Annotated in this window: 390 protein-coding genes, 6 tRNA genes, 19 pseudogenes and 1 riboswitch (2 of these 416 running past the window's edge); of the genes and pseudogenes, 174 read left to right on the forward strand and 241 right to left on the reverse strand. The window is 51.2% G+C overall.

Features of this window, described 5'->3' with window-relative positions; translation table 11 throughout:
* The 3 genes from DB847_RS14990 to DB847_RS15005 form a co-directional block, all read right to left on the reverse strand.
* Positions 1-498: the 5' portion of a porin gene (locus DB847_RS14990; RefSeq protein WP_108651426.1), read on the reverse strand. It extends 612 nt beyond the left edge of the window; 498 of the gene's 1,110 nt are visible here — the first part of the coding sequence; the start codon lies at positions 496-498; the stop codon falls past the left edge of the window.
* Between the two features lie 1,264 nt (positions 499-1,762).
* Positions 1,763-2,857 (reverse strand): porin, encoded by a 1,095-nt coding sequence (locus DB847_RS15000; RefSeq protein WP_108651428.1) that lies wholly within the window; start codon positions 2,855-2,857, stop codon positions 1,763-1,765.
* A gap of 474 nt (positions 2,858-3,331) precedes the next feature.
* The gene (locus tag DB847_RS15005; protein WP_108651429.1) at positions 3,332-4,450 is read right to left on the reverse strand and encodes a porin; all 1,119 of its coding nucleotides are present in this window, start codon (positions 4,448-4,450) and stop codon (positions 3,332-3,334) included.
* A gap of 266 nt (positions 4,451-4,716) precedes the next feature.
* Between DB847_RS15005 and DB847_RS15010 the strand changes: the two genes are divergently transcribed.
* The 7 genes from DB847_RS15010 (at position 4,717) to DB847_RS15040 (ending at position 14,110) form a co-directional block, all read left to right on the forward strand.
* Positions 4,717-6,702: a helicase C-terminal domain-containing protein gene (locus DB847_RS15010; RefSeq protein WP_108651430.1), complete on the forward strand. Its 1,986-nt coding sequence runs from the start codon at positions 4,717-4,719 to the stop codon at positions 6,700-6,702.
* 762 nt (positions 6,703-7,464) lie between these two features.
* Positions 7,465-8,070, forward strand: coding sequence for a YccT family protein (locus DB847_RS15015; RefSeq protein ID WP_108651431.1), 606 nt, complete (start codon positions 7,465-7,467; stop codon positions 8,068-8,070).
* Positions 8,071-8,249: 179 nt separating this feature from the next.
* A complete protein-coding gene (locus DB847_RS15020) occupies positions 8,250-8,435 on the forward strand; it encodes a hypothetical protein (protein WP_108651432.1) in 186 nt (61 codons plus the stop codon).
* A 1,215-nt stretch (positions 8,436-9,650) separates the two neighbouring features.
* A complete protein-coding gene (locus DB847_RS15025) occupies positions 9,651-10,316 on the forward strand; it encodes an SDR family oxidoreductase (protein WP_108651433.1) in 666 nt (221 codons plus the stop codon).
* Positions 10,317-10,553: 237 nt separating this feature from the next.
* Complete coding sequence (locus DB847_RS15030; RefSeq protein ID WP_108651434.1) at positions 10,554-10,790, forward strand: FeoA family protein; 237 nt, start codon at positions 10,554-10,556, stop codon at positions 10,788-10,790.
* Positions 10,783-13,137, forward strand: a complete 2,355-nt coding sequence (gene feoB / locus DB847_RS15035; RefSeq protein ID WP_108651435.1) for a Fe(2+) transporter permease subunit FeoB — start codon at positions 10,783-10,785, stop codon at positions 13,135-13,137. The genes DB847_RS15030 and feoB overlap by 8 nt, the downstream gene beginning before the upstream one ends.
* Positions 13,138-13,300: 163 nt before the next feature.
* On the forward strand, positions 13,301-14,110 hold the full coding sequence (locus DB847_RS15040) for a substrate-binding periplasmic protein (protein ID WP_108651436.1): 810 nt from the start codon (positions 13,301-13,303) through the stop codon (positions 14,108-14,110).
* Between the two features lie 491 nt (positions 14,111-14,601).
* On the opposite strand, the gene DB847_RS15045 is transcribed toward DB847_RS15040, so the two are convergent.
* The 7 genes from DB847_RS15045 to guaB all read right to left on the reverse strand — a co-directional run bounded on the left by DB847_RS15045 (position 14,602) and on the right by guaB (position 23,738).
* Positions 14,602-15,855, reverse strand: coding sequence for an MFS transporter (locus tag DB847_RS15045; RefSeq protein WP_108652989.1), 1,254 nt, complete (start codon positions 15,853-15,855; stop codon positions 14,602-14,604).
* Positions 15,856-16,582: 727 nt separating this feature from the next.
* Positions 16,583-18,205 (reverse strand): phosphoethanolamine transferase EptA, encoded by a 1,623-nt coding sequence (eptA, locus tag DB847_RS15050; protein WP_108651437.1) that lies wholly within the window; start codon positions 18,203-18,205, stop codon positions 16,583-16,585.
* A 668-nt stretch (positions 18,206-18,873) separates the two neighbouring features.
* On the reverse strand, positions 18,874-19,539 hold the full coding sequence (locus DB847_RS15055; protein ID WP_108651438.1) for an NAD(P)H-dependent oxidoreductase: 666 nt from the start codon (positions 19,537-19,539) through the stop codon (positions 18,874-18,876).
* A gap of 86 nt (positions 19,540-19,625) precedes the next feature.
* Positions 19,626-20,066 (reverse strand): RDD family protein, encoded by a 441-nt coding sequence (locus DB847_RS15060; protein ID WP_108651439.1) that lies wholly within the window; start codon positions 20,064-20,066, stop codon positions 19,626-19,628.
* Positions 20,067-20,153: 87 nt separating this feature from the next.
* A complete protein-coding gene (locus DB847_RS15065) occupies positions 20,154-20,474 on the reverse strand; it encodes a heavy metal-binding domain-containing protein (RefSeq protein WP_108652990.1) in 321 nt (106 codons plus the stop codon).
* A 107-nt stretch (positions 20,475-20,581) separates the two neighbouring features.
* Positions 20,582-22,159: a glutamine-hydrolyzing GMP synthase gene (gene guaA, locus DB847_RS15070; protein WP_108651440.1), complete on the reverse strand. Its 1,578-nt coding sequence runs from the start codon at positions 22,157-22,159 to the stop codon at positions 20,582-20,584.
* 115 nt (positions 22,160-22,274) lie between these two features.
* Positions 22,275-23,738: an IMP dehydrogenase gene (gene guaB, locus DB847_RS15075; RefSeq protein WP_108651441.1), complete on the reverse strand. Its 1,464-nt coding sequence runs from the start codon at positions 23,736-23,738 to the stop codon at positions 22,275-22,277.
* Between the two features lie 113 nt (positions 23,739-23,851).
* Here guaB and xseA point away from each other — a divergent pair, with 113 nt between their 5' ends.
* From xseA to DB847_RS15090, 3 genes are all read left to right on the forward strand, one after another.
* Positions 23,852-25,216 (forward strand): exodeoxyribonuclease VII large subunit, encoded by a 1,365-nt coding sequence (gene xseA / locus DB847_RS15080; RefSeq protein ID WP_108651442.1) that lies wholly within the window; start codon positions 23,852-23,854, stop codon positions 25,214-25,216.
* A gap of 152 nt (positions 25,217-25,368) precedes the next feature.
* Positions 25,369-25,806: an excinuclease gene (locus tag DB847_RS15085; RefSeq protein WP_108651443.1), complete on the forward strand. Its 438-nt coding sequence runs from the start codon at positions 25,369-25,371 to the stop codon at positions 25,804-25,806.
* Positions 25,807-26,003: 197 nt separating this feature from the next.
* Positions 26,004-26,516: an SRPBCC family protein gene (locus tag DB847_RS15090; protein ID WP_108651444.1), complete on the forward strand. Its 513-nt coding sequence runs from the start codon at positions 26,004-26,006 to the stop codon at positions 26,514-26,516.
* A 94-nt stretch (positions 26,517-26,610) separates the two neighbouring features.
* On the opposite strand, the gene DB847_RS15095 is transcribed toward DB847_RS15090, so the two are convergent.
* The 3 genes from DB847_RS15095 to yfcE are packed head-to-tail and all read right to left on the reverse strand — an operon-like array spanning position 26,611 to position 28,191.
* Entirely contained in the window at positions 26,611-27,435 is an 825-nt protein-coding gene (locus tag DB847_RS15095; RefSeq protein ID WP_199911584.1) for a coproporphyrinogen III oxidase, read from the reverse strand.
* Positions 27,432-27,641, reverse strand: a complete 210-nt coding sequence (locus DB847_RS25095) for a hypothetical protein (protein WP_199911585.1) — start codon at positions 27,639-27,641, stop codon at positions 27,432-27,434. The genes DB847_RS15095 and DB847_RS25095 overlap by 4 nt, the downstream gene beginning before the upstream one ends.
* Before the next feature lie 4 nt (positions 27,642-27,645).
* Positions 27,646-28,191 (reverse strand): phosphodiesterase, encoded by a 546-nt coding sequence (yfcE, locus tag DB847_RS15100; RefSeq protein ID WP_108651445.1) that lies wholly within the window; start codon positions 28,189-28,191, stop codon positions 27,646-27,648.
* 291 nt (positions 28,192-28,482) lie between these two features.
* Between yfcE and DB847_RS15110 the strand changes: the two genes are divergently transcribed.
* The gene (locus DB847_RS15110; protein WP_108652991.1) at positions 28,483-29,670 is read left to right on the forward strand and encodes a PilT/PilU family type 4a pilus ATPase; all 1,188 of its coding nucleotides are present in this window, start codon (positions 28,483-28,485) and stop codon (positions 29,668-29,670) included.
* Between the two features lie 74 nt (positions 29,671-29,744).
* On the opposite strand, the gene cls is transcribed toward DB847_RS15110, so the two are convergent.
* The 6 genes from cls to DB847_RS15140 form a co-directional block, all read right to left on the reverse strand.
* A complete protein-coding gene (gene cls, locus DB847_RS15115; protein WP_108652992.1) occupies positions 29,745-31,223 on the reverse strand; it encodes a cardiolipin synthase in 1,479 nt (492 codons plus the stop codon).
* Positions 31,224-32,039: 816 nt separating this feature from the next.
* Positions 32,040-32,291: an ArsR/SmtB family transcription factor gene (locus tag DB847_RS15120; RefSeq protein ID WP_234418412.1), complete on the reverse strand. Its 252-nt coding sequence runs from the start codon at positions 32,289-32,291 to the stop codon at positions 32,040-32,042.
* A gap of 55 nt (positions 32,292-32,346) precedes the next feature.
* Complete coding sequence (locus tag DB847_RS15125) at positions 32,347-32,961, reverse strand: FKBP-type peptidyl-prolyl cis-trans isomerase (protein ID WP_108651447.1); 615 nt, start codon at positions 32,959-32,961, stop codon at positions 32,347-32,349.
* A 54-nt stretch (positions 32,962-33,015) separates the two neighbouring features.
* Positions 33,016-33,753, reverse strand: a complete 738-nt coding sequence (locus DB847_RS15130) for a copper homeostasis protein CutC (RefSeq protein WP_108651448.1) — start codon at positions 33,751-33,753, stop codon at positions 33,016-33,018.
* A gap of 262 nt (positions 33,754-34,015) precedes the next feature.
* Positions 34,016-34,156: a hypothetical protein gene (locus tag DB847_RS15135; protein WP_159084653.1), complete on the reverse strand. Its 141-nt coding sequence runs from the start codon at positions 34,154-34,156 to the stop codon at positions 34,016-34,018.
* Between the two features lie 20 nt (positions 34,157-34,176).
* On the reverse strand, positions 34,177-34,407 hold the full coding sequence (locus tag DB847_RS15140) for a hypothetical protein (protein ID WP_108651450.1): 231 nt from the start codon (positions 34,405-34,407) through the stop codon (positions 34,177-34,179).
* A gap of 804 nt (positions 34,408-35,211) precedes the next feature.
* Here DB847_RS15140 and DB847_RS15145 point away from each other — a divergent pair.
* Positions 35,212-35,439: a YgdI/YgdR family lipoprotein gene (locus DB847_RS15145; RefSeq protein WP_108651451.1), complete on the forward strand. Its 228-nt coding sequence runs from the start codon at positions 35,212-35,214 to the stop codon at positions 35,437-35,439.
* A gap of 221 nt (positions 35,440-35,660) precedes the next feature.
* Here DB847_RS15145 and DB847_RS15150 read toward each other — a convergent pair.
* The 4 genes and pseudogenes from DB847_RS15150 to DB847_RS15165 all read right to left on the reverse strand — a co-directional run bounded on the left by DB847_RS15150 (position 35,661) and on the right by DB847_RS15165 (position 39,658).
* Positions 35,661-36,952, reverse strand: a pseudogene (locus tag DB847_RS15150) (NAD(P)/FAD-dependent oxidoreductase).
* Between the two features lie 82 nt (positions 36,953-37,034).
* Positions 37,035-37,589 (reverse strand): alpha/beta hydrolase YcfP, encoded by a 555-nt coding sequence (ycfP, locus tag DB847_RS15155; RefSeq protein ID WP_108651452.1) that lies wholly within the window; start codon positions 37,587-37,589, stop codon positions 37,035-37,037.
* Positions 37,590-37,638: 49 nt separating this feature from the next.
* Positions 37,639-38,649, reverse strand: a complete 1,011-nt coding sequence (nagZ, locus tag DB847_RS15160; protein ID WP_108651453.1) for a beta-N-acetylhexosaminidase — start codon at positions 38,647-38,649, stop codon at positions 37,639-37,641.
* A gap of 97 nt (positions 38,650-38,746) precedes the next feature.
* On the reverse strand, positions 38,747-39,658 hold the full coding sequence (locus DB847_RS15165; RefSeq protein ID WP_108651454.1) for a LysR family transcriptional regulator: 912 nt from the start codon (positions 39,656-39,658) through the stop codon (positions 38,747-38,749).
* 182 nt (positions 39,659-39,840) lie between these two features.
* Here DB847_RS15165 and DB847_RS15170 point away from each other — a divergent pair, with 182 nt between their 5' ends.
* Positions 39,841-40,047, forward strand: a complete 207-nt coding sequence (locus DB847_RS15170; RefSeq protein ID WP_108651455.1) for a hypothetical protein — start codon at positions 39,841-39,843, stop codon at positions 40,045-40,047.
* Positions 40,048-40,136: 89 nt separating this feature from the next.
* Here DB847_RS15170 and DB847_RS15175 read toward each other — a convergent pair whose 3' ends face one another.
* The 7 genes from DB847_RS15175 to DB847_RS15205 all read right to left on the reverse strand — a co-directional run bounded on the left by DB847_RS15175 (position 40,137) and on the right by DB847_RS15205 (position 60,838).
* A complete protein-coding gene (locus tag DB847_RS15175; RefSeq protein ID WP_108651456.1) occupies positions 40,137-42,071 on the reverse strand; it encodes a bifunctional diguanylate cyclase/phosphodiesterase in 1,935 nt (644 codons plus the stop codon).
* A 3-nt stretch (positions 42,072-42,074) separates the two neighbouring features.
* Positions 42,075-42,788 (reverse strand): transglutaminase-like cysteine peptidase, encoded by a 714-nt coding sequence (locus DB847_RS15180; RefSeq protein WP_108651457.1) that lies wholly within the window; start codon positions 42,786-42,788, stop codon positions 42,075-42,077.
* A gap of 12 nt (positions 42,789-42,800) precedes the next feature.
* Entirely contained in the window at positions 42,801-44,198 is a 1,398-nt protein-coding gene (locus tag DB847_RS15185) for a TolC family outer membrane protein (RefSeq protein WP_108651458.1), read from the reverse strand.
* A 35-nt stretch (positions 44,199-44,233) separates the two neighbouring features.
* Positions 44,234-45,628: an HlyD family type I secretion periplasmic adaptor subunit gene (locus tag DB847_RS15190; RefSeq protein WP_108651459.1), complete on the reverse strand. Its 1,395-nt coding sequence runs from the start codon at positions 45,626-45,628 to the stop codon at positions 44,234-44,236.
* A complete protein-coding gene (locus DB847_RS15195; protein ID WP_108651460.1) occupies positions 45,628-47,931 on the reverse strand; it encodes a type I secretion system permease/ATPase in 2,304 nt (767 codons plus the stop codon). The genes DB847_RS15190 and DB847_RS15195 overlap by 1 nt, the downstream gene beginning before the upstream one ends.
* 77 nt (positions 47,932-48,008) lie before the next feature.
* Positions 48,009-60,080 carry a Calx-beta domain-containing protein gene (locus DB847_RS15200; protein ID WP_159084654.1) on the reverse strand — a complete coding sequence of 4,024 codons (12,072 nt, stop codon included), beginning with the start codon at positions 60,078-60,080 and terminating at the stop codon, positions 48,009-48,011.
* 128 nt (positions 60,081-60,208) lie between these two features.
* The gene (locus DB847_RS15205; protein ID WP_108651462.1) at positions 60,209-60,838 is read right to left on the reverse strand and encodes a retention module-containing protein; all 630 of its coding nucleotides are present in this window, start codon (positions 60,836-60,838) and stop codon (positions 60,209-60,211) included.
* Positions 60,839-61,072: 234 nt separating this feature from the next.
* Between DB847_RS15205 and DB847_RS15210 the strand changes: the two genes are divergently transcribed.
* Both DB847_RS15210 and DB847_RS15215 read left to right on the forward strand, forming a co-directional pair.
* Positions 61,073-61,993 (forward strand): ROK family protein, encoded by a 921-nt coding sequence (locus DB847_RS15210; RefSeq protein WP_108651463.1) that lies wholly within the window; start codon positions 61,073-61,075, stop codon positions 61,991-61,993.
* Positions 61,994-62,099: 106 nt separating this feature from the next.
* On the forward strand, positions 62,100-63,785 hold the full coding sequence (locus DB847_RS15215) for an aspartate:alanine antiporter (RefSeq protein ID WP_108651464.1): 1,686 nt from the start codon (positions 62,100-62,102) through the stop codon (positions 63,783-63,785).
* Positions 63,786-63,809: 24 nt separating this feature from the next.
* Here the strand turns inward: DB847_RS15215 and DB847_RS15220 are convergent, their stop codons facing one another.
* The 3 genes from DB847_RS15220 to DB847_RS15230 are packed head-to-tail and all read right to left on the reverse strand — an operon-like array spanning position 63,810 to position 65,127.
* Positions 63,810-64,049 (reverse strand): DUF6868 family protein, encoded by a 240-nt coding sequence (locus tag DB847_RS15220; protein ID WP_108651465.1) that lies wholly within the window; start codon positions 64,047-64,049, stop codon positions 63,810-63,812.
* A gap of 9 nt (positions 64,050-64,058) precedes the next feature.
* Entirely contained in the window at positions 64,059-64,541 is a 483-nt protein-coding gene (locus tag DB847_RS15225; RefSeq protein WP_108651466.1) for a methyltransferase family protein, read from the reverse strand.
* Complete coding sequence (locus tag DB847_RS15230) at positions 64,534-65,127, reverse strand: plasmid pRiA4b ORF-3 family protein (RefSeq protein WP_108651467.1); 594 nt, start codon at positions 65,125-65,127, stop codon at positions 64,534-64,536. Before DB847_RS15230 ends, DB847_RS15225 begins: the two co-directional genes overlap by 8 nt.
* A 227-nt stretch (positions 65,128-65,354) precedes the next feature.
* Here DB847_RS15230 and DB847_RS15235 point away from each other — a divergent pair, with 227 nt between their 5' ends.
* The 8 genes from DB847_RS15235 (at position 65,355) to DB847_RS15270 (ending at position 73,739) form a co-directional block, all read left to right on the forward strand.
* Positions 65,355-66,311 (forward strand): AAA family ATPase, encoded by a 957-nt coding sequence (locus tag DB847_RS15235; RefSeq protein ID WP_108651468.1) that lies wholly within the window; start codon positions 65,355-65,357, stop codon positions 66,309-66,311.
* Complete coding sequence (locus DB847_RS15240) at positions 66,308-67,219, forward strand: DUF58 domain-containing protein (protein WP_108651469.1); 912 nt, start codon at positions 66,308-66,310, stop codon at positions 67,217-67,219. The genes DB847_RS15235 and DB847_RS15240 overlap by 4 nt, the downstream gene beginning before the upstream one ends.
* The gene (locus tag DB847_RS15245; RefSeq protein WP_159084655.1) at positions 67,216-67,701 is read left to right on the forward strand and encodes a DUF4381 domain-containing protein; all 486 of its coding nucleotides are present in this window, start codon (positions 67,216-67,218) and stop codon (positions 67,699-67,701) included. Before DB847_RS15240 ends, DB847_RS15245 begins: the two co-directional genes overlap by 4 nt.
* Positions 67,694-68,677, forward strand: a complete 984-nt coding sequence (locus DB847_RS15250) for a vWA domain-containing protein (RefSeq protein ID WP_108652994.1) — start codon at positions 67,694-67,696, stop codon at positions 68,675-68,677. The genes DB847_RS15245 and DB847_RS15250 overlap by 8 nt, the downstream gene beginning before the upstream one ends.
* A 70-nt stretch (positions 68,678-68,747) precedes the next feature.
* Positions 68,748-70,610 carry a VWA domain-containing protein gene (locus DB847_RS15255; RefSeq protein ID WP_159084656.1) on the forward strand — a complete coding sequence of 621 codons (1,863 nt, stop codon included), beginning with the start codon at positions 68,748-68,750 and terminating at the stop codon, positions 70,608-70,610.
* A 1-nt stretch (position 70,611) separates the two neighbouring features.
* Complete coding sequence (locus DB847_RS15260; RefSeq protein ID WP_108651471.1) at positions 70,612-72,294, forward strand: BatD family protein; 1,683 nt, start codon at positions 70,612-70,614, stop codon at positions 72,292-72,294.
* 208 nt (positions 72,295-72,502) lie between these two features.
* Complete coding sequence (locus DB847_RS15265) at positions 72,503-73,018, forward strand: sigma-70 family RNA polymerase sigma factor (protein ID WP_234418628.1); 516 nt, start codon at positions 72,503-72,505, stop codon at positions 73,016-73,018.
* Complete coding sequence (locus DB847_RS15270) at positions 73,011-73,739, forward strand: DUF3379 family protein (RefSeq protein ID WP_108651473.1); 729 nt, start codon at positions 73,011-73,013, stop codon at positions 73,737-73,739. Before DB847_RS15265 ends, DB847_RS15270 begins: the two co-directional genes overlap by 8 nt.
* A gap of 316 nt (positions 73,740-74,055) precedes the next feature.
* On the opposite strand, the gene DB847_RS15275 is transcribed toward DB847_RS15270, so the two are convergent.
* Positions 74,056-74,721 carry an HAD family hydrolase gene (locus tag DB847_RS15275; protein WP_159084657.1) on the reverse strand — a complete coding sequence of 222 codons (666 nt, stop codon included), beginning with the start codon at positions 74,719-74,721 and terminating at the stop codon, positions 74,056-74,058.
* A gap of 200 nt (positions 74,722-74,921) precedes the next feature.
* On the opposite strand from DB847_RS15275, the gene fusA reads away from it, so the two are divergent.
* Positions 74,922-76,961: an elongation factor G gene (gene fusA, locus DB847_RS15280; protein ID WP_108651475.1), complete on the forward strand. Its 2,040-nt coding sequence runs from the start codon at positions 74,922-74,924 to the stop codon at positions 76,959-76,961.
* Between the two features lie 14 nt (positions 76,962-76,975).
* On the opposite strand, the gene DB847_RS15285 is transcribed toward fusA, so the two are convergent.
* Positions 76,976-77,359 carry a hypothetical protein gene (locus DB847_RS15285; RefSeq protein ID WP_108651476.1) on the reverse strand — a complete coding sequence of 128 codons (384 nt, stop codon included), beginning with the start codon at positions 77,357-77,359 and terminating at the stop codon, positions 76,976-76,978.
* On the opposite strand from DB847_RS15285, the gene DB847_RS15290 reads away from it, so the two are divergent.
* A complete protein-coding gene (locus DB847_RS15290; protein ID WP_159084658.1) occupies positions 77,348-77,842 on the forward strand; it encodes a GNAT family N-acetyltransferase in 495 nt (164 codons plus the stop codon). The genes DB847_RS15285 and DB847_RS15290 overlap by 12 nt on opposite strands.
* A 268-nt stretch (positions 77,843-78,110) precedes the next feature.
* Entirely contained in the window at positions 78,111-78,374 is a 264-nt protein-coding gene (locus DB847_RS15300; RefSeq protein WP_108651479.1) for a helix-turn-helix domain-containing protein, read from the forward strand.
* 77 nt (positions 78,375-78,451) lie between these two features.
* On the opposite strand, the gene tadA is transcribed toward DB847_RS15300, so the two are convergent.
* Positions 78,452-78,925, reverse strand: a complete 474-nt coding sequence (gene tadA / locus DB847_RS15305) for a tRNA adenosine(34) deaminase TadA (RefSeq protein WP_108652995.1) — start codon at positions 78,923-78,925, stop codon at positions 78,452-78,454.
* Positions 78,926-79,785: 860 nt separating this feature from the next.
* On the opposite strand from tadA, the gene DB847_RS15315 reads away from it, so the two are divergent.
* From DB847_RS15315 to DB847_RS15375, 13 genes and pseudogenes are all read left to right on the forward strand, one after another.
* Positions 79,786-80,166, forward strand: coding sequence for an NADH-quinone oxidoreductase subunit A (locus DB847_RS15315; protein WP_108651481.1), 381 nt, complete (start codon positions 79,786-79,788; stop codon positions 80,164-80,166).
* Positions 80,167-80,171: 5 nt separating this feature from the next.
* Positions 80,172-80,696, forward strand: a pseudogene (locus DB847_RS15320) (NADH-quinone oxidoreductase subunit B); the annotation flags it as partial.
* Between the two features lie 20 nt (positions 80,697-80,716).
* A complete protein-coding gene (nuoD, locus tag DB847_RS15325) occupies positions 80,717-82,423 on the forward strand; it encodes an NADH dehydrogenase (quinone) subunit D (RefSeq protein ID WP_199911586.1) in 1,707 nt (568 codons plus the stop codon).
* 18 nt (positions 82,424-82,441) lie between these two features.
* On the forward strand, positions 82,442-82,993 hold the full coding sequence (gene nuoE / locus DB847_RS15330; RefSeq protein ID WP_108651484.1) for an NADH-quinone oxidoreductase subunit NuoE: 552 nt from the start codon (positions 82,442-82,444) through the stop codon (positions 82,991-82,993).
* Positions 82,993-84,261: an NADH-quinone oxidoreductase subunit NuoF gene (gene nuoF / locus DB847_RS15335; RefSeq protein WP_108651485.1), complete on the forward strand. Its 1,269-nt coding sequence runs from the start codon at positions 82,993-82,995 to the stop codon at positions 84,259-84,261. Before nuoE ends, nuoF begins: the two co-directional genes overlap by 1 nt.
* A complete protein-coding gene (nuoG, locus tag DB847_RS15340) occupies positions 84,261-86,591 on the forward strand; it encodes an NADH-quinone oxidoreductase subunit NuoG (RefSeq protein ID WP_108651486.1) in 2,331 nt (776 codons plus the stop codon). The genes nuoF and nuoG overlap by 1 nt, the downstream gene beginning before the upstream one ends.
* On the forward strand, positions 86,588-87,571 hold the full coding sequence (nuoH, locus tag DB847_RS15345) for an NADH-quinone oxidoreductase subunit NuoH (protein WP_108651487.1): 984 nt from the start codon (positions 86,588-86,590) through the stop codon (positions 87,569-87,571). Before nuoG ends, nuoH begins: the two co-directional genes overlap by 4 nt.
* A 13-nt stretch (positions 87,572-87,584) precedes the next feature.
* Entirely contained in the window at positions 87,585-88,121 is a 537-nt protein-coding gene (gene nuoI, locus DB847_RS15350; protein ID WP_108651488.1) for an NADH-quinone oxidoreductase subunit NuoI, read from the forward strand.
* Between the two features lie 18 nt (positions 88,122-88,139).
* On the forward strand, positions 88,140-88,652 hold the full coding sequence (locus DB847_RS15355) for an NADH-quinone oxidoreductase subunit J family protein (RefSeq protein ID WP_108651489.1): 513 nt from the start codon (positions 88,140-88,142) through the stop codon (positions 88,650-88,652).
* On the forward strand, positions 88,649-88,975 hold the full coding sequence (nuoK, locus tag DB847_RS15360; protein WP_108651490.1) for an NADH-quinone oxidoreductase subunit NuoK: 327 nt from the start codon (positions 88,649-88,651) through the stop codon (positions 88,973-88,975). Before DB847_RS15355 ends, nuoK begins: the two co-directional genes overlap by 4 nt.
* A complete protein-coding gene (nuoL, locus tag DB847_RS15365; RefSeq protein ID WP_108651491.1) occupies positions 88,972-90,825 on the forward strand; it encodes an NADH-quinone oxidoreductase subunit L in 1,854 nt (617 codons plus the stop codon). The genes nuoK and nuoL overlap by 4 nt, the downstream gene beginning before the upstream one ends.
* Before the next feature lie 19 nt (positions 90,826-90,844).
* Positions 90,845-92,290 carry a complex I subunit 4 family protein gene (locus DB847_RS15370; RefSeq protein WP_108651492.1) on the forward strand — a complete coding sequence of 482 codons (1,446 nt, stop codon included), beginning with the start codon at positions 90,845-90,847 and terminating at the stop codon, positions 92,288-92,290.
* 17 nt (positions 92,291-92,307) lie between these two features.
* On the forward strand, positions 92,308-93,765 hold the full coding sequence (locus DB847_RS15375) for an NADH-quinone oxidoreductase subunit N (RefSeq protein WP_108651493.1): 1,458 nt from the start codon (positions 92,308-92,310) through the stop codon (positions 93,763-93,765).
* A gap of 93 nt (positions 93,766-93,858) precedes the next feature.
* Here the strand turns inward: DB847_RS15375 and DB847_RS15380 are convergent, their stop codons facing one another.
* The 3 genes from DB847_RS15380 to DB847_RS24450 form a co-directional block, all read right to left on the reverse strand.
* On the reverse strand, positions 93,859-94,227 hold the full coding sequence (locus DB847_RS15380; RefSeq protein WP_108651494.1) for a hypothetical protein: 369 nt from the start codon (positions 94,225-94,227) through the stop codon (positions 93,859-93,861).
* Between the two features lie 145 nt (positions 94,228-94,372).
* The gene (locus tag DB847_RS15385; protein ID WP_108649240.1) at positions 94,373-95,257 is read right to left on the reverse strand and encodes an IS982 family transposase; all 885 of its coding nucleotides are present in this window, start codon (positions 95,255-95,257) and stop codon (positions 94,373-94,375) included.
* A gap of 294 nt (positions 95,258-95,551) precedes the next feature.
* Positions 95,552-95,719, reverse strand: coding sequence for a hypothetical protein (locus DB847_RS24450; protein ID WP_159084659.1), 168 nt, complete (start codon positions 95,717-95,719; stop codon positions 95,552-95,554).
* 190 nt (positions 95,720-95,909) lie between these two features.
* On the opposite strand from DB847_RS24450, the gene DB847_RS15390 reads away from it, so the two are divergent.
* Positions 95,910-96,566 carry a hypothetical protein gene (locus tag DB847_RS15390; RefSeq protein ID WP_108651495.1) on the forward strand — a complete coding sequence of 219 codons (657 nt, stop codon included), beginning with the start codon at positions 95,910-95,912 and terminating at the stop codon, positions 96,564-96,566.
* Positions 96,567-96,698: 132 nt separating this feature from the next.
* Here the strand turns inward: DB847_RS15390 and DB847_RS15395 are convergent, their stop codons facing one another.
* From DB847_RS15395 to DB847_RS15415, 5 genes are all read right to left on the reverse strand, one after another.
* Positions 96,699-97,139 carry a DUF3010 family protein gene (locus DB847_RS15395; protein ID WP_108651496.1) on the reverse strand — a complete coding sequence of 147 codons (441 nt, stop codon included), beginning with the start codon at positions 97,137-97,139 and terminating at the stop codon, positions 96,699-96,701.
* 250 nt (positions 97,140-97,389) lie between these two features.
* Positions 97,390-98,145 (reverse strand): IS21-like element helper ATPase IstB, encoded by a 756-nt coding sequence (gene istB / locus DB847_RS15400; protein ID WP_108649424.1) that lies wholly within the window; start codon positions 98,143-98,145, stop codon positions 97,390-97,392.
* A 9-nt stretch (positions 98,146-98,154) separates the two neighbouring features.
* Entirely contained in the window at positions 98,155-99,702 is a 1,548-nt protein-coding gene (gene istA, locus DB847_RS15405; RefSeq protein WP_108649425.1) for an IS21 family transposase, read from the reverse strand.
* Between the two features lie 443 nt (positions 99,703-100,145).
* Positions 100,146-101,138, reverse strand: a complete 993-nt coding sequence (locus DB847_RS15410; protein WP_159084660.1) for an ABC transporter substrate-binding protein — start codon at positions 101,136-101,138, stop codon at positions 100,146-100,148.
* A 121-nt stretch (positions 101,139-101,259) separates the two neighbouring features.
* Positions 101,260-102,306 carry an ABC transporter substrate-binding protein gene (locus tag DB847_RS15415; protein ID WP_159084661.1) on the reverse strand — a complete coding sequence of 349 codons (1,047 nt, stop codon included), beginning with the start codon at positions 102,304-102,306 and terminating at the stop codon, positions 101,260-101,262.
* Positions 102,307-102,680: 374 nt separating this feature from the next.
* Here DB847_RS15415 and DB847_RS15420 point away from each other — a divergent pair, with 374 nt between their 5' ends.
* Positions 102,681-103,205 carry a prepilin-type N-terminal cleavage/methylation domain-containing protein gene (locus tag DB847_RS15420; RefSeq protein ID WP_108651499.1) on the forward strand — a complete coding sequence of 175 codons (525 nt, stop codon included), beginning with the start codon at positions 102,681-102,683 and terminating at the stop codon, positions 103,203-103,205.
* A 72-nt stretch (positions 103,206-103,277) separates the two neighbouring features.
* On the opposite strand, the gene DB847_RS15425 is transcribed toward DB847_RS15420, so the two are convergent.
* The 6 genes and pseudogenes from DB847_RS15425 to punR form a co-directional block, all read right to left on the reverse strand.
* The gene (locus DB847_RS15425; protein ID WP_108651500.1) at positions 103,278-103,997 is read right to left on the reverse strand and encodes an ankyrin repeat domain-containing protein; all 720 of its coding nucleotides are present in this window, start codon (positions 103,995-103,997) and stop codon (positions 103,278-103,280) included.
* A 129-nt stretch (positions 103,998-104,126) separates the two neighbouring features.
* On the reverse strand, positions 104,127-104,696 hold the full coding sequence (gene speG / locus DB847_RS15430; protein ID WP_108651501.1) for a spermidine N1-acetyltransferase: 570 nt from the start codon (positions 104,694-104,696) through the stop codon (positions 104,127-104,129).
* A 96-nt stretch (positions 104,697-104,792) separates the two neighbouring features.
* Positions 104,793-104,945 carry a hypothetical protein gene (locus tag DB847_RS24455; protein ID WP_159084662.1) on the reverse strand — a complete coding sequence of 51 codons (153 nt, stop codon included), beginning with the start codon at positions 104,943-104,945 and terminating at the stop codon, positions 104,793-104,795.
* Positions 104,946-105,176: 231 nt separating this feature from the next.
* A pseudogene (locus tag DB847_RS15435) lies at positions 105,177-106,501 on the reverse strand (serine/threonine transporter).
* 770 nt (positions 106,502-107,271) lie between these two features.
* A complete protein-coding gene (locus DB847_RS15440; protein WP_159084663.1) occupies positions 107,272-108,348 on the reverse strand; it encodes a phospholipase A in 1,077 nt (358 codons plus the stop codon).
* A 243-nt stretch (positions 108,349-108,591) separates the two neighbouring features.
* Complete coding sequence (gene punR / locus DB847_RS15445; protein ID WP_108651503.1) at positions 108,592-109,494, reverse strand: DNA-binding transcriptional activator PunR; 903 nt, start codon at positions 109,492-109,494, stop codon at positions 108,592-108,594.
* 108 nt (positions 109,495-109,602) lie between these two features.
* Here punR and punC point away from each other — a divergent pair, with 108 nt between their 5' ends.
* The 4 genes from punC (at position 109,603) to DB847_RS15460 (ending at position 114,094) form a co-directional block, all read left to right on the forward strand.
* A complete protein-coding gene (punC, locus tag DB847_RS15450; RefSeq protein WP_108651504.1) occupies positions 109,603-110,817 on the forward strand; it encodes a purine nucleoside transporter PunC in 1,215 nt (404 codons plus the stop codon).
* 346 nt (positions 110,818-111,163) lie between these two features.
* Positions 111,164-111,757, forward strand: coding sequence for an APC family permease (locus DB847_RS26100; RefSeq protein WP_199911587.1), 594 nt, complete (start codon positions 111,164-111,166; stop codon positions 111,755-111,757).
* Between the two features lie 59 nt (positions 111,758-111,816).
* Positions 111,817-112,743, forward strand: coding sequence for an APC family permease (locus DB847_RS26105; RefSeq protein ID WP_325049084.1), 927 nt, complete (start codon positions 111,817-111,819; stop codon positions 112,741-112,743).
* A 259-nt stretch (positions 112,744-113,002) separates the two neighbouring features.
* On the forward strand, positions 113,003-114,094 hold the full coding sequence (locus DB847_RS15460; RefSeq protein ID WP_159084664.1) for a DUF2057 family protein: 1,092 nt from the start codon (positions 113,003-113,005) through the stop codon (positions 114,092-114,094).
* Between the two features lie 22 nt (positions 114,095-114,116).
* On the opposite strand, the gene DB847_RS15465 is transcribed toward DB847_RS15460, so the two are convergent.
* The 3 genes from DB847_RS15465 to DB847_RS15475 form a co-directional block, all read right to left on the reverse strand.
* A complete protein-coding gene (locus tag DB847_RS15465; RefSeq protein ID WP_108651506.1) occupies positions 114,117-115,157 on the reverse strand; it encodes a phosphoenolpyruvate--protein phosphotransferase in 1,041 nt (346 codons plus the stop codon).
* An 84-nt stretch (positions 115,158-115,241) separates the two neighbouring features.
* Positions 115,242-115,919: a TIGR01621 family pseudouridine synthase gene (locus tag DB847_RS15470; RefSeq protein ID WP_199911589.1), complete on the reverse strand. Its 678-nt coding sequence runs from the start codon at positions 115,917-115,919 to the stop codon at positions 115,242-115,244.
* A 73-nt stretch (positions 115,920-115,992) separates the two neighbouring features.
* A tRNA-Ser gene (locus DB847_RS15475) sits at positions 115,993-116,083 on the reverse strand.
* A 327-nt stretch (positions 116,084-116,410) separates the two neighbouring features.
* Here DB847_RS15475 and DB847_RS15480 point away from each other — a divergent pair.
* The 5 genes from DB847_RS15480 (at position 116,411) to DB847_RS15500 (ending at position 122,812) form a co-directional block, all read left to right on the forward strand.
* Positions 116,411-117,070, forward strand: a complete 660-nt coding sequence (locus DB847_RS15480; protein ID WP_108651508.1) for a Bax inhibitor-1/YccA family protein — start codon at positions 116,411-116,413, stop codon at positions 117,068-117,070.
* A gap of 441 nt (positions 117,071-117,511) precedes the next feature.
* Positions 117,512-119,161, forward strand: coding sequence for an acetolactate synthase AlsS (gene alsS / locus DB847_RS15485; protein ID WP_108651509.1), 1,650 nt, complete (start codon positions 117,512-117,514; stop codon positions 119,159-119,161).
* Between the two features lie 55 nt (positions 119,162-119,216).
* Positions 119,217-120,017 carry a hypothetical protein gene (locus DB847_RS15490; RefSeq protein WP_108651510.1) on the forward strand — a complete coding sequence of 267 codons (801 nt, stop codon included), beginning with the start codon at positions 119,217-119,219 and terminating at the stop codon, positions 120,015-120,017.
* Positions 120,018-120,291: 274 nt separating this feature from the next.
* Positions 120,292-122,451: a YccS family putative transporter gene (gene yccS, locus DB847_RS15495; RefSeq protein WP_234418413.1), complete on the forward strand. Its 2,160-nt coding sequence runs from the start codon at positions 120,292-120,294 to the stop codon at positions 122,449-122,451.
* Positions 122,452-122,482: 31 nt separating this feature from the next.
* Positions 122,483-122,812 (forward strand): TusE/DsrC/DsvC family sulfur relay protein, encoded by a 330-nt coding sequence (locus DB847_RS15500; RefSeq protein ID WP_108651512.1) that lies wholly within the window; start codon positions 122,483-122,485, stop codon positions 122,810-122,812.
* A gap of 101 nt (positions 122,813-122,913) precedes the next feature.
* Here DB847_RS15500 and DB847_RS15505 read toward each other — a convergent pair.
* Positions 122,914-123,672: pseudogene (locus tag DB847_RS15505) on the reverse strand (IS982 family transposase); the annotation flags it as partial.
* A 231-nt stretch (positions 123,673-123,903) separates the two neighbouring features.
* Here DB847_RS15505 and istA (DB847_RS15510) point away from each other — a divergent pair.
* Together istA (DB847_RS15510) and istB (DB847_RS15515) are read left to right on the forward strand one after the other, a co-directional pair.
* On the forward strand, positions 123,904-125,451 hold the full coding sequence (gene istA / locus DB847_RS15510; protein WP_108649425.1) for an IS21 family transposase: 1,548 nt from the start codon (positions 123,904-123,906) through the stop codon (positions 125,449-125,451).
* A gap of 9 nt (positions 125,452-125,460) precedes the next feature.
* Positions 125,461-126,216: an IS21-like element helper ATPase IstB gene (istB, locus tag DB847_RS15515; RefSeq protein WP_108649424.1), complete on the forward strand. Its 756-nt coding sequence runs from the start codon at positions 125,461-125,463 to the stop codon at positions 126,214-126,216.
* A gap of 49 nt (positions 126,217-126,265) precedes the next feature.
* On the opposite strand, the pseudogene DB847_RS24460 reads toward istB (DB847_RS15515), so the two are convergent.
* The 8 genes and pseudogenes from DB847_RS24460 to DB847_RS15555 all read right to left on the reverse strand — a co-directional run.
* A pseudogene (locus DB847_RS24460) lies at positions 126,266-126,430 on the reverse strand (IS982 family transposase); the annotation flags it as partial.
* A gap of 886 nt (positions 126,431-127,316) precedes the next feature.
* Positions 127,317-127,853, reverse strand: coding sequence for an SPOR domain-containing protein (locus DB847_RS15525; RefSeq protein WP_108651514.1), 537 nt, complete (start codon positions 127,851-127,853; stop codon positions 127,317-127,319).
* Positions 127,854-127,865: 12 nt separating this feature from the next.
* A pseudogene (gene folC / locus DB847_RS15530) lies at positions 127,866-129,112 on the reverse strand (bifunctional tetrahydrofolate synthase/dihydrofolate synthase).
* Entirely contained in the window at positions 129,112-130,011 is a 900-nt protein-coding gene (gene accD / locus DB847_RS15535) for an acetyl-CoA carboxylase, carboxyltransferase subunit beta (protein ID WP_108651515.1), read from the reverse strand. Before accD ends, folC begins: the two are co-directional and overlap by 1 nt.
* A gap of 133 nt (positions 130,012-130,144) precedes the next feature.
* Positions 130,145-130,930, reverse strand: coding sequence for a tRNA pseudouridine(38-40) synthase TruA (truA, locus tag DB847_RS15540; RefSeq protein ID WP_108651516.1), 786 nt, complete (start codon positions 130,928-130,930; stop codon positions 130,145-130,147).
* A 103-nt stretch (positions 130,931-131,033) separates the two neighbouring features.
* Entirely contained in the window at positions 131,034-134,666 is a 3,633-nt protein-coding gene (locus DB847_RS15545; protein WP_108651517.1) for a FimV/HubP family polar landmark protein, read from the reverse strand.
* Between the two features lie 345 nt (positions 134,667-135,011).
* On the reverse strand, positions 135,012-136,031 hold the full coding sequence (locus tag DB847_RS15550) for an aspartate-semialdehyde dehydrogenase (RefSeq protein ID WP_108651518.1): 1,020 nt from the start codon (positions 136,029-136,031) through the stop codon (positions 135,012-135,014).
* A gap of 18 nt (positions 136,032-136,049) precedes the next feature.
* A complete protein-coding gene (locus DB847_RS15555; protein ID WP_108651519.1) occupies positions 136,050-137,174 on the reverse strand; it encodes a 4-phosphoerythronate dehydrogenase in 1,125 nt (374 codons plus the stop codon).
* Positions 137,175-137,318: 144 nt separating this feature from the next.
* Here DB847_RS15555 and DB847_RS15560 point away from each other — a divergent pair, with 144 nt between their 5' ends.
* A complete protein-coding gene (locus DB847_RS15560) occupies positions 137,319-138,098 on the forward strand; it encodes a phosphatase PAP2 family protein (protein ID WP_108651520.1) in 780 nt (259 codons plus the stop codon).
* Between the two features lie 1,326 nt (positions 138,099-139,424).
* On the opposite strand, the gene fabB is transcribed toward DB847_RS15560, so the two are convergent.
* Complete coding sequence (gene fabB, locus DB847_RS15565; protein ID WP_108651521.1) at positions 139,425-140,639, reverse strand: beta-ketoacyl-ACP synthase I; 1,215 nt, start codon at positions 140,637-140,639, stop codon at positions 139,425-139,427.
* 115 nt (positions 140,640-140,754) lie between these two features.
* On the opposite strand from fabB, the gene mnmC reads away from it, so the two are divergent.
* Positions 140,755-142,758, forward strand: a complete 2,004-nt coding sequence (gene mnmC, locus DB847_RS15570) for a bifunctional tRNA (5-methylaminomethyl-2-thiouridine)(34)-methyltransferase MnmD/FAD-dependent 5-carboxymethylaminomethyl-2-thiouridine(34) oxidoreductase MnmC (protein WP_108651522.1) — start codon at positions 140,755-140,757, stop codon at positions 142,756-142,758.
* A 164-nt stretch (positions 142,759-142,922) separates the two neighbouring features.
* Here the strand turns inward: mnmC and DB847_RS15575 are convergent, their stop codons facing one another.
* The gene (locus DB847_RS15575; RefSeq protein WP_108651523.1) at positions 142,923-143,540 is read right to left on the reverse strand and encodes a DUF922 domain-containing protein; all 618 of its coding nucleotides are present in this window, start codon (positions 143,538-143,540) and stop codon (positions 142,923-142,925) included.
* A 318-nt stretch (positions 143,541-143,858) separates the two neighbouring features.
* Here DB847_RS15575 and DB847_RS15580 point away from each other — a divergent pair, with 318 nt between their 5' ends.
* Complete coding sequence (locus DB847_RS15580) at positions 143,859-145,604, forward strand: bifunctional metallophosphatase/5'-nucleotidase (protein WP_108651524.1); 1,746 nt, start codon at positions 143,859-143,861, stop codon at positions 145,602-145,604.
* A gap of 101 nt (positions 145,605-145,705) precedes the next feature.
* Entirely contained in the window at positions 145,706-146,473 is a 768-nt protein-coding gene (locus DB847_RS15585; protein WP_159084666.1) for a substrate-binding periplasmic protein, read from the forward strand.
* A gap of 46 nt (positions 146,474-146,519) precedes the next feature.
* On the opposite strand, the pseudogene aroA reads toward DB847_RS15585, so the two are convergent.
* The 3 genes and pseudogenes from aroA to serC all read right to left on the reverse strand — a co-directional run bounded on the left by aroA (position 146,520) and on the right by serC (position 150,127).
* Positions 146,520-147,802: pseudogene (gene aroA / locus DB847_RS15590) on the reverse strand (3-phosphoshikimate 1-carboxyvinyltransferase).
* Between the two features lie 68 nt (positions 147,803-147,870).
* Positions 147,871-148,989, reverse strand: coding sequence for a histidinol-phosphate transaminase (gene hisC / locus DB847_RS15595; protein WP_108651526.1), 1,119 nt, complete (start codon positions 148,987-148,989; stop codon positions 147,871-147,873).
* 49 nt (positions 148,990-149,038) lie between these two features.
* A complete protein-coding gene (serC, locus tag DB847_RS15600) occupies positions 149,039-150,127 on the reverse strand; it encodes a 3-phosphoserine/phosphohydroxythreonine transaminase (protein ID WP_108652996.1) in 1,089 nt (362 codons plus the stop codon).
* Positions 150,128-151,014: 887 nt separating this feature from the next.
* Here serC and DB847_RS15605 point away from each other — a divergent pair.
* On the forward strand, positions 151,015-152,295 hold the full coding sequence (locus DB847_RS15605; RefSeq protein ID WP_108651527.1) for an MFS transporter: 1,281 nt from the start codon (positions 151,015-151,017) through the stop codon (positions 152,293-152,295).
* A gap of 43 nt (positions 152,296-152,338) precedes the next feature.
* Positions 152,339-153,997 (forward strand): alpha-glucosidase, encoded by a 1,659-nt coding sequence (locus DB847_RS15610; protein ID WP_108651528.1) that lies wholly within the window; start codon positions 152,339-152,341, stop codon positions 153,995-153,997.
* Positions 153,998-154,062: 65 nt separating this feature from the next.
* On the opposite strand, the gene gyrA is transcribed toward DB847_RS15610, so the two are convergent.
* Positions 154,063-156,741 (reverse strand): DNA gyrase subunit A, encoded by a 2,679-nt coding sequence (gene gyrA / locus DB847_RS15615; protein ID WP_108651529.1) that lies wholly within the window; start codon positions 156,739-156,741, stop codon positions 154,063-154,065.
* A 201-nt stretch (positions 156,742-156,942) separates the two neighbouring features.
* Here gyrA and ubiG point away from each other — a divergent pair, with 201 nt between their 5' ends.
* On the forward strand, positions 156,943-157,641 hold the full coding sequence (gene ubiG / locus DB847_RS15620; RefSeq protein ID WP_108651530.1) for a bifunctional 2-polyprenyl-6-hydroxyphenol methylase/3-demethylubiquinol 3-O-methyltransferase UbiG: 699 nt from the start codon (positions 156,943-156,945) through the stop codon (positions 157,639-157,641).
* Positions 157,642-157,719: 78 nt separating this feature from the next.
* Here the strand turns inward: ubiG and DB847_RS15625 are convergent, their stop codons facing one another.
* The 4 genes from DB847_RS15625 to DB847_RS15640 all read right to left on the reverse strand — a co-directional run bounded on the left by DB847_RS15625 (position 157,720) and on the right by DB847_RS15640 (position 161,745).
* The gene (locus DB847_RS15625; RefSeq protein ID WP_108651531.1) at positions 157,720-158,610 is read right to left on the reverse strand and encodes a hypothetical protein; all 891 of its coding nucleotides are present in this window, start codon (positions 158,608-158,610) and stop codon (positions 157,720-157,722) included.
* A 372-nt stretch (positions 158,611-158,982) separates the two neighbouring features.
* On the reverse strand, positions 158,983-160,401 hold the full coding sequence (locus DB847_RS15630) for a glutamate decarboxylase (RefSeq protein ID WP_108651532.1): 1,419 nt from the start codon (positions 160,399-160,401) through the stop codon (positions 158,983-158,985).
* A gap of 55 nt (positions 160,402-160,456) precedes the next feature.
* Positions 160,457-160,879: an MFS transporter gene (locus tag DB847_RS15635; RefSeq protein WP_234418415.1), complete on the reverse strand. Its 423-nt coding sequence runs from the start codon at positions 160,877-160,879 to the stop codon at positions 160,457-160,459.
* Positions 160,834-161,745 (reverse strand): MFS transporter, encoded by a 912-nt coding sequence (locus DB847_RS15640; RefSeq protein ID WP_108651534.1) that lies wholly within the window; start codon positions 161,743-161,745, stop codon positions 160,834-160,836. Before DB847_RS15640 ends, DB847_RS15635 begins: the two co-directional genes overlap by 46 nt.
* Before the next feature lie 275 nt (positions 161,746-162,020).
* On the opposite strand from DB847_RS15640, the gene DB847_RS24465 reads away from it, so the two are divergent.
* Positions 162,021-162,245, forward strand: coding sequence for a hypothetical protein (locus tag DB847_RS24465; RefSeq protein WP_159084668.1), 225 nt, complete (start codon positions 162,021-162,023; stop codon positions 162,243-162,245).
* 46 nt (positions 162,246-162,291) lie between these two features.
* Here the strand turns inward: DB847_RS24465 and DB847_RS15645 are convergent, their stop codons facing one another.
* From DB847_RS15645 to DB847_RS15655, 3 genes are read right to left on the reverse strand one after another with little or no spacing between them, the layout of a single operon-like run.
* Entirely contained in the window at positions 162,292-162,900 is a 609-nt protein-coding gene (locus tag DB847_RS15645; RefSeq protein ID WP_108651535.1) for a MarC family protein, read from the reverse strand.
* A 22-nt stretch (positions 162,901-162,922) separates the two neighbouring features.
* The gene (gene gloA2, locus DB847_RS15650) at positions 162,923-163,309 is read right to left on the reverse strand and encodes an SMU1112c/YaeR family gloxylase I-like metalloprotein (RefSeq protein WP_108651536.1); all 387 of its coding nucleotides are present in this window, start codon (positions 163,307-163,309) and stop codon (positions 162,923-162,925) included.
* Positions 163,310-163,366: 57 nt separating this feature from the next.
* Positions 163,367-164,077 carry a YciK family oxidoreductase gene (locus DB847_RS15655; RefSeq protein WP_234418416.1) on the reverse strand — a complete coding sequence of 237 codons (711 nt, stop codon included), beginning with the start codon at positions 164,075-164,077 and terminating at the stop codon, positions 163,367-163,369.
* A 167-nt stretch (positions 164,078-164,244) separates the two neighbouring features.
* Between DB847_RS15655 and DB847_RS15660 the strand changes: the two genes are divergently transcribed.
* Positions 164,245-165,243, forward strand: coding sequence for a hypothetical protein (locus DB847_RS15660; protein WP_108651537.1), 999 nt, complete (start codon positions 164,245-164,247; stop codon positions 165,241-165,243).
* 74 nt (positions 165,244-165,317) lie between these two features.
* On the opposite strand, the gene DB847_RS15665 is transcribed toward DB847_RS15660, so the two are convergent.
* On the reverse strand, positions 165,318-165,602 hold the full coding sequence (locus DB847_RS15665) for a late competence development ComFB family protein (RefSeq protein ID WP_108651538.1): 285 nt from the start codon (positions 165,600-165,602) through the stop codon (positions 165,318-165,320).
* A 186-nt stretch (positions 165,603-165,788) separates the two neighbouring features.
* On the opposite strand from DB847_RS15665, the gene DB847_RS15670 reads away from it, so the two are divergent.
* Positions 165,789-166,589, forward strand: a complete 801-nt coding sequence (locus tag DB847_RS15670; protein ID WP_108651539.1) for an undecaprenyl-diphosphate phosphatase — start codon at positions 165,789-165,791, stop codon at positions 166,587-166,589.
* 68 nt (positions 166,590-166,657) lie between these two features.
* Here the strand turns inward: DB847_RS15670 and DB847_RS15675 are convergent, their stop codons facing one another.
* Together DB847_RS15675 and DB847_RS15680 are read right to left on the reverse strand one after the other, a co-directional pair.
* Positions 166,658-167,260, reverse strand: coding sequence for a DUF3369 domain-containing protein (locus DB847_RS15675; protein ID WP_108651540.1), 603 nt, complete (start codon positions 167,258-167,260; stop codon positions 166,658-166,660).
* 830 nt (positions 167,261-168,090) lie between these two features.
* Positions 168,091-168,693: a GDSL-type esterase/lipase family protein gene (locus DB847_RS15680; protein ID WP_108651541.1), complete on the reverse strand. Its 603-nt coding sequence runs from the start codon at positions 168,691-168,693 to the stop codon at positions 168,091-168,093.
* A 361-nt stretch (positions 168,694-169,054) separates the two neighbouring features.
* Between DB847_RS15680 and DB847_RS15685 the strand changes: the two genes are divergently transcribed.
* The 3 genes from DB847_RS15685 (at position 169,055) to DB847_RS15695 (ending at position 171,211) form a co-directional block, all read left to right on the forward strand.
* Positions 169,055-169,723, forward strand: a complete 669-nt coding sequence (locus DB847_RS15685) for a hypothetical protein (RefSeq protein WP_108651542.1) — start codon at positions 169,055-169,057, stop codon at positions 169,721-169,723.
* Between the two features lie 112 nt (positions 169,724-169,835).
* Positions 169,836-170,264: a hypothetical protein gene (locus DB847_RS15690; RefSeq protein WP_108651543.1), complete on the forward strand. Its 429-nt coding sequence runs from the start codon at positions 169,836-169,838 to the stop codon at positions 170,262-170,264.
* Between the two features lie 29 nt (positions 170,265-170,293).
* Complete coding sequence (locus DB847_RS15695; protein WP_108648954.1) at positions 170,294-171,211, forward strand: IS5 family transposase; 918 nt, start codon at positions 170,294-170,296, stop codon at positions 171,209-171,211.
* A gap of 432 nt (positions 171,212-171,643) precedes the next feature.
* Here DB847_RS15695 and nqrM read toward each other — a convergent pair whose 3' ends face one another.
* The 9 genes and pseudogenes from nqrM to DB847_RS15740 all read right to left on the reverse strand — a co-directional run bounded on the left by nqrM (position 171,644) and on the right by DB847_RS15740 (position 179,250).
* Positions 171,644-171,853, reverse strand: coding sequence for a (Na+)-NQR maturation NqrM (gene nqrM, locus DB847_RS15700; RefSeq protein WP_108651544.1), 210 nt, complete (start codon positions 171,851-171,853; stop codon positions 171,644-171,646).
* On the reverse strand, positions 171,850-172,884 hold the full coding sequence (locus tag DB847_RS15705) for an FAD:protein FMN transferase (RefSeq protein ID WP_108651545.1): 1,035 nt from the start codon (positions 172,882-172,884) through the stop codon (positions 171,850-171,852). The genes nqrM and DB847_RS15705 overlap by 4 nt, the downstream gene beginning before the upstream one ends.
* A 4-nt stretch (positions 172,885-172,888) precedes the next feature.
* Positions 172,889-174,111 (reverse strand): annotated as a pseudogene (gene nqrF, locus DB847_RS15710) (NADH:ubiquinone reductase (Na(+)-transporting) subunit F).
* Positions 174,112-174,138: 27 nt separating this feature from the next.
* Complete coding sequence (gene nqrE / locus DB847_RS15715) at positions 174,139-174,735, reverse strand: NADH:ubiquinone reductase (Na(+)-transporting) subunit E (RefSeq protein ID WP_108651546.1); 597 nt, start codon at positions 174,733-174,735, stop codon at positions 174,139-174,141.
* Between the two features lie 3 nt (positions 174,736-174,738).
* Positions 174,739-175,371, reverse strand: coding sequence for an NADH:ubiquinone reductase (Na(+)-transporting) subunit D (locus tag DB847_RS15720; RefSeq protein WP_108651547.1), 633 nt, complete (start codon positions 175,369-175,371; stop codon positions 174,739-174,741).
* Positions 175,364-176,137 carry a Na(+)-translocating NADH-quinone reductase subunit C gene (locus tag DB847_RS15725; RefSeq protein ID WP_108651548.1) on the reverse strand — a complete coding sequence of 258 codons (774 nt, stop codon included), beginning with the start codon at positions 176,135-176,137 and terminating at the stop codon, positions 175,364-175,366. The genes DB847_RS15720 and DB847_RS15725 overlap by 8 nt, the downstream gene beginning before the upstream one ends.
* Positions 176,127-177,369: pseudogene (locus tag DB847_RS15730) on the reverse strand (NADH:ubiquinone reductase (Na(+)-transporting) subunit B). Before DB847_RS15730 ends, DB847_RS15725 begins: the two are co-directional and overlap by 11 nt.
* A gap of 2 nt (positions 177,370-177,371) precedes the next feature.
* Entirely contained in the window at positions 177,372-178,715 is a 1,344-nt protein-coding gene (locus DB847_RS15735) for a Na(+)-translocating NADH-quinone reductase subunit A (RefSeq protein ID WP_108651549.1), read from the reverse strand.
* Positions 178,716-178,938: 223 nt separating this feature from the next.
* Positions 178,939-179,250 carry a BolA family protein gene (locus tag DB847_RS15740; RefSeq protein ID WP_108651550.1) on the reverse strand — a complete coding sequence of 104 codons (312 nt, stop codon included), beginning with the start codon at positions 179,248-179,250 and terminating at the stop codon, positions 178,939-178,941.
* Positions 179,251-179,352: 102 nt separating this feature from the next.
* Here DB847_RS15740 and DB847_RS15745 point away from each other — a divergent pair, with 102 nt between their 5' ends.
* The 5 genes from DB847_RS15745 (at position 179,353) to DB847_RS15765 (ending at position 184,164) form a co-directional block, all read left to right on the forward strand.
* On the forward strand, positions 179,353-180,483 hold the full coding sequence (locus DB847_RS15745; protein WP_108651551.1) for a methyltransferase: 1,131 nt from the start codon (positions 179,353-179,355) through the stop codon (positions 180,481-180,483).
* Positions 180,484-180,810: 327 nt separating this feature from the next.
* Positions 180,811-181,134, forward strand: a complete 324-nt coding sequence (locus DB847_RS15750; RefSeq protein WP_108651552.1) for a hypothetical protein — start codon at positions 180,811-180,813, stop codon at positions 181,132-181,134.
* A 128-nt stretch (positions 181,135-181,262) separates the two neighbouring features.
* Positions 181,263-182,588, forward strand: coding sequence for an AmpG family muropeptide MFS transporter (locus DB847_RS15755; RefSeq protein WP_108651553.1), 1,326 nt, complete (start codon positions 181,263-181,265; stop codon positions 182,586-182,588).
* Between the two features lie 43 nt (positions 182,589-182,631).
* On the forward strand, positions 182,632-183,117 hold the full coding sequence (locus tag DB847_RS15760) for a DUF6790 family protein (RefSeq protein ID WP_108651554.1): 486 nt from the start codon (positions 182,632-182,634) through the stop codon (positions 183,115-183,117).
* Positions 183,118-183,777: 660 nt separating this feature from the next.
* The gene (locus DB847_RS15765; protein WP_108651555.1) at positions 183,778-184,164 is read left to right on the forward strand and encodes a hypothetical protein; all 387 of its coding nucleotides are present in this window, start codon (positions 183,778-183,780) and stop codon (positions 184,162-184,164) included.
* 167 nt (positions 184,165-184,331) lie between these two features.
* On the opposite strand, the gene DB847_RS15770 is transcribed toward DB847_RS15765, so the two are convergent.
* From DB847_RS15770 to DB847_RS15800, 7 genes are read right to left on the reverse strand one after another with little or no spacing between them, the layout of a single operon-like run.
* Positions 184,332-184,850, reverse strand: a complete 519-nt coding sequence (locus tag DB847_RS15770; protein ID WP_159084669.1) for a hypothetical protein — start codon at positions 184,848-184,850, stop codon at positions 184,332-184,334.
* The gene (locus tag DB847_RS15775) at positions 184,831-185,085 is read right to left on the reverse strand and encodes a hypothetical protein (protein WP_108651557.1); all 255 of its coding nucleotides are present in this window, start codon (positions 185,083-185,085) and stop codon (positions 184,831-184,833) included. The genes DB847_RS15770 and DB847_RS15775 overlap by 20 nt, the downstream gene beginning before the upstream one ends.
* 14 nt (positions 185,086-185,099) lie before the next feature.
* A complete protein-coding gene (locus DB847_RS15780) occupies positions 185,100-185,507 on the reverse strand; it encodes a winged helix-turn-helix domain-containing protein (protein WP_234418630.1) in 408 nt (135 codons plus the stop codon).
* Between the two features lie 19 nt (positions 185,508-185,526).
* Entirely contained in the window at positions 185,527-186,624 is a 1,098-nt protein-coding gene (gene ispG, locus DB847_RS15785; RefSeq protein WP_108651559.1) for a flavodoxin-dependent (E)-4-hydroxy-3-methylbut-2-enyl-diphosphate synthase, read from the reverse strand.
* Position 186,625: 1 nt separating this feature from the next.
* The gene (locus DB847_RS15790) at positions 186,626-187,546 is read right to left on the reverse strand and encodes a RodZ domain-containing protein (protein ID WP_108651560.1); all 921 of its coding nucleotides are present in this window, start codon (positions 187,544-187,546) and stop codon (positions 186,626-186,628) included.
* Complete coding sequence (gene pilW / locus DB847_RS15795; protein WP_108651561.1) at positions 187,536-188,318, reverse strand: type IV pilus biogenesis/stability protein PilW; 783 nt, start codon at positions 188,316-188,318, stop codon at positions 187,536-187,538. Before pilW ends, DB847_RS15790 begins: the two co-directional genes overlap by 11 nt.
* Positions 188,319-188,338: 20 nt before the next feature.
* Positions 188,339-189,463 carry a bifunctional tRNA (adenosine(37)-C2)-methyltransferase TrmG/ribosomal RNA large subunit methyltransferase RlmN gene (locus DB847_RS15800; RefSeq protein WP_108651562.1) on the reverse strand — a complete coding sequence of 375 codons (1,125 nt, stop codon included), beginning with the start codon at positions 189,461-189,463 and terminating at the stop codon, positions 188,339-188,341.
* 289 nt (positions 189,464-189,752) lie between these two features.
* Here DB847_RS15800 and DB847_RS15805 point away from each other — a divergent pair, with 289 nt between their 5' ends.
* Complete coding sequence (locus DB847_RS15805) at positions 189,753-190,442, forward strand: metal-dependent hydrolase (protein WP_108651563.1); 690 nt, start codon at positions 189,753-189,755, stop codon at positions 190,440-190,442.
* A gap of 1,470 nt (positions 190,443-191,912) precedes the next feature.
* Complete coding sequence (locus tag DB847_RS15810; protein ID WP_108651564.1) at positions 191,913-194,906, forward strand: non-ribosomal peptide synthetase family protein; 2,994 nt, start codon at positions 191,913-191,915, stop codon at positions 194,904-194,906.
* A 77-nt stretch (positions 194,907-194,983) separates the two neighbouring features.
* Here DB847_RS15810 and DB847_RS15815 read toward each other — a convergent pair.
* The 7 genes and pseudogenes from DB847_RS15815 to murJ all read right to left on the reverse strand — a co-directional run bounded on the left by DB847_RS15815 (position 194,984) and on the right by murJ (position 205,402).
* A pseudogene (locus tag DB847_RS15815) lies at positions 194,984-197,352 on the reverse strand (DNA polymerase II).
* A 186-nt stretch (positions 197,353-197,538) separates the two neighbouring features.
* Entirely contained in the window at positions 197,539-199,473 is a 1,935-nt protein-coding gene (locus DB847_RS15820) for a polysaccharide biosynthesis protein (RefSeq protein WP_108651565.1), read from the reverse strand.
* A complete protein-coding gene (locus tag DB847_RS15825; protein ID WP_159084672.1) occupies positions 199,466-200,728 on the reverse strand; it encodes a UDP-N-acetylglucosamine 2-epimerase in 1,263 nt (420 codons plus the stop codon). The genes DB847_RS15820 and DB847_RS15825 overlap by 8 nt, the downstream gene beginning before the upstream one ends.
* Positions 200,721-202,531, reverse strand: a pseudogene (gene asnB, locus DB847_RS15830) (asparagine synthase (glutamine-hydrolyzing)). Before asnB ends, DB847_RS15825 begins: the two are co-directional and overlap by 8 nt.
* 3 nt (positions 202,532-202,534) lie before the next feature.
* Positions 202,535-203,092, reverse strand: coding sequence for a sugar transferase (locus DB847_RS15835; protein WP_108651567.1), 558 nt, complete (start codon positions 203,090-203,092; stop codon positions 202,535-202,537).
* Positions 203,089-203,913, reverse strand: coding sequence for an aldolase/citrate lyase family protein (locus DB847_RS15840; protein ID WP_108651568.1), 825 nt, complete (start codon positions 203,911-203,913; stop codon positions 203,089-203,091). The genes DB847_RS15835 and DB847_RS15840 overlap by 4 nt, the downstream gene beginning before the upstream one ends.
* The gene (murJ, locus tag DB847_RS15845; RefSeq protein WP_108651569.1) at positions 203,900-205,402 is read right to left on the reverse strand and encodes a murein biosynthesis integral membrane protein MurJ; all 1,503 of its coding nucleotides are present in this window, start codon (positions 205,400-205,402) and stop codon (positions 203,900-203,902) included. Before murJ ends, DB847_RS15840 begins: the two co-directional genes overlap by 14 nt.
* A 430-nt stretch (positions 205,403-205,832) precedes the next feature.
* Between murJ and DB847_RS15850 the strand changes: the two genes are divergently transcribed.
* Positions 205,833-206,165 carry a hypothetical protein gene (locus tag DB847_RS15850; RefSeq protein WP_199911591.1) on the forward strand — a complete coding sequence of 111 codons (333 nt, stop codon included), beginning with the start codon at positions 205,833-205,835 and terminating at the stop codon, positions 206,163-206,165.
* A 45-nt stretch (positions 206,166-206,210) separates the two neighbouring features.
* Here DB847_RS15850 and DB847_RS15855 read toward each other — a convergent pair whose 3' ends face one another.
* The 13 genes and pseudogenes from DB847_RS15855 to trmJ form a co-directional block, all read right to left on the reverse strand.
* Positions 206,211-206,855, reverse strand: a complete 645-nt coding sequence (locus DB847_RS15855; RefSeq protein ID WP_108651570.1) for an outer membrane protein — start codon at positions 206,853-206,855, stop codon at positions 206,211-206,213.
* 323 nt (positions 206,856-207,178) lie between these two features.
* On the reverse strand, positions 207,179-207,760 hold the full coding sequence (locus tag DB847_RS15860) for an acyl carrier protein phosphodiesterase (RefSeq protein ID WP_108651571.1): 582 nt from the start codon (positions 207,758-207,760) through the stop codon (positions 207,179-207,181).
* A 153-nt stretch (positions 207,761-207,913) separates the two neighbouring features.
* The gene (gene ndk, locus DB847_RS15865; protein WP_108651572.1) at positions 207,914-208,339 is read right to left on the reverse strand and encodes a nucleoside-diphosphate kinase; all 426 of its coding nucleotides are present in this window, start codon (positions 208,337-208,339) and stop codon (positions 207,914-207,916) included.
* A gap of 131 nt (positions 208,340-208,470) precedes the next feature.
* A pseudogene (gene pepB / locus DB847_RS15870) lies at positions 208,471-209,765 on the reverse strand (aminopeptidase PepB).
* Positions 209,766-209,830: 65 nt separating this feature from the next.
* Entirely contained in the window at positions 209,831-210,031 is a 201-nt protein-coding gene (gene iscX, locus DB847_RS15875; RefSeq protein WP_108651573.1) for a Fe-S cluster assembly protein IscX, read from the reverse strand.
* Positions 210,032-210,049: 18 nt separating this feature from the next.
* Positions 210,050-210,388, reverse strand: coding sequence for an ISC system 2Fe-2S type ferredoxin (fdx, locus tag DB847_RS15880; RefSeq protein ID WP_108651574.1), 339 nt, complete (start codon positions 210,386-210,388; stop codon positions 210,050-210,052).
* A gap of 2 nt (positions 210,389-210,390) precedes the next feature.
* Positions 210,391-212,237 (reverse strand): annotated as a pseudogene (hscA, locus tag DB847_RS26420) (Fe-S protein assembly chaperone HscA).
* Positions 212,238-212,252: 15 nt separating this feature from the next.
* Entirely contained in the window at positions 212,253-212,771 is a 519-nt protein-coding gene (hscB, locus tag DB847_RS15890; protein ID WP_108651575.1) for a co-chaperone HscB, read from the reverse strand.
* An 8-nt stretch (positions 212,772-212,779) separates the two neighbouring features.
* Entirely contained in the window at positions 212,780-213,103 is a 324-nt protein-coding gene (gene iscA / locus DB847_RS15895; RefSeq protein WP_108651576.1) for an iron-sulfur cluster assembly protein IscA, read from the reverse strand.
* A 14-nt stretch (positions 213,104-213,117) separates the two neighbouring features.
* Positions 213,118-213,504, reverse strand: a complete 387-nt coding sequence (iscU, locus tag DB847_RS15900) for a Fe-S cluster assembly scaffold IscU (RefSeq protein WP_108651577.1) — start codon at positions 213,502-213,504, stop codon at positions 213,118-213,120.
* Positions 213,505-213,540: 36 nt separating this feature from the next.
* On the reverse strand, positions 213,541-214,755 hold the full coding sequence (locus DB847_RS15905) for an IscS subfamily cysteine desulfurase (RefSeq protein ID WP_108651578.1): 1,215 nt from the start codon (positions 214,753-214,755) through the stop codon (positions 213,541-213,543).
* 51 nt (positions 214,756-214,806) lie between these two features.
* Complete coding sequence (iscR, locus tag DB847_RS15910) at positions 214,807-215,262, reverse strand: Fe-S cluster assembly transcriptional regulator IscR (protein ID WP_108651579.1); 456 nt, start codon at positions 215,260-215,262, stop codon at positions 214,807-214,809.
* Positions 215,263-215,387: 125 nt separating this feature from the next.
* Positions 215,388-216,116, reverse strand: a complete 729-nt coding sequence (trmJ, locus tag DB847_RS15915) for a tRNA (cytosine(32)/uridine(32)-2'-O)-methyltransferase TrmJ (RefSeq protein ID WP_108651580.1) — start codon at positions 216,114-216,116, stop codon at positions 215,388-215,390.
* 142 nt (positions 216,117-216,258) lie between these two features.
* Here trmJ and DB847_RS15920 point away from each other — a divergent pair, with 142 nt between their 5' ends.
* Complete coding sequence (locus DB847_RS15920) at positions 216,259-216,489, forward strand: hypothetical protein (protein WP_159084673.1); 231 nt, start codon at positions 216,259-216,261, stop codon at positions 216,487-216,489.
* A 5-nt stretch (positions 216,490-216,494) separates the two neighbouring features.
* Positions 216,495-216,629: a hypothetical protein gene (locus DB847_RS26120; RefSeq protein ID WP_267897718.1), complete on the forward strand. Its 135-nt coding sequence runs from the start codon at positions 216,495-216,497 to the stop codon at positions 216,627-216,629.
* Here the strand turns inward: DB847_RS26120 and ubiT are convergent.
* A complete protein-coding gene (gene ubiT / locus DB847_RS15925) occupies positions 216,626-217,147 on the reverse strand; it encodes a ubiquinone anaerobic biosynthesis accessory factor UbiT (protein ID WP_407644421.1) in 522 nt (173 codons plus the stop codon). The genes DB847_RS26120 and ubiT overlap by 4 nt on opposite strands.
* A 192-nt stretch (positions 217,148-217,339) precedes the next feature.
* On the opposite strand from ubiT, the gene ubiU reads away from it, so the two are divergent.
* From ubiU to DB847_RS15975, 9 genes are all read left to right on the forward strand, one after another.
* Positions 217,340-218,335: a ubiquinone anaerobic biosynthesis protein UbiU gene (gene ubiU / locus DB847_RS15930; RefSeq protein ID WP_108651582.1), complete on the forward strand. Its 996-nt coding sequence runs from the start codon at positions 217,340-217,342 to the stop codon at positions 218,333-218,335.
* 8 nt (positions 218,336-218,343) lie between these two features.
* Positions 218,344-219,222: a U32 family peptidase gene (locus DB847_RS15935; RefSeq protein ID WP_108651583.1), complete on the forward strand. Its 879-nt coding sequence runs from the start codon at positions 218,344-218,346 to the stop codon at positions 219,220-219,222.
* A 492-nt stretch (positions 219,223-219,714) separates the two neighbouring features.
* Positions 219,715-221,262 (forward strand): IS21 family transposase, encoded by a 1,548-nt coding sequence (istA, locus tag DB847_RS15940; protein ID WP_108649425.1) that lies wholly within the window; start codon positions 219,715-219,717, stop codon positions 221,260-221,262.
* A gap of 9 nt (positions 221,263-221,271) precedes the next feature.
* Positions 221,272-222,027: an IS21-like element helper ATPase IstB gene (istB, locus tag DB847_RS15945; RefSeq protein WP_108649424.1), complete on the forward strand. Its 756-nt coding sequence runs from the start codon at positions 221,272-221,274 to the stop codon at positions 222,025-222,027.
* Between the two features lie 871 nt (positions 222,028-222,898).
* Positions 222,899-223,195, forward strand: a complete 297-nt coding sequence (locus tag DB847_RS15955; protein ID WP_108651585.1) for a hypothetical protein — start codon at positions 222,899-222,901, stop codon at positions 223,193-223,195.
* A 254-nt stretch (positions 223,196-223,449) separates the two neighbouring features.
* Positions 223,450-224,457, forward strand: a complete 1,008-nt coding sequence (locus tag DB847_RS15960; protein WP_234418417.1) for a permease — start codon at positions 223,450-223,452, stop codon at positions 224,455-224,457.
* A gap of 71 nt (positions 224,458-224,528) precedes the next feature.
* A complete protein-coding gene (locus tag DB847_RS15965; RefSeq protein WP_108651587.1) occupies positions 224,529-224,741 on the forward strand; it encodes a hypothetical protein in 213 nt (70 codons plus the stop codon).
* An 80-nt stretch (positions 224,742-224,821) separates the two neighbouring features.
* Complete coding sequence (locus DB847_RS15970; protein WP_108651588.1) at positions 224,822-225,154, forward strand: ArsR/SmtB family transcription factor; 333 nt, start codon at positions 224,822-224,824, stop codon at positions 225,152-225,154.
* Positions 225,155-225,366: 212 nt separating this feature from the next.
* Positions 225,367-225,960 carry a TetR/AcrR family transcriptional regulator gene (locus DB847_RS15975; RefSeq protein WP_108651589.1) on the forward strand — a complete coding sequence of 198 codons (594 nt, stop codon included), beginning with the start codon at positions 225,367-225,369 and terminating at the stop codon, positions 225,958-225,960.
* Between the two features lie 46 nt (positions 225,961-226,006).
* On the opposite strand, the gene DB847_RS15980 is transcribed toward DB847_RS15975, so the two are convergent.
* The 13 genes and pseudogenes from DB847_RS15980 to DB847_RS16040 form a co-directional block, all read right to left on the reverse strand.
* Positions 226,007-227,569: a DHA2 family efflux MFS transporter permease subunit gene (locus DB847_RS15980; protein ID WP_108651590.1), complete on the reverse strand. Its 1,563-nt coding sequence runs from the start codon at positions 227,567-227,569 to the stop codon at positions 226,007-226,009.
* A gap of 2 nt (positions 227,570-227,571) precedes the next feature.
* Positions 227,572-228,555 carry an HlyD family secretion protein gene (locus DB847_RS15985; RefSeq protein WP_108651591.1) on the reverse strand — a complete coding sequence of 328 codons (984 nt, stop codon included), beginning with the start codon at positions 228,553-228,555 and terminating at the stop codon, positions 227,572-227,574.
* A gap of 323 nt (positions 228,556-228,878) precedes the next feature.
* Positions 228,879-229,859 carry a M29 family metallopeptidase gene (locus DB847_RS15990; protein WP_108652998.1) on the reverse strand — a complete coding sequence of 327 codons (981 nt, stop codon included), beginning with the start codon at positions 229,857-229,859 and terminating at the stop codon, positions 228,879-228,881.
* A gap of 640 nt (positions 229,860-230,499) precedes the next feature.
* A complete protein-coding gene (locus tag DB847_RS15995; protein ID WP_159084674.1) occupies positions 230,500-231,312 on the reverse strand; it encodes a lipoprotein NlpI in 813 nt (270 codons plus the stop codon).
* Positions 231,309-231,395: an MprA protease, GlyGly-CTERM protein-sorting domain-containing form gene (mprA, locus tag DB847_RS26695; protein WP_108651593.1), complete on the reverse strand. Its 87-nt coding sequence runs from the start codon at positions 231,393-231,395 to the stop codon at positions 231,309-231,311. Before mprA ends, DB847_RS15995 begins: the two co-directional genes overlap by 4 nt.
* Before the next feature lie 58 nt (positions 231,396-231,453).
* Positions 231,454-231,825, reverse strand: a complete 372-nt coding sequence (locus tag DB847_RS16005) for a rhodanese-like domain-containing protein (RefSeq protein WP_108651594.1) — start codon at positions 231,823-231,825, stop codon at positions 231,454-231,456.
* Positions 231,826-231,896: 71 nt separating this feature from the next.
* Entirely contained in the window at positions 231,897-232,829 is a 933-nt protein-coding gene (secF, locus tag DB847_RS16010) for a protein translocase subunit SecF (protein ID WP_108651595.1), read from the reverse strand.
* Positions 232,830-232,842: 13 nt separating this feature from the next.
* A complete protein-coding gene (gene secD / locus DB847_RS16015) occupies positions 232,843-234,696 on the reverse strand; it encodes a protein translocase subunit SecD (protein ID WP_108651596.1) in 1,854 nt (617 codons plus the stop codon).
* Positions 234,697-234,716: 20 nt separating this feature from the next.
* Positions 234,717-235,064 carry a preprotein translocase subunit YajC gene (yajC, locus tag DB847_RS16020; protein ID WP_108651597.1) on the reverse strand — a complete coding sequence of 116 codons (348 nt, stop codon included), beginning with the start codon at positions 235,062-235,064 and terminating at the stop codon, positions 234,717-234,719.
* A 36-nt stretch (positions 235,065-235,100) separates the two neighbouring features.
* Positions 235,101-236,236 (reverse strand): annotated as a pseudogene (gene tgt, locus DB847_RS16025) (tRNA guanosine(34) transglycosylase Tgt).
* Between the two features lie 42 nt (positions 236,237-236,278).
* Positions 236,279-237,328 (reverse strand): tRNA preQ1(34) S-adenosylmethionine ribosyltransferase-isomerase QueA, encoded by a 1,050-nt coding sequence (gene queA / locus DB847_RS16030; RefSeq protein WP_108651598.1) that lies wholly within the window; start codon positions 237,326-237,328, stop codon positions 236,279-236,281.
* A gap of 161 nt (positions 237,329-237,489) precedes the next feature.
* A complete protein-coding gene (locus DB847_RS16035) occupies positions 237,490-238,080 on the reverse strand; it encodes a substrate-binding domain-containing protein (protein WP_108651599.1) in 591 nt (196 codons plus the stop codon).
* Positions 238,062-238,397 carry a LysR family transcriptional regulator gene (locus tag DB847_RS16040; RefSeq protein ID WP_108651600.1) on the reverse strand — a complete coding sequence of 112 codons (336 nt, stop codon included), beginning with the start codon at positions 238,395-238,397 and terminating at the stop codon, positions 238,062-238,064. The genes DB847_RS16035 and DB847_RS16040 overlap by 19 nt, the downstream gene beginning before the upstream one ends.
* Before the next feature lie 135 nt (positions 238,398-238,532).
* Here DB847_RS16040 and DB847_RS16045 point away from each other — a divergent pair, with 135 nt between their 5' ends.
* Positions 238,533-238,937, forward strand: coding sequence for a hypothetical protein (locus DB847_RS16045; protein ID WP_108651601.1), 405 nt, complete (start codon positions 238,533-238,535; stop codon positions 238,935-238,937).
* A 69-nt stretch (positions 238,938-239,006) separates the two neighbouring features.
* On the opposite strand, the gene DB847_RS25115 is transcribed toward DB847_RS16045, so the two are convergent.
* The 7 genes and pseudogenes from DB847_RS25115 to DB847_RS16075 all read right to left on the reverse strand — a co-directional run bounded on the left by DB847_RS25115 (position 239,007) and on the right by DB847_RS16075 (position 245,386).
* Complete coding sequence (locus DB847_RS25115) at positions 239,007-239,399, reverse strand: substrate-binding domain-containing protein (protein ID WP_325049174.1); 393 nt, start codon at positions 239,397-239,399, stop codon at positions 239,007-239,009.
* A gap of 11 nt (positions 239,400-239,410) precedes the next feature.
* A complete protein-coding gene (locus tag DB847_RS25120) occupies positions 239,411-240,016 on the reverse strand; it encodes a LacI family DNA-binding transcriptional regulator (protein ID WP_199911593.1) in 606 nt (201 codons plus the stop codon).
* Positions 240,017-240,145: 129 nt separating this feature from the next.
* Entirely contained in the window at positions 240,146-240,484 is a 339-nt protein-coding gene (locus tag DB847_RS26700) for a GH32 C-terminal domain-containing protein (protein ID WP_407644464.1), read from the reverse strand.
* A gap of 12 nt (positions 240,485-240,496) precedes the next feature.
* Positions 240,497-241,434: pseudogene (locus DB847_RS26425) on the reverse strand (glycoside hydrolase family 32 protein); the annotation flags it as partial.
* Positions 241,431-242,861 carry a sucrose-specific PTS transporter subunit IIBC gene (locus tag DB847_RS16065; RefSeq protein ID WP_108651604.1) on the reverse strand — a complete coding sequence of 477 codons (1,431 nt, stop codon included), beginning with the start codon at positions 242,859-242,861 and terminating at the stop codon, positions 241,431-241,433. The gene DB847_RS16065 and the pseudogene DB847_RS26425, both read right to left, overlap by 4 nt.
* Positions 242,862-242,875: 14 nt before the next feature.
* Complete coding sequence (locus tag DB847_RS16070) at positions 242,876-243,829, reverse strand: aminoimidazole riboside kinase (protein ID WP_108651605.1); 954 nt, start codon at positions 243,827-243,829, stop codon at positions 242,876-242,878.
* Positions 243,830-244,108: 279 nt separating this feature from the next.
* Positions 244,109-245,386, reverse strand: coding sequence for a S1 family serine peptidase (locus tag DB847_RS16075; RefSeq protein ID WP_108651606.1), 1,278 nt, complete (start codon positions 245,384-245,386; stop codon positions 244,109-244,111).
* Positions 245,387-245,526: 140 nt separating this feature from the next.
* On the opposite strand from DB847_RS16075, the gene DB847_RS16080 reads away from it, so the two are divergent.
* Both DB847_RS16080 and DB847_RS16085 read left to right on the forward strand, forming a co-directional pair.
* Positions 245,527-245,895, forward strand: a complete 369-nt coding sequence (locus DB847_RS16080) for a nucleoside triphosphate pyrophosphohydrolase family protein (RefSeq protein WP_108652999.1) — start codon at positions 245,527-245,529, stop codon at positions 245,893-245,895.
* On the forward strand, positions 245,892-246,419 hold the full coding sequence (locus tag DB847_RS16085; RefSeq protein ID WP_108651607.1) for a hypothetical protein: 528 nt from the start codon (positions 245,892-245,894) through the stop codon (positions 246,417-246,419). The genes DB847_RS16080 and DB847_RS16085 overlap by 4 nt, the downstream gene beginning before the upstream one ends.
* Here DB847_RS16085 and DB847_RS16090 read toward each other — a convergent pair.
* The gene (locus DB847_RS16090; RefSeq protein ID WP_108651608.1) at positions 246,329-247,264 is read right to left on the reverse strand and encodes a hydrogen peroxide-inducible genes activator; all 936 of its coding nucleotides are present in this window, start codon (positions 247,262-247,264) and stop codon (positions 246,329-246,331) included. The genes DB847_RS16085 and DB847_RS16090 overlap by 91 nt on opposite strands.
* A 149-nt stretch (positions 247,265-247,413) precedes the next feature.
* On the opposite strand from DB847_RS16090, the gene DB847_RS16095 reads away from it, so the two are divergent.
* The 4 genes from DB847_RS16095 (at position 247,414) to DB847_RS16110 (ending at position 250,682) form a co-directional block, all read left to right on the forward strand.
* Positions 247,414-248,016, forward strand: a complete 603-nt coding sequence (locus DB847_RS16095) for a peroxiredoxin C (protein WP_108651609.1) — start codon at positions 247,414-247,416, stop codon at positions 248,014-248,016.
* Between the two features lie 214 nt (positions 248,017-248,230).
* Positions 248,231-248,911: a substrate-binding periplasmic protein gene (locus tag DB847_RS16100; protein WP_234418633.1), complete on the forward strand. Its 681-nt coding sequence runs from the start codon at positions 248,231-248,233 to the stop codon at positions 248,909-248,911.
* A 120-nt stretch (positions 248,912-249,031) separates the two neighbouring features.
* A complete protein-coding gene (locus DB847_RS16105) occupies positions 249,032-249,787 on the forward strand; it encodes a substrate-binding periplasmic protein (RefSeq protein ID WP_108651611.1) in 756 nt (251 codons plus the stop codon).
* Between the two features lie 103 nt (positions 249,788-249,890).
* Positions 249,891-250,682, forward strand: a complete 792-nt coding sequence (locus DB847_RS16110; protein ID WP_108651612.1) for a substrate-binding periplasmic protein — start codon at positions 249,891-249,893, stop codon at positions 250,680-250,682.
* A gap of 90 nt (positions 250,683-250,772) precedes the next feature.
* On the opposite strand, the gene DB847_RS16115 is transcribed toward DB847_RS16110, so the two are convergent.
* Complete coding sequence (locus tag DB847_RS16115; RefSeq protein ID WP_108651613.1) at positions 250,773-252,392, reverse strand: hypothetical protein; 1,620 nt, start codon at positions 252,390-252,392, stop codon at positions 250,773-250,775.
* A 913-nt stretch (positions 252,393-253,305) separates the two neighbouring features.
* Here DB847_RS16115 and tssB point away from each other — a divergent pair.
* From tssB to iglJ, 5 genes are all read left to right on the forward strand, one after another.
* Positions 253,306-253,872, forward strand: coding sequence for a type VI secretion system contractile sheath small subunit (tssB, locus tag DB847_RS16120; RefSeq protein WP_108651614.1), 567 nt, complete (start codon positions 253,306-253,308; stop codon positions 253,870-253,872).
* 11 nt (positions 253,873-253,883) lie between these two features.
* On the forward strand, positions 253,884-255,425 hold the full coding sequence (tssC, locus tag DB847_RS16125; RefSeq protein WP_108651615.1) for a type VI secretion system contractile sheath large subunit: 1,542 nt from the start codon (positions 253,884-253,886) through the stop codon (positions 255,423-255,425).
* 99 nt (positions 255,426-255,524) lie between these two features.
* On the forward strand, positions 255,525-256,202 hold the full coding sequence (iglC, locus tag DB847_RS16130) for a type VI secretion system tube protein IglC (RefSeq protein ID WP_108651616.1): 678 nt from the start codon (positions 255,525-255,527) through the stop codon (positions 256,200-256,202).
* Positions 256,203-256,274: 72 nt separating this feature from the next.
* Positions 256,275-257,447 (forward strand): type VI secretion system baseplate subunit TssK, encoded by a 1,173-nt coding sequence (gene tssK / locus DB847_RS16135; protein WP_108651617.1) that lies wholly within the window; start codon positions 256,275-256,277, stop codon positions 257,445-257,447.
* The gene (gene iglJ / locus DB847_RS16140; RefSeq protein WP_108651618.1) at positions 257,444-258,220 is read left to right on the forward strand and encodes a type VI secretion system baseplate protein IglJ; all 777 of its coding nucleotides are present in this window, start codon (positions 257,444-257,446) and stop codon (positions 258,218-258,220) included. The genes tssK and iglJ overlap by 4 nt, the downstream gene beginning before the upstream one ends.
* Here iglJ and DB847_RS16145 read toward each other — a convergent pair.
* The 9 genes from DB847_RS16145 to DB847_RS16190 form a co-directional block, all read right to left on the reverse strand.
* Entirely contained in the window at positions 258,217-259,410 is a 1,194-nt protein-coding gene (locus tag DB847_RS16145) for a type VI secretion system protein IglI family protein (RefSeq protein WP_159084676.1), read from the reverse strand. The genes iglJ and DB847_RS16145 overlap by 4 nt on opposite strands.
* Before the next feature lie 5 nt (positions 259,411-259,415).
* On the reverse strand, positions 259,416-260,066 hold the full coding sequence (locus tag DB847_RS16150; protein WP_108651620.1) for a DotU family type IV/VI secretion system protein: 651 nt from the start codon (positions 260,064-260,066) through the stop codon (positions 259,416-259,418).
* Between the two features lie 62 nt (positions 260,067-260,128).
* Complete coding sequence (iglH, locus tag DB847_RS16155) at positions 260,129-261,583, reverse strand: type VI secretion system baseplate subunit TssF/IglH (RefSeq protein ID WP_108651621.1); 1,455 nt, start codon at positions 261,581-261,583, stop codon at positions 260,129-260,131.
* A gap of 25 nt (positions 261,584-261,608) precedes the next feature.
* A complete protein-coding gene (locus DB847_RS24470) occupies positions 261,609-265,127 on the reverse strand; it encodes a DUF4280 domain-containing protein (protein WP_159084677.1) in 3,519 nt (1,172 codons plus the stop codon).
* Between the two features lie 6 nt (positions 265,128-265,133).
* Entirely contained in the window at positions 265,134-265,607 is a 474-nt protein-coding gene (tssI, locus tag DB847_RS16170; RefSeq protein WP_159084678.1) for a type VI secretion system tip protein TssI/VgrG, read from the reverse strand.
* A 22-nt stretch (positions 265,608-265,629) separates the two neighbouring features.
* Positions 265,630-266,049 (reverse strand): type VI secretion system lipoprotein IglE, encoded by a 420-nt coding sequence (gene iglE / locus DB847_RS16175; RefSeq protein ID WP_108651625.1) that lies wholly within the window; start codon positions 266,047-266,049, stop codon positions 265,630-265,632.
* Positions 266,046-269,402, reverse strand: a complete 3,357-nt coding sequence (locus tag DB847_RS16180) for a hypothetical protein (RefSeq protein ID WP_108651626.1) — start codon at positions 269,400-269,402, stop codon at positions 266,046-266,048. The genes iglE and DB847_RS16180 overlap by 4 nt, the downstream gene beginning before the upstream one ends.
* Complete coding sequence (locus DB847_RS16185; RefSeq protein ID WP_108651627.1) at positions 269,402-271,996, reverse strand: hypothetical protein; 2,595 nt, start codon at positions 271,994-271,996, stop codon at positions 269,402-269,404. The genes DB847_RS16180 and DB847_RS16185 overlap by 1 nt, the downstream gene beginning before the upstream one ends.
* Before the next feature lie 506 nt (positions 271,997-272,502).
* Entirely contained in the window at positions 272,503-272,913 is a 411-nt protein-coding gene (locus tag DB847_RS16190) for a hypothetical protein (protein WP_108651628.1), read from the reverse strand.
* Between the two features lie 305 nt (positions 272,914-273,218).
* Here DB847_RS16190 and DB847_RS16195 point away from each other — a divergent pair, with 305 nt between their 5' ends.
* Entirely contained in the window at positions 273,219-273,620 is a 402-nt protein-coding gene (locus tag DB847_RS16195) for an NUDIX hydrolase (protein ID WP_108651629.1), read from the forward strand.
* A gap of 534 nt (positions 273,621-274,154) precedes the next feature.
* Here DB847_RS16195 and DB847_RS16205 read toward each other — a convergent pair.
* The 4 genes from DB847_RS16205 to yejK form a co-directional block, all read right to left on the reverse strand.
* Positions 274,155-274,448, reverse strand: coding sequence for an HD domain-containing protein (locus tag DB847_RS16205; protein WP_108651631.1), 294 nt, complete (start codon positions 274,446-274,448; stop codon positions 274,155-274,157).
* Positions 274,449-274,594: 146 nt separating this feature from the next.
* A complete protein-coding gene (locus DB847_RS16210; protein ID WP_108651632.1) occupies positions 274,595-275,002 on the reverse strand; it encodes an HD domain-containing protein in 408 nt (135 codons plus the stop codon).
* An 80-nt stretch (positions 275,003-275,082) separates the two neighbouring features.
* Positions 275,083-275,757 (reverse strand): pyrimidine 5'-nucleotidase, encoded by a 675-nt coding sequence (gene yjjG / locus DB847_RS16215; RefSeq protein ID WP_108651633.1) that lies wholly within the window; start codon positions 275,755-275,757, stop codon positions 275,083-275,085.
* 70 nt (positions 275,758-275,827) lie between these two features.
* Positions 275,828-276,841 carry a nucleoid-associated protein YejK gene (yejK, locus tag DB847_RS16220; RefSeq protein ID WP_108651634.1) on the reverse strand — a complete coding sequence of 338 codons (1,014 nt, stop codon included), beginning with the start codon at positions 276,839-276,841 and terminating at the stop codon, positions 275,828-275,830.
* Between the two features lie 80 nt (positions 276,842-276,921).
* Here yejK and DB847_RS16225 point away from each other — a divergent pair, with 80 nt between their 5' ends.
* The 7 genes from DB847_RS16225 to DB847_RS16255 all read left to right on the forward strand — a co-directional run bounded on the left by DB847_RS16225 (position 276,922) and on the right by DB847_RS16255 (position 284,846).
* Positions 276,922-277,143 (forward strand): YejL family protein, encoded by a 222-nt coding sequence (locus DB847_RS16225; protein ID WP_108651635.1) that lies wholly within the window; start codon positions 276,922-276,924, stop codon positions 277,141-277,143.
* A 138-nt stretch (positions 277,144-277,281) separates the two neighbouring features.
* Positions 277,282-278,094 carry a hypothetical protein gene (locus tag DB847_RS16230; RefSeq protein WP_108651636.1) on the forward strand — a complete coding sequence of 271 codons (813 nt, stop codon included), beginning with the start codon at positions 277,282-277,284 and terminating at the stop codon, positions 278,092-278,094.
* Entirely contained in the window at positions 278,091-279,059 is a 969-nt protein-coding gene (locus DB847_RS16235; RefSeq protein ID WP_108651637.1) for a HupE/UreJ family protein, read from the forward strand. The genes DB847_RS16230 and DB847_RS16235 overlap by 4 nt, the downstream gene beginning before the upstream one ends.
* A gap of 564 nt (positions 279,060-279,623) precedes the next feature.
* Complete coding sequence (locus DB847_RS16240; RefSeq protein ID WP_108651638.1) at positions 279,624-281,357, forward strand: ABC transporter permease; 1,734 nt, start codon at positions 279,624-279,626, stop codon at positions 281,355-281,357.
* A 29-nt stretch (positions 281,358-281,386) separates the two neighbouring features.
* Positions 281,387-282,691 carry an ABC transporter ATP-binding protein gene (locus DB847_RS16245; RefSeq protein ID WP_108651639.1) on the forward strand — a complete coding sequence of 435 codons (1,305 nt, stop codon included), beginning with the start codon at positions 281,387-281,389 and terminating at the stop codon, positions 282,689-282,691.
* A gap of 116 nt (positions 282,692-282,807) precedes the next feature.
* Positions 282,808-283,638, forward strand: coding sequence for an aminotransferase class IV (locus tag DB847_RS16250; protein ID WP_108651640.1), 831 nt, complete (start codon positions 282,808-282,810; stop codon positions 283,636-283,638).
* A 386-nt stretch (positions 283,639-284,024) separates the two neighbouring features.
* The gene (locus tag DB847_RS16255; RefSeq protein ID WP_108651641.1) at positions 284,025-284,846 is read left to right on the forward strand and encodes a hypothetical protein; all 822 of its coding nucleotides are present in this window, start codon (positions 284,025-284,027) and stop codon (positions 284,844-284,846) included.
* A 90-nt stretch (positions 284,847-284,936) separates the two neighbouring features.
* Here the strand turns inward: DB847_RS16255 and DB847_RS16260 are convergent, their stop codons facing one another.
* From DB847_RS16260 to DB847_RS16270, 3 genes are all read right to left on the reverse strand, one after another.
* On the reverse strand, positions 284,937-285,689 hold the full coding sequence (locus DB847_RS16260; RefSeq protein WP_108651642.1) for a class I SAM-dependent methyltransferase: 753 nt from the start codon (positions 285,687-285,689) through the stop codon (positions 284,937-284,939).
* Between the two features lie 70 nt (positions 285,690-285,759).
* Positions 285,760-287,016: a glycosyltransferase family 4 protein gene (locus DB847_RS16265; RefSeq protein ID WP_108651643.1), complete on the reverse strand. Its 1,257-nt coding sequence runs from the start codon at positions 287,014-287,016 to the stop codon at positions 285,760-285,762.
* Positions 287,017-287,118: 102 nt separating this feature from the next.
* Positions 287,119-288,027, reverse strand: coding sequence for a transporter substrate-binding domain-containing protein (locus tag DB847_RS16270; protein WP_108651644.1), 909 nt, complete (start codon positions 288,025-288,027; stop codon positions 287,119-287,121).
* Between the two features lie 189 nt (positions 288,028-288,216).
* Between DB847_RS16270 and DB847_RS16275 the strand changes: the two genes are divergently transcribed.
* The 4 genes from DB847_RS16275 to DB847_RS16290 all read left to right on the forward strand — a co-directional run bounded on the left by DB847_RS16275 (position 288,217) and on the right by DB847_RS16290 (position 290,060).
* Positions 288,217-288,726 carry a DUF523 domain-containing protein gene (locus tag DB847_RS16275; protein ID WP_108651645.1) on the forward strand — a complete coding sequence of 170 codons (510 nt, stop codon included), beginning with the start codon at positions 288,217-288,219 and terminating at the stop codon, positions 288,724-288,726.
* Between the two features lie 13 nt (positions 288,727-288,739).
* Positions 288,740-289,138: an NUDIX domain-containing protein gene (locus DB847_RS16280; RefSeq protein WP_159084679.1), complete on the forward strand. Its 399-nt coding sequence runs from the start codon at positions 288,740-288,742 to the stop codon at positions 289,136-289,138.
* Positions 289,139-289,213: 75 nt separating this feature from the next.
* Positions 289,214-289,558, forward strand: a complete 345-nt coding sequence (locus DB847_RS16285) for a DUF4870 family protein (protein ID WP_108651647.1) — start codon at positions 289,214-289,216, stop codon at positions 289,556-289,558.
* A 28-nt stretch (positions 289,559-289,586) separates the two neighbouring features.
* Positions 289,587-290,060, forward strand: coding sequence for a GNAT family N-acetyltransferase (locus DB847_RS16290; protein WP_108651648.1), 474 nt, complete (start codon positions 289,587-289,589; stop codon positions 290,058-290,060).
* 291 nt (positions 290,061-290,351) lie between these two features.
* On the opposite strand, the gene DB847_RS16295 is transcribed toward DB847_RS16290, so the two are convergent.
* From DB847_RS16295 to DB847_RS16315, 5 genes are all read right to left on the reverse strand, one after another.
* On the reverse strand, positions 290,352-292,406 hold the full coding sequence (locus DB847_RS16295; protein ID WP_108651649.1) for an ExeM/NucH family extracellular endonuclease: 2,055 nt from the start codon (positions 292,404-292,406) through the stop codon (positions 290,352-290,354).
* A 185-nt stretch (positions 292,407-292,591) separates the two neighbouring features.
* Entirely contained in the window at positions 292,592-293,251 is a 660-nt protein-coding gene (locus DB847_RS16300) for a DedA family protein (protein ID WP_108651650.1), read from the reverse strand.
* Positions 293,252-293,438: 187 nt separating this feature from the next.
* Positions 293,439-294,017 carry a Crp/Fnr family transcriptional regulator gene (locus tag DB847_RS16305; RefSeq protein ID WP_108651651.1) on the reverse strand — a complete coding sequence of 193 codons (579 nt, stop codon included), beginning with the start codon at positions 294,015-294,017 and terminating at the stop codon, positions 293,439-293,441.
* 212 nt (positions 294,018-294,229) lie between these two features.
* Positions 294,230-294,688 (reverse strand): GNAT family N-acetyltransferase, encoded by a 459-nt coding sequence (locus tag DB847_RS16310; protein WP_108651652.1) that lies wholly within the window; start codon positions 294,686-294,688, stop codon positions 294,230-294,232.
* Between the two features lie 270 nt (positions 294,689-294,958).
* A complete protein-coding gene (locus tag DB847_RS16315) occupies positions 294,959-297,205 on the reverse strand; it encodes an ABC transporter substrate-binding protein (RefSeq protein ID WP_108651653.1) in 2,247 nt (748 codons plus the stop codon).
* 105 nt (positions 297,206-297,310) lie between these two features.
* Here DB847_RS16315 and DB847_RS16320 point away from each other — a divergent pair, with 105 nt between their 5' ends.
* The 3 genes from DB847_RS16320 (at position 297,311) to DB847_RS16330 (ending at position 298,899) form a co-directional block, all read left to right on the forward strand.
* On the forward strand, positions 297,311-297,844 hold the full coding sequence (locus tag DB847_RS16320) for a GNAT family N-acetyltransferase (protein WP_159084680.1): 534 nt from the start codon (positions 297,311-297,313) through the stop codon (positions 297,842-297,844).
* Positions 297,845-297,961: 117 nt separating this feature from the next.
* A tRNA-Ser gene (locus tag DB847_RS16325) sits at positions 297,962-298,052 on the forward strand.
* A 100-nt stretch (positions 298,053-298,152) separates the two neighbouring features.
* Positions 298,153-298,899 carry a substrate-binding periplasmic protein gene (locus DB847_RS16330; RefSeq protein ID WP_108651655.1) on the forward strand — a complete coding sequence of 249 codons (747 nt, stop codon included), beginning with the start codon at positions 298,153-298,155 and terminating at the stop codon, positions 298,897-298,899.
* 4 nt (positions 298,900-298,903) lie between these two features.
* On the opposite strand, the gene DB847_RS16335 is transcribed toward DB847_RS16330, so the two are convergent.
* The 6 genes from DB847_RS16335 to ubiH all read right to left on the reverse strand — a co-directional run bounded on the left by DB847_RS16335 (position 298,904) and on the right by ubiH (position 306,483).
* Entirely contained in the window at positions 298,904-299,137 is a 234-nt protein-coding gene (locus tag DB847_RS16335; RefSeq protein WP_199911594.1) for a Flp family type IVb pilin, read from the reverse strand.
* 311 nt (positions 299,138-299,448) lie between these two features.
* Positions 299,449-302,331 (reverse strand): aminomethyl-transferring glycine dehydrogenase, encoded by a 2,883-nt coding sequence (gcvP, locus tag DB847_RS16340; RefSeq protein ID WP_108651656.1) that lies wholly within the window; start codon positions 302,329-302,331, stop codon positions 299,449-299,451.
* Positions 302,332-302,427: 96 nt separating this feature from the next.
* Positions 302,428-302,817: a glycine cleavage system protein GcvH gene (gcvH, locus tag DB847_RS16345; RefSeq protein ID WP_108651657.1), complete on the reverse strand. Its 390-nt coding sequence runs from the start codon at positions 302,815-302,817 to the stop codon at positions 302,428-302,430.
* A gap of 25 nt (positions 302,818-302,842) precedes the next feature.
* Positions 302,843-303,937 carry a glycine cleavage system aminomethyltransferase GcvT gene (gcvT, locus tag DB847_RS16350; protein ID WP_108651658.1) on the reverse strand — a complete coding sequence of 365 codons (1,095 nt, stop codon included), beginning with the start codon at positions 303,935-303,937 and terminating at the stop codon, positions 302,843-302,845.
* Positions 303,938-304,058: 121 nt separating this feature from the next.
* The gene (locus DB847_RS16355; RefSeq protein WP_108651659.1) at positions 304,059-305,279 is read right to left on the reverse strand and encodes an FAD-dependent monooxygenase; all 1,221 of its coding nucleotides are present in this window, start codon (positions 305,277-305,279) and stop codon (positions 304,059-304,061) included.
* A gap of 4 nt (positions 305,280-305,283) precedes the next feature.
* Positions 305,284-306,483 (reverse strand): 2-octaprenyl-6-methoxyphenyl hydroxylase, encoded by a 1,200-nt coding sequence (gene ubiH / locus DB847_RS16360; protein WP_159084681.1) that lies wholly within the window; start codon positions 306,481-306,483, stop codon positions 305,284-305,286.
* A gap of 273 nt (positions 306,484-306,756) precedes the next feature.
* Here ubiH and DB847_RS16365 point away from each other — a divergent pair, with 273 nt between their 5' ends.
* The 3 genes from DB847_RS16365 (at position 306,757) to DB847_RS16375 (ending at position 309,867) form a co-directional block, all read left to right on the forward strand.
* Complete coding sequence (locus tag DB847_RS16365) at positions 306,757-308,391, forward strand: response regulator (protein WP_108651661.1); 1,635 nt, start codon at positions 306,757-306,759, stop codon at positions 308,389-308,391.
* A 35-nt stretch (positions 308,392-308,426) separates the two neighbouring features.
* Positions 308,427-308,816 (forward strand): hypothetical protein, encoded by a 390-nt coding sequence (locus DB847_RS16370; RefSeq protein ID WP_108651662.1) that lies wholly within the window; start codon positions 308,427-308,429, stop codon positions 308,814-308,816.
* A gap of 73 nt (positions 308,817-308,889) precedes the next feature.
* Entirely contained in the window at positions 308,890-309,867 is a 978-nt protein-coding gene (locus tag DB847_RS16375; protein WP_108651663.1) for an ion channel, read from the forward strand.
* Positions 309,868-309,907: 40 nt separating this feature from the next.
* Here the strand turns inward: DB847_RS16375 and DB847_RS16380 are convergent, their stop codons facing one another.
* The 3 genes from DB847_RS16380 to DB847_RS16390 all read right to left on the reverse strand — a co-directional run bounded on the left by DB847_RS16380 (position 309,908) and on the right by DB847_RS16390 (position 311,421).
* On the reverse strand, positions 309,908-310,315 hold the full coding sequence (locus tag DB847_RS16380; protein WP_108651664.1) for a hypothetical protein: 408 nt from the start codon (positions 310,313-310,315) through the stop codon (positions 309,908-309,910).
* An 81-nt stretch (positions 310,316-310,396) separates the two neighbouring features.
* Positions 310,397-310,786 carry a hypothetical protein gene (locus DB847_RS16385; RefSeq protein ID WP_108651665.1) on the reverse strand — a complete coding sequence of 130 codons (390 nt, stop codon included), beginning with the start codon at positions 310,784-310,786 and terminating at the stop codon, positions 310,397-310,399.
* A 332-nt stretch (positions 310,787-311,118) separates the two neighbouring features.
* Complete coding sequence (locus DB847_RS16390) at positions 311,119-311,421, reverse strand: superoxide dismutase (RefSeq protein ID WP_159084682.1); 303 nt, start codon at positions 311,419-311,421, stop codon at positions 311,119-311,121.
* Positions 311,422-311,538: 117 nt separating this feature from the next.
* Here DB847_RS16390 and DB847_RS16395 point away from each other — a divergent pair, with 117 nt between their 5' ends.
* Both DB847_RS16395 and xthA read left to right on the forward strand, forming a co-directional pair.
* Positions 311,539-312,525 carry a GlxA family transcriptional regulator gene (locus tag DB847_RS16395; protein ID WP_159084683.1) on the forward strand — a complete coding sequence of 329 codons (987 nt, stop codon included), beginning with the start codon at positions 311,539-311,541 and terminating at the stop codon, positions 312,523-312,525.
* Positions 312,526-314,529: 2,004 nt separating this feature from the next.
* A complete protein-coding gene (gene xthA / locus DB847_RS16400) occupies positions 314,530-315,339 on the forward strand; it encodes an exodeoxyribonuclease III (RefSeq protein ID WP_108651668.1) in 810 nt (269 codons plus the stop codon).
* Positions 315,340-315,400: 61 nt separating this feature from the next.
* On the opposite strand, the gene DB847_RS16405 is transcribed toward xthA, so the two are convergent.
* Complete coding sequence (locus DB847_RS16405) at positions 315,401-316,762, reverse strand: Sapep family Mn(2+)-dependent dipeptidase (protein ID WP_108651669.1); 1,362 nt, start codon at positions 316,760-316,762, stop codon at positions 315,401-315,403.
* A 166-nt stretch (positions 316,763-316,928) separates the two neighbouring features.
* Here DB847_RS16405 and DB847_RS16410 point away from each other — a divergent pair, with 166 nt between their 5' ends.
* Positions 316,929-317,906 (forward strand): LysR family transcriptional regulator, encoded by a 978-nt coding sequence (locus tag DB847_RS16410; protein ID WP_108651670.1) that lies wholly within the window; start codon positions 316,929-316,931, stop codon positions 317,904-317,906.
* Between the two features lie 7 nt (positions 317,907-317,913).
* Here DB847_RS16410 and DB847_RS16415 read toward each other — a convergent pair whose 3' ends face one another.
* The gene (locus DB847_RS16415; RefSeq protein WP_108651671.1) at positions 317,914-319,095 is read right to left on the reverse strand and encodes a M20 metallopeptidase family protein; all 1,182 of its coding nucleotides are present in this window, start codon (positions 319,093-319,095) and stop codon (positions 317,914-317,916) included.
* Positions 319,096-319,239: 144 nt separating this feature from the next.
* Between DB847_RS16415 and ycaO the strand changes: the two genes are divergently transcribed.
* The 3 genes from ycaO to DB847_RS16430 all read left to right on the forward strand — a co-directional run bounded on the left by ycaO (position 319,240) and on the right by DB847_RS16430 (position 322,804).
* Positions 319,240-321,018, forward strand: a complete 1,779-nt coding sequence (gene ycaO / locus DB847_RS16420; protein WP_108651672.1) for a 30S ribosomal protein S12 methylthiotransferase accessory factor YcaO — start codon at positions 319,240-319,242, stop codon at positions 321,016-321,018.
* Between the two features lie 148 nt (positions 321,019-321,166).
* Positions 321,167-321,607 (forward strand): Hsp20 family protein, encoded by a 441-nt coding sequence (locus DB847_RS16425; RefSeq protein WP_108651673.1) that lies wholly within the window; start codon positions 321,167-321,169, stop codon positions 321,605-321,607.
* Between the two features lie 201 nt (positions 321,608-321,808).
* Positions 321,809-322,804 carry a 3'-5' exonuclease gene (locus DB847_RS16430; RefSeq protein ID WP_108651674.1) on the forward strand — a complete coding sequence of 332 codons (996 nt, stop codon included), beginning with the start codon at positions 321,809-321,811 and terminating at the stop codon, positions 322,802-322,804.
* 112 nt (positions 322,805-322,916) lie between these two features.
* On the opposite strand, the gene DB847_RS16435 is transcribed toward DB847_RS16430, so the two are convergent.
* Positions 322,917-324,386 (reverse strand): C69 family dipeptidase, encoded by a 1,470-nt coding sequence (locus tag DB847_RS16435; protein ID WP_108651675.1) that lies wholly within the window; start codon positions 324,384-324,386, stop codon positions 322,917-322,919.
* A gap of 419 nt (positions 324,387-324,805) precedes the next feature.
* On the opposite strand from DB847_RS16435, the gene DB847_RS16440 reads away from it, so the two are divergent.
* Positions 324,806-325,558, forward strand: coding sequence for a queuosine precursor transporter (locus DB847_RS16440; RefSeq protein ID WP_108651676.1), 753 nt, complete (start codon positions 324,806-324,808; stop codon positions 325,556-325,558).
* Between the two features lie 383 nt (positions 325,559-325,941).
* On the opposite strand, the gene DB847_RS16445 is transcribed toward DB847_RS16440, so the two are convergent.
* Positions 325,942-326,685, reverse strand: coding sequence for a hypothetical protein (locus tag DB847_RS16445; RefSeq protein ID WP_159084684.1), 744 nt, complete (start codon positions 326,683-326,685; stop codon positions 325,942-325,944).
* Positions 326,686-327,565: 880 nt separating this feature from the next.
* Complete coding sequence (locus DB847_RS16450; RefSeq protein ID WP_108651678.1) at positions 327,566-327,883, reverse strand: YebG family protein; 318 nt, start codon at positions 327,881-327,883, stop codon at positions 327,566-327,568.
* 241 nt (positions 327,884-328,124) lie between these two features.
* Here DB847_RS16450 and DB847_RS16455 point away from each other — a divergent pair, with 241 nt between their 5' ends.
* The gene (locus tag DB847_RS16455; protein ID WP_108651679.1) at positions 328,125-330,308 is read left to right on the forward strand and encodes a YgiQ family radical SAM protein; all 2,184 of its coding nucleotides are present in this window, start codon (positions 328,125-328,127) and stop codon (positions 330,306-330,308) included.
* A 100-nt stretch (positions 330,309-330,408) separates the two neighbouring features.
* Here DB847_RS16455 and DB847_RS24475 read toward each other — a convergent pair whose 3' ends face one another.
* From DB847_RS24475 to DB847_RS16460, 3 genes are all read right to left on the reverse strand, one after another.
* Positions 330,409-330,567, reverse strand: coding sequence for a hypothetical protein (locus DB847_RS24475; RefSeq protein WP_159084685.1), 159 nt, complete (start codon positions 330,565-330,567; stop codon positions 330,409-330,411).
* A gap of 152 nt (positions 330,568-330,719) precedes the next feature.
* Positions 330,720-330,857 carry a hypothetical protein gene (locus DB847_RS24480; RefSeq protein WP_159084686.1) on the reverse strand — a complete coding sequence of 46 codons (138 nt, stop codon included), beginning with the start codon at positions 330,855-330,857 and terminating at the stop codon, positions 330,720-330,722.
* A gap of 183 nt (positions 330,858-331,040) precedes the next feature.
* Positions 331,041-332,249: a YbfB/YjiJ family MFS transporter gene (locus DB847_RS16460; RefSeq protein ID WP_199911596.1), complete on the reverse strand. Its 1,209-nt coding sequence runs from the start codon at positions 332,247-332,249 to the stop codon at positions 331,041-331,043.
* Positions 332,250-332,349: 100 nt separating this feature from the next.
* Here DB847_RS16460 and DB847_RS16465 point away from each other — a divergent pair, with 100 nt between their 5' ends.
* Positions 332,350-333,204 carry a LysR family transcriptional regulator gene (locus DB847_RS16465; protein ID WP_108651681.1) on the forward strand — a complete coding sequence of 285 codons (855 nt, stop codon included), beginning with the start codon at positions 332,350-332,352 and terminating at the stop codon, positions 333,202-333,204.
* Positions 333,205-333,456: 252 nt separating this feature from the next.
* Here the strand turns inward: DB847_RS16465 and DB847_RS16470 are convergent, their stop codons facing one another.
* Positions 333,457-334,362, reverse strand: a complete 906-nt coding sequence (locus DB847_RS16470; RefSeq protein WP_108651682.1) for a permease — start codon at positions 334,360-334,362, stop codon at positions 333,457-333,459.
* 120 nt (positions 334,363-334,482) lie between these two features.
* Here DB847_RS16470 and DB847_RS26705 point away from each other — a divergent pair.
* Together DB847_RS26705 and DB847_RS26710 are read left to right on the forward strand one after the other, a co-directional pair.
* Positions 334,483-334,932: pseudogene (locus tag DB847_RS26705) on the forward strand (LysR family transcriptional regulator); the annotation flags it as partial.
* 38 nt (positions 334,933-334,970) lie between these two features.
* Positions 334,971-335,357, forward strand: a complete 387-nt coding sequence (locus DB847_RS26710) for a LysR substrate-binding domain-containing protein (protein WP_407644422.1) — start codon at positions 334,971-334,973, stop codon at positions 335,355-335,357.
* 24 nt (positions 335,358-335,381) lie between these two features.
* Here DB847_RS26710 and DB847_RS16480 read toward each other — a convergent pair whose 3' ends face one another.
* From DB847_RS16480 to yfbV, 4 genes are all read right to left on the reverse strand, one after another.
* Positions 335,382-335,990: a tRNA-uridine aminocarboxypropyltransferase gene (locus DB847_RS16480; RefSeq protein WP_108651684.1), complete on the reverse strand. Its 609-nt coding sequence runs from the start codon at positions 335,988-335,990 to the stop codon at positions 335,382-335,384.
* 111 nt (positions 335,991-336,101) lie between these two features.
* Positions 336,102-336,848, reverse strand: a complete 747-nt coding sequence (gene pflA, locus DB847_RS16485) for a pyruvate formate lyase 1-activating protein (RefSeq protein ID WP_108651685.1) — start codon at positions 336,846-336,848, stop codon at positions 336,102-336,104.
* A gap of 134 nt (positions 336,849-336,982) precedes the next feature.
* On the reverse strand, positions 336,983-339,268 hold the full coding sequence (pflB, locus tag DB847_RS16490; RefSeq protein WP_108651686.1) for a formate C-acetyltransferase: 2,286 nt from the start codon (positions 339,266-339,268) through the stop codon (positions 336,983-336,985).
* Between the two features lie 918 nt (positions 339,269-340,186).
* On the reverse strand, positions 340,187-340,630 hold the full coding sequence (gene yfbV, locus DB847_RS16495; RefSeq protein ID WP_108651687.1) for a terminus macrodomain insulation protein YfbV: 444 nt from the start codon (positions 340,628-340,630) through the stop codon (positions 340,187-340,189).
* A 281-nt stretch (positions 340,631-340,911) separates the two neighbouring features.
* Here yfbV and DB847_RS16500 point away from each other — a divergent pair, with 281 nt between their 5' ends.
* Both DB847_RS16500 and pta read left to right on the forward strand, forming a co-directional pair.
* The gene (locus DB847_RS16500; RefSeq protein WP_108651688.1) at positions 340,912-342,111 is read left to right on the forward strand and encodes an acetate kinase; all 1,200 of its coding nucleotides are present in this window, start codon (positions 340,912-340,914) and stop codon (positions 342,109-342,111) included.
* A gap of 66 nt (positions 342,112-342,177) precedes the next feature.
* Complete coding sequence (gene pta / locus DB847_RS16505; protein WP_108651689.1) at positions 342,178-344,340, forward strand: phosphate acetyltransferase; 2,163 nt, start codon at positions 342,178-342,180, stop codon at positions 344,338-344,340.
* A gap of 54 nt (positions 344,341-344,394) precedes the next feature.
* Here pta and DB847_RS16510 read toward each other — a convergent pair whose 3' ends face one another.
* Genes DB847_RS16510 through DB847_RS16520 form a run of 3 tightly spaced genes read right to left on the reverse strand, consistent with a single transcriptional unit; the run spans position 344,395 to position 346,261 of the window.
* On the reverse strand, positions 344,395-344,760 hold the full coding sequence (locus tag DB847_RS16510) for a P-II family nitrogen regulator (RefSeq protein ID WP_108651690.1): 366 nt from the start codon (positions 344,758-344,760) through the stop codon (positions 344,395-344,397).
* The gene (locus DB847_RS16515; RefSeq protein ID WP_199911597.1) at positions 344,757-345,536 is read right to left on the reverse strand and encodes a DUF1538 domain-containing protein; all 780 of its coding nucleotides are present in this window, start codon (positions 345,534-345,536) and stop codon (positions 344,757-344,759) included. The genes DB847_RS16510 and DB847_RS16515 overlap by 4 nt, the downstream gene beginning before the upstream one ends.
* Positions 345,524-346,261, reverse strand: coding sequence for a DUF1538 domain-containing protein (locus DB847_RS16520; RefSeq protein ID WP_108651691.1), 738 nt, complete (start codon positions 346,259-346,261; stop codon positions 345,524-345,526). The genes DB847_RS16515 and DB847_RS16520 overlap by 13 nt, the downstream gene beginning before the upstream one ends.
* 342 nt (positions 346,262-346,603) lie before the next feature.
* Between DB847_RS16520 and DB847_RS16525 the strand changes: the two genes are divergently transcribed.
* Positions 346,604-347,497 (forward strand): TIGR01777 family oxidoreductase, encoded by an 894-nt coding sequence (locus DB847_RS16525; protein ID WP_108651692.1) that lies wholly within the window; start codon positions 346,604-346,606, stop codon positions 347,495-347,497.
* A gap of 237 nt (positions 347,498-347,734) precedes the next feature.
* Here the strand turns inward: DB847_RS16525 and DB847_RS16530 are convergent, their stop codons facing one another.
* Positions 347,735-349,306 (reverse strand): carbohydrate porin, encoded by a 1,572-nt coding sequence (locus tag DB847_RS16530; RefSeq protein WP_108651693.1) that lies wholly within the window; start codon positions 349,304-349,306, stop codon positions 347,735-347,737.
* Between the two features lie 524 nt (positions 349,307-349,830).
* Here DB847_RS16530 and treB point away from each other — a divergent pair.
* Together treB and DB847_RS16540 are read left to right on the forward strand one after the other, a co-directional pair.
* Positions 349,831-351,276: a PTS trehalose transporter subunit IIBC gene (gene treB, locus DB847_RS16535; protein ID WP_108651694.1), complete on the forward strand. Its 1,446-nt coding sequence runs from the start codon at positions 349,831-349,833 to the stop codon at positions 351,274-351,276.
* A 110-nt stretch (positions 351,277-351,386) separates the two neighbouring features.
* Positions 351,387-351,743, forward strand: a complete 357-nt coding sequence (locus tag DB847_RS16540) for a PTS transporter subunit EIIB (RefSeq protein ID WP_159084687.1) — start codon at positions 351,387-351,389, stop codon at positions 351,741-351,743.
* A 185-nt stretch (positions 351,744-351,928) separates the two neighbouring features.
* On the opposite strand, the gene DB847_RS16545 is transcribed toward DB847_RS16540, so the two are convergent.
* Positions 351,929-352,004 (reverse strand) — tRNA-Ala (locus DB847_RS16545).
* Positions 352,005-352,201: 197 nt separating this feature from the next.
* Positions 352,202-353,272, reverse strand: a complete 1,071-nt coding sequence (gene ansB / locus DB847_RS16555) for an L-asparaginase 2 (RefSeq protein ID WP_108651697.1) — start codon at positions 353,270-353,272, stop codon at positions 352,202-352,204.
* A 180-nt stretch (positions 353,273-353,452) separates the two neighbouring features.
* On the opposite strand from ansB, the gene DB847_RS16560 reads away from it, so the two are divergent.
* The 7 genes from DB847_RS16560 to DB847_RS16590 all read left to right on the forward strand — a co-directional run bounded on the left by DB847_RS16560 (position 353,453) and on the right by DB847_RS16590 (position 362,040).
* The gene (locus tag DB847_RS16560) at positions 353,453-354,064 is read left to right on the forward strand and encodes a response regulator (protein WP_108651698.1); all 612 of its coding nucleotides are present in this window, start codon (positions 353,453-353,455) and stop codon (positions 354,062-354,064) included.
* 70 nt (positions 354,065-354,134) lie between these two features.
* Positions 354,135-355,583, forward strand: coding sequence for a signal transduction histidine-protein kinase/phosphatase UhpB (gene uhpB, locus DB847_RS16565; protein WP_159084688.1), 1,449 nt, complete (start codon positions 354,135-354,137; stop codon positions 355,581-355,583).
* Between the two features lie 12 nt (positions 355,584-355,595).
* On the forward strand, positions 355,596-356,942 hold the full coding sequence (gene uhpC / locus DB847_RS16570) for an MFS transporter (protein WP_108651700.1): 1,347 nt from the start codon (positions 355,596-355,598) through the stop codon (positions 356,940-356,942).
* A gap of 334 nt (positions 356,943-357,276) precedes the next feature.
* On the forward strand, positions 357,277-357,828 hold the full coding sequence (locus tag DB847_RS16575) for a hypothetical protein (protein ID WP_199911598.1): 552 nt from the start codon (positions 357,277-357,279) through the stop codon (positions 357,826-357,828).
* A gap of 206 nt (positions 357,829-358,034) precedes the next feature.
* Positions 358,035-359,429 (forward strand): hexose-6-phosphate:phosphate antiporter, encoded by a 1,395-nt coding sequence (gene uhpT, locus DB847_RS16580; RefSeq protein ID WP_108653002.1) that lies wholly within the window; start codon positions 358,035-358,037, stop codon positions 359,427-359,429.
* A 54-nt stretch (positions 359,430-359,483) separates the two neighbouring features.
* A complete protein-coding gene (locus DB847_RS16585) occupies positions 359,484-360,878 on the forward strand; it encodes a phosphohexomutase domain-containing protein (protein ID WP_108651702.1) in 1,395 nt (464 codons plus the stop codon).
* Positions 360,879-360,954: 76 nt separating this feature from the next.
* Entirely contained in the window at positions 360,955-362,040 is a 1,086-nt protein-coding gene (locus tag DB847_RS16590) for a YdcF family protein (RefSeq protein WP_199911599.1), read from the forward strand.
* A 37-nt stretch (positions 362,041-362,077) separates the two neighbouring features.
* Here the strand turns inward: DB847_RS16590 and DB847_RS16595 are convergent, their stop codons facing one another.
* The gene (locus tag DB847_RS16595; RefSeq protein WP_108651703.1) at positions 362,078-362,779 is read right to left on the reverse strand and encodes an SDR family NAD(P)-dependent oxidoreductase; all 702 of its coding nucleotides are present in this window, start codon (positions 362,777-362,779) and stop codon (positions 362,078-362,080) included.
* 166 nt (positions 362,780-362,945) lie between these two features.
* On the opposite strand from DB847_RS16595, the gene DB847_RS26430 reads away from it, so the two are divergent.
* Positions 362,946-363,338, forward strand: a complete 393-nt coding sequence (locus DB847_RS26430; RefSeq protein WP_325049087.1) for an RtcB family protein — start codon at positions 362,946-362,948, stop codon at positions 363,336-363,338.
* Positions 363,339-363,340: 2 nt separating this feature from the next.
* A complete protein-coding gene (locus DB847_RS16600) occupies positions 363,341-364,138 on the forward strand; it encodes an RtcB family protein (protein WP_325049088.1) in 798 nt (265 codons plus the stop codon).
* A 1,236-nt stretch (positions 364,139-365,374) separates the two neighbouring features.
* On the opposite strand, the gene fbaA is transcribed toward DB847_RS16600, so the two are convergent.
* The 5 genes from fbaA to DB847_RS16625 form a co-directional block, all read right to left on the reverse strand.
* Entirely contained in the window at positions 365,375-366,454 is a 1,080-nt protein-coding gene (gene fbaA / locus DB847_RS16605) for a class II fructose-bisphosphate aldolase (protein ID WP_108651704.1), read from the reverse strand.
* A gap of 106 nt (positions 366,455-366,560) precedes the next feature.
* The gene (pgk, locus tag DB847_RS16610; protein WP_108651705.1) at positions 366,561-367,724 is read right to left on the reverse strand and encodes a phosphoglycerate kinase; all 1,164 of its coding nucleotides are present in this window, start codon (positions 367,722-367,724) and stop codon (positions 366,561-366,563) included.
* A 60-nt stretch (positions 367,725-367,784) separates the two neighbouring features.
* Entirely contained in the window at positions 367,785-368,798 is a 1,014-nt protein-coding gene (gene epd, locus DB847_RS16615; RefSeq protein ID WP_108651706.1) for an erythrose-4-phosphate dehydrogenase, read from the reverse strand.
* Between the two features lie 140 nt (positions 368,799-368,938).
* The gene (gene tkt / locus DB847_RS16620; protein ID WP_108651707.1) at positions 368,939-370,936 is read right to left on the reverse strand and encodes a transketolase; all 1,998 of its coding nucleotides are present in this window, start codon (positions 370,934-370,936) and stop codon (positions 368,939-368,941) included.
* A 227-nt stretch (positions 370,937-371,163) separates the two neighbouring features.
* Positions 371,164-371,358: a hypothetical protein gene (locus DB847_RS16625; protein ID WP_159084689.1), complete on the reverse strand. Its 195-nt coding sequence runs from the start codon at positions 371,356-371,358 to the stop codon at positions 371,164-371,166.
* A 158-nt stretch (positions 371,359-371,516) separates the two neighbouring features.
* Here DB847_RS16625 and metK point away from each other — a divergent pair, with 158 nt between their 5' ends.
* The gene (gene metK, locus DB847_RS16630; RefSeq protein ID WP_108651709.1) at positions 371,517-372,668 is read left to right on the forward strand and encodes a methionine adenosyltransferase; all 1,152 of its coding nucleotides are present in this window, start codon (positions 371,517-371,519) and stop codon (positions 372,666-372,668) included.
* A 67-nt stretch (positions 372,669-372,735) separates the two neighbouring features.
* Here the strand turns inward: metK and DB847_RS16635 are convergent, their stop codons facing one another.
* The 3 genes from DB847_RS16635 to DB847_RS16645 form a co-directional block, all read right to left on the reverse strand.
* Positions 372,736-373,185 (reverse strand): hypothetical protein, encoded by a 450-nt coding sequence (locus DB847_RS16635; protein ID WP_108651710.1) that lies wholly within the window; start codon positions 373,183-373,185, stop codon positions 372,736-372,738.
* A gap of 1,570 nt (positions 373,186-374,755) precedes the next feature.
* Positions 374,756-374,947, reverse strand: coding sequence for a hypothetical protein (locus tag DB847_RS16640; RefSeq protein WP_199911600.1), 192 nt, complete (start codon positions 374,945-374,947; stop codon positions 374,756-374,758).
* Between the two features lie 184 nt (positions 374,948-375,131).
* Positions 375,132-375,785, reverse strand: coding sequence for a hypothetical protein (locus DB847_RS16645; RefSeq protein WP_108651712.1), 654 nt, complete (start codon positions 375,783-375,785; stop codon positions 375,132-375,134).
* A 144-nt stretch (positions 375,786-375,929) separates the two neighbouring features.
* Here DB847_RS16645 and DB847_RS16650 point away from each other — a divergent pair, with 144 nt between their 5' ends.
* Positions 375,930-376,691 carry a substrate-binding periplasmic protein gene (locus DB847_RS16650; protein WP_108651713.1) on the forward strand — a complete coding sequence of 254 codons (762 nt, stop codon included), beginning with the start codon at positions 375,930-375,932 and terminating at the stop codon, positions 376,689-376,691.
* Between the two features lie 57 nt (positions 376,692-376,748).
* Here the strand turns inward: DB847_RS16650 and DB847_RS16655 are convergent, their stop codons facing one another.
* On the reverse strand, positions 376,749-377,111 hold the full coding sequence (locus DB847_RS16655; RefSeq protein WP_108651714.1) for a ParB N-terminal domain-containing protein: 363 nt from the start codon (positions 377,109-377,111) through the stop codon (positions 376,749-376,751).
* 323 nt (positions 377,112-377,434) lie between these two features.
* On the opposite strand from DB847_RS16655, the gene DB847_RS16660 reads away from it, so the two are divergent.
* Together DB847_RS16660 and DB847_RS16665 are read left to right on the forward strand one after the other, a co-directional pair.
* On the forward strand, positions 377,435-378,787 hold the full coding sequence (locus tag DB847_RS16660) for a DEAD/DEAH box helicase (protein WP_108651715.1): 1,353 nt from the start codon (positions 377,435-377,437) through the stop codon (positions 378,785-378,787).
* Between the two features lie 88 nt (positions 378,788-378,875).
* On the forward strand, positions 378,876-379,343 hold the full coding sequence (locus DB847_RS16665; protein WP_108651716.1) for a YehS family protein: 468 nt from the start codon (positions 378,876-378,878) through the stop codon (positions 379,341-379,343).
* Between the two features lie 21 nt (positions 379,344-379,364).
* On the opposite strand, the gene DB847_RS26135 is transcribed toward DB847_RS16665, so the two are convergent.
* Positions 379,365-379,835 (reverse strand): acyltransferase, encoded by a 471-nt coding sequence (locus DB847_RS26135; protein ID WP_108653004.1) that lies wholly within the window; start codon positions 379,833-379,835, stop codon positions 379,365-379,367.
* 229 nt (positions 379,836-380,064) lie between these two features.
* On the opposite strand from DB847_RS26135, the gene DB847_RS25715 reads away from it, so the two are divergent.
* From DB847_RS25715 to ruvX, 7 genes are all read left to right on the forward strand, one after another.
* On the forward strand, positions 380,065-380,418 hold the full coding sequence (locus DB847_RS25715; protein ID WP_234418418.1) for a S4 domain-containing protein: 354 nt from the start codon (positions 380,065-380,067) through the stop codon (positions 380,416-380,418).
* A complete protein-coding gene (locus tag DB847_RS16675) occupies positions 380,301-380,906 on the forward strand; it encodes a pseudouridine synthase (protein WP_234418634.1) in 606 nt (201 codons plus the stop codon). Before DB847_RS25715 ends, DB847_RS16675 begins: the two co-directional genes overlap by 118 nt.
* A 31-nt stretch (positions 380,907-380,937) precedes the next feature.
* A complete protein-coding gene (dbpA, locus tag DB847_RS16680) occupies positions 380,938-382,320 on the forward strand; it encodes an ATP-dependent RNA helicase DbpA (protein ID WP_108651717.1) in 1,383 nt (460 codons plus the stop codon).
* 143 nt (positions 382,321-382,463) lie between these two features.
* Positions 382,464-383,195 carry a 16S rRNA (uracil(1498)-N(3))-methyltransferase gene (gene rsmE / locus DB847_RS16685; protein ID WP_108651718.1) on the forward strand — a complete coding sequence of 244 codons (732 nt, stop codon included), beginning with the start codon at positions 382,464-382,466 and terminating at the stop codon, positions 383,193-383,195.
* A 9-nt stretch (positions 383,196-383,204) separates the two neighbouring features.
* Positions 383,205-384,164, forward strand: a complete 960-nt coding sequence (gshB, locus tag DB847_RS16690) for a glutathione synthase (RefSeq protein ID WP_108651719.1) — start codon at positions 383,205-383,207, stop codon at positions 384,162-384,164.
* A gap of 94 nt (positions 384,165-384,258) precedes the next feature.
* Entirely contained in the window at positions 384,259-384,813 is a 555-nt protein-coding gene (locus tag DB847_RS16695) for a YqgE/AlgH family protein (protein ID WP_108651720.1), read from the forward strand.
* 4 nt (positions 384,814-384,817) lie between these two features.
* Positions 384,818-385,249, forward strand: coding sequence for a Holliday junction resolvase RuvX (gene ruvX / locus DB847_RS16700; RefSeq protein WP_407644423.1), 432 nt, complete (start codon positions 384,818-384,820; stop codon positions 385,247-385,249).
* 1,691 nt (positions 385,250-386,940) lie between these two features.
* Here the strand turns inward: ruvX and DB847_RS16705 are convergent.
* The 9 genes from DB847_RS16705 to hisS form a co-directional block, all read right to left on the reverse strand.
* The gene (locus DB847_RS16705) at positions 386,941-387,300 is read right to left on the reverse strand and encodes a HigA family addiction module antitoxin (protein ID WP_108651721.1); all 360 of its coding nucleotides are present in this window, start codon (positions 387,298-387,300) and stop codon (positions 386,941-386,943) included.
* A gap of 52 nt (positions 387,301-387,352) precedes the next feature.
* Complete coding sequence (locus tag DB847_RS16710; protein WP_108651722.1) at positions 387,353-388,363, reverse strand: substrate-binding domain-containing protein; 1,011 nt, start codon at positions 388,361-388,363, stop codon at positions 387,353-387,355.
* A 181-nt stretch (positions 388,364-388,544) separates the two neighbouring features.
* The gene (gene topA / locus DB847_RS16715) at positions 388,545-391,202 is read right to left on the reverse strand and encodes a type I DNA topoisomerase (RefSeq protein ID WP_108653006.1); all 2,658 of its coding nucleotides are present in this window, start codon (positions 391,200-391,202) and stop codon (positions 388,545-388,547) included.
* 253 nt (positions 391,203-391,455) lie between these two features.
* Entirely contained in the window at positions 391,456-392,514 is a 1,059-nt protein-coding gene (gene sohB, locus DB847_RS16720) for a protease SohB (protein WP_108651723.1), read from the reverse strand.
* Positions 392,515-392,575: 61 nt separating this feature from the next.
* Positions 392,576-392,821 (reverse strand): zinc ribbon domain-containing protein, encoded by a 246-nt coding sequence (locus DB847_RS16725; RefSeq protein WP_108651724.1) that lies wholly within the window; start codon positions 392,819-392,821, stop codon positions 392,576-392,578.
* A gap of 6 nt (positions 392,822-392,827) precedes the next feature.
* Positions 392,828-394,306: a ribosome biogenesis GTPase Der gene (gene der, locus DB847_RS16730; protein WP_108651725.1), complete on the reverse strand. Its 1,479-nt coding sequence runs from the start codon at positions 394,304-394,306 to the stop codon at positions 392,828-392,830.
* Between the two features lie 95 nt (positions 394,307-394,401).
* Positions 394,402-395,574 carry an outer membrane protein assembly factor BamB gene (bamB, locus tag DB847_RS16735; RefSeq protein WP_108651726.1) on the reverse strand — a complete coding sequence of 391 codons (1,173 nt, stop codon included), beginning with the start codon at positions 395,572-395,574 and terminating at the stop codon, positions 394,402-394,404.
* The gene (locus DB847_RS16740) at positions 395,564-396,226 is read right to left on the reverse strand and encodes a YfgM family protein (protein ID WP_159084690.1); all 663 of its coding nucleotides are present in this window, start codon (positions 396,224-396,226) and stop codon (positions 395,564-395,566) included. The genes bamB and DB847_RS16740 overlap by 11 nt, the downstream gene beginning before the upstream one ends.
* Positions 396,227-396,239: 13 nt before the next feature.
* Positions 396,240-397,514: a histidine--tRNA ligase gene (gene hisS / locus DB847_RS16745; protein ID WP_108651728.1), complete on the reverse strand. Its 1,275-nt coding sequence runs from the start codon at positions 397,512-397,514 to the stop codon at positions 396,240-396,242.
* Between the two features lie 698 nt (positions 397,515-398,212).
* Here hisS and DB847_RS16750 point away from each other — a divergent pair.
* From DB847_RS16750 to DB847_RS16760, 3 genes are all read left to right on the forward strand, one after another.
* Positions 398,213-399,169, forward strand: coding sequence for a DUF2860 family protein (locus tag DB847_RS16750; RefSeq protein ID WP_159084691.1), 957 nt, complete (start codon positions 398,213-398,215; stop codon positions 399,167-399,169).
* 166 nt (positions 399,170-399,335) lie between these two features.
* Entirely contained in the window at positions 399,336-399,647 is a 312-nt protein-coding gene (locus DB847_RS16755; protein ID WP_108651730.1) for a PTS fructose transporter subunit IIB, read from the forward strand.
* A complete protein-coding gene (locus tag DB847_RS16760) occupies positions 399,644-400,441 on the forward strand; it encodes a PTS sugar transporter subunit IIA (protein WP_159084692.1) in 798 nt (265 codons plus the stop codon). Before DB847_RS16755 ends, DB847_RS16760 begins: the two co-directional genes overlap by 4 nt.
* Before the next feature lie 274 nt (positions 400,442-400,715).
* Here the strand turns inward: DB847_RS16760 and DB847_RS16765 are convergent, their stop codons facing one another.
* Positions 400,716-401,612 (reverse strand): helix-turn-helix transcriptional regulator, encoded by an 897-nt coding sequence (locus tag DB847_RS16765; RefSeq protein ID WP_108651732.1) that lies wholly within the window; start codon positions 401,610-401,612, stop codon positions 400,716-400,718.
* A 366-nt stretch (positions 401,613-401,978) separates the two neighbouring features.
* Here DB847_RS16765 and DB847_RS16770 point away from each other — a divergent pair, with 366 nt between their 5' ends.
* Complete coding sequence (locus tag DB847_RS16770) at positions 401,979-403,913, forward strand: PTS fructose transporter subunit IIABC (RefSeq protein WP_108651733.1); 1,935 nt, start codon at positions 401,979-401,981, stop codon at positions 403,911-403,913.
* A gap of 61 nt (positions 403,914-403,974) precedes the next feature.
* Here DB847_RS16770 and DB847_RS16775 read toward each other — a convergent pair whose 3' ends face one another.
* On the reverse strand, positions 403,975-404,595 hold the full coding sequence (locus tag DB847_RS16775; protein ID WP_108651734.1) for a hypothetical protein: 621 nt from the start codon (positions 404,593-404,595) through the stop codon (positions 403,975-403,977).
* A gap of 423 nt (positions 404,596-405,018) precedes the next feature.
* Here DB847_RS16775 and DB847_RS16780 point away from each other — a divergent pair, with 423 nt between their 5' ends.
* Together DB847_RS16780 and DB847_RS16785 are read left to right on the forward strand one after the other, a co-directional pair.
* Positions 405,019-406,509 (forward strand): PHD finger domain-containing protein, encoded by a 1,491-nt coding sequence (locus DB847_RS16780; RefSeq protein ID WP_108651735.1) that lies wholly within the window; start codon positions 405,019-405,021, stop codon positions 406,507-406,509.
* Between the two features lie 214 nt (positions 406,510-406,723).
* A complete protein-coding gene (locus DB847_RS16785) occupies positions 406,724-407,473 on the forward strand; it encodes a phosphatase PAP2 family protein (RefSeq protein ID WP_108651736.1) in 750 nt (249 codons plus the stop codon).
* A 73-nt stretch (positions 407,474-407,546) separates the two neighbouring features.
* Here DB847_RS16785 and DB847_RS16790 read toward each other — a convergent pair whose 3' ends face one another.
* The 8 genes and pseudogenes from DB847_RS16790 to DB847_RS16825 form a co-directional block, all read right to left on the reverse strand.
* Entirely contained in the window at positions 407,547-408,452 is a 906-nt protein-coding gene (locus DB847_RS16790; RefSeq protein ID WP_108651737.1) for a manganese-dependent inorganic pyrophosphatase, read from the reverse strand.
* A 108-nt stretch (positions 408,453-408,560) separates the two neighbouring features.
* Positions 408,561-408,938 carry a fluoride efflux transporter CrcB gene (crcB, locus tag DB847_RS16795; RefSeq protein WP_108651738.1) on the reverse strand — a complete coding sequence of 126 codons (378 nt, stop codon included), beginning with the start codon at positions 408,936-408,938 and terminating at the stop codon, positions 408,561-408,563.
* A 57-nt stretch (positions 408,939-408,995) separates the two neighbouring features.
* Positions 408,996-409,892 carry a universal stress protein gene (locus tag DB847_RS16800; RefSeq protein WP_159084693.1) on the reverse strand — a complete coding sequence of 299 codons (897 nt, stop codon included), beginning with the start codon at positions 409,890-409,892 and terminating at the stop codon, positions 408,996-408,998.
* A gap of 20 nt (positions 409,893-409,912) precedes the next feature.
* Positions 409,913-410,969, reverse strand: a pseudogene (locus DB847_RS26715) (GGGtGRT protein).
* Entirely contained in the window at positions 410,920-411,612 is a 693-nt protein-coding gene (locus tag DB847_RS16810; protein WP_108651740.1) for an iron-sulfur cluster assembly scaffold protein, read from the reverse strand. Before DB847_RS16810 ends, DB847_RS26715 begins: the two are co-directional and overlap by 50 nt.
* Positions 411,613-411,729: 117 nt before the next feature.
* A riboswitch (Fluoride riboswitch) is annotated at positions 411,730-411,796 on the reverse strand.
* Between the two features lie 63 nt (positions 411,797-411,859).
* On the reverse strand, positions 411,860-413,008 hold the full coding sequence (locus DB847_RS16815) for an AAA family ATPase (protein ID WP_108651741.1): 1,149 nt from the start codon (positions 413,006-413,008) through the stop codon (positions 411,860-411,862).
* A gap of 37 nt (positions 413,009-413,045) precedes the next feature.
* The gene (tyrA, locus tag DB847_RS16820) at positions 413,046-414,173 is read right to left on the reverse strand and encodes a bifunctional chorismate mutase/prephenate dehydrogenase (RefSeq protein ID WP_108651742.1); all 1,128 of its coding nucleotides are present in this window, start codon (positions 414,171-414,173) and stop codon (positions 413,046-413,048) included.
* Between the two features lie 20 nt (positions 414,174-414,193).
* A complete protein-coding gene (locus tag DB847_RS16825) occupies positions 414,194-415,267 on the reverse strand; it encodes a 3-deoxy-7-phosphoheptulonate synthase (RefSeq protein WP_108651743.1) in 1,074 nt (357 codons plus the stop codon).
* A 542-nt stretch (positions 415,268-415,809) separates the two neighbouring features.
* Here DB847_RS16825 and DB847_RS16830 point away from each other — a divergent pair.
* Both DB847_RS16830 and mdh read left to right on the forward strand, forming a co-directional pair.
* Entirely contained in the window at positions 415,810-416,271 is a 462-nt protein-coding gene (locus tag DB847_RS16830; RefSeq protein WP_108651744.1) for a hypothetical protein, read from the forward strand.
* A 192-nt stretch (positions 416,272-416,463) separates the two neighbouring features.
* Complete coding sequence (gene mdh, locus DB847_RS16835; protein WP_108651745.1) at positions 416,464-417,393, forward strand: malate dehydrogenase; 930 nt, start codon at positions 416,464-416,466, stop codon at positions 417,391-417,393.
* 44 nt (positions 417,394-417,437) lie between these two features.
* Here mdh and DB847_RS16840 read toward each other — a convergent pair whose 3' ends face one another.
* On the reverse strand, positions 417,438-417,737 hold the full coding sequence (locus tag DB847_RS16840; protein WP_108651746.1) for a DUF6482 family protein: 300 nt from the start codon (positions 417,735-417,737) through the stop codon (positions 417,438-417,440).
* Between the two features lie 143 nt (positions 417,738-417,880).
* Positions 417,881-418,489, reverse strand: a complete 609-nt coding sequence (locus DB847_RS16845) for an HAD family hydrolase (RefSeq protein WP_159084694.1) — start codon at positions 418,487-418,489, stop codon at positions 417,881-417,883.
* A 615-nt stretch (positions 418,490-419,104) separates the two neighbouring features.
* Here DB847_RS16845 and DB847_RS16850 point away from each other — a divergent pair.
* The 3 genes from DB847_RS16850 (at position 419,105) to DB847_RS16860 (ending at position 421,688) form a co-directional block, all read left to right on the forward strand.
* Positions 419,105-420,319 carry a pyridoxal phosphate-dependent aminotransferase gene (locus DB847_RS16850; protein WP_108651748.1) on the forward strand — a complete coding sequence of 405 codons (1,215 nt, stop codon included), beginning with the start codon at positions 419,105-419,107 and terminating at the stop codon, positions 420,317-420,319.
* 14 nt (positions 420,320-420,333) lie between these two features.
* Entirely contained in the window at positions 420,334-420,936 is a 603-nt protein-coding gene (gene yfbR / locus DB847_RS16855; protein ID WP_108651749.1) for a 5'-deoxynucleotidase, read from the forward strand.
* A gap of 251 nt (positions 420,937-421,187) precedes the next feature.
* Positions 421,188-421,688, forward strand: coding sequence for a YfbU family protein (locus tag DB847_RS16860; RefSeq protein ID WP_108651750.1), 501 nt, complete (start codon positions 421,188-421,190; stop codon positions 421,686-421,688).
* Between the two features lie 506 nt (positions 421,689-422,194).
* Here DB847_RS16860 and DB847_RS26720 read toward each other — a convergent pair.
* Positions 422,195-423,426: pseudogene (locus DB847_RS26720) on the reverse strand (FAD-dependent oxidoreductase).
* The gene (locus tag DB847_RS26725; protein WP_407644424.1) at positions 423,318-424,325 is read right to left on the reverse strand and encodes a 4Fe-4S dicluster domain-containing protein; all 1,008 of its coding nucleotides are present in this window, start codon (positions 424,323-424,325) and stop codon (positions 423,318-423,320) included. Before DB847_RS26725 ends, DB847_RS26720 begins: the two are co-directional and overlap by 109 nt.
* Positions 424,326-424,462: 137 nt before the next feature.
* Here DB847_RS26725 and DB847_RS24485 point away from each other — a divergent pair, with 137 nt between their 5' ends.
* Positions 424,463-424,828 carry a SpoIIAA family protein gene (locus tag DB847_RS24485; RefSeq protein WP_159084695.1) on the forward strand — a complete coding sequence of 122 codons (366 nt, stop codon included), beginning with the start codon at positions 424,463-424,465 and terminating at the stop codon, positions 424,826-424,828.
* Between the two features lie 37 nt (positions 424,829-424,865).
* Here DB847_RS24485 and DB847_RS16875 read toward each other — a convergent pair whose 3' ends face one another.
* On the reverse strand, positions 424,866-425,222 hold the full coding sequence (locus DB847_RS16875; protein WP_159084696.1) for a hypothetical protein: 357 nt from the start codon (positions 425,220-425,222) through the stop codon (positions 424,866-424,868).
* 683 nt (positions 425,223-425,905) lie between these two features.
* Here DB847_RS16875 and DB847_RS16880 point away from each other — a divergent pair.
* Both DB847_RS16880 and DB847_RS16885 read left to right on the forward strand, forming a co-directional pair.
* Complete coding sequence (locus DB847_RS16880) at positions 425,906-426,565, forward strand: outer membrane protein (RefSeq protein WP_159084697.1); 660 nt, start codon at positions 425,906-425,908, stop codon at positions 426,563-426,565.
* A gap of 120 nt (positions 426,566-426,685) precedes the next feature.
* Entirely contained in the window at positions 426,686-427,330 is a 645-nt protein-coding gene (locus DB847_RS16885) for an outer membrane protein (RefSeq protein WP_159084698.1), read from the forward strand.
* A 45-nt stretch (positions 427,331-427,375) separates the two neighbouring features.
* Here the strand turns inward: DB847_RS16885 and DB847_RS16890 are convergent, their stop codons facing one another.
* From DB847_RS16890 to gltX, 7 genes are all read right to left on the reverse strand, one after another.
* Positions 427,376-427,804, reverse strand: coding sequence for a sensor histidine kinase (locus DB847_RS16890; RefSeq protein WP_159084699.1), 429 nt, complete (start codon positions 427,802-427,804; stop codon positions 427,376-427,378).
* 11 nt (positions 427,805-427,815) lie between these two features.
* The gene (locus DB847_RS16895) at positions 427,816-428,685 is read right to left on the reverse strand and encodes a histidine kinase dimerization/phospho-acceptor domain-containing protein (protein WP_159084700.1); all 870 of its coding nucleotides are present in this window, start codon (positions 428,683-428,685) and stop codon (positions 427,816-427,818) included.
* A gap of 7 nt (positions 428,686-428,692) precedes the next feature.
* A complete protein-coding gene (locus DB847_RS16900; protein ID WP_108651756.1) occupies positions 428,693-429,394 on the reverse strand; it encodes a response regulator in 702 nt (233 codons plus the stop codon).
* A gap of 136 nt (positions 429,395-429,530) precedes the next feature.
* Positions 429,531-429,698 carry a DUF2061 domain-containing protein gene (locus DB847_RS16905; RefSeq protein ID WP_108651757.1) on the reverse strand — a complete coding sequence of 56 codons (168 nt, stop codon included), beginning with the start codon at positions 429,696-429,698 and terminating at the stop codon, positions 429,531-429,533.
* A gap of 274 nt (positions 429,699-429,972) precedes the next feature.
* Positions 429,973-430,048: transfer RNA gene (locus DB847_RS16910), tRNA-Ala, on the reverse strand.
* A 207-nt stretch (positions 430,049-430,255) separates the two neighbouring features.
* Complete coding sequence (locus DB847_RS16915) at positions 430,256-431,365, reverse strand: FUSC family protein (protein ID WP_108651758.1); 1,110 nt, start codon at positions 431,363-431,365, stop codon at positions 430,256-430,258.
* A gap of 179 nt (positions 431,366-431,544) precedes the next feature.
* A complete protein-coding gene (gltX, locus tag DB847_RS16920) occupies positions 431,545-432,963 on the reverse strand; it encodes a glutamate--tRNA ligase (RefSeq protein WP_108651759.1) in 1,419 nt (472 codons plus the stop codon).
* 438 nt (positions 432,964-433,401) lie between these two features.
* Between gltX and grcA the strand changes: the two genes are divergently transcribed.
* Entirely contained in the window at positions 433,402-433,779 is a 378-nt protein-coding gene (grcA, locus tag DB847_RS16925; protein ID WP_108651760.1) for an autonomous glycyl radical cofactor GrcA, read from the forward strand.
* Positions 433,780-433,856: 77 nt separating this feature from the next.
* On the opposite strand, the gene DB847_RS16930 is transcribed toward grcA, so the two are convergent.
* From DB847_RS16930 to DB847_RS16965, 8 genes are all read right to left on the reverse strand, one after another.
* Complete coding sequence (locus tag DB847_RS16930; protein ID WP_199911602.1) at positions 433,857-436,814, reverse strand: heavy metal translocating P-type ATPase; 2,958 nt, start codon at positions 436,812-436,814, stop codon at positions 433,857-433,859.
* 304 nt (positions 436,815-437,118) lie between these two features.
* Positions 437,119-437,961 carry an SAM-dependent methyltransferase gene (locus tag DB847_RS16935; RefSeq protein WP_108651761.1) on the reverse strand — a complete coding sequence of 281 codons (843 nt, stop codon included), beginning with the start codon at positions 437,959-437,961 and terminating at the stop codon, positions 437,119-437,121.
* 221 nt (positions 437,962-438,182) lie between these two features.
* Positions 438,183-438,905 (reverse strand): hypothetical protein, encoded by a 723-nt coding sequence (locus DB847_RS16940; RefSeq protein ID WP_108651762.1) that lies wholly within the window; start codon positions 438,903-438,905, stop codon positions 438,183-438,185.
* Between the two features lie 23 nt (positions 438,906-438,928).
* The gene (locus DB847_RS16945; protein WP_234418421.1) at positions 438,929-439,687 is read right to left on the reverse strand and encodes a hypothetical protein; all 759 of its coding nucleotides are present in this window, start codon (positions 439,685-439,687) and stop codon (positions 438,929-438,931) included.
* Positions 439,688-440,101: 414 nt separating this feature from the next.
* Entirely contained in the window at positions 440,102-441,367 is a 1,266-nt protein-coding gene (thrC, locus tag DB847_RS16950) for a threonine synthase (protein WP_108651764.1), read from the reverse strand.
* Positions 441,354-442,310, reverse strand: coding sequence for a homoserine kinase (gene thrB / locus DB847_RS16955; protein WP_108651765.1), 957 nt, complete (start codon positions 442,308-442,310; stop codon positions 441,354-441,356). The genes thrC and thrB overlap by 14 nt, the downstream gene beginning before the upstream one ends.
* Positions 442,311-442,319: 9 nt before the next feature.
* Positions 442,320-444,764: a bifunctional aspartate kinase/homoserine dehydrogenase I gene (gene thrA, locus DB847_RS16960; protein ID WP_108651766.1), complete on the reverse strand. Its 2,445-nt coding sequence runs from the start codon at positions 444,762-444,764 to the stop codon at positions 442,320-442,322.
* Positions 444,765-444,883: 119 nt separating this feature from the next.
* Complete coding sequence (locus DB847_RS16965; protein WP_108651767.1) at positions 444,884-445,573, reverse strand: tRNA/rRNA methyltransferase; 690 nt, start codon at positions 445,571-445,573, stop codon at positions 444,884-444,886.
* Positions 445,574-445,780: 207 nt separating this feature from the next.
* Between DB847_RS16965 and DB847_RS16970 the strand changes: the two genes are divergently transcribed.
* A complete protein-coding gene (locus tag DB847_RS16970) occupies positions 445,781-446,338 on the forward strand; it encodes a hypothetical protein (protein WP_108651768.1) in 558 nt (185 codons plus the stop codon).
* Here the strand turns inward: DB847_RS16970 and DB847_RS16975 are convergent.
* On the reverse strand, positions 446,328-449,024 hold the full coding sequence (locus DB847_RS16975; RefSeq protein WP_108651769.1) for a cation-transporting P-type ATPase: 2,697 nt from the start codon (positions 449,022-449,024) through the stop codon (positions 446,328-446,330). The two genes, DB847_RS16970 and DB847_RS16975, sit on opposite strands and share 11 nt — an antisense overlap.
* Before the next feature lie 172 nt (positions 449,025-449,196).
* Here DB847_RS16975 and DB847_RS16980 point away from each other — a divergent pair, with 172 nt between their 5' ends.
* Both DB847_RS16980 and DB847_RS16985 read left to right on the forward strand, forming a co-directional pair.
* On the forward strand, positions 449,197-450,093 hold the full coding sequence (locus DB847_RS16980; RefSeq protein WP_159084702.1) for a type 2 periplasmic-binding domain-containing protein: 897 nt from the start codon (positions 449,197-449,199) through the stop codon (positions 450,091-450,093).
* A gap of 108 nt (positions 450,094-450,201) precedes the next feature.
* Positions 450,202-451,101 carry a type 2 periplasmic-binding domain-containing protein gene (locus tag DB847_RS16985; protein WP_108651771.1) on the forward strand — a complete coding sequence of 300 codons (900 nt, stop codon included), beginning with the start codon at positions 450,202-450,204 and terminating at the stop codon, positions 451,099-451,101.
* A 6-nt stretch (positions 451,102-451,107) separates the two neighbouring features.
* Here the strand turns inward: DB847_RS16985 and DB847_RS16990 are convergent, their stop codons facing one another.
* A complete protein-coding gene (locus tag DB847_RS16990) occupies positions 451,108-451,617 on the reverse strand; it encodes a DUF3293 domain-containing protein (protein WP_108651772.1) in 510 nt (169 codons plus the stop codon).
* 613 nt (positions 451,618-452,230) lie between these two features.
* Between DB847_RS16990 and arcA the strand changes: the two genes are divergently transcribed.
* Positions 452,231-452,947 carry a two-component system response regulator ArcA gene (arcA, locus tag DB847_RS16995; protein WP_108651773.1) on the forward strand — a complete coding sequence of 239 codons (717 nt, stop codon included), beginning with the start codon at positions 452,231-452,233 and terminating at the stop codon, positions 452,945-452,947.
* A gap of 220 nt (positions 452,948-453,167) precedes the next feature.
* Here arcA and DB847_RS17000 read toward each other — a convergent pair.
* Positions 453,168-453,242: transfer RNA gene (locus DB847_RS17000), tRNA-Gly, on the reverse strand.
* Between the two features lie 9 nt (positions 453,243-453,251).
* Positions 453,252-453,325: transfer RNA gene (locus tag DB847_RS17005), tRNA-Gly, on the reverse strand.
* A gap of 490 nt (positions 453,326-453,815) precedes the next feature.
* On the opposite strand from DB847_RS17005, the gene cydD reads away from it, so the two are divergent.
* Both cydD and cydC read left to right on the forward strand, forming a co-directional pair.
* On the forward strand, positions 453,816-455,591 hold the full coding sequence (gene cydD / locus DB847_RS17015; protein ID WP_108651775.1) for a heme ABC transporter permease/ATP-binding protein CydD: 1,776 nt from the start codon (positions 453,816-453,818) through the stop codon (positions 455,589-455,591).
* Positions 455,584-457,323 (forward strand): heme ABC transporter ATP-binding protein/permease CydC, encoded by a 1,740-nt coding sequence (gene cydC / locus DB847_RS17020; protein WP_108651776.1) that lies wholly within the window; start codon positions 455,584-455,586, stop codon positions 457,321-457,323. The genes cydD and cydC overlap by 8 nt, the downstream gene beginning before the upstream one ends.
* Positions 457,324-457,888: 565 nt before the next feature.
* Here cydC and DB847_RS17025 read toward each other — a convergent pair.
* Positions 457,889-459,145 (reverse strand): adenylosuccinate synthetase, encoded by a 1,257-nt coding sequence (locus tag DB847_RS17025; RefSeq protein ID WP_108651777.1) that lies wholly within the window; start codon positions 459,143-459,145, stop codon positions 457,889-457,891.
* 283 nt (positions 459,146-459,428) lie between these two features.
* On the opposite strand from DB847_RS17025, the pseudogene DB847_RS17030 reads away from it, so the two are divergent.
* The 3 genes and pseudogenes from DB847_RS17030 to DB847_RS17040 form a co-directional block, all read left to right on the forward strand.
* Positions 459,429-460,315 (forward strand): annotated as a pseudogene (locus tag DB847_RS17030) (LysR family transcriptional regulator).
* A gap of 55 nt (positions 460,316-460,370) precedes the next feature.
* Positions 460,371-460,931, forward strand: a complete 561-nt coding sequence (gene sigZ / locus DB847_RS17035; protein ID WP_108651778.1) for an RNA polymerase sigma factor SigZ — start codon at positions 460,371-460,373, stop codon at positions 460,929-460,931.
* A 101-nt stretch (positions 460,932-461,032) separates the two neighbouring features.
* On the forward strand, positions 461,033-461,373 hold the 5' portion of the coding sequence (locus DB847_RS17040; protein ID WP_108651779.1) for a glutathione S-transferase family protein. Its footprint extends 352 nt past the window's final position; 341 of the gene's 693 nt are visible here — the first part of the coding sequence; its start codon is at positions 461,033-461,035; its stop codon lies beyond the right edge, outside the window.

A 461,373-nucleotide genomic window follows, 5' to 3' on the forward strand; every position in this document is an offset into this window, starting at 1 on the left:
AAAGCCCATGAAGCTATTATCGTAAGTTACGATACCTTGCTGGCGACCACCGGCAGCATTACCTGCGTCTCCCCATTCATTCATGATATCTGTAGGCTCTAAAACGGTTGTATAAAAAGCACCATCTTTCTGACCTATAGCGATAGTTCCATATTGGTTACCATCAAAGCCAACATAGATATCACGAGACTGGAAGCCACTACCATTATCATCACGCTGACCCACAACATCCCATTGTGCAGATGCTAATGCGGTCCATTGATCATTTAACTTCTGAGATAGATCAAAACCCAGTCGCCCTGAACTATCAAAAGAGGAATTAGAGTGAGATAGAGTGTTAGCCGTCGTATTTTTTGTATCATAGCCAGCACTGAAGGCTGCCTTGACTCGTCCAGTTAGATCAACTGTCATCCCATCATTATTATACAAACTGGCTGCACTTGCGCCTGCCGTGGCGCCTACGCTCGCGATTGCGAGAGCAACGATAGTCTTTTTCATAATGTCTGCCTTCTGCTAATTAAACTGCCACTAAGCTAATTATTATTTCCTTTCGGATCAGCGCCCTGCGCTTCTCACCCAAAAGTCAAGGTGACAATTTACATTCACGCAACAAAACAGCATTTGAATCTCTAGAAATGTGAATCAGATCACTAAAAAATGGCTAAAATCTGCTTGTTTGGTTATGAGTCTCGTTTTAGCACTTCTCCTGAGAATGGCTGAATATGTGGCTCCAGCCACAAGTGTGTCAGGGGTGCCCGACGACAGGCAAGGTTGATCCATCCTTGGGATGACTCAATTTTGTGGCTGGCCCCACGGGGAGTGCCAGCACTGGCTGGCGGCAGGCAAAGGGGCAAACGCCTTTCCCCTTTGCAATCCCCTGGCGCCCTGACCTCGCGTAATCCTCATCTCACCTAAGAGTTAAGGTACCATGCAGGCAAGACATCCCTGTCTTGGCTCCATTCTCGTGGAATCCATGCCACTCAACCTTAGCCCTCTACGGTTCGTCTCGGCGCTCGCTCACGGGGAAATAAATCAGCTCTTCGAATCAGCTATAGAGGTGACCACAGGTAAATTTTGATGCTCTATGGCTTCGAGGCAGGATGCCGAGCGACGTAGCTCTGTGGAGGGGTGAAGTTGCTCCTTAGAGTAGCGTAACGCGAGATAGGGTGTAATTGCTTTTTAGCAATGAAACGGGAGGCAGGATGCCGGGCTAGGAGGATGACTACGGATGGTCATCATCGAGCTGGGGAGATTTATCAGGGATGATAAATTCGCAGTGCGAAGCGAGATTTTGCCTACTTTTGACGATACAAAAGTAGGGCGCCGTCGGGCCCCCCGACATCTGTGCCGAAGGCACAAAATAGCTAACCGCAGGTCAATTACTCTAAGATCCGTGGTGTCCTTGGGAATGAAGAGAGTATTGGACACGGATGTGGCAATGCAGTAAAAGCTGGACGTAGTTGCATAGTAACGTAGCGAGAGCAATGGGTGAAGTTGCGCAGCAAAGCAGGATGCCGAACTGGGGAGTATGGCCAGGGAAGGTTATAGCGAACAGGAAAGGGCTACCAAGATGATAACCGCCTGAGAACGGCCTAACCCGCCGCCACTCGGCAGCTCTAACCATCCCTAGTGATCGCTGCACATCGCAGTGGCAATGTGCCGCAGGCACAAATGTGCTGACCACAAGTCAGAAGAAAAACACCAAACACAAAAAAGCCAGGCAATGCCTGGCTTATGATCTGAATACAAATCTAAGTCAAACTTAGAAGTTGTAAACGAGACCTGTGATCCACTGGTTGTCCTGGTCAACAGTAGAGCTTTCAGTTCCAGCATTAACCTTGCCTGCAATCTTGTAAGAGGTGTAGGCCAGAATGTTAGAAGTGAAGTTATACTGAACTTCCATGATCGCGTGGTTTACGAAATCACGCTCACCAGTACCAGTTACAGTACCGGTATCTGCGCGCAGCTTGTTGTAGCCAGTCAGCAGTTTCCACTGCTCGATGGTGTAAGACAGAGCCAGCTCGTAGCCAGAAGCTTCTTTATCCGGGTTCGCACCGTCATAAGAGAACTTAGACTTGTTAAACATAGCTGCTGCATACAGGCCGTTCCAAGTGTAGTTCACACCCATTGCCCAGTCTTGCTGGTGAGGATTGGTAGAACCGACATTGAACGTCTTAGACTGGTAACCGGCAGCCAGGCCCAGAGCACCAGCATCCTTCATATCGAAGGTGTAATCCAGTGCACCACCGAAGGTGTTGTGGCGATCTTGGTCAGTAGTAACTGCAGTACCATTACCAACACCGTAGCGAACCCAAGTGTTAGCATCAGCAGTTGCATCCTTTGCAGAAGCGCCCGCAGACAGGTGGATACCCAGGCCATTGAAGCTGTTGTCATAGTTCATGATGCCCTGCTGGCGTTCACCAACAGCATTTGCCGCATCACCAAACTCGTTGAAGATGTCGGTAGTCGCAACAACACCAGTGTAGTAAGCACCATCGTTCTGACCAACGGTCACCTTACCGTACTGCTGCCCATCAAAACCAGCATAGATGTTACGAGACTCAAAGCCTTTACCATTGTCAGCGCGCTGACCAACAACATCCCACTGGGCAGAAGCCAGTGCAGACCACTGATCGTTCAGCTTTTGAGTCAGATCGAAGCCCAGACGGCCAGAGGTATCAAACTGAGAGTTGGAAGAAGCGCCAGATTCGTTCTGATCATAGCCGTTGGTGAAGGTTGACTTCACACGACCGGTCAGATCAACAGTGGAGCCGTTATTGTTGTAGATGTTTGCTGCAGACGCGCCAGCGGAAGCGGCCAGACCTGCAATTGCCAATGCAACGATTGTCTTTTTCATTGTATCCAATGCCTATTTGCTAATTAATCACTAAGCCTTTTTCTATTCCCTGTGTTAGCAACGCACAGCGCTACTACGGACGGCAGCCTAACATCCGGATAGCGGGTTCGCAATGTCGAAACAGGCGAACACGCCAAAATTGTGATCTCGTGAGTATCAAGTGCTCAAAAAATGATACGCACGGGTGTCACAACTGGATGTTTTGCAACCGACGCAGAGATAAAGTGTTTAAATAGCGTACAAGCGCATAGGATTGGATCAGTTATGGACTAACTGTAACAAAGTGCAACCATGCAGGCTCTCCTTAGCCGTATATTAGAAATTGATTCGATAGAACTCATCTATAAACCACATCCATATATTTACTGTTTATAGAGGGAAAATTTTTAATTCATAACCCTTAAGCTATGAATTAAAAACTCAAGAAAGAAGCCGGGCAAAGCCCGACCTCTTTATCCAATCCAACTTCAATAATTAGAAGTTGTACTGCAGAGCAACAACCATCTGATTGTCTGGATCGATAGAGTTAGCACCGGTAGTAGTAACCTTACCTGCAACCTTGTACTCGGTGTAAGCAAAGATGTTAGAGGTGAAGTTATACTGGGCACCTAGATAAGCTTCGTTCACGAAGTCACGCTCAGCGTTAGCACCAACATCACCGGAATCGGCACGCAGCTTGTTGTAGCCGGTCAGCAGCTTCCACTGTTGAATGGTGTAAGTCAGCGCCAGCTCATAGCCAGTTGCCTTGTAGTTATCGGCGCCAGCAGCTGAGTTGTCAATCTTAGTCTGGTTGTAGATTGCCGCAGCATACAGACCGTTCCAGGTGTAGTTCGCACCCAGAGCCCAATCTTTCTGCTGAGAGTCACGGGTATTATCAAAGTTCTTCACCTGATAACCACCGTTCAGACCAACAGCACCCGCATCTTTCATATCGATGGTGTAATCCAGCGCTGCAGCGTAAACATTCTGACGCTCAAGCGAAGTTGTACCTGGGGTAGTGTTACCAGTAGCATAGTTAACGAAGTTATCAGCATTACTGGTATAACCGATGCTTGAATCAGTAGTTGCCGCCTTGCTCGCGTGAGCGCCCGCAGACAAGTGAATGCCAAGACCCATGTAGCTGTTATCGTAAGTCACGATACCCTGCTGACGACCACCTGCTGCGTTACCTACATCACCCCACTCGTTGAAGATATCGGTAGTAGCCAGTACGCCGGTATACAGAGCGCCGTCATTTTGACCGGCAGTGAACTTACCATACTGCTGGCCATCGAAGCCTGCATAGATGTTACGTGACTGGAAGCCGTTACCATTATCAGCACGCTGACCAACAACATCCCACTGTGCAGAAGCCAGTGCAGACCACTGATCGTTCAGCTTTTGAGTCAGATCAAAGCCCAAACGGCCAGAGCCATCAAACTCAGAATAGGAACCGTTAGTGTTGGAGTCCTGATCATAACCGTTAGTGTAAGTTGCCTTTACACGGCCAGTCAGGTCAACGTTGGTACCATTATTGTTATACAGATTTGCAGCAGAAGCGCCAGCGGAGGCAGCCAGTCCTGCAATTGCGATTGCAACGATTGTCTTTTTCATTGTATCCAATGCCTATTTGCTAATTAATCACTAAGCCTTATTTATTCCCTGTGTTAGCAACGCCTAGCGCTACTATGCGCAAAATCCTAACACTAGATAAACGCAGTTACAACGAAAAAAATTACCACATGAGACCCTTTTCACCTTCTATCAGCCTGATTAACAAAAAAGGCGATTTCCTCCTAAGAATCTCACTTCTTTAAGTACTCATACAGCTTGGGTTATGGTTTGATAAAGGTTTTCATAATCGCAGAGACTCAGGCCTGATGGGAAAATCAGCAACTATCGAACTTGTGCAAACCATCTATCAGGCTCTTTTAGCCCAAGAGGGACTCGGTGCCCGGCCACAGCAGCAGAAACTTATAACCCAGGCTGCCTGTACCCTCCTTGAACGAACCAGAAATATGCAAAGAGTTCAGCTGATTGAGGCTCCAACCGGAATAGGGAAAACATTAGGCTACCTGGTGGCTGCTCTGCCGGTCGCCAAAGCATTAGGTAAACAGCTCATCGTCTCCACCGCAACCCTTGCACTGCAGCAGCAAATTATTGAAAAAGAGCTTCCACGCTTAAGGCGTGCCGGAGTTAACTTCAGTGCCCTCACTCTCAAGGGGAAGAGTCACTATCTGTGCAAACAGCGTCTTGAGCTGGCGCACAATGACCCAAGATGTTCGCAGCAGGATGATCGACAACTCATAGAGCTTGAGCAGCTACTGAACAGGGGAAACTGGAGTGGCGAAAGAGGCACCCTGCCCCACCCCATAAATGACAAACTATGGCAACAGTTAACGGCAAGCTATAGTGGGTGCAGCCCGACTCATCCATCTCATATAGATTGCCCCTACTCTGAACTCAAAGATAGTTTAGCGAGCTCAGATCTTGTCATCATCAATCACGCGCTGCTGGCCTCCCATATCACCCATAACCCGAACTTATTACCTGAGCTGGATGAATGCATCCTGATTATTGATGAGGCGCATCGCTTGCCGGATATAGTGCAAGGAGCCTTGAGCTGTAGCACAACCCTGGGTAGCAGCTCACCCATGACTCGCTTTCTGGACCAATATCTTTCTCAGTATCGAGACGAGCTTCCCGCCGGGAGTTGGTTGAGCCCGTGGATGGAGATCCAGGAGTCACAAACCTATTGGCAGCAATTGATAGGTAAACTCACCTCTTCATTGCTTAAGCTAAACACAGATAAAAGAGGCTGTTATCGATTCCAATTTGGCTTACTCCCTAAAGAGCTGACACCACTTGCTGAGCAGATTAGTCTGGAGACTGAAGCTATTGTGTCTTCCCTTGGCAGTCTGCAGAGCAGACTTACCCAGCACCACAGTGAAACGACACATTTATTTGTAAAAGGGGAACATCTTCTCAAGGAGCTCCAGAGCCAACTGAGATTTTATCGGACCCTTGCAAACGCCGAGCAAATATCTCCACATGCCCTATGGCTTGAATGGCAAGCCGCGAAACAGCAGTGGCAACTTAAGCTCACCCCACTTGATTGTGCATCCTTGTTACAAAATCGGCTGTTTGAGGTAAGTTTTGGCTCACTACTACTCTCGGCAACCCTCACCAGCCTCGGGAGTTTTGCGCCTGCCCTTAGGGAGTTTGGCCTAACCCCAAACACGGCAACTTTGAAGTTGGATGCCCCCTTTAACTACTCGGCAAATATCCTCTACCTCCCCTCTTTGCAATACAGCCCGGATGAAACGGGTTTTGAAAAAGAGCTCACCGATTCGCTTATCGATTATCTGGAAGGACATAAAGCAAGCCTGGTACTGTTTAATTCAACCGCACAGATGCAGCGCACCGCCCAAGCCCTTCGCGGTGAACTGGGTGATATTTTATTGATGCAGGGGGAGCAACCCCATAGTGCGTTACTCAAAAAACATGCTATGCGCTGTGATCGGGGGCAGCACAGCTTACTGTTTGGTTGTCAGAGCTTTAGTGAGGGGTTGGATCTACCCGGGCACTACCTCACTAATCTCATCATCACCCGGTTGCCATTTGCCGTCCCCGATGATCCGGTGGAGCAGGCATGGCAAGAGCGATTAGAGCTTAAAGGAAAAAATGCCTTTATGGAGCGGGCACTCCCCCAGGCGAGTCGCCATCTCACTCAAGCAGTCGGACGCCTGCTACGCCGTCCCGATGACAGAGGGCGGGTGGTAATGCTGGATAAGCGTCTTACCAGCAAGCGCTATGGGGCTCAGCTACTGGCAGCCCTGCCACCCTTTACCATCATCCGAGATTAAAGCTGGCTCCTTTTATAGCTAATTTGCAGCTGCGCTGCATAGATGTCGGGGTCGCCCGACAGCGAGCAAAGGGGCAAACGCCTTTCCCCTTTACAATCCCCTCGCGCCCCGAACTTCGCTTAATCTTCAGTTCACCTGAGGTTTGAAGCACTGCGTAGACAGACCTTCCATGGTCTAGCTACGCTTTCGGATCGTCCTGTTGCTCAACTCCACTCCTCTATTGTTCACCTCAGCGCTCACTTACGGGGAAATTAAGCCCCGTCTATTTGCGCTGAAAGTTTCAAATAGGAGCAGAGGGTAAATCGCAGGGATGCAATGAAAAGGCAACCAGTACATGGACGTACTGTTTGCCTGTACCTCTGCGAATTTGAAACTGGAGGATAGAGCAAATATCGGGGTGTCCTTGGGGGTGAAGAGGGTATTGGACAATCATATCCTGCCATACAGGATGTATTAATGCCATGGAAGGCAGGGCGTAGTTGCATAGCAACGTAGCGAGAGGCAGGATGCCGAACTGGGGAGGGCTATCAGGATGATAGCCGCCTGAGAACGGCCTTTTCCCGTTACCGCTCGGTAGCGGTGCCAGGCATACAGCGACTGACTGCAAGTCAAACAAACAAGCCTCCCTGCGGGTTGCTGCAATCGAGCAAAGCTGTAACAATAGCGCCACTCCCAAGGGATATCTAAAACAACGAGATTAGGAGAGCGAATGAAACGTATTATCACGCTGGCAACCTGTATGGTCGCCCTGCTGTTTTCTGCATGGACCATGGCGGCAACCACTCAGATCACTATCCCCGCCCCTATACAGTCCAGCTGCTGGATGGCAAGGACCCAAGCAATGGTAACCTGCTGGATCGCACCGATACCTTTAAACTGAAAACCGGTCCTCACCAGATCGTGGTTGAGTTCAGCAAAGACTATTCAAACCGTAACAACATCAACGTCCTGACCGGTGAGCCTACCGTCATTAACTTCTCTATCAAGGAAGGCCAGGAGCTCAAGCTTGACTATGCCTTCCCCTACCGCTTGAACGATGCCAAAAAGCTGCTGGCTAACCAACCCAAGATGCTAAAACTGGTTGATCAGGACAAGCAACAGGTTGAAGCAAAAATTTGGGTGATGCCACCTAAGAAGGGTTTCCAGATCGGCCGTAACCTGCAGCAAGAGCTGACTGATATGGGCAAGTCCTATCAGCAGGTTTACCTGGGCGCTGCAATGCCGATGAGTCAAGAGACTGAAGAGCGGATGGCCAAGCTTGGCAAGATGTCTCAGCCAGCCCTGCTGCAAGAGATGAAGCAGGCTTACCAGCACGCCGACGAGCAAACCCGTAAGGCGCTGCGGATCTGGCTGATCGATCAGAAGTAATCTTCCAGAATACATGTTATCTCAAGGGGCCTTTGGCCCCTTTTGTGATCTAGTTTGTTATTTTTTGTAAAATAGGCCTCAGTTGATTCTTGCAAGGAGAGTCTAAAAAACCAACAATATGCAGCTTTCAGGTAAGGATACCTCTCAACCAAAACGCCATCACAGGCAGGAGAGGAATGATGCATTGCAACGAATACTTTTCTTATACCGCGCTGTGCGAGCAACCCGAAGCAAATCGCCGAAAAATCTACCAGCAGCGCCTGGATCAGCTGAAAACCCAACTCTCTGGCTATGAATTTCTGAAAGCCAAGAAACAACTCGCCGCCGCCCTGGAGCTGGATGACTGGAGTTACCAGGGCTCATAATCATGACCTCATAGTGTTACCGACTGCTGTGCCGGTAACACTATGAAGCCAGTATCAAGACCAAACTATCGGCTCGCTTTGTACCAATAGCGAACTTTTGATTGTGCTGCGCACGGCTGAGCTGCAGCTATGCTACATGAATGTTGGGGTCGCCCAACAGCGAGCAAAGGGGCAAACGCTTTTCCCCTTTGCAATCCCCTCGCGCCCCAGATCTCGCTGAACCTTCGACTCACCTAAGGATTAAGGCACCACTTAGACGCAACATCCCTGTCGCGACTAAGCTCTCATCACATCCATGTGATTAGACCTGAATCCTCAACGGCTCGTCTCGGCGCTCGCTAACGGGGGATCATGTTCCTTTCTTCGATTCAGCTAATAGAGGAAATCTTGGTTTTTTATGTGTTAGAGGCAGGATGCCGAACTACGTAGCTCTGTGGAGGGACTCACAGCGCGGAGGGAGGTTTTGCCTACTTTTGACGATACAAAAGTAGGGCGCTGTCGGGCGCCCCCGACATCTGTGCCATTGGCATAAAACCGCCGACCGCAGGTCAAATGATGAAGGTTCGCTTTGTACCAATAGCGAACTTTTTATATATCCTGCGGATGGCCTTTTGAAGTTGCGCTGCATGAATATCGGGGTCGCCCAACAGCGAGCAAAGAGGCAAACGCTTTTCCCCTTTGCAATCCCCTCGCGCCCCGGATCTCGCTGGGTCCTCGGCTCCCCTAAGGATGAAGGTACCGCTTAGACATCACGTCCCTGTGATGGCTAAACTCTCGCGATATCCCTATCGCTCAACCTTAATCCTTAACTGTTCGCCTCGGCGCTCGCTTACGGGGAGGTTGGGCCCCGTCTATTTGCGTCGAATGGTTCATTGTTGATGAGCATATCAATCACATGGATGTGATTGAAGGGCAGCCAGAACAGGGATGTTCTGTCTGTCCGTTAGTGAATCTGGTGAAGCATGAGGATAAAGCAAATACCGGGGTGTCCTTGGGAGTGAAGAGGGCATTGGACAAGCATATCCTGTCATACAGGATGTATTAATGCCGTGGAAGGCTGGACGCCTGAGAACGGCCTTTTCCTGACGCCGCTCGGCAGCGGCCAATGTGCCGTAGGCACAAAAATCAGTCCGAAGGACAATCCCACTAAACTATTCACCCACCCAAAAACCGATTAAACTAGTCAACTTTTCAACCATGGAATAAGGAAACACCATGTCATCTCGTGTTGTGATCACCGGTGCCAACCGGGGAATCGGTCTCGAACTGTGTCGTCACTATTGCCAGCAGGGCACCGAGGTTTATGCTCTGTGCCGCCACTCCTCCGATGAGCTTAACAAACTTCCGGTCACCCTCATTGAAGGCATAGATATAGGGCAGCCTGATGTCATCGAACGCCTGAAAAATGCCTTACCCGTTGAGTCAATCGATATTCTGATCAATAACGCCGGCTGTTGGTCGGATGAGACTCTGGGCTCCCTGGACTATGCCAGTATTGAGCGGAGCTTCTCTATAAATACCCTGGGACCATTGCGGATCACCGAAGCGTGCTTGGATAAGCTGCACTCCGGCTCAAAGATCGCCATGATTACCAGCCGTATGGGCTCGATCGCCGATAATGGCTCTGGTGGCCGCTATGGATACCGGATCTCCAAAGCCGGACTTAATGCCGCCAGTGTCTCATTAGCTCTGGATCTTAAGCCCCGGGAGATTGCGGTAGCTATCATCCACCCGGGCTATGTGCAGACCGACATGACCAGCCACCACGGCAATGTGACTCCAGATCAGTCTGCAGCGCAGATCGCCCAACGAATCGCTGAGCTTGATCTCAATAACAGCGGCAGCTTCTGGCATGCCAACGGTGAACAGCTTCCCTGGTAGCTTCCCGCCAAGCCCTCTCTCAGGGAGGGCTAATATCCCCCCTCCTCTGGCATGCCCCAATTGAAGCCTGTCATTGCCTTCATTCTCACTAATTCGATTTATTTTTATACAAAACCGCATTGCAATTGATCCAGATCAAAGAAGAATAAGAATATTTATTGCAAATGATAATTAATCTCATTAGCATTCACCTTAGAGATAATTCCCCTACTGGGCATAATGGAAAGGTAGTAGAAGATGACCCCCGGACACAGTTACAGGATCAAGCGTTTTACCAACATCCCTTCTCCCCTGATTCAGCAAAAATTTCTGGCGATGGGCCTTCGCCCCGGCGTCGAGTTTAAATTAGTCCGTCGCTCTCCCTTTGGCGACCCCTTGCAGCTGCAGCTGGGACGCCTGAGCCTGAGCATTCGCAAATCCGAGCTCGTTTATCTTGAGATGGAAGATCTGACGGGAGAGAACCAGCATGCGTGAAGTTAAAGTCGCCCTGGTCGGGAATCCTAACTGTGGTAAAACCACTCTGTTCAACGCCCTGACCGGTGCCCGGCAAAGGGTCGGCAACTGGAGTGGGGTCACAGTCGAACGCAAATCAGGCTGGTGTGAATACAAGGGAAGTAACCTCTCCATCGTCGACCTGCCCGGGCTCTACTCCCTGACGACCAGCAACAGTGAGTCGGCCCTGGATGCCCAAATAAGCTCCAGCTATATCCTTTCTCAGGACGCCGATTGCTTTGTGAACATAGTAGACGCCACCAATTTGGAGCGTCACCTTGCCCTGACCCTGCAGCTACTCGAGATGAAGCTTCCGGTGGTGGTTGTGCTGAACATGTGGGATATGGCACAAAAGCTTAAGCTCAACATTGATCCACAAGCGCTTGCCAAAGAGCTTGGTTGCCCGGTGATCCCCCTGTGTGCTCGTAAGAAACAGGGGATTGAGCCTCTCAAGGAGGTTCTTGTTGAACTCCCTGCAAGCTCACCCGATCGTAGTGCCCTGACACTCCAGGAACTCCCAAAGGAGCTTATTGAACAACACAATGCCCTGGCTCGCAGCCTCAATGGCTGCTCCATGCCTGATGGGATCACTCCCGATTGGCTGGCCCTGAGACTTCTTGAAAACGATGCTTTTGCCGAGAGCCTTCTTGAAAAGCTACCCGATGCACAGATTGAGTGGAATAAGTTTGTCCAGGCCAGACAGATCGAACTGGAGCACAGCTCCCTGGCGATTGCCAGCAGCCGCTATCAGGTCATTGAGCACCTGCTGGAGCGAAGCTGCAAACTGGATGGTCACGGCAAAACCACCATCACAGAGATGATCGACGCAGTGGTTCTCAATCGCTGGCTGGGATTACCGATTTTCCTGTTTGTGCTGTACCTGATGTTTATCCTGGCAATCAATATAGGGGGCGCCCTACAACCCCTGTTTGATGGCACCTCTGCCGCTATCTTCATCGATGGCACCAGCTACCTGGCCGGTCAGTGGGGGCTTCCCGCCTGGCTCACCGCCATCCTGGCCCAGGGAGTCGGTGGCGGGATCAACACCCTGCTGCCCTTTATCCCTATGGTGGGGCTGCTGTTTCTGTTTCTGTCGATTCTCGAAGACTCAGGCTACATGGCCCGTGCAGCCTTTGTGGTCGACCGGCTAATGCGCGGCCTCGGGCTGCCCGGGCACGCTTTCATGCCACTTTTGGTTGGTTTGGGCTGTAATGTTCCTGCCATCATGGGGACCCGAACCCTTAACCGCGGCCGTGAGCGACTGCTGACTATTTTGATGGCTCCCTTTATCTCCTGTGGTGCTCGCCTTGCGATCTTCGCGGTATTTGCCGCTGCGTTTTTCGGAGCATCTGGCGGAACCGTGGTCTTCCTGCTCTACATCATAGGTGTCATGGTGGCGATCCTGACTGGCCTCATCTTTAAAAAGAGCATACTGCAGGGAGATGCCGAGCCCTTCCTGATGGAGCTGCCAGCCTATCACCTGCCACAGTTCAAGGCGACTTTGCTGCAAACCGGCCATCGCCTCAAAGGATTTCTGATCAAGGCAGGTAAGATCATTTTGCCGGTCTGCATCTTGATTGGTGCGCTAAACAGCGTCAACCTTCAGGGGCAGCTGACCCCGGCCGAGCAGAGCCAAAACTCGATTCTGTCTAAAATCAGCCAGGTCGCAACCCCGATCTTCAAACCGATCGGCGTCAAAGAGGAAAACTGGCCAGCGACCGTAGGTCTGGTAACCGGAGTTCTGGCGAAAGAGGTGGTAGTCGGAACCCTCAATACCCTGTATACCGCCAACCAGCTGGCAAATAACGAAGGTGCAGATGAGTTCAACCTGATGGGAGAGCTTAAACAAGCTGTGGTTGATACCTGGGATGGTCTCAAGAGTGCCCTCTCGGCCCAAAGCCTGCTCCACCCCATAGATGCCAGTGAGGCGGACGCATCCATGAGCAACAGCTCAATGGGAGCCATGGTCAGCATGTTCGGATCCAAGATAGCAGCTTTCTCCTATCTGCTGTTTGTCCTGCTGTATATCCCCTGTGTCAGCGCGGTGGGGGCGATCGCCAAAGAGGCTAACAAAGGCTGGGCTCTGGTCTCAACCCTGTGGAGCTTCTCTATCGCCTACTGTGTCGCGCTGATCTTCTATCAGGGGGCTCAGCTACCGGTACAGCCTGTCGAAAGCATCAGCTGGATCCTGGGAGCATTTATCTATCTTGGGGTGTTCTTCGCACTGCTAAAAAGAAACGCCCATAAGCTGCGCGATCAGCAACAGATCCCGATCCGCTTTATGGAGACAAGCCCGAAAGCCTGTGGCAGCTCTTCCTGCTGCTCCTAACAGGTAACCGGGATTAAGCCTAAGGCTGCTCGTTTAACATCGGGCAGCTTTTTTCTATATACCCCCACTCTTTTAAGCCCGTCAGGGCTTAAAAATTGCTCACCTCAACAGAGCCCGGGCTGACTATACTCAGGTTAACTGCAACAACTGAGTCCGACCACCGATGCTTAGCTTTCACCATGCTCCCGGGATGAGGCACCTGCTACAAATTGTCGGTTTACTGCTGCTGGGTCTAAGCGCCCATGCCCAGGCTTATGTCGGGAATATCAAGGCGCTGAAGGTCGTCTCCTTGCAGTACCCACCCTTTCAATATGAAGTTGATGGCAAACCCTATGGAGTCACGGTTGATATCGTCAAAGAGGCCTTCATGCGCCTGCATATCCCCATCAATATCAAGTTTCAGCCCTTCCCACGCGCACTATCCAATATTAAGGTGGGCAGCGCCGATGTGATTTTCACCTTCTACCATAAAAAAGACAGAGAGCGCTTTGCCTACTATTCCAAGTCACCGCTGATTGAGCAGACCATCTCGCTGTTTGCCAGAAAAGACAGAAAGGTTAAATATGAGGGCTCATTAGATGAGCTCAACCCCTACACCTTTGGCATGGTGCGCTACAGTTACGGCAAGGTTCTGGATAGCGCGGTTCGCGAGCACAAGATCACCAAGATTGAGTATGTCTCTGAAACCGAGCTGAACTTCAAAAAGTTTGTTCGGGGACGCTTTGATATTCTGCCAAGCGACCGGTTGGTCGCCTATTACTACCTCAAGAAGTTAAAGCCCGACTGGCGCAAAGAGATCCGGGAGCTCACCCCTGCGATTCAAACATTTCCCGCCTACGTTGGTTTTTCCAAGGCCGCCAAGATGGAGCAGATCCGCGATAAGTTTGACTGGGCCCTGCAGACGATGAAAGAGGATGGCACCTATCAGAAGATCATCATTAAACACCTGAATATCTTAAAACCCGCAAGCTAGGGCATTTTTGGTTTAATCCGGGCTGATACTCGCGCCCCTCAAGTTCAAGTGCTGCTTTGAGCTTTGTTAAGCTGACCTTCTGCAGCAAAGGTGTAGCTGCAAAGAAGCGGAACGAGAAGCAGGGAGCCGAACAGGGAAAGATTATCAGGGAGGATACCCGCTGCAGTACAGCAACATGGGTGTGATACTAATCACGAAAGAAAAGTGATCGGATTGCTCTGATAATCCATGAGCCATTTGCACCACGCAGCAAGTACATCCGGTATGCTCGATGCCAGCATCCATGCTGCCAACGGGCTAAATGGCTCACAGCTTATCCAAGTTGGAGTGAACAACACTCTGATCACTTAATCATCTGGTTTGGTATGACTTGCAAGTCAGAACTCAAAATCAAAGCTGTTTTCATGAAGTAAACCGCTTTATCCGGAAAACGCTCTGGATCAAAAAGGCCCGGCAGGTATGCCGGGCCTTTATCATGAATCAGATCACCCTCAAACTTTCAGCATGGAGACCTTTTGTTCTGATTGCTCAGAGCTCAGCTGTGGCTCACGACTATGACGGCTACGCATCAGGTAGGCACAAACCGACAGCGCGGCAGCACCCAGCAATAGCACGGGGATAATCGCCAGGGCATTCTGATAATCTGAATTGCTGTAGACCCGCAAACCATTCTCAAGGTGTCCGGACCACTCGTGATCCAGGAACACACCGATGCCGCGCTGCATGGTGAGGCCACCCAGCATGGTCAGAAAGTTAACAAAGGCGATCGCGGTGCCGGAGTAACGCTTGGGCATAAACTCAATCGCCAGCGGGAACACTGATACCTGGGCACTGGAAAACAGGCCAAACAGGAAAAACAGTACGCACAGACTCTTATAGGAGAGCCCTGGCTGATACAGTATGGTAAACATGATCCCTGCTGCAACAATGGCGCCCAGGAACAATAATCTCATCCGGGCCTGCAACTTATCTGACAGCCAGCCCTGAATCGGTGAGCCAACGGCCCAACCCAGGAAAACCAGAGAGCAGGCAAAGATCGCATCAGATTTTTGCAGATGCTGAGTATGCTCCAGAAACGGGATCCCCCACAGGGAAACAAACACAGAGTTGGGCATAAACAGGATCCCGCCGATGAGCCCAACTACCCATAGATAAGGCTGTTTGACGGTCATCCATAAGCCCTGCAGAAGCTCACGGGTAGTGACTGTCTCCTGATTCCCCTGTTTATTATTGGGGTTACGCACATAGATGAAGAAAATAGGCGTCAGGATAAAGCCAAAAATACCAACGCCGATCAGAGTGCTCTGCCAGCTGAAGTGATCGACCAGAACCGTCAGTGAGTCCTGTCCGGCCATGGCACCGATAAAGCCAAGACTGGTGATAATACCTGAGACCAGTGCCAGGCGATCGTTGGGCAGGATCATTGAACCCAATTTCAAAATTCCGACAAAGGCAAATGCTGATCCCAGTCCCTGTAAAAAACGCCCGGCATAGGCAAATGCGATAAAGCCTGTCGGCGCCACACCGACCAGAATACAGCCCAGGGCACAAACCACGACGGCAAAAGTCAGTAGATGATGAACCTTGAATCGATCCAAGAGTGGACCGACGACGATCTGCATCGGAGTATAGGCATAAAAGTAGAAACCCGCTAAAGTCCCTATCGCGGTTGCCCCTACACTGAAGTGGACCATCAATTCATTGATCATGATCCCAGGGGCGATACGAATGTAATATTCGTACATATAGAAAACTGCACCCAGAGCTATAATAAACCAGCTTATTTTTGGTATTTTTTTAGATGAAGTTTTATCCACAAAGAATCCTCTCTCATATGAGTACCAAAACGACAGACCCCTGTCGTATCGCTCTATCACCTAAACAGTCATAGTCAGTTCAAACAACTACTCACCTCTCGCAACCCAGTTATTTTTTCTATTTCTTTCACAGGGAATCTGTTGGCTCTCACTACCTTCAACGGGTAGTGAAAATAGGTACTGCGCGAGGAACTATTCAGGGTTCGGTTATGGCAAAATCATCTTGGCCATAAAATGCGTAAATTCGGGGCGAATTTTCAGTGAAACTGCATCTAGTGTCAAGGTTTATGCAGTTTAGCGGCATGCAAATCCGCCAAATCAGCTGTTGAAAAAATTATCAGGCAGGCGCTCAAACCGCGCGAGCCCTGTCTTTGTTTCTCACTTTATTCCAGATCAAAAAAAACAGCTTGCAACAGAACAATCTTTGAAAACCTAAGAAAAATACAGCACAAAAACAAAAGGAATTAACTTTTACAAAAGAAATCACCGTAATAACAAATGAAAGAAAGAGCCTCGATTGAGACTCTTTTCAACTAAAAACCAAGGGTTTAAGCGGCTAAAATTCCAGCGCCGATTTAATTATTTTCCCTTTACTTTTTGAAAGAATATGCATAAAACAGCAGCTTACTCCCTCTTTTTATTCATCTCGAAAGACTCATGTGTGACAGCTCGCAAAAAGATCCAGTTTCGGGTTATAGAGCTTTGTTTTCACATCCAGTAAACCAAGCACCGAGTGGAACAGATTATCCTGGGAAAAATGCTTTGCTCTTTGCTCTCGAAGGCACCGGGTATTGAGATCAAAGGAGTGAACAAAGCCCGGAGAGAACCACATGATGTAAGGGATATGGGTCTGCTGTGAGGGCGCTATCATATAAGGCGCACCATGCAGATACATCCCATGCTCTCCAAGAGACTCCCCATGGTCGGACAGGTACAGCATTGCGGTATTAAAGCGTGAATCATTGTGTTTAAGAGTCTGGATCACCCGATTGAGGAACTGATCCGTATAAAGCAGGGTATTATCATAGGTGTTCACCAGCTTTTGATGGGAACATCCCTGGATCTGATTGGTATTACAGGTCGGCTCAAATTTGGCGTAGGGTTTAGAGTACCGCTGGTAGTAGGTGGGCCCGTGACTGCCCATCTGATGCAGCACTATGACCGTATTACCTTTCTGCTTGCCTATATAACTCTGAAGCTTATAGAGTAGAGCATCGTCTCTGCACTCACCGTGACTACACACCTTTGCCAGATCAAAATCACGCACATTCACATATTTGATCCGATCGGCAACGCCCTTACTTCCACCATCATTATCCCGCCACAGCAGATTAAAGTGGGCTCTTCTGAGAAGATCCATCAGGTTACTCTGATGATGGGCCCGATCACCGTTGTAATTGGTCCGATTCATCACAGAAAACATGCAGGGAACCGAAAGGGCCGTGTAAGTACCACAGGAGTGGAAATTACTGTAACTAATCACGCCATCCTTTGCGAGCAAAGGGTTGGTCTGGCGGGAGTAACCATCTAATGAAAAATTCTCAGCCCGGGCCGTCTCCCCGACCACCAGAATTAATAGAGAGGGTTTATCTCTGTGTTGCCAGGATGCGCCCAAATGAGCATCCTTGCCTATCACCTCAAAGGTTTCATGATCACTGATATAGCGGTGCTTGACATAACGCAGGCTGGCCTGAATCACGTTACTGGGGAGGATCAACTTGGTGATATATTTATGATTACGTACAAAAGGCGCGTAATCCTTGAAAAAGCAGCTCGCAATCACCAGGATCACCAACACAGAGGCGACGATGTTGAGCAGCTTAAATCCCAGCTCCTTATACCAGCGGTTGGCAGTGTTGATCTTTACCAGGGCGATATACAACACCGGAAGCACGCCCATCAACAGTACCCAGATCAGAAGCAGCATGGAGAAAAGATCCATCGACTCACTGACATCGGTCTGCATCACATTTTGCATCATCCCCAGATCAAACATTGCATGGTAAAAAATAGCGAAATAACTCACTAAGCAACCGATGACAATAAACAGAATATAAAGAGGACGCTTCAGGTATGGAATTGAAATTAAAGTAAATAAGATATTAATAACCGCAAATACAAAAACCGGAATAGAAACAAAAAACAATAGGGAATGCAGGGAGTTAATTTCGATTAGCTTAGCGAGTTTACTCCACAAGGCAAAGTTATAAAAAAAAGTATAGAAAGCCGTTAGCATCAGGATAAGCCTGATGCTATTTATTCTCTTAACAAAAGACATAAATAGAGACACTTTGTGAATTGTGTAGGTATAGAGTCTGATTCAAATAAAAAGTTCAAAAAAAATTACAATTTTTTGTCGCATGCTCATAAATCAAGCAATGGTTCTCAGACAGAAACGCTCATTAATCCATAATGTCGATATTCAGGTGCTTTTCCAATAGAGATAAACACCCAGAGTTGATAATTACACTCAAAACCAGGCTATATCTGAAATCCACAAGCCATGTTCCAGGAATATATTTATAAAGCTCTAAGGGGTTCGAAAGTCTATTTGAGCAGGCTGTGAGAGGTTATCAGAAGTAGCAGCATACCTTGATGCTACCCAGAAAAGAGTACTGAGGATTGCTATTGCTAAGCCGGAAAAGACAGAGCAAGTAGATTCACAATAGTTCGGAGCTAGAGCATTTTTGGTTTAATCCGGGTAGTTATTCGCCCCCCTCAAGTTCAAGTGCTGCTTTGAGCTTTGTTAAGCTGACCTTCTGCAGCAAGGATGCTGCAGTAGAGCAACATGGATGTGACTTGCGAGTCAGCGATCAAAGTCAAAGCTGCTTTCATGGGATGAACCGGTTTATCCGGAAAACGCTCTAATAGCTGAGAGCTCTTCTGTAGCTCTCAGCTACTGTCTGTTAATGGCCTTCCTGGCAGAAAGCCATGGTCAATATCCGCTTAACGATACCAGCTGACAATATCTTCCTGATGCTGGCGGGTCTTCTCCCTGGGCTCCTGCTGGCGATAACCAAAGGCCAGCACATAACTCACCGAGAAACGAGCCCGATCCAGATGCAGCTCTTCGGCCAGGATCTCTTCAAACTTGCTGCGGGTAAATCCTTCGATGGGGCAAGAGTCGATCCCTATCATGGCTGCGGCCGTCATCATGTTACCCAGAGGGATATAGGTTTGCTTACCAGCCCAGTCCGTCATCGCCCGTTCACTGGCCAGAAGATCAAAATCTCGTTGCTGAAACTCCCGATAAAAATCCATTTTCATCGATTTTGCCTCTTCAGGAAGCTTCTGAACCTCGCTCATGAACTTATCCACATAATCGCTATCATGCTTCATGAAGTGGCTCTTGCGCACCAGGGTCACCAACAGATGGCTGGCCGTTGGAAACTGGCGCTTTCCACCCCAGCAATGCTCTGCCAGCCGCTCACGCAGGGAGCGGTTCTGGATCACCAGGAATTTCCAGGGTTCCAGGCCAAAGGAGCTTGGCGATAAACGGGCAGCTTCCAGAATATACTCGAAGTCTTCATCGCAGATCACCCGCTCAGGATCAAAGGCCTTACAGGCATGGCGAAATTTCAGTGCCTCGAGCACTTGTTGTTTAATCTTCAAATTTAACTCTCTCACTCAGTACGTCGAACCTCCATTCACGGGTAAGCAGAGGCTCCAACTGTGACAAAATCCCTATCGATACAGCTCTAACGCATACGAACCGTCTGACTACGGGTCAGGCGATCATGCAAAAAACGTCGCTCCCGATTAAACAGGGCATATATAAACAGAAGACCCGCCGGGATCAGAGATACCAGTTTTAGCAGGTTACGCCGCAAGGCGCCGACCCGGGTCAGGCGCTGCCCCTCTTCGGAAGCAACTTTGAGTCCCATCAGCTTTTTACCAAAAGTGGTCTGAGAAGCTGAGGACTCGAACACCACAAAATACGCCAGTAGCAACACAGCCGTCAGGGTGCGTATATCCCCAAACTGCTGCAGGTAGTGCAACTGATATTGAGAGTTCTGGGGGGCATTTTGCAATTGCTGAACCGTGACATCAAAGCCCTGGAAAAACCAGAACCAGGCGATCACCAATAGCGCAATCGGTACCGCATCAATTAAAAAAGCCAGCAAACGCCGCACAAACATCCCAAACCTCTCATGGTCATCTATTCAAAAAAGAATCGGGTGACACAGGTCACCCGATTCTCGACTCCGGAGGCGATGAGGCGATCGTCAATCCAAGACGACCGCTGTTCCGCTGATGCTCACCATCAGCATTCCACCATTTTGACCCAACACCTCATAATCCAGATCGATCCCGATCACCGCATCAGCACCAAGCTCAGCTGCTTTTTGAGTCAGCTCGGCAAAGGCGATCTCACGAGCCTTCTCCAGCTCTTGCTCATAAGCCCCGGAGCGGCCTCCAACAATGTCGCGAATGCTGGCAAAAATATCTTTAAATATATTTGCCCCCAGGATGGCTTCACCAACCACTATGCCTCTATAGTCGCGAACACTGCGTCCATCAATCTGGTGAGTCGTCGCCAGAATCATCGCATCCTCCTTGTATCCACGCTGAGACAAAGACTCAGATGCCTCTGTCTCAAATTCCTTTCCCGCCAAGGATACCTGATCTGACAAAAAATGTCTCCCCGGGAGGTTTACTCCCACTCAATGGTCGCAGGCGGTTTGCCGGATACATCGTAAACCACCCGACTGATCCCATCGACTTCGTTGATGATGCGATTAGAGATGGTTGACAGCAGATCCCAGGGCAGCTGAGACCAGCGTGCCGTCATGAAATCAATGGTCTCTACCGAGCGAAGCGCGATCACATAGTCATATTTACGCGCATCACCCATCACCCCAACGGAGCGAACCGGCAGGAACACCGCAAAGGCCTGGCTGACCTTGTTATAATAATCAGCCTTATGCAGCTCTTCGATGAAGATCGCATCGGCGCGGCGCAGCAGATCACAAAACTCCTTTTTGACCTCACCGAGCACCCGAACCCCAAGGCCTGGCCCCGGGAATGGGTGACGATATAGCATGTCATAAGGCAGTCCAAGCTCAAGGCCGACTTTGCGAACCTCATCTTTGAACAGTTCTTTGAGAGGCTCGATGAGCTGCAGCTCCATATCTTCCGGCAGGCCTCCAACATTGTGGTGAGACTTGATCACATGGGCCTTACCCGTATCACTTCCGGCAGATTCGATCACATCCGGATAGATGGTTCCCTGACCCAGCCAGCGAGCATTGACCAGCTTTCCTGCTTCTTCATCAAACACCCGCACAAACTCATGACCGATCGCCTTACGCTTAAGCTCGGGATCATCGATCCCCTCAAGGGAGCTGAGGAAGCGCTGCTCGGCATCCACATGGACTATCTTCAGGCCGAAGTGCTCGCCAAACATATCCAGTACCTGCTCGGCCTCATTGAGTCGCAGCAGGCCATTATCCACAAACACACAGGTCAATTGATCGCCGATCGCCCGGTGCAGCAGCATCGCCGTGACCGAAGAGTCCACTCCACCGGACAGACCCAGAACCACCTCATCACTGCCAACCTGTTCACGAATCGAAGCAACAGCCTCTTCAATGATCGAGGCCGGAGTCCAGAGCGCGGGGCAGCCACAGATCTCACGGACAAAATGCTCTAACATCCGTCCGCCCTGACGGGTGTGGGTCACCTCCGGGTGGAACTGCACCCCATAGAAGTGCCGGGAGGCATCCGCCATCGCCGCGTGAGGGCAGCTCGGAGTTGACGCCGTGGTTTCAAAGCCTGCGGGGATCGCCGCAACCTTATCCCCATGACTCATCCACACATCCAGTAAAGCCCCACCATCTTCGGCGATCGCATCTTCAATATTACGCAGCAGATCGCAAGGCGCTTCCAGGCGAACCTGAGCATAACCAAACTCACGATGCTCGGAGCCCTCAACCTTGCCACCAAGCTGCTGGGCCATGGTCTGCATTCCATAGCAGATCCCAAGGACGGGAACTCCCGCCTCAAACACATATTCCGGAGCGCGCGGCCCCTCCTCCAGGGTCACCGACTCAGGGCCACCAGAGAGGATGATCCCGCTTGGCTTAAACTCCCTGATCTTTTCATCGCAGACATCCCAGGCCCAAAGTTCACAGTACACACCGATTTCACGGATCCGCCGTGCAATCAGCTGAGTATATTGAGAGCCAAAGTCGAGAATAAGGATCCGGTGATCATGAATAGTTGATTTCATCTGCTTGGATACTTCCTGCCAGTGAGTCTGATGTTACAGACTGCTATTTATTTATGCCGGGCTTGTTGAGCCCGGCTGTGGGGGGGTATTCAAAAATGCTGAGTCTCAGGGAGAGTTAGCCTAATCGATAATTCGGTGCTTCTTTGGTGATGGTCACATCGTGAGCATGAGACTCCTTGATCCCGGCACCAGAGATCCGTACGAATTCGGCCTGGGTACGCAGGGCCTCAATGGTTCCACAGCCCGTCAGCCCCATGGCTGAGCGCAAGCCGCCCATCTGCTGATGAATAATCGCTTTGAGGTAGCCTTTATAAGGCACCCGTCCCTCGATCCCTTCGGGAACCAGCTTGTCTGCCGCATTGTCGGTCTGGAAATAACGGTCTGAGGAGCCCTTGCTCATGGCGCCCAGAGATCCCATGCCACGATAGGATTTAAAGGAGCGTCCCTGGTAAAGCTCAACCTCACCGGGAGACTCCTCGGTTCCGGCAAACATAGAGCCCACCATCACACAGCTGGCGCCAGCCACCAGCGCCTTGGCAATATCACCCGAATAACGGATGCCGCCATCGGCGATCACCGGAATGTTTGAGCCTTTCAGGGCCTCAACCGCATCGGCAATCGCGGTGATCTGCGGCACACCACAGCCGGTAACGATACGAGTGGTACAGATAGAGCCTGGGCCGATACCCACCTTAACCGCGCTCACGCCAGCTTCGGCAAGGGCAATAGCACCCGCGGCAGTCGCCACGTTACCACCTATGATGGGCAGCTCAGGAAAGGCCTGGCGGGTAGCACGAATTCTATCCAGCACCCCCTGGGAGTGACCATGGGAGGAGTCGATCAGCAGGACATCAACCCCGGCTTCGACTAGGGCCTGAACCCGCTCTTCATTACCTTCACCGGCACCGACCGCGGCACCGACCCGCAGGCGACCCAAGGCATCTTTACAGGCATTCGGCTTCTGCTCGGCTTTCTGGAAATCTTTGACCGTGATCATCCCCTTGAGGCAGAACTGCTCATCAACCACCAGCACCTTCTCAATCCGGTGTTGCTGCATCAGGGCCTGCACCTCTTCGGGAGCGACACCTTCACGAACCGTCACCAGGGCATCCTTCGCGGTCATCACCTGTTCAACCAGCACAGAGGCATCGGTCACGAAACGCACATCACGGGCAGTGATGATCCCAACCAGCTCATTATCTTTGGAGACTACGGGGAATCCGGCAAAGCCTTTTTGCTCGGTGAGGGTGCGAATTTCAGCAATAGTCATCTTAGGAGAGACAGTGACCGGCTCAGCCACCATTCCACTCTCATATTTCTTGACCAGGCGAACCTGCTCAGCCTGAGCTTCAATCGACATATTTTTATGAATAAAACCGATTCCGCCTTCCTGGGCAAGGGCGATCGCCAGACGTGCCTCGGTGACCGTATCCATGGCCGCAGAGATCATCGGCAGATTCAGGGTAATATCAGCAGTTAATTGAGTGCGCAGATCGGCAGTATTGGGGAGAACCGTGGAGTGAGCAGGAACAAGCAAAACATCATCAAAGGTTAAAGCTTCTTTCGCAATTCGTAGCATCGCAATATCTCACATATAGTGTGGGGGGTGTAAAATATTGCCGACATATTGTAGGGTAACAGGCTTAATCGGTAAAGCATTCATTTTGATTTTTCGTCTTTTAGGAGTTTATCTTGCAGCCCACACCCCCATCCAATATCTATAGTGTGACTCGTTTGAATGCGCAGGTGCGCAACCTGCTTGAGCAACAGGTTGGGATGGTATGGCTGAATGCCGAGATCTCAAACCTGACAATTCCGGCCTCAGGTCACTGGTATTTTACCCTCAAGGACAGTCGGGCTCAGGTCAGGGCCGTGATGTTTCGTGGCAGCAACCGCAAGGTCAACTTTCGCCCGCAAAATGGCCAACAACTGCTGATGCGGGCCCGCCTCACTCTTTATGAACCAAGGGGAGACTACCAGCTGCAGGTCGAATCGATGCTCCCGGCCGGTGAGGGGGCACTGCAGCTTCAATTTGAAGAGCTCAAGGCTAAGCTGGCTGCCGAGGGGCTGTTTGCTCCCGAGCGTAAGCAGCCCCTTCCGGAGCATCCCAGACGGATCGGGGTGATCACCTCCCCCAGCGGCGCTGCGATCCGAGATATTCTAAGTGTGTTAGCTCGAAGAGATCCCTCTTTGGAGGTGACCATCTACCCTGCGGCGGTTCAGGGCAGCGATGCCCCTGCCCAGCTGCGTCAGGCGATTGAAGCTGCATCCCGCCACGGGCACTGCGATCTGCTGCTCTTAAGTCGCGGCGGAGGCTCACTCGAAGATCTGTTCTGTTTTAACGATGAAGGGCTCGCCCGTAGCATAGCATCCTGCCCGCTGCCCATCGTCAGCGCCGTCGGCCACGAAATCGACTTTACCATCAGCGACTTTGTGGCCGATCTCAGGGCTCCGACTCCCTCGGCTGCCGCCGAGCAGATCAGCAAGGATAGCCAGGAGCTCAGGGCGCGTCTTAGCACATTGACCGACCGCCTGCGCCACAGCAGCCAGCATCTGCTGCGGCATCAGCGCCAGAGCCTGGAGCTGCTCCAGGGCAAGCTCCAGGCGCGCCACCCCATCAACCGGCTCAAGCAGCAAAGCCAGAAGCTCGATGAGCTGAGCCTGCGACTGTCCCACCTGACGGAGCTAAGACTCCAAAATAGTCAGCACAGACTCACAAGCCTGGCCCACCGCCTGTTGCAAAAATCACCGGTACGAACTCTTGAAAAGTATCGCCAGCAGCTCAGCTATCTCGGTGAACGTCTTCCCCGGGCTTTGGAGCTACGCCTTGAGGAGAAAAAGCAGCGCTTGCTTACTCAGATAGAGCAGCTGCAGCTGGTGAGCCCACTGGCAACCCTGGGCCGGGGGTACGCTATCGCCTATGACTCAAGACAGCAGATTATCCGCTCTGTGGAGCAGGTATCCGCTGGGGATCCCCTGGATATCCAGCTTGCAGATGGAAGGTTAAACGCCCAGATCCGGAAAGTGCTCCCACATAAAGTGGAGCCCGCCAGATAGGACGGAGGTATAACTGCGCTTTGTGTTCAGGCTCACTTGATGGAAAATCCCTCATATTCCTGATCCTTGTCCATAGCATCAGGGTATCTTTTCGGATAAGCTCCCGGGCTTATCCTGTCCCATAAGCTCGCAACCCGGTGAGGTCAGATCCCATGAAAAAAATCATCAGCCTCTTTGCTTTAGTCGGCCTTTTAGCAGCAGGTCCGGTATTCGCAAGAAATGACATCAACAACTACTCAATTCATGAAGTGATGAGCCAGGCTCGTACAGCCAATATTTTAGGGGATCAGATCAAGTTCTATTTTGCTGATGAGTCCCACGCCCCCGTAGTCAAAGACTTTGGTCTCGCTTCAACCAATAAAAAAACCAACGCCTTTAACAAGAGTGATAAGGAAGCCTGTCAATGGGTGCTGCTATCGGCTCTGAAATCTCTGCGCGATCGCGCCATCGCCCAGGGAGGAAATGCCGTGGTTAATATTCGCTCTAACTACGAAAATCATCCCTTCACCAGCAGCAAAGAGTTCCAATGCGGCAACGGTTTTCTGATGGCCGGGGTAGCCCTTCAGGGAGAAGTGGTTAAGCTCAAATAATCACAGGGGCTGTCTGCTCCAAGGCAGCCCCGCTCTCAACGGTCCGTCTGCCGGCCTTCGAAACTTCCAACTCTTGGGGGAAATTCCCTTATAATCACAATCTTAGGTTCTGCTGACGCTTAAGATTTGCTTCTAAGCTTGAAACCTTAGCGGAGCCCAGTCAACGACTGCCACCTGGTGTTATAAGGATTCTCGCCATGAAATATTTTATTCTGATCATCTGTATTTTGCTGGTTATATGGCTGGCAAACTACCTCTACCGCCTGCTCAATACCCGCCCCGTGGCAGCGACGGTTGAAGGGGATCTGGATGCATCTGTAGATGCCATCTGGAAACTCATCACAGACTATAGCCAGCAAGCCAAGTGGCGCAGCGATCTCAGCAGTGTTGAGTCCCTTGGAAAACAGCAGTTTGTTGAGATCCCAAAACAGGGCAAGGCCTACAAGGTCAAGGTGCTGCAGGCAAAAACAGATGAGCTTCTTGAGCTTGGGATCTCGGGAGAGGCAATTGGAGTATTGATGGTCGAATTGACCCAGCGCCCGGACGGAACGCGTCTTAACATCACCAAGCGCCTCGCCTACAAGCCGGCCCTTCTACCCGGAAGCCAGCGTACCCCGGATGATCTGCAGCAGGATGTAAACAACTACCTGGAAGATCTCAAGGCTCACTTTAGCCAGGCTCCAAAAGAGCTCGAAAAGGTAGAACAATAGGCCCTGAAGAGCCTGAGATACACAACCTCCGGCAAAGCCGGAGGCTTATCGACTCACCACAGCTGGCCTCAAAAGCTGCAACACAATTGCCGTGTCAGCGCTTAAGATCATGATTGCCCAGGGTATCGGCGATGATATTACCCCGAGCCTGCATTTCAAGCCCTTCAGGATAGTTGTGGTAGTGCTTGCGGATCACTTTAGCCAATTGTAGCTTGGTTGCATCGCTAACCGGGGCTGGCGAGCACTTGGGTAAGCAAGCGATTAGTGAGCGAAGCAGTTTATCCTGAGGCGAAGGGAGCCGTTCAACCCACTCCCCCAACAGCTCCCGATCCACATGGGAGGGGATGGAGCCCAGGATCCCCAGATCATTTTGCTCATGAACCATTAAGCCCGCCGTCGTCCCCCTGTCCAGGGTGAGCACCTGCAAGAAATAGAGAGTATGGTAAGCAAGCTGACTGGCGTAATCATCCGCACTGGCGAAGGCCCTGAATCTTTGCTGCAAAAGCTCGCAGTAGCAGTCGATGACAGCCTCTCCAAACGCCCTGGCAAAAGCGATATCCTTCCCTTCCCCCTGAAGATTAAACTCTTCAAGATAGAAGTGGGATACCCCACGATGTCGCCCAAGGGCCGGGATATAAAAGTAGCGGTCCCCCTGCTCAGAGCCGTATTCATAGAGCTCCCGGGAAACCTCCCTTAAACAGGCATCGAATCTCTGCTTATCCTGTGGGTTATTAAGACTTGGATTGAGATCCGCCATCAGTCGCCAATAGCCCTTTCCCGACTTCATCTCGGTCCAGCTAATATGCATATGCATCGAAGGACAGTGCGGATTAAAGGGGTGAATAATGGTCGAAAGTGCCGTCGCCGAGCCTAAGGCGCGGTTAGGCTCATCATCATAATGGACCTGAGAGAGGTTCACGCTGGCACGGTTAAAATACTTTTTATCGCTAAACTGATAACGGCTCCCCCGCCATGACTCCCCTCATCTCTGAGCCAGGACAGTTTCTCAAACTTACTGCCTTGTTCGAGGTTAGCTTCGAGCCCGCTGACGAAGCGCTGCTGAAGCTCCTCCAGGAGAGTGAACACGGATGAGGCTTTGTCAGATCTTGCTTTAATCTGTTGCATACTGCTAATCCAGATCGCAACCAAGTAGCTCACGCCCGTCATCCAGGGCGCGAACCGAGAGATGGCTATGCTCCAGCATACCAAAGGATGCGGGATTTTCGCCACGCGGGAAGGTCACCGATCCCGGGTTAAACAGGTATTGCTCTCCCTCGCGATGCGCAACAGGAAGATGGGTATGACCTGTCACCAGGACATCGCCGCAAGCCAATGGCAGCTCGTCAAGGGCATGAAGATGGCCATGGGAGAGAAATAACCGCCGCCCGGCTGCAAGCAGGTGATTATAGGGCGCCAGGCAGGGAAATTTCAGCAGCATCTGATCCACCTCGCTGTCACAGTTGCCACGGATAGCCACGATTTGTTGTGCCAGGGGATTGAGCTTTTCAGCCACGGCAGCCGGGTTATACCCTTCAGGAAGAGGGTTGCGGGGACCATGATTGAGAAGATCTCCCAGTAACACCAGGTAATCGGGATTGAGCTTAGCATAGTGGACCAGGACCTGATCCAACGCCTGCTCACTGCCGTGAATATCGGAGACAAACATCAATCTCATAAACCGCACCTTCTGCTTAGCCAATAAAACCGGACTACTCTACCATTGACCGACATAACTCCCAAGAGGCGGCCTGATGAGGCTGCGGATCACAGCCAGTCTGGCTAAATGTCTCTCAGTCGCCTCTTCCCTCTGCCACTGCCACTGCCACTGCCACTGCCACTGCCACTGCCAGGATAAAACATTGCCACTCGAGCTTTTGAATCGAGGCAACAGCAGACGATTAAAGCCGCCGGCCGGGGCTGGATGAGCTATTCTTTTATCAGCAATGAATCCAGGATGGAGCACCTCATGGAACTGTCTGCAATGTTGAAAATCCTTGCCGAAAAAGATGGCTCGGATCTCTATCTATCCTGCGGCTCCGTCCCGCAGGCAAAATTTCAGGGAACCCTGAAGCCTTTAAGCAACGAGCCGATGCAACCGGGTGATATCGAGGCGATCGCCGATGGGATCATGGATGAAGAGCAACGAGAGCAGTTCATGCATGAGCTGGAGATGAACCTTGCGATCTCCCTGCCCAGCATTGGCCGATTCCGGGTCAATATCTTCAAACAACGCAATGCGGTCTCTATCGTCGCCCGTAACATCAAGGTCGATATCCCCAAGTTCCAGGATCTTGGATTGCCGAATATTCTGACCGATGTGATCATGACCAAGCGCGGCCTGGTGCTGTTTGTCGGGGCCACCGGCTCGGGTAAATCAACCTCTCTGGCTGCCCTGATTGATGAGCGCAATACCAACAGCGATGGCCATATCATCACCATTGAGGATCCCATCGAGTATGTTCACGATCATAAGAAGAGTGTCATCAATCAGCGAGAAGTCGGCGTAGATACCCGAAGTTTCCATGCCGCCCTGAAAAACACCCTGCGGCAGGCGCCGGATGTGATCCTGATCGGGGAGATCCGCGACCGGGAAACCATGGAGCACGCCTTAGCCTTCGCCGAGACCGGTCACCTGGCGATCTCTACCCTGCACGCCAACAATGCGAACCAGGCACTGGATCGGATCATCAACTTTTTCCCCGAAGAGCGCCGCCCGCAGCTTCTCAACGATCTGGGTAACAACCTGAAAGCATTCGTCTCTCAGCGGCTGATCCCCACCCTGGATGGCAAGCGTTGTGCCGCCATTGAGATCCTGCTCGGGACTCTGACCATCAAGGAGATCATTCAGCGTGGCGACTTTTCCGATATCAAAGAGGTGATGGAAAAATCCAAAGAGCTGGGCATGCAAACCTTCGATCAGGCCCTGTTTGATCTGGTCATTGCTGGCAAGATCAGCGAAGAAGAGGCACTGCGCAACTCTGATTCTGCCAACAACCTGCGTCTTAAGTTCAAGCTACACCGTAACGAGTCTCTGGAGCCGGAAGAGAAAGCCCAGGCCGATAGCGATGACAAGACCATGACCACCAAGAGTGGCATCAATCTGAGCCTTGAGCCCAAGGATGATGATGAAGAGGATGATCCCTTTAAGTTTTAAGGGGTCCAGGCTCGGTTGACGTTGCAGATTTGAAAGCATCATCCGAGCCTGAGAGTGCCGGTCCCCCGGCCCCCTTACAACAGTGGGCTCAGAAGATAGAACAGATTCTCCAGGCCTCGGCGAGCCAATCCCCTATGCTGCCAGCGCTCTTCGGTCAGAAGCTCTGAGCGCTGCATATAGCCATTTTGCAGCTCGATCACCTGGCTGATGAAGGCTGGGTCATCCACAAACAGCGTGAGTTCAAAATTGAGCCACATGCTGCGCCTGTCCAGGTTAACACTCCCCAGCAACGCAATCGTGTCATCAATCGACACACTCTTGGTGTGCAGCAGTCCACCGTCAAATTGATAGATGCGAACCCCGGATCTCAGCAAATCGCTGAAAAAGGCCTGACAGGCATAGTTGACCATCACAGAGTTATTGCGGGCCGGGAGGATCAGTTCAACCACGATCCCACGATCGGCTGCAGCGCACAGGGCTGCCACCAGGGGATCATCCGGGACAAAGTAGGGCGTGGTCATCAAAATCCGGCTGCGAGCCAGGTAGATCGCCTGGAGCAGGCACTGCTGAATACAGTCGCCACCGGTAAAGGGGCCCGATGGGATCAGCTGAACCTTACTTGTCCCCTCATGATCGGGGAGAAGATGCTCATTGAAGCTTTCCAGAAGACGCTCTCCGGTCTCCATCTCCCAGTCACGTACCCATAGCAGCCACCCCATCAGGGCCACCGGTCCTTCGATGCGCACCATGACATCGATCCACTGGCCGACACCAGCATCCTGCTTGAAGTAACGAGGATCCACCATATTCATCGAGCCGGTATAGACAATTTTCTGATCGATCACCACCAGCTTGCGGTGCATTCTAAGATCCTGGCGCTGAAACAGTACCCGCCAGGCTCCAACCGGGAGTACCTCGATCACCTTGACCCCGGAGCGGCGCAACATCTGACAATGTCGGCTCTTGAGAAAGGTGCCACTGCCCACCGAGTCCAGCAGCAACCGGCAATCAACCCCTCGCCTGGAAGCTGCGATCAGAGCCCCGATGACCTCCTCAACCCGGCCTCCGTCTCCCCAGATATAGAACTCCAGCAGACAACTATGCTGTGCCTGATTAATGTCTTTCACCAGTTCACCGAGAATATGATCCGGGTCTGGTAACAGGGACAGGCGATTACCGGTCAGCATGGGAACCGTCAAGCGCGCCCACACCAGATCATGAATCGGCCTTAAAAACTCACTGCTTACGGTCCGGATCCCCGGCATCTGCAACTCCAGCTGCCCCACCCAGTGGGTATAGGGAAGATGGATCCTTTTTGCCCGCTCAGCCCGACGAAATCCAAGGCGCACCTCACCAAACAGGATATATAAGATCACCCCCGCCAGAGGAATGGCATAGATCAGAGCCAGCCAGGCCAGAGAGACTCCAACCGAACGCCGTTTAGCGATCACCCGGATGCTGATCCCTATGATCAGCAGGGTATAGATGCTCACCGAGATCACGCCGAGATAGTGGCTGATAATCTCCAGGATATCCGGATTAAAGTTAATGATAAAGCACACTCCAAAGGGGCTTAAGTCGATGATTTATCTTAAACAATTACCCCTAAAAAAGCATCGCCCATAAGAGTGATCTCAGGAGGAAATTAGCAGGCACCGCTAACCTAATTCCAATGATTAGATAACAATTGCCGTGGAGAGTAGCTTAAAAGGCACCTGGTTGATCCTGCGGGAGGTAGATTTGCAGCTGAGCTGTAAGTAGTGGTGCTGACCGGCGGGCAGTCAAAGGGGCAAACGCCTTTCCCCTAATACACAAGGATGTGTGAATGCCGCGTTAAACATGGATGTTGTTAGCGGCGTGCAATCCCCTAGCGCGCCAGACCTCACCTAATTCTCAGCTCCTCTGGTGCCTAAATCCTCTACTGCTCAGCCCGGCGCTCGCTCACGGGGAGAGAACCTCCTCTCTTCGATTTAGCTTCTAAAGTATTTTATATTCCTTTTGGTGCTTTATTATTTCGAGGCAGGACGCCGAGCCGCGAAGCTCTACGGAGGGACTCGTAGCGCGTAGCAACTTTCTGGTTACTCTTTCTAGAAAGAGTAACTAAAGGAAAAACTCCCGTAGTCCGCGGCCGGACACCTGTGCCGAAGGCACAAATTAAGCGGCCCGAAGGTCAAGCAACTCCTGTTTTATCCTGCGGATGGCGAGTTTGCAGATAGACTACATATACCGGTGCTGACCGGCGACAGGCAAAAAAAAGACAAGCACTCATGGCTTGTCTTTTAACGGTTCTTGACCCGTCAGAAACTACTCTGTCTCGTTGCAGCCGGTTTCTGCTACCCGGGTACAGCAGGTGTGAGTCAGAAAATCCATCAGCTGATGAATACTCTCCCCTGTGCGACACAGTAGAGCGTAGACTTGCAGCGATTCTGTTTGACCAAGCCTGCCTGGATCATCCGTGACAGATGGTGTGACAGGGTTGAGCCCGGAATATCCAGCTCCTTTTGTATCTGGCCGACAGGCACTCCGCAACGTCCAAACTGAAGCAGATAGCGGAAAATGGCCAGCCTTTTCTTGTTCCCCAATTCCGCCAGGCGGTGGACAGCGCAGTCAAAGGTGATCATTCATCTCTCCTGACTAAGTCATCAGCGACCACAACGAGGCGGTCAACCCAATCGATTACAAAATATCCAGCAGCTCAACCTCGAACATCAGGGCTGAGAATGGTGGAATTGCAGAACCTGCACCCTGAGGGCCGTATGCCAGCTCATGCGGAATATACAGCTTCCACTTAGAACCTGTGTTCATCAGCTGCAGGGCTTCGATCCAGCCTGCAATCACCCCATTCACCGGGAACTCTGCTGGCTGACCACGGGTTACAGAGCTATCGAATACGGTACCGTCAAGCAGTGAACCATGATAGTGAACACGTACCTTATCGGTTGCCGCAGGCTTAGCACCTTCACCCTGGGTCATCACCTCATACTGCAGACCTGAGTCGGTTACAGTCACTTCTTCACGCTTTGCATTCTCTTCTAAAAATGCGCTTTCGGTTGCGATCAGTTGCTGCTGCAGCTCTTCACGCTTCTGTTGAGCTACTTCATTCAGAGCCGCCAGTGCAACCTCGATCTCCTGGTGAGACAGTTGTGGCTCATTTCCAGCCAGCACATCGCGAACACCCTGCTCCAGAGCGCTTGGCTCCAGATCGGTCAGTCCCTGTTGCATCAGCTGAGTTCCGATTTGCAAGCCAACACCGTAACCTGCTTTCTGCTCATTCGTTTCAAAATTAGACATATTGGTCTCAATATAAGCCTGTATGGCTGAATAAAGTTCCCTATGATAGCAAAATCACAGCCAGGCATCGAGCTGTTGTCTTACCCCGTGAATCTTATTGTAATCAGCCACATTGAGGCGGGTATCATCCACACTTCCCATCGAAACCGGTGCCTGGAAACTCATCGCACTCGGGCGGTAACTTTTTCCCGAAAGGTGTACCTCTTTGATCCCGCTCAGGCGCAAAATCTCGGCCACATTATCCTGGTTCACTCCGGCCCCGGCCATCACGCTCAACCGCTTTGCGGCCTGCTGCTGCATCTGGGCGATACACTCGCTTCCGGAAAGAGCATCGCCCTGCATCCCTGAGGTGAGTACCCTTTCACAGCCTGACTCTATAATGATCTCCAGAGCCTCCTGCCAATCACGGCACACATCAATTGCCCGATGGAAGGTCACCCCCAGAGGACCTGCGGCATTCACCATCTCAACAAGCAACTCTTTATGAATCGAGCCATCCTCACACAGAGCTCCCACGACCACCCCCGCCGCGCCTAACTCCCGGGCATTGCTGATATCAGATAGCATCATCTCGGCCTCTGCATCACTGAACAGAAAGTCTCCCTGGCGAGGACGAATGATGGGGTAGACCGGAACTGTTGACTGGGCAATCGCCTGAGCCATCAGTCCATGAGAGGGAGTGATCCCTCCAAGCTCCAGCCCCGTACATAACTCGATGCGATCGGCTCCCGCGCGGATCGCCGTATACAGAGACTCCATATTATCGACACAAACCTCTAGTTTGATCCCCATTCGAACTCCAATATGGTATTGAGCAAAAGCCTCAGCCTAACATAGCCGTGAAGTGGGCGATCGCTTTGCGCTCAAAAGTGTGAGCCACTGCAGCTGTATCCAGTTTGAATCGAATAAAAACCAAGCGTCATCGATGGGGTTTAAGCAATGAAAGCGCTGTGCTCCCCGGACAGGTTGCGCAGGAGGAGATAGCAAGGAGAAGAGATCCTGTAAGAGAGGTATCGGAGCAGCCCACATCCAGGCGCGCCGCTCCGACAATCGATCAAGCCGCCAGCTTCAGGCTAATCGCCTGACTGAGTTGATAGATACGGCAGATCGCGATGGCGTAACAAAGATTGGTTTCCAGCTCGTCATCGGATGGCATGCCGCGCAAGCTAAACTCATGCTTGGCTGACTCACTCAACAGAGAACAGACAGCAGTAATCAGCTGGGGATGCTCAGGCAAATAGCAATGCCAAAGCCAGTCATGAGTTTTAGCACTGATCCCGGCAAGACCCAACAGGGGGCCTGTTCGCTATCGGGCTGTGGCTCAACAAATTGAAGGACTCTGCTCAGTACCTGTTGCTGAGCCAGCTCACCATTTAGCCCCAATTGATCAAGGGTCGGGATGATGAGTTGATTGAGAAGCTGTTTTGGATTGATCGGATATGTCACGGTAAACCACTCTTGTCATAGTCGCACAATGCACAGATACCGCTTGCTCTGTCGCCTAGCGACGAGCTCACATCCAAAGTGACCTATCAATCCATTCTCGCATCTGTGCCCGGTCTGGCCAGGCCAGAGAAAATCTCAGTGCCTGCAATCTTGTATCATCCGCGTCACAACGCCCACGGGAGCTTGACCGGATACACAATTTCAACATCCGTCCCTGAACACAACAATTCAGCCAATAAAGCGATTCCATCATAGAAATTCAGCATTTATTCGCTTTTTCCGTAGAAAGGCGCGCATTCTACCAGCAATACCAGCTAACACAAGCAACCAAGGGTAACAAAAAATAGCACAGGAGGAGATATGAAAAACGTCGTTGTAAAACTCATTAAGAAACAATTAAAAATTGCTAGTGCAAATACACAGCTTCATATCTCTATTGCCATATCGACCTGTAACAAGGGATTTTGGGTTTAATTCGGGTAGTTATTCGCGCCCCTCAAGTTCAAGTGCTGCTTTGAGCTTTGTTAAGCTGACCTTCTGCAGCAAGGGCGAAATTGAAAACAAGGTAGCGAGAGGCAGGAAGCTGAACTGGGAAAGATTATCAGGGACGATAATCGCTGCAGTAGAGCAACCTGGATGTGACTTGCGAGTCAGCGATCTAAGTCAAAGCTGCTTTCATGAGATGAACCGGTATATCCGGAAAACGCTCTAACAAGGCACGGCCTTGACCTGGCTACACTTTTTTGTAGCAGGGCGGAGCTACCCTATACTGAGTTACTCCACAAACCAGACAGGTAGCTTTTTATGAAAAAAATAACCTTAGCTGTCGTTATCGCAACATCACTGTTCGCCATTGCCGGATGTTCTTCGAATCAGGCCATTAAAACCACCGATGGTAAGACCATAGTCACCGATGGCAAGCCTCAGACCGATAGCGATACCGGCCTGGTATCTTACAAGAATGCCGAAACCGGCAAGACTGAACAGATCAATCGGGACCAGATCAGCAATATGGATGAGTTAGACAACTAAGCACAACATGGCGTAGAAAACTAATCTCATACACTTTAAGCGAGTCGTTTGTATCATCGAAGGCCGTTGCCAGCAAAGGCGCTTGCAACGGGTCTAAAAGTTGCTTTAAGCAGCGCACACAAGGCTGAAGCCTGAATTGAAAAGAGTCTCACGGAGGAGACTCTTTTCACTGTGTGGCCTAATGCTATTCAGGCAAAGGATCATCAAATTATGATGATGTGCTAGTGCAGCTTAAGGGTTGGACGCAACACCCGATTGATTCGACCCACCAGCATCATCAGGAAGGTCTTGAAGTAACCATGCAGTGCGACCTGATGCATCCGGTACAATGAGATATAGACCAGACGCGCCATCCGTCCCTCAATCATCATAGAGCCACGCATCAGGTTCCCCATCAGGCTACCCACAGTAGAGAAGCGGCTCAGAGAGACCAAAGACCCATAGTCTTTATACTGGTAAGACTTGAGCTCCTTTCCAGACAGCTTGGCCAGTATATTCTTATAGGCAATGCTTGCCATCTGATGAGCCGACTGGGCACGAGGTGGAACCCAGCTACCATCTTTCTGCTTACAACCCGCGCAATCCCCTATCGCGAAGATTGAGTCATCTCCTTCGGTCTGCAGGGTATCCTTCACCAGCAGCTGGTTGATCCGGTTCACCTCCAGGCCATCGATCTCGGCCAGGAAGTTCGGCGCCTTGATCCCTGCCGCCCATACCATCAAATCGGCGGGAATAAACTCACCATCACCGGTCTGGAAGCCCTCACTGGTCGCTTCGGTCACCGGGGTTGCAGTCAGAACATTCACTCCAAGCTTGAGTAGCTCGTTTTGTGCAGAAGATGAGATCCGGGTTGGCAAAGCGCCCAGGATCCGATCACTGGCCTCGATGAGGGTGACCTTCAGGCTATCTGTGGAAAGATTTTTAAACCCATAAGAGTGCAGCTCTTCAACGGCGTTATATAGCTCGGCTGAAAGCTCGACACCTGTTGCACCACCACCAACAATGGCAATTCGAACCTTCTCGCCCTCTTTTTTCGCCTCGGCAAACTGCAGGAAGCGATTGAGTAGGCGGCGGTGGAACTTACTTGCCTTGTCAGGAGTATCCAGGAAGGTGCAGTGCTCCGCGACCCCTTGGTTCCGAAATCGTTTGAAAGAGAGCCGATGGCCATTACCAGCAAATCATACTCGACGACCCGCTCCGCTAACAGCTCAACACCATCGCAATCGATGACCGGAGCCAGCACCAGCTGTTTTTGTTCGCGGCGTACTTCAGAAAGGGTTCCCAACTGAAATTCAAAACCGTGGTTTCGTGCCTGTGATGCATAGCTCAGTGCATCGATCCCTTCATCCAGGGAGCCCGCCGCTACCTCATGTAACAGAGGCTTCCACAAGTGGGTACGGTTACGATCGATCAGGGTGATCTGCGCTTTTCCCTTTTTACCCAGCTTGCGTCCCAGTTTGGTCGCAAGCTCAAGGCCTCCTGCCCCACCTCCAACAACTACGATTCTGGTCATATTTTTTCCATCTTCTCATCAGTAGAGTCAAGATATTAAGAGCCAAGGTCTGGCTCTTTAATTGCTGGAGCAGGGCCGCGGATCAAACGACGGTCAAAGTCGACTCCTTAAACGCCTTGATCCGCTGCAGGTGGCCCGAAATATCTTTAAATTTATGGGTCTGGGTCTCATCCCAAATCACAGGGTAAAACTCCTGCAACGCCTGCTCCGATAAACTGTTGTCCAGCACTTCATCATGCCTTGAGAGAATACACAGACACTGACCGGCGTTTTGAGTTCTGAACTCACGAACGCACTTAGTTGCAATGTCACTATACTCCTCGGGACGATTGATCCGGCCGACCATGGTTTGCTCAGGCTGTAAATTGGGGTTAAACATCACCTGCTTGATGCCACACAAAAAGCCGATGCGTTCACTCCAGTAGCCTCCCAGGCCGACACCGCAGATCAACGGTGCAGGATCATCACTAAACTTTATCTGTTTGTCTACCTCTTTTAACAAGCAACTCATATCATGGCGTGGATGCATGGTGCTGTAGTGAACAAAACGTACATCCGGGTCAATAAATTGTAACTGCATCACCTTTTCGTGATTGCCCTGACTGGTGGCATCGAATCCGTGCAGATAGATGATCATCACTAATTCCCTCTTTCGGTTGGAGCAATCGATTCAAGATTAAAAGCACTCATGGTGACTGCGGATAGAGTGCCTGTAACCGGGAAGACATGTTGCGCCAATTCACATCTTGCTCCAGTTGTTGCCAGCTACGGCGATGTTTGCTGATAAGACGGCTTGCTTGAGAAGTTTTGACCTCCCTTAATCCTTCAACAATCTCGATCGCCCCCGCAAATGTATTACAAGCCAACACCATATCACAGCCGGCATTCAAGGCAGCCTCGGCTCTTTGCAGATAGCTCCCGGCAACCGCTGCGCCCTCCATTGACAAATCGTCGCTAAAAATAACCCCTTTGAATCCCAGCTGCTGACGCAGTACCTGCTTGAGCCAGATCCTGGAAAACCCTGTGGGGTGATCTGCATCGATATCCGGATAGATGATATGTGCAGGCATTATCGCATCCAGCTTACCACCCTGGATCAGTGAGTGAAATGGCCGCAGATCATTTTGTTGGAGCTCAGCAAAACTTCTGGGATCGCAGGGGCTCACCAGGTGGCTATCCGTCTCGACCGAGCCATGGCCCGGAAAGTGTTTCCCGGTAGAACGCATCCCGGCATCATGCATCCCATCGATAAAGCTTACTGCTAACGCCTCAACCTCATCGGGATCGGCAGAGAAGCTCCGGTTTCCGATTGCTGGGGATCCCCTGTCCAGATCCAACACGGGTGCAAAGCTCAGATCGATATCCAATGCCAACAGCTCGGCTGCCATCACCCAACCACACAGGTAGGCACGCTCCAGTGCTTCATTCAGGGAGACACCCTGGGTGAGGCTACCCATCGCAGGGATCCGGGTCAGCCCCTTTTGAAAGCGCTGAACCCGCCCCCCTTCGTGATCAACCGCGATCAGCAGCTCTTTGGAAGAAGACTCACGAATCGATTGCACCAACTCAGTGAGCTGGGTTCGGTTGTCGTAATTACGGCTAAACAGGATCACCCCGCCGACCAGAGGATGCGCGATCAAATCACGCTCCTTCGCTTGCAAAGTCAAGCCTTCCACACTCACCATTACAGGCCCCATCAGCCTCTCCTCTTCTCAACAGTTTGCATAACGTCAGACTACCGCAACTCAGGAAAGAAGGCACCTCAAATGAAGCTCTGTGCTGTGCAGGGGTGGTTTAGCCAGAAATAGCCAGTAACTGCTCCCAACGCTTTTGCTTAAGACGTTCAATAAACCACTGCAGGGCCTTACCCGCTCCTCCCTGGGGCCAGATCAGATAGTGAGTCTGGGGTAGTTTCGGATCTGCCACCTCACGAAGCACCAAGTCACCACGCTCAAGCTCGAATTTAATCAGGTGATGGGGAAGAAAACCAACTCCGACACCCTGGCACTGGGCTCGAATTTTTTCACTCATGCTGGGAACATAGAGACGAGGCTGACCATCCAGTAATCCTGAGGAGCGGGCAGGCAAGCTCTGGGAACTGTCGCTGACCACAACCATGGGGTACTCTCTGAGCTGCTCCGGCCCCAGGGGAGCCGATTCACGACTCAGGGGATGATCTGCCGCAACCGCGAATACAAAGGGGATCTTACCCATCGGGTATTTATCAACCCCGGGGATCACCTCTCCTCCGGCACCGATTGCCAGAGTCGCACGCCCATCGCGCACCGACTCCCAGCTTCCTCCCAATACCTCACTAATGAGGTGGATCTCGGTTTGAGTTTGTAGTGCATTGAACTCATCGATCAGAGGATAGATCCAGCGACTGTCACACACTCCATCCAGGGCAATAGTTAATTCGGGCTCCCAACCGCTGGCAAACTGGCGTAGCTGAGAGGTCAGCAGATCCGAGGCTCGCAGGATCTGCCGTCCCTGCTCCAGCAGTAAGCGCCCCGCAGCGGTGAGCTCGGCGCGTCGTCCCTTGCGATCATAAAGTTCAACCCCGAGATCCTGCTCCAGCTTATTTACTGTGTAGGAGACAGCAGAAGGAACCTTAAACAGGGCCTGGGCTGCGGCAGCAAAACTCTGTTTACGGTCGATCACATCCAGCACTAACAGGGCTTCCAGGGTCAAGGGTGAGCGACTCATCAATTCGCCTCCGGGCAAGAGTTCGGACTATTTGACCATAATGCCGATTCGTTGGATAAAACACCACCGGCTCCAAAAATACGGATTTAATCGAGACCATTTCTTAGTCAGTTTTGGCAACAGCCGATATACTTAAAGTGCACTGACCCATCCATTTAACCGATGATTCAGAGGGCCACAGCATGAAATATAAGGGAGTCGAAATCAGTACCTATGCACTGCATGATCAGATCTCAGGACATTGGATCGGTAAATATGATATTTCAGGGATAGAGCCACTTGCTGACGGACTGGAGCAGAGCTGGACCCAGGAGTGTTTTGACAGCGAGGATGACGCGCTGCTAGCTGCCATCGATGAAGCTAAACACAGAGTCGATCAGATGAAATAATACCGAGCCGTCAGCTGTAAAGCATAGACATGCAAAAGCCACCTCTTACCGAAGGTGGCTTTCATTATTCTCTTTTATGACCTGGTCAGTTATTCCTTGGTTGACAACTCAAAAGGCACCGGTGGCTGAATAAAGCCCTGGTAACCATCCACCTCAAGCCCCTCAAGCATGGCTACCACTTCATCGTTCTCAACCCGGGTGGCGATGGTCAATGCTCCGACCTTATGGGCCGTTTTACACACGGCGGTCAGGAAAGCGGTGTCGTTTCGATTTTCCAACAGAGAGTTGGTATAACTGTGATCGATCTTCACATAGTTGGGTCGAAGCACCCCGAGATACCCCAAGGAGTGGAAGTTTCGTCCAAATTGATCGACTCCCCAGCTAAAGCCCTGGGCACGAACCAGTTCAACCAGATTCTTAGCGTGCTCCGCGCTATGGATAATCGCAGACTCCGGCAGCTCAAAGCTAAGCCGCTGTGCCAATGACTTATGGGTGTCGAGCTCTTTTTGCAGCCAGCTACAGAAAAGATCGCTTCCAAGGGCGGTACGAGATAGATTCACCGCCAGATTCAGCTCGGTATCTTTGAGGAGCTCAGGGATAATCAACTCCAGCACCCGGCGATCGAACTCACCACCGATTCTGAACTGCTCAACCGCAGGCATGAACTGCCCTGCGCTAAACTGCTGCTCGTTGGCCGCGATATAGGTCAGAAGCTCAGAGTGAATCGGATCGGTACTGTTCATCTGCAAGGCCGGCTGAATATTAAAGCGGAACTGATCCTGGGCGATGGCATCCTGGACCAGTTGCTTCCACTCGGTCCGGCCCATCTGCGCCTTGTCGTCGCGGCTCACCACAACCGCCTTGCCCTCGGTGCGGGCCTGCTGGAGTGCCCGGTCTGCATTAGACAGCAGGGTTGACAGGTTCTCCTGATCGGAGCGCATCGCGATACCGCACACAGAAACCTGGGTGTTTTCGCCCACCGGATTAACCACCAGCTCTGCGATCGCATCACTAATACTCTGGGCATTCTCGCGCATCTCACGGCTACTTAAGCCCGGCAGCATCACCGCAAATTCGGTGGCGGAGATCCTGGCGATAGCCTTACCTTCCATGGTTGCCAGGTGGGTATTAAGCACTTCAGCAATGGAGGAGACCATCTGATCGCGGGCCAGGAACCCTTCCTGGCGATATAGATCTTCGAGAATATCCACATCCATTAGCATCACACCGCCCTGCCCCTCTTCGGCGATCCAGGCCTGCAACTGACCGTTGAAGTAGGCCCGGTTGCCAAGGCCGGACACTGAATCGCGGAACGCCTGCTCGCGCAGTTTTTCAGCCTCATTCGCCTGTTCTTCAAACTGGGCTTCGAGTTGCTTGGACATAGAGTTCATCGCCCGTACCACAGACTGCAGCTCAAAGGTCTTTGGCAGTGGAATCGGTGGTCCGAAGTGATGATGCTCAATGGCTGAGGCCTGCTCGCGGATCTGCTCAAGAGGCCGCAACAGATGTTTCAGCGCCTTCATCAAAATCAAAGCGATAATCACAAAGGCGATCACAAACCAGATCAACAGCTGACTCATCCCCTTCCACAACTCATAGTAGGCCTGGCCGGGATGGCCGACCACCTTGAGGCGTCCGAGCTGTAGCCAGCCGCTGGTGAGGATCGACTCCTGCTCCATCGGCTTAAACAGGCCCAAATGGATAAACCATCCCGGAACATTCTGGATATCCAGGGTATTGGTACGCTCCAGCGTCTGGTTATTTGCCAGAAGATCCAGCTGGATCAGTCGATAGTAGCCCCCATCGAAAACGGCATTGATCACCGACTCGGCGCCTAGCTTGTCACCATTTTCCAAATAGGGAGTCAAGGCAAGTCCCAGGGAGGTGGAAGTATTGTTGACCGTCATCTGCTGCTGCTCAGCCAGATAGGATCGGGTACTTTGAAACTGGACGGTATAAGCCACCGCAAACAGCAGTGCAAATAACACCAGCATAGTGATCAATATCTGTTTGTAGAGCGTCATAAGCTAGCCATCCATGTTTACTCTGGGTTTGCGCAGAGACTTACTGCTAAACCGTTTTTTAAGATCTGTCCATCGCTTGAGGCGAGATGCAGAGCCTGCAAGCTGCCCCTTACCTTTGGCCTTCATCAACCACAGATAGGAACCGTTAAAACTGTAGATAGGCGCCAAATCTTTTCGCTTGGTCGCAGGCTTGATCTCGCCATCAATGTTATCCAGGATCAAGGGTACCGAAGTTGGCGTCGGATAGTAAGCAGTAACCATATGGAACTGATTTAATGAGAGCGCCTTAACATAAACCAGCCGCATTTTTTTATCCGGCACCCCCAGCTCGCGCAGCGACATATACTTGGCGATACTGTAATCCTCACAATCTCCGGCGCCCGCCCCTAAGAACTCCAGGGGGGTTGCCCAGTAATCCTTCGCCCCCCACACCACGGGATCATTTGAAAACTGCATCCAGTTGAAGAAGCGATTGACCTTCTTGAGGGCGGTCTTTTCATCCCATTTTTTCTGTTTACCTTCAGCAATCAGTCGCCGCCATGCCCGGTAACGCTTACCTGCCCGCTCACCGTAAAAACTCTTGGCTTTTTTATACTGTGCCATCTCCTGTTTATTGAGCTGATATTCTCCGCTCAGGTAAAGGGGCCAAAGCAACAAGACCGTACAACTCAAACTGAGCAGTACGGTCTTGTAAGCTAACCCGCGGAGCCAGGTCATGGGATCACATACCTAAGGTTTACTCTGTGCTTGTGGCTGTGGCTCTTGTGAAGATGCCTTATCTTCACCTGCGGTCACCGGAGGCGGCTCGATACTTCCTTGATCCTGTGAGGTCATCACCGGAGGCATGGCCACATCAAAGGCGTTCAGCAGCTCACCCATAGCATTGAGGATCCGATAACGCGCCGCCAGCTCGTCACTCTCTGCTTCAATATAAGATTTCTGTGATTCGAAAAGCTCATTTTCGGTATTGAGCAGATCCAGCAGGGTTCGCTTACCCAGTTCAAACTGTTTCTTGTAGGCCACTACGGTTTCACGGCTGGCGATCACATGTCGGTTCAGGTATTTCTTCTGCTGCTCCAGAGATTCTCTGGCATTCCAGGCCAGTCGGACTCCCTCTTCAACCTGACGATAGGTGTTATCACGAATATCTTTGGCCTGTTGATGCAGCGCCGCCGTTGACTCATCCTTGGCGACATCGGCGCCCCCTTTGAACAGGTTATAACGGAATTGCAGCATGGCGGAGGTCTCGGTGTTCTTCTGCTTCACTCCAGCGACATGGCTTTCCCAGTCCTGGGTCAGCTCAAGGTTGACCGTTGGGTAATATCCTGCCTTGGCCAGCTCATTTTGGTACATCGCCGCTTCGATATCATGTTGGGCCAGTAGCATGGTGGGATTATGCTCAACCGAGCGCTTAATCGCCCCCTTGAGAGTGTGAGGCATGGCAATGCCGATAAACTGAACTTTCTGCAGATCCTTTGGCATCGCACCGATCACCCGGATATAGGTGGCTTCGGCATCCTCATAGTTATTGGTTGCCGAGATCACATTGGAGCGAGATTGCGCCAGGCGCCCCTCGATTTGCGACAGGTCGGCGGTAGAGCCGAGACCTGAATCGGTACGCTTTTTCACCTCACGATAGATTCGTTGATGAGTCTTGAGGTTTTGCTGGGAGAGCTCCAGGATCTGCTTTTGCTTAAGAAGATTAAGATAGGCCGCGGTGGCACTCAGCGCGGTGTTTTCGGCAACAGACATCAGGGAGTACTTATCTGCTAACATCTCTTGCTCGGTGCGATTGACATTGCTGGGTGTGGCAAAGCCATCAAACAACATCTGTTGCAGGGTCAGGGTCGCGTTGCGGGCAACCATGTTCTTATCACCGGTCGCTCGGGTGGTGGTGTTATCGTTGTAGTCGTACCCGACTCCGGCTGCAACATCAACGCTCGGATAATATCCGGCCTGAGCTTCTCGTTGATCCGCTTCGCGGGATTGCAGTTTGTGGTAGGCTCCTTTGACTTCAGGATGATTCAACACACTCTGAGATACGGCTTCTTCAAGGGTTGTTGCTCCACTACTCCCGGCAAAAGATAAAAGACCACAGGTCACCATAGTTGTTAGTAGTTTTTTCATAGCTGCTCCATTGATCATCTTAATCTTCTAACCTTTTAGCGCTCACGCAATGCACTCTGTTTTGCTCGCAGAATCGGCTTGAGCAGGTAGTCAATCACTCGCTTCTTACCTGTCATTATGTCTACCGATGCCTGCATCCCTGGAATAATTGGTAACGGCTGCTTTTCTGATCCCAAGTAGTTCAGGTCGGTTCTGACTCGCACCAGAAAATAGGGGTTTCCCTTTTCATCCTGAAACGAGTCCGCACTGATGTGCTCAACCTTGCCCGGTAATCCACCATAGATAGTAAAATCATAGGCGGTGAACTTAACAACTGCACTTAATCCGGGGCGAATAAATGCAATATCTCGTGGCGACACCCGTGCCTCAACTAAAAGCGTATCCTCCACAGGCACAATTTCAATCAGATCCATTCCGGGCTGGATGACACCACCAACCGTATTGATATTGATTTTTTGGATGGTACCCTTGACCGGAGAGAGAACCAGGGTTCGCTTTACCCGATCCTGAAGCCCGATCTGTCCTTCTTTGAGCTGCTTGAGCTTGGCTTGTTTCTCACTGAGCTCCTGTTGGACTTTTGAGCGAAATTCCAACACAACATTACGTCTTTTCAGTATAGCCTCATATAGACTTGATTGAATCTTATTTGCCTCCAAACGTTTCGCAACCAGCTCCCCCTGCATCTCATTGAGTTGACGGCGCAGTTTCAAGAACTCAACCTGAGGGACCAGCCCCTCTTCTGCCAGGGGCGAGGTGATGCCAATCTCCTCCTGCAGCAACTCGATACTTTGCTCAAGCGTCTTGACCGCTGCTTTATGTTCCAGAGTGACCTGCTCCTGCTGCTCTATCTGCCGCCCCATGATCTGGATTCGGTTACTCAGGTTTTGTAACTGCTCCTGAAATAGCGCTTGCTGCTGAGCGGCCTGCTGAGGGTACTTCTTAATAAAGTCCTCCGAAAATTTAAGGTGGGCAAAACTAATGGTGAACTGATCCCGCCAGGCCCCATGTTCAACCTTATTAATCTTGATTCCGGAAAGCTCAGCCCGAAGCCGGGTGACATCACCCTCAAGGTTAACCACCTCCTGATCCCGGGTGCGGAGATCCGAGCGAAAACGAGTATCATCGATCAGTAGCAGTTTCTGTCCCGGGTTAACCTGTTGGCCCTCCTTGACATAGACCTTCTTGAGGATCCCGCCTTCAAGGTTTTGTACGACCTGCAAGCGGCTGGAGGGGATCACCGAGCCTTGGGCAACGGTTACTTCATCAAGCTCAGCCCAGTTTGCCCACACCAGCATGATGACGATAAAAACAAAGAGGATCCACAGTAACCACCGGGCCCCGGACGCGGTATAGGAAACCTCTGCCGCAGCTACCTCATCCAGGTAAAGCTGCTCCTCGGGAGGAATTTTTTGTGATTCAGGACGAGTCACTATGCTCCTCCTTTATAGGATGCACGGATCTTGCCCTCACGCAGCATGCGCATCACAGTTTGCTTAGGACCATCCGCCACCAGACGCCCGTTTTCCAAAACAATCAGGCGGTCCACCAGATCCAGAATTGAGGTTCTATGGGTGATCAGGAGCAGGGTGTGCTCATTCCCCATTTTTTTGAGTTCATCCCGCACCAGCGCCTCGGTTCTAAAGTCCATGTCTGACGTAGGCTCATCCAAGATCATGATCGGCGGATCGTTCAAAAAGGCCCGCGCCAACGCTATGGTCTGACGCTGGCCACCGGACATGTTACGTCCCCCCTCACCAACCTGGCGCTCCAGGCCATTGGGATCGCGCCTGGTAAACTGAGTGACCCCGGCTCGCCGGGCGCAGCGCCTGAGTTGATCGTCATCGATCCAGGGTTGACCCAGGCTGATATTTTCACGAATCGAACCATAAAACAGGGTGACCTGCTGGGGAACACAGCCGATGTTGCGACGCAAAAAGCTCTCGGTGAACTGACTGAGGTCAATGCCATCCACCCTTATGGTGCCCTCTGTGGGTTGGTATAGACCAGTCAGAAGACGCTGCAAGGTACTCTTACCCGCACCGATGCGACCTATGATCCCAATCTTCTCTCCGGCTTTGATCTTGATACTGAAACCATCCAATGCCTTGAGGTTGCTGCCTGGGTAGGCAAAAGAGACGTTGGAGAACTCTATGTTTCCCCTGATGATGGGATGACGCAGCTGCTGCTGCCCCTCGCTCTCGACCGGCTGGTCCATGATCTGAGTCAGGATCTTGAAAGCCGCCTTGGCCTGGTTATAGCGGGTTGAGAGCACAGACATCTGGATCATCGGGCTGATGGCCCGTGAGCTCAGCATCACAGAGGCAATAAGCCCCCCCATGCTGAGCTCTCCAATGGAGATTTGATACACTCCCATCACGATGAGAGAGATGATCACCATCTGTTGCATATAGCTGGCAAGAGCGGCCACCGAGTTAGTGATCTTGCGCGACTTGATCCCCCAGTTAGCCATATGGTTAACCGCCTGCTCCCAACGAAACTGGAAGGTACCTTCTGCACCAAGCAGCTTGACGGTTTCCAGCCCGGCAACCCCTTCGACCAGGTTGGCATGCTTTTGTGAAGCGAGCCGGCTTCCCTCCTCGACGCTTCGACGCAGCGGAGGCTGGATCAACAAGCTGTAAATCAGCAGGATCAGCATGGCGACCAGAGGAACCCACACCATGTTACCGGCGAAAATCCAGATCACGAGCAAAAACAGCAATGAGAAAGGCAGGTCGACCAAAGAGGTAATGGTGGCTGAGGTCAAAAAGTCCCGAATTGACTCAAACTCCTGCAGGTGTCTGACGAAGGCACCGGTTGAGATGGGTCTTGACTCAAGCCGGGTGCCCATCACCCGGGCAAAAATTCGCGCAGAAAGCAGCACATCGGATTTTTTACCCGCCACATCGATGAAGTAACTTCGAAGCTGGCGAATAATAAAATCAAAAATAAAGATAACCCCGGCACCGGTCGCCAACACCCACAATGAATTAAAAGCAAGATTGGGAACTATCTTGTCATAGGCGTTCATGGTGAACAGAGGTGCCACCACCCCGAAAAGATTAATAAGAAACGAGGCGATCAGCACGTCCCGATAAATTTTGGTCGAACGCAGGATCACACTCCAAAACCAGTGCCCCTGAGCCGAGAGCTTGAGATCGGGAGAGCGCTTGTCGTAGCGAAACTCGCGCTTTAACAAGAAAAGCTGTTTTTGGTACTGCTCCTGCAAACCATGAAGCCCTACCCAATCTTCAGAGGGGGTGTGACCCGGCATCATCACCCGGGCCTGTTGCTGTTCCAGATCTAACTCCAGCAAGACACAGGCCTGGTGCCCCTTAAGGATCAACACACAGGGAAGCTGTGCTGGCTTGATATCACGCAAGTCTTTATGAAAGCGCCGAGAGCTTAAGCCCGCCCTCAGGGCAGCCTCAGGGAAATAGGTGGTATTAAGGATCCCGCCCGGCAACGGTAGCCCTGAAGTAAGCGTCTCCCGGCTACACACAGAGCCGAAACTACGACTGAGCCACCACAAGCATTCAAGAAGCGGATCATAGATCTCCTGTGAGGACTTGGCCCTATCAGCCCCATGATGAGGCGCCTCCCTGTGTTTAGAATGAGAAGCGTGGGCCTGGGAGTCAGGCTTGCTCCCGGCCCTACCTTTTGTTTCGGTCACGGTCACCCTGGGTGCTGACCCGCGCTTTTTACGGGCTTGAGCCTGTTCCTTCTCAGACGGCATCGTCCCTGATTGCTCCTTGTCTAATGCTGACAAACAGATCCCCTACATTTCTAACTACTGTAAATAAGTGTATTGCATTAATCGCCGACTATCAGTTGCTGATCATCGATTAACTGCTGAAGGATCTGGGCTTCGCTGAGCCCCGGATACTGTTCGCGGAGATCCACATCCTTCAGGGTTACCGTAACAGCAACCTCTCCGTGCTGCTCACCATCCGGAGAGATCTCAATGACGGTGTCCACATCATTGTCTGAGCCTTCAAAGTTAAACTCCAGATAATCATTGATGTCATCGCCCTGAGGAATAGCCAACACCTGGGAGAGATCGATAACATCCGGATCGGTCAGGTCATAGTCCTCTATCTGGTAATGAGTTACCGCGAGTGAATTATCCTCGGTGATCACAAACTGATCCGCGGCATCACTGCCGGAAAGCAAACTAGACAGCTCAAATTCGATACGCCCGGGGGATGAAATATCTCCATCTTCATCCACTAAATCGTAATGAACGATAAAATCATCCATCCCGGTTCCAATCGGCGTGAAACTATATTGCCCTGTCACAAAATCGAGCTCAAACAGGCCAATAGTGTCACCCTGCAGATTCTGTATTGCCACCTCTGGTTGGCCCTCAAGGTACTCCATTTGGGCAATATTTCCCCCTGAGATGTTTACAGAGTTCACCTGGGTATCTTCAACTAATTCAATGGCACCGTTGGTGATATCTCCTACCAAAGATTCATGGGTGATGGTTGCAATCAAACTATCAGCCAGCTGTGAAGCATTATTAACCATGATAACCTCTGATGGATCGCCCCCGGCCATAGCCAGTAGTGCCTGATTCGACATATTCGACGCAATCCCTACCGACCAGTTATTCTCAAATACATCGGCATTTTCTCCAGTCAAATTCGCACTCATCAGGTCGGTCAGATCATCAGGATCTCTGTTACCCCGGGTCGGCTGGCCATCCGAGATAAAATAGAGCTTGCCGTGCCCCTGTTCGAACTCTTGCCGGTGGCCATTATCCAGATAGCTATTGATCGCCAGAGCCGCCTGCTCATAGTTGGTCATTCCTGATGCGCGCAAACTATCCAGCCACTGGGTCAATGGTGTGATATCCGCCTCATCCTGACTGTTGGCCTTAGCAATCACTATTGCCCCCGACCCCCCATTCGGATTGGAACTACCGGCAAAGGTGAGACCATGGAACACCACATCCCCCGAAACGGCATATTCCTTCACCATAGCTTCGATCGCTTCAGTCGCAACCTCTAGTCGGTTCCCCCACATCGAGCCGGAAGTATCTAACATCACCAACAATTGGTAGGGTTCTGACTCAACGGCAACACCGATCTCAAGCACATCCCCCAGCTCAGGAACTGAGTCCTGAATACTCACGGTAAGAGTTGCGGTATCAAGCTCCATGCCCCCTCTGTCACTAATGATTACATTCAGATCGAGATCGAGCAGGTTCTCACCTTGCACTGGCAGGTGATCCAGAGGCTGATACAACTCAACCTGCGCTCCCACTGTCTCACCCGAGGCATCCAGTGTCACCTCAAATACAGGATCATCTACATGCTGGGTATAAGTGGTCAAAGTCATACCATCGGGAGAGATCTGATACTGTAAAGGATCTCCGGAGGCGGTAAGTCCTGCCAACACACTCCCCTGGGCCACCGTTAAATCAAAGCTGATAGCCGGAGCTCCCGACTCAAAGCTGCCAGAGTCAATATCCCTGTCCAGATCAATGTCAGACTCTTCAACCATTAGTCGCAAATTCTGTAATGCGTCATCATCAACTATCAGGGTTTCAACACTGACCGGCAGTCCAAGCTGCGACTCTGCACCCTGGGTATGGATAATTTCTACCCGATAGGTTTCCCCACTCTCGAATAGATAGTCATCGATGATCGCCACAGTAAATTCGATGCGAGTTTCGCCTGCAGGGATGGTTATTTGAGCGACGCCCTCAGAGTAATCGACGCCCTGACCACTGGCCGTTCCCGGCAGATAGCCCAGGGTAACTGTCACCACTTCATCAGCCGCTTCACTCAGGGTGATGGTATAGCTAGCTTGTCCATCGGGCTCACCAATCGATTCTGTCCCGCTGAGGGTCACCAAGGGGCCATCCAAATCGCGACCACTGTCATCGACTATCTGTGTGGTGACCTCCGTTTGAGCCCCCAGGGCAGACTCCCCGCCGGAGGTGCCGGTCAGGGTCACCTGATAGCTCTCACTCTGTTCTGACAGCGCATCATCGGTAATTGCCACCGTAAACTCGGCTCGAGTTTCGCCTGCAGGGATGGTTACCTGAGCCACGCCTTCAGAGTAATCCACGCCCTGACCGCTGGCCGTTCCCGGCAGATAGTCCAGAGTCACAGTCACCGCCTCATCGGCGGCTTCACTTAAAATGACGGTATAGCTGGCACTACCATCAGACTCACCAATTGACTCAGTACCGCTGAGGGTCACCACGGGGCCATCCAGATCGCGACCACTGTCATCGACTATCTGTGTGATGACCTCCGTTTGAGCCCCCAGGGCAGACTCCCCGCCGGAGGTGCCGGTCAGGGTCACCTGATAGCTCTCACTCTGTTCTGACAGCGCATCATCGGTAATTGCCACCGTAAATTCAGCGCGAGTTTCGCCTGCAGGGATGGTTACCTGAGCCACACCCTCAGCATAATCCACGCCCTGACCAATGGCGGTTCCTGGCAGATAGCCCAGAGTCACAGTCACCGCCTCATCGGCGGCTTCACTCAAGGTGACGGTATAGCTGGCACTGCCCACTGATTCATCAATCGTTTCAGTGCCTGATAAGGTAATAACCGGTCCATCGAGTTTACGGCCCGAGTCCTCGACAATATCGGTTTCAATTGAGTATTTCCTTTCATGAAGCCGTGACTCGCCACCCGAGGTTCCCATCAACTGAACAGTAAAGGTTTCATTGACTTCACTCAGGGCATCATCAGTAATTGCAACTTTCACAGTCGCAACCCGCTCCCCAGCAGGGATCGTAACCTGAGCTACCCCATCGCTGTAGTCAACTCCTGAGCCACTGGCAGTTCCAGGCAGATACCCCAGTTCAACGGAAATATCCTCATCCGCGACCTTGGAGAGACGGACCTTATAAACCGCTTCGCCCTTCGACTCATTGATACGCCCCGGACCTTGCAGTTGCACAACAGGACCATCCAGATCTCCCCCACCATTCGTATCATCGACTATTTCTGTGGTCACACGGGTTTGGGCCCCGAGGGCAGACTCCCCGCCGGAGGTGCCGGTGAGGGTAACCTGATAGCTCTCGCTCTGCTCTGACAACGCATCATCGGTAATTACCACGCTAAATTCGGCGCGGGTTTCGCCTGCAGGGATGGTTATTTGAGCGACGCCTTCAGCGTAATCAACGCCCTGACCGCTGGCCGTTCCCGGCAGATAGTCCAGAGTCACAGTCACCGCCTCATCGGCGGCTTCACTCAAGGTGATGGTATAGCTGGCACTCCCCGATGACTCACCAATTGACTCAGTACCGCTGAGGGTCACCTGCGGGCCATCCAGATCGCGACCGCTGTCATCGACAATTTCGGTAGTAACACTGGTTTGGGCACCGAGAGTTGACTCCCCGCCGGAGGTGCCGGCCAGGGTCACCTGATAGCTTTCACTCTCCTCTGACAGAGCATCATCGGTAATTGCCACAGTAAACTCGGCTCGGGTTTCGCCTGCAGGGATGGTTACCTGAGCCACACCTTCAGCGTAATCCACGCCCTGACCGCTCGCCGTTCCCGGCAGGTAGTCCAGAGTCACAGTCACCGCCTCATCGGCAGCCTCACTCAAGGTGATGGTATAGCTGGCTTGTCCATCGGACTCACCAATCGATTCGGTACCGCTCAGGGTCACCACGGGGCCATCCAGCTCTTGCCCACTGTCATCGACGATCTCAGTTGTCACACTGGTTTGGGCACCGAGGGCTGACTCCCCGCCGGAGGTGCCGGTCAGGGTCACCTGATAGCTTTCACTCTCCTCTGACAGAGCATCATCGGTAATTGCCACAGTAAACTCTGCCTGGGTCTCCCCTGCAGAGATGGTCACCTGAGCGACGCCTTCAGCGTAATCCACACCCTGACCACTTGCCGTTCCCGGCAGATAGCCCAAAGTCACGGTCACCGCTTCATCTGCCGCCTCACTCAAGCTAATGGTATAGCTGGCGCTCCCCGATGACTCACCAATCGATTCAGTGCCACTCAGGGTCACCATGGGACCATCCAGCTCTCGACCGCTGTCATCGACTATTTCTGTGGTGACACTGGTTTGCGCACCAAGAGCTGACTCCCCACCGGAGGTGCCGGTCAGGGTCACCTGATAGCTCTCGATTGCTTCGGACAGGGCATCATCGGTAATTACCACGCTAAATTCGGCGCGGGTTTCGCCTGCAGGAATGGTTATTTGAGCCACACCCTCAGAGTAATCCACGCCCTGACCACTCGCCGTACCTGGCAAATAGCCCAGGGTGACCGTCACCGCCTCATCGGCGGCTTCACTCAAAATGATGGTATAGCTGGCGCTCCCCGATGACTCACCAATCGACTCAGTACCGCTCAGGGTCACCTGCGGGCCATCCAGATCGCGACCACTGTCATCAACTATTTCTGTGGTCACACTGGTTTGAGCGCCGAGAGCTGACTCCCCACCAGAAGTAGCGGTCAGGATCACCTGATAGCTCTCGCTCTGCTCTGACAGCGCATCATCGGTGATCGCCACAGTGAACTCTGCCTGGGTCTTTCCGGCTGGAATCATCACCTGAGCCACACCCTCAGAGTAATCCACGCCCTGACCACTAGCCGTTCCTGGCAGGTAGCCCAGAGTCACAGTCACCGCCTCATCTGCAACTTCACTCAAGGTGATGGTATAGCTGGCACTGCCCGATGACTCACCAATCGATTCAGTGCCACTCAGGGCCACCATAGGGCCATCCAGCTCTCGCCCACTGTCATCGACTATTTCTGTGGTGACACTGGTTTGAGCGCCAAGAGCAGACTCCCCACCGGAGGTAGCAGTCAGGGTCACCTGATAGCTTTCTGTTGCTTCAGACAGCGCGTCATCGGTAATTGCCACGCTAAACTCAGCTTGGGTCTTTCCGGCTGGAATCGTCACCTGAGCGACACCTTCAGCGTAATCTACGCCCTGACCGCTAGCCGTACCCGGCAGATAATCCAGGGTGACGGTCACAGCCTCATCGGAGGCTTCACTCAAAATGACGGTATAGCTGGCACTGCCCGAGGACTCACCAATCGATTCTGTCCCGCTGAGGGTCACCAGCGGGCCATCCAGCTCTCGCCCACTGTCATCGACTATTTCTGTGGTCACACTGGTTTGAGCGCCGAGAGTTGACTCCCCGCCGGAGGTGCCGGCCAGGATCACCTGATAGCTTTCACTCTGCTCTGACAGAGCATCATCGGTGATCGCCACGCTAAACTCTGCCTGGGTCTCCCCTTCAGGAATGGTCACCTGAGCCACACCCTCAGAGTAATCAACGCCCTGGCCACTAGCCGTTCCCGGCAGGTAGCCCAAAGTCACGGTCACTGCCTCATCAGCCGCTTCACTCAAGGCGATGGTGTAGCTGGCTTGCCCATCGGACTCACCAATGCTTTGGGCTCCGGATAGGGTGACGTTTGGACCATCCAGTTCATTCCCACTATCTTCCACGATTTTAGTCACCTGACTACGCTTACTGCCCAGGCGAGCCTCACCTCCTTCCACATCGGTAAGCTTAACTCTAAATTTCTCTGTCCCCTCACTCAGGGCATCATCGGAGATCGCTACGCTGAAATCTGCCTGGGTTTCTCCTGCGACAATTGTAACCTCAGCAACCCCCTCGCTGTAATCGACTCCCCCACCGCTGGCGGTTATCGGCAGATACCCCAGGCTAACCACCACATCTTCATCGGCCGCTTCACTCAAAGTGATGGTGTAGCTGGCTTGTCCATCAGACTCCCCGATGCTTTGGGCTCCGGACAGGGTAACACTTGGACCATCCAGATCATTCCCTCGATCTTCGACGATTTTGGTCAGCTGGCTACGCTTACCTCCGAGGCGAGCCTCACCCCCTTCCACATCGGTGAGCTTAACTCTGAATTTCTCTGTCCCCTCACTCAGGGCATCATCGGTGATCGCAACGGTGAAATCTGCCTGGGTTTCTCCTGCCGCAATCCTAACCTGGGCCACCCCCTCGCTGTAATCAACTCCCGCACCACTGGCGGTCAGTGGCAGATATCCCAGGCTGACCACCACATCTTCATCGGCCGCCTTATTCAGTTTCACCTGGTAGTGAGCCTCACCATCGGACTCACTTACCCGGCCATCACCGGAAAGACTTACCTTAGGCCCATCGAGCTTACGACCCGTATCTTCGATAATCTGGGTTTCTACCGAATGCTTGCTCCCATGCAACCTGGACTCACCACCCGAGGTTCCCGTCAGGGTAACGCTAAAGGTTTCATTGGCTTCGCTCAGGGCATCATCATTAATTGCGACCTTAACCGTGGCCAACCGCTCACCCGCCGCGATCGTGACCTGGGCAACCCCATCGCTGTAATCAACGCCCGAGCCACTGGCCGTCCCCGGCAAATATCCCAGATCAACGGTGATATCCTCATCGGACACCTTAGAAAGCCTAACCTTGTAGGTAGCTTCCCCTTTTGACTCATTGATACTTGCAGGTCCCTGCAGCTGGATAACCGGGCCATCCAGATCCCCTCCTCCCCGGGTATCATCAACGATTGTTGTTTCAACCAGGGTTTGTTTTCCAAGGGAGGATTCGGCACCCGAGGTTCCGGTTAGCTGAACCTGGTAGGTTTCATCTGTTTCTGTTTTCGCATCATCCTTGATCCGAACGTTAAAGTCGGCACGGGTCTCTCCCGGGCGAATAGTGATCTGAGCGACACCTTCACGGTAATCAACACTGCCTCCTTCGGCCGTCCCCGGCAGGTAACCCAGAGTCACCACCACCTTTTCAACTGCAGGCTCACTTAACAGCACCGAATAACTGGCTTGACCATCCGACTCACCAACCAAACTACTGCCAGTGAGGGTCACCGAAGGTCCATCCAGGTCTCCCCCGCCACGGGTGTCATCAAGAATTGTCGTTGTCACCTGGCTTTGCTGGCCAATAGTGGTCTCAGCCCCGGAAGTCGCCTTTAACTGAACCGTAAATGTTTCATCTTCCTCTGAGAAGCTATCATCAGTGATTGCCACGCTGAACTGAGCTGATGTTTCCCCTTTGGGGATCACAACCTGAGGTGTGCCATTGGTGTAGTCCACACCTGCGCCTTTGGCTGTACCGGGCAAGTATCCCAGGGTCACGGTCACATCCTCATCGGCCGCTTCACTCAAAGTGATTGTATAGCTGGCTTGTCCATCAGACTCCCCGATGCTTTGGGCTCCGGACAGGGTAACACTTGGACCATCCAGTTCACTCCCTCTGTCTTCTACAATTTTGGTCACCTGGCTACGTTTACCCCCCAGGCGAGCCTCACCCCCTTCTACATCGGTGAGTTTGACCCTGAACTTCTCTGTCCCTTCACTCAGGGCGTCATCGGTGATCGCAACACTGAAATCGGCCTGGGTTTGCCCTGCCACAATCCTAATCTGGGCAACACCTTCGCTGTAATCAACTCCCGCACCACTGGCGGTCATCGGCAGGTACCCCAGGCTGACCACCACATCTTCATCGGCCACCTTATTCAGTTTCACTTGGTAGTGGGCCTCGCCATCAGACTCACTGACCCGACCATCACCGCTAAGACTTACCTTAGGCCCATCGAGCTTACGACCCGTATCTTCGATAATCTGGGTTTCTACCGAATGCTTGCTCCCATGCAGCCGCGACTCACCACCCGAGGTTCCCGTCAGGGTAACGCTAAAGGTTTCATTGGCTTCGCTCAGGGCATCATCATTAATTGCGACCTTAACCGTGGCCACCCGCTCACCAGCAGGGATCGTAACCTGAGCTGCCCCCTCGCTGTAATCAACACCTGAGCCACTGGCTGTTCCCGGCAGATACACCAGTTCAACGGTAATATCCTCATCCGCAACCTTGGAGAGCCGCACCTTATAAACCGCTTCGTCCTTCGACTCACTGATACGCTCCGGACCTTGCAGTTGCACAAGGGGGCCATCCAGATCGCGACCACTGTCATCGACAATTTCGGTAGTAACACTGGTTTGGGTGCCTAGAGCGGACTCCCCGCCGGAAGTACCGGTCAGGGTCACCTGATAGTTTTCTGTTGCTTCAGACAGCGCATCATCGGTGATCGCCACCGTAAAATCAGCTTGAGTTTCACCTGCGGGAATGGTTACCTGAGCGACGCCTTCAGCGTAATCTACGCCCTGGCCACTGGCCGTTCCTGGCAGATAATCCAGGGTGACGGTCACTGCCTCATCGGCGGCTTCACTCAAGCTAATGGTATAGCTGGCACTTCCTTCAGACTCACCAATCGATTCAGTGCCACTCAGGGTCACCATAGGGCCATCCAGCTCTCGCCCACTGTCATCGACTATTTCTGTGGTGACACTAGTTTGCGCACCAAGAGCTGACTCCCCACCAGAAGTAGCGGTCAGGGTCACCTGATAGCTTTCACTCTGTTCTGACAGAGCATCATCGGTAATTGCCACAGTAAACTCTGCCTGGGTCTCCCCTACAGGGATGGTCAGCTGAGCGACGCCTTCAGCGTAATCCACGCCCTGACCGCTCGCCGTTCCCGGCAGGTAGTCCAGAGTCACAGTCACCGCCTCATCGGCAGCCTCACTCAAGGTGATGGTATAGCTGGCTTGTCCATCGGACTCACCAATCGATTCGGTACCGCTCAGGGTCACCACGGGGCCATCCAGCTCTTGCCCACTGTCATCGACGATCTCAGTTGTCACACTGGTTTGGGCACCGAGGGCTGACTCCCCGCCGGAGGTGCCGGTCAGGGTCACCTGATAGCTTTCACTCTCCTCTGACAGAGCATCATCGGTAATTGCCACAGTAAACTCTGCCTGGGTCTCCCCTGCAGAGATGGTCACCTGAGCGACGCCTTCAGCGTAATCCACACCCTGACCACTTGCCGTTCCCGGCAGATAGCCCAAAGTCACGGTCACCGCTTCATCTGCCGCCTCACTCAAGCTAATGGTATAGCTGGCGCTCCCCGATGACTCACCAATCGATTCAGTGCCACTCAGGGTCACCATGGGACCATCCAGCTCTCGACCGCTGTCATCGACTATTTCTGTGGTCACACTGGTTTGCGCACCGAGAGTTGACTCCCCGCCGGAAGTACCGGTCAGGGTCACCTGATAGTTTTCTGTTGCTTCAGACAGCGCATCATCGGTGATCGCCACCGTAAAATCAGCTTGAGTTTCGCCTGCAGGGATGGTTATTTGAGCAACGCCCTCAGAGTAATCCACGCCCTGACCACTCGCCGTTCCCGGTAGATAGCCCAGAGTCACAGTCACCGCCTCATCGGCGGCTTCACTCAGAAGGATGCTATAACTGGCGTTGCCTTCAGACTCACCTATCGAATCTGTTCCGCTCAGGGTCACCAGCGGGCCATCCAGCTCTCGCCCACTGTCATCGACGATCTCGGTAGTAACACTGATTTGGGTCCCGAGAGCAGACTCCCCACCGGAGGTTCCGGTCAGGGTCACCTGATAGCTCTCGCTCTGCTCTGACAGCGCATCATCGGTGATCGCCACCGTAAAATCAGCCTGAGTCTCACCTGCAGTAATCGTCACCTGAGCGACGCCTTCAGCGTAATCCACGCCCTGACCGCTGGCCGTTCCTGGCAGATAGCCCAGAGTCACAGTCACCGCCTCATCGGCGGCTTCACTTAAAATGACGGTATAGCTGGCGCTCCCCGATGACTCACCAATCGATTCAGTGCCACTCAGGGTCACCATGGGACCATCCAGCTCTCGACCGCTGTCATCGACTATTTCTGTGGTCACACTGGTTTGCGCACCGAGAGTTGACTCCCCGCCGGAAGTACCGGTCAGGGTCACCTGATAGTTTTCTGTTGCTTCAGACAGCGCATCATCGGTGATCGCCACCGTAAAATCAGCTTGAGTTTCGCCTGCAGGGATGGTTATTTGAGCAACGCCCTCAGAGTAATCCACGCCCTGACCACTCGCCGTTCCCGGTAGATAGCCCAGAGTCACAGTCACCGCCTCATCGGCGGCTTCACTCAGAAGGATGCTATAACTGGCGTTGCCTTCAGACTCACCTATCGAATCTGTTCCGCTCAGGGTCACCAGCGGGCCATCCAGCTCTCGCCCACTGTCATCGACGATCTCGGTAGTAACACTGATTTGGGTCCCGAGAGCAGACTCCCCACCGGAGGTTCCGGTCAGGGTCACCTGATAGCTCTCGCTCTGCTCTGACAGCGCATCATCGGTGATCGCCACCGTAAAATCAGCCTGAGTCTCACCTGCAGTAATCGTCACCTGAGCGACGCCTTCAGCGTAATCCACGCCCTGACCGCTGGCCGTTCCTGGCAGATAGCCCAGAGTCACAGTCACCGCCTCATCGGCGGCTTCACTTAAAATGACGGTATAGCTGGCGCTCCCCGATGACTCACCAATCGATTCAGTGCCACTCAGGGTCACCATGGGACCATCAAGATCGCGACCGCTGTCATCGACTATTTCTGTGGTCACACTGGTTTGCGCACCGAGAGTTGACTCCCCGCCGGAGGTGCCGGTCAGGGTCACCTGATAGCTTTCACTCTGTTCTGACAGAGCATCATCGGTAATTACCACGCTAAATTCGGCGCGGGTTTCGCCTGCAGGGATGGTTATTTGAGCAACGCCCTCAGAGTAATCCACGCCCTGACCACTTGCCGTACCCGGCAGATAGCCCAGAGTGACGGTCACAGCCTCATCGGCCACTTCACTCAAAATGACGGTATAGCTGGCGCTCCCCGATGACTCACCAATTGACTCAGTACCGCTCAGGGTCACCTGCGGGCCATCCAGCTCTCGCCCGCTGTCATCGACTATTTCTGTGGTGACACTGGTTTGGGTGCCCAACGCTGACTCCCCGCCGGAAGTATCGGTCAGGGTCACCTGATAGCTCTCGCTCTGCTCTGACAGGGCATCATCGATAATTGCCACCGTAAAATCAGCTTGAGTTTCACCTGCGGGAATGGTTACCTGAGCCACGCCTTCAACGTAATCCACACCCTGGCCACTGGCCGTTCCCGGGAGGTAATCCAGGGTCACGGTTACCGCCTCATCGGCGGCCTCACTCAAGGTGATGGTGTAGCTGGCTGCACCATCGGACTCACCAATCGATTCAGTGCCACTCAGGGTCACCATAGGGCCATCCAGCTCTCGCCCACTGTCATCGACTATTTCTGTGGTGACACTGGTTTGAGCGCCAAGAGCTGACTCCCCACCAGAAGTAGCGGTCAGGGTCACCTGATAGCTTTCTGTTGCTTCAGACAGCGCATCATCGGTAATTGCCACCGTAAACTCAGCTTGAGTTTCACCGGCTGGAATCGTCACCTGAGCGACGCCTTCAGCGTAATCCACGCCCTGACCGCTAGCTGTACCCGGCAAATAACCCAGGGTGACGGTCACCGCCTCATCGGCGGCTTCACTCAAGGTGATTGTATAGCCGGTGCTGCCCGCTGATTCACCAATCGATTCTGCGCCTGATAAGGTAATAACCGGTCCATCAAGAGCACCTCCCCCCTGGTTGGTATCATCGATGATGGTAGTTTCTATCAAGGTGGTAGCACCAAGAGAGGACTCACCTCCTGAGGTTGAAATCAGCGCTACTTGATAGGTTTCGTCCGTTTCACTCAGGGCATCATCTGTAATGGTTACCTGGAAATCGGCCGAGGTCTCGCCCGCTGCAATCCGAAGTTCAACAACCCCCTGACTATAATCGACACCATTGGCTATCGCAGTGCCACCATCTGGATAGCGGATCACCACTGTAATATCCTCAGCAGCAGCCTGACTCAAATTCACCTGATAGCTGGCCCTGCCTGCAGACTCGCTGATGGAAAGCTCACCAGACAAGGTGACGTTTGGGCCATCAAGCTCCACTCCGGTCGAGGTATCATCTATAATCGAGGTTTCAACTCTGGTGGATTCCCCCAAGGTTGCGAAACCTCCTGAGACTGCCACTATTTCGAGTGAAAGGGCTTCTATCCCCTCGCTCAAAGCATCATCTGTAATAGGGACGGTAAACTCCAGGGAGGTTGTGCCGGCTGGAATAGTGATCAAGGTCAGAGTGTCCCCATAATCAACCCCCCGCCTGAAGCTGAAATGTCAGAGTAATTGAGGGTAACGGTAATCGCTTCACTTGAAGGCTTATCCAGGGTAATGGTATAGGTTGCACTCCCGGCTGATTCATTGATGATCGCAGTTCCGGAAAGAGTCAACTCCGGGCCGATGATGACAAGGGTATCCTCCTCTTCTGATACCTGGGTATCAGGGAGAGAACCAGTATCAAACCCGGCTTGGGCAAGTGTCTCATCTGCATTCCTTGCAATATACTGCCCACCAATATTACTACTGGAGGTCACAGTTTCCCCGGCTGCAGCCTCCTGGAATGCCAGGGTGGGATCAACCCCATCAAGAATCGACTGCTGCAGCTCCTCCAAATCGAAGCCACCATCCGGTTGCAGGTTGAGATCTGGCCCTGGAAGTGAGACGAGTGCTCCTGAAGGAAGATTCAGGATACTATCACCCGCTTGCAACTTGAGTATTGAATCCCCTTCGGTGATGAGCTGAGTACCGGGCAGAAGTGGCTGATTCAGCTCCAGAGGCTCTCGCTGACCAGCCTCGTTCAGGCGATATGCCTGGCCCGACAACTCAACAACCACAAAGTTTTGCACCCCTTCAAACCGACTCATACGAAACCTCTTCCCTGAATATTCGAAAACCAGTCCAACAGCAACCTGGTAACCCGAGCCAAAAAAACAATACAACTAGGATAACAACTCTACAGCAATTTGCAGACCATCTAACTGTTTTAAATCTTAAAAATCAGAGTGATATCACCCGACTTGTAAAAAGATCTCTCCAAACTACTCATTCCAGCCAAAATATCTAAAATGTAATTTTTGGGAACTCTCCAGGGATAATCTATGTTGTACGGTTTTGATATTGGCGGCACCAAAACGGAAATTGCAGTTTATGATGAGGGTCTGAAACTCCGCTTTAACAAGCGCATTCCCACAGTCACAGATGATCTGGAACGACTGATCCAAAACTTGCATCGTCTTATCGACGAGGCATCTCAATCCGTGAAAGCCCCCTCAGGCATCGGAATCGGGATCCCCGGTGTGATCCGAGCAGATGATGAGTCGCTTATCTGTGCTAATGTTCTTTGCCTGGATGGTCAGACTCTGCAACCCATTCTAGAGGAGCAATTCAAGCTTCCGGTACGGATTGAAAACGATGCCAACTGCTTCGTGCTCTCAGAAGCGATCGGCGGTGCAGGTCAGGATTATAAAAACCTGTTTGGCGCAATCCTGGGAACCGGTGTCGGCGGTGCTCTTTGTATCGATAAGACACTCTATCAGGGAGCCAATAACCTTGCGGGCGAATGGGGGCACACCCCACTGCCCTGGTCATTTCATCGACTCACCCAAGACAAGGTACCTGTAGTGAAGTGTGGATGTGGTCTCACCGGCTGCCTGGATAACTACCTCTCCGGCCGGGGCTTGAGTTTTATCGACAAGCACCTCAATGGAACATCTCGAAATGCTGAGGAACTTCTTGTTGAGGCCCGGAAAAATAGACCGGATGCGATCCAGAGCCTCAACTGTTATCTTGAGCTTTTAGCCTGCGCTCTGGGGGCAATCATCAATATCCTTGATCCCGATGCGATCGTGATCGGTGGCGGCTTGTCTAACGCCCCCGAGCTTTATCAAAAGCTGCCCGCGCTTATCGCTAAATACTGCTTGCCCATCAATAAGCCACCAGCAATTTTAAAGGCAAGGTTTGGTGATTCAGGGGGAGTCAGAGGTGCTGCACTGCTCCATTATTCTCAAGCCACAGGATAAAAAAACCAGTATAAAAATTATCGTCTCTGCAAGACGCTGTTACTGTGCTTTTTCTATAAAGGCTTTATACTAGCCAAGATTTTGTTGCGCCAACCAGATAAACATCATGACCATAGATCTCCTGCAACTCCTTCATCACAGCGATGCGCTGTTGATGTTTGTGATCCTTGCCATCGGACTTGCCCTGGGACGAATTCGTATCGGCTCCTTTCAGATCGGCAATACCATAGGCGTCCTGTTCGCCGCCCTGCTATTCGGCCAGATGGGGTTTCATATCAGCCCTAATATTGAGAGTGTCGGTTTCATGCTGTTCATTTTCTGCGTTGGAATCGAAGCTGGCCCTCACTTTTTCAGTATCTTCTTCCGCGACGGGATACGCTATATCGCCCTGACCCTGGTGATCCTGATCAGCGCCGAGGCGATCGCCTTTATCTGCGCCCACCTGTTTAACTTAGGACCAGGCCTGACCGCAGGAATTTTGGCGGGTTCCCTCACCTCGACACCGGCTTTGGTGGCCGCTCAGGATGCACTGCAAAACGGAATGCTCCATGCAACGGGTCACAGTGATATGCAGGCAATCCTCAGTGACATGAGTATCGGCTACGCCCTGACCTATCTTATTGGCCTGGTCGGCCTGATGGTGATGATCCGCTATAAGCCGACCCTGCTCGGCATCGATCTTGAGCATGAGTCGCGCAAAGTCGCCCGGGAGCGTGGGCTAGATACCTCAGGTGAGCAAAAAGTCTATCTGCCCATCATTCGGGCCTACCGGGTTGGTCCAGAGCTGGCGGCCTGGATTGGTGGCCGTACCCTCAGGGAAACCGGCATCTATCCTCATACCGGCTGTTATGTTGAGCGGATCCGCCGTAATGGCATCCTGGCAAGCCCTGCGGGTGATGCGATCATCCAGGAGGGGGATGAAATTGCACTTATCGGCTACCCGGAGAGCCATGAAAAGCTCGATCTCAGCTACCGAAATGGTAAAGAGGTGTTTGATAAGGATTTGCTGGATCGCAAGATTGTCACCGAAGATATAGTGGTCAAGCACAGCTCAGTGGTGGGGCGCCACCTGCGAGATCTGCGTCTCACTGAGCAGGGCTGCTTCCTCAACAGCATTGTGCGCTCGCAGATCGAGATGCCGACTAACCGTGACATCATGCTGCAAAAAGGTGATGTTCTGAAGATCTGTGGTGAAGAGAGCAAGGTTCAGAAGCTTGCCACCAAAATCGGCTTTATCAATGTTCATAGCCAAACCTCAGATCTGGTTTCCTTTACCGGATTTTTTGTACTGGGTCTTTTGATCGGAAGCATCTCTTTGGTGTTAGGCACCCTGCAATTTGGCCTGGGCAATGCGGTAGGCCTGCTGGTCTCGGGGATCCTGATGGGCTACCTACGGGCCAACCACCCGACTATGGGGTATGTTCCGACAGGGGCACTGCGCCTTGCTAAAGATCTGGGACTAACTGTGTTCATGGCCGGCATCGGCTTGAACGCGGGCAGTGGTCTGTTCGAGTATCTGAGTAATCACGGTATGGTGGTGCTGCTATCGGGCCTTGTGGTCTGTATGCTACCCGTCATCTTTGGCTACCTGTTCGGGATTTTTGTGCTCAAGATGAACCCTGCCCTGCTGCTCGGAGCCATTACCGGAGCCAGAACCTGTGCGCCAGCGGTTGAGCTGCTACATGACATGTCTAAGAACAATATCCCCTCACTGGGATATGCGGGAACCTATGCCATCGCCAACGTACTGATGACTCTGGCGGGCTCCATGCTCATTGCCTTGTGGTTTTAGACCCACAACCTCTGTTGGCAATCCTCATATGACGATGAGGGTTGCCAGCCAGGGAACCAGAAACAGCAGGAATGCCACCATCTTAAAAAGCCCCATCCCACAATAGTGGATCAGATCAAACTGCTCACGGCTTAACCTGAAAAAACGGCAGTGGATCTGGTAGATCCAGTCTCCCGCCAGGGTGATCGCCAGTAGCCAAACCCACAGGATCACAAAACAGATCACAAACCCGCACAGCAACATATCAGGTAGATGTTGTAGCATCTCATCCCCCTAGAACCAGCGCCTGGTTCGTTGGCAATAGTGCTGATATTGCTCCCCAAATAGCTCAGTCAAACCCCGCTCTTCGCCTGGGATCACCCGAAAACTTAGCCCGGCAAACAGTGGCAACAAGCCTAACAGACACCACAAATTACCCAGCAGCAGGGCAAAGCCTATCAACACCAATAGCATTCCAAGATAAATGGGATTACGGCTCAGCCGAAACACGCCATCACACACCAGGCTTGATGAGCGATTAAAGCTTGAGGTGGTTCCGGCGCGATGCATCCGCATCAAGGCCAAGATCGCCAGCCCTGTACCAGCAAACATAGGTAGCACTCCCCAAAGCATTACAGGCCAATCAATTTGCCCGGAAAATGGATCCCAAAGACTGATCCCCCCTTCAAGAAGCAAAGAGAAGGTAAATAACACAGGGGGAGTTCCCACCAGGAAAACTCCCCCCTGAATCGACGAAATCTGGCTAATATCACTCACCCCTCCAGTGCATTACCTGCTGTTTGAAGAGCTCTTGTACCGCAAAATCAGTCTCTTCGAGATCAAAACGATCCGGATCAAACCCAGGCCCCACGAAGCGGATCAGCTCCTGATATTCCGGTTTTTTATGATCGGACAGAGCTTTTATCAGGTGCCGGTAGCCTCCGATACCTCCACAATCCTCGGGAGGGCAGGCCCGGCAACCATCGATACAGTGAGGTAACATCTGATCACTCCAGGGTTTAACCTCCTCAAGCTTGATCTCATGCTCCCAGTGATCATCAAAATCATACTCGTAAAGTAAGAACTGATCCTCCTTACTCAACACATGGTGCAGCGCAACCTCGGTTTCATCTTCACTATCGATACCATACACAAACTCATCATCATGCATTCGATATAGCTTACGACCATTGATAAATTGATGCAGGTAGCGATTGCTCCAGCCCATAGCAACCTGGACAGTCAAATGAAGCTCCCATAGATCCATTCGGCTATCCACCAATAAACGACGCCAGATCGCCGGACGGATCCCCTTGAGAGTAATTAATAATTGATAAATCGACTTGGATTCGCTTTTAACCATAACATGCCCCCGGATGGCGCTGCAGGCCCTTTGACTTAAGGCTAGATAGAATCCAACAATGCCTCAAGTCAAAAAAAAACAGGTTATAATTCAGCCAGTTCGATATCCTCTCCCTGCATTCTCAAAATCTTTTGTTTGAGTCAGATTAGAGTCAGGATCTTGTGATTCAATGATCAATCGGTAACATACATATAGCAATTCATGCAGACTTGATTAGCGAGATACTCATGCCTCAAGCCACTTTTTCTTCTCTCAAAAACTATCTCAATCATCAGGTGATTGGACAACCTATGCTCACTGAGCACCTGCTGATCGCTCTGTTAGCTAACGGCCATATTCTGGTTGAAGGGCCTCCGGGACTTGCAAAAACCCGGGTGATCCGAACCCTGGCCAAAGCGGTTGAAGGCAGCTTTCACCGGATCCAGTTTACTCCTGATCTGTTACCCGCCGATCTCACCGGAACCGATATCTATCGCCCGGAGGATGGTAGTTTCAGCTTTCAGAAAGGCCCGCTGTTCCACAACCTACTGCTGGCCGATGAAATCAACCGGGCTCCGGCCAAGGTCCAATCGGCCCTGCTGGAAGCGATGGCAGAAAATCAGATCTCTGTGGGTCAGCACACCTATGCCCTGCCCAAGCTATTCTTGGTGATGGCCACTCAAAACCCCATAGAGCAGGAGGGAACCTACCCCCTTCCCGAGGCGCAGCTGGATCGATTCATGCTGCACCTGGAGCTTGACTATCCCAGTGCCGAGGCGGAGCTGGATATTCTGCACCTTAACCTTAATGAAGCCCGCGAGCTCAAAGAGCTCGAGGCTCCCGAGTTAACCCAGCAGATGCTGTTTGAAGCCAGGCAGCAGGTTCTTGGGCTGCACATGGAGCCGGCTCTCGAACAGTATCTGGTGGCGCTCATCAACGCCACCCGCCGCCCTGAAAACTACTGCTCAGAACTCAAGCGCTGGCTTAGCTATGGGATCAGTCCCCGGGCTACCCTGGCTCTTGCCTACTGCAGCCGGGCCAAAGCCTGGCTCGCCGGTCGCGACTTTGTGCTACCTGAGGATATTCAGGAGTGCCTCTACCCAGTGCTACGCCATCGTCTGCTACTCAGTTACGAGGCTGAGGCCGAAGAGATCAACCGAAACCAGATCATCAGCCGGTTACTCGAGGTCGTCGCTCTGACATGAAGCAGTTACAGGGAGATGGAATTCATATCAGCCTTAAACAGCTGATCGCACTGCAGCGCCTGGGACGACTCACCCTACAAAAACAGTTTGGCAGCAGTATGCTAAGCGGCAGTCACCTGTCAAAGCGACTCGGCCGGGGCATGGAGTTTGATGAGGTTCGCCACTATCAGCAGGGCGATGATATCAGGGCTCTGGACTGGCGAGTCACCGCCCGCACCGGAAAACCTCATACCAAGCTGTTTCGTGAAGAGCGGGAGCGGCCGGTGTTTATCCTGCTGGATCTCTCCCCCGAGATGTATTTTGGCTCCGCTCTGCAGCTTAAATCTGCTTTTGCCTGCCAACTCAGTGCCTTAATCGCCTGGAGTGCCCAAGCCGAAGGCGATAGGGTCGGCGGTCTGGTCTACAACTGCCAGCAGCGTGCCGAGTTTAAGCCCCATGGTGGTAAGAAGGGGGTGCTGCGGCTGCTCAATCAGATCTGCCTGCTCCATGAGCAGGGACTGACTCAGCGAACCCTGCAGGGCCAGTCGATGGCCCCACAGTTGCAGCGGCTACGCCAAATGGCGCACCAGGGCGCCCTGGTCTGTTTGATCAGTGATCTGCAGGGGCTTGATGCTGCAGCCCACAAACAGCTGATGCTGATGCGTCGCCATCACAGGCTCTGCCTGTGGCAGATCTATGACCCCCTGGAGGAGAGTCTTCCGGCCCGGCGCTGTTCGCCTCTGCCTGTCAGCGATGGTAAACACCAGGGATTGCTTGCCCCCGCAAGCACCTCCTCACGCCAACGCTATCATCAGGCCGCCCAACATAAGCAGCAACAGCTGGAGCAACAGCTGGGACCGCTATTTCATCAATGGCAACGCCTCTCGGCGGGAGAGCCGTTGCTGGCGCAACTGAGGATCGCAACATGACCCCCTCACTGGCCCAACTCAAAGATATTCACCCGGGAGCAGCTGTCAGTTGGTGGCCGCTGGCCATCGGATGGTGGCTTGCTCTGGCTCTGCTCATCTTGATACTCGTCGCCGCAGGCTGGTTATACTGGCAAAAACGCCGCAAACTGGCGATCCGCAATCAGGCACTCCAGGCGATTGAAGCGCTGGATCTCAGTCACCCTCAATATATTCACCAGCTTTTCTCCTGTATGAAGCAGGCGTGTCTGTGTTACTGGTCGCGCGATGAGCTTGCCCCTTTGCACGATCGCGCCTGGCTGGCATTTCTGGACAGATACAATCCCAAGCTTGCTATGGTCAAACAGTTCGATCACCTGATCCAGGGCTGGCTCTACTCCCCGGCCCCGGTGCCGGAAAACCAATGCAAACAGCTCAAGCTGGCTTGCTGCCAGTGGCTTACCCTGACCCTTCCCTTTAAAAAGAGGAGGAGTGCTGGTGTTTGAATTTAGCTGGCCCTGGATGGGATTACTCCTGCCGCTTCCTTTAGTGATCTACTACCTTATCCCTGCCGCCAAAAACAGCCGGCAGGCGGTCCTATATGCGCCAACCCTCCCCTGCTCCCATGAAAAGGCTCAGGCTCACGGCAGAAGCAGGAAGCTATTGCAGTTTCTGGCGCTCCTGATGTGGCTCTGCCTGGTGGTGGCCGCAGCGCGCCCCAGCTGGATCGGGGCTCCGGTCACCCTGGAGCGCAGCGGTCGACAGATCATGCTGGCGGTCGATCTATCGGGCAGTATGCAGATAGAGGATATGCAGCTTGATGGCAAAGCTGTCTCCCGGCTGACCACAGTGAAGACCGTGCTTGATAAGTTCATCGCCCAACGCCAGGGCGATCAGCTGGGACTGATTCTGTTTGCCGATCATGCCTATTTGCAGGCGCCTCTGACCTATGATCTCAAGACGGTTCAGAAGTTTCTCAATGAGGCGCAGATCGGCCTGGTCGGGACCCAGACCGCCATCGGTGAAGGGATTGGCCTGGCACTCAAGCGCCTGCTCAGCCAGGATGCCAAACAGCGTGTGCTGATCCTACTCACCGATGGTCAGAATAATGCTGGCACGGTCGGCCCCCTGCAAGCGGCTAAGTTTGCGGCCAAACATGGAGTTACCATCTACACCATAGGGATTGGCGCCGATGTGATGTTACAGCGCAGCCTGTTTGGAGTGCAACGGATCAACCCCTCCAGTGATCTCGATAGCCGGGTACTGGAGCAGATCGCCAGGGAGACCGGTGGCCGCTACTTCAGAGCCAAAAATAGCCGTGATATCGAGCAGGCCTACCAGACTATCGACAAACTCCAGCCGGTACAGGCCAAAAAGGAGACCTATCGTCCCCGTTATGAATATTATGACTGGCCTCTGACTATGGCCTTGCTGCTGTCGCTGGCACTGATCATCCTATCCAGACGAGGTGTGCAGTCATGAGTGATTTTACGCTGTTACGTCCCTGGTGGTTACTTGCCCTGATCCCTCTCGCCCTGATTCTTATTTGGCTGTGGCGCCATCAGCAGCGGGGGACTGGCATCAGCTGATCAGTGAGCACCTTGCCAGATACCTGCTGCCGATGGCTCAAACCGGCCGCTCCGGTCGCTATCTTTTGATCTGCCTTGCCCTGCTGTGGCTTATCGCCACCCTGGCGCTCGCTGGCCCGAGCTTTGAAAAAGCAAGAGTGCCGCTCTATCAACAAGACAGGGCAAGGGTGATTGTGGTGGATATGTCTCAAAACATGTATGCCACCGACCTCGCCCCTTCACGGCTGGTACAGACTCGCTACAAACTACTGGATCTGCTCAAACACCTCCCCCAGGGCGAGACAGGGCTGATTGCCTACTCGGGTCAGGCCTTTACCATCGCCCCCCTGACAGAAGATGAAGGGACCCTGGAAAATCTTATCCCGGCTCTCAAACCCTCAATTATGCCTGTCGGTGGAGATAACGCAGCCTCAGGTGTGAGGTTAGCGCAAAAGCTTCTTAGCCAGGCAGGGTTTGAGCGCGGTAAGATCATCCTGGTCACCGCGGGCTTAAGTGACAAATCCCTCCGCCAGGTCAGGCAGGCTCTCAGGGGAAGCCCCTGGCAGCTGGATATCCTGGGAGTTGGAACGCCTCAGGGTGCCCCGCTACGCCTGCCGGATGGCAACCTGGCGAAAAACCGCCTGGGAGACATCATACTTTCGAAGATCCATCCACAGAAACTGGCGGAATTGGCGGCACAATACCATGGCCAATATAGCTCTTTGCAGCCCGGTGAATCAGATATCCGGCTGCTCAGCCAAAGCTCGGGCCAGGGACGCACAGTGAAGAGTGAGCGAAACTCCCAGGCCATTCATCTGGATCAGGGTTACTGGCTGGTTCTACTATTGCTGCCACTGGCAGCTCTCTTGTTTCGTCGTGGAGTGCTGCTGGCCCTGATGCCGCTGGCTTTGCTGATCCAACCAAAACCGGCGGCAGCCACCGAACTGTGGCGAAATTCACAGCAACAGGCGATGCAGGCCTATCAGGAGAAAAACTACTCCGAGGCAGCAAAGCAGTTTAAGGATCCTGTCTGGCAGGGCAACGCCCTGTATCGTGATAAAGAGTACAAGGAGGCAGCCGAAGCCTATGCCAGGGGTAATAGCGCAACCGCCCACTACAACCGGGGGAATGCGCTGGCTAAAGCGGGCGAGTTGGAAAAGGCCCTTCACTCTTATGATGAGGCTCTCAAACAGGAGCCCGGGCTTGCGAATGCGAAGTTTAATCGGGAGCTGGTAAAACAGCTGCTAGAGCAGCAACAGCAGCAATCGAAGTCACAATCGCAGTCGCAATCGCAGTCGAAGTCGAAGTCGCAATCGAAGTCACAGTCGAAGTCACAGTCAAAGTCGCAATCGCAGTCGCAGTCGCAGTCGCAGTCGCAATCGAAGTCACAGTCAAAGTCGCAGTCGCAGTCGCAATCGCAGTCGCAATCGCAGTCGCAATCGCAGTCGCAGTCGCAGTCGCAGTCGCAGTCGCAGTCGCAGTCGCAGTCGCAGTCGCAGTCGCAGTCGCAGTCGCAGTCGCAGTCGCAGTCGCAGTCGCAGTCGCAGTCGCAGCAGACTAAGGCCCGGGATACTCAGGCACAAGCCAATCCAAAGCAATCTTCTCAACATCAACCGCAAGGCCCAGAGAAAAAGCCCGGAGCACAGAGGCAACAGGGCTCAGCGGAGCAAGCCTCAGACTCAAAGCCGCGGGGACAGCCTCAGGAACAAGCTCAGCCCAACCCTATTTCAGGCGATAAGCAGCTTAAACAGTGGCTGCAGCAGCTCCCGGATGATCCCTCACTACTGCTGCGGAATAAGATGCGCTTAGAGTACCAACAACGTCAGCAACAGGAGTCTCGTAACTAATATGACATTCTTATCCAGGCTGGGTGCAGCCCTGCTGCTCCTGATGATCGCGACCCCAAGCTGGGCGCTGAGCCAACTCACGGCCACTGTGGATCAAACCACCGCAGGCATGGGGCAGTCGGTAATGCTCACCATCAGTGCCGATGATGATCTCTCCAGTAACGCTCTCAACACTAAGCCACTGCTCAGGGACTTTGTAGTGGGGGCGGTATCCACCAGCCATCAAACCAGTATCGTCAACGGTAAACGCTCTCAAAGCACCAGCTGGACGCTACCGATCCTGCCGCGTAAGATCGGCAAGGTCACAGTGCCCTCTCTCAGCATAAATGGTAAACAGACCCAACCCATTCAGCTCACCGTACTCCCCGCCGGAAAGAAGCCCCCCTCCAGTATCAGCCAGGATATCCAGCTGAAGGTTGAGGTGGGCTCGAAGACGCTCCTTGAAGGGCAGCAGCTCCTGTATACGATCAGGCTCTATACCTCTACCCCACTACAAAGCGCCAGCCTGACAGCCCCCAAACTCGAGGGTGCCACGATTCACCCCTTTGGTCAGGATCAGCAGAGCAGTCAGATCATTAATGGTCAGGCATTTCAGGTGGTGACTCGCCAGTTTGTGATCACCCCGAATCATGTCGGCTCCCAAAGAATTATCGGGCCAATGCTGCAGGCAAGCGCCACTGTGCGTGGGAATAATATGAACTTTTTCTCCATGCCCAGCTCTGAGCCTGTCATGAAACAAGCTCCGGATATTCAGATCCGGGTCAAACCTAAACCGGCCGATTACCAGGGACACTGGCTGCCCAGCCAACAGGTGACTCTCACCCAATCACTGAGCCCGAAGCAGGCAAGCTACCAGGTAGGAGAGCCAATTACCCGGACCATCACCCTCACCGCAGCCAATGTGGATAAATCGGTGTTGCCCGAGCTGCAACCAGTAACACCTGCGCAGTTTAGAAATTACCCGGGGAAAACGACCCGTGAAAACTTTGCCAAACAAAACACACTGCTGGCACAAACCAGCTATCAGGAGGCCCTGATCCCCGAGAAAGCCGGGGATTATACCCTGCCAGAGATCCGCATCCCCTGGTGGAATACCAAGACCCATCGACAGGAGTGGGCCAGGATCCCGGCAACAACCATTAAGATCACTCCTGCGGCCTTAAGCCTTTCGGCGCCGACCACCGCAGCGGTGCAACCAAATCCTGCTGAGCTCACGGCTCAACCACAACCCCTGAGTTGGTTACAGCAGACTGCGCTATGGTGGTTTAGCTGCACTATCCTGCTCCTGGTGGTGTGCCTGCTCCTGCTATACCTCTGGTTACAGGCACGAAGGCCAGGTCACACGTTGAGCCGCTCCGAGCTTCAGCAACCAGTCTCTATGATAAAAACAGACTGGAAATCCCTGAAGCAAGCTCTGACTCAAGCCGATCACCTTGAGGGTTATCAGGCACTCCAGGCATGGGCACGCCAACATTATCCACTCTCAGAAGGGGATCTGCTCAAACTTGATCTCCCACAGGAGCTGTCAGACGCCATCCGCAACTTCCGACAGGCTTGTTTCGGTGAGAACGACTCATCTAAGCATTCAGCCAAAGGGGATAAACTGCTTGCCCTGCTCAAGAGCTGGCATCAGCGAAAGTCTACGAAGTCCAATACCACAAAGCTCCCTCCCCTTAATCCCTGAGGGCTTCAATGGGGAGTCTGTGACTCCCCATTCATTTGAACACAAGTCTCTGTTGCCATTAGGATTTGGCCCAATCATCATAAGTTCAGGGTACTGGAACTCCAGCACAGAACCTATTAGTCTATCTACATCTGTCTTCAACAGGATGTTAGGGATAATGACTCTTTTCTGGCGAAAGAAAAAAGAGGCTCCTCCGGTCTCTAAAGACATGGAAAGACGACAAAAAAAATACGAAGCCTTAGTTCATGCTCTGCATCGTGATGTGTACCGGTATGCATACTGGGTGTGTCAGGATGAGCAAACGGCTCAGGATGTGGTCCAGGAAACCTACCTTCGGGCATGGAAGGCGATCGACAGCTTAAAAGATGAAAAGTCAGCAAAATCCTGGCTTTTTACCATAGTCCGGCGTGAGAACGCACGGCGCTTTGAGCGCAAGCGACTCGACACCACAGATATTGATGCTCAGCCGGTTGCCGATCCAAAGCACACGGGTGTTGAGCAGGAGATGGAGAATGAACTGCTGCGACGGCAAATTGGACAGCTCTCAGCCGAGTATCGTGAACCTCTGGTTCTTCAGGTGTTAGGGGGCTTTAGTGGAGATGAGATCGCCAGCATTCTTCAGCTAAATAAAAATACCGTGATGACCCGGCTTTTCAGGGCGCGGAGCCAACTCAAAGAGTCACTGGATCAATCACCACAGACGCGGGGACGCAGTAATGGATGAATTACAATTCAGACGCCACGCTTACTCCGATCCCGATGATCGCAGTGAGGGCTTCTTAAGAGAAATAGAACATAACGAAGGCCACAAGGCGTTTGTTGAGGAACTCCGTCAGTTTGATAAGAAGCTGGGATCCGCCTTTGCGGTTGATGTGCCAGATGATCTCGCCGACCGGTTGATCCTGGCGCAGACCATGGAATCCAGCCCCAAGCCAAGATTCAAGTCCCGGCCTCAATGGGGACAATTAGCACTGGCCGCCTCCGTCGCCTTTCTGCTGGGGCTGGGCGTTCAGTTTTTCCCCGGATTTAGCAGTGGCAGTGGAGCTCCGACCATAGGTCAGATCGCCCTGACTCATGCTCATCAGGAGGCGAGCTTTGTTCATGGTGTCGATGAAAAACTGACTCTGGCCTCAGTCAACTCCAAGCTCAACCGCTACGGAGGAAAGTTCTCACAGATGCCAGCTCAAAAGCTTCTTTTTGTGAATCACTGTAACTTCTATGGTGGTCCGGGCCTGCATCTGGTACTTCAGGGTGAGAAAGGTCCGGTGGATGTGTTCGTGATCCCTGCCGACCGGGGCCTGAAACCCTCCACCACCTTTGGAGACTCAAAACTGCGTGGCCTCTCCTACAAGACCCAGACCGCCAACGTGGTGATAGTCGGCGAGATAGGGGAGAACCTCCAGGCCACCGAGAAAGAGCTTAAAACCGAGATGCAGTGGATCTAGTACTGCATAGCTGGATTACCTTGACCAAGTAGTGGGGTTGTCTCACGCAGAGTCACCCTATTTAAAAGGAACTCTGCTATGGAGGGCTTTGGATCAGTTGTTCAGCCTTTGAGTGAATGTGGAGACGAGCCGCTCAATACTCTTTTCCGAGACAGGATGTCGAGCTGCGTAGTTCTGTGGAGGGATTCACAGTACGGAGCGAGCTTTTGATTACTTTTGGCGGCACAAAAGTAATGTGCCGCCGGCACCCCGGCAATCATGCAGCGCAGCTGCAAGTCATGATACTCAGGTAAACACTTACCTGCACTAGTGTCGGTTAGGCACAACTTCCCAGCCACTGTCCGACGGCATCCAGATCATCAAGCGCCACCAGCGATTCCAGGGGTGGCGTTTTTTTATCCCCATGAACCCAGAGTAACTGTAACCCCGCCTGCTGAGCACTCATCAGGCCCGCCGGTGAGTCCTCCACGGCCACACAGCTCTGTGGGGCTAAGCCAAGCCGCTGGCAAGTAAGCTGATAGAGATCGGGCGCGGGCTTGTTGCGAGAGGCATCCTCCATAGACACCACACAGTCGAATAGCGACGCCCATTCATAATGCTCAAGCACCCTGTTGACTAAAAAGCGGGAATTTGCGGTGACCAGGGCGATTGGACAGCTTCCCTCTGACAGAGTCCGGAGCAACGCGTCGGCCCCGGGAAGTGCCTCGGGAACAGCAGACTCAAGCATCAGCTCCAAACACTCTTTACGCCGAGCCTTAAGCTCCTCCAGGGGACAAGAAACATGATAGTGGCGATGCAGCAACTGAGCTACTTTGTGGCTCTCATAGCCTGAATTAAACAGCCCAAGGTACACAGAATACTCAAGGTCGATGTCATAATGTTCAAGCGCTGTCGACCAGGCGCGATAGTAAAAACGACTCGATTCGATCAAGGTTCCATCCAGATCAAAGAAGATCCCTTTTACCTGATTTAGCCCAGCCACTATGGTCCACCTCCCGCTGATCACCCCAGTGTGCTATCAGAGCACAGGCTCCGGGCTAAGTCGATGATCTTGTCGTTAAATTTGCTGTTTACTTTGTTAAAAATGAATGACAAAGTCGTGATCTAGCACCAAATTTGCGATTTAAAAAAAAGGATATACTGGAGCAGTTCCAGTTCAAAAACTCTATCAGGAGGGAACCTATGTCCTATCAGACACAGCAAATTCGGAACATAGCCCTGCTCGGTCATACCGGCAGCGGCAAAACCAGCCTAACTGAGGCAATTCTCTATGCAGCGGGGGCCTGCGACAGTAAAGGAGAATTGCAACGCGGCACCACGCTCTCAGACTTTACCCCCCAGGAAAAACAACACCTTCACTCCCTTGAACCCAGCATGCTAAACCTCGACTACGAGGGTAACCATATCAACCTTCTGGATACTCCCGGACTCCCAGACTTCTTTGGACGTTCCCTGAGTGTTCTGCCCGCGGTTGAGACCGTTGCCCTGGTGGTGCATGCCCAAAAGGGTTGTGAAGCGATCACCGACCGCGCCTTTGCTCAGCTCAAAGAACAAAACAAGTGCGGAATGATCATCATCAACCAGCTGGACAGTGAAGGAGTGGATCCTGAGGCGATTCTGGCAAGCCTGCAGGAGCGATTTGAAGTGCCCTGCCTGCCGTTAAACCTGCCCTCTGCCGATCTTTCCAGGGTCATCGATTGCTTCTTTGAGCCCGACTATGACGCAGACACCGCTTTCTCTTCAATTCAGGATGCACACGATGCACTGGTCGACCAGGTGGTCGAAGAGGATGATGAACTGATGGAGCTCTACCTGGAGCAGGGTGAGAGTCTCTCCCCCGAGCAGTTGCATGAGCCCTTCGAAAAAGCGCTGCGCCGTCGCCATATGCTTCCGGTCTGCTTTACTTCTGCCACCGGCGAAATTGGTATTCAGGAACTTTTGACCATCTTCAGCAAGCTTCTGCCTAACCCTCTGGAAGCCAACCCCCCAGCCTTTGTCAAAGGATGGGGCGAGAAAGCCAAGCCGGTAGAGGTGACTCCTGACCCACAAAAACACCTGCTGGCTCATGTATTTAAGATCACTGTTGATCCATTCATCGGCCGCCTTGGAGTATTCCGGGTCCACCAGGGCACCATGACCAATGGCGAGCGGGTCTTTATCAGTGAAGAGCGTAAACCGATTAAGATAGGACACCTTCTCAAGCTCCAGGGTGGTAAACAACTGGAAGTTCCCAAGGCGATCCCGGGAGATATCTGTGCACTGGCGAAGATCGATGCTCTGGAGGTGAATGTTATTTTGCATGACAGCCACGAAGAGGATGAGTATCACATGCCGGATCTCAGCCTTCCCGATCCCTTGTATGGGCTGGCGGTCAAGGCGACCAAGCGCGGCGATGAGCAGAAGATCACCGAAGTGCTGCACAAGCTTGCAGCCGAAGATCCAAGTCTTCGGATCTCACAAAATGAGCAGGCGAATGAGACCATACTCAACGGTCTGGGGGAGATGCATCTTAAGATAGTTCTGGAAAAAGCCAAAGATCTCTACAACCTGGATATAGATACAGATAAACCCTCGGTCGCCTACCGTGAGACTATCTCCAGTAAGGCTGAAGGCCACCATCGCCATAAGAAGCAGACCGGGGGGGCCGGACAGTTTGGTGAGGTGTTCCTGAGAATCGAGCCGCTGCCCCGTGGCGAAGGCTTTGTGTTTGAAAGTGCTGTCGTTGGAGGCTCCATTCCGAGTCAATTTATCCCGGCCGTTGAAAAAGGAGTCCGCGAAGTGCTGGGCGAAGGTGCCGTCGCCGGCTACCCGCTGCAGGATGTGAAGGTCATTGTCTATGATGGCAAGCATCATCCGGTCGACTCAAAAGAGATAGCCTTTGTCAGTGCCGGCAAAAAAGCGTTTCTCAATGCGATCGAGCAAGCCCGCCCCGTGGTTCTCGAGCCGATCGTCAAAATGCTGGTGAGCGTCCCGGCTGAAAATGTCGGAGACATCACGGGCGATTTGGCCTCGATGCGCGGTATTGTCTGTGGTAGTAATTCTCAGCCCAATAACCGGGTCGAAGTCGAAGCTGAAGCTCCCCTGGCGAACCTGGATGACTATGCAACCCGCCTTAAGGCGATGACCGGTGGCGAAGGCGAGTTCAGTGTGACCTTCAGCCGTTATGAAGCCGTTCCGGCGCAGATCCAGCAGCAGCTTACCGCTGAGCCTGAGTGCGCTTAACCATCAAGGGGAAGCTATGGCTTCCCCTCCTCTCTTATTCGCCCGTGCTGACTCACATTTCGATTGGTATAACCCTTCAGCCTTAACCGCTTTTGATATTTGTGTTGTTGCAGCTTCGTCAGCCTCGGATTAAATTTCTCCGGTAACGCTTCCGACTCGGTGCCACCGCGATAAAACAGCAGGTAGTAGGTGTCTAAGGTTAACGTCGCGGGAAAGCGAGCAATTTTTCCCTCCAAGGTCTGCTGTAATCCCTGGTACCAGGGCATGAAGTGAGATGTGAGCTGGATGATGACACAAGCTTGAGCATAGTCAGGCTGGTACTTATTGCCTGTGCCACACAGCTTGCTTAGGATAGATGGAACCCGATTGAAACTAAGGAGCTCCCATTGATTCGACAAGCCGAGATAAAAGATGCCCCCCAGCTATTAGATCTGTTCAGCACTCTGGATAGTGAGAGTGACTTCATGCTCTATGAAGCGGGAGAGCGCTCCACCACCCTTGAGCAGCAACAAGGGATCCTTGAGAACTTCTCCCGCTGTGAAGAAGATGTGATGCTGGTCTGTGAACAGGAAGAGCTGATCCTGGGCTTTATCGTCGGCATCGGTGGAAAGGCCAATAAAAACCGCCACTGTACCTATCTTGCGATGGGAGTAAAGGCAAGCCATAGCGGTCAGGGAATCGGCTATCAACTTCTGCAGGCCTTGCAGGAGTGGGCTCAACAGAGACGGTGCCACCGGATCGAACTGACAGTTGTCGCCAATAATCAAAGAGCGATTGATCTGTATAAAAGATCTGGCTTTGAGGCAGAAGGTGTCAAACGAGACGCACTGAAAATCAGGGGACAGTTTGTTGACGAGATCTATATGTCCAAGCTGCTTTAGTCTGATGCTTCAGCGACACAAGCCAACCCTCTCGACCCCAGCTGACCTCGTTGCTGCCTTCAGGGCCTTTTATCGGGTGCTGTCCCAGCCTTTTCTCTTTAACAATGCCTCTTGGGCGGGGCATTTTTTAAAAGCAAAAATTGGCCTTTTGCTCCGAATAGGTCTAAAAAAAGATCATGAGGATTGAATTCAAACGGGCCTAATTACCCAACGCGGGGCTGCAACAATTTGTTATGCCGCGTGCAGCGAAACAGGAGCCAGTCATCATATGAAATCTCAAGTTGAACTGATCGGCAAAAAGATCCGAACCATACGCGAAACCATGGGGTTGAGTCGGCCAAAATTTGCAGAATTGCTGGATATTCCTCCAACCACACTCAAAAATTATGAGTTGGGTTACAGGGAAGTCGGTGGTGCGTTCCTGGTCGCATTTGGCCACAATGCCAAGCTTCACCCCTTCACCCTTTGGCTGGTTTCTGACAAGACAGCGCCAGAAATTGGGCAGATAAGCCCGGACGATTATCAGGAATAGCTTACAAGGAGCCGCTCCAACGAGCGGCTTTTTTATGCCCGGAGTTCCCTTTGACAAGCTGACAACCGGGCAACACCTTACTCTTTTGGAAGCTGTTGCTGTTTTTTAGCGGCTTTCTTCTGGGCGCGTCGCATCTTGAAAAAATCACTCAACATCTGAGCGCAGCTCTCTTCAAGGACACCGCTGGTGACCTCCAGCTGATGGTTGAGAGCAGGATTTTGAACCAGTTGAAATACAGAGCCCGCCGCACCGGTTTTGGGATCGCTGGCCCCATACACCAAACGCTTGATCCGACTGTGCACCATAGCCCCGGCACACATGGCACACGGCTCAAGGGTCACATAAAGGGTTAAGTCCAATAACCGATAGTTCTGAACCTTCTCCCCTGCGACCCGAAGCGCAACGATCTCGGCATGAGCCGTGGGGTCATGAGTGGTGATAGGACGATTCCAGCCCTCCGCAACGATTTGATCATCTGCCACAATCACGGCTCCGACCGGGATCTCCCCTATTGATGCCGCTTTTTTTGCCAGCTCCTGCGCGTGGCGCATCCAGCGTTCATCGTTTGTCAGTGAGCCTTGATCACCCACGGCGCTCCCCTTCTACCCAGTAAAACAGGGAACCATTCCCTGAAACAGGATATCTGTCAAGATAAAACTCATGATGCCAGCCCCTGACTATATAGATCTCTTTGTTGCGACACTCCATGTCGATAAAAATAGGATCTGTAAATAAAAAATGAAGAGGATGTTGAACTTTGATAGAAAACTCCGTAATTGCTAATCGATAAAATAATATGATCTAAATCAATTTTTGATATACAATTCCTTCCTGCGGTTTGCCATCGCAATGCCTGAAAAGGGATGATGGGTAAGCGCCGACTCCAGTCCTGGAGCGGCTTTGCTCACAATCCTGGAGCGGGAATTCTCCTGAGACTTGCTTCCCCGCATGAAAAGCATATACTGGCCGCCTACCGGTTACCGTTTACAAAAAACATTCAGCTTCAATACGTTCCTGCAACGATTTCAGGTGATGTTCTGACTAAACACTAACCAGGCACAAGGATGTGAGTCTTCCCGATGATCTCGCATAATCCCTTGTTAAAACAAGGAGATCGGCTTTTCTTGCAATGGCGAACCGCTGATCGATTGATATCTATATAACAAAACAATAACAGTGCACCCTCCCAAAAGGTGTATGTCAGGTGGTAAAGAGTGGTGGTAGATAACGCTACTGGGCTTGATTTGGCTCAGCTGCAACAGTGTCCCGTTTCAGAATTCTCTGACAGGAGTTTGGCCTGTGGCCAAATCTCCCCCTTTGCTGCCCCTGTATCTGTCTCAACCCGCCCCTTGGGTCATAAATCGTCTTTTTTAACAACATTCCCCTTATTTGTTCAACGGAGGAGTAAATCATGAGTGCCTTCCATTCCGGAGTGATGATTGGACTCTTTGCCCTGATCTCGGTTGGTATCATCATAGCTATGCTGATGCTCAATCGCTTTTTGGGTAATTTCTATCGTCAACAGCAGCACGACAACGATTTGCCGTTTGAGAGTGGCCTGCTTCCCTCTGGCTCCACCCAGCGTCATTTCTCGGTGAGTTACTACCTGATTGCTGCAGCCTTCCTGATCTTTGAATTGGAAGCAGCAATCTTGTGGGCCTGGGCCATCGACTACTGGAGTCTGGGGATCTCGGGCGTCATCGCAGCCATTGTGTTTATGGTGATCCTGCTGTTAGGACTTGTCTATCTGATCCGCAAAGGTGCATTTAATTTTGGAGGACGCCTGTCGTGAATGTAATGAGTAATGAAATTCCAGTACAGGATGCCACTGGTTCGCAAAAAGATGGAATGTTCAGCAGCATCGTCGGCAAGCTGGATGATATGGTAGCCTGGTGTCGTAACTACTCCCTGTGGCCATATAACTTCGGTACCTCCTGCTGCTTTGTTGAGATGATGACAGCAGCAACCCCACGCTACGATATGGCCCGCTTTGGCTGTGAGGTCCTGCGTGGCTCCCCGCGCCAGAGTGATGTGCTTATCACCGCCGGAACCTGCTTTGTCAAGATGGCTCCGCTAATGCGCCACATCTATGATCAGATGCTGGAGCCTAAATGGGTGATCTCCATGGGCTCCTGCTCCAACTCGGGAGGCATGTACGATACCTATAGCGTGGTCCAGGGGGTCGATAAGATACTGCCAGTCGATATCTATATCCCGGGCTGTCCACCCCGTCCCGAAGCTCTGCTTGAAGGGCTGCTACTGCTGCAAAAGCATGTGAAAGAGAACCCGGTTCCGGTACTTGCCAAAGATAGAAAACCTCTGGGACTGGAGGTGAAACTATGATGGATGAGTTAATTAGGACCCTCTCTGAGCGTTTTACAGCCAAGCCATATTCATACTCCTATCAGGGTGCTCCCTGTGTAGTGGTCCCGGTCAGCGAGATCCACAAAACACTGCGCTACCTGCGTGATGAGGCAACGCCGCGCTTTAGCATGCTGCTGGATCTCTCAGCCATCGATGAATCTGAGCGAGGGCTGGCTCAGGGATTCAGCCTCTTCTATCACCTGCTCAGTATCGAGACCAACCAGTTTTTTACGGTGCGAGTCAGCCTTGAAAACAATCTGATTGAGATCCCTTCTGCCAGTAACATCTGGCCTGCGGCCGACTGGTATGAGCGCGAAGTCTACGATATGTTCGGACTGCGTTTTGCCAACCATCCCAATATGCGACGGATCCTGCTTCCCGATTACTGGCTGGGACACCCGCTGCGTAAGTGTGAAGAGGGGCGTGCCACCCAGCGTCCGGATCCCTGTGGCTTTGATGCCGAATCCCTCAAGAAGATCCTGGGCACCTACAACCATGGGCGCACAGATCAGACCGATGACGGACGCACCATAGTCAACATAGGACCGAACCACCCGGGAACCGACGGGGTGATCCGCCTGATCCTCAAGCTCAAGGGTGAAACCATCACAGAGATGGATCAGGAGATTGGCTACCATCACCGTGGCGCGGAGAAGGTTGCGGAAAATCACACCTATCACAACTATATCCCCTACACCAACCGAATTGATTACCTGGGTGGTGCCGCCGGTGAGCTTCCCTATGTGCTGGCCTGTGAGCAGCTGGCAGGGATCAATGTCTCGGATCGTGCCCAAACCATCCGGGTGATGATCGCCGAGATCTTCCGGGTCTGTTCACACCTGGTGTGGATCGGTAGCTTCGGCCACAACCTGGGAGCCATGGGTCCCGCCTTCTATACCTTCCTGGAGCGGGAGAAGCTGTTCCACATCATAGAGCTCATCTGTGGTGGACGGATGCACCCCGCCTTCTTCCGAATTGGCGGCGTTGCTCAGGATCTGCCCCAGGGCTGGTTCGAAGATGTGATGAAGAGCTGTGACGCGGTCGAAAAGCGCCTTCCCGAGCTCGAAGCTTTGACCCTCAAGGCGAAGATCTTCCAGATCAGAACCCGTGGGGTGGCCGCCTATACCAAACAGCAGGCCCTGGACTGGAGCCTGACTGGTCCTAACCTGCGAGCAGCCGGCTTTGACTATGATCTGCGTAAGCAGCGCCCCTACTCGGGTTATGAGAACTACGAGTTCGAGGTCCCAACCGCGGACAAGAGCGATGCCTATAACCGCACCGTTCTGCGCTTTGAAGAGATCCGCCAGAGCCTGAGTATTATTCGCCAGGCGGCACGCAACATGCCGGAGGGCTCAATCCTCTCCGATAACGCACCGCGCTACAGTCTGGCCCGCAAAGAGGATGCCCTGCAGGATATTGAAACCCTGATCCACCACTTCATCGAGTGTGGTCGCGGCCTCAAGTTCCCGGCCGGCGAAAGCTTCTTTGCCACAGAAACATCCAAGGGGATCACCGGCTATACGGTGGTCAGTGATGGCTCAGCCAACCCCTACCGAGTTCGCATTCGTACCCCATCTTTTGCTCACTTCCAGTCGGTCAAGGCCGCAGGCGAAGGTGATGTTCTGGGGAATGTGATCTGTTTGATCAGTTCTATCGACTATGTACTGGCGGATATTGACCGTTAAGGGACGCCGGAGGAATCAATGACTTTAAACGAACAAGAGATTGAACATCTCAAAGAACATATTGGGCATTATCCCGAGCCGCGTGCCGGCGCTATCTACTGCCTTTACTTTGTTCAGGATAAATATGGTTACATCCCGCGAGAAAGCATGGATGAGGTGGGCGAGCTGACCGGCCTCTCTCCTGTGCAGCTCGATGAGATCATCACCTTCTACACCCTGTTGCGCCGCCGCCCGGTTGGACGCAACCTGATCCGGGTCTGTACCAATATCTCCTGCCACACCCGTGGCGCTAAAGAGGTGCTGGCCGCAGCCCAGGAACAATCCGGGGTGCCACTGGGTGAGATCAGTGAAGATGGCTCGGTGACGGTTCTGCCAAGCATCTGTCTTGGATTGTGTGATCGCGCCCCGGCCGCTCTGGTCAATGATGATGAGGTGCTGGGCGAGCTGACCCCGGACAAGATCCGTGACGAAATGGCCCGCTACGTTTCCCAGGCGATGAACTCCACCGAAGCAAGTGCCAACGGGCGTCTCATTGCGACTCTCAAGCCCCAATCACAGGAGCCGAAGTAATGGAGCCGATTCTTTCTCGCAATTTTGATCAAAAGACCCCGCTGGATCTGGCCGGCTTTCGTGATCGGGGCGGCTATGCAAGCCTCAACAATATCCTGGGACGCCCTCGGGATGAGCTGCTCCAGGAGGTTAAAGACTCTGGCCTTCGTGGTTGTGGTGGTGCCGGTTTCCCAACGGGCGTGAAGTGGGGATTTCTGGCCAAAGATGCCCCACACCCAGTCTATCTTGTGATCAACCTGGATGAATCCGAACCCGGCTCCTGTAAGGACCGTCAGATCCTGTATCGCGATCCCCATACCATCATCGAGGGGGTGATCGCCTCAGCCTATGTGCTGGATGCCGATAAAGCCTTCGTGTTTGTGCGTGGTGAGTATCGTAGCGGCGCTGAAGGCCTTGAAAAAGCGGTTCAGGAAGCCCGTGAAGCCGGATATCTTGGCAAAAACATTCTCGGCTCTGGTTACTCCCTGGATATCGATGTCCACCTGAGCGCCGGTCGCTACATCTGTGGTGAGGAAACAGCGCTGCTCAACGCCCTTGAGGGACGCCGCGGTAACCCACGTTCCAAGCCTCCTTTCCCCATCGTCAGCGGTCTGTGGGGACAGCCCACGGTTGTCAACAACGTCGAAACCGTCAGCCATGTTCCCTATATCCTGACCAAGGGGGCCGACTGGTTCAAAGGCCAGGGGATCAATGGCGGAACCGGCACCCATATCTATCAGGTGTCCGGCTGTGTCAACAAGCCTGGCACCTTCGAACTACCCATGGGTACCACCGCCCGTGAGCTTATCTATGAGCATGCCGGTGGCCTGCGCGAAGGACGGGAGCTGGTCGCCTTCCAGCCTGGTGGAACCTCCACCCCCTTCATGCTGCCCGAGCACCTGGATATCCCACTGACCTGGGATGGTCCTTCCTCGGTTGGATCGCGGCTTGGAACCGGTGGTCTTATCGTAATGGATGACAGCATCTGCCCCATCGACTACCTGATCAACGTGGTGGACTTCTATGCCATGGAGTCTTGCGGCTTCTGTACCCCGTGCCGGGATGGCCTGCCCTACCTGGTTCATGTGATGAAGAAGTTCGAAGAGGGCACCGCCACCGATAAGGATCTGGCGCTGGTCGAGGAGCTGTGTGACACCATCTTCCCGAGTACCCACTGTGCTCATGCTCCCGGTGCGGTAATGCCGGTTCAGGGAGCCCTCAAGCAGTTCCGCCATGTCTTTGAAGCACACATCAAGAATCAGTGCTGCACCCTGCAAGGAGGTCAGTGATGGGTACCATCTATATCGATGACAGACCGGTTGAATTTAATGAGGGTGACAACGTTCTGGAAGCCACCAAGCGTGCCGGTATCGAAGTCCCCTACTTCTGTTATCACCCTGCACTGGGCTCTGTTGGATCCTGTCGCGCCTGCGCCATGGAGACGGTGCCACAGAAAGAGGGTGAGCGTCCCCGGGTGGTGATGTCCTGTACCATCAAGGCCGCCGAAGGGATGCGCTTTAAGCTGCAAGACGACAAGCCCAAGCAGATCCAGAAAAACGTGGTTGAGTTCTATATGACCAACCACCCCAACGACTGCCCGGTGTGTGATGAGGGGGGCGACTGCCACCTCCAGGATATGACTGTGCTGAGCGGCCACGCCTATCGCCGCTATGACGGCACCAAGCGCACCGCACCCAATCAGTTCCTTGGGCCTTTGGTGTGGAATACAGCCAACCGCTGTATCACCTGCTACCGCTGCGTGCGCTTCTACCAGGAATATGCACTGGGCGATGATTTCGGGGTGATGGGCTCGCGCAATAACGTGAGCTTTCGCCGCACCGACGATGGCGCCTTTGACAGCCCGTTTGCCGGGAATCTCATCACCGTCTGCCCGACCGGTACCTTCACCGACAAGGTGTTCCGCCGCAAGTATGCGCGGACCTGGATGCTGGATAAGGGCGCCTCTGTGTGTAACCACTGTAGCGTCGGCTGTAATATCCAGGCAGCCGGTCGCCAGGGCACCCTGCGTGAAATTACCCCGCGTGGCAACGACGCCCTCAATGCCCACTTTATCTGTGACCGGGGCCGTTACGGTGCCCATGCAGCCGAGGCTAAAAGCCGTCCTCTGACCGTGTATAAGAAGGGTCAGAAGCTCCATGACGCAGATGCCGGAAAACTGTTTAAGCAGTTCCTGCAGGAGGGCACCAAGGGCGCAATCCTTGGCTCCGAACGCGAAGATCTGCAGGGGAACCTGATCCTGCGCCAACTGGCCCGGGAAATTAAGGTGCCCTTCAGTGCCTTTGCCGATCCTGAGCTGGAGCATCGCACCAAACTGGCAGTGAGCCATAGCGACAACACGCCATCAATTCCTGAGATTGAAAAAGCCGATTGTGTGTTGGTTATCGGGGAGCTTACCGAGCACGCTCCCATGATGGAGCTGGCGGTGCGCCAGGCCCTGAAAAAGCAGGCGCCTGTGCTGATGCTGCACTCAGCCCCATCAATTTTGGCGAGCCTTCTGAAGAAGCATCCAAAGTCATCTTCCAAGCTCTGCCCATCCAACCTGTGGGAGCAGGCTCTTGGCAAGCTGTCTGCTACCCTGAGCAGTAAGAGTAAGGCTGCTGAATATGCAGATTGGGCCAAGGCACTGAAAGCTGCTGAGAACCCGGTGATCCTGGGAGTTGCCGAGCTGATGAATCAGCAGACTCAGCAACAAATTGCACAGATCGCCAAGGTGCTGCCAAACAGCAAGCTGGGCTTTGCCCTGCCTGCGGCTGGCTCTTACGCTGCCAGCCTGCTCAGTGAAGCCAACAGCTCAGAGAAATTGCTGGCATCCATTGAGAACGGAGAGATCGAGTCTTTGCTGATCGTGGGCAACGATCCTCTGAGCGCAATCAATGCACCACGCTGGAACAAGGCGTTTGAGCAGATCAAACAGCTGGTTGTCATCGACTCTGTCATGAGTGAGACCGCCAAACGTGCCGACCTGCTATTGCCTGCCGCGGCCCATGTTGAGCGCAGTGGCCTCAACATCAACTATGAAGGCCGCATCCAGGCGTTTGAGCAGTCTTATCAGCGTGAAGAGCCACTGTTCCGTCCCGAGCAGCTCAAGCTCAGCATGAGCTCTGCGGCTCAGCAGGTGATCGATGCCGACCTGGCACAGCTGATACTGGACAAGCCTTCTGCGAAAGGTCCGGGGATCCGTCTGAGCTTCTCTGTCGTTGAGTCCTTACTGAATCTGGATGAGGGCAATAGCCCGGTCACCTTAGCCGATGATAAGGGCCTACACCTGGAGCTGGCCCACTGGCACGGCGACGAGCAGGTTGCAGGCTTCGTCGAAGAGCTGAACTCCCTCAAGCCACTTGAGAAGGCACAGCTTTCCGAATCACTGGCAAAATCGATCAATGTGGGCTCGGGGGATCACCTGACCCTGCAGGGAGAGGGTGGCTCGGTTGCCCTTGAGGTTGTCATCTCCCCCCAGGTAGCTCCCTATAGCATCGCCCTGTCCCGGGCCAGTATCGCCTGTCTTGGCAACTACCCGGGCCAGAATATTCAAGTGGCTGCGGCAGGCCCACTGTTTAAGGATGCCTGCGCAAATGAATCACAAGGAGAAGCATCATGAGTCCGGCTATCTACTGGGTCCTGGTGATCATCGGAATGGTCGTGACCACTCTGGTGTTGATCCTGGCATCCGGCTTCACCGTGTTTGCCGAGCGGCGTCTGCTCGGCCTGCTGCAAGATAGATACGGCCCCAACCGGGCCGGTCCCTTCGGGATGATGCAGGCGATCGCCGATGCGGTCAAACTGCTCAGCAAGGAGTACTTCCTGCCCGGTTTTGTCGACAGAAAGCTCTACAAGCTGGCTCCGGTCCTGGTGGTGGTGACGGTTCTGACCAGCTTTGCGCTGGTGCCCTGGACCAAGGACTACTACTGGGCAGCAGATTTTAACGTCGGCCTGCTGCTGATCCTGGGCTTAAGCTCCCTGCACTGCTACGGGGTATTCCTCGGTGGCTGGTCTTCGAGCAGTAAATATACTGTGCTCGGAGCGATCCGTACCATAGCGCAGCTGGTGAGCTATGAGCTGTCACTGGGGGTTGCCTTGCTGGGTGTGGTGATGATCTCCGGTAGCTTCAGCCTGTCCGATATCGTCAACGGCCAGAGCACCTGGTGGAATGTTGTTCTACAGCCTGTGGGCTTCCTGGTGTTCTTTATCGCGGGAATTGCCGAAACCCACCGCCTGCCTTTCGACATGCCGGAAGCGGAAAACGAGCTGACCGCCGGTTTTAACACCGAATATGGCGGGATGCCCTTTGCGATGTTCTTCTTAGGCGAATACCTGGGCGTAGTGCTGGTTTCTGCACTGACCACCACCCTATATCTTGGGGGCTGGCACGGCCCGATGGCCGAGCAGTGGCCAATCATGGGCTTTGTCTGGTTTGCGATTAAGACCATGCTGCTGGTGTTCTTCTATATCTGGATGCGAGCCAGTGTGCCGCGAACCCGCTGGGATCAACTGATGGCCTTTGGCTGGAAGTTCCTGCTGCCACTGGGTCTGGTCAATACCATAGCGACCGCCGTGATTGGCATTATCTGGATGCACTAGGAGTCTGTCACCCATGAAAATTACTCAATATATCGGCGAGATCACAGGTGCATTTGGTGCAACCATCAAGCATGCCTTCGCCAAGCGCGATACCGTCCTGTATCCGGAAGTGAAACCGGACATCCCGGGTCGCTGGCGCGGCCGATTGATCCTGACCCACACCCCGGATGGTGAAGAGCGTTGTGTCGCCTGCTATCTGTGCTCCTCTGTGTGTCCCGCCCAGGCGATCACCATTCAGGGCACCGAGCGAGCCGAAGATGAGCGTCGCTATCCCAAAAGCTTTGAGATCGACTTCTCACGTTGCATCTTCTGCGGCATGTGTGAAGAGGCCTGCCCGACCCGGGCCATTCAGAGCACCAATGACTTTGAGATGGGAAGCTACTCCCGGGAGAAGCTGGTCTATAAGAAAGACGATCTCCTGGTCAAGGGAACCGGTAAGTATCCGGATTTCAACTACTTTGAGCATGCGGGTGTTCCCATCAAGGGGAAAGCCGTTGGAGAGGGCGACAATGAGCGCGCTCCCGTCGATGTTTATTCTATCCTGCCCTAATATCGGAGAAGTGGCACAATGATTCTTTGGAGCATAGTGTTATGGCTTGCCTGCGCAGTCTCTGTGGTCTGCGCCGCCAGTCTGCTGGTTGTGCAGCGCCCGATGCATGGTGCTGTCTATCTGACCACCTGTATGCTGGCCCTGGCCTTGGTTTTCTATCTGTTGGGAGCTCCCTTCCTGGCGATGATGCAGATCATCCTGTATGTGGGAGCGATCATGGTGCTGTTCGTGTTCTTTATCATGCTCAGCCCGCTGGATCGCACGGTATCCTTCAACCTGAAGGATAAGCGTTGCTGGTTACCCTTGATCCTGCTGATCCTGATGGTGATCGAAGCTGCCCTTATTTTTTCTCACGGCACCCCGAATCTTGCCCCCGTTGAGCTCAAGATGATCGGAGCCCACGAGGTCGGAGCCCTGCTGTTTGGTCACTATAAGCTGGCGGTAGAGCTGGTCTCAACCCTGCTGCTAGCTGCCATGGTTGCCGTCATCTATTTTGCCCGTCACATGCAGCACGATGAGGAGAAGTCATGAACCTTTTGAGTCTACTGGCAGTCTCGGGTCTGCTGTTTCTGATCGGCCTTGCGATCGTCCTGGTACGTCGTCAGCTGCTGTTTATCCTGATGGGTATCGAGGTGATGCTCAACGGTGCCGTGCTGGCCGCCGTCGCGGCCGGACAGTACTGGCATAGTGCAGGAGGACAGGTGATGGGGCTGTTTATCATGCTGGTTGCCGGCAGTGAACTGGCCATTACCCTGTTGCTGGCGATGATGTCCTATCGCTACCTCAAGACCACCCGCATTGATGAGCTCAATACCCTGCGTGATGAACTGAGCCAGGAAGGTGAGTTACTATGAAAGAACTGTTATGGCTGATCCCATCAGCCCCTCTGCTGGGAGCCCTGATCATCGCCCTGATCAGTGGTCTTCCAACCCGAGTCTATGGCTATATCGCCACGCTGAGTGTGTTTGTTTCCGCCCTGGTGGTTGCCAGCCTGTGGTACAACGGGATCTGGCATGAGCCGGTAACCCAGCATATCTACAGCTGGCTCTCCGTGGGAGACTGGCAAACTGCCATCAACTTCCGGATCGATCGCTTTAGCCTGATCATGGTCAGCGTCACCAGCTGGGTTGGCTTCTTGATCCATCTTTACTCCAACCAGTATATGGAGAACAAGGACGGAGGCCGTCGCTACTTTGCCTACCTCAACCTGTTTGTCGGTGGCATGCTGCTGTTTGTGACCTCGGATAACCTGATCCTCTTGTACGCAGGCTGGGAAATCATGGGTCTTTGCTCCTATGCCCTGATCTCACACTATTACGGTAAAGAGAAGAACGTCTATGCGGGTCGTAAGGCATTTGTTACCACCCGTATCGGCGACACGGCACTGGCCCTTGGGATCTTCCTGTGTTTCTACCAGTTCCACAGTGTCAGTATGCAGGACATCTTCTCCGGCGCCGCTCAGGCGAATCCAACCATACTGGCAGCCATCTGTATCCTGTTCATGATCGGTGCCTTTGCCAAGTCGGCTCAGTTCCCGCTGCACCTGTGGCTACCGGATGCGATGGCTGGCCCGGCTACGGTTTCGGCCCTGATCCACGCGGCAACCATGGTAACCGCCGGTGTATATCTCATCGCCCGCACCCATGTGCTGTTTGATCTGGTTCCGGATGTGCGTTGGTGGGTCGCCCTGGTGGGATCTGTCACCCTGGTTTATGCCGCGATCTCGGCATTGGGTCAAAATGATCTCAAGCGGATCCTGGCTTACTCCACCATCAGTCAGCTGGGCTATATGTTTGCTGCGGTCGGCATCGGTGCCTACTCACTGGCCCTGTTCCACCTGGCGGTACATGCAGCCTTCAAGGCACTGCTGTTTATGGGTTCGGGCGCGATCATCGATATGTATGGCGGCCAGTCCGATGTGCGTAAGATGGGTGGTCTCTACCGCAAGCAGCCCCTGCTGGGTCTTTGCTATCTGGCCGCCTCTCTGGCACTGGCCGCACTGCCGCTGGTTACCGCGAGTTTCTACAGTAAGGATGCGATCATCGCAGCCGACTTCGCCGCGCCTCATGGCGGCCTGCTGGCCACTTTAGGTCTAATCGGTGCGGTTCTGACAGGTATCTACAGCATGCGGATGTACTTCATGGTGTTTACCGGCAAAGCACGCAGCGAGATCAAGCCCTTCAAGATGCGCTGGGGCATGAAGCTTCCACTGATCATCCTGGCGATTGCCAGCATCGGGATCGGCTTTATTCAGATGCCTGAGGGTTGGCCGGGTCCACACCTGCTGCTGCACTTTATCGATCCGGTTCTGGGAACGCCACGCATGCCTGGACATATCTCAGATACCATCCTTGAGGTGATCGGCGCCATCGCATCCATCGTTGGGATCTGGCTGGCCTGGCCCCTGGTCAAGCGTGAACTTAAAGGCAGGGGAACCGGGGATATCAAGGCACTGAGCAAGGGCCTGTACTGGGATGATCTCTGTCAGCTGGTGTTTGTCCGCCCCTTCGTGATGCTGTGTGATGCACTGCAGCTGGTGATCGAAAAGGTGGTGCTGAACTCGGTACTGTCTAACGGTGTTCGTCAGCTATTGTCAGTGAGTTCGGGTGCAGTGAGTGCCGCTCAGGGCAATTTTGTTGTCCGCTATCTGATGTTTATGGTGGTGGGTGTGATCCTGATCCTCGGCTATCTCGCCCTGGCCTGACAACTTTAGGAAGTCGAACATGTTGAATTTTTTAATCTACTTTCCACTGATTGCAGCCGCGCTGATCTGGCTTGGCTGCCGTGAACGTAGCGAGCTGGCTCGTTCACTGACCCTGGCCACTATTGTGATCGAAACCCTGGTGTTAGCCGGAATATGGATCAAGGGACTCTATCCCCTTGAGCTCTCCATGGCCTGGGTCCCGCAACTTGGGATCAGCTATCACCTGCGTCTGGATGGCCTGTCACTAACCCTGGCAACCCTATCGGCACTGCTGGGCATTGTCTCGGTTCTGGTAAGCTGGGAACGGATCAAACAGTGGCGTGGCTTCGGCCCGTTGCTGCTGGCTACCGTCGCTGGTCTGGTAGGTCTCTTTGAAGCCTCAGATCTGATGCTCTTCTATGTGTTCTGGGAGCTGATGCTGATCCCTATCTACTTCATGCTTTGTCTGTGGGGAGAGAAAAATGCCCGGGTGGCGGCGACCCGCTTCATGCTGGTTACCATTGCGGCCTCTTTGCTGATGCTGCTAGGTCTCATCGGTCTGTACCTGGCCCATGGCGCCCAGACCGGAACCTACACCTTTGATTACCAGGCACTGCTGCAAACCCCGATTGTCGGTGAGGCCGCTCCCTGGATCCTGGCCACCTTCCTGCTGGGTTTTGGGGTCAAGATCCCAGCCTTTCCACTGCACTTCTGGGCTCCAGCCACCTACCGCGATAGTGATCCCGGGGTTGCAATCCTGCTCTCCGGTGCCATGGCCAACGCCGGTGCCTACGGCCTGATGCGTTTTTGTGTGCCACTGTTCCCGGATGCGGTTGCAAGCTTTGCTCCTTACGGGATGGCGCTGGGAGCCATAGGTACCCTGTATGCGGCACTGCTGGCTATCCGCCAAACCAACCTGCGTTCGGTTATCGCCTACTCCAGTATCAGCCATATGAATGTGGTGGTGCTGGCAATCTTCGCCTGGCAACTACAGGCGATCAATGGCGCCGTGCTGCAGCTCCTGGCTCACGGCCTCTCCGTTGCAGGCCTGTTTGCCATCGCTGGCATGCTGGCCGACCGTGGCCGTTTTGGTCCTATGTCGGAGATGGGCGGACTATTCAAGCAGATGCCAAAGCTTGGCATCGTGTTCCTGGTGTATATCGTTGCCACCATCGGCATGCCGGGACTGGCCAACTTCTCCGGAGAGGTACTGATCCTGGCCGGGGCCTTCAGCCGCTCCATGCTGTGGGGTACCGTGGGCTCTATCACCATAGCGCTGAGCGTCATCTACTGTATGCGGGTCTATGGTCGCTCCATGCTGGGCCCTGAAAGTAACAGCCGCGCGGTATTTAATGATCTGTGCAGTCGTGAGAAGGCGGTCTCGGCCATCCTGATCATCGCCCTGTTCTGGATCGGTTTGGCGCCCAACGGCATTGTTCACACCATAGGGGCATCCATGCATACGCTGATGACCATTAAGCTATAGGCTCGGGAGTATTACTGATGACATTTGCAGATCTATATACCCTGCTGCCGATTATCCTGACCGGGATCGGTGGCCTGGTGGTGCTGTTACTCGGGGTATGGCCTGGCGTCAACAACGCCAAGCCCGCCTTTTATGGTAGTGTTGTTATTCTGCTGGCCACCATCTTCTACCTGATGGTGACCAATAACCAGGCCAGTGAGATTGAGCAGTTCATCTCGATTGGCCCGGTCACCCACAACATGTGGCTGCTGTTTAGCTGCGGCGGACTGGCGACCATACTGCTGGCGCAAAACTACAAGCCCCTGGAGGGGGAGATCGATGAGATCTTCTACTCCCTGGTGATGTTTTGTGTAACCGGAACCCTGATCTTAAGCGCCTCGGTCAACCTGCTGGCGGCGTTTTTGGGAATGGAGCTGACCACACTGTCGGTCCTGGCACTCATCGCCTGGCAGCCGAACCGCAAGGGGGCGATCGAGGCATCAATCAAGTTTGCCCTGACCGCCACCCTGGCTGCGGTGATCATGCTGTTTGGTATCGTGCTCATCTATGCAGGAAGTGGCACAGTCTACCTGCCTGCCATCATCGATAGCCTGCAGCAGCCACACGCCCTGCCCCTGCTGGTAAAAATTGGCCTGGGCCTGATGATTGCAGGGATCGCCTTTGATCTGGCCATTGCCCCATTCCACTGCTGGCTGGCCGATGTATTCCATGGCGCTCCGGCACCCGTGATGGGCTTTATCGGCTCGATTGGCAAGATCGCCATGCTGATGTTCCTGCTACACCTTGGGATAGCCATGAGTGAGATCTGGCAGCAATTTGCACCACTGCTGTGGGGAATGGTTATTCTGAGTATCGTGCTGGGTAACCTGCTGGCGCTGCGCCAGAGCAACCTCAAGCGGATGCTGGCCTACTCCTCGGTCGCCCATTTTGGCTATATCCTGATGGCAATCGCCCTGATTGCACCTACCCAGGCCAATCACTCCCTGGTATTTAACGGCCAGGTGTTGCTCAGCGCCAGCTACTATGGTTTGTGCTATGCGGTGATGAACATGGTGTGCTTTGCAGTGATTGCACTGCTGGCCCAGACTAACCCATCCGGCGATATTCAGGGCTACCGTGGCCTTGGGCGCCGCTATCCGCTGGCCGGGGTGGCACTGGCCATTGCGATGGTGTCTCTGGCCGGCTTCCCACCAACCGCAGGCTTTTTTGCTAAGCTGTTCGTCTTCACTCAGGTGCTGGCGGAGCATCACTGGCTGATCACCCTGATTGCTGCTCTCGGTGCGGCAACCTCGGTCTTCTACTACCTGAGAGTTCTGGTGATCTTCTTCTCAGCTGCCCCCGAAGCGGCCTCAACCCCAAGGCAAGAGGGAGCTCTGGTCGTCAGCTTTGGTCCGAGCGCGGTGATTGTGGTCAGTGCCATCGCCACCATCGGCTTTGGGATCTTTGCCAATACCATCCTCAATCAGTTGATCTAACGGCTGGTATACGGCCACCGCCCGCGCGGTGGCTCACACAAAAAAAGCTCTGCCTAGGCAGAGCTTTTTTATGAGAAAAGCAGATAAACCGGATCAGTTTTTCATCTTATCCATCGCATCAGATGCGGCATCTTTGGCATCGGCAGCCATATCCTTTGCCTTATCGGTTGCAGTCATCAAGGCCTGCTTGGTCTCTTCATAGGCTTTAGTCACGGCAGCATTGGTCTTGTCCTTAGCCGCGGTCTGACAAGGCGCCAATGCTTCCTTGTACTGCTTGGCTTTCACCAGATCCAAACACTGCTGAGCCTGATCCGATGCAGAAGTGCCTGCTGCGGCCTGAGTCGTGGCTGCTTGCTCCGTCTTTGCAGTTGCTGAATCCTGCTTGTCACCGCCGCAGGCAACCACCAGCGCACTTGAACCCACCACCAGGGCCAGCATCGCCAGAGTACGGAATTTTTTCATGATATTTCCCCTCTCAGTTGTATCAACCTTCTCAGTTGTACTCCCTCTTCGAGCTGACACAAAATGTTTTGACGCATAATTTTACAAACCATGATCTAACTCAAACGAATCTGAACAACCACTCTCACCGGATTATAAATTAACCTCAGATCTGCATAAGCGCTTCCTTTTCAAGCCGAGACATTCGGATGCTCGGCTTCTTTTCCTGGAAGGTATATGCAATGAGGCCAGCAAGGAGATTCACCATAAAGCTGACGCAGCTACGATGCCGTGAGTGTTCTATCTGAGAGATGTTCTTCAGCTGATCAAAGACGGTTTCAATGATGAAGCGTTTGCGAAGCATCAGCTTATCCCATAGCCGCATCAACTTTGGTTTCATATTCTTCCTGATGCTGGTAATTAATGTGACCCCTTGGTCTGCCAGCTCTTCTGCAAGTGGTCCTGAAATATAGCCTTTATCTCCATAGAGTGAACCCCAGAGCTGCTCGCACATTTCAGGAAGAGGAGTTCTGTCATCAACATTGGCTGGGGTTAATTTGACCGAGATAACACCACCTTGATCATTGATGATAAGGTGCAATTTAAATCCATAAAACCACCCCATGGTTCCTTTGCCACGCTTGGCAGCACCTTGAAATACTTGATGTCGAGGGATGCGAAGGTTATGGCAAACCTGAAGTTTTGTTGAGTCGACGAATGCAATCCCAGTAGGTTTTGCTTGTCTGTGGGTGAGATAGGAGCACAAAGGGACAAGGGTCGTTTGCATCAATTTCAACATCCGGGTGTAACTCACCAGGCCGGGGAACTCGCTTTTCCAGTACTTACATACGAACTGAAGATAATAGGATTTAAAGTCTCGGAATCCCAAGCGATGGAATGCGATGACGATGGTCATCACTTCACTGACAGCCAGGCGAGAGGGTCTGTTCCGCTGCTTCACACCTAAGGAGATCTGCTGTTTTTGCCAAGCGGGTAGAAAGACCTGACAGAAATCATCGACATCAACGAAAATAGCTTCTAAATTGATCATGCCCAAGCTCCTTGGCGATTGATGGTTCTGGACAAACGATCAGATCGCAGCTTGGGCTTTTAGTTCCCCTCTTATGCGCAGCTCAGGTTAAATTATGCTATGAAGGTTTTATTTTTCGCCAAGCTCGAAAGTAAACAGGGATGGTAGCAAGGGGTATCCAGGGATACCTCACACACAGAGTTGTCTGGCAAAAAAGAGTTGCAGCTAATCGCTTGAGTGGTTTTCGAAAAGAACAGAGGGGGTTTTCGGGAGTGTGCTAATAAAGGGATTATAGAGGCAAACTCCCTCCCGGGATCAGTCGGTTTTTTGCTGCTTCTCAAGGGCGCTTTTGAGGGCATCGCTCAGGGACTGAGGCTTTAAAATCTCCTCGGCGCGCTCGTTCGCCGACTCCTCTGAGAGCTCTACCACTTCATTTTTCTGCGCTTTACGGCAGGATTTCAACTTTAGAATTTTACGTTCCATAGACTCACTATTTATGGGATTCAACAAATCGGGGCGATTCTACCATGAAATACTCAGGGTTTTACCACAATTTCTGCCGTAACGACCTGCCCGGCAAGCTGCTGATTTGTGGCACACTCTGGCTATGCTATTAATATGACTCACTTGGGTAAGTTAAGAATGACTTTATTCATTCGGTATTTTCATGAGGATGAAACTCTTGGGACGACGCTCTATCAAATGTTTACTTCTGGTATGCCTTATCATCACATCGATCAATGTGCGGGCTGGCGAACAAGCATCCCCAACTGTTTCGACGGGTCAAAAGGTTTTGTCATTACCAGGGCCTCTGAGAGAAGGTCCAGGAACTAAGTATCGCGAAGTCTATTTCAGCCCGACTCCCTTTCGATATGAGATCAAAGCTTTTCAAAATACCGGGATCACCGAGGGTGCTTTTGACTGGTTTGAGATCCAGGTCTACGATGAAAAGCTGTATATATGGGGAGGAAACTTATGCTCGAAAGGTCGATTCATCAAAGGCACCCGCGGAAGGTGTAAAGTAATCATGGATAGAGAGCGTGCCGCAAGACTAAAGGCTCAGCAAGCATACCGGCAAAAACACTTTGTAAAGCTGACAGATCTTAGCCATTACCAATGTGTGTTTGGCCATCATAGCTACCGGTTACAGATGGATGAAAAAACGGGTGATATTCTTGTCCTATCCGATGGCACTTCCCCTTCCTCACTGAAAAGGACAACTGTCTCCTATCAGTATCAAAATAAGAAGTATCTTGTCTATGTCACAGAAAAAGTGGAGCTTCTGTTACTACAAAAAAATCAAAGAACTGAGTGTATTAAAAGGGCGTGACAGCTCCCGAAGCAAATTGAACAGCGTTCAGGTTGAACATCTTGGATTCAAAGGGGGCAGCCATGATGAGGAGCCATACCGTCCCTGGCTCCCGGCAACTCCCCTGCCCTGAAGGACAATAAGAGCTCTGATTTATCCCTTGAGTTTATTGATCTTGCTTAGGTAAGCATAAGCGGCAACAAAAGCTGGCTCCTGAAACTGCTTGAGCTCGGTATCGCGAAAATCGATATACAGGGGAGTCTTCTTCAGCTGAGCCTTGATCTCGGTCGGAGCCATCAGCTCAGTCTCGACGGATGGGATCAGCTGGATTGCTGACTCAAGCTTAAAGCTGGTTGCACTGCCGGCCCACTTGCCACGCTGATCACGCTGCTGGATCACCACCTGCTCAACCTGATAATCTTCCAGCAGCTTGGAGAACGCAAACTGAAAGTCACGGATCTGCTGAGTATCATTGCTATCACTAATGGCGAACTTACGTTGCCGACAATCGGGGATATCAAATACATCACCGTCCAGCGTTAGCAGGCAGATATTCGCCTCACCACCTTTTAACTCAACACCACAAACTCTCATTTCGCTATCCAATCTTTTGCAAAAAGAAGTCATTGTACCTCAGGCCCTGTTGACGTTTCCAATTTTGAACCTGTTGCCCCCGAAAATGTTCTGTTCGCGACGCGAATCATGTGGTTTAGTGGCTCTAAATGAGTAATATGCACAATGAACCGGGCTTTTTCAGGCACAACTGCGTATTATCGCGATGGCGATCACCGAATAATATGATGTCGATCACCTCAACATCCCGTCTCACAGACTGGGTTATTTTTTACCCTGAGTGATCGGCATCCGTCAACTCTGCGGTGATTTTTCTCATCGATTCTCCGCATAATTCTACACGGATCGCTCCATGAACCAGACGATCCAGGATCGCATCCGCATGGGTTGATTCACCGATCATTGTGTGCCAGTGCTCCAGCGGAAGCTGGCTGCCGATCAGTGTGGCTCCGTGACCATGGCGAGCATCGATTAACTCCAGTAGATCGCTACGCTGAAGCGCATTCAGCGACTCCAGTCCCCAGTCATCGAGGATCAGAAGCGGCGTGTTTCTCAACTGAACCATCAGCTTTCGATAGCTGCCATCAGCCTGAGCCAGCTGCAGTTGCTCCAGCAGCTCTTTAAACCGGAAGTAGCGAACCCCGAGTCCCTGCAGACAGAAGTGATGGCCCAGGGCGCAGGCCAGATAGGTTTTCCCGCACCCGGTCGCCCCGGTCAGGATCAGAGTCTGCCCCAGGCTAAGCCAGTATCCCTCTGCCAGTGAGCGGATCTGGGCTCTATGCAAGCCGCGATCACTTCGATAATCCAGTTGCTCCAGATTTGCCTGCAGCCGGAATCGGGCCTGCTTGATAAGGCGCTCGATCCGCCGCTGAGACCGATCCGTCAGCTCCTGCTCCAGCAGCAGGCTGAGTCGCTCTTCGAACCCGAGTTCCTGGTAGTGCCCGGGTTGCTGATGTTGCCTTTCCAGGGCATCCCGGATACCACTTAGTTTCAGCTCCCGAAGTTGCTGTTTGAGTTGTTCTGTCATCTTTGATCCTTAGTGATAGTAGCCTGAGCCACGGATATTGAGGTGAGTGAGCTCCGCCAGACGATCCGGCTGAGTTTCGGGCAGTGGCTGGCCATCCAGCCCCTTTTCCAGGATGGAGCGGATCCCTTTCTGATAGTAAACGCCCGTTCGGTCTGCTCGCTGGCAGGCCGCTTCTAAGCGGGGGCGTCCATATCGCTTTTCCAGGTTGAGGATCCCAAGGCTGGCCCGATATCCAAGCTCCGGGTGGGACTTTCGGTAGAGCAGCTGTTTGATCACCGCAAGCGTGGAGGGGCCTATCTCCTGAGCCCAGTTCAGAAAGCGTCCCGGGGTCCATTGCATCTGCTTTTGGTGTGCGACCGGCATATGATCGGGGTGGGTGGTTTGCCCTCCCTGCTGATAGCTGCGTGGATGTGTCGCGACACAGCGACCACCATGATAGATCCGTACCAGGTTGTCGCAGATATGCGCTTCAAGCTTGCGTTTGAGCAGGGTATAGGGAACCGAGTAGTAGTGCTTGTCGAGCTCGATGTGATAGTCGATATGAACCCGAACCGCCTTCACCCGGGTGAACTGATAGGGGTTTTGAGGCAGCGATTTGAGCACCGGTTTGTCTAGCAATTCAAACTGTGATTTACGGCTTCCCGGCAGCTTCTTGAACGGGCGATTGTTCAACTCGGTGAGCAGAGCCCCGATCCGCTGGTTTAGCTGAGCCAGACTGAAGAAGGTCTCATGGCGCAGTTTTGCCAGGATCCAGCGCTCAACGATCTGCACGCCCACCTCAGCCTTGGCTTTATCTTTGGGCTTGTAAGGACGGGCAGGAAGCACTGCAACACCATAGTGTGCAGCCAGCTGCTGATAGGTAGGATTGAGATCTGGCTCGTAGCGACACGCTCTACTGACTCCGCTTTTGAGATTATCCGGAACGATCATCTCTGGTACTCCCCCCAGAAATTCGAAGGCCCGTTTATGGCTCATCACCCAGTCTTCCAGCCCCTGACTCAAGGTTGCATCGGCGTAGGTGTAGCTGGATGCACCCATCACAGCGACAAAGATCTGAGCCCGACGCTCCTCCCCAGTCCTCGGATCCACGATGGGCACGGTTGGACCGCAGTAATCAACAAACAGTTTTTCACCGGCTTTATGGCTCTGACGCATTGAGGGAGACTGGCATTTACGCCACTCACGATAACGCATGCAGTAATGGTTATAGCTGTAGTGGTTCTTGGGATGTCGCTCAGCATACTCCTCCCACAGGAGTTGTAGCGTCATCCCTTTGCGTCTGAGCTCCTGATGGGCCACGGCCCAATCCGGCAGAGGAGGTGTCTGACGAACCGTGATCCGGGTCTCAAGGAACTCACGGCGCAGCCGCTCTTCATCCCACTCAGCAGGCAGAGGCCATTGGCATAGCCCCATCTGTTGGGCCCTTTTGCAGTAATTGGACACAGTCGACGGAGACACAGACAGGCTGCTTGCGATCTGGCGGTGACTCAGGCCGCCTTGGTACTTGAGTCTGAGGATCTCTTTGAGTTTTCGCATGGTGATATGCACCGTTGGCATGGCTGGCTCTCCGCTCGAGGTCAAACAGAGAGCATAGCCGGTTAAAAAAACACCTGCGAAACGGGAGTTGAAATGAATAACATTTCGGTCGGGACTGCATAATATTCATGCCGATCACCCAATAATATAAAACTCAAAAGTGATCGCCATCGATATTATTGAGCGATCGCGATCGATATTATTCAGTGATCGCTATCGATCTTATTGGGTGATCGCGATGGACCAAAAAACGCACACAACCCGAAGGGCAGTAGCTATTTTTCTCCTCCCAGCGGCGCTATCATATATTCATGTAGCGTAACTACACCGCACATCTTCTGCCTTGCCGAATGAAAAATTACCAACTGCAGAACCAATCTGAAGCGTCAACAGTGCCTCGTTAATCACAAGCGTGCTTTGTTTTGTAGGTGCTGCACCTCTCAAAACAGGCCGAGCAAAGAGGATTAATGGTAAAAATTCTCTCCTGCCCTCTGGCGCTCCTGCATCGGGACCTCAATCCCAAAGGCCTTTAAGCGCTCCAGATCAAAGGCGATACCGACCGGAGGCCATTCGGGGAAAACCTGGGAGATCTGCTCTCCCTGTAGCAGGCGATCCATCATCCGGGCGGTCTCTATCCCCATCTTGGTGAGATCCGGGAAGATAGACAGGCTTGCGCCCCAGCCATGCATCACATCCTTGCGCCCCAGCCCCAGCAGGGGTTTGGTGGCATGATCTGCGACAGCCTGGGCAAAAGCTTCCTGAACCCCCATGGTATCGTTCGGGCTGATAAAAAGATCCACCTGAGAGTTGAGCTCTTTTATATGAGGAATCGCCAGCCGCGCCATTCGCTTATCGCCGGTTTCACTTTTCACAAAGGGGATCTTGCGTTTAAGCAACTGAAAATGACTAAACTCGGGCTGTTGCAGGGCGGCCTCAAGCCAGCGATTATAACTATGGGAGTGCGGCATGTCGGCATAGATCAAGCCAATGGTTCGTGCCTTTGGCATAGCCCTTTGGATAAAGCGCAGCCTCTGTTCAACCCGCACCGGGTAACTCACCCCGGTAAAGTTATGTTTGGGAGGCATCTCGAAATCATCAATTACACCAATCCCTATCGGATCGGTCACTGCGGTGAAGACAAAGCTCTTATTGCCGCCTAAGGCAAGGGTTTTAAAAGCAAGAGTGGCTATGGTTCCGCTCAGATAGACCAGATCATAATCATTGTGCTGCTCACGCCTGAGCCAAAGGCTCCGGGCCTTTTCCTCACTGTTACCCAGGGAGTAGTATCTAAGTTGCAGGTTCTTTCCTGAAACATAACCAAGGCGCTCCAGCTCCGCCAGCATAGATTTTCGCACCGTGGAATAGGGCTCCCCCTGGAGTGAATCGATGAGCAGGATCCTGTATGGGTTGTCCTCTCCCCGGGGGGAAGAAGCTTCGGCAGCTGAGATGAGAAACAAGGCAAGGAGCCCTGTAAGCAAGGGCTGAAAACAAAGCCTCCGGAGGAGACAGCTTATTCGAAACCTGCGCTGATGGCGATGCAGTGACATACCCATTCCTATGCTCGAAAAGTTGAAGCCATTAAGGGATCAGGTTATCCCCCGCGCGATGTAACTCGGCAAAAGGAGGCTCAACGCCAAAGCTATGCAGCTTCCCCAGATCAAAGGCAACTCCCACAGGGGGCCAGCGGGGATAGATCTCCTTAAAAGGTTTCCCTTCAAAGATCTCCCTGAGCATCCAGGCACTTTGTTTTCCAACAGCCACCAAATCCGGGTAGATTGAGAAGCTCGCTCCCCAGCCATCCATCACATCTTTGCGGCCCAAGCCTAACAGGGGCTTGGTTGCATATTGATTGACGATTTCAGCAAAGGGCGCCTGCACCCCCATCTGATCATTGGGGCTGATAAAGAGATCAACCTGCTCATCCATCTCGATGACATACTGCCTGGCAAGGCGAGCCATCCGTTTGTGTCCGGTGTCGGTTTTGACGAATGGGACCTTTTGTGAAAGAAGCCGCAACTCTTTAAATTCGGGCTTGTTGAGGGCCGTCAAAAGCCAGCGGTTATAGCTGTGTGATTGGGGCATATCCGCATAGATGAGACCAATGGTCCTGGCTTTGGGCATGACTCTCTGGATAAAGCGCAGCCGCTCTTCGACTTTAACCGGGTAACTTACCCCGGTGAAATTATACTTAGGAGGAGCATCAAACTGCTCTATCACTCCCACTCCAATGGGATCGGTAACAGCTACAAACACGAAGGGCTGCTCAGAATTCAGGGCCAAATCTTTAAAGGCGCGAGCAGCAATGGTTCCCGCAAGGTAGATCACGTCATAACGAATATCCTGTTCGCGCCGTGACCAGATGGAGCGGGCCCGCTCCTCACTATTTCCCAATGAGTAATAGCGTAGCTTAAGGTTTACTCCCTGTTTGTACCCCACCCTTGCAAGCTCCTTGAGCATCGATTCCCGTACGGTTTGATAAGGCTCACCCTGTTGGGAGTCGATGATTAACATGCTCTTTTCGCGGGTGACTTCCCCCTCAGATGAGATGCCAGGCAGCGCAATAAATGCTGCAAAAAAGCAGCTCAAAATCCAGTACATCTTTAAATCTAATGGGGTCAGTTGCATTGGATCACACCTGTCATACATCACAAGGCACAGCTAAAAGCAGCCGCTTAATCCATCAGGGCTCTGACCTTAAGCATAACACCCCTGTATCAGAGTGAATGAGAATCACTCCGCGAGCCACCGAACAAGTGACTCTCCAGGAAGCGGATTTCATTTTGCCAATCCTTCAATTGCTGGTCGTGTTTCACATCTATTGTTGATGTCTGATTTCACGTCTCACCAACAGGGTGTGTATCCGTCCATGGAACCTCTGCTGCCGCATCCTGGCGACAGAAGGTTGGTGACCTTGAAATCAGTACACCTTTGTATGAGCAACCGATCTGAGACATAACCCAATTGCTATACTCAAGAGGGACTCCCATAAGAGGTCGCCTATGCCAATCAACCGATCCGATGGATTCACCTTGATCGAATTGATCGTGATCATTGTGATCATAGGTATCCTGGCTGCCGTCGCCGTTCCAAGGTTTGTCTCTCTGAGTGATGATGCCAGCGCCTCCGTGGTATCCGGAACTGCCGGAGCATTTTCGGGCGGGATCAACCTGGCACATAGCAAATGGATAGCCGGTGGTTATACCGGGCCGGTTGATAACCTGCAGGTCTATAGCGGCGGAGCTGACGGCCAACTTGATATGAATGCATCCGGCTGGCCCGCTCAAAGCTACCCGCCTTTTGAGGCAAATCCAACCCTGAATAATGTCGATGACTGTCAGACGGTCTGGGAAACCATTTTGAGTGGTAACAGCCCGAAAGTCGCAGCCGATGGATCCGAGGAGTATACGGCTGTATACCTTGGCACCGGACGTTGCCGATACGAACTAACAGCCAACACCAACCTGTCTTTCTCCTATGACTCAAACACGGGTGAAGTCAGCATAGATGCCGATCCAGACAGTTAAAGGAACTGCACCCAGTGAGGCTCTGAACATCTTCAGGGGCAACAGGTTCAACATTGGAAACGTCAACTGAGCCTAGATCGAAATGGATCGCGAGGATGTTCTCATCTCACAAAACACCCACTCCATCTCCCGGTCACTGAGAGTCATGCTGGCCCAATCCAGAGGCTGCATGCCTATTACATTTTTCTGCGACACCATACCCCGGGGCGACTCACTCAGAAGATACCTTGCCAGCGCCAGTTTCGTTGCCCGTAGCTCAGGCTCCGCTTCCTGATTCTTCATCACCCAGTGTAAAGGGGTCGCTTCATAGATGTTGGGCTGATCCCGCCAGCAATTGTGATGATAGGTCTTGAAAAAACCAAGATTGCCTGACTCTGCTGCGATATGAAACGGGGTAAAGCCATGCTGGTCGGCAAAAAAACTGTTCCCGGAAAGCCCCCACAGCTCAGGTTGCATCGGCTGGGAATGCAATAGTGCAAAGTGCAGAAAGCTTTGTCCAAACGCATTACGTCTGGATGCTAACTTGAAGTTAAGCTCAAGGGCCACCGGCAAAAGCTCCAGGCGTCCCAGCAAAGCCAGCAGGTGCATCAGGGTATTACCATACTGATCCTCCTGATGAGCGTAGTACCTCAGTGAGTGATAAAAATGGTATTCATTGTGGGGCCTTAGCAACTCCTGCCAAAACCCTGAGTCCAGCTGACGCTCGGGATCAAAAAACAGCTGTCTCAGTGAGACCAGGCGCTTGTTGCTGCGGCAACGGCGAACAAGTTCATCTTCGGTGATCTGTGACATCTCTCATCTAATCTGCTTGATTCACTCAGCTAAATTACAGGCAGGAAATCCTGTGGGCTGGAAATATACCCATCATGGGGGGCAATGATTCAGGAGCAAGCGGGTAGCTCGCTGCTATTTAATGAACACTCAGGCCTGGCTCTCCGGAATAAGCTCAGGCTGACGTTCGGCATGCTGCTTAAGACGCCAGTTGAAATAGTCCTCCTGGAAGATACACATCCTGTGGGTCGTTCGGTAGCGGCCGTTGATAAAAAACTCGTCTTTGAGGGCTCCCTCAAACACAAACCCAACCTTGGTATAGATATGGATCGCCTTCTTATTCTCTTCATCGACGATGAGGTAAAGCTTGTGGAGGTTCAATACCGAGAAGGCGTAGTCGATAGCCAGGCGCGTCGCTATGGTTGCATAGCCCATTCCCTGATGCCTTGGCTCTAGGATGATCTGAAACTCAGCCCGCCGGTGGATGTGATTGATCTCAACCAGCTCAACCAAGCCCAGCTTCTCTTGCTGGTGCTCGATGATAAAGCGCCGCTCACTCTGATCATGGATATGTTTATCGTAGAGATCGCTGAGCTCAACAAAAGCTTCATAGGGCTCTTCAAACCAGTAGCGCATGATGCTGGCATTGTTGTCCAGTTTATGGACGTAATACAGATCCTCCCGCTCCAGCGGCCTTAAACGTATCTCAGTATCCCTCATCCGTCACCTGCCCTTCATTCCATTTGTACTCCCTGCCATCCTAGCATGAAGTGGAAGCTTGGTTGTAATCCTGATGAGGCTTACGCCCCGCGACTCTTATTTGTGATGGCGACTCGGCCACAAGGTGTAGATCAGAGCCCCCAGGATCACCAAGCAGAAAAAGCTTAAAAACGGATGGCCATAGAGCCAGCCAAGCAGAGGGTGCTGGTGATTTAACAGATCGCCCAGTCTTATGTGATTTGAATCCATCTATGCCTCCCTGTTGCAAAAATGAACACAAGGTAAACCATAGCTATTTTCTTCCACTCAGAGAACTGAGTGTGTGAAGCAGATCGCATCTTGTTTAATAAGACAGGGTTTCGACAGATTAAAAAGGATCTGATAATGCCGCGCCGATTGAACGCCACGAATACATAAAAATTCACACCATGATGAGCCTCTTAAGGGCAAGGCTCACCATGTGCAACTACAAAGCGGTTTTCAGGATGAGAAGAGTGAGAACAAAATCGCCGAGATTGCCACCAGCCCAATCAGAGTGACAAAAACATTGGCTACTGTGCCTCTGAACTTTTTCAGTGCCGGCACCCGATGAATCGCATACATGGGCATGATAAACAGCAACATGGCGATGACGGGGCCTCCCAACATCTCGATCATTCCCAGAATACTGGGGTTGATCGTTGCCACCAGCCAGCAACTGATCAACATAAAAATAACGATCGATTGCTGCAAGCCCTTTTCATGAATGGTTTTATTTTTTGCTCGCATATATTTCACCAGGATGCCATGCAGCCCTTCACTGGCTCCCATATAGTGACCCAGAAAAGATTTACAAATAGCAACAAAGGCAACGATAGGAGCCGCGTATGCAAGCAGGGGGGTATTAAAATGATTTGCCAGATAGGAAAGGATCGGAATATTTTGCTGTTTTGCTTCCAGCAGATTTGCCGGAGAGAGGCTGAGCACACAGCTAAAGGCGAAGAACATCACGGTCGCCACCATCATCAGGTGGCTGAACTTCATGATCCGGCAGCACTTCTTGTCTGCATACTCACCATATTTTTGTTTCTGAGTGACCGCAAAAGTTGAGATAATTGGCGAGTGATTAAATGAAAATACCATCACCGGGATAATCAGCCACATCGCCATCATAAACCCATGGCCACCACTGGCCTCAACACTGGCAGTAGTTTGATGAAACAGTGCCGTGCTCCAGTGGGGGATCAGATACAAAGAGAGCAGAATAAGCACGGTGACAAAGGGATAAACCAAAATACTCATCGCTTTGACCATAATATCCTGACCAAAGCGAACTATGCTCATCAACATTAAAATCAATACCAGCGATAGCAGGGCTCTTGGGGGGCCGTAAATCCAAGCTGATGCACGATAAAACTCTCAGTGGTATTGGTGATCGCTACCGCATACATCAACAATAGGGGCCAGATTGCAAAAAAGTACAGCAGGGTGATGACACGCCCAGAGAACTTACCAAAATGCTCCTCGACCACCTCGGTAATATCATCTTTTGCCGAAGAGCCCGAGAGCACAAAACGACATAAGGCCCTGTGAGAGAGATAGGTCATGGGAAAGGCCAGGATCAGCATGGTGAGCAGGGGCCACAAGCCTCCAAGTCCGGCATCGATCGGCAGAAACAGCACCCCTGCCCCAATCGCTGTCCCGTAAAGGCCCAGCATCCATACCGTATCCTGAGACTGCCATTTGGTATGAGGAATCCTGCTTCTGTTATCCGCAACGCCATCCTGAACCGGGAGATCCAGCTCGATTGACTGGTCTTTTTCCATAGACATATTAACTACCTCTGTGATAGCAAAAAGGCCATGCCTCCACCCCTGTATAATTCCCCGGACAATAGAACTCCCTCCAAAGTTTAAAAACTTTGGAATGAATACCCTTACACGCCGGGCATGGATATTGAAGAGAGTTATCTCTGAGAAACCAAGTGAATATTCAACTGAATATTTTATTGATTATTCACAACTTCAGTAACTGGATTGGATTCATGACCATATAGAGTGTTGAACGAGAGATTTATAACTGCGACCGCATTAGATTCTCTTATTATTCTTTGAAAAACACTCACTAAATATCAAAAAATAGACCCTGATCCCACTGTAACAATAGATCATTGATCCTATAAGTTTTAGGAGTAAACACTCATAAAAATGGCATAATTCCTGCGTCGACCGGATTAATTGTACCCACCTCAGTAGTTAAGTGATCAGGATGCAGCTAATTCCTATTTAGATAATCTGTGAGTCATTTAGCCCGTTGTCAGCATGGATGCTGGCATCGAGCATACAGGATGTACTTGCTGCGTGGCGCAAATGACTCATGGATTATCAGAATAAGCTGATTCCCCTTCTTCCATGATTGGTATTAGCCCCCCACACCATAGCCAAAGATCAGGCATATGGCACGTATACAGGAAAGATGTTGGAGCTGGTGAAACAACTGGCGAAATGGCAGATGAATTTGTGATCGGGTTACAATAATGAGATGACGAACGGGAGTGACCTGCGATCACTCCCGTCACCCTGCTGCCTGTAATCTTTTACCAATCGGTGAAGCTAAAGCCGATCCCCGCACTATTGGTATAGTGGTTATATTCAATCAGGCTCTGGCCATAACCGGTGAACAGCTGCACATATCCATGCAGATGCTCATAGATGGGGAAGCTCCAGGACAACTGGGTCGAGCCCTTGCTAAAGCCGCTCTCCAGGTTATTTCTAGAGATAAGGGAGAAAGTATTACCATGGACCTTATAGTCGATAATAAACTGCCCGTGTCCCAGGTAGTCATAGATATCCGGGTTATAGTCCCGACTCTCCATGAAGCCATGGAGGCGAACCCAGGGCTCAAGCTGCAGCTCCCAGTGATCATTAAACTGGAAGTTAACATTGGCATACACCCGGTTCCAGCTTCGCTCCAGATCCCCTCCCCGGCCATTGGATTGGTGGACAAAGCCTGAGCGAATACTGTCGATGTAGAAGGGCTTCTCATCTTTGAAGTCATAGCGAACAAACATCTCAGGCTCATAGTTGGTCTCGCGGAAAAACGCGGATTCTGCATAAGCCTGCCAGTAGGAAAGCTGGGTGTAGGCAAAGTCCCAGGAGAAGTTGCTTCCCAGAATGTTTTCCCACAGAGGAGTCTGGAAGCTAAACTGGAACTTTATCTCCTGGCGCTTATTGAGCTCCTCACTCACCCCGGTCTGCTGCGGCATCTGGGTGTAATAGAACGGCAGGAAGTAGCTGGGTTTATAGGGTCTGAATACCAGGTCCCGCTTGCTCTGCTCAATCTTGTCCTGCTGCTGATCAAGATTTTCCTGGGCCTTAGCTATCTGCTCTGATTTCTTCTGCAGCGCCTGAGCATGCTCAGGCTCGCTGTGGGATACAGGCTGTTTGCTCTGCACCAGTAGTGCTTGCAGCTTATCCAGTTGCTCCTTCTGAGCCGCGAGCTGCTGAGCCTGCTGCTGTAACTGCGCTACCTGGGTCCTGATGGTTTCAGCTTGCTGTTTTACAAGCTGAGCATTGGTTGCTGAGGTTTGTGTAACCGGCTCTTGTGCCTGTACCGCCAAAGAAAGAGGCGAAATCATCAGTCCCGCCAATACAGTGGATATTTTTTTGTTCATTCGAGTTCCCGCTCTGCTCACCCTCATTGCACCTGTCTGCCCATGACTCAATCGCGAATCACTGGCGGTGGCACCCTATCTACCAATATAGTAAGTTTTGGTGCCAATTGACTATAAATTATCGGCTTATTGCTCCCTGGGTTCATCCCTACGACATCGCCCGCCTCTTTGTGTTGAGCTATTAATCTCAGCCGGCAATTTCACCAGCCTCGGGAGAGTCATTGCAAGAGAGGCACTCCAGGACTAACGAAGCCACTGCTGCTGTAACTTATGGGGATCCCCAAGGTATTCGAGTAGCCACTCCAGCGGAGGAGAGGTTCGCTCGGCGTGCCAACCAACACAGCAATGGCTGGCTGAGCGAGGGTTTTCCAGAGTTTTCTCAATCAGCTCACCACGGCGGATCAATGGCTCAGCGATATGTTTAGGCATGACGCCGATCCCAAGACCTGCGCAAAAGCAGTCGATGGCACAGTGCCAGTTAGGAACCACTAATCGACGCTGATTATCCAGTAACCAGGTTGTTCGCTTGGGCAGATAGCGGGAGGTATCCTCCAGGGTGATAGAGGGGTATTCGCGAACCTCCTCATCTCGCAGTGGCCGCTGATAGAAAGCCAGTGGATGGGTGGGGCTCACCACAAAGCTCCAGTCGAGCCGACCCATCTCCCGATAACTCACCCCTCCCCCGACCGGGATCGCCATAGTCGCTCCGATGGCGATATCGGCGCGGTTATCGGCCAGGGCCTCCCAAACGCCGTTATAGACTTCCATGCTGATCAAAAGCTCAACATCCGGGTAAGCCTGGTAGAAGTCGCGAACCAGGGTGCTGACCCTCTCCGAGCGGACCACATTATCCAGCGCCACACTCAAGCTTTGTTGCCAGCCATGGGCGACGCGCTGGGTCTGATGACGGATGGCGTTCATCTGCTTGAGGATCAACCGGGCTTCCTGAACAAAATATTCGCCGGCAGCGGTGAGAGAAACACTCTTTGATTGACGCTCAAACAGTTTTACTGCCAGTTGTTGCTCAACCTGACGGACCGTATAACTGACGGCGCTGGGAACCCGATGCAGCTCCTGGGCCGCAGCCGTGAAGCTTCCGCAGCGTGCGACCGTATCAATCACTCTTAAATCATTGCGTGAGAACATATGCTTTCAAAAATTTTAAACACAACTGACAAATATTAGCGCTCCACGGCCAAATTAACCACTTATACTGCCCCGCAGAGAGATATTTGACCCTTGAAGGATAATAAAATGAAAACGCGCATCAGCCTGGGGATTATTGTATGGCTGTCGGGATTGAGCATGCTGAGCTTCCTGGCCACTGACATGTATCTGCCTGCCTTTGCCAGCATGCAGCAGCAATTTTCTACCGGCACCAGTCAGATTGGGTGGACCCTGAGTATCTTCCTGCTGGGAATGGCGATCGGCCAGTTGGCTTACGGCCCCCTGTCGGATCGCTTTGGGCGGATCCGCATGCTCTGTGTTGGTCTGTTTATCTTTATCATCGCCTCTTTGGGCTGTGCCTATGCCCCCAATATCTATCTGCTGATGACCAGCCGCCTGTTTCAGGCGATTGGCGCCTGCGCCGCATCGGTGATCTGGCAGGCGATTATCATCGATCGCTATGAGTCTCCCCTAAGTGAGCGGCTGTTTGCCACCATCATGCCGCTGGTCGCCCTCTCACCGGCCCTGGCTCCCCTGGCTGGCGCGGTGCTGAATCATCACCTGGGATGGCAGAGTATCTTTCTGGTGCTGATGATCATTGGTTTAGTTCTGGTTGCCTTTAGCCTGCGCCAGACCGATAAGCGCCCTGAGATTCCCGCACAGGACAAGCTCAGTGGCTGGAAACAGATGAAGCTGGACTACCGCCAGATCCTGAGCTCAGCACAATTCAATGGTAATACCCTGATCTTTGCAGCCTGTGCCGCCACTTTTTTTGCCTGGCTCACCGGCTCTCCCTTTATCATGACAGAGCTGGGTTACTCCGCCTCGGCCATCGGCCTGAGCTACCTGCCGCAAACCATCGCCTTTGTTGCCGGTGGTTATGCCTGCCGGGCCCTGCTGACCAAGATCCCCGGGCATAAGCTGGTTCCCTGGTTCTTAGGCCTGTTTGTGCTGGGGGTGCTGCTGATGACTGGGATCGCCTGCTTCTACCGCCCCACCACCATCTGGCCGCTGCTGCTGCCATTTTGCCTGATTGCGGTCGCCAACAGTGCCCTGTATCCGATCGTCATCAACCAGGCCCTGGGTGAATTTAAAAACTGTGCGGCCACCGCCTCCGGCTTGCTGAATTTTCTGCAGACCATGCTGAGCTTCCTGATGAGTGCTCTGGTCTCCTGGCTTGCCAGTGATGGAATGCAGGCCGTCACTCTGGTGATGCTCAGCCAGGCGTTTCTGGTCCTTCTCGGATACGCTGTCAGTCGCTACCGCGCTCGCCCACAGCTCCAGACCGCCAGCTCCCTGTAACCGTTATTTTCTCATGGCTGCCCCCGCGGCAGCCATGCCCCCTGCGCATCCCCGACTATTTACACCTCGAGTTTCATCTACAAACTTTCTAATACCCCATCCGGTCCGTGAGGCAAACTCCCGGCCAAGAATCTTCCGACCCGTACCAGCCTTAAGTTCCGTCTAAAAGGCGATGGCTCGTTTACTCTTTAGCTTTTCCAAACAAAAACAATATTTTAGATAGAGATCACAGATGAATGTTAATTTTTTGCAACAGGACGCACTTGTAAATTAACATCTCCATGACGTCAACCTCTGACCTCTTACATCCAAGCCTTTATAAAAATAAAATTACCTGGAGCCTTCAATGAATCAACGAACCCTATCGGCCCCGGCGCTGTTATTCGCCTCGGTCACCGCCATTCTGGGATCCGGCTGGCTTTTTGCCGCCTATAACACAGCTAAATTTGCCGGACCTGCCGCTATTCTCTCCTGGGTGATCGGCGGCTTTTTGATCATGTTTGTCGCTTTCGTGTTTGCCGAGCTGACCACCATGCTGCCCATCACAGGCTCCAGTACCCGGATCCCCCAATTTACCCACGGCACCCTGGTCGGATTCCTGTTCTCCTGGATTATCTTTCTCTCCTATGTCTCCCTGGCACCGATTGAGGTCCAGGGAGTATTGCAGTACGCCAACTATTTCTTCCCCGGCCTGCTAAAAATCGATGGTGGATTAACACTCCATGGATACCTGGCCGCGGCGGTATTGATGGTTCTGATGAGCGCCCTGAACATCTATTCGCTGCGCTGGCTGATCCGCTCCAATAACTTTCTGACCATCCTCAAGATCATCATCCCGGTTTTTATCTCACTGGTGATCCTGGCCTATACCTACCAGCCGGGAAAAATCATCCATTCGGCTCATTCCAGCTTTGCCCCCTGGGACTGGAGGGGATCCTGACGGCAATTGCCACCGGTGGAGTGGTCTTCTCCTTTAACGGCTTTAAGCAAGCCTGTGAAATGGCGGGGGAAGCGAAGAATCCGCGGCGAGCCATGCCAATTGCCATCATCGGCTCCATCGGTCTGTGCATGGTGATCTATCTCTTTTTGCAGACCTCGTTTCTCACTTCCCTTCACCCGGGCAACATTCTTGATGGCTGGGAGCACTTAAGCTTTTCACACGCCTCCAGTCCACTCACCGGGATCCTGGATCAGGATCGCCAACACTGGATGATCCCACTCCTGTATGTGGGTGCCGTGATCGGACCCCTTGCCGCCGCTCTCATCTATATGAACGGCTCGGCACGACTGCTTTACGGCATGGCTCAGAGTCGCTATCTGCCAAAGATTCTGTCGGTGATGACCCGCCAAGGAAATCCATGGTTGGCGATCCTAGTCAACTTTGTGATTGGTATGCTGTGCTTCGCTCCCCTTCCGGGCTGGCAACAGATGATGGCATTTCTTACCTCGCTGATGGCGATTACCTACTCCATCGGCCCCATCACCCTGATCGCCCTGCGTGAACAACTCCCGGAGCAATCCCGCCCCTTCAAGCTCCCATTTGGCAAGCTGTGGGCCTTTGTCGCCTTTTATATCTGCACCCTGTTTACCCTCTGGACCGGTTGGAGCATTCTCTCCAAACTGGGCATTGCCTTAGTCATTGGCTTGCTGGTGCTATTTGTCTACCGCAAGTTTACTCCCAAAGCAGAACGCTATCCGCTGGCACTGCGTGAATCCGCCTGGATCTGGGTCTACTTTGCCGGGATCACCCTTATCTCCTGGCTCGGGCCATTTGGCAAAGGGATGGGCGTGATCAATTTTGCCGACAGCTTTTGGATCATCGCGCTGTTTTGCCTACTGGTGACCGCAATAGCCATTCGGTTTAAGCTGAGTTCGGCCCAAACCCGCCAGTATGTCGAGGAGCTCAGCCTGGTACAGCAGGCCTGATAGCTACGACTCACCTGAACATGGGCCCCGCCTCAGGCGGGCCCTTTCGCCCGAAGCCACGTAAAAACCTAAAAACATTACCTTTAATATCATGTGATTACACTCTAGATGATATTGATTTTAAATATCATATTGAAATATTAACTCCTGCCCTCCGGTCTTTTAAGCACATGCCGAACAATAAGCCATGAATCAGGTCACTTTTAATCGACATCTCATGAGTACGGCATCCATGGAGAAAAAAATCAGGAGAATCGCCATGAAACTCAAACTCATAACCCTCTCAATCGCAACCGCCCTCTCTGTTGGCAGTTTTGGTGCAATGGCAGCACAGACCGGTGTTTTTGTTCCCAATGATCTAAAAGTTCATGCCATCGATGGTCACTTCGCCAAACAATCCACAGGTTGGCAGGCGTTGTCATCCGGAAAGCATACGCTATTGGTTCAGTATCAGGAGCGGCAGTACCACGGCAACAGGGATCGTCTGCTGCGCTCGGAGCCTTTTACCATCAGGTTTGATATTAGGGATGGACAAAACCTTAGCCTTGGGGCCCACAGCGGCAAAGCGCTGAGCGAATTTAACCTCAACGTGATGCCACGCATCACTCTGATGGATGATGCCAGCCAAAGTTCGGTTGCCTTCGATCTTGGTCAGGCTGATTCGATGCAGATAAAAGACAGTGTGGTGACCCTGCCAAATAACATCCGACTCATTTCGCTGAACGGGGTGAGTGCTGACTCCAGCCAGGTGATCCGAACTCTCAGGCCGGGCAGTAACCAGATGGTGATTACTTACCAGGGGGATTATATTCAAAGCGGTGAAGAGACTCAGCGTATCTATTCTGAGCCGGTCCTCGTCACCTTTGAGGTTACAGCGGGTGATAAGATCAACCTCAATGTACGAGATCCGAATAACCCGATAGAAGCCAGGCAGTTTAAGCTGGCACCGTCGATCAGCATAGATAACCAGATGACGGGTCAGTCGATCGCCTTTAACAGTAGTGTTGCCGATGATCTGATGAATGCAGCAACGCCAGAGCAACTCGCCCTGTCCATTCCATCCAATATCCGGGTGATCTCAATCAATGGCATCGCCAACGGCACTGCAGCCGATCTCAGGGAGGGAGTAAACCAGATGGTTGTCCAGTATCAGGACACCTACCAAACCAGCTACAAGAACATTCAGATCAATTCACACCCCGTGGTTCTTGAGTTTGAACGCCAGGGGGATCAGCAATTGAGCCTGAATGTCCAGCGTGCGACAAACCCGCTAGAGGCGCGTTTGTACACCAGTATGCCGCACATCTCGGTCCTGACTAGTCAGGGAGAGACTTTAACCAGCACTCGCTAGTTCAATGGGCACCCACCCTGGCTTAACTCTTAAGCAGCGCCCGCACCTCGCGGGCGCTTTTTTGTTGCAAAGCCTGCTCGGCCAGCTTCTCACACTGGCTAATGGTCAGGGTTCGTACCCTGTTTTTTACTTTGGCCATCGCATTCAAGGGAACAGAGAGCTCATCAATACCCAGTCCAAGTAAAAATGGGGTCGCCTGTTCGTCCGCGGCCAGAACTCCACTTAAACTCACCCACTTGCCGTGCTGATGTGCAGCCTGGACCGACATCTGGATCAAGCGAAGCACCGCCGGATGCAACGCGTCCGATTTACTGGAAAGCTCAGGATGATCCCGCTCGGAAGCCAATACAAACTGGGTCAGATCATTGGTTCCAATGCTGAAAAAATCGACCTCTGGGGCAAAGTGCTGAGCCATCAGAGCTGCCGACGGCACCTCGATCATCATCCCTAGCCTCAGAGATCCCAAGGCGACGCCCTCATCTCGCAACCCCTCCCAGACATCAAAACACAGGGCCCTGGCCTCCTGCCACTCGCTGTAATCTGTGACCAAAGGAAACATCAGATAACAACGTTTTGAGCCTGCGGCCCTTAGCAGGGCTCGCAACTGTGTTGCCAGTAATTGAGGATGTTTAAGGCCATAACGGATGCCGCGAACCCCCAGAAAAGGATTATTCTCATGCAGCGAGTCGAGATAGGGCAGCATCTTATCTCCCCCCACATCCAGAACCCGAACGATCAGGGGACGATCCCCAATCGCCTCATAGGCCCGGGCATACTCCAGCATCTGCTCCTGCTCGGTGGGCTCCTCTGCCCGAGCCATAAACAGAAACTCGGTTTTAAACAACCCGACCCCATCCGCACCACTGGCGATGGCATCCTGGGCATGGGCCGCGGTACTCAGGTTCACACAGACCCGGATGGTTCGACCATCCAGGGTAACGGCTGGCCCTTGCCGGCTGGTTATATCACAAAAGGGAGGGGCCTCAGCCCTGGACTTATTGGCCCGGCGAATATGTCGCAGGCGCTTGAAGCGATTCAGGATGTGGTGAAGAGCTGTATCCATACGTGGCTCCTTGACGAGTCTATCGCCAGCTTACTCTGTTTGCTGGCGATCACCAATCTTCCGGCTCACAAAATGAACACTCGGCTACTTGCTACCCGGCCATTTTAACTGCCAGGGGGTCAGCCAGTTGGCAGGCAGAGTCGCAAGGTGGGTCGATGAAAACAGCTCTCCCGCAGGAGGATTCACCTGATAACAATAATCCCGGCCATTGAGAGTAAAAGCCAGGGCCCAGGCATGAAGATAGCAGCGATCCCCCGAAGAACCGGAGTAGAGAGAATCTCCCAAAATCGGTGACCCTAGGCTCTTGAGGGCAACCCGGATCTGATGGGTCTTGCCGGTCTGGGGCCGCAGTAGAAATGCCCGCATCCCCTCATCGATTGAGTGACTGATAAAGCGGGTGACCGCAGCCTGGTTACGACTGTGCAACAGCTTCCAACTTCCGCGCCTTGCTTTCACCATATCTCCTGCGACCGTCCCCTGCTTTTTCTTCGGCTTACGATCGGATAATGCCAGATAAAATTTGGCCATCTGATGCTCAGCAAACAGTTCGCAGAGCTGACGACAGCTCTCGGGGTTTCGGGCAAGCAGTAACAAGCCAGAGGTGACCTTGTCGAGTCGATGGACAGGCAGCAGGGGCTCCCCCAGCTGTTGGCGCATCAGGGTCACCACGCCCGGCTCCCCGGATTCATCATGAAAACCGATCCCCGGAGGCTTATTGATGAGAACAAACTCAGGCTCAAGGGCAACAATGGGCAGTGGCATGGACGCTGTCATGGTTTTCATCTCAAGAGGTGATGATTCAGAATACAAAATTGCGAGACACGAAGAAAGGAGATGGCGGAGGGGGTGGGATTTGAACCCACGGTGGGCTATTAACCCACGCCGGTTTTCAAGACCGGTGCTTTCAACCGCTCAGCCACCCCTCCACAGATAAAACGGTGTCTCGTTGAGAGCGCGGTGAAGTCTATAGAGCTCACCTGAGCATGTAAATCTTTTTTTTAATCTCAGGCATCGATTGGATAAAACCCCGACAAACCGTAGTGAGTTTAATCAAATATCCTCACCGATCAGCCTCTATTCAGGCTAATCTTAAGATAATTTGTCATCATATAAGAGAAACTCCCATAGCTGATTGATAAGTACGAGCAGATACAGGGACGCACCTTGAAAAAGTGCTCCAACATCCCCACTTTAAAGTGATATATTGCTGTCTCGGTTACAACAACGGATAACCACACCTTTAGGAGAGGCGAATGCATCAACAACCGATCCGCACCGCACCCATGAGTAGTGCTTTAAGCACCAACCAGGTGCTACGCAACACCTACCTGCTGCTGTCGATCACCTTACTGTTCTCGGCCGCGGTGTCAGCTGTCACCATCATGCTGAACCTGCCGTCCCCGGGGCTGCTGATCACCCTGGTCGGTATGTATGGCCTGATGTTTCTGACGGTGCGCAATCAAAATCGTAGTGCAGGACTGCTGTGCATCTTTGCCTTTACCGGCTTCATGGGGTATGTACTCGGCCCGATTTTGAACATGTACTTCCAGAACGGCGGCACCGAGATGGTGATGCTGGCCCTTGGAGGCACTGCCATGACCTTCCTGGCACTTTCAGCCTATGTGCTGATGACAGGGAAAGATATGTCGTTCATGGGCGGCATGCTAGTGACGGGTTTCTGGATCCTGGTTGTCGCCATGATCGCCAGTTTCTTCATCCACCTGCCAGCGTTCCAGATGATGCTGAGTGCCCTGTTTATCCTGTTCTCTTCAGGGATCATCCTGTACAAGACCAGTGAGATTATCCATGGCGGTGAGCGCAGCTATATCTCTGCAACCCTGACCCTGTATGTCTCTTTGTACAATATCTTCCTGAGCCTGCTGAGCATTATCTCCGGCTCCAGCCGCAACTAATCTCTCAAGCAGGGGGCCACTATGCCCCCTGCTTGATTTTCCCCTGCCTCCCTCAAGCCACCAAAATCCCGGGCTACTCCGGTTCACTTCACATTTATACCGATGTGACTATCCCCTTACTCTCTGATGATCTCCCGGCAGCCCTGATACCCCGACAGGCGATGCACTACTGCCCTCTCCCCCTCAAGGAGAGCCACAGATCCCTCCAGTCAATAAATAATGGTCTATTGGACTTACCACTTGTGCTGAAAAAAAAATTTTAAATTATTTTTCAGCATTGAGCCGGTAGCTCCTCTACTTTTGCCCAGCAAACTGCTGAAAATCACAATTGGTATTACCAATTTACCACTATACAACCCCCCTTCAGATGCGTCAAAATGACATCATTGCAAAATTAAAATCATCACTAAGACGGCTTTCTGTATTATCAGCGGAGGATCTATGCAAAAAGGTGCAGCCAAACTTATCGTCGAATGCTTAGAGTTTGAAAATGTTGAGTATGTCTTCGGGATCCCCGGAGCAAAGGTAGACGCAATTTTTGATGCGCTGCTTGACTCCAGGATCAAGGTTATTCTCTGTCGCCACGAGCAAAATGCCGCATTTATGGCTGCTGCATACGGACGCCTGACCGGTAAACCCGGGGTCGTTCTGGTCACATCCGGACCTGGCGTTGCGAATCTATGTACCGGGCTTCTAACAGCCACCACCGAAGGGGATCCGATTGTAGCGATTGGCGGCAATGTTTCCCTGGATATGATGCACAAGGAGTCTCATCAGAACACCGACAACATCGGCCTGATGACACCTGTGACCAAAATGTCATCGGAAATCACCTCGGTCGAAAATATTCCTGAGGTGATCTCCAATGCCTTCAGAGTCGCGGAGTCAGCCTACTCAGGCGCATGCTTCATCAGCGTCCCCCAGAATATTTCTACAGCAGTTCTCAACCGGGAATACCCATGCATTCGCCGTCCGACCCTCTCCTGTGGCCGGGCCAAGGAGTCGGATATCGCCAGTGTATTCCGGGTTCTTGCTGAGTCAAAAAACCCGGTTCTGCTACTGGGGCAGGAAGCATCACGGGATGCTAATGCCAAAGCCATCTGCGAATTTGTAAAAAAACACAGGGTTCCGGTGGTTGCCACCTACCAGGGCGCAGGAGTTATCCCCAAAGAGTTGCTTCAATATTTCTATGGTCGGGTCGGCCTGTTTAAAAACCAGCCCGGTGATATGTTACTTGAGGGCGCGGATGTGGTGGTCTCCATCGGATTCAATCCGGTTGAGTATGATCCCGAGATCTGGAATCTTAATACCAACAGCTCAATTATCCATATCGATTATAAGCCTGCGAATATCCGGGAAGCATATCAACCCAAATTCGAGCTACTGGGGGATATCGATGAAAATATCCGTCTGCTGACCGCCGTATGTGAAATCAACCACCATAACGATCATCCCGAGCTCAGAGCTCAGCTCAATAGCACCATCTCTGCGGGCAGCTCAAAGCTCGGCAAGCCAGGGACGGTTCATCCCCTGCGCTTTTGCTATGAGCTATCCAGGATCATCGATGATGAGACTATTGTCTGCTGCGATATAGGCACCGTCTATATGTGGCTGGCCCGCTATGTCTTTACTCACAATCCCCGGCAGCTGCTGTTCAGCAATGGCCAACAAACCCTGGGCGTCGGACTCCCCTGGGCGATGGCTGGTAAGTTAGCTTTTCCATACAAAAAGGTGATCTCAATCTCGGGTGACGGTGGCTTCCTGTTTTCGGCGATGGAGCTTGAAACTGCGGTTCGGGAGAACATCAATATCAAGCATATTGTCTGGACCGACGGTACATACAATATGGTCAAAGAGCAGCAGCTGCTCAAGTACAACCGGGAAGCAGCTGTTGAGCTTGGAAGAGTAGATATCCCGATGTTTGCTAAGAGTTTTGGAGCCGAAGGTTATCAGGTTTCTTCACCCGAAGAGCTGACCCCGCTTCTTGAAAAAGAGGTGGGAGATAAGCCTGTGATTATTGATGTCAATATCGACTATAGCGATAACGAAGATCTGTTTATCTCAGCCATCGATCCTGAGTGTATTCAATAGATTATTTCCTCTAAGTCCCCCGCCAAATGGGGGACAAAGATCAAGGGAGCCCATTATGAACCTTGTATTCAGCCATAAAAACAGCGCCAGCAGCGCATTTAAGGTCATCGGCAGTGTCGAAGATGTGATTGCCGGTATTATCCAGCCCAGGCTTATCAACCAAACCTTCAAGGCATCGGACTATCAATTCGGATTTGAAGTCGCAACCCCTTGCGGCATCGATAGCATGGGTGAGTCGGTTCTCGTCAACGGCTGGTGCTATACGGCTTCAACCGATAAGCATAGTCAGGAGTATCTATCCACTATCTCGGGACAGGAGTTTCAATCCTCCGGCTGTTTTCTGCTCCCTCAGGGCGAGACGCCATGCAGTAAATTCATCGGCTATGATCTGGCTCTGCCTTATGCTGACTATATTGAAAAGCTATACCGGGAGTTCAATCAGCCACTGCTGTTTGCCGCGACGGTCCAGTTTAAAGAGCTCTGCGCCGCCTACATCGCTAAGGCCCCGGTCTATAATGAAAATATTTTTGAGAACCGGGATATTTACTACTCAGAGCCCAAGATGACATTTCACAATGTGAGCTGCTTTATCATTGGAGCCGTGACAGATTATAACAACCCGTCTCTGTCCGAGGTAAATAACCAGCTGAAAGTGGTGCTCTACCACAACCCATTTGATGAGACCAACTCTTTGAGCTCCCATACCCACGGAGTGACTCTTGATCGCTATCAAGAGCGCTATGAGGATATTCACCCCGATAACGTGGATAAAACACTGCATATTTTTAACGAAGGCTCGATCATTGAAGCCATTCAGGGAGACATTTTCCGGATAGGATCTGTTACTTCGCTCTGAGCTGGAAATACCGAGCGGATCAGACTTGCCTTCCATTGAAGATGATGACAGATATTTGGAGACCGCCAGTAACCTTATCCAATGAAGCCTTCAGCCTGCTGAGCGAGCACACCCAGGATCCCCCGCGATTAGCCAAGGGAGATCAAGTGACATGGTTCCACAATGACAAGGCCCTATACGGGCAGGGTAACGACTTGAAAAATGCTTAGGTTCTGACTGAATCTCTTTAAGATAGGTTTTCTCATCACCAATTTACTCTATAATGGGCGATTATTTGGCTACTCGGTTGTTGACGCCCTTGTCCCTGCAGCATCTCATTCGTCGTACCGTCACGGACAGTCAGTTATTTTTCGCTTTCAAATCACTCATCGCACTGGCTGGGGTGCTGATCCCTGGCCTGCTATTCGGCCACTTTAATGAATCTGTTGTTCTCTCCCTGGGAGTTGTTGCGGGCGCGATTGCCGAAACCGATAGCAGCATTCGCGGGAGATTGAAAAACCTGGCGATGACCATTGGCTGCTTCCTGCTCGCCACTTTTTCAGTGGAGCTGCTTAAACCCTACCCCTGGTTGTTTGGGCTCGGCATTTTCAGCTCAACCTTTATTTTTGTGATGGTGAGTGCCCTGGGCAAACGCTATGCCTCTATCTCTCTGGCCGCCCTGCTGGTTGCCATCTATACCATGCTTGGGATGCATACAACCCCTAACCTATGGTTTCAACCGCTGTTTCTGACCAGTGGTGCGCTCTGGTATGGATTGATCTCACTACTCTGGTTGTGGTTTTTCCCTCACAAGACAGTTCATGAACAGCTGGCACAGCTCTGCTTTACCCTGAGCCACTATCTGCGTGAGAAATCCCGTTTTTTCCCAATTGAGCCCCAGGAGGTTCGGGAGATCCGCCACAACCTGGCCCAGCTGCACGTGCCTTTGGTTCATGCCCGCCATGAGCTATTCGATACCCTGAAAAGCCGGCGCCGAAGCCGCGATCCCGAGTTTCTGGCTCTGATTGAGCAATACAATAAGTTGCTGGAGATCCACGAGCGGGCAATTGCCAGCCATTATCCCTATGCCAGGCTCAACGAAGTGGCCAGTAAAACCGCCCTGATCGCTGGCTTTAAAGAAGTCCTAACCCAGCTGGGAGAAGCCTGCTATCAGCTGGGGCGCGCCATACTGACCCATCAGGCCTATCAACACTCTGCCGGCCTTAACTGGGCAATTTCGGCACTTGACGATCAACTCCAGTTAGCCCACCAAAAAGGTGACTACCCTAGTGAGCTGCATCAACCCCTGCGGTTACTCTGGAGAAACTTAGAGCAGATCAATCAGCGGCTGCAACAATTCCAATCCCTAAGCGAGCAGACCTCTCCACTCGAGATCAAGCTGGGGGATATCCGCTCACATGACTCATCCCTGCCGCTTCTTAAGCTGCTCCGCCGCTATTTCAGCATCGACTCTCTGCAGTTTCGCCATGCCATTCGAATGGGACTATGCCTGGTGGCGGGATACGGGATCCTTGAGCTGTTCCATCTGGAGAAAGGCTACTGGATCCTTCTGACCTGCCTGTTTGTTTGCCAGCCCAGTTATAGCGCTACCCGAGCCCGGCTTCTGCAGCGCATGAGTGGTACTGTTACCGGTCTGATCCTCGGGCTTCCCCTGCTCTATTTCGCCCCGACGATCCAGCTGCAGCTGGTGATAATGGCCCTGTGTGCCTTTTTGTTTTTCACCCAACTGCGTAACCACTACAGCATTGCGGTGATCTTTATTACCCTGTTTGTGGTGTTTGCCTTCAATATCCTGGGCAATGAAGGCTATCAGATCATGCTGCCGCGCCTCGCAGATACCATCATCGGCTCGCTACTCTCTTTTGCCGTTGTGACCCTGCTATGGCCCGACTGGCAAATGCGTCAACTCCCCAAGCTGCTCAGTCACTCCCTCACCGCCAATGCCTGTTATCTGCACGCCGTGATGCGCGATGGCAATGCCTGGCTGCACAGCTGCAGCCACCGTGCCCACCTGGCGGATAACGAGGTCGCCAAAGCCTGGCAACAGATGTTGATTGAACCGGGCTCCTGTCCGAAAGAGGTTCAGTTATGCTACCGATTGAGTGTCAGTAACCATGCCCTGCTCTCCTACATTGCCGCACTGGCCGTGCACATTCACCCTGAATCACGAGCACTCCCCGGGCTACTACGCGCCCAGGCAGATCGTATCGAGATAATGCTCAAGCAAGCCGCGGCATCGGTACAGGCACTCAATCCAGGCGAGCAAGAGCAGATCCAAACCCAGTCTATCATCGCTGAGCAGTCTCAAACCGAGCAGGATATATTCGGCTATCAGCTGCAGCTCATCGAAAATCAATCCCGTAAGATCCTGGCGCTGGCCCAAACCCTGGGGGCAGAACACCTTGAATTTGCCTCCATGGAGGTAAGCCGCTAGGATCGCCCTTTGGCTAATCAAGAGTTATCACATGTTAGACATAGATGGAAAAGAGATCCCAACCGATCCCCAGGGCTATCTGCTGGATCATCTGTTGTGGAGCGAGGCCCTTGCCGAGAAGATCGCTTCCCAGGAGGGGATCAGCCTAACCTCAGATCACTGGGAGGTTATTCACTTTGTGCGCCGCTTCTATCTGGAGTACAACTCCTCTCCGGCGATCCGCGCCCTGGTCAAAGCTATGGGTAAGGAGTACGGCGAAGAAAAAGGCAATAGCCGTTACCTTTACCGGCTATTCCCAAAGGGACCTGCCAAGCAGGCCACTAAAATTGCCGGCCTCCCCAAGCCGGTACGCTGTATTTAGCTCAACCTTGAGTGTAAATGCCTTGGGAGACTCGGCCAGATCGCTATCTCCCTCGGATCTTTTAGATTTCTACTGCACGCCAACTTTAGCTGTAATAAACCTCAGATCTGCATAAGCGCTTCCTTTTCAAGCCGAGACATTCGGATGCTCGGCTTCTTTTCCTGGAAGGTATATGCAATGAGGCCAGCAAGGAGATTCACCATAAAGCTGACGCAGCTACGATGCCGTGAGTGTTCTATCTGAGAGATGTTCTTCAGCTGATCAAAGACGGTTTCAATGATGAAGCGTTTGCGAAGCATCAGCTTATCCCATAGCCGCATCAACTTTGGTTTCATATTCTTCCTGATGCTGGTAATTAATGTGACCCCTTGGTCTGCCAGCTCTTCTGCAAGTGGTCCTGAAATATAGCCTTTATCTCCATAGAGTGAACCCCAGAGCTGCTCGCACATTTCAGGAAGAGGAGTTCTGTCATCAACATTGGCTGGGGTTAATTTGACCGAGATAACACCACCTTGATCATTGATAATAAGGTGCAATTTAAATCCATAAAACCACCCCATGGTTCCTTTGCCACGCTTGGCTGCACCTTCAAATACTTGATGCCGAGGGATGCGAAGGTTATGGCAAACCTGAAGTTTTGTTGAGTCGACGAATGCAATCCCAGTAGGTTTTGCTTGTCTGTGGGTGAGATAGGAGCACAAAGGGATCAGGGTCGCTTGCATCAATTTCAACATCCGACTGTAACTCACCAGGCCGGGGAACTCACTTTTCCAGTACTTACAGACAAACTGAAGATAATAGGATTTAAAGTCTCGGAAGCCCAAGCGATGAAATGCGATGACGATGGTCATCACTTCTGCGTTTTTTGGTCCATCGCGATCACCCAATAAGATCGATAGCGATCACTGAATAATATCGATCGCGATCGCTCAATAATATCGATGGCGATCACTTTTGAGTTTTATATTATTGGGTGATCGGCATGAATATTATGCAGTCCCGACCGAAATGTTATTCATTTCAACTCCCGTTTCGCAGGTGTTTTTTTAACCGGCTATGCTCTCTGTTTGACCTCGAGCGGAGAGCCAGCCATGCCAACGGTGCATATCACCATGCGAAAACTCAAAGAGATCCTCAGACTCAAGTACCAAGGCGGCCTGAGTCACCGCCAGATCGCAAGCAGCCTGTCTGTGTCTCCGTCGACTGTGTCCAATTACTGCAAAAGGGCCCAACAGATGGGGCTATGCCAATGGCCTCTGCCTGCTGAGTGGGATGAAGAGCGGCTGCGCCGTGAGTTCCTTGAGACCCGGATCACGGTTCGTCAGACACCTCCTCTGCCGGATTGGGCCGTGGCCCATCAGGAGCTCAGACGCAAAGGGATGACGCTACAACTCCTGTGGGAGGAGTATGCTGAGCGACATCCCAAGAACCACTACAGCTATAACCATTACTGCATGCGTTATCGTGAGTGGCGTAAATGCCAGTCTCCCTCAATGCGTCAGAGCCATAAAGCCGGTGAAAAACTGTTTGTTGATTACTGCGGTCCAACCGTGCCCATCGTGGATCCGAGGACTGGGGAGGAGCGTCGGGCTCAGATCTTTGTCGCTGTGATGGGTGCATCCAGCTACACCTACGCCGATGCAACCTTGAGTCAGGGGCTGGAAGACTGGGTGATGAGCCATAAACGGGCCTTCGAATTTCTGGGGGGAGTACCAGAGATGATCGTTCCGGATAATCTCAAAAGCGGAGTCAGTAGAGCGTGTCGCTACGAGCCAGATCTCAATCCTACCTATCAGCAGCTGGCTGCACACTATGGTGTTGCAGTGCTTCCTGCCCGTCCTTACAAGCCCAAAGATAAAGCCAAGGCTGAGGTGGGCGTGCAGATCGTTGAGCGCTGGATCCTGGCAAAACTGCGCCATGAGACCTTCTTCAGTCTGGCTCAGCTAAACCAGCGGATCGGGGCTCTGCTCACCGAGTTGAACAATCGCCCGTTCAAGAAGCTGCCGGGAAGCCGTAAATCACAGTTTGAATTGCTAGACAAACCGGTGCTCAAATCGCTGCCTCAAAACCCCTATCAGTTCACCCGGGTGAAGGCGGTTCGGGTTCATATCGACTATCACATCGAGCTCGACAAGCACTACTACTCGGTTCCCTATACCCTGCTCAAACGCAAGCTTGAAGCGCATATCTGCGACAACCTGGTACGGATCTATCATGGTGGTCGCTGTGTCGCGACACATCCACGCAGCTATCAGCAGGGAGGGCAAACCACCCACCCCGATCATATGCCGGTCGCACACCAAAAGCAGATGCAATGGACCCCGGGACGCTTTCTGAACTGGGCTCAGGAGATAGGCCCCTCCACGCTTGCGGTGATCAAACAGCTGCTCTACCGAAAGTCCCACCCGGAGCTTGGATATCGGGCCAGCCTTGGGATCCTCAACCTGGAAAAGCGATATGGACGCCCCCGCTTAGAAGCGGCCTGCCAGCGAGCAGACCGAACGGGCGTTTACTATCAGAAAGGGATCCGCTCCATCCTGGAAAAGGGGCTGGATGGCCAGCCACTGCCCGAAACTCAGCCGGATCGTCTGGCGGAGCTCACTCACCTCAATATCCGTGGCTCAGGCTACTATCACTAAGGATCAAAGATGACAGAACAACTCAAACAGCAACTTCGGGAGCTGAAACTAAGTGGTATCCGGGATGCCCTGGAAAGGCAACATCAGCAACCCGGGCACTACCAGGAACTCGGGTTCGAAGAGCGACTCAGCCTGCTGCTGGAGCAGGAGCTGACGGATCGGTCTCAGCGGCGGATCGAGCGCCTTATCAAGCAGGCCCGATTCCGGCTGCAGGCAAATCTGGAGCAACTGGATTATCGAAGTGATCGCGGCTTGCATAGAGCCCAGATCCGCTCACTGGCAGAGGGATACTGGCTTAGCCTGGGGCAGACTCTGATCCTGACCGGGGCGACCGGGTGCGGGAAAACCTATCTGGCCTGCGCCCTGGGCCATCACTTCTGTCTGCAGGGACTCGGGGTTCGCTACTTCCGGTTTAAAGAGCTGCTGGAGCAACTGCAGCTGGCTCAGGCTGATGGCAGCTATCGAAAGCTGATGGTTCAGTTGAGAAACACGCCGCTTCTGATCCTCGATGACTGGGGACTGGAGTCGCTGAATGCGCTTCAGCGTAGCGATCTACTGGAGTTAATCGATGCTCGCCATGGTCACGGAGCCACACTGATCGGCAGCCAGCTTCCGCTGGAGCACTGGCACACAATGATCGGTGAATCAACCCATGCGGATGCGATCCTGGATCGTCTGGTTCATGGAGCGATCCGTGTAGAATTATGCGGAGAATCGATGAGAAAAATCACCGCAGAGTTGACGGATGCCGATCACTCAGGGTAAAAAATAACCCAGTCTGTGAGACGGGATGTTGAGGTGATCGACATCATATTATTCGGTGATCGCCATCGCGATAATACGCAACTTCACTGACAACCAGGCGAGAGGGTCTGTTCCGCTGCTTCACACCTAAGGAGATCTGCTGTTTTTGCCAAGCGGGTAGAAAGACCTGACAGAAATCATCGACATCAACGAAAATAGCTTCTAAATTGATCATGCCCAAGCTCCTTGGCGATTGATGGTTCTGGACAAACGATCAGATCGCAGCTTGGGCTTTTAGTTCCCCTCTTATGCGCAGCTCAGGTTAATAAAGTAAGAAGCTAACAATTGATCTAGATTTTGTAGAATCTAAATCAGGAGCTAAGCAAAGCATCGAGCCAGAAAACACGTAAATATAAAGCCTATAAGTTCGGATGGATGATGAATTATGATATACACAATAACAAAGGGGCTGGTCCACTTCTTATAGGGATATCCCGCGATGAAGCTCGATCATGTATGGAAGATGCTCCAACCTCTTTCAAAAGAAGTCCACAGGCGCATGAGCCCTGCGATTACTATGAGATGATTGGGGTTTTTATTTACTATAAAAGCCCAGGACTTATCGAAGCGATAGAAGTTTCTTCTCCCTCAGCTGTAATGTATCAGGGAGTTGATCTACTCAGCATACCTTTTGCCGTGGTAAAAAATTATTGTCTACTGTTGATAAGAACCTGGAAGTCGAAGCGGACAGCTTAACCTCCTTGAAATTAGGGGTTGAAGTGTATGCCCCTAATTCCGATGACAATCCCAACTCACCGCCAGAAAGTATTATTATTTTTGAAGATGGATATTTCGATTAACTCGGTTGCGTTCCAAGTGCCTTTTAGTTCCCTCATTCATCAAGTCTTGTTCGAGGCAGGGATGCCGAGCCTCGGAGCGTGATGGAGGGACTCATCACGCGCAGAGAGCTTTTGGTTACTTTTCTCGGCAGAAAAGTGACTCGCCAGTCGGGCGATACCGACGATTGCCGCAAAGCGGCAAATACATGAACAGCTGAAAGCTGAGGCTTAAAATTCAAACCTAAGCCGGAGCCACCTCCAACGGAGGATGGCTCACAGGAATTATGATGATTTAGGATGGAAGGGAAGCAGTTGTCCTTTAAGGCCCGTCAGCTTATCAAGGCCCGCCAGTTGCTGCTGCAGCTTATCTTTAGAAAGATCGGGACCGACAAAGACCCGGCTTAACTCTTTCTCCCCCTGAATCCTGGCGACATGAGCCTGATACCCCTGCTTTCTGAGCTTATCGACCAGGGCTTTGGCATTATCCAGGTTGCCGAACACCCCGAGCTGGATCACCCAGGCGTCTCCCTTAAACTGAGAGGCGGGGTTGTCTTGCGGGGCTTTAGCTGCTGGACTATGCGTATCATGCGGCGTACCCGGTTGCACTGCGGCTGTATCCTGCGGTTTATCTGAGCTCTGCGGCTGTGAAATCTCCGGAGTTTTAAGGGACAGTTCACGGGTTTTCGGGGCTGTTGGAATGGTGACAAACTGCTCTTTGATCTCTGAGCGATGGCCACTCAACAGATCCGGCAGGATGATCACAGCCAGAGCAACCACCACAATCGCTCCAACCAATCGGTTTTGAAACGGTGTCGACATCCTGTACTCTCCCTATTTTCGCCTAGCCAACAGCTCGGCTACCGTAAAAAAGGAACCAAAAACGATCACCAGATCTTCATCCTTTGCCTGCACTAAGGCAGATTGATACGCCTTCTCAACACTTGCGTGGCAATAATGGGCTTGCTGACCAAGATAAGATGCCAGCTCATCACAGCTTGCAGCTCGCGGGCCACTCAGTGATGCCAGATGCCAATGATCCACCTGAGGTATCATCTCTTTAAGTGTCCCACCAATATCCTTATCATGCAGCATTCCAACTACGGCATGACATGCCCCCTCAACAGGGAGCTCGGCAATTCGTTTTGCAAGCAAGGCTGCGGCATGAGGATTATGCGCCACATCAACAATTACCCGGGGAGCACAGTTAATCTGCTGAAAACGCCCGCTCAGCTGCACCGATTTCAGTCCCGTCATGATCTGCTCAGGGCTTATTGCCAGCTCCAGCTGCTCTAACACAGCAAGGGCGGTCACTGCATTATCAAAGGGATATTCGGATAGGGTAAGTCCGAAAGTTGCCAGTCCGGCCCCCGGTAGCTCCAGCTGCGCTCAAAACACTCACAGTCAAACTCTGCCCCGCGCTGCAGAAGCAGGGCTTCACAGCTTTTGGCCGTTTGAGCGATACTCTCAGGCGGGTTCGGCTCGCCACTGATCGCAGGCGCTCCCTTTCGAAAGATACCGGCTTTCTCAAAGCCGATTGATTCAAGAGAGTCACCCAGCCAATCACAGTGATCCAGCGCAATCGAGGTGATTGCCGCGACCTTAGAATCAACAATGTTAGTCGCATCTAAGCGCCCGCCCAGGCCAACTTCCAATAAGATGACATCCGGGGAGAACTTCTTAAACAACCACAGGGCTGCCAGAGTGCCGAACTCAAAGTAGCTCAGGCTCACCTCACCTCTGGCACGCTCGATGGCGCCAAAGGCCTGGCAGAAATCACTGTCATCGACGGGGCTGCCGTTGAGAGTGACCCGTTCATTGTAGCGAACCAAATGAGGGGAACTATAGGTGCCTACGCTATATCCGGCTTGCTCAAGGATCTCCCTGAGCAAGGCACAGGTTGAGCCCTTCCCATTGGTTCCACCCACTGTGATCACATGGCCTGTTTGCTGACGTAGACCCAGCCTGTCTGCTACAGTGCCAACACGGTCTAACCCCAGCTCAATCGCGGCTGGGTGGATCCGTTCAAGATACCCCAGCCAATCATCCAGCGAACGAACTTCGCAGGCTGTTTGTTCCATCAATCAGACACCGTTGCCGTCAGCTCACGCGGCATCACATCCTCAATCAGATGGCGGTTCATCAACTTAGCCAGGACACCCGCCAGACGATCGCGCATCTGACGACGATCAACAATCATGTCGATCGCTCCATGCTCCAGCAGAAACTCACTGCGTTGGAAACCTTCAGGAAGTGTCTCGCGAACCGTCTGCTCGATAACCCGAGGTCCGGCAAAACCGATCAGCGCCTTGGGCTCACCAACATTGATATCCCCAAGCATCGCCAGACTCGCTGAAACCCCACCCATGGTTGGGTCGGTCATCACCGAGATATAAGGCAGCCCCTCTTCACTGAGCTTCGCCAGTGCCGCACTGGTTTTTGCCATCTGCATCAGGGAGAACAAGGCCTCCTGCATCCGGGCTCCACCACTGGTAGAGAAGCAGATCAGGGCACGGCGATCTGCGATTGCAGCCTCAACGGCCTTAACAAAGCGGGAGCCAACCACGGTTCCCATGGAGCCACCCATAAAGGCAAAATCAAAGGCACAAGCAACAACAGGAAGCCCCTTGAGTGTCCCTTTCATCACAATCAGTGAATCTTTCTCACCCGTTGACTTCTGGGCGCTGGAGAGACGATCTTTATACTTCTTGGAGTCACGGAATTTCAGGATATCCTGAGGCTCAAGTTCGGCTGCCAGCTCACTGCGATTATCCAGATCCAGGAACTTTTCGAGACGAGCACGAGCACTAATACGCATGTGATGATCGCATTTTGGACAAACTTCGAGGTTACGCTCCAGATCCGCGCGATACAGCACCTGATCACAGGAGGAACACTTAGTCCACACTCCCTCAGGAATGCTGCGCTTACGATCTCCAACCACTTTGCTTTTCGGGAGAAGTTTTTCAAGCCAACTCATTACAATCCTTCACTTTTATCTGATATCAATGGTCTTCGCACCTGAAGCTGAACACCTGAAACGGAACAGCACGGGAAAGAATTAAACCATAATTGAACGCGAGTGTACTATATTTTCGTAACACTGCCCTAACCTAAGGTGCCATCCATAAAGGACCACAAGGCACCTCAGGCAATGAAAACTGTCGAGGATAATCGACCTCAACCAGATACAAGCCTCCCGGCTTTGCCGTCACACCAGCAGCTTCTCGATCTTTCGCCTCCAGTACATCCCTGACCCATTGTGGAGACTGCTCACCCATCCCGACCTGCAGCAGGGTCCCGGTAATATTGCGAACCATATGATGCAGGAAGGCATTCGCCTTAATATCCAATACAATATAGGGACCATGGCGCGTCACCGATAGTTCCATCACGTTGCGAAACGGTGTCCGGGATTGACACTGAACCGCACGAAACGAACTAAAATCATTTTCACCCAACAGATACTGGCCTGCCTTATGCATCAAATCAGCATCCAAAGGCAGATGATAGTGACTCACTCCTGAGTTCAATACTCCGGGACGGAACCTGTGGTTATAGATCACATAACGGTAGCGGCGGGCTGTTGCAGAAAACCGGGCGTGGAACTCTTCATCCACCACCTTGCACCAACGCACAGCAATATCTTTAGGCAGGTTGGAGTTGACCCCCAGCGTCCAGGCTGCATCTTTTCGAACCGACTCGGTATCAAAATGAATCACCTGGCCCGTGGCATGAACGCCGGCATCAGTTCTCCCGGCACATTGAACATCAACCCGATGGCAGGCTATTTTTGTTAACACCTGCTCCAACTCTTGCTGGACAGAAGCCACCTCTCGCTGACGTTGCCAGCCATAATAGTGAGTCCCATCGTACTCAATCCCAAGAGCTATTCGCATCAACCAACCCGTAAATCAAAACCAAAGCTGGTGATTATACGCAAAGCCTCCCCAACAAAAAAGCGGCGTGATAACACGCCGCTTAATTTCCTTAAGCAATAGCTTAATTAATATTCTTTAATAGTTTTAGTGCCGTCGCCTTCTGTGCGTTATCCCCTTTATCAAGGACCTCCTGAAGCAGCTCTTTTGCGCTCTCCTTATCATCAATCTCGAGATAAGCTCTGGCTAAATCCAGTTTCGCATCTGAGCCTCCCTCCTCATCATCTTCATCAGTCGATGCACCTTGGGCAGCTGGCGCTGGCACCTCCTCTTCGACTACAGCGGGTTGAGCTTCGGGTTCGAGTTCCGGCTCAGATTCCGGCTCGGGTTCCGGCTCGGGTTCCGGCTCAGGTTCCGGCTCAGGTTCCGGCTCAGGTTCCGGCTCAGGTTCCGGCTCAGGTTCCGGCTCAGTCTCAGGCTCGGGTTCCGGCTCAGGTTCCGGCTCGGGCTCCGGCTCGGGCTCCGGCTCGGGCTCCGGCCCAGGTTCCGGCTCAGGTTCCGGCTCAGGTTCTGGCTCGGGTTCCGGCTCAGGCTCTAGCTCAGGCTCGATTTCAGGTTCGGAGCCAGAGCCGGCAAGGAGCTCATCAAGCTCATCAAATTTCTGACTCTCTGCCTGATCACGCCCCGGTACTGACTGAGTTAACTCCTCAACAGCAACCGACTCATCAAATGCTGCGCCAAAATCGGACAGTGCTTTTGCACTCGGATCCTCAGACTCCACCAGTGCCTGCTCGGCCGAGGCGACATCCATCCCCTCAAACTGACTTAACTCTGAGTCGTCAAGCTCCCGAGGCTCTTCGTCAAGCTCTTCAGGCAGCTCCGCTTGTGGCTCGGCTATCTCTTCGGGAATGGCCTCAACTTCCTCTTCGGAAACCTCCTCCGGCAACTCAAATTCACTCAGGTCCACTTGTGGCTCTGCTATCTCTTCGGGGGTAGCCTCAACTTCCTCTTCGGAGACCTCCTCCGGAAGCTCAAGCTCGTCCAAGTCCACTTGTGGCTCGGCTATCTCTTCGGGGGTAGCCTCAACTTCCTCTTCGGAGACCTCCTCCGGAAGCTCAAGCTCGTCCAAGTCCACTTGTGGCTCGGCTATCTCTTCGGGGGCAGCCTCAACCTCCTCTTCGGGAACCTCTTCCGGCAACTCAAACTCACTCAGGTCCGTCTCGGGCTCTGCCGGCGCTTCGAGCTCCTCAATCGCTTCGTCCGCTTCCTCCGGAAGCTCAAACTCACTCAGGTCTGTCTCGGGCTCAGCCGGCGCTTCGAGCTCCTCAATCACTTGGTCCGCTTCCTCCGGAAGCTCAAACTCACTCAGGTCCGTCTCGGGCTCTGCCGGTGCTTCAGGCTCCTCAATCGCTTCATCTGCTTCCTCCGGAAGCTCAAACTCACTCAGGTCTGTCTCGGGCTCTGCCGGTGCTTCAGGCTCCTCAATCACTCGGTCCGCTTCTTCCGGAAGCTCAAATTCACTCAGATCCAGATCGGGCTCTGCCGGTGCTTCGGGCTCCTCAATCGCTTCGTCAGCTTCGTCCGGAAGCTCAAACTCACTCAGGTCCGTCTCGGGCTCTGCCGGTGCTTCAGGCTCCTCAATCGCTTCATCTGCTTCCTCCGGAAGCTCAAACTCACTCAGGTCTGTCTCGGGCTCTGCCGGTGCTTCAGGCTCCTCAATCACTTGGTCCGCTTCTTCCGGAAGCTCAAATTCACTCAGATCCAGATCGGGCTCTGCCGGTGCTTCGGGCTCCTCAATCGCTTCGTCAGCTTCGTCCGGAAGCTCAAACTCACTCAGGTCCGTCTCGGGCTCTGCCGGTGCTTCAGGCTCCTCAATCGCTTCATCTGCTTCCTCCGGAAGCTCAAACTCACTCAGGTCTGTCTCGGGCTCTGCCGGTGCTTCAGGCTCCTCAATCACTTGGTCTGCTTCTTCCGGAAGCTCAAATTCACTCAGATCCAGATCGGGCTCTGCCGGTGCTTCGGGCTCCTCAATCGCTTCGTCAGCTTCGTCCGGAAGCTCAAATTCACTCAAATCCAGATCGGGCTCTGATAATTCCTCAACTTCGGAGGTGAGATCGACCTCCAGATCCGGCTCTTCCAGATCACTTAAGTCGACCGCAGCCGACTCTTCAGGCTTTTCCGGCGAGTCATCCTCCACGTCAGGCTCTTCAAGCTCACTCAGATCAAGATCCCCGGCCGGTGGCACTTCATCCTCAGATGGTGATTCTAACTCAGCTTCGAGATCGCTTAAATCCAGCTCAGACTCCTCGGAACTCTCGACATCTGCAGACTCCTCTTCATCCCAACTAACCTCAAGCTCCTCCTGTTCATCCACCGAGGCGGCCGGGTCTTCGGTTTCTCCATCGAAAGAGACATCCGTTTGCTCAAGCTCAAAGTCCTCTTCGCTAAAACCATCCGGGACAGCCTTACTCTCGCCCTCAGGGGCATCAGATGGAACAAGATCCGGGGATTCAAGCTGCTCCGACTCATCTGTATCAGCAAAGACCTCCTCGGCCTCTTCCTCATCGGCAAAGACCTCTTCCGCTGGCTCAGCAGGTTCTTCAGGTAGCTCATCGTCCTGTGTCAAAGAGAGATCATCGTCAGCAGTAAGATCCGGAACTTCCCCATCATCAGCAAGCAAGCTGGAGAGTTCATCATTATCCTCATCCATCAACATGGTTGTGGATTCGGCCATATCCTTTTCCTGATTCTCAAGCTCTCGCTTGGCACGCATTCTGAGCCAGAAGCTCACAATCAGCAGCACGATCAGTACAGGGAAGACAATCAGTAACACCAGGTTCAACCAGGAGCCAGCAAAATCATCGAACCAGCCCTTTTCCTGTTGCTGCTGTTGCTGTTCAAGGAGCTGCTGTTGCTGCTGCACCAACTGGGCTTCTATCAATTGCAGCTGTTTCTTCAGCTCATCCTGCTCTCCAAGTTGACCCTTGAGGCGATCGATTTCAGCATTGAGTTTCTGGATTCGCAGCTTGAGGCGATGGTGCCCCTCCGCCATCATCTCGAGCTGCTGGTTAGATTCTTCAACCTGCCCCTTGAGCTCCTTCACCAATTTGGAATCGACCGCAGGCTTGGGAGGCTCCACAACTGCGGGGGCTGCTTCAGGGTCCACCTTGGTGGCTTCAGCCTCAGAGGCTGTCACCACCTTTGGTGCAGGCTTTACCTTAGTGGCTTGCACAGGTTCAGGTTTAGGTTCGGGCTTAGGATCAGGCTTTGGTTTTTCAGATACAGGTGCAGGCTTAGCTTTTGGCTGCTTTATGGGAGCATATTCAAATTTAGCCTGGCGCTCCTGCAGGAACCAGCTCCGCGCCGCTTTGCTATCAAGCCTGCTGATCTCAGCCCTAGATGGTAATTTCAGTGTACTGCCCAGTATCAGGTGGTTGATGTGGCCCTGCTCAAAGGCCTGAGGATTTTTATCGAAGATCCCCTGCATCACCTGATAAATGGTTACAGATGTGTCAGGACGAAAACGGGTCGCTAGTGACCAGAGGGTGTCCGTTTTTAGAATCGGCCCGTAGCTTTCGGGAAGAGAGGCCTGAGCCTTGTTCTGTTCAGCCAGCGGCAAAGCCTCGCCGGAAGGACCAACCAGCTCAACATAGAACTGATCACTTTGGTACTGATCATCCGATGCTGCACTGGCAGTCCCCTGTAAGAAGACCATCAGTAAACAGACAAGTACCAGCCATTTGTGTGTAGATCCCATAACCCTTCCTTCATTGAGCTGTCAGAGTCCTGATCCCGTGCCAACTTACCGACTTCCAATATGGGTTGGCTCAGCCCACAGCAAAAAACGCTGCTATCTTGCTAAAGTTTAGGAAAAAACTGATTTGATTTACATTTCTCCGCCCAAAAAATAGCAAGAGGCGCAAAGCGCCTCTTGTTTTAATGCCAATAATGTGCCACTTAGAGCTGTTCTGAACCGGGTCACCACTTCAGTGCGGTACTGCCCGAACAGGCCAGGTTCCTCTGAAATGATAATCGGCATTGGGAGCCCACATGCAAAGCCCGTGATTTGTTACAGTATTGACTCCATGGTTGGGAGACGACTCTAGTGCCAGTAATGCTTCACCAGCTCCTCGGCAATCTGAATGGCGTTGGTGGCCGCTCCTTTTCGGATATTATCCGCTACCACCCACAGGCTCAGGCCATTGGGATGAGAGATATCATCGCGGATCCGTCCCACAAAAACACTATCCTCACCGGCCGCATGGGTCACCTGGGTCGGATACTCTTGTGCATCTTCACACAGAGTCACTCCCGGGGCATCCCGCAGGACCGACTTGGCTTGCTCCGCATCAAAGGGGATCCGGGTCTCCAGGTGGATCGCCTCGGCGTGCCCATGAAATACCGGGATCCTGACGCAGGTTGGATTGACGCCGATCGAGGGATCGCCGAAGATCTTGTGAGTTTCCCACACCATTTTCATCTCCTCCTTGGTATAGCCGTTATCCAGGAAGCGATCGATGTGCGGCAGGGCATTAAAGGCGATCTGTTGCGCAAAGGTCTCACTTTTTACCGGTCTTGCGTTCAACAGAGCCGCGGTCTGAGATGCAAGCTCATCAACCCCGGATTGTCCGGCACCGGAGACCGACTGATAGGTTGCAACATTGATCCTCTCGATCCCAGCCTGATCAAAGATTGGCTTGAGAGCTACCAACATCTGGATGGTTGAACAGTTCGGATTGGCAATCACGCCCCGTTGACGGTACCCGGCAATGGCATCAGGATTCACCTCAGGAACCACCAGGGGAATATCCTCTTCATAGCGAAACTCTGAGGTGTTATCGATGACAACCGCTCCTGCATCCACAGCCTCTGGTACCCAGCGACGAGAGGCCTCACCCCCGGCGCTGAAAAAACATAGCTCAACATTGGACCAGTCAAAGCCCTCAACATCTAATACTTCCAGCTCCTCCCCCTGGAAAGTGATATTGGTTCCTGCACTTCTGGAGGAAGCCAGGGGGAAAAGCTCTGCCACCGGGAATTCCCGCTCCTCCAGAAGCTCAATCAGCATCCGCCCCACTGCACCACTGGCCCCCAATACCGCGACTCTGTAACTTTGTTGCACCTACCCACTCCTTTTTCGTTATAAATAAAAACCCAATTCTTGTAATTGAGCCCGTCTGTCATTCTCGACACCCTCAAGCCGTAATGAGGATAACTCCCGACGCACCGGATATGTTTTACGTAGCCGGTCAAACCCCCCGGGGTTTGCAACCTGAGCTCGAAACCTGGCGTCATCTTGTCGCACATCGTAAACCAGCTGCATCAACTTTTGCTGCTGCTCCGGACCTAGTACTCCCCGAACGCGGACCGTAGAGATCTCAGGCTCAGGCAATAACGGCTGCAAACTCAGCTCAGTGGGCATGCCCAGGCAATCGCACACCGCCCGATACAGGATCTCCGTACCCCGTGCTTTTCCTTCCAGACTATATCCGGCAATGTGTGGTGTTGCCAACTGAGTATGTGGAATTAGATCCTGCAGGATATCCGGCTCACTCTCCCAGACATCCATCACCAGGTTGAGGGGCTCCCCACCCATCTGACGCGCCAGTAAGGCCCGGTTATCCCATACCTCACCACGCGAGGAGTTCACCAAAATCTTTTTGCCGGTAAGCGAGTTGAGCTCACTTGCTCCCAACAGATGGAAAGTCCCATCTTGGGTTTCAGCAGGAGTGAGCGGCACGTGATAGCTGATAATATCCGCATCCCAGAGAAGTTGTTGATGGGAGATAAATGGCCCCGTATCACCGGCTCTGGCACGAGGAGGATCGCATAACAGTAGCTTCATCCCCAGCGCTGTGGCCTTGGAGGACAACTCACGACCAATATTGCCCACGCCCACTATCCCAAGGCTCAAATCTCTCAAATCAAGCTGCTGACGCTCGGCTACCACAAGCAGTGCGCTCAGCACATATTCAGCCACCGAGATCCGGTTACATCCGGGGGCACTTGAAAAGCGGATCCCCCGTTGTTTGAGATAATCCTGGTCCACATGATCGGTGCCTATGGTTGCAGTCCCGACAAACCTAAGGTGCTCAGCTTCGGCCAGCAACTCCTGATTGACCTGAGTCACCGAGCGAACCAGCAGGATATCGGCGTTTTTCAGCTGCCGCGCAGCTAACTCACGCCCGTTCACCCGCTCAATTGACCCCATATGAGCGAAGAACTGCTCGGCATAGGGAATATTTTCATCAATCACAAAATGCATACGACTCCTCAACAGCCCGGGACAAGGCGATAAACACGGATCCAGAGCTCATACTATCAAAACAAAGGCTTATCCTGAAAATGGCTAATCCGTCCCAACTATGGCATCCTTGCCACATGATTGTTTAGCCAATACCAAGGACAGATGTTTTACATTAAAAAACAGCTCATCACCCTGGTGATCCTGCTTATAGTGATCAGTATCAGCTTTATCTCCGAGCATCTGGGAGTACGCTGGTACCCCATGCTGGATCTTCATTCATCCTTTGCTTCCATCCTATATGGGCTGACGCTGTCGGTCAGCAGCAAAGGCTTGATTGTCACTTTGATTGTGCTGTTATTGATCAGCGCAGGCTCACGCCCTTTCTGCCTTAATCGCCTGGTGATCCTGGTTGGCTGCCTGCTGGTTGCTCTGGCCGTCGCCTGGGGAACCAAGACGGTGGTAAAACATGTGACTCAGGAAAGTCGCCCCTACCTTGAGCAGTTAGCGGCCGAAGGGAAAATCCCCTCAACCGACAGTTTCTATCAGCTCAAAGAGGCAGATAGAGGCCAGCTGATCAAATCACTGAAGCTTCCCGACACCCCGGCCTGGCTGCAGCAACACCTGACCAAAGAGGTGAACTACTCCTTCCCCTCAGGCCACTCGATTGCAGCAATCACCCTGGTAATGTTCTTTATGCCGATCTGGTTTTCGATGCGCCGCCCCGGCTGGCTGGTCGGCTTACTGGTGCTATGGGGCGTCGGGGTCTGTTATTCCCGACTGTTATTGGGTCTGCACTGGCCAGGAGATGTCCTTGCCAGTAGCATTTTTGGCTCAGTGTTTGGTCTGGCGATGGCGAATATCTTTCTGCTCTACCAACGAAGCCGCTCCAGTAACCGCCCCGGGCGGCGGATCTTCTCGAGCCGTAAAGGGTTGTTTGACTAAGAATCTGCGGAGGAGGGAGCCACCTCCTCCCTCACCCTAACTCTTTCTTCTCCAAACCAGGCTTCTACTTTTTGTCCTTCGGACGAGTTGTTTGTGGCTGTGACACATTGTCGGGAGGCGCCCGACAGCGCCCTACTTTTGTATCGCCAAAAGTAGGCAAAATCTCGCTCAGCACTACGAGTCCCTCCGTAGAGCTTCGCAGCTCGGCGTCCTGCCTCTAACACATAAAAAGCCCAAATTACCTCAGTAGCTGAATCGAAGAAAGGAAGTTATGCCCCTCGTGAGCGAGATCCGGGGCGCCCCGGGAGATGCTCGTCGCTAACAACATCCATGTTTATCGCGGCATTCACACCTCCCTGTGTATCAGAAGTGCGGGCATCTTTGCCATATAGGGATATATTAATGCCGTGGAAGACAGGGCGTAGTTGCATAGCAACGTAGCGAGAGGCAGGATGCCGAACTGGGGAGGGCTTTCAGGATGATAGCCGCCTGAGAACGGCCTTGCCTGCTGCCGGTCAGCACCGGCATCTGCAGCATAGCTGCAAATCAGCCATCCGCAGGAAAAAACAGGTTCAGTTTGATCTGCTGTCAGCTATTTGTGCCTGCGGCACAGGTGTCGGGAGGCGCCCGACAGCGCCCTACTTTTGTATCGTCAAAAGTAGGCAAAATCTCGCTCCGCGCTACGAGTCCCTCCGTAGAGCTTCGCAACTCGGCGTCCTGCCTCTAAAACATAAAAGGCCATGATTGACTCTGTAGCTGAACCGAAGAGAGGAAGTTATGCCCCTCGTGAGCGAGCGCCGAGGCGAACCGTAGAGGATTGGAGTTGAGCAACAGAAGTTGCGAAAGCGTAGCCAGACCATGGGTGTAACCTCTCCCTGAGAGGTGTAACGAGAGGCAGGATGTCGAACTGGAAAGGAATATCATGGATGATATTCGGTCTGTCTACATGGTACTTCAATTATCAGAAGAGCAGAGGGTTAATCGAGGGGGCACCAGGGGATTGCACGCCGCTAACAACATCCATGTTTAACGCGACATTCACACCTCCCTGTGTATCAGGGGAAGGGCGTTCCCAGCCATACAGGATGTATCAATGCCGTGGCAGGTAGGGCGTAATTGCATAGCAATGAAGCGAGAGGCAGGATGCCGAACTGGGGAGGGCTATCAGGATGATAGCCGCCTGAGAACGGCCTTTGCCTGCCACCGGTCAGCACCGGTACTTGCAGCGAAGCTGCAGATTAGCTGTACGTAGCAAAAACTCCGGAATGCCCCATAAAAAAGCGGAGCTCAGTGAGCTCCGCTTTTTAACTCTGTTGAAGACGTCAGTTAGCCTTTGTACTTACTAAAGACCAGAGTTGCATTGGTGCCACCAAAGCCGAAGCTATTGGTCATCACATGCTCAAGATCGACCGTCTTAGTCTCGGTGACCACAGGGATACCTGCCGCCCCTTCATCCAGGGTCTCGATGTTGATGCTTGGTGCGATGAAGCCATGCTCCATCATCAGCAGGGTGTAGATAGACTCATGAACGCCAGCCGCACCCAGTGAGTGTCCGGTCATCGCCTTGGTTGCCGAGATATCAGGAACCTGGTCACCGAAGACATTTTTGATCGCTCTAAGCTCGACCGTATCGCCCGCAGGAGTCGAGGTACCATGAGTGTTAATATACTGGATGTCACCACCAACAGTTGCCATCGCCTGCTTCATGCAGCGCTCGGCACCCTCACCCGATGGAGCAACCATGTCGGCACCATCAGAGGTCGCACCATAGCCAGTGATTTCGGCGTAGATATGGGCACCACGGGCCAGAGCATGCTCCAGCTCTTCGATCACCAGTACACCGCCACCGCCAGCGATGACAAAACCATCGCGATCGGCATCATAGGTACGAGATGCTTTCTCAGGAGTTTCGTTATACTTGGTCGACAAGGCGCCCATGGCATCGAATTCCATCGCCATGGTCCAGTCCAGCTCTTCACCACCACCAGCAAAGACCACATCCTGCTTTCCAAGCTGGATCTGCTCAACCGCGTTACCCACGCAGTGAGAGCTGGTCGCACAGGCAGAGCTCAGGGAGTAGTTCACACCCTTGATCTTAAAAGGAGTAGCCAGACAAGCAGAGGTCGTCGAGCCCATGGTACGCGTCACCATGTAAGGTCCTACGCGACGCACACCCTTAGAGCGCATGATATCTGCAGCTTCAACCTGGTTGCGCGAAGAGGCACCACCGGATCCAACGATGAGGCCGGTACGCACATTAGATACCTGCTCCTCAGTCAGACCTGCATCTTCAATCGCCTGTTGCATGCTCAGATAGGTAAAACCTGCCGCATCCCCCATGAAGCGCATGATCTTGCGATCGATGTGCTCAGAAGGAACCAGATCTGGTTTACCCCAGACATGGCTGCGCATGTTTTGCTCTTTAAATTGCTCAGAGTAACTGATGCCCGACTTGCCTGCTTTGAGCGAAGCCAGGACTTCCTCTTTGTTGTTACCAATGCTAGAAACGATACCGATACCGGTGATTACCGCTCTTCTCATGAAACAATCCAATCCCAACGTGTAAAGAATTGGGCCCAGTCTAACAGTTTTTTAGTAAAATACCGATCCGATTTTGTGTAATCTGCCCAAGAGTAGGAAAATTTTCGAGGTTGATTTGTCTAAAAAGCAGTTAGCACCCGCTCAAATCCAGTGGAATGAGCGTGGCACCCCGGTCTCCGATACCTTTGATGATGTTTATTTTTCATGTGATAACGGTCTGGCTGAAACTCAATACGTATTTCTGGAGCAAAATGAGCTACCCGAACGCTGGTCCACTCATCCCCATTCGCAGTTTGTGATCGGTGAGACCGGTTTTGGCACAGGTCTGAACTTTCTGGCTGCCTGGCAGCTCTTCAGAGAATACCTGAAATCTTCAGCCCACTCACAGTGCCAGCGACTGCATTTTATCAGTGTGGAAAAACACCCACTGGCCCGCCATGACCTTGAGAAAGCCCTCTTAAGCTGGCCCGAACTCTCAAGCCTGAGTGAGCAGCTCATCGCCCGCTACCCGCAGGCAGTACCCGGTTGCCATCGCATCATCTTTGATGGGGGGCGCGCCACTTTGGATCTCTGGCTCGGGGAAGCACTGGAATGCTTTGGTGACATGGCCACCACCAGCAGGGGTCTGGTCGACTGCTGGTTTCTCGATGGCTTTGCACCAGCCAAAAATCCCGAGATGTGGCAGCAGCCGCTGTTTGAAAAGATGGCACTCCTGTCCCGGGAGAAAGCAAGCTGCGCCACCTTCACCGCTGCCGGGTTTGTTCGTCGTGGCTTGATTGAGGCCGGCTTTAACATGCGTAAGGTCAAGGGCTTTGGCCATAAGCGCGACATGCTGGCCGGGAGGCTGGGCCAGCTTAAGGCAGCACAGACACTGGCCCCCTGCGACCAAAGAGCGCCCTCATCAGCCAGTAGCTTTACTGTGATTGGCGGAGGACTCGCCAGTGCCTGCACCACCCTCGCCTTGACCCGCCGTGGGAAACGGGTGCGTCTGTTATGCGAGGGCTCAGAGCTTGCGACAGGAGCCTCCGGCAATCGCCAGGGAGCGCTTTACCCACTGCTCAATGGAGAGCATGATCGCCTGAGTCAATTCTACTCCCTGGCATTTGGCTACAGTCACCGCCTTGTTGAGACGCTTGCTGAGAGTTACCCCATCGCCCATGATTGGTGTGGGGTCACTCAGCTCGCCTATGATGCCAAGAGTAAGGCCAAGCTCGACAAGATGCGCGAGGCAAACTTCCCCGATAGCCTGGTCAAACCACTCTCGGTCGACGAGACAGAGCGGCTTAGCGGAGTTGAATTGGGGGTGACAGGGGTCAGCTATCCACAAGGAGGCTGGATCTATCCTAAGGAGCTGACCCAGGCTCTCATTGCCGAGGCTCATAAAAGCGGGCTACTGGAACTTAGGTATAACTGCCGGGTCACCGAGCTTATGCGCCACCAGGAGCAATGGTTGCTCACAACCCGGGACGGTGAAAAGCTGGAGGCTGAGGCCGTGATTGTCGCCGCGGGTGCCAACTGCACTGATTTTTCGCCACTTGCCGAGCTCCCTGTGAGCCCGGTACGAGGCCAGGTCTCTCACCTGCCAACCCAGCCTCCAATTCAGGACCTGAAAACTGTTTTATGCTATCAGGGATACTGCACCCCGACACATCAGGGGAGTCACTGCATCGGAGCAAGCTTTATTCGCGGTGAACGCTCGGTGAAATTTAGCCTCGAAGAACATCAGCAAAATAAGCAGCGCTTGGTTGACTCCCTTCCCGCCCTGAAGTGGCCATCGGAGTTGGACTTTTCAAAGCCCGACGGCCGGGCAGGCCTGCGCTGTACCAGCCGGGACCACCTGCCACTGGTTGGCCAGGCGACCAACTACCCCGAGCTCAAAGAGCGGGCTAAGCATTTAAGCCCCGGGAAATCGGCCGAACTGCAGTGCTACCAACCTGAGCTCTATCTCATTGCGGCTCTGGGCTCCCGGGGTCTGTGCTCAGCTCCCCTGTGTGGTGAGCTGCTGGCGGCACAGCTTTGTGGTGAGCCTTTGCCGCAGAGTCATCAACAGCTCAGGGAGCTCTCTCCCAATCGCTTTTGGATGCGTAAGTTGGCAAAGGGAGCGCCGCTGCCCGCTTGAGTACCCTCATGAAAAAGCACCACATTTGAGTATGTGGTGCTCTTCCCAGTTGAGTGGATCCGCATCTCCTGCATCGATTGGTCCGCAGCTCGCTATTCTAGCTCTCGCTACATTGCTCTGGGTGCAACTTACCCACAGAGCTTAGTGGATATACATCCTGGGTGTTAGGAGCCTGTGACAGGCCAGCTTAGGCCAAGCTTAGCTCCCCGCTCACTTCGCTCACGAAATACGCGCATCTTTTGGGCTGCAAGATGGAGCTGCCGATAACCAATCGCATCGGCCTGCTGACGGAGCTGTGCACAGCTATCATTTCGGGATAGATTATCAAAACTCTTGGCTATCTGGGCTGCGGCATCCAGAACGATCCATTTATGCTGCTCCTCATATTCGCCACTCGCCTCCAGATAGCGCTGCCAAAGGCGTTGCTCCTGCTGAGACACCGCGTCGCTCTCCTCCCAGTTAGGCAGAGTTACCTGGATCTCTGTTATCACCTCTCCCCCTTTCACCAGGCACTGACCGGGCGCTTGTTTAAGATCAAATAGCCAGCGCAATTGATAGCGGGCACTACCGGTTACCCGCCGCCCGGAGGGCTCTTTGGGACCCAGCTGACGGATTTGAGCGGCCAGGGTGTTCAGATCCGGCGCCTGTAGATCATAGAAATTAACCTTGATCTGTACCACAGATGTGACAGCGTGAGGTATGGCTGCGATACATCCAGCACTCACTCCCAGCAACACTCCAACCAGAAGAGAGTACAAGACAGCCTTGTTCAACCGCATCATTGATCCACCTTGATCCCATCCGGGTTAACGCTGTGTTTGACTGGTTTTTGGAGCCAGCCCACAAAACTTGCTCATGGGATCTCTCGTTACGGATAATCAGCTCCCTGAACTCTTACTACAAAACTAGTCCAGGCTGAATCACGCTGCAAAATAGTCAATATGTTCTAAACTCGATCAAATAATACACAAATGAAGCCACTCCACCACGACACTTCTTCTGTGAAAAGGGTGTGGAGCTGTTTTCATTTGCTTCTGGGCAGAGAAGCATTAGACTGCTCCGGGTTGATCACCCGATTTCTGATGTAGGAGTTCTGGATAATGCGGGAGAACCGATTACAGCTTAGGCTCGTTCACCTCAACGATACCCATTCTCACTTCGATCCCTCGGATCTGGTGCTCAACCCACCTGGTGCCCAGCAACATCACTCGATCAGCATCTCCTGCGGCGGTTATGCCCGGATCAGCCAATTTTCCAAGGCCCAGCGAACACTCGCAAAAGAGCAGCAGCAGGAATTTTTGCTGCTGCATGCGGGGGATTCTTTCCAAGGCTCTTTGTATTTCAACTGCTTCAAGGGCGAAGCCAACGCAACTTTACTCAATGCGCTGGGGATTGATGCGATGACTCTGGGGAATCATGAGTTTGATCTCGACCACCAGTTGCTGGCTGAGTTTATCCAACAAGCCAAATTTGAAGTCCTGGCCTCCAACATAGAGTTTCGCGCCGATGATCCCCTGTACTCCTGCTACACCGAAGGAAAGCTCAAGTGTCACCAAGGGGGAGAGCTCTCACAGCAGCTGATGTTAAAGGAGCTCAATGGTCATAAACTCGCCATTATCGGGGTCACCACCGAGCAGACCCCGGATATCGCCTGCCCTGAGCCAGGCACCCTGTTCCATAGTGTGCAGCAAACCACCCAGGATCTGATCGACAGACTCCGGCAATCCGGGATTGTGAACATCATTGTGCTCAGTCATCTCGGCATTGAGCAGGATCGTCAACTTGCCCGTTCGGTCGATGGACTCAGCCTCATCATAGGTGGACACACCCACACCCTTCAGGGCGATTTCTCTGCCCTGGGGCTTGTCACCGATGGTCCCTACGGCGAAATCATCAATCAGGTTCCGATCCTGCACGCAGGCAAGCACGCCGAAAGCCTGGGACTGGCCGAGATTGAGTTTGATGAGCAGGGGCAAGCTCGTTTGCTCCATGGAGCAACCTACTTCCTGCTTGGCCCGGAGCCGAAGCTTATTTGTGATACACCGCTATCCTGTGAGCAATACAAAAAGCTGGAGCAGACAATCTTCTCTCACCCGCAGCTCGTGTGTGTTGAAGATGATCCAGAGGTTGCCGGGATCATCACCAGGCGCTATCAGCCCGCACTCCATGAGCTATCAAGAGCAATTGTCTGTGACGTCGAAGCTCCCCTGAGGCATAGCCGGCTGCCCAGTGATACCCTGCCCCATGGCAGCGAGATAGCGCCGCTGGTCACCCAATCTTTGCTGGAGTTTGCCCGCTTAGAAAGCCACCCGGTACACTTCGCGATTCATAACGCAGGAGGGGTTCGAACCTCACTGCCGGCAGGCGATCTGACCCGGGCCGATATTCTGGGTCGGTTACTTCCCTTTGCGATTCCACTGGTTATCTATCAGCTTCGTGGCCAGGAACTGCGCGAGCTTCTCGAGTCTGCCATTAACAATGCCCTGGATAACGGGGTAATTGGCACCGGGAGTGGCAGCTTTCCCTATGTGGCCAACCTTCGTTATCACTACCAGGTTGAGGCACCTGCCGGGGAGAGGATCACTTTACTTGAGCATCGAAATGACGATGGACTGTGGCGGGAGGTCATTGCTGGTCATAAGTATCGGGCTGTCTCTTCCGCTTATACCGCCTCAGGCAAAGAGGGTTATGATCTTCTCGGTCAGCATTGTCCGACCAGCCAGATCCATCTCAGCACCACCCTGGGTGAGGCGTTTGAGCAGTACGCCCGCAACCAAAAGGTGCTACGGCGTCCCCGTGAGCCCCTGGTCAGCATCAAAGAGTCCAGCTCCTCCCGGGTGGCGTAAGAGGATTTATTTAAACCAAAGCTGACAGCTCAACAGAGCCTGAGGTGTCAGGCTGCCATTTATTTGCCAAACTAGAATAAATGACCCTGTCTGTGACCGGCATGTTTAAGCGACTTTTTTATGGGGGGCTCTGTCTCCTGGTTGTGTTCAGTGCACCACTGAAAGCGCGCACCCTGATTAAGGTGGGAGGCTATGCTTTTGCCCCTTTTGTACAAAAGTCCGATGCTGATCACTATCAGGGGATCAGCTTACAGATGATCCAGGCCCTCAATCAGATCCAGAGCCGTTACCAGTTTGTGTTTGTCCCAACCACCCCAAAGAGTCGCTACCAGGCTTTCGAACGTCACCGTTTTGATATGCTTCTTTTTGAAAGTAAGCGCTGGGGCTGGAAGGGTTACCCGGTGGAGACGACCAAAGAGTTTCTAACTGGTGGGGAGCTATATATAGCTCTGAATAAAGAGGGCCGGGATCAACACTATTTTGACAAACTCAGCAACAAACGGCTGATCGGTGTTTTGGGTTACCACTATGGTTTTGCCAGCTTCAACAGCGACCCAAACTGGCTGCATTCAAAATTTAAGATCCTGCTGGTCAAAAACAATCAGGCGAGTATCGATGCACTGCTCAAGGGACGGGGCGATATCGCCACGGTCACCGTCTCTTTTCTGTATCTCTACCTGCATCAACACCCTGAGCTCAAGGGAAAGCTCCTGATCTCCAAAAAGATGGATCAGCTCTACCATCACACCATTTTGATCCGTCAGGGGAGCCGACCTTCGGTGGATGAGCTGGAGAAGATGCTTGATGAGCTCAAAAAAAACGGGACCTTTGATCGGCTATTTCATAACCTCATCGGTCCCGTATGGTGATAGGGAAGGTTGAGCCCTCCCCTGTTTCAGAAAAACCTCAGGTCACTCAGCGGCAAACCAAAGATTCAAATCGCTCAAAGTAATCCGGAAATGTCTTAGAGGTACAGCCAGGATCATTGATGGTCACCTGAGTTTCGCCCAGGGCAACCAGGGAGAAGCACATCGCGATTCGATGATCGTTGTAGGTATCGATCGCCGCATGCTTGAGGCTGGCGGGCGGAGTCACCTCGATATAGTCCTCCCCTTCAACCACTTCGGCTCCGACTTTACGTAACTCGGTGGCCATCGCAGCCAGGCGGTCGGTCTCCTTGACCCGCCAGTTGTAGATGTTGCGGATTGTGGTTTTTCCTTTGGCAAACAACGCAGTGACGGCAATGGTCATGGCCGCATCCGGGATATGGTTCAGATCAAGATCGACCCCGTGGAGCTCCCCTCGCTCAACCTCTATATAGCGCTCACTCAGGGTCACCTTAGCCCCCATCTGCTCAAGCACCTCGGCAAAGCGAATATCTCCCTGCATACTGTTGCAACCAATGCCAGTCACCCGCACCTTGCCACCAGCAATAGCACCTGCTGCCAGGAAATAGCTGGCCGAAGAGGCATCGCCCTCGATCAACAGTTCCCCGGGAGCCTCATAACTCTGGTTACCGCGAATATAGAAGGTTTGATAGTCATCATGCTCGACCACCACACCAAAGCTACGCATCAGGCGCAGGGTGAGCTCAACATAGGGTTTAGAGACCAGTTCACCGCTGATCAACAGACGGGTATCACCAGCCGCCATCGGAGCCGCCATCAGGAAAGCACTGAGGAACTGGCTGGAGATAGAACCATCAATCCGTACTTCCCCCCCCACAAGCCTTTACCATTGATCATCACAGGTGGGTAACCATCCTGCTTCATGTAATGAATCTCGGCGCCGGCCTGGCGCAGGGCATCCACCAGGTGAGCGATCGGCCGCTCCTCCATCCGAGGCTCTCCGGTCAGGGTATACTCTCCCGTTCCCAGACACAGGGCTGCACACAGAGGGCGCATCGCCGTTCCGGCGTTGCCCAAAAAGAGCTGTACCGGCTCGTTGACACTTAAGGGGCGTCCCAGTCCCTGAATGGTGCACTCACGGCGATCGTCTGAAAGCTGATAAGAGATCCCAAGCGATTTGAGGGCACTCAACATGTGGCGGATATCATCACTATCGAGAAGGTTGAGCAGGGTCGTTTGCCCTTTGGCCAGGGCTGCTAATAGCAGAGCCCGGTTCGAGATACTCTTGGAGCCGGGAAGATTGACCTCTCCCTCAACCCCTGTAATGGAATCCAAAGTTAACGATTTCATACGACCTTTCTGTCCTTTCATACTGCTTATCATCCGAAACTATCAGTGTTACTCACAAAGTACAATGGTTAACCATCATTCTCGGCCAACTTGAGCACCCGCTTCAGGGCATCCATAAAGATCTGATTCTCCTGCTCGGTACCAATGGTCACTCTCAGGTGATTGGGCATTCCATAGCCCGCGATGGGTCGTACTATGACCCCAAGAGCCAGCAGAGCCTGGTAGAAGGGGGCGGCCGGTTGCCCGAGATCCAGGGTGATAAAGTTGCCATGTGACGAAATATAATCTACCTGAAGCTCCTGCAAAAAACTCTCCAGCCGTAGCTTCTGAACCCGGTTTAACTCAAAAGATTGCTCAATAAAGTCGCTATCTCCCAGGGCCGCAATGGCTGCTGCCTGGGCAAGCAAACTGGTATTAAAGGGCTCACGCAGGCGATTCACCAGATCGGCAACCCGCGGGTGTGCCACCGCATATCCCAGCCGTAAACCTGCCAGCCCGTAGGCTTTGGAGAAGGTCCGGCAGAGAATGAGGTTATCAAACTCTCCAAGCCAGCTTATCGATGGCGCTCGCGCAGAAGGCTCAAGATACTCGCCATAGGCCTCATCGAGCAGGATCAGTACATGGGGTGGCACCCCTTTGATAAACTGATATAACTCATCACTGTCCAGTAAAGTCCCGGTCGGATTATTGGGGTTGGCGATACAGACAACCTTGGTTTTGTCGGTAATAGCTCGGCTCATCGCCTCAAGATCGTGCCCCCACTCCCGGGCCGGAGTCTTGACCGCCCGGGCAACCAAAGACTGGGTGACCAGCTCATAGACGATGAAGGCATGCTCTGAGTAAATCACCTCATCGTCCGAGGTCACGAAGGTGCGGAGCAGCAGTTCCAGCACCTCATTGGAGCCATTGCCCAGGATCAACTGCTCAGGCCCACAGCCCAGATGGTGGCTCAATGCTTTTTTCAACTCAAAACCATTGGCATCGGGATAACGATGAACCTCAGAGGCCGCCTCACGAAGTGCTTCTATCACCCTTGGGCTACACCCCAGCGGATTCTCATTGGATGCAAGCTTTACAATTTGGCTCAGTCCCAGCTCACGCTCCAACTCAGAGGTTGGCTTCCCCGGCTGGTAGGGATGAAGCTCCCGGACTCCGGGATGGGCTCTTTGGATGAAATCACAGCTCACGAATTCTCTCCTTTAGCTCTGAATGCACTATTTACAAATTCATATCGATTTAACGGCGCTGCAGCTTCTCAAACAACTCCATGTACCCAACCAGGGCCTTTACCCCCTCCAGTGGCATGGCGTTATAGATGCTGGCGCGCATTCCTCCCACGGCCCTGTGGCCCTTCAACGCCAGCAACCCCCGCTGCTCGGCGCCCCGAAGAAACTCGGGATCCAACGCCCGGTCCGGCAACTGGAACGGGACATTCATCCGGGAGCGGTAACTCACAGCCACTGTATTACGGTAAAAGTCACTGCTGTCGATGTACTGATAGAGGTAATCGGCCTTGGCCTTATTATGCTCCTCGATCGCTGCAACACCTCCCTGGCGTTTTAGCCACTGGAATACCTTACCGGCCAGGTACCAGGCGAAGGTTGGCGGAGTGTTATACATGGAGCCATGTTTTTCCATCTGTCGGTAATCCAGGATCGCCGGGATATCATCACGGGCATCAACAAAAAGAGCGGGATCGGCGATCACAATCGCCAATCCGGCAGGGCCGATATTTTTTTGCGCTCCGGCATAAATAAGTCCGAACCGACTGACATCCAGCGAACGGGACAGCAACATCGAAGACATATCCGCGATAAGCGGCTTACCCTGGCTATCCGGCAGCTCAAACAGCTCAACTCCTTCAATAGTTTCGTTGGGGCAGTAATGAAGATAGCGCGCCTCGGCGCGGATCCTTAACTTCTCTGTGACCCGGGTATGACCATCACTATCGGTCTCTAACCCCTGGATCCTGGAGACATCCGCGTATTTATCTGCCTCATCGGCCGCCCCCTTTGACCAATGACCGGTCAGCAGGTAATCGGCTGCATCTCCCCGGGTCAACAGGTTCAGGGGCACGGCTGAAAACTGGCCACGACCACCACCATGCATGAAAAACACCCGGTAGTGAGAGGGAATATTCATCAGTTCTCGCAGATCCTGCTCAGCCTGCTCAGCAACCTTCATATAGTGACTGCCTCGATGGCTGAGCTCCATCACCGAGACTCCAAGCTGATTGAAGTCACAAAATTCGCGCTGCGCTTCACGCATCACATCTTGGGGAAGCATTGCCGGACCGGCACAGAAGTTATACACCTGTTTACTCATCATCAAGGCCTGTCGATGACCCTGATGGGTCACTCAAAAGAGGAAAAGTACAGTTATGCTAATCCATATCTTTTGGCGACTAAAGCCCTGATTTTTAATTTTTTATGGGCGTTAAACAAAGCTCTTTCATACAGAAATACCCTCTGAAACTGAAGAATATTCAAGGGCTTTTCAAACCATCGAGAAGCCCTGATGCGATCGGCATGCCGACAAAAGCTGAGCTTTGGAGCATACATAAAGGAAGTGGATACACAGGGGCTCGGTGGTGGCTGAAAATTAACACTACTCCTGATGCAGATACGACCATGAATCATCAAAGACGAGAACACTCAGTCATTATGCTAAGAGATTCCCGGGTCCAAGGTTAAGTTTTGTGCAGTTCGTGAGTAAGTTCAAAAAAACACACTCTCATCTAAAAAATTGATTGAGTTCACCGAATTCACAGAGGATAGTTAAGCGGTTAACTTAATTTAACGCCAATCACAGCTGGATTAGTGAAACGAAAAAAATAAAGAGCGATGAGACCATGGAAAGGCTTAATCAACACGATAAACAATTCTTTAAACAAGCAAGACTATATTGCGACCTCTCCCCACCCTAATCTCTAAGTCACGACAAATCAGTCAGAAAACAATAAATAAGATACGCATATGCACTTGTTTTCATTGAATAAATAGAAATCAGAAAGGTGTTTTGTTCTGTTTTCATTAAATACGTATCTTTAGCATCATCAATGATGATTATTGATTAATCTTTTTTCGTTGAGCGGTTGGATACTCAAGGGTATCCATCATCATAAGAATTAAATCATCCTCAGGGAACGCTCTTATAAAAGAGCATTGCTGCGCTCAATCATAATTATCTCAAGCCAGAACAAAAGGGATCCTATGTCTATTAGCATCGATGAAAAGCCAAAGAAAAAGCAGATGATTTTTAAATCCAGAGGGGATGCAACCCGGGCCATCATCCTGACCTTCTTTATCTTTCTGGTGGTTGGCTACCAGGCCTTTGTGTATGGCATGCTCACCATCCCCATGTCTGAACACTTCCATATTCCACAGTCACGCCTCATCTTCTATGACTCTTTTGGCATGTGGGGACAGCTGATCGCCATGTTCATCAGTGGATTTCTGATCTCCCGTATCAAAGGGGTGAACACCATACTGCTGGGGGCGGTCATCATGCTCGTGGTGCAGCTGTTATCCGTCTACGCGCCGAATATTGAGCTCTACACCCTGTGTACCTTCTTTACCAATGTAGCCGTTGGTTTCATGCTGATGCCCTGCACCTATCTCATCGCGGGTAGTGTCGAAGAGGAGGGGAAAAACCAGGGGTTGCTGAGTATCGTCAATGTGTTTTTCAGTATCGGCGCCACCCTCAGCCCATTTTTTACCGGATTGTTGATTGCAAAGGTTTCCTGGGAAGCGGTGTTCTTCCTCAACGTCATCCTGTTTATGCTGGTGATCCTGGTTATTTTTACCTTGAAGATCCGCGAATACTATGAGCATGAAGTCAATGCAATGCAAGCGGCCGCCAAGCAGGAGAAACCAGCCGCAGGGATGCAGTTCATCACCCTGCCCTTTGTGCTTACCGGACTGGCCCTGTTCCTGATGATGTATGTGGAGCAGATCATCAACTACTTCTTCCAGCCCTATCTGCACTCCAACATGCAGATCTCCATCGAAAGCGTCGGCGCCATCATGATGATGTATGCCATCGGCCAGGCCGGGGGACGCTTGCTATTTGGTAAATTCCTGCTGCCTAAGATCAAGATCTACAAATACATCATGACGGCAACCATCCTATTCATGCTGTTGCTGGTTGTGTTTTTGCAGCTTAAAACTTATCTGGCTTTTATGGTGATCGGCATCGTTTTAGGTCTGGCCGACTCCTGCCTCTACCCCTCTATCTATGGTTATGGGATTGATCAGCTCGATGGTACCAACTCCAAGGCGATCTCTATTCTTGGTTGCAGCGGGGTTTTAGGAATTCCCTTCGGCACCGGGATCTCGGGGCTCATCGGTGAACACTTTGACAAGACCACGGCCATCGCCATTGCCCCGGTCCTGTTACTGGTGATCTGTATTCTGATTTTCTGGATTCACAAGCTCCGTAGCCAGCGGGCACAAAGCGGGGCACAGGAGATCACCGCAGTTGCAAGCATCTAACCCATGCAATCTCTTTAATCATCCAAACAAACCTGGAGGACTCATGAACAAAAGTTGGTGGAAAGAAGCGATCGTCTATCAGATCTACCCCCGCTCTTTTAATGACGCAAACGCTGATGGGATCGGCGATCTACGGGGGATCATCGATAAAATCGACTATATCGCCTCCCTTGGGATCAACACCATCTGGTTAAACCCTGTCTATGAATCCCCCTTTGATGATATGGGTTATGACATTGCCGATTATAAAAATATAGCTTCCTGCTTTGGCTCGATGGCCGACTTCGATGAGCTACTGGAAAAGGCACATCAGCGCGACATTCGGATCCTGATGGATCTGGTAGTGAATCACTGCTCTGATGAGCATCATTGGTTCACTGAAGCAAAACAATCCAAACAGAGCCCCTACCATGACTACTTTGTGTGGAGGGACGCTGGGGAAAGCCGGGAGCACCCCAATAACTGGATCTCATTTTTCTCGGGTCCGGCCTGGGAGTACAACCCACAGACCGATGAATATTACCTGCACTATTTTTCCAAAAAACAGCCCGATCTGAACTGGGAGAACCCCAATGTCCGTGAAGAGGTGCAGGGCATCATGGAGTTCTGGCTGGCCAAGGGGGTGGATGGTTTTCGGATGGATGTGATTGGTCTTATCTCCAAGCCCCCAGGATTGCCGGATATACCCGAGGATACCCACGACATCGGGGCCTTCTATAACAACGGCCCCAGGTTGCACGAGTTTTTGCAGGATATCCATGCCAAAGTGTTGTCACGCTATGACTGTATGACGGTCGGCGAGTGCCCGGGGGCGACCGCCGAAGATGCCCTGCTATTGTGCGGCGAAGATAGACGGGAGCTTCAGACCCTGTTCCATTTCGAGGCAATGGATGTGGATAAGCGTTCTGCTGAGCATTACGAGGTCGGCAAGGTTAGTGTACCTAAGCTCAGGGAGGTGATGCAGAAGTGGCATGACACCCTGTATGGTAAATCCTGGAATAGTGCCTACCTGATGAACCACGATCAACCACGCAGCGTCTCGCGATTCGGGGATGATGATCGCTACCGGATCGAATCGGCGAAGATGCTGGCAACCTTCCAGCTCACCCAGTGGGGGACTCCCTATATCTACCAGGGAGAGGAGATCGGCATGACCAACTGCCACTTCGAGCCACAAGAGTTTCGGGATATTCAGATGATTAACTATTATCGGGAGCAGCGGGAACTTGGCAAGAGCAAGGAGGAGCTATTGCCCGGCCTGCTCTACAAGGGGCGGGATAACTCAAGAACTCCGATGCAGTGGGACAGCAGCAAAAATGCAGGCTTCTCCAGCTCCGACAACACCTGGATCAAGATCAACCCCAACTACCCTGCCATCAATGTGGATGCCGCTGAGCGCGATCCCGAATCGATCCTTCACTATTACCGCAGCGCTATCGCCCTGCGTAAGGCTCATCCGATATTGACCTATGGCAGGCAGGAGCTGATCGAGCTTGGGGATGATGCTCTCTACGGCTACCTGCGTAAGGATGAGCAGGAGGAGCTGTGGGTGATCTTAAGCTTCGATGCCGGGGAGAAACCGATCCGGCTCAAGGGACTCAACCAGTGTCAGCCTCTGCTGGGTAACTATCCGGCGCCAAGCCTTAAAGAGGAGCAGCTGACCCTGCGTCCCTATGAGGCCCTGGTGCTAAAGCGACACTAACACGGAAAAAACGTAATAAAAAAGCCAGCATCTGCTGGCTTTTTTCACCCAGAGATCAAAGAGCTTTACTCTTCATCACTGTCGCTGTCTTGCTGCTGAGAAGGGGTTTCCTCAGTCGCTTCACCGGCCATATCCGCTGGCAGCTCCTGATCCTCCTCATCCGAAGGCTCATCAATCCGCTGCAAACCAACCACCTGCTCATCATCCCCGGTACGGATCAAACGAACTCCGGCGGTGTTACGACCAATGACACTCACCTCGTGAACCCGGGTTCTTACCAAAGTGCCACCATTGGTGATCAGCATGATCTCGTCTTTTTCGACCACCTGAACCGCTCCGACCACCAGGCCGTTACGCTCGGTCACCTTGATCGAGACCACCCCCTGGGTTGCCCGGCTCTTGGCAGGGTACTCATCCAGGGCAGTCCGCTTACCGTAGCCATTGGCGGTCACCGTCAGGATCTCACCCTCGCCACGCGGTACGATCAGAGAAACCACCTTGCTGCCATCGGCAAGCTTGATCCCACGCACCCCGGTTGCGGTCCGGCCCATAGGACGAATGGCCAACTGCTCATTGCCCTCATCATCGAGCTTCACCGCACCGCTCTCGCTGTCACGAACCTTTTCGTTAAAGCGCACCACCTTACCGGCATCAGAGAACAGCATGATGTCATCTTCACCCGTGGTGATATCCACCCCGATCAGCTCATCCCCCTCATTGAGGTTCAAGGCAATGATCCCGGCAGAACGCGGACGGCTATAGGCCGACAGCGGTGTCTTCTTCACCGTACCGGATGCGGTCGCCATCAGGATATATTTATCATCATCGTATGCCTGTACCGGCAGAATTGCGGTGATCCGCTCCCCCTCCTCCAGAGGCAACAGGTTCACAATCGGTCGGCCACGGGCGGCACGGGTCGCCTCTGGCAGCTGGTAGACTTTGAGCCAGTAGAGGCGTCCGCGACTCGAGAAGCACAGGATGGTGTCATGGGTATTGGCCACCAGCAGGCGCTCAACAAAATCCTCCTCCTTGATCCGGGTCGCCGACTTACCGCGTCCACCACGGCGCTGCGCCTCATAGTCGGTCAGCGGCTGATATTTCACGTAGCCCTGGTGAGACAGGGTCACCACTACATCTTCCGGGGTGATCAGATCTTCGATATTGATCTCGGCGCTGGAGGTGGTGATCTCAGTCTTACGCTCATCGCCGTAACCGGCCTTGACCGCTTCCAGCTCTTCACAGATCACTTCCATCAGGCGTACGCTGTCGCTGAGGATCCGCATCAATTCTGCGATCTGTTCCAGGATCTCCTGGTATTCGCCGATAATCTTCTCATGCTCAAGACCGGTCAGTTTCTGCAGGCGCAGATCCAAAATCGCCTGGGCCTGGACCTCGGTCAGATAGTAGAGGCCGTCCCGGATCCCGAACTCAGGTTCCAGCCACTCGGGGCGCGCCGCATCATCTCCGGCCTTTTCCAGCATGCCGGCAACCTGTCCCAGCTCCCAGCCCTGGCCGACCAGTGCTTCTTTCGCGGCGGCAGGGGTGGGTGATTTGCGGATCACTTCAATCACAGGATCCAGGTTCGCCAATGCGATCGACAGACCTTCCAAAATGTGGGCTCGATCCCGAGCCTTACGCAGCTCAAAAATACTCCGGCGAGTCACCACTTCACGACGGTGCTGGATAAACGCCTTGAGCACCTCTTTGAGATTGAGGATCTTAGGCTGACCATCGGCCAGAACCACCATGTTGATCCCGAACACCACCTGCATCTGGGTGTGGGCATAGAGGTTATTCAGCACTACATCGGCCATCTCACCGCGCTTGAGCTCGATGACCATCCGCATCCCTTCACGGTCCGACTCATCACGCAGCGCACTGATCCCCTCCAGGCGCTTATCTTTTACCAGCTCGGCAATCTTCTCGATCAAGCGGGCCTTATTGACCTGATAGGGCAGCTCGGTAACCACGATCCGCTCACGACCGCTGTCCATCTGCTCGATTTCAGTGCGGGCCCGAATATAGATCTTGCCGCGCCCGGTACGATAGGCCTGCAAAATACCACTGCGACCATTAATGATGGCTCCGGTTGGGAAATCCGGACCCGGAATGTATTCCATCAGCTCATCACAGCTGAGATCTTCATTGGCGATCAGCGCCAGACAGCCATCGATCACCTCGTTGAGGTTGTGAGGTGGGATGTTAGTCGCCATCCCCACCGCAATCCCCGATGAACCGTTGACCAGAAGATTCGGAACTCGGGTCGGAAGAACCGCAGGGATCTGCTCGGTTCCATCATAGTTAGGAACCCAATCAACCGTCTCTTTATCCAGATCGGCCAGCAGCTCATGAGCAATCTTATCCATGCGTACTTCGGTGTAACGCATCGCTGCCGCAGAGTCACCATCGACCGAACCGAAGTTCCCCTGGCCATCGACCAGGGTATAACGCATCGAGAAGTCCTGGGCCAAACGGACTATGGTGTCATAAACCGCCGTATCACCATGGGGGTGATATTTACCGATGACATCACCGACCACACGTGCAGATTTCTTGTATGGCTTGTTCCAGTCATTGCTGAGCTCATTCATCGCAAACAGCACACGCCTGTGTACCGGTTTGAGGCCGTCACGTACATCCGGTAGTGCACGGCCTACGATGACACTCATCGCATATTCCAGATAGGAGCTCTTTAGCTCCTCCTCAATATTAATCGGCAGGATCTCATTAGCCTGATCGCTCATATGTGCCTTAATCCCCAACCTGTTATCAATTTTTTAGCAGTAGCGCATGATACCACAGAAAAGCCGCTCGAAGCAGTCCTGAATTGACTTGACATACCAGCTTTAAACAACTCAGCTCCCGAGAGATCAAGGATAATTTCTGTGAGTCTCACCCTAGGGTATACTGTCCCTCTTCCTGATGCGCAAAGTAAGAGAAATGGAATGAATATCGATCCTCAAGAGATAGAGAAATTTGAGGCCATGGCCCACTCCTGGTGGGATGAGCAGGGTGAGTTTAAGGCGCTTCACCAACTGAACCCTGTGCGCCTGGACTGGATCACTGAAAAATGTGATGGCTTGTTTGATAAGAAGATCCTGGATGTCGGTTGTGGCGGTGGATTGCTCTCAGAGGGGATGGCGCGCCGGGGGGCGAAAGTCACGGGTATCGATATGGGTAGAGAGCCACTTGCGATCGCCCGGTTGCATGCCCTGGAGCAGGGGGTAGAGCTTGACTACCGGCAGATGACCGCCGAAGAGTGTGCCGAGCAACATTCCGGGGAGTTTGATGTGGTGACCTGCATGGAGATGCTGGAACATGTTCCCGATCCCGCCTCGGTGATTCGGGCCTGTGCCAAGCTGGTCCGCCCGGGAGGATTGCTGTTCTTCTCCACCATCAACCGCACCCTCAAGGCTCGGATGATGATCATCCTGGCCGCAGAGTACATCCTTAAGATGGTTCCCAAGAAGACCCACGACTACCGGAAGTTTATCACCCCGGCCGAACTGTCGGTGATGGCTGAAGCAGCAAACCTGGTGGTTGAAGATATGGCGGGAACTCACTACCAGCCGCTGTTTGGGATCTTCAAGCTGCACCCCAATGTGGATGTGAACTATATGCTGGCCTGTCGTAAACCCGACTAGATATAAAAGATACCGAATACCATTGAGATGGCTCGAGCCATCTCAATTAAAGAGCTCTTTCGCTCAGTGCAACCGCGATTACCCTACATTTGGTAGCATCACTGAGTTTGGAGTGGTATTAATCTGTGAACAGGTATCCCCACTGCAGTTAGTGACCTTGAGCTTTTGCCCCACTTGTGGCTGATTAATATCAAACGAAACAAAGGTCGGACTGGTTAGATACACATGACAGCTACCGGACTGTGGAAAATTAATATCGGCCGAGAGGTTGGGGTGACTGCTGGTATCTGAATTAATATCTTTTCCACAAACTTGTCCCTCAAGTCCTGCTTTTCCATCTCCTATCTGTAGATGATATACAGAGGTTTCTATTGGTGTCATTTTCCAGCTCAGCTGTGATACTGATATTTTACAATGAGCCACGGCATTCGAGACCTCATCCGGCGAAATATATACTTGCTTCACCGAAGATGCAGGATAGGTTGAGTATTTACTGCACATCGCGCTCTGTCCTGTTCCAATCACCACATCCGCTCCTGCTTTCAAGGTGCAAGTCTCAAGCATATCAATGGGTGAAAAACTCGGGCACAGAGCATTATCCAGCCGATACTGACGTGTTTCTCCCGAAGGCTTATCAAAGGACCACCATTTACCTAATTTAGAGCCCTGATAACTACTATTCCAGGCCCGATAAACTGTCGTATCTTCGATGACTTTATAGACCTCTCCCTGACACAGGTTTCCCTCCCCCTCTTTACCTAATGCATCAGCAGGTACTTTCTGAGTGGGCTCAGATTGAAAGTGCTCCTCAAGGGAGTCAGGAGGTGTTGCAGTCCCTGGGCAATCAGGTGAAGTATTAGCAGCATACTGCACCGCTCCCGAGCTCAATTCAGGTTGAATGATATTTTGCTTCGCAGATACGCCAAGAGAAATAAAAAGCATACCGGAAATCACAAATGATTTTCTCATAAGAAATCCTTTTGAATTAATGCGCCAATAATTGTCACTGTCAAAAGATGTGGCAACAACAATCTAGTCGATACTTATTTGCAAATCACTCATTAAAACTTTAACGATACGGTTTTATTTATTAATCTGTTTTATATGTGACAAAAGCTTTCACACACTACTGAAAAGAACCTGAGTTATTAAAAATATATTTGATATCTATCGGTACACCTCACACAGTCACTTCATATACCCCTTAATATCTCCCTGAGAAAATATTCGTCCGGATTGTTCTACTTTTTATGTTTCTCGAAGCGATAAACGTAAAAAAGCCACCGAGGTAGGCGGTGGCTCTATCACTATGCTTCAATCAGGAACGCTTTACATGGATGCTTAGCACTTATGCCCTGCCCCATGATGATCATGAAGCTTGGGAGCCTTGGCACTCCCGCCATTCTCTTCAAGATATTGACAGGCTTCCAGGATGTGCCGGGTCAGGATCTCGCAGGAGTCTTTATTCAGATGCGGGCGCACCACGATCCGCAGCATGGCGATCGATTCCGCATTGGCTGGCAGGGTATAGGCAGAAACTACCCAGCCACGCTCTCTGAGCTTGTTGGAGACATCAAACACATTGTAGCGGGTCACCTTCTCATCCAGCTGGATCGCCACCAGAGGCATCTTCTGCACCCCACCCTGGTTGAGGGCCTTAAACAGGCCCGACTCCACCAGCTGCTGCTGCAGATATTGCGCATTATCCATTGAGGTCTGCATCAGGCAGGTATAACCCGCCTTGCCCATCCGCAGGAAATTATAATACTGGGCCAGGATCATCGAGGTACCACGCGAGAAGTTCAATGTCGCGGTCGGGCTCTCTCCTCCCAGATAGTTCACATAAAAGATCAGCTCTTCGTTAAACACCGACTTATCACGGAACAGTACCCAACCGACCCCGGGATAAACCATGCCATATTTATGGCCCGAGGTGTTGATACTCTGGACCTTCTCCAGCCTGAAATCCCAGGCATAGTCCGGACTGACAAAAGGCGCAATGAAACCGCCGCTGGCACCATCTACATGCAGGGGCACATTCCAACCCTTCTCCTGTTCAAGACGCACCAGATAATCGTTGATCCCCTGGATATCATCATCTTCACCGGTAAAGGTGCTGCCACAGATCGCCGAGACACAGATGGTGTTTTCATCCACATAGTCATCCAGCTTGTCAGCGGTCAGGATATAGCAGTCCTTCTCCATCGGAACGATGCGTGCCTCCACATCAAAATAGCGGGCAAATTTTTTCCAGACAATCTGCACATCCCCACCGAATACAATGTTGGGCTTGTCGGTCGGCTTGCCCTGAGCCTTCATCCTATCCCGCCAGTTCCACTTATGGGCCAGGGCCGCCAACATCACCGCCTCGGATGAGCCGATCGTCGCGGTACCATAGGGCTCACAGTCGGCGGGCGCATGAAACAGGTTGGCCAGAATGCTCACACAGCGCTGATGGATCTCCTCAGACTGGGGATACATATCATGATCGATGAAGTTCTTATGGATATTCTCCATGATGAGCTTTTCCGCCTCCGGCTCCATCGCCGTGGTGACAAAGCTCGACAGGTTGAGATCCGGGTTAGCATCCATAAACATCTCAGACTTAATAATGTTATAGGCCGCGCGAGAATCCATCCCATCCTCGGGCATTTCATATCGGGGAACTTCGCAGTTGAAATCGAGAAACCAATCACCACGGGGCGCAAGGTGGCGCTCTTCATGGGTCAGACTCTTCGCATGCTTGGATTTACTTAACATTATTCACTCCTTGTCAATCATCAGACGTGAGCAAGGGTTAGAGCGATGAGCCCCATTAGCTGGGGACGCTACACTCTTGCTCACTATGAATATCTCTGGCGTGGGTCTCCTTCAGGCACAGAGCAGCCAGAGTCGCAACGCCCATGCACAGGGTCACCATGCTCAGGGCGATCAGATAACTATGTTGATCGGGTCCATGGGAGGGGGCAATCCTGTCCAATACCCAGCCGATCGCAGGTTGAGAAGCGGCGCTCCCCCCAATAAGCCAGGTATTCACGAACCCAAGAGAGATCCCCGCCGAATTGGGGGGACGGATATCATGGCCATAGGCATAGGCCAGAACATTACCACTGGCAAAAAAGCCCAACAGGATCAGCAGAATCTTCATCTGCCATAGCGCCAGGGATGGAATATAGAGCATGGCGGCGATCATCAGCGCCGAAAGCAGAGCGCACCCCAGCATCGGCAGCTTGCGCAAGCCAATCTTGTCCGACAACCAGCCGATGATAAAACTACCGGCAATCCCCCGACAAACAGCAGGGAGTTCACCCCGGCCGCATCGACCGCCGACAATTGATAGCGTTCGGCAATATAGCTGACACCCCACAGAGCGCCGACGGCCGCAAACGCGGTATTAATGGTTGCGGCATAAATCCCGATCAGCCAGAACTCTTTAATCGCAAACACATGCTTAAGATCCTGCCAGCTTTTTTGTAATCCGCGGCTGGCTGAGGGTTCAGTTCTCTTCCCGGAAACCGGTCCCGGCTTATTGCGCACCACCAGCAAGATAAGGAGAGTGAGCAAGGCTCCGATACCGGCTAAGCACTCGATCGTGGTTCGCCATCCCAGGGTTTGAGTCACGTACGCCAAAGGAGCCTGGGCTACGATCGCCCCTATCATCCCAACCATATTGGTCAATCCGGTCAGGGTGGCAAACAACCGGCTATCGAACCAGTTTGAAACCAGCTTCAGGCAGGAGACAAAAGAGAAGGCGGCTCCGGCCCCGATAAAAAGCCGCATCAGGATCATTGCGTAGGCCTGGGTGGAAAAAGAGAAGGCAACACAACCCAGGGTTGCGACAATCGCCGCGATAAACAACGGCCATTTAGGACCAAAGTGATCGACTATGAGGCCTATCGGGATCTGCAGCAGGGCATAGGAGAGAAAGTAAACCGAGGCGATGACTCCCACCATCTCGGCATTGATATGAAGATAGGATTCGAGATCCTGACTGATGACCCCGGGGACCACCTGGTTCATGTAATCAAACAGAAAATAGCAAGCTCCAATCCCCCAGATCACCCAGGGGAGAAGTTTGCGAACTGCCGGTTTTGCTTCATCCATTGAACCTGTCACTCCCTCGCAGACATGCCATCACGCAGGGTCACCATGATGGCACACCCTCGCGATGCTGCAAATCATATTTTCTGTGGAAGTAAAGTAAAATCGAAACGACAGAACTGGTCTAAAGCGTGGATCCTGGCGGCGCATATTCTATCAAGCTTGTAGGCAGGCTTGTGTGATCTGTGTTACCCTTCTGTTACCACTTGAACTTACTATCGATACTGTAAATACCCAGTTTTACAGGCCCCCATTTCATGGCATATGGAAAACCAAGCTTGAAAAATCGATTTGTTCACCTGACCCGACGCCAACTCAAGCGTCACCAGAAATTGAAACTTTCCCGTCGCAAGCACCTGACCCGTCACCATTGGGCCAATGGCTACCAGATCACTGACTCATCCCCCTTGCAGGAGCAGCTTTTTTGCGTCTGTGATGATGACAGTGTAGGGAACGCTTCAGAGTACCATTCATGGAAGATGCCGATCACTAAGTCTTCCTGAACTCGCAAAAGGCCTGCCTGCAGGCCTTTTTCGTATCTTGCCGCCGTCAGCTCCAGCCCGGCACACCCAGAGCACTCAGTAATACCTCGATAGACAGAGCCGCCAGAATCATCCCCATCACCCGAATAAGGATTGCTGCACCATTTTGCCCTATGACTTTGAGAATCGGCGCGGCCGCCAGCATCAACAAAAAGGTGATGGCCAGCACCCCAAGCAGGATCAGGGTGGTTCCCGCCTGAACCGGGATCGAATAAAGGTGATTATCGGTCAATACAATCACCGCCATGATTGCTCCGGGACTGGCGATTGAGGGGACCGCCAGCGGAAATACCGCCAGATCATGATCCGTCTCAGTCTGCTCCTTCTTGCCCCCCGGGTTGCCAAAGATCATCTGCAACCCAAACAGAAAGAGGATGATGCCACCGGCGACCTGGAGGGATATCAGCTTCACCCCCATGGCGGTCAGCAGCACCTGACCGATCACCACGGCTCCCACCAAAATGATCGCTGAGTAGCAGATCGCCTTAAAGGCGATCCGCCGCTGCTGACGGCCGGAGAGTCCGGCGGTCAGGCCGGCAAAAATTGAGAGGGTCCCCACGGGATCTATGGTCGCCAGTAGCATGATCCCATCCCGGATAAACTTCTCGGCTAACATATCCCTCCCTGGTTAAATTAGGCTATTCCTCGTAAAGCTCAAGCGGTAACTGGTCCGGATCCCGGAAAAAGCAAAAACGCTTGCCGGTAAACTCATCAACCCGGATCGGCTCAACCTCTATTCCCTGCTGCTTCAGGCTCTCAGTCGCGGCATCAAGATCATCGACGGCGAAGGCAAGATGGCGCAGTCCAGCAGCCTCAGGCCCATTGATCCGTCTGGGCGGATCAGGAAATGAAAACAGCTCAATCTGGTAGTCTCCGGACAGAGCCAGATCCAGTTTATATGAGTCGCGCTCGGCTCGATAATTCTCAGCAAGGATCTCGAGTCCCAGAATATCACAATAAAACGCCTTAGAGCGTTGGTAATCAGAGGCGATGATCGCCACATGATGGATTTTTTTTAACTGCATCACAGCTCCAGATAAAAGGTGATTAGCGATCCGGCTGAGCCTTGAGTGACTGTCCGGTCACCCCGACACTATCAGCCCCAGCAGATAAAGGTATGTTGGCATAATATCCAGCGGAGTACGCAGGGTTTGCGGGTCCTCATCAGGCTTTGCCGAGGCTCGCATCCCGGTTCGGGTCGCTCCCGGGTTAATACAGTTCACCCGTATCGATTCACTGGCAAGCTCCTCGGCCCAGGTCTGCATCATCCCTTCGGTCGCAAACTTAGAGATGGCATAGGTCCCCCACAAGGCTCTGCCCTGCTGTCCTACCCCGGATGAGGTAAAGATCAGTGAAGCGCTATTAGCCTTTCTCATTAAGGGTAACAAAGCCTGGGTCAGCAGAAACTGAGATTTAAGATTTACCTGCATCAGCAGATCCCACTGCTGCTCCGAAGTATCCTCCAGGAGGATAAGCTCCCCCAAAACCCCCGCATTATGCAGCAAACCATCCAGGCGGGGGATCCGATGCATCAGCCGTTCAGCAAGCTGCTGACAAATCTCGGGGGTTGCCAGGGAGAAATCGATCAGCTCGTAGATGACCTCAAGCCCATAAGCTTGGGAAAGCTCTTGAGCCAATGCCTCAAGCTTAGCTGCAGAGCGTCCCAGCAGTACCGGGATCCCATCTGCTTCACGCACAGAAAATGCCAGCTGGCGACCGATCCCCTCGGTGGGGCCGGTGATCCCGATATAACGATTGGCTAACAGCTTGGGAGGGATCTGGTAATCGTGCATCTGTTACTCCTCTAAAGGCGGGCTCAACTAACCCAAATGGAGACACATTGTACTGAATGCCCCGCAGCAGCAACAGTGTACCGGTTAATAAATTGTTGTGATTGGCAGTTGTTCTTCTCCATGGGACAATAGTCAGCCCTGCTTCAGCTTTCAATTAGGATCGATTGATGGTTTATCGCCTGTTACGCGCCGTGGCGCTTTGTACTCTGCTCTCACTACTGGCGGCCTGTGCCACAGTCCCTCCTCCACCGACCCCAAATCAATACGGATTTCAGATCAAGCCTCTGGAACAGCCAGTCACAAATCAAAGCTACCAGCTTCTCAAGATGCAGCTGCCGCTGGGCCATGGTCTGAATCCGACCCTGGATCTGTTTATGATTGAGCAAGACCATGACTCCAAACAGTCGATCGCCAAGCGGACTCAGCTCTACTGGAACAAGGTTCAGGCGAAGGGGATCCAAATAAGCCGCAGTAAAGTAATGAAAGAGCTACCAAACTCAGTGCTGATGAGCTTTGATGCCACCTCGGGCACCCAGCCGTTTCGTGGTTTTGTACGGGGTGTTCAGCGCGGCGATAACCTGTATATCCTAATGGTCATGGCCACAGCCCGCCAGTGGCAACACTATGGAAAGACACTGCTCAAGAGCTTCAATAGCTTTAGCCCAGGTGAAAGCGCTCCTCCGCAATCCGGACAACTGGTGTTTAACAAGAGTAAATTTAGCATCCTGCCATTGGGGGAAGCGGGGGAAATGCAGCGTTTCTCTCCGCTGTTAGCCATGTACCTCCCCCACCCGGATGAGTTCAGTTCAAGTAGCTCCCTGGTGGTTCAGGGGATCAAGACCCCACAAAGTTATGCCGATGCCCTGGTCAGTGAGCCGGTCAAAGTCCGCGACAGGGTGAGTCAAACCATTGAGCAACAACTGACTCAGCTGGCACAGCAACAACAAGCAAAACTCGGTAAGTTCACTCTCACCAACCTCAATGACCATAGCTTTACCCTGAGTTATCAGCAAACGCGCCAGGGAATCACCACTCACTACTATCTCAAGATGGTGATCAGCTACTTCAGAATGTATATGGCAACTGCCAGTGCTACTGACACCCACTGGCCCACTGAGCAGCAGCAGATCAAAGCCAGTGTGGATAGCCTGATGATGCAAGGCTAAACGCTCGCAAGCCTCACCACAGACAGCAAGCGGGCCGCCTTCAGGTGGCCCGCTTGTTTTCATCCGACCGGGGATCAGTCTCTGTCGCGCTGCTCCTGACGCTTATCATCCACCAGTTGTGCCCGGGCCTTCTCAACAGCCTCGGCCACCTTGGCCTGCATCATCAGAAAATCCTCATCACTCAGATGAGAAAAAGCATCGACATCATCGCGAATATAACGCGGGGTAAGGATATTCAGGGTAATGCAGCACAGATCCGCCAGATACTCCGGATCTTTGATCTCATCAAGCTCAATATCATGCACATGCTGAACCACCAACTGTTCATATAGGTTATGAATATCAACATCTAGCTTCATGGTGAGGACTCCTAAGACGCTTACCTAAAGAATAGCCTGAGATAGACCCGTTCGCTCCCGAACTACTGCATTTACCAGCATCTGACACTCTATACACCCGGCATGATTGTCTGCTATGTTTTGCTCTGCACAGCCCACTTAGGGCGTTATGTAACCCCTACTCAATCAGGATATGAAGGATCGTCTATGGGCCACTTTGAGGCATTTTCGTTAGCGTTGATTCAGGGATTGACCGAGTTTCTTCCCATCTCAAGCTCCGCCCACCTGATCCTGCCCTCACAGCTTCTTGGGTGGGAAGATCAGGGGCTGGCCTTTGATGTAGCCGTTCACCTGGGTACCCTACTGGCTGTCATTCTCTATTTTCGAAAAGAACTCATCATCCTGCTCAAGGCCTGGCTGGGATCCATTTTTAAGAGACAGCACAACCAGGACTCACGACTTGCCTGGATGATAGTGCTGGCCACCATCCCTGCCTGTATATTTGGTCTGCTGATGAAGGATATCATTGAGCTCTATTTGCGCTCAGCCTGGGTAATCGCCGCCACCACTATAGTGTTTGGACTCCTGCTATGGTGGGCCGATAAAAAGGGCAGCCGCAGTAAAGATGAGCATCAGGTCTGCTGGAAGCAGGCTCTCTATATAGGGATTGCCCAAGCACTGGCCGTGATCCCCGGCACCTCACGCTCCGGGATCACCATGACTGCCGGCCTGCAACTGGGGCTGACCCGGGAGGCGGCGGCACGCTTTTCATTTTTGATGTCGATTCCGATCATCTTGCTGGCCGGAAGCTACCTTGGCCTTAAACTCTTTACCCAGGCTGCTCCCATCAACTACTCCTTTTTTGGCATCGGGATGTTGGTCTCATTTGTCAGCGCCTACGCCTGTATCCATCTCTTTTTGAAATGGGTGACCCGGGTGGGAATGCTGCCCTTTGTGATCTATCGATTGCTGCTGGGAGCTGGACTGGTGGTGTTTTTGCTGATCTGAGGATTATCGGCAAGTGCAGAGCAAGGCGGACACGCCTTGGCGGAAAATACTGTGGCAGAGATTCAGGGTTACTTCTGAAGCTGAGCTAGCAGCTGCTCCAGTACATCCTTAGTAAAGCGCTGCATCGCCTGCTCATGATAGATCTCACTGGTCGAATAGATGAGCTGCTTGAGATGCTCCTTGGTATCCTCAATCGCCTTCATATCCCGATAACAGCGCAGCGCGGTATAGATGGAGACAATCAACCTTTCCGCAGTCAGCTCAGATTTTTGCTTGTAGTCATTGATATCGTAGTGGATCACTGTATCCACCTCGGGGGTGATCCCGGGCTGACCGGTACGCAGTATGATCCGGGTTAATCTGTTATTGAGATCTTCACGGGTATATCGGGCAACCTCCAGCCCCTCATGTTCGGTTTCCATCACCACATCCAACAAGATTAAGGCGATGTCGGAGTGTTGCCTGAGAAGCTCACGGGCCTCTTGTCCAGAGTTTGCCTCTAACAGCTCAAGCCCCTTACCGAAAAACACCTTATTTTTAATCACCATCCGGGTAAGGTGGTGAATATCAACCTCATCATCGACCACCAGGATCTTCCAGCGCTCATCAGTATCGCTCTGGGCAGAGCTATCACTCATCTTGTCAGTGGGTGAGATATCATCATCGACCATGGCTGTGACTCTTGGCTGAATTCAACTATAAGCATAGATGAACTCATCATAATTGCAGCTCTGCCCGATATGCCGGTGCTGACTGGCAGCCGCTAAAGTTCCCAGCTGCAACTCTTTCTATCCTGCGGATGGCTCTTCTATCTGTGGCCAGGCCACGGAAATGTCGGGATGTGATGAGAGTATGGATGCTCGAATGCCGCGGTAGCCAGGGAGGGCGTTAGCTGCCGACAGCACATTACTTTTGTATCGTCAAAAGTAATCAAAGTCTCAAAAATGATAAGGAGGAGGCCTGGTTCAAATTCCGCTGAAATGCAACGGACACTGGGCTGGCGATTTCTTAGAGGAGATAACTGACTCAATTCATCGCATAACAGATGAATTTTTATCCCCTGCTGTGATGCCTGGTCATCTCGCGATAATAACAAAGATACAGTTAAGAAGAAGGATCACCAGGGGAGTCAATCCTAACTGGGAGAAAACTTCTACCATTCTCAAGTATCAGGGGTTAGTACCCGAGTATAAAATAGAGGGTAAATACAGCGACAATGACAGCTAGGCTTATCATCATGATCATATCGGTTACGAGCATAAATCACCTCCAAATCAGACATTGTTTCAACGGCAAACAAGTACCTCTGATGCTACTCTCTGCAATTTGATAACGCTCAACAACATCATGAGTTTGCAGTGGAATACAGGTGCTACTACACTCTCACCCTACATTCAACTGTCTAATTATGCAATTAAACAGCATATTAAGCCACCGATAGTTGACATATTTCCCTCCGGATGTTTCGAGAGTGTTAACTGAGCACCGACAAACTTGTAACTCAGCTTGCCTTGATGAGCCCAAACAGGGCCTCTGCCAGCTGACTATGGCTCAGTGGGTCGAGATGAACACCATCCTCTGCATAGCCGGTGCATATTATGGCCGCATCCAAATACAATCCTTGATAACGCTCGGCCAGCTCACGATAACCCTGACGCAGTGCGGGTAGTTTTTCCGGTGCAGCACTAAAGCCTGCCTGTAGCGCAAAATCTAAAATCCTGGGGGGAGAAACCAGGATGATCTGAGGAAACGGAACCACTGTTTGCTGAATACAGCGAATGAGGGACTCCATACTATTGACGATATCGCTGGCACTGCGCCCCAAGTGATCGCTTAAATCATTGGTGCCAAGCATCAGGATCACCTTGTCCAATAAGCCGTGTTGAGCAAGCACCGCGGGCAAGGTATCATATCCATTAAGCCCCGGCATCCCTGGCTCTTCGACCCCGGTGTTTCGGCCATTAAGCCCCTCTTCAATCACCTGGTAATCCTCACCCAGTTTCTGCCCCAGCAGACCGGGCCAGCGCACGCTTTCAGCAAAGCGACTTCCACCGGTGATATATCCCCAAACATTAGAATCACCGTAACAAAGAATTTTTTTCATATAAGTCCGATTCCCTGAGAAATTTACTCAGTGCAGTCTAACAGATATGTCGTCGCCACCCGACTTTAGATGCATGAGAGCTGACATCACTTTGTCGCCTTAGCTGATCTGTGAGTTAAAGAAAGAACAACCCACTACATGCCAAAGATTGAGAAGGTAAATGAAATTTATTCTTTCTATCTTATTCTGCGTATTTATGAGAAATACAATTCTCGCTTTTAACAGAGCAAAAACCTCTCGCACCGCTGTAACGAGTTGATATTATAGTAATATTATGCAAATATCCTATACAAAAGCGGCAACCCAGTGCTGAACTTATACTAAATTCAACCTAATAAGCAGTTAAACTCTAGGGAAGAACATGAAGTGTTGGGCGAAAAACGTATCTCCCTGCTGTAATACGCAGTCTAGTGAGCACTATATATCAAAGGGGCTTTTCAGCGATAAGATGCTTTACGTTGAAAGTGCACCTTTCCTTGGTGGAACTAGCAAAGAGATTGCTAAGGCATCTCTCACAAGAAACTGCCTTTGTAAAAGGCACAATGAAAGACTTTCCATATATGATGATGAAGCAATTCATTATGGTGAATCTCTTAAATATTGTTTAGAGCTCTCACTGAAGAGAAAAAATTCAAATGCAAGAAAATTCAGTTTACATTCCAGAATCATCAATTGTGATCGCCTCAATCGTTGGATAATAAAAACCTACTTGGGATTAGCTGAGTTCTTCAAATATGAATCGGCAATAGACAAAGGAGAATTGGCGAAGCTAGTATATTCAGACACTTCGATTAAGCACTATCTTCATCTAGAAACAACAATGGAAATACAAGAAGACTTCCAAATAAAGGAGTCTGTATCTATCGCGCCACTAGAAAAAAATGAGAGGACGATCGGAATACAAGTTGAACTATACGGCATTCGGCTTAATGGAATATTCTCAGATAAACCAGAATATATTCAGAGCCCTATAAGAGTAAAGTTTAATGAGCATAAACAAGGTCCATCCTGCGTGGTGAAGTTCAAATGAATTTTTATAATCCTGCAATGGTTCCACTGACCTGTCATTTAAATTTCAGGCAGAATTACGTACAAGGCTTTCAGGCTGATTTTCCTGTATTATGTACTAGAAAGGATTGAGTATGAGTGAAATCAAACCAGAATTAATTGCCATAAATCATGATGAGTATTATGCAAAACATATCGGTGTTACTCCAGATGGCCTTCAATTTTTTCTAACAAACCCATTCGAGCCAGATTCACAAGGAAAAAAAGGTTGCGAATATATAGCACTATTCAAGTTTGATGAAAAAGGAAACCTTGTCGATTCTGAAATTGAAGCGTTAGGTCCAAGGGGATTTTTTTCTGATGATGATGCAAGGGAGAAGTATTATTCAAGGCTTGAGAGTCTTGGTAACGTAAATTATCAAAGAATTGAAGTTAAGCCTTTTTGTGTAAAGTACAATGATACAAACTTCGGATTAATTGCTCGGGAGCCAGAATACGCAGGTGATATTTGGGCGGCGTTGTTTCCTAAATCGATGGAACCTTTTGGTTTGAGCAAGATCTGATCTCCCATCGTCATGATGGGAAGCTTCAAATGGGTAAATCCAACGGCAAAATCAAGAACTGGTCTCAATACAATAAAGCATTGGTAAAGCGTGGCTCGATCACCTTCTGGTTGGATGAGAATGCAGTCAAAAACTGGCATTGTCAGGAGCACCATGGCGACAGAGGAAGAGGCTTCACGTTCAGTGATACCGCTATCGAAACCGCGTTGATGCTCAAAGGAGTATTCAGCCTTCCACTGAGGGGGTTGCAAGGATTCCTTGATTCGGTCTTTCAGCTCATGAATGTTCCTCTTAAGTCACCGACTTATAGCTGTATCAGCAAACGAGCGAAGACCGTTGAGATAAAATATCGCCGCCCCAGCCGAGGCCCTGTTGCTCACGTGGTCGTTGATGGGACAGGGCTCAAAATCCACGGTGAGGGAGAGTGGAAAATGCGCAAGCACGGAAAAGAAAAGCGCCGAGTTTGGCGCAAGCTCCACCTGGCTGTTGATGCTCAAACTCATGAAATCATAGCAGCCGAGGTCAGCCTTGATAGTGTTGGAGATAACGAGGTGTTGCCGACCTTATTAAACCCACTACGACGCAAGATACAGCAAGTCTCAGCAGATGGTGCATACGATACAGAGGCTTGCTATGCACTGTTACAGAGAAAGGGTTGTAAACCAACGATTCCTCCCCGCAGTAATGCAGCTTACTGGAAAGGAGATCATCCCAGAAATGAAGCTGTCGAAGCGCTTAAAAATGGGCAGCTTTCACAATGGAAGCATGACAACGACTACCATCAGCGCTCGTTAGCAGAAACAGCAATGTCTCGCTACAAACAGCTCAATTCTCCACAGCTGAGCTTACGTTGTTATAACGGTCAGGTTGGGGAAGCCTTGGCCGGAGTTAAAGCTTTAAACAAAGTGATCGGGCTTGGTATGCCTGTCAGGCAGCAAGCTGCCTGAATGGGTACAAGTCAATTATCAGACTCGGATTTAGGAAACAACGCCTATTTGGGCTGTAGATCTTTTACCTGGTAATTATATGGCATTTTTCGATCCATGGGACAGTGGTGAGTATGACACGTAATGCGCATAACAAGATGCAACATTAGACTTCCACTATTTATCATATAACTGACATGCTAATTTGAAAGATCCAATTATTTCAAGCCATGGATGGCGAGCCGCGCAGCTCGATGGAGGGACTCATCGCGCGGAGCGAGATTTTGCCTACTTTTGACGATACAAAAGTAGGGCGCAGTCGGCGCCCCGACACTATGCAGCGAAGCTGCAAACCCCAGCCCGAAGGGCATCTGCTCTCTGAGCTGAAACCGCCACCGGCGGGTAATCATCATTCATTGAAATGATGGGATACCTCAAAGGTATCCCATCCCACTAAAGAATTCGATTATCCTGATACCCCTGCTCCCGCATCTTCTTCTTGCGGGCATCGCAGGGCTCGGGGCAGTCACACTCCTTCTCGATACCGATCGAACCAAGGCCTCCGCAGGAGCCCTTGATCGTCTTGCGCTGAACTATATATCCGATCGCCATCGCCGCAAACACCAGGATAAACACCAAAAATGTGATCAAAAAATAGATCATCCGCGACTCACTATATATTTTTTAAAGGCCTGACTATAAGACTCCCGAACCCCATCTTTGGTTCGCTCGATCACAAATACCGCCAGGTTATGTTTCTTGGCAAACGCTAGGGTGCGCTTTGCGCCCATCACCATGAAGGCAGTGGCATAACCATCGGCATCCATGCAGGAGGGGGTCACCACACTCACCGAGAGGATCTTGTTGACCTCGGGCTTGCCGGTCAGAGGATTGATCTCGTGGGCAAAGGTCTTACCATCAAGCTTGTAGAAGTTACGATAGTCTCCGGAGGTGGCGATGGCATTGTCACCTATCTGAAGCACCTCCTGAACCGTCCCCCAGCGTTTGGCCGGCTTCTCAATCGCTACCCGCCACTTGGTGCCCTTGCCATTGACCCCGTTGGCCCGAACCTCGCCACCGATATCCACCAAATAGTTATCGATTCCGAGGGACTCGATATAATCGGCCACCTTATCCACCCCAAACCCCTTGGCGATCGCCGAGAGATCCACATACAAACCCGGGATATCCTTTTGCAGGTACTGGCCCTCCACACTGGTGGTCACATGCAAAAAGCCCAGCCCGACCCGCTTGCGGGTTCGCTCAATTAAAGCCTCCGATGGAACCTGGGTTGGCCGCTTATCCGGACCAAAGCCCCACAGGTTTACCAGCGGGCCGACCGTCACATCCAGCGCTCCCCGGGTCATCCGTCCGATCTGGATCGCCCGGGTCACCACCCTGGCGGTATCTACGGAGACCGCAAATGGCTTGGTCTGTTTCGATGAATTAAAACGCGATAGCTCGGAGTCCGGAATGAAGGTCGACATCTGCTGATTAACCTCATCCAGCAGTGCATCCACCTTTGCCTTAAACTTATCCGGATCCTTGATCCCATCTCCGGTTACCTTAATCGAATAGAAGGTCCCCATGGTCTGGCCACTGATGGCGATCTCTTTTTTGGCCTGTCCCTGACAGGCCGTCAACAAAATGGCCAGCCCGCTAAGGGCCAGCCATCGAATTACCACAGACACCATTTATTTAACCACCAAAATCATCCAACAGGATATTGTCTTCCTCGACTCCGAGATCCTTGAGCATCCGGATCACCGCGGCGTTCATCACCGGAGGACCACACATATAGTACTCACAATCCTCGGGGCCTCGTGATCCTTGAGATACTGTTCATAGAGCACGTTATGGATGAAGCCGGTATAACCATCCCAGTTATCCTCAGGCTGGGGATCCGAAAGGGCCACATGCCACTCAAAGTTTTCACACTCCTCGGCCAGCTTGTCGAAGTCCTCCACATAGAACATCTCACGCTTGGAGCGGGCACCATACCAGAAGGTGATCTTACGCTTACTCGCAAGGCGTTTGAGCTGATCGAAGATGTGCGAGCGCATCGGCGCCATCCCGGCACCCCCGCCGATAAATACCATCTCGGCATCTGTCTCTTTGGCAAAGAACTCGCCAAAAGGCCCGGAGATGGTGACCTGATCGCCCGGCTTGAGGCTCCAGATGTAGGAGGACATCAGTCCCGGTGGGATCTTGGGATGATTAGGCGGCGGTGTAGCGATCCGCACGTTGAGCATGATCACCCCCTCCTCGTCGGGATAGTTTGCCATTGAGTAGGCTCGCACCACATGCTCATCCACCTTGGACTCGAGATCGAAGAACTTAAAATGCTCCCAGTCGCCACGATACTCACCGGGCACATCAAAGTCGGCAAACTTCACATGGTGCGGGTCTGCCTCGATCTGGATGTAACCCCCGGCCCTGAAGGGCACCGATTCACCATCGGGGATCTTCAGCACCAGCTCTTTGATGAAGGTAGCCACATTGTCATTGGATACCACCTCACACTGCCATTTACGAATGCCGAAGATCTCTTCGGGCAGCTCGATCTCCATGTCATGCTTCACATTGACCTGACAGGCCAGGCGGGTACCGCTACGGGCATCGCGCTTACTGATATGATCCAGCTCGGTGGGCAGGATATCTCCGCCCCCGGACTTGACCACCACCCGGCACTGGCCACAGGAGCCACCGCCACCGCAAGCCGATGAGATAAAGATCTCGTTGGCAGCTAGGGCACCCAACAGCTTACCTCCGGCCTGGGCGGTCGTTGATTTCTCGGGATCGCCATTGATGCTCAGGGTTACATCCCCCTCGGCCACCAGCCGGGACTTGGCCAGCAGGATCACTGCCACCAAAATCAGCACAATCACGATAAACATGACGACGCCTAAAATTATTTCCATTACCGATTCCTTCTACCCTGTTAACTGCTACAGCGATACACCCGAAAAGGACATAAAGCCCAGTGCCATCAGCCCGGCGGTGATAAAGGTGATCCCAAGCCCGCGCAATCCCGGCGGGACATCGGAGTACTTCATCTTCTCACGAAGCCCTGCCATCAGGACGATGGCCAGCATCCATCCCAGGCCACTGCCAAATCCGTACACCACGGACTCGGTGAAGTTGTATTCACGCTGCACCATGAAGGAGACGCCACCGAAGATGGCACAGTTCACCGTGATCAGCGGCAGGAAGATCCCAAGGGCGTTGTACAGAGCCGGGAAGTACTTATCCAGGGTCATCTCCAGGATCTGCACCACGGCCGCAATCACCCCGATAAAGGTGATGAAGTTCAGAAAGCTCAGATCCACCCCGGAGATCAGGGCCCCATCCTTGAGGATATACACATAGATGAGGTTATTGAGCGGCACCACTATTGTCTGCACCACGGTCACCGCGATCCCAAGGCCAATCGCCGTCTTGATCTTCTTGGACACCGCCAGGAAGGTACACATTCCCAGGAAGAACGAGAGCGCCAGGTTCTGAATAAAGACTGAGCTGATAAAGAGGCTTATATAATGTTCCATCGATTACTCCTTGGGCTCAATCTGCTCGGGCCGCATGATGCGGATAATCCAGATCAAAAATCCGATAATGAAAAATGCACTGGGGGGGAGCAGCATCAGGCCATTGGACTCGTACCAGCCGCCATCCTTGACCAGGGTGAACAGGTGGATCCCAAACCAGCTTCCGGACCCAAAGAGCTCACGGATGCTGGCCACAACCATCAGGATCACCCCATAGCCAAGCCCGTTGCCTATCCCGTCCATGAAGGACATCAGCGGCGGGCTTTTCATCGCATACGCCTCGGCACGTCCCATCACGATACAGTTGGTGATGATAAGGCCCACAAACACCGAAAGCTGCTTGGACACATCGTAGGCATAGGCCCGCAAGATCTCATCAACCACGATAACCAGCGAGGCGATAATGGTCATCTGGGCGATGATCCGCACGCTGTTTGGGATCTGGTGGCGGATCAGCGAGATGAACAGGTTAGAAAAAGCACAGACTGCGATCACCGACAGGCTCATCACAAAGGCCGTTTCCACCTTACTGGTTACCGCCAGTGCCGAGCAGATCCCGAGGACCTGCAGAGCGATCGGGTTATTACCGATCACCGGGTTGAGCAGCACTCTTTTCAACGCGACTTCTTCAGCCATAGTTGATCTCTCCCTTGCGAACCTTCTCCAGGAAGGGTCCCCAGCCTTGAGGTCCCATCCAGAACTTAAAGGTATTTTCCACACCATCGGATGTCAGGGTCGCACCTGACAAAGCATCGATATCGTGAGCCGAACCCTTAGGTGCGTTTTTCATCACCCGCAGTACCAGATCGCCCTTGCTATCAAACAGGGTCTTACCCACCCACTGCGCCTTCCAGGCGGGATTTTCCACCTCGGCACCCAGCCCCGGAGTCTCCTCCTGCTGGTAATAGTTAAGCCCCATCACTGTATTGCCATCGGGCTTGAGGGCTAGCAGGGCATACATGGTAGACCAGAGCCCCTGGCCGTGGATTGGCAGAATAATCGCCTTGAGTTTGCCCTGATCATCCCGGGCCAGATACACGGGTGCCAGGTTGGCACGCCGGCCTATCTTGGCAACATCCTCAGCTGAGGGAACCTTGATACTGGTCTTGGGATCCTTGGCCGCAGATGTCTGACTATAGGTGCTGGCATCTCCGAAGACAAAGTCACCTGTGTTGAGATCTACCAGTTTAGCCACTATATGTTGCTGATAAGATTGCGCCACATTGTCCACGCTCAGACCAGCAACCTGCAGGATATTGATCTGCTTATCCAGTGCCTTATTCTCTTTTTGCAGCGGGCGCAGTCCAACCGCGGACAGTGAGACCACGATGGCACACACCAGGCACAGGGTGCCAATCACCACAAAAGTTCGAAGGACGGTCTCTTTTTTCTTATTGGCCACGGGCAATCCTCCGCTTGATATTGCGCTGGGTGACAAAATAATCAAACAGCGGGGCAAACAGGTTGGCAAACAAAATGGCCAGCATCATTCCCTCGGGGAATGCCGGATTGACCACCCGGATCAGCACCACCATCACACCGATGAGTACGCCATACCACCACTTCCCGGCATCGGTAAAGGAGGCCGAAACCGGATCGGTTGCCATATACATCATTCCAAAGGCAAAGCCCCCAGCACCAGGTGCCAATACCAGGGCATGGCAAACATGTTATTGGTATCTGAGCCGATGAGATTAAACAGGGTTGAGCAGGCAATCATGCCGATCATCACCCCCAGGACGATGCGCCAGGAGGCGATTCCCTGGTAGATAAGGAACAGTCCGCCCAGGATCAACAGCAGGGTTGAGACCTCTCCCATGGAGCCTGGCATGTTTCCGATGAAAGCATCCCACCAGCTGATCGGCTGCTGAGTCACAGTATGCAGCAGCGCGCTGTGCCCTCCCTCCTGCCACTGGCTGAGCGCTGTAGCGCCGGAGAAGCCATCCACCGCGGTCCACACGGTTGCACCCGAGATCTGCGCCGGATAGGCGAAGAACAGGAAGGCACGCCCGGCCAATGCCGGATTGAGGAAGTTCTTACCGGTTCCGCCAAACAGCTCCTTGGCCACCACTACCCGAAGGTGATCCCAAGGGCCGCCTGCCACAGTGGTAGTTCGGGCGGAACTATCAGGGCAAACAGGATCGAGGTCACAAAGAAGCCCTCGTTGACCTCATGGCGACGCACGATGGCAAACAACACTTCCCAGAAGCCACCGACCACAAACACTGTGATATAGATGGGGAGGAAGAAAATAGCACCGATCAGCGCCATGCTTCCCCAGCCGGCTCCCGGGCCAATCTCAGCCCCCAGGGCCTGAGCCAGCGAGTAGTGCCAGTGACTGCTGATAAAGCTCGCAAGCTGCGCAGGATCCGGATACATCTGACCCAGGGCGATGACTCCCTGGTGGCCGATGTTGTACCAGCCATAGATCATCGCCGGAAAGACCGAGAGCCAAACCATAATCATGGTCCGCTTGAGATCCATGCTGTCACGCACATGGGCGTCGGCACGGGTGACCTCTCCCGGTGTATAGAGTATGGTGGCCGCCGCTTCATAGAGCGCATAAAAGCGCTCAAAGCGGCCCCCCGGCTCGAAGTGGTGCTCGAGCTTATCCAAAACCTTTTTTAAACTCATCGTCACCCCTCTCGCTCAATCTTGGTCAGACAGTCCCGCAACACAGGTCCATATTCAATTTTGCAGGGACACACAAAGGTGCACAGTGCCAGATCCTCTTCATCCAGCTCCAGGCATCCCAGGCTCTGCGCACCATCCGTATCTCCGGACAACATGTCCCGCAGCAACAGGGTTGGCAGAATATCCAGCGGCATCACCTTCTCATAGCTGCCGATAGGCACCATGGAGCGCACACTGCCCCGGGTCGAGGAGGTGAGATTAAATTTACGCCCCTTGAAAAAATGTCCAAAAAACGAGCGGGTTAGGGAGAATCGGTTAGAGCCAGGAGCGATCCAGCCGAGCAGCTCTCGTTCGCGATCTTCGGCGATGACTGAGATCTGTTGATGATAACGCCCGAGGTAAGCTTCGGCCTCTTTGGCCTGCCGGCCACACAGGACCGAGCCGGAGATCACTCGCAGCTCTCCCTCGGCCAGCTCTCCGGCGGTGAGCTCTGTAGTCGATGCTCCAAGGCGAGTCCGAACCAGCCTTGGCTGATTCACACAAGGGCCAGCCAGCGAAATAATCCGCTCAGGATTGAGCTTTCCTGTGACAAACAGCTGCCCCAGGGCGATCACATCCTGATAATTGATATACCAGGCGGTCTTGTGAGCGCTGACCGGATCGATAAAGTGGATATGGGTCCCGGGCAGGCCACTGGGGTGGGGACCGGTGAACACATGCTCCTCAACATTAGACAGAGAGCTGTGAGGCAGACTTCGTTCATCCTTACAGACATGGACTTTGCCCTCGGTCAGTCGGCTTAACACCGCAATACCGTTGATAAAGTCATCACCATGCTCCTTGATAATGAGGGAGGCATCCGCCGCCAACGGATTGGAATCCATCGCGGTGACAAAGATCGCCCTTGGGGTTGCATCAATTGCTGGAACTTTACTGTAGGGACGGGTTCTCAGAGCGGACCAGATCCCAGAGCTTTGCATCTGCGAGCGAGCCTTGCTCTCATCAAGAGAGGCCAGCTCTGCAGGGGTGTAGGAATCAAACTCTAAGCCATCATCAGACTCATCCACCTCGATCACCACGGATAACAGCGCGCGCTGTGCGCCGCGATTGATCTCCAATACCTTTCCCGAAGCGGGTGCAGTAAAAATCACTCCCGGATTTCGTTTATCTTCAAACAGGGCTTGCCCCTGCCGGACAGTCTCCCCCTCTCTGACCCGCATCGTAGGACGCATCCCTATATAATCCGAGCCAAGCACTGCCACTTTTGAAATCTTCGGACCTTCGTGAACCACCTGCTCAGGCGCTCCCGAGATCGGAAGGTTTAACCCTTTTTTGATTGTAATCATGCTCACCTATCCACTGCCATGTCGTGGAAACGGGAAGGAGAGGCGACATGAGCCATTGGGACTCCTTTCCCGCTAAATACGCTAGTGCCAGTCAAGCCGCGACCAACGCTTAAATCCAAAGTATCTTATAATATCACCGGTCACGCAAAAGCATCCATGTGAAACCAGTCACATCATCCAATATTCGTTGGCGTTATCCTCAAAAAGTATGCCACTTTAGGCATCACTGAAACTTAGATCCCACACAGGAGGGGGTTCGGGGTGCACTCCCCTGACGCAACCACTCCTCCTGGGTATAGGTGTGCATCGCCAGGGCATGGATGATCCCGGCTAGTTCATCGGCCAGGATCTGATTGACCTGCTTATGCCGAGCCAGTAGCCGTTTACCAGCAAAGGCTTCTGAGACGATGATCACCTTAAAGTGACTCTCGGCATCCGCAGGTCCCCGATGCATATGGCTCTCATTGATCACCTCCAGGTGGGAGGGTGACAGGGCCTCAGTTAACTTTTGTTCGATCTGTTGCTGCACAGACATTATGATTCTCCGAGCTTCAATTGACACAATCCCTATTTTAGCCTGATTTAAGCGCCAATCTTGGGTAAACTAGCGACCAATTTTACCCAAGCATCCTTTGTTATGAAAACTCAATTCCTCTGCGCCAGCCTGGAGCTGGATCTGTATCGCTACCCCAAACGTTCCAAAGAGACTCTGCAGGCCTGGGACTCTGCCGATGAATATCTGCTGGAGGAGCTCAGCGGTTTTGAGTTACAACAGGGGCAACCACTGCTGGTTTACAATGATCAATTCGGTGCCCTCACCTGCTCTCTCATTGCACAAAATCACCCGGTGACCCAGGTCAGTGACTCCTGTATCAGTGACAGGGCAACCCAGGCTAATCTTGCAGAAAACCAACTCCCCACAGAGTCGTTAACCCAGCAGGATCCGCTGAGCCCCCTTAAAGAGGTTGCCCTGGTGTTGTTAAAGGTTCCTAAAAACCAATCCCTTCTCGAGTGGCAACTTGCCAATTTGCAGCAGCAACTGCCAGCGGGCACCCGGATTATCGCCGCCGGTAAGGCCAAAGAGATCCACACCTCGACCCTGAAACTCTTTGAAAAGTACTTAGGATCAACCCATACATCCCTGGCCAAGAAAAAGGCGCGGCTGATTTTCAGTGAAATTGCTGAAAAAGAGCCTTTGCCCTTGCCCTCGCCTGTGGTGTGGCCCCTTGAGAAGAGCTCCTATCAGATCAGTAACTATGCCAATGTTTTTTCCCGCAACCAGCTGGATATCGGGGCGCGCTTTTTTATCTCGCACCTTCCAACCGGCTGCCAGGGCGATATCATCGATCTAGGCTGTGGCAATGGAGTAGTCGGCCTGATGGCGTTAGAGAAAAACCCCGAGGCAAAAGTTATTTTTGTGGATGAGTCAAAGCTGGCGGTTGCCTCGGCACGCTTTAATATTGAAAAAAACCGTCCCCAGGATCTGTATCGTTGTGAATTCCACGTCAATAACTGTCTTGATGATTTTGCCAAGGGAGAGGCTTCGATTGTCTTATGTAATCCCCCCTTCCATCAGCAGCAAACGATCACCGATCATATCGCCCGTCAGATGTTCCGCGATGCCCGCCAAGCCCTGGCTCGCGGGGGAGAGCTGTGGGTCATAGGAAACCGCCATCTTGGCTATCATATTCAGCTCAAAAAACTCTTCGGGAACTGCCAAAATATCGCGGGAAATAAAAAATTCTCTATCCTGAAAGCGTTACGTTAGCGATCGCACAAGCAGCTTAAAAAAAAGCGTCTACACTTGTCGGTGAGAGGTGAGCCGAACTGTGCAGTTTCCCGGTTTTTGAGGCTGTCAGGATGGCCACTTTTCATGAAAATCAGTACACCTACGCAAAATGGATCTTTGCTCGCTCGCAGTTTGAGCGGTTTTCACAAGCCTTGGTAACGAGGCGCTGTATCGAAATGGACTTCAACTCCCTGTGGCTTTAGCCCGGGGCGCGGGTGCGTTGGTTTTCTCGCTCAGGCCTTTGGTGTTCTGTTTGTCTTTACAGGCCTTGGTGATTCATCATTTGGAGCCTTTAGGAGTTTTATCATGAAAATCAACGATTATATTGAGCATCACAGCCAGCAGCTTGCCTGCTTCGTCTTTGCCTTCCTTGCCCATGAAATCGCGTTTCGCGAATTGCACAACTTTACCTGGAGTGCACTGGCTGAGTGGACACCACTTTGTGACGAGGATAAGCAGCCCGAATCGGATCAGGAGCGTGTCTTCTGGCACCTGTTGTATGAGTTACATCAATGGGATGAGGGCCAGCTATCGCAAGACAAGTGGCTTCGCTTACAACTTTGGAACTGTGCCCTGTTTCTCAATGGCCAGGGTAGCTGCCCCGCATACTGTGTTGGGACACGTCCTTAAGCCTTGAAGTACAAGGAGTTCTCCTCCAAAATGGGGAACTTTTAAGCTTAAGGATCAGAGCCATTAAGTCATTATCTCCTTCCTGGACACGCGCTGTCTTTGTTTACTTCGACAGGCGTGTCCGTTTTATGTTCGCCCTCGGCTTCTCCTCGGGACTACCGCTCCTGCTGGTGTTTGGCACCCTATCCTTCTGGCTCAGAGAAGCCGGGGTGAGTCGTTCCGAGATCGGTTTTTTCAGCTGGGTGGTGCTGGCTTACGGGTTTAAATGGGTCTGGTCTCCCCTGGTGGATCGCCTGCATCTTCCCCTGCTGACCCGGTTACTGGGACGGCGCAGGGGCTGGATGCTGCTATCGCAGCTGATGATTATTCTTGCCCTGTGCGGAATGGCCCTGAGCGATCCGACCACCCATCTGATCTGGTTTGCCCTGTGTGCCCTGCTGGTTTCCTTCTCCTCGGCGACCCAGGATATAGTGATCGATGCGTTTCGTATTGAGTCCGGATCTGAAAAACTCCAGGCGGCGATGGCTGCCGCCTATATGGCTGGGTATCGACTGGCGATGATCCTCGCCGGGGCCGGAGCCCTGGCGATTGCCGCCTGGGCCGGAAGCAATATCGGCTATAACCTCCACGGCTGGCAGGTGGCCTACTTCTGTATGGCTGGCTTTATGCTGGTCGGTGTCGTCACCACTCTCATTGCCAGGGAGCCAAAGATCGAAGAGAGGGCGATTGAGCAGGAGGAGGTATCGGTTCGTAAAGATCTCTTGGAGAAGGGCTACGGCAGGGTGAGCTCGACGGCCCTCGCCTGGCTGCATGGAGCCCTCTATGAACCCTTTGCCGACTTTTTCCGCCGCTATGGCTGGAGTGCGCTGCTGATCCTGGCCCTCATCTCAACCTACCGGATCTCCGATATCGTGATGGGAGTGATGGCCTACCCCTTCTATGTGGATATGGGCTTTACCAAGGAGCAGATCGCAACCGTAACCAAGGTTTACGGGGTGATCATGATCCTGGTGGGGGCCGGCATCGGTGGGATCCTTATTAACAAGCTTGGCACCCTGAGGATTTTGCTGGCCGGAGCGATCCTGACCGCGGCAACCAACCTGCTGTATGCCTGGCTCTCCCATCTGGGCCCGAGTGTCCCCGTACTGACCCTGGTGATCTCTTTGGATAACCTTAGCCAGGGATTAGCCACGGCCGCATTCATCACCTATCTCTCTTCGCTCACCTCGGTCGCCTTCTCCGCGACCCAGTATGCGCTGTTCAGCTCGGTGATGGTGCTGTTTCCTAAATTTCTGGCAGGGTTTTCAGGGGTCTACGTGGATCATTTTGGCTACGCCTCGTTTTTTCATGGCACAGCGATGATCGGCGTCCCCGTGGTGCTACTGATCCTTTGGCTACAGCGAGTAAGGCCCGAAAATAAACCTGTGGTCTCGACATCAAGCCCAAACCTGTAGCATGTTAAATATGGAGAAATAAAGAAAATCGGGAGTAGGCCCAATGCTGATCAAACTCATCGAAACAGTGCGAATTGCTGGTGCCTGCCTCGGCATCTATTTCGCCTACCGACTGGGGATGGATTCCCCGGCACCCGCCCAGGCGGTGCTCCACATCATCAGCCCCTGGCTACTGGTCTCGATCGCCGGAATCTCCGGGGTCGAAGGGTTACTGTTTCCAAAGCTTGCGGCTAAAGAGAAAGGGTTTGAGCAGGGCAGTAACTACCAGAGGCAGTCGGCGATCGCCCTGCTCTCCTATGCAGCTATTGCTCTGCTGGTCTATTTTGCAGATCTGGGGACGGGAGCCGAAATCGCGATTGTTTCGGCATTTGCATTCTTTATCCTGTTCTCGGCGGTAAATCATGCCTGGCAGAGCATCGCTCACAAGAACTACCGATGGGCTAACCTCAACCGTCCGTTCCTGACAATCGGACTCCTGGCCGCACTCTGGTATCCGCTGCTCCACAGCCTATTACCCTATCTCAGATAAAGAAAAGGGGCGACTTACGTCGCCCCTTTGGTCCCTATTGCTCTGTCCCTGAACGCTCTTGCTCCCTGCAAGTCCCTGACTCATCCTATCCCTAAGATTTCCTCTTACCAGTCCTTTAGCGCGTCCTTGGTACTATCCCTGTTCACGAATTCCGCTTCGTGACCCATCTCCTTCCTGGAGGTGTCCTTTATCTCCTTCCTGGAGAGCTCCCTGTGACATCCTGTCACCGTCCTTAACCTTCCTGGTTGCGAGTCATCCTGTCCCGCCATCCATCCTTCCCCTACAACTATAAGGGGTTGACCAATTCAAACAAGCAACTATCTGATTAAAATATTTAGTAAGATATAACCTCAGGAAATAAATCACTATTTATCATTAACTTGTATTGAACTGAGCGAGATATCAATCGCGATTATAAATTAATCTCCCACCCCAGATATAGCTAATGTCTCACAAGAATAATGGCCAATGTCTCACGCGGCATCATTGAAAGAAAATTCATTTATCGATAATAAAAAAGCAGATGTGAGGATTATCACGTTTATTTATGCAGATTGCGTCATGAAAAGCCGTAGCAACAACTGTGGCTCTTTTCTTTAACATAAATTCAGCTTACCCTCTATGAGATACTCCCCCCAGAGCAACAACAGGGACTCATAGATGCAAAAGGCAATTTGCAACCTCATGTTGATCGCGGCAGGCTTTACTCTGCTCTTTGGATGTACCCCCGGCGGTAAACTCACCCAGGCTTCAAAAAACCCTCAGTGCTCGGCTGAGCTGATCCAGGCCCTCAAACTTTTCTCTGAGAAAAAGGGACTCCACTATCAGGTAAGCCCTTCCGATCCCGAAATCCTGTTCAACCAAGGGACACTGCAAAAAACCTATGGCCGTGATGGTAAAGAGATCACCAGCTACTTCGGGTTTGAGAAAGAGGGCAAGCAGTGCCGACTCAAGCTCTACAAGATGGCAACCTCGGGTCCGGGAGAAAGCACCTCATCCACCGGCGATTACGGAAGCGTCGGGCTTGAGAGCTGTAAATGTCAGTAATAGCGGCCCTGAGAGTGCCGCTCATCACCGTAAGCGTGCACTCCCCCTGATCTGCCGTCACTCGGCTGATATTTGTTATCCTGCGGATAGCCTTTTTGCAGCTTCGCTACATTATTGCCGGGGTGCCGGCAGCACATTACCGTTGGCACAAAGCTGTTGACCACTGGTCAGTCAAACCGACCGAATTTAGTAGAAGAATCAAGGGTGGTGAAAAGATGCTGGCCGTCGGAGCTGATCAGCACAGTCACATGCTTTGGGCCCCGGTGATAATCGATACGTCCAAAGTGATGAACACCATAGGTGTGCTTCGCCGTATTCAGCTCAGAAATGGTATAGGAGAGCACACCATCCCTGTCGCTGGCCTTGATCTGGTTATCATAGGCAAATAGAAAAATGGTATGGAAAACCTTCAGATAGAGCCCTTTAGCCTGCCAGTGATAGATCTGATCCTTGTACTCAAAGGCATTACTCACCTTGGCAAACCCGCCACGGCACTGCATGGAAAACGTATTTGTGGGATCGAGTGGGATCTGCTTCGCTCTGAGCTTCACCGAAAAATCACAGCCCTGGCTATCCACCACAAAGTAGAGCAGTGGCAACAGTAGGATCAGGGTAACCAGCGCCATTGCCAGCCACAGACGCCGAGACTTCAGCCAGGAGTTAATCTTAAGGAGTTTCACGGACAATCAACTTCCCGGAGCGTTTAAAAAGAAAAAGATCATGCTTGGCAAAGTTGGGATTCGCTTTAAGCTGCTGCTGGAAGTAGTGCTCTGCCTGACTCTGACTCATCCCCTCCCAACAAAGGGTCTGCGGGCCTATGGTCTTACAATCCACCTTGTGGGTTTGCACCAGTAACCAGAGGTACAGGCACAACACCAGCAGGGGGATGCCTATGAGCAGACTCAGCTTAACCCAGGCCATCGATGAGATTGAGCTTATTTCAGCAACGGTCGAGCTCTGAACTGGCTCAGGAGAAGGCTCACAGTGGGGGGCTCTACAACGTCTGGCTCTATATAGAGTCGATAGCCAACCCCTTTCACCGTAATAATTCGACTCGCATCATCACCAATCGCGGCCAGGGCCTTACGCAACTTGTTGATCGCAACATGCAACGAGTTATCGGTGACGACTCGATCCCGCCACACAGCTTCAAAGATGACCGCGCGCTCTACTACCTCCCCATCAGCCTCAAGCAGCAGCCTGAGTAGTGCCAGCTCACTGCCGCCAAGGGCGATGAGCTTGACGCCATCGGATGAGATGACTTCACCATCGACCAGATGAATACTCCCCTTAGGGAGCTTCAACTGATCCGGAAGACTTATTGAGGTAGGACTTGATTCCATCACAGGAGGGAGGGTGTCATCATGCCTTACAGACCTTGATCGCCTCGGCGCGGGCACGGATCCGCCGCTCCAGGGTATCGACCAGGGTATCATTGGCTAATCGTTCGCGGCGCTCGCCATTTTCATACAGTGCACTGCCACCGTTTGCTCCCGCCAGACCTATGTCAGAAGCCAAGGCCTCTCCGGGACCATTGACCACACAGCCGACGATACTGACATCCATGGGAGTGATAATATCCTCCAAACGCTCCTCAAGGGCGTTGACCGTGTTGATCACATCAAACTCCTGACGCGAACAACTTGGGCAGGCGATAAAGTTAATGCCGCGGCTACGAATGCCTAATGACTTGAGGATATCAAAACCAACCTTGATCTCCTCCACCGGGTCCGCGGCCAGGGAGACACGCAGGGTATCACCGATCCCTTCAGCAAGCAGCATTCCCAAACCCACCGCTGATTTCACCGCGCCGGAGCGAAAGCCTCCCGCCTCAGTGATCCCCAGGTGCAGGGGTTGCTCAATCTGGGTTGCCAGTTGACGATAGGCTCCGACCGCCATAAACACATCCGATGCCTTGACGCTGATCTTGAAGTTATCAAAATTAAGCCGGTCTAAAATCTCAACATGGCGCATCGCAGACTCAACGAGGGCCTCGGGAGTTGGCTCGTGATATTTCTGCATCAACTCTTTTTCCAAGGAGCCGCCATTGACCCCGATCCGGATCGGAATATTCTTATCCCGCGCACAATCAACCACGGCACGCACCCGATCTTCTTTGCCAATATTTCCCGGGTTGATCCGCAGGCAATCCACGCCATATTCGGCAACCTTGAGGGCGATCCGGTAGTCAAAGTGGATATCCGCCACCAGAGGGACCTTGACCTGTTGCTTGATCTGACGAAACGCCTCGGCCGCTTCCATAGTGGGTACCGAAACCCGGACAATATCCGCCCCGACCTTCTCCAAAGAGCGGATTTGCGCCACAGTCGCTTCCACATCCACGGTACGGGTATTGGTCATGCTCTGTACCGAAATCGGTGCATCGCCTCCAACAGGAACATCTCCGACCCAGATCTTCTTAGACTGACGGCGCTTAATCGGTGATTGATGATGGGCCATATTACTGCTGCTCCGGAACAATTAGTTTTGCAATACTGTTTTTAAATGCATCGAGACTCACGTGTTTACCCTGATAACTCACGTCTACCAGCTGAGGTGCCCCAAGGATCAGGTGGAATGGCGGCTGTCCTTCCAGCTCCAGGGTATCCCCCTGTTTTTTGATCCCGACCACCAGCTGTTTGCCTGTGCCATCGGTGACCTTCACCCAACAGTCGCCACGAAAGCTTAACACTAATCCTTGCTGCTGGTTTTGTGTCTCTGCGGCAGCTGACTCGGTTGCCGCAGTTGAGGTCTCTGTGGGAGATACATGGGTCGAAGAGGATTCATCTGCCACTGATGGTGTTGAATGAGTGTCCACACTGGCCGGGCTCTGCTCCTGGGATCCCGCAGGGGATACGGCCGGCTCTGAGGCTGGCTGCGCCGGAGTTGTTGCGCTCTGGGTAGCTGTTGCTGGCTGTGGAACAGGCTCCACACTACTTTTTGTCATCGACTCCTGCCACCACCAGGCGATCAGCAAAATGATCAGCACCAGGATGATCAATCGGGTCACCCACTTGAGCCGTGAGTCACTCGCCTCTTTGTGGGTGCGTTTAGAGAAGCTGTGCATCCCGGTTTGAGCCTTCCCGGTTCCCAGCTGCTCATAGGAAGCCAGAACCTGTGCCTCCTCAATTCCAAGCAGCTTACAGTAGGATCTCAGATAGCCACGGATAAAGGTCTCGGCCATATGCGCAGGAAAATGATCCTGCTCAATATCCTGGACCAAAGTGAGCCGCAGGTTCAACCGTGAGGCAACCTGTTCCTGGCTCATCATCTGTTGCTCGCGTGCCTCGCGCAGCAAGCGTCCGGGACTGATCGCGAGTTGCTCGCCAATGTCGGCCTCGGTTTCTTGGATCTGTTCAGGATGTTCGCTCTTAATACTCATTCGCAATGTACTTTTTAGCTTGAATCGATTGAGGATATTTACGCATCAGCTCGGCACCATACTTATGGACTCCCGCCGGATGGTCATCCGCCTCTTCCAGCTTCACCCACAGCCATAAGCTATCGGCAGTGGCTAAGTTGTCTTTACCATAGCGTGCCAGGTAGCCCCGGGCCGAAGCCAGATCCTTTTGCTGCAATGAGATATCGGCCAGTCCCAACAAAATCGTGGGGTTTGATGGCTCATATCCAAGTGCACGTCTGTAATAATCTTTCGCTTGTGGGGTATCTCCCGCACTCTGAGCACAAACGGCAGCATTTTCGTAGGTGCTGGCAACCTTGATGTAGCCAGGCACCGCCACCGCTCGCAAAAACATCTTCTGCGCTTTAGCATAGTGTTTCTCGGAGCAAAGGAAGGTCCCGTAGTTGTTAAGGATATCAGGATTGTTGGGCGCCATGCCAAGGGCTTTTTGATAAGAGGCGTCAGCCTGTGACATCTCTCCGACGCTTTGGTGGAAATAAGCGATGGCGGCATAGATCATCGGATTACGAGGATCATAGCTCAGAGCCTTCTCAAGATTGTATTTCGCCTGAACTGCATCTCCCTGCTGCAGATACTGCAGCCCGAGATCCAGGCGATTCTTGGCCGCATTCTTCGGCTCAAAGGTCTGAACCGTATGAGTCTGCTTATTATCGACATAGGTCGTCTCCTGAACACAGCCCGCCAGCAGAAGCGCTACCATCCCTATGCTCAGGAGTTGTAATCCTCTTTCCATTCCCTAGCCATCAGATTAAATTAGGATTCACAGATTTTGACGGAAATCGCTTCGTTCTGCATCCGTTTTTTGATGACTCGCTTGGTTCTGTCGATTACGTCACCAACCAGCTGTCCACAGGCGGCATCAATATCATCGCCACGGGTCTTGCGCACTATGACGGTGTAGCCATACTCCATCAATACCTTGCTGAAGCGGTCGACCCGGCTGTTACTGGGCTTACCAAAAGGGCTGCCCGGGTAGGGATTAAAGGGAATGAGGTTAATCTTACAGGGGGTGTTCTTCAACAGACGCGCCAACTCGCGGGCATCATCCATATCATCATTGATGTGATCGAGCAATACATATTCGATAGTGACCTTGCCCTGGTTGGCATTGGACTTCTGAACATAGCGGTGAATGCCATCCAGCAGCTCCCGAATGTTGTACTTATCGTTGATCGGCATGATCTCGCTGCGAAGCTTATCATTGGGAGCATGCAGCGAAACCGCCAGCGCAACATCAATCTGATCGCCCAGCTTATCCAGGGCGGGTACCACTCCGGATGTAGACAGAGTTACCCGACGTTTGGAGAGCCCAAAGCCATAATCATCCAGCATCAGCCCCATTGCCGGCACCACATTATTAAGGTTCAGCAACGGCTCTCCCATCCCCATCATCACCACATTGGTGATGGGGCGCTGGCCGGTCTCGCCCTTAAAGCCAATCGACTTGGACGCCCGCCATACCTGACCGATGATCTCAGAAACCCGTAGGTTACGGTTAAAACCCTGCTGAGCCGTAGAGCAGAAATGACACTCAAGGGCACAGCCGACCTGAGAGGAGACACACAGGGTCGCGCGGTCTTCATCCGGGATATAAACAGTCTCAACTTCCTGATCGCCAACCTGCAGGGCCCACTTGATGGTGCCGTCACTGGAGCGCTGCTCACGGGCGATCTCAGGCGCACGGATCTCGCAGCGCTGCTGCAACTTGGCACGCAGCACCTTATTGATGTTGGTCATTTCGTCGAAGTTGTCACAACCAAAATGGTAGATCCACTTCATTAACTGATCGGCACGAAAGGGTTTCTCACCCAGATCAGCCATCAGCTGACGCATCCCATTCCGATCAAGATCTAGCAGATTGATTTTAGTTTCACTCATTGTTGCCCCAACTTTTGACAGCCATACATCGCTAAACAGCGCCGAATTGTACAAATTTTGACTAGTGCTTTCCAGCAAAGGCAGTGATTTTGCTAAAGATAGGTGGGTAAATGCAATCCTTTCTCGTCATTTGACACCAAAAAATCCCGATTGGCGAAGAATTCAGTCCGGGATCGAGAGTAGATGAGCTCATAGCGTATTGCATTTGAGTCTTCCTTTTGTCACAGTAGCGCGAAATTGGCTCCTTCTGAGCCCTAAGTTACTCAGGCCCCTGTGAGAGCTCCTCTTCATGGCAAATTTTCATACCCATGCCAGCGTTGCTATCGGTTGCAGCGCGATTGCTGCCGCCGCCCTGCATACCGCAGGGATTATCCATTCCCAGTTCACCATGCCACTCATCCTGTTTGGCTCGATTGGCGGCCTGCTGCCGGATGTGGATTCAGATCACTCGACCTCGATCCGGGTGATCTTCAACCTGCTCTCCATTATCGGGGCCACCGCCACCATGATGCTGGTCGGCCGGGACTATGGGATTGTGCCTGGGATCGGCGCCGGGGCCTGCTTCTTTGTCATCGCCCGCTATATCATCTTTTATCTCTTTACCAAGGCAACCCGGCATCGCGGGATCTTTCACTCTCTGCCGATGGGAGTGATCTGTGGTCTGGTGACCGCCAGCGTCTCCTGGCACCTGCTGCGTTACAGTGCGCCCAATGCCTGGCTGGCGGGACTCTTTGTCAGTGGAGGATTTCTGGTGCACCTGCTGCTTGATGAGATCTATAGTGTCGATCTCTCGGGTGGACGGCTTAAAAGCTCATTTCTGAGCGCCTGCAAACTGATGAGTCGTGATAGCTGGCTGTTGTATGTCGGCCTTTACCTGCTGATCGGGATATTGCTGATCCCGGCCCCTCCCCTGACCATCTTGCGTGAGCAGATCCTGACGGCCCAGCTTGCCCAAACCCTGTGGGCACATAGGTGGTAATCATTCATGAGCTATTTTGGTTGGCTACATTACCTATCGGCCCAGTCACATCTCCTAACCTGAAGAATATGTACCTTTGATATCCCCAATAAAGGTGGTATCTCAGCCATCATGGGAATAGCCTGTAAGCCCGAATCGCTCCCAGTTTGCTATCCTGCCCCTCGTTTCCCTGCTTTGAGTGACCCCTGTTGCAGAAGGCTGTCGATATTGAAACCAGCGCATCTAAAATATGAGCCGTCTCCCTGGAAAAACATAACCCCAAGGATCAGATTTGTCTCAGCTAATCCGAGTAGTAATCACAAAGACTTTGGCTATTATCTTATTCCCATCCGAGAGGGATGAAGATTTTCTTAAGGGATTTCATAAGCACTCAAATGAGCCTAAATGCCTATCCTCTAAATAAAGGACTCATAAGAGTTTGTGAGTAGTTAATAAATCGATGGATGAAAATCAATACCAACTCGATATTTAAATACATTAACCTAACAACTCACAACAATCATTAGGCATTTGAGGTGATTGATAAAGTACCACCCTGTTTATCACGAAACGCAATTTAGATAGTAGTCGCACATTACTTATATAAAAAACCGACACTCTAGCACAATCCAGCAATCAAAAAACAAAAAGCACGACCATTATTAAAATGGTCGTTAATTGTTAAATTAAAAGCAAGGACAAAAATATAACCATTTTCAGCCGATAATCTATATGAATTAATTTCTTGATCTAACTTTATCCTTAAGTATAATCCGCTCCACTTCAGAACCTCTGCTATAAATAACAAAAAATTGGACTTGCTTGTTGTTTACACCTATCGGAAAGACTGTTTTTTATTGATTTTCGGTAAGGCTTGTTGTCTGTTGTTGATGTCTGGATCTATTCTTCACTAACGCACTGAAAATCCAAGTCAGTTATGAGTAATTTCTCCAATAGAACTTTATAGTTTGGTTAGGCTAAATAACTCCTCCAAATAGCAGATCACTTGGAGCTGTTGCTGAGGTTTTCTCAGGCAGACTCTTTGTGTCAGGGATGATGCGGTTGAACTTCCATGGGTAAGTTGCTCTCAAAGCAGCGCACGCAAAGCAGGGATTCTCGTGGATAAGAAATGGATTCACTGTGGGTCTGCTGGTGCATTTCGATAGATGTAGCAGTATTAGGCTCAGCTATTTAGCTGAGAGCAATCTCCTTGAAGGCGTATAGCCAGAGAGGGAGGACAGTAAAGTCAGGACATTATTATATGTTGAAATCACTCTGAGTTATGAATGACTTTAATATATTAATTTTTATTATATTTAATATCCCATGCTCCATATGGAGACATGATTTAAATGAGCTATTTAATTCTCTGTTTATCCATGCTCTGCCTATTCGGGAGCTTTAATCTTAGCTTATTCGCCAACTGAATAGTTTTTCATTACCCGATTGAGACTATTTGTATCGAATTGATTTTTATCAGGCAACATCCATATGAATCATCTAGTGAAATTAAACAACACCTCACAGCACTTAACTATTTGTGACCCAGTTGTAATCTTCCAAAAACAAGTAACACTATATCCTAAAGCTATAGCAACTATCTTTAGAGATCGAGAGCTAACCTATCAACAGCTCGATCGACTCTCTGATAATGTTGCATACCATCTGCAAAAAACATTTGGAAAAAATAAACTGAAGCAGCAAAATATTGCACTCTCTATTGAGCGTAGCGATATGATGGTAATTTTGATCCTAGGTATCCTAAAAGTTGGCGCAAGCTACGTTCCACTCGATCCGACTCATCCAGATAAAAGGCTAAGCTATGTACTCAAAGACAGCTCAGCTTTGTTACTGATTACCGAAAGGGCTCAAAAAAATCGCCAAACAATCTGCCCGGAACTATATTTGGATGACATAGACTTCAAGGCACAGCTGGATAAATTCCCGCTATCTGATATCACAGAAAACGCCATTGCATACATTATGTACACTTCAGGATCAACCGGGCAGCCTAAAGGGGTTCGGGTTACGAAAACCGGAATTAATCGTCTTGTTCTGAATACCAACCATGTTCAAGTTACTAGAAGCTCTGTTGTCTCTCAGGTGGGCAATTCTGCTTTCGATGCGTCTGTTTATGAGATCTGGAGCGCTCTTCTTAATGGCGCTAAATTAGTCATCCTTCCTTACGAAACCGTTATCGATAGCCAAGCTCTGCAGTTGGCACTGACACGATATAAGGTCACCGACACCTTGCTGACCGTCGCCTTATTTAATCAACTTGCAGCTGAAAATCCTAACGCATTTGGCACAGTTACTAATCTTCTGGTGGGTGGAGATGCCCTCAGCTCAAAGAGTATCCTCTGTGTATTAAGAGCTGATAATCCACCTAAAAAGATTTGGAACGCTTACGGACCAACTGAGAATGCAGTTATCACAACCATGCATCTAATCACTGAAGATGATTGTCAACGCAAATCAATCCCCATCGGCCGTCCCGTATCTAATACCACATGTTATGTACTTAATAAACAGCTGCACCCTGTTGCTATAGGTGAGGCTGGAGAGCTTTATACCAGTGGCTATGGACTCGCTGAAGGCTATCTGAATAAGCCAGAAAAAACTGCAGAAGCCTTTGTTTCCAATCCATTTTATACTGACCCGAGAGTTCGTAACGAAACTCCTGCCACCGAGATCATGTATAAAACAGGTGATCGGGTTCGCTGGCTGGAGAATGGAACCCTTGAATTCATAGGTCGTGTCGACAACCAGGTAAAAATTCGTGGTTTTCGACTGGAGCTTGGTGAAGTCGAGTCCCGCCTCACTCAGCTTGAGAGTGTGGAGCAAGCTGTGGTTATTGCCCGTCCCCATCAGGGTCAAAAACAATTGATAGCCTACTGTGTAAGCTCTGCACCTCAAAGTAAGATCCTCGAAGAGTTCCGCTCACAGGTTCCCGCATATATGATTCCATCCCATCTCGTGGTGATGGAAAGCTTCCCGCTTACCAGCAACGGGAAAGTTGATAAGCGTCAGTTACCCGAGCCTATGCACAGCATCACTACTCAGGAAGTGATTGCACCAAGAAACCTGGCCGAAGCCAAGCTAGTCGATATCTGGAAGGAGCTACTCCCCGACCTCAACGAGATTAGCGTCGAAGATCATTTCTTTGAGATTGGCGGACACTCCCTACTGGTGATCAAAATGCTGCAAAAAATTCAAGAGAGATCCGGTAAAAAACTGGAAGTCGGTGACGTATTTAAAGCACCCCGTCTTAGTGAATTAGCCCGGGTTCTCGATGGTGAGGTACATCAGAATGATCTTGAGGTGCAGGCCCTGTTTGAAAAGGATCAATGGCTCAACCTAAATAAACCATTTATCTCCAGCCCCTCGGTCAAGCTAAAAAATGTTCTGCTGACCGGAGCAACAGGATTCCTTGGTGCCCACCTTCTATATGAACTGCTGAGATTTCAACCAGATACCACCGTTTATTGCCTGGTACGAGGCAATGATAGTGATTCTGCAATTCATAAGTTGCAGCAAACATGTGAGAAGTACAGGCTTAAGATCGATCCGACCCGGCTTAAAGTGCTATGTGGAGATCTGAATAAGCCCAAGCTAGGGCTGGAGCAACTCACCTGGGATGAGCTGAGTAACGATCTCGATGGCATTATCCACTGTGGTGCCTGGGTTAACCACCTTCATAGTTATGAGACCCTGCGTAGTGCTAATGTCTTAAGTACTCTGGACATGCTGGAGCTATGCCAGCAAGGTAAAGCAAAACAGATGTTCTACGTATCCAGCATCGCATCCGCACCTATGGGAGACTCAGGGATCCAGGAAAAAACCGTTGCCCAAAACCCCAATGAGGAAAATGGCTATCTGCAAAATGGCTATGTCCAATCCAAGTGGGTTTGTGAACGGCTGATGGAGCAAGCTTTCGAAAGAGGCTTGTACGGCACCACGTTCCGAATGGGTAATATCACAGGCTGTACCCGCCATGGAGCCTCAAATGCAGAGATCAATCATATCCTGAATCTAATCAAGGGCTGCTTGCAGATGGGAACTGCTCCGGACTGGACAGAACACAACCTGGATATCAGTCCCGCTGATTTGTTGGCATCACTTTTGGTTCAGAGTGCTCTGCAATTCAGGCATCCAAATGAAATTGTCAACCTTAGTAATCTTGGGTTTATAGGCTGGCGAGAAAAGCTTGAATACTTCAGCAAAAAAGGACATCCACTGAAATTTGTCTGCCCCAATGAGTGGGCTAAACACTGGGTTCCAAAGGTCTGTGACGATAATGCCCTTTATCCCTTCAAGTCTTTCTATCTTGAGCCTCAACAGCACCAAGAGGTCGAAGTTGAACGAGATTTTGTAGAGCAATCGAATCTAACATTTGATATAGAGGCTCTGTTAGAGACCTACTACCAGTTCTGGGTAGAAAGCGGCTTTATTTCAAAGAATCAGGCAGCATTGCTTTTGGATTAGTTCTGAGAACGCGATCCATTAACAACGCAAGGGGCACAACTTAAGTTGAGCTCCTCTGTTTAAGTTAACCACTGAGTTTAAAACAGATCCAACTGCTGGCCTGTCAGACGCTCAAAGTCCTGACCAATGAAGGGGAGAATCGCATCGGCAATTGGCTGGAGTTGCTTCTCGATATAGTGCTGATAGTCGAGCGGTGAATGTTGATACTCCACAGGCTCAGGGCCGCTGAGGGTGATCACATAAGCGATACTCCCCTTGCGCTGATAACGCAGGGGTAATCCCCTTTTGGCGTTCTCCTCATCGGCCAGCCGCGCCGCTTTCACATGGGGTGGCGTGCTCTTTTGATATTCGGCCAGGGGCTGGCGTAATCGCTTGTGATACACCAGCAGTTCATCCAGCTCCCCATCCCGGGTCTTCTGTACCATCTGCTGAACATAGGCCCCCGGATCCTGATCAAAGAATATCAGCTCATACAACCGGCTCTGAAATACCTTCGCCAACTCGGTCCAGTCGGTACGCACCGTCTCAAGCCCTTTAAACACCAGCTGCTCTTTTCCCTGGTTGAGAACAACTCCGGCATAGCGTTTCTTGCTGCCCTTATCCGTGCCGCGGATGGTCGGCATCAGAAAACGCTGATAGTGGGTCTCATATTCGAGCTCCAGGCAGGAGCTCAGAGCAAACTCGGTTTTAAGCTTTTGCTGCCAGCTTTGGTTGATCCACTGAGCAAGCTCTGAGCCAATGCTATCGGCTTGATCTCCCTGGTCCTTATCAATCAAGACGAACAGCGAGTCGGTGTCCCCGTAGATCACCTGATATCCCTGCTGCTCGATCCACTCCCGGGTGGTTTGCATGATCCAGTGGCCCCGCAGGGTAATCGAAGAGGCAAGCCTTGGATCATAGAAGCGACAGCCTCCCGAGCCCAGAACCCCATAAAAAGAGTTCATGATGATTTTTATCGCCTGAGACAGGGCCTTATTCTTGTCTGCTTTTGCCCTGTCTCGCGCAGCCCACAGGGTCTCGATAAGTCCCGGGAGATAGTGACGCTCTCTGGAAAACAGCGCTCCCCGATAGCCCTCAATGGCATCTTCGGGGTGCTTTAACCCCTCGATCAATCCCATGGGATCGATCTGAAAGGTGCGGATGATACTGGGATAGAGGCTCTTAAAATCCAGCACCAGCACGTGGCGATATAAGCCGGGCTGAGAGTTCATCACATAGCCGCCGGGACTTGCCAGCCCTCCCCCTTCAGGCAGGTTTGGGGCAACGTAGCCCCCCGATGGAGTCTCGGAAGATATAGGTTACTAAACGCCGCCACCGAGCCACCAGCCCGGTCCATTTCCAGCCCGGTCAGTGACGCACGCTCAATGGCAAAATCGATAAGCTCACAGTGCTCAAAGATCTCCCAGACCAGTCGACAATCCTCAAGGTTATAGCGTGCCAGAGCGATTTTATCCTGATTGAAAAGATCGGTTATTTTCTGGCCACGATTGGCCACATCCTCAATATCCTTGCCGCGCCCTAAAAGCTCCTGGGCAACACTCTCCAAGCTAAAGCAGGCAAAACTCCAGGTTGCGCTCTTAAGTGTTGCAATCCCATCGAGCACCACACGTCCGGGCATACTGATGGCGCCTGTTCCGGGTTCGCCGCGAAACGCCCTCCAGCTAACCCTTGCCCCGCCTCGTCCAAGACACAATGCCACCCGATGCAGAGCCGCACGCTCCACCAACAGCTTGAAGTCAAAGTTAATGACGTTCCAGCCTAACACCAGATCAGGATCATAGCGCTCGAACCAAGCGAGCAAGGCGAGCAGCAACTCTTTCTCATCAGCGACCCACTGAATATGGCAGCCATCACAGCTCTCTTGAGCCGAGCCAATCATCAGCACTCGCTGGTCTAGTTCACTGAATAAACCGATAGAGTAGAGCTCCCCGGACATAGAACACTCGATATCCAGAGAAACCCAGGAAAGATTTGGACGGTAATCGCTGGCTGTGCAACGAGGCTCAGATACCTCAAGATAGCCAGTTCGCTGCTGACAAAACCCCTCAAAAGAGACCGCAGATGTGATAAAGCGCTCCATCAAAAAGCGCTCACTGAGATGAATGTCGGCCTCAAGATGCTCAATTGCGTTGGCATCAAGCAGATCCCGCGCCTGATAAAAGAGAGCTATAGATGGAAAGTAGCAGCCGACAACCGGCTCATCATCGAAAGTCTTGAGAGTGAGCCTTCTGAATCTCCCCTGCCAGTTTTGCTGGCGAAATAACCGGGCAACTGTATCCAGATCGCTCGCCCGGATAAAAAACAGAGGCTCCTGCCCCTTGATGGTTAACCGGGCAGGCCCCTGATCGGTCTTCACCCACAGTACAAGCTCGGCTTTGCCATCACGATCCCAGCTATGGCGGGTTAACAGAAAACCTTGCTGGTTTGATTGTGATGATATGTTCACTATGAGCTTCCCCAATGGTTGAAAGAGCAAAGCCCCTTACTCGAAATTCCATGCTCCCGGTCTTTTCGGGCTGGATTTATTAGGCAAGGAGACGATTGTAGGGCTGCTTTGTGGAAGCAGGATACTGAACCAGGGAAGATGATCAAGAAGAAGCCGTATAAAACACTCCCGGTAAGATGAATGACTTTAATTTTTATCCCGGGATGGCAGAGAAACAACCTGTCCCTGCTGCTTGCTATCCTGGCGTAAACGCCACAGCAGATCACAAAGCTCATCGCTGGGCTCAAAGCCTGTCGGAGCACTGAGTAATAGTTCACGAATTCTCTGGTGATCAAGGGATTCACAGGCTCTGTCCAGCTCAGATAAAAGCTTCAGAAGCTCTTGATCCCCCATCTTCTGCTCCTGAGCACTCATGATCTTGGGATGCCGAGTCCCACAGACTGAGCGCCCGATCAGAAGCTCCTCATAAAGCTTCTCCCCCGGGCGTAGTCCGGTAAACTGGATCTCAATGTCTCCCTGAGGGTGCTCACCATCACGTACCTGCAAACCACTTAAGTGGATCATCCGCTTAGCTAAATCCAGAATCTTAACCGCACGCCCCATATCCAACACAAAGAGCTCTCCTCCTCTCCCCATGGCTCCGGCCTGGATCACCAACTGCGAGGCCTCCGGAATGGTCATGAAGTAACGGATAATCTCAGGGTGTGTCACGGTAACAGGGCCTCCTTCATCGATCTGCCGCCGAAAAAGAGGAACCACCGAGCCCGAAGAGTCCAGCACATTGCCAAAGCGCACCATGCAAAAACAGGTCTTAGGTTTTGTCACTGCCAGGTTTTGCAAAACCAGTTCAGCCAGGCGCTTGGTTACACCCATGAAATTAGTGGGCCGGACCGCCTTATCCGATGAGATCAATACAAAACGTTTAACCCCGGCCTGTAGCGCAGCGAGAGCGCAGCTTTGAGTGCCAAAGACATTGTTGCGGATCCCCTCAATAAGGTTGTACTCAACCAGGGGGACATGCTTGTAGGCTGCGGCATGATAAACCGTATCAACCGAGAACTCCCGCATCAGGGTTTGCAGATAGCTCTGGTTTTGCACCGAGCCAAGAAACGGCAGTAGCAGTACGTCGAGCTGCTCACGCGCTTTGAGTTGCTCAAGCTCTTTTTCCAGGCTGTAGAGACCAAACTCTGAGAGATCAAACAGCAGCAAGCGCTCAGGTTTTAATCTTAGGATCTGCCGACATAACTCAGATCCAATGGAGCCAGCGGCCCCGGTCACCATCACGGTTTTATCCTGTATATTGGCCGATAACAACTCAGGAATCGGCGCCACCGCATCCCGCCCCAGCAGCTCATCTACACTCACCTCTTTGAGCTCATCGATGGCCGCACTGCCACTTAACAACTCCGCCGTACTTGGAACCGACAGCACCTCACATCCCAGATGCTCCAGTCGCTCAATAATCGCTTTTCGCTGCGCTTTCGATGCACTGGGAAGCGCCAGCAGAACCTTATGAATCTTGTGACTGGTAACCAGGCTGTCCATCTCTGTACGGCTATATACAGTTAACCCCTGGATCTCAACACCGTGAAGCTTATGGTCATCATCGATAAAAGCTACCACATAATATTGGGCTCCCTGGCCCATAGACAGATGCAGGTGGCGACCAGAAACACCGGCACCATAGATGAGTACAGGGTATTTTTGCTCGCCTCCCTGGGTCAGCAGAAAACGCATCAGGCTGCGCCCTCCCGCAAGGGTGATTAGCATCAGGGGAAAAAACAGTACGGGGACGGTTCTGGGCATCATCAACTTACTGTAATAGGAGATAAGGATCAGGGCGGCCGTTGAGAACACCGCACCGATAAAGCAAAGCCATACCATCCTGGCCCCCGCATAACGTACCACCACTTTATACAGGCCAAGGCGCATCAATAGGGCTAAAGTCAGCAGGATAACGGCGGTAACGACCATCCATTGGGCGATCGAGTGAATCTCAACCTCCTCCCCCAAGCGGATCCAGTAACAAAACCAATAGAGCAACAAGATGCTAGCCGCGTCAAACAACAGGGCGATGATGCGTTTCACTACCCTTGGTAATACCAATATTGACTCAAGCATCACAGCTCTCCCGTATCACTTGCGGTGGTATTTCCAGCAGCTCCGCTATCACCTCGAATACCTTGTCTCTGGCATGACCGTATTCAGGTAATCCTCTGTAATTCACCTGCCCCATGAGTGATCGCCTGATCGCACCAGGTAGATCCTCCAACTGCCTGACCCCCAGGGCCCACCCCAACTCATCATAAGGCATGATGAATGACAGAATGGACAACCGGATACTAATGAGAGGCACCCTCAACAGTGCAGCCTGGAGCCCAACCGTCGAAGCCATCACGATCACACAATCACAAGCACTGATGAGCTCGAACAGATCCTCATCTGAGAAGCTAAGCTCGACTCTTTTACTCGAAGGTATCGGTAGGTAAGTATCATTGGGATGACTGCGAAAAACGGCTCTTAAATTTGGCTCCTGCCCGACCATGGTTTCAAGAATCTTCTCAATTTTTCTCGGAAGTTCGGGATCACCCTGCTCATCTGTTGCAGGGTGAGTGCTTGGTTCAATGCCCGAAGCCCATAGAATCACCTTATCATCCTGGCTCCATCCCCGGTCGAGTCGATATTGTTGCCGATCAAATTCAGCTGATTTTTCTTTGAGACGATCAAAAGCCGGGTTTCCCGTCACAACAACCTCGTCATGGTGCCGCCCCGCCTCAATAAATTTCTGTTTGACCGACTCAGACAGTACGCAGATACGCGAAGCGTACCCAGGCTGACCAATCCAACGAATATCCTGGGTCGCGAACATATCAACCAGGCAGATGGATGGGATCCCAAGCTCTGTCGCAGCATCAATTGCTGCTTTTTCTGAGCGGGGGCTGTTGGTTGCGACGACCAGCTGAGGCTCAATTTTAAGGAGCAGTCTTTTTAAAATAGAGAGGGGATAAAACGACTTTCGCCCCAGCTGCTGATAACGTTCAGCGGCCTTATTCTCACCATAGCGCTCCTCAAGCACCTGATAATTAAGCCCCAAATAAGCCCTCGATTCAGCCTGGGATACCAGAGGATGGGAGCTCGTTTCCTGGGTAAGTTTAGCCCCGACCTCTATGGCCCGCTGATCGGATGAGCAGATCAGATCCACATAACCCAGCGCCTCAATCCCCTCGGCTTTTAAAACCTGATAAGCGGTCGTCAGCCCCAGTACATGAACCTCATAATCCTCCCTGGCCTGCAGCGCTTTGATAAGGGGGATCACCATGTTGACATGGCCTCCCCCATAGGTGACAAACAGTACCCTGTGTCGCCCGCTACTCATCGCATGCCTCCCGCTCCCCCAGAGGATCAAACACCTCACGAAACCAGATCTCAAGGGCCATAAGGGCCCGGATCTCCCGGGTATAGTTATGGGTACCGGCCTGATGGCAACTGAGCATTCTGGCCAGCTCATCTGTTGCAAATAATCCCCGCTCGCGGCTTTGCTCCCCAAGCAGCAACTCTTCGCTCATCCCCTTGAGCTTGCCACAAAACCATCGCCCAATCGGCACGGTGAACATCTGCTTTTTCCGATAGGTCAGCTCATTACCAATCAGGGGAGCAACCGCTTTTTTGTAGATATATTTGGTAGTATCCCCCGCAACTTCAGCTCTCCGGGCATAGCAAAAGCAAGCTCAACCATACGGTGATCCAGAAAAGGTGAGCGGTTTTCAATGGATACCGCCATCCCCATCCGGTCCGGTTTCACCAGATTATTTCCGGACAGAAGCAGCTGCGTATCCAGATAGAGGGCCTGATTGATGCGATCCATTTCCTGAGCCTTGTCAAACCAGGGCTCAATTACCCTTTGTCTGCAATCTTCATCGGGGAGCCTTGCCTTGAGCTCAGCAGATAATAGTCTTGAACGCGCCGGATTATCAAACAGGGATAGATTATCCAGGTAACTGGCTTGAAATCGTGACTGAGTCTCTGCGGCGCGCTCCGGTGCGGTAAAAAAATTAAGGTACTTATCATAGCCGGCAAACAGTTCATCGGCGCCATCGCCCGTCAACACCATCTTCACCCTGCGACTGGCAAGCTCTGCAACCCTATAGGTCGGCATGAAGGAGACATCACCATGGGGCTGATCGCAGTGATAGATGGCCCTGGACCATAGAGACAGAAGATCGCTATCGACCTCTTCAGAATGATGAATAGTATCAAAGCGCTGAGCCGCCTGGGCCGCAAAGGGTGACTCATCAAACTCAGGCTCGGCAAAACCGATACTAAAGGTGTGAACCGGTTGCTCCATCAGTTGGGACATCCAACCCACCACTGAGGAGGAGTCCACCCCACCTGAAAGGAAGGCCCCAAAAGGCACATCAGAGCGCAGGCGGATCCGGACCGCATCCTCAAGAGTCTGGTTAAACTTCTCTACCCACTCGGATTCACTGCGTTTCTCTATGGTGATCTGGCTGAGATCCCACCAGCGCTGCTCCTCTATCCCATTGGCATCAACCCTTAGGTAGCACCCGGGTTGCAGATGCCTGATACCTGCAAACATAGTCCGGGGTGGGGGGACATAGTTAAACGCCAGAAACTCTTCAAGTGCCAGGTAATCGAGATCCGGCCTTGGCATCACGCTACACAAGGCCTTGATCTCTGATCCAAACAGCAGGAGCTGCCGATCCCAGGCATAATACAGAGGCTTCTCACCGACCCTATCCCGAACCAGGTAGAGCGCCTGCTCTCGCCTATCATAGATGGCGATCGCAAACATCCCGTTGAGCTTGTTAAGGGCGCTGATTCCCTCAAGCTGATACAACCCCAGGATCACCTCGGTGTCACACTGAGTGCGGAAGCTGTATCCGGCAGCAGCGAGCTCCCGGGCCAGCTCAAGATAGTTAAAAATCTCACCATTTTGCACCACAACAATGGAGCCATCATCCGAGATAAATGGCTGCTGACCATGCTCCACATCTAAAATAGCCAGTCGCTGATTACCAAGCCCCACGCCAAGCTCGGGTTGATGGTATATCCCCATACCATCGGGCCCACGATGTGAGAGGGTCTGCCCCATCGCCAGCAACTGGCTGTGGGTGAGCCCTGAATCAGGAGCACTGAAGTAGCCAAAAATCCCACACATGGATTAATTCCCTCCCCGGATGAAAAGCTGCCTGACGGTTAAACCGAGGATCCACAGATCGTAAAAAAAGCCTGCCCGATCGCAATACTCCAAATCCAGTGCTAAGCGCTGCTCCCAGGTGGCCCTGGAGCGAAGCCTTGCCTGGGCTAATCCGGTGATCCCGGGACGCACCCGATGACGCAGCCGCCACTGCTCCTCGCTGTATTCGGCTTTCTGCTCGGGAACATTGGGTCTTGGCCCGACCAGACTCATCTCGCCACGCAGGACATTAAAAAGCTGGGGAAGCTCATCAATACTGGTACGGCGCAGAACTCGCCCAAGCTTGGTGATTCGGGGATCATCGGTTTGTGTGGCATAGCCTCCCCTGCGCTCGGCGTCCACCACCATGCTGCGAAACTTAAGCATCTCAAATGGCCTACCATCCAGCCCTACCCGCTGCTGACGGAACAGGGCTGGTCCTCCACTATCTCGGCGGATCAACAGCGCAGCCAGCAACAACACAGGGGAGCTCAACAGGATCAAAAGACTGCTAACAATGAGATCAAAGGTTCGCTTGATCATGGGCGAGCCCTCACAATCTCTTCGACCGCCAGGACAAACTGCAGATGATCCTGCTTTATTCGGGGCTCGGAGCGCCCTTTGTGCTGCAGCCTGAAGTGCTCAAGCTTCTCAATCTCAAGCTGAAGGCTTACTCCCGGCTCTAGTTCATCCTGATGCTCATAGTCACCATGAAAATCACGAGACAGGATCACCGAGTGAGAGCCCAGGCGGGAGTATTCGCCGAGGACCTGCTCTCCCGGAATAAGCCCCTTGCCGACTCTGGCTACACCTCCTATGCCAAAAGGCTTCCCCCAGGCTTTAAGTTGTGGGATCAGCAAATCAATAGTGCCATTTGTCAGGGGCTCAAAAATGAAGTTCAGTCCCTGACTCAGATGCAGATCATTAAGACCGATATAAAGCTCATCCACAAGGGGCTGGGCCAAAATATCCGGTAGTTGCGCCGCCGCGCTTGCAGTCTCCAGCAATGGGATAAACCGCGCTCGTCCGGCGATAAGCTCCCCCACCCGTACGACCTCATCGACAGATGTAAACATCGGCAACATGATGAGATCCGGCTGGTAAGCCAAAACTGCTTCAAGCTCTTCTTCATACCCCGGATGCAGGGGGTTGGTTCGCACCAGCAGCTCGGCATTAGTCAGCACGGCTTTGACCCTGGGGATATCCTCAATCGAGTGATCACTGATCAGGGTCTTGCCCCGTCCCTGGCGCTCCTCTTTACCGATACGTTCCAAATCAATGACAATCCGGGTGGCGCCACTGAGTTCAGCTGTGCGGGCAACCCGAGGGATATTGGTGATAAACAGATAATCAAACTCTGCCATAACCCCTCCAGTATGCTCTTAGTCTGGTACGGAACTCGGGATGTGCCCAACCAACCGCTATCAGGCACAGCCCCCCTACGCTCATCCCCAACAGCAGCAACCAGCCGCTGTGAATACTGAACTTCCCCCACCAGGAGATCAGCCCATAACCACAGGCGGCACAGAGGAATAGCACTCCCCAAAAACCGGGCTCCTGAGTCAGCATCGACCAGTGAAACGACTCAATATTCACCGCCAGCAGTAACAGGCAGGCGATCAGGGCATAAGCCGTGACCATCATCCACAGGATTGAACTCATGGTCAGCTTGTCAGCAAAAACAGTAAAAGCGAGCAACAGGCACAGGGTGCCAAACCCGTTGATCAGCATCGGCTTGTGAGTTTCTCCCCTGGCATTAAAGATGGCGCTCAAAAACAACGCCAAAGCCTGAAATACGAAACCACTGAGGGCAATTGCGCACAGATGCGCTATCTGCACCACATCCTGAGAGCTCAGGCTCCAACCAAATACCAGATTTGTATAATCAAGGCTCATCGCCCCCAACAGGGCGGAGATCAGTACCGCCAGGACCAGTGTTGCCTGCAATCCATATTTGATTAGCTTGGCATGAAGCACAGAGTCTTCCTGATAACTTGCGGCAAGCCTTGGAAAGAGCACGATCGACAGGAAGGAGACCGCAATCAGTAGGGGAAACTCCACCAGCTTAGAGGCATAGTTAAACAAGGCCACTGAGCCCTCCCCCTGATAGGAGGCAAATGCCCGGCCAATCACAGGTAACAGCAGCAGCAAGCTGGTTGAAAACATCGCCTGCAGGTAACGGTGCAGTAACGAGCGATCCGGCAGCCAGGTTTTTAAACTCAAAAGCGGTGTCCATGATGGGCGCAGTTGTATCAGCTGCGACAAGTAACGTATCCCTGCGCCAAGCAGGGCAAAGCCAGCCAGCAGTGCAAAGGAATGGCTCTTATCAAATTGCATGAAAATAAGCCCGCTGATCACGCAGCCATTGAAGATCAGGGTTCCGAGACTTGGGAGAAGAAATTTGTTTTGCGCATGAAGATAAGCCGTAGTCACACCGCACAGCACCGTCAGAGGCAGCAGAGGAATGATATAGCGAACCGCTTCAATGGCATTTTGCAGCTGCCCCGCTTCAAAACCCGGGGCCAGTAGCGTAACGACTGGACCTGCCAGCAAAAACACCCCGGCACTAACCGTGGTGAAGAGTAGCAACAGTAGAAGACTGACCTGGTAACACAGCGCCCGGGCCTGCTGTGGCTTTCGCTCAAACTGAGGGATCAAAGAAGCACCAATCGCTCCACCGACCAGCAGACTCAACAGCAGATCCGGAAGGGTTAACATCAGGATCGCCACATCCGCTCCGGATGACACTCCGTAAACCGATGCCAGCAGGATCTCTCGCAGGAAACCTGAGCAGCGACCCAGTAACAGGCCTCCACTGACGATAAGCGACGAGATCACAATTGCCTTAAACATAGCTATCCATGCCCTGTTCCCCAAGTATTTCAACAGACTCGATTTATCTTATTCTCTTTGTCTGGTCTGCCAGCGCCAAGGCGATGGTGGGCATCTTCCCAGCATCATTCTCTAGTGCTGTTAAAAATCCTATACAATATTGATACCAGACACAAAAGAATCCGATTTAATACTGCCTCGATCGCCCCTGCAGCATGAAGTTAGGACTGGTACCCCTCATATTTCTCCTCACCCAGAGTTCCCCTGATCACTCAACCAAGAGAAATCCACCCGGAAGTCAAACTATTGACTCCAGGCGCTCACAGGATATTCGGTGCGGACACCTGCTGAAGGTGAAGTCCATCTGCCGGCATATACTTGAATAAGATTTAAACAGGTCTCTAAGTTGCACCCTACAATATTAGGGAGCACTGAATATGAGGAATCGGAAATGATTGTTCACACCCATAAAATTACCAAACTCTCCCTGTTTAAACTGCTGATCATAGGAATTGGTATATTTCAGCTACTGACCTCGGTTTTTTTTGGGATCTGTGCCCTGATAGGGATTGGCTGGGTTCATCTCAATGGCGAGATAGTGACCGGAGTCAAGGGCTTACTTACAAGCTTACTGCTCTGGCCTGTGATGACCATTTTTCTCACTCTGACGGTATGGATCGCCTGCATCATCGGACTTTGGATCTATTCCTGGTTTGGCACATTGAAAATTGAGCTTAAAGAGGTGAGTCAGGAGAGGGAGATTGAGCCTGACCCAAGCAGGTAGAGTAGAGGGTTGACGACGGCCCGCATCGAAGCGGGCCAAACAGGCTCAGAAGTGGTAAGCAACCCCCATGGTCAGCATCCCCACCGAGGCAACCTTGTTATAGTCATCTTCAGAGCCAGCAGAGCCGAATTGAGCAGGTTTATCACCAAATACCTGGCTCATCTCCACACTTGCACTCCAGTTAGGTGTAAAGTCATACCCAACGCCAATAGCCAGCTTGGGAAGAAGCTTGTGCTCAGTCTTATCATATTCTCCTGAAACAGTATCACTTGATAAAGTGAGCTCTTGGGTTACATAAGCTGCACCTGCTTTTCCAAAAATGTTCCAACCATTGCTGAAGCTATATTTACCCACCCCGAGTAAGTCAATGTAGTGGCCTTGATATTTACCATTTAGCACGTGCAAACTTCCGAAAGGACTTGAGTAATGGTATGTATTATCTGCATAGGTGTAATAGCCCATCTCTGCACCATATTGAAATGGGGTATGACCTGCCAAAAACCCAACGTTGACCCCGCCAGCTGCGCCACCGACATCTGAACTAGAATTAGCAATATTGGAAGATAGAATATCGTCCATCTGCATTCCGCCTACACCAAAATTAAGGCCGACATAGGGGGACACCTGTGCCATGGCGCTACCACAAGCCATAGCTCCTGCCAGAGCTGCTACCACTGCAATTTTTTTCATGATCTCTCATCCATCTAATTGTGAATATAAAGATAAAAACCAATAGGAATGGAAAAACAATCTGATAGTAAATGGGGCCTTAGGCTCCACAAACTAAAAAGTTCCCGATATCTCAAATCACTGCGACAAGTTTGTACTTATGCAAGCGGGATGTCCGCTATAGTCTTCGCAGAGAGAGGGATCATAAGAAAGATAAGGGTGAGCTGCGTTTCAAATCTTGCTCTTATGTGCTTTATTTTGAAATCGTCTTGAAAACACAAATATTTTAAACTCAGTTTCTGCAGTGAGGGGCCTGTGACTTGTAACTGTGTTTAAGGACTGTCTCAACTTCTTGCTGCGAACCTTTCCGACATCAACCGCATAAAGGCTGTGAAGTCACCCTCGATCTCCTGATAGTGACTCTGCAGATCAGCGATCCCAGCAGAAAGATCGTGCTTGCCTTTGAGTCTGTGTTTTGAGAACCGCTCAAGTACCTTCCCAATGTAGCTCAGCTCCCGGTAAGAGGTCAGCCAGTCATCGGCCTTGATCGACGGGAAGAGCTGCTGAAACCTGAGAGGTAAAATATCTATTTTGCTCTCGATTGTTTGATATAGATCGCTGGTGAAGGCTTCAAGAGCTAGCTCAGAGTAATCATTCCAGTTTTTTGCCAGAAAGTGATCATAAAAGATATCCACCATGATCCCTCTGAACAGGCCAAACCGCTTGTCCAGTCGGTGCTTGCTGATAAGGAAGTGTTTATTTGAGTCTGAAAATGAGTCGATCGCCCGATGCAGCAGCAAGCCACTTTTTATATCTTCGCCGTAGCTCAGGGCCGAAATATCTCCCTTCACGAAATCCCCGATGAAGTTCCCGATCGCTATGTCAGTATTTTCACCCGAAAAATAGGAGTGAACCAGGTAGTTCATCGCTCAAGCCTCGGTAAAAGAAAATGGATCATCGAGCTATTGACCGTACTGTAGCCAGTGAAGCCTGGCAACCTTTACTCGCGATCCGGAGCGTGACGGATAGAAGGCGCCTAGCCGCAGCGCCTGCGCTGCGGCGGCCTGCCAGGAGTGCAACTATCGGGAGTGCAGCTCGCTGTCGGTAAAGAAATAAGCGATTTCGCGAGAGGCAGATGCAGGTGCATCCGAGCCATGCACCGAGTTCTCCTGAAGGCTCTGGGCATAATCGAAACGAATCGTCCCCGCCGCAGCATTCTCCGGGTTGGTTGCCCCCATGATCTCACGATTACGGGCAATCGCCTGCTCTCCTTCCAGCACCTGAACCATCACAGGCCCTGAGGTCATATACTCGACCAGATCATTAAAGAATGGCTTGCCATCATGCTCAGCATAAAAACCCTGCGCCTGTTCACGGCTCATCTGTAGCATCTTAGCAGCAACGATCTTAAGGCCTGCCGCCTCAAAACGCTGGTAAATTGTGCCGATCAGATCGCGCTTTACCGCATCGGGCTTCACAATCGAGAATGTACGTTCAATCGCCATTTATAACTTCCTTTTATCTTGAGACAAAGCCCGCCCATGCGGGCTCTTTTTGATGAATCACCGAGAGCCAGGAGTGGCAGAGTAAACGGCCACTCCTGGCTCTTCATTACCTATTGCACTAAGAGAAGCCCTCAGTCACAAAGATTTTGCAGCGCCCGCGCCAGAGTTCGCACCCCATGCCCCTTGGCACCGACGCCCCACAGCTCGTTACCACTCTTCTGGTAGGATCCCGCAAGATCCATGTGTAGCCAACGGACTCCCTCAGGCACAAAACGCGACAGGAAAGCCGCCGCCGTCGAGGCGCCTGCCATCCCCTCTCCCGAGTGCACATTCGCCATATCCGCAAAAGAGGAGCTCAGTTGTTCGCTGTGCCAGGGAGCCAAAGGCAATGGCCAGGCCAACTCATGCTCAACTGCCGCTGCATCCAGCAGCTGGTGTGAGAGCTCGGGATCCAGGCTAAACACGGCGTTGTAATCACGACCCACCGCGACCTTGGCTGCACCGGTCAGGGTTGCAGCATCAATGATAAGCGGCGCCCCGGTTTCGGCTGCGGCCAAAAGGCCGTCTGCCAGTACCAGCCGCCCCTCAGCGTCCGTATTGAGCACCTCAACGGTTAAGCCATTTTTATAGGTGATGATATCACCCAGCTTATAGGCATTACTGCTAACCAGGTTTTCCGCACAACACAAATAGAGTCTGACTCTCTGATTGAGCCCCCGGAGAATCGCCAGAGCCAGAGCTCCGGTCACAGTCGCTGCGCCGCCCATATCGGTGCGCATCACCGTCATACCATCGGCTGATTTAAGAGAGTAACCTCCGGAATCAAAGGTGATCCCCTTACCCACCAGGCAAGCCGCAACCTGGGCATCATCGCTCCCGGTCGGGTTGTAATCCAGCTCCAGCAGCACCGGCTGATGCTCACTGCCACGACCCACGGCATGGATCCCGGCAAAGCCCTCATCCAGCAGTTCACTTCCCTGGATCAGGCGGTAGCTCACCTTATCCCCTGCCACCACATTCAAAAGCTCGACAGCTTCAAGGGCCAGTGTCTGGGGTAGATGCAGTCGGGCTGCCCATTGATCATCCGACGTACCCAGTCGGTGGTCAGCTGAAGATCGTTAAGCTCCTGGAGCTCACTTGCCTCAAGCTCTCCCCAATCCAGGCTCTCATTGCCCTTGGCGGTGCGAAATCCGTTGGCAAAGGCCCAGCGGCGCTCGGTATCCCAACGCTCTCCATCCAGGCGAACATTGTTAAACCCCTGAGCACTGAGCTTACGCCCTGCCATCTGGATCCGGCGCAAGGCATCATCAGCCTGACAATCCACATGAATAAACGCTTGCTCTGCACCAAAACTCACGAGTTGAGACTCACCCCAGGCAACCGAGGCAGGCTGAGTCGATAACTTAACCCTGATCGCAGAGTACATAGTTGTTTCCTATTGTTATATTTTTCTAAGCCGTATAAAAAAGCGGCTGCATGGCAGCCGCTTTGTCAATCCGCCTCATCCATCCAGGCAAGAATGATCGCTTCGAGAATCGCTTCATTACTGCGTCCCGGCTCATCATCAAACTCTTCCAGCTCACAAATCCACTGATGCAGATCGGTAAATCGCACCGTTTTGGGATCCAGATCGGGGAAGCGCTCAACAAGTTCGATCGCTATCTCACGTGAATCGGTCCATCTCAGGCTCATCATCCTCTCCCTGTTTAATTAATGCCGTTCAGATACCTGGTTCAGGGTGTAGCGCGGGATCTCCACCTCAATATCTTCATCGCCAAGCTTAGCCTGACAGCTCAGGCGTGACGTCGCCTCCACACCCCAGGCCTTGTCCAACATATCATCTTCGCGCTCTTCGGGCTCATTCAGGGAGTCCTCTCCCTCACGCAAAATCACGTGACAGGTCGAGCAGGCGCAGGAGCCCTCACAGGAATGCTCTATCTCAATTCCATTTCGCAGTGCAACGTCGAGTATCGACTCGCCGGTGGTAGCTTCAATCTCCATCCCCTCAGGACACAGCTCGTCATGAGGTAAAAAAGTAATCTTTGGCATGGTTAAACCTTATCTATATTTTGACCCTGCAACGCCTCACGGATACTGTGATCCATACGGCGCGCAGCAAACTCAGCACTGGCAGTGTCGACCGCTTCTATCGCACCCTTGATCGCATCGGTATCCTCCTCCAGGCAACGAGCCCGCAGGATAGCCATACTCTCTTCGATCTGCTGACGCTCCTCGGCGCTCAAAAGCTCCTGACCATGGGCCTTAAGGGCCGCCTCAAGGCTCAGGATCACCCGCTCACCCTCAACCCGCTGCTCAGCCAGCATCCGGACCTGCACATCATCCTTAGCATGGGCGATGGAGTCGCGGATCATGGTTTCGATGTTTTCATCGGACAAACCATAGGAGGGCTTGACCTCGATCGAGCTTTGTACCCCGGTCGATTTTTCCATGGCGGTCACAGACAAGAGTCCATCGGCATCCACCTGAAAGGTCACGCGGATATGTGCGGCTCCGGCCGCCATCGGTGGAATATCTTTAAGAACAAAGCGAGCCAGAGAGCGACAATCACTCACCATCTCCCGCTCGCCCTGAACCACATGGATCGCCATCGCGGTCTGGCCATCTTTGAAGGTGGTAAATTCCTGGGCCTTGGCCACCGGAATCGTGGTGTTGCGGCTGATCAGCTTCTCGGTGAGACCTCCCAGTGTCTCTAGTCCCAGAGATAGGGGAACTACATCCAGCAGAAGTAGCTCAGAGTCCGGCTTATTTCCCACCAGGAGATCGGCCTGGATCCCGGCGCCCAACGCCACCACCCGATCCGGATCGATACTGGTCAATGGCTCCCGGCCAAAGAACTCGGCAACCGAGGCTCGGACCTGGGGAACCCGGGTCGAACCACCAACCATCACCACTTCCAGCACCTCATCAGCACTCACCCCCCATCTTTGAGGGCACGGCGGCAGGCGCGAATAGTGCGTTGAATGAGTGGCTTGATCAGTGACTCAAACTGCTGCCGGGTCAGGGTGAGCTGCTGCTCAGCATAATTGATCTCAACCTCAGCCTGGTTCGTCAGTTGCAGCTTGGCCTCGCAGGCCAGTTGCTGCAAGGTACGCAGCTGCTGAGCATCCACAGAGGCTGGCAACTTAAGTTCATCTCTTATCCACTGTACTATGGCATGATCAAAGTCATCCCCACCCAGAGCAGAGTCGCCTCCGGTGGCTAACACTTCAAAAACGCCCTTGTTCAGGCGAAGCACAGAGATATCAAAGGTCCCACCGCCCAGATCATAGATAGCGATGACGCCCTCCTGCCCCGAGTCTAGGCCATAGGCGATGGCGGCTGCAGTCGGCTCATTGAGAAGCCGCAGCACATGCAGGCCTGCCAGACGGGCCGCGTCCTTGGTGCACTGACGCTGGGCATCATCAAAGTAAGCGGGAACCGTGATCACCACCCCATCGAGGGATCCACCCAGGCTCTCTTCGGCGCGTGAAGCCAGGGCCTTGAGGATCTCAGCAGAGACTTGGATCGGGTTGACCGGCCCCTGACGGGTTTGAATTTCGACCAGCTGGTCACTGGCGCCACTGAGCTCATAGGGAAGATGCTGATCCTTTAGATCGGCACTCGCCTTCCCCATCAGGCGTTTGACAGAGACGATTGTATTATGTGGATCAAGTGCCGCTTTTGCCTTGGCCTTGGCTCCGACCTCAATGCTGTCCATCTCATAGCGAACCACCGAGGGCAGGATCACCTGACCCGAGTGATCGGGTAGGGTAACGGCTTCACCGCTACGAACCGTTGCGACCAGAGAGTTAGTTGTTCCTAAATCGATACCGACCGCTCGCCGGTGTTGATGCGGAGCGGCACTTTGCCCGGGTTCCGCGATCTGAAGTAATGTCATGTTGTTAATCGATTATTATATTTCGAACAGTTTATCCGCGAGCTGCTCCAGCTCCTGCTGTAGCTTATCGATAAACTTGAGCTTGCGTAACATATCCGCAGCTTCGCTGTACTGTTGCTGGCTAAAAAAGGCGACAAATTGCTGCTGCATGGTCAAAAACTCATCGCTCAGCAGCGTTTCAAAGTCGGTGATACTCTGCTCCGGATCCTTGTGATGCGCGATCTCGGCAAGCTTTTCCCGCCACTCCATCTGCTGCATCAGAAAGGCAGGATCCCGCAGCGTCTGCTGCTCAGATTTAAGATCGATACCACGCAGAGAAAGCAGGTATTCTGCCCGGCGCAGGGGAGAGCTCAGGGTCTGGTAACCATCGTTGATCTCGGCTGCGCGCTGCACAGCAATCAGACGTTCATTTGCCGGTGCCGCAGCAAATTTATCCGGGTGAAACCGGGATTGTAACTGGCGATAAAGCGCGGCAAGCCGCGCTTTATCTATCTCAAAGTCCTCTGTAAAACCAAACAGCTCAAAGTAGTTCATCAAAGGCCTCATACATGGAAGCTTTCGCCGCAACCACACTCATCCGTAGCATTGGGGTTATTGAATTTAAACCCTTCATTCAGCCCCTCTTTGACGAAATCCAGCTCAGTCCCATCCAGATAGATCATGCTCTTAGCATCAACCACCACCCTTACACCCTGGATCTCAAAGACCTGATCGTCATCCGCCAGCTCATCGACAAACTCCAGCACGTAAGCCAGTCCCGAGCAACCTGAAGTTTTGATTCCCAACCGCAGGCCAATTCCACCGCCCCGTTTCTGTAAGAAATCACTAACCCGGCTTGCTGCTGCATCGGTCATGGTGATGGCCATTACACTACTCCTACTTATTTATCTGTATGTTTATTCTTGTAATCGTCAATCGCGGCCTTGATCGCATCTTCCGCAAGGATAGAACAGTGGATCTTCACCGGAGGCAGTGCCAGCTCTTCGGCAATCTCAGTGTTCTTAATAGCGCTCGCCTCATCCAAGGTTTTACCTTTCACCCATTCGGTGACCAGTGAGCTGGATGCAATCGCAGATCCACAGCCATAGGTTTTAAACTTGGCGTCTTCAATCACACCCTCGTCACTCACCTTGATCTGGAGCTTCATGACATCGCCACAGGCGGGTGCACCAACCATTCCGGTCGCAACATTTGGGTCATTGGCATCCATGGCCCCAACATTACGCGGATTCTCATAGTGATCAATCACTTTTTCGCTATATGCCATAATCAGCCTCGCTTAATCTGTGTTGCTTGATGCATCTTAGTGATGCTGCCACTCGACCTGGTCCAGATCGACACCCTGCTTGTACATATCCCAAAGTGGAGACATCTCACGCAGCTTGGTGATCGACTTTTGGATCAGCTCGATCGCATAATCGATATCTTGCTCTGTGGTAAAACGACCAATGGAGAAACGAATGGAGCTGTGTGCCAGCTCATCATTGAGCCCCAGAGCGCGCAATACATAAGATGGCTCAAGGCTGGCGGAGGTACAGGCTGAGCCCGAGGAAACCGCCAGATCTTTAAGGGCCATCATCAGTGACTCACCTTCGACGTAGGCAAAGCTCACATTCAAAATACCCGGTACATGGTGCTCTAAAGAGCCGTTGAGCTGGACCGCCTCAATATCCTTGATGCCGTTCCACAGACGCTCACGCAGTGCCAGGATACGCTGAGTCTCTTCAGCCATCTCAACTTTGGCAAGGCGTGCCGCTTCTCCCATACCCACAATCTGGTGGGTTGCCAGAGTCCCTGAGCGCATGCCACGCTCATGGCCACCACCATGCATCTGAGCTTCCAGGCGAACCCGGGGCTTACGACGTACATACAGGGCACCGATCCCCTTAGGTCCGTACATCTTATGGCCGGAGATAGAGAGCATGTCGATGTTCATCTCATTGACATCAACCGGAATTTTTCCAACGCTCTGGGCACCGTCCACATGGAACAGGATCTTACGAGAGCGACACAGCTCACCGATCGCCTTGACATCCTGAACCACACCAATCTCGTTATTGACGTGCATCAAGCTCACCAAAATGGTGTCATCACGCATCGCCTGTTCAATCTGCTCAATGCTGAATAAGCCATCATCTCCGGGGGTGAGGTATGTGACCTCGAACCCTTCACGCTCCAGCTGGCGGCAGGTGTCAAGCACCGCCTTATGCTCGGTCCGGGAAGTGATGATGTGATTGCCCTTCTTTTTGTTGAAGTGGGCTGCGCCCTTAATCGCCAGGTTATCGGACTCGGTCGCCCCGGAAGTGATCACGATCTCGCGAGGATCTGCGCCAATCAGCTCGGCTACCTGATCCCGTGCCAGATCCACCGCCTCTTCGGCTTGCCAACCGAAACGGTGTGAGCGTGATGCAGGATTACCAAAGGTGCCGTCAAGTGTCAGGCACTGCATCATTTTTTGGGCAACTCGCTCATCAACTGGGCAAGTTGCCGCATAATCTAAATAGATAGGCAACTTCATCTTCTTCTCCATTATCCCCAAGGCGCTTGGCTCTACTAAGCCAAGAAAATATTACTGCTGAACCTCGATCTTATATTGATCGTCGTTCTCTGAAGTGAGTGACTTCTCAGAGCGCAGAATCAACTCTGCCAATGAAATACCTTCCAGGAAGCTTGACACCTGCTCACTGAGATCCTGCCACAGATGGTGAGTGAGGCAACGCTGGCCTCCCTGACACCCCTCCTCTCCATGACAGCGGGTTGCGGTGACCGACTCATTAACGGCAGAAATCACCTTTCCAACCGAGATCTGTGCCGCTTCCATTCCCAGGCGATAACCGCCCCCCGGTCCCCTGACACTGCTCACCAACCCCTGGCGGCGTAGCCGGGCAAACAGTTGTTCAAGATATGACAGGGAGATCCCCTGCCTGTCCGATATATCGGCCAGCGGCACGGGACCTTGCTGACTATTCAGGGCAACATCCAGCATCGCAGTAACAGCGTATCGTCCTTTTGATGTCAATCTCATAAGAATTCCCGAACCAATGAAAATAAGTGTGCGGATAATTCCATAGTTGACTAAATTAGTCAACTTATTACCTGACTATTTTAGTCAAGTATTTCAACTTTAAGTTTAGCTGAATATTGACATGGCTATTTCTCGCTCTGCATCTTCTTTTGCAGGGAGCTGAGAATACCGCGCAGGATGTTCAATTCCTGAGCTTCAGGACGTACCCGGGTAAATAAACGACGCAATTTACTCATGACCTGCCCCGGGTGCTGGCGGATGATAAAGCCGCTCTCAAGCAGGGTCTGTTCAAGATGTACAAAAAAGCGCTCGAGATCCTGCTGCAGCGGATACTCCTGCTCTTGTGACACCTCCTCCTGTGTCTCAAGGGCCAAGGTCGCCATACGCACCTCATAGCAGAGGGTTTGCACCGCCATTGCCAGATTCAGGGAGCTATATTCAGGGTTTGCCGGAATCGCCACATGGAAGTGACACAGTTGCAGCTCATCATTGGTCAGACCGGTTCGCTCCCGACCAAATACGAACGCAACCTTGTGTTGCGCTGACTCGCCGGCAGCCTTCTCTCCAGCCTCACGCGAATCCAGCATCGGCCACTGCAGAGTACGCGAGCGCGCGCTGGTTCCGATCACCAGACCACAATCGGCAATCGCTTCCTGCAAGCTATTTACCGTTCGGGCCCTTGCCAGTATGTCACTGGCTCCGGCCGCCAGAGCCACAGATTTACCATCGGGCTGCTCAACAGGATTAACCAGCACCAGATCGGTGATTCCCATGGTTTTCATCGCCCGGGCAGCGGAGCCAATATTTCCAGTATGTGATGTATTAACCAGGACAACTCGGATATTTTGTAACATCTTTCATTCAAATCTTGAAAATAGGTGGCAAGTCTATCACAGCCAACTCGTTTTGTGCGCCGCTAAGAGACAAGCTTTTCTATCCCATCTCTTATCAGGACTACACTAAAAGCAATAGAACATGGATGTGGAACCGTTGCAGATGCTTAACCGTTCAACCTATGAGCTACTTCCCTATATCTACCTGGTTGCAGGTGCAGGCTTGATCCTCTCGAAGCAGAACATTGTTTTCACCATTGCTGGTATCATCTTATATTTAGCAGGCTCCATCGTCTGGATCATGCGCTCCAATCATCGGCGCACCAACCCGGACCAGCGCCCCCGAAGAGTATTTTTCTTCCCAAGGGGCTCTATGAGTTCAATCCATTTCTGAACGTCTTGATCGCAATCGTTCTATTTTCTTATGCAGAAAAAACCCTGATTCTGGTGATCGCCATTGTCCTGCTGGTTTATGGCTTAATGCAGTTTCATATCCGAACCCGCCACCGGGATCATCAGAAAAACCAATACTAGGCTGTTTTTCCTGCAATCGGCATCGCTGAAACATCAAGCTGCGCCGACTCAATAAAACGTGCCAGCTCGCCAAGCCCCTGGCGCATCAGCTTTGGCAGAGTCTCCAGATCGATACTATCCAGCAGGTTTTTAACCTCTAATCCAAGCTCGGTATCTCCCTCGATCCGCAGACGGCGCTGGAAAAACAGGGTATCGGGATCGACCTTATGAGCCGCTACAAGGATCAGATCGTTGAGCTCCCCGCTAAAGCAGACATCTACCCGCGAGCTGTGCTCAGCAACCTGAAGCTTGTCATTCTCATAGCTGATATACCAGCACAACCCGAGATCCCGGATCTCGACCTTGAGCCATTGGTTCTCAAGAAACTCAAAATCCCCATCTTCGAGGGCTTCCTGAAACACAGTTTTCATCACCCGCAGCAAGATCTCTTTTTGCAGCACAAAGGGAGTGAAACGTGCCGGGATCCGTAACATGGCAGGTGCATAGCGAACCAGATTATGATGAATTGTTTTGATCAAAATATCGCCCTCCTTCAGATCAGCCGCACAGTATATAGGACATAGCAGGAAAATAACCTGTAAAACATCAATTTTTAGCTCATCGTCTGGCTAGTTTGTGAGCAAACAGTTTCATCTCATGCCTCAGGTCAAGATTGGCAATAAAACTCAGTCTAGAATAGGCGCAATTTTGATTGTTGGGATCTCACAGCCATGGAACTTCTCTGCCCCGCCGGGAGCCTGCCGGCGCTCAAAGCGGCCGTCGACAACGGAGCCGATGCTGTCTATATCGGTTTCAAAGATGAAACCAATGCCCGCCATTTTGCCGGGCTTAATTTTAACGACAAAAAACTGCAAAAGGCGGCGGATTATGTCCACCTGCATGGCCGCAAGCTACATATAGCGATCAACACCTTTGCCCACCCGGACAGTGGTGAACGCTGGAAGCAGGCGGTCGATAAGGGGGTAGCCCTGGGAGCCGATGCGCTAATCATCGCCGATCTGGCGGTGTTAGATTATGCCGCGCAGCGCTACCCCGAGATGGAGTTACACCTGTCGGTCCAGGCTTCCGCAACCAACAGCGCGGCGATCGCTTTTTACCAGAAGCAGTTTAATATCAAGCGGGTGGTCTTACCCCGGGTACTCTCCTTGCAGCAGGTTCGCCAACTTTCACAGCATACGGATGCTGAGCTGGAGGTGTTTGCCTTTGGTAGCCTGTGTATCATGGCTGAGGGGCGTTGTTATCTCTCCTCTTATCTCACCGGAGAAAGCCCCAACACGGTTGGTGCCTGTTCCCCGGCTAAGTTTGTTCGCTGGAATGAGACGCCGGCCGGATTAGAGACTCGTCTCAACGATGTACTGCTGGATCGCTGTGCAGGGGGTGAGCAAGCCGGATATCCCACCCTATGTAAGGGACGCTATAAGGTCGATGGTAAGCTTGGCCATAGCCTGGAGGAGCCGACCAGCCTCAACACCCTTGAGCTGCTGCCGGATCTGTTCGAGCTTGGGATCCGCTCGGTGAAGATCGAGGGACGCCAGCGCAGCCCGGCCTATGTGGCAACTGTCGCCAGGATCTGGCGTGAGGCGATCGACAGCTACCAAAGCAACCCTGCGGGATATCGCGTTGCCACAAACTGGCAACAACAACTGCAATCCATCTCTGAAGGAAATCAAACAACCCTCGGTGCCTATCACCGCCAGTGGCAATAGGAGACATCATGAAGTTTTCTCTAGGACCCATCCTCTATTTCTGGCCCCGGGAGAGAGTTGAGGATTTTTATCAAAAAGCCAGCCAATCCCCCTGTGACATCGTTTATCTTGGCGAAACCATCTGCAGCAAACGTAACCAGATACGACCTGAACTGTGGCTGGAGCTGGCGCGGATGCTGGCCGATAGTGGCAAAGAGGTTGTTCTGTCGACCCAGGCACTGATTGAGGCACCCGGCGAGCTCAAGCTGGTGAAGCGTTACTGTGAGAATGGAGAGTTTCGGGTCGAAGCTAATGATCTGGGCGCGGTGCATTATCTCGCCGAGCAGGGCCTACCCTTTGTCTGTGGCCACGCCATCAACTGCTACAACGCTGAGGTGCTGCAGTTGCTCTGCCGCCAGGGGATGAATCGTTGGGTGATGCCGGTTGAGCTCTCCCGGGACTGGCTGGTGAAACTACTTGATCAATGTGCCACCCTCGGAATTAACGATAAGTTTGAGGTGGAGGTGTTTGGCCATGGCTACCTGCCACTGGCTTACTCGGCCCGCTGCTTCACCGCCCGCTCCGAAGATCTCCCTAAAGATGATTGCCAGCTACGCTGTCTCAACCACCCCAATGGCAAGCCGGTAATCAACCAGGATGAGAAGCGGCTGTTTACTCTCAACGGTATCCAGACTCAATCCGGCCTATGCCAAAACCTGCTCAATGATCTGCCCGGCATGCAGGAACTGGTCGATGTGGTTCGATTAAGTCCCCTTGGTGATGGAACTTTCGACTGGCTGGAAAAATTCCGGGCCAATCAACAGGGCGACGCCTCTGAGAAACTCGCAGCCGATGAATTTTGCAACGGTTACTGGCACCGAATCGAAGGGATGGAGCTGCGAAACTGACCGCCGGGAGTGCTGCTCTCTTCCCTGGAGTAAAGAGGTGCAAAATAATGCACCTCTTATCCAGTTCCCTAACAATCCCTCCAGGCAAATCTGCCGGCCCGCAGGTCAAATTATCCTGTTCGCTTTGTACCAATAGCGAACCTTATATATCCTGCGGATAGCCTTTTTTCAGCTGCGCTGCGTTATCGCCGGGGTGCCGGCAGCACATTACTTTTGTACCGCCAAAAGTAATCAAAAGCTCCCTTCGCGTGATGGGTCTGCGTTTTTTGGTCCATCGCGATCACCCAATAAGATCGATAGCGATCACTGAATAATATCGATCGCGATCGCTCAATAATATCGATGGCGATCACTTTTGAGTTTTATATTATTGGGTGATCGGCATGAATATTATGCAGTCCCGACCGAAATGTTATTCATTTCAACTCCCGTTTCGCAGGTGTTTTTTTAACCGGCTATGCTCTCTGTTTGACCTCGAGCGGAGAGCCAGCCATGCCAACGGTGCATATCACCATGCGAAAACTCAAAGAGATCCTCAGACTCAAGTACCAAGGCGGCCTGAGTCACCGCCAGATCGCAAGCAGCCTGTCTGTGTCTCCGTCGACTGTGTCCAATTACTGCAAAAGGGCCCAACAGATGGGGCTATGCCAATGGCCTCTGCCTGCTGAGTGGGATGAAGAGCGGCTGCGCCGTGAGTTCCTTGAGACCCGGATCACGGTTCGTCAGACACCTCCTCTGCCGGATTGGGCCGTGGCCCATCAGGAGCTCAGACGCAAAGGGATGACGCTACAACTCCTGTGGGAGGAGTATGCTGAGCGACATCCCAAGAACCACTACAGCTATAACCATTACTGCATGCGTTATCGTGAGTGGCGTAAATGCCAGTCTCCCTCAATGCGTCAGAGCCATAAAGCCGGTGAAAAACTGTTTGTTGATTACTGCGGTCCAACCGTGCCCATCGTGGATCCGAGGACTGGGGAGGAGCGTCGGGCTCAGATCTTTGTCGCTGTGATGGGTGCATCCAGCTACACCTACGCCGATGCAACCTTGAGTCAGGGGCTGGAAGACTGGGTGATGAGCCATAAACGGGCCTTCGAATTTCTGGGGGGAGTACCAGAGATGATCGTTCCGGATAATCTCAAAAGCGGAGTCAGTAGAGCGTGTCGCTACGAGCCAGATCTCAATCCTACCTATCAGCAGCTGGCTGCACACTATGGTGTTGCAGTGCTTCCTGCCCGTCCTTACAAGCCCAAAGATAAAGCCAAGGCTGAGGTGGGCGTGCAGATCGTTGAGCGCTGGATCCTGGCAAAACTGCGCCATGAGACCTTCTTCAGTCTGGCTCAGCTAAACCAGCGGATCGGGGCTCTGCTCACCGAGTTGAACAATCGCCCGTTCAAGAAGCTGCCGGGAAGCCGTAAATCACAGTTTGAATTGCTAGACAAACCGGTGCTCAAATCGCTGCCTCAAAACCCCTATCAGTTCACCCGGGTGAAGGCGGTTCGGGTTCATATCGACTATCACATCGAGCTCGACAAGCACTACTACTCGGTTCCCTATACCCTGCTCAAACGCAAGCTTGAAGCGCATATCTGCGACAACCTGGTACGGATCTATCATGGTGGTCGCTGTGTCGCGACACATCCACGCAGCTATCAGCAGGGAGGGCAAACCACCCACCCCGATCATATGCCGGTCGCACACCAAAAGCAGATGCAATGGACCCCGGGACGCTTTCTGAACTGGGCTCAGGAGATAGGCCCCTCCACGCTTGCGGTGATCAAACAGCTGCTCTACCGAAAGTCCCACCCGGAGCTTGGATATCGGGCCAGCCTTGGGATCCTCAACCTGGAAAAGCGATATGGACGCCCCCGCTTAGAAGCGGCCTGCCAGCGAGCAGACCGAACGGGCGTTTACTATCAGAAAGGGATCCGCTCCATCCTGGAAAAGGGGCTGGATGGCCAGCCACTGCCCGAAACTCAGCCGGATCGTCTGGCGGAGCTCACTCACCTCAATATCCGTGGCTCAGGCTACTATCACTAAGGATCAAAGATGACAGAACAACTCAAACAGCAACTTCGGGAGCTGAAACTAAGTGGTATCCGGGATGCCCTGGAAAGGCAACATCAGCAACCCGGGCACTACCAGGAACTCGGGTTCGAAGAGCGACTCAGCCTGCTGCTGGAGCAGGAGCTGACGGATCGGTCTCAGCGGCGGATCGAGCGCCTTATCAAGCAGGCCCGATTCCGGCTGCAGGCAAATCTGGAGCAACTGGATTATCGAAGTGATCGCGGCTTGCATAGAGCCCAGATCCGCTCACTGGCAGAGGGATACTGGCTTAGCCTGGGGCAGACTCTGATCCTGACCGGGGCGACCGGGTGCGGGAAAACCTATCTGGCCTGCGCCCTGGGCCATCACTTCTGTCTGCAGGGACTCGGGGTTCGCTACTTCCGGTTTAAAGAGCTGCTGGAGCAACTGCAGCTGGCTCAGGCTGATGGCAGCTATCGAAAGCTGATGGTTCAGTTGAGAAACACGCCGCTTCTGATCCTCGATGACTGGGGACTGGAGTCGCTGAATGCGCTTCAGCGTAGCGATCTACTGGAGTTAATCGATGCTCGCCATGGTCACGGAGCCACACTGATCGGCAGCCAGCTTCCGCTGGAGCACTGGCACACAATGATCGGTGAATCAACCCATGCGGATGCGATCCTGGATCGTCTGGTTCATGGAGCGATCCGTGTAGAATTATGCGGAGAATCGATGAGAAAAATCACCGCAGAGTTGACGGATGCCGATCACTCAGGGTAAAAAATAACCCAGTCTGTGAGACGGGATGTTGAGGTGATCGACATCATATTATTCGGTGATCGCCATCGCGATAATACGCAATGGGTCCTTCCATCAAGCTCCGGTGCTCGGCATCCTGCCTCGAAAACAAAATAGTGGGTTTATCGTTCGCCTCAGCGCTCGCTAACGGGGTTTAAACTCCCCTTTGATTCGCACCGAAGGGTCACGTTGGTGTTTGAGATTGAAGGATATGGATATCCTGAAAGCAGGGTCGAGCCATGGATGGCTCGTTTCTGCGTATCTCATAAAACCAGTGGCTCTGAGGATCAACGCGAATCGGGGGGCACCCTCGGGGTTGTTAGGGGGACAGGGTGAGCAGTTCCTGCCATACAGGATGTATCAATGCCGTGGAAGGCAGGATGCCTGGGAACGGCCTGACCCGCAGGTAGCTTACGTCATCCATGGCTACCGCTACATTCGCACTTCCTTGTGCAGCATCCGCGGTCGGACAATTGTGCCGCAGGCACAAAACCGCCGACCGCAGGTCAAATGATTAAGGTTCGCTTTGTACCAATAGCAAACCTTATATATATCCTGCGGATAACCTTTTTGCAGCTGCGCTGCATGAATGTCGGAATCGCCCGACAGCGAGCAAAGGGGCAAACGCCTTTCCCCTTTGCAATCCCCTAGCGCCCCGAACCTCGCTGCATCCTCGTCTCACCTAAGGCTCAAGGCACCGCTTAGACATCACGTCCATGTGATGGCTAAGCTTTCACGATATCCCTATCGCTCAACCTTAATCCTTAACGGCTCGCCTCGGCGCTCGCTCACGGAGATTTAGGGCCCCGTTGCGCCGAGGGTTTCAAGTAGGAGCACAGAGGGAGTGGCAAGGATGCCACGAAAAGACAACCAGTACATGGAGGTACTGTTTGTCTGTACTTTTGCGAACTTGAAACATGAGGATGAAGCAAATACCGGGGTGTCCTTGGGAGTAAAGAGGGTATTGGACAAGCAATACCCTTTTCCCGCCGCCGCTCGGCAGCGGCAAATGTACCGCTGGCACAAATACTTCAGTCCGAAGGACAAAGTAAAAGCTCGCTTTGTAGCAATAAAGAACATTTGTTCGTGCTATACACAGGCGGCTGATAACACCATGTTCAGGCATTCCACACTCCATGGAACCCTATGAAATATGAGCGGCACCTTAAGGCTGCTACAGCTTGAAACCGAAAAACATCAACTGAACCTAAACCCTCATCAAAAATAAATCACCTATTAATCAATAGATTGAGCCAAACGCCATAGTTATTTCGAAAAATACAGTAATAACGATTTGACACTACACATCATTAATTCTATATTTCCGGATATATCGAATTATAGTTAAGAGAGGTAACTGTCATGAGTCCTGAAATATTTGCGATGTTTAAGGAAGCAGCCCATATGTTTGTTTTCTTAGCCGCAGAGCTTACCATTTTGTTCATTGCCATCAGCTATCTGGTTGGTGTGCTTCAGGAGTTCATCACTCCTGAAAAGATCCAATCGATCTTAAGCTCACGCAAAGGCAAAGGCTATGTGATTGCTGCGCTGCTCGGCTCAATCACTCCATTTTGCTCCTGCTCGACCATCCCCTTTCTCAAGGGGCTACTTCGTGCTCGAGCGGGCTTTGGACCTATGCTGGTATTCCTCTTCAGCAGTCCACTGCTCAACCCGGTGATCATAGGCCTGTTTGTAGTGACCTTTGGGATCAAAGTCGCACTCTTCTATTTCCTGGTTGCCATGCTGGTCTCTATCAGTGCCGGCTTACTCCTGGAAAAGCTGGGCTTTGAAAGGTATGTACGCAAAGAGGCTTATGAGGAAACCGCAACTCCTTCGGGCTGTGGCACTTCAAAAACGAGTTCCGGATGTGGCTGTGATTCAGCGCCTAAGGTGAGTACTTCACACTGTGAGTCAGTGCGTGATCCGAGCAAGGCTTCAGATTGTGCGGGCTCAGTTACGATGAACCTGAGCGGGGAAGCTGTATTGACTATCAAAGAGGAGAGTCGCTGGCTTCGGGTCTGGCGTACAACCTGGAAGGACTTTAAGCAGGTACTGCCTTACCTGCTGGCAGGAATTTTACTCGGATCTTTCATTTACGGCTTTATCCCCACGGATCTGATTGCGCAATACGCAGGGGCTGGTCATTGGTATGCGATTCCCATTGCGGCTGTGATCGGCATCCCGCTGTATATTCGTGCCGAAGCTGTGATCCCCCTGAGTGCGGCCCTGGTCAAGAAAGGGATGGCGATGGGCTCTGTGATGGCACTGATCATCGGTAGTGCCGGAGCCAGCCTCACCGAGGTGATCCTTCTGAAATCTATTTTTAAGAATCAGATGATTGCCGCCTTTTTGACCGTGATCCTGACAATGGCGATCGGTGCAGGCTACCTGTATAGCTACCTGTTTGCCTGACAAGTCCCCCACTCTACCTCTTCTATGAGTAGAGTGGGGTGACACTTCATCACAAAAGTTGAGAGACAGATATGATTAAGAAACCCATAGTCCTGGCACAAATTCTATTGATCTCTTTTATCTTGAGCCTTGTCTCTAAAAACACAGATGTTGTTCAGGCATACCCGATAAGCTCCGCCATCGCCATTGCACTCCTGAGCATTGGCTCCATCATGGTGGCAGGAATACTCCGGGATAGATTGAAGAGTCCGCAGTCATGTTACTCTGACAACAAAGAGGATTGAGTTCATGGCTCGATACGGCATTGAAGCCCTCATCTGTACTGTGTGAATATAATGAAGAGCAAAATAGAGGTGGAGATATCATGAATATTGAGATCGCGGCTAATGCACTCAAGGAGTTGGGTCACCCGACGAGGCTGACCATCTACAAATGCGTGGTGAAGGCTGGATACCAGGGGATCTCAGTGGGCGGGATCCAGGCCCAGCTGAACATTCCAGCCTCAACCCTGTCTCATCATATTTCGGGCCTTGTCTCTGCTGGCCTTGTCAGTCAGAGAAGAGAGAGCAGAACCCTGTATTGTGTTGCCCAATACCAATACCTGGACTCAGTGATCAACTTTCTTGTTGAGGAGTGCTGTATTCACGAGCCGGGCGAGCAGCACCACCGGCCAGGCATTAAGCCCTCAAAGGCCTGAGAGATGGTCATCTCACTTCGGCGGAGCTGAACAATCCGGCCTAAATCTTTTTTGACAGACAAATAGTCTTGCCCTATACCCGCAGTGACACGTGCGAGATAATCGATTTGAGCGAGGAGCAGCGGATAGGCAAGATTGAGTCAACTCGGCAGATCCAAGTTTCAGATGATTTAGATCACCTTGTATCTGATTGTAAATGGTATAGTTGAGCGATGAAAAAAGGCAGACCCCTCACATTCAACCCCGATATCGCACTCTCAAAAGCGATGGAGCTCTTTTGGAAAAAAGGCTTTGAGGCCACCTCAACGGCAGATCTGATGCAGGCGATGGGGCTTTCCAAAAGCAGCCTGTATCAAAAATTTGGCTCCAAGCAACAATTATTCGAGCAGTGCCTGGATCTTTACATCAAAAATGAAAATGCTATCTTCCATGAGTGCATCGAAAATGCGTCATCTGCGAAAGCAGCCATCCTTGAGATGACCCGGTTAATTGCCTTTCCTGCCGAGCAAAGCAAAAACTCAAAGGGCTGCTTCTTTGTAAACTCGATCTGTGAGCTGTCCGAAGACAGCACGGCTAAGCTTGTTTCCTCACGAATCGCAAAAGAGATGGAGAGGACACGCCAGGCGATCGAAGGCCTGTTAGCTCAGGCCCAGAGTGAGGGAGAGATGTGTAACACCAAGTCCCCTAAAGAGCTTTCCTCTTTATTGATGACTTTCATTATCGGGCTAAAAGTCATCAATAAGATGGAAGCCAGCCCAGAGACGGTAAACTCCCTGGTTGAACAGATCCACGAAATCCTAGCATAAAACTATATGTCAGGATCTCGTACTATACTCGCTATCTGGCAAGCCTCTAATGGAGCGCTATTCCCTCTTCATGCCCCTGCTCTACCCTAAACCAACCCCCTGGCTTTTTCAGTAAAAATGCCATGGGGATCATCAGCAGTGACAGTAGCATGGTGAAGAAGAGTATATCGTTAAAGGCGATCATCGCAGACTGGGAGCCGAGCATGTTCTGCAGCAGCGCGACATCCTGTAAGTTAGAGAGCGAATACCCCTGGGCGTGAAGCCAGTTTCTCAGGTTTGGATTAAGCGGAGATAGCTGACCCCCAAGCTCATTCCAGTTCACCTGAGTCAGGCTAACATTGATGGTTGCCATGATGGAGACTCCGATTGAACTCCCTATACTTCGTGCTGAATTAAAAAGCCCTGAAGCTTCATCCCTGTCCTTCGATGAGAATCCCTGAAACGCCAGCTCCATCAAGGGTAGGAAAATAAAGCCGATTGCCAGCCCCTGGAGTATATTTGGAACAAACAACACAGAATCATTCACCAGCAGTGAAAAACTGGTCATCATAAGATAAGAGCTACAGGCGGTGAGTACCAATCCTGTGATGACCAGAAGATAGGCTGGTACTTTACGGATCAGAGCTGACACAAGCATCATGCCAACAATCCCAAAGATACCACGCACAGATATCGCCTCACCGGCACTAAATGCCGGGTACCCCAACAAGGTTTGTAAAAACTGGGGCAACCAGGTGACCAGCCCGACCGCAATCATGACAAAGAACATCAAAATAATAGAGGAGCCGGTAAAAAGTCTGTCTCTGAACAGGTTGAGGTTTATGATGTTCTGCGGGCCTAATTTGATTCCCCGGAGCAAAAACACAATGAAGCTAACGAGCGAAACTCCAGATAGAATTACGATGAGGTTCGAGTCAAACCAATCTTTGGAGGCTCCTTGATCCAGGGTGACCTGAAACGCACCGATACAAAGGCTCATGAGGAGTAACCCATACCAATCGATATTCTTGGGCTGCTTTTCTGTGTCCTTAATGAAGACGACCAGCAGGGGCAGAACCAGCATGATGATCGGGATATTCACGAAAAAATCCCAGTGCCAACTGACATTTTCAGTCAGGTAACCTCCCATGATCGGTCCAAAGACTGGCGCCGCCATCACGCCCATACCATAGATCCCCATGGCAGCTCCCAGCTTTGATTTATCCTTCTCCATGAATAACTCAGTGATGATCGATTGAGATATCGGTGCCATCAGGGCGCCAAAGGCTCCCTGAAACCCACGAAAAATAATCATCTCTTCAAGACTTGTGGATAAACCACACAGCATAGAGAAAATCCCAAAACCAACCACCACTGCGAGTAGTAACTTTATACGACCCAGTCGTGCGGTTAAAAAACCACTCAGGGGCATGACGATGGCAGACATGACCACATAAGAAGTCACCGTCCAGCTGATCTGCTCCTGAGTCGCTCCCAGGGCACCTCCCATATCCTTTAGTGATACAGAGACTATGGTCATGTCGAGAATTTCTACGGCTGTCACCAAAGTCAGTATGCTAGTGACCAACCAGGGAATAAAATTACTCTGTGAGTCAAATGCCTTGCTCATGGTTAAGCCTTGGATGCATTGACGGTCACATTGGCACTGGCCCCCATACGTAACGGCTTGGAAACAGGCAGTGACTGGGTAAACTTAATTTTTACCGGGAATCTCTGAGTCACCTTGACCCAGTTTCCGGTCGCATTCTCGGGTGGCAAAATGGAGAAGCTTGAGCCACTTCCATCACTGATGTCTGCAACTTTTCCGTGAAGCTTGAGCCCGGGATAGAGATCCAGTTCAACATCAACGGACTGACCCACCCTGATCTTAGATAAGTCAGTTTCCTTGAAGTTTGCATCAACCCACCAATTTTTAGACTCAATCACCACGAATTGGGGCTGCATTTCAGTAATCGCATCCCCGGCTCTGAGGCTGAGCTTTTCTATGGTTCCATCTGCAGGAGCCAAAACCCGGGTATGCTGTAAATCTAATTCAGCTTGGGCCAATACCGCTTTCGCCTGACGGAGCTGGGCATTCATATCTCCCGGGTTACCAAGCTCAACCTGAGTCTTATCCAAAGCTTGCCTGGCCACTTTTAAGCTGGACTGAGCAACCGCGAGCCTAGTCTGGGCATCGTCTTTTGCTGAGACAGGACTCTGTCCTGCCGCCACTAGGGCAAGGATCCTGTCGTTATTTTTTTGCGCTAACTGCAGCTGTGATTCTCTCTCCCGGACCATCGCCTTATCACTGAGGATCTGTGCCTGCATCGACTGGATATTCTGCCGAGTGAGATCCAGTTCAGCCTTTGCCTTGGTTACCGCAATCTCAAACGGCCGGGAATCCAGTGTAAATAACAGCTGCCCTTTGGTTACCTCTTGATGATCAGAAACCTCAACCGATGAAACCTGCCCCGACACCTGGCTGGAGATCTGATCGACATGGGCTTTTATATACGCATTGTCAGTACTTGGATGAAGAGAAGAATAGCGCCAGTAAAATGCCAGACACCCCACGACCACCAGTGCAATGACTGCAATGAACACTTTCTTTTTCATGGATAAGCCACCGATATAAAAATAGGAAACACATTATGGGACCGATCGGTCCATAAATTCAAGTGCGAATTTACTGGCCATAGCCAGCAACTTGGTCTCTCTCAGTTTCAGGGGCTCATTTTTACCAGATGAAAGACTTATGAGGAGCTATTTCCAGGGATAAGTAGGAGAGGTCACAATCGGGATAGTAGCCAGCAGGGCTGCCCTGCGCCACAGAGTCATCCCCCAAGCCGATAGTTCAACTCTGATGAAGTGCTCAATAGACGCCAGCAACCATGCTGACCGCCTCCAACACGGCTCAACTAAGCCTTAACAGATGCGGCTTAGTTATAAATAAATTGGCCATTTTTGAAAAAAGTAGAATCATCAAAGGAGAGGCTGCCTCTTGAAAATATAAGGTCCAAATGATGGCTGCCTGAGATCCCTCCGCCAAGCCCAAGGTGTAATCCAGGATGTCTCTCCTCAAAACCCGCATTTCTTCCGTAGAGCTCTTTTATGCCGATATTGGTTCCTATCCCAAACTCTTCAATGATTGAGTTACCCTGGTTGTGGTTAAGATACTTCATGAAGTCATCTCTGAATTGATGATTGTTCGTATGAAAATCAACCACCTTACTAGCCTCAACTTTCAGCATCATTAATTCATCAACGACACCATATTTTATCGCAAAAGGCACGGTGCTTAAAAATGTACCGCTAAAGCATATCTCACCAGATAAATCTTTTATTCTTGTGGCAATCTCTCCTGGAACTACATCCGGATTTCCAAAGCCATCAATAGATGTCCATTTTGCCTCATCATCTAATGTCCCTGTAATTTTCCCTCCATAACCATCATGGTAAGATAGCTTTTTTGCCGCTCCAGATAAGCAAATCAGATCATTATTGATAGCTCTAATCGTATCTGGCCCCTCTTGAAATGCGGTATCAAAATAGACGCCATAATCTTTAAAGATCACAGACTTCTTCCATGTTCGAGACAAAACGTTTTTGAGTTCAACAATGAATGACGGGCCCTTGGGCATAGGTTTTTTAAGTGTTGCCGAAGAGTATATAAAGATGTAAATATCTGATGAATCAATCTGCTCTTCAACATAATCGGAGGGAGATAGAGACAAATTAATGACATTAACACTGGATATATTTTTCAAGTGACATGATTCAGAAATAGCTAAAGACAACTGCATATTCTCTTCATCTGAACCTATGAGAACTCTGATGTTATTACCTTGCTTTACCTTTTCTGAGATGGCTGGATGATTCTTTAAGCATTCATACATGTTATAAATACTTTGGCTCTTCATTTCAAATCCTATATTCCTCTTTATCAAGATAAAATATAGAGGATGAAACATCCTCTATATCATGACATGTCTTATGGCCAAAGCGCTGTACCAAAAGGTACCACTGCACTTTCATTCATGATTTCAACACCATCTTCATGCGTTTCTTCATCTAACCACTCTTCAAAAACTATATCCTGCATTGGAATTTCTCCTTACTGAATGCCTAATTTAGAATGCTTGCTTAAAGAGTCTTGAGACTCGAATAGAACCCTACCACACCCACAGCAACGATCAACACCCCAGCAACAACCACATTACATTTATGTTACATGCATTCATCCTGTCACCTCCTACATCTACAAAAAACGACAAGTATGAATTTCTTAAGGCAAGTGCCCTTGAATCAAAGTTGTAGGATGCAACTCTCATAAAGAAAGTTAGCCGCAATTAGTCATGAAGCTGAACGGCACATAAGAAGAGAGCGAAAGGACAAGCCCGGCAGAAACAACGGATCTTCTCGGAGTTGAGGAAACAGCAAAGTCCTTAGTCTACTGAACCAAACTCTATCAATGGGTCTTTGCGAGATCACCAAGCTGAGTAAAGCTAGCGTTGTGAGCGAGCCCGGCAACATTATCGATGCAAATTAAGGGAGTAAATCTCACTTCAACTTAGGATCTTTTAATCCGACTTTTGGCTGGTTCAGTGCCAACTCCAGCAAGGCGTAGCGGTGAGTCGGCTGGGCATAGGAGTTTTGTGCAATCGCCAACCTGAAAAAGTAGTTAGCTAATTGATTGTTTCCTTTAAGTTGCTGATATTTCCCAAGGTAAAAGTAACTGGCACACAGATGCTCGGCCAGGGTCCGGTTGTTACTCGACAGGGCCACACTCTGAGTGAGCAGCTCCCGATGTGGCAACTCACCCAGGTAGTAGTGACTCAAAGAGAGCACCAGTCCCTTACTTTGGCTGTTTTGCTGCCAGCTCTTTAGCTCTTGAATCGCCCTGTCAGGATCATCTTTATAGCGAGCCAGATAACGCCACAGGGCGGCTTCCGCAAAATAGGGGTGATGATTCAAAAGCCACTGGAAATCGTCGATCGCCAGCTGGGGGCGTCGACCATAGAGAAGAGCCACCCCTCGCTGCAGATAGACCTCAAATTCGTCGGGATTCAGTTCAATCGCCGAGTCAAACTCATCATAGGATTGAGGGATCTTATTATTTTGCAGCAGGTAGAGGCCAAGGCTAAAATGCACATCGGCAAAATCCGGGCGCAGCCTCAGGGAGCGATTAAAGTCGACCAGAGCCAGGGCCCCCTGCCCCAGTCTATCCCAGATCACCCCGCGCTCGTAATGCAGCCTTGCCTGCTCAACCTGCTCCAGATCTTTTTGAGCCAGCAGGTGACCCAGCTGGAAGACCGCCCACTGATCCTGTTGGGTCGATTGAAGAGGCAGGGCCATCGGTGGGTAGTCGCTCACTTTCCCCCCCGGGAGCTGCAGCCTAAAAGGCCCGCCGCTAACAGGGCAATCGCGATCCAGCGCTGGAATACACCTCCTGACATCGGGCCTCCTGCCTCACCTCATCCGATATGTTAGTTAACGGCACTCTTTCCCTTAAGCTTAGCTTGGGTTTTCAATCGGGTAGCCCGCCTCCTTCCAGCCGCGAAAACCACCATCCATGCTGATCACCTGCTGATACCCCATCTTGTTGAGATTATCCGCCGCCAGGATGGAGCGAAAGCCGCCACCGCAGTAGAGCACCAGAGGGGTTTCTTTGTCAGGAAACAGCTGCTCAATGTCGCGCTCGATCACCCCTTTTCCAAGGTGAGTGGCACCCGGAAGCTTGCCGGACCGGAGTTCATCCGCCTCACGAACATCCAGCAATACAAACTCGCCCTCAGGATATCTTGCCTTTACCCAGTGAACATCCACCTCACGAACACAGGGGCGAACCCTATTAACCAGGGATAAAAAACCTTCGCTATGTTGCATCTTTGTGCTCCTTAATTAAAAAAAGGAGCGCTATTGCGCTCCTTTATCACTCGAGTCAATCCAGAGACGATCTAAGGCAGATCGGCCCCTTCTTTCTCAACCTTAGGCGGCATCAGGTGTTCGCGCTTCACACCCAGGAACATGGCAAAGGCACTTGCCACATAGATGGATGAGTAGGTACCAAAACCGATACCGATCACCAACAAGAGTGAGAAGTTGTGGATCATGGCGCCGCCCCAGACATACAGGGAGATCACCACCACCAGAGTCGTTGCCGAGGTGATCAGGGTCCGGCTCAGGGTCTCGGTCATCGATACATCGATGATCCGCACCGAGTCGCCCTTACGCAGACGCCGGAAGTTCTCCCGCACCCGGTCGAATACCACTATGGTATCGTTGAGTGAGTAACCCACCACGGTCAGTACGGCGGCCAGCACCGTGAGATCAAACTCGATATGGAAGAACGAGAAGATCCCCACAGTGATGATCACGTCGTGGGCCAGGGCCAATACGGCTCCCAGCGCCAGACGCCACTCAAAGCGCATCGAGACATACATCAGGATACACAACAGAGCCACCAGAACCGCGAGTCCACCCTGCCAGGCAAGTTGTTTACCCACGGATGGGCCAACAAACTCCATCTGCTTGAGGGTTGCAGAGGGATACTTACTCTGCACCGCATCCATCAGCTGCTGACCCTGTTGGGCTGCCTTGAGGTCTTTGCTCGGGGCCATCCGGATCATAATGTCACGGCTGGTGCCATAGTTCTGCACCAGGGCATCAACACCCTTCTCCTTAAGTACCTCACGCACCCCCGGCAGATCAGCCGCATGGCTGAAGCTTATCTCGATGACGGTACCACCGGTGAAATCAAGACCCCAGTTAAATCCCTTGATACAGATACTGGCAACAGCCAGTACCACCAAAATCAAAGAGAATACCGACGCCGGAACCGCAAACCTCATAAAAGGGATAGTCCGGCCTGGCTTCAAAATCTGAAACATTTTGAAATACCCCTTAAATAGACAGAGATTTCACGCGCTTGCCACCCCAGATGAGGTTAACAATGGCACGTGTACCTGTGATTGCAGTAAACATGGAAGCCGCAATACCGATCATCAGGGTCACCGCAAAGCCCTTCACCGAGCCGGTACCTATGGCAAACAGGATCACCGCTGAGATCAGCGTGGTCACGTTCGCATCGGCGATGGTCGAGAAGGCTCGTTCATACCCCAAACTAATCGCCTGCTGGATTCCCCGCCCGGCATTGAGCTCCTCGCGTATTCGCTCGAAGATCAGGACGTTGGCGTCAACCGCCATCCCCATGGTCAGGACCATACCGGCAATGCCAGGCAGTGTCATGGTCGCCCCCGGAATGAGAGACATGGCTCCCACAATCAGCACCAGGTTGCACAAGACCGCCAGGTTGGCGATGAGGCCAAACTTACGATAGTAGATCATCATGAACACCAGCAGGATCAGGGTGCCATAAACCATGGCCTGAAAACCGTGCTTGATGTTCTGCTGACCCAGGCTTGGACCGATTGTGCTTTCACCAATGATCTGGATCGGTGCGATCAGAGCACCGGCACGCAACAGCAGCGCCAGGTTGTGAGCTTCATTGATGTTCTCAAGGCCGGTGATCCGGAAGTTGCGCCCCAGACGTGACTGAATGGTCGCCACGTTGATCACCTCTTCCACCTTCTTGAACTTAGGCTTCTCACCCGCTTTTGGCTTGCCAACCGGCTTGTACTGAATAAACACGGTCGCCATCGCCTTACCGACGTTGTCCTTGGTGAACTCGGACATGCGGTTTCCGCCACTACCATCAAGCTTGATACTAACCTGAGGTCGGCTGTACTCATCAAAGGCAGACTGAGCATCAGTGATGTGGTTACCCGTCAGGATCACCTGCTTTTTCAGAACAACCGGCTGGTCATTCTTGTTATACAGCAGTTGATCACCCGGAGGTACCTGGCCCGCTGCAGCTGCAGCCGGATCGGCATTCTCATCCACCATCCGGAACTCAAGGGTTGCGGTCGCACCGAGGATCTCCTTGGCACGGGTAGCATCCTGAACCCCTGGTAATTCAACGATAATCCGATCGGCGCCCTGGCGCTGAACCAGTGGCTCGGAAACCCCCAACTCGTTGACCCGGTTACGGATAATGGTGATGTTCTGCTGCAGCGCATATTCCTGGGTTTCCTGCAGCTTTTTCTGAGTCATCGCCGCCGTCATAGCAAAACGGCCGCCCTGATTCGCCTCAGTAAACAGGAAATCCCGGTAATGCTCACGCAGGTAGCTCATCGCCTTGGTGCGGGATTCTTCATTACGGAACTGCAGATAGATCTGATCCTTCTGCTGGCGAATGCCGGAATAACGAATTCGCTCTGTTCTCAGGTCGGTCCTGAAATCCTGAACAGTCTGAGCAAGGGTCTTATTGATCGCCTCATTCATATCGACCTGCATCTGGAAGTGGATCCCACCACGCAGATCGAGTCCGAGCTTCATCGGACTGCCACCGATCGCCTTGAGCCAGGCTGGTGTTGCCGGTGCCAGGTTGAGAGCAACTACATAGTTGCTCCCAAGCGCCTTGGCAACAACGCCCTGAGCCTTGAGCTGATCGTCAGTGTCATGAAACCGAACCAGGATCTGGGAATCATCAAAACTGACGCTCTTGAACGGGATCTTATCCTTCTCAAGCACATCTTTGATCTGATCCAGCGACTGCACCTGCAGTGCATCTCCGTGGGAGTTGGAGACCTGCAGGGCAGGATCCTCTCCATAGAGGTTCGGAGCTGCGTAAAGAAACCCGATGACGATGACAAACAACACCAACAGGTACTTCCACAGCGGATATCTGTTTAGCACTTAACGCTCCTTGCTCCCAGTTACATAGACTGGATAGAACCCTTAGGCAGTACCGCGGTAACAAAGTCACGCTTGATGGTGATCTTGGTCTGCTCATCCAGAGACAGAACAACAAAACCCGTGTCAGTGATCTTAACGATCTTACCTACCAAACCACCTGAGGTGAGTACCTCATCACCCTTAGACAAGGATGACATCAGGTTTTTATGCTCCTTGGCACGCTTGGACTGGGGGCGGTAGATCATGAAGTAGAAGATCGCAGCAAAGATCACCAGGATGATGATCATCTGAAATCCACCACCTGCCGGCTGACCCGCTTCTCCCGCGGCATGGGCTGCACTAACCCCAAAAAAGCTGCTTAAAGACATTTATCGTTCCTCTTCGTTATTAGAAGTTCACACTGATTAATCAATGGCCGCCGGGACAGGCTTGCCCTGACGCTCATAGAACTCTTTTATAAATTGATCCAGCGTATCGCTGTCAATTGCATCCCTCAATCCCTGCATCAAACGCTGATAGTAGCGCAAGTTGTGGATGGTGTTGAGACGTGCTCCCAAAATTTCGTTACATTTATCCAGGTGATGCAGGTAAGAACGTGAATAGTTCTTACAGGTATAGCAATCACAATCGGCATCCAGCGGCCCGGTATCGGTACGATGACGGGCATTACGGATCTTGATCACCCCTTCGGTGGTGAAGAGATGGCCGTTTCGGGCATTACGGGTTGGCATCACGCAGTCGAACATGTCGATACCGCGGCGGACCCCTTCCACCAGATCTTCCGGCTTGCCCACGCCCATCAGGTAGCGAGGCTTATCTTCAGGGATCTTAGGGCAGATGTGCTCCAGGATCCGGTGCATATCTTCCTTGGGCTCACCCACTGCCAGGCCGCCGACTGCATAGCCGTCAAAGCCGATGCTCTGTAGACCTTCCAGGGATACATCGCGCAGATGCTCATAGACACCGCCCTGAATGATGCCAAACAAAGAGGCGTTACGCTGCTCTTCGCCGTTCTGCTCATTAAAACGATCGCGGCTACGCTTGGCCCAGCGCAGAGACATCTGCATCGACTTATCCGCTTCGGCTTCGGTCGCCGGATAAGGGGTGCACTCATCAAAACACATCACCACATCGGAGCCCAGATCGTACTGGACCTCCATCGATTTCTCGGGGAGAGGAATACCTTTTCACCATTAATCGGGCTGCGGAAGTGAACTCCTTCCTCTTTGATCTTGCGCAGATCTCCAAGGCTGAAGACCTGGAAACCACCGGAATCGGTGAGGATGGGTCCTTGCCAGTTCATGAAGTCATGAAGATCACCGTGCTGACGCATGATCTCCTGGCCGGGACGCAGCCACAGATGGAAAGTATTGCCAAGCAGGATATGAGCGCCGGTATCTGCAACCTCTTCGGGTGTCATCCCTTTTACCGTACCATAGGTTCCAACCGGCATGAATGCCGGGGTTTCTACTGTGCCACGCTCAAACTTAAGGCGCCCGCGGCGCGCCCGGCCACAGGTCTTGTCTAACTCAAACTTCATTGTCACTCCAGGTCAGAAATACAGTCTGACTCACTCAAACAGTTAAGCCGAACGCTGACGGCTCAGGAACATCGCATCTCCGTAGCTAAAGAAACGATACTCTTTCTTCACCGCCTCATTGTATGCCTTGAGAATGTTCTCTTTTCCGGCAAAGGCGGAGACCAGCATGATCAGGGTCGACTCAGGCAGATGAAAGTTAGTAATCATCGCATCTACCAGCTGAAACTCAAAGCCCGGGTAGATAAAAATATCGGTATCGTCGAAAAAGGGAGCAAGCGGCTTATTTTGTGCCAACGTGACCCGAGCGGCACTCTCTAATGAGCGAACCGAAGTGGTGCCAACGGCAATGATCCGTCCACCCTGTTCACGGGTTTTGGTGATCTGATCCACAACCTCCTGGGAGAGCTCCACATACTCGGAGTGCATCTTGTGCTCTTCGATGTTGTCGACCCGTACCGACTGGAAGGTTCCGGCACCCACATGCAGGGTGACAAAGGCAAATTCCACACCCTTGGCCTTTAGCTTCTCCAGCATCAGCTCATCGAAATGCAGCCCCGCGGTTGGCGCGGCAACGGCACCTGGCTTTTCGTTATACACCGTCTGATAGCGCTCCTTATCGGAGTCTTCATCGGCGCGATCGATATAGGGAGGAAGGGGAATATGGCCAAACTCTTCCAGTAACTCAAGCACCGGGCGCTCTCCCTGGATCTCCAGCAGGAACAGATCGCCCTGGCGACCTTTCACTTCGGCGTGAACCGCCTGCTCGAAAATAAGCTTGGTGCCGGGCTTCGGCGCCTTGGATGCCCGCAGATGGGCCAGGATCTGCTGGCCATCGAGCAAGCGCTCCACCAACATCTCGACTTTACCGCCCGTCTCTTTTTGACCAAACATCCGTGCCGGAATAACCCGGGTGTTGTTAAACACCATCAGATCACCAGGGCGAACCTGCTCCAGCAGATCTGCAAACATACCATGACACAGCTCACCACTGTTGCCATCGAGTTGCAGCAGACGACTCCCCGCCCGCTCGGGCATGGGATAACGCGCGATAAGCTCATCGGGAAGGTCAAAAAAGAAATCAGACAGCTGCATGATTACCACCAATTAATACAATTCAGGCGGCTAGTCTAGTGAGGCACTGACCGAGGATCAAGCAAAGAAAGCAAACTCAAGGCCAAACGAGGCCAAATCCAGTGAAAAGCTCCCCCTTTGGCCCCCTCAACCCAGTGGATTGTTGTCGAAAGGGCTCGCCCTCACCTGAATTTGGCAAAGCTCTCGATCGCCTTGAGGACCCGGCGGCAGACATCGGACAACTGCCGGGAGCGTAATCGATACAGAGCGATTTGGTGGTCATCGAAAAACGTCAGGGGCTTTTCAAGTTCGATCAGTTCACCACTTTTGAGCTCCTGCTCGACATTCATTCGGGTGGTGATGGTGAATGCCAGGCCACGTTTGGCAAGCTCAATACAGGAGAGCATGTTATTGATCTCATAGCGGTGTGCGCCATTTTTTTTGAGCTCGTTTCTCAGGGTATCGGATAAGCCCCGGCGGTAGCCGGTCGATATATAAGGCAGTGCCCAGGGGCATTTAAGCAGATCGTCTTCCTGTTTCAAAAAAGGGCTATTCGGAGAGCCGACACAGATCAGGGGATAACTCAACACAGGAGTCGCCACGAAGCGCTCAGGGTGGGAAACATAGTTGATCTCTTGCCCGTCATAGAGCACAAAGTCAACCTCATGGCTGAGGAGTTTTTTGCTCAGCTCTTCAAAGGTACCATCACAGATCCTCAGCTGGAGATCAGGAAAGTGAGTATAGAGCAGCTCAGCTAAAGGAACCGTGACCATTTGTGAAACCAGCGGGCCACAGCCGATGCGTACCTCACCAAGCTCCCCAGGGCGATCTGCTCGGCGCGCAGTTCGAAGCTGCGGGTCGCGGATACTATATCCAGCGCATGTTCATATAGGCCATGAGCGGCATCACTGGGAGACATCTCCCGGGTATGGCGGTAAAAGAGAGTCAGACCCAGCAACTCTTCCAGCTTCTTCAGGCTCTTGGTGATGGCAGATTGAGTGACACCACACTCCTTGGCTGCTGCCGAGATACTTTTGAGCTCGTAAATTTGGATAAAGTGCTCAAGTTGATTCATCCCGATGTTCTGCATTCTCTGTACTCCGAAGCTGAATGTTTAGCTACTAATCGCCACTGCCCCTATTCCAACATGGAATTCAGTTAGTCGCATCATGCATGCCAGCAAGGTTTAAGCTATGTCGTCTTCTTTTTACGAACGCTTGTTATTATGACAAATTTTCACCTGAAAGCCTTTAAAATCATCTTTGCAGCCCTCTTTGTGACCTCCCTTCTATGTCACAGCGTCTTTGCGACGCCAGCCCCGGAGGGGATTTTTCAAAAAATTGAAAACACCACACCGGCACAGCGAGCCACCCGGCAAACCCAAATGATGAGCAAAAAACTCAACCTCACCCCGGCTCAAAAGAGTAAGGTCGAAAACATCAATCTTAAATACGCTAAAAAAGCGCAACAGATAGTGGATTCAGACAGCTGGCGCCTTGGCAAGGCCCGCGAACTACGCGAGCTGGTTTTTCAAAAAAATGACCAGCTGCAGGCCGTGCTCAATCATGCTCAGTTTGAGCACTATCAAAGGATCCAGCAGCAACGGATGCAGGCCATGGTTAATGGCTGAGCTCTCTAAAGCCAGTCTCATCGCTCCACTCCCCACAGTAAGTTGCCAACTTGTTTGGATACCCTGTCTCTATCCCCGGCTACGCCACTTCACCGTGGCCGGGATCTGCAGCTGAAATTCCGTCAATGTCTGCTGTTCAATCAGGGCTGTCGCCAGCTCAAACCCCACCCGGGCGATCTGCTGACAATCCTGAGCGATCGAGTCCACCGGCCAGGGCAGGTAATTGAGCATCTCATAATCATCAAAGGTTCCAAGCCGGATCTCAGTGCCCAGGTGTGACTGCTCATGCACAAAGCGCAGCACCCCCTCCATCAGGGAGTAAGAGGCGGTAAACAGGGCCTCAGGTAAGCTACCTAGTTCCTGATAGAGCTGCTTGACCATCCGGTAACCCGTATCGGGCTGATAATCCTGCTCACGTATCCAGGATGTTTGCTCGGTGAGTCCAGCCTGCTGCAGGCCCAGCCTAAAACCCTCTAAACGATGGCGACTCGGTGAATACTGGGGCTGGCCCCCAGATAATAAACCGCGGGCTGGTCGGCGGCCAACGAAGCAACAAGCTCTTGTGTCGAACTGACCGCATCCGAGATCACATAGGGAAGTGACGAGTCTGCAATACAGCGATCGATCTGCACTACGGGGCAGTTTTTCTGGTGGATCGATTGGTATAAATCATCTTCCTCGAGGGATGAAGCAACTAACAAGGCATCAACCTGGCGAGCCAGCACGCTGCGAACCACCTCCTGCTCAAGGGATGGATCATCCTGAGTACAGGCCAATAACAACTGGTAGCCCGCCTCACGCGCCTGGTGCTCCAGCTCGCGGGCAATGGTCACAAAACCCAAATTGGTAAAATCCGGGATCACCAGGGCCAGGGTCTGACTGCGCCCGGAGCGCAGGGTGCGGGCAGAAAAACTCGGTGTATATTCACAGCGCCGGGCTGCCTCCTGAACTCTGAGCTGAGTTGCCTCAGCGATACGGTACTTCTTACTGGAGCCGTTGAGAACCAGGCTGGCGGTGGTCTTAGAGACCCCGGCCTGGCGCGCAACCTCCTCAATGGTAGCTCGTTTTCGGACTGTCACAAGCAAAGACTCGACTGAAAAAAAAGATTCATTCTACGCCTATCTTTTCAAGGATCCAGTAGTTCACATCCGCTGCCCCGGTGACCAGGGTGAGCTCAGGGTCACCCTCCTGACAGTAAAAACGACTACTCATGACTGCCTCCCCTGGTTGATGAATATCTCCAGGGTGCTGTGATCGACAAAGATCTGCAGCTGCCTCACCCTGCCCTGCCAAAGCCTTTGCTGCCAGCCCTCCTGCCAGTCATTTCGTTCCAATATGAGTCTGTTGTCGGTGCAACGAATTCTGAGCGCGCCTTCAACCTCAAGCTCAAGCTCTCCCCTGAGCTTTACCAGCAGCTCAGCCGAGCTCACCGCAAACCTGTCGCCGGGATTGGCAAGCCCACACCACGCCTGACGCCTCAGTTGCCGGCTCTCAGAGACGGGCTGTTGGTAGAGCCGCCCCTCCTCAACTTTCAGCTCTCTGACCATGCTCAGACAATGCACCCAGCCCTTTGCGGCTGTGGGCAGGGCTTCATCTTCAACCTGGGGGCTTCCCAGCCAGCCAATCAGCAAGCGTCGTCCCTTGTCGTCCTCACAGGTCTGGGGGGCATAGAAATCAAAGCCATGATCCAGCGGCTCGAAGGCTCCATGCTGAAATCTAGCCCCGGGATAATCAAGCTGGCCGCTCAGATAGCCTGCGCTATCTGTTGGGGTATCCTCTACCCCCTGGGGGCAACAGAGCAAAAACTCCTGTCCCCCAGCGAAAATAGATCCGGACACTCCCACATGTAACCAAAATCGCCCAAACCATTACGCTGACTGCCTGCGATCTCCCCCCGCAGCAGCCAGCTTTTAAGATCGCTGGAGGCATACAGTAGGATTACCCCTTGCCGCTCCAGAGTCTGCGCCCCCAGCACCATATAGTAGCTCCCCTGGTGTAGCCAAACCTTGGGATCCCGAACATGCCCGGTGTAACCTTCGGGAAGCTCGATGACAGGCCCAAGCTTGCGCCAACGCCCCTCCTGCTCCCGGACCGCCATACATTGATAGGCGGTTCGTTGCCCGGCAGGGAGCTTCACATTGCCGGTATAAAAGAGATAAAGCTGGCCATCTTTGACTATGGCAGAGCCTGAATAGCAACCATCCTTCTCAAAATCCTCAGTGGGTGCCAGTGCCAGAGGCTGATGCTGCCAGTGAATGAGATCGTCTGAGCTGACATGCCCCCAAGCCTTGGCGCCGTGGCTGCATGCCCAGGGATTCCACTGGAAGAACAGCTGGTAGCGCCCCTCAAAGTAACAAAAGCCATTGGGATCATTGATAAGACCCAGCGGAGCCGAAACATGCCACTGCGGCCGCCAGGAGTCGCTGTGATGTGCTTGAAGTTGCTGAGCCAGGCGAGCCGTGAGCCTGGCTCGGTAAGCCAGTTCGCTGTCGTTCATGATAGCTCCCCAGAGATTTCACGATCATTTTGCGCCTGGTCCCTGGCGCTTTCTTTTCTACAGCCTCCAAATAACCAGGTACCGACAAAAGCCAAACCAAAGGTCAGGAGCAGTCCCACAAGATATGCCCCCAGACCTCCCGGTTCAATCACAAAACTTCCGGGGATGACGGTCACCCCGAACCCAAGAGAGTAAACCTGCATCGCCGCGGTAAAGGCACCACCAAGGGCTGCGGCGAGACTGGCAATAATGAAGGGACGAAACAGTTTCAGCGTCACACCATAAATGGCGGGCTCGGTGATCCCAAAAAAACAGGTGAGGCAGGCGGGCAGTGCGATCTCTTTAAGGGTTTGATCCTGAGTGCGGAAAAATACCGCCAGTACCGCCCCCGCCTGGGCGATCACGGCCATCGAGATCAGAGGATTAAGCACATCTTTGCCGGTATTCGCCAAAAGCTGGGCCTCGACGGCATTGAAGCTATGATGGAGTCCGGTGATGACGATCGCCTGGTTCAGTCCCGCAAAGATAAAACCACCAGCCATTGGTGCCAGGGTGTATACCGCCATGATCCCATCGGAGAGCATCTCCCCCAACCAGCGGCCGGCAGGGCCGATCGCAATTAAAGAGATAAACCCCATGATAAGCACAGACAGGAAGGGGGTCAGTACCAAATCCAGACAGTTTGGCACCAGACGACGCAGTTGTTTCTCAAGATGCGCCATCACCCACACCGCAAACAGAATCGGCAAAACGGTTCCCTGGTAGCCCACCTTACCTACTTCCAGACCCCAGAGATCGAAATAGCCAGCCACTCCATGAGAAGTCATCCAGGCATTTTGAAGATCCGGATGGATCAGTATCCCGCCCAACACAGCAGCCACAAAGGGATTGCAGCCAAACTCTTTCGCCGCAGAAAAGGCGATCAGAATAGGCAGGATCACAAAGGCCGCCGAAGAAAACAGGCTGAGCATAGGAAGCAGGCCATTATCCGCCGGTATATGGATATAACCTCGCTGGTTGAGGTTATTCACCAGATTCAAAACCCCCATCAGCAGCCCCGTTGCCACGATGGCCGGGATAATGGGAACGAATATATTCGAAAGTACCGCGGCCAAACGTTGCAGCGGGTTCATATTCGCCCGGGATTGCTGCTTCACCTCATCGGTACTACTCATCGAGAGTCCCGTCAGCCCCGGCAGCTCGGCAAACACCTTGTTGACCACCCCGGTTCCTAGGATGATTTGCAGCTGTCCGGAGGCAATAAACACCGCCTTGACTCCGGCCACCTTCTCAATCCCGGGCTGATCGAGTTTCTCGTTATCCACCAGGGCTAAGCGTAACCGAGTCGCACAGTGAGCCATGGAGGCAATATTGGCTTTCCCCCCGATGAGGTTTAAGATCTGCCGGGCACAGTGTTGATAATTCATCTCTAATCATCCTCTCAGGCTGCTGAAAACTGAAGGCTCTGCTGCTCAATAAATTGCAGTAATGCCGGCTTATCGGGCAGGGCCTCCATCGCCCCTCTGGACTGCGTCACCAGGGCGCCACAACCACAGGCCCGGGCCAGAATGTCATACATCTGCACAGTATCAGGCCAGTGGGCATAACAGGAAAGTTCGCTCAAGAGTCCCGCCATAAAGCCATCCCCGGCTCCTGTGGTATCCACCACCTCAACCCTGGGAGAGTCCAGCTCCAGAAACTCTCCCCGATACAGAGCCAGGCATCCTTTTGCCCCACGGGTAACAATCGCCAGCACGACGCCACGATCAGAAAGACGCTTTAACCCCAACTCACAGCTCTCACAATCCGTCAGTTCATAAAGCTCCTCTTGTGAGCATTTCACCAGATGGCTCAGAGCCAGGGCCTGCTCCACCCTGTCTTTCATCAGGGATTGGTTTTCCCACAGCTGGTGACGCAGGTTAGGATCAAAGCTCACCCAGCCTCCCTGCTCACGAACCTTGTGCATCGCAGCAAGGCTTGCCTGATGCGTCGAAGAGCCGATAAGCGCGATCGAGCAGCTATGCAGGATGACCGGCCCTGCTATATCGGGCAGCTCTGCCTCGGTCAAAAACTGATCCGCAGCTGGATTGACCATGAAAGTGAAACTGCGCTCAGCCTGCTGATCGAGACTGACCAGTACAGTCGAGGTTCGATGTGCCGGATCCGTTGCCAGGAAGGTCACATCCACCCCCTCGACAAACAGCCTGGCCTTGAGCTGCCTGCCAAATGGATCATCCCCCACCCTGCCGATAAACCCGCAGCTGCCTCCCTGACGGCTGATCCCCACGGCAACATTGGCCGGAGCCCCTCCGGGACAAGTCTCCAATAGACCACTTGGGGCTGGAATCAAATCCATCACAGCATCTCCCAATACCCATACCGGTTTTTTCTGCATAATGCCTCCTTATCCGCTGATAAAGCCAGACTAGCTAAAGCGTTTTAGCTACCGCAAGAAATTTGCTGAATCGATTAAGTAAAACGTGAGCTGATTAACAAAACAGCAGTTGTCGAATGGCTGAACTCGGGAGGAACTTGCTTGGGGGATTCAGGTGAACGCGGCAACATAGCCGTTTGAGACGAAACTCGGCAGGAGTACAGCCTGATCCAGTTGGCGTTTCAGGTGGTTGAAGCGCCAACTGAGGCTTAGAGGAGATTCGATATAATCAGTAGGGCTCTATCCTGGGCTGCGTCTCATCCTAAGCCCAAACAGCAGGGGCAAAAGAAGCAGGCCATAGAGGGAGAAAGCCCCTCCTCCACCGCCTCCCCCACTTGATCCGGAGGCTGTTGGCGTCACGGTAATGGACTGCTGATACCAATCACCGGTCGCCCGGGAACGAGCCGTTCCCCCTAAGATTACATTAGTCTGGTAACTGGTATTCGTCTGCCCCTGAAAGTCCACGGTGACACTACAGCTTTGGCCTACTCCCAACGCCAGGGAGGCGCAACCATCATTGGTGATGGAAAAGACGCTGCTATTGCTAAGGGTGGTCGAGCTCGTATCGAAGGTAGTCGTTCCCTGGTTGATAAAATACAGGGGCGTTGTGACAACCCCTCCGGTATAATTCGTGATCTCTTCCTCATCCTCTATGATGCTACGAACCCAGTCTAAAGCGTTATTATTATCCGCCCTCCAAAAAGCCACAGCCTTGGTGTAACCGGCTGATGCACCACAGGCGTCTGGGCCAAAACTCACGATACCGGCCAACCGCCATCCATCGCTCTGGTACATCAGGGGACCACCACTATCACCAAAACAGCTATCGGAGTTCGCGGGAGCGGTATTATCCTGGGCACAAAACTGAGTATCCAGATCGGCTGCAGAGCAGGCATTGGTCCGCTGGTAACCCAGATAGGTATACTGCAAGCGATTCGATAACTGGATGTTGTTATAGGCAGCATTGATACTTCCCCAGCCCAACACCATTAATTGTGTCCCTGGAGCAGGTAAATCGGTAAAGGCATTGAAAGTGCTCTGAGCCAATGGCAGCAGATAAGTAGGAATGCTTATCGGGTTCGTCAGCTGCAATAATGCGATATCATTGGTGAGATTATAAGAGTTATAGGAAGGATGCAGCCGGATGCTCTGCACTGTATGACGATTGCTACTGGTGGCAGCATTCAGCTCAATCTGACCCTGCATGATAATGAGATCAGACGCCACCACCCCGTTATCGACACAGTGAGCAGCCGTCACCACCCACTGAGGGGAAATCAGCGAGCCGCCGCAAAGATGGTCAAATGAGGTGTCTTGCAGGCTGACCATCCAGGGGTATGTCAGAGTATTGACGACAGGCTCTCCATTAATGATCCGTTCCCTGTATTCACTGCTATCTATGGCGGCAACGACCGGGATCCCCGCAACGATTCTTGCGATAAAGCTAGCATTGACCACGGGTATAGCCCCAAGCCACAGGCAACCCATGATCAAAAGCTGTAGACCTATTTTTCCCATAATTTAGCCCTCGGGCACTATCCTGTGCTTTGATAAGTGTAGGCATTAAGGAGCCAAGCAAGTGTCATTCCACGATATTCTTGCTATCCACCTTCGAGCATGCTGCAATTGAAGGCCCCCTCACCAAGCAGAGAACAACCATGGATAGTAATCATTACCAGGCACTCGCCGCCCGCACCCTGGCAAGCGAAAGCGATCCGGATATATCCAACCAGCAGATGATGCTGGTATGGAATGCCCTGGGCCTCACCGGTGAAGCCGGCGAGGTGGCCGATCTGATCAAAAAAGGGGTGTTTCATCAACACGGTGTCGATAAAGAGCAGTTAAAGAAGGAGCTTGGTGATTGTCTGTGGTATATCAGCGCTCTGTGTAGCACTGCCGGGATTGAGCTAGCTGAGGTGATGCAGGCCAATATTGATAAGCTCAATACGCGCTATCCTCAGGGGTTTACTCCGCAAGACAGTCTCCGCCGGGTGGATATAAAAGCCAAACAGGAAGAGAGTGCATGATCCAAGCCCTCTATCAGGCCTATCTGGGGGAACTGTTTGGGATCCGCTTTTTTCAGATCTTCGAACAGCAGGCAACCGATGCAAAGACTAAAAGAAAGTGGCAACTGCTGATCGCTCTTGAGGAGCGCACCGCCGCCCTGCTCCGGGAGTACCTGGAGGCTCGGGGCACCACCTGCCCGCAAACCCACCAAGAGATGGAGGACAAGGCTCTCGTCCAGGCAACAAGCTGGCAGCACCTTTGCTGGAATGAGCTAATGGAGGCTCTGGCTCCCTGGATAGCGGGTTATACCAACCATTACCGGGAGCTGGCCAGCCAATATCAAGCACCTGTCATGCTGATGGTTGCAGAGCATGAACAAGCGATCTTAAGCTTTGTCCAGCTGGAGCTGAAGCAAGCTCCCAGCCTGAACCCTCTCATCGAGTTTCTGGAGCGCTACCCTGCTAACTCACAGCATCTATCGGGAGAGCTCCTCTCCGAGCTGAGTAGCTCAGTGACCAGCTCCCCCAGTTTAAAGAAGGTCTGAGTCCTGTTACTACTCGGCCGCCACACCAAGCCAATCTGTCGACTCGCCTGCTCCTGCCTCAGGGGAACCGTCACCAGCTCGGTTCCCTCTAAAATTCCGGAGTCTATTGCCATCTGAGGCAAAAAAGTCGCCCCCAGAGAGGCGCCAACCATCTGCACCAGGGTATGCAAACTGGTCGCCGAAAAAGGATTGATCTTACGCTTATCGGTCATTCGGCAGGCACTCAGGGCATGCTCGGTCAGGCAGTGTTCTTTTTCCAGCAGAAAAATACTCTGATCCGGCATCGCCTGATAATCCGGCAGAGGATAGCGATCTAACCAGTCGCGGTGCACCACCATCTGAAAGGGATCGCACCCCACTTCGGTGGAGTGCAGGCCACCAATATCCACCGGCAGAGCAAGGAGTAACAGATCCAACTCTCCCATCTCCAACAGCTTCAAAAGGTTGGTGGTAGTGTCCTCACGTAACAGGAGTTCCAGTTCGGGAAACAGTTGACTGGATTTTTGCATCAGCCGGCTCAACAAAAACGGCGCTATGGTCGGAATACAACCAAGTCGCAGCCGGCCACTCATCTCATCCTGAGCTCGTCCCAGCTCCATCAGATCCCGCGCCTGAGACAACAGCCCCCTAGCCTGCTCAATTGCGTTCCACCCCATAGGAGTAATAACAAATGACTTATGATCACGCTCAATCAGCTGAGCTCCCATCAGCTCCTCCAGGGTCTGGATCCCTGAACTCAGGGTCGACTGACTGACAAAGCAGGCTTCAGCAGCACGCTTAAAGTTGCGGTGCTCACTCAGGGAAACCAGATACTGGAGCTGTTTCAAACTAGGCCAACGGTGCATAGAAAAAATCGATTGAACTCATCTAAATAATTCAGTTTCTGAAATGTACCACGCACAGTAGACTATGTCCCACTATGTAACTGGATTTAACCAATTCAGCCCAGAATGAATACATTTTGCGCTGTTCTATTAACCAGAGGAACAACACTATGGTACTCGTTGGACGTCAGGCTCCAGATTTCACGGCTGCGGCAGTTTTAGGTAACGGTGAGATTGTTGATAACTTTAATCTGAAATCACACATTGCTGGTAAGGCTGCGGTTGTATTCTTCTATCCACTGGATTTCACCTTTGTTTGCCCTTCCGAGCTGATCGCCTTTGATCACCGTATCGAAGAGTTCCAAAAGCGTGGTGTTGAAGTGATCGGTGTTTCTATCGACTCAGAGTTCACCCACAACGCATGGCGTAACACCAAGATCGAAGATGGCGGTATCGGCCAGGTTCGCTATCCTCTGGTTGCAGATATCAAGCACGAAATCTGTAAAGAGTACGATGTAGAGCATCCGGAAGCTGGCGTTGCTTTCCGTGGCTCTTTCCTGATCGACAAGGCTGGCGTGGTTCGCCACCAGGTTGTTAACGATCTGCCGCTGGGCCGTAACATCGATGAGATGCTGCGTATGGTTGACGCGCTGCAGTTCCACGAAGAGCACGGTGAAGTTTGCCCGGCTCAGTGGGAGAAAGGTAAAAAAGGTATGGACGCATCCGCTGAAGGCGTTGCCAAGTACCTGACCGAAAACGCAAGCGAGCTGTAATCAGCCCTTGCTTAGTAAAAAATACCACGCCCGGCGTGGTATTTTTTATTTGAGCCCTTCCAAAAACCCTCTGCGAACAAACTATACTTCCCAAAGAGTCCCGATACACAACGGAGACAGCCGTGTGGCGTACCCTGCTTAGTTTTCTGCTCTGCTGGCCAATCTTCACTACACACTCAGCTCCGCTGACCATTTTAACTGAGCCCTGGCCCCTATTAGCTACAAAGAGGATAATCAGCTTAAGGGATTAGCCGTAGATGTAGTTCAGCGCATCCAGCAGCGGCTCAAAGATGAGACACCCATAACCCTTATGACCTGGGCCAATGCCTGGCAGATTGCAACCACAAAACCCAATGTGATGCTCTTTGCCATGACGCGCACCCCACAACGGCTTAAGCAATTTACCATGCTCGGCCCCGTTGCCATCGGAATGACCGATCTCTACGCCCTTGAGGACAGCTCGGTCAAGATTGAAACCCTCGAAGATGCAAAAAAAGTGAAATACATCGGGGTTTACCTCTCCGCAGTAGAAGATCAGATCCTCTCTCGGGAGGGGTTTTCTAATCTCATCCGTTACACCACACCGCGCAAGGCTGCGCTATCTCTGCTAAACCGAAAAACCGAGCTTTGGTGTAACGCCAACCTCACGGCCCATAGCATCCTCAAGAAGGTCTCTCCTTCCCATGCCAAGATCAAACGGGTGCTGACCATAGGTGAGAATCGTCTTTATCTCGCCTTTTCCAAAGGAACAGATCGCCACGAGATCCTTCGCTGGTACCGGGCTCTCATCGCGGTAAAACGCTCGGGCGAGTTTAAAGATATCTATAATAAGTGGCTTCCCGACGACCAACCACCGCGACAGATTGAGCTACTTGGGCTTTCTGCACAGCCCTGAGCCAGGCGTACATTAACCGGCCCCAACAAGCAGTCAAAACCTCTGATCCCACAGACTAAGGCGAACCCTATAAAGCCTCACTATACTTAACGAGAAGATCGTTACCCATGGGATTAACCTATGCTGCACCGCTTAATATTACTCACTCTGTTACTGGTCAAATCCTCACTCCTGTTTGCCGGTAACCTGACGATCCTGACAGAGCAGTGGCCTCCCATGAATTTTTCAGAAAAGGGCAAGCTCAAAGGGCTCGCCGTTGAGGTGGTTCAGGCCATTCAGAAAAAACTGGGGGATGATACCCAGATTCAGATGATGACTTGGCGCAGTGCCTATGAGCGCGCAACGACACAGCCCAATGTCCTGCTATTTTCTACCAGCAAAAGTGAAAAACGTCTTCCCCTGTTTACCTTTGTTGGGCCACTAGCGATCGGCAAATTAAACCTATACGCCCTGAAAAACAGCCCCTATGAAGTCGACAGTATTAAAAAAGCTAAAAACGTGAAACGAATTGGTGTCTACTACTCTTCGGTCGGAGAACAAAAGCTGTTTGATCTAGGATTTAAAAACATAGTCTCGGTTCGCTCACTGGAAAAAGCGGGCCGACTTTTGATCAAGGGGCGCGTCGATCTCTGGTGTAATACCAATATCTCCTACCGCCAAATCCTCGATAAGCTCGGCTTTCCGGAAGATGAGGTGGTCTCCAGGCTAACCCTGGATCAGAGCAACCTCTACCTGGCATTCTCCAAGGGCACGGACCCAAAAACCATAGCGCACTGGCGTGAGGCATTTCGCATGCTGCATCGCGATGGAACCTTTAAGACCATATATCAGCGTTGGCTCCCTGGAGAGCAGCCCCCGAAAAGGTTGAACAGGTAGGAGTGACCCCTGAATAACGGCTAATAAGAGCAAAAACGGCAGGCAAAGCGGGACCCAATATCCAACACTATACTTAGCAATAGATAATTCTGGAGCCAGCAACATGTGGATTAGGGCGTTACTACTCACTGTACTTTTAAGTCCCTGTGTGAACGCAGCCAAGTTTGCGATCCTGACCGAGCAGTGGCCCCCGATGAACTATCAGGAACGTGGTGTCTTCAAAGGACTTTCCGTTGAGGTGGTTCAGGCACTGCAAAAAGATCTCAAAGATACCACACCAATCCAGATCATGACCTGGCGCAATGCTTACCTTCAGGCAACCAGCACCCCGAATGTACTGCTCTTTTCTACCGTAAAAACCGAGATGCGCAGCAAGTTATTCACCTTCGTCGGTCCACTGGCTAAAAGCTCAATCAACCTCTATTCGCTGAAAAAATATCCTATCCCGATTGAGACCCTTGAACAGGCCAAGCATGTGAAGCGAATTGGGGTCTACTACTCGGCCGTAGAGGAGCAACGCCTGATTGAGATGGGATTTAAAAACCTGGTCTCGGTACGCACACCGGTTAAGATCGCGCACCTGTTGCTGCGGGGGCGCATCGATCTTTGGTGCAATATCAATATCACCTATCGGGATATTCTCAAGCAGTTGGGAGTCTCTGCCGATCAGGTGGTGAAAAAACTGACCATAGATGAGAGCCCCCTCTATCTTGCGTTTTCAAAGGGGACACCAGCTGAGACCATTGAGCGCTGGCGAAAAGCCTTGATCAAGCTCCACCAAAGCGGCGAATTTGAGAAAATTCACCAGAAATGGCTGCCTGGAGAGGAGGTCCCTGGCTTTGTAGAGCAGCAGGGCGTGCTTAAAGGACCGACAGATCAAGTCGATAAAAATTGAGAGTAGCCCATCATCCCGCTGGCAATCCCTACCTGTCATTTAAAAGTCAGATGTCTGACTGCAGACACCTGACAAAGCACATCTCATGAATCACACATGCGTATAACGTCGCGGAGTACTCCCCCCACTATTAATACTCTGTTCACTGCGATAGAGACGCTCAATCGTGTCCCGGTTAGGGAGATTGAGTGGTGTTACTTGTTTCATCCCTCTAAGGTTACTTTTGGCCCGCTCAAAAAGACTACCTCCCTTACTAAGGATCTGTCCCAAGTGATATTGATTTCGCAAAATAGAACCCAGTGAACTTGCCACCTTATGGGGCGCCATATCCAGAAAACCCTTCAGCGAATTAACATAAGAGTAAAGGGACTCAGTCATCATCTGGAAAATGATATCCTTACTTAAAGACCGAGAAAGATCAGAACTCCAGTCATACGAGTCACCAGAAAATAGCTCATGAAGCAAAGCAATATTATCGAAGTGCTTTCGACAACACTCCAAAAGAAGACACGCACGTTGCTGGCCAGATGCACCGTGGGGATTAAAGATTCCGTGGCCCCCCTGCTCTTTGATGGTTCCCTGCAGTGCATTAATTGCGGATGTGGCCTGGCTGAGCACCGGCAGATTGATCGATGGGATCAAGATATTTTTAACCTGAGATGCTGGAGGCATGATGGACATTCGATACTCTTTCAACCTGAAAGGATCGAACGCGCCACTAGCAAATAATTGTGAGCTGCTATGGTTGAGGGTATGACGAACCTGGTATCCTCTAGAGTACTCAAGTGCTCCACTCGCAGTAGCCTCTGACAGTCCTTTCACATATTGCAAAATTTCGGTAGAGAGCCTCTGCAGCTCAGCCATATTAGATGACTGCCTGGAGTTTAATATTCGAGCACTGTTACTCTGACGACTCGCAGCTCCACTCATCTCAAGTGACTCAGATAAGACTCGAAGCTTATCCTGCTGTAGCGGGGTAAAGAGTTTATGTAATTTCGCTTGTAATGTTGGATCTTTTTTAGAGAGCTCATAGAAGATGACTTGTAGCTTATCCTGCTCAGACCAAGAACTTGCGATATCCTGATTTAGATAATCCTCCAGCCAGACTATCGATTCATCATCCTGATTAATGAAACGTCTTAATTCAATAAAATCCCATTTAATATCATTTTTAATACTATTCGCGGTGCCAGAGCCGACCTCCTTCATATAGCTCACATAAGTTGAGCCTGTATCAGGAAGAAAAAATAAAGTCCCTTGGTAAACGAGCGATTGATACAGAAGATAACTGAACGAAAATGCAGTATGAGAGCTCGATCTATTAATCCCATCCTGAAGTTCTGAAGCATGAGGGTTCGAGGTGTTCTTTACTATATGCTTCGCCGATACATATTTAGCTGTAATCTTATCCTTAAGTGATCCACCACTTAACTCAGATTGATTAACAATTTCCCTCAAAACTTCAAGAAACTCTCCCCGGTCAACACACCTTTCCAGTGACTCGGTGAATCTCAACGCATTTTTAACTCCAGAAGCCGTTATAATATGCGAACCTTTTAAATGCATCATCTCTGCAGCTTTCTGAATTTTAACACTCGTTGTGCCTTTCATATTCTGTAGAAGATAAAGTTGATAGTAGATATTGAAAGAGTCTCGAGCTGCATCTTTCAAATGTTGAAGTGAAACAAAAGCTTTTATTCCTGTAGTCATTGCCAGTCCCCTTGAATAAATCACATAACGACTATCTACTCTGTTCCAAAGTAACTTTCAGATATAGTCAAAACCTTTTACTTTGATTCGTTAGCCGTAAAATCATATAGCAGAACACGATTTCATGTGATATAGCGATAGCGACCTTGCTCAAATAAACCAAAAATAAAATCCATGCATTTGGCTGTAAAATGCTCAATTATTGCTCATCGGTCCAAGTTGTTTTGATGATGGCACCTGTTCCAACCTCCAGAAAGAATTTAAGAGATTTTCATTGAGGAACAGATACTGCATGATTAACTCATAACCTAGAGATTAAATTTCTTCCAAGAGCAGCGAGCAAGATATAAAAAACAACCGAAAAAGACAACTCAGGCATTTGCCTTACATATATGTGTAACCTGGCTAATTAACACTCAAAAGAGAGCTTTTTTTATAGAAAAAACAGAATAGCTAAAGATAAAAACATACACTCCCCTCCTGGGAGTACAATCAATTAACCTAAAAATAAAATATGAAAAACACACATAGCTTACACATCACGCATTTATTTTTGATTTTGGTAAATCCAAATTGCGAATATGAATCCAATTAAACTAGGATTACGCTATTGAAATAGAGTTCGTATTTCTGTGCTGATAATTCAAATAGAATTTAATCATGAAATTTGATTTGTGCATTTGTTAGTCGATAAATGATCTTCCAAAAACTTCGCAGATCATTTTTTAATCAACATGCCTCTATTAACTCAATTTTACTAAAGCGCCTACCTCAGGGATTGAGACGCAGGCTACACCCATTATCTCAGGGAATGATGACACCACAAGTATGGCAGGATTGAAGGCCTTAGAGGTGGTGTCATTAGAGTCTACCTATTCCCGTTCTGATGAGAGCTAATGAGGGAGGAGCTGTGATGGCCGTAAACAACAAAATACCAAAATCAAGATTAATGATTCAGTACGACACACGTGTCGAAGGTCAACCGAAAAAGAAAGAGCTTCCTTTTCGGATGATGGTCATGGGTGATTTTTCTCAGGGTAAGTCAAAAGATGCACAGCTTCCCATCGAAGAAAGAGCCCCTCGTGCATTGCAAAACGGCCTTGATGCAGCCCTGAAGGATATGGATATATCTGTGAATATGAATGTTCCAAATAGCATCACGCCTTCAAAGTCAACTATGCTGGATATTAACTATAAATTCAACAAGTTAGCTGATTTCCAGCCAGACCGCATCGCCCAAAAGGTCCCAGAATTAAATGCATTATTAAAGCTGAAAGAGATGCTGTCGTCATTTGAAAAAGATATCGATAATAATAGAACCCTCAAGAAAACCATCGATAAGATTTTTTCAGATAAAGAAGCGCTCAACATGCTCAAGAAAGAGCTTCCTATGCTTGAAAATTACCAGCTCCACAGCAGCCAGGATAAAGGGCTGGAAGGTGAGTTGATCACTGCTGACGAACAAGCTAAAGAGGCATAAGGAATAACAAAATGAGCGATACCATGACAGCAGTGCCAGAGCAACTGAGTACCCTCTCGAACCTCTTCTCGATGTTCGGTGGATCCGAAGAAGAAAAAAACACTAGCCTAAAAAAGCTGGAAATTGACCGCCAGGATAACCTCGAGGCAGTTACCGAGATCTCTGAAGACTATTACTCAAGCAATATTGCAGCTTTAGCCCTGATCCTGGCTAATAACGATGACATAGTGAACTACAATAAACTCTATGTTCAGCGCGCCATCGAAAGAATTGATGAGATCGTTGAGGAGCAGATCAATAGCATCCTGCTTCATCCTCAGTTCCGATACCTTGAGCATCAATGGATGCAACTCAAGGAGATCACAAATCATGATTACGATAACATAGAGATCGCCATCCTTGATGCACCAAAGGATGAATTACTCTACGACTTAGAGCGAAACCTCTACGATATATCCAGCAGTGAAGTATTTAAGAAAGTCTACGTTTCAGAGTACGATCAGTTTGGGGGAGAGCCCTATGGTCTGCTAATGGGGATGTATGACTTCAACAACACCATGGATGATATCACCTGGTTGACCGGGATGGGTATGGTTGCAGAGGCATCTCATGCCCCCTTTATCGCTTCGATGAATCCAAAATTTTTTGGTGTCGAGAATATCTCAGATCTCAAACAGATCAAGAGTTTTGAAAACCTTCTGGAACATCCTCGTTACCGGGATTGGAATGCCTTCCGTAAGACCGAGCAGGCTGCCTATATCGGACTGACTCTGGGAGATTTTATTCTGAGACAGCCTTACCACCCGGTAAACAACCCAGTGGCTGATAGCAGGATGTCAGGGTTTTCAGAAGAGGTTCGCGACTTTGAGTCTAACTCTACCTACCATTGGGGGAGCTCCGCCATACTACTGGCAAAGAACATCATGCGTTCCTATGGAAAAACCGGATGGTTTCAGTATATGCGAGGCCCTGAAAATGGTGGCTACGTAGAAAACCTCACGGCTCCCGTATATAACATCCGTGGATTTGATGAGCAACGCTCTGCATTCAATATCTCATTTCCAGACTACATGGAGCTTTCTTTGGCAAATATTGGTGTTATGCCAATCGTAGAGGAGAAAGGGACCGCAAATGGCTGCTTCTTCAGTGTAAACTCAATTAAGAAAGCAGAAGAGTTTGCTGATGATTTTGACTCAATAAACTCACAATTAGCAGCAAATATGTCTTATACACTATGTATTTCTAGAATTGCACACTATGTCAAGTGTACCATTCGAGACAAGATTGGAAGTATAGTAACCCCTGAAGAGATCCAGACCATTCTCACGGAGTGGCTAAATCGATACATTACTACAGTGAGAAATCCTAATGCACTTGAGATGGCCCGATATCCATTTCGAGCTGCAGAGATACAGGTTTCTCCGATAGCAGGAAAAGCTGGCTGGTACAAATGCCAAATAACTATACTACCACATGTTCAGTTTGAGGGTATGGATACGCAGCTTAAGATAGATGCCCGTCTTGACCCTGGACTATTTGCATCGGGCGAATAGTCAAAGCTCTAGCTGTTTATTATTAATAACAATACGCTTGTTATTAATGATTCAGCTGAATACATAAATAGAATATAAATATTCACACAAGGAATCATCATGGCACAAACAGAACCACTGGTATCAAGAAAAGTAGTTGAACAAGGTTTACCGCTTGAATTAAGAACCTCAGAAACCTCTTTTGTTGCCAGAATGGCAAATATCGAGCCTCGCATCTGGGTGAAGTCACTGGAAATGTTTGGCTTGTCATTCTCCCCGGCACTCTTTGCTGGAGAAGGTGGAGTAACCGAAGCTCCGTCAAGTGCAGAAGCATCCGCAAGCATTGTTTCATTGACAGTCCAGTCACCTAACGCCCTCGCCGGAGTACAACTCACGATTGGATTGCCATTAAGCCCAGAACAAAAAACGGACCTGGAAACAGCATTTGCTGATGCCAAAAACGGTAAAGGCAAGCAAACAATCGTACTGGGTCAAACTAACGAAAAGCAAGAGTTAAAAAATGATGATGGTGGCCAAACCTGGGGTTACGCTATCAAGTGGGAAGAGCTTACTCTTGGGATGATCAGCGCGACAAATTGCAATATGGATATTCAGCAGTTTGGCTTCCTGGGAGGTAATACGACACGGCAAGACTATTGCTTAGTTACCTTTGATGGCTTGCTAATCGATGCTGAACATAATACTGATTTGAGCGCTTTTGAGGTGTCTCATAGCTTAGCTTCTCAACAGGGATTATACCCACTCCAGGGTATGGCTGCAGCTGCAGCTGCAGCATAATAATCAAGCTTAGTAAAACATCGCACTATCTCAGTAAGAGATAGTGCGCTTTAGTATTGGGTGATAACAATCATGGCAACACGCATACACTGGAAGGAAGGCACTCTCCTGGGTGCTGATCATTTCCTGACTCAGGATCGACTGGTAGCAAGCTCAATCGCGGAAGCAACATATCTTCCATACGGAATGAGTTTTGGATTAAGTGAGCTTTCTATTGACCTGAATCTATTGCCAAAGGGTGAGTTCATCATTGATCGGATCAGTGTCTACTTCAAAGATAGAAGCTTTATCTCTCTTAAAGAAAACACTTTACTGCGACTAAGCCTTGATGAAAAGAGCTCACAAACTATATCAATCTACCTGAATACATACCAGGAGCAGATGACTCATAAAGAGATAGGCCTGCTTAAAGACACTCTGTTTCTAACAGAAAAACCGGACCCCATTTCGAAGCAAAGCATAAAGATTGCTGAAGTTACTCTTGCAGAACAGGGCTGGACTCTGACTCCATACACTCCCCCCCTTTTGAGCTGTGATTGTTCGATATTTACTATCCTCCTGAATCAGGTGACGAAGCGGCTGATCTCAATTGAAGCTACACTGAACCGTTGTCACGAAAATCAGAGTCTTTACTCCAACCTGATGCTCACCTGCTATGAAGTAAGTAGTAAGCTGCAAGATATAAATGCGAACCCAAAGTCAGTACATCCATTTATCATTTTTGAATTATTAAAGAAATGTCACCTTATACTATCTGTTAGTATAAACTCAAACGAAAAACCACTTAACGTTAACTATAACTTTGAAGACTCACACAAGAGCTTTGAGAGTATTTTAGAAAAGATAGATGATTTATTGAACAAACCTCTAAAACAACAGTTCATTATACTAAAAAAAGAAAACAATGCATTTATTGCTGAGCATCTTGATAGAGATTTTCTAAATGCAGATGAATATTTATTAGTCATAAAAAAACCAGACTTAGAAACTCCTGATCTTGATATAAAAGACATCAAGGTATCATGTGTTTCTCGAAATAAATATATCAATCAGATGTCATTATCTGGAGCCTTATTAGAACATCTTCCAAAAAGTGGCTTACATCAAATCAGAGGAACTGAAAACCATACAACTTATCGAATCATGCCTGGTGCAGAGTTGGATTATATAATAGCAGAAAAAAGCATAATGATAGAGTCGAATGAGAGTAATAAAATCTATCAGTTCATGATTTACTATAAATGACAATGGATATGATTAGCATAATTAGAGACCTGTATAAACACCTAAGCATTTTTGATATTTTACACCTCATGAATGAATATGGAGTTAATAGCAAAAATGTGGAGTTTATTCCTGACTTCTCAATCATAACAAAGGACTGTTTAGTTCAAAAAATTGAGCAGGAAAATTTAAACATAAAAATCACCCTGAGCATCAGTAAAGTCAAAAAATTTTATCATATACAAAATGCTTACCATCAAGCGGATATAAACTCTCAGAAAAAACTAAAACAGATAATAACAAAAGGAACGTCAAAACTATTACATGATTACTTCTATGGTCAATTCAGTGTAATGGGTCATTGGAATAATAGCAATCAAACCTCTGCTTATTACAAAAGATCAATCGTATACTGCATCAGCAATTATGCAAATTATATTCAAAACAAGCTGTCTGATTTTTATACATCTATAGAGATAAACACGGTAAAGCACTCAGAGAATAAGGATGACTGCATCCTGGAACATAATTCCATTCTAGGAATGTCAAGGTTAAAAGGAAGTGTCAAGCATTTCAAAGTAGAAATGAAGATTTGCATACATAAAATAAACATTTCTGAAATAGACAAGTTTAATATAGTAAATATCATCACAGAAAATGTTTATTATAACAGGATAAAGGGTAGCCTGAATATTAAGGTTCTCCTGAGAAAAACAGAGAATGAGGTTGAGAATGAACTCCCAACCCTATTGGGAAAATTGCGATTGAAGCATCAATATAAAATTACAATCTAGCTATTAATATCAGAGCTATCCCAAATATCATCAATATCGGATAACAGATCATTAAATTCATGCTCAGAAGAAGTAGCTAACTGACTTATTTGTTCACTCCCTTCATCCATGCTTATATCCTCCTTAAAACTATACTGCTCGTTATCAATTAGCGATACACTCTCATCAATCAACTTCCTTTCATCTCTGTAGGCATCATTTATATAATCACCTTCATGAAATGCATCAGATGAATAATTATTTTCAACCATTTTTGGAAGATCTCTCAAAAACCTATTGGGATCACTGCGATAAAGATTTGATGCAATATGCCACTCGAGAGTATTTGAGTGCTGCTCAATATGCCTGTATATTGATTTGGCATGGGGGGCTAGTGATTTGAATAATGGAAAGAATAATCCGGGAAAGTACTCCTTCGGATCAAAAACAGTAAGTTCACTCTGAATGTCATTATAGATAATCGACGACTCAAATAGCCTATCATCTTTGAGTGTAGCCTGAAACATGGCCACTTTCTTTATCAAGTGATACCACTTATTCGATGCAAAATTATCAATGTAATTATTATTTTTAACTGATTTTTTATTGCTTATTTTCTGATTCTCACTATTGAACTCCGGAACTTTATCAGAGCTCACTTCACTTTTCTCTTTGTCACTTAATTTAACCAACCAGTCACTAAGTGATTTTAACGACTTTGTTGCTGAAATATATTGGCTTGAACTAATATACTCAACAGCTGGTTCACTTAAAGAAGCAGAATACTCAAAAAGTTGAGAAAAAGAATGGGCCAAATCAGAATACTCAAAGAAACTGCAGCTCCGCATTAGATCAGATATCTTTAGTTCTATCATGCTAAGCAAAGTAATAATACCCTGCTTAATAGCTCTAGAGAAATCTCTGGATGGAGACAGCTTATCATTGAGGCTAGTGAGGCATTTCAAATAGGAGTTGAGCATTTCATTTAGCAGCTCAACTTTATTAAGATTCAAAAAAAGGTCACAGGAGAATCCCATAAAAATCAAGTATATATCAACACTATGAGTTTCAGTTGAATAATCTTTAATAGCGGTTAATGCTTTAGAATACTCACCTTCTTGATAGTAATGTATAATTTGGCTCATTCGCATCGGGTTAACTTTTTCAAGAACTCTTAACTCATGGAATATATCATCAATAAAATCAAACATCATAATTACACCAAGTACCACAAACTATAAGTAATCAAAGGAACGATCAAAAAAACACATATAAGACTATAATAAGCCCTCCCAACTTTTCGCCCCTTAATTTCCTTTTTACTATAAAATGATAGCTCTTCCGAATTCTCAGTATTACCCTCACTCATATGACGCAAGGATTCTTTTGCTTTACAAAGGTATTGATATCGATCTGAATGATTTGGGCAGTCAAAAAACTTACCAAGAAAACCACTCTCTAAAATATAAAGTGAAACTTCATAAATTATCTTAGGATACATGTTATTTCCACATATCTCATCTAAGATTGCAAAAACATGTTCACCACCATCCGAACGCTGAAAAAACTCACTTTGAAGTCCATCCCAGCGAGCTTGAAGATTATTTTGTGTTATGAATATTTTGCATCTTTCATCAATGATAGCGACTATCAGAAATATGATTAAGTCTGAAACTTTCTTGCTATATGAACTGATAAGAAACGCCTGCATGAGTTGTAGCTCATTTCTTGCGTGGCTCCTGAAATTAAGAATATAACTATCACTCACATCACTATCTCTAGCTTGCAGTGAAAAATCACTCAATGTACTTGATAAATCAACAAGCTTAAATGCCTTATTCAATAAGCAAATTTCACTTAAAACCATTACACACCCCAGGGTTTATGTCTATACATAGAACCAAAAAATATTAATTTTAAAATATATTATCATTTTACTTGCACTGCAAACTTGACCATTAATGGATTATTTGCAGTAAAAAACTCTACAATTACAGCTGATACATATCGAATAAATGATATATCTTGCTGATAATTTGATGTGATGACAAGTTTGTTAAGGTAAGTATCATAACAGATAGTATCGATTGATCGTAAAAACCTATTATAACTATTTTGATGCTGATATCCAAAAAGGAAAGATAACGCAAATAAAAAACCATTGTGTTTTCTTATGTCTAAATCTGTGAAATTATCCAGAACCTTAGTCATTGCATTAAGATCCTCGTACTTATTTAGTAAAGCACCATCCTTCGAATGTAGTATTACAAAATCATTATTTGAGCAGATGAAGCTTCTGGTTTTAATAGATAATCTATCACTGTGTACACCTCCCTGCATCCACAGCCCTTTGACAAAGACCTTTTTATACTTATCAAGTGATATACTTTTGGGACAGTAACTCATTAGACTTTTATATGGATTAAAGAAAAACTCACTCTCAGATGGATCATAATACTCTTCATAGCTATGATTATTAATCCAAACTTTTTGAACTAGTTTAGCAATAGCCTTATTGTCATCTCTACATATTAGAGGGATGTTATCTAAGGTCTTATCTATAGATTTTGAAACTGAATAACCTTCAAACAAGTTAAATATTGGAATGATATTAGTAACAAATAGAGGGTTTGAGTTAAAGCTCATTAACTGAATGTCATTATCAAAATCAACCTCAAAGTAACACTGCATTGAAGAAAACTTTGAATTATTAGTGTCCCAGGGATAGTCATCAATCACTAATCTCATCCCCAAAAAGAACTCTGGTGAGATTAACTTTAGCTTAAATAGATCATTAAGTGGCAAAGAATAACAGGACTGATCTTCAAAATGAGCAGCGACGATATATGTATCACCAAGTTCATCAGTTAACTTAACTTGCACACTTTTTTTACTAAGAACCCTTTCTTTTAAATCCATAAGCCTATAGTCTTCTGGGCACCACAATAATGGATTAACCCAAATATCTATATAGTTGCTTTCAGTATTATTAATTCTTACAGGCGCATCGCTTGAGAGGTTAATTATATAATTATTCCGCTCTTTAGATACATCTACAACATTGAATGATGAGAGAAAAACATCGCAAAGATTCGAATAGGTAAATCGTTCATTCTCATCAATATCTAACACCTCAAATTTTGACTTATAGTCAACAGCAAATGACGCATGTGATAATCTAGCCTCAGACTTAACTAAAACATGCTTTGGTAAGTTCAACAGTAAATGTTGATTGAATTTTAATAAATTAAGTTCTTTATCATACTCCATCTGCTTCAAAACTGAATCTTTTATATCATGGCTCAGCTCAACAAATAACTTTTCCAAATATTCATAGTTCTCTGTTGATATATCTATCTCTTTGTCCAATGAGTTGGTTTTCATAAGGAGTTACCTAATATAAGCCCACTTAGCTAGTTACTGTTGATGTCTGACCAGGATTACAAAAAGAGACAATACCACCTTTAGCGTATTGACACATCGCCATATTATTCATTGTATTAATGGGTGCTCCCTGGATTTTAGTAAATACGTTAGTTGGAATGAATTCAAGGGTTGGAATGCAAGGAGTGATAGGGGTAAGAGGTGTCCATGCCGGATTAGTCACTGAGTTACAGCCCGGCGCAGGAATAATATTTACAATCGGATTTTTATCCTGAATATTTGCTGCCGGTTTTCCTGAAATAAGAACCTGAGGTCTTAAGGTTAGATAAGAAAGTGGGGCCAACCCAAAACAGCAAATCATCTGAGAAGATGTACAGGTAGCCATGATGGATGATGGTGCTCCTACAGACATAGCAGCTGCCTGATATTTGCTACTAAGAGCTTCACTTGTTTCAAGTTCATCCAGAATCCGATCAAGCTTACTGGTAACAACAGTTTGCGCAGCGACTAATCTATCTTGTTTACTTGCTCCTGTCCCTTGTGTTCTGGAACCTGTCGTATTGTCCACCCCTGCTGACTCATTACCATCCAACCCCGAAGGAGCTTCCGAATCTGGGTTTGGGTTTGGGTTTGGGTTTGGGTTTGGGTTTGGGTTTGGGTTTGGGTTTGGGTTTGGGTTTGGGTTTGGGTTTGGGTTTGGGTTTGGGTTTGGGTTTGGGTTTGGGTTTGAGTTTGAGTTTGAGTTTGAGTTTGAGTTTGAGTTTGAGTTTGAGTTTGAGTTTGAGTTTGAGTTTGAGCTTGAGCTTGAGCTTGAGCTTGAGCTTGAGCTTGAGCTTGAAAAGCTATCACTCTTTGGCGCACTCCCCTCCTGATTTCCTGAGTCAGGCTTAAGTTTTTTACCTGCATGTAGCGTTAAAGAGCTAACCCTTTGTTTATACTCATGTGTTTTTTTTACAAAAGTATGGGTATTACTGTCTAACTCATCAATAGAGAGGGGTTCGGATATAGCAGGGGTCGCCTTCAATTTTTCAGATAACTGCCCGAGGGATTCATTTAATTGAGTGGCAGAGTCAATGATCGCCTCATAATTTTTGCAGTCACCAAGCTGTGCTAAAAGGGATGAAAATCCCGGAATTAGTGACGAAATTGAAATCTTATCTCCTCCCATAATAGTATTGATAAACTCATCATAATTAGTAGGATGTTGCTCCTTCATAGTAGACTCAAACCTGAGATAGTCTGCGTTAAGATACTGATTATTAAATTCGGTTAATGAGTTAATTCTCATTGATAGCTCATTAATCAATGTTGAATCAGGGCCATATTCTTCCAGTGAAGTTTCATTCGGATTTGAAATTAAACACTCAGCCAAATTAGATAGCGCAACACTTAGCTCATTACAAAGAGGAGGAAAGTCAGACATCGCCATGAATGGCGGGATATCAAACGCTCTCATAGATGAAATATCATAGTTCCGTTTCTCTATCCTACTTAAAATATCATCCAGCATCGAGTTAAGGTCAAGTATTGGTATGCTACTCCAATCAGCCTCTAAAAAATCATTAGGAAAAGCAGAACAATCATCTTTTTCAGAAGAGGCCTTAATAATAGAATCTATGCATTGACAAAATTCATCCAGCGCATCAAAAATATCTTGGCACAAGCTATTTGCAAGTGATGCGTTTGGTATCTGTATCTTTGGAACTTTATCGGATAGAAAATTCAATTTTTTTACGCTATCTGATAATTTAACCTTTTCCATAATAAAACTTGGATCTATCGACTCTTTTATATCTTCAGCTACTCTGGAGTAGATTCCAGGTTCACTGTATTTCAGCATATCACCAGACACTAGTTTATCCGCATAAGGATCTATATCCTTAGAAAGGATATAGGTGAAACTCATAACCGATGCCAAGGATTGTTTTACTTCATCAGGGTCTATTAAATCATCATCTGTGGAGAAGCAAAGGGCCTTAGCTATCTTTAAGCAATCATCAACAATTTTGGACTGATATTCATAGGCCGATGATGAATCCCTTTTCAACTTATCGAGCTTGCTGTTAGTCTTGAGCAACGCTTGTTGATATTCTGATTCATTCTTCTCATTAGGTTCAGCTTTATACAAGTTAACCTTAGACTGTAAGTTTTGTATCTGATTATCTATTTCATGAGCCTGCACAAGCAGCCCACTAAAATGAGAGGTCTCAGCCGTATTTCTCGCGATATATAAGCTCGGAGAGATTGAACTCATTAACTGAACATGCGTTTTATGAAGTTCCCTAAGTTTAGATGCAGGTAGCTCACTCATACTTCTTGATAAAGAGTCATGTTTCTCTTGAACTGCTTGTAATCTGGATGCATCATGAGTAGTCGGTGCATCTATAGAGATACGACTCAATAACTGTTCAGCGGGATCACTCGATTCAGTAATTGGAGACGATTTCCCGAGTATCAGTTTCTGTTGCTGATTATCTATTGTCATCGATAATTGTGTTGGCTTTTCATAATTACTAATTTCTGCCCAACTTGAAATAACTCCCTTCAGGCGTTTAAAAGAAGTTGCTCTACTTTGATCCGAGTTACCCTCTGAGATCTGTGTAATATGCTGGATGGGATTAAATTTATCGAGATTCACGCTTTTCTTGTTATCGTCTAGCGAGATTTCCTTATAAATGGAGCTAATAAGAATAGCATCAGAAACTCCTAAGAAAATTTGCGAGCTGCCACATAGATTGTATAGGTTAGCAATGTTTGACTTATCCACGCCTGAGATTGGTACAGGCAAAGATGTTGCTCCAGTGATACAAAATGGATAGCTTAAAAAATCGCATGCAGTGACGGATTGAATCATCTCGGAAAACGATAATTCATTACCAGACAGACACATTTGAAAGAGCTCTCGCCTGACTGCGTATTGATAGCTCTCATATTTTGTTGCTAAATTTTCAATCTCGCTCACATCTGCACTTGAATCTATTACAGCTAAAGTCTCATGAAGCTTAATAAGCTGTAGAGTGCTTGTTGAGTTCTGAGTGTTTTTGTGCTCAACATAGTGCTCATCAGGCTCTGAATGATTCAAAGTATCCATGATATGATCAAGGTATTTTGAACTTGGAGATAATGATTTATTATTATACTTATCTCGTAATGAGTTAACCCTGTAACTATCTTGTTGATGTTGCTCCTGATAAATATCTAGTTGCGAATATAATTCAAGGGATATACTAGATAAACTACTTATATTTGCAGTTCTAAGAGCATGATGCAAGTCATTTCTTCGTTGATTTATTATTCGGCAGCTCTCTGAGCTTGATCTACCTACAGCAGAAGATGAGATACTTTCCAACATATTCATGATCTGGCATATGAGAATAGGCTCCCTGCCTGTAACTTTATAATTTACCCTCGTAAACTCAGATAAACTCAACAGTGATCTCTTCACGTTAGTGATTATCTTATATAATTTATCATTTGCATTTTTTGATAGCACATGGCAATGCAATAAAAAATCACGATAATAATCTATAGAGGATTTAGTCATAGTTAGTTAACCAATGGATGTAATCTGACCCTTTAGATTTGCAGCTAGAGATGCTTTTAGATCCAAGCTTGCTTTGCTCTTTATAGCAACAGCTTGTTCTCCCTGTAAGTTAACAGCTCCTCCCTTAATTGTTAGACTACTCCCAGATTCAACGCTTATACCTTTTTTTGCTTTGATTTTAATATCATCAGATTCTAGGTTTATACTTTTGTCTGAGACAACGCATTTTGAGTTTCCAACATCTATAGAAACACTTTTATCCTTAACTACAAGAGATGAATCTTTATGCCTTATGCTTGCACTATCCTTGCTTACCTGTATTGAAAAATCACCAACAGTTAACAATACACTATCCTTAGCATTAACAGTATATGCGTGACCTATAGAGTGGCTAGCATCTCCAGAGGCACTGTACTCAATTACGCAAGTTTGATCATCAGCCTTGCCTTTGACGGAAATAGATACGCCATCATCAGACATTGTAATCTCATGTTGTATCATACTAGTTAACCTTTTTGGCTGATGATTTGTTAATGGATAATATTAGTGAATCTCCCTTAGGTTTTTTTATATAGTACTTCCATCCGGAAATTGGCTGACGCTTGAAAATAAAGTACACAGCAAGAGGTGAGTCTTCTACGTTAATAGATAGAAGCCTAGTTCCCAATTTTGGAGATATAACATACCTCTGTACTCCTTTATCTAATGCATGTTGGCTCAGAGATGTATAGGTTTCAGTCACAAAACTCTTCTGATCCGCCGGTTGCTCAATAATCATGGTAATCGGAGTTCCTGAATTGGCCTCGTGGTCAACGGATAGTTCAACCCTAAAAGAGTCTTTATTCACCCATGGCATCAGAGAACAAGCACTAACTTCTAATATAATTAGACTTGCTAATAACACTCTAATCATTGTTTTCATACATTCTCCTTATGCTCATGCTTGAAAAGTGATAATAATTTTGATTTAACCTTAAATGTAACTATATAGGGTGAAACCTTTGGATTATCACCTTTTATTAGCCATTGGCACTTCCCACTTTTATCACACTTTGAATCAGCCATCATCTTAAATAGAGCCCATTCCCCTTGATAAGACAATTGATAACTAACACTAGCATTACTCAACCATCCAACTGAAACAGAGGGTTGGAGTTGCCAATTATACTTTAATGATTTATTCGATTGCTCCAAGGTATTAAGCCCAAGGATTTTGCTATCACCGACCTGCAAGAATGAGAGTGTCATTTTTTCATTTGAATCATTATTTGACTCAAATGGCTGAGCTTGAACTAATAGATCAATATCTAATGGCTTTCCTTTATCACTCCATAATAATTTCTGAATATGGAAAAAATAATTCATAGTGGTTAGATATGGCTGTAAGCTGACTTTTTGATTCAGAGATAAACTTTCATTCAGCTCCCACTGAGTTGTCAATGGGCTTAAGTGAATAAACTCCTTTAATAAATCATACATTTCATTGTAATAAACCCCATGGATACCAAATGAATTATTTAGTGTATCTGAGTCAATAACATTAGATGAGTTGAGATCAAAAGGAAATTGACTTTCAACCTGTGACACTTTAGGGGTTATATTTAAATCCCATGTGTCAATCAGATTATTAATTAAGAAATTGGCAATTGATTGACGAATGATTGATATGGGAGTTGAGAACAGCTTATATGAAATCTTATCAGTGAATCCATAATTATTAATAATATCGTCCATCTTACTGATTAGATTTTCTGGTGTATCACTTGATAGCTGACCATATAACCTCTTGTAGTTTTCAATATTCGTCTGACTCAGAGAATTTCTTATAGTCAATAAGATATTTTTATATGTTTGATAATCTTTTGAGGAAATAAATTCATTTAGCTTACTAAACCTAAGTTGTATCTCATATAACTCAGGTACCGTTTTAATTACAGCATCATTAAAGGATGTATTATCTCTGACATAGTCGAGCATATTTGAAAGAGGTGTGTTTTCAGAGGTTCTATCAATTAGGAACATCTGGAGATTATCAAGATTGACACTTTTGGGAAGGGTTTGCACCAATGCAGAATTCATCATATAAATATATTTATCTGCATATGTTTTGATTGAATCTCTTCCAAACTCATCTAATGAGCTGTGATTGATACCTTCCTTATCTAATATTCCAGAGAGATTCTTATATTTATTTACCAAAGGAATAATCGAGTTTTCTAGCACATTTTTAGTATAAGCCAGAGATATATTTTCTACATTTCTTGAGAATACTGAATGTGTTGTATATTGATAATACTCCTCTGGATCCAGAAGATTGATAGAGCTCTGATCCTTATTAAGGATCTCATAAAGGTTTGTGTTTAAATCAGCTGACATTAATACATGCATCAGCTGCTTTCTTCTTGCTAGCTCTAATCCATGATCGTTCATGAATTGCTGTATTTTTTTATGATAATCCAGCATTTGATTGATCACATGACTAAAGCTTTTTACATTTAGCTCTTTCCCAGGTATTAAATCTTGCAACTCAAGTAGTAATGAGCTCTGATTACACTTCTCTTCTCCATAAGGTAATTTCCCAGATAAATTGATGAAGAACCTTTTATAATTCATCCCCAGAGAGTCACTTTCTGAGAGTATGAGAGGAATGCTTGATTGTAACAGGCATAATTTTTGATTGACTACTACATTATCAGATATGAAATTCCTTAACTGATCATTTGATATATGGATGTGTCTATTATCAATAAATCCATCTAACAGCTTATTTGACATCATCCCTGTTTTTATCAATCCAACGCCTTCCTGCATGGATAATGAAATACTAATCTCATTGAATATTTTAGAGCTGTTATTATCATATATAAGTTTTAATTGCTCTGAACTCAATTTAGTCACTGCTGAGATGATGTCAGAATTTTCTTCCAACTTGTTTTTTAGCTTTGGAGAGTTAAAGGCACCAATGACAGACAAATATATTGCCTTGTCGAAGATGGACTGTGAATTATATAGCTTAGGAAGGACCTCATCATTTATTAAAAAATCAGCATACTGTTTATTTAACAATTGTGATCCCTCTGAAGTATATATATTCCTGATCAGAATCTTTTCTCTATACTTATTTCTAAGCTCTTTATAGATATTATATCCACTTTCAACATCATAACTAGATATCCCAGAAAATGGATTTTCTTTCTTAATGGCATAGTTAAACTTACTAGCCTGATAATTGTTGTATGCAAAAACACCTGACACAGAGATTGATAGCAAGCCAAATATTGAGAGCAGTATATGAGGAAGTCTGATAGATTTATTATATGACAGTGAGCAACTATTAAAATAGTTACAATATGGATTATCACTATGCAGACCATAGTTCAATTTAATTGGATTAATATTACCAGCCAAATATAATGATTTGGAAAGCTCGGTTACATATTCGACTGAAGATAAGACATGGTGCTCAAGTCTCCCGGCTGTCTCTATTAAACCTGAAATCGAATTTATATCACATTCAGGTTTAGTCATCTCTAGAGTCAAAGAATTTCTTACTTGATTAAAATTATCTATCGTTAATTTCTTTATCTCTTCTGAATTAAGATCACCTTGAACTAGAATCGCTGTTCTATTGTGCAGTTTTTTATAAAACTGCTTCAAATCCTGATCTGCTATCTCACCAAGCAATTCAATATCTATATTGCATTTGCATTTATGGAAGATCTGAACTTCAGACATAATCCTCTGGATTAAAGCTGATGGTGATACAGTTTGTTTTTCAAGTGCTACTCTATATAAGAAAAATGGAGCTTGAATGTAACTCTTACGGTAGAGCCTATCAAGCATCTTGTTCATGACTCTCATATCAAGCAAGGTTATTTCTTCGGTTGTCACGACAAACACTATCATGCTTTCATTTACAATTACAGATTGAGAAGCATCAATAATTATTACTTCCGCCTCATCCATGTTTATCAATTTTCTTATATATTTATAGACGTTATCTACATCACCTTCACTAGCAATAAAAAATGCAGGAAGAGTTATATTTTTTGCCTGCTTTTTTAATTTTTTCACCACATCCAAGTAAACTGACTTGTGCTTACTTGTTTTAACCCCAGGAATCTTAGTGCTCTTTATCAATCCAGATAGTGATGATGCCTCTTTCTTATATTTTTTATAATATTTCATGCAGCGACGAACAACTAAAAGAATGGCGACCGCACCAACAGCTGAAAAAATATATGTAGCATATTTGCTATTTATCAAGCTTAACATCAACCTTGCTCTCCATCACTTCCAAAATATAATAAACTAAACCCACTTTTCTCACTCAGAATCATCTTATTTTTAACTTCATTTTGAGTTGTTTTTTGAGTTATCTCAAATGTAGAGCTACTGCTATCACCATTAGGCGTACTCGAGGCTAACATGACCTGCTCCTCTTTATTTGCGCCAAATAGTAGTCGCTGAGACATTTCAACGCTAGCTAAATCATTAATAGTTGCCGTATTACTCACAACCGAATCAATAGCCATTTCTTCTGCATTTATGATCTCAATTCTAATTACATCCTGATTTCTTAATGGCATAAACATATTAGACATAGCCCCAGAATATTTGACTGGAACATAAAACGGCCCTTTTACATCATCGCTTTTATAAAGGCATTGAGGTAAAATTATTGCGTAACAAAGCACTTTCTCAGACAGGGTTGATATCTGGTATTTTTCACGCTCAGAACCTTGCTCATCGGCGAATGAGGATTCCGCTCCATCAAGAGTATAAAACATATATCCTTTTTGAATACTCTCATCGACTTTATCTCCAGTTATGATTTCAGCCTCAGATGTAAAACTCCTAAATGGAATATATTCTGGGTAGTCTTTCTTCTCATCACCATCATGGCTCCATACAACATCTAGCTGACAGTGATGAGTCAGCCCCAGACTCTCCCCCATCAAGGTTATTTTTTCTGCTCTATCTGATTCATCTTCTGAGCGATATCCCATGTCTTTGATTTTATTCTTTACTTTTCTTCGAGTTAAATCATTCTGTCTATATTTTAATAGTACGGATAGAATTGAAATTGAGTCACAATAGTTGGCTACTGATGACTCAAATTGCTCAGTTATCAGCTGAAATTTTTCGTACCCTGGATATATGCTAAAATATGGCATTAGTTCATTTTGACGAATAAGAAATTTGTGCGGCACATCATAGCTCTTTAATTTTTCTATTTTATTATCAACAAATAGGCTATTTATCTTTTGATCTCCAATGACGCTGGTATCAACCTGAATAATACCCTGAAATCTACTTTTCTCAGAAAACGCACTTAAATCAGTACTTACCGATGAGGCCATTGATAAATTTGATATCTGACTATTAAGTGCAATTGGGGATCTTATGTCACAGTTAATTTCTTTTATCTGCTGAAGATCTGCTTCGTGTAGCTCCTTCTTTGTCGCCTCCAGTGTAGAAGGATTATCATATAGATAATATTTAGACATGTTCTCTTTAGATGCTGAATCATAATCGTAGATAAGTTGAACATCATAACTTTCTAGAATTTCAATAAAATAGTCATAGAACGTTCGCTCGTGAGTACCAATCGCGATTTGTGCTTTCACTTCAGCCAGGACTGTACAATTTTCTATATCAAATTGAGCCCATGATTGAAAAAAATTGTTTTCATCAAAAACATCAATATAGCTCTTATTTTGATCTATATATACTGGCTTATGGAATTTCCAAAACGCATGTGCAGGATCGCAGAACTCAACTTGAAATTCTTGATCAATTGATGCTATTCCACTCTGCGGTTGATCACCAGTTAATTTAGTTGTAACTAGTGGGTTGATCATTTTTATGTGCGCTTCTTGTTCAAGATTTCCAACCGCCTGTAGATATATTTTTTTCTTGTACTTACCATCCTCTTGCTCTGAATCGTCAAAGATATAACTATTCTCAATAGTTATCAGTACAGAGAGAGGCGAATTATCATATAGAAACTGATAATCTGAATGGAACTTCAATTCATTGTACGAAATTTTGAACTTGGTAATTCCATTAAAACCATAACGCTGAAGAGATATATCTAATTCATCAATATGATAATTTGAAAGAACAAACCCTTGATATTTGCTATGCTTATTTTTTACTTGCTCTGGATTTGATGAAAAACTTAGAGGCTTTGTTGAAAATGTTTCATCAAGTGGATTTAACTCAATAATTATCTTTTGTTCTATAATATAAGGATTATATCCAACAACAGGATTTATTTTTTTTTCAATTATTTCATCAAGACGTATTGACTCATCCTTTGTCCTAAAACTCATTGAAAAATAACTTGCTAACTTTGCCAGTGATTTATTCATCAGCACTATAGCTGATTCATCGAGAGCTAATAATATCTCATCAGTTATTTGGTTTTCTAACTCATTGAGATATGACTCTGAACTCATCTGCATTTCATCTGAATTACACAGAGTTATTTCTTTAAGCAACTCAATAAAACTTAAACATCTATAAGTCATCATGAAAGCATTGGACTGACATGAGGTGATCACGTAAGGAGAGATGAGATTTAGCACTAATGAGTAAGATGTTAATAGATCATATTCCACTGCAAACTTATCACGAGAAATAAGTTTAACAACCTGTTTATGAAAGTTCCTTAATTCATCTTTACTTTCATGACTAAGTAGCAAGACAGTTGCAATGGTTAAGCAGCCAAGAAGCTCATGTGTTACCTCTCTGAACTCTGCTTCCGAGAACCCTGGTGAGCTCATTGCCCCTTGAAAAATCTCATTTATTTTTTGGTTGATGTCAACTTTATCTTTGTTTTTTTCACACATGGCCAACCGCATCAATTCATTCTTCCATAATATTTAACAACTTGACGAAGCAATCAAAATCGCTGTCTTCCCTATATTTATTGTCAAGGCTGTCATTATGGTTCTATTATTAAATTTATTGAATCAGATACGTCGCCAAAGCACTAAATACGCTATCGCTGATGTACTATAATTCCATTTAAAAACTGCCGAACCCTGGCATGAAAGATCATCAATATCGAAACCCAAAACAAGCTTTTCAGCAACGGTTCTGAAACTATCTAAAACTAATCTTATCTATTTCTTAAATATATTTTATTTCTATATTTATTCTTAGATATAAACTACCGGATAGTAACCAGTTCCACAATAAACTTCAATTTCTATTATGAGTTTTGTTTTATGGAAATTCCATTATTCAAAGCACGACCAATTTTTGATATCAAAAAGCACCCATGCTGTTGTTTTTGTCAGAAATCGAATTTACTATACTGAACACGATATATGAATCTAAAGATTCTCTATTAGAGTATCTATTATTATTTTACGAAATATATATACACCGAAAGATATACCACTGAGATAATAGCAGATGATATTACTGAGAGTATCACTCTACGTAATGATCGTTGAATAATTTTCCTCTCGTTTTCAACCCGACTTTGAGATTCACGGATTTGCTCCATGATTCGAGCCTCTGATTCCTTTCTCAATTCATTTATTCTCAGTTCTGATTCCTTGCGCTGCTCATTAAATATATTCTGCTGTACTGTCAAACGCTGGTTCTCTTTTTCCAGTAATTTCTTCTGCAGAATAATCTTTGCATCTGCCCGCTTCATCGCCTCGATTAGCTTTTCATCCAATAGCTTCTGGAGTTCATCTGAACGGCCAACTAGCTTTTCAAACTTCTCATCAGATCCCTTGATCAGCTCTTCAAATGTATAGACCATAATCTCCTCTAATTAGCGATGAATCTTGCTTTTTGGATCTTGCCAGCATGATTGTTCTATATACAGCCAGCATTACTCATAAAGATAATTCAAATCCAACATTTTTCCTTTCAATTCCGGCCATCACTGTTAGTTATGGAATTTTTATCAGGCTTCTATACAAACTTAGTTAAGTGAACCATCAAATGACGAAAATTCCAACACCAAAGCCCACAAGAATGCAACCTTGACGCATCTATTTGTTTACTAAACACGCTGTTTTTATTAATATCCAAAATGTTTCGATTTAACCTAACGAGAAATAGATGGCTAATTTAATTGATAAGCTTGCCTGGGTTTATATTAAGGACAGAAAAGTTCTGGGAGCTCGCTCGACTGGAAAAGATAACTACTATATCCCGGGAGGTAAGCGTGAACCTGGAGAAACGGATCAACAAGCTCTGAGCAGGGAGATTCGCGAGGAGCTGAGTATCTCGCTTGTTCCTGAGAGTATCAGCTACTTTGGAAGATTTGTGGCTCAGGCTGATGGAAAACCCATAGGTACACAGGTTAAACTCAGTTGCTATCGGAGCCAATACACAGGGAGATTAACAGCAGACAATGAAATCGAAGAGCTTGCCTGGCTGAGTAGTCAGGATAAGGGACGCTGTTCAACGGCAACCTGTTTACTATTAGACTCATTAAAGCTGCAGGAGCTTATTGACTAAAGCTCCCGATCGCTCCATCAGAGGTATCGCCTAAGGTATAGTCCAAGAATCGTATATAAAACAGATGCGGGGAGATAATAGAGCAGTATCACTGGCCATATCCTGCGTCTGTCCTCCAGTCTCTTTCGGATCATGGGGGAGACCCTAACACTAGCCTCTGCCGGAATTATCATGGCAAGTAAAAATAATCCAAACATAATGGCATGTACGAGGTACTCATTCCACCGAAGGGAACACAGTAACTCACTGAGGGCAGAGGAATAAGCATAGCCAGAGGTAGATAGGGAAACATTGCCGGAGGTAGCTGTCCGGCGACCCCTTTAAACAGCCCGGTCACAAACCGTAGATAATGGCCCCTCCATCGCTGTTTTAAACCCGGATTGCACTCGGGGCAGATGGATCTTTTGATCCCTTTTCTCTGGTAATAGGCCAGCTGACTCTTCTTGGTAGACCAGCCACAGTGGTAGCACTTAAAGGCCATCGCTTCTCATTCCAAATCGATGTATGAAATCCCTTCACAAATAGCCCGGATGATTAAGATAAAATCCCATCTTCAATCGCCCGATTAAGCTTGTTCTCAAGGCAGCTCCACAGGGGCCGGCTGGCCCTTGCGATCCGCTCGCCATTGAGCTCAAGAACCTGCTTGCCGGAGATGTTGAAGTTTTTCCAGCTATGGCCGTCATCATGCAGGTTGTGCAGCAGGGGCAGCACCCGGTCGATCGCCTTGGCAAACCGAGCATCCGCAGACTCTCCCTTCTCAAACTCACACCAGAGCTTTAGGCTCTGTTTACGTTTCAGATTTGGTTCTGCAGTTGGTAATTTTTTCATCCAGCAAGGCAGAAGATGTGTGGTGTAGTTGTTCTACATGAACATCTGATAACGTAGTTGGATGGATAAATCACCACTGCCCTTCGGGTTGCGCCTGAAAAAGCCCTGTTCATTGTTGCTCATCACTTATTTAGAACAACTAAACCTCATGATTCGCGTCGCGAACAGAGCATTTTCAGGGGCAACAGGTTCAAAATTGAAACGTCAACAGAGCCTAGATACTCCTCCCCCTGCTCTTCGGAGAGCATCTGCAGGAGCCGCTCTACTCCCGCTTGCTCTTTGGCCTTTTGCTCCGCCGTTTCACTGGCATAGATGATGGTATCGCCCGCATCGATCTCCCCCAGATCATGAAGAAGCAGCATCTTGATCACCCACTGTATATCGATAGCTTGCTCCGCATAGTCTTTAAGCAGCAGGGCCGACAGACACACATGCCAGCTATGCTCAGCCGAGTTCTCATAGCGCTCGAGCCCCACCGGGCGTGTTTTCCTGGTGACCGCCTTGAGCTTTTCAACCTCGACCATAAACCCAAGTATCTGCTCAATTTCATCCATTCCATCATCTCCTTTGCGCAGGACCTGTTGAGATCTCCTGTGTCAGAAGTTCAACCGAACCTGAGGCTGCTGCGATTAATTTATGCGAGCAGTAACTCCCTGAGTTCATCCAGAGAAGCCACCTCATAGTCGGGCTCAATTCCCGGTGGTTTCTGCTGATTGGTGATATTCAGCCAACAGGTATCGATACCGGCATTGATCCCCCCCTGGATATCTGAGTGTGGATTATCGCCGACCATCAGTACCTTCTCTTTGGGAGGGTGCTGCATGTGCTCAAACGCATGCTCAAAGATCCCGACATCCGGCTTGGCAACGCCAACCTCCTCAGAGATCACCAGGGGGAAAAAGGCATCCTTGAAGCCGGTACGCTCCAGACGGATGGTCTGCAGCTCAGTAAAGCCGTTGGTAATGATCCCAAGATTCACCCGACCCGACAGCGCCTCAACCAGGCTACGGGCACCCGGCAGCGGGGCGCAGATATCTGCCATCGCCGATAAGAACTCACTATTGAGGGTTTGGGTCGAAAGGTTTAGTCTCTCTGCCCAGGGCTCAAATCGAATGTGTTGCAACTGCTGAGCGGTGATCTTGCCATCCTGATAGTCGACCCACAGGGGTTTATTGATCTCCTGATACTGCTGATAATCTTCACGGGTAAAATCGATATCAAACTTAGCAAACATGGTCTTAAGACCAAGGTAGGCATCAAAATGAAACAGAGTTTCATCCGCATCAAACAGGATCCATTGGTACTTCATCGGGTACACCTATCTACTTCTATTCAGTTCCACTCCGCCATGGCCGAGTGAAGAAAAATCATGATTAGCATTACTGACCGGGATTCAGCTCAGCCTTAAGGTTGGGCGGGAGCCCGACGATCGTCAGGGTATCGGTTGCCGCATCATAGCGCACCCGTTCCCCCAGCAGCGCCCGCTCAAAGCTGATGCTAAGCCCACCACCGGTACCACTGTATTTGGTCAGGGTCTTAAGAGCGCTTCGCTCTACCGGAAAGCTCTCATCGAGCTCATAATCTGTTTTTACAAACTGGTAGAAACTCTGGCCCTGCTCGCTATCCTCACCCATTGCCTCCGAGAGCTGGCGCACATCCAGCTCCTCTCCCTGGGAGAGTTGCTCCTGGCAATATTGGTAGACCTGCTTCTTGCACTCCTGCTGTTCGGTTTTATCCAGCTCGCTCACGGCGCAGTAGGCATCAACCGCCTCCACCAGCTGCTTATTCTGCTGCCGAGCATCCAGCTCCTCCTGGGCTCCCAGAAAATCGAGAAAGAAATCGGAAACCTTGCGCCCGGCCCGTCCCTTGATAAATGAAAGGTAACGGCCGCTGTCTGCATCCACCTGCCAGGCGGTGAGATCGATACGAGCCGCCAGCTGCATCCGCTGCAGATCAAGATAGTTGGAGTGATTGAGTTCAAGCTGATGATTCACCGAAACACTCTCTTTGTGGCCCAGCAGGGTGACCAACAGATAATCACAGCCGACCCAGTTATAGTGGGCAAAAACCAGTACCCCCTGCTCCTCAAAACCATAACGATTGAGGGATTCAACCAGCAAGGAAGTCGCCTCGATGCTCATGGTCACAAACTCTTCGTCATCTCGCTTGTGGCGCTGCAGCAGGGCCTCAAAGCTCTGCTCCTCACTAAGCTCGGAGTTGAAACAGCCCAGCACCTTGCCTGGCTTGGCGTTATAGATCTGGTGAAGTTGCCCTACAAAGTCGGCCGTTGAGCCCTGCAGAGAAAGCTCCTCGGAGCGGGTCGCTGCTGCCATCTTGCCATCGCTGTCCTGGCGCAGTGAATGAAGAATAATATGCTTGATTTCAAGACTCATACTAAAACCATAGAGTTAGCCGAATGTCTCGCGTATTATAGGTCGCTGTACGTTAAGATAAAGAAGAGATCTATATCCTTATGCCGATCCTCTCCAAATACAGTGATGAGCAGGTTGAATCCCTGATGCAACAGATCCAGACTCTGTTTGATCAAAACGAGGCACCCGCCGATCTGCGCCTGATGGTTCTGGGGAACCTGACTACCCACCATATCAACCGCTTGCCGCAAGCCCAGCGCATGGAGATCGCTCAAAGCTTCTCCGCGGCCCTGACCAACTCGGTCAAGTCCAGCGGTCACTAAAAAGGATTTTGTCGTTACCCGGCCCGGCCGGGTGACGCTCTCGCCTCTCTAACCGGTTTTCCTGACAAGAGCTATTTGGCATCCTCGCCAGCCGTGCTAGGGTATTGCCCCTGTCCAAGGTTTGATCACGGAACTCCAGTGTTGCAGTTACTCCTGTTAAGGGCCCGCAAGGCTATCACTGCTCTGCTCAGAGCCCCTTTTTTCTATTTCCTGCTGACCGGCGCTTTTCTGTTTGCCTGTTATCAATATTTTCACCCCCAGGCCAAGCCAGAGATCCTGATCACTCAACCCGAGATCGCAAGGTTAAGGCAACAGCTCAGTGACGATGGCAAGCCTGTGCCCCCCTCAGAGCTGGAGCAGGGGATAAGGCAGATCGCCCACCAGCAGATCCTGGCTCAGGAGGCATTACGCCTGGGTCTTGAGCAAAGTGACCCCACCCTGATGCAGATGCTGGCCGATAAGGGAATGCGTTTTATTGAGCACCAGGCCAACGAGCAAGCGAGCAATCGGCAACGCCAACTGGATTATTATCACCGCCACCCCGAGCTATCGACTCTCTACCGCCATTACAAATTACAAAAACTCACTCTTCGCCAGAACGAACAGTGCCTGCAGCTCACACCTGTGCAAATCAAGCGCAATCTGGAATCGGGTCAGTTAACGGGGTGTTTTGAAGGCAAACAAGAGCTCTCGGTGAGCGGAAGATCCTGGTGGAATTCGCGCCACCCTCCCGTGCAGCTTGTGAATCATCAGGCACAGCTCGACCACTGGTTCGCACAGCTCGATGCCAACGGCGAGCCGGTTTTTTACCGGATCCTAAGCGCCGGCGGCCACTGGCAATTGCCATTTGCAGCGGTACAACCCGAGATCAAAACGGCTTTGCTGCAGACACTTGAGAAGCAAGCCCTGGACAAACTCTATCAGGGCTATCAGATAAGGAGGATCAAATGAGGCTCGCCATCCTCCTGTTATCACTGGTGTGCTCGAGTGCACTGGCCCATCCCTTTGTCAGCGATTACGGCTTTTTACAGCAGACGGCAGCGGGTCGATACCATCTAACCCTGGATCTCCCCGTTACCGCTGGTGCCCATGCACTTCCGAGTCTCAAAGGGTCCCCTGGTGTCACAATTGCTCCTGAGTCCCGAACCCTGAGTGAGGATGGCTTCGGTGAAGATCACTGGCGCTATGAGATCCTAAGTCACAGCGACTCCCCCGAGCTGACATTGAGCTTTCTCGGTAAAGAGAATGCACAGCTCATCCTCAGCAAACAAAACCTAAAGGGAGAGAGCAGCATTGAGCTCCTCAATGCTCAGCATGAGCGGATCCGCTTACAAGCCGATGGCTCCCCCTGGCAAACCGCTGTGACCTTTCTTGGTAAGGGGATGTGGCATGTATTAAGTGGTACCGATCATCTGCTATTTATCCTGGGGATCTTTTTACTGAGCCCTTCGCTCAGAGAGCTTCTGTCCAAGGTCACCCTGTTTACCCTGGCACATAGCATCACGCTGTCTCTGGCGGTCCTTGGCTTTGTAACTATCCCTGCCCCTCCGGTTGAAGCAGGGATTGCCCTGAGTATTCTCTATGTCTGCTTCGAGCTCAGCCAAAGACGCAATAAAAGTGCCGGCCATGTCAAATGGGTGATCTTTAGCTTCGGCCTGCTACATGGCCTTGGTTTTTCATCGGCACTGACCGCAGGCGATCTGCCTCAGGCTTCGATTCCGCTTATTCTTGGAATGTTTAACCTTGGAGTCGAAGCCGGGCAGCTGCTGTTTATCTCAGCGATGGGAGGAGTGCTCACCCTGCTGCGCCACCTAAGGCCTTTGTGGTTCAACACGGCAGAGCGGGGGCTTGTCGTCTTCATGGGGTGTAGCGCTGCATTCTGGTTTTTCCAGCGGTTACCCCCCATCTTCTTCTGAAAGTAGCCCGAATAAGGAGCCGTAACCGCTCCCTTTTATTAAATTTTTCCTATACAAATCTAAATTCCCGGTGCTACAATTCGCGCCCGTAAATCACGGGTGCCTCGCGGTGGAGGATCATAGTCATGCGTCCATTTTTCAATTCAGTTGTGAACCGGGAACTCTCCCTGCGCGCGCTGTGGCTCAGCATGCGATTTACCTTCTCAAAAACCGCTCCATCCGAGCAGAACGAGTTCTATCCCGGCAACCAACTCCTGAGGTTATGCCGCGAGCAACAATCCGCACTCCCTCCGAGTCGATCCGCTCTTTCCTGAGACCTCACTCTTCAGTGCTCTGAAGCAAGCAGTCATCGTCTCCAGGAAGGGGCATTTCCAATCACCTGTTACAGGTAAAAATTTCTATCAGCCATCAATGACCCATGTCATCATGGATGATTTAAAGTACCCGAATGGGCAACATCTCAAGGATGCAGTGTTGGATCAGATCCTCCCGCTTGTGTTGCATGAGCCTTCCCCCTGAGTCCGGCCCAACTGTATTGACGTCACGCAATGCGGAGCTTTATCCATGCGTACTCTATATAATCAACCCTCGAGCAGACTGCTTCCCAGCCAGTGGGATCTGTTTGCCCTGTTACTGATCTTCAGCGTGCTGATCGCCCTGTGCTGGGCGGGCTCAAACCTTGCTGGTCCCTTTTCGATCGGCGAGCAGATCCCAATATCCCTGAGCCCCTGGGCTCTGCCCCAGTACGCTCTGGAGACTGTGTTGCGGATGTTTATCGCGCTGGCGCTCTCCTTTGTGTTCAGCTTTATCGTCGGTGTCATCGCCGCCAAGAGTGAGCGCGCTGGCAAGCTGATCATTCCGATCATCGATATCCTGCAGTCGGTGCCGATTCTGGGCTATCTGTCGATTCTGATCATCTTCTTTGTGTCGCTGTTTCCGGGCTCCCTGCTGGGCCCTCAGTGTGCTGCGATCTTCGCGGTTTTCACCTCTCAGGTGTGGAACATGACCCTGAGCTTTTACCAGTCGCTGCGTACCGTGCCCAAAGAGCTTCGGGAAGCGGCCGAGATGTACCAACTCTCAGGCTGGCAAAAGTTCTGGAAGATGGAGGTCCCCTTCTCTATGCCGGGCCTTTTGTGGAACGCCATGATGTCGATGTCCGGAGGCTGGTTTTTTGTGGTCGCCTCTGAGGCGATCTCGGTTGGTAACCGTGAAGTGATGCTGCCCGGGATCGGCTCCTATATTCAGCAGGCGATCAACATGAGTGATGTGCCGGCGATGGGCTACGCGATTATTGCCATGCTGGCGGTCATCGTACTCTATGATCAGTTGCTGTTTCGCCCGCTGGTGACCTGGTCAGAGAAATTCGTGGTCTCGGATCTTCCCTCAGAAGGCTCCAGCTCCTGGTTTCTCACCCTGCTCAAGCGCGCCCACTGGATGCAGGCATTCTCAGGTCTTTGTGCCCGTCAGGCCAATGCCCTGGTGAATCTTGAGTGGCTTAAGCAAAAAGAGTATCGCAAACCCGAGCACCGGATGGCGGATCTCGAATATGGAAGCCTCAACAAGGGTCTGTGGTACGCCTGTTTGCTGGCGATGGCAGTGGTTTTTGTCTACTTCACCTGGGGCTTTATCTACCAGGGACAGGATATAGGGCTCAGCGAGACCCTGCATGTTCTGCTGCTGGGGCTCTATACCGCGATTCGGGTGTTTGTGTTGATCCTGATCTGCTCACTGATCTGGCTGCCGGTTGGGATCTGGGTTGGCCTGCGCCCGCGGCTTGCGCAAAAGATCCAACCGATCGCCCAGATCCTGGCTGCCTTCCCGGCCAACCTGTTCTTTCCACTGTTTATCATCCTGATCATCCATTTCAACCTGAATGTTGAGATCTGGTGTGCTCCTCTGATGGTTTTAGGGACCCAGTGGTACATACTGTTTAATGTGATTGCCGGTGCCTCTGCGATTCCGCAGGAGCTTAAACTTGCCGCACAAAATATGCAGGTCCGGGGCCTGAGCAAGTGGTTCAAGTACCTGATCCCGGCGGTCTTTCCCTTCTATATTACCGGCGCCATCGCAGCGGCGGGTGGCTCCTGGAACGCCAGTATTGTAGCCGAGGTGATGATCTGGGGCAGCCACAAGCTGGTTGCAACCGGGCTGGGTGCCTATATCGCGGAAAACACCACGGCCGGCAACCTGCCGAAGATCGCCCTCGGGGTACTGGTAATGTGTATCTGGGTCACCGCCTTCAACCGTATCTTCTGGCGACGCCTTTATCGCTACGCTGAAACTCGTTTTCGTTATTAACCACAGCTCCAGATTGTGAGGGACTAAAAATGTCAAATAACATCGTTGTTGATGTCCAACAGATCTCAAAGGCATTTAAAAAACCAGACAAGCAAGAGCTGCTGGTTCTTGAGAATGTAAATTTCACCATGAAGGAGGGTGAGATCGTCGCCCTGCTCGGTAAGTCCGGCTCAGGAAAATCAACACTGCTCAGGATCATTGCGGGTTTAACCGCACCCAGCAGCGGTGAAGTCCTCTACCGAAATCAGCCGGTGCGTAGCCCGGTTTCCGATATCTCTATGGTGTTCCAGAGCTTTGCCCTGATGCCCTGGCTCACCGTCCTGCAAAATGTGGAGCTGGGCCTGGAGGCACGTAAAATGCCACGGGCTGAACGTCGACGCCTGGCCCTGGAAGCGATCGATATGATAGGTCTGGATGGCTTTGAAAACGCCTTTCCCAGAGAGCTATCGGGCGGGATGCGCCAACGGGTCGGCTTTGCCCGGGCCCTGGTGCTCAAGCCGGATCTGCTGCTGATGGATGAGCCTTTTTCGGCGCTGGATGTGCTGACCTCAGAAAACCTGCGGGATGATCTCTTAGAGCTGTGGCAGAAAAACAGTGATATGAAAGGGATCCTCTATGTGACCCATAATATCGAAGAGGCGGTGCTGACCGCCGATCGCATCATCATCTTTGGTAGCAATCCAGGCTTTATTCGTGGCGAGCTGGCGGTCAACCTCCCCCATCCACGCAACAGTCAGGATCCGGCTGTCACGGATCTGATTGATGAGGTCTACCGGATGATGACCACAGCAGAGACCAATGAGCTGCGTGAGCGAATGAATCGGCGCAAGGCGCTCACCATCGCTTACCGCCTGCCCGATGCCGACATCGAAGAGCTGACCGGTCTTTTGGCCGAGGCCCTGGATATCCAGCAGCAGGGCACCGCCCTGGATCTGCCTGAGCTTGCCGACTATATCCGGCTAGATGTCGACGACCTGTTCCCGATCCTTGAGATCTTGTCGGTCCTTGGCCTGGCACAGGTTTCCGACGGTGATATCACCATGACCAAGCTGGGCCAACAATTTGTTGAGGCCGAGATCACCGAGCGTAAGGTGATGTTCTCAAAACTGCTGGTCAATAATATCCCGCTGGCCCGCCATGTGATCCGGGTTCTCAGAGAGCGCCCCAACCACAAGGTCCATGAGGCGCGCTTCTTAACCGAGCTCGAAGATCATTTCAGTGATGATGAAGCCAAACGGGTATTTGAAACCTTTATCGAGTGGGCTCGTTATGCCGAAATCATTGAGTATGACGCCACCAGCGGCATCCTGATGCTGGATGAAACCAACGCCTAAGCTGAGATGGAACTCACAAGATGGGCAGGAAGCCCAACCAACAGCCTAAATTCGCTGCCAAGGGAGGATCCCATTGCGTATGATAAGGGTATTGGTGATCACCTTTAAGGCTTTATATGAGACAGGAAGCTGTATCCGACTATTTTGTTGTCAATGGTGAACTGTGCTCTACCCAACACAGTGAGATCTTTGAGAGCCTCAGTCAGGACTCTTTGTATGAGGTGGTTAAGCTGGTCAATGGCAAACCTCTGTTTTTTGAAGAGCATATGCAGCGCTTTCGCGCCTCTGCGGCAAGTTATCTGCTGATCATCCCCCACAGTGATGAAGAGATCTCCCTGGAGATCGCCCGCCTGAGTAAGCAAAACCAGCAGCTGCAGATCAACTGCAAGCTCCTGTACTGCCACCAGCCAGACCAGGATATTTTTCTCACCTATATGGTACCCAGCGAATACCCATCACCTGACTCCTATACCCATGGTATTCACACCATTTTATTTAGTGGCGTCCGGGAAAATCCCAACATCAAGACCCTCAAGGGCTCATTTCGCTACCGGGTAAAGTCCGCCCGGGAGGAGGCCAATGCTTATGAAGCACTCCTCACGGATGGAGAGGGCTGCATCAGTGAAGGGAGTCGCTCCAATATCTTCTTTGTCAAAAAAGGGATGATCTATACCCCCCCGGCACAAACCGTGCTGATGGGGATCACCCGTAAGCATGTGATGGCTATCTGCCAACAGCAGGGACTGAAAGTTGTAGAAACAAGACTACACAGGGATGAGTTGGCAGAGCTTGATGGGGCATTTCTAACCGGTACCACGGTTGATGTACTTCCTGTGGCCTCTATCGATGGGCTGCAGCTTGACTCCATGAACTGCCCCGAGATCAGGATGATCATTGAGCAATACACGCAGCAGATGCAAAGCTACCTCGATAACCCCGGGCCATGACAAACCGCGCTACGGCTGCGGCCTGCCAATAACAGGTCGTTGCTTTGAGTATTAGCCGATGATCCGGTAGTTTCTGGCCTGTAGCCAGCTCTGAATCGGGTGCTTGGACTTTTCACTCTTGTGAGAAGAGGCGGGTTGCTTGTGCTGTGATGTTTTCATATAGCCCTCCTGTGTTTGAGTAACAGTTAGACCTGAACGAATCACTTCCTGTCAGGCAACTTCATCATAACCAGGATAAAAGTGTGATGCAAGTCACAGTTTCATCCTGTCTCGCTGCGACCTTGAGCGATTTTCCGGCTATTGGCAGCAACATTGCGAGATGGAGAAAACCGCTCTAATCTGAAAGATGACGCCAGATCACTCCTGGAGAGCAGGGAGCGCGAGATATGATTTTTTTTATGTATCGTAAATTTGAACGTGTTTCTCTGCGATTATTGGTGTGGATTTTACTGTTCAGCTCTTTCTTTGCCGTCTGTGTCACCCTGGTTCAACTCTACACCGATTATAAGAGTTCTCGCTCCACCCTTGAGAGTCATTTGGAGCAGATGGCAAACATCTCATCCCCGCCGATCGCCACCTCGGTGTGGAACTATAACTCAGAAGTGATGAAAGATATTCTTGAAGGCTTACTGACTCAAAAAGAGATCGCATTGGTCCAGGTCATGGATAAAGAAAATAATGTGATTTTGCAGCTTGGGAGCTCAGCTGGCTTGAGGGATGTGGTTCAAAAGGTGCCTTTGTACTATAAAGAGTCCCCTACCGAGACGGTTTTGGTTGGCCATTTTGTCATTTCGGCAACCCTGACCGGCATCTACAAACAGCTGGTCTCAAAAGCGATCGTCATCCTTATTTCACAGCTGATCAAAACCCTGCTGATGTCGATCTGCATTCTGTTCATCATAGATTTCATCATCATCAAAAACCTCAACAAGCTAAGTGACTGGGCATCCCAGGTAAAATATGACGATTTCAACAAGCCCCTGGAGCTATCAAAGCGCAGGAAATCTGAGCATGATGCTCTGGATCGGGTGGTTGAGGCAATCAACCTGATGCAGTCAAGATTTAGTAAAACCATTTCAGATAAATACCGGGTCGAGATGGAGTTGCGGGAGGAAAATGAGCAACTCAAGAAGGAGCTGATAGAGAGCTCCTCCCAATTAGATGCCTGCCTTGAGAAGCTCAGCAAGAGCAAAGATCAGGACTCCTGAAACGATCTACTAGCGCACCCTCACAGGAGCCTGGCGAGAACTGTTTGGCTCCGGTCCGGCGCTCCTATCTTGCCCGTCAGGCTACCGTCATCAGAGCTTTTCAGCGATATAGAACCCGTAACTGACAAACTCTTTGAATCTCTCATAGAGGTCAATTTCAAGCAGGTTCTCCTCCACGATTGATTTAACAGCGTCGGCCCTATCCGGGTTATCCAGAGTAAAGCTCTCAAAACGTGCCTTCAGGGGTTGGTAATAACGCTCCATCCAACAATCCTGGCTGAGGGGGAAGTAGCCAAGGAGCCTATAGCCATGAGCCTCGAGCTGAGCAATTTTCTGTGAGGGCATTGCCACCTGTGGGTATTCCCGCTCCCAATGTTGGGTAATTTCATCGGGGCGCTCAGCGGTAAGCCAGCTAAGTTCTGACACCACCAGCCGCCCTCCCGGTTTGAGGTATTTGCGCCACTCACGGATCCCTTTTTCAAACCCGATGTTATAGACAGCTCCCTCAGACCAGATCAGATCAAAAGCTCCCTCATCAAAGACAAGAGCCTCCATATTACCGACACTGGTATGGATCTTATCCCCGACTTCCTGCTTGCTGGCGCGCGCCTTAAGCTCCTCAATAAATTCCGGAAGAAAATCGACCGCAAGAATCGAGCCGTTAAAATGCCTCGCCAGCTCAAGAGTTGATGCACCGGTGCCACAGCCGATATCGGCAATCATCAGGGGTTCGGTTTGACTCAACCCCGTCAGCCGAGCTGCAAGCCGTGTCTCTTCCGGACCACCAGGCCCCTGACGCTCCTGGGTCACATGAAGTTTTACCAGTAGATCGAGATCATTCATCATCAATTCCCTAGTTATCATTGGCAGTTAGTTTTCTTGTCAGGACTCCGCAATGAGACTCAAAAAGGACTTAAGGCGCTCTCTCGGGGAGGGCAACTTCAGGAAAGTAGCTCTCCATCCTTTGCCACAACCCCTGCCAGCTCTTGTCTTCGAGCAGAAGCTCAAGTTGATCCGCACCAGGCCGCCCCCTGGCTTGATGCACAGCGACCATCTTCTCTATCGCCCGGGCCAGCTCAAACTCGAATCCGGGAAGAGCATCCGCTTTGGGGGTATCGACCCCATCCATCTCAGGCAGAGGAACAAAACTCACCAGTCCCTGTTCGGTGGCTTGCTCTCCCAGATAGTCCCTGAGTCCCGGCAACTCGGTCACCACAACCCGGGCCCCACAGGCCAGCGCCTCCACAACCACCAGCGGCAGCCCTTCATAAAACGAGGGCAGGATAAAAATGTCGGCCTGCTGTAGCGTCTTGACCAATACAGATTGCTCAACCACCCCCAAATAATTGGGGGTATGGCGCATCTGATTAAAGCTCTGTTTAATCCCCTCTCCCTCAACCCCGGTGCCATTGCCAATCAGGGTTAACTCGAATGTTTCAGGATCAAGACTTGAGGCCTCCAGGGCTTTTAGCAGCGAGGGGACCCCTTTGGCCTGACTCAGCTTACCGATATAGACAGCCCTTAGTTTATCCAATGCTTGGCGAGGCTCAGTTGAAGGATAAAATTGCAGGGGATCATAACCACTGCCACAAACATGCACCCGTTCAGGAGCAACCTCAAATAGCTCAATGATCCGCTCTCTTTGCACCGGATTCAGGGCAAACAACTGTTCACACTGCTGTAGGTGCTGGCGGACATAGGGAATGAAACGTGGGGTCAGTTCAGCCTGGCGCAGGCAGGTGCCATGACACTGTCCCAATACTGGTATTTCAGGAAATAGCTCCTTGGCCAGTGCAGTGAGAAGCCACAAGTGATGACTGACAATCAGATCGGGTTGAAACTGTTCAACCGCCTGCTGCAATCCCAGGCTAAAGGCGCGGCGATATTGCTGGTACTGTCCCTCCCCCAGATCCCGGTAGCGGGTGCTGGGATAGGGCATCACATCACTCATCCCAACCACGGGAAAGGGCAACGCCTCACTCTCAAAGTAGACGGGGAAAAAATTCTGCTCATCCAGGATATCGATTTCAGAGTGTGTCTGGGATGATGGGATCCCGGCCAGCACCGCCTGTTGATACCCACGGGTCGCTCCCGCTCTTAAGAGCTCGGTCAAAAAAACGCCGCTACCGGTTCGTCCCGGCCGTTGGGCCAGCAGATGTAAAATACGCACTTGATTACTCTATCAGGATGAGTGATGGCTTATTGTAGCGGGTTATCTCAAAACTCTCAGCCTGAATCCCGTGGCCAGAGTCGCAAAATAACAAGCCAAACCTTATTGCGCTTTGAGCCTACTGTTCACAACCGGCTCGGCGATAAGCTTCTGGTACTGTTCTTTCAGCTCAGCCTGATTATTGGCGGGCATCAGGGCTTTGAAGTATTCAAAATACTGCCCTTTGGAAACTTTCAGATAGAGGATATGGTTGATCTTATCGATAAGTTGCCTGCCCCACTCATTTTTAGGGCACACCACGTATCCGACCTGGTATTCATAATCTTTAAGCCTCGGGATATAGGCTATCTTATCCGCCAGCTCCTGCTTATCCGCCTCATACAGCATCGATGGGGTGGAGAGTGTATAATCTGCCCGCTTGCGCAACAGCATCTCCAGAGGCCGCAGGCTCGAACCATGATAGTTAAGCGGGTACAGGTTCGAGTCGTTGCGATAATCCTCGATCAGCCCATTGGCATAGGCTGAGTAGATTACGCCATTCAAATAGACAAAACGCAGCTTTTGATCCTTAAGTAACTCCTGAAGGGACAGAGGTTTTCCCTGGCCAAACTTTGCAAGATCTGTTTTTCGGATCACCAGAGCCGAAGGTGGTGTAATGCGTGCCGGCAGCGAAAAATACATGAACTCTTCACGCTCAGGGGTCTTATACACCCCGTACATGCAGTAATTCAAACGCTCCTTGATCCCGATAAACAGGCGATCCGGGGAGGTCTGCACAAATGTATTGTGATAGCCTTTGAGCTCCTTGCCCAGCATCCGCACGATATCAAAACCAAAGCCACGCAGATCGTCCTTTCCCAGGTAATGGTACAGAGGGGGTGAGTCCAGGTAGGGCCAGTAGATTTCGTGCTCCTCATCCACAACCTTAGGGTGATGAGCCTTAACCCCCATCGAGCCTGAGATGAAGCAGGCAGAAACCAGCAGGATCCAAAACGCTCTAAAATACCGCATGCATCACTTCCTCTCACCCCCCTGCCTCTTCCCAAACCACATCCGGGAAAAAAGCAGCTCCTACCAAAGAATGCGTCGAGTCCTGCGTTTTTTCAAACTAAGGGGCGGATTAACGAAGCCATGACACAGTTGCGGGGCTACCCTTGCCCGGGGAATCTTGCGACAATAGCACCTCGGCAAGGAGTACTAATGGAAAAAATTCTGATCAGCGCCTGCCTTATGGGCGATAAAGTTCGCTATGACGGCGGTGATAAACAGCTGTCGCACCCTCTGATCAAGCAGCTTAGGCAACAACAGCGGCTTATCCCCTGCTGTCCCGAAGTCGCGGCTGGTTTACCCATCCCCCGCCCACCCTGTGAAATTTCGGGTGTTGGTGGAGGCTCAGGGGTACTCGACCAGCAGGACCGGATCATTACCCGGGAGCATGATGATTACACTCAGGCCTTTATCCAGGGCGCCCTTATGGCGCTGGCATTATGCCAGCAGTATGGGATCCGCTTTGCCATTCTCACTGAAAACAGCCCCTCCTGTGGTTCTGGAACCATCTATGACGGATCATTTTGTGGAAACAAAGTACCGGGTTCAGGTGTCACAACTGCATTACTCATAAAACATGGTGTGCGAGTCTTTAATCAATACCAGCTGGATCAACTCCAGCAACTGCTTTCAGCCAAAGACAGCACAACCCATCAAGGATAAGCAAAACACTATCATGGATGTCATTCTTACCGCGATCATCTTGATCCAGGATCACAAGGTCTTACTGGGCCTGCGCCAAAATACCGAAAGCTTCGCAGAGCTGTGGGGGCTTCCCGGTGGGAGGGTAGAAGCTGGCGAATCTCCCTGTGCAGCAGCATTTCGGGAGCTTGAAGAAGAACTTGGGATCACTCCTGAGACACTCGAAGGCCCCCAGGTAATTACTGAGGCTGATGCAGGGCGTATCAGCTATATCTACTGCTGTCATCGCTGGCACGGTGAAGTGCAAAACAAAGAGCCCGCTCTGTGTCGTCAACTCAGCTGGTACCCTCTCGACGCACTTCCTGAATCTATGGTTCCCTTTTGTCGGGAAGGGATCCTTGGCTCGCTCCCCAGATCTGAGCCCTCTCCCTGAAGGATAGCGCCACTAAGAGTTGCCCCCGGAATGAACTTTTGCCACCCTAAGATGAGTATTGATAAGGAGCATACTATGGATCAGGATTTTGCAACCCCGGATCGAGAGCGTTCGGCCCGGACCATCACCACGGTCGTCTACGCCCTGCAGGCGCTGGCCTTTCTTAATGGCTTAACCTTTATCGTTGCAATCATCATCAACTACATCAAGCGTGAAGATGTACGAGGTACCCTCGCACAGTCCCACTTCCGCTGGCAGATACGAACCTTTTGGTTCAGCTTGCTGTGGCTGATCCTGGGAAGCATAGGATCCTTCTTTTTAATTGGTTACCTGATCCTGCTGGTCAATGGTATCTGGGTCATTTACCGCATCGTGCGCGGTTGGTTAGCCCTCAATGATGGCAATCCCATGTATCAATAGCCGATAGGAAAACAACAGGGAGCTTAATATGGAAATTGAGATCCACCCCGCCACCGATCTGGAGTTTGCTGAGTCCTTAACCCACAGCAATATGCAGGCTTACTACCGAAGACATGGCCACCTGTGGGACCCACAGATCTTCCGTCAAAGCTGGCAAGAGTTTGAGAATTACCAGATCAGTCACCAGCGTCAGCCCATTGGTATGGTTCGCCTGAGCTTTAGTGAAACCGCCTGCCACCTAAGGGATCTTCAAATTGCTCCATCCTGGCAAGGGATGGGCGCCGGGACTCAGGCACTGGATTGGGCTCAGAAGCAATGCCTCAGTAGAGGCTATCTGAGCCTGAAACTTAGGGTATTTCAGGATAATCCAGCCCTGAGGCTCTACCAGAGGCATGGCTTTGCCAAGATAAAACGTGAGGGACAGCTTTTTTTAATGGAAAAAATATTAACTCAGGCGCTCCCCTTCTCGCGGACTATTGCACAGGCTGACTCAACCACTTGATCTCGTCACCTCGGGTTATCCATAACACTCGCTCGCGCAGCCCAGCTCGACTATCAAAGTTCGGTAGTGTTTCACATCTGTTGTTGATGTCTGATTTCATGTCTCACCAACAGGGTGTGTATCCTTCCATGGAACCTCTGCTTCCGCATCCCTGCGGCAGAAGGTTGGTGACCTTGAAATCAGTACACCTTTGTATGAGCAACGGATCTGAGACATAACCCAAAGTTCCATGCTTTCAACCTAAGATGGCGCCTGAAGCGCCATCTTAGTTTACCCATTCACCAGCCCCACTTAGTGGAGTCGCTTTAATTTCAGGTCAACGATGACAGGATCATGATCCGAGGCGCTATAGGGATTCTCATACTTTTGCAGATCCCCGGTATATTTACTGCCATATTCGAATAGATCGCTCTCATAGGAGTTGATATGCCAATCGGCCACCTGAACAACTCTGCGGGCCATGGCCCGGTTAGCCAGTGCATAATCCAGGGTCCCTAGCTCTCCACTATAGCCATAGGAGATCGCCTCATTAGCGTTAAACCTGACATTCATATCGATGAAGCCATAGTTTCGGCTCACCTCACTGCCCTGGGTTTCATAAACTCTGTCACCAATAAAGGTGTTTGAAGCTGAAACTATTTTGCGATCACTCAGAGCCGGCCGGTAATCGGTCAATACCCGAATCGGATCCTCTTTGGCATAAGAGTTAAAGTCCCCCACCAGCATCACCAACCCCGGGATCTTGGCGGCCTTCTTGCCGAGAACTTTCGCCGCACTCACCCGGAATTCGTTGCAGCTCCCCTGAAGATCGTCCACCTTACCCAGATCATCTTCCATACACCCGGATCCCTTCGACTTAAGATGATTAACAATCAAAGTCAGCGGCTTGTGAGTCCCTTTGACCCTGAAAGTCTGACGCAAAGAGTCGCGCTGATATGCACTCGCTGCCTCACCCGCCTGATTGGTGTATTGCTGATTTGGCATCCTGATCACCCCGGCTTTTCCTTTGGGCTTGAGCAGAGCCGGGCGATACAAGATACCGACCATGATGGCATCGGTTCCGAAGTATTTACCCTCGGTCAGGCGCTTGCCTGAGAGCTTAACAAATGCATAGTGCCTGGATGAATCCTTCTGTTGCTCGTTAAGCGCTGTCACCAGATTTGAGATCGCAGAATCCTCACCAAAGCCATTATTTTCGACCTCCATCAGCCCCAGCAAATCTGCATCCATCTGGGTAATGGCCGAGACTATCTTGGCTCGCTGCATCTGGAAATCTTCCAGGCTCTTAGCGCCCCGGTTACAGCTATCACTGTAGCTGCCGTTACAGCTGATATTCAGAGCCCCGCCGATCTCAGGGTTGCTGGTAAAGAAATTGAGAACATTAAAACTACCAATTCTTAGATCTGAGCCCGGAGCTCGCTCCGGAGCGCTCTGGCGATCGTTCTCAGGGGTGCGCAGAAGATCACCTGTACCGATCGTCACCTCCTGTGGGACAATCAATCGATACTGATCGTACTTATAAGCGACCATCCCCTTCAGGTTTGATGGGGTATCACCGATGCGAATATACCCTTGCGCCGCATCCCAGCCGGGAAGCCAGGGCAGAACCCCAGACTTGGCCTTATAATCGGACTCCACCACCAGCTGATTGAGGGTATTGGCTTGCTGCTGCGCCTTAGCCTCTTTTGAAAGAGCCGGATACAACTGGGTTGGCTTAAGAAGCGGAGCACGGTAGGAGAGCACCAGGTTATTGCGATAGCCAGCATAGTCAAAGCTGAAGTTACGGGTCACCTTGAGCTCACTGGCTCTGTCCAGGATAACCGGCATCCCCTCGTAGCGACTCAGGGCATGGTGCAGGTCTTCCCCCTCACTCACCCTCAGGAGCCTGGGGGCCGGAGCTTCCCCCTGGGACAGAACCGTCAATTTTGGCTCAGGGTAATCAAGTTTAAGCTGGGTTCCCCCGTAAAACTCCTCGACCTTTGCCTGAAGACAGACGGTAGCACCGGGTTTGATCCCCGGGTATTTGCTGGCGATATCCTTGAGGTAAACAAAGATCCCATCTGAGGTTTGGGGGTTTTGATCCCCCTGGGTATCCAGCAGATAAAAGCCCTTGTTGAGACTCTCCCCCACACCACTGACGGTCGCCTTCACCACTACGGGATCCGGGCTGATAAAACCACTCTTGGTGGGAATTGTTGCTAACGGGCTTTTATCCCCACTGCCCTGGATCACCGGGATCGGCGTAAACGCCTCGTCATCGACAGGACAGCTGAAATCCGCAAGAGCGACAGAGGGGGCCAGGGCAAAACCGGCAGCAATTGGAAGTAATATTCGAGAACCTAGCATTAACAGTCCCTTTTATTGTTTTTTGTTCGAAAGCGAAGTATTGCATCTGTACAAAAAACGACAAGTGACGATGAGCACATTCCCACACATAAAACCAAGGCCAGTTCACACTCTGGTGTTTTTTCGCCCTTACAAAAAAGCGCCCGAAGGCGCCATTTTCAATCTGATAGATCCGACTCTCCGGGTTACCCGGCGCTGGCACGAGCAGCCAAACGTGCCCGGAAGATCTCTATCAATGCTGGCAGAATCGAAACAAAGATGATCGCCAGGATCACCAGGCCGAAGTTACTTTGCACCACATGCAAGTTACCAAAGTAGTAGCCAAGATAGGAGATGGAGAAGACCCACAACAGGGCACCAAATACGCTAAAGCTCAAAAATCGCCGGTAGCTCATGCTGCCCATACCGGCAACAAAGGGCGCAAAGGTTCGCACAATTGGCACAAAGCGGGCGATGATAATGGTCTTGCCGCCATACTTCTCATAGAAGTTATGGGTCTTATCCAGATAGGCGGTCTTGAGTACCCTGGCGTCTGGCTTGAAAAAACGATCCCCCAGCAAACGTCCCAGCCAGTAGTTGCAATTATCCCCGATGAGAGCGGCGCCAACCAGTAACCACACCAGCAGGTGCACATTCAGGCCCGCCGATGGGATCGCAGCGATGGAGCCTGCTGCAAACAGCAGTGAGTCACCCGGCAGAAAGGGGGTCACCACCAGCCCGGTCTCACAGAAGATGATGGTAAACAGCATCACATAGCTCCAGGGTCCCAGCTGGTTTACCAACTCCCCCAGATGCTGATTCAGATGCAACACCAGATCGATCAGATAGTGAAGGGTCTCAAGCACAGTCGATTATATCCTCAGACAAAAGTTGACGGTGGACAGGTTAACCTAGTTTAAGCCACCAACAAAATTAAACGTATGAAGGGTGAGACCGCCTATGCGGGTAAAAAGTTCAGATTGCTCAAAAAAAGCCTCCCCTGCCCGTATGTCAGTGATTGTGAACACCCAAAATTCTACCTCCACCGACTCTCTATGGCTCCTTTTTGTCTTTTAGCCTTTTCTTAATCCGGCTCAAGCTGGTCGGAGTGATCCCAAGGTAAAAAGATACCTGATAATCGTTGAGCTGACGCTCAAGCTCTGGATACCGTTGCAGAAAATCGATATATCTCTTCTCCGGGGTATTCGTCAGAAGGTACCTCTCCTTTCGCTCTTTATGGATCAGCTGTAACCTGAGCATATTCAAAAAAATATGACTCTCAGACGCCATCCAGCCATTGAGTAATGAGTAGGGAATCGAGACAAGGGTCGTATCTGTTATGGTCTGCAGCTGCCAGGGCGTTGGAACCTTATCGAGTAGCGACTCGTAGCTTATCAGGAGTTCATGCTCCCAGTGGAATTCCTTGATAAACTGCCTTCCATCATCGGTGAGGTAAATACTCTGGCAGATCCCATGTTCAAGGAAGTGAACATGCTCCTGAATGGGATCTCCCTGATTAAAGATGATGGTTTTGGGTGGTATTCGTTTTTCCCTGGCGTATCGCCTTACCTCTTCAAGCTCCCTGTCGCTTGCTTCCAGCTCCTTGAGGTAATCACAAAGCACCTCTGACATATCCGGCCCCACAGTTAGATCTGTACTCAATTGATTCTAATACAGCGGGGCTATTTCACGAAGTTGCTGATCCGCAAGCTCGATAGTGCTTGGGATGCCTGAGGTGCTCTCAGGGTAGGATTGGAGGGCTGGGTAGTGAAAGAGCGTAACGACCTTGCCTGGTAGTTACGCTCTGAAATGAATCTATGAGTCTTAAAAAACTATTTCAGCTTCTAGAGCTCAAGGGCATAGGAGTAAAACTCGGTATCTCTCTGATAGCCAATAGACTCGTAAAGCTTTTGCGCCGGCAGGTTGTCGATGGCGGTTTCCAGCGTCAGCTTGTAGGCTCCTGCCTGCTTGGCAAACAATTGGGCCTGCTCCATCAGGGCCCTGGCGACTCCCTGCTTGCGTGCCTGCTCATTGATGTAAAGATCGTAGAGAACATAGTAGCGCTGGGCAGCCACTGAGCAGAACATAGGGTAAAGCTGGGTAAACCCAAGGGCTTCGCCCTGAGCATTGGTCGCTAAAAAGATTACCGACTCGCTATTTTCCATACGCTGGCGAATGTATTGAGTACAGAGCCCAAGATCCGCGGGCTGCTCATAGAACTGGAGATACTTATCAAACAAGATAGCGACATCATCAAGCTGAGCCAGGGTCGCTTGCTGGATCTTAATTGTGGAGTTATTCATCGTGACTTCCTAAGAGGCATGAGTTGAGAAAACATTCAACGACTATGAGATGCTCACCAGCGGCAAGCCATCCCTCTACACTTAGGCCAATTCTGAATCATACACGGCTATTTATCATTTTCATAGGGCAAGATTAAGGGAATTATCTTTGATGAGAGTCAGTCACTCCCCTGTCAGCACCTCAAGTAGCTTCAACATCCCCCAATGGCAGCACCATAGAGTCTGCTATTTACCCGGGAAGCCAACTCGGCATACCCTAAGCCCCGGCCATCACTCCACCCAGGCGCGGTAGAAGCGCACCAGGCCGGTGGGGTGTGGGATCACCCCATGGACCTGCTCGCTTTTGGCGATAATGTATTGCTTGTGATACAGAGGTACCCAGGGTGCATCCTGGTTGATGATGCTCTGAGCCTGCCGGTAGAGAGTGATCCGCTGCTGGCGCTTCTGGCTGGATTGAGCTGCCAGCAGCAGCTCATGCAGGGGCTCGCTGCGATAAAACGCATAGTTGGATGCCTTGCCTTTAACCGCATTATCATAATCAAGCAGTACATACAGGAAGTTATCGGGGTCTCCATTGTCGCCAAACCAGCGACCGAAGGCCATCTGATGCTTGCCCTGATCAACCCAGGGGAAATAAGCCTCCCGGGTCATCGATTTTAACTCCACCCGGATCCCTACCTGATCTAGATTGCGCTTGATGATGGCCCCTAACCGCTCATTATCCAACCGGCCCCGATAAGCGATGCTGGTTTCAAATCCATCGGGATAGCCTGCCTCTTTAAGAAGCTCACGGGCTCGCGCCGGATCATAAGCATAATCCTGGATCTCATGGTTATAGCCCCACATAGAGGGCGGCATAGGATTGACAGCCGGGATCGCAAAGCCCTGAGTCACATCATTGATAATCAATTTTTTATCGATGGCATGATTGATCGCCTGGCGCACCTTGAGCTTATTAAAAGGCTCCAGCTCCATATTCATCGCCAGGTACTTCACATGCATCACATTACCCATCTGCAGACTGGTGGTGGCATTATTCTCGACAACCAGCGCCTCTTCGGGCTGCAGTCCACCCACCACATCCAGCTTTCCGGAAAGAAACTCTTTCATTAGCTGATTTCCCGGCACCACTTTATAGGTCAACTTATCTATGTAGGATTTTCCCCGCCAATACTCCAAGTTGCTGCGTAGCACTATTTCTTTACCCGGTTGCCAGCGCTCAAAAACAAAGGGCCCCGTCCCCACCGGGTGCTTGTTAAAAGAGACCCCCTCTGTCTTGTAAGCAGACGGGCTGATAATTTTGGCGGCCGCCATCGCCATATTCGCCAGGAAAGGAGCATAGGGGTTGTCCAGAGTGATCTTTACTCTGTACTTATCCAGGGCAACAACGCTTTTTACATTCTTAAAGGTAAAATCGGCATACACCAGATCCGGGGTATACTCAGGAAATGCTTTATCAAACTGGCGACGGAAACTGAAGACTACAGCATCAGCATCCAGCGCCGTGCCATCATGAAATCGGATCCCCTGGCGCAGCTGAAATATCCACTCGGTTCCCTTGTTACGGATCTCCCAGGATTTTGCAAGATCCGGCTCCACCTCGGTCGAATCATCCCGATAACGCACCAGGCCATCAAAAATAAGATTAATCACAGTCCCGGACTGTAGATCGTAAGCCTCAGCCGGATCCAGTGTTACCGGCTCTGCGGATTCTGCATAAACAAACTCCATGCTGGAGCCTTTTTTCAGCTGGGGTTTCCAATCCTGAAGTCCATATCGATCCAGGATAATTTTGAGTTTTCCCGACTGGCGTAATTCTCGGATCCCATCACTAAATAGCTTCGCCAATTGTTCAGAGTCTTTTTTACCCTGGGCAAAGGCGATAAAAATATCTTTCTCCTGGCCTATGGTGCCACGGCTGACAATCTCGCCGAGTGGGATCTCTTTTGTTTTCCGCACCCAGCGCTCAACCTGAGAGGGAAGCACCACGATATCCGTCCGTCCATAGAGGAGCTTATCGAGATTTCTGGCAGGAACATCCTCTCCATAGAGGATCTGCACATATTTAGTCCCCTCATTCTTACGGATGTAATCTGCTATCTCAGGGCCATACTCGACGCCACCCACAACCCCAAGGCGCATCCCACTTAGTGAGTTGAGCCCAACAAAGCGCCAGGGCTCGCCCTTTTTGACATAGAACACATCTTCCACAAATCCAAAGCTCTCCTCGGGGAGCAGCATTCCCCGGGCCTCCGCCCGGTTGGCTCCCAACACCGCATCCGCTATGCCGTTATCCACCTGATGAAGAGCCCTTCTCCAGGGCATGGAGCGATACTCCACCTTGTAACCCTTGCTCTCAAAAATTGCACGGGTTACCTCGACCATGTAGCCAGGTACAGAGGATCCACTGCGCCCACTAAAAGGCATCCGGTTTTGACCACTGATCACCAGAGTTTGGGCAAACAGATGCTGGCAGGAAAAAAGGGTTACAAGTAACAGCAGACTGAGCTTTGACATAATGGCATCCCTGATCCGGCAAGATTGGATTGCACTCAGTAAAGTGTAGTACAGTCAGGAGTTCAAAAAACGAACCAAGACAACCCAAAAGCGAAAGGAATGCCTATGATTGAACAGCCAACTCTGACCAGCTCACGCTTACTACTCCGGCCATTTTGTTTGGCCGATGCTCCACGAGTTAAGCTTTATGCCGGAGACATTCGAATCGCCTCCGTCAGTGGCAGCATCCCTCACCCCTACCTGGATGGTATGGCCGAAACCTGGATTTCTGCACATCAGCCGGGCTGGAAAAAAAAGAGGCTGGCTGCCTATGCCCTGTGCCTCAGGGAAACGCCTGAAGAGATCATAGGTGCGATTTCGCTGTTCGATATTGAAGGGGGAGAAGCCGAGCTTGGCTACTGGGTTGGTGTTCCTTTCTGGGGAAAAGGCTATTGCACCGAAGCGGCCCTGGTTGTCATCAAGTTTGGATTTGAGAAATTAAGCCTCACACGGATCCATAGTCGGCATAAGGTGCGAAACCCAGCCTCCGGACGAGTGATGCAAAAAGCAGGATTACAACCCGCAGCCTACCCGGGAAGAGAGGCAGATGAGCCGATGGAATACTACGAGCTTGTCAAACCTCAAGCCGTTCCAGCCTGAAACCCTGGGGTTTGCCGGGATATTAGCCAGTCAAACGCAAATCTGAGCAAGTTTCAGCCAAACAGAAAAAATCCCCTTTACAGCCTCCTCACCGCTCGGTATGATGCGCCTCGTTTCGGAGAGATGGCTGAGTGGTTGAAAGCACCGGTCTTGAAAACCGGCAAGGGTTAATAGCCCTTCTAGGGTTCAAATCCCTATCTCTCCGCCACATTTCTAAGCCCGCTCATCGAGCGGGCTTTTTTGTATCTGCCTTTCTCAGTCAGCGCGGTAGCTATAATGGAGTTAAAGCTCAACTGAAGCTCACCGCCATGGCCTATCTCCGCTCGCTGGTTTTAGTTTTCGCCCTTGCTGTAAGGCTATCCCAGGCCCGAGCCTTAACCCAGGTTACTGTAGCCAGCGGTGAATGGCCTCCCTACACCTCTGTAAAATTGGAAAAAGGCGGTCTCGCCAACGCCATAGCAACTGAAGCCTTCGCCAGTCAGGGTGTATCCCTAAAGATCCAGTATACCTCCTGGTCCCGGGCAATTCGGCTGGTTCAGGCCGGAGCCATAGATATCACCCTCCCCTGGGCGATGACGCCCAAGAGGCAGCAGAGCTTCAGTGCAATACCGATGGGACTTTCGGTCGAGCGTCGCCTGTTCTTTAATAAGGCCAAACCCTTTCACTGGCAAAACCGAACACAGCTCCTGTCGGCAAAAATAGGTATCCTGCGTAACTACTCCTACGGCGCCGAATTTACCCCACTCTTAAAGTCCACAAACTCTGAGTATGGAAAAGATGAGAGCGCCAACCTCAAGAAGCTCTACCGCCAGCGAATCGATGTGTTTCCCTGTGATGTGATCGTCTGTAGCTACTTTCTCAGCCTGCTGCCATTTAACATCGCCCGTGAAATTGGCCAGGATACCACCACCTTTCAGAGTGAACCTATGTTCGTTTTGATCGGTAAAGAGCACCCTCAACACAAGGAGATCATTGAGGTTTACCGTCAGGGGCTGGCGACCATTCGCGCGAACGGCCGCCTCAAAGAGCTGATGAGCTCCTTTGGTGTTCAGTGAAACATTAGTGCATCTGCGCCGCCTGATTCAAAATATCGGCCAAGTGATTAAATAAGCCGCCGATCGCTTCAATGACCGGGCCATGACTTCCAAAAAAATGGCTCTCAAGGCCGGCTACAGCAACGCCAATCAAGGCATATTCAATGGCATTACTGCCTCGTTCATTGCGGATAAAGGTGATGAGAGAATTCGAAGTGGCACGATATAACTTACGGCAATCGATTGCGATAAGATCCATCTTAAACTCCTCCTGAGTTCTTCAGTCTGTCGTTGCAGCTCCCTTGCTGCCCCCAGTTATTTTATGAGCCAGGCTCATGTAACTGAGTCCTTACATGCTCCCTCAGCCATTTGAGAATGGCAATCTTATTTTTCAACCTCTGTGATCGGGATAACTTATGACCGACAGGTCACCCTCATACTCTTTGTAAATCAGCTTAGTGCTTTCACTTTTGTGCTCACCACCGCAGCTGAAAAAGCCCTAGGCTCACCCTGGGCCATAAAAATCCGGCCACCTGGGCCGGATTTTTACACCTGAGATTTCAGGATATATTAAGCGTACTCTTCTACCGGTACACAGGAGCAGAACAGATGGCGATCGCCATACACATCATCCACCCGGGCCACGGTTGGCCAGAACTTATTGCCACGCTCACAAGCTGCCGGATAAGCCGCCTCTTCACGTGAATATGGATGACCCCACTCGGGCTGCATCAGATCCAGCTCAGTGTGGGGGGCATTGACCAAGGGGTTATCCTCAGCCGGCCACTCGCCGCACCCAACCTTGTCGATCTCGGCACGAATCGACAGCATCGCCTCGATGAATCGATCCAACTCATACTTAGATTCAGACTCAGTTGGCTCAATCATCAGAGTACCAGCAACCGGGAAGCTCATGGTCGGCGCATGGAAGCCGTAATCCATCAGACGTTTGGCGATATCCAGCTCGGTGATCCCGGTCTGCTCCTTCAGTGGCCGCAGATCGATGATGCACTCATGAGCCACCCTGTGATGACGGCCGGTATACAGGACCGGATAGGCATCCTTCAAGCGATGTGCAACATAGTTGGCATTGAGGATCGCCACCTCGGTAGAACGCTTGAGGCCCTCATCCCCCAGCATCACCAGGTACATCCAGCTGATTGGCAAGATACTGGCTGAGCCAAAGGGTGCCGCAGAGACAGCTCCGTTATCATCGCTGGCTAATCCCTCTTTGACCAGGCTATGGCCCGCCACAAAAGGCGCTAAGTGAGACTTGATCCCGATAGGTCCCATGCCCGGACCACCGCCACCGTGAGGAATAGCAAAGGTCTTATGCAGGTTCAGGTGAGAAACATCGGCACCTATATATCCCGGATTGGTCAGACCAACCTGAGCATTCATATTGGCACCATCCAGATAGACCTGGCCACCACAGCGATGCACGATCTCACATACCGCCTGAATTGTTTCCTCATACACCCCGTGGGTGGATGGGTAGGTCACCATCACGCAGGAGAGTTCCTCCTGATGCTGCTCAGCTTTGGCCGTGAGATCATCCAGGCTGATGTTGCCCTCTTTATCACAGGCAACCACCACGACCTTGAGACCCGCCATCTGAGCCGAGGCGGGATTGGTACCATGGGCGGAGCTTGGAATGAGACAGACGTTACGCTCTCCCTCACCACGCGAAGCATGGTATTTCTGAATCGCCAGCAAGCCTGCGTACTCTCCCGAGGCACCTGAGTTTGGCTGCATGCAGACCGAATCATAGCCGGTGACCTTGGCCAGGGCATCACGCAGCTCATCGATCAGCTGCAAATAGCCTTTGGCCTGCTCCAGAGGAGCAAATGGATGCATCCGGCTAAACTCGGGCCAGCTCACCGGCAGCATCTCGGAGGTTGCATTGAGCTTCATGGTGCAGGAACCCAGAGGGATCATGCCGTAGTTTAGGGTCAGATCCTTGCGCTCCAGGCGATGCAGGTAACGCAGCATCTCGGTTTCTGAGTGGTAGCGATTAAACACCTCGTGGGTCAGGTAATCACTGCTGCGCTGCAAAGCAGGTTTAATCGAGTGGTAAGGGTGTTGGATCAGCTCCCGATCCAGGGCCCTGACATCCAGCCCATGCTCCTTCCCCAGCAACACATCAAACAGCTCAGCAACATCGGCAACCGAGGTGGTCTCATCCAAGGAGATCCCGATCTCACCCGGGCGATCCATTCTCAGGTTCACCTTATGCATCTCGGCACGCTTGAGAATCGCCCCCCGCTCACTGGTTTCCAGGGTAATGGTATCAAACCAGCTATCGTGGCTCAGGCGATATCCCCTGTCCATCAGGCCCTTAGCCAGAATATCGGTCAGGCGGTGGACTCGCTGTGCTATGGTCTTGAGCCCCTGAGGTCCATGATAAACCGCATAGAATGCGGCCATGTTGGCCAGTAACACCTGAGCGGTACAGATATTAGAGTTAGCCTTTTCACGACGGATATGCTGCTCTCGGGTCTGCAGGGCCATCCGCAACGCCTTGTTGCCGTGTCTATCCTGAGAGACACCGATAACCCTTCCGGGTAACGCACGCTTAAAAGACTCCCGGGTCGCAAAGAAGGCGGCATGGGGGCCACCGTAACCCATGGGCACCCCAAAACGCTGGCTGCTTCCCACCACAATATCGGCTCCCATCTCACCCGGAGGGGTCAACAGGGTCAGAGACAATAGATCCGTCGCCACACAGGAGATCGCCTTTTGCTGATGCAAAGATTCGGTCCAGGGACGCAGATCCAGCAGTTCACCCGTGGTCGAGGGGTACTGGAACAGGGCTCCAAACAGGGTGTGATTCACCACCTCGGCCGCCGGTGCCACAACCAGTTCAAACCCGAAATAACTGGCACGCTCACGAACCACATCTATGGTTTGCGGATGAACATCCTCGGCAACGAAAAAGGTGTTCGCCTTACGATTTTTCGACACCCGCTTGGCCATCGCCATCGCTTCGGCCGCCGCCGTCGCCTCATCCAGCATAGAAGCGTTCGCCAGCTCCATTCCACTCAGATCGCTACACATCTGCTGGAAGTTTAACAGCGCCTCGAGCCGCCCCTGGGCGATCTCCGGCTGATATGGTGTATAAGCGGTATACCAGCCCGGATTTTCCAGCACATTACGCTGGATCACCCCGGGCAACAGGGTGTCATAATACCCCAACCCAATATAGTTCTTGCGCAGTTCGTTCTGACTGGCAATCTTTCGCAAGCGAGACAGGGCATTGGCCTCGCTCATAGGAGCACCTACACCAAGAGGCTTGGCGTTCATGATTGTCGGTGGAATGGTTTGCTCAATCAACTGAGCCATCGAGTCAACCCCGATGGTGTTTAACATGGATGCGGTCTGTTCGGCATCAGGGCCGATATGACGATCGATAAATTGTTGATTTTGTTCCAGTTCAGCCAGGGAAAGCCTCATTCAGGGTTCCTTTGTCATTGGGGGTAAAGGTCTCAGATCACAAAGATCCGATCGGCAAAGGTCAAAAAGTAACGCCCCTTACGGGGCGTTGCTCAATTACTCATCTTCAAGGAGGCCCTGGTAGGCCTCAGCATCCAGCAGCTCTGCCAGCTCAGAAGGATCAGACAGCTTGATCCGCACGATCCAGCCGTCACCAAAAGGATCGCTGTTTACATTTTCGGGGGAATCTTCCAGATCCTCATTGACCGCAAGGATCTCACCACCAACGGGACTATAGATATCGGAAGCCGCCTTGACCGACTCGGCAACGGCACAATCCTCACCCGCATCAATCTCGCGTCCCACTTCAGGAAGCTCAACAAAGACCATATCACCCAGCAGCTCCTGCGCATGCTCGGTAATACCCAATACCACTTCATCATTCTCCTCGACACGAATCCACTCATGTGAGGTGGTGTACTTCAACTCGGAAGGAATATTACTCATTGGGGGTTCCTCTATTGGGGACGTTTTAGCAAATACTCTGCCCATTGCGAACGAAAGCGGCCTTAACCACACGCACCGCAACACGCTTATTTCGGATCTCAACCTCGGCCTGCTCGCCGATCTGACGGGGAACGCGTGCAAATGCAATGCTGTAGCCCAGCGTTGGAGAAAAACTGCCACTGGTGATCACGCCACGCAGCTCACGGCCCTCGGCTTCAAACACCACGGCCTGGCCCGGACGTAATACACCCTTACTTTCCATGATAAGGCCGACCATTTTATCTGTATCCTGCCCCTCTTTGTAGCTCAGCAGGGCTTCTCGGCCGATAAAATCACGATCCTCGGGCTCCCAGGCTATGGTCCAGCCCAAATTTGCCGCCAGCGGCGAGGTCTGCTCATCCATATCCTGACCATACAGGTTCATCCCGGCTTCAAGACGCAGGGTATCACGGGCTCCCAGGCCACAGGGGGCTACCCCCGCATCCAGCAATGCCTGCCACAGCTCAGTAATCTGTGATTCCGGCACCAGGATCTCATAGCCTTTTTCACCGGTATAACCTGTGCTGGCGATAAAGAGATCGCCCAGCTGACGCCCAAAGAAAGGCTTCATCCCCTCAAGCTGCTGCTGACGATCTTCGCCCAGAACAGCCCCAACCTTAGCGACCGCGTTCGGCCCCTGCACCGCGATCATCGCAAGCTCAGTGCGTTCGATCAGCTCAATGCCAAAGGCAGTGGCTTGCTGATCGATCCATGCCAGATCTTTTTCACGGGTTGCAGAGTTAACCACCATCCGATAGTGATCATCCGCCAGATAATAGACGATCAGATCATCGATTACCCCACCCTGAGGGTTAAGCATGCAACTATAAAGAGCCTTTCCGGGGGTTTTGAGCTTGGCGACATCATTGGCCAGTAGGTAGCGCAGCATCGCCTGGCTTTTTTCGCCCTGTAGATCCACGACCGTCATATGAGAGACATCAAACATACCGGCATCGCGACGCACCGCATGGTGCTCTTCCAGCTGAGAGCCATAGTTGATCGGCATCTCCCAACCATGGAAGTCCACCATCTTGGCGCCAGCTTCCAGGTGTTTATCATAAAGGGCTGTTTTTCTGCTCATAGAAATCCTTAGTGCTCCTTTGCTAGGGGCCGACCCTGCATCGGGTTGGGTCAGCAGCGCCGCCCGATTATACCGGCGCGCCAACATTTAAGAAACAACCTGTAACATATTTAATCTAAATTTATTTGGTTTCAGCCCGGGGTCTGGCGATCTCAGGGAGGTCTCCCTCCAGGCCACATGCCCTTCGGATGAGGTTTTCTTTAACAAAGCCCATCCGGTTAGTCGCGCTCATCCCTATATCTCGGATTAGTTTTTTAAGGGGGTTTGCTCCTGAAAACAGGTGCTTAAAACTTTCCATCAGGGCGATCATCTTCATCGCTTCCGCTTTTCGCCAGCGCTCATAGGGACGCAGTTGCCGATAACTGCCAAAAGCCTCCCCCTCAGAAGATGAGCCAAGCAATACCTCGGCCAGAGAGGCTGCATCCAGCAGACCAAGATTGACCCCCTGGCCCGCCAGTGGGTGGATGGTATGGGCCGCATCTCCCACCAGGGCAAAGCGCTCACCGGCAAAAGAACGGGCATAGCGCATGGTCAGGGGGTGAGAATGTCGCTCTCCCTCAAGCTGACAGAGCCCCAACTCCATATTAAAGGTCTGGCTCAGGCGTTTATTGAAAGTCGCCTCATCACAGCTCTTGAGCTCCTCAGCCATCTCAGGCGGCATCGACCAAACGATGGAGCAGAGATCCTCTTCCCACAGTGGTAAAAAGGCCAGGATCTGCTGATCGGAGAAGATCTGCCGGGCCTGCTGTTGGTGGGGACGCTCACAGCGAATCGTCGCCACCAGGGCATGATGACCATAATCCCACTGGGTCAGGGGCAGATCCAGAGTCTTGCGCACCTTGGAGTGAGCCCCGTCGGCCGCAACCACCAAGCGTCCCATGATTGGCTCGCCCTGTTCGGTCAGGATAAAGGCTCCTCCCTCACCTACCGACAGCTTTTGCAACTGTTGCCCGGTCATCAGGCTAACATCCGAGGCGCCCCCAAGGCTCTGCCACAGAGCATACTGCAGGGCCGAATTTTCAACGATCGCTCCGAGCTCATCACCAAGCTGTCCACGGGTATCAAACTCAATCTTGCCAAAGCTATCCTTCTCCCACACCTTCATCGAGTGATAGGACTGGATCCGCGAGCTATCCAGATGCTGCCAGGCACCAATTCGCTGCAGTATCGACTGACTGGCCAGGCTCAGGGCACTGACCCGGGTCTTTGGGGCACCGGCCGGACTTTGAGGCATAGATGAAGATTCGAGGACACAGATAGATAACCCCTGCCCCCTGAGAGCTCCCGCCAGGGTCAGGCCAACCATGCCTCCCCCGATAATTACCACATCAAAAACTTGCATCTTGTTATCTATCTTGTGTGATCCCCATGGTGCGTCGAACCAGGGAGCGCTGGAGCGATGGAAGTAGCGCCATCCCCTTCATCCCCAGAGTCCGGCCACACACCAGAGGCCAATAGTGATTAGAGAAACAGGCAACCAAAGAGCTGGTGAGTCTTGAGGTTTGCTCAACATCGCTCTTGCGTTGCTGCCAATAGCGATTCAATACGGAAAAAGCACCCGGGTCCTCACCGCGGTTATGAGCATCGACCAGCACCTCTGTCAGTGCATCGATATCGCGCATCGTTAGGTTAAACCCCTGTCCGGCAACCGGGTGCAGGCTGTGAGCAGCATTACCCAGCAGCAGGACACGATGGCTCAGGGGATAATCCGCCAGCTGGATTTGTAGCGGGTAGCTGCTTTGGCGCACCTTTAGCCGTAGTCGTCCGAGGCGAAACCCAAAGCTCTGCTGAAGCCTGCTCAGAAATGCCCGATCATCGAGCCCGGCCAGGGTTTCCCTGAGCTCTTTACCCACAGACCAGACCACACCAAAATGGCTATCATCCAGTGGCAGCAGGGCAAGTGGACCCTCCGGGGTAAAGCGCTCAAAGGCGCGGCCGGCAACAGGCGCACTGGCCTCGACCACTGCAGTGAGTCCGTACTGCCCATAATCGATACGCCGCAACGGAATTTTCAGTTGGTCACGTAATGGTGAGCGGCCGCCATCGGCCAGTACCAGCAACCGGGTCTGGATCCGCTCCCCATTATCAAGGTGAAGAGTCACCCTCTCGGCCTCCCGCTCGATCTGCATGACCCGGCGCGGGATCAAAAGCTCACAGCCACTGCTCTGAAGGGCCCGGTTAAAGACTGCTCCGGCTTGGTGTAGCTGCAGCACCTGACCAAAGGCATCACAGTGATGCTCTGAGCTTTCAAGAAGTACCCGTCCGGCATGCCCCAGATCAGTGACATGGATCGAGCGAATGGGGTAAGCCTTGGCAGCCAGCTCAGGCCAGATCCCATAATGATCGAGTCGCTGGCAGGTACCCGCCGCAAAAGCAACACTGCGGCCATCAAATCCGGGATGCTCCTCGGGTTGTGGCGCATGAGAGTCGATGACAGCGATCTTCATCACGCTGCCCGCTCGAGCCAGCTCTGTGCTCAGGGCACAAGCCAGGGTGGCCCCTGTCATGGCACCACCAATAATTACCAGATCAAAAGGTTTTGTCATCGTGTCGCAACTGTTGAATACGCTCGGAAAGGCCCGCTGGAGCAGCCTCTGACTAGCCAAAGACTCTATCATAAATTTTCAGGAAAATAATGGCGCTGGCAGCAATGCCCTTTCTGTCTGGCTGCATCGACGAACAATTCACCAGTGTAAGTCCCAATCGGGCCAATTTTAGCCATTTACTCTGGCGTCTTTCTCAGGATCTCTAATAATTAAAGTGATGTGATGACAGCAGGGGTTATCCATCAATAACAACCACAGGCTCATGGAAGACTTATGGGAAGCTTTTTTGATGGTAAAAAATTGCTACTGGTCGATGATCAGCGCGCCTTTCAGGTAATGATGAAAGCGATGCTACAGAATATCGGCCTGAGTGATATCACTCTGGCGGATAACGCCGAAGAAGCTTTAAAGATCTGCAAAAATAAGAAGTTCGATATCTTTCTGGTCGACTACAACCTGGGCACCGGACGTAACGGCCGGCAGCTTCTCGATGAGCTCAGGCAAAATGATCTGATCCCCACCAGCAGCCTGTTTTTTATCATCACCGGAGATAACAGCCGTGCCATGGTGCTCAGTGCTCTGGAGATGGAGCCCGATGATTACCTGATGAAGCCCTTCTCTCAGAATCAGTTTTTATTGCGCTTACAACGCAGTGTGGAGAAAAAGCGTACCCTGCATGATCTGTTTTTCTATCTGCAGAAACAGGACTACCCCAAGGTGGTCGACCTCTGTGATCAGCACATTCAGGACAACCCCAGATATGCCGGCTTTTGCCGATGCCTGCGAGCCGAAATCCACCTCAAGCTTAAAGAGCCTCAGAAGGCGATCGATGATCTGGAGCCACTGATCGAAAAAACCCCGGTGACCTGGGCCAAGATCATGCTGGGCAGAGCCTATGTTCAGGTTGAACGCTTTGATGATGCCGAGCCTTTGCTGCGAAGCGTGGTGCGTAAAAACCCGCTTCAGGTCGAAGCCTATCACTGGCTGGCACAGTGCTACGATCAACGCCAGGAGGGTGATCGGGCGCTGAAGATCCTAGCCCAGGCCACCGAGCTCTCCCCTCAGTCAATCAACCTGCAGAAAATGACGGCCAAGATTGCGATGCGCAATAATGATTACGGATTGCTCAAAGAGTCTTTGAGTAATGTGCTGGATCTGTCCCGTCACTCCCTGAAACAAAACCCTCAATACCTGGATAATTACATCGGAAGCCTGATCCTGTTTGCGCAACACAGTGGTGATCCATACCACATCGCCAATCTCAGTAAACAGGTCAATACCGTGTTATTCAAAGCAAAGCGTGAACTTATTCGGGATCCAGATTTTGATTTTGACCACTTTGAGGATATCTGCCACGCCAGGGTACAGATCGCCCGTGGCGATCTGATGCAGGGTAAAAAAAAGCTGTATAAGGCCTCTGAATCCTGCCTTAAGGAGCTGAGTGAAAGCGACCCGGCGCTGATTAGTAGTACCATCCATGGCCTGCTGCAACTGGGTGAATTTGAATATGCCCAGACCCTGAGTGAGCACCTCAAAGGTCGGGACGGTGTTGACTCTCTGACCAGTGCAACCCTGGATATAGTCAAAGAGGGTGATCAGCTCTCGAAAAAGCAGGAGCAGTATAACCAACTCAACCGGGAGGGTATCCAGGCTTATCAATCCGGGGATTATCTGCAGGCCCTGGAGTGTTTTCGTGGAGCGCTGAAAAAGCTGCCCGCCAACACCAGTGCGGTTCTCAATAAAATTCAGGCTCTGATACACATCATTAAAAGCGACAAGAAAAAAACCAGCGGAGAGTTCAGAACCGAATGCCGTAATGCGTTAGGCCTGTTAGAGGGGCTCCCCCTGGGAGAAGCTCACCAACAGCGCTTTGAACAGCTCAACGATGAATTCCAGGAGCTCAAGTAGCATCCAAATTCATAGGGATTGGCTGGGAGTGAACAATGCGGACATGGAAGTTTGTGATTGACATGAACCAGGATGGCCAGTTCAGTGGTTCAGATATCTGGGCCTGGAGCCTGTGGCTTTACTTCTATCCGGGAGATTGGTTCATTAAAATTATCATGGAGCAACTCCCCAAGTTTGCGCAGCTGGTCTCTTTGTCAGAAGCCAGTTATCAGGGGTTACTTCCCGGCTTTATTTCCGCCGTATGCTGGCTCTATCTACTGCTGATCATCTCAAAGCTGTTACGCCTTTTCAGGGCAGATGATGGGCACAGGCGTACCGATAGCTACCTGGATAGCCACCACCTGCTCAAGGCGCCCTCCTGGCTGTTTCTGTCAATCCTGTTCATCCTGTTCATCCTTTTTGTGCTCTATCTGGGTGCAAAGTAGGGCAAGCAGTCAGAACTAGCTATGCTAAAAACAGGAATCACAGATAGCATATTGCCATCTTCAGGAGAGGGTTATGACTCCCAAGTACTGCCAGTATCATGAAGTTTCGGGCCACCGCTGTCACAATGAGGCCGGAGACAGCGGCTATTGTTACTGGCACGATGGCAGTATCGTCAAGGATGGCAAAGATATCCCCAAGAAGCTTGAGGAATATGCAAAATCCGGAGGGCTTCTCAGGGGGATCCGCCTGGCCCGAGCCAATCTCCAGGGGGTCTATCTGGTCCGGGATGGCTCAAAACTTGGGTACGATCTGACCGGCGCCGATCTCTATCGGGCGAACCTACAGGGCGCCCACCTTTTCAAGGTTAAGCTGGATCGCTCCAGCCTGATGAAGGCTGATCTACGCGAGGCGAATATTCACTGTGCCAGTATCAAGGAAGCCAATCTTCTGGGGATCCGCCTGCATGATGCCAAAATAGATAATATCAAGATCGGCCCCAAGCTCCTGCAGGAGAAGATGGCGAAAACAGCCCATAAAGAGCACGATCATGCCCTGGAGCTCGACTGCTATCAGCAGGCAGAGGAGATCTACCGCTCCCTTCGCAAGGCTGCTGACTATGAGGGAATCGTGGGGATGACCGGATTATTTACCCGCAAAGAGCTCACTATGCGCCGCATGCAGCTCCCGCTATTTAGTGTGCGCCGGATGCTCTCCAAACTGGTCGATCTCCTGTGTGGCTACGGTGAAGAGCCGATTCGGGTGATCCTCTTCTCTATGCTGCTGATTTTCACCTGTGCCCTGTTCTATTTCTATGCGGGCATCGTCTACGATGGCCAGGCTGCTCGTTTTGACCTATCCAAGGGTGTTTGGGCTAATATGCTATTTTTCAGCGAGTGCCTCTACTACAGTGTGGTGACCTTCACTACCCTGGGCTATGGTGATTTTATCCCCATCGGTAGCTCTCGGATGGTTGCAGCCATTGAAGCCTTTACCGGCAGTTTCACCATCGCCCTGTTCGTGGTGGTATTTGTGAAGAAAATGACCCGTTAAAGGACAGGGTTGCGTGAAACCGGCTCCAGGATGGTCAGGCTCACTCTTCAATCATCTCTAACTGCCTCAGACACCAGTTCACGGCTTCATCGTAATCGAGAAACACCTGATTTAGCATGCTCTGGACGTTCTGACTGCGCTGAACCATGCTCTCCTGAATCTTATTACTGGGAATAATCGCATGAACCCTGAGATTCTTAGTCATCAACTGGGCCTGGGTTGCTTCAAAAGCCTTGAAAACCTCTTGAGGAGCCAGCTCCCAATGCCGCATATCCGTAATCACGGCCCACGGCTTATCCTTTAGCTTTTCGGCAAGAGCAATCACGTCGTCACAGGCCCTTTGTGCCATATCAAGATTCCAGGCACCGTTAAGGCGGCCCAGGACGACCCGGGGAAAGATCTCCTCAATGAAAAAAGAACCATGCTCTTTGTTGCCGGTGACTGACATCAGCCCCCCTGAAGATTTAATCGGTCTACACCTCAATTATAGGTCGCAAGACCTTTCCCCACTCCTCGTGATACAAAGCCGTTAATCTATAGCATCGTATGCCAGCTCTTCGGGAATGACACCGATATAATCTGGCTCTATATAGGTTTTAAACCGAACTGCATGGATATGAGAACGCTCCATTGAGAGGGCCTTACACACCCGATGCATCCCATCCATCACCCGCCCCCGGTGGCATAAGATGATCGGGTAACTGAGATCGGCACCTTCAATCAGCCTTAGGTGCTCCAACAGGCTCCGACAGGTGGGTGAAGCCCCGCCCAACTCATACCAAAAAGGCTCATCAAGCTCCTGAATCTCACTAATGGGAATTTCAATGATCTCAAGGGAGCGGGAGAGTTCAATTAAACGAAAAACATCCCAGGCTAATAGCCCCTGACTGGATTGCCTGAAATGATATTGTTGCCTCATGTTCCTATACCTTAGGTGATTGACGAAATGATGAAGAGACATCCAAGTTCATCTTAACCAGCTTTAGCCATGAGTCCATGAGCTGCGGCATACGGGTTTGTCGATAATCACAATTCCCGGTTTATCGGTGAGAGAAGACAGAATAAACTTTCCGGGTGAAGGGAAGAGAGCAGATTAAGCCTCGGATATTGGGCAATAGCCTCAAAGAGTGCCTTATGGCTTATGGCTTATGGCAGAGAAATAACTGAAGATAAAATTTCCAAGACGAGATGTGAAAGAGCCTGGGGCGAGTATGTCGCCCCAGGCTCTTTCACGCATCACTGATATAGACCTCAAGGGGCCATCTCTAAACCAATCAATGTACCCAGAGGCGTCAGGGGCTGAAGTGAAATGAGGTCGAAATCAAGAAACCCGGCTTTCACTAATGGAAGCTCTCCCAACTTAGCCTGTGCTTCCTCTTCGTTTGCACACTCCAACATGAATACAACACCACGGGTTCCCACTTTGAACCAGAAATTACGGATGCTTCCCTCCAGGTAGGATTCAAGGGTATGCTTGACCTCGGCCTCCATCAGGGGCCTTACCTTATCAGGTGTTGTGCCTTCATTGGTCTTACTTATCGCCAGTATTTGCATCTTGCTATCCTCTCGTCTGTTCGAGCCTCATTCAGGGGTAATATATCCCTTGACAATCTCCCCGGTAAGCATCAAAAAGGACGAATAAAGTCTGATAGGGACAACCCAGGTTCAAATATGAAAAAAGTCGTCATCCTCGCCTCAGATCACTGTTTGTTTTCAAGTATCGGCGGCCCCATGGACATATTCTTACAGGCTGGGGTGCTCTGGAATGGCATCATGGGGGACAAGCCCTCACCCTATTTTGATGTGAAAATTGTCACCATGGACGGCCGCCCGGCAATGGCAACCAATGGTGTTTCCGTCACACCACACTGCTCGGTGAAAGAGGTTGACTCCGCTGATTTGATACTCATTCCTTCCCAGGGGTTCTACTTCCGGGAGCGTAATGAAGAGTTTTTTGCAAAAGTAGCATGGCTTAAGAAGTGTCATGAAAATGGTGCTGACCTGGCGAGTGTATGTACGGGTGCCTTTACCCTTGCCGCCACCGGTCTATTAGATGGAAAAACTGCAACCACGCATTGGGGAGTGGCAGAGGAGTTTAAAAAAGCATTTCCCAAGGTTGATCTGAGAACGGATGTAATGGTGACAGATGCTGGCCGCCTATTTTGTGGCGGTGGGGTGACGGCCGATCTAAACTTGTCACTCTATCTCATCAACAAGTACTGTGGGAAAGAGATCGCCCTGCAAAGCTCTCGATGTACTTTAATTGACTTAGGCCGGGTTGCACAGCAACCATTTGCCATGTTTGTTCCTGAGAAAAATCACCAGGATCCTAAAATATTAAAGGCTCAGGAGTGGATGGAAGATAACTTCAGTCAGAACTTACCCAACGAAACACTCGCCGAGAAAGCAGGGATGAGTACCCGCAATTTCAACCGACGGTTTAAGGCTGCCACGGGGCTGACGGTTGTGAACTATATACAGCTTCTGAGAACTGAAAAAGCCAAAAAAGCATTAGAGGATGGGAGAAAATCCTTTGATGAGATCTCCAGCGACGTCGGGTATGAAAACGTTAGCTTTTTCAGGCGATTATTCAAGAAGCACACAGGACTGACCCCGGCAGACTATCAGAAAAAGTTTTTCAAATTTGTCACGGTTTAATACCGTTTGCAGTCAAATACATCCTACTGTCACCAAACTCTGCCCGAAAAACAAAGAGCTTCAGTTTGCTTTGAACCAAAAGCGAACCTTATATATCCTGCGGATAGCCTTTTTGCAGCTGCGCTGCATGAATGTCGGGATCGCCCGACAGCGAGCAAAGGGGCAAAACGCCTTTCCCCTTTGCAATCCCCTCGCGCCCCGGATCTCGCTTTATCTTCACAATAACAGGGAATTGTAGGCACCAAACAAACGGGATGTCCCTATCCCGGTTGTTTTCTCACGACATCCTGTCGCTCGACCTCAAATCCCCAAGTTATTGCTCAGCGCTCGCTCACGGGGAAGTTGGGCCCCGCTTATTTGCGCCGAAAGTTTCAAATAGGAGCAGAGGGTGAATTGCAGGGATGCGATGAAAGGGCAATCAGTACATGGATGTACTGTTTGCCTGTACCTCTGCGAATTTGAAACTGGAGGATGAAGCAAATACCGGGGTGTCCTTGGGAGTGAAGAGGGTATTGGACAAGCAATACCTTCTTCCCGCTGTCCGCGGCCGGACAATTGTGCCAAAGGCACAAAATAGCTGACTGCAGGTCAAATGATTGAGGTTCACTTTGTTCCAATAGCTAACTATTTTTTGTACTACGCACGGCTGACTTGCAGCGCCGCTGCATATGCCGGTGCTGACCGGAAACAGGCAAGAAGGTGCGCCCGCCCGCACCCTCTTGCATCTCCCGGGGCGCCCCAGATCTCGCTTTCTCCTCGGTTCAGCTGATGATTGAAGCACCGCGTAGACAGACCTTCCATGGTCTGGCTACGCTTTCGCAACGTCCTGTTGCTCAACTCCAATCCTCTATGCTTCACCTCGGCGCTCGCTCACGGGGGAGCAAACTCCCTCTCTGCGAGTTGACTCAGTGATTTAGCTTGAAGACTTGAGAGGTATCGTAATAACTCCTCAAAACCAAATCGGAGAAAGACTCTTCATTCCCTGTCAATTTCCCCTGAGGTGAGCCGCAGTGAACAAGAGCTCACAGCATGGAGGCTGTGAGCGGACGACCCGCACATGGATGTGCGGTTTGTCCGTTCTCTTGATTCACAAGGCAAACCGAGGATAAGGGAAATTTCAGGGCTCCCTCGGGGTTGTTAGGGGGACCGGGTGAGCAGTCCCCCTGACCCGCCGCCACTCGGCAGTGGCATCTGTGCCGAAGGCACAAAACAACAGCCCGTAGGGCAAACAAGCGAAATACCTGGGTGTCCTTGGGAGTGAAGAGGGTATTGGACAAGCATATCCAGCCATACAGGGATGTATTAATGTCGAGAAAGGCTGGATGCCTGGAAGCGGCCTTTTCCCGCCGCCGCTCGGTAGCGGCAATTGTGCCAAAGGCACAAATAATCAGTCCGAAGGGGGCTAAGTTCGCTTTGTACCAATAGCGAACCTTCAATTGTGCTGCGCATGGCTGTTTGCAGCTGCGCTGCAAGTGCCGGTGCTGACCGGCGGCAGGCAAAGGGGCAAACACCTTTCCCCTTTGCAATCCCCTCGTGCCCCGGATCTCGCTGAATCCTCGGTGCCCCTAAGGATTAAGGCGCAGCTTAGACATCACTTCCCTGTGATGGCTAAGCCCTCGCGGCATCCATGCAGCTCAACCTTAATTCTTAACGGCTCACCTCAGCGCTCGCTCACGGAGTATCGAACTTCCTCTCTTCGATTTAGCTTCAGAGGTATTTTATATTCTTATTGGTGTTTTATTATTTCGAGGCAGGATGCCGAGCCACGCAGGTCGATGTCGGGAACATCGTTCCGAAGTGAGCCTTTGGTTACTTTGAGCGATACCAAAGTAACTCGACTGCCGGGCGAATACGGCCATATGGCGAAGCCATAAATACTAGTCCGAAGGACAGAGAGATAAGCTGACCGCAGGTCAAATCCCCCCAATCCCCTACTTCCAGCCGGGTGATTTATTATCGAGGATCCAGTACCATCGCCTCATCACTCATAACCTTCGAGTTATCATGAAGATCGTATCCTTTAACATCAACGGACTCAGAGCCAGACTCCACCAGCTTCAGGCCCTGATCGACAAGCACAAGCCCGACGTCATCGGCCTGCAGGAGATCAAGGTTCATGATGAGCAGTTTCCGCTGGATGCCATCAAAGAGATGGGCTATCACGTGGTTTTCCACGGCCAAAAGGCCCATTATGGCGTCGCTCTATTGAGCCTTGCAGAGCCTCAGCAAGTTCAAAAAGGGTTCCCGACCGATGATGAAGATGCCCAGCGTCGGATGATCATGGCCAGCTACCCGGATGAAAATGGCAAGCTTATTCGGGTACTCAATGGTTACTTTCCACAGGGAGAAAACCGCGAGCATGAAGTGAAATTCCCCGCCAAACGAAAGTTTTATGAAGATCTCAATCGCTACCTGGCTGAGCATCAACAGGCAGATGAGCCTCTGGTGGTGATGGGGGATATCAATGTTTCCCCAACCGATCTGGACATCGGAATTGGCGATAACAATAAAAAGCGTTGGCTTAAGACAGGTAAATGCTCCTTCCTGCCCGAGGAGCGTGAGTGGCTGGATACCCTTCAATCCTGGGGACTGACGGATAGCTTCCGCCACCTTCATCCGGAGCAAACAGAGCAGTACTCCTGGTTTGATTACCGCTCGCGCGGTTTTGATGATAACCGTGGACTGCGCATCGATGTGATCCTGGCAACCTCGCCCCTGGTGGATCGGATCGAGGAATCCGGGATCGATTATGAGCTGCGCGGCATTGAAAAACCCTCAGATCACGCGCCGATCTGGACCAGTTTCAAGGCATAAACTCCGAACATTCACAGTAAGGGGAGCTTCCTCCCCTCACTGTCAGCTGTTCAAGCTCGGATTATAACTCCTGCTCCTGCAGACGCTTGATCGCCAGGGCATAGATGGTCATGGTCTGTAGCATATCCTCGATGATGATATGCTCGTCTGGCATATGCTCAACCTTATCCCGACCCGGTAGAACCGGCCCAAAGGCGACGCAGTTCGGAATCGCTCGTGCATAGGTTGCACCACCGGAGGAGCGAGGCTCACCATTGAGACCTGTCACATCCTCAAAGCTGCTGCGCAGGGTCTCTACCAGTGTCGAGTCTTCAGAGACATACAGGGCATTGAGACAGTGCCGCTCATGATACTCCAGACCATAATCCCGGGCTGCCGCCACCATCACCTCATCAAACAGGCTCTTTTTCACAGTGACCGGCATCCTGGCATCGATCCCCAGGACCGCCTTCTCATGGCCGATGCAGATCTTAGCGATATTGAGTGTCAGCTTACCGCTTTGTGCATCCGAGGCATCTCCAAACACAGACTGCGCATTGGGATCCACACCGACTTCGGTCACAAATTTGAGCAGTGGATGGGTCATACCTACCTGGCGCAATCCCTGACACAGACGGGTGATCGCATTGATTCCCTGCTGATCACAGACCGAAGCGTGTGCTCCTTTTCCCAAAACCAGGATGCAGTCCTCATCCTGCTCATAGTCAAAGCCCAGGGAGTCCAGGGCCTCGGCCAGAGCATCTGCCTGCTCTCCCTGATAGCTTGCGCGATCCGGCACCGCATTAAACGCCTCACCACACTCAAGGGTCAGATCCAGGCTGCCTTCACACACCAGGTTGCCCTGGATCAGGGTTTTTTCGGCATTGATCAGTGGAAAGGTGGAGTCCGGGGTAAAGGCCGCAGCCGGTAGCTCTTCATTGAGGACATAGCGATCGATACAACGCCACAAAGTCTCCTCATCGGTGCCAAAGATAAAACGTACCCGATGACGAAGAGTCGCGCCGCTATCCAGCAATGCCTTAACCGCAAAGATCGCCGCCAGCAGTGGCCCTTTGTCATCCTGGGTACCACGACCGTAGACAGCTCCATCTCTAATGGTTGCAGTGAAGGGATCGCTGCTCCACAGAGCTCTGGCTCCGGCGGGCACCACATCCAGATGCCCCAGGATCCCTAGCATCTGCTCACCCTCGCCGATCTCGGCGTAGCCATAATAACCACTGGGGTCTTTATAAGTACGAAAGCCTAGCTGCTCACAAAAGGATAAAGCACGTTCCAGGCAGCGATCGATTGGCTCGCCAAACGGCGCTGGTGCACTCCCCTTCTGATTCACACTGGCAATTGAAACCCATTCGGCAAGCTCTGCCAGGTAATGCTCTTGATGAGCTGCAATCGCAGCCGTTAGCTGCGCTATCTCTTGGTTCATTTGATTTATCCGTACACCGTCCGTGCTCTGATGCTCTCAAGCGCTGAGAGTGCAGTGTAGTCTACCTATATTTTTTAAGGTGTGAAGCCTCTCACTACCAGAAAAAAATCTTATCCATCAAGGGCGAGCCTTTTCAAAGCCTGATCTCACAAGCAATTACTCAAGCATGCGATACACTTGGGGTAAAGGTTACAAAGTGTTTGGACTGTGTATGGACTGGAGTGGTGTAGTTGCCTTTACCCGCACCGTACAGGCGGGCTCCCTGCAGCAGGGCGCTCGGGTGTTGGGCAGTACTCCCGAAGAGATCCAACTTCGTATCAGTGGCCTTGAGAGCGCCTTGGGTGTTTCTTTGTTGACCGAGTATCATCAGCAGCTGGTGCTGACCCCAATAGGTCAGCTCGCCTTTGTTCAGTTCCAGGCGCTGCTTGAGGCTGCGGTTCAAATTGAGCAGTCGATTATCCAGCAGCAAAGCTGTATCTCAGGCCCTCTCAATCTCACTCTTCCCCATCTGTTTGGGATCCATCAACTACTCCCTGCGCTTCCTGAGTTTATGCGTTACTATCCGGATATCGAACTCAACCTGAACTTTGTTGCCCATAAGGATCCCCTGCCCCGCCATCCCAGTGAGCTGTGTATCACCACAGATCCGGGCGAGGAGTCCGCGCAGATCGCCCGCAAGCTGCTGACCAGTGAATACGTGTTAGTTGCCAGTCCAAATTACCTGAAGACCGACAACCTTCCCCAGCGCCCCCGGGATCTAAAGAACCATCAACTGATCGGCTTAAATCTTCATGATGAGTCAGACGTTCAGACCTGGCAGTTACAGGGGGCTCAGGAAAAATTTGTGATCCGCCCCTATAACCTCAGGCTCAATGATGAGGAAGCCCTGCTGCAATCAGCACTGGATGGCCTTGGGATCGCCATGCTAGAGCAAAAATCCGTAGAAAGTTATATCCGTCAGGGACAGCTCACCCCTCTGCTGACCGATTATCAGCTTCCCATTGAAAGCTATTACCTGGTCAGTCAGAGATCTCTTCGCCAGCCCGCCCGTTACCAGGCCTTTATCGATTTTATGCAGGTCACCTTCAGTCAGCCCGAACTCCCCTCTGATCTCAAAAAGCTGCGAACTCCCGGGCAGGAGTAATCCAGACTTATCCGGACTTTTTAAAATCAAGGGCCAGCTGCATCAATAGTGCGCAGCCTAGGGGCATGCAGCGCTCATCCACCTGATAGTGGGGGGAGTGCAGGGGGTGGGCGTCGCTGAACTCGGCCTGGCTACTGCCTAAGAACAGCATGGCTCCGGGGATCTGATGCAGATAATAGGAAAAATCATCCCCGCTGCCATAGGGGGACATCTGGGTATTGAGCTGCCCCTCTGTGAGCAACTGACCCGCTGCCTGTGCAATCCGCTCGACGCATTGGGGGTGATTTTCAACCGCAGGATAACCCTTAATGAAACGAAACTCGATTCGATAACCCTGGGCCTCGTAGGCATACAGGGAGCTACGGATCAGGTGCTCTATCTTCTGCTGCTCCTCCCGGGTATAGGTGCGAACAATCCCCTGACAGTGAACCGTCTGCGCCAATGAGTTAAAGCTATCTCCGGCATGAAGCTGAGTCACAGAGAGGACTACGCCGTGATCCGGAGCGAAACGCCGACTCACCAGGTGCTGCCAGTGAGCGACCAGCTCTGCGGCAGCCATAATGGGATCCAGGCCCAGGTGAGGCATCTCCGCCTGGCAGGCACGGCCGATGATCTCAAGCTCAAAGGCATCGGCATTGGCAGTGATCTGTCCGTTGCGAGTCGAAAGCTGGCCGACGGATTGCTGTGGGTCGTTATGAATCGCATAGATCTCATCCACCCCCTCCAAACAGTTGCGTTCGATCATCCCGATCGCCCCTCCCGGTAGCTGCTCTTCACAGGGCTGAAAAATCAGACGCAGATCGCAGTGGAGTTTCGACTTGTACTCGGCCAATAGGCGACCCACACCGAGCAGGATCGCCATATGCAGATCGTGACCACACAGGTGAGCGGCTCCTTTCTCAAAGGCACAGTAGTCAAGCTCAAGGCTTTCATCGACTGGAAGTGCATCCATGTCACAGCGAAAGGCAACTCGTCCCCTGGGTTTTGCAACCTTCAGATCTGCAAAAAAACCATAGCCCCAGCCATTACTGAGCTCATAGCCCAGAGCCTTAAGCTCCTGACGACAATATCTTGCGGTTTTCTGCTCCTGCCGGCTCAATTCAGGATGGCGATTGAGATAACGCCTGCGTTTACAAAGCCAGTCATAGATAGCTTCAGCTTCAGCCAATGGATTGCACGCTCTAGTCATAAGGTACAACTCCCGTGGGGGATTCCCCCTAGCCAAATTTACTCTGCTCCTGCCCCTAGTTTATCTCACCCTGACGGAATCGAGACTACCCTCTCCCCCTCTTCCCTGCTAGAATCGCTCGTTTTATCGACACAACTTGCAATCATGAAAACTTTTATCCCCAGCAAAGATGCCGCTCTGGAAGAGACAATTGAAGGTTTCCGGTCACAACTTGCAGCGCACGGCTTCGACATTGAAGAGGTCTCCTGGCTCAATCCACTCCCCAATGTCTGGTCTGTACATATTCATGATCGCAACTGCCCTCAGTGCTTTACCAATGGCAAAGGCGCCACGAAAAAAGCAGCCCTCGCCTCGGCCCTGGGTGAATATATTGAGCGTCTGTCGTGCAACTACTTCTTTGCCGACTACTACCTGGGCTCAGAGCTTAGTGAGCAACCCTTTGTCCATTACCCCAATGAGCGATGGTTCACGATTGAAGATGAAGAGCTGCTCCCAGAAGGGATGATGGACAGCCAGATGTGGCAATTCTATGATCCCGAGCAGCTACTCATGCCCGGCGATCTCATCGATCTGCAAAGCGGTAATGAGCGACGTGGGATCTGCACCCTTCCCTTCGAGCGGGTCCGTGACGGTCAAACCCTGTATATTCCGGTGAACCTCATCGGAAACCTCTATGTTTCCAACGGCATGGCTGCCGGAAATACCCCGGCGGAAGCCAAAGTTCAGGCGCTGTCAGAAATCATGGAGCGCTATGTCAAAAACCGGGTGATAGCCAATGGGCTAAGCCTGCCAGAGATCCCCCAGACCGTCCTGGATCTTTATCCGGCTACCGCACAAACCGTTGCCAGCTTACGGGAAGAGGGGATCCCCCTGGTGCTGTTTGATGCCTCTCTCGGTGGTGAGTTTCCTGTGATTGGAGCCGCCCTTTTGCATCAGCAAACAGCTGGCTGCTTCGTCTCATTCGGAGCACATCCTCGCTTTGAGGTAGCCCTGGAGCGTACCGTCACCGAGCTGTTCCAGGGGCGGAGCCTCAAAGAGCTCGATATTTTCCCGATGCCAACCTTTGATGAGGAGGAGCTGGCTGACCCTCAAAACCTTGAAACCCATTTTATCGACTCCTCCGGCAGCATAGGTTGGGAGCTGTTCAGTGATGACAAGGATTTCGATTTCGTGCATTGGGATTTCCAGGGTTCAAGCTCTGAGGAGTTACAGCGTTTACACAGCCTCTGCCATGGCCTGGGCCATGATATCTATGTGAGTGAATACCAACACCTTGGCGCCTATGCCTGCCGGATCCTGGTTCCGGGGATGTCCGAAATCTACCCTATTGAGGAGCTCCTTGAGAACAATAACAACCGTGCCTTCCAGCTGCGTGAACATCTGCTAAGCCTGGACCACTTTGCCACAGATCCTGAGCTGTGCTCTGAGCTGCTTGAGCATCTTGAGGAGCTTGAACTGGATGACTGGAGCCGGGTGCGCGAGCTCATCGGGATTGCCCCCGATAAACAGAGCCCCTGGTTTACCCTGCGCCTTGGGGAGCTCAAGTGTTTGCTTGCTCTGGGCTGCCAGGATCACTCCCTCGCTCTGGGATATGCCCAATGGACACTGCAGATGAATCAAAGCAGCTTTAGTCCCGAGCGACTCAACCTCTATCGCTGCCTGAAAACGGTTCTTGAGCTCAAACTTGATGAGAATCGCTCCTTAGCCAACTACCGGGGTATTCTCAATCAGATGTTTGGTGAGAACCTCCTGGAGCGCTGTTACCGGACAGTATATGAGGGACAAGCTCTGCATGCTCTGCCTGCGATCGACTCACTGAATCAGCTTGGCTCCCATAAAAAATTGATCGAGACCTACCAAAAGCTACAGCAGGCGAAGCAAAGCTGCTTTGATAAGCAGGCCCGGGTCCTGCTCACCACTTAATCGTTTCGCATGAGGCGTCCCGAGTCGCCTCATGCAAAAAAGCCTCTTCTCCCCCTTGAAACACAAGGCGCTTAACACCATCTCTTAAACAGGGATGGCTGAATGCAGCATCCCTTTCAATAACTCAGATTGCTTGAAGAGGATCTAAATTATGCATATCGATCTATCACCCCTGTACCGCTCCGCGATCGGCTTTGATCGCCTGGCCCAGATGCTGGAAAGCAACGCCAACAGCTCCAGTGGCTATCCTCCATATAATATCGAGGCGATAAGCCAGGATCGTTACCGGATCACCATGGCGGTGGCCGGTTTTAACGAATCAGAGCTTGAAATTATCAGCCAGGAAAATTCACTGGTGGTAAAAGGGCGTAAAGAGCCCAGAGACGACAGCCGTAACTACCTGTATCGCGGCATTGCTGAACGTAACTTTGAACGTAGCTTCCAACTCGCCGATCACGTTAAAGTGATAGAGGCTAACATGGAAAACGGCCTGCTTCACATTGAGCTTGAACGCGAGATCCCGGAAGAGATGAAGCCGCGCAAGATTTCAATAAAGACTGATTCAACCCTGATCGAGGGTGAGAAGTAAGCTCCCCTGTGACGGTGGGAAAAGGCGAGTCCCGGACTCGCCTTTTTTATGTCTGAAAAACGCTGCTGAATAGCGGCGCCAATTGGCATATATACTTGATATGAAGGACACTTAACAAGACCGGCGATGTTATAGGTTAGCAGGGCAACCCTCTGAGGAGTTGAGCTAACATTGTCACAATGAAGCACATTGAGAGGCGGCATGCCCCGAACCCTTTTTCTGGCAACTAAGACGACGGGTCAAAGCTCAAAAACAGATGAGCTGCTGGAGATAGCTGTCTGTGATGAGTTCAGGCACCCTCTGCTCAACTCCCTGATTCAGCCAATCCACAAAACCGAATGGCCACACGCCCAGGCCATTCACGGCATCTCACCCACAGATGTTGAAGATGCTCCCACTTTGGAAGAGCTAAGAGGGCCAATCCGCGAACTGGTGGCAGACTGTCATGTGGTTCTCTATAACGAGGGAGGTGATTCGCCCTTATTGGGAGAGCACCGGCTACTCAATGGGGCTCTTTGGGTGGAGTGCGCCATGATCCTCTGGGCTGAATACAAATCTGAACATAGGGATGGCCGCCTCAAATGGCACAAGCTGGTAACGGCCGCTGAAGAGGCAGGACACGTTTGGGGGAAGGATGTTGCCCAGCGGGCTCTGACCGATGCCCGGGCGATCGTCTCCGTCTGGGATCAGCTGGAGTTTGTTGATATTAAAAAGCGCCTGGCCAGTGGTGAGCTATGTGTATATCTCACCGTAGACTGGGGAAGACGAGAGTGCTTCTGGTTCCCGGATATGACAGGAGCGGAGCTGGAAGAGTGGTGGCAATCTCGCCGAAGCTTAGAGGCCTATTGCTGGTACAGAGATCTGCCAGGCGACCTGATCCTGTCGACCTATCACGGCGCCGAAGGTGCCTCTTGCAAGGCGCGTCTCTATAACGAGATGGGTAAACGAAAGAAAAATTACCGGGCGCATCTGGATCTTGAGCCCAACTGTTGGCTCAACACACCCGACAACAAGATGATCTATCATAAAGGCTGGTATGACGATGCCAGAGTGCCCTCACCTCTCGAGCAACTATCCACCGAGGAGAAGCTGGCAGAGTTCCTGGAAGATGCAAGAGCTGAGACCACAGATCCCAGATACCTTCCCTATGCACTGCAGGTCGCCGAAAGAGCCCTGAAGCGACTTTCCTCAGGCTGACAGAGTACACAATCCCTTTGTGAGGCATTGCTCGGCAGGAGAGTGGCTCCTCCCGAACCCCTGACATAAAAAGGCGAGTCGCTGACCCGCCCTTTTCATTTCACTGATAAAACTATGCCCCTTCAAAATGATATTTCATATCCGTGTCATGGGTCAGCTTGGTAAACAACTGGTTAGTCAGCTGGTCGGTCAAGACCAGGGCTTGCTCCGTGGTTTTATTTTCTAAGTTTTGAATCAACTCCCGGGCTGCCTTGGGATCTTTTTTATAAATGGCCAGATAACGCTGCTCCATCTTCTTCTGATTAGCAAAGGTCTGCTTTTCAAATTGGTGATATGCCTTCTGAACGATCGGTGCATATTGCTTATAGTTCACCATGGCAAGGGTCTGCAGCTTGCGGAACTTCCAGGCAACCGAGTCATTGCTCGCTTTATTTGTCCCCACATCAAATCCCTTTGGTATCTGTGTGATTCCCTGATAGAAAGGCAGGTAAACGCCCAGGGCCGTCATGCCAAATGCTACGTACTCTACATTCCCAATCTCCGCAGGCATATCAGGACGGACCTGCAGAATGTGCGACTCCTGAGTTCTGAATACCGAGATCGGCCGGTAGGGCTCGTTAGGGTTGGCATTCATATAGGGGTCGTGTGGTGTGCCCTGATAGTGATTACGCAGTGCCGATTCCAGATCCTGCACCGATAGCTTATGAGCGGGCTTTAAAAAGACCGGGAAGCTCTTGCCATCACCGATCTTGGTCGCCAAACCCGGGTTAAATTTATGCTGAAGTGTCCATACTCTGGGATAGTTATAGGTCACATCATTTTTCAGATCCTGCGAGTAAACGGTGTGGAAATTAAAAGCACCGTCTGTTTTTGGATTGTACAAACCATGTTTGATCGCAAAGCTTATCAGATCTTTAGAGCCCAGGTAGTTATGGCTATCTTTGAGATCCACCTTCTGCAGCCGCCCCTGATTCGCAGATACAAAATACTTGTCATGAGGGATCCGCCTCGCCATCCACTGGTGGCCGCTTCCGGTTTCCAGATACCAGATATCATGCTTATCGACAAAGGCAACTCCGAACCCTTCGGCGGCCCCCTTGGTTTCAATGATCTTACCTAACAGCTCTGCGCCCTCTTTGGCACTATGGATCCTGGGAAGAATGACATTTTCGATGGAATCTTCATTGATCCCTGTCTTGAGCACATAGGGATCATATTTAAGAACCTGCTGGCCATTATAGATGGTCTCTGTCGCGGTCATCCCCACACCAAGCTCATTAAAGCCCGCCTCTCCCATAGAGCGATCCTGAGTATCATAGTCAGAGAGTGAGGTATAACGTAGCGAGATCTCAGGAAGCGGATAGGTAAAATCATTTCCGTTGGAGTGAAACTCTCCGCGCTGATTCTCTTTACGGGGATGGATCAGAAAGTGCTTGGCATTGGTCGCACTGTAATCTTCGTTCCTGGCAACCAGAAATGAACCATCAGAAGAAACCTGATTACCAACCAAAATGGTGGTACAAGCAAAGGCAGGTGAAGCGATGGCAGTAGCAATTAACCCTGCCAAAAGTTGTTTTTTCATGATGAGGCCTTCAAATAAGGATAAAAACTAAAATTTTACCCTTATTTGTAAATATAATTTGGCGATCAAGTTCACATACTGAATATACCGATTGAAAAGCGATCAGGCAGGGCATCTCGTTGCGTCAGGATCTGGACAGTTCAGAGAAAAACCAGCCACAACATACCCCCTCAAAAATAATGGTTAATATTCCTCACAAAGTGAGCACCACCTGCAGTACTGTTAGCATCAGCCCCAGCTGACAAGCATCCTGACTCTCAGGCCTCACCAGTTGCACAAAGCCTAATCAATGTGCAAGAATCCCCCTCCCGGATTTTCAACCTGCATCCACCCAGATCCACCCCTCTCGCCTGATGTCTCATCTTGCGAGCTCTCGTGCGATCTGAGCATAGCTTTTACTGCGAAGGAATAGAATACAGATGAGTTTTGATACCAGTGCTCCTGAATCTCAGATCACCGCATTCAGGCCGCGCTACTTATGGTTCCTGATCACCTCTTATGCGATGATCATCGTCTTATCCAACTGGTTTGACCCGAGGATCATCGGCCTGGGCCATGGGCTAAGTACCGATGCCGGCACCCTGATCTTTCCGCTGGCTTTTCTACTTTCGGATCTTATCACCGAGGTGTATGGCTATAAATTTGCCAGAATGGCAGTCTGGACCGGTTTTTTATTTAACTGGGTATTTGTGATCTACGGACAGATTATTACTCACATGCCGACACCTGAGTTTGCCTCCCAGAGTAATCATATCTTCGATTCTCTGCTGACCATGAACTCAAAAATTATTATCGCATCGACCATCAGCTATATCATTGCAGAGCCCCTGAACAGCTATGTGATGGCTAAACTCAAGATCCGTAGCAAGGGGAAACTGATGGGAGCCCGCTTCGTGGCTTCAACCCTGGTCGCATCTTTCTTTGATAGTAATATCTTCGGGTTTATCGCTTTTTATGGCGTGATGCCGACCCAGGAGCTGATTAAGTTCAACCTGACCATGTGGGTGATTAAAGTGATCATCGAAGTGATCGGTATGCCCTTCTCGGTGCACTTTGCGCGCAAGCTCAAAAATCTGGAGAAGCTGGATATCTACGATGATCGCACCAATTTCAACCTGTTCAAGCTCAATACCGAGTATGGGCCCCAAGATAACCGTTACCTCAAGAACTGATGAGCTCTAAGATGACAGGGATGTTTTCTTGGCTTTTCAGTGTAGGACCCGGTAGGCTCATAGCCTTTCACTACAGTGATCGGCTGGTGACAGAGTCTCTTGGCGGCATCCATGCCGCTTTAAATTAAAAATCAGACGAATATAAGATCGTCACTGGCTCACTATGCCAACTCATTTTTAATCTCCCGTCGCGATTAAGCTTGAGTAAGGATTTCGTCAATATCTGTTTACTACTTTATAGGCACCTTTCGGATTTTTAGCCTTCTCCGAGTAGTAATTCACATTTTGTTTCTTCGAGCAAGCAGTTCCAATAAATCCGAAAGTATGATGAACTTTATCTGATGCACTTGTGCCTCGTACCTCCCAACCGTGAGCTTCCGGCTTTATTCGCACCCAACCTGCCCCTCATCAAGGTTAAGTAACATAACATGCTTAAACTGCTCACCATTTTCCGGATTCACTATTGTGGGAGGGATATTAAATGCAAAAACGTCCCCTCGGCTTACTCTACCAAGGCTAGGTGGAATTATCCTTGAACCGTAGCGTTTCAATATCTGACAAGTAAATGAGTCCTCATCTCGATTGCTCATCAAATAACCAGTTAACTCCTGATCAGCTGAATGATGGGAGCTAATTCGCTTTTCGCCCTCCATCATAAATAGGTTTTTTATATCAAATATATGCTCATGAGTAAGATTGGTAATATCAATAGCGCCACTTCCAAGAAAACCTGACCCCGCACCTAAATCATTATCTTGATAAAACTCTCCAGCAAGGACTCGGCTCAGAAAGATACTAAAATCCATCCGGGTCTTAAATTGAAACGGCTGAGTAGCATAGGGATACATCAACAATGCCGCATCACAGGCACGATCAATAACTTTTCGGCTATGTGTTTTTTGTGACCTTATATGCATACCTCTATGATTATCGATATCACGAATAAGGGACCTCATATCAATCATGATAGGCCCAAAGCGAGAAGACTCACTCATAGCGTTGCTGAACAAAAAATTATCTACGATATCTCTCCTGACTAGATACATTTGAGATTTTTTTTCACTCGATGTCGCACTATATTCCACTCTGGGTGAGTTCATAGAAAATAAGTCATTTGAATCACACATTGTTTATTAACCCCTAAAGTTATTGTTTTACTTTAACCTAGCTCAATCCTATATCGAAAATAAAAATATCGACACACCTCCACCCTAATATAATTATCAGAGCAGATTAACTGTCAGTTCATTAATAGTGATTATATGAAAAATAATAAATAGATATCTCCATTATAAATATCACCATATAAAAAACAACTTGGACAGCTCGGTAATCTGTATCAATAGAAACCTTAATCACCGCCCCCCACGGCTACAACTTCGTTGTAACAAACTCTAAATCTACGCAATGAAGTTCGCACAACATTCATTCATGGCAGTCCTCCTTAGTGCTCTAATTCGCTCACATAGAAGAGACTCTGAGTTGCATGGTTCAGCCCTTTTCTGCTGAAGCAGGCTTTATACAGTTCCAAATGAATCGATGCTTTTAAAAATAACGACTTCTTTGATATCTGGATAAAAAGAATCTTTAAGTAAATAACTCCAAAAGATAATCTTTCGAATAAGCTATAAACTATTGTTTTGAGTCAAATATGCACTCCGGAGATCTGGGCTTTCCTCTGTATGCCTTGTGAACAGAAATAACAAGCCGCACAACTCATCATTTCGGAGTCGAAAAAAGCTTGTTCAGATCCTCTTTAGGAAAGCACAGAGAAAAATAGTTAAGGGTTAGGACCAATAGATCCATTGTTGGCGAGGGGGCCTTGCCCCTGAGGTGAGTCGTGGGAAAGAGAGCTTAAGAGTCCCCGGATGTCCGGAAGGTTATCTAAACGATTCACTTTAGTCAGCCTGGTAGGCAGCAGGCCTGAAGATTGCCTTTACCCACCGGAGTTCGGCAGCCTAGCTGAGCCCCACAGCTCAGCTAGGCTGAAAAATGCTGGGGAGTGATTTAAGCTGCTTGCTCTTTATCGTCCACAGCTGGCTGCTCTGCCGAGTTATCATCTGCTTTAGGCTTGGGCTGGGACTTGGCAGCCTTGACCTTCTTGGCTCCAAGGGCCACCAGCACAGCCTCACGGTTTTTCGCCAGATAGATGCTAAGCTCCTCTCGCTGCCTGTCATCCAGCGCCACCTCGACTCCCTCAAGCAGCACAGACAGCTCATCGGCCATATCTAACATACGATCATGTTCATCTGCCTGTTTTTTATCTGTGGTGCTCAAAACTTCCTCTCCATTGCGGATCACGACATACCGGGTTTCTACCGCCATCTTGATTCATCTCCACTCGTTTGACTGATCAGCATCACCGGACCATTAAGCGCCTGGTATACGCTTAACTCGAAACACTGTTTTTTTATACAGTACATTGTAGCCTCTGTCGCAGCATAGTTCCAGATGAAGTCACCTTATTTTATGGGGCTAAGCCACTGAAAACAGGGAGCTGGCCGAAAATTAGAATAATTTGTCATCAACTGCTAACATAGCGCGCCAACTTACTGAGAGCTTTTCTATGCACAACACAACTGAGCTTTATTCTTATCCAAAATACTGGGCTGAGTGCTATGGCACAGCCCCATTTTTGCCGACCTCTCGTAAAGAGATGGAGGCTCTTGGGTGGGACAGTTGTGATGTGATCATTGTGACCGGTGATGCCTATGTGGATCACCCAAGCTTCGGCATGGCGATCATCGGCCGGTTGCTGGAGGCTCAGGGGTTTCGGGTTGGGATCATCGCGCAGCCGGACTGGAGCAACAAGCAGGCATTCATGGCGCTGGGCCAGCCCAACCTGTTTTTTGGGATCACCGCGGGTAACATGGATTCGATGATCAATCGTTATACCGCCGATCGCAAGCTACGCCACGACGATGCCTATACCCCGAATAATGAGGGGGGCAAGCGCCCCGACAGAGCTACTCTGGTTTATAGCCAGCGCTGTAAAGAGGCCTATAAAGAGACACCAGTGCTGTTAGGGGGCATCGAGGCCAGCCTGCGCCGCCTGGCCCACTATGATTACTGGTCCGATAAGGTCCGCCGCTCGGTCCTGTTCGATGCCAAGGCCGAAATGCTGCTATTTGGCAATGCCGAACGCGCCCTGGTCGAGATCGCCCACCGGCTGGCCAAGGGGGAAGCGATCGAAGAGATGACCGGGATCCCGGGAACCGCCATCAACCTCAAGGCTTTGCCCGAAGGTTTTCGTGAAATTGATTCCTCACGCATCGAAAAGCCCGGCCAACCGATGGCGATGCCAAACCCCTACGCCAATGAAACCGAGTGTAAAACCGCTGAGCCAGTCGCGGTGGCACAGCCGATTCAGGTTCGCCCGTCGCGCCACGATAATAAAAGCACAGTAGTTCGCTTACCCGCCTTTGAGAAGCTGCGTAACGATCGCATCCTTTATGCCCATGCCAGCCGGGTGATGCACCTTGAGACCAACCCTTACTCGGCGCGCCCCCTGATTCAAAAGCATGGGGATCGAGAGCTGTGGGTGAACCGCCCACCCGAGCCTCTGTCAACCAAAGAGATGGATTACCTGTTCGGACTCCCCTATGCCAGAGTCCCCCACCCTGGTTATGCGAAGGCTAAAATACCCGCCTATGAGATGATCAAAACCTCGGTGAATATCATGCGTGGCTGCTTTGGCGGCTGTAGCTTCTGCTCGATCACCGAGCATGAGGGACGGATCATCCAGAATCGCTCTCAGGAATCGATCCTTGAAGAGATCAAGGCAATTCGCGACAAGGTTCCGGGCTTTACCGGCACCATCTCAGATCTCGGTGGACCAACCGCTAACATGTACCGGCTGGGCTGCTCAGATCCCAAGGCGGAGGCAAACTGCCGTCGCCCCTCCTGCATCTTTCCGGGGATCTGTAAGAAACTCAATACCGATCATCGTCACACCATAGATCTGTATCGCAAGGCGCGTGAGATCAAGGGGATCAAGAAGATCATGATCGCCTCCGGGGTACGATACGACCTGGCCATCGAATCTCCCGAATATGTCCGGGAGCTGGTGACTCACCATGTGGGGGGCTACCTTAAGATCGCACCCGAGCACACGGAGAAGGGCACCCTGGATCTGATGATGAAGCCCGGCATGGGCACCTATGACAGGTTCAAGGAGCTGTTTGAAAAGTACAACCGTGAAGCGGGGAAAAAACAGTACCTTATCCCCTATTTCATCTCGGCCCATCCGGGCTCTACCGATGAAGATATGCTCAACCTCGCCCTCTGGCTCAAGGCGAATGATTTTCAGTGTGACCAGGTGCAGAACTTCTATCCCTCACCCATGTGTAATGCCACCGCCATGTATTACTCAGAGACAAATCCTCTGAAGAAGGTGAAATACAAGGGGCGCGAGGAACTGTTTGTCGCCAAGGGCGAACGGCAGCGCCGGCTGCATAAGGCGTTTCTTCGCTACCATGATCCAGCCAACTGGCCCTTGCTGCGTGAGGCTCTGATCGGTATGGGGAAAAAGCAGCTGATCGGTCATAAAAAAGGCTGCCTGGTTCCTCCCAAGGGCAGCCAGGAGGAGCAGGCTCCATCCAGAGCCCGTACATCCGGTCGCCATAGTGCCAAGCGCTTTGCCACCAAGCACCCCAGGCAGCCGGATCAACGCAAAGGAGAGCGCCAGGAAAAGCGTCCCCCGAAATCTGCCAGAGCAGCTAGCAAACCGGGCAAAAAGCCACGCAGTTAATTCCAAACAAAAAGGTGAGCAGCACCAGCTACTCACCTTTTTTAATCCCAGAACTCCAGGGATGAATCTTTATTTTCTCAGGGAGATCGCCCCCTGTGGGTCAGCGCTTGATTCCCTTAGCCGCGAGTTTTGCAACCTGGGACTCTCGCTGCTGCTTATCCAGCTCCAGTTTTTCGGGGGATGGCCAGGATGCAGCTCTCGCCTCAAGCTGACTCGAGAACAGATGATGCCACAACCGCTTTAAACTCTTTTTCAACATACTCATACCGGGAAAATTATAATCACAACTTCACTTGCAACGGAGCGGTTCAGACCGATAACCCTTTCTCACTGATCCCCGGGTGCTGCAAGTCATAAAACAGATACTCAAGCCCTAATTCCGATTGGGCTGCTCAATCCTATGCTCAGGATTTATGCGGCTTCCTGCTGTGGCTGCGGCCAATTAAGCTCCGCCTCCTGCTCTTTTTTCCCGGACTCCTTTTGGGCCTTTATCTGCTGAGAGTAGTTGAAATACGACATCTCATAGTCATCGTGAAATACTGTGCTCATGGTTACCTTCGTCAATCAGTTTGGATTATCGGTTTTGCTTCTTTAAGGCGGGATCGCCCCCCTTACAAATCAGGGCGACATGTTAGTCACTACTCACTGACAAAGATATCGGGCAAATGGCTTATATTCTGAGATTGATGTCAGAGAGGAGCCCCCCCTGTCTGGCAGGCGTTGAGAGGGAGTTCAGGAAAAAGGTTGATAACTTGCCATACCGGGAGCCTGGCTAGGATCTGAGGCCACAAACTTAAGCATTCCCATCAACACAGTACCTATGACCATGATCCCACCGGCCAGATAAAGCCCATCCCGGTAAGGTAGTTGATAGCTGGTCATGGCCGCAATCCCCAATGGAGCCAGGATCTGTGCTATGCCATAGCTGATCGTCATCTTGCCCATCATTTTTCCCGGATTCTCGGGATAGAACTGACCCACCATGGTGAGAACCAGGCTCACTATCCCCATGAAGGTGTTGCCAAACAATACAGCACTCACCAGTACGCTTAATACACCTGAGTCCATCACCGGAAGCAGGATCCCAAGGCACTGCAGCAAAAAAGCCCAGATCAAGGCGTTAAGCTGACCATAGCGCCTGGCAGCCCTGTCCCACATCATACAAGCCGGGGCTGCTGAAAGCCCAATCAGGATAAAGACGAGGTTGCCCTGCCCCCCCATTCCTGGAAGCTGATTGATAATAGCCACAATAAAGGTAGCACTCACTACATATCCCACACCGGCACAGAAATACCCCATCATTAAGACTTGTATAAAACGTTGGCCTGGCCTGCTCGTCGATATTGGTGCTTTTAGGGGCCGATTAACTTGCTCCACAGGTTTTGGCAGCCAGGCCAGGGCGGGATAAAGCAGGATGCAACCCAAAAGTGAGTAGCCATACCATAATTGCTGCCAGTTGAGTTGACGGCGGGCCAGCTCAACCACAACGGCTGCCAGAACGATTCCAAGGCCAATCCCACTAAAATGCACGCCAAGCTCTTTACCTTTTTGATGGCTGACCAGCCAGTTGAGCACTAGCCCTGAGCCCATCAGCATCCCGGCGGCGCTCCCCACCCCGGATAAGAATCGCACAATAGACCATAGCCAAAGATCAGTGGTCATCGCCATGGCTGCCGTCGACAGCAAAGCCAGTAAAACTCCCCAACGATACAGGGTATCTTTAAGACGAAGGGTTTTCACACTCGCTGTAATAAGGGTTCCAACCAGATACCCTACGTAGTTGACACTTGCCAGCCAGGCACCTGCGCTCTGGCCCAGTCCAGCCTGATGCTGCATCACAGACAGCATGGGGGTATAGGAGAAACGGGCAATCCCTATGCTCAAAATCAACGAGCAGATCCCGGCTGCCACCACTTTCATTTTTTGGATATCTCTCACCACTTTTCCCCCTGAATAACCATGAGATCTGCACTATAAAGAAGTTGTTGCATCAAAAATAATGAATTATTCTGATCAGACTGTTCTTTTTTAGAGATTTGTTATGGAGCTCCAGGCACTACATACCTTCAAAACCGTAGCCCAAGAGGGAGGGATCCTCGCTGCCTCCCGAAAGCTCAATACGGTCCAGTCCAATGTCACCGCCAGGATCAAGCGACTTGAGTCTGAATTAGAAGTTCAGCTGTTTCACCGTCAGGGGCGTGGGATCACCCTTTCAGCTGCTGGCCGACTGCTGCTGGAGTACAGCGAGAAAATGCTGGGCCTTGAGCGACAGCTGGTTTCTGCGGTACGCCAGACCGGAGAAAGTTATGGTGAACTGCGCCTTGGAGTAATGGAGTCGTTTGCCGGCACCTATCTTCCAAGCGTGTTAAAGGAGTTCCAACCTAAACATCCGGGGCTAAACCTTAAGATCGATAGCGCGACCAGCGGTGAACTCCTGAGGCTGCTCATCTCCCACCAGCTGGATCTCGTGTTTGTCGCAGGACCAATCGATCACCCGGATCTCATCTCACAAACCCTCATCGATGAAAGATTAGCCCTGGTCCACAAAAGAGGGGAATCCTGGAAAAAACTACCCTTCATTTTGTTTCGTGAAGGCTGTGCTTACCGGGAGCGAGCCCTGGAGTGGCGAAGAGAAAATGGTGATCCAACGCCTGAGATCATGGAGCTTGGAACCCTGGATGGAATTTTAGGCTGCGTCGCCGTCGGGCTGGGCTGCACCCTGCTGCCCATGAGCGTAGTCAAAGCCTCTAAATTCTCCGGGGAGCTTGAGATCATCGAAGTGGAGGATCACATAGCCAACACACCGACCGTGATGGTCCGGCACCGCGATGCTCTCCCCCTTACGGCCTTTGAAAACCTCAGAGAATCAGTACTCCATATCTCAGAGCAGTGTTAGAGCGTTTTTCGGATACACCGGTTCATCTCATGAAAGCGGCTTTAATTTTGATCGCTGACTCGCAAGACACATCCATGTTGCTCTACTGCAGCATCCTTGCTGCAGAAGGTCAGCTTAACAAAGCCCAAAGCAGCACTTGAGTGAATAACTACCCGGATTAAACCAAAAATGCTCTAGATTCAGGGCTGTCAGGACTGAGCTCCCGCTCCGATCCCGATACCCCAGAACAATCAACAAATAGAATCGCTGCCATCAAAACCATAGATTCACAGTAAGTCCACTGATGATAGCAATAGAGACAACGACCAAAATAAATGTGAGCACCAGGGGATAACGAAACAAGCTCTTTAGCAGCACAATCTCCGGTACACTGATCCCTGAGCTCCCGATGATAAAAGACATTGCAACTCCTGAGCTCATCCCCATCTTGAGGAAGACTGAGATAAGCGGGAATAAAGTACTCACACGAATATATAGGGGAGCTCCCACTACAGATGCAAGTATGATGGTGTACCAGTGATCATGACCTAATGTTTGGACTATAAAATCTTTAGGAACAAAGGCTTGCATTAGTGTCGCCAGACCAACGCCCAATAAGAGATAGGGGATAAAAGACACAAAGCTACGATACGATCCTGCAATAAATTCGATACAGTGATCACCTATCGACTGGCTTCTGATCCGTGACAGCCCCTGTTTCCCAGCTCTGCAACCCGTTATAGCCTCCCCTGATGGCTCTGAAGTGATGACAAATCGCGAAAAGTGAAACTTCTCTAACAGCCATGAAAAAAGGACAGCCAATATCACAGCCAGTAAGGTATAGGCCACAGCAACCTTTAAGCCAAGGGAGGCTGTAATCAGGGTAAAAATTAATGGGTTGACCAGGGGTGAAACAAATAAAAAAGCCATTGAAGGCCCAAATCCCGCCTGAGCTCTAAGCAGCTCCCTGAGGATCGGTATTGTCGTCACACTACAGAAGGGAGTCAGGCTCCCAAAAGCGATGCCCGCCACATAACCTCCCTTACTTGAGAAAAAAGTTCGAAGTTTATGGGCAGGTAAGGCCAGCTTAATGACCTGGAGGAATACACTAACCAGCGCCAGTACAACTCCAATTTCAACCGTGATGTTAATTGCAAAGTGAATAACAGAACTCCACATAGCTACTCCTAAGATAAACAGATCTGATACATCAAGAAAATCAATTTAGGAGTAGTTTATTTCTCTTATGTGTTCTATAAAGGCAATAAACACAAAACATTGTTGTATTAAAGAAACAATATGTTTGAAAAGCTGATCACATTTGCCACAGTTAGCGAAGAGCTGAGCCTCACTCAGGCGGCTGAAAAGTTAGGGATATCAAAAGCCCAGGTGAGCCGTCGGCTTGCAGAACTTGAAAAAGAGCTTGGTTGCCAACTGCTCAATCGATCGACTAGAAAGGTGAAACTCACAGATGCCGGGAAACGGCTGCTGCCTGAAGTTCAGGGCCTTTACCTCCAGTATCTGAAGGTTGTTAGCCAAGCCTGCCAACTCAATGATGAAGTATCCGGTCGATTCACCATCACCTACCCCAGTTCTATTGCCACATCACTGTGTAGTCAGGCCATCACAAGAATCATGAAAACCTATCCGAAGCTTAAGCTTGAACTGAGGATTACCAGTAAAGTATTAGATCTGATTGATGAGGGTGTCGATCTGGCGATACGCACTCACCAGATTCACAATGAGCGCTACATTGGAAAAAAAGTCAGAGAGGTCAAAGAGATCCTATGTTGCCATCCAAGCTTCACCCGGGAGTTAGCCCCCTGCGCACTCCAGATAAACTGGGAGCTCGAAATATTCTTTACAATCCAGAGAGCCAATCATCTCCAATCTCTCTTTACCATAATGATCAGTGCTATGAGCTTGAAAAAAAGAACTCTCAGGCTATCAATCAAACACTCGTCATCTATGATCTGCTCCGACAAGGAGCTGGAATAGGACTACTCCCGGACTATATGGCTGAACCCTCTATCGCCAACGGAGAACTAATTCAAATCTGCCCGGGTTGGCATACCCCTGGCTGGCCGATCTGTTTGGTGTACCCCTACCAAAATCCCACTCCTGCGAAGTTAAAGGCTGTTCTGGATATCTTGCTGGAATCGATCCAGAGGTAGATGTCCCAGCTGAGAGAAACGCTGTCATTGCTCATCTGGAGTAACTTTGGGCTGGCGGGCTGCAATCCGCTCAATAAAGGTATCAAAGGCCTTCAGGAGTGGACTGGCATCCAGCTGTTCAACCTGGGTCAGGGCTAAGTAAACCGCCTCCAGGGTCGAAAGCTGTCCGGGCTTATGAGCTTTGCGAACTCTGTATCCCGGCAGCTCAAGCTCGGTTGAATCAAGATCCAGATGCAATCGCGGAAGGCTTGCCACCAGAGGGTTAAGGTGCATCAACTTGCGGGTCTTGCGCCAGGTGCCATCCAATACTATCAGTCGATATTCCTGTGGCTCAACCTGCCGGGGTGTCAGCTTGCTCGCGTCACCGGCCGGATCCGGGTAGAGCAGGATGGGCTGTTTGCCATCCGCAAACAGGGCCTTTTGCAGCTCAGAAGATTCAAACTCCTCACCAACCAGTAACCGGTTATGTTGCAGGCTCTGGGTAAGAAGTGGCAGGGTGCCCTTGCTGTGACCCTGTTCATCGGGGTGCTGAATAAATAGCACTTCAAGCTGGTGTTCAACCATCGAGATCAGATCACACAGGCAGCTGGATAGGGGGCGCTGGCAGATCTCACAGGTGGCTCGTTTAGACATTCGCAGAAAGTATCGTTGGATTGACAATAATCAGGGACTTAATCATCGAATGGGTATCTGAAGAAGGCCTGCCGTGGAGCTGTCGAAGCATTCCGACAGCTCATAAGGAAATCAGTAGCGCACTGAGTCGTGGTACTGCTCCAGGATCCCCTTGATCCGCTCCATGGTCTCCTTGGGCGGTGGCGCGACACCTTCGAGTCCGTACTCTTCGCCCATCGCAATCCACTTGTGTTTGCCCAACTCGTGGTAAGGCAGAAGTTCGACCTTCTCGACACAGCCCTTAAGCTCGTCACGGATGAACTGCCCCAGCAGATGCGCTCCCTCGTCATCGTCCGTCCAGCCTGGAACAACCACATAGCGTAGCCAGATTTTTTTCTGCTTCTTCGCCAGGTAACGGCCAAACTCCAGCGCATATTTATTGCTGACGTGGGTCAGGGGAATGTGGATCTCATCTTTCATATGCTTGATATCAAGCAGCACCAGGTCTGTCACATCCAGCAGTTCGTCCAACTGCTCATCATAGCGATGGACAAACCCATTGGTGTCCAGGCAGGTGTGAACCCCTTCGGCCTGGCAAGCCTTAAATAGCTCAGTTGCAAACTCTTGCTGCAACATCACTTCGCCACCGGAGGCGGTCACTCCCCCACCGGATGCATTCATGAAGTTACGATAGGTGAGCAGATCTTCCATGAGCTCAGGGACGGTCACTTCCTTGCCGCCCTTCAAATCCCAGGTATCCCGGTTATGGCAGTACAGGCAGCGCATCTGGCACCCCTGCATAAACACAATGAATCGAATACCGGGACCATCGACGGTTCCACAAGATTCAACCGAGTGAATGCGACCTTTAATCGACATAGATCTCTCCTGAGGGACTTTGCCTCAATGTCGTTAGCAATCTAGTTATCTTAACCTAAGCAGCCTTCAATCTCTCCATGAAAAAACAGCTTCCCTAAGGAAGCTGTTATCAAGTATAGATCAGGCAACAAGTATTACAGGGAGCTGGTGAAAGTCCGTGAAATAACGTCTTGCTGCTGCTCTTTAGTCAAAGAGTTGAAGCGTACCGCATAACCGGAAACACGGATGGTCAGCTGAGGATACTTATCTGGGTTATCCATTGCATCCAGCAGCATGTCACGGTTCATGACGTTCACGTTCAGGTGCTGACCACCTTCGATCTTCTGCGCTTCGTGGTGGAAGTAACCATCCATCAGACCAACCAGGTTGGCTTCCTGAGAGTTCTCATCCTTACCCAGTGCATTTGGTACGATAGAGAAGGTATAAGAGATACCATCTTTCGCGTAAGCAAATGGCAGCTTGGATACAGAAGTCAGAGATGCAACCGCACCCTTCTGATCACGGCCGTGCATTGGGTTTGCACCAGGACCGAATGGCTGACCTGCGCGACGTCCGTCAGGAGTATTACCAGTCTTCTTACCATAAACCACGTTAGAGGTGATGGTCAGGATAGACTGAGTAGGAGTCGCGTTACGGTAAGTTGGGTGCTCCTGAACCTTCTTCATGAAGCGCTCAACCAGGTCAACTGCGATCTCATCAACACGGTTGTCGTTGTTACCGAACTGTGGGTACTCGCCTTCGATCTCGAAGTCTACAGCGATGCCGTCTTCGTCACGAATCGGCTTAACCTTGGCGTACTTGATCGCAGCCAGGGAATCAGCAGCAACAGACAGACCCGCGATACCGCAAGCCATGGTGCGGTGAACATCACGATCGTGCAGCGCTAGCTGAGCTGCTTCGTAGCTGTACTTGTCGTGCATGTAGTGGATGATGTTCAGGGCGGTGACATACTGAGTTGCCAGCCAGTCCATGAAGTGATCCAGGTTACCCATCACTTCGTCGAAGTTCAGAACTTCAGAAGTGATCTTGTCCATCTTAGGACCAACCTGAGTCTTCAGCTTCTCGTCCACACCACCGTTGATTGCATACAGCAGGGTCTTACCCAAGTTGGCACGGGCGCCGAAGAACTGCATCTGCTTACCAACAACCATTGGCGATACACAACATGCGATTGCATAGTCGTCGCTCTCGAAGTCAGGACGCATCAGGTCATCGTTTTCGTACTGGATAGAAGAGGTATCGATAGACACCTTAGCACAGAAACGCTTGAAGCCTTCTGGCAGAGCTTCTGACCACAGGATAGTCAGGTTAGGCTCTGGAGATGGGCCCATGGTGTACAGGGTGTTCAGGAAGCGGAAGCTACTCTTGGTAACCAGAGTACGGCCGTCCAGACCCATACCACCGATGGACTCGGTCGCCCAGATTGGGTCGCCAGAGAACAGATCATCATACTCAGGAGTACGCAGGAAGCGCACCATACGCAGCTTCATCACCAGGTGATCGAACAGCTCCTGAGCTTCTTTCTCGGTCAGGATACCACGACGGATATCACGCTCAACGTAGGCGTCCAGGAACGTTGCGGTACGACCGAAAGACATCGCAGCACCATTCTGAGACTTAACCGCAGCCAGGTAGCCGAAGTAGGTCCACTGGATCGCTTCTTTAGCGTTGGCAGCAGGAACAGAGATATCGCAGCCATACTTAGCTGCCATCTCTTTCATCTGGCCCAGAGCACGATACTGCTCAGAGAGCTCTTCACGCAGCTGGATGGTCGCTTCCAGATCTTCGCCGCTCTCCAGCTTCTCCTGCAGAGAGTTGAACTGAGCGAACTTGTCCTTCATCAGGAAGTCGATACCGTACAGAGCAACGCGACGGTAGTCACCGATGATACGGCCACGGCCATAGGCATCCGGCAGACCGGTGATAACACCTGACTTACGGCAGTTACGGATGTCGGCAGTGTAAACGTCGAACACGCCCTGGTTGTGAGTCTTACGATAGTCGGTGAAGATCTTCTTCACCTGTGGATCCAGCTCACGGCCATACACCTTACAGGAACCCTCAACCATCTTGATACCACCAAATGGGATGATGGCGCGCTTGAGAGGCTTATCTGTCTGCAGACCTACGATCTGCTCCAGATCCTGCTCGATGTAACCAGCGTCATGAGAGGTGATAGTCGCAGGAAGATCGGTATCGAAGTCAACCGGCGCGTGTGTGCGGTTCTCTTCTTTGATCCCTTCCATAACCTGCTCCCACAACTTAGTGGTCGCATCAGTTGCGCCTTCCAGGAAGTTCGCATCACCTTCATATGGGGTGTAGTTTCTCTGGATGAAGTCACGGGTGTTGACCTCTTTTTGCCAATCACCAGCTTCAAACCCTTCCCACGCTTTCGCGAGCATTTCATTTAGCTCAGCCATTGCTAGTACCTCATTCGGTCTATTTAAATCGGCGCTATCAGAAACAGTGGCAAGAGACTCCCCGGATTGGCCGGAGTACCCCTATCGCTCACATCCCCGATAGTCACCGGGATCAGATTTTCGGGATAACATCGAGCACCACCAGACCGACAAACTCCGAAAGCAGGCGATCAGTCACCAGCGAGGTTTCGTGTAAATCCAGGCATCGATTGCCGTACTCGACGAAACCACAACGCCAGTCGTGATGCTGTACTCAACACCGGTAGCGATAAACACAACCACCGGCAAAATCAAAATCTTACCTATGATATCGACCTTCCAATGAAAGGCCTCTGGCTCAGAGCCCGGCATCCTACCGGCTACAGGCTCGTGATATCACGGCTACAAAATAGTGCCGATATCTCCATATTTCAGAGTTCTGCACCCACTCCCAAACAAAACGGGAGTCTGTTGAGGCGGTAATTTTACTACAGAAAAAACCACAAAAATAGTCTGGTTAGTGACAAAATTTGCTCACTTGACTCTACTCCTGAAACTTTACAACATTTTTAAAGCAAGAGAGCACACCGCGGACTCATTTGTGAACAATCAGAGAACACCTCAACAGCTGTTTGTAACTCACCGAACCGAGTTTCCTCATGCCCGATTACCATTCTTCTCCCTTAAACAAGCTCTGTCATCTTCAGTTCGGAAGTCTCAAAATCAATCTTCCTCCAGAGCCCGGAAGCCACAGCAAGGTGCCATCATTCAAAATTAAAATCCAGCATGGAAGTGATGAATAATTAAAAGGGGTGATGATGGCTACGCTATTTAAAAAAAATAGCAGAAAACATTTAACACAACAGAATAAGTATAGTTACAAACTTGTCGATAAGATGAATGACCCAGCAAATTAATTAAGATGCCGGGTCATTCGGATTAAGGTTTTGGAAATATGGAATAGTCGAGGGACTGGTAGGCTTTACCCAAAGCCTCGGCCAGATCTAAATAACGAGGGTGTGGTGCGGTATGGACCTTGTCACAGCCACTTTTGATCAGCTTGTCACAAATCTCCCGGTACCAAAGGCCCAGAGCTGGCGGCAGGCGAGTCTGAGATCGCTTCCCCAACCAATACAGTCCCTGCAGGGGTAAGCTAATGGCAAACAGAACCGTTGCAACCACGCTCGGCCATAGCGCAGGGGGGCCCATCAGGTGTTGTAGCATCAGAGCCAGCACCACAATAAGCGGAACCACTTTGCACCCAAAACGGACCGCCATGATGACTTTCGGCTCAGGAAACAGCACCGCCAGTTCTGACTGCGGTGGCCAGCTTTGGCTGTAGTGCTGACCTAACTGGATGGTTTCTCTAAATAATTTCATCATGAAGTTAAATTCCCATCGCCCATCATCTGTGGGCTATAACCGATAGCTTATTGGATCTGTGCAGATAAATCCTCATCTTTTCTTTTCATCGGCCCTCAAGCGAGTTATGCTTGCGCCTATCTTCAGTATCGGCATCCTATCAGATGTCGTTAGTCTCAGATCGCAATTGTCCTGATCTCGATTATAACCGACCGTCACCTGTCTGGTTACAAATGAGAAGGCCAAGCTGCGTCCTGAGACATCGCGTGTAGTTCTCGCAAAAATTCACATAGGATTTACTCATGAGTAGTAAGCTGGTTCTAGTTCTTAACTGCGGCAGCTCTTCGCTGAAATTCGCAATTATTGACGCTTCTAATGGCGATGAAAAACTTTCTGGTCTGGCCGAGTGTTTTGGTCTGGCCGATGCCCGCATCAAGTGGAAACTTGACGGGGAGAAAGGAAATGCAGAGCTGGGTAATGGTGCAGCGCACAACGAAGCTCTGGACTTCATCATCAACACCATCCTGCCTCAAAAGCCTGAATTGGCTGAAGGTCTGATCGCCATCGGCCACCGCGTCGTTCACGGCGGTGAAAAGTTCACCAAGTCTGTGGTTATTACTGATGAAGTGCTCAAGGGCATCGAAGAGTGCGCCTCTCTGGCTCCTCTGCACAACCCTGCACACGTGATCGGTATCGAAGCGGCAATCAAGTCATTCGCTAACCTGCCTCAGGTTGCGGTATTTGACACCGCCTTCCACCAGACCATGCCAGAGCAAGCGTTTATGTACGCTATCCCTGCAGAGCTGTACCGTGAGCACGGTATCCGCCGCTATGGTATGCACGGTACTTCTCACCTGTTCATTGCTCAGGAAGCAGCAGAGCGCCTGAACAAGCCTGTTTCAGAGACCAACATCATCTCTTGTCACCTGGGTAACGGCGCATCTGTCTGTGCCATCAAGGATGGCCAGTCTGTTGATACCTCTATGGGTCTGACTCCTCTGGAAGGCCTGGTGATGGGTACCCGTAGCGGTGACCTGGACCCTGCGATCATCTTCTACCTGACCAACACCCTGGGTTATACCCTGGAAGATGTCAACAGCATGCTGCACAAGAAGTCTGGCCTGCTGGGTCTGTCTGAACTGACCAATGACTGTCGTGGCATCGAAGAGGGCTACGCTGAAGGTCACAAGGGCGCAACTCTGGCACTGGAAGTTTTCTGCTACCGCCTGGCTAAATATGTTGCTTCCTACAGCGTGCCTCTGGGTCGCCTGGATGCAATCGTCTTCACCGGTGGTATTGGTGAAAACTCTAACCTGATCCGCCAGAAGGTTCTTGAGCACCTGGCTATCTTCGGCTTCAAGGTCGATGATGAAAAGAACGCCGCTGCCCGCTTCGGTAACGAAGGTGTGATCACTGCTGACAACAGCCCTGTTGCCATGGTGATCCCAACCAACGAAGAGTGGGTCATTGCCAGCGACGCAATGAAGCTGACTCAAGCTTAATCTATCAACAAGAGCCGCCTGGCGGCTCTTGTTGCTTCTGTCTTTTACCAAACAAGGAAAAAGCAAGTGGCACGCACTATTATGCTCATCCCGGTTGGTAGCGGAGTTGGTGTAACATCCGTCAGCCTGGGTATGATTCGAGCCATGGAACGCCATGGTGTGAACGTGAGCTTCTTCAAGCCGATAGCACAGCCTCGTCCGGGCGCGACCGGCCCAGAAAGCTCCACTGCTGTGATTCGTGCAGCATCCAATATCAATCCACCTGAGCCTTTTGCTCTGCAGTATGCAGAGAACATGATCACTTCCAACAGCGACGCGATCCTGCTCGAAGAGATCGTGGCGCGCTTTGAGAATCATGTTAAAGACAGCACCGCTGAGGTGATCGTGGTTGAGGGGATGGTACCAACAGACCACGCTCCGTTCGCCAACCACATTAACTATGATATCGCTAAGGCTCTGGATGCAGACATGGTGTTCGTGACCCATCCGGGTAACGACTCCTCACAGAAGCTTAAAGAGCGCATTGAGCTGGCTTGCTCTAACTTTGGTGGCATCGACAATAAGCGCATTGTCGGCTGCATCATCAACAAGGTGGGTGCACCGATCGATGATCACGGCAATACCCGCCCCGATCTGATGGAGATGTTTGAAGCTCATCATCAGGGAGTTAGTGCCGATCACAACCATAACCTGGAAGTTCTGCAGGTCTTTGGTAAGACACCCCTGCGTATCCTGGGTTGCATCCCATGGAACACCAACCTGATCGCACCTCGTGCCAAAGATCTGGCGACTCATCTTCGTGCAACCATCCTGAACCAGGGTGAGATGAGCGAGCGTCGCCTGCATAACGTGACCTTCTGTGCCCGCTCTATCCCGAATATGATTGAGCACTTCCGTCCGGGTGGACTGCTGGTGACCTCTGGCGATCGCTCCGACGTGATCGTTGCGGCCTGCCTGGCATCGATGAATGGTGTCAAAATCGGCGCACTGTTGCTGACCGGCAGCTACAAGCCTGAGCAACAGGTACTGAATCTGTGTCAACAGGCGATGGAAACCGGCCTGCCGATCTTTGTCACCTCGACCAACACCTGGCAAACCGCCATCCGCTTGCAGAATTTCAATGTTGAGATCCCGGTGGATGACTCCCAGCGTATCGAGCTGGTTCAGGACTATATTGCAGGTCACATCGACAAGCACTGGATCGAGTCTCTGACCTCTATCTCTTCGCGTCCACGTCGCCTGAGCCCTCCTGCGTTCCGCTATCAGCTGACCGAACAGGCTCGTCGCGCCAACAAGCGTATCGTACTGCCAGAGGGTGAAGAGCCGCGTACACTGAAGGCTGCAGCCATCTGTGCCGAGCGTGGTATTGCCCACCCTGTTCTTCTGGGGAACCCCGAAGAGATCCGCCGTGTGGCTGAGCAGCAGGGAATCATCATCAACGAGAATGTTCAGATCATCGATCCGGACAAGGCTCGTGCGCAGTATGTTGACCGCCTGGTTGAGATGCGTAAGCACAAAGGGATCACTGAAGTGGTTGCCAAAGAGCAGCTCAAAGACAATGTGGTTCTGGGCACCATGATGCTGGAGCGTGATGAGGTTGACGGTCTGGTGAGCGGCGCGGTTCACACCACAGCCAACACCATCCGTCCACCACTGCAGCTGATCAAGACTGCACCAAACTCTTCTCTGGTGTCATCTGTATTCTTCATGCTGCTGCCGGATCAGGTTCTGGTTTATGGTGACTGTGCCATCAACCCGGATCCATCCGCTGAGCAACTGGCTGAGATCGCCATCCAGTCCGCAGACTCTGCCCAGGCATTCGGTATTGAGCCCCGGGTTGCGATGATCTCCTACTCAACCGGCAGCTCTGGTAGCGGTGCGGATGTTGAGAAGGTACGTGAAGCAACCAAGCTGGCTCAGGAGAAGCGTCCTGATCTGGTGATCGACGGCCCACTGCAGTATGACGCAGCCGTCATGGAGAATGTCGCCAAGTCTAAGGCGCCGAACTCTCCGGTTGCCGGTAAAGCGACTGTGTTCGTATTCCCGGATCTGAACACGGGTAACACCACCTACAAGGCGGTACAGCGTTCAGCGGATCTGGTGTCTATCGGACCTATGCTGCAAGGCATGCGCAAGCCGGTAAACGATCTGTCTCGTGGCGCACTGGTTGACGATATCGTCTATACCATCGCCCTGACCGCGATTCAGGCAAATAGCTCCAGCAACTAAGCTTGAGTAGTGACGGGCAGTCCTGCGGGGCTGCCCTCTTCCCTTACCCGAGTCTCAAGAGGACTCTTCCCCCTCATCCCCCTGGACAACCTTGAGAAGCTCCTGCGCCTGGTGCGTCAAGCCCACGGTATCTTCCACATCCAACTGGATGGCGATTCCCTGTCCCGGATGCTCTTCAAAGCCAGCGGTCTGCTCTATGGTATTGAGAATATCCCGTGCCATGTGCTCCTCTACCAGAAACAGCAGTACGTCGCGCTGCACCTCCAGTTGTAGCCCGAGGAAAGTGGTCTGGCGTTTGACCCCCTCTCCCCTGGCGTTATTAATCACGGTTACCCCGGTTGCTCCCGCCTGCCGGGCTGCATCCAGCACATTATCGGTAGCTGCATCATCCACAAATGCAATGATCAATTTAAATTTCATGATCTCTCTCTAATTTTTGTCCATAGCTCAGAGATTTGAGCATACCCCATGACGGTAATCATCGGGAATAAACTGGCAAAGGCGATCAGCCCGAAGCCATCGATCAGAGGACTTCGTCCCGGAACCGTCTCTGCCAAACCAAGACCCAGCGCCGTCACCAGGGGGACAGTTACCGTCGAGGTGGTCACACCACCCGAGTCATAGGCCAACGGAATAATCACCTTGGGAGCAAACAGAGTCTGGATCACCACCACGATATAACCTGCAATGATGTAGTAATGGATAGGATCCCCCGCGACGATGCGATAGGAGCCAAGTGCTATCCCAAAGGCAACCCCAATGGCCACCGCAATTCTTAATCCCCATACATGTATGGTGCCACCAGAGACCTGCTCGGCCTTCATCGCAACCGCAATGAGGCTGGGCTCAGCGATGGTGGTCGCAAAACCGATGGCGGCAGCAAACAGGTAGACCCAATAGTAATCATGCCAATCCAACAAGGCCTCACCTGCGCCATGATGCTGGCTCACAATAAACTCAGGGCTGGTGAGCTGACGGGCCATCACCTCCCCCAGGGGGAACAGCGCTTTTTCGAGTCCAAGCAGGAACAAAGAGAGCCCTATGGTCACATAGATAAAGCCGATGATCACCCGCTTGAGGTTTGGTACCTTGCGCCTGATCACAAACAGCTGAAAGGCAAAGATGATCACCACGATCGGCAACACATCTTTCACCGTAGACAGCAGGATCATCAAACCATCTTTCAGCCAATCCACATTCCATACCCCATAACAAAGATCATCGGTGTGAGTGATGCAAAAGCGATCAGGCCAAAGCCATCGACCATAGGATTACGCCCCTTGATTGAGGATGACAAGCCAACCCCCAGGGCTGTCACCAAAGGCACTGTGATGGTCGAGGTTGTCACGCCCCCGGAATCATAGGCGATGCCTATGATCTCCCGGGGCGCAAAAAAGGTCATGATCACCACCAGGATATAACCGCTCACGATAAACACCTGGATCGGCCAGCCCTTGATGATCCGCCACACCCCGATCACAATCGCAAGTCCGACCGAGAAGGCAACCGTATAACGTAAACCGGATGCATAAGCCATCATCTCATGCTCGGTGTGGGCAATCATGCCGCCTTCTGCAGCCACCTCGGCAGCTTCCCGGGTCACGGCTATCAGAGCCGGCTCGGCAATGGTGGTGCCAAAACCCAGGCAGAATGCAAACAGCAGTAGCCACCACACGCTACCCTTTTGGGCAAATTCATGAGCCATGGTCTCCCCGATGGGAAACAGGCCCATCTCAAGCCCAAAAATAAACAGGGTTAAGCCTGCAACAACCAGCAGCAGGCCCTCGATAATACTCAGAACATGGGGAAGCGGTTGCTGGAGAACCACAAACTGAAAGAAGACGATCACGATAACTATCGGCAACAGATCCCGAAAGCTACGGATGACCGCACGAAATAGAGCCAGAGATCCCTGGAGCATACTCTCCCTTCAGTCAGCTTTGTTAAGCAGATATTACATTCAGTATGTCAGATCTCCTGCGGGACGGGAGTAGATCCGGAAAATTTAACAGAGCTTTGTGAGTCTCCTCCTGTTTTAAGCCGAATTAACCCCTCCCTAACAGAGCTATCACTCCTGAAAAACAGACTTTTGGTTTATTTCACTAAAGATGAAGTCTCCATAGATGCTTCAAAACCTGCGATCGGTTGGCTCACACACAGGTGTATCACCCAGAAAGACTCAAACGCAAACGATAACGGGGTGGTAAAGGGACGCAAAATATCGCAAGCTAAGGCCTATTATGAGCACCAGGAAGGCGCACTCATGAAGATACTGATCACCGGCGGCAGCGGCTTTATTGGTCAGCACTTGATCCCACTGCTGAGACCTCATCACAGCTGTACCATTTTGACTCGCAATATTCGCAAGGCGCAGCATAGGCTGGGCTATCAGGTCCAATATCAGGACACCCTGGCGACTCTTCCCACGCTCAACGGTTTTGATGTGGTGATCAACCTGGCAGGAGAGCCAATCTTTGATAAGCGCTGGAGTCCGGCTCAAAAAGAGGAGCTGTGTCAAAGCCGCTGGGCTCTGACCGATCAGCTGGTAGAGCTGATCAAGCGCAGCCAACACCCACCTCAGCTACTTATCAATGCCTCAGCCATAGGTATCTATGGCAACCAGGGTGAGCAGCGGCTCAATGAGAGCAGCCAGGGGATCCCCCATGACTTTGCCCAGGAGCTCTGCAATGGCTGGGAGCAGCGTGCCCGGGAAGCCGAATCAGAACATACCCGGGTCTGTATTGCACGAATTGGCTTGGTGCTGGGAGCTGATGGAGGCATGCTTAGACGTATGCTCCCCGCCTTTAAGCTGGGGCTGGGCGGCCACTTTGGAAATGGCCAGCAATTTATGTCCTGGATCCATATCAAGGATCTGGTCGCTGCCATCGGCTTTCTGCTGACCTACCCTAATGCCCAGGGCATCTATAATCTGTGCGCTCCAAATCCAGTTCCCGCCTGTGAATTTGCCAAGAGTCTGGCTCAAAAGCTCCACAGGCCGCACTTTATAAACCCTCCCGGCTGGTTTCTGCGCCCCATGCTCGGTGAGCGCGCCGAACTGCTCCTCGCAAGCCAACGGGTTGAACCTGAGCGATTATTGCAAGAAGGCTTTATGTTTCATTACCCAACTCTGGAGGAGGCATGGGATGAGCTCTTATAGCCCTTTGCCATATCCACAGTACAGAGGCGATACAGCTAAAATAAGCTCAGGGCTAAGATACCAACCAACCTGAATCATCATCTAAGATGACGATCAATTTTGATATATTGATCCCAAAATAAAAACGGACCGATAGCAACTATCGGTCCGGCCCAGTGTTGAGTCAAAAATGAGTTTTAGATGTGATATTTCAATTCATGATCTATCTTTAAATTCTCATACGACCCAAAACTTTAATTACCAGGAGGTCGTTAGCTGAACGCCAGCATTCCAGCCATTGGTATCACCATCATAAGCTCCACCACCGACAGACATATCTTTATAGTCATTGGACCAGGTCGCATAAGTCAGATAAGTACGTAACTGAGTATTTACCCCAAGCTGAATAAATGGCATTACAGTCAGCTTACCCAGGGTACCGGAGCGTTTCTCTGGAAGATTTTGGTCTGTATTAACATAATCGGCACCGGCTTCAAATTGCAGGCCATAAATGTCGTTAAACATATAGCAGGGGCGCACACCGAAGGAGAACCAGTCACGGGTATGACCCTGACCATTAGTTATATTACCATTGCGGTCATGCTGATAGATACCGACAGTGGTCAGTTTCCACTGCTTGCTTAATGGAATAGTAAAGAAGTCCAATGTACGGAAGGTATAAGCCTTATTCAGATCATAGTTATTAATCGTAATTGGAGTGTTATTGGTGCTATATCCCAATGTCAGTTGGTCGGTGCCCGCCTTAAAGTTAGCGGATGAGCCATGACCATACATGATGGCGAAAGTATTCTTACCACCAAAGAAATTATCCGCATAGTTAAAGAAACCAACCCCGAAACCAGAGGCTGCCGCAGTTTCATAAGATGCTGTTGTTCCTGTAGAGCTATTGTAGGAATCTGCAGTTCCGCCAGCAGCATAAGAAGCATTTAACCAAATCCGGCTATGGGTATTCCCCATCTTGATATTATGGATCTGAAAGTCCAGGTTACTCTTAGATAAATTACCGTGATCGGTTCCAAGGTATTCCGCGGTGTAATCTGCCGGGATATCCGGACCACCGATGAAGGCAACATCCAGCTTCACCTCATCTCCCAGAGACAGGTTCTGGACCCCGGCACCGACACCGCTCATATCCAGAAAGTAGAAGTCGTTGATCTGGGATTGATCCAGACGGTAGAAGCGCTGACCGCCCCAGAAAGAGGCTCCGGGATCACTGGCCAACACATTGTCGGCGCTGACATAGGCCTCGGAGATCCACAGGTTACTGGTGCTCTCCTGATGCTGAACAGAAGAGGTTGGTGTGTACGCATAGGAGACCCGAACTCTGGATTGCCAGTTGGGCTTGCCTGAATCAGGCTTCTCTAAACTGTTATATCCTAAAATCAGTTCACCATAGGTATCCGGCTCATTACCCAGACGATATTTGGTTGGCGAGTCCGGATTTTGGAAGGGTGACATGGCATTACCATTTTTATTCACCCCGTAACCGGAACGGAAATATCCACCATAGGCGAAGTGTTTTAAGGTATCCAACTCGGAGGCCTCGGTGGTAGATTGAGTCTTAGCCACCATGGCTGATTTTTTATTTTCGGCTTTTGTTGTTTCTGATTGTTTGATCTGCTGGCTAATTTTATCGATCTGTTGCTGATAGTTTTTCTGCATCAGCGCCATATCATTTTTGATCTGTTGCAGCTGGGCCTGATAATCAGAGCTAGTGGTTGTCGCCGCATTCGCATTTTGACAGATAGCGGCACCAGAGAATGTCATTAATGCAGCTGAGATCATACATGACAGATATTTCTTGTTCATCTTTATTCCTTATTTGAACAAACATCAAACCAAATTAAGGCACGGGAGTGCACAACTCAGAACTTACAGATTTAGTGATTCGCAAATTTTAAAAGGCAATAAAAACTTATTCTGCACAGGGATGCAGATTTATAATCTGGCATGAGTAGGGTTAATATATAGCGGATACAACAAATCAACCACAATTCGATAGCCAGTCAACAATTAAGCGGATTCAGTATATTCTCAGCCTGACAAAGAATTCCACAGCAAAAATAGGGAACGTTCCCATACTGTGATCTGTCACACATTAATCCATGGCGATAATAATCAAAATGAATTATTATTCATCCCACCTATCCCTTGTGGTAACTGGCCTGGCATTGAATATCATGACTTTGATGATAAAAAATATTCATATTTGTCTAATCAGAATATAGAAAACAATTGTGATAAAACTCCCATTTTATACTTTTTACCCTTGAAAACTTAGGGGTAACTCTGAAGAATTGGGAACGTTCCCGCCATTAATAAAGGATCGACTCATGGCTAAAATCAAAAAACAGGAGTTAGAGCAGCTTCTGGACTTGATTGGAGGACGCGACAATATCGTTAGCGTCAGTCACTGTATTACCCGGATGCGCTTCGTATTAAGTGACCCAAACGAAGCTAATGTTAAGGGGATTGAGCAACTCCCCTCCGTCAAAGGCTGTTTTACCAATGCCGGTCAATTCCAGGTTGTCATCGGCCCTCAGGTTGATGAGTTTCATGCTCAATTCACCAAGCTGGCCGCCATTGGTGAGGTGAATAAGGAGGAGCTCAAGCAGATCGCCCGTCAGAACATGAGTGTTCTGGAACGAGCTATCTCCCACTTTGCCGAGATCTTTATACCCCTGATCCCAGCCATTGTTGCTGGCGGTCTGATCCTGGGATTCCGTAACCTCATCGGTGACATCAACATGGTTGATGGTCATCCGCTGATGCAGGGTAGTCAATTCTGGACCGGTGTCTATAACTTCCTGTGGCTGATTGGTGAGGCGATCTTCTTCTTCCTGCCGGTTGGGATCTGCTGGAGTACGGTCAAGAAACTGGGTGGGACGCCCATCCTTGGGATAGTGCTGGGGATCACCCTGGTCTCTCCACAGCTGATGAATGCCTATCAGCTCGGCAGCCAGATCCCACCGGTATGGAACTTTGGTTACTTTACCATCGCCAAGGTGGGCTACCAGGCCCAGGTGATCCCTGCCCTGCTAGCCGGCCTGCTGCTGGCCTTTGTTGAAACCCGCCTTAAGAAGATCATTCCCGACTGCCTGACCCTGGTGCTGGTGCCGGTCCTGTCTCTCATCATCGCGGTGTTCCTGGCGCACGCCTTCATCGGCCCGGTCGGCCGTGAAATCGGCAATGGGGTTGGCTGGACCGTTCAGAAAGTGATGACCGGCCAGTTTGCGCCGATCGGTGCTGCCCTGTTTGGGTTCCTGTACGCACCACTGGTGATCACCGGCGTGCATCAAACCACCAACGCGGTGGATCTACAGTTGATAGGCCAGATGGGTGGTACCCCAGTGTTCCCACTGATTGCTCTATCCAACATAGCTCAGGGTTCAGCCGTGCTCGGAATCGTTCTGGTGAGCCGCAAGAAAAATGAGCGGGAAATCTCAGTTCCGGCGGTGATCTCCGCCTATCTCGGGGTCACAGAGCCTGCGATGTACGGAATAAACCTGCGCTACAAGTTCCCTATGCTGTGCGCCATGATTGGCTCGGCGGTCGCTGCCTGCATCTGTGGAATGAGCGGCGTTCTGGCCAATAGCATCGGTGTTGGTGGCCTGCCGGCAATCCTCTCGATTAAAACCGAGTTCTGGGGGGTCTACCTGTTTGCTTCGATGATTGCTATCGTCATTCCGGTGTTCCTGACCATGGCGGTCTACAAGCGTAAAGAGCGCCGCAATGAGTTAAGCCTGGATACAGCGCCTGCAGCTCCTAAGATCTTTTAAACTCAATTATCCAAATAAGGATGATAGCTGAGGGCAACTCCGTGAGTTGCCCTCAGCCTTATCTCACCATCGATATATTTTCAATTCATGCCATAGATAAAGGATTTAACATGGCTCATATCAGATCAAAGGAGCTGGATAAGCTCTTAGCCCTCCTGGGAGGAACCGATAACATCACCAGTGTCAGTCACTGTATTAGCCGGCTACGCCTGGTTCTTCAGAAGCTGGAACAGCCAGATATCAAACAGATTGAAAAACTTCCCTCGGTCAAGGGTTGCTTCCATCATCAGGGTCAACTCCAGGTGATCATAGGTCCGAATGTTGACAGATTCTATGATGCTTTCACTAAAATTCTGGGAATATCTGAGACCCCTAAACAGGAGATAAAACAGGGAAACTGCAAAAATATGAGAACCGCTGAGCAAGCGCACAGCCATTTTCTACAATTCTTGACCTGGCCAAAATAAAACACTTTCCAAAAGTGAAGCTATAAACGCGGGGGGCGATTTGATGCCATCAATGAAGTCAATAAGAGGTAAGCTCTCCCATCGGCAGCTCCAGGGAATGATCGAACTACCAGGTAACGAAGCCGTTGATGAAAAATAAATGCGGAATATAAAGAAGAGTCTTTACTGATTTTCCAGGAGGAAGTTGGTGGAGCTAGACGGGATCGAACCGTCGACCTCTTGCATGCCATGCAAGCGCTCTCCCAGCTGAGCTATAGCCCCCACCGAACGAGGCGAATAATAGGAAAACCTCGCCCCCCTGTCAACAACAAAAAGTGCTTTTTCGGGGACTTTAGACCAAGCGAACACACAAGCAGCAATCTGTGGATAAAAAACGGGCAGAGGCCCGAAATTAAGCCCCTGCCCTTTGATAACGAAATCAGCTGCCTGGCAGACGACGCCTGGCAGCTCCGGATAGATTAATAGGTTTGGAAGTACCTCTGAACCTTTTGGTAATCATGGGTTTTGGTCAGTGCCAGCATCAACAAAACCCGGGCCTTTTGCGGGTTGAGGGTGCCGGATGCAACAAAGTGATATTTGCTGTCATTGACCTCAGCATTCAGAGTGGTCGCACCCGTTGCCACTCGTGAGGAGCGAACCACCAGCACCCCATCATGAGCAGCCTTGCTCAGGGTCTTCAGCATCTTATGATCCATGTTGCCGTTACCGACACCGGCCGAAACGATCCCCTGGTAACCGGCATCAATAAATGCCTTGGCAGCGACAGGAGAGGCATTTTCATAGTTATAGATGATCCCAACCTTAGGAAGAGTCTTGAGTCCACTGACATCAAACACCGAATTTTTGGTGTGACGACGCTCGGGAGCTCTCTGGTAATCCACCTCGCCATCATGAATCAGCCCCAGTGGCCCAAAGTTGGGTGCCACAAATGCCTGCACCCCGGTGGTGTTAAACTTGGTGACGCTGCGAGCCCCCAGAACCTTATCGTTCATCACCACCAGCACTCCCCGTCCTCGGGAGTTTTTATCGACTGCTGTCACCACCCCATCATAGAGGTTCATCGGGCCATCGGCGCTCATGGCCGTTGCCGGGCGCATCGAGCCGACCAGCACCACCGGCTTATCACTATGTACCGTCAAATCCAGGAAATAGGCGGTCTCCTCCATGGTGTCTGTACCATGGGTGATCACCACACCATCCACATCGGGCTGAGCCAACAACTTATTGACCCGGTCGGCCAGCTTGAGCCAGATCTTGTTATTCATATCCTGAGATCCAATATTCGAGATCTGCTCGCCACTCACCCGGGCCAGTTGTTTGATCTGAGGCACGGCCTGGATCAGCTTCTCGACTCCCAGCTGACCCGCCGTATAGTTGGTCTGGGTCGCCGAAGCCCCGGAGCCTGCGATGGTGCCTCCGGTTGCCAAAATCACAATATGGGGTTTAGTGGCGGCGAATGAGGAGGCTGTGAACAGAAGAAAAAACAGGGCTGAAAACCACAGACGAAATCCTCTACAACTTCTTTGCATAATCGATACATCCTTATTAAAGATTGTTAGTGCCCGGCTAATCTGCCTCACTCGACAACCAAATGTTGTGAGCCTGCTCCAATATCGGCGATAAACAGAAAAATATTTGCCCTGGCTGTTGGTATGGCGCTTTCACAAATGTAAGATTGCCCAGATTTTGCCCTATTCATTGAGGTTATTATGATATCGGTTGCTCTCATCGACGATCATCCCATGGTCCGCTCCGGATTTGCCCAGCTACTGGAGCTTGAGCCAGATATCTCTGTGATCGCTCAGTACGCCAGTCTCAATGAAGCCAGGGCTCTCACAGAGATCGATTGTGATGTGGCGGTGCTGGATATATCCCTGAGTGATGGAAATGGCTTATCCCTGCTCCCTCAGCTTCGCTCCCACTGTGCGGTCATCATGCTCAGTGTCCATGACAGTGCAGTGATGATTGAGACCGCTCTGGCTCAGGGGGCAAAGGGATATCTCAGTAAGCGCTGTGGTCCGGATGAGCTGGTACAGGCCGTCCGCAGTGTCGCCTCTGGCCAGAACTATCTTCCTCCAACTCTCGCCTGCCAACTGGCGAATCGCAGTCACCATGAGGGTGTGAGCCAGCTGACCAAGCGGGAACGTGAAATCTGTCTTAAGCTAGTCGAGGGGTTGGAAGTCAAGGCAATAGCCCTTGAGCTGGGCCTGAGCCACAAGACGGTGCATGTGCACCGTGCCAACATCCTGGAAAAGATGGCCGTCCAGAATACGGTTGAGCTTGCAAGAAAGCTGCTGAGTCACCCGCTGCCCCCATGCTAGACAAACTCATGACCCGCCTATACTGGGGACTTGGCTACCTGCTGCTATGTTTTTGCCTGTGGGGGATCAGTTGCCACTATATAAGCGATCCCGCTGCGGCTTTACTGCTCTTCCCCTGGGATTACTGCTGGCCATCTTGCTGAACTCTCCATCGGGCTACCGGCCAACCATTTTGCTGGCTCACCTGCTGTGCCTGCTGGTGATCCTGGATGCTACCTCGACTCAGGATCAACTGCTGCCGCTGACTGTAATTACAATCGGCAGTTTTGGGATCTCCCTGCTCATCGATTTAACCAGGAAAAGATATAGTAAGCCTCTGGCAATGACGGTGGCGATCCTGCTCCAATCTCTGGTGAGCTGGCTGGTGTGGAGCTTTTTCAATCCGGGCTCCCTGCTGACTGAAAATCTTCTCAGCCTGATTGCCCCGGCAACATCCGCGACCCTGTTGCTTCCTCTGGTCTACCTGATCCAGCTTTACCTGACCACCCAGAAATGGCACCCCAAACGACCCACTTCAGCTCAGCCTGAGCTGAGATTAAACCCAAGGCATCTGCTGCTGTTCACCGCTCTGTTCGTACTTAATATCTGCTGCCAACTGCTACTGCCGGAACACCTGGAAAGGCTACGCCTCATCATCATGATGGCACCGCTGATCTTTTTGGCGTTTCGTTTTGGCTGGCAGGGAGCCAGTGTGATTGGTCTGCTCAATGCGGTGGTTCTCTCGATTAGTGAGCACTACTCGAGCCTGCCCCTGAGCTCAACCGATATTCTGCTCGCCATGCTGGTTCAGTCTCTGATGGGATTGGGGATCGGTTTTGGGATCTCCTGTCAGCGCACCCTGACTCACAAGCTCTGGCAAACCAATCAGGCTCTTGAAGAGGAGCTTGGTCGCAACCAGCGCCTGACCTCCCAGCTGATCCATAGTGAGGAGGCGGTTCGTCATGAAATAGCCCGTGAACTCCATGATGAGATCGGACAAAACATTACCGCAATCCGTACCCAAGCCATGATCATGGAGCGCTCCAATCCCCCCGCGGCCATCGCGGCATCTTTGGGGCAACTTCAGGAGACGGCACTTGGGATCTATGACTGTACTCATCAGCTACTGTATAAACTGCGCCCACAGATCCTGGATGAGCTGGGGTTAAAGCCCGCAGTGGAGCAGCTATTCAACAGGTTAGGTCTGAACCAGCTTGGAATCGAAATCCAGCTCGACTGGCAGCTTCAGCCACAACGACTGAGCAAAACCCAGGAGATCACTGTGTATCGCATCATCCAGGAAGCCCTGAATAACAGTGTTAAATATGCAAGTCCCGCCTGGATCAAGATCCATCTCCACCAGCAGCAACAGCAATTAAGGCTCGCAATCTGTGATGATGGGCCAGGTATAGACCTTCAGCAAGCGACGGCAGGCCGAGGTCTGCAGGGGATCCGTGAGCGACTCGAGGCCTTAGGTGGCAGCCTCAGCATAGAAAACTCACGGGGCACCCAGCTGTTTGTCAGGCTCCCCCTGGACTGATCAGGAGTAATGATGTTCCATTTTCTAAAGGCCCCGCCCACGCTTCCAGTCAACAGGGATCCAGAGCAGATCCGTGAGAGCTACCGTTACTGGCGAATTCACCTGATGCTTGGGATGTATCTGGGTTATGGCATCTTTTACTTTAGCCGCAAGAGCTTCAATTATGCCCTGCCTGCGATGCTTACCGATCTCAACCTCAGCACCTCAGATGCGGGGCTTATCGGCACCCTTTTCTATATCTGCTATGGATTGTCTAAGTTTTGTAGCGGCATCGTCAGCGATCGAGCCAACCCCCGCTACTTCATGGGCCTTGGGCTCATCGCCACCGGAGTCATCAATATACTATTTGGCCTGAGCAGCTCACTGGTCGCCTTTGCCCTGCTGTGGACCGCGAATGCCTTTTTCCAGGGATGGGGCTGGCCTCCCTGCTCAAAACTACTCTCCACCTGGTATTCGCGCTCGGAGCGTGGATTTTGGTGGGCGGTATGGAACACAGCACACAACACCGGCGGTGCCCTGATCCCCTTGCTGGTCGGTTTCTTAGTGCTGCACTATAGCTGGCGCATCGGCATGATAGTGCCCGGGGTTATCGCGATCCTGGTTGGGTTATTTCTCTGCTGGCGACTGAGGGATCGTCCCCAAAGTATGGGGCTGCCGAGCATTGGTCAGTGGCGTAACGATCCCATGGAGCAGGCCCATGAGGCAATTGGTCGGGGGCTGAGTCAAAGGCAGATCCTCAAGACCTATGTGCTGGGGAACAAATATATCTGGCTGCTGGCGGCGAGCTATATCATGGTGTACCTGGTGCGAACCGCCATCAATGATTGGGGCAACCTGTACCTGACCGAGCAAAAAGGCTACAACCTGCTGCAGGCCAACTCGGCTCTGAGCCTGTTTGAGGTCGGTGGATTTGTGGGTTCACTGATTGCCGGCTGGGGCTCGGATCGTTTTTTTGCAGGAAACCGCTCGCCGATGAATGTCCTGTTTGCGATAGGGATCCTGGTGGCTGTCGGTGCTTTATGGTTGATGCCGGTCGCCGGTTACCTGCTCCAGGCCTGCTGCTTTTTTATTGTCGGCTTCTTCGTCTTTGGCCCACAGATGCTGATCGGTATGGCCGCCGCTGAATACTCCCATAAGGATGCAGCGGGCGCCGCCACCGGATTTATCGGCCTGTTTGGTTACCTGGGCGCAGCCCTGTCGGGTTACCCCCTAGCCCTGGTCATGAGTAGCTGGGGCTGGGATGGATACTTTAGCGTGATCGCTATCGCTGCCGGAGTCACGGGATTACTGCTTTTGCCATTTATTCAAAGTCAAAAGTATCAAAATCCAGATCAATGTCAGAGCACTCCATCCCTATAACCCGGTTTTGGTGAATCGGCTCCATGTGAGCTAAAGCACAGTTTCAGTATCAACACCGAGAATAACAGGGGTCATCCGGCAAACTAGGAATATCTCTGATGCGCCATGAAGCAAGGATCTTCTAGGATAAAACTCCCAACGGACAGGAGATCCTACATATGAAACAATTGTTCCCAAAGCTCATAATTTTAGCTTTGAGCTTGATGAGTCTGAATGCCTGGTCAGCTACCCCTACAGCCCCCTCACCCAACAACAACTGAGCCAGGCTATTGAACAGCGGCTGACTGCCCAGCTGGGCGATCCAAAAGTAGCCAAACAGCTGAGTCAGTTTTTGATGCAAGAAGCCCTCACTTGGAAGGCTCCTACCCTGCCCGTAGAAAAAGCCGATACTATTCTCGCCTTTGCCTTTGGTAATCGCCTGGCTAAAAATGGCAATCAACTCCCGGGTAAAATGAATCAAAATCTGGCAGATCTGGTGGTTCGTCTTTACCAAAAAACCAACAAAACCGTCTATGCACAATGGGAGATAGCCCAGGCGATTGGTCAGCGGATCCCCAAAGACAAACTGATCGCCATCTATCCAAAGCTTGATCATGGAAAGCTCATCTATCTCAGTACCCATGGGGTCGCTCAGGAGGTTACTCGAAAAGCGCACGGCGCAAAAAATATGGGAAAGACCCTCATTGTTGCCTATGCCGAACATAGCCTCAGGGCCGTAGAGACTGCGAAAAATCTCGGCATTGATGCTTATGCCCCCGCAGGGGTTGCACTTCCGAGTGACTATGACACCAAATCAGGTCAGCCATGGACTCGCGATCGCCTGACCTTTGCATTGTATGAGATCGGGACCCGGGCCGAGATTCAGAGTAAAGCACTTCAGCAATAACCCCCGATGGCGCCAGGGCGGCGCCATCTCTACACTGTGATCTACTGCACAACTTACTGATTACCTGGGCCATATTAGGACTTTTTCCTAGTTCATTTAGGAATCTATCCGATCCTTAAACCGCCCCGCTCACATAGCATCAACTCAATCCCGGTTTGGTCTCATCTCATTGGAGATGGCCACGTATGATCGCTATGGAAACCAAGATGCTAAAACTACTCAATCAGGTGCGAAAGCCCACCCTGGATCTCCCTGTCGAAGTTCGTCGCAAGATGTGGTTTAAACCCTTCCTGCAATCCTATCTGGTGGTATTTCTCTGCTATATGGCGATGTACTTTGTACGCAAGAATTTCAACATCGCCCAGGTCGATATGATCAACAGCTACGGACTATCGATGACAGATCTCGGGCTGATTGGGCTCGGCTTTTCCATCACCTACGGCATCGGAAAAACCGCGGTGAACTACTATGCGGACGGTAAAAACAGCAAGCAGTTTTTACCATTCATGCTGATCCTCTCCGGCATTGCGATGATCGGCTTTAGCATCGCCATGGGTGGTGGAATGGTCAACCTTATTTTCATGATAGGTTTCTACTCCCTGAGTGGCCTGTTCCAGAGTGCCGGTGGCTCCAACAGTTACTCCACCATCACCAAGTGGACGCCTAAAAATAAGCGGGGCACCTGCCTTGGGCTGTGGAACATGTCTCACAACATCGGAGGCGCAGGAGCCGCCGCCGTCGCCCTGTTTGGTGCCAACTACCTGTTTAATGGCCATGTGATCGGTATGTTTATCTTTCCCTCGATCATCGCTTTGATCATCGGCTTCGTCGGCCTTCGCTACGGAAGTGACTCTCCCGAGGCCTACGGCTTGGGTAAGGTTGAAGAGCTGTTTGATGAAACCCTCAGTGATGAGGATGTCAAAGCCGAAGAGGATCAAATGACCAAGTGGCAGATCTTCGTTGAGTTCGTCCTCAAGAACAAGGTGATCTGGCTGCTGTGCTTTGCCAACATCTTCCTGTATGTGGTGCGGATCGGTATCGATCAGTGGTCTACCGTCTATGCCTATCAGGAGCTGGGCCTGTCGAAGGATATTGCGATCCAGGGATTCACCCTGTTTGAGGTCGGGGCCCTGGTCGGCACCCTGATGTGGGGCTACCTCTCGGATCTGGCCAATGGTCGTCGTGGCCTGATGGCTTGTATCTCCCTTGGGCTGATTATCGTCATGCTCTCTGTCTATCAGCATGCTACCAATGAGTTCACCTACCTGGGCTCTCTGTTTGCCTTAGGCTTTCTGGTGTTTGGCCCCCAGCTTCTGATCGGGGTTGCCGCCGTCGGTTTTGTGCCTAAAAAGGCGATCAGTGTCGCCGATGGGATCAAGGGAACCTTCGCCTACCTGATTGGTGACAGCTTTGCCAAGCTGGGCCTAGGGATGATTGCCGATGGCACCCCCATTTTTGGTCTCACCGGCTGGCAGGGCACCTTCGCTGCCCTGGATACGGCCGCCATGGTCTGTATTTCCCTGATGGCCTGTGTGGCAATCGCCGAAGAGAAGAAGATCCGTAAGGCCAAGAAGGCCCTACTGACAACCGCAACCGCGTAACTCTGGCACGCATGACAAGGAGGGAGCAGAGGTCTGTCTGCTCCATAACCACAGATGGCAAAACCCTTACACTGTTTTAACCCCAATGATATTCGGGGACGACTTGGAGATGAACTCAATCCGGAGCTCGCCTATCGTATTGGTGTCGCCTACACCAACACGATTCGCCCCTCCCGGGTCGTGGTTGGAGGGGATGCACGGCTGAGCAGCGAGCCCCTCAAGATGGCGCTGACCCGGGGACTACTGGATCAGGGAGTCGACGTGCTGGATATCGGCCTGTCAGGAAGTGAAGAGATCTACTTTGCAACCAGTCACTTAGGACTCGACGGTGGAATTGAGATCACCGCAAGCCATAACCCCATCGAGTATAACGGTATGAAGCTGGTCCGGGAGGGTGCTCGCCCCATCAGTCGCAACAGCGGTCTTCTGAAAATTCAACACTGGGCCGAGCTGGATAATCCACCGCCCGCAAATCAAAAAAAGCGGGGACACTACCAGAAGATCTCGGTAATAGATGAGTATATTCAGAAACTTCTGAGCTTTATCCAGCCGCAAAACCTCCGCCCCCTGAAGCTGGTGATCAACAGCGGCAACGGTGCTGCCGGTCATGTGATTGATGCGCTGGAGCGTGCTTTTAAGAGGCTTAATGTTCCTGTTCACTTTATCAAGCTCAATCATCACCCGGATGGACACTTTCCAAATGGGATCCCCAACCCGCTGCTTGTGGAAAATCAGCTTGAAACAGCCCAGGCAGTGCGAACGCACCGGGCCGATATGGGAGTCGCCTTTGATGGTGACTTTGACCGCTGCTTTCTATTTGATGAAAAGGGAGAGTTTATTGAGGGCTACTACCTTGTTGGGCTATTGGCTGAGCTGTTTCTTGAGCGGCATCCTGGCAGCACCATCATCCATGATCCCCGTCTGATCTGGAATACACAAGATGTTGCACACAGATGCGGTGGCAAAGCTGTGATGAGCCGCACCGGGCATGCTTTTATCAAGGAAAAGATGCGCCAGGAGAATGCGATTTATGGCGGAGAGATGAGTGCTCACCACTATTTTCGCGATTTTTACTACTGTGATTCAGGCATGATCCCCTGGCTGATGATCGCCGAGCTCATCTCACTGCGCCGCCAACCCCTGAGTGAACTACTATCCCGGCAGATAACATCCTACCCGGTCTCAGGTGAGATCAACCAAAGACTTCACGATTCCCGTGCCGCGATGGAGAACATTATAAAGAACTACCAGCCCCAGGCCCTGAGTCTTAAGCAAACCGACGGGATCACTGCAGAGTTTAGCGATTGGCGATTTAACTTAAGAGTTTCTAATACCGAACCTCTGGTACGACTCAATGTAGAAACCCGATCCGATCCAGCTTTGCTCAAACACAAAACCCGCGAGATCATGGAGTTACTTGAGCAAAGTGAGATCCAGGCCGTTGTGTAAATCATCCTTCTGCGGCAGGCTGGATGCAGTTTTATGAACCCCAAACACGCTGAATCAACAAACAGGGACGTATGACGTGAAACTAACATCTAAGGTTCTTTTATTGGGACTTGCCGGATTAGCCACCCAGGCATGGGCCGCCCATACAGACTACGAAGATAAACCGGTCACCTTTGAAAGCTGCGCCCGGATGACACAGCAGCAACAAGCTCTGCAATGCTATCTGGATTATGCGGTGAGTCATCACTACTTCTATAACAGCAATGGACAAAATGATAAAAAGCCGGTGCTTGAGGGCTTCAAACGAGCCCATCAACTGGCCCCGGGTGATATCAACATCGCCAACTCCTATGCCTATGCACACTTTTATATCGGCGATCTCAAGGGGGCGATCCGCCAGTTTGAAGCCAACTATAAAAAGTTCGGAGACTTTCAGTCTGGATTCCCTGCCGCCATGTATCTGCGGGCATCCGGCCATGAGAAACAGGCCCAACCTATTTTCGACTCCCTGTTAAAAAACTACCCAGAGCAGACCCGCAAGATGATGCAGGTACTGGGTGATGCCGATCAGATCTTAAAAGATCCGGCACTCATCCGCTTTAAAATCCCTGAGGTGAAGGAGCCCGGCCGTTTTCATGCCATTGTTGTGCTTGGATACCAACTCGACCCTAAGGGGCTGGCTCGCCCCGAGCTCACAGGGATCATGGCCCAGGCCCTGAAGGTAGCTCAACATTATCCGGACTCAAAGCTTATCGTGACCGGTGGCGTCCCTCGTAACGGACGCACCGAGGCACAGGTGATGAAGGAGTACTTTGTGGCCCATGGTATCGCACCATCACGGGTGATCCCGGAGGAGCTTGCAATCGACACGGTGCAAAACGCCATCTACAGCGCTGCCATCCTCAAAAACTGGAACATCAAGGAGGTGACGATTGTAACCCGGGCCGGACATATTCGCCGCGGTAGCGCCCTGCTGGAGCAGGCAGCCGATAATGCCGTACCCTGGAATATCGCCATCAACTCAATCGCCTGGAAAGATCTTAACTTTAAAACCGAGCAGCAGGCTAAACAGATCCTGACCCGGGGTGAAGCCGGTTACATAGATACCTACCGGGATGTGTACCGGATCTACTATCAGGCATTTCCCGGATTTATTCGCTAAAAGCCACTGTCGGGGAGAGAGCCTGTCTCTTTCCCCGCTAGATCTGGCATAGCTCGCTCAGTCCCCCATCCAGCACCAGATCATGCCCGGTGAGAAAGTTGTTGGAAAGATAGAGCTCTACCGCCGACATCACATCCTCAACCTGCCCACAATCGCCGGTATAGTAAACATCGGAATAGTCTCTTAGCTTTCCGCCATACTTGCGCCGGATCATCGGAGTATCTATGGTTGCAGGAGAGATAGCATTCACCCGGATATTAAACTCTGCATTCTCAATGGCGGCCACCCGGGTCAGGGCGGTGATTGAGGCCTTGGCTGAACTATAGGCACTGAATTTTTTCATCCCCCGTTGGGCCGTCGAGCTGGAGATATTGATGACTCGTCCTCCTGCTTGCTGGCCACGCATCCTTAAGATCTCATATTTCATACAGTTAAAGGTCGGAAGAAAAATAGCCGCCCACTCATCTGTGATGCTCCCGGCACTAAACTCGGTCAGATCGCTGCGCTGACCGGGAACGCCGGCACAGTTGACCGCAACATCCACCCTGCCGATATCTTCAAAGAGCGCCGCGACCTCGGCTTCATTCCCCAGATCCAAGCTGTGACAGATACTCTTCTCTAATCCCTCAACCGGCTGCCTGTCCAAAGCCCAAACCCTGTCTCCCCGAGACTCAAAACTGCTCGTAATATAGTGACCTATCCCAGAGGCCGCCCCTGTCACCACAACGACTCGACTCATTATTCAAGCTCCCCGCTCATCATCCATTAAACCAAAGCCGATTAAGGCACCCGATATTCTGCTACAGTGCTGTGTATAAATCAGTAGCCGAACACCATCATTGTAAAATCATCAGATATTGAGGGCGTGCACCTCATGCCATTAGCAAACCGGGAGAAAGTCATCTATGCCTGTCATCACTGAGCTCAGGGCCAAGGGACAGCAGAAAACCGTTAAGATCTGGACCAATGAGGTCGATTACCAGACGCAGGAGCAGCTGCGCAACACCGCCAGCCTGCCCTTTATCTACAGTCATATCGCAGCCATGCCAGATGTTCATCTCGGCAAAGGCGCAACGGTGGGCTCGGTGATCGCAAGTCAAGGGGCGATCATCCCGGCGGCGGTCGGGGTGGATATAGGTTGTGGCATGGATGCGCAACCCCTGGGGCTCAAAGCCAGCGAGCTTCCTGATGATCTCCATTCACTGCGCCTTGCCATCGAGCAGGCGGTCCCCCTTGGGGTCGGGGGTGAGCACAAACGTGAGCAGCTCAAACAGGATCACCCCTTGCCATTGAACTGAGAATGCTCCTGAAAAAACACCCCAAGCTTCTTAAGAAAAGCCAGCACACCCGATATGCAAAACAGCTGGGTACCCTGGGGGCAGGTAACCACTTTATCGAGCTGTGCCAGGATGAGCAGAAGCAGCTCTGGGTACTGCTGCACTCGGGAAGCCGGGGGATTGGTAATCGTATCGGATGCTATTTTATTGAACTTGCCCGCCAGCAGGCTGCCGAGCACAGGCTGCATCTGACCGATCGGGATCTGGCCTACTTTTCTGAGGGCTCTGAATCTTTCGATGATTATATGCAGGCGGTGCAGTGGGCCCAAGAGTATGCCAGGCTCAACCGGGAGAGGATGATGCAAGAGATCCTCAAGGTACTTCAGACTGAGCTTGGCCCATTCAAGCTGAGCAATCCAGCCATCAGCTGCCATCATAACTTTGTGGCACGGGAAACCTTTGATGGTGAGCCTTTGTGGATCACCCGCAAGGGGGCGATTCAAGCCTATCCGGGTCAGCCAGGGATCATCCCGGGCTCCATGGGAGCCAAATCCTACATTGTCCGTGGGCTCGGTAATCCAGAATCTTTTTGTAGCTGCTCCCATGGTGCCGGGCGCAGGCTGTCGCGAACAGCAGCCCGCAAACAATTTAGCCTCGACGAGCTGGAGCGGCAAACCCGCGGAATTGAGTGTCGTACCGACAAAGGGGTGCTGGATGAGATCCCTACCGCCTACAAAGATATAGATAAGGTGATGAGCAATCAGAGGGATCTGGTAGAGATCCAACATACCCTGCATCAGCTCATCAATATCAAGGGTTGATCGAAAAAAAGGGTGACCCTGGGGCCACCCTTTTCATCCGTCTGACTTGCGCTAGTCCCTGAGCCCTAGTGCTCCCAGCAACTCCCTGACTGTTTGTATCCTTACACTCTTTCCGCTTGCCGTTCCCTTGGCGTGTCCCTTAATCATCCAGAATTTGCGCTGTCCATGTCGCAAGGTCTCCCTCCTGGAGGTGTCCTTTACCTCATCCTGAGGTGCTCCTCACCCAATCCATGAGTGTGTCCTGCTCATCCCTGATTTCGCACATCCTGTTGCGAATGCCTCGTCCTGAGGAGTCCTGGCTTCATCCTTAAAGCGCTATCCCTGCCTCTTCCCAGAGGTGTCCTTCATCCCTGATATCACAACATCCCGTTGCGAACGCCTCATCCTGAGGTACTCCCGGCTTCATCCTAAAGCTCGTCCCTGCCTCTTCTCCAGAGGTATCCTCATCCCTGATTTCGCATCTTCCTGTTGCGAATGCCTCATCCTGAGGTGTCCCGGCTTCATCCTTAAAGCGCTATCCCTGCCTCTTCCCAGAGGTATCCCTCTTCCCTGATTTCGCACATCCTGTTGCGAACGCCTCTTCCTGAGGCAATCCTTGCTGCATCCTGCCGTGTTCAGGTATCTTTCCCTGTGGAGTGCTTCCTAGCCATGACTCAATCCCTAAGCCATCTCCCCCTGTTCACGCCTACCACTATACGGATTGCCAAAGGTACCACAAGGCGATCTGGCTCACACTTTTGATGCAGAAAACCACCCATTGAAATTTATCTATATAAAACAATCTATTAGGTATTTAGTGAGAGAAAAAATCCCTCTGGAACCGCTGTTTGCCTGCTGCTGTAGTGCCATTGTCCCGCATCGGCAATGGTCAATGTCTCACAGACTCAATCGAGCGCCAACTGAATAATTATGCCAAATGAATCCACCTTGTGTGCTTTTCATTTGCTCCAGGCATTATTTATCTCCCAGGTCCTCGATAACTTTTTACTTTGTATAGAAGAGATAAGGATGCCTGGTGGCAAGATATAAATAGGGGTGATCATCAGAGCTGAGGTGCCCGCCGACAAAGCTAAAAACGGATTTTAGCGGCTTTATCTGTCTGCAAAACGATCGGCAACTGGCTGGCAAGCTATCGCTTAATATAAATTCATCAGGCTTGAATGGCAGGCAAAAAAAAGCACCCGCCTCAGCGGGTGCTTTTCACTGCGATGGAAGCAAATCTTCCTTCGCTAAAACTTACAGTACGTCGATTGCGTTCAGCTCTTTGTACGCTTGCTCCAGGCGAGCGATCATAGAGGTCTGGCCCTGACGCAGCCATACACGTGGATCGTAGTACTTCTTGTTAGGCTTGTCGGCACCCTCTGGGTTACCCAGCTGGCCCTGCAGGTAAGCTTCGTTCTCTTTGTAGTAGTTCATGATACCTTCCCAGCAAGCCCACTGAGTGTCGGTGTCGATGTTCATCTTCACTACGCCGTAGCCGATAGACTCAGAGATCTCCTCAGGAGTAGAGCCGGAGCCACCGTGGAATACGAAGTTCAGGCTGTTCGCAGGGATACCGAACTTCTCAGAAACATACTTCTGAGAGTCGTCCAGGATCTTAGGAGTCAGCTCTACGTTACCTGGCTTGTATACGCCGTGTACGTTACCGAAAGAGGCTGCGATGATGAAGCGATGGCTGATCGCGTTCAGCTTCTCGTAGGCGTATGCAACGTCTTCAGGCTGAGTGTACAGAGAAGAGCTATCCAGGTGAGAGTTATCAACACCATCTTCTTCACCACCGGTACAACCCAGTTCGATCTCCAGAGTCATGCCCAGCTTCGCCATGCGCTCCAGGTACTTGGCAGAGATCTCGATGTTCTCTTCCAGAGACTCTTCAGACAGATCCAGCATGTGAGAGCTGAACAGTGGCTTACCAGTCTCTTCGAAGTGCTTCTCACCCGCGTCCAGCAGTCCGTCGATCCAAGGCAGCAGTTTCTTAGCCGCGTGGTCGGTGTGCAGGATCACAGGAACCCCGTAAGCCTCAGCCATCATGTGAACGTGCTTGGCACCGGATACAGCGCCCAGGATCTGTGCCTGCTGACCTTCCAGCTTCACGCCTTTACCCGCAACGAATGCAGCGCCACCGTTAGAGAACTGGATGATCACAGGCGCCTTTACCTTAGCTGCAGATTCCAGAACCGCGTTCACAGAGTCGGTACCAACGCAGTTTACTGCTGGCAGAGCAAATTTGTTCGCCTTCGCGATCTCAAAGACCTTCTGTACGTCTTCACCAGTCAGTACGCCAGGTTTTACTACGTCAAAAATTTTCTGAGACATTTTGTCGTCCTATTTCATTAGCTAACTAAATTCAGCCAGGCTACCGCTTGTTATGCCATAGCCATCAACAAAAAGCGGGACGCCCCAAGGCTCCCGCTCTTCAAAATTAACCCTTGGCACGCTCTTCAAGAATCGCAACCGCTGGCAGCGTCTTGCCTTCAACAAACTCGAGGAAGGCACCACCACCGGTCGAGATGTAAGAGATCTGATCCTTGATTCCGAACAGGTCGATCGCCGCCAGGGTGTCACCGCCACCCGCGATAGAGAAGGCATCAGACTCAGCGATGGCGCGACCGATGATCTCGGTACCACGACGGAAGTTTTCAAACTCAAACACGCCAACCGGACCGTTCCAGATGATGGTCTTGGCGTTTTTCAGGATCTCAGCCAGCTGCTGGGCAGACTCATCACCCAGATCCAGGATCTCTTCGTTATCTGTTACTTCAGATACCTTCTTAACGGTCGCAGGTGCAGACTCGGAGAACTCAGGTGCGGTACGAACATCTGAAGCCACAGGAATGTCACAGGTCTCCATCAGCTTCTTCGCTTCAGGGATCAGATCCGCTTCGTACAGGGAGTTACCCACGTTGTAACCGGAAGCCGCCACGAAAGTGTTAGAGATACCACCACCGACAACCAGCTGGTCAGCGATCTTAGACAGAGACTCAAGTACGGTCAGCTTGGTAGAAACCTTAGAACCACCCACAACGGCAACCATTGGGCGAGCAGGGTTATCCATCGCCTTACCCAGAGCTTCCAGCTCACCAGACAGCAGAGGACCGGCACAAGCCACAGGTGCAAACTGAGCCACACCATAGGTAGAAGCCTGAGCACGGTGAGCGGTACCGAATGCATCCATTACGAAGACATCACACAGAGCCGCGTACTTCTTGCCCAACTCCTCGTCGTTCTTCTTCTCACCCTTGTTGAAGCGAACGTTCTCCAGAACCACCAGCTCACCAGCGTTCAGCTCCAGGCCATTCAGGTAGTCCTTCTCCAGGCGAACTGGAGCTTCAACTGCATCCTTGAGGTAATCAACTACGGGCTGCAGAGAGAACTGTGCGTCATACTCACCTTCAGTCGGACGACCCAGATGTGAAGTCACCATCACTTTAGCACCGGCAGCCAGTGCTTTTTGGATGGTTGGCAGGGAGGCGACAATACGAGCGTCAGAGGTCACTTTTCCTTCTTTCACAGGTACGTTCAGATCAGCGCGGATCAGAACACGCTTCCCAGCAAGATCTAAGTCAGTCATTTTAATTACAGACATAATCAGTCCTCTATTATTTTCCAGAAATAAGGATTCTTTGGCCCTAAACCTCGAAGGCCATCAGTTATTCGGCCTCATAAGAGCCAGGGTTGTATCTAACATCCGATTGGCGAACCCCCACTCGTTATCGCACCACAGCAGCAACTTCAGTAACCGGCCATCACTGACCCGGGTTTGCGTTGCATCGACGATACAGGAGTGAGAATCGTGATTGTAATCTACCGAAACCAGAGGTTGATCCACATAGTCGAGGATCCCACGCAGCGGCCCCTGGGCTTGTTGCTGCAAGAGGTGGTTGACCTGGGTTTGGGTGACCGCCTGCTTCAAACAGACAGTCAAATCCATCGCAGTCACATTGACCGTGGGAACACGGACCGCGGTGGCTTCAAATTTACCCTCAAAGTGAGGCAGTATTCGCTCGATCCCTTTGGCAAGTCCGGTATTGACCGGGATCACCGAAACGCCTGCTGCGCGGGTGCGCCGCAGATCGGGATGATAGCTATCGATCACCTGCTGATCGTGCATCGCCGAATGAATGGTGGTGATGCTGCCACGCTCAATCCCAAATGCCTGATGCAGGGCTTCAATCGCCGGGATCACACAGTTGGTGGTACAGGATGCATTGGATACCAGCTTCTCATCACCGGTCAGCGATTGATGATTCACCCCATAGACAATGGTCGCATCCAGATCGGAAGCACCCGGGTGAGAAAACAGCACCTTGGAGGCTCCGGCTGCCAAATGCAGCTCTCCATCGGCCCGCGACCCATAGATGCCGGTACAATCGAGCACCAGATCAACGCCCAGCTCGCGCCAGGGCAGCACAACCGGATCGGCCTGGTTAAACAACTGGATGGAGTCTTGGGCGACTTTAAGGGTAGACCCCTCAAGTTCGACGGGGAAAGCAAAACGACCATGGGTGGAATCAAAGCGGGTAAGATGCGCCATGGCATCGAAGGGGGCGAGATCATTAATCGCAACAACCCGGATCTGCTGCTGACGATCAGATTCATAGAGCGCACGTAACACGTTGCGTCCTATTCGTCCATAGCCATTGATCGCGATTGTTATCATAGATCCTTTCCGGAAACATCCTACCAGTAGCGAAACCGTGTCAGGCTGGTCTGTCACGGCGCAGCCTATCCTAACAGATCCCGCACCAAAAAATGAAGCGGGACGAGCCCGCTTCACACTTCATTACATTTATTTACCGGTTAGCCCAGCAGAGACTCGGCAGTTTCAACCACATTTTCGACGGTGAAACCAAACTCTTTGAACAGTTGGTCGGCCGGTGCAGACTCACCAAAGGTATGCATACCGATGATTTTGCCCTCAAGACCCGCGAACTTGTACCAGTAATCCGCGATTCCAGCCTCGACCACCACACGCTTGGTGACCGCTGCAGGCAGGACTGATTCACGGTACTCTGGGGTTTGCGCGTCAAACTGATCCACAGACGGCATGGAAACCACGCGAACCTTACGACCCTTGGCGGTCAGATCCTCATAAGCGGCAACCGCCAACTCAACCTCGGAGCCGGTTGCGATCAGCAACAGCTCAGGCTGGCCAGCACAATCCTTGAGGGTATAGCCGCCCTTGGCTACATCAGTCAGCTGCTCGGCACTACGCTCCTGCTGAGCCAGTCCCTGACGGGAGAAGATCAGAGAGGATGGTCCCTCTTTACGCTCAATGGCGTGCTTCCAGGCAACCGCAGTTTCAACCTGGTCACAGGGACGCCAGGTGCTCATGTTGGGCAGCAGACGCAGGGTTGCGGTCTGCTCAACCGGCTGGTGCGTTGGGCCATCTTCACCCAGACCAATGGAGTCATGGGTGTAGACAAAGATAGAGCGCTGCTTCATCAGAGCCGCCATCCGCAATGCGTTGCGGGCATACTCCATGAACATCAGGAAGGTACCGCCGTACGGGATAAAGCCACCGTGCAGTGCGATGCCGTTCATGATGGCTGACATACCGAACTCACGCACCCCATAGTGCAGGTAGTTACCAGAGGCATCTTCCGGGGTGATCGACTGCGAGCTCTTATGGAAAGTCAGGTTCGATGGTGCCAGATCCGCAGATCCACCCATCAGCTCGGTCAGGATCGCACCAAATGCATCCAGCGCATTCTGTGATGCCTTGCGGCTGGCGATCTTAGCAGGGTTTGCCTGAAGCTCTTCGATGAACTTCTGGGCTTCGGCCTGCCAGTTCGCCGGCAGATCACCTGCAATACGACGCTCCAGCTCTGTAGCCAGCTCAGGATGAGCGGCCTTATAGGCAGCCATCTTATCGCTCCACTCCTGCTCCAGCTCAGCACCCTGGCTTTGGCCATTCCAGCCCTGGGCGATATCCGCAGGGATCACAAATGGAGCGTGCTCCCAGCCCAGCTCTTTGCGGGTTGCAGCAATCTCGGCATCACCCAGTGGCGCACCATGACAGTCATGGCTGCCGGCCTTGTTTGGCGAGCCAAAGCCGATGGTAGTCTGGCAGCAGATAAGGGACGGGCGAGTCGTTTCAGCTTTGGCAGCATCGATCGCTGCCTGGATCGCCTCTGCGTCATGGCCATCCACCACAGGGATCACATGCCAGCCGTACGCTTCGAAGCGCTTAGGCGTGTCATCACTGAACCAGCCCTCCACTTCACCGTCGATTGAGATGCCGTTGTCATCCCAAAATGCGATCAGTTTACCCAGCTTCAGGGTTCCTGCCAGGGAGCAAGCCTCGTGGGAGATCCCCTCCATCAGACAGCCATCACCCATGAAGGCATAAGTGAAGTGATCGACCACCTCATGACCGACACGGTTGAACTGAGCCGCAAGAGACTTTTCTGCGATCGCCATGCCGACAGCATTAGTGATCCCCTGCCCCAGTGGACCTGTGGTGGTTTCAACACCCGGTGCATAGCCATATTCAGGGTGACCCGGAGTGCGGGAGTGCAGCTGGCGGAAGTTTTTCAGATCTTCGATAGAGAGGTCGTAACCGGAGAGGTGGAGCAAAGAGTAGAGAAGCATAGAGCCATGGCCGTTTGAGAGTACAAAGCGGTCACGATCTGGCCATTGCGGGTTGCTTGGGTTATGCCGCAGATTCGTACGCCACAAGACTTCGGCAATATCTGCCATCCCCATGGGCGCACCTGGGTGACCCGAATTTGCCTTTTGAACGGCATCCATACTCAACGCTCGAATCGCATTAGCGAATTCTTTACGAGAGGCCATCTGCATCTCCTCAAATTGTAGTTTCTGACTGGGTGGAAAAATCAAATCGAAATGGTATCTCAAACCCAATTCTTTACCCGCAACCTTTTCGGTCTATCCACGCGGGTAGAGCATCTTTTCTGACGAGCTTCACAAAACATCGGCTCAGCCGGGGGCAATTATTACCGTCTGAGCTGCTGCTGGCAAGACTCGGCCTCCTTTATCTGAGCGCTTTATTGATCAGGGCTTCATTCAATCATGCCACAGCCGGACAAAACTGCTTTACTTAAGTAACCCGGCCATATGACAAATTCAATCGCCTCTGGAAGCAGCTCATGAATTGTTGCTGCATCCAGAAAAAAATGAATCGCTTCATCAAACCTGGCTTTGAAAGAGTCAAATGAAGCATAAATGGCTGACAAATGGGCCAAAACATTATTCAATAGAACCTTTTGTTAACCGAATATCAACAAGTGAAGTGTAGATTTACTCAAAAGAGGACTGGCATTGTGAGCTCACCCTCACTAGAATAGCCATCCAGAAGTCAATACAGCTAAACGTATCTACGGTTAGCTTTCTATACAGAATGATAGGTACTACCATGGCAAAACTATTTACCTCTGAATCCGTGTCCGAAGGACATCCTGATAAAATCGCTGACCAGATCTCTGATGCCGTCCTCGACGCTATCCTGACCCAGGATCCCAAGGCTCGGGTTGCTTGTGAGACCTTCGTCAAGACCGGCATGGTGCTGGTTGGTGGTGAAGTCACGACCTCTGCCTGGGTTGATATCGAGCATCTGGTTCGTGAGACAGTGACTGATATCGGCTATGTTCACTCGGATATGGGTTTTGATGCTGCCTCCTGTGCAGTACTCAATGCCATTGGTAAGCAGTCGCCGGATATCAACCAGGGTGTAGACCGTACCGACCCACGTGAGCAGGGTGCCGGTGACCAGGGCCTGATGTTTGGTTACGCCAGTGATGAAACCGATGTCCTGATGCCAGCTCCGATCACCTACTCTCACCTGCTGGTTAAGCGCCAGGCTGAAGTACGTAAGAACGGTGTGTTGCCCTGGCTGCGCCCGGATGCCAAGAGCCAGCTGACCTTTGCTTACAATGATGATGGCAGTATCCAGGGCATCGATGCCGTGGTTCTCTCGACCCAGCACCGTGAAGATGTTCAGCAAGATGAGCTGGTTGAAGGGGTACAGGAAGAGATCATCAAGCCGGTTCTGCCTGCCGAGTGGTTAACGAAAGATACCAAGTACTTCATCAACCCGACCGGCCGTTTTGTGATCGGTGGTCCTATGGGTGACTGCGGTCTGACCGGCCGTAAGATCATCGTAGATACCTATGGCGGCCGTGCCCGTCACGGTGGTGGCGCATTCTCAGGTAAAGATCCATCCAAGGTGGATCGTTCAGCAGCCTATGCAGCTCGTTATGTCGCTAAAAACATTGTGGCTGCAGGTCTTGCCAAGCGCTGTGAAATCCAGGTCTCTTATGCGATCGGTGTGGCTGAACCGACTTCGGTACGGATCCAGACCTTTGGCACCAGTGTGATCCCTGAGGAGAAACTGGAGCAGATGGTTCGCGCTCACTTTGATCTGCGTCCTTATGGCCTCATCCAGATGCTGGATCTGGAGCGTCCAATCTATAAGGCTACCGCGGCCTATGGTCACTTCGGTCGTGATGAGTTCCCATGGGAGCGCACCGACAAGGCTGAACTACTACGCGCTGAAGCAGGTCTGTAATGATTCGAGGGGGCGGATGCCCCCTCTTTTATTTGCTCTTAAACGCCACCCAATCCGGGCAACGGCATCAGTCTCTGCGAAGGGTGTCATAGTTAAGCCGTGCTAACTCGTCCCGACACCAGGCGATCGCCTCCTGCTCATCCTCAAAATAACGCACCTTAAGCTGAGAGTCGCCAATACCAACCGTATACTCTCTCGCCACCATCTTCTGCATCTGCTTGAGTTCGATATTTGGCAAAATGGCGTGCACACGCAAATTCAACCCAATAAGTTGATGGACCCCCTCGTGGAAAAATTCCACCAGCTCCGGAGATCCCAGCTCCCAGCGCCGCATATCCGCGATGCCGGCCCAGGGCTTATCCATCAGATGATCTTTCACCAGCTGCAGCTGTTCATCCACTAGAGCATGCGCCGTTAGCATATTCCAGGCACCACACATCCTTACCAGATGAATACGCTCATCGTAATGGGATCTATCGATGAGATAACTACCATGCCCACTTTGCTGATAAACCATTCCCCACTCCAAGATGGTGCTCGTCCATCTACTGATCATTATAGTTGTGCGCGAATCGTCTTTATGAAGCTAGCATAAGGGAATCAGGACTTACCTTGATCTGGCACCGGATCTGGATTTGCTTTTTATATATCCTGCGGATGACTTTTTGTGGCTACCGCCACAGGTGTCGGGGGTGCCCGACGGCACATTACTTTTGTATCGCCAAAAGTAATCAAAAACTCCCTTCGCGTGATGCATTTATCATCCCTGATAAACTCCCCCAGCTCGATATCCTATCTCGCGTTTCGTGACTCTGGGAGTCACTTCACCCCTCCATCAAGCTACGGAGCTCGCCGATTATCATCCCTGATAATCCTACCAGCTCGGTAACCCTACCTCGCGTTTCATTGCTCCGGGAGCAATTCCACCCTGCCTCGAAAACAAAAATAGTGGATTTATCGTTCGCATCGGCGCTCGCTCACGGGGAATACTTCCCCTTTGATTCGTGCCTGAAAATCATAATGCGAGTGAAGCCGAATGGCAGGATGCCATGAGTGCATAGCCACGCCAAGGACGGCGTGTCTATGCTTGAGCTTCAAGGAGTAAGTGATTTTCAGGATCTTCACGAATCGAGGGGCACCCTCGGGGTTGTTAGGGGGACTGGGTGAGCAGTCCCCCTAACCCGTAGTCCGCGGCCGGACAATTGTGCCAAAGGCACAAAAGTGCTGACCGCAAGTCAAACCAGGTCGATCTTTATCCTGCGGATAGCTATTTGTGGCTATCGCCACAGAAATGTCGGGGCGCCCGACAGCGAGCAAAGGGGCAAAACGCCTTTCCCCTTTGCAATCCCCTAGCGCCCCGAGTCTCGCTGAATCCTCGCCTCCCCTAAGGATCATGGCACCGCTTAGACATCACGTCCATGTGATGACTAAGCTCTCGCGATATCCCTATCGCTCAACCTTAATCCTTAACGGTTCGCCTCGGCGCTCGCTAACGGGGTTTAAACTCTCCTTTGATTCGCACCGAAGGGTCACGTTGGTGTTTGAGATTGAAGGATATGGATATCCTGAAAGCAGGGTCGAGCCATGGATGGCCCGTTTCTGCGTATCTCATAAAACCAGTGGCTCTGAGGATCAACGCGAATCGAGGGGCACCCTCGGGTTGTTAGGGGAACTGGGTGAGCAGTTCCCCTAACCCGTAGTCCGCGGCCGGACAATTGTGCCGCAGGCACAAAAAAGCTGACCTCAGGTCAAATCATTGAAGTTTGCTTTGTCCCAATAGCTAACTTTTTATATATCCTGCGGATGACTGTTTGCCACTTCGTGGCAATTGTCGGTCTCGCCCGACCGGCGAGTCACTTTTCTGTCAAGAAAAGTAACCAAAAGTTCGCTCCGCGCTGCGAGTCCCTCCGCAGAGCTGCGCCCCTCGGCATCCTGCCTCGACAGGGACAAGCTATAACTTTCAACTGCTCACTATAGAGCTAACCATGGGGAGGCTTCCCTTAGATTTGCGCCGAAGGCACAAAGAGCAATCTCAAAAAGCTATATTGAACTTGCGTAGCCTCGCGGTGAGGCTACAAACGGAAACGTTACTTCTCTTTTGAGTCCAGGTAGGTAAGAAACTCATCTCTGGGATGGACCCGGAAAACCACCCGCTCCGCCTCATCCAATGAGATCCTAAGATACTGCCTGGCCGAGCGGATCACTCCCGGCTTCCCTTCGTAAAGGACCTTAGCTCCCCGGTAAGCGGGAACGCCATACCTGTCCCTCACCGTTTTCATGCTCATATCATTCCTTATTTTTTATCGGGATAAGATGATCTCCGCCCCGCTGATTGAAGCATCTCGTCCCACAACACGCTCATAAGTATGTTATATCACCAAGAATCACTCAAAAAGCGACCAGGGAGCTCCTAAAAGCTCGCCGTTGCGGGTCTTGGTAAATAAAGCCCTGGCGGGCCAAGAGTCAGCCTGTGACATCCCACAGCGGAATATGTAAAAACGCAGCCAACCTCTGAGCATCATGGCGAATAAGCCTCAGATTGCCATGATCCACAACATTCAGACGACTTGCATCCCTAAGTACCAGGTTCAACTCGTAGCTAAAACTTCCACTACTACCACTGTCTGTATTCGAGCGGCAATACTCCCTGAGGAGTTGGATGGCGTGAATATCCCGTAGGGCACAGCTCTCTTTCACCCTCTCCTGCTCTCCAAGCCTTGGCTGCCGCCGCCCCTTCCAGTAATATCCGGCATCCAGATCGAAGACCCTGGGCAAGCTCCAGCTACGCAGAATAAGCACGCCTACGGCGAAAAATATTGTCCCAAAAGGCAGCCCAAAATAGATGAGCTCCTGCCCTATGATCGCCGATGTCATCCAGGCGATAATTCCAACCGCAATAAATACCAGAGCAAACAGCCGTGCCGAGCTACGGATCCTGAACTCATAACGGGCCAATGAGACTTGCCTCAGGTTATGAGTCGCAAAATTGGTTCCTCCTGGTTTGAGCGGACTCCAGGCGGTCTGCATCGCCACCTCATCTTCAAAGCAGGACGGATCAAACGACAATCCTCCCGATCCCCGGCTCGTTAACTCGCGGATCTTATCGCGAAGTGGCATAGGCAACTCTCCCTGGCTAATCCTTCCTCCAGTCTACTCCTTGATATTTAACCCTGTGAAGCCTCTTGGGTACAAGCGTTATCCGTAACTCACAGGCCTCTCATTAGCTACACTTAGGGAAGAAAATCTCAGGAGAGCGATACCATGTTTTACCGGATGCTCTGTTTTTATTGTCTGTGTCTATCTTCACTCCTGCTTCTATCCACTGCCCGGGCCAGCCAGCCCATCGTTGCGGCAACCGCTCCCTGGAAGCCCTACACGATACAGTCCCATACCAGACTCAGCGGGATCGCCGTCGATATTTTTCAGGAGATCGCCAAACGAGCAAATCTCTCGGTTGAGCTCAAACTCTATCCGGCCAAGCGGCTTAGTAAAATGCTCAAACACAAGGAGATCCAGATCAACTTTGCAGACTCCAGAATATGGAATACACCGCATGATCAAGGCTACTTCATTTTTTCCACCCCTTACATGCAGGTCAGGGAGCATGTCTATCGAAACCTGCTGTCACCTCCGATCAGTACTCCCGAAGATCTGAAAGGTAAGCGGGTTGGAGTTGTCAGGGGATATTACTACCCCCTGTTTGAGCCACTGTTCGATTCAGGAAGCATAGTGAAAGATCAGTCGAACAATGCCGAAATCCTGCTGCAAAAATTAAGCATGGATCGTATCGATTACGGATTCTTTGATGACATCCAGTTTATGTATCTGCTGTCTCGCTCAACTTTTTCGCCAGGAAACTTCCATCGGGAGATTCGACTTTCCGAGGCACCTCTATCTGTTAAAATCCATCCCGATTACCATCAGCTGCTCAAGCCGATAAACAAGGCAATAGGCGAGATGACTGAAGATGGCACCATTAACGAGATCATCGCTCGTTACAAGCAATCGGGAAGTTTTGAATAAAGTTCAGGGGATCTGATGGGGCGACTCGCTACAGCTTAGATAGCGTCGCCCATCTCCCTATGCAGATTTGAGCATATTGCGATGATGAGATGCCAGGCTATCCAGCTCCTCCTGAGTCGGATACTTCTTGAATAACTTCTCTTCAATCCGGCACTGTTCAAAATGCCTTTGGGCCTCCACCGAAGAGCCAACAGCAACTGCGGCGATCACATGACGCCCAAGCTTTCTGTATGCTTCAAGGCGATGCCGACCATTCAATAAAACCCGGTCACAACCAATCACAATCGGGTTCAGCAGACCCACTCGCTCGATAGATTCAGCCAACTTCCCCACCAACTCCTGATCCAGTTGGCTGGCATTATCTGGGATAGTAATGTCATCTACTGGAATATAGACAGCTTCTTCGAACCAAAAACTCATGAGTAATTCCCTCTACTGTTCTGGTTTCCTGCTCTTGTGAGCAACTCAGCGACGCTCCATTGTTCGCAGCTCACACCTTATTCCGGTCTCATCCGGAAATACCCCATACCAAAAGTATTTATGAGCCCCACTGATTTTGCATACAAAAAGTGTGGTTAATTGCGTGATATACAACACAAATTTCCCGTTCGCCCCCAATCTCTGACTTCTATTTGGCAAATTCCCCTCCCCCGAGGAGAGGTTCCGGATTAACCCCATAGTCGATCGCCATCATTTCGCGCTATAATGGCGGGTTTTTATAACCCCTTAAGCCGGAGAGACCCTTGCAATTTACTGATTTTTCGCTCGACAAACGTCTGTTACGTACCCTGGAGCATATGGGATTTGATACACCAACCGAGATCCAGCAGCAGGCGATACCTACAGCGATGGCAGGCAAGGATCTGATCGCCTCCTCAAAAACCGGCTCGGGGAAAACCCTGGCGTTTCTACTTCCGACCATGCAGCGGATCATCCGCCAGAAAGCCCTCAGTAAACGCGATCCCAGGGTCCTGATCCTGCTTCCCACCCGGGAGCTGGCAAACCAGGTTTACGCCCAGCTGCGGCTGATGGTCGCCAATACGCCTTTTAAAGCGATCAGTATTCTCGGCGGAGAAAACTTTAACGATCAGGCGAAAGCCCTGAGCCGGGATCCCCATATTGTGGTTGCAACCCCAGGCCGTCTGGCCGATCACCTTGAGCAGCGTAACCTGTACCTGGCTGGCCTGGAGCTCTTGATCCTGGATGAAGCGGATCGCATGCTTGATCTGGGCTTTGCCCCACAGCTTCGGGCGATCAACCAGGCGGCCGATCATCGCCAGCGCCAGACCATGATGTTCTCTGCAACCCTTGAAAATGCAGAGGTTAACTCTCTGGCTGCCGAGCTGCTCAGAGAGCCCAAGAGGATCGCGATTGGCCAGGCCAATACCGAGCACCAGGATATCAAACAGCGCTTTTACCTGTGCGATCACCTGGATCATAAGCAGGCTTTGTTACAGAAAATCCTGGGCACAGAAGAGTACAAGCAGGTGATTATCTTCACCGCAACCCGCGCCGATACCGATCGCCTGGCCAAGCTTCTCGATGAGTCGGGAATTAAAGATACTGCAGCACTCAGTGGGGATCTCAGCCAGGGGGCTCGCAACCGAATCATGGATGGCTTCAGTCGAGGTATTTACAAGGTTTTGATCACCACAGATGTGGCCTCCCGTGGCCTGGATCTCGTCAATGTCTCCCATGTCATCAACTTTGATATGCCAAAGTTTGCCGAAGAATATGTGCACCGAATCGGCCGCACCGGACGTGCCGGACTCAAAGGCGATGCCATCTCTCTGGTAGGCCCCAAAGATTGGGAGAATTTCAAGAAGGTTGAGGCCTTTCTTGCCCAGGAGCTAAGCTTCAGCACCATTGAGGGGCTGGAAGCAAAATTTAAGGGGCTACAGCCTAAGCCAAACAAAAAGCACACTTCAAAACGCAAGGGCCCTGCAACAAATAAGCCTAAAGCTAAGGCGAAAGACGCCAGCAAACCCAAGGCGCAGCGTAAGCGCTTTGTGCAGGGCATAGAGATGGGAGCAGCTCCGATTAAACGCAAGCCCAGGGTTGCCCCGGAAGATATAGATAACTCTAACGAAGAGTAATCCATCCTTACCAGTGGCAGCCGAAGCTGCCACTGGCCTTCAGCTCTCAGTCTCAGGATAAGTGCAGAGCCTCAACCCAGGATAAGCCGTGACTAATAACGATATCTTACGCCGGCTACGCTACATCTTTGATATTAGCGATAGCAAAATGATCGCCCTGTTTGCCAAAGCGGACTATGCCGTAACCCGAGAGCAATTAAGCTGCTGGCTCAAAAAAGAGGATGACCCCAGCTACAAAAACTGTGGCGATCATCAACTGGCTCACTTTTTAAATGGCTTCATCAGTGTTCATCGTGGCCAAAAAGAGGGACCGGCCCACCCTGCAGAGAAGCGCCTGAATAACAATATTATCTTCAGAAAGCTGAAAATCGCCCTCAACCTCAAGGATGATGAGATTCTGGCTATCCTGGATCTGGCCAACCTCAGAGTCAGCCGCCACGAGCTGAGTGCATTTTTCAGAAAGCCTGAACATAAGCACTTTCGTGAGTGCAAAGATCAGATCCTGCGAAACTTCCTCTATGGGATGCAGCTCAAGTACAGAGATAAGACTGAGTAACAGCGTATTTTACTCCTCAGTTCAGGGTAAAGTTCGCAATAAGCGCGCCGGATTTCCGGCGTAGATCCCCCTTTGTTTGATATCCCGGGTGACCACGGCACCTGCTCCAATCACGGCTCCATCGCAGATCTGTACCGGTAAGATGGTCGCATTGGAGCCAATCGTAACCCCATCTCCGATCCGGGTCTCACCCCAGCTCCTGGGATCCGGATCCGGCGCTCCGCCTTTGAAGAGATCATTAACAAACATCACCCCGTGGCCGATGAAGCAGTTTTTCCCAAGTGTTACTTTCTCACAGATGAAGGTATGGGATTGGATCCGGGTACCCTGGCCTACCACCACCCGCTTTTGGATCTCAACAAAGGGCCCGACGAAGCAATCATCCCCAAGGGTACATCCATAGATATTCACAGGCTCAACCAGGGTGACATGATCACCAAACCGAACATCACGGATCCCTGCCTGTATCACCTTTGGAGCTCTTAGTGTCATCTGCATCCCTCATTGTTAGCCGGTTGAGGCCCTCCTGTATGATAGGTGCGCCCCCTTTCCGAGAATTTATCCAGTGCCGAGTTATCGCCCCCTGACAGCCCGGCAAAAGCCCCCCCAGGGTTCGCATTCACCCCGTTCAAATGTTAAAATTAGCGGTCTTGCCCGGAACGGTTCGGGGCTTTCCCAACACGGATACCAGCCATCAAGTGTCAAATGATTGGAACATATTTTGAATTCAAATAGTGGAAAACGCCTTAATAAATTTATCAGCGACTCAGGCTTTTGCTCCCGCCGTGAAGCTGACAAGCTGATTGAGAATAACCGGGTGACCATCAATGGCCAGATCCCGAACTGGGAACTAAGGTTACTCCCGAAGACGTCGTTGAGGTTGATGGTAAGCCGATCCACTCCAGTGACAGTAACCGCTCCGATCGTGTCTATATCGCCTATAACAAGCCGGTGGGGATCACCTGTACCACAGAGCGCCACGTCAAAGGAAACATTATTGATGCCGTTGGCCACCCGGAGCGGATCTTTCCTATCGGTCGACTGGATAAGCCCTCTGAGGGGCTTATCTTTTTGACCAGCGATGGCGATATAGTCAATAAGATCCTGCGCTCGGAGAACGCCCATAGCAAGGAGTATGTGGTCACGGTCGATAAGCCTCTGACCGAGCACTTTGTGAGACAGATGTCTAAGGGGGTTCCGATTCTCGATACCATCACCAAACCCTGCAAAGTAAAGATCGAGAGTCGCTTTGTGTTTAATATCACTCTGACTCAGGGACTGAATCGGCAGATCCGCCGGATGTGTCATTACCTGGGATACGAGGTCAAAAAACTCAAGCGAGTGCGGATCATGAATGTTCAGCTGGGGAACCTCAAGCCAGGGCAGTGGCGAGATCTGACCGAAAAAGAGATGACAGAGATTAACAAGGCTGTTGCCGGCTCCCGTAAGACCGCGCTAACGGCCGATGCCAAGCCTCAACCGAACAAAACCAGGGCTCGTCAAAGCTCTAAAGTCAGATACAATAGTCAAACGATCCTGAAAGCTAAAAAACGTAGCAAATAACGATCTCAACCCCAAATACAGGAATAACACCTTGAGCCCAACCGACTTTTCAACTCTTAAGCTCGATCCACGTTTACTGGAAAACCTTAGCTCTCTGGGGTACCAGGCCATGACGCCGATCCAGGCCCAAAGCCTGCCTGCGATCCTGGCCGGTAAGGATGTGATCGCCCAGGGAAAAACCGGCTCGGGAAAAACCGCTGCGTTTGGCCTGGGGCTTCTGAACAAGCTCGATACCGCCAATCTGTCAATCCAGTCCCTGGTATTGTGCCCGACCCATGAGCTTGCCGATCAGGTCGCCAAAGAGATCCGCAAACTGGCTCGCAATATCCCCAATACCAAGGTGCTGACCCTGTGTGGTGGCATCCAGGTTGGTCCTCAACTTAAGTCTCTTAAGCATGGTGCTCATATAGTGGTGGGAACGCCGGGGCGCATCGAGGAGCTGCTCCTCAAGGGAGAGCTCGAATTCTCTCATTTACAAACTCTGGTGCTGGATGAAGCCGACCGGATGCTGGATATGGGCTTTCTGCCCTCCCTGGAGGGGATCCTCGAAGAGCTGCCGACCCAGCGCCAGACCCTGCTGCTGAGTGCAACCTACCCAAGAAAGATCCGCGTCCTCGCCAGCGAATTCATGCAGTCGCCGGAAATGATCCAGGCCGCAACCTTTCATGATAGCAACAGCATAGAGCAGCATTTCTACCAGGTAGAGGATGAGAAATCGCGGATGAAGGCGCTCAGGCTGCTGCTACAACAGTCTCACTCCCAAAGCTGCGTGGTGTTCTGTAACACCAAGCATGAAACCCACGAGGTCGCAGAGGCTCTTGCCGGCTACGGTTTCAGCGTCCTGGCGCTATCGGGTAAGCTTGAGCAAAAAGATCGAACCGAGCTATTGGTTCAATTTGCCAATAAAAGTGTCTCCGTGCTGGTCGCCACCGATGTTGCCTCACGGGGTCTAGATATTGAATCCATCGATGTGGTGATCAACTACCAGCTGGCAAAAGATACCGAAGTACATATCCACCGTATCGGACGTACCGGACGAGCCGGCAGTAAAGGGCGAGCCTACACCCTGTGCTCGGCCGAGGATGAGCCACAACTCAAGCAGCTGGAAAAATTCCTGCGTCAGGCGATCCGCTTTGGCTCACTTCCCCCCGTCAACCTGCTGGATAAGCCGACCAAGCCAGCACCCATGAGAACCCTGCAGATCGATGGAGTGAAAAAATACAAGGTTCGTCCGGGTGATATTTTGGGGGCTCTGACGGCAGGCCAGGATATTGATGGCAAGGAGGTCGGTAAGATCAACCTCTTTGAATATTGTGCCTATGTCGCGGTCCAGAGGGATATTGTTGGACTTGCCCTGAAAAAACTCTCCCAGGGCAAAATGAAGGGACGCTCATTCCGGGTTCGAATCTTATAGACCCCCTGTAATCCTCTATGGCCCTTAGCGTTTTGCCCAGGGCCATAGAAAACCCGAAAGACTCCTTGAATCTCCTCTTTTCCATCCCCATGGTTAAGGTAACATGCTCATATAGCTGAGCTTCAATTTGGCCAATTCACAACATGCGTATACCAAGAATCTATCAGCAGGCTCCCCTGCAACAGGGACAATCACTCGCTCTCGACGCCGATGCAAGCAACCATCTGGCCCGGGTTTTGCGGATGCAGGCCGGCCAGGAACTGATCCTGTTTAACGGTGAAGGCGGGCAGTATCAGGCAAGAATCGACCTGGTTGAGAAAAAGAGTGTCCATGTCCTTATTGGCGAATTCAATGACCGCGACTGCGAATCGCCACTGCCGATCCACTTAGGTCAGGTGATCAGCCGTGGTGACAAAATGGAGCTCACCATCCAAAAATCCACCGAGCTCGGAGTCCGTGAGATCACTCCGCTATTTTCCAAACGCTGCGGAGTCAAGCTCTCGGGTGAGCGGCTGGCAAAAAAACATCAGCAATGGCAGAAAATTGCCATTAGTGCCTGCGAGCAATGCGGGCGTAACCAGGTTCCGCTAATCCACCCGCCTATGCCACTGGAACAGTGGATCCAGGAAAAAACGCCTGAGCTAAAGCTCAACCTGCACCCAAGAGCTCACTACTCCATCAATACCCTGCCCCAACCGGAGCATGGGATCCGCCTGCTGATTGGCCCTGAGGGGGGCCTCAGCGAGGAGGAGATCGAACTTTGCTCTGGATCATGCTTTGAAGAGTTACTACTGGGCCCAAGGGTTCTTCGAACTGAAACCGCGGCAATGACCGCGATTACCGCACTCCAATGTCGCTTTGGCGACCTGGCTTAAGGGATACTTATGGCTATTAAACTCGGGATCGTGATGGATCCTATCGATGGGATCAATATCAAAAAAGACAGCAGCTTCGCCATGCTGATGGAAGCTCAGGGCCGAGGCTATGAACTCTACTATATGGAGATGGACGATCTCTATCTGGACCAGGGGCAAGCCAGGGCTACCATGAAGCAGCTGTGTGTTGAAGAGGATCCGGGCTGCTGGTACAAGTTCAGTGAGGCTCATGATCAAAGCCTCAGTGAGCTGGATGTGATCCTGATGCGTAAAGACCCTCCCTTTGATACCGAATATATCTACGCCACCTACATTCTGGAGCGTGCCGAAGATGAAGGGGTCCTCATCGTCAATAAGCCTCAGAGCCTGCGCGATGCAAACGAGAAGCTCTTTACCGCCTGGTTCTCGGAGCACACCCCGCACACCCTGGTCACCCGTAGTGCGGCGAAGATCCGTGCCTTTTACCAGGAGCACCAGGATATTATCCTCAAGCCTCTGGACGGCATGGGTGGTGCATCCATTTTCCGGGTGAAAGCCGACGATCCGAATCTTGGGGTCATCATTGAAACCCTGACCGAGCATGGCCAGCGTTACTGCATGGCTCAAACCTTTATCCCGGAGATCACCAAGGGAGATAAGCGTGTGCTGGTGATTGACGGCGAGGCGATCCCCTACTCCCTGGCGCGGATCCCTGCCAGCGGTGAAACCCGGGGCAACCTGGCAGCCGGAGGCCGGGGTGAGGCTCAGCCTCTGACAGCCGAAGAGCTGGCGATTGCCAATGCGGTGGGTCCGACCCTCAGGGAGAAGGGACTCATCTTCGTCGGGCTGGATATGATAGGGAACCGCCTGACCGAGATCAATGTCACCAGTCCGACCTGTATCCGGGAGATCGAGGCCGCTTTCGACATCAGCATCACAGGCAAGCTGATGGATGCAATCGAAGCACGCCTTGCAACCGCCCGGGAATAAAAACACAAAGATTGCTCAGGGACGAGTAATTTCACCCGGCTATGATACGGAAACTGCCATACTAGAAATAAGCGTAGGGAGTAGTTGAGCGCCTATGACAAACTTTGAAAACCACTTTCTAATCGCGATGCCGACCCTCAAGGATCCCTTCTTTGAACGGTCACTCGTCTATCTGTGCGAGCACAGAGAGCAGGGAGCGATGGGACTGGTGGTCAACATAGCTATCGATATTTCGCTCAAAGAACTCCTCACTCAGCTGGATTTTCATCCGGGTGAATCACCTAAGCTTGCCAAACCGGTTCTCCAGGGAGGCCCCATCTCTCTGGATCGTGGCTTTGTGTTGCACTCTCCCTGCAAAGGGATGGACTCAAGCATACAGCTGACCGACAACCTGATGGTCACCACCTCCAAGGATATCCTCGGGGTTCTTGGTTCTCACCATGAACCCAGTGACTACCTGGTTACCCTGGGCTACGCCGGATGGAATCCGGGTCAGCTGGAGCAGGAGCTCAAAGAGAATGTCTGGCTGACTATCCCGGCCGATCCCGCCCTAATTTTTGAAGTTCCGATTCACCAGCGCTGGGAGATGGCAGCCCGCTCACTGGGAATCGATATCTGGCAACTCTCCTCTCAAATCGGACACGCATAAACAGATGACCCACATTGATTACCAAACCTGTATGGGGTTTGATTTTGGCACCCGGAGTATCGGTGTTGCGATCGGCCAACGGCTAACAGGAACCGCCCGTCCTCTGACCAGTCTCAAGGCCCGGGATGGGATCCCAAACTGGGATCAGATCAAGGCACTGATTGATGAGTGGCAGCCGGATCTGCTGATCGTCGGCCTGCCGCTAAATATGGATGGCACCGAGCAGGAGGTTACCAAGCTGGCCCGTAAATTCGCCAACCGCCTGCATGGCCGCTTCGGGAAACGGGTCGAGCTCTGCGATGAACGCCTGAGCACCGCTGATGCCAAGGAGCGGCTGTTTGCAGCCGGAGGCTACAGGGCCCTGGATAAGGGCAAGATCGATGCGGCCTCGGCGCAGCTGATCCTTGAAAGCTGGATGGAACGGCAATACGACTGAAGGATAATTTATCCTGCTGATGGCTGTTTGCAGCTGCGCTGCATGAATGTCGGGATCGCCCGACAGCGAGCAAAGGGGCAAACGCCTTTCCCCTTTGCAATCCCCTCGCGCCCCGAACCTCGCTGCATCCTCGTCTCACCTAAGGCTCAAGGCACAGCTTAGACATCACGTCCATGTGATGGCTAAGCTTTCACGATATCCCTATCGCTCAACCTTAATCCTTCACGGCTCGCCTCGGCGCTCGCTCACGGGGATTTAGGGCCCCGTCTATTTGCGCCGAGGGTTTCAAGTAGGAGCAAAGGGTGAGTGGCAAGGATGCCACGAAAAGCCAATCAGTATAGGGGTGAAGTTACTTCCGAAGTAACGAAACGAGAGGCAGGATGCCGAACTGGGGAGGGCTGTCAGGATGATAGCCGCCTGAGAACGGCCTTTTCCCGCCGCCGCTCGGCAGCTATAACCATCCCTGGTGATCGCTGCATTCGTATATCCTATACATCGCAGCGGCAAATGTGCCACAGGCACAAATAGTAGGTCCGAAGGACAAAGCAGAAGTTGGCTTTGTACCAATAGCGAACTTGATAGCATTGCATGCAGCTAATATTGTGGCTTCGCCACAGATATGTCGGGGCGCCGACAGCGCCTGACTTTTGTATCGGCAAAAGTCAGCAAAACCTCCCTTCGCGCTGCGAGTCCCTCCGCAGAGCTGCGGTGCTCGACATCCTGTCTCGAAAACAAAAAATAGTGGTTTTATAGTTTGCCTCGGCGCTCGCTTACGGGGGGGACTTCCCCTTTGATTCGTGCCTGAAAATCATAATGCGAGTGAAGCCGAATGGCAGGATGCCATGAGTGCATAGCCACGCCAGGGGTGGAGTCTCTCCCAGAGAGGCGGAACGAGAGATAAGGATATCGAACTGGGGAGGCATATCATGGATGGTATGCGGCGTGTCTATGCTTGAGCTTCAAGGAGTAAGTGATTTTCAGGATCTTCACGAATCGAGGGGGTACCCTCGGGGTTGTTAGGGGGACTGGGTGAGCAGTCCCCCTAACCCGTAGTCCGCGGCCGGACAATTGTGCCAAAGGCACAAAATCCTGTCCGAAGGACAAAGCAGAAATTGGCTTTGTACCTATAGCGAACTGTTGATTGTGCTGCGCACGACTAATCTGCAGCTTCGCTGCAAGTGCCGGTGCTGACCGGCAGCAGGCAAGAAGGTGCGCTCGCCCGCACCCTCTTGCATCTCCCGGGGCGCCCCGGATCTCGCTGAACCTTCGACTCACCTAAGGATTAAGGCACCACTTAGACGCGACATCCCTGTCACGGCTAAGATCTCATCACATCCATGTGATTAGACCTGAATCCTCAACGGTTCGCCTCGGCGCTCGCTCACGGGGGATCATGTTCCTTTCTCCGATTCAGCTATAGAGGAAATTTAGGTTTTTATGTGTTAGAGGCAGGATGCCGAACTACGTAGCTCTGTGGATGGACTCACAGCGCGGAGTGAGATTTTGCCTACTTTTGACGATACAAAAGTAGGGCGCAGTCGGGCGCCCCCAACATCTGTGCCACAGGCACAAAAAGCTGACCGCAGGTTAAATGATGAAGGTTCGCTTTGTACCAATAACAAACCTTATATATCCTGCGGATGACTGTTTGCCACTAGCTGCCGACTGCCGGTCTCGCCGGGGCCGATTTGTTAGCCCTCTCCCTTCCACTTATCGAACTTGGATTGCAGGTTGAGCCAGAGCTCAGGGGTTGTGCCCAGGGACTTAGCCAACCTCACGGCTATCTGTGGAGTGACTGGCTGCTCACCCGCCAAAACGCGCTTTAACGTCTCCAACGAAATTCCGGAGACTTTAGAGAGCTTGCCTTCGGTCATCCCGACCGAGCCTATGTACTCCTCTGTGAGCTTTTTTCCCGGAGTCACAGGCTTGGCTTGCTGGTGAGTCAGTGCCTTATCCTTCTTTACCTCCTCCTCTATCTGCTCCATGGTGTGATTCAAACGCTCTGAGCTCTCCTTTGACCAAGAGGAGTTTTTCATCGTATCAAGGCTCATCTTACAACCTCCTCGGCAGGCCTGAGATCATCTGCCATCAAGCTCTAACGCATTAACCCTTAGCACAGGTTGCATAGTTCTGTGGTGTGCAGTAGGTCATAGGGATGTTGATCACTTTTTGATAATCCTGACCCCTGACGATTTTATACAGGGTAAAAAGAGCTTGCCGCCCCATCTCGAAGGGATTTTGCCCAATGTTTCCATGGGCGAGCCGCTCCTTTAGATATTCAAGCTGTATCTCGGCCGAATCTGCGATGATCAGGATGAGCTTTTTTTGCTCAAGCTCCGCTTTGTGGGGCTCAATCAGCTCACGGTAACCCTCCACAAACTGAACCCAGCCACCAACAGCAACGAATGCATCGATATCTTTATCCCTGTATGTCCGCAAGACCGCTTTTAACTCCTTGAACGCGCGCTCAAACTGCCCGTAGTTATACAAGGGTTCACTAAACTCATACCACCCATTTTGCCCCCGAAGAGGCTCTCCCGGTGGATGATGATAGCTATGGCCAGAGAGCGCGGAGCGTACCCCCATCACCCTAAGATTCAGATTCGGAGAATCAGGCCGCCCACTTTGGATCACCAGGGTTCCTCCCTGGGGCCTGTACTGCTTGAGCTGCTCCCCCAGAGCGCGCCCGATCTCAACATCATCGGTTCCCACATAGGCAAGGCGCAGCTTTTGGTTCTTGCTGAGTGATTCAGGAGAAAAGTCTGCATCATAGGTGATCACAGGGATCCCCCGGGAAATCGCTTTTTGGATGCTGTGTGTTGCAAGATACTCTGATTGAGAGATAGCCACCGCGATACCATCAACGCCCTCATCAATCAGATCCGAAATGATCTTATCCTGACGCCTGACATCGATATTAGAGCTACCGCGAAAAATACACTCAACATCGGCAAGCTCCGCCGCTGCAGCCATACACCCCTGACCACTGGCGATGAAAAACGGGTTATCGACCTGCTTGGGAACCATGGCAAATCTCAGCTCTGAAGCTCCGAGAACCGAAGATAAGCTAAGAACAAGGCTGCATAGCAGGAGGGGGTAAATAACCGGCATCATCACATGTCCTATAAACCCGGGAGTCCTGAGTCAAGTATAGGTGGCAGCGGCCGAGTGGGAAATTGAGAGCCTGGTCGTGGTGGTAGCAACTCCCGGGTGAGAAGACAGCGGGGTGATCGTCTGCGACGGCAAGGCACAAAAAAGGCCGCAACGCGGCCTTTTAATCTATCCAGTGTAAAGTTTAAGCTGATGCCTTGGTGCGGCGACTCTTCTTCTGCTCAGGGATCCACAAGCCATCCCGGTAATGAGCCGTCCAGCCGGTGGCCTTGCCATCAACTTCACTCATCACATACTGCTCTTTGTTCTTACGGCTAAAGCGAACCATCACCTTGTTACCATCGGGATCCTGAGCCGGGGCCTCGGTCAGATAGATAAACTTGGCCGGCAAGCGATCTTTAAAGCGAACCAGCTCCTCCACCAGAGGTGCCCGGGTTTCACGGGACTTAGGGAAGGTACTAGCCGCTAAAAATAGCCCGGCCGCGCCATCACGTAGCACAAAATAGGCATCAGACTTGCTGCAGGTGAGCTCTGGGAGATGAACCGGATCTTCCCGTGGCGGTGCAATCTCACCGCTTTTGAGGATCTTACGGGTGTTCTTACACTCCTCATTGGTACAGCCCATATAGGCACCAAAACGCCCTGTCTTGAGCTTCATGTCCTGACCACAGCGATCACATTCGATGATCGGGCCATCATAACCCTTGAGCTTAAACTGCCCCTGCTCTATCTCATAGCCATCACAGTCCGGGTTGCGGCCACAGACGTGCAGTTTACGCTGCTCATCGATGAGGTAGCTATCCATCGCGGTCTGGCACTTAGGACAGCGGTGCATTGCCCGCAAGGCTTCAACCTCGCGCTCGGCATCATCGGCGGTCACCGACTCAAACTCGTCGCTGGACACCAGATCGATGGTCTGCTTACAGCGCTCCTTCGGTGGCAGAGCATAGCCGGTACAACTCAGGAACACCCCTGTCGTTGCGGTGCGGATCCCCATCTTACGGCCACAGGCCGGACAATCCACATCAATGGAAACCATCTGATTTTCGCGCATTCCCCCTTCACTACTTGGTGCAGAGGCCTCCTCAAGCTCCTTGGAAAACTCACCGTAGAAGGCATCCAGGGTATCGGTCCAGACTCGCTCACCGTGAGCCACATCATCGAGCTTGTTCTCCATCTGAGCGGTGAAATCATAGTTCATCAGCTCTTCGAAGTTCTCGATCAGGCGATCGGTGACGATTTCACCCATCTTCTCGGCAAAGAAGCGACGCTTCTCAACTCGCACATAGCCGCGGTCCTGAATGGTAGAGATGATGGATGCATAGGTGGATGGGCGACCAATCCCCTTCTTTTCCAGCTCACGTACCAGGGAGGCTTCATTAAAGCGTGCCGGTGGCTTAGTGAAGTGCTGAGCCGGATCAAGCTTATCCAGGGTCAGGGCTTCGCCCTCCTGAATATTCGGCAGCGCCGTATCCTCTTCCCCTTTCTTGCGAGCGGCAGGTTGAACCCGGGTCCAACCATCAAAACGCATAATTCGTCCCTTGACCCGTAGTTCAATATCTCCAGCTTCAACGGTCAGGGTGGTCGAATCATAGAGAGCATCAACCATCTGACAAGCCACAAACTGGCGCCAGATCAGCTCATAAAGCTTGAGGGCATCGACTTCCATTCCCTGCAGCTCTTTGCCGGGCAGCGTCTTCACATTCGAGGGACGAATCGCCTCGTGCGCTTCCTGGGCATTCTCTTTAGAGCCATAACGCTTAGGATCCTCAGGCAGGTAATTATCACCAAACTCCCCCTGAATATAGTCACGAACCGACTCAACCGCTTCCTGGCTCAGGTTGGTCGAATCGGTACGCATATAGGTGATGTAACCCGCTTCATAGAGGCGCTGTGCCAACATCATGGTGCGCTTAACCCCAAATCCAAGGCGGGTACTCGCCGCCTGTTGCAGGGTCGAGGTGATAAAGGGTGCAGATGGGCGGCTCTTGGTCGGGCGATCTTCGCGCTTTTTCAGCCGATAGCTTGCCTGATTGAGCAGGGCGATCGCAGCATCGGTTTGTGCCTTATTAACCGGGCGAAACTCCTTACCAGACTCGCGTACCACCTGAACCGTCAACGCCTGCTGCTTGCTGCCCTTGAGCTTGGCAAACAGATCCCAGTATTCCTGGGGTTCAAACGCCTTGATCTCCCGCTCACGCTCCACCACCAGGCGGACCGCAACCGATTGAACTCGCCCGGCAGACAGGCCTCGGGCCACTTTTTTCCACAGCAGTGGCGAAACCATATAGCCCACCACGCGATCCATGAAGCGACGCGCCTGCTGAGCATTGACCCTGTCCATATTCAGATCGGCCGGATGAGAGAAGGCCTCGGTGATCGCCGACTTGGTGATCTCGTTAAACACCACCCTGTGATAGGTGTGCTCATCGGACCCAATGATCTCCCGCAAGTGCCAGGCAATCGCCTCTCCCTCGCGGTCCAAATCCGTTGCCAGGTAGATGGTGTCACACTTATCAGCCAGACTACGCAGTTCATTGACGACCTTCTCTTTGCCTGGCAAGACCTCGTAGCGTGCCGCCCAGTTGTGCTCCGGATCGATGCCCATTCGAGTGACCAACGCCTGCTTCTCTTTTGCTTTTTTCTGCGCCAGTTTCTCTTCGGGGCTCAGCCCCTTTGTCGTGGTGCGAGGAGCAGCCTTTTTCTTCGCCGCCGCGCTACCACTGGTCGGAAGATCGCGGATATGTCCAACACTGGACTTCACCACATAATCCTTCCCGAGATACTTATTAATAGTCTTTGCCTTTGCAGGCGACTCCACTATTACCAAAGATTTTGCCATAGAATGCCAACCAAATTTTACTGATGCCGCGATGCGCATCCCGCCTGCCACCAGGCAGACTCAAAGACTCAAAGGTGGGGGGTATAAGGTATATCAGGTAAAAATGCAAACTTATTTAGTTTTTACCACCCACAACCAAAATCAAATTAACCGCCTTCGCCCTGCTGCAACTTCAACGCGGATCGCAGAATAACCTGTCCTGCGATCCTAGGCTCCTGAACACAAGTAGAGTTCAGGTCTTGGGCTGCGTCAATTAACGCAACCAGGAAAATGGGCTCGAAGTAGCCAAACGAGCCACTGCCCGCTCAATCCCGAGGCTCACCGAGTGGCTCAATTTGTCAGCCAACCGTTTGCGTACCACGTAACGAACGCCAACCAAGGTTCGATCCGGATGCTGGCTCAGAAGATACTCATCACTGGTCTGGATGGTATCGATAAGGCCGAGCTTCAGGGCCTGACGGCCAAACCAGTACTCACCGGTCGCCACCTTGGAGAGCTCAAGTTCGGGTCTATGTTCACCCACAAAGTCCTTAAACAGGCCATGAATCGCCTCCAGATCTTCGCGAAACTTGGCTCGTCCCTTGTCACTGTTTTCCCCAAACATGGTCAGGGTACGTTTAAACTCGCCGGCGGTATGCTGCTCAAAATCGATATCGTTACGCTTGAGTAGGCGGTTGAAGTTCGGCAGCTGAGCAATCACTCCAATCGAGCCAATAATCGCAAAGGGGGCGGCCAGGATCTTCTCGGCCACACAGGCCATCATGTAACCACCACTGGCTGCGACCTTATCCACGCTCACGGTGAGCGGGATATGCCGATCGCGGATCCGTTGCAGCTGAGATGCAGCCAAGCCATAACCATGGACCACACCACCACCGCTCTCCAGGCGAACCAGGACTTCATCCTTGCTGGAGGCGATTGCCAGCACAGCGCTCACCTCTTCGCGCAGGGAGCGAACCTCTTTGGCATCAATGCTGCCCTTAAAGTCCAGTACGAACAGCCGGGATTTCTGGTTGCGCTCACTGCCCTCATCCTGCTGCTTGAGCGCCTGCTTGCGCTCTTTGGCCGCTTTTTTCTGGGCTTTTTTACGCTTTTTCTCGACCAGCTTCTGCTCTTCGCCGGAGAGTAGTTCAGACTGCAGCCGATGCTGAGTCTCATCAAGCTGCTCCGACAAGTTGGAGATCTCAAGCTCACCCTTGCGCTGCTTTTGGCGCATCACCAACATCAGGATCACCGCCACCAAAACTATGATCGCGATGACCCAGGTGGCCGTTTTGGCCAAAAATAATCCGTATTGAAGCAAAAAGTCCAAGCCGTGCTCCTTTATTTATCCAATTAGATCAAAAGTGCCACTTTAGTGGCATCAGCTGCGATTAATCAGCCGACTCGCCCTGAGGAAGCAGTTGATAACTCACCTGCTGCTTTGAAACCATTTTCCGGCATTGGTTGCAGAAAAAGTCTACGGCCCCACAAGCCTTGAGGCGCTCCAAAGGTTGCTGACACTCGGGACAGTTGGTCTGAAGCAAAAAGGCCTGGCCACAATGCTGACAGCTCGGGGTCTCGGAGCGAATTCCGATCCCCGGATGTTGGCAGGCAGGACAAGTCAGTTGAAAAGCCATCGCTTATTATCTCTTTTTCATATGCTTAAGCAGGCGCTTGCGCTTGCGAACCTGGCTAAGAGTCAGTTTTTCACTCTTACCCTCATAAGGGTTGCTCCCTTCCTGGAACTCGATATGGATAGGAGTCCCCATGATCTTGAGGCTACGCCGATAGTAGTTGATGAGATAGCGCTTATAACTATCGGGCAGATCACGCAGCTGATTCCCATGAATCACGATGCGCGGCGGGTTCTGTCCACCGGCGTGGGCATATTTGAGCTTGATCCGGCGACCTCGTACCATGGGTGGCTGATGCTCATCCTGGGCCATCTGCATGATCCGGGTTACCAGAGCGGTACTCAATTTACGAGTCGCACTCTCGAAGGCCTCGGTCACCGACTCGAACAGGTGGCCGACACCACTGCCGTGCAGCGCCGAGATGAAGTGCAGCCGGGCAAAGTCGATAAAGCCAAGACGCCGATCCAGCTCGCGCTTGATATCATCACGCACATCCGTATCCAGGCCATCCCACTTGTTCACCGCCAGCACGATGGAGCGACCCGAGTTCAGAATAAAGCCCAGCAGGCTGAGATCCTGATCGGAGATCCCCTCACGGGCATCGATCACCAGCAGCACCACGTGCGCATCCTCAATGGCTCGCAGGGTCTTGATCACAGAGAACTTCTCGACCGCCTCATTGACCCGCTTGCGACGCCGCACCCCGGCGGTATCAATAATGGTGTAGGGCTGACCGTCTCGCTCAAATGGGATGTAGACAGAGTCACGGGTGGTACCCGGCATGTCGTAAACCACCACCCGATCTTCACCCAGGATCCGGTTGGTCAGGGTTGATTTACCCACATTGGGGCGACCGACAATCGCCAGCTTGATGTTACGGATCTCCTCCTCTTCGGGCTCATCCACCTCATCACTCGCATCCAGATCCGGCTCTTCAGGCCAGGCCCACTCATCAACCTCAGGCTCCTCCTCCGGATCGATGCACAGACCCAGCTGCTCAAAATGAGGGCGCAGGGAGTGCTCCAGCAGGGAGGTCACGCCACGTCCATGAGCTGCCGCAATCTGGTAGATCTCACCGAGTGCCAATGCATAGAACTCGGCAACCGCACTATCGGCGTCGATGCCATCTGTCTTGTTGGCGACCAAAAATACCTTCTTCTGCTCTTTACGCAGATGCTCGGCAATCGCCTGATCGGCCGCGGTTAAGCCTGCTCTGGCATCCACCATAAACATCACCACATCGGCTTCAGTAATCGCCTGCAGTGACTGGCCTGCCATCTCAACTTCAATTCCCTCTTCGGTGCCGTCGATACCTCCGGTATCGATTACCAGAAATTCCAGCTCACCGAGTTTCGCCTGGCCATATTTTCTGTCGCGGGTCAGCCCGGGAAAATCAGCGACCAAAGCATCCCGAGTTCGGGTCAGTCGGTTAAACAGGGTTGATTTACCTACATTCGGTCGCCCCACCAGGGCTACAACAGGGACCATTGAAATAATTGCCTCTTTAAGATTTCTTAAAACAGATACGTGAAAAGGCTCCCCGAGTCCCCTCAAGAAGCCTTCAATACAGTTAGTGCCCGGGATCAGGCGTGACGGATCGCAAACAGCTTCCCGTCACGGACCTGAACATACAGGGTTCCATCCGCCACAACCGGCGCAGCATAGATACCCGAGCTGCTCAATTTACTCATCGCTTTGAGCTTACCACTATTGAGATCAAACCAATACAGGTAGCCCTCATCATCGCCAACCACCAGGTAGTCGCCGTAGACCACAGGAGCCGTTACATTACGGTACTCCAGCAGGTCATTGGACCACTGCTCGGCGCCATTTTGACTATCGATACTATAGATATGATTGCGATCATCAGTCACATAGAGATTCAGGCCATCGGCAGCAATATTGCGATAGGAAGTATATTTACGCTTCCACAACTGCTGGCCTGTCATCACGTTGTTAGCAACCAGCTGGCCATTGTAAGCAATAGCATACATCACATTATTGCGGATCAGTGGCGCCGCATTCACATCCACCATCCGCGCCAGCTCGGTACCACCCTTGGCAGTCGTCACCTGGAACTGATGCGCCAGCTGGCCGTTACTCAGGAGGACCACGGCGACCTTGCCATCCGGGCGGCCATAGAAGACCGCACCACCGGCGATCAGAGGCGTAGATGCCCCCCGCAGCAACAGGGATGGCTGATCATCGGTAAAGCTCCACTCCTGATCGCCATTTTGCTGATCAAGAGCAACCAGGGTGCCGGAGGTCAGAGAAATAACTACCTTGCCTGAATTGACCGCGGGCGCTGCAACCACCTCACCCGGAACCGAGTGGGTCCAAAGTAGCTTGCCATCCTGCTCGCTGACGGCATACACCAGTCCATCTTCGGAGCCGAAATAGAGGTTACCATTATCCGAGGTCAATCCGCCGGACAGGCGAACGCTGCGCTTGTCCTCATTGATCTTGAGATCCGAGAGATCGATGCGCCACAGCCGCTTGCCCGTCTTGGCATCCATCGCCTGAACAATGCCATCTCTGGAAGCTGCGAAGATCCGGTTCTCATCCACCACGGGGCGTAACTGTGAGTAGAAGGCACCCACACCATCACCCACCGAACTATCCCACATAATATCCGGAGAGAAGGCAGACTGGATCTGAGGAACAGGCGCCATCTCAATCACATCTTTATCGGCACATCCCTGCAGCGAAAGCAGTGCCAGAGCGGCCGCTGCCGCCAGAGCCAATTTATTTCGCATCAGCCTCTCCTGAGGTCACCTGTGCCACCGCGGGCTGAGCTAAGTCATCCATCTTCAGGCGCAAGACCGAGCTGGACTCTAAACCACCCTCATTCGCTGCCTGTTGATAGGCGGTACGCGCCTTATCTTTAAGGCCCTGCTTAAGGTAGAGATCACCCTGAAGCTCATGGATCTGCGCCTGATAACCGCTTGCCTTGAGGGTGCTCAGTTGCTTGAGCGCTTCTTCAGTTTTTCCCTGAGCCGCATCGATGCGTGCCAGACGCAGGCCTGCTGCGGTCTTCATCAGATCTGAGTCTGAGTGTTTCAAAACTTTTTCCAGTGCATCCTGAGCAACCACTAACTTACCCTTCTCGACCGCACTGTTCGCAAGAGCCATCGCAGCCAGAGCACCATAGCTATCAGACTTATGCTCCTGGATAAAACTATCCACCGAGCCATAGGCCTTCTCACCCTGGGTCTTCAAGGATGCAATGACCTGGGTATAAGCAGCAGATGATTCCTGCATGCTAACCACCTGGTGATGCTTGTAATAACGCCAGCCCGAGACCAGGATGATCGCCAGGATCACGCCACCGATAATCGCCTTGCCGTATTCACTCCACCAGGCTTTGAGAGCCTCAATTTGTTGTTCTTCGGTGCTATGGATATCCACTCGTAACCTCTTTTTATAGTCCTTGTTGTACCAGCTCGATCGCCTGCTCAATGGTCATGCTCTGCTGCTCAGCCTGACCCCGCAGGAACTTCACTGTCACCTGCCCCTGAGCGATCTCATCTTCACCCAGAATAAAAGCAACCGCAGCATTGTTTTTGTCTGCCCGCTTGAGCTGCTTTTTAAAGTTACCGCCCCCACAGTGGGTCATCAGGCGACAATCTGGCGCAGCATCACGGATCTGCTCAGCCAGCTTAAGCGCGGCCTCAGCCGTTCCTTCACCCACGGCGCACAGGTAAACCTCAACGGCGCTTCGCAGATCGCCATTCTTCTCCAGCGATTCCAGCATCAACACCAGGCGCTCAAGTCCCATCCCGAAGCCAAAGCCCGGGGTTGGCTTACCACCCAGCTGCTCAACCATACCATCATAACGGCCACCGGCACAGACGGTTCCCTGAGCTCCCAGACTGTCTGTCACCCACTCAAAGACGGTGTGGTTGTAGTAATCCAGTCCACGCACCAGCCGCGGATTGATCTCATAGGCGATGCCAGCACTCTCCAGCAGGCGACACAATGTCGCAAAGTGTGCCTTACTTTCCTCACCCAGGTAGTCATTAAGAACCGGTGCATCCGCTAAAAGTTCCTGAACCTCAGGGTTTTTGCTGTCGAGAACCCGCAGCGGATTAGTCTCAGTGCGGCGCTTGCTGTCCTCATCCAATTTGTCCAGGTTTGCCCGCAGGAAGCTCTGTAGCTGATCACGATAGGCAGCCCTTTCTTCGCTGCTCCCCAAAGTGTTGAGTTGCAGTTTGACATGCTGCTCTATGCCAAACTCACGCCACAAACGGGCACTCATCAGGATCACCTCAGCATCGACTTCAGCACTGGCAATGCCAAACACCTCAACTCCGAACTGGTGGAACTGGCGATAACGCCCTTTTTGTGGACGCTCATGACGGAACATGGGGCCGATGTACCAGAGTCTGCGCTCCTGATTATAAAGAAGACCATGCTGGATCCCGGCACGAACACAAGCGGCAGTCCCTTCCGGGCGCAAAGAGAGGCTATCCCCATTGCGATCCTCGAAGGTATACATCTCTTTTTCTACCACATCGGTCACTTCCCCAATCGCCCGGCAAAAAAGCGGGGTCATCTCCAGCATCGGAGTTCTGATCTCCGAGTAGCCATAAGATGCCACGACGCGACGAATCGTTGACTCGACCTTCTGCCATGCGGGGGTCTGCTCGGGAAGACAATCATTCATCCCACGAATTGCTTGGATCTGCTTGGACACTGTTTCTCTCAATCTTTAGTCATTCACCGACAAAACTGCTTGGCATTATAGGGAGTTTCAGGATGAAGTAAAATAAGTGGCAGTGACTCACTGACTCTCGGCATCCTATCACCGATTCAGATCATCAGGTTTACCCCATCGACTTTCTCCGAAAGGCAGCAACTTTGACGGATACCTTAGAAAAATCCACAGCTATGTAAGCAGAGATCTCCATAACACTATCTCTGCTTTATTTGCTTTCCCTGAGTGAAATGCTGCCATTGCTCACCATCCCCGAAACAACTCAGCACTCAGAAGCGCGTCATAATCGGGCGAATAAATATCAATTCAGAAATTGACCTCCGAGATGAACAAGGTACAGGAGAGCGATTGAGAATGTCACCATAATTATCTGTTGTTAAAAGAAAAATCAAAATTCCTCTGGAAGTTAGCACGGATGATAATGAATGCTACACTAGCTAATAATTAAGGATTATTAAGATTCGTTAACGTGTAAATATTCATGGGTTGGGCGATGATCGCCCCTCCTTGAAGTCCGAGCTAAAGCGCAGGGTAGTCTGCTGCCTCTGGCTACAACAATCTTATTTTTTATTTCGAGATGGAGAACTCTTTTCATGCATCGGCTACACAGAACCTTGCTGCTCACTACTGCTTTAACTGCAACGGCAATTCCCTTGACCTCTCAAGCGGAAGCGATTGTGAAAATCCCTAAAGAGTCTGGCTTTTCCGGCTATCTGATGGGGGGTGCCAACTACAGCCAGTTTTCGTCCAACTTTGTGGCTGGAACCAGTCTTGGTGACTCAGCCAATGCTCAATCCGATGGTATTAATAACGAGCCGAGCCGAAAGAGCGGCACTAATCCCACTTTTAACTTTGATCTTCGCTACACCTTCGGCCAGAGCCAAACCCAGATCTTTGTGGGTAACCTGATCCAAAACGCCCTGCAGCTGGACTTTAGCCAGCAGCTGGGGGTGCGCCACCAGCTTGATGGCAAAGGGATCGTGCAGGCCGCCTATATCTTCTCGGGGATCACAAACCAGGTTTGGAGTGACCCGTACAAGACCAATGGCGATCGTGACAAGACAGATGTGAAGAAAAATGGCGCTAAGCTCGGCTGGGATCGGATCATGGGGACTCCCTGGGGTGCCAGCGTGAGTTTTGTCAAAAAAGAATTAGATGATGAGCAAAGTGGTGTATCTCAGCAATCAGCGTATGGTCTGACTTCTACAGATCTGAAAATGCTGGACCGAAATGGCAATATCACCTCCCTTGAAGGCTCCTATAACTTCCGTCTCGCCCGCGGACAACTGCTTACCCCCTCTTTGCAATATAGCCATTACGATCTGGATGGCTCAGCGATGAGTGGGAATAGCTATGGTATGCAGTTAACCCATACCCTGATGCTGCGTAAATACAGCCTAGTTACCAACCTGTATGCCGGACGCACCCTGTATGATGAGGCGAACCCCATCTATGACATGAAGGCGAACTCAAACGAGTATCTATTCAATACCAACCTGATCCGCCGTCAGCTGTTTGGCTTTCAGCAGCTCAACGGGATGATCACCGCGAGCTGGGGGAAATCAATTTCAGATATCTCCTATTACAATACAGAAATAAGAAGCGTCACAGTCGGTGTGATGTACCTCTTCTAATTCTCAGGGTCCCGCTATGCGGGACCCTTGTCCCATGCTTGCAGGGTCCACCCTCTCTAAAACACGATCTGCTTCAAAAAAGTACAACTCCCCTGCTCTTTTTTCGTGATGAAAAAGAACACTTATCTATAATGGTGCCTCCCCCCATATTCAGGATGAATGAATCATGAGAATCATTGCTGTCACCGCCTGTCCAACAGGGATCGCCCATACCTACATGGCGGCCGATGCCCTCAACAAAGCAGCCCATAAAAAAGGGATCCCAATCCAGGTCGAGACTCAGGGCGCCATGGGTATCGAAAATCAGCTGAGCCCCCGGGAGATCGCCCGGGCCGATCTGGTGTTGATCGCCTCGAATATCCCCATTGAGTTAATGGACAGGTTTTCTAAGTGTCCTCAACTTCAGGTGAGTATTGAAGCCGTACTCACCAATCCGGAAAAAATAATCGGTCAGTGCCAGGAGCAGTTCGCCCGGTGATTATAGAAAGGCGGATCACCTTCTACTGCCGTGATGATGGCCTTCCCTCCTATCTGGCCCGGGAGCTTCGTCGCCTGAGCAACTATGTTTCATCACAGGTCGCTCTCGTCAACTTAACTCAGTTACAGGTTGCAGATATCGCAAGCCCCCTTGCGGTAATTAGCCTTGCCTGTAAGCCTGGCGATCTCTGTCAGTTGCTCATCGAGGGACTTGATGCCGAGTTGGGGCATCTCATCCTAACCGACTATGTCGCCGAGCACTTTCCACTGGTGATCCGAGGAGGGAATAAATCAGCTAAGGGTGTTGATGAGCTTCAACCTTGTCTATCCCCCTCTTTGATTCACTTTACACCACAACAGGTCCAGTTTTTTCCCACTCATCAAGACAAACCAGAACTGATCAAGGAGTTAGTCCACGCGATCCCAAAGGAGCTCATCAGGGATCCACTACAGCTCCATGAGGCTTTGATGCAACGAGAGGCCCTGTGTGCGACAGCGATGGGACGAGGAATTGCACTACCACATACCCTGAGTGATAGCGTGGCACAGCCAGCCTTGATTGCGGGGGTTCTTCCCGAGTCCATCGACTGGCACTCGAGTGTCGGCATGGTTTCCCGGGTGATCCTGATGCTACTGCCACGCCATGCCAAGCCCACAGTAATTGAAGGTTTTGTTGGGCTGACCCGCTCTTTGCTGGAGCCTCTGTACTGCCAGGCTCTGTGCCAGGCAACCCATCCTCAGGTACTCCATGCGATCATCAGCCTGGGCCTCCGGCAGGCGGGACGCAGCCCCTAGTGCTACTAAGCGTTATTATCCTTACCGCTTATGCCGATGCTCCAGGACTTGCCGAACAGCTACAAACCGTGTCGGGAATGCCCGAGTGGATCCCTCCGTCGAGCTGCGTGATTCGCCGATTCCCATCCTTGATAACCTTTCCCTGCTCGGTGTCCATACCTCGCGCTACGTTATTCCACGAATAACTTCGCCCATGGCTCAAATAATTCATCACACTGCAGGCGGTAAAGGTATTTGAGCTATGTGGTACCAGGACCTTCCTGGCCTGAAGCTCTTATAGCGACAGAACTCCAGCCTCTCCTTCGACTGAGGTCTCACCGGCAAGCTTGCCCAGGCTGCGATATTCTGTCGGTGTGCGTCCGGTTTTATCTTTAAACACCCGGCAAAAGTAGTTCACATCCCGATAACCACAGCGGCTGGCAATCTCATGCAGACGTATGTTATAGCGCTTGAGCATGAACTTGGCCCGCTCCAGTCGTACCCAACCGATATAATCAACCAAGCGCATGTGTCCCTGGTGACGGAACAAACGGGACAGGTGATTGGGACTGATATTAAAGCGCCTGGCAATAGAATCACGGGTAATCGCCCGGTGAAAATTCTCCTGGATATAGATACAGATCCCCTGGTAAAGATCTTCACTACGCTTATTGGCCGATGATGCGGGATCCTCCAGAAAGAGCCGGCAATAACCAAGCAGAGCCAGCAACAGGTGGCGATCCATCGGCTGGCGGACCGATTCCCGGGCCAGGGTATTGAGTGCCGTTAGAATCGAGTCAATCGCATAGCCGGTTTTCGCCTGGACGCTGTGTTTTTGCACATCAAAAAAACCTTCGCTCCCCTGCTTCTTACTCACCAGGCTAAAGCCTAACTGGCGCTTGCCAAATAAAAGGCTCAGTACGGAGCACTCATGCTCCCAGTCCGGCTTATTCCAGCAGTTGGGAGGAACATAGAGAGCATCTCCAGCTTCAAGCACAATCGACTGCACCCCGTGAACCGGATCGTCAAGCTCGTTCCGGTAGCGCCCCTGGAGAACCAACTCCAGCCTTGGAAAGTTGACCTGATAACTGAATGGCGGAGGCATATGCCCATCGGTCGCAAACTTAAGCTCACGGATACATTCCAGCTCACTGATGACATTTTCAACGATATCGTAAAAAAGTGATGACAAGAGACATCTCCGGATAAATAAGTGCGTAAAAAAGCGAAATACTCAAATAAAAGTCAAAAATAGCTCAAGAGCTACCAAGGTTACCCTGGTACAGGGGAAGTATCCTCCAGCCAGTCATCAAGATCAAATCTTGCACCAAGCACGCTCTCTAACCCAATGAAAATATTGATAAAGAAGATATGGCCGCACAAATATCACAGAAGATTGCAAATTTGATAACTGGATCACACTCCGCAAAGCAGGTTACAAAAATCCAGTAAATGCCTTTTTAATACACTACCCAGCTCTTATTTAACTCCTCAAAATAACCCTGGAGTATGCATCCCCCCTAATCATAATGACCATAGCCCTTGAGGTGAGAAAATCATGATCACATCGCTAATCAACGAACAGCTGATTTGCCTTGATTTAAAAGCAACAACCAAAGAGCAGGTGTTTTCCGAGCTGGCAGATCTGCTGTCTAAACAGGGAAAAATCGGTGATAAAGAGCAGTTTTTAAATGATATCCGTGCTCGTGAAGAGCTGGGAAATACAGGGTTTGAAGAGGGAATAGCCCTTCCCCACGCTAAGAGTAAAGCCGTCACCACACCGGCAGTCGCTATCGGGATCAGCCGTAGCGGAATCGACTATGGCGCAGAAGATGGCCTGCCCTCCAAACTGTTTTTCATGATCGCTTCACCAGACGGCGGCGCCGACCACCACATAGAGGTCCTTGCAGAGCTCTCATCAAAACTGATTGAAGAGGGATTTGTAGAGGCCTTTATGTCCGCCAAGACTCAGGAGCAGGCACTTGAGCTGCTGCTGGAGAGACAGGAGAAGCCAGAGGCTCTTGCACAGGGAGAGTCCAAGGGATTCATTATTGGTGTGACCGGCTGTCCTGCGGGGGTGGCCCATACCTATCTGGCTGCCGAAGCCCTGGAGAAAGCTGCAAGCAAACTTGGCTACCAGATCAAGGTTGAAACCAACGGCTCTATCGGGGTGAAAAATAGCCCAACCCCTGAAGAGATCGCCCGGGCTGATGCCATAGTGATCGGCTGTGATAAGCAGGTCGATATGCAGAGGTTTGCAGGCAAGAGACTGATCAAGACCGGGGTTAAGGCTCCGATCAAAGATGCCCCTGGTCTGATTGAACAGGCGCTGCAAGCTCCCGAGTACCAGGCCGGCAACGAGTCCTCCTCCTTAGAAAAACAATCTGCGGCGCGCAGTCGCTCGGCACTCTACACCTACCTGATGAACGGTGTCTCCCATATGATCCCGTTTGTTGTTACCGGGGGTCTTCTGATCGCTCTGTCACTGGCGATTGGTGGTGAGCCCACGGCCGCCGGAATGGCGATTCCCAAAGGGAGTATGTGGCAATCGGTGATGGATGTGGGGGTCGTCGCCTTCACCCTGATGATCCCGATCCTGGCGGGTTATATCGCCTATGCGATTGGTGATCGCCCGGCACTGGCCCCGGGCTTTATCGGTGGCTGGATTGCCGCTCACGGCTCCTTCTACGGAGCAGCTGCTGGTACTGGATTTATCGGTGCAATTATCGCAGGTCTGCTGGTTGGTTACTTTGTTCGCTGGTTGGCGTCACGTAACTACCATAAGATGATCCAGCCGCTGGTTCCGATCATCATTGCCCCCATCGTTGGTACCCTGTTTATCTCCTGCATGTTCATCTTCGTGATAGGAGCTCCGATCGCCAGCCTGATGGACAGCATGAACCAGATGCTGTTGCACATGAGTACTGGCAACGTGATCCTGCTGGGCATAGTACTCGGTGGCATGGCCGGCTTTGATATGGGTGGTCCGGTGAACAAGGTCGCCTTCCTGTTCTCGGTCGGCATGATTGCCAATGGCCAAACCCAGTTCATGGGAGCCATGGCCTGTGCAATTCCGGTCGCTCCACTGGGGATGGGACTGGCAACCCTGATCGGCCGCAAGCTGGATATCTTTGAGAAGACCGAAATTGAGGCAGGTAAGGCCGCCGGAGCCATGGGACTGGTTGGCATCTCTGAGGGGGCGATTCCATTCGCAGCCCAAGATCCCTTCTCGGTGATCCCTGCTAACATGATCGGTAGCATGGTCGCCGCCGTCCTGGCATTTTCTTTCGGAGTGACCGATAGCGTTGCCCACGGTGGCCCTATCGTAGCCCTGCTCGGCGCAATGAATAAGCCCTTCATCGCTATTTTGTGCATGATCGCCGGAACCGTTGCCACCGCTCTGGTTGCAGTATTCCTGAAAAAGATGCGCAAGGTTCGTTCGCAGGCAAAAGAGAGCCAGCTAGAAGCTCAGTCTGAAGGCGCTGTTGCTTAACTGACATTTAAGCCAAACCCCCTCGGAATATCGAGGGGGTTTCTCCAAAGAAGATATCCGATCACATCCCCTGGCTGACATCTCCCGGATTTAATTTCGGTTGCTTTGCAGCTCCCTTCGCCAGCCATTCCGGATAGTACTTGTGATATTTAGACTCAATACTGGGCATATTCTCACGGGCCCACTGCTGAGAATCCAGGGTTAACTCAACCCACTCACTCTCCTGGAGCCACTCTTTAAATTCGGGAGACTTCATCTGCTCAGGCGTTACGGGAGCAAGAGAGAAACGCGCCTTCCAAAATCCGATACGTGGGGTCACCCGGGCGTAATAGACCTTATTCGGAGCAAGCTCCGCGGACATAAAGTCGGCGCTCTCCCCCACCACCATAAACAGGTGTTTCCCCGGTTCCAGAGCATAGACCACCTTCTTTTTCGCGGCTAATATTCCTACCAGCTCAGGTTTTTTCTGGACGATCTCAAATACACTGGATTGGATCCCAAACGCCATCCCTGAAGGGCGCATAAACACCAGCAGTGACTTCCCGGGCTCAGGCTGAAGACTCACCTGAGAAGAAGAAACAGGTTTCATATGTTTGACCGTCCCGGCGCAACCTGCAAGTAGCAATAATGAAAAACACAGCAATCCAACACTGCTCATACGAGAGTAGACTTTATTTTTCATAACTTATGTCCTTAATTATTCACCCTTGATGCTCCTTAGTATAGATGCGAAAATAAATCCTGCTTTTATTTGTTATTTACAATCGTCTCAATACTTTACCCAAACTTCTATAATTCACCGATTCAAAGTTAGGTAAAAAGATTATCTTTAATCCACTTCATACTCAGGCTATTAAATAGCCAAGATAAACACAGGGTTCCATTCCACCAGCTCATTAACAATAAGTAACACCTACGCATCCAATATAACAAGGGATATATAATATGGCACTGTGATTAATTGACTACTCATAAAGTGACTCATAAATTTAAGGGGTTCACCCGATAGAAAGGACCCATTTGATTACCATATAATATTTAAGGGGAAAGATTCTGTTCAAAATAACCCCACCTATTATGCTGTTTAAAATCAAGGGATATAATTATGAAGCTGATAATTCATTTTACCGGAACCGGTGATGACCCAGGCTCAATCACAAAAAAAGAGGAAAGGGAAGTAAAACAGACTCACTGTATTTCACAACAGTGCAATCACCCCCTCTCCGGGAGTAATCGCCAATATTGCAGAGTATGCCGGAAAGATAACTTTTGTAGTCAGTGTGCTCCCAGCAGAGAGGATTACTTTAACCTCAGTGTTTGCAATGATTGCTACACTGAAATTCAACGCAAAGGGCTTGAGAGTGGTATTGCTGATTTTATTAATAATCGATTCTACTTTGAAACCCATCAACTGGAGGGCTCGACAGCACTTCTCATTATCAATGGCTGTCATAAGACAGATGTTGCAGGAAAAGTTGGAAGGATATTCCCGGACTTAAGTATTATCTGCGAAAAGCTACGCCGTTTATTTAATGGCAATAAATTCCCAATCACTGAATATTCTCTTAGAAGCTCATTGGGTGATGCATATGGTGGTTTCTATTACCATGAAAGTAGGAGTGGGATGTTTTCCTCAGACATTGAAAATCTAAAACAGGTTGACTATAAAATAGTTGATCACCTAATCTTAAGTGGTTATAGCCGAGGTGCGGTCACCTGTTTTGCGTTTGCTAAATACCTGAATCAAAGAAATCTTAACGATATTCCTGTATATATTTTTGCCGACCAACCCGTGCCGGGGAATCACTGGCAAAATAGCTTTAGTATCTCTCAAAAACACATAAACCTTACCAGCTGCACCAATATAAAATTCTGCAAAGTTATACTCGGATCCTACGATAAAAAGAGCATGCCGATGGAGAGGAGAACATTTTATAAGCAAATGCTTCCTGACTTTAATCCCAGAACCGAATTGGAGATAGAGAGGATTCCGGTGCCGGATCATGATTATAGTGAACATTTTTTAAGCCTTTCCTATGCTTATGCTCGAGACTTTTTTGTAAACTCTCTGGATCGCTATGGTATACAAGCCTGTATATATCAGTTTGATTTCAATAGTGAACTCAACAGCTTATATCAAAAACACAGAGATTATCGCTTTGCAGCGCCCGGTTTCGAACAATCCATTTTCATGGGAGGTGAAAGGGAGGCGGGGTTCAGGCCACCTAGGGAGCCACAATTCCAAACTAGCAATGCATTCTCCCATCACTATTCGAAGATTAAGCGCAAACCTGAGTGGACCACACAGCAGCAAAACAGCTGTATCTCAACAGACTGTGAAAACCCAACCCGGATGGGTCACAGACATCACTGCCGTCTTTGCGGAACCGGACACTTTTGTGACACCTGTGCTCCGAAGAGAAAGTACTTCAGAAACGAGCGGCTGTGTAATGCCTGTCATAAAAACTATCTCAACTTCGCCAGGCATCAGGTTGAGATGAACCCCAGATCTAGCCATGCTCTACAGGAGATAGATTGGGCAAATGAAGAGCTCATCGCAAAGTTAGCAAATGAAGCTTCAATAAGACTTAACTGACCCTCTAAGGAGAAGCGGCAGCTAAATCTTGCTCCGTGAGAACTTCGTACCATGGATGGTGCGAGCCTCGGGAGTGATATGTTGGCCGCATATTGCGATGAAGACAAGATTATCTGATGCTATCGAAGGCTATTATGCTTGACTCAAACTTGAGGATTCATGGTAAATTCCAACTTTGATCCAAGACAGTTGGTTTACAGGAGTCAAAGAGTCGATGGCTCAACGAAAAATTCAATTTATGCTGATGAGTTGGCTCCTGCTGGCGATCATTCCTGCGGGCTTTATCATCACTCAGATCTCGCTCTTTCCCGGGATATCACTCGATGGGGCTTCATCGAGCCTGCTGTACTGGATCACCCGCAGCGGTAATGCGCCGGATGGTGCCTTGACCGTGGTCGTGGTACTGCTCCTTGGGCTCTTCTACCTGCCCCGCCGGATCTTTCGTAGATTAGTCCTGGCGCTTATCATCAGCCTCACCCTCAGCCTGAGCCTGAGCCACCAACTCAAAAACTACTTTCAGGAGCCCCGCCCCAATATAGTGTGGCTCGCCAGTCAGGATCTGTTGTCGGTTCCCGGGTTTTATCAACAACCAAGCTCCCAAAGGGCTGAGCTGATGAGCTCTGCTCTACAGCGCATGGATGCCAGCCAGCTTATTTCACCCTCTATTGAGCGCCACTGGGAAAAGGAGGTTGGCTATGCCTTTCCGTCGGGACACACCATCTTTGCCACCACCCTGGCACTGGTTGCCGCCTACTACTTTCTCAGTGCAGGCTTCATCCTGATACCGGTTATTATCTGTGGCTGGAGCCTTGCCATGGGGCTGAGCCGAATGCTGCTCGGGATGCACTGGCCCGTTGATGTGCTGGTATCCGTACTGTTAGCCGGAATGATCTCAGCCCTGGCCATTGGGGTGACCCATCGCCTGGGACTGATGCTGAAAAAGAGGGATCAACCAACCCGCTAAATCAGTCAGCGGAAGAGAGGTAATAAAAAACCGGATCATTAGATCCGGTTTTTTACAAATCAGCCGTAGCAGATTACTTGAGTACTTCCTGCAGCCAGGGCCAGCCCTGCTTCTTACGGCTCAGGGTGTTCTCCATCATCAGCTTGCCATCTTTGGCATAGCCTTCGAGCTTACCGGCCCACTCTCCCTGATACAGAAGACGAGTCGTCGCGGTGGTGATATCGGTCAGCATCAGAGCCGCCAGAGCCAAGCCATCGCGCTCACAGCGCTCTGTCAGATCGGCCTGCAGCTCATCAATCATCCCATCGACCTGCTCCAGAGTCGCCAGTTCAATCTGACCCACAACCACCTTACGATCATTGTATGGATACGCCTTGAGATCTTTCTCAACCAGCTCGGATGCACTCAGGCCTGCGATATCCGTCTTGGCAATCAACAGCTCCTTGATATAGCCATCCAGATCTTCGATTCCCGCCAAAGGTGCCAGGGCGTGAACCGCATCCTTATCTTTATCGGTACAGGTTGGAGACGCAAAACCGACGGTATCGCTCAGGATTGCCGACATCATCAGCATCGCCATAGGGCGGGTGATCTCAACCTTTTCAATCTGCAACAGGTTAAACAGCACGGTACAGCTACAACCCACAGGCCAGATCCAGGCTTCGAGAGGGTTGGTAGTGGTGACATCACCCAGGCGATGATGATCGATGATCCCCAGGATCTCAGCCTCGGCGATATCGTCAGGTGCCTGAGTCAGATCGGAATAATCCACCAGCCATACCTTCTGTCCGGCAACCCCGGTACACATCTCGGGCGCATTAACCCCGGCGCGATCCAGAATAAACTGAGTTTCACGGTTCAACTCACCCTGACGTACCGCTTTAGCCTCTTCACCACGGGCCTTGAGGAGTTCGACCGCGACCAGTGCGGTACAGATGCTGTCACTATCCGGGCTCTTGTGCCCAACCACTTGAATCATGATATTTCCTTGAAACAGATATAAATCGATTTTTCTCGAAAGAAAGCCGCCATATCATACTAGGGTGTTCGATGAAAGTCATGAGGGAATCAATTGGGTTATCCCCCCTCAGGAGCGGCTTGGGATCAGCTGCATCCCCACATAAACAGCCGCCAGACACACCACCACATTGATCACCACATTCAGGGCCGCCTTGATGAATGCCCCCTGCTCCAGCAGCAGGATGTTATCCAGGGCAAAGGAGGAGAAGGTGGTCAAGGCCCCCAAAAGCCCCACCATAATAAAGGGACGCCAGGGGATCCCACTGAGCCACTGGTGCTGGATCAGCGAAACCATCAATCCCATGATAAGGGATCCCAAAATATTGACCGTCATGGTCCCATAAGGAAAACCACGCCCGAGCAACCAGGCCATCAGCTCTGAGATGCCAAATCGCATACAGGCACCAATCGCTCCACCCAGGGCAACAAAGGCCAACGCAAACATATCTTCTCCTCTTAACAAAAAATCGGGCAGAGAGTCCCTGCCCTCACAAAAAACGTTTCAGGATATTCTCAAAACCAGGATATCACCGGGTAATTGATGAATGAGGCTGTGCAGATGTCCATCAAGCCTGAATATGGATGAACTATGGGTATTCCCAAGTAGCATCAGATCCGGCTTCAGCTCCCTCTGCCCCCTGAGGAGCAGCTGCTCCACCTCACCGGTTTTCAGCAGGCAAGCCTTGAGGGTGAATTCATCGGATTGCTCGAGTGCTGTTGCCATCTCACGGTCTGCAAGCTGCAGCTGTTTCAGATGTTCTCCCGGCTCCTCTTCCAGATCTAAGGCTATGTTCGCATGCTGCAAAAGCTCGGTTACATGCAAGGCCGTTAACCTTCCTCCCAATCCGCAGGCAATCTGATCCGCCATGCTTAACAAAACTGGCGTTGTCGGCTCAAAGTCGACAGCCGCCAGCAGCGACATAGGGTGACACCAGTCTCGCTTCGCCTCAAGGATCAAGAGATCGCAAGCACAATGCTGGACTAGCCCATGCAGCTCATCCCCCTCCAACAGGCGATAGAGAGGAGAGAGATGATGTTGCCCCATAATAATGAGATCGGGTTGGCTCTCTTTAAGTTGTGACGCCAGATCATCGGCCAGGGAGCCTACCCCCATTACCTGCTTACTGATATGCCCGGGCAATTGAGGAAGCCATTGCTCCAACTGCTGTCTTGCCCCATAGATGAGCTCCTCCAGGTTTTGCTCAGCCTCGGCTGAGCCGAAAAGCCGTCCAAGAAACGAGCGGTGGTGAGGCTCGGCCACATACACCAACTCAAGCTCAGCCTCACGGGACTTAGCAAACTCGGCGGCACGCCTCAAGTAACTCTCGTCCGGATTGAGCAGATCAACACAGCACAGGATACACCGGTAACCGACTGCGGAGCGGGTCTTAATTGGCATCATCATCTCTCCACTACAACTTAAGCCTGACACTGCTCTATGGCAACAGCAATGGCCACCGAGGCCCCCACCATGGGGTTGTTCCCCATCCCGATGAGGCCCATCATCTCGACGTGAGCCGGAACTGAGGATGACCCGGCAAACTGGGCATCGCAATGCATCCGCCCCATGGTATCCGTCATCCCGTAAGAGGCTGGACCTGCCCCCACATTATCCGGATGCAGGGTGCGCCCGGTTCCTCCGCCAGAGGCCACCGAAAAGTAACTCTCCCCACTGGCGAGCCGCTGCTTCTTATAGGTTCCCGCCACCGGGTGCTGAAAGCGGGTCGGGTTGGTTGAGTTGCCGGTAATTGAGATATCAACCTGCTCATGATGCATGATCGCAACCCCCTCTGAAACATCATCCGCACCATAACAGAGGATCTCTCCCCGGGGCCTTCACTAAAGCGTCGACAACCGATGATCTCCAGCTCGCCACTGTGGTAATGATACTGAGTTTGAACATAGCTAAAGCCATTGATTCGGGAGATAAGATAAGCCGCGTCCTTACCCAGGCCATTGAGGATCACCTTGAGGGGCTCCTTTCTGACCCGGTTGGCATTAAGGGCTATTTTGATCGCCCCCTCGGCGGCCGCAAAAGACTCGTGACCCGCCAGGAAACAGAAGCAGTGACTTTGCTCACTCAGCAGGCGACGGGCAAGCTTCCCATGGCCCAAACCAACCTGGCGCTGCTCGGCAACCGAGCCTGGAATACAAAAGGCCTGCAGCCCCTCACCTAAATATTCGGCAGCTTCGGCTGCTGTTTTTGCGCCCTTTTTAAGGGCGACAAAGGCCCCAGAGTGTAGGCCCAGGCCGCATCATCAAAGGCGATGGGTTGAGTCTCCCGAACGATTTTCTGAGGATCAACTCCATGAGCCAGGCAGTACTCCTGAGCCTGCTCCAGTGAATCAGCCCCATAGCTTTGAAGAATCGGAGTGATCTGCTCAATACGACGCTGATAATTTTCAAAAAGTGACATGACAGACTCCTTACTGATGACGGGGATTAATGGTACGAGCGGCTTCATCGAAACGGCCATAACAGCCTTTGGTCTCGGCCAGGGCTTTTTCGGGTGGGCATCCCTCGGCCAATAGAGCCATCAGCTTTCCCTGGTGAATAAACTCGTAGCCGATAATCTCATCATGTTCATCCAGAGCCAGACGGGTGATATACCCCTCAGCCATCTGCAGATAGCGAGCTCCTTTAGCCTGTGTGCCATAGTGAGTCCCCACCTGACTGACAAGCCCTTTTCCCAGATCTTCAAGGCAGGCACCGATCGATAATCCCCCTTCAGAAAAGGCGGTTTGAGTGCGCCCATAGGCGTATTGGAGAAAGATTTCACGCATCGCGACATTAATCGCATCACACACCAGGTCGGTATTGAGTGCTTCAAGAATGGTTTTACCTGTGAGGATCTCTGCCGCCATCGCCGCAGATTGGGTCATCCCGGAGCAACCGACCGTTTCGATCAGTGCCTCTTCGATGATCCCCTGCTTGATGTTCAGAGTCAGCTTGGCAGCCCCTTGTTGTGGGGCACAGCTGCCTACGCCATGGCTCACCCCGGACAGAGCGCTCACCTCTTTGACATTGAGCCACTGTCCCTCAACCGGGATCGGCGCATTGGCGTGGTTTGGACCACGCTGGATGGGACACATCTGTTCTACTTCAGTGCTGTAATTCATGATTTTGCCTCGCTCATCATGTTTGCAAATCAAACAAAACCGGAGACATCGAATTTCAGGAGGGGTTGCAGGCCAACGCTGGACATGCAGACACTTCCCTCTCGGGCTTCAATGTCTAACAGACCAGACGTCATTAGTAGCGCTAAGCTACGGTTCAAGGTGGAACGTCATCACCTACAACTTGTGGGCGAATTGTGCAATAACTAATCCCGGACTGTCAACTCCCGCGTTTAACCAGGCTGAAAACTCACTCGCCATCAAAAGACCAGCAGCGATTGGTGGGATCATAACTGACACTTGCCATTGCTTGCTCCCTCAGACGGGTCTCTCCATCACGCATTTCAAGAGCAATTCTGTGGCATGGGGAGTGGCGCTCGATGGCATTGGCCAATCCCTCTGAGTGGGTGGTGATCCATAGCTGACTCCAACGTCCGGCGAGTGAAATCAGCCGCCCTAAAGCGGGAAGCAGTGAAGGATGAAGACTGGTTTCCGGCTCATTGAGGGCCATCAATCCCGGAGGCCTGGGGGTCAACAAGGCGACCGTGAGACACAGGAAACGTAGCGTCCCATCTGACATCTCGGCTGTGCCGAGGGGGCGGATCAGCCCCTGCTTATGCATCAGGACCTCAAAGCGTCCTCCCTCCAGGCGGACGCCAAACCGGCTACCGGGAAAAGCCTCGCTCAGACATTCATGAAGAAGCTCGGAGTCGCCAATCTCCTCAATGGTCGCAAAGGCTGCAGCCAGGTCCCGTCCATCGTCACTCAGCACTGTGGTGCGCGTTCCAACCTGCGGCCAGCGTACCGCCGCCTCGGCGTGAGTCGGGAACTGGTGATAAAACCGCCAGCGTCGCAGCGTCTCCCGAACCTCTGAAACCTCGGGATAGAGATGAGGCTCCGCCAGGTGGCTGAACACAGACTCGGTTTGCAGCAAGGTCGCATTGTATTGCACCTGCTCACCCTGGATATTTCGAAGCCGTGCCGACTGATTACGCCGCTTTAAGATGGTGGTCGATGGGCGGCAACTGTCGGTGAGCCACAAGGTCTCCTCTTTGATCTCGGGATCCAGAGAAAACAGCGACATGGGATTAGGAGTAGGCAGTCCCAGCTGAAGTTCAAAGCCAAACTGTTCGGTCTGGGCACTCAGGATAACCCTTTTGGGATCTCCCTTTCTATCACCACGGCGCAGACCACCGGCCCACATCGCCTGGGAAAGCCCCCCCTCAGCAGCCAGCATCCCCGGGAGATTCCCCTCCACGGTTTGAGCCAAAAGCCGCACCGAGTGATAGAGATTACTCTTGCCGCAGCCATTGGGCCCCTGGATCACATTGATCCGCCCCAGAGAGATGCTGAGTTTGCGAATCGAGCGATAACCCTGGATCTTCAGTTCACGGATCATTCTTCAGTTCACGGATCATGATGCATTGTTACTGCAATCACAGTTGATGCCGGTGATCCCGGGCCTGGGTCAAAAGCTGCCGACTATCCTTCAAAAACTGCTCGGCATGCTCTCCAAAAAACTCACTCACCTCACGAAAGCGCTGCATAAATGCTTGCTTGTCTCCGGAGTGCAGGAGCTTAACGGCCTGCTGCAGGCTCTCGATGTAGCGTTCAATCTGGCGGCAATTTTCCTCTGAAGAAAAGATGATATCCGCATACAGCTCAGGCTCCTGGGCAAACAGGCGTCCAACCATCGCCAGCTCCAGATGGTAGATGGGAGAGCTCAGGTTGAGCAGCTGATCCAGATCGACCTTGAGATCACACAGGTTTGAGCCATAAGCAAAGGTGGTAAAATGGCGTAGCCCCTGAATAATCGACATCAGCCGGTCATGCTCTGCGGCATCCACCTCTTCAAGACGCACTCCCCAGATCTGCAGCTGCTCAAGGAGCCAATGGTAAGTCGAAGATTCGCGGCCGTGGCACACGGCGATCACCTGCCGAGCCAGGCTACTGACATCGGGACCAAACATAGGGTGCAGTCCTACAACAGGTCCGGGGTGCACATCCAGCATGTGTGCCAGAGGCTGCTGTTTGACACTGGTGAGATCCACCAGGATACACTCTTTCGACAGCTTACTGAGGCGATCGATCACCTCACAAGTCACAGTGATCGGGACACTCACGATCACCATGCCGGCTTTGGCCAGCAAAGCTTCACTGTCTGGCCAATCTGCTTCTTCCAGAATCGACACCGAGTAACCGGACAGGCGGAACATCTCTACAAACAGGGAACCCAGGCGCCCTCCGCCACCAATGATCACTATCTCCCCCAGCTCGGGGTTGAGACATTTGAAGCCGACCCCCTTCTCATTGGAATAGGACTCACGGATCAGCCGTTGCCAAACATCTTCTATCATATCCGGGCTAATCCCACACCCCTTCGCCTGCTCGCGACGCTCGCGGAGCAGACTCGCCTCGCGCTCGGGGACATAGAGTGGCAAACCATGGTGACTCTTTACACGTCCCACATCACCGACCAGCTCCAGTCGCTTTGCCAGAAGTTCAACCAGCTGACTATCGATCGCATCGATCGATTCACGCAACTTTTGTAATTGTTTTGCCATTATTTCTCCGCCCCAGGGCCTTAACCACGTCTTTGATGTAAGACCAAGTCTAATTGTGACGCACACTTTTCCAGAAGTTGTTCCGTCTGCTCCCAGCTGATACAGGCATCGGTGATCGATTGGCCAAATACCATCTGGTGCTTTGGCTGGTCAGCAGATTGCTGACCTTCGACCAGGTGAGATTCAATCATGATCCCCATGATGGAACGATTCCCCTCCTGCAACTGGTGCAGGACATTATCCGCCACTAACGTCTGCAAGCGATAGTCTTTATTGGAGTTTCCATGGCTACAATCGATCATGATGCTTGGATTCATGCCTGCCGACTGCAGAGCCTGCTCAGCTAAAGAGACATTGACCGAGTCATAGTTCGGGGTTTTCCCGCCTCTGAGGATGATGTGTCCATCCGGGTTTCCGTCAGTCTGTAGCAAGGCCACCTGTCCCTGATGGTTGATCCCCATAAACCTGTGACCGGAAGAGGCGGCCTGCAACGCATTAATCGCAGTGGCCAACAAGCCATCGGTTCCATTTTTAAAACCAACCGGCATCGAGAGTCCGGAAGCCATCTCCCGGTGAGTCTGAGACTCAGTCGTTCTCGCACCGATGGCAGACCAGCTGAATAGTTCAGCCAGGTACTGGGGACTGATGGGATCCAGAGCCTCGGTCGCCACCGGCAGCTCCATCTCAGCCAGATCGCATAGCAGCTCCCGGGCTTGGCGTAGTCCTGTCTCGACATCAAAGGATCCATCCATATGCGGATCATTGATCAATCCCTTCCAACCAACCGTGGTTCTGGGTTTTTCAAAATAGACGCGCATCACGATATACAGGGATTCACGGTATCTGTCATGGAGTTCCTTCAAGCGCTTTGCATACTCACGTGCCGCATCCAGATCATGAATTGAACAAGGGCCAATCACCACCAGAAGCCTGGGATCCCTATGATGAATGATGTCTGCAATCGTCTGACGGGCACCCGCTATAAACTGGTGAGCGCCAGCGGATACAGGGATCATCTCCGCCAGTGAAGCTGGAGAGATAAGAACTTGTTCGGACTTAATATGAACATCCGTTAACGCGCTTGTGTTTTCCATGATTACTGCACCTGCATTTCTGAATGAAACAATAATGACTAAAAAAGCTGATTAAGGAGTAAAAAGCTCAACTTTACTCTGTTTTAAGTGAATTGCTGTCCGGAGAGAACGACTCGTTTGAGAGGCTCAACCCAGCAAAACAACATCATCACACCATATCAATCAAGTTCACTATTGCAAAGGCATAAATCTAAAACAATATGGGTTTTTCTTTCCTCAAACCTCTCATCAAAATCCTAGTTTTCTTCTCGCTCACTCAGATAGAGTTCAAATGCACAAAAAAAGCCAAATCATCCCGCTTTCAGTTGAATTTAATCGACCCCAACCGGCCTGTGTCAGTATATAATTCAGCCTCCATCCAGCCGCTCAACAAGGCCTGACTTGCGGTAGTTTCAGCGGTCCAGTGCCCGTAACCTGACAAAAACCATGAAGCAGCTCTCAATTATGAAAACTCTGCAAGTTGGCAATTTAACAATAATTAAACATTCAACTACATTAAACAGAAGATTGTCTACAGATGAATCCGGTGTAAGGATGCACTCATGCTGAACCATCTGATTTTTCGATACCTGATACGGCGTAAGCTGAAGCAACTGCAAAAGTCACCCGATACCGGGGCGTTTGATCGAGAGCATATCCATTGCAGAGTCATTATGAATAAGCCCAAAAAACGCTCTGTAAACTATCAAATCCACTTCTATTGCTACTGCCACCATAGCCAACTGAGTGAATCAAATAACTGGTATCTCATCGGAAAATCCGGAAATTATGCAAAACGGGTCAAAGCCGAGATCCAGTGTGAAAGCCTGGTTGAGCAGCTTTCCTCTGAGCTTTGTGAGATGAAGTTTTATAAGCGGCGCTACTACCCGGATCTGGATATGGAGGGTGAGGATCTACTTTGCCACCAGGGACTATGGGTCGAATATAGCGCCGATGCAGAACCCGAGCCCGATGAGTACGCAGATCTCTCATTCGAGGAGTTGCTCGCCTTTGAAGAACCTTAGATAATCCGCCATCGAGACAGAAAAACCAAGATCGATGAGGAATCAACCAACTCTGGGCATAAAAAGTGCGCCGGCTCCCACTGCCGGTGTTACTGATTTGAGTTTATTGTTTCTATAATGTAAAGTCTCGCGCCATCGCAACAGTTTTTGCGACGAGATTTTTATAATGCCATTTTGATTACGGAGAACATCATGAAAGTTGCTGTATTAGGTGCTGCTGGAGGCATCGGCCAGGCATTGTCCCTTCTTCTCAAGAATCAGCTCCCGGCGGGATCTGAGTTACGGCTCTATGATATCGCCCCTGTCACCCCGGGTGTTGCTGTAGACCTTAGCCACATTCCGACGGATGTCGCCATCTGTGGCTTTGGTGGAGAAGACCCGACTCCGGCTCTTCAGGATGCGGATCTAGTGATGATCTCTGCAGGTTTGGCACGTAAGCCAGGCATGGATCGCTCAGATCTCTTCAAGTTTAATGCCGGTATCATTCAAAACCTGATCGAAAAGTGTGTGCAGGCATGTCCGAAAGCCTGCATCGGTATCATCACTAATCCGGTCAACACCCTGGTACCAATCGCCGCACAGGTTCTGAAAAAAGCTGGAGTCTATGACAAGCGCAAGTTATTCGGTGTCACGACCCTGGATGTGATCCGCTCTAATACCTTTGTCGCACAAGCTAAAAACAGATCGGTCAGTGGACTGGATGTCACTGTGATCGGTGGCCACAGTGGCGTCACGATTTTGCCCCTGCTTTCTCAGATCCCGGGTGTTGAGTTTAGTCCACAAGAGATTGACTCCCTGACCAAGCGCATTCAGAACGCCGGGACCGAAGTGGTTGAAGCGAAAGCCGGCGGAGGCTCGGCGACCCTCTCTATGGGTCAGGCAGCCTGTCGCTTTGCACTTTCCGTGGTGCGGGGACTTCAAGGTGAGTCTGATGTCATCGAATGTGCCTACGTTGAAGGAGACGGTCAGCATGCTCCGTTCTTTGCCCAGCCGGTGAAACTCGGCAAAGAGGGAGCTGAAGCAGTCCTGGACTTTGGCAGCCTCAGCCAATACGAGCAGCAGGCTCTGCAGGGTATGCTGGATACACTGCAGGCTGATATTCAAAAGGGGCTGGATTTTTGATCCGACTCAGATAAAAAGAGCCGCCCGCGGGCGGCTTGATCTGCTTAAAACTGAAGTGGAATTGTCTGCTGGCCTTCTCCCTGCTGAATCGCCTCCCCGACCATCTCATCATAAGGCAGGCTTAATATTAACTCCGCCTTATGGATGCCATGCTTTTTTAAAAAGTGTTCTGCCTGATCCAGACTGTCAAAGCGGTATGGAGTACCTTTTTTATCGATCACAGGTTCGATGTGATGGTGTACCTCCACCTCCAGTGCATAACCCAGTCCTTCCGCACAACGCATCAGATAGCAAGGGGGGTGACCTCCATGATCGGCCCAATTGAGAAACTGACTTAACTGCATAGTCTGACCCTCCGACACCTCCTCAGTCTTACCTTAGTCAGCAACCTCAGCCAGCGCCAGATCCGCAAGTAAAAATCTCTGTATTGGGCTCATCCAAAGCTATTTTCCTTCAAGGGTTACAAACAAACTTCTCAAATGGATCCTCAGAAAGGGTGAGGCAACTGCTCCTGAAGTTGTTGATGAGTTGTCCGGTAGTCCAGGTGATGGATCCCATGGATCCCCAGGCGTTCAGCCGCCTCTATGTTTGGCTTACTATCATCGATAAACAGGCATGTCTGGGGCTCTAAAGAAAACTCACGCAGTAATAGCTGATAGATCGCCTCTTCCGGCTTAATGTGGCCACACTCCGCAGAGAAAAGAATCCCATCAAATTGAGACAGGAAGTTGCTCTGGTTGCGCAGATGAGAGATCGAATCCAGGCCCATGTTTGAGAGAACATAGAGCGAATAGCCAGCCTTCTTCAGACGCTCAATCAGCGAAAGCATCTCGGGAAATGGCTCAAGAGAGGGAGCAACTGCCTGGTAAATCTGTTTGACCTGATGCAGATCCAACTTGAGCTCCCCCGAGCTCAGGACCGCAGCCTGTGAGGTCGCAAGTGTCCCCCTATCCACCTCAAGCCAGGCAGAATGGCTAAACAGCTTTTGTGCCAATGGGGTTTGTTGCTCGGGAGCAATACCACACTGAGCCAGCAAACTCTCCGGATCCCAGCGAACCACCACTTTCCCCAGATCGAATACGATATTTGCAACCATTTTGCCTCCCTCATCCATTTTGAGTTAATACGGCCCCAGTCTGCCACAAAGATGCCTGACAACCTAGACTCTGTTGACATTTCCATTTTGCCCCTGAAAACGCCCTGTTCGCGACACGAATCATGCAGGTTTAGTCGCTCTAAATAAGTGATGAGCAACAATGAACTGTTGCAAAATAACAGAGGCTGTCAAGCTGTACTCAGATGCCCCCCTGCGCCTGAGATGAAGTAGATCCAAGGCCTTGAATGAGAGGCATGAATGACGACCGGACAGAGATATTGTGGGCCACCCGCAGCCTGTATCCAGTTCTCCGCGAATTTTTATCGGCTCACACAGTTAGATTATTCATCTAAAAATTACTAAAAAAACAGGATTAAACTCCGCAAATCCCAGTATTAGTCCCCTAACCCAAAGATAGCCCTGTTGATTTTCAAAGAAAAACTAAGTGAACACGGCAAAGATCTCAGAAGAATATATCGTGTTCTATCTGACTGACTTTACAGATAAAACCCGGCCAAAGGCTTTATTCTCTGCCTTTGCTGGCGTACATTGGTAACCAATTTTTCGCCCTACAGGGCAAATCATAGATTTCGCACTCAGTGCACAGAGGTTTAAATGCTTTGCGTTGACAAGTCCCACAAACTCGATGATGTCTGTTACGACATCCGAGGCCCGGTTCATCAACAGGCGCGACGCCTGGAGGAGGAAGGACACCGTATCATCAAGCTCAATATCGGCAATCCCGCCGCATTTGGGTTGGAGGCTCCGGAGGAGATTATCAAAGATGTGCTGCATAATCTGCCATCAAGCCAGGGGTATGGTGACTCACGGGGGCTATTTTCCGCACGCAAGGCGATCATGCAGTATTACCAGCGTAAGGGGCTCAGAGACATAGATATCGATGATATCTTCATCGGTAACGGGGTCAGCGAATTAATTCTGATGTCGATGCAGGCCCTGCTCAATAACGGCGACGAAATGCTGGTCCCGGCTCCGGACTACCCGTTATGGACCGCCTCCGTCACCCTCTCCGGCGGTCGCCCGGTTCACTACATCTGTGATGAAAAGTCCGGATGGTTCCCGGATGTGGAGGATATGCGACGCAAAATCACTCCTAAGACCCGGGGGATCGTACTGATCAACCCCAATAACCCGACCGGGTCTGTCTATAGCCGGGACTGCCTGCTGGAGATCATTGAGCTGGCACGAGAGCATAATCTCATCATCTTCGCCGATGAGATCTATGACAGGATCCTCTATGAAAACGCGTTTCACCACTCGGTCTGTACCCTGTGTGATGATGTACTGGTTGTCACTTTCAGTGGCTTATCCAAGGTTTACCGGGCGGCTGGATTCCGTCAGGGTTGGCTGGTGTTAAGCGGACCCAAGCATCTTGCCCAGGGCTATATCGGTGGCCTGGAGCTGCTCTCAACCATGCGGCTGTGTGGGAATATCCCGACCCAACATGCAATCCAAACGGCTCTTGGCGGATACCAGAGTATCAATGAGCTGTTGATCCCCGGGGGAAGATTGCGCGATCAACGGGATTATGCCTGGGAGCGCCTCAATGCCATCGAGGGGATTGAATGTACCAAGCCCGATGGAGCACTCTATCTTTTCCCTAAGCTGGATCAAAAGCGTTTTAATATCAAAGACGATCAGAAGATGATTGCCGACCTACTACTCCAGGAGAAGCTGCTGCTGGTCCAGGGAAGTGGTTTCAACTGGCCGGCCCCGGATCACTTTCGCATCGTGACCCTGGCTCCGGTCGAAATCCTTGAAGACGCCTTTAACCGGCTCGAGCGCTTTTTCAGTCGTTACACTCAATAATTTAGGAAAGATGGATGCAGACCAGTCACTTTTTTGCCTATCTGGCCCGGATGAAGCTTATCAATCGCTGGCCTCTGATGCGGAACACCCAGATAGAAAATGTATGTGAACACAGTTTGCAGGTGGCTATGGTAGCCCATGCCCTGGCCACAATACATAACCTAAAGCTGCCTGACTCAAGACAGCTGAATCCCGACAAGGCTGTCACCCTGGCGTTGTTTCATGACGCATCAGAGGTTTTAACCGGTGATCTGCCGACACCGGTTAAGTATTACAACCCCAAGATCCGTGATGAATACAAGCTGATTGAGAAAGAGGCTGAGCAGAAACTGTTAGAGCTTCTCCCCAAAGAGCTCCAGGCAAGCTATCGTCCCCTGCTCGACAGCTCCCAGCAAGATGAGAGCCTGGCGCGGTTGGTCAAAACAGCAGATACCCTATGTGCTTATATCAAATGCCTGGAAGAGCGCAGTGCCGGGAATCATGAGTTTGAACAGGCCCGCAAGCGCCTTGAGCAAAAACTCGATGAGCTACAGAGTCCAGAGCTGGACTATTTTATGAAAACCTTCATCCCAAGCTTCTCTCTGACTCTGGATGATCTCAGTCAGCCGGATGAGTGACAGGGCATAGCCTTTCCCGCCAGTCCCACCTGATGGATTGGCGGCTTTTATAACAGGTATCCTGTCCCTGTATGGTGACAACATCTGTCACGGCCCGGTGTGCAGCTTTTCCAAACACAGCGGCAATCTCTGCTTTTAGAGACATCTATGCTATATTTCTCTCACAACTTAGAAAACAGCCAGCAGTATCTCTTTTCTGGCATATCTCAGTACAATTTCGATAAAACCATGGTAGTTATAAGGCCTTTTCCATGAACATGACCCATGCACAACGACTCATTTTGAGTAACCAATACGAAATCATGATGAAGCTCGATCCCGAGCGCTCCAGCTACTACAAGCGCTGCCAAACGATCGTCAAGCGAGGCTATGAACTACAGATGCAGGAGCTGGAGCTGGAGTTTGGCCAGATCTCTGAGGAAACATGCCTGGAGGTGATCGATACCATGGAGATGCATCATGCCATGATGGTCTCTTATGAAAATATGTGTCAGGCCGATCAGGATGATCTGTCGGTTGAGCGCCTTAAGTTCATCGGTTACTGCCGACGTGACGAGCGTGAGCTGGCCGACTATTGCTGCTTCCTGCTGGATGTAGATAAGCGCTTCCCAACCCTGAAAATCTGCTGTAAAGATATGAACAGCGAGGTCGCACTGCGCGATAAATATCAGCGGATGCTGGCGGTGTGGAAAGAGTGTCCTCGCCAGTATAAGCTCTCCTTGCAAGAGCTGCGCAATATCCTCAATGCCTGATAACCAGCCCGAGCCGATGTTTCCGGTGTCGAGCAGACTCGAGAATATCGGCTCACTGGCGAATCACACCAATCATAGAAGAAGCGTGACTGAGGTTGTCTGTCACGCCAGGCAGCCAGCCCGAAGCCTCCTCCCTGCTCAGCGCCTTGCTACGCCCCTACCGCTGCTGTCGTTTGATTGAACGCAACAGCTCTGCATGCCCATCGCGGTGAATCGACTCAAAGATCGCAGGCGGCCATCATCTCCATCTTGTGATCCGAAAATTTACGAATATAGAGCCGACTCTCAAGAGTGCGTTGATTCTGATAGCACCTGAGACTGGTTTTTATAGAGCCCCTCCACTCAATTCATGGAGGGGATCCTAATGGGGTCCGGCGAAGAGCTTACCAGAGTGCTTTAAATCCCTGAAAAGTGACAATCCAATAAAGCCGCAGAGAGCCACGGATGCCGCGGCACTCAAAAAACCGGGCAGGCGACTCATAACGGGTTGCTTGTATTGGTGATCCTTACGCCGGTTCTGGCTGTCGCTCCAGCCCCAGTGATTCGATAATTCCCTCGGCCTCTTTACAGCCATCGGCCATAGCCGTGGCGGCTCGTTCAGTACCACGCACAATAGGCTCAGGCTGTAACTCCAGCCCCAATGACGCGATAATCCCCTCAGCCGCTTTACGACCGTCTGCCATCGCAGTGACAACCAGATCTGCACCCCGCACTATGTCGCCACCAGCAAAAATCTTCGGGTGGCTGGTTTGACAGGGGAAGCGATTATTTCGAGGTGATTCTATGAGTCCCCAGGGATTTAACTTCACTTTGGCTGCCTCCAGCCAGGGCATCGGATGCGCACTGAAACCAAAGGCGATAATCAGCGCATCGACTTGCAGAACGAATTCAGAGCCGGCAATCGCTTGTGGCCGACGGCGACCACTGTCATCGGGCTCACCAAGCTCAGTGCGGATGAGCTCAATACCGGCGATATGCCCCTTTTCATTGAGCTGGATCGCCCTTGGCTGCACATTGAATACAAATTGTGCTCCCTCTTCCCGGGCATTGCTCACCTCTTTTTTCGATCCTGGCATATTAGCCTCATCACGGCGATAGAGGCAGGTCACTTCATCCGCGCCCTGGCGCAATGCCGTCCGCAAGCAATCCATCGCTGTGTCCCCGCCCCGAGTACGGCAACTTTTTTGCCCGCAAGGTTCACATAGGGCTCTTCGGCCAGCTCAGCTAACCCCATCTCATGTTTGGTGTTGGCTATGAGATAAGGCAGCGCCTCATAAACTCCGGGGGCGTCTTCATGCTCCAGACCCGCTTTCATCGACTGGTAAGTCCCTGTACCTACAAATACAGCATTAAACTCATCCAGCAGCTGTTGCAATGAAACATCACGACCCACTTCGGTATTCAGGCGAAATTCAATACCCATCTCACTGAATAGCTCTCGACGGTTAATTAACACCTGTTTATCGAGTTTGAACGCAGGAATACCAAAGGTCAGCATGCCGCCAATCTCCGGGTGGCGATCAAAGACGACGGCTTTTACACCATTACGAGTCAGGATATCGGCACATCCCAACCCCGCCGGGCCTGCACCAATGATTGCAACCCGCTTGCCCGTTGCCGCCACATAGCTTAGATCTGGCTTCCACCCGTTTGCCAACGCCGTATCGTTGATATAACGCTCAACATGACCAATGGTGACCGAGCCATATTCTGCCTTAAGTGTACATGCCCCTCGCATAGGCGATCCTGCGGACAGATCCGACCGCAAACTTCAGGCAGTGAGCTGGTTTGATGAGACAGTTCAGCGGCTTCCTCGATACGGCCCTGTTTTGCTAACTCCAGTAACTTAGGGATGTCGTTATGTAGTGGACAGGTCCACTCACAAACGGCTCGATCACTACAGCGAAGACAGCGTTCGGCCTGGGACGATACCTGCTGTGAAGAAAAGGGCTGATAGGTTTCAACAAATGTGGTCTTGCGCAACTCTAAGGGTGACTTCGCAGCCTCCTGACGAGGTCGATGGGGCAATGAATCTAATAAGGGCGTCAGCCGATGAATATACGGCATTTTCGACTCAGCGGGTTCACCGGCAGTCCGCTGCTGCTTTTTTTGGCGCTGTTTATCAAGCAACTGCTCGTCCAACAAGTGTAACGCTCTGGTTGGACATGCCTGGATACAAGCTGGACCCTTCTCATGATCCTGGCACAGGTTACATTTGTGTGCCTGTGCCTTGCCATGACCAGAGGCTGTATCTTTTTTAGGGACCATTTGAATGGCACCAAAGGGGCATGCCTGTACACAGCGTTTGCAGCCTGTGCACTTTGCCTTATTCAGATAGATGCCATCACTCTTACGAGTGATAGCCCCAACAAGACAGACATTAAGGCAAGGTGCATCTTCACAATGACGACAGGTCGTCGCTGAGACGCGAGCCCCATCCGTGACAACATGAATGCAGGGATGGAATGCTTCTGCATCGTCAGGGTAACGCCCCCCATTGTGCGATAACACACAGGCAATCTCACAAGATCTGCAGCCAATACAATCATTCGCATTGGCAACCACAAACTGATTCATTACTTCTCCCACAGTCACTCGCAAAACGGTATGTGAGCCTTCGGCCCCTACCGCTCCCATCAAAAAACGCGCCTACCCTAGTAGTTCGCCAAAAATACTTTCTATTATTCTGTAACCGAGCTCACAAAGCCCAACCCCTTGTTATGTTATTCTGCCCGATCGGGAAGATGGAATGCTCAATACAAGGAAAGAAGACCATGCTACAGATCCTTTCGCAAACTGCAAATGATACTCTGGTCGTTCAAGCAAGCGATAAGCTCACCCACCAGGATTACCAAAACCTGTTTATCCCCAAGCTCAATGAACTGATCGAGCAGTATGGTGAGATCCGGCTGTTAATCCATCTCGATGAGAGCTTTGGAGGCTGGGAGATCGATGCGATGTGGGATGATGCCAAGTTTGGTGTGGCGCATCGTAACGATTTTAAAAAAATTGCGATTGTTGGTGGACCTAAGTGGCTGAAATGGGGAGCGAAAGTCTCGGCCCTGATGATCTCAGGAGAACTTCAAACATATCAGTCAGGTGAATTTGGTGATGCGCTGATGTGGGTCAAGCAAAGCTGAAATCAGGCTCCCGCCGTTATCGGCAGGAGCCTTGCTCTCAGGCACTGCAGCGAAAACTCATCTCGACCCGGTAGTTTTCCTGATCCTGGGTCTTCACCGCGAAGTCGGTCAGTTTCATAGCAATCCCGGTGAAGCCGCCCTCACCTGCCGCATCAAGCTTCTTCTCTCCGATATACTTTGATGTCTGGCCGGTAGATACAAAATCTGTATAGCCATGTTTCTTACAGGTGGTTTTCGCATCAGCCATCACAAAATTGTAGGCCTGCTTCTCAGTATTGGCCGAGGCGATCGCCTTAAAGGTACCGTTGTCTTGAGGCAGCACAGTTGAATGCAGTGTTGAACAACCAGTTAACACCACGGCACCAAGAGATAAAAGTATTAGTTTTGCTTTCATGGAATCACCCAGTCATATTGAATTAACTTATTAATGGATAATTTATTTCCACTGGCTTATGGGCCCTGAGAAGATAAATTAAACTTGCGAGTCATCAGTTGCAGCACATTATTTATTGCTAATTCAAACTTATGGTTACCTGGTTTAAACAGCTGAATGTAAGTTGAATGCGCTGTAAATTTTCCGCTAGATTAAACCAGGTTGAATGGAAGGTATGTATCAATTATATAGCTGTTATATGACAGTTTATGACAATCCCTTGAGCTGAATCCCACAGTTGAATCGCTCTGACCCGAAAAGATCTCTGCTTCTGTGCAGATAAGTAAAAGACTCAGCTGATAAAACAACCTGAGACCAGCCAGATCTACTAAATTTTTTAACCGCCTTATATTTTTATCACCCAAGCATCCTCTGTGGCAGCCCTTAAAACTGTCAACTACTGTCATAAATCTCAAACATAACCGCAACAGAAAGCCTCACTGGCCCTGACTAGAATGCACTCATCGGGAAAACAGGCTTACCATGCTCTGACACGCTATCGCAGGGATAGTTGCAGGACAGTCATAGTAAACGGAACGTTACATCTGCATGGCCGCTGAAATATTCAGCCCTTCCCGACAGGGAGCAGGGTGTCCCGGATGGGCCCCCAAGACTCAGGCTTAGATAATAATGAGGTCAGACAGATGAAAAAGACAATCGTCGCAGTTGCATTGGCAGGACTTTTTGCAAGCGGAGCCGCAATGGCAAAATCCGGTGCTTATATCGGGGGTAATCTTGGTATTGGAGGAATGGATACCTCCTCAATGAATACCTCTATTTATACATCTGATAGTTGGAATGTATTTTCAGATGATCTCCATGGTTTTTCCTGGAATATTCATACCGGATACCTTTTTGGTGAATCCAACTTCCAGTATGGTGCCGAGCTTGGCTACTCTCAATATGCCGATAATAAATACCGAGCAGCTAAAACATCGACTTCCGAGTGGGAGGAGTTTAAATATAGCGGCTATAATATTGACCTACTCGCGGTTGGTAAATATAACTTCAACAACGGATTTAACTTATTTGGTAAGGCTGGCATAGCGCGCACGACTCAAAAGCTTAAGTATTCAGATGATGATGGACAAAATAGCAAAGTCACAAAACATAAGGTTCTTCCAAAAATTGCCATGGGTGTAGGCTATGATCTGACTGAAAACTGGGAAATCAATGCTGAATACAGTCATATCTTTGGCTCCAAGCCAAATGCCATTGGTAGCGATGTTGACACTTTAAGTCAGCTAAATAATAAAGTTGCCTCTGTCAATATGCTGACCCTGGGTGTTAACTACAAGTTCTAATCCTGAGCCATCTACAAGGCCCGCTCAATTGGCGGGCTTCTGGAACATCTGGCTATGAGCCTGCCCTGCTGGCTATTTTTATCTTCGGGGTACAGGCTCACTCACAAGAAGGTGAAACAGATGAAAAAAACAATTATGGCCATTGGATTGGCTGGACTCTTTGCCAGTAGTGGTGCCATAGCAAAATCTGGTGCCTATATCGGGGGAAGCCTCGGATATGGCTCTATTGATACCCCACCCATGAATATCTCAAGCTATACCTTTTCAAATTACTTCGAAGACGATAAAGGTGGCACAGCCTGGGGAATTCATACTGGATACCTGTTCGGTGAGTCCGCATTTCAATACGGCGCGGAGCTGGGATACTCCCAATACGGCAAGAGCAAATATACAGCATCAACCCCGGTAAGCTCTCTGAACTATAAATATACGGGTTATAGCTTTGACCTTCTGGCTGTCACCAAATATAACTTCCAGAGTAACTTCAACCTGTTCGCTAAGGCTGGTGTCGCACGAGCAACACAAGAGCTAAAAGTAGCTCAAACAGCCAACTCTGATCAGAAGAACACCAAGCATGAGATCCTGCCTAAGATTGCCTTTGGCATTGGCTTTAATCTTACCGAAAGCTGGGAGCTGAATATTGAGTACAGCCACCTGTTTGGCTCTGATCCAGATGCTATCTCTAATGGAAAAACTATTAGCCAAATGAACAATGAGGTGGCGTCAGCTGACACACTGACCCTGGGTGTCAATTACAAGTTCTAAGGCTGCCATCTCTTAAAAAGCCCGCTGAATCATCAGCGGGCTTTTTTATGCTTCGATGCTTAAAATAAACCGAGCGCCCCCCGAGGGACTCTCGGCAATCTCGATCTCACCGCCATGTAGCTCGGCAATAAGCTGCACAATACTCAACCCCAGGCCAAACCCCTTGGCAGCTTGATCTGACTCCCGGCTGAGGCGGTAAAAGGGTTCAAACAGCTTGCTGCGCTCCTCTTCGGGAACCCCGGGTCCATCATCGTCGACCACAAACAGTAGCGCGTCCTCCTGCTGGACCACTTCAAGATTTACCTTGGCTGATGCGTACTTACAGGCGTTGGTCAGGAGGTTTTGAATCGCCACCGACATCAGACGCTGATCCAGCTCGGCATCTTCACAACTGCAGTTTAAGCCAAGCTCAAGACCAGGATATAGTACTTTCAGAGCCTCCAACTGCTGGGCCAGCCATACATCAAGGCTCACCTTTTGTGAATTCAGGCTGACTCCCCCCAATTCAACCGGCCATGCTCCATCAGGGTTGAGATCAGATCCTCAATATTCCTTAGATCACGCTCGATCCCGGTACGGTACTGAGCTCTCTTCTCATCGGTTGCTGCCTCATCCTGCATCGCCAGGCCAAAACGGATCCGGGCTATCGGGGTGCGCATCTCATGGGCCATCGCATTCGCCATCTTTTGCCTATCTTTAATCAGTCGCTCTAACTTGGAGGCCATGCTATTGAAAGAGCTACGCAGCAAGCCAAGGATGGAGCTACTGAGCTCACCACAGCGGGCCCCCATATCACCCGAAGAGAGACTTTCTGCGGTTTTTCTAAGGCGCATCAGGTCATACCAAAGTGGCCTGAGATAGAGGTAGGTCAAAGCCGCAAATACGGTTGCGGTAAATAGCAGCCAGACCAGGGCCAGCTCAATTCTGTCATTGAGCCAGTCCAACATATTAAAGCCCTTTACCGAGATGGGACCTATCTCAAGAACCCCCTGCTCAAGGCTGGGAACATATAACCTCTGACTGGCCCGGGAGAAGACGACCTCCCCGCTCGCAAGCTGCTCCTGTTCGGCCTGATCAAGCTCTGGTGGCGGAGCTCTTAACAGGTGAAACGGAAACCCATAAAGCTCCTCGAGCTTTTTCAACTCCCGGCTATTCGCTTCGGGGGTGGTATAGTTAATCGCCTGGCGGGCATGAGCAATCACCCCTGAAGAGAGCCGAACCACCTCTTCGTTGTCCTGCTGATTATAAAAATAACCCAGCAATATTCCGAATATGGTCGGGAGCAAGGTCACCAGAGCCATCAACAGCAGAAAGTGGGAGAGAAAGTGACGGACCCGCAAGCGATGCTTATCCATGACCATCTCAGTCAACCTCTTTAGAGAAGAGATACCCCTTATTACGCACCGTCTTGATCCGAACCGGTGAATCTGCACTATCCCCTAAACTACGGCGCAAGCGGGAGATCCTGGCATCTATGGTGCGATCTAACCCATCAAAACCCACGCCTCTGAGCTTATTCATCAACTGATCACGACTCAGGATATCTCCTGCATGGGTTGCCAAAAGCCACAACAGATCAAACTCGGCGGTCGTGAGCTCAATTTTCTTATCTGAAACCGTTACCAGGCGGGTAGTCCGGTTGATCCTCAAAGTGCCAAAATCAAGCAGTTCTGGCTCATCGGAAGGTTGTGCTGATGTTGATTGATGGCGTCGCAACAGGGCTCTGACCCTGGCCAATAGCACCCTGGGCTCGACAGGTTTAGCGACGTAATCATCCGCCCCAAGCTCCAGCCCCAGGATCTGATCTACATCTTCACTGCAAGCCGTCATCATCATGATCGGCGCATGAAAGCTGCCCCGGATCTCTTTGCAGATCTCAAGGCCACTCTTCCCCGGAAGCATCACATCCAGAATAATTAGATCAGGCTGTAATTCCGCAATAGCCTCAACGGCTGTATCCCCGCGAAGATGGGGGGTGACCTGATAGTCATGGCCTATCAAGTATTCACAGATCAATTGAGATAAGTGGGTATCATCCTCAACCAGCAAGATCTTAGCCAGCATCGCCTCTCCTATGAATCGTTGACTACCAGTGGTGAATCATCTGGCTCCGTTCAATAATAGCCTTATTATCAACAAATTCACGGCGCATTGCATCCCCTGAGATAGAGTCATCTCCCTGAGGCTTCATGATGACAACTCAGGAGAGCCGGGCCCATACTTTCTCGTGGAAAAAATAACCAACCGTGTTGACAGCAGGCTCCACCAGAGCGACCAAACCGCCAATGATCATGTCTCCTGTCAGCAACCAGGCCACCGAAAAGGCAATAGAAAAATGCATCACGGCAAAAGTCATCGTCTTTTTCATCTCTCTCTCCTATCACAAACATCAAACGATATTGATAATTATTATCATTTAGAGTGTAGCCGTTTGTTTTCAAAAAGAGAAGAAACTTTGAACATTGGATCTTAGCTGAAGCTAACTCTGAATAGCTGGACCTCAGATCCTCAGCCTCATCGGTGGATAAACCACAGAGCTACAGCACAGGTCTGAAACTTAAACCATTCGAGTATTCATTCAGGAGCTTAATGGATAAACGGACCGGGCCGGTCGTACTATTTTCAGGAATCAGGAAGAGAATTGGTGGAGCTAGACGGGATCGAACCGTCGACCTCTTGCATGCCATGCAAGCGCTCTCCCAGCTGAGCTATAGCCCCACGTGCTTTTGAAATATCTTTCATCGGAAAGCGAGGCGAATATTAAGAGATGGGGCTTGGGGTGTCAACTGAAATAGGGCGCTTTTTGTTGAAAGCTGGTTTGACTGCTGAGAGTTTGAGCAAGGCGTTTAATTTCAAAGCGATCATGCTTAATTTTGGAGCTGCCTTGTTCCAACACGCCTCTCTCAGTGAATAATCCCTTCACTCCTATTTGAGATCCACCCCGGCCTTTCCAAGGGCATCCTCATGAGTCACCGACTTTTCGACCTGCTCTAGAGGTTCATCCTGTGGGTAGTCACGCTTGGGCAGCAGCTGATAGAGCCGGTTCAACTGCTCACTGAGGTGACGATTGAGCCAGATATAGCCAAACGGGCTGAGAACATGCTCATTTTCGTCGCTCTTTCTTAGCTGTTTCACCAGACTCAGGTGATCAAATTGAAAGTCCTGGGAAGAAACCACTCCATGCTGGTAAATCTGCTGATACAGAAGATCCATTTTGCCCACCAGCTCCTTCTTCTGACGGCGCAGCTGGTGCAGAAATACGATACAGCGATGACCTTTTTCAGAGAATACCCGGGTTTTTTGAATCAACTCCAGAGTGCTCAGGATCCGTCGCTGCTCTGCAATCACCGCATTCCCATTGGGACTATAGATAGAGTGCTCTCTGCGCAGAGGAGCCTGCAGCCCTCGCATGATATTGAGCCGCTCCTTAACGCCTCCTAACAGCTTTTCAATGTGCGACTCCCGAAGCGGCATATCGGTTACCTGTGCCTTGTAAAAGATCATGAAGTCCCGCAGATTTTCAGCCAACAGATAGCGCCAGTGATCATGAGCCCTGTGGGCGAACACCCCGGAAAAAACCAAAGCGATCACATCGCCGATAATCACATTGGTGGTACGCCAGATTGCCGGCTGTAGATCCACGACTCCCGCACCCGTCACTATCACCAGGGTCAGGCCGACGATCAAAGCTGCGTAGGAGTTTCTTCCCAGGGCGTAATAGCTGCTCGCTCCAACCCAGGCCACAATCCAGATCATAAAGAGCCAGAAGGGAAATCCTGGGATCAGCATGGGAAACAGTCCGGCAAGGGCTCCCAGTATGGTTCCCATAAAGCGCTGTTTGGCTCTCCCCTTGATCCCTCCCACATGAGAGACAGGCCCCATCACCACCACTATGGTCACCATCATCCATACCCCATGAGGGATCTGGGTAAGATGAATCAGCAACAAAGCAAAAATCATTGCAAGACAGATCCGGCCTGAATGCCAAAACCTGTGGTAACGACAGATGATCTCGGGGGAGATGAAAGGACGCATTAAGCAAAAACTCAATAAAAAGAGGCAGTAATCATGGATTTTAGCAGTAGAGGTAGGGCTGTCAATCGGGGTTTAAGCAGGGGCAAATGCTCTAAAAGCAGCACTAAAGTGAAAATTTTAAATAAAAACAATAAAAAGGAGGGAAACGCGAGCCACTACTCATGGCTCGCCAGACTATATTATGCCGAAGCTTCGCGCTCGGTAATAAACTGCAAAGCCCTATCGATTCGGGACAGAGCTTTCTCCCGACCCAGCAGCTCGATCACTGCATCAATAGAGGGAGACTGACCGGCTCCGGTCACGGCAACCCGCAGTGGCATTCCCACTTTGCCCATACCAAGCTCAAGCTCAGATGCTGTATCCTGGATCACCTGATGAATATTGGCAGTTTCCCAGCAGGCAACTTCTGATAACTTGCTACGAATCAACTCAAGGGGTTGACGAGCAACCGGACGCAGATGCTTCTTGGCCGCCGTAGCATCGAACGCCTCATACTCTTCATAGAGATATCGAGATTGCGCCGCCAGCTCTTTGAGGGTATTACAACGCTCGGCATATAAGCCTATGATGTTCTCCAGTGCTGGCCCCTGACTTGGATCGATCTTCTGATCCTCAAAGTGCCACTTTAGAGCATCCGCTACATAGGCGGGATCCATGGTGCGCATGTAGTGGTTATTGAGCCACAACAGCTTGTCAGAATTAAAGGCCGAAGCGGACTTGTTAATCGCATCCAGTGAGAATTTCTCGATCATCTCAGGAATAGAGAAGATCTCCTGATCGCCTGATGACCAGCCCAGGCGCACCAGATAGTTCAGCAAGGCTTCGGGAAGAAAACCATCATCCCGATACTGCATGACGCTGACCGCACCATGACGCTTGGAAAGCTTGGCGCCGTCATCACCCAGGATCATCGACACATGAGCAAACTCAGGAACCGGAGCTCCAAGAGCCTTATAGATATTAATCTGACGTGGGGTGTTGTTGATATGGTCCTCACCACGCACCACGTGAGTGATCTCCATATCCCAGTCATCAACAACCACGCAGAAGTTATAGGTCGGTGCCCCGTCGGTACGACGAATAATCAGATCATCCAGTTCACTATTGGCGATCTCAATATGCCCGCGAACATGATCATCAAAAATTACACTCCCCTGCTGAGGGTTACGAAAACGGATCACGTGTGGAGCATCTGCAGAGTGTTCACTGCAGTCATTGTCACGGCAGTGTCCATCGTAGCGGGGCTTCTCACCAGCAGCCATCTGCTGCTCGCGCAACGCCTCAAGGCGCTCTTTAGAGCAGTAGCAACGGTAAGCCTTATCCTCGGCGATGAGTTGATCGATCAACTGGTTGTAACGATCAAAGCGCTTGGTCTGGTAAAAGGGACCCTCATCCCAGCCTAATCCCAGCCACTCCATTCCCTGCAAAATGGCATCGATCGCGGGCTGAGTGGAACGCTCCAGATCTGTATCTTCGATACGCAGAACAAAATCACCCTGCATATGCTTGGCATATAACCAGGAGTACAGCGCGGTTCGCGCTCCACCAACATGAAGGTAACCGGTTGGACTCGGCGCAAAACGTGTTTTGACTTTCATAGTAACGCCCTAGAAAAGTGAGACTGAGGCTCCCCGCGCCACCGCGCGAAGGACAGATTGAGCGCTATTGTAAAAAACCCTCCGCCTTTGTGCCAGCTCCGAAGGGATCAATCTTTTCGCATGCAGGCGGCGAATCAGGGCCAATAGCGGTTTTGAATGAAAAAAAACAACATTAAGAAAAGGCAGTCTGCACAACCAAGATCCAGTAAAACCATATAAAGTGCAGGTTTATTGATATAGCTCAAACTAAACCTTGGCTAAACCGCCAAAAAAAACTTCATTTATTGACCAAAATCAAATAGACATGGGCAAATATGTGTTGTAGGATTCAACCATACAAAGCGAAGGGCTAAAGCAAATCCCCCCTCGTTCGGTTCGAAAATTACGTAATTTAATTACATTTTCGAGACACATCGCTTGCATGTTAGGAGCAGCATCATGATTAAAGGCATTCAAATCACTAAAACTGAAAATGAAGCTCTGCTGAACTCTTTCTGGCTGTTAGATGAAGAGAACCAGCAGGCGCGTTGCCTGTGTGCCAAAGGAAACTATCAGGAAGATCAAACGGTCGCTTTGAACGAGCTGGGCCAGTTTGATTACCGTGAAGTACCTATGACTGCAGAGCCTGTGGTTGAAGGTGGTCAGCACCTGAACGTTAACGTCCTGCAGCGTGAAACTCTGGAAGATGCGGTCAAGCACCCGGAAAAATACCCTCAGCTGACGATTCGTGTCTCCGGATATGCAGTTCGCTTTAACTCTCTGACACCTGAGCAGCAGCGTGACGTGATCTCCCGTACTTTTACTGAATCTCTGTAATCTTCAGTCATTTGTATAAAAAAATCCGCCAACTGGCGGATTTTTTTATGGGTATTCAAGAGCAGTTTTCAGCCAACTCACACATCTCGCGTCTTAGGCTTAAAGCGGCGTAACCGATTGGCGTTGGTGACCACGGTAAAGGATGAAAAGGCCATCGCACCTCCCGCCACTATTGGGCTGAGCAAGATCCCGACAAAGGGATAGAGTACGCCTGCCGCAATAGGGATCCCCAGTCCGTTATAGATAAAGGCAAAAAACAGATTCTCCTTGATGTTTCTTAAGGTTCCTCGCGAAAGCTCAATCGCATCCGCCAGGCCATGCAGAGAAGGTCTCATCAGGGCAATATCTGCAGACTCGATTGCCACATCGGTTCCGGTTCCAACCGCAAAACCCACATCCGCCTTAGCCAGGGCCGGAGCATCATTGATCCCATCCCCGATCATTCCGACATGGAGTCCCTGCTGCTGTAACTCATAAACCAGGTTCGATTTATGCTCTGGCAGCATCTCGGCCCTGAAATCATCGATCGCAAGCTTATCTGCAACTGCCGCGGCCGTTTTAGGATTATCCCCGGTTGCCATCACCACCTTCACTCCGAGGCGATGTAAGCGCGCAATTGCCTGAAGAGAATCGCCACGGATAGCATCTGCCACCACAATAATTCCGGCCAGGACTCCATCCACGGCAAGATAGACCGCGGTCTTTCCCTGCCGGGAAAATTGATCTAGGCTGTTTTTAGCTACACTGGTATCAATCTGCTGGCGACTCATCAGCTTTTCGTTACCAAGATAGATCTGCTGCTGACCCACCCGCCCCTCAACTCCCAGGCCCGAAGTCGCCCTGAAGTCACTCCCCTTTTGTAATTGCAGCCCTCGCTGTTTCGCCGACTCAACGATAGCCTCTGCCAGGGGGTGCTCCGATGATTGTTCAAGACTGGCGGCCAGCCTCAGGAGCTCGTCTTCCCGGTATCCATTGAGTGGGACAATTTCGGTGACACTGGGTTTGCCCTCGGTCAGGGTTCCGGTTTTGTCGACGATAATAGTGTCCAGCTTACTGGCACTCTGCAGAGCCTCTCCGTTACGCACCAATAAACCCAGCTGTGCGGCCTTCCCCACCCCGGTAATAATCGACAGGGGAGTTGCCAGACCCAGGGCGCAGGGACATGCGATGATCAGCACAGTAGTGAATACGATCAGGGCATGAGTCAGTGCCGGAGCCGGACCCGCCACATACCAGATCACAGCAGAGATGAGGGCGACCAGGATCACCGCTGGCACAAATACCGCGGCTATCTTATCGGTCAACTGAGCAATGGGCAGCTTGGAGTTCTGCGCTCTTCTCACCAGGCGGATAATGTTGGCCAGAGCCGTATCCGCACCCACTTTTTCGGCGCGGAATATCAGGGTACCATTCTTGTTGATGGTTCCGGCAGAAAGCTGAGAATCCAGCTCTTTTTTTACCGCGATCGGCTCGCCGGTTAGCATAGACTCATCCACCGTTGAGTGTCCTTCAATCACTCGTCCATCGACCGGAATTTTGTCACCGGGACGAATGCGGATCCGATCGCCGACCACAACCTCTTCAATTGCCAGATCCGATTCTTCACCATCACGGATCACCCGGGCCGTCTTGGGCTGGAGCCCTATCAATTTTTTCACCGCCTCGCTGGTTTTTCCGCGAGCCCTGAGTCCCAGACCATGCCCCAGATTGATCAACCCGACAATGAAGGTCGCCGCCTCAAAATAGACGTGTCGTCCCGCCACGGGTAACAACTGAGGAAATAACACCACAAACATACTATAGAGCCAGGCCACACTGATCCCCATCGAGACCAGGGTATCCATGTTGGCACTACCGTGTTTAAGTTGGCTCCAGGCATTTTTATAAAAGTGCCCTCCCGGCCCGATAAGGATCAGCAGTACCAATACACCCACACCGCCCCAGGCCCATTGTTGTGTCTGAGTGTTGACGGCTGAGCTTCCTATAAAATCCCATAGCATCAGGGCAGCGCCAACGACCAGAGAGGCTGCAGCTCCCCACATCATCTGCAGGTACTGTTTGCGCTCTGCTCGCTCTTTCGCCTGCTGCCCCCTGACATCATCAGATAAAAGCTGGCCCGGGTAGCCTATATCCGAGAGAAGCTTAAGCAGCTCACTTGGAGAAACCTTGCCTTTGACCGTCACTGTTTTATCGGCAAGATTGACCATAGCGGCACTCACGCCGGGATTAGCCTTAACAGCCGACTCAATCTTATTCACACAGCTGGCACAGCTGATATTTGCAACAGAGAAAACCAGCTCATCTGCATCGCGTGCTGAGCCCGCTGCATAAGCCTTATAACCGGCCCTCTCGACAGCCTTGATAAGCTCAGATACATCGGCTTTCCCCTGTGGAGTCCAGCTGACTTCAGCTTCCTGCTCAACCAGATTCACCACCGCACTCTCGACTCCCGGAACCCCTTTGAGTGCCTTTTCTATTTTAGAAACACAACTGGCACAGCTCACCCCCTGCATCTGCAGACGCTCGGCAACCAGGGGTTTAGTCGCTGATGAGAGCTGCTCGGCAGGTGAAGCCTCTGTAGCTTGGGTGACATTCGAAGCAGCCCGGTCATCTGAGTCCTGTAAATCGATGGCTTGTGCCTGATAGCCTGCTTGCTGAATACGATCGATGACGGGCTGGGTTGATGTTCCAACGGGAAGCTCAATCCAGGCTTTGGACTCTTCGAAGCTAACCTTTACAGTTAACACCATGGGCAGCTGCTTAAGCAGGGCGCTAAGCTTTGATGCACAGCCGTTGCAGCTCATCCCATCGACTGAGAACTGATACTGCTGACCCGACGCTGTTAACTTTCGTTTTTGAAGCTGCTGATCCACTTCGGTGAATCTTTCCCAGGAATCAAGTTCCAATTGTAGCTGCTGCCCGGGAAAGCTTACCTGCGCCTTAACCCCGCAAAGGGCCTGTAGTTCGGCCTGAAGAGCCGATGCACAGTTTTGACAGCGCAGCCCTGTTAGCTGTAATGAAGCCGAGATACTCATCTTCATCTCCATCTTATTTGTTACCTTTGATAACTGTAAAGGTTCCAGTAACAAGAAGGTCAAGCAATAAATTCAGGTAAAAACAAAAACAGGAAGCAGAGCGCATCTTGATCCGCTCCGGTGGCTCGTGAGTCTTACACAAGAGACAGGTTCAGGGAGAGCCACTTCTTTAAGGATGAAGGCAAAGGCGGCGTGAACAGAAAAAGGATAAAGGGCGAAGCGATGGCTCAGCCCTTTGGACTACTCTACAGGCGTTTCCAATTTGAAGCTGCGGAGTCAAACCTGAAACACCGACAGGTCCCTTCTAGCGCACTTTACGAGCAATCACCGCGATTTCGGTGGCTTCCTCAGCGTAGGGATCCCCTGCCACATTGGCGAAATGACTTTCGATCTGCAGACCATGCTCAGCGAACTCTTTGCGCAAAGTTTCAAAAGAGTAGCACTTCAACCAGTTGTAGATGGTGCGGGTGCGCTGAGGTTCGATAATGGTGTGTTGATTGAGGACCACCTTCTCCCCCTCATAGTTGAAGGTATTGAGAAATCCATAATAATCACCATCACTCCAAAAATCCCCCATCTGGCGAAAGCCAAACTCGGTCGCCTCTGGCATCTTGGCATACTGAGCCAGGGAGTAAACATCTAACAAAATGGCCCCCTCGTCTTTGAGGGACTCGCTGAAGATCCCCAGTAGGGAAGCCCTTTGCTCGCTGCTCAGAGCAGAGTAATCACAATAGATCATAGTGATCAGATCAAAAGAGCTCGGCTCTTTGAACTCCAGATAGTCCTGTTGGCGGTAGTCGATGTTAAGCCCCGCCTCCAGGGCTTGCTCTGTGGCATAAGAAATGGAGTTTTCAGAAAAATCCACCCCGGTCACCTGGATGCCTCGCCTGGCAAACCGGGAGGTATAAAGGCCCGGGCCGCAACCAAAATCAACCAGTCTGGAGTTTGAATCTAACTGAAAATAATTGCAGATCCAGTCAACAGAACGCTCAATGAAGCGGATGTTGCGGGAGGCAAGCTCGGTTGTATCACTCAGGTGAAAAGCTAACATCTGCCGGGATATATAGGGATCGTTCCACATATCCGGTGCCGTATAGAACTGATAGAGTGCGGGTTTTTGATTAATCTTTGCTAATTGTTTGAACATGTCATTGACTCAAGAAATTGATAACTCATCAATGACGATCAAGGCAGGCTATTTGGCACCACCACTCGCCACTGATATGGAACAGTTTTTATAATTAAGAGTTTTCATTATTGACTCCTCCTGTGGCTTGGATGAAAAAGTGCTGCGATTGTAATCAATGCTCAGTGGAGATTCAAGCAGCCGGGACCGCAAAACCAGGCTACCTGATTCAACCCAGGGGGTCAGTGAGCGACTCCCGCGCCATCATAGTTACTATATCTATTGTTACTCGCAGAGCTTCGATAGGCATAGATCCGCGAATCATTGTAGGCAAAATAGCCATTCTTATTAAATGATGAGATGGTTCCATTGGCTATGATTGTCGAGTGCTCCTGGGCCCTGAACCCGGCACAAAAGGTAGAGCTCGTTGCGCTGCAGCTATGGGAGGCGTCCATGCCAGATGTCACAATCACCAGTGAATCGTTGAGAGCGCACACACCACCATATTGAAAGCCCAGGGTTTTGACCCCTCTGCCAACCCTGGCGAACGATCCATGATCTGATTTAATAGCACACCCCACTCCCCCGAAACGCTTGAGTTTGAGAGTGAGGTTGTCGACCAGACCAAGCACATGCCCGTGATCGATCACAATGCCATTTTTATGGAAGGTGATGCTGTGGTTATTCCCATCAATCTTAATCCGATCGCCATTAGGATTACTCACCACGATTTCTGATGAGTCTGAGTAATCCTGATTAAGCCGCAACGTCACCATAACATCTGGAGCGATAGACACATCCTTGAGTGCATTCAACCCCTGCTGCAAATTATCGACCGAGACACCATTCACATGGCCGGGGATATTATATGTTGTATTGTGCCCAATAAACTCAGCCGCACTGGCATTTGTGCAGATCACAGAAATAAATAATGCAAAGCTTGCTATAACAAATGATTTATTCATCACTATCCCTTAATTAGCTACAACTAGCCACGTACGATTTGTCCACCTGTATAAACTCTATCAAGAGCGCCCTTATTTCCTTCACCCCTGAAGTTATGAGCATTAATGGTTGACCCCATGGTCGCCAGGTATCCATACCCTTTATTATGATTGGATTTAATTTTGCTGCTTGAATATGCAGAAAGATTAATCTTAGAGTTGCCCGTTGCATAAAAACCGGCTCTAAGATTTGCTACCGAGACCGTATGAAAGATAGTTTCATTCACATCGATGACCGAATTGTAATAGGCACAAAAACCGTACTTAAAGTTGTAGGCCCGAACCCCATCGACATTTTTTACCTTCGAGTGATCACTTGCCCTCACCCCGCAGGAGTAACGACCCGCTCCGGGACCGACCAGCTTGATACTCCTGATCCCGCCCAGGGTATGCCCATCAATAACCCGGATCCCGGCACCGCTAAACTGCAACTTGTGAGGTCTTAGGTAGCTCCCTCCGCCGGATAAGATAATTCTCCGGCTATCGGGATGATTAATCGTAATGGTTGACACATTGCTGAGATCCTGAGTCAGGCGAATTGTCACATAACCACGGGTAATTCGTTTATCTCTGAGCAAATTGAGTGCCTGTTGCACTGAAGAAACCCGACCCGAGCCAAAGGGATTACTCCCTGGCACATTGATGGTCATACTATGGCTGATATTGGTCACTGTCGTCGCCATGACAACGCCAGGAAGCCCAAGGGATAGCCCGATAGCTATATAAATTCTGCTTAGTCTCATTGATAGTCCCTATAGAGTGCAGCTATAAAATATCTGGTTATTTATAACAAATCGTCTTTGCCCTAACAGAACATCAATACTGAAATCTCAGTAATCAATTTATCAAAGAAGCTCCATCCATATTAATAAATAGAGATGTAATACCACCTAGGGTCAAAAACCTATCTTAGGTGAATTTTATGCTTGCCAATAGACCATTTGATGGTCTATTGGCAAGCATAAATATCTGCTAGAGTGTTATGTTTTATAGTTATCTTGGAACTGTCAAATATACCTATTGACAAGTTGAGCACTCAATACATCAACTGATATTAAAAGTCCCCTCTGACATATAATCCGTAAGAGGGATTATCCTTTAAGTAAAAAAAGAGCGGACACGCCGCTCTTTAAAATAACAATCGGAACTACTTATCATTATAACTCGGCAAGCAGTGCCTCAAAATCAGCAGCCAGGGGCTTTGACAGAAGAGGCTCCCTGAGCGCTGACTCAAGTGCTGCCGGCAGCTTGGGAGCCACGCCGGTGATCTCAGCCACTTCTGTGGCAAATTTTGCCGGATGAGCCGTCGCCAGGAATACCCCGGTTTCTCCCGGTTTGAGTTCATCTTGCAAAACGCGCCAGGCCACCGCCCCGTGAGGCTCGGCAAGATAGCCCGAGTCTCGCAGTGTTTTCACCGCTTCACGGGTCTGCTGCTCATCGACCCGCCCATAGCCAAGCTCATCCCAGGACCAGCCCTTAAGTGCAAACAAAGCTTCAACCCTGGGCCAGTTATTGGGATCGCTCACATCCATTGAGCAGGAAAGGGTCGCCTGGGTTGATCTAACCTCCCACCCCTGACCATCCAGGTAACGGGGAACTGTATCATTGCTGTTGGTTGCCGCAACCAGACGCTTGACCGGTAAGCCCAGAGCCTTGGCAAGCAGTGCTGCCGTCAGGTTGCCAAAATTACCCGAAGGCACAGCGATCACCGGAGATTCACAACCACTCGGTAACTGGGCAAGGGCCTCAAAGTAATAACAGATCTGTGCAAATAAGCGGCTGACATTGATAGAGTTTGCTGAGTTCAGATGAATCCTGGATACCAGCTCGGGCTCACTGAAGGCATGACGTACCAAGGCCTGGCAGCTGTCAAAATCCCCGGCAACTGCGTAGGTCCGGATATTGCCGCCCAGGGTACAAAAGAGGTGTTCCTGGGCTCTGGAGATGCGTCCGCCGGGATAGAGCACCACCACCTCTACCCCGGGCTTGTTCCAAAAGGCGTGAGCCACCGCTGCACCTGTGTCTCCTGAGGTCGCAGTCAAAATGGTGACCGGCTGCTCTGGATAGAAGTGCTGCAGGCACTCAGCCATAAAGCGCGCGCCAAAGTCCTTAAAGGCCAGGGTTGGACCATGATAGAGCTCAAGGGCAAAGGTATTCTCTGTCACCGGGGCAAGTGGCACTGAGAAATCAAAGGCCCGGGCCACCATACCCTGCAGTGTGTCAAAAGGGATCTCATCGCCGATCAGGTGATGCAAGATCCGGGTTGAACGCTCCACAAAGGGAAGTTTAAGCAAAGATGGGATATCGGCCATCGGCTCGGGCAGCTTTGGAAAAAATAGCCCCTTATCACGCCCCAACCCCAGGCGAACCGCTTGGGCAAAGCTCACCTCCTGCTCCGGGTGCTTAAGATTATACAGTAACATCTAACTCCTCCCTGGCATCAGCTCCGCTCGAGTCCAGCTGACAGATATGACTAAAACCCTGCTCACTCTCAATAAAGTGATTCTCAAACCATAAATTCACTGTCTCTGCCACCTCACTGCAATCCGCCAGGGCAAACAGGGTCGGCCCGGATCCGGAGATCCCTACCGCCAGAGCCCCTTGCTCAGAAAGAGCGCTACATGCATTCGCAAAACCCGGGATCAAAGGTGATCGATAGGGCTCTGCTAATTCATCGTTGAGCACAGAGGCAGCCAGTGAGGCATTTTGGGTGTAACAGGACTGAACAAAGGTTGCCAGCTTGCGACCAAAATCGATACATACATGCCGGGGGTACTGATTTGGAAGAAGCCCCCGCGCCTGCTCGGTCGCAATTTTATAGCCGGGATAACAGACCACCCAACGCCAGTTTTCAAATATCGGCAGCGCACAGCTGAGCCCCTGAGCTTCACTCTGGATCAGCTGCATCCCTCCCAGAAAGGCCGGGGCCACATTATCGTAATGAACCGAGCCGGAGATCTGCCCCTCCAGCTCAGCCATCATCTGCAAAAGCTCACTTGATTCGAAGGGAGATTTAAAAAAATGATTCAATGCCGTAAAAGCTGCAACTATGCTTGAGGCTGACGAACCGAGCCCGGAACAGATCGGCAGGTTTTTTTCAAGATGAAGATGCAAGCCCTCAAGGGGTTTTCTGAGCCTGTGTAAAAAATACTCGGCCGCACGATACACCAGGTTCTGACTGGGATCGGCTGGCAAAATTCCGGCGCAGGGGCCACTGCAGTCCAGGGTGAGCGGCCCCCGGGTTGCACTGACAAACACCCGATCCCCTAATAAGCTCCCGTCAACCGGCCGAAGAGCGGCCCCCAGGAGATCAAAACCGACACTCACATTACCTATGGATGCCGGAGCATAAGCCACACTAGTCATCTACTCTCCTTAACGAATGATCCGCATCAGATCTGAAAATACACCGGCCGCCGTGACTTCACAGCCCGCCCCATAGCCCCGTAGCACCAGAGGAATCGGTTGATAATACAGACTATAAAATGCCAGGGCGTTCTCCCCCTCCCGGATACCGTACAGGGGATCGCTCAGGGGAACCTCACGCAGCCCCACCCGGCACTGATCTCCCTCTATCTCGGCCACATAGCGCAACACCGAATTGCTACTCTGAGCCCTGGCAAAGCTTTCGGAAAAATAATCATCAAGCTCAGGAAGACGCGCCATGAACTCATCCACGCAGCCACTGGAATCAAAGGACTCGGGCAAAACAGACTCGCACTGGATATCGGCAAGGCTCAGCATCCGGCCACTTTCCCGAGCCAGGATCAGCACCTTGCGGGTGACATCCAAACCACTGAGATCGATGCGGGGATCCGGCTCAGTGAAGCCCTTTTCGTAGGCTTTTCTCACTGAGGCTGAAAATGACAATCCCTCATCCAGGCAGCCAAAGATATAGGAAAGGGAGCCAGAGAGTATCCCGCGAAACGATTTGAGCTGATCGCCGGCCCGTAGCAGGTTTTGTAGATTCTCTATCACCGGCAGGCCGGCACCGACCGTGGCCTCATACATAAGGCGTCGCTTACAGGTCAGGGCCACCTGGCGCAGCAGCTGGTAATACTCCAGATCAGCCGTATTGGCAATCTTATTGGGGGTCACCACGTGAAAGCCTGCCTGCATAAATCCAAGATACTGGTGGGCGATCCCCTCATCGGCGGTACAATCGGCGATGACAGGGTTGATCAGGTGATGCTGCTTAACCAGGGTGCGGATCCGCTCAAGCTCAAAGGGCTGAGTTGACTGCTCGGCCAGCTCACGCCAGTTTTCAAGCTCGATGCCATCTGCATCAACCACCATCTTTTTGGAGCTACCCAGGGCGATCACCCGGATCCTCAGCTGCTGTTCGGCCAGGGTTTGCTGCTGACGGCGGATCTGCTCTAACAGAGCCGATCCCACCCCGCCACAGCCGATCAACACCAGATCTATGGTCTTAAAGCTCACAAAGAAGTTTTGATGGCAGGATTTAACCGCCTCCTGCACCTTATCCCGCTTGATCACCGCCGACAGCGAGCGCTCGGAAGAGCCTTGGGCAATCGCAATGATATTGACCGCTATCTGTGACAGGGCGGTAAAAAACCGCGCCGCAATCCCCTTGTTGGTACGCATCCCGTCACCGATCAGCGAGATGATTGCCAGATCCGAGAGTACATCGATATCGTCGAGGCGATGACTGTTGAACTCCAGCTCGAACTCTTCACGAAGCGCATGCTCTGTAGTCGCGACATCTCGTTGGTGAATACAGAAGCTAATGCTGTATTCAGAAGAGGACTGGGTGATCAGGGCAACCGAGACCCGCGCCCTGGATACCGCGGAAAAAACCCGGCCCGCCATGCCGACCATCCCCTTCATCCCCGGCCCTGATAGGGTGATCATCGCCATCTCGGTTAGCTCCGAGATCGCCTTCACCGGTTCATCCGCGGCGCCGCTTCGATGATCGATGAGAGTGCCCGACTGCTCCGGATGCCAGCTGTTACAGATATGACAGGGGATCTGATACTGAGCAATCGGCGCTATGGTTTTTGGGTGTAGCACTCTGGCGCCGAAATAGGAGAGCTCCATCGCCTCCTGGTAGGAAAGGTGTTTCAGTAAGCGAGCATCACTAACCAGACCGGGATCACAATTATAGACCCCATCGACATCGGTCCAGATTTCGCAGCATTCAGCATGGATGCAAACAGCCAGTGCAGCAGCTGAGTAGTCTGAGCCGTTACGTCCCAGGGTCAACAGCTCGCCATCCGTATCTCCGGCAATAAAGCCCTCCATCAGGTAGAGCCCCTCACTGTCTAAGGCCAGCTCGGAAAAACGCTCCCTGGAAGCATCAATATCGATCAGAGCCTCATCACCATTGCCCTGGTGGGTCGCCACCAATAAAGATTCCGGATGCAAGCGCTGGACTTTCTGTCCCTGACTCTCCAGCAGTCCCTGCATACACAACACAGAGAGTCGCTCACCAAAAGCCAGTATCCGGGCCTGGATCCGCCGGGGGCACTCCCGAAGAAGCGCGACCCCCTGCAGTAACCCTGACAGCTCAGCCAAGTTTGCCGTCAGCTGTTCCTCCCGGCGCTGACTCACCTCATCCGGGAGTGGTAACTCTTTTAAGAGTTGCCGCGCCTGACTCTCAATGCCGGCTAAAATTGTCTCGGCTGATTCTCCGGCCCGGCAACGCTCCACGGCATGTAGCAATGCATTGGTTACCCCCGCCGGAGCCGACAGCACCACCGCAATCGGTACCTGCTGCCGCTTGGCAACTATGATCGAGCTAACATTACGAAATCGTTTACCATTTGCCAGTGATGTTCCGCCAAACTTTAATACTCGCATCCACGCACTCCCTGCTACTGCTCTGTTACGCCTGCTTAAACTCTCTTTTTACAGATTCAGACTAAAAAACATTCGATTTTCGCATTCTGACAAAAGCATCCTGGCCTGTCATCCCTGGTTTAGCTATTTTCTAGCTTTTCTTTCAAACGGTTACAAAGCGAGTGGGCCATCTTCAACTCTCGGCTATTGAGCAAGGGAAGTTTCTGAATCAGCCACTGACTAAGGGCCTCATCCTCTGAAAAATCGAGTTCTCTGAGTAAAGTTGCGCTCTTATGCTTTAAAGCATGGATCTGCCCGCTATCAATTTCTTCGGCTGGCAGCTCTTCCAAATCCTCTAAAGAGGAGAGCTCATAGCTATACAGCATGATCGCCTGCCCTAGGTTCAATGAGGGGTAGCTAACCTTAAGGGGCAGATAGGTCAGAAGATCGGCCTGCTCAAGCTCCTGATTGGTGAGCCCAGACTCTTCACGGCCAAACAGGATTGCCACCCGGGCCAGGTTTTGCTGTTTATCCCGAAGCTGCTGACATAGCTCGACAGGATTTAAGTATTGCTGGCAATGTCCCCGGCGCCGAGCCGTGGTGGCGATCACCAGATCCATATCTGCAACCGCTTCATTCACTGAGTCAAAACTCTCGGCCTGCTCCAGGATCTCCTGAGCCCCATGAGCAACCCAACGGGCCTGGTCGCTTTGGTGGGCATCACTGGCAACCAGGCGCATGTTAGCAAAGCCCATGGTTTTCATCGCCCGCGCCGCTGCCCCGACATTTTCTCCCCGGGCCGCCCCAACCAGAATAAAATAGATCTCCAATTCTCATCCCCTCATTCACACAGATGGCCGCACTCTAACCCCAAGGAGGATGAAATACCATGGACAAATTTCTGGCAGCTGATTTTAGTATTAAGAAAAATGGCTTTTTGTTCAGGATGTTATAAATTTGTGAGCGTTTTTTGCAAATAGATCTCTTTACTGTGCCCCATTGTATGCCATGATTGGATCTCATACAGGAGCTTGCCAATGGTGAAAGGAACTCACAATTTTGGCTTTATCCCGACTGCGGCCCTCTGCAGCCTGGCTCTGTATTGCCTTCCCATTCATGCCCAGCCCTCGGCACCGACGCTACTGATTAACAATAATGATGCCAGCGCCAGTCCGGTAAAAGATAACTGGTATCTCTCCAGCTATTCTGCGGCCCTCTACCAGCCACCAAGCACTGACAATAGCAAACCTTTTGATCTGTGGTTAATCAACGGTGGATACCAGGGAAAACTGAACAACAAACTTTCAGTCTTTGTGGAGGCAGGCTTTACCCAGCCTCAGCAAGCCAGTGAGCCACTAACCATCCAGGGTTACAACATGTCCACAGGGTTGAGCTATCAGCCCTCGCACTCCTGGGAGGTGTCGACCCAGCTACGGCAGATCAGCTGGAGTAATAGCGATCTTCAGGATCTACAGCTGGGGCTGGCTGGCCGCTACAAGCTCAACGAGCGGCTCTCACTGAAAGCCAGCTATGATCTGCTCACGACTGAGAGTCAGAGTAACCAGCTCAGCCTTGGAGTTGGATTTAATTTTTGAAGAAGTGACGCAGCAGAGCCTTCTCGAGCTCCACCAGCCAAAGCACGGAAGAGGTGATGATCAGGATCCTGCCCCAATCAACCCAGTCGAGAGGACGGGTGTCAAACATCTGCTGCATGGGTAAGCTGTAGGTGAAAAGAAGCTGCAGCAGGATCAGCAGTCCACAGGCAAGCAGGGCATAACGGTTCTCAAAAAATCCCTGATAGCTCAAAGAGCATTGCAGGAAGTAGCGTGCATTAAACAGATAAAAAATCTCAAAAGTGACCAGGGTATTGACCGCGACAGTGCGTGCCAGCTCAATCTCAGCCCCCTCGATTCGATACCAGACAAACAAGCCAAAGGTTCCGCTCACCAGGATGATAGACACCAGCAGGATCCGCCATAGCAGGAAACCGGACAGCAGAGGCTCCTGAGCAGGTCTCGGAGGGCGCTCCATGATTTTAGACTCTGAAGGCTCAAAGGCCAGAGCCAGAGCAAGAGTCACAGCCGTGACCATGTTCACCCACAAGATCTGTACCGGAGTAATCGGCAGCTGGCGTCCTAACACAACCGCAGCCATGATACTCAAAGCCTGAGCACCATTGGTAGGCAGAATAAACAGAATCGCCTTCTTAAGGTTATCGTAGACGGTTCGCCCCTGCTCAATCGCATGCTCAATTGAGGCAAAGTTATCATCCGTCAAAACCATCTCTGCCGCTTCCTTGGTCACCTCAGTCCCTTTGATTCCCATCGCGATCCCAACATCTGCCCGCTTGAGGGCCGGCGCATCATTCACCCCATCCCCTGTCATGGCCACCACTTCACCTTTGGCCTGCAGCGCTTCAACCAGTCTCAGCTTGTGCTCGGGGCTGGTCCGGGCAAAGATATCAACCTGCTGCACCTTGAGCTGGAGCTCCTCCGGGCTCAGGGCCTCCAGCTCTGAGCCCGAAAGCGCAGCCTCACAATGGCTCATTCCAAGCATTCTGCCAATCGCCTTGGCCGTCTCCAGATGATCGCCGGTAATCATCTTGACACTGATCCCTGCCTGCTGACACAGGCGCACCGCATGAATCGCCTCGCTACGAGGCGGGTCAATAAACCCGATCAATCCCAGAAAAACCAGCCCCTGCTGAAGATCTTCATGATGCAACGAGGTGACCAACTCAGAGACTTCTGAGTGCGCCACGGCGAGTACCCGCATTCCCTGGCAAGCCAGTAATTCCAGTTGCTCCTCCCAATACTCCCGGTTGAGGGGCTCGGTCTGCTCCCCGATCGCCTGCCGGGTACAGAGATCTAACAGGCTCTCCGGTGCCCCCTTCACCGAGATCTGCCTCTGACCACTGTGATTATGCTCCAGGGTGGCCATCAGCCGATGCTGAGACTCAAAGGGAATGAGATCAAGACGCTGCCACTCCTGAAGCTCCAACCCAACATCCAGACCCGACTTATAGGCCAAGACCATCAAGGCAGCCTCCATGGGATCGCCCTGAGGAGCCTTCCCCTCAGCACCGGGCAGCATCACGGTATCATTACATAGCACCCCAACCCGCAGTAACTTTCCAAGCCAGGGCTCACTCTCAAGCTCAAGCTCAATGCCCGCAGCAGACTGGACGACGCCATGCAGATCATAACCACTACCAGTGATCTCAATCAGATGCTGCCGGGTTACCAGAGCTCTTGCCGTCATCTCATTTCGGGTGAGGGTTCCCGTCTTATCTGAACAGATCACCGTCACAGAACCCAGGGTCTCGACCGCAGGTAAACGACGGATGATCGCCTCACGCCGGGCCATATGTTGCACCCCGATCGCAAGGGTGATTGTCATGATTGCCGGTAGCCCCTCAGGGATTGCCGCCACCGCCAATCCCACCGCGGCCAGAAAGAGATCCAAAATCCCGTACTCACGAACAACCCAGCCAAATACAAACATCACCAGAGCCAGAGCCAGGATCCCAACAGTCAGCCAGCGGGCAAACTGCTCCAACTGCCGAAGAAGCGGAGTAATGAGGGTTGATACACTCTTTAACAGGGCACTGATCCGTCCAAGCTCGGTTGCTTCGCCTGTTGCGACCACCACCCCCTCCCCCTGGCCCCGGGTGATGAGAGCCCCTGAATAAAGCATGCAGGTGCGATCCCCTAAAGAGAGCTCCCGCGCCACAAAGCCCGGATGTTTATCTACGGGTAGGGATTCACCGGTCAACAGAGCCTCGTCACATTGCAGGTTATGAGTACGAAACAGGCGAATATCAGCAGGGACCTTATCCCCCGGCTGCAAGCGAACCCAGTCCCCTAACACCAGCTCATCGGCATTAATTGAATTGAAACTTCCATCTCGTTTGGCCATCGCCTGATGGGAGAGCATGTCACGAATCGCCTCCAGGGCCTTCTCAGCCTTTCCCTCCTGAACCACCCCGATCAGGGCGTTGATAACCACGACCGCGATAATAACGCTGGTATCAACCCAGTGACCCACAATAGAAGTAACTATCGCGGCCACCAGCAGGACATAGATCAAAAGGTTGTGAAACTGCTGAGCAAAGCGAAGTAGCCAGGGTCTTTTGGAGGCGGGGTTGAGTCGATTATAGCCATCGCGCTGCAGGCGCTCGGACGCCTGAGACTCACTGAGCCCCAACTCAGAGCTTTCAACCTTGGAGAGGACCTCAGACTCAGGCAGGGCATGCCAATAGTCTGACTCGGGTACAGCCATAACCCGGTTCCTTGTCAAAAATAGATGGCTTCTAATCTAAAGCTAGTACAAAACCCGCAGTAAGTTTGAATGCAGCTATAGGTGTTCAATAGAATCTGCGACTCGCAAGCCATTTCCCCGCATCAGGAAGACTCACTACACTTTATATAATCCCTGAGTGAAGGTTTATGTCATGCGATATCTCTGGCACTTGATACTGCTGATCCTGCTCCTTCCAATTTTTTCGACCAAGGCTGCACAGCAATTTATCTATCCCAGGCAGCCGGATAACCAGCGCCATGCTTATCTGATTGAGCTTCTTAAGCTGGCCATTGATAAAACGACCGCCAACTATGGTGCCGCCTCGGTACTTCCCTCCAAGAAGCCGATGTTTGAGGGGCGTTATATCAAATCACTTCTGAGCAACAAAGGTGATGTCACCGTCATCTGGACCTCGACCTCCTTTGATAAAGAGCAGCAGATGCTCCCGGTCAGGATTCCACTATACAGGGGACTGCTGGGATACCGTATTCCCCTGATCGATCGCAGCTCCCAGGCAAAATTGACCAATATCGACTCCCTCTGCATGCTGCGTGAACTGCGCATCGGACAGGGCGCCCATTGGGGAGATGTAGCCATCTATCAGGAGAATGGTTTTAAGGTCACGACCACCCCCATCTACCACAATCTGGTGCAGATGCTCAGTCGTCATCGCTTTGACCTGTTACCTCTTGGGATCACCGAGATCATCACCGAGCAAAGCTACTGGCAACAAAGGTATCCGCACCTGGTGATAGAGTCCTCCCTGCTTATCCATTACCCATTTGCCTACTACTTCTTTGTCAATAAAAAGGAACAGCAGATGGCTGCTCGCCTCGCCGCAGGGCTGGAGACGATGCTGAACGATGGCAGCTTTGATCAACTCTTTGAGAAGCACTATGCCCGGGACTTAGAAACCCTCAAGCTCAATCAGCGACGCCTGTTTGAGCTGAGCAACCCGGAGCTTCCTCCCTCGACGCCACTGCACCGTCTGTCGCTATGGTTTAAGCCCCTTATCTCACCCAGCCTGGTTCACTCGGATCAATGTTAGCCCGAACCAAGCCTCCTCCCCGGGTTGAAAAGCAAACAAGGGTTAACGCAATTTGGTGAGGATTCACTAAACTTTCAGATAAGATCGCTCCTGACTGTTACACGACCTATGAAAAAACTCTGCCTGCTAGCCCTTCTTCTTTTCTCATCCACCACACTGGCAGTTGAGGTTGAGAAGTTTATCTATCCCAATCAGCCTGATAACCAGCGCCACGCTTATATGATCCAGCTGCTCAAGATGGCCGTTGCCAAAACAGAATCTATCTATGGCCCGGGAGAGGTGCTCCCATCACAGAAGGTGATGTATGAGGGACGCTACCTTCAGGAGATCAATCACCCTCACGGTGGCCTTAACGTGATCTGGACCTCAACCTCCTATCAAAAAGAGAAAGAGATGCGCCCCATTTCTATCCCACTGTATCGGGGACTCCTGGGATATCGCATCGCCCTGATTGATAAATCGATGCAGAGCAGACTGTCCCAGGTCCACTCTCTGTGCCAACTCAGAGATTTCAGCGTTGGCCAGGGAGAGCACTGGGGCGATGTCAGTATTTATGAAGCGAACCACTTCAAGGTGGTTACCAATCCTGTCTATCCCAAACTTATTGAGATGCTGAGTGATAAGCGCTTTTCCATGCTGCCCCTGGGAGCCACAGAGATCATGGGAGAGTATCGATTCTGGAAGAACAAGTATCCCAACCTGGCCATCGAGTCCTCACTGCTCATTCACTACCCCTTTGCCTACTACTTCTTTGTGAACAAGGAAGATAAGCTGCGTGCCGAGCGATTACAAAAGGGTCTGGAGATCATGATCAAGGATGGAAGCCTGAATCGGTTGTTCCAGCAGTACTATGGCCATATGCTACACATTCTGCGGATCACCCAGCGACGGATCTTTAACCTGGAGAACCCACAACTGCCGGAAACAACCCCACAACATAGGTTGGCATTGTGGTTTTCTCCGCTGATCTCGGGTACGGCCGCCACCCAGGTGGATTGCGCAGAGTAGAAAATCTCAGTCCGGCTCGCGGGTTTTCCCGATAGGAGTCTGCAGCTGTGAAATCTGCTGGCTATGGCTGACCCTGTGCCCCCAGTCCGCCGGCATCGGCAGCAGCCGCTCCCCCAGGAGGGTCAGGTGAATTGCCTCATGAGGCTCCATGGTCGCCGTCTCCAGCCATAACTCCCCCTGGGTACACCAATAAAATGCTTTTTGATTAAAAGTACGAGCCAAGCGAATCGCTTCTTCCCGGGAGCAGCAGATCCCATGACTGAGCTCATAATGGTTCAGATCCCGGGCACAACCCCACAACACTCGCGAATCCCAACCCCGGCGTTCGATGAAGGATACCAGCTCCCGGTCTCGCTGTTGGTTACTCCGGGCATCCAGTAACATCCCATCCGGATTACAGGCGGTAATAATCGCAAAATGAATGGATTCAGGATAGGGCTCAGGGAAGATAAAGAAGATCTCCTGATATAGCTTCCAGAGTGAATGATTATCTCCAAAACACGCTTGATTACGCATTTCCTCCTCCAGTATGGGCCAAAAACTCAAAATACCGGATGTAAATTTGCAACAGCAGAGCCCCAATATTGCTCTAGTTTTGCCATAAATTATAAAAGATTACTCTAAGATTTTGCCCGGATGACACTATCTTTTGTTGCTAAATTGCTCAACCAAAATCGCGTCATTTAATGTCGCACTCAATCGAATCCTCGTGCTTTAAAGAAATAATCTTTCATAAAATCAGCAGCAGATCCCCCTCTATCCCTTACCGGTCAAGGGATGAGTGCAGATCATACAGTTCCTCCTGCATATTGATTTATATCAAATATCGCTCAGAAATTTTGTTTCTGATCCCACACCCTGTTGTTATCCATCTGTTAAATGCATAGAATGCCCCCTATCTGAAAAGGATATCCATCCGGTAAAAGATCGGTAAGGCGAGTAACATCACCAGTGAAAGCTGATTTTTTACTTTTATTTCAAGGATTTAAGACTACTTTTTCGACTATGGCTGAGTGACTGGTACGGTTTTCGGCACAGGGTGGTGTTGTTTAATTTCAGGAGCCGTAAGGTAAAAAACCACACAGTCCACTATATAGATACAAAGATAAGGTTAACTCTGGGTAGATACATGCAAACACCACAAATCCTGATCGTTGAAGACGAATTGGTTACTCGCAACACACTCAAAAGTATTTTCGAAGCTGAAGGATACGCCGTATCTGAAGCGACGGACGGCGATGAGATGTACCAAATCCTGTCACAGAATCCAGTCAATCTGGTGATCATGGATATCAATCTGCCAGGTAAAAATGGCCTGTTGCTGGCAAGAGAGTTGCGTGAGCAACACAATGTGGCCCTAATGTTTCTGACTGGTCGTGATAATGAAGTCGATAAGATCCTCGGCCTTGAGATCGGAGCAGATGACTATATCACCAAGCCATTTAACCCTCGTGAGCTGACTATTCGGGCACGTAACCTTCTGAGCCGCACCATGAATGCAGCCGTTCAGGAAGATAAAAAAGCGGTCGAGCGCTACAGCTTCAACGGCTGGATTCTGGAGATCAACAGCCGCTCTCTGGTCAGCCCCACGGGTGAAAGCTTCAAGCTGCCACGCAGTGAATTCCGTGCCCTGCTTCACTTCTGTGAGCACCCGGGTCAGATCCAGACTCGCGCCGAACTGCTCAAGAAGATGACAGGCCGTGAGCTGAAGCCTCACGACAGAACAGTCGATGTAACCATTCGCCGGATCCGCAAGCACTTTGAGAGCATTGCCGATACTCCGGAGATCATCGCCACCATCCATGGCGAAGGCTATCGCTTCTGCGGCGATCTTGATCAGGAATAATCTTCCCTAAGAGGCAGCCCAGGCTGCCTCTTCTGTTTGTACTCCCCCACCCGTATTAACATCCAAGCCACTCTTCTAACGCTCATTTGACGACTGGGATATCCAGGTTCAGAGCCATACCGCTCGATTCAGTAACCGAGATGAAAAAAGCAACATGGGACTATTGGGCTCGGGATGATCACTCACATGAGTGTTTTAAGAGAGCAGGGAAAGCAGGAGTTGGAGCGGGCAGCGGGAATCGAACCCGCATCATCAGCTTGGAAGGCTGAGGTAATAGCCATTATACGATGCCCGCATCTAGACTTGGAGCGGGTGATGGGAATCGAACCCACGTTATTAGCTTGGGAAGCTAAAGTTCTACCATTGAACTACACCCGCCTCGTTGGCTGAAAGTTAATATATCGTGTTTTTCCTGAGAATCAATGCAACAGGCTCACAAAATTAGCCATTTGAGTTCAACCGCTCACGCCGCAACCGATTTGCACAGTTCCCGACCAGGTGTTTCATAATAATCATTCTCATCTACTTGCGTTTCACGACGATGATGGGTAACGTTCGCCAGATATCTCTCCAAGGGGCATTATGCGAGGCTCTGTTGACGTAACTGATTTTGAACCTGTTGCCCCTGAAAATACTCTGTTCGCGGCGCGAATCTTGAAGTTTAGTTGCTCTAAATGAGTGGTGAGCAACAATGAACAGGGCTTTTTCAGGCGCAACCCGCAGGGCAGTGGCAATTTTCCCACCCAGCGGCGTTATCAGATGCTCATGTAGAGTCACTACACCACTCATCTTCTGCCTTGCTGGTCGAGAAAATTGTCAACTGCAGAACCAAGTCCGTTATCTCAACAGAGCCTAGGAGCCTCACCCCATGAATAAGACTCGAGAAAAGCTGATCCAGCGCTGGCTCAGGCAACAAACCGGACGCAGTAAACGCTGGTTAAGAGTTGCGGTCGGACTGGGCATAGCCAACGGCCTGTTACTGGTCGGGCAGGCAGCCCTACTCGCCCATATCATCTCAGCTATCATCATCCATCAACAGGCTAAGGCGGAATTACTCACTCCCTTTATCGCCCTGATCATCTTGTTTGTCGCCCGGGCCCTATGTAATTGGGGCAAAGAGATTTGCGGCTTTCGGGCCGCATCCGAAATTCGCTCCAGTATCCGGGACCAGCTGCTGGTTCATCTGCAAAAACTCGGGCCCGCCTTTATTCAGGGTAAACCCGCGGGAAGCTGGAGCAGCATGCTCCTTGAGCAGATCGAAGAGATGCATGAGTTTTTTGCCAAATATATTCCCCAAACCAAAATCGCCATGTATCTGCCACTGATCATTCTGGTTGCTGTGTTCCCAATAAACTGGGCCAGTGGCCTGCTACTACTGATCACCGCACCGCTGATCCCCATTTTCATGATCCTGATCGGCATGGGCGCCGCCGATGCCAACCGTAAAAACTTTCAGGCTCTATCGAGGCTATCGGCCCACTTTCTGGACCGGCTCAAAGGGTTTCGAACCCTTAAGCTATTTAATCGTGGCCAAGCCGAGCGCCGTGAGATCGAGGAGGCTTCCGAACACTTTCGCCACCGTACCATGGCGGTGTTGCGACTTGCCTTTCTCAACAGCGCCGTCCTTGAGTTTTTCGCCTCCGTCTCTATCGCCCTGGTCGCCGTCTATTTTGGCTTCAACTATCTGGGCTTTTACCATTATGGGAGCTATGGCGCTACCGTATCCCTGTTGACCGGGCTTTTTGTACTGTTTCTGGCCCCGGAGTATTTCTTACCCTTGCGGGAGCTGGGATCTCAGTATCACGCCAAGGCCCAGGCGATCGGCGCTGCCGAAACCATCTATGACTTCCTGCATCTCGAGTCTAAACAGCCTCCCTGTGGCAAAAACGCTCTGAAGGAGAGCAACACCATTGAGATCACCGCCAGTGATCTGGAGGTTCTTAGCGCCGAAGGGGTAACTCTGGCCGGGCCGGTCAGTTTTGAAGTCAAAGCGGGCCAACAGGTCGCCGTGGTCGGACGCTCCGGCGCAGGTAAGAGCTCACTCATTAACTGTCTGCTGGGTTTTACCCCCTACCGGGGATCCCTGACCATCAATGGTCAGGAGCTCAAGACTCTTGATCCTGAAAGCTTGCGCCTGCAACTGGGCTGGCTTGGTCAAAATCCGCAATTATTCAGTGGTAGTGTTGCCGATAACCTGAGACTCGGAAATCCAGAGCTCACTCAAGAGCAGCTCTGGCAGGCCCTTGAAGAGACCCAGGCACGGGAGTTTGTTGAGCAAAAGCCCCGGCAGCTGGACTTTCCTGTCGGCGAGGGAGGCCATGGCCTGTCTGTCGGACAGGCGCAGCGGCTCGCCCTGGCGCGAATGCTCCTCAAACCCTCTTGTTTGCTACTACTGGATGAGCCAACCGCGAGTCTGGATAGAACCAATGAGCAACAGATCACCCAGGCACTACAGCGCCATAGCAAAGGGCGGACCATCATCATGGTGACCCATCGCATCGAGCAGCTTCAGCAGCAAGATAAGATCCTGGTGCTCTCCCAGGGCAAACTGGTTGAAAGTGGCTCTTTCGAAGAGCTCAGTGAACAAAAAGGTGTCTTTCATGACATGTTGCAACAGCGCGACGGGAGATCATTAGATGAGTGATTTATGGCCCTACCTCAAGCTTTTTCGGCGCCACTGGCTGATGTTGTTGGCGGGCTTGATCCTCGCCATCGCAACCTTGTTTGCAGGAATTGGCTTGTTAGCCATTTCCGGATGGTTTCTCTCGGCCTCCGCAGTGGCCGGGATCACCTTTGGTGCACTGGCCCTGACCAGTTTTAACTATATGACACCAGCCGGTGGTGTCCGGGGTTTTGCTATTACCCGGACCTTCTTTCGCTGGGCCGAGCGGGTGGTCACCCATGATGCGACCTTCCGCATTCTCAGCCGCCTTCGCTGCTGGTTCTGGGAGAAGATAGAGCCCCTCTCCCCCAACGCACTACAGAACTATCGTCAGGCCGATCTGCTGAACCGGCTGGTCGCCGATATTGACGCCCTGGATCATGTCTACCTGCGCCTGCTGACCCCTCTTTTTGCCGCCCTGTTTATCAGCATGGCCGTGACCGCCTTTCTGGGGTACTTCTCCTCATCCCTTGCAGTGGTTCTCGGAGTGATTATGCTGACGATGCTAATCGCCATGCCTCTGGTGTTCTACAAGCTGGGACGGGCTCCGGGACAAGCAGTTGCGGCTCGTAAACTAACTCTGAGGATCGCCCTGCTGGATTACCTGCAGGGGCAGGCAGAACTACTGCTGTTCGGTGGCGATCGCCATTATCGTCAGCAGATCAACCTGCATGAGGCCCAGCTGATCCGTGCTCAGCACGCTATGGCTCACCTGACAGGAATTGCCAACGCCCTGATTGTTCTGGTCAGTGGCTGGTCAACGCTGCTGATACTGTGGCTGGCCGCCGATGGGATTGGCTCTCATACTCCCCCTGGCCCCATGCTGGCGATGGTGGTGTTCCTGACCCTCGCCTCTTTTGAAGCCCTGATGCCACTAGCCAATGCATTCCAGCACCTGTCTACCAGTATCAGCTCAGCTCGCAGACTCAATCAGGTGCTTGAAAGCGCACCTGAGGTCACTTTCCCGGATCGCAGCAATACCAAGGCCAGCCATGGTCAGTTGAATATACAGGAGCTGCAGTTTTCCTATGACTCAGATGATAGGGTACTGAATAACTTTAACCTCAAGATTGCGGCCGGTGAAAAGGTGGCCCTGCTGGGAAAAACGGGTTGTGGTAAATCCACTTTGCTCAGTCTCATCACCCGTGAGCTCCAGGCCAGCCAGGGTAGCATCATGTTGGATAATCACCCTCTTGAGCAGTTCGATGAAGCCTCACTTCGTCAATCAATGGCGGTGGTAACCCAGCAGGTTCATATCTTTAGTGGCACGCTCAAAGATAACCTGCTGCTGGCAAACCCACAGGCTAGCGACCAGCAGCTGCTCGAGGCCCTTGAGCAGATGGAGCTGGGTTACCTTGCTGAGGGTAAGTTTGCTCTCAATAACTGGATTGGTGAGGGAGGACGTCAGCTTTCAGGTGGCGAGAAGCGCCGCCTTGGCATCGCCCGTGCTCTGCTCCATCAGGCGCCGCTATTACTGCTCGACGAGCCGACGGAAGGACTGGACGCCAGTACCGAGCAGAGCATTCTGCAACAGCTTTTGTCTCTTTCAACCCACAAAACTTTGCTGATGATCACTCACAGGCTGGCAGCACTGGAGTCATTAGATAGGATCTGCCTGATGGAGGCCGGTACCATCCGCTGTCAGGGATCCCATCAGGAGCTTCTGCAGAGCGATCCCTATTACCGGATGCTTAATCAGCGGATCGGGATCTAAAATCCATGGTTGCGACACACCCTTGTGTTACAACCATCTCCTGAAGGGGTCTTTAGATTAAAGAGCTCTGAGATATTTTGTGATCAGATGATGCCACTCAGTGAGTATTAGAAAATCAGGATATACGCCCGGGTCTGGCCCCGGGCGCTCCTATACTTAGGGCTCAAACCTATGGTGAATCAATACATGAGATAGCCTAGCATGGCACAGATTAATGCATATCTCGCCAGCTTCTCAGTCTCATCATCAAGCCCCTGCGCTTTATTTATTCTGAATATTTCCTTTAGAAACTTCCCTGTCATATTACTCCTCCATTGGTGGAGTAAAGATCTTACCATCAAGAAATTTTAAGTTTTTTAAAAAAGAGGAGTCCCTTCTTTTTTTGGACTCAATACTTTGTAAAGAATCTTTTCAGGGGTGGCGTTCAAGATGCAAATCAGCGGGAAAGACTATGATCGGCCGTTCGATTTTGAGTTGTTTGATTTCAGTATGGCCAACTGAAGTGGAGGAGAGCAGATACGAAAAAGCAGCGCCATAGCGCTGCTTTTCTTGGTATTCGAGAGGATTAGCGCAGGATCATCTGCTCGCGCTCGGGCCCCACAGAGACCATGCTCACGGGAACTCCCATCAGCTCTTCGATTCGCAGCACATAGTTTTGCGCTGCCGCCGGCAGGCTCTCGAAGGTACGGCATCCGCTAATATCCTCATCCCAGCCCTCCAGGGCCTCATAGACGGGAGCCAGAGTCGCCGTCTGTGGCCAGATCGGGTTTTCACTATGCTCTCCGGCGTAGGCGGTACAGATCTTCAGATCGCGCATCCCGCTCAGGCAATCAATCTTAGTCAATGCGATCTCGGTCGCCGCCTGCAGCTCCACCCCGTTACGGGTCGCAACCGCATCAAAATACCCCATATCACGGGGGCGTCCGGTCACGGCACCATATTCGTTAGAGGCCTCACGGAAATTGTCCTGCTCTTCCATGGCGGTGATGAGAGTTCCGGTCCCTACAGATGAGCTAAAGGATTTAGCCACCGCGATCACCCGCTCCGGGCGCAGTGCCGGCAGGCCACTGCCGATGCCAGCGTAAGCCGAGGTGACATTGGAGGAGGTCGTCCAGGGGTACTCCCCAAACACCAGATCCCGTCCGGCACCTAGTTGGGCTTCAAACAGCATGTTTTTACCCTCAGAGCGTAAAGCCTTGAGGGGCTCAGAGACATTACAGATCGCATCGCGCCAGGGCGCTGAAACCTCCAACAGCCAGTCGGTCATCTCCCGGGCACTTTGGCTAAACTCAAACGATGGATAAAGCGCCTTGAGCTGGGGCAGCTTCCAGTCCAGCATGAACTGAATGCGCTCAAGCAGGACCTCGGGTTGCTTCAGCCAGCCCACCAGGATCCCCTTTTTCATCACCCGGTCGCCATAGGCAGGCGCGATCCCCTGACGGGTTGAGCCATAAGCTCCCTCTCCCAGACGCTCCTCTTCGAGAGTATCTTCCAGGGCATGCAGAGGTAAACAGAGGGTGGCCCGGTCTGAGATACAGATATTCACCTCAACTCCGGCGCTGCGGATCTCAGAAAGCTCCTGGGTCAGAGGCTCAGGGCTGATCACCATCCCGGGACCCAAGATCGCGGTACAATCGGGATTAAACACGCCACTTGGCAATTGATGCAGCTTAAAGGTCCCAAACTCATTGACCACAGTATGTCCGGCGTTGTTGCCTCCCTGAAAACGGACACTTGCAGAGGCATCTCCCGCCAGATAGTCCACGATTCGGCCCTTGCCTTCATCACCCCAGTTAGCACCCACAACAACGATAGACGACATAATTTAATCTCCTCATAGCTAAGCCCATGATCCTACGCCGCCTTGCTTGATATGAAAAATTAATTATTATTATTAGTTTAATAAGAGTTTCATATAACCTGACTGCCTGATCCCAGTACTGCGACATCAGTCGAAAGTGCTCGTCGACGCGACGTGAATCCATCCATGGAAGCTCCACCGCGTCACCCCTGATGCAGAGGGCCTGCTTGAGCACAGCTCGACAGCTGTCCCTAGAGATCAATTATTGAAACTGCCTTTAACAGGCGAACTGAAGAGGTACAGGATGTTGGATATCCACTGGCTTAAAACCTTTGTAACCCTGGCAAGGGTGCAGCATTTTGGCAAGGCTGCCACTGAGCTGCACATGACCCAGCCGAATGTCACCCTGCATATCAAGCAGCTTGAGCAGGCGACTCGGATCAAGCTGCTGGAGCGCTCGCCATTCAGCCTGACTCAAGCCGGAGAACGCTTGCTACAGAGCGCTCAAAAAACCCTGATGGAGCTGCAAACCTGCCAAATGGATCTCAATGCTATGGGGATCTAAGCCAGGGAACCCTGAGCATCGCCGCCAGTGATATCATCTCCCGCCTGATGCTAATCGGTCCCTTTCAACGCTTCAGGCAACATTACCCGGGCATCGATCTCTCCCTGTTCAATACCACCTCCGCCCAGGCCGCAGAGCTGGTTAAGAGTGCCCGAGCCGATCTCGGATTTGTAATGGCTCACAAACAGAGCCAGCCCCTGCACTTCACCGAACTACACAGGATCCACTGGTGCGCCCTCGGCGGGGGATCGCCACGCCTTGCTTGCGCATCGAATTCAGAGCCCGAAACTGAGCTCACCCTGATCCTGCTCGGTCATGATACCCGCACCCGGGATCTCATCGATTCAGCCCTCCCCACCCTTAATCTCGGCTCATATCGGGTGATGGAGGTCGGCAGTGTGGATGCTCAGATTGATTGGGCAGAGGCTGGATTTGGCATCGCCATTGTCCCTGACTTCGCCCTGCACTCTAAGCTCAATCTCAGCTCTGAGATCACCGCACTTCCTGATTTTCCCACCACCAGCCTGGGCTATATCCTGCGGCAAAACCAGCTGCAATCGAAAGCTCTCAAGCAGCTCTTAGAGTGGGTCAGGGAAACGATTGCAAGCTCACAGCGCCTTCAATAAGCTTAGGGGGCTCCCTGTTTCACTTTTTAACTTCGCGGAAGAGGTAACTGTATCGATGGATCCAACGAATAATGCTTTACTCAAGCGAGTCTGGGGAGAGTACCAACAAGCGCTCAAGGCATTCCTACACTCTAAAGTCAGCAATGATGCTGATGTTGACGAGTTGCTCCAGGAAATCCTGATCAAAACCTACCAAAACCTCTCCTCTGTTCGTGAGATGAACAGCATCAAAGCCTGGTTATTTCAGCTTGCTAACCACACCATTATTGACTTTTACCGTAAGCACTCTCGAGATAATCGTCTAACCAACGAACAAATATTATTCACAGACGATGACTATAACCTTAAACAGGAGTTGGCTAGATGTATTACTCCATTCGTACAGGCCTTACCTGAGCAAGAGGGGTACCTGCTTCAACGCATCGATCTTGATGGACACAGCCAGAAACTAATTGCCGAGCAGCTCGGAGTCAGCTATTCCACCTTGAAATCTCGGGTTCAAAAAAGCCGCATCAATCTTAAAAAGCTATTTGAAGATTGCTGTCACCTGTCACTGGACAGCAGCGGCAACCTGATAGATTGTGAAGCAAAATCAGGGGATTGTGATTCCTGTTAAAAAAATGCCTATAAGCATGCACTTTTGCTTCGTCTTTTTCTTTGTACATCCGTCTTACTGGTAAAGGCATAACCAAGCCAAACATTACCGAGGAGAAAAAGATGCTCAAAGTTATTAGCTTTAAAATCTGCCCCTTCGTCCAGCGAGTAACCGCAACACTGGAAGCCAAACAGATCCCCTATGAAGTTGTATATATAGACCTAAACAGCAAGCCTCAGTGGTTCCTGGATATTTCACCGAATGGCCAGGTTCCACTGCTGATCACTGAATCCACAACCCCGCTCTTTGAGTCTGACGCCATCATTGAATACATCGAGGATGAATATGGCCCGCTACAGCAAAATCTAACGAATGAGCATCGAGCACTAGAGCGCGCATGGAGCTATCTTGGATCCAAACATTATCTGATGCAGTGCTCAGCCATGACTAGCCCCGACCAAAT

Origin of the sequence: Dongshaea marina, from assembly GCF_003072645.1 — a bacterium.
Taxonomy (GTDB): Bacteria; Pseudomonadota; Gammaproteobacteria; order Enterobacterales; family Aeromonadaceae; genus Dongshaea; species Dongshaea marina.

Excerpts from the sequence above, each read along its gene's own strand:
- pflB (WP_108651686.1), bottom strand. The coding sequence starts at position 339,268 with ATGGCTGAGCTAAATGAAATGCTCGCGAAAGCGTGGGAAGGGTTTGAA.
- DB847_RS15145 (WP_108651451.1), top strand. The coding sequence starts at position 35,212 with ATGAAAAAAATAACCTTAGCTGTCGTTATCGCAACATCACTGTTCGCC.
- nagZ (WP_108651453.1), bottom strand. The coding sequence starts at position 38,649 with ATGGGGCCTGTAATGGTGAGTGTGGAAGGCTTGACTTTGCAAGCGAAG.
- yjjG (WP_108651633.1), bottom strand. The coding sequence starts at position 275,757 with ATGAAGTACCAATGGATCCTGTTTGATGCGGATGAAACTCTGTTTCAT.
- DB847_RS16705 (WP_108651721.1), bottom strand. The coding sequence starts at position 387,300 with ATGAGCCTTGATACGATGAAAAACTCCTCTTGGTCAAAGGAGAGCTCA.
- DB847_RS15220 (WP_108651465.1), bottom strand. The coding sequence starts at position 64,049 with ATGCTACAACATCTACCTGATATGTTGCTGTGCGGGTTTGTGATCTGT.
- DB847_RS15005 (WP_108651429.1), bottom strand. The coding sequence starts at position 4,450 with ATGAAAAAGACAATCGTTGCAATCGCAATTGCAGGACTGGCTGCCTCC.
- DB847_RS16860 (WP_108651750.1), top strand. The coding sequence starts at position 421,188 with ATGAACATGACCCATGCACAACGACTCATTTTGAGTAACCAATACGAA.
- rsmE (WP_108651718.1), top strand. The coding sequence starts at position 382,464 with ATGCGTATACCAAGAATCTATCAGCAGGCTCCCCTGCAACAGGGACAA.
- DB847_RS16045 (WP_108651601.1), top strand. The coding sequence starts at position 238,533 with ATGACAAATTTTCACCTGAAAGCCTTTAAAATCATCTTTGCAGCCCTC.
- DB847_RS16790 (WP_108651737.1), bottom strand. The coding sequence starts at position 408,452 with ATGATTCAAGTGGTTGGGCACAAGAGCCCGGATAGTGACAGCATCTGT.
- accD (WP_108651515.1), bottom strand. The coding sequence starts at position 130,011 with ATGAGTTGGCTTGAAAAACTTCTCCCGAAAAGCAAAGTGGTTGGAGAT.
- DB847_RS16845 (WP_159084694.1), bottom strand. The coding sequence starts at position 418,489 with ATGGTTGCAAATATCGTATTCGATCTGGGGAAAGTGGTGGTTCGCTGG.
- DB847_RS15680 (WP_108651541.1), bottom strand. The coding sequence starts at position 168,693 with ATGAAAAAAATTCTTTGTTACGGTGATTCTAATGTTTGGGGATATATC.
- istB (WP_108649424.1), top strand. The coding sequence starts at position 221,272 with ATGACAGAACAACTCAAACAGCAACTTCGGGAGCTGAAACTAAGTGGT.
- tadA (WP_108652995.1), bottom strand. The coding sequence starts at position 78,925 with ATGCGCCACGCGCAGGAGCTGGCAAAAAAAGCGGCATCAATAGGGGAG.
- DB847_RS16065 (WP_108651604.1), bottom strand. The coding sequence starts at position 242,861 with ATGAATTATCAACACTGTGCCCGGCAGATCTTAAACCTCATCGGGGGG.
- DB847_RS15030 (WP_108651434.1), top strand. The coding sequence starts at position 10,554 with ATGACCCCCGGACACAGTTACAGGATCAAGCGTTTTACCAACATCCCT.
- DB847_RS15825 (WP_159084672.1), bottom strand. The coding sequence starts at position 200,728 with ATGAGTAGCGGGCGACACAGGGTACTGTTTGTCACCTATGGGGGAGGC.
- DB847_RS15935 (WP_108651583.1), top strand. The coding sequence starts at position 218,344 with ATGAAGTTTTCTCTAGGACCCATCCTCTATTTCTGGCCCCGGGAGAGA.
- DB847_RS16310 (WP_108651652.1), bottom strand. The coding sequence starts at position 294,688 with ATGAATAACTCCACAATTAAGATCCAGCAAGCGACCCTGGCTCAGCTT.
- queA (WP_108651598.1), bottom strand. The coding sequence starts at position 237,328 with ATGCAGCTGTCTGATTTCTTTTTTGACCTTCCCGATGAGCTTATCGCG.
- DB847_RS16295 (WP_108651649.1), bottom strand. The coding sequence starts at position 292,406 with ATGCTAGGTTCTCGAATATTACTTCCAATTGCTGCCGGTTTTGCCCTG.
- nuoI (WP_108651488.1), top strand. The coding sequence starts at position 87,585 with ATGAAAATTACTCAATATATCGGCGAGATCACAGGTGCATTTGGTGCA.
- DB847_RS15010 (WP_108651430.1), top strand. The coding sequence starts at position 4,717 with ATGGGAAAATCAGCAACTATCGAACTTGTGCAAACCATCTATCAGGCT.
- DB847_RS16440 (WP_108651676.1), top strand. The coding sequence starts at position 324,806 with ATGAGTTTTGATACCAGTGCTCCTGAATCTCAGATCACCGCATTCAGG.
- DB847_RS15480 (WP_108651508.1), top strand. The coding sequence starts at position 116,411 with ATGCATCAACAACCGATCCGCACCGCACCCATGAGTAGTGCTTTAAGC.
- truA (WP_108651516.1), bottom strand. The coding sequence starts at position 130,930 with ATGCGAATAGCTCTTGGGATTGAGTACGATGGGACTCACTATTATGGC.
- serC (WP_108652996.1), bottom strand. The coding sequence starts at position 150,127 with ATGAGTAAACAGGTGTATAACTTCTGTGCCGGTCCGGCAATGCTTCCC.
- DB847_RS15850 (WP_199911591.1), top strand. The coding sequence starts at position 205,833 with ATGATTGTTCACACCCATAAAATTACCAAACTCTCCCTGTTTAAACTG.
- ycfP (WP_108651452.1), bottom strand. The coding sequence starts at position 37,589 with ATGATCATCTATCTGCACGGATTCGATGCCACCAGTCAGGGCAATCAC.
- DB847_RS16785 (WP_108651736.1), top strand. The coding sequence starts at position 406,724 with ATGGCTCAACGAAAAATTCAATTTATGCTGATGAGTTGGCTCCTGCTG.
- nqrE (WP_108651546.1), bottom strand. The coding sequence starts at position 174,735 with ATGGAACATTATATAAGCCTCTTTATCAGCTCAGTCTTTATTCAGAAC.
- cydD (WP_108651775.1), top strand. The coding sequence starts at position 453,816 with ATGAATAAGACTCGAGAAAAGCTGATCCAGCGCTGGCTCAGGCAACAA.
- DB847_RS15235 (WP_108651468.1), top strand. The coding sequence starts at position 65,355 with ATGCCTCAAGCCACTTTTTCTTCTCTCAAAAACTATCTCAATCATCAG.
- DB847_RS15800 (WP_108651562.1), bottom strand. The coding sequence starts at position 189,463 with ATGAGTGAAACTAAAATCAATCTGCTAGATCTTGATCGGAATGGGATG.
- DB847_RS26725 (WP_407644424.1), bottom strand. The coding sequence starts at position 424,325 with ATGGGAGCGGTAGGGGCCGAAGGCTCACATACCGTTTTGCGAGTGACT.
- guaB (WP_108651441.1), bottom strand. The coding sequence starts at position 23,738 with ATGCTACGAATTGCGAAAGAAGCTTTAACCTTTGATGATGTTTTGCTT.
- DB847_RS15000 (WP_108651428.1), bottom strand. The coding sequence starts at position 2,857 with ATGAAAAAGACAATCGTTGCATTGGCAATTGCAGGTCTGGCCGCTTCC.
- DB847_RS15300 (WP_108651479.1), top strand. The coding sequence starts at position 78,111 with ATGAAATCTCAAGTTGAACTGATCGGCAAAAAGATCCGAACCATACGC.
- DB847_RS16540 (WP_159084687.1), top strand. The coding sequence starts at position 351,387 with ATGGCTCATATCAGATCAAAGGAGCTGGATAAGCTCTTAGCCCTCCTG.
- thrB (WP_108651765.1), bottom strand. The coding sequence starts at position 442,310 with ATGACTAGTGTGGCTTATGCTCCGGCATCCATAGGTAATGTGAGTGTC.
- DB847_RS16895 (WP_159084700.1), bottom strand. The coding sequence starts at position 428,685 with ATGGATAAGCATCGCTTGCGGGTCCGTCACTTTCTCTCCCACTTTCTG.
- DB847_RS16455 (WP_108651679.1), top strand. The coding sequence starts at position 328,125 with ATGCACAACACAACTGAGCTTTATTCTTATCCAAAATACTGGGCTGAG.
- ansB (WP_108651697.1), bottom strand. The coding sequence starts at position 353,272 with ATGCAAAGAAGTTGTAGAGGATTTCGTCTGTGGTTTTCAGCCCTGTTT.
- iglH (WP_108651621.1), bottom strand. The coding sequence starts at position 261,583 with ATGAAAACCAACTCATTGGACAAAGAGATAGATATATCAACAGAGAAC.
- DB847_RS16250 (WP_108651640.1), top strand. The coding sequence starts at position 282,808 with ATGAGACAGGAAGCTGTATCCGACTATTTTGTTGTCAATGGTGAACTG.
- fabB (WP_108651521.1), bottom strand. The coding sequence starts at position 140,639 with ATGAGAAGAGCGGTAATCACCGGTATCGGTATCGTTTCTAGCATTGGT.
- DB847_RS15470 (WP_199911589.1), bottom strand. The coding sequence starts at position 115,919 with ATGCCACTGCCCATTGTTGCCCTTGAGCCTGAGTTTGTTCTCATCAAT.
- DB847_RS15165 (WP_108651454.1), bottom strand. The coding sequence starts at position 39,658 with ATGAGTCGCTCACCCTTGACCCTGGAAGCCCTGTTAGTGCTGGATGTG.
- DB847_RS16470 (WP_108651682.1), bottom strand. The coding sequence starts at position 334,362 with ATGTGGAGTTCTGTTATTCACTTTGCAATTAACATCACGGTTGAAATT.
- DB847_RS16885 (WP_159084698.1), top strand. The coding sequence starts at position 426,686 with ATGAAAAAAACAATTATGGCCATTGGATTGGCTGGACTCTTTGCCAGT.
- ubiU (WP_108651582.1), top strand. The coding sequence starts at position 217,340 with ATGGAACTTCTCTGCCCCGCCGGGAGCCTGCCGGCGCTCAAAGCGGCC.
- eptA (WP_108651437.1), bottom strand. The coding sequence starts at position 18,205 with ATGTCTTTTGTTAAGAGAATAAATAGCATCAGGCTTATCCTGATGCTA.
- gcvT (WP_108651658.1), bottom strand. The coding sequence starts at position 303,937 with ATGAGCAGAAAAACAGCCCTTTATGATAAACACCTGGAAGCTGGCGCC.
- DB847_RS16105 (WP_108651611.1), top strand. The coding sequence starts at position 249,032 with ATGCTGCACCGCTTAATATTACTCACTCTGTTACTGGTCAAATCCTCA.
- DB847_RS16830 (WP_108651744.1), top strand. The coding sequence starts at position 415,810 with ATGCTGAACCATCTGATTTTTCGATACCTGATACGGCGTAAGCTGAAG.
- DB847_RS15260 (WP_108651471.1), top strand. The coding sequence starts at position 70,612 with ATGACATTCTTATCCAGGCTGGGTGCAGCCCTGCTGCTCCTGATGATC.
- DB847_RS15920 (WP_159084673.1), top strand. The coding sequence starts at position 216,259 with ATGCTTAACCGTTCAACCTATGAGCTACTTCCCTATATCTACCTGGTT.
- gshB (WP_108651719.1), top strand. The coding sequence starts at position 383,205 with ATGGCTATTAAACTCGGGATCGTGATGGATCCTATCGATGGGATCAAT.
- sigZ (WP_108651778.1), top strand. The coding sequence starts at position 460,371 with ATGGATCCAACGAATAATGCTTTACTCAAGCGAGTCTGGGGAGAGTAC.
- guaA (WP_108651440.1), bottom strand. The coding sequence starts at position 22,159 with ATGAAATCAACTATTCATGATCACCGGATCCTTATTCTCGACTTTGGC.
- DB847_RS15640 (WP_108651534.1), bottom strand. The coding sequence starts at position 161,745 with ATGGATGAAGCAAAACCGGCAGTTCGCAAACTTCTCCCCTGGGTGATC.
- pilW (WP_108651561.1), bottom strand. The coding sequence starts at position 188,318 with ATGGAAAGAGGATTACAACTCCTGAGCATAGGGATGGTAGCGCTTCTG.
- DB847_RS15315 (WP_108651481.1), top strand. The coding sequence starts at position 79,786 with ATGAGTGCCTTCCATTCCGGAGTGATGATTGGACTCTTTGCCCTGATC.
- DB847_RS15045 (WP_108652989.1), bottom strand. The coding sequence starts at position 15,855 with ATGTACGAATATTACATTCGTATCGCCCCTGGGATCATGATCAATGAA.
- DB847_RS15805 (WP_108651563.1), top strand. The coding sequence starts at position 189,753 with ATGGCAAATTTTCATACCCATGCCAGCGTTGCTATCGGTTGCAGCGCG.
- DB847_RS16245 (WP_108651639.1), top strand. The coding sequence starts at position 281,387 with ATGTCAAATAACATCGTTGTTGATGTCCAACAGATCTCAAAGGCATTT.
- alsS (WP_108651509.1), top strand. The coding sequence starts at position 117,512 with ATGCAAAAAGGTGCAGCCAAACTTATCGTCGAATGCTTAGAGTTTGAA.
- DB847_RS16935 (WP_108651761.1), bottom strand. The coding sequence starts at position 437,961 with ATGTTCAAACAATTAGCAAAGATTAATCAAAAACCCGCACTCTATCAG.
- DB847_RS16085 (WP_108651607.1), top strand. The coding sequence starts at position 245,892 with ATGATCCAAGCCCTCTATCAGGCCTATCTGGGGGAACTGTTTGGGATC.
- topA (WP_108653006.1), bottom strand. The coding sequence starts at position 391,202 with ATGGCAAAATCTTTGGTAATAGTGGAGTCGCCTGCAAAGGCAAAGACT.
- gloA2 (WP_108651536.1), bottom strand. The coding sequence starts at position 163,309 with ATGCAGTTAAAAAAAATCCATCATGTGGCGATCATCGCCTCTGATTAC.
- DB847_RS16395 (WP_159084683.1), top strand. The coding sequence starts at position 311,539 with ATGAAAAAAGTCGTCATCCTCGCCTCAGATCACTGTTTGTTTTCAAGT.
- DB847_RS15180 (WP_108651457.1), bottom strand. The coding sequence starts at position 42,788 with ATGACCTGGCTCCGCGGGTTAGCTTACAAGACCGTACTGCTCAGTTTG.
- DB847_RS15170 (WP_108651455.1), top strand. The coding sequence starts at position 39,841 with ATGAAATATAAGGGAGTCGAAATCAGTACCTATGCACTGCATGATCAG.
- DB847_RS15630 (WP_108651532.1), bottom strand. The coding sequence starts at position 160,401 with ATGTTAAGTAAATCCAAGCATGCGAAGAGTCTGACCCATGAAGAGCGC.
- DB847_RS16970 (WP_108651768.1), top strand. The coding sequence starts at position 445,781 with ATGGTGAAAGGAACTCACAATTTTGGCTTTATCCCGACTGCGGCCCTC.
- iscR (WP_108651579.1), bottom strand. The coding sequence starts at position 215,262 with ATGAGATTGACATCAAAAGGACGATACGCTGTTACTGCGATGCTGGAT.
- DB847_RS15765 (WP_108651555.1), top strand. The coding sequence starts at position 183,778 with ATGCAAAAGGCAATTTGCAACCTCATGTTGATCGCGGCAGGCTTTACT.
- DB847_RS16370 (WP_108651662.1), top strand. The coding sequence starts at position 308,427 with ATGCGGACATGGAAGTTTGTGATTGACATGAACCAGGATGGCCAGTTC.
- ubiG (WP_108651530.1), top strand. The coding sequence starts at position 156,943 with ATGAATATCGATCCTCAAGAGATAGAGAAATTTGAGGCCATGGCCCAC.
- DB847_RS16320 (WP_159084680.1), top strand. The coding sequence starts at position 297,311 with ATGATTGAACAGCCAACTCTGACCAGCTCACGCTTACTACTCCGGCCA.
- DB847_RS15685 (WP_108651542.1), top strand. The coding sequence starts at position 169,055 with ATGAAGTGTTGGGCGAAAAACGTATCTCCCTGCTGTAATACGCAGTCT.
- DB847_RS16185 (WP_108651627.1), bottom strand. The coding sequence starts at position 271,996 with ATGCGGTTGGCCATGTGTGAAAAAAACAAAGATAAAGTTGACATCAAC.
- DB847_RS15240 (WP_108651469.1), top strand. The coding sequence starts at position 66,308 with ATGAAGCAGTTACAGGGAGATGGAATTCATATCAGCCTTAAACAGCTG.
- DB847_RS16510 (WP_108651690.1), bottom strand. The coding sequence starts at position 344,760 with ATGAAATTTAAATTGATCATTGCATTTGTGGATGATGCAGCTACCGAT.
- DB847_RS16110 (WP_108651612.1), top strand. The coding sequence starts at position 249,891 with ATGTGGATTAGGGCGTTACTACTCACTGTACTTTTAAGTCCCTGTGTG.
- DB847_RS16390 (WP_159084682.1), bottom strand. The coding sequence starts at position 311,421 with ATGCAAATACTGGCGATAAGTAAGACCAATGAAGGCACAACACCTGAT.
- DB847_RS16405 (WP_108651669.1), bottom strand. The coding sequence starts at position 316,762 with ATGAACCAAGAGATAGCGCAGCTAACGGCTGCGATTGCAGCTCATCAA.
- DB847_RS15755 (WP_108651553.1), top strand. The coding sequence starts at position 181,263 with ATGTTCGCCCTCGGCTTCTCCTCGGGACTACCGCTCCTGCTGGTGTTT.
- DB847_RS15215 (WP_108651464.1), top strand. The coding sequence starts at position 62,100 with ATGACCATAGATCTCCTGCAACTCCTTCATCACAGCGATGCGCTGTTG.
- DB847_RS15015 (WP_108651431.1), top strand. The coding sequence starts at position 7,465 with ATGGACCATGGCGGCAACCACTCAGATCACTATCCCCGCCCCTATACA.
- DB847_RS15415 (WP_159084661.1), bottom strand. The coding sequence starts at position 102,306 with ATGCAACTGACCCCATTAGATTTAAAGATGTACTGGATTTTGAGCTGC.
- DB847_RS15980 (WP_108651590.1), bottom strand. The coding sequence starts at position 227,569 with ATGAGCAAGGCATTTGACTCACAGAGTAATTTTATTCCCTGGTTGGTC.
- DB847_RS15500 (WP_108651512.1), top strand. The coding sequence starts at position 122,483 with ATGTTAGACATAGATGGAAAAGAGATCCCAACCGATCCCCAGGGCTAT.
- DB847_RS16840 (WP_108651746.1), bottom strand. The coding sequence starts at position 417,737 with ATGCAGTTAAGTCAGTTTCTCAATTGGGCCGATCATGGAGGTCACCCC.
- DB847_RS16280 (WP_159084679.1), top strand. The coding sequence starts at position 288,740 with ATGGATGTCATTCTTACCGCGATCATCTTGATCCAGGATCACAAGGTC.
- thrA (WP_108651766.1), bottom strand. The coding sequence starts at position 444,764 with ATGCGAGTATTAAAGTTTGGCGGAACATCACTGGCAAATGGTAAACGA.
- DB847_RS15425 (WP_108651500.1), bottom strand. The coding sequence starts at position 103,997 with ATGTCACAGATCACCGAAGATGAACTTGTTCGCCGTTGCCGCAGCAAC.
- DB847_RS16640 (WP_199911600.1), bottom strand. The coding sequence starts at position 374,947 with ATGAAAACGGTGAGGGACAGGTATGGCGTTCCCGCTTACCGGGGAGCT.
- DB847_RS17025 (WP_108651777.1), bottom strand. The coding sequence starts at position 459,145 with ATGTCGTCTATCGTTGTTGTGGGTGCTAACTGGGGTGATGAAGGCAAG.
- DB847_RS16180 (WP_108651626.1), bottom strand. The coding sequence starts at position 269,402 with ATGTTAAGCTTGATAAATAGCAAATATGCTACATATATTTTTTCAGCT.
- nuoL (WP_108651491.1), top strand. The coding sequence starts at position 88,972 with ATGAAAGAACTGTTATGGCTGATCCCATCAGCCCCTCTGCTGGGAGCC.
- DB847_RS16095 (WP_108651609.1), top strand. The coding sequence starts at position 247,414 with ATGGTACTCGTTGGACGTCAGGCTCCAGATTTCACGGCTGCGGCAGTT.
- tyrA (WP_108651742.1), bottom strand. The coding sequence starts at position 414,173 with ATGGCAAAACAATTACAAAAGTTGCGTGAATCGATCGATGCGATCGAT.
- DB847_RS15720 (WP_108651547.1), bottom strand. The coding sequence starts at position 175,371 with ATGGCTGAAGAAGTCGCGTTGAAAAGAGTGCTGCTCAACCCGGTGATC.
- DB847_RS16945 (WP_234418421.1), bottom strand. The coding sequence starts at position 439,687 with ATGAGACTAAGCAGAATTTATATAGCTATCGGGCTATCCCTTGGGCTT.
- DB847_RS16260 (WP_108651642.1), bottom strand. The coding sequence starts at position 285,689 with ATGAATGATCTCGATCTACTGGTAAAACTTCATGTGACCCAGGAGCGT.
- DB847_RS26430 (WP_325049087.1), top strand. The coding sequence starts at position 362,946 with ATGCCTGTCATCACTGAGCTCAGGGCCAAGGGACAGCAGAAAACCGTT.
- DB847_RS24450 (WP_159084659.1), bottom strand. The coding sequence starts at position 95,719 with ATGGAACGTAAAATTCTAAAGTTGAAATCCTGCCGTAAAGCGCAGAAA.
- tssI (WP_159084678.1), bottom strand. The coding sequence starts at position 265,607 with ATGTCTGATGATGGCGTATCTATTTCCGTCAAAGGCAAGGCTGATGAT.
- DB847_RS16585 (WP_108651702.1), top strand. The coding sequence starts at position 359,484 with ATGGCAAAACCCTTACACTGTTTTAACCCCAATGATATTCGGGGACGA.
- ubiH (WP_159084681.1), bottom strand. The coding sequence starts at position 306,483 with ATGACAAAACCTTTTGATCTGGTAATTATTGGTGGTGCCATGACAGGG.
- DB847_RS16410 (WP_108651670.1), top strand. The coding sequence starts at position 316,929 with ATGCGATACACTTGGGGTAAAGGTTACAAAGTGTTTGGACTGTGTATG.
- DB847_RS15705 (WP_108651545.1), bottom strand. The coding sequence starts at position 172,884 with ATGGTGTCTGTGGTAATTCGATGGCTGGCCCTTAGCGGGCTGGCCATT.
- DB847_RS16450 (WP_108651678.1), bottom strand. The coding sequence starts at position 327,883 with ATGGCGGTAGAAACCCGGTATGTCGTGATCCGCAATGGAGAGGAAGTT.
- DB847_RS16530 (WP_108651693.1), bottom strand. The coding sequence starts at position 349,306 with ATGAACAAGAAATATCTGTCATGTATGATCTCAGCTGCATTAATGACA.
- DB847_RS15185 (WP_108651458.1), bottom strand. The coding sequence starts at position 44,198 with ATGAAAAAACTACTAACAACTATGGTGACCTGTGGTCTTTTATCTTTT.
- DB847_RS15810 (WP_108651564.1), top strand. The coding sequence starts at position 191,913 with ATGAATCATCTAGTGAAATTAAACAACACCTCACAGCACTTAACTATT.
- DB847_RS26700 (WP_407644464.1), bottom strand. The coding sequence starts at position 240,484 with ATGGTCAGAGAGCTGAAAGTTGAGGAGGGGCGGCTCTACCAACAGCCC.
- yfbV (WP_108651687.1), bottom strand. The coding sequence starts at position 340,630 with ATGATGAAATTATTTAGAGAAACCATCCAGTTAGGTCAGCACTACAGC.
- punC (WP_108651504.1), top strand. The coding sequence starts at position 109,603 with ATGAAAACGCGCATCAGCCTGGGGATTATTGTATGGCTGTCGGGATTG.
- DB847_RS16915 (WP_108651758.1), bottom strand. The coding sequence starts at position 431,365 with ATGCGTCCTTTCATCTCCCCCGAGATCATCTGTCGTTACCACAGGTTT.
- DB847_RS16560 (WP_108651698.1), top strand. The coding sequence starts at position 353,453 with ATGATATCGGTTGCTCTCATCGACGATCATCCCATGGTCCGCTCCGGA.
- fdx (WP_108651574.1), bottom strand. The coding sequence starts at position 210,388 with ATGCCAAAGATTACTTTTTTACCTCATGACGAGCTGTGTCCTGAGGGG.
- yfbR (WP_108651749.1), top strand. The coding sequence starts at position 420,334 with ATGCAGACCAGTCACTTTTTTGCCTATCTGGCCCGGATGAAGCTTATC.
- DB847_RS16355 (WP_108651659.1), bottom strand. The coding sequence starts at position 305,279 with ATGCAAGTTTTTGATGTGGTAATTATCGGGGGAGGCATGGTTGGCCTG.
- tssB (WP_108651614.1), top strand. The coding sequence starts at position 253,306 with ATGGCCGTAAACAACAAAATACCAAAATCAAGATTAATGATTCAGTAC.
- DB847_RS24480 (WP_159084686.1), bottom strand. The coding sequence starts at position 330,857 with ATGAGCACAGTATTTCACGATGACTATGAGATGTCGTATTTCAACTAC.
- tkt (WP_108651707.1), bottom strand. The coding sequence starts at position 370,936 with ATGGCCTCTCGTAAAGAATTCGCTAATGCGATTCGAGCGTTGAGTATG.
- secF (WP_108651595.1), bottom strand. The coding sequence starts at position 232,829 with ATGTTTCAGATTTTGAAGCCAGGCCGGACTATCCCTTTTATGAGGTTT.
- DB847_RS15790 (WP_108651560.1), bottom strand. The coding sequence starts at position 187,546 with ATGAGTATTAAGAGCGAACATCCTGAACAGATCCAAGAAACCGAGGCC.
- DB847_RS15040 (WP_108651436.1), top strand. The coding sequence starts at position 13,301 with ATGCTTAGCTTTCACCATGCTCCCGGGATGAGGCACCTGCTACAAATT.
- DB847_RS26135 (WP_108653004.1), bottom strand. The coding sequence starts at position 379,835 with ATGACACTAAGAGCTCCAAAGGTGATACAGGCAGGGATCCGTGATGTT.
- gcvH (WP_108651657.1), bottom strand. The coding sequence starts at position 302,817 with ATGAGTAATATTCCTTCCGAGTTGAAGTACACCACCTCACATGAGTGG.
- istA (WP_108649425.1), bottom strand. The coding sequence starts at position 99,702 with ATGCCAACGGTGCATATCACCATGCGAAAACTCAAAGAGATCCTCAGA.
- DB847_RS16875 (WP_159084696.1), bottom strand. The coding sequence starts at position 425,222 with ATGAAAGCAAAACTAATACTTTTATCTCTTGGTGCCGTGGTGTTAACT.
- pflA (WP_108651685.1), bottom strand. The coding sequence starts at position 336,848 with ATGTCGATTAAAGGTCGCATTCACTCGGTTGAATCTTGTGGAACCGTC.
- feoB (WP_108651435.1), top strand. The coding sequence starts at position 10,783 with ATGCGTGAAGTTAAAGTCGCCCTGGTCGGGAATCCTAACTGTGGTAAA.
- DB847_RS26100 (WP_199911587.1), top strand. The coding sequence starts at position 111,164 with ATGAATCAACGAACCCTATCGGCCCCGGCGCTGTTATTCGCCTCGGTC.
- nuoF (WP_108651485.1), top strand. The coding sequence starts at position 82,993 with ATGGAGCCGATTCTTTCTCGCAATTTTGATCAAAAGACCCCGCTGGAT.
- DB847_RS15270 (WP_108651473.1), top strand. The coding sequence starts at position 73,011 with ATGGATGAATTACAATTCAGACGCCACGCTTACTCCGATCCCGATGAT.
- DB847_RS16800 (WP_159084693.1), bottom strand. The coding sequence starts at position 409,892 with ATGCCAATTAAGACCCGCTCCGCAGTCGGTTACCGGTGTATCCTGTGC.
- iscA (WP_108651576.1), bottom strand. The coding sequence starts at position 213,103 with ATGGCCATCACCATGACCGATGCAGCAGCAAGCCGGGTTAGTGATTTC.
- DB847_RS15605 (WP_108651527.1), top strand. The coding sequence starts at position 151,015 with ATGTCTATTAGCATCGATGAAAAGCCAAAGAAAAAGCAGATGATTTTT.
- DB847_RS16225 (WP_108651635.1), top strand. The coding sequence starts at position 276,922 with ATGCCGATCCTCTCCAAATACAGTGATGAGCAGGTTGAATCCCTGATG.
- DB847_RS15975 (WP_108651589.1), top strand. The coding sequence starts at position 225,367 with ATGAAAAAAGGCAGACCCCTCACATTCAACCCCGATATCGCACTCTCA.
- DB847_RS16415 (WP_108651671.1), bottom strand. The coding sequence starts at position 319,095 with ATGACTAGAGCGTGCAATCCATTGGCTGAAGCTGAAGCTATCTATGAC.
- gcvP (WP_108651656.1), bottom strand. The coding sequence starts at position 302,331 with ATGAGGCTTTCCCTGGCTGAACTGGAACAAAATCAACAATTTATCGAT.
- DB847_RS16775 (WP_108651734.1), bottom strand. The coding sequence starts at position 404,595 with ATGAAAAATAAAGTCTACTCTCGTATGAGCAGTGTTGGATTGCTGTGT.
- iscX (WP_108651573.1), bottom strand. The coding sequence starts at position 210,031 with ATGAGCCTGAGATGGACCGATTCACGTGAGATAGCGATCGAACTTGTT.
- DB847_RS16255 (WP_108651641.1), top strand. The coding sequence starts at position 284,025 with ATGATTTTTTTTATGTATCGTAAATTTGAACGTGTTTCTCTGCGATTA.
- DB847_RS16090 (WP_108651608.1), bottom strand. The coding sequence starts at position 247,264 with ATGCACCGTTGGCCTAGTTTGAAACAGCTCCAGTATCTGGTTTCCCTG.
- DB847_RS15375 (WP_108651493.1), top strand. The coding sequence starts at position 92,308 with ATGACATTTGCAGATCTATATACCCTGCTGCCGATTATCCTGACCGGG.
- DB847_RS16195 (WP_108651629.1), top strand. The coding sequence starts at position 273,219 with ATGGCTAATTTAATTGATAAGCTTGCCTGGGTTTATATTAAGGACAGA.
- DB847_RS15130 (WP_108651448.1), bottom strand. The coding sequence starts at position 33,753 with ATGGGGATCAAACTAGAGGTTTGTGTCGATAATATGGAGTCTCTGTAT.
- DB847_RS16375 (WP_108651663.1), top strand. The coding sequence starts at position 308,890 with ATGACTCCCAAGTACTGCCAGTATCATGAAGTTTCGGGCCACCGCTGT.
- DB847_RS15745 (WP_108651551.1), top strand. The coding sequence starts at position 179,353 with ATGAAAACTCAATTCCTCTGCGCCAGCCTGGAGCTGGATCTGTATCGC.
- DB847_RS15440 (WP_159084663.1), bottom strand. The coding sequence starts at position 108,348 with ATGAACAAAAAAATATCCACTGTATTGGCGGGACTGATGATTTCGCCT.
- DB847_RS15545 (WP_108651517.1), bottom strand. The coding sequence starts at position 134,666 with ATGGGATCTACACACAAATGGCTGGTACTTGTCTGTTTACTGATGGTC.
- pgk (WP_108651705.1), bottom strand. The coding sequence starts at position 367,724 with ATGTCTGTAATTAAAATGACTGACTTAGATCTTGCTGGGAAGCGTGTT.
- nuoK (WP_108651490.1), top strand. The coding sequence starts at position 88,649 with ATGAACCTTTTGAGTCTACTGGCAGTCTCGGGTCTGCTGTTTCTGATC.
- DB847_RS16435 (WP_108651675.1), bottom strand. The coding sequence starts at position 324,386 with ATGAAAAAACAACTTTTGGCAGGGTTAATTGCTACTGCCATCGCTTCA.
- DB847_RS15210 (WP_108651463.1), top strand. The coding sequence starts at position 61,073 with ATGTTGTACGGTTTTGATATTGGCGGCACCAAAACGGAAATTGCAGTT.
- DB847_RS15460 (WP_159084664.1), top strand. The coding sequence starts at position 113,003 with ATGAAACTCAAACTCATAACCCTCTCAATCGCAACCGCCCTCTCTGTT.
- mdh (WP_108651745.1), top strand. The coding sequence starts at position 416,464 with ATGAAAGTTGCTGTATTAGGTGCTGCTGGAGGCATCGGCCAGGCATTG.
- iglJ (WP_108651618.1), top strand. The coding sequence starts at position 257,444 with ATGACAATGGATATGATTAGCATAATTAGAGACCTGTATAAACACCTA.
- DB847_RS15390 (WP_108651495.1), top strand. The coding sequence starts at position 95,910 with ATGAAACTCTTGGGACGACGCTCTATCAAATGTTTACTTCTGGTATGC.
- DB847_RS16210 (WP_108651632.1), bottom strand. The coding sequence starts at position 275,002 with ATGGATGAAATTGAGCAGATACTTGGGTTTATGGTCGAGGTTGAAAAG.
- DB847_RS15855 (WP_108651570.1), bottom strand. The coding sequence starts at position 206,855 with ATGAAAAAAATTGCAGTGGTAGCAGCTCTGGCAGGAGCTATGGCTTGT.
- istB (WP_108649424.1), bottom strand. The coding sequence starts at position 98,145 with ATGACAGAACAACTCAAACAGCAACTTCGGGAGCTGAAACTAAGTGGT.
- DB847_RS15690 (WP_108651543.1), top strand. The coding sequence starts at position 169,836 with ATGAGTGAAATCAAACCAGAATTAATTGCCATAAATCATGATGAGTAT.
- DB847_RS15205 (WP_108651462.1), bottom strand. The coding sequence starts at position 60,838 with ATGAGTCGGTTTGAAGGGGTGCAAAACTTTGTGGTTGTTGAGTTGTCG.
- DB847_RS16940 (WP_108651762.1), bottom strand. The coding sequence starts at position 438,905 with ATGAATAAATCATTTGTTATAGCAAGCTTTGCATTATTTATTTCTGTG.
- DB847_RS15085 (WP_108651443.1), top strand. The coding sequence starts at position 25,369 with ATGAAAAAAATCATCAGCCTCTTTGCTTTAGTCGGCCTTTTAGCAGCA.
- DB847_RS15985 (WP_108651591.1), bottom strand. The coding sequence starts at position 228,555 with ATGAAAAAGAAAGTGTTCATTGCAGTCATTGCACTGGTGGTCGTGGGG.
- DB847_RS15230 (WP_108651467.1), bottom strand. The coding sequence starts at position 65,127 with ATGGTTAAAAGCGAATCCAAGTCGATTTATCAATTATTAATTACTCTC.
- DB847_RS15775 (WP_108651557.1), bottom strand. The coding sequence starts at position 185,085 with ATGGCCTGGGTTAAGCTGAGTCTGCTCATAGGCATCCCCCTGCTGGTG.
- DB847_RS15090 (WP_108651444.1), top strand. The coding sequence starts at position 26,004 with ATGAAATATTTTATTCTGATCATCTGTATTTTGCTGGTTATATGGCTG.
- DB847_RS16145 (WP_159084676.1), bottom strand. The coding sequence starts at position 259,410 with ATGTTTGATTTTATTGATGATATATTCCATGAGTTAAGAGTTCTTGAA.
- DB847_RS15820 (WP_108651565.1), bottom strand. The coding sequence starts at position 199,473 with ATGCTTGAGTCAATATTGGTATTACCAAGGGTAGTGAAACGCATCATC.
- DB847_RS16900 (WP_108651756.1), bottom strand. The coding sequence starts at position 429,394 with ATGCTGGCTAAGATCTTGCTGGTTGAGGATGATACCCACTTATCTCAA.
- DB847_RS15610 (WP_108651528.1), top strand. The coding sequence starts at position 152,339 with ATGAACAAAAGTTGGTGGAAAGAAGCGATCGTCTATCAGATCTACCCC.
- DB847_RS24475 (WP_159084685.1), bottom strand. The coding sequence starts at position 330,567 with ATGTTGAAAAAGAGTTTAAAGCGGTTGTGGCATCATCTGTTCTCGAGT.
- murJ (WP_108651569.1), bottom strand. The coding sequence starts at position 205,402 with ATGTTTAAGGCAATTGTGATCTCGTCGCTTATCGTCAGTGGAGGCCTG.
- DB847_RS15580 (WP_108651524.1), top strand. The coding sequence starts at position 143,859 with ATGCGGGAGAACCGATTACAGCTTAGGCTCGTTCACCTCAACGATACC.
- DB847_RS16595 (WP_108651703.1), bottom strand. The coding sequence starts at position 362,779 with ATGAGTCGAGTCGTTGTGGTGACAGGGGCGGCCTCTGGGATAGGTCAC.
- DB847_RS15420 (WP_108651499.1), top strand. The coding sequence starts at position 102,681 with ATGCCAATCAACCGATCCGATGGATTCACCTTGATCGAATTGATCGTG.
- DB847_RS16275 (WP_108651645.1), top strand. The coding sequence starts at position 288,217 with ATGGAAAAAATTCTGATCAGCGCCTGCCTTATGGGCGATAAAGTTCGC.
- DB847_RS15955 (WP_108651585.1), top strand. The coding sequence starts at position 222,899 with ATGCCACGAAAAGACAACCAGTACATGGAGGTACTGTTTGTCTGTACT.
- DB847_RS16990 (WP_108651772.1), bottom strand. The coding sequence starts at position 451,617 with ATGCGTAATCAAGCGTGTTTTGGAGATAATCATTCACTCTGGAAGCTA.
- metK (WP_108651709.1), top strand. The coding sequence starts at position 371,517 with ATGGCAAAACTATTTACCTCTGAATCCGTGTCCGAAGGACATCCTGAT.
- DB847_RS16755 (WP_108651730.1), top strand. The coding sequence starts at position 399,336 with ATGAGAATCATTGCTGTCACCGCCTGTCCAACAGGGATCGCCCATACC.
- DB847_RS16710 (WP_108651722.1), bottom strand. The coding sequence starts at position 388,363 with ATGATGCCGGTTATTTACCCCCTCCTGCTATGCAGCCTTGTTCTTAGC.
- treB (WP_108651694.1), top strand. The coding sequence starts at position 349,831 with ATGGCTAAAATCAAAAAACAGGAGTTAGAGCAGCTTCTGGACTTGATT.
- nuoE (WP_108651484.1), top strand. The coding sequence starts at position 82,442 with ATGACTTTAAACGAACAAGAGATTGAACATCTCAAAGAACATATTGGG.
- gltX (WP_108651759.1), bottom strand. The coding sequence starts at position 432,963 with ATGAAAGTCAAAACACGTTTTGCGCCGAGTCCAACCGGTTACCTTCAT.
- DB847_RS16780 (WP_108651735.1), top strand. The coding sequence starts at position 405,019 with ATGAAGCTGATAATTCATTTTACCGGAACCGGTGATGACCCAGGCTCA.
- yajC (WP_108651597.1), bottom strand. The coding sequence starts at position 235,064 with ATGTCTTTAAGCAGCTTTTTTGGGGTTAGTGCAGCCCATGCCGCGGGA.
- DB847_RS16150 (WP_108651620.1), bottom strand. The coding sequence starts at position 260,066 with ATGGTTTTAAGTGAAATTTGCTTATTGAATAAGGCATTTAAGCTTGTT.
- DB847_RS16380 (WP_108651664.1), bottom strand. The coding sequence starts at position 310,315 with ATGTCAGTCACCGGCAACAAAGAGCATGGTTCTTTTTTCATTGAGGAG.
- yejK (WP_108651634.1), bottom strand. The coding sequence starts at position 276,841 with ATGAGTCTTGAAATCAAGCATATTATTCTTCATTCACTGCGCCAGGAC.
- DB847_RS16290 (WP_108651648.1), top strand. The coding sequence starts at position 289,587 with ATGGAAATTGAGATCCACCCCGCCACCGATCTGGAGTTTGCTGAGTCC.
- DB847_RS15490 (WP_108651510.1), top strand. The coding sequence starts at position 119,217 with ATGAACCTTGTATTCAGCCATAAAAACAGCGCCAGCAGCGCATTTAAG.
- DB847_RS15525 (WP_108651514.1), bottom strand. The coding sequence starts at position 127,853 with ATGTCGACACCGTTTCAAAACCGATTGGTTGGAGCGATTGTGGTGGTT.
- DB847_RS16600 (WP_325049088.1), top strand. The coding sequence starts at position 363,341 with ATGCTCCTGAAAAAACACCCCAAGCTTCTTAAGAAAAGCCAGCACACC.
- DB847_RS15655 (WP_234418416.1), bottom strand. The coding sequence starts at position 164,077 with ATGCACGATTACCAGATCCCTCCCAAGCTGTTAGCCAATCGTTATATC.
- DB847_RS16695 (WP_108651720.1), top strand. The coding sequence starts at position 384,259 with ATGACAAACTTTGAAAACCACTTTCTAATCGCGATGCCGACCCTCAAG.
- speG (WP_108651501.1), bottom strand. The coding sequence starts at position 104,696 with ATGAGGGATACTGAGATACGTTTAAGGCCGCTGGAGCGGGAGGATCTG.
- DB847_RS16850 (WP_108651748.1), top strand. The coding sequence starts at position 419,105 with ATGCTTTGCGTTGACAAGTCCCACAAACTCGATGATGTCTGTTACGAC.
- tssC (WP_108651615.1), top strand. The coding sequence starts at position 253,884 with ATGAGCGATACCATGACAGCAGTGCCAGAGCAACTGAGTACCCTCTCG.
- DB847_RS16645 (WP_108651712.1), bottom strand. The coding sequence starts at position 375,785 with ATGCCACTTCGCGATAAGATCCGCGAGTTAACGAGCCGGGGATCGGGA.
- nuoG (WP_108651486.1), top strand. The coding sequence starts at position 84,261 with ATGGGTACCATCTATATCGATGACAGACCGGTTGAATTTAATGAGGGT.
- uhpC (WP_108651700.1), top strand. The coding sequence starts at position 355,596 with ATGTTCCATTTTCTAAAGGCCCCGCCCACGCTTCCAGTCAACAGGGAT.
- thrC (WP_108651764.1), bottom strand. The coding sequence starts at position 441,367 with ATGTTACTGTATAATCTTAAGCACCCGGAGCAGGAGGTGAGCTTTGCC.
- DB847_RS15025 (WP_108651433.1), top strand. The coding sequence starts at position 9,651 with ATGTCATCTCGTGTTGTGATCACCGGTGCCAACCGGGGAATCGGTCTC.
- DB847_RS15355 (WP_108651489.1), top strand. The coding sequence starts at position 88,140 with ATGATTCTTTGGAGCATAGTGTTATGGCTTGCCTGCGCAGTCTCTGTG.
- DB847_RS16005 (WP_108651594.1), bottom strand. The coding sequence starts at position 231,825 with ATGCAACATAGCGAAGGTTTTTTATCCCTGGTTAATAGGGTTCGCCCC.
- DB847_RS15760 (WP_108651554.1), top strand. The coding sequence starts at position 182,632 with ATGCTGATCAAACTCATCGAAACAGTGCGAATTGCTGGTGCCTGCCTC.
- DB847_RS16080 (WP_108652999.1), top strand. The coding sequence starts at position 245,527 with ATGGATAGTAATCATTACCAGGCACTCGCCGCCCGCACCCTGGCAAGC.
- istA (WP_108649425.1), top strand. The coding sequence starts at position 123,904 with ATGCCAACGGTGCATATCACCATGCGAAAACTCAAAGAGATCCTCAGA.
- nuoH (WP_108651487.1), top strand. The coding sequence starts at position 86,588 with ATGAGTCCGGCTATCTACTGGGTCCTGGTGATCATCGGAATGGTCGTG.
- DB847_RS16040 (WP_108651600.1), bottom strand. The coding sequence starts at position 238,397 with ATGCAGAACATCGGGATGAATCAACTTGAGCACTTTATCCAAATTTAC.
- DB847_RS16075 (WP_108651606.1), bottom strand. The coding sequence starts at position 245,386 with ATGGGAAAAATAGGTCTACAGCTTTTGATCATGGGTTGCCTGTGGCTT.
- tssK (WP_108651617.1), top strand. The coding sequence starts at position 256,275 with ATGGCAACACGCATACACTGGAAGGAAGGCACTCTCCTGGGTGCTGAT.
- DB847_RS15125 (WP_108651447.1), bottom strand. The coding sequence starts at position 32,961 with ATGTCTAATTTTGAAACGAATGAGCAGAAAGCAGGTTACGGTGTTGGC.
- ruvX (WP_407644423.1), top strand. The coding sequence starts at position 384,818 with ATGACCCACATTGATTACCAAACCTGTATGGGGTTTGATTTTGGCACC.
- DB847_RS16235 (WP_108651637.1), top strand. The coding sequence starts at position 278,091 with ATGAGGCTCGCCATCCTCCTGTTATCACTGGTGTGCTCGAGTGCACTG.
- DB847_RS16500 (WP_108651688.1), top strand. The coding sequence starts at position 340,912 with ATGAGTAGTAAGCTGGTTCTAGTTCTTAACTGCGGCAGCTCTTCGCTG.
- DB847_RS15970 (WP_108651588.1), top strand. The coding sequence starts at position 224,822 with ATGAATATTGAGATCGCGGCTAATGCACTCAAGGAGTTGGGTCACCCG.
- iglE (WP_108651625.1), bottom strand. The coding sequence starts at position 266,049 with ATGAAAACAATGATTAGAGTGTTATTAGCAAGTCTAATTATATTAGAA.
- DB847_RS15780 (WP_234418630.1), bottom strand. The coding sequence starts at position 185,507 with ATGGAATCAAGTCCTACCTCAATAAGTCTTCCGGATCAGTTGAAGCTC.
- DB847_RS15385 (WP_108649240.1), bottom strand. The coding sequence starts at position 95,257 with ATGATCAATTTAGAAGCTATTTTCGTTGATGTCGATGATTTCTGTCAG.
- mprA (WP_108651593.1), bottom strand. The coding sequence starts at position 231,395 with ATGTCAGGAGGTGTATTCCAGCGCTGGATCGCGATTGCCCTGTTAGCG.
- DB847_RS16240 (WP_108651638.1), top strand. The coding sequence starts at position 279,624 with ATGCGTACTCTATATAATCAACCCTCGAGCAGACTGCTTCCCAGCCAG.
- fbaA (WP_108651704.1), bottom strand. The coding sequence starts at position 366,454 with ATGTCTCAGAAAATTTTTGACGTAGTAAAACCTGGCGTACTGACTGGT.
- DB847_RS16980 (WP_159084702.1), top strand. The coding sequence starts at position 449,197 with ATGCGATATCTCTGGCACTTGATACTGCTGATCCTGCTCCTTCCAATT.
- DB847_RS15740 (WP_108651550.1), bottom strand. The coding sequence starts at position 179,250 with ATGTCTGTGCAGCAACAGATCGAACAAAAGTTAACTGAGGCCCTGTCA.
- ycaO (WP_108651672.1), top strand. The coding sequence starts at position 319,240 with ATGAAAACTTTTATCCCCAGCAAAGATGCCGCTCTGGAAGAGACAATT.
- DB847_RS16285 (WP_108651647.1), top strand. The coding sequence starts at position 289,214 with ATGGATCAGGATTTTGCAACCCCGGATCGAGAGCGTTCGGCCCGGACC.
- ndk (WP_108651572.1), bottom strand. The coding sequence starts at position 208,339 with ATGGCGATTGAACGTACATTCTCGATTGTGAAGCCCGATGCGGTAAAG.
- DB847_RS15860 (WP_108651571.1), bottom strand. The coding sequence starts at position 207,760 with ATGAACTACCTGGTTCACTCCTATTTTTCGGGTGAAAATACTGACATA.
- DB847_RS15660 (WP_108651537.1), top strand. The coding sequence starts at position 164,245 with ATGGTTTATCGCCTGTTACGCGCCGTGGCGCTTTGTACTCTGCTCTCA.
- fusA (WP_108651475.1), top strand. The coding sequence starts at position 74,922 with ATGTCCTATCAGACACAGCAAATTCGGAACATAGCCCTGCTCGGTCAT.
- DB847_RS26105 (WP_325049084.1), top strand. The coding sequence starts at position 111,817 with ATGGCGGGGGAAGCGAAGAATCCGCGGCGAGCCATGCCAATTGCCATC.
- DB847_RS15960 (WP_234418417.1), top strand. The coding sequence starts at position 223,450 with ATGTTTGTTTTCTTAGCCGCAGAGCTTACCATTTTGTTCATTGCCATC.
- DB847_RS16725 (WP_108651724.1), bottom strand. The coding sequence starts at position 392,821 with ATGGCTTTTCAACTGACTTGTCCTGCCTGCCAACATCCGGGGATCGGA.
- DB847_RS16810 (WP_108651740.1), bottom strand. The coding sequence starts at position 411,612 with ATGAATTACAGCACTGAAGTAGAACAGATGTGTCCCATCCAGCGTGGT.
- DB847_RS24470 (WP_159084677.1), bottom strand. The coding sequence starts at position 265,127 with ATGACTAAATCCTCTATAGATTATTATCGTGATTTTTTATTGCATTGC.
- cydC (WP_108651776.1), top strand. The coding sequence starts at position 455,584 with ATGAGTGATTTATGGCCCTACCTCAAGCTTTTTCGGCGCCACTGGCTG.
- DB847_RS16365 (WP_108651661.1), top strand. The coding sequence starts at position 306,757 with ATGGGAAGCTTTTTTGATGGTAAAAAATTGCTACTGGTCGATGATCAG.
- punR (WP_108651503.1), bottom strand. The coding sequence starts at position 109,494 with ATGTTCTCACGCAATGATTTAAGAGTGATTGATACGGTCGCACGCTGC.
- iglC (WP_108651616.1), top strand. The coding sequence starts at position 255,525 with ATGGCACAAACAGAACCACTGGTATCAAGAAAAGTAGTTGAACAAGGT.
- DB847_RS16035 (WP_108651599.1), bottom strand. The coding sequence starts at position 238,080 with ATGGTCACGGTTCCTTTAGCTGAGCTGCTCTATACTCACTTTCCTGAT.
- DB847_RS16430 (WP_108651674.1), top strand. The coding sequence starts at position 321,809 with ATGCCCCGAACCCTTTTTCTGGCAACTAAGACGACGGGTCAAAGCTCA.
- arcA (WP_108651773.1), top strand. The coding sequence starts at position 452,231 with ATGCAAACACCACAAATCCTGATCGTTGAAGACGAATTGGTTACTCGC.
- DB847_RS16070 (WP_108651605.1), bottom strand. The coding sequence starts at position 243,829 with ATGCAGAAAAAACCGGTATGGGTATTGGGAGATGCTGTGATGGATTTG.
- DB847_RS15110 (WP_108652991.1), top strand. The coding sequence starts at position 28,483 with ATGGAACTGTCTGCAATGTTGAAAATCCTTGCCGAAAAAGATGGCTCG.
- DB847_RS16190 (WP_108651628.1), bottom strand. The coding sequence starts at position 272,913 with ATGGTCTATACATTTGAAGAGCTGATCAAGGGATCTGATGAGAAGTTT.
- DB847_RS16880 (WP_159084697.1), top strand. The coding sequence starts at position 425,906 with ATGAAAAAGACAATCGTCGCAGTTGCATTGGCAGGACTTTTTGCAAGC.
- DB847_RS15840 (WP_108651568.1), bottom strand. The coding sequence starts at position 203,913 with ATGGCAGAGTTTGATTATCTGTTTATCACCAATATCCCTCGGGTTGCC.
- yfcE (WP_108651445.1), bottom strand. The coding sequence starts at position 28,191 with ATGAGATTGATGTTTGTCTCCGATATTCACGGCAGTGAGCAGGCGTTG.
- DB847_RS15020 (WP_108651432.1), top strand. The coding sequence starts at position 8,250 with ATGCATTGCAACGAATACTTTTCTTATACCGCGCTGTGCGAGCAACCC.
- DB847_RS15645 (WP_108651535.1), bottom strand. The coding sequence starts at position 162,900 with ATGTTAGCCGAGAAGTTTATCCGGGATGGGATCATGCTACTGGCGACC.
- DB847_RS15905 (WP_108651578.1), bottom strand. The coding sequence starts at position 214,755 with ATGAAGTTGCCTATCTATTTAGATTATGCGGCAACTTGCCCAGTTGAT.
- DB847_RS16985 (WP_108651771.1), top strand. The coding sequence starts at position 450,202 with ATGAAAAAACTCTGCCTGCTAGCCCTTCTTCTTTTCTCATCCACCACA.
- DB847_RS15265 (WP_234418628.1), top strand. The coding sequence starts at position 72,503 with ATGGAAAGACGACAAAAAAAATACGAAGCCTTAGTTCATGCTCTGCAT.
- DB847_RS16480 (WP_108651684.1), bottom strand. The coding sequence starts at position 335,990 with ATGTCTAAACGAGCCACCTGTGAGATCTGCCAGCGCCCCCTATCCAGC.
- DB847_RS15370 (WP_108651492.1), top strand. The coding sequence starts at position 90,845 with ATGTTGAATTTTTTAATCTACTTTCCACTGATTGCAGCCGCGCTGATC.
- uhpT (WP_108653002.1), top strand. The coding sequence starts at position 358,035 with ATGCTAAAACTACTCAATCAGGTGCGAAAGCCCACCCTGGATCTCCCT.
- DB847_RS15665 (WP_108651538.1), bottom strand. The coding sequence starts at position 165,602 with ATGAAGCTAGATGTTGATATTCATAACCTATATGAACAGTTGGTGGTT.
- DB847_RS16335 (WP_199911594.1), bottom strand. The coding sequence starts at position 299,137 with ATGGATCTTATCGCAATCGATTGCCGTAAGTTATATCGTGCCACTTCG.
- DB847_RS15555 (WP_108651519.1), bottom strand. The coding sequence starts at position 137,174 with ATGCATTTTGTGATTGATGAAAATATTCCCTATGCCGAGCAGTTCTTC.
- DB847_RS25095 (WP_199911585.1), bottom strand. The coding sequence starts at position 27,641 with ATGCAACAGATTAAAGCAAGATCTGACAAAGCCTCATCCGTGTTCACT.
- DB847_RS16655 (WP_108651714.1), bottom strand. The coding sequence starts at position 377,111 with ATGAGTTTTTGGTTCGAAGAAGCTGTCTATATTCCAGTAGATGACATT.
- DB847_RS16525 (WP_108651692.1), top strand. The coding sequence starts at position 346,604 with ATGAAGATACTGATCACCGGCGGCAGCGGCTTTATTGGTCAGCACTTG.
- bamB (WP_108651726.1), bottom strand. The coding sequence starts at position 395,574 with ATGCGAAATAAATTGGCTCTGGCGGCAGCGGCCGCTCTGGCACTGCTT.
- iscU (WP_108651577.1), bottom strand. The coding sequence starts at position 213,504 with ATGGCATATAGCGAAAAAGTGATTGATCACTATGAGAATCCGCGTAAT.
- istA (WP_108649425.1), top strand. The coding sequence starts at position 219,715 with ATGCCAACGGTGCATATCACCATGCGAAAACTCAAAGAGATCCTCAGA.
- DB847_RS16825 (WP_108651743.1), bottom strand. The coding sequence starts at position 415,267 with ATGGAAAACACAAGCGCGTTAACGGATGTTCATATTAAGTCCGAACAA.
- DB847_RS16520 (WP_108651691.1), bottom strand. The coding sequence starts at position 346,261 with ATGCTCCAGGGATCTCTGGCTCTATTTCGTGCGGTCATCCGTAGCTTT.
- epd (WP_108651706.1), bottom strand. The coding sequence starts at position 368,798 with ATGATAACAATCGCGATCAATGGCTATGGACGAATAGGACGCAACGTG.
- DB847_RS15575 (WP_108651523.1), bottom strand. The coding sequence starts at position 143,540 with ATGATGCGGTTGAACAAGGCTGTCTTGTACTCTCTTCTGGTTGGAGTG.
- DB847_RS16575 (WP_199911598.1), top strand. The coding sequence starts at position 357,277 with ATGCAAGAAGCCCTCACTTGGAAGGCTCCTACCCTGCCCGTAGAAAAA.
- DB847_RS15120 (WP_234418412.1), bottom strand. The coding sequence starts at position 32,291 with ATGATCACCTTTGACTGCGCTGTCCACCGCCTGGCGGAATTGGGGAAC.
- DB847_RS15060 (WP_108651439.1), bottom strand. The coding sequence starts at position 20,066 with ATGTTTGTGCGGCGTTTGCTGGCTTTTTTAATTGATGCGGTACCGATT.
- nqrM (WP_108651544.1), bottom strand. The coding sequence starts at position 171,853 with ATGATCTATTTTTTGATCACATTTTTGGTGTTTATCCTGGTGTTTGCG.
- DB847_RS15835 (WP_108651567.1), bottom strand. The coding sequence starts at position 203,092 with ATGATCAAGCGAACCTTTGATCTCATTGTTAGCAGTCTTTTGATCCTG.
- DB847_RS15990 (WP_108652998.1), bottom strand. The coding sequence starts at position 229,859 with ATGAAGAGCCAAAGTATTTATAACATGTATGAATGCTTAAAGAATCAT.
- DB847_RS16315 (WP_108651653.1), bottom strand. The coding sequence starts at position 297,205 with ATGTCAAAGCTCAGTCTGCTGTTACTTGTAACCCTTTTTTCCTGCCAG.
- DB847_RS16770 (WP_108651733.1), top strand. The coding sequence starts at position 401,979 with ATGATCACATCGCTAATCAACGAACAGCTGATTTGCCTTGATTTAAAA.
- istB (WP_108649424.1), top strand. The coding sequence starts at position 125,461 with ATGACAGAACAACTCAAACAGCAACTTCGGGAGCTGAAACTAAGTGGT.
- xthA (WP_108651668.1), top strand. The coding sequence starts at position 314,530 with ATGAAGATCGTATCCTTTAACATCAACGGACTCAGAGCCAGACTCCAC.
- DB847_RS16270 (WP_108651644.1), bottom strand. The coding sequence starts at position 288,027 with ATGCGGTATTTTAGAGCGTTTTGGATCCTGCTGGTTTCTGCCTGCTTC.
- trmJ (WP_108651580.1), bottom strand. The coding sequence starts at position 216,116 with ATGTTACAAAATATCCGAGTTGTCCTGGTTAATACATCACATACTGGA.
- crcB (WP_108651738.1), bottom strand. The coding sequence starts at position 408,938 with ATGTTTGCGTTGGCCTTTGTTGCCCTGGGTGGAGCGATTGGTGCCTGT.
- gyrA (WP_108651529.1), bottom strand. The coding sequence starts at position 156,741 with ATGAGCGATCAGGCTAATGAGATCCTGCCGATTAATATTGAGGAGGAG.
- DB847_RS15750 (WP_108651552.1), top strand. The coding sequence starts at position 180,811 with ATGAAAATCAACGATTATATTGAGCATCACAGCCAGCAGCTTGCCTGC.
- DB847_RS16815 (WP_108651741.1), bottom strand. The coding sequence starts at position 413,008 with ATGATCCGTGAACTGAAGATCCAGGGTTATCGCTCGATTCGCAAACTC.
- DB847_RS16445 (WP_159084684.1), bottom strand. The coding sequence starts at position 326,685 with ATGTGTGATTCAAATGACTTATTTTCTATGAACTCACCCAGAGTGGAA.
- hscB (WP_108651575.1), bottom strand. The coding sequence starts at position 212,771 with ATGAACTACTTTGAGCTGTTTGGTTTTACAGAGGACTTTGAGATAGAT.
- DB847_RS15585 (WP_159084666.1), top strand. The coding sequence starts at position 145,706 with ATGTTTAAGCGACTTTTTTATGGGGGGCTCTGTCTCCTGGTTGTGTTC.
- DB847_RS15195 (WP_108651460.1), bottom strand. The coding sequence starts at position 47,931 with ATGCCGTCTGAGAAGGAACAGGCTCAAGCCCGTAAAAAGCGCGGGTCA.
- DB847_RS16115 (WP_108651613.1), bottom strand. The coding sequence starts at position 252,392 with ATGACTACAGGAATAAAAGCTTTTGTTTCACTTCAACATTTGAAAGAT.
- der (WP_108651725.1), bottom strand. The coding sequence starts at position 394,306 with ATGGTCCCTGTTGTAGCCCTGGTGGGGCGACCGAATGTAGGTAAATCA.
- DB847_RS15560 (WP_108651520.1), top strand. The coding sequence starts at position 137,319 with ATGTTTTACATTAAAAAACAGCTCATCACCCTGGTGATCCTGCTTATA.
- DB847_RS16330 (WP_108651655.1), top strand. The coding sequence starts at position 298,153 with ATGGCCTATCTCCGCTCGCTGGTTTTAGTTTTCGCCCTTGCTGTAAGG.
- DB847_RS16305 (WP_108651651.1), bottom strand. The coding sequence starts at position 294,017 with ATGTCAGAGGTGCTTTGTGATTACCTCAAGGAGCTGGAAGCAAGCGAC.
- DB847_RS15465 (WP_108651506.1), bottom strand. The coding sequence starts at position 115,157 with ATGGATACAGCTCTTCACCACATCCTGAATCGCTTCAAGCGCCTGCGA.
- DB847_RS16905 (WP_108651757.1), bottom strand. The coding sequence starts at position 429,698 with ATGAAAAAGACGATGACTTTTGCCGTGATGCATTTTTCTATTGCCTTT.
- DB847_RS16385 (WP_108651665.1), bottom strand. The coding sequence starts at position 310,786 with ATGAGGCAACAATATCATTTCAGGCAATCCAGTCAGGGGCTATTAGCC.
- DB847_RS15065 (WP_108652990.1), bottom strand. The coding sequence starts at position 20,474 with ATGATTCTGGCGACGACTCACCAGATTGATGGACGCAGTGTTCGCGAC.
- DB847_RS15675 (WP_108651540.1), bottom strand. The coding sequence starts at position 167,260 with ATGGTCGATGATGATATCTCACCCACTGACAAGATGAGTGATAGCTCT.
- DB847_RS16635 (WP_108651710.1), bottom strand. The coding sequence starts at position 373,185 with ATGGTTTATCAGCAAAGTGGGCATGGTAGTTATCTCATCGATAGATCC.
- DB847_RS15735 (WP_108651549.1), bottom strand. The coding sequence starts at position 178,715 with ATGATTACAATCAAAAAAGGGTTAAACCTTCCGATCTCGGGAGCGCCT.
- DB847_RS15245 (WP_159084655.1), top strand. The coding sequence starts at position 67,216 with ATGACCCCCTCACTGGCCCAACTCAAAGATATTCACCCGGGAGCAGCT.
- DB847_RS24485 (WP_159084695.1), top strand. The coding sequence starts at position 424,463 with ATGCTACAGATCCTTTCGCAAACTGCAAATGATACTCTGGTCGTTCAA.
- DB847_RS15625 (WP_108651531.1), bottom strand. The coding sequence starts at position 158,610 with ATGAGAAAATCATTTGTGATTTCCGGTATGCTTTTTATTTCTCTTGGC.
- DB847_RS26710 (WP_407644422.1), top strand. The coding sequence starts at position 334,971 with ATGTTGCCATCCAAGCTTCACCCGGGAGTTAGCCCCCTGCGCACTCCA.
- DB847_RS15175 (WP_108651456.1), bottom strand. The coding sequence starts at position 42,071 with ATGACGCTCTACAAACAGATATTGATCACTATGCTGGTGTTATTTGCA.
- DB847_RS15380 (WP_108651494.1), bottom strand. The coding sequence starts at position 94,227 with ATGAAAAAATTCCGTACTCTGGCGATGCTGGCCCTGGTGGTGGGTTCA.
- DB847_RS15395 (WP_108651496.1), bottom strand. The coding sequence starts at position 97,139 with ATGAGAGTTTGTGGTGTTGAGTTAAAAGGTGGTGAGGCGAATATCTGC.
- DB847_RS16650 (WP_108651713.1), top strand. The coding sequence starts at position 375,930 with ATGTTTTACCGGATGCTCTGTTTTTATTGTCTGTGTCTATCTTCACTC.
- grcA (WP_108651760.1), top strand. The coding sequence starts at position 433,402 with ATGATTAAAGGCATTCAAATCACTAAAACTGAAAATGAAGCTCTGCTG.
- DB847_RS15670 (WP_108651539.1), top strand. The coding sequence starts at position 165,789 with ATGGGCCACTTTGAGGCATTTTCGTTAGCGTTGATTCAGGGATTGACC.
- DB847_RS15965 (WP_108651587.1), top strand. The coding sequence starts at position 224,529 with ATGATTAAGAAACCCATAGTCCTGGCACAAATTCTATTGATCTCTTTT.
- DB847_RS16465 (WP_108651681.1), top strand. The coding sequence starts at position 332,350 with ATGGAGCTCCAGGCACTACATACCTTCAAAACCGTAGCCCAAGAGGGA.
- DB847_RS16205 (WP_108651631.1), bottom strand. The coding sequence starts at position 274,448 with ATGAAAAAATTACCAACTGCAGAACCAAATCTGAAACGTAAACAGAGC.
- DB847_RS16975 (WP_108651769.1), bottom strand. The coding sequence starts at position 449,024 with ATGGCTGTACCCGAGTCAGACTATTGGCATGCCCTGCCTGAGTCTGAG.
- DB847_RS16930 (WP_199911602.1), bottom strand. The coding sequence starts at position 436,814 with ATGAGTATCTCGGCTTCATTACAGCTAACAGGGCTGCGCTGTCAAAAC.
- nuoD (WP_199911586.1), top strand. The coding sequence starts at position 80,717 with ATGGATGAGTTAATTAGGACCCTCTCTGAGCGTTTTACAGCCAAGCCA.
- DB847_RS15695 (WP_108648954.1), top strand. The coding sequence starts at position 170,294 with ATGGGTAAATCCAACGGCAAAATCAAGAACTGGTCTCAATACAATAAA.
- DB847_RS24455 (WP_159084662.1), bottom strand. The coding sequence starts at position 104,945 with ATGGATTCAAATCACATAAGACTGGGCGATCTGTTAAATCACCAGCAC.
- ispG (WP_108651559.1), bottom strand. The coding sequence starts at position 186,624 with ATGGCCCATCATCAATCACCGATTAAGCGCCGTCAGTCTAAGAAGATC.